General features: G+C 61.8%; 354 protein-coding genes and 5 tRNA genes. 176 read left to right on the top strand and 183 right to left on the bottom strand.

What is annotated here, in order from left to right; genetic code table 11:
- Positions 1–308 precede the first annotated feature (308 nt).
- From MB02_RS09885 to MB02_RS09810, 16 genes are all read right to left on the bottom strand, one after another.
- Positions 309–647, bottom strand: a complete 339-nt coding sequence (locus MB02_RS09885; protein WP_067536308.1) for a P-II family nitrogen regulator — start codon at positions 645–647, stop codon at positions 309–311.
- Between the two features lie 189 nt (positions 648–836).
- Complete coding sequence (locus MB02_RS09880) at positions 837–2210, bottom strand: ammonium transporter (protein ID WP_067536304.1); 1374 nt, start codon at positions 2208–2210, stop codon at positions 837–839.
- A gap of 29 nt (positions 2211–2239) precedes the next feature.
- Positions 2240–2578, bottom strand: coding sequence for a P-II family nitrogen regulator (locus MB02_RS09875; protein WP_067536301.1), 339 nt, complete (start codon positions 2576–2578; stop codon positions 2240–2242).
- A 205-nt stretch (positions 2579–2783) separates the two neighbouring features.
- Positions 2784–3476, bottom strand: a complete 693-nt coding sequence (locus MB02_RS09870; RefSeq protein WP_067536467.1) for an endonuclease/exonuclease/phosphatase family protein — start codon at positions 3474–3476, stop codon at positions 2784–2786.
- A 32-nt stretch (positions 3477–3508) separates the two neighbouring features.
- Entirely contained in the window at positions 3509–5029 is a 1521-nt protein-coding gene (locus MB02_RS09865) for a peptide chain release factor 3 (RefSeq protein WP_067536298.1), read from the bottom strand.
- Between the two features lie 14 nt (positions 5030–5043).
- Positions 5044–7437 carry a phenylalanine--tRNA ligase subunit beta gene (gene pheT, locus MB02_RS09860; RefSeq protein ID WP_067536295.1) on the bottom strand — a complete coding sequence of 798 codons (2394 nt, stop codon included), beginning with the start codon at positions 7435–7437 and terminating at the stop codon, positions 5044–5046.
- Positions 7434–8531, bottom strand: coding sequence for a phenylalanine--tRNA ligase subunit alpha (gene pheS / locus MB02_RS09855; RefSeq protein ID WP_156495475.1), 1098 nt, complete (start codon positions 8529–8531; stop codon positions 7434–7436). Before pheS ends, pheT begins: the two co-directional genes overlap by 4 nt.
- Before the next feature lie 108 nt (positions 8532–8639).
- The gene (locus MB02_RS09850; RefSeq protein WP_067536465.1) at positions 8640–9515 is read right to left on the bottom strand and encodes a helix-turn-helix domain-containing protein; all 876 of its coding nucleotides are present in this window, start codon (positions 9513–9515) and stop codon (positions 8640–8642) included.
- Between the two features lie 159 nt (positions 9516–9674).
- Positions 9675–10034 (bottom strand): 50S ribosomal protein L20, encoded by a 360-nt coding sequence (gene rplT, locus MB02_RS09845; protein ID WP_067536289.1) that lies wholly within the window; start codon positions 10032–10034, stop codon positions 9675–9677.
- 17 nt (positions 10035–10051) lie between these two features.
- On the bottom strand, positions 10052–10255 hold the full coding sequence (rpmI, locus tag MB02_RS09840; RefSeq protein ID WP_067536462.1) for a 50S ribosomal protein L35: 204 nt from the start codon (positions 10253–10255) through the stop codon (positions 10052–10054).
- Positions 10256–10380: 125 nt separating this feature from the next.
- Positions 10381–10794 carry a gamma-glutamylcyclotransferase family protein gene (locus MB02_RS09835; RefSeq protein WP_170304686.1) on the bottom strand — a complete coding sequence of 138 codons (414 nt, stop codon included), beginning with the start codon at positions 10792–10794 and terminating at the stop codon, positions 10381–10383.
- Positions 10795–10805: 11 nt separating this feature from the next.
- Positions 10806–11588: a histidinol-phosphatase gene (gene hisN / locus MB02_RS09830; protein WP_067536283.1), complete on the bottom strand. Its 783-nt coding sequence runs from the start codon at positions 11586–11588 to the stop codon at positions 10806–10808.
- A 13-nt stretch (positions 11589–11601) separates the two neighbouring features.
- Positions 11602–12537, bottom strand: coding sequence for a ribose-phosphate pyrophosphokinase (locus MB02_RS09825; protein ID WP_067536280.1), 936 nt, complete (start codon positions 12535–12537; stop codon positions 11602–11604).
- 133 nt (positions 12538–12670) lie between these two features.
- A complete protein-coding gene (glpX, locus tag MB02_RS09820; RefSeq protein WP_067536277.1) occupies positions 12671–13657 on the bottom strand; it encodes a class II fructose-bisphosphatase in 987 nt (328 codons plus the stop codon).
- A 106-nt stretch (positions 13658–13763) separates the two neighbouring features.
- Positions 13764–15074, bottom strand: a complete 1311-nt coding sequence (locus MB02_RS09815) for a homoserine dehydrogenase (protein ID WP_067536274.1) — start codon at positions 15072–15074, stop codon at positions 13764–13766.
- A 137-nt stretch (positions 15075–15211) separates the two neighbouring features.
- Positions 15212–16066 (bottom strand): hypothetical protein, encoded by an 855-nt coding sequence (locus tag MB02_RS09810; protein ID WP_235829474.1) that lies wholly within the window; start codon positions 16064–16066, stop codon positions 15212–15214.
- A gap of 341 nt (positions 16067–16407) precedes the next feature.
- Here MB02_RS09810 and MB02_RS09805 point away from each other — a divergent pair, with 341 nt between their 5' ends.
- From MB02_RS09805 to MB02_RS09790, 4 genes are all read left to right on the top strand, one after another.
- Positions 16408–17043, top strand: a complete 636-nt coding sequence (locus MB02_RS09805) for an energy transducer TonB (protein ID WP_067536268.1) — start codon at positions 16408–16410, stop codon at positions 17041–17043.
- A gap of 99 nt (positions 17044–17142) precedes the next feature.
- Entirely contained in the window at positions 17143–17916 is a 774-nt protein-coding gene (locus MB02_RS09800; protein ID WP_067536265.1) for a MotA/TolQ/ExbB proton channel family protein, read from the top strand.
- 96 nt (positions 17917–18012) lie between these two features.
- Positions 18013–18546, top strand: coding sequence for an ExbD/TolR family protein (locus MB02_RS09795; RefSeq protein ID WP_170304685.1), 534 nt, complete (start codon positions 18013–18015; stop codon positions 18544–18546).
- Positions 18547–18581: 35 nt separating this feature from the next.
- Entirely contained in the window at positions 18582–19025 is a 444-nt protein-coding gene (locus MB02_RS09790) for an ExbD/TolR family protein (protein WP_067536261.1), read from the top strand.
- A 100-nt stretch (positions 19026–19125) separates the two neighbouring features.
- On the opposite strand, the gene MB02_RS09785 is transcribed toward MB02_RS09790, so the two are convergent.
- Both MB02_RS09785 and MB02_RS09780 read right to left on the bottom strand, forming a co-directional pair.
- Positions 19126–21600 (bottom strand): ligase-associated DNA damage response DEXH box helicase, encoded by a 2475-nt coding sequence (locus MB02_RS09785; protein ID WP_067536258.1) that lies wholly within the window; start codon positions 21598–21600, stop codon positions 19126–19128.
- A 227-nt stretch (positions 21601–21827) separates the two neighbouring features.
- Positions 21828–22595: a DUF2059 domain-containing protein gene (locus MB02_RS09780; RefSeq protein ID WP_067536255.1), complete on the bottom strand. Its 768-nt coding sequence runs from the start codon at positions 22593–22595 to the stop codon at positions 21828–21830.
- A gap of 141 nt (positions 22596–22736) precedes the next feature.
- Between MB02_RS09780 and MB02_RS09775 the strand changes: the two genes are divergently transcribed.
- Positions 22737–24017, top strand: coding sequence for an MgtC/SapB family protein (locus MB02_RS09775; RefSeq protein ID WP_067536252.1), 1281 nt, complete (start codon positions 22737–22739; stop codon positions 24015–24017).
- Between the two features lie 13 nt (positions 24018–24030).
- On the opposite strand, the gene MB02_RS09770 is transcribed toward MB02_RS09775, so the two are convergent.
- The 5 genes from MB02_RS09770 to MB02_RS09750 all read right to left on the bottom strand — a co-directional run bounded on the left by MB02_RS09770 (position 24031) and on the right by MB02_RS09750 (position 27917).
- Positions 24031–24645, bottom strand: coding sequence for a DUF1989 domain-containing protein (locus MB02_RS09770; RefSeq protein WP_067536249.1), 615 nt, complete (start codon positions 24643–24645; stop codon positions 24031–24033).
- On the bottom strand, positions 24642–25319 hold the full coding sequence (gntA, locus tag MB02_RS09765) for a guanitoxin biosynthesis heme-dependent pre-guanitoxin N-hydroxylase GntA (protein WP_067536244.1): 678 nt from the start codon (positions 25317–25319) through the stop codon (positions 24642–24644). The genes MB02_RS09770 and gntA overlap by 4 nt, the downstream gene beginning before the upstream one ends.
- 72 nt (positions 25320–25391) lie before the next feature.
- On the bottom strand, positions 25392–26795 hold the full coding sequence (gene pgmG, locus MB02_RS09760) for a phosphoglucomutase/phosphomannomutase PgmG (protein ID WP_067536239.1): 1404 nt from the start codon (positions 26793–26795) through the stop codon (positions 25392–25394).
- Between the two features lie 8 nt (positions 26796–26803).
- Positions 26804–27091: a DnaJ domain-containing protein gene (locus MB02_RS09755; RefSeq protein ID WP_067536236.1), complete on the bottom strand. Its 288-nt coding sequence runs from the start codon at positions 27089–27091 to the stop codon at positions 26804–26806.
- Between the two features lie 7 nt (positions 27092–27098).
- Entirely contained in the window at positions 27099–27917 is an 819-nt protein-coding gene (locus MB02_RS09750) for a division plane positioning ATPase MipZ (RefSeq protein ID WP_067536233.1), read from the bottom strand.
- An 89-nt stretch (positions 27918–28006) separates the two neighbouring features.
- Here MB02_RS09750 and panC point away from each other — a divergent pair, with 89 nt between their 5' ends.
- Both panC and MB02_RS09740 read left to right on the top strand, forming a co-directional pair.
- A complete protein-coding gene (panC, locus tag MB02_RS09745; RefSeq protein WP_067536230.1) occupies positions 28007–28858 on the top strand; it encodes a pantoate--beta-alanine ligase in 852 nt (283 codons plus the stop codon).
- 112 nt (positions 28859–28970) lie between these two features.
- Positions 28971–29735, top strand: coding sequence for a CsgG/HfaB family protein (locus tag MB02_RS09740; protein WP_067536225.1), 765 nt, complete (start codon positions 28971–28973; stop codon positions 29733–29735).
- 702 nt (positions 29736–30437) lie between these two features.
- Here MB02_RS09740 and MB02_RS09725 read toward each other — a convergent pair.
- The 10 genes from MB02_RS09725 to pepN all read right to left on the bottom strand — a co-directional run bounded on the left by MB02_RS09725 (position 30438) and on the right by pepN (position 40739).
- Positions 30438–30845 carry an ASCH domain-containing protein gene (locus tag MB02_RS09725; RefSeq protein WP_067536216.1) on the bottom strand — a complete coding sequence of 136 codons (408 nt, stop codon included), beginning with the start codon at positions 30843–30845 and terminating at the stop codon, positions 30438–30440.
- A gap of 179 nt (positions 30846–31024) precedes the next feature.
- Positions 31025–31098 (bottom strand) — tRNA-Gly (locus MB02_RS09720).
- A gap of 39 nt (positions 31099–31137) precedes the next feature.
- Positions 31138–31782 (bottom strand): OmpA family protein, encoded by a 645-nt coding sequence (locus MB02_RS09715; protein WP_067536212.1) that lies wholly within the window; start codon positions 31780–31782, stop codon positions 31138–31140.
- A complete protein-coding gene (locus MB02_RS09710; protein WP_067536207.1) occupies positions 31779–33608 on the bottom strand; it encodes a cation:proton antiporter in 1830 nt (609 codons plus the stop codon). The genes MB02_RS09715 and MB02_RS09710 overlap by 4 nt, the downstream gene beginning before the upstream one ends.
- 92 nt (positions 33609–33700) lie before the next feature.
- Entirely contained in the window at positions 33701–34237 is a 537-nt protein-coding gene (locus tag MB02_RS09705) for an adenine phosphoribosyltransferase (RefSeq protein WP_067536204.1), read from the bottom strand.
- A 124-nt stretch (positions 34238–34361) separates the two neighbouring features.
- Positions 34362–35207, bottom strand: coding sequence for a cytochrome c1 (locus tag MB02_RS09700; protein WP_067536200.1), 846 nt, complete (start codon positions 35205–35207; stop codon positions 34362–34364).
- A gap of 29 nt (positions 35208–35236) precedes the next feature.
- Positions 35237–36517, bottom strand: coding sequence for a cytochrome b (locus MB02_RS09695; RefSeq protein ID WP_067536196.1), 1281 nt, complete (start codon positions 36515–36517; stop codon positions 35237–35239).
- A 17-nt stretch (positions 36518–36534) separates the two neighbouring features.
- Positions 36535–37113, bottom strand: coding sequence for a ubiquinol-cytochrome c reductase iron-sulfur subunit (gene petA, locus MB02_RS09690; RefSeq protein WP_235829473.1), 579 nt, complete (start codon positions 37111–37113; stop codon positions 36535–36537).
- Between the two features lie 208 nt (positions 37114–37321).
- Positions 37322–38080, bottom strand: coding sequence for a peptidoglycan editing factor PgeF (pgeF, locus tag MB02_RS09685; protein WP_067536193.1), 759 nt, complete (start codon positions 38078–38080; stop codon positions 37322–37324).
- Positions 38073–40739, bottom strand: coding sequence for an aminopeptidase N (gene pepN, locus MB02_RS09680; protein ID WP_067536189.1), 2667 nt, complete (start codon positions 40737–40739; stop codon positions 38073–38075). Before pepN ends, pgeF begins: the two co-directional genes overlap by 8 nt.
- Before the next feature lie 54 nt (positions 40740–40793).
- Here pepN and MB02_RS09675 point away from each other — a divergent pair, with 54 nt between their 5' ends.
- On the top strand, positions 40794–41594 hold the full coding sequence (locus MB02_RS09675) for a Rossmann-fold NAD(P)-binding domain-containing protein (RefSeq protein WP_067536186.1): 801 nt from the start codon (positions 40794–40796) through the stop codon (positions 41592–41594).
- Positions 41591–41890, top strand: a complete 300-nt coding sequence (locus tag MB02_RS09670; protein WP_067536183.1) for a GNAT family N-acetyltransferase — start codon at positions 41591–41593, stop codon at positions 41888–41890. Before MB02_RS09675 ends, MB02_RS09670 begins: the two co-directional genes overlap by 4 nt.
- A 76-nt stretch (positions 41891–41966) precedes the next feature.
- On the opposite strand, the gene MB02_RS09665 is transcribed toward MB02_RS09670, so the two are convergent.
- A tRNA-Thr gene (locus MB02_RS09665) sits at positions 41967–42041 on the bottom strand.
- A 135-nt stretch (positions 42042–42176) separates the two neighbouring features.
- On the opposite strand from MB02_RS09665, the gene MB02_RS17805 reads away from it, so the two are divergent.
- From MB02_RS17805 to MB02_RS09625, 9 genes are read left to right on the top strand one after another with little or no spacing between them, the layout of a single operon-like run.
- Positions 42177–42332 carry a hypothetical protein gene (locus MB02_RS17805; RefSeq protein ID WP_170304684.1) on the top strand — a complete coding sequence of 52 codons (156 nt, stop codon included), beginning with the start codon at positions 42177–42179 and terminating at the stop codon, positions 42330–42332.
- A gap of 47 nt (positions 42333–42379) precedes the next feature.
- Positions 42380–43066 (top strand): 2,3-diphosphoglycerate-dependent phosphoglycerate mutase, encoded by a 687-nt coding sequence (gene gpmA, locus MB02_RS09660; RefSeq protein ID WP_067536180.1) that lies wholly within the window; start codon positions 42380–42382, stop codon positions 43064–43066.
- Positions 43067–43070: 4 nt separating this feature from the next.
- Positions 43071–43559 carry a 5-(carboxyamino)imidazole ribonucleotide mutase gene (purE, locus tag MB02_RS09655; protein ID WP_067536175.1) on the top strand — a complete coding sequence of 163 codons (489 nt, stop codon included), beginning with the start codon at positions 43071–43073 and terminating at the stop codon, positions 43557–43559.
- 10 nt (positions 43560–43569) lie between these two features.
- Positions 43570–44628 (top strand): 5-(carboxyamino)imidazole ribonucleotide synthase, encoded by a 1059-nt coding sequence (locus tag MB02_RS09650; RefSeq protein WP_067536171.1) that lies wholly within the window; start codon positions 43570–43572, stop codon positions 44626–44628.
- A gap of 9 nt (positions 44629–44637) precedes the next feature.
- Entirely contained in the window at positions 44638–45123 is a 486-nt protein-coding gene (locus MB02_RS09645; protein WP_067536167.1) for a dihydrofolate reductase, read from the top strand.
- A complete protein-coding gene (locus tag MB02_RS09640; RefSeq protein ID WP_067536163.1) occupies positions 45120–46070 on the top strand; it encodes a bifunctional riboflavin kinase/FAD synthetase in 951 nt (316 codons plus the stop codon). Before MB02_RS09645 ends, MB02_RS09640 begins: the two co-directional genes overlap by 4 nt.
- Positions 46071–46080: 10 nt before the next feature.
- A complete protein-coding gene (gene ileS / locus MB02_RS09635) occupies positions 46081–48978 on the top strand; it encodes an isoleucine--tRNA ligase (protein ID WP_067536161.1) in 2898 nt (965 codons plus the stop codon).
- Complete coding sequence (lspA, locus tag MB02_RS09630) at positions 48975–49508, top strand: signal peptidase II (RefSeq protein WP_067536158.1); 534 nt, start codon at positions 48975–48977, stop codon at positions 49506–49508. The genes ileS and lspA overlap by 4 nt, the downstream gene beginning before the upstream one ends.
- 4 nt (positions 49509–49512) lie before the next feature.
- Entirely contained in the window at positions 49513–49923 is a 411-nt protein-coding gene (locus MB02_RS09625) for a DUF3035 domain-containing protein (RefSeq protein WP_067536155.1), read from the top strand.
- A gap of 82 nt (positions 49924–50005) precedes the next feature.
- Here the strand turns inward: MB02_RS09625 and MB02_RS09620 are convergent, their stop codons facing one another.
- Positions 50006–51328 (bottom strand): hemolysin family protein, encoded by a 1323-nt coding sequence (locus MB02_RS09620; protein WP_067536152.1) that lies wholly within the window; start codon positions 51326–51328, stop codon positions 50006–50008.
- 191 nt (positions 51329–51519) lie between these two features.
- On the opposite strand from MB02_RS09620, the gene MB02_RS09615 reads away from it, so the two are divergent.
- Positions 51520–52212 carry an OmpA family protein gene (locus MB02_RS09615; RefSeq protein WP_067536148.1) on the top strand — a complete coding sequence of 231 codons (693 nt, stop codon included), beginning with the start codon at positions 51520–51522 and terminating at the stop codon, positions 52210–52212.
- Between the two features lie 70 nt (positions 52213–52282).
- On the opposite strand, the gene MB02_RS09610 is transcribed toward MB02_RS09615, so the two are convergent.
- A complete protein-coding gene (locus tag MB02_RS09610; protein ID WP_067536454.1) occupies positions 52283–53071 on the bottom strand; it encodes a 3'(2'),5'-bisphosphate nucleotidase CysQ in 789 nt (262 codons plus the stop codon).
- Between the two features lie 118 nt (positions 53072–53189).
- Between MB02_RS09610 and sucC the strand changes: the two genes are divergently transcribed.
- The 3 genes from sucC to MB02_RS09595 all read left to right on the top strand — a co-directional run bounded on the left by sucC (position 53190) and on the right by MB02_RS09595 (position 56328).
- Positions 53190–54389: an ADP-forming succinate--CoA ligase subunit beta gene (gene sucC, locus MB02_RS09605; protein ID WP_067536144.1), complete on the top strand. Its 1200-nt coding sequence runs from the start codon at positions 53190–53192 to the stop codon at positions 54387–54389.
- A 226-nt stretch (positions 54390–54615) separates the two neighbouring features.
- Entirely contained in the window at positions 54616–55362 is a 747-nt protein-coding gene (locus MB02_RS09600) for an electron transfer flavoprotein subunit beta/FixA family protein (RefSeq protein ID WP_067536141.1), read from the top strand.
- 36 nt (positions 55363–55398) lie between these two features.
- A complete protein-coding gene (locus tag MB02_RS09595) occupies positions 55399–56328 on the top strand; it encodes an electron transfer flavoprotein subunit alpha/FixB family protein (protein WP_067536137.1) in 930 nt (309 codons plus the stop codon).
- An 87-nt stretch (positions 56329–56415) separates the two neighbouring features.
- On the opposite strand, the gene MB02_RS09590 is transcribed toward MB02_RS09595, so the two are convergent.
- The 6 genes from MB02_RS09590 to MB02_RS09565 form a co-directional block, all read right to left on the bottom strand.
- Positions 56416–57621 carry a DUF445 domain-containing protein gene (locus MB02_RS09590; RefSeq protein WP_067536451.1) on the bottom strand — a complete coding sequence of 402 codons (1206 nt, stop codon included), beginning with the start codon at positions 57619–57621 and terminating at the stop codon, positions 56416–56418.
- Between the two features lie 53 nt (positions 57622–57674).
- Entirely contained in the window at positions 57675–60842 is a 3168-nt protein-coding gene (locus MB02_RS09585; protein ID WP_067536134.1) for an efflux RND transporter permease subunit, read from the bottom strand.
- A gap of 12 nt (positions 60843–60854) precedes the next feature.
- Positions 60855–62051 (bottom strand): efflux RND transporter periplasmic adaptor subunit, encoded by a 1197-nt coding sequence (locus tag MB02_RS09580; protein ID WP_067536130.1) that lies wholly within the window; start codon positions 62049–62051, stop codon positions 60855–60857.
- A gap of 138 nt (positions 62052–62189) precedes the next feature.
- Positions 62190–62456, bottom strand: a complete 267-nt coding sequence (locus MB02_RS09575; protein WP_067536126.1) for a GlsB/YeaQ/YmgE family stress response membrane protein — start codon at positions 62454–62456, stop codon at positions 62190–62192.
- 212 nt (positions 62457–62668) lie between these two features.
- A complete protein-coding gene (gene sciP, locus MB02_RS09570; RefSeq protein ID WP_067536123.1) occupies positions 62669–62968 on the bottom strand; it encodes a CtrA inhibitor SciP in 300 nt (99 codons plus the stop codon).
- Entirely contained in the window at positions 62965–63240 is a 276-nt protein-coding gene (locus MB02_RS09565; protein WP_206598585.1) for a hypothetical protein, read from the bottom strand. The genes sciP and MB02_RS09565 overlap by 4 nt, the downstream gene beginning before the upstream one ends.
- Before the next feature lie 174 nt (positions 63241–63414).
- Here MB02_RS09565 and mnmA point away from each other — a divergent pair, with 174 nt between their 5' ends.
- The gene (gene mnmA, locus MB02_RS09560; RefSeq protein WP_067536117.1) at positions 63415–64578 is read left to right on the top strand and encodes a tRNA 2-thiouridine(34) synthase MnmA; all 1164 of its coding nucleotides are present in this window, start codon (positions 63415–63417) and stop codon (positions 64576–64578) included.
- A 19-nt stretch (positions 64579–64597) separates the two neighbouring features.
- Here the strand turns inward: mnmA and MB02_RS09555 are convergent, their stop codons facing one another.
- Positions 64598–64885 (bottom strand): hypothetical protein, encoded by a 288-nt coding sequence (locus tag MB02_RS09555; protein WP_328585419.1) that lies wholly within the window; start codon positions 64883–64885, stop codon positions 64598–64600.
- A 139-nt stretch (positions 64886–65024) separates the two neighbouring features.
- Here MB02_RS09555 and MB02_RS09550 point away from each other — a divergent pair, with 139 nt between their 5' ends.
- Positions 65025–66152, top strand: a complete 1128-nt coding sequence (locus MB02_RS09550) for a serine hydrolase domain-containing protein (RefSeq protein WP_067536116.1) — start codon at positions 65025–65027, stop codon at positions 66150–66152.
- Positions 66153–66155: 3 nt separating this feature from the next.
- On the opposite strand, the gene MB02_RS09545 is transcribed toward MB02_RS09550, so the two are convergent.
- A complete protein-coding gene (locus tag MB02_RS09545) occupies positions 66156–67079 on the bottom strand; it encodes a cation diffusion facilitator family transporter (RefSeq protein WP_067536112.1) in 924 nt (307 codons plus the stop codon).
- Between the two features lie 34 nt (positions 67080–67113).
- The gene (gene pdxH, locus MB02_RS09540) at positions 67114–67716 is read right to left on the bottom strand and encodes a pyridoxamine 5'-phosphate oxidase (RefSeq protein ID WP_067536109.1); all 603 of its coding nucleotides are present in this window, start codon (positions 67714–67716) and stop codon (positions 67114–67116) included.
- 203 nt (positions 67717–67919) lie between these two features.
- On the opposite strand from pdxH, the gene MB02_RS09535 reads away from it, so the two are divergent.
- From MB02_RS09535 to MB02_RS09520, 4 genes are all read left to right on the top strand, one after another.
- Positions 67920–68846: a DnaJ C-terminal domain-containing protein gene (locus MB02_RS09535; RefSeq protein ID WP_067536105.1), complete on the top strand. Its 927-nt coding sequence runs from the start codon at positions 67920–67922 to the stop codon at positions 68844–68846.
- Positions 68846–69850 carry a YihY/virulence factor BrkB family protein gene (locus MB02_RS09530; RefSeq protein WP_082826085.1) on the top strand — a complete coding sequence of 335 codons (1005 nt, stop codon included), beginning with the start codon at positions 68846–68848 and terminating at the stop codon, positions 69848–69850. Before MB02_RS09535 ends, MB02_RS09530 begins: the two co-directional genes overlap by 1 nt.
- The gene (gene fabI / locus MB02_RS09525; RefSeq protein ID WP_067536099.1) at positions 69847–70650 is read left to right on the top strand and encodes an enoyl-ACP reductase FabI; all 804 of its coding nucleotides are present in this window, start codon (positions 69847–69849) and stop codon (positions 70648–70650) included. Before MB02_RS09530 ends, fabI begins: the two co-directional genes overlap by 4 nt.
- Before the next feature lie 86 nt (positions 70651–70736).
- Entirely contained in the window at positions 70737–71138 is a 402-nt protein-coding gene (locus tag MB02_RS09520) for a GFA family protein (protein ID WP_067536094.1), read from the top strand.
- Between the two features lie 21 nt (positions 71139–71159).
- Here the strand turns inward: MB02_RS09520 and wecC are convergent, their stop codons facing one another.
- From wecC to MB02_RS09465, 11 genes are all read right to left on the bottom strand, one after another.
- Entirely contained in the window at positions 71160–72464 is a 1305-nt protein-coding gene (gene wecC, locus MB02_RS09515; RefSeq protein ID WP_067536444.1) for a UDP-N-acetyl-D-mannosamine dehydrogenase, read from the bottom strand.
- 72 nt (positions 72465–72536) lie between these two features.
- On the bottom strand, positions 72537–73655 hold the full coding sequence (gene wecB / locus MB02_RS09510) for a non-hydrolyzing UDP-N-acetylglucosamine 2-epimerase (protein ID WP_067536090.1): 1119 nt from the start codon (positions 73653–73655) through the stop codon (positions 72537–72539).
- 64 nt (positions 73656–73719) lie between these two features.
- On the bottom strand, positions 73720–74295 hold the full coding sequence (locus tag MB02_RS09505; protein WP_067536441.1) for a hypothetical protein: 576 nt from the start codon (positions 74293–74295) through the stop codon (positions 73720–73722).
- A 132-nt stretch (positions 74296–74427) separates the two neighbouring features.
- Positions 74428–74961, bottom strand: coding sequence for a demethoxyubiquinone hydroxylase family protein (locus MB02_RS09500; RefSeq protein WP_067536087.1), 534 nt, complete (start codon positions 74959–74961; stop codon positions 74428–74430).
- Positions 74958–75464 (bottom strand): disulfide bond formation protein B, encoded by a 507-nt coding sequence (locus MB02_RS09495; protein WP_067536085.1) that lies wholly within the window; start codon positions 75462–75464, stop codon positions 74958–74960. The genes MB02_RS09500 and MB02_RS09495 overlap by 4 nt, the downstream gene beginning before the upstream one ends.
- A 3-nt stretch (positions 75465–75467) precedes the next feature.
- Positions 75468–76811 carry a S41 family peptidase gene (locus MB02_RS09490; RefSeq protein ID WP_067536082.1) on the bottom strand — a complete coding sequence of 448 codons (1344 nt, stop codon included), beginning with the start codon at positions 76809–76811 and terminating at the stop codon, positions 75468–75470.
- Between the two features lie 62 nt (positions 76812–76873).
- Positions 76874–78091 carry a murein hydrolase activator EnvC family protein gene (locus MB02_RS09485; protein ID WP_067536079.1) on the bottom strand — a complete coding sequence of 406 codons (1218 nt, stop codon included), beginning with the start codon at positions 78089–78091 and terminating at the stop codon, positions 76874–76876.
- 20 nt (positions 78092–78111) lie between these two features.
- Positions 78112–78531, bottom strand: coding sequence for a 23S rRNA (pseudouridine(1915)-N(3))-methyltransferase RlmH (locus tag MB02_RS09480; protein ID WP_067536073.1), 420 nt, complete (start codon positions 78529–78531; stop codon positions 78112–78114).
- 142 nt (positions 78532–78673) lie between these two features.
- The gene (rsfS, locus tag MB02_RS09475) at positions 78674–79096 is read right to left on the bottom strand and encodes a ribosome silencing factor (RefSeq protein WP_067536068.1); all 423 of its coding nucleotides are present in this window, start codon (positions 79094–79096) and stop codon (positions 78674–78676) included.
- Positions 79097–79153: 57 nt separating this feature from the next.
- A complete protein-coding gene (locus tag MB02_RS09470; protein WP_067536065.1) occupies positions 79154–79831 on the bottom strand; it encodes a nicotinate-nucleotide adenylyltransferase in 678 nt (225 codons plus the stop codon).
- A gap of 7 nt (positions 79832–79838) precedes the next feature.
- The gene (locus tag MB02_RS09465; RefSeq protein ID WP_067536060.1) at positions 79839–81149 is read right to left on the bottom strand and encodes a glutamate-5-semialdehyde dehydrogenase; all 1311 of its coding nucleotides are present in this window, start codon (positions 81147–81149) and stop codon (positions 79839–79841) included.
- A gap of 295 nt (positions 81150–81444) precedes the next feature.
- Between MB02_RS09465 and MB02_RS09460 the strand changes: the two genes are divergently transcribed.
- Both MB02_RS09460 and MB02_RS09455 read left to right on the top strand, forming a co-directional pair.
- Positions 81445–82521: a M23 family metallopeptidase gene (locus tag MB02_RS09460; protein ID WP_082826098.1), complete on the top strand. Its 1077-nt coding sequence runs from the start codon at positions 81445–81447 to the stop codon at positions 82519–82521.
- Positions 82522–82525: 4 nt separating this feature from the next.
- Positions 82526–82930, top strand: coding sequence for a bactofilin family protein (locus tag MB02_RS09455; protein ID WP_067536059.1), 405 nt, complete (start codon positions 82526–82528; stop codon positions 82928–82930).
- A 54-nt stretch (positions 82931–82984) separates the two neighbouring features.
- On the opposite strand, the gene MB02_RS09450 is transcribed toward MB02_RS09455, so the two are convergent.
- The 5 genes from MB02_RS09450 to MB02_RS09430 all read right to left on the bottom strand — a co-directional run bounded on the left by MB02_RS09450 (position 82985) and on the right by MB02_RS09430 (position 88715).
- Positions 82985–84667: an AMP-binding protein gene (locus MB02_RS09450; protein ID WP_067536434.1), complete on the bottom strand. Its 1683-nt coding sequence runs from the start codon at positions 84665–84667 to the stop codon at positions 82985–82987.
- 99 nt (positions 84668–84766) lie between these two features.
- Entirely contained in the window at positions 84767–85477 is a 711-nt protein-coding gene (locus MB02_RS09445) for a DUF1013 domain-containing protein (RefSeq protein ID WP_067536057.1), read from the bottom strand.
- Positions 85478–85645: 168 nt separating this feature from the next.
- Positions 85646–86680 (bottom strand): glycosyltransferase family 4 protein, encoded by a 1035-nt coding sequence (locus MB02_RS09440; protein ID WP_067536431.1) that lies wholly within the window; start codon positions 86678–86680, stop codon positions 85646–85648.
- Between the two features lie 5 nt (positions 86681–86685).
- Positions 86686–87603: a UDP-2,3-diacylglucosamine diphosphatase gene (locus tag MB02_RS09435; protein WP_082826083.1), complete on the bottom strand. Its 918-nt coding sequence runs from the start codon at positions 87601–87603 to the stop codon at positions 86686–86688.
- A gap of 131 nt (positions 87604–87734) precedes the next feature.
- Positions 87735–88715: an NAD(P)H-quinone oxidoreductase gene (locus tag MB02_RS09430; RefSeq protein WP_067536055.1), complete on the bottom strand. Its 981-nt coding sequence runs from the start codon at positions 88713–88715 to the stop codon at positions 87735–87737.
- A 136-nt stretch (positions 88716–88851) separates the two neighbouring features.
- Between MB02_RS09430 and MB02_RS09425 the strand changes: the two genes are divergently transcribed.
- The 3 genes from MB02_RS09425 (at position 88852) to MB02_RS09415 (ending at position 92223) form a co-directional block, all read left to right on the top strand.
- Positions 88852–89058, top strand: a complete 207-nt coding sequence (locus MB02_RS09425; protein WP_067536054.1) for a DUF1192 family protein — start codon at positions 88852–88854, stop codon at positions 89056–89058.
- Between the two features lie 143 nt (positions 89059–89201).
- Positions 89202–91586, top strand: a complete 2385-nt coding sequence (clpA, locus tag MB02_RS09420; RefSeq protein ID WP_067536052.1) for an ATP-dependent Clp protease ATP-binding subunit ClpA — start codon at positions 89202–89204, stop codon at positions 91584–91586.
- Between the two features lie 241 nt (positions 91587–91827).
- Positions 91828–92223: a group II truncated hemoglobin gene (locus MB02_RS09415; RefSeq protein ID WP_067536050.1), complete on the top strand. Its 396-nt coding sequence runs from the start codon at positions 91828–91830 to the stop codon at positions 92221–92223.
- Positions 92224–92288: 65 nt separating this feature from the next.
- On the opposite strand, the gene MB02_RS09410 is transcribed toward MB02_RS09415, so the two are convergent.
- From MB02_RS09410 to MB02_RS09395, 4 genes are read right to left on the bottom strand one after another with little or no spacing between them, the layout of a single operon-like run.
- Positions 92289–92567, bottom strand: a complete 279-nt coding sequence (locus tag MB02_RS09410) for a DUF167 domain-containing protein (protein ID WP_067536047.1) — start codon at positions 92565–92567, stop codon at positions 92289–92291.
- Positions 92548–93135 (bottom strand): gamma carbonic anhydrase family protein, encoded by a 588-nt coding sequence (locus MB02_RS09405; RefSeq protein ID WP_067536046.1) that lies wholly within the window; start codon positions 93133–93135, stop codon positions 92548–92550. Before MB02_RS09405 ends, MB02_RS09410 begins: the two co-directional genes overlap by 20 nt.
- Before the next feature lies 1 nt (position 93136).
- Positions 93137–94132: a porphobilinogen synthase gene (gene hemB / locus MB02_RS09400; RefSeq protein ID WP_067536045.1), complete on the bottom strand. Its 996-nt coding sequence runs from the start codon at positions 94130–94132 to the stop codon at positions 93137–93139.
- Positions 94133–94188: 56 nt separating this feature from the next.
- Positions 94189–95811, bottom strand: a complete 1623-nt coding sequence (locus MB02_RS09395; protein WP_235829470.1) for a M23 family metallopeptidase — start codon at positions 95809–95811, stop codon at positions 94189–94191.
- A gap of 218 nt (positions 95812–96029) precedes the next feature.
- Here MB02_RS09395 and MB02_RS09390 point away from each other — a divergent pair, with 218 nt between their 5' ends.
- From MB02_RS09390 to MB02_RS09375, 4 genes are all read left to right on the top strand, one after another.
- Entirely contained in the window at positions 96030–98537 is a 2508-nt protein-coding gene (locus tag MB02_RS09390) for a helicase-related protein (protein WP_067536040.1), read from the top strand.
- Positions 98538–98549: 12 nt separating this feature from the next.
- The gene (locus tag MB02_RS09385; RefSeq protein WP_067536038.1) at positions 98550–98861 is read left to right on the top strand and encodes an RNA-binding S4 domain-containing protein; all 312 of its coding nucleotides are present in this window, start codon (positions 98550–98552) and stop codon (positions 98859–98861) included.
- Positions 98858–99196, top strand: a complete 339-nt coding sequence (gene fdxA, locus MB02_RS09380) for a ferredoxin FdxA (protein ID WP_067536034.1) — start codon at positions 98858–98860, stop codon at positions 99194–99196. The genes MB02_RS09385 and fdxA overlap by 4 nt, the downstream gene beginning before the upstream one ends.
- Positions 99197–99480: 284 nt before the next feature.
- Positions 99481–100014: a CarD family transcriptional regulator gene (locus MB02_RS09375; protein WP_067536424.1), complete on the top strand. Its 534-nt coding sequence runs from the start codon at positions 99481–99483 to the stop codon at positions 100012–100014.
- Between the two features lie 114 nt (positions 100015–100128).
- Here MB02_RS09375 and MB02_RS09370 read toward each other — a convergent pair whose 3' ends face one another.
- A complete protein-coding gene (locus tag MB02_RS09370; protein ID WP_067536028.1) occupies positions 100129–101073 on the bottom strand; it encodes an L-threonylcarbamoyladenylate synthase in 945 nt (314 codons plus the stop codon).
- 145 nt (positions 101074–101218) lie between these two features.
- Between MB02_RS09370 and MB02_RS09365 the strand changes: the two genes are divergently transcribed.
- On the top strand, positions 101219–102043 hold the full coding sequence (locus tag MB02_RS09365) for a DUF815 domain-containing protein (protein ID WP_067536027.1): 825 nt from the start codon (positions 101219–101221) through the stop codon (positions 102041–102043).
- Between the two features lie 35 nt (positions 102044–102078).
- On the opposite strand, the gene MB02_RS09360 is transcribed toward MB02_RS09365, so the two are convergent.
- The gene (locus MB02_RS09360) at positions 102079–103530 is read right to left on the bottom strand and encodes a PQQ-dependent sugar dehydrogenase (protein WP_067536025.1); all 1452 of its coding nucleotides are present in this window, start codon (positions 103528–103530) and stop codon (positions 102079–102081) included.
- A gap of 203 nt (positions 103531–103733) precedes the next feature.
- Between MB02_RS09360 and MB02_RS09355 the strand changes: the two genes are divergently transcribed.
- Complete coding sequence (locus MB02_RS09355) at positions 103734–104546, top strand: glycine zipper 2TM domain-containing protein (protein WP_067536024.1); 813 nt, start codon at positions 103734–103736, stop codon at positions 104544–104546.
- A 105-nt stretch (positions 104547–104651) separates the two neighbouring features.
- Here the strand turns inward: MB02_RS09355 and MB02_RS09350 are convergent, their stop codons facing one another.
- From MB02_RS09350 to MB02_RS09325, 6 genes are all read right to left on the bottom strand, one after another.
- Positions 104652–105632 carry a ParB/RepB/Spo0J family partition protein gene (locus tag MB02_RS09350; RefSeq protein ID WP_067536022.1) on the bottom strand — a complete coding sequence of 327 codons (981 nt, stop codon included), beginning with the start codon at positions 105630–105632 and terminating at the stop codon, positions 104652–104654.
- Positions 105629–106405: a ParA family protein gene (locus MB02_RS09345; protein ID WP_067536020.1), complete on the bottom strand. Its 777-nt coding sequence runs from the start codon at positions 106403–106405 to the stop codon at positions 105629–105631. The genes MB02_RS09350 and MB02_RS09345 overlap by 4 nt, the downstream gene beginning before the upstream one ends.
- Positions 106402–107052, bottom strand: a complete 651-nt coding sequence (rsmG, locus tag MB02_RS09340) for a 16S rRNA (guanine(527)-N(7))-methyltransferase RsmG (protein ID WP_067536017.1) — start codon at positions 107050–107052, stop codon at positions 106402–106404. Before rsmG ends, MB02_RS09345 begins: the two co-directional genes overlap by 4 nt.
- The gene (gene mnmG, locus MB02_RS09335; RefSeq protein WP_067536015.1) at positions 107049–108911 is read right to left on the bottom strand and encodes a tRNA uridine-5-carboxymethylaminomethyl(34) synthesis enzyme MnmG; all 1863 of its coding nucleotides are present in this window, start codon (positions 108909–108911) and stop codon (positions 107049–107051) included. The genes rsmG and mnmG overlap by 4 nt, the downstream gene beginning before the upstream one ends.
- 109 nt (positions 108912–109020) lie before the next feature.
- Complete coding sequence (gene mnmE, locus MB02_RS09330; protein ID WP_067536010.1) at positions 109021–110298, bottom strand: tRNA uridine-5-carboxymethylaminomethyl(34) synthesis GTPase MnmE; 1278 nt, start codon at positions 110296–110298, stop codon at positions 109021–109023.
- Positions 110299–110343: 45 nt separating this feature from the next.
- Positions 110344–110598, bottom strand: a complete 255-nt coding sequence (locus MB02_RS09325; RefSeq protein ID WP_067536000.1) for a DUF6489 family protein — start codon at positions 110596–110598, stop codon at positions 110344–110346.
- A 103-nt stretch (positions 110599–110701) separates the two neighbouring features.
- On the opposite strand from MB02_RS09325, the gene MB02_RS09320 reads away from it, so the two are divergent.
- Both MB02_RS09320 and MB02_RS09315 read left to right on the top strand, forming a co-directional pair.
- Complete coding sequence (locus tag MB02_RS09320; RefSeq protein ID WP_067535998.1) at positions 110702–111412, top strand: dienelactone hydrolase family protein; 711 nt, start codon at positions 110702–110704, stop codon at positions 111410–111412.
- An 11-nt stretch (positions 111413–111423) separates the two neighbouring features.
- Entirely contained in the window at positions 111424–113013 is a 1590-nt protein-coding gene (locus MB02_RS09315; RefSeq protein ID WP_067535995.1) for an FMN-binding glutamate synthase family protein, read from the top strand.
- Between the two features lie 49 nt (positions 113014–113062).
- On the opposite strand, the gene rho is transcribed toward MB02_RS09315, so the two are convergent.
- From rho to hemE, 3 genes are all read right to left on the bottom strand, one after another.
- On the bottom strand, positions 113063–114328 hold the full coding sequence (rho, locus tag MB02_RS09310; RefSeq protein ID WP_067535993.1) for a transcription termination factor Rho: 1266 nt from the start codon (positions 114326–114328) through the stop codon (positions 113063–113065).
- Between the two features lie 204 nt (positions 114329–114532).
- A complete protein-coding gene (locus tag MB02_RS09305) occupies positions 114533–114958 on the bottom strand; it encodes a CopD family protein (protein WP_407919335.1) in 426 nt (141 codons plus the stop codon).
- Positions 114959–115007: 49 nt separating this feature from the next.
- Positions 115008–116033, bottom strand: a complete 1026-nt coding sequence (gene hemE / locus MB02_RS09300) for a uroporphyrinogen decarboxylase (protein ID WP_067535984.1) — start codon at positions 116031–116033, stop codon at positions 115008–115010.
- A 314-nt stretch (positions 116034–116347) separates the two neighbouring features.
- Between hemE and MB02_RS09295 the strand changes: the two genes are divergently transcribed.
- The 10 genes from MB02_RS09295 (at position 116348) to MB02_RS09250 (ending at position 122823) form a co-directional block, all read left to right on the top strand.
- A complete protein-coding gene (locus MB02_RS09295) occupies positions 116348–117193 on the top strand; it encodes a pyruvate, water dikinase regulatory protein (protein ID WP_067535981.1) in 846 nt (281 codons plus the stop codon).
- Positions 117190–117774 carry a Maf family protein gene (locus MB02_RS09290; RefSeq protein ID WP_067535979.1) on the top strand — a complete coding sequence of 195 codons (585 nt, stop codon included), beginning with the start codon at positions 117190–117192 and terminating at the stop codon, positions 117772–117774. Before MB02_RS09295 ends, MB02_RS09290 begins: the two co-directional genes overlap by 4 nt.
- The gene (gene aroE / locus MB02_RS09285) at positions 117771–118625 is read left to right on the top strand and encodes a shikimate dehydrogenase (RefSeq protein WP_067535975.1); all 855 of its coding nucleotides are present in this window, start codon (positions 117771–117773) and stop codon (positions 118623–118625) included. The genes MB02_RS09290 and aroE overlap by 4 nt, the downstream gene beginning before the upstream one ends.
- Positions 118622–119221 (top strand): dephospho-CoA kinase, encoded by a 600-nt coding sequence (gene coaE / locus MB02_RS09280; RefSeq protein ID WP_067535973.1) that lies wholly within the window; start codon positions 118622–118624, stop codon positions 119219–119221. Before aroE ends, coaE begins: the two co-directional genes overlap by 4 nt.
- A 39-nt stretch (positions 119222–119260) precedes the next feature.
- The gene (dnaQ, locus tag MB02_RS09275; protein WP_067535971.1) at positions 119261–119947 is read left to right on the top strand and encodes a DNA polymerase III subunit epsilon; all 687 of its coding nucleotides are present in this window, start codon (positions 119261–119263) and stop codon (positions 119945–119947) included.
- A gap of 39 nt (positions 119948–119986) precedes the next feature.
- Entirely contained in the window at positions 119987–120553 is a 567-nt protein-coding gene (gene hpf, locus MB02_RS09270; RefSeq protein ID WP_067535969.1) for a ribosome hibernation-promoting factor, HPF/YfiA family, read from the top strand.
- Positions 120554–120683: 130 nt separating this feature from the next.
- Positions 120684–121145 carry a PTS sugar transporter subunit IIA gene (locus MB02_RS09265; RefSeq protein ID WP_067536421.1) on the top strand — a complete coding sequence of 154 codons (462 nt, stop codon included), beginning with the start codon at positions 120684–120686 and terminating at the stop codon, positions 121143–121145.
- A complete protein-coding gene (locus MB02_RS09260) occupies positions 121135–121596 on the top strand; it encodes a PaaI family thioesterase (RefSeq protein ID WP_067535966.1) in 462 nt (153 codons plus the stop codon). Before MB02_RS09265 ends, MB02_RS09260 begins: the two co-directional genes overlap by 11 nt.
- Before the next feature lie 9 nt (positions 121597–121605).
- Positions 121606–121947: a DUF1491 family protein gene (locus MB02_RS09255; protein ID WP_067535963.1), complete on the top strand. Its 342-nt coding sequence runs from the start codon at positions 121606–121608 to the stop codon at positions 121945–121947.
- Positions 121948–122139: 192 nt separating this feature from the next.
- A complete protein-coding gene (locus MB02_RS09250; protein ID WP_067535961.1) occupies positions 122140–122823 on the top strand; it encodes a cell wall hydrolase in 684 nt (227 codons plus the stop codon).
- 106 nt (positions 122824–122929) lie between these two features.
- Here the strand turns inward: MB02_RS09250 and xth are convergent, their stop codons facing one another.
- The 3 genes from xth to MB02_RS09235 are packed head-to-tail and all read right to left on the bottom strand — an operon-like array spanning position 122930 to position 124557.
- Complete coding sequence (gene xth / locus MB02_RS09245) at positions 122930–123703, bottom strand: exodeoxyribonuclease III (RefSeq protein WP_082826082.1); 774 nt, start codon at positions 123701–123703, stop codon at positions 122930–122932.
- A gap of 8 nt (positions 123704–123711) precedes the next feature.
- Positions 123712–124074 carry an iron-sulfur cluster insertion protein ErpA gene (gene erpA / locus MB02_RS09240; RefSeq protein ID WP_235829469.1) on the bottom strand — a complete coding sequence of 121 codons (363 nt, stop codon included), beginning with the start codon at positions 124072–124074 and terminating at the stop codon, positions 123712–123714.
- A 54-nt stretch (positions 124075–124128) separates the two neighbouring features.
- A complete protein-coding gene (locus tag MB02_RS09235) occupies positions 124129–124557 on the bottom strand; it encodes a CBS domain-containing protein (protein ID WP_067535944.1) in 429 nt (142 codons plus the stop codon).
- A 126-nt stretch (positions 124558–124683) separates the two neighbouring features.
- On the opposite strand from MB02_RS09235, the gene MB02_RS09230 reads away from it, so the two are divergent.
- Entirely contained in the window at positions 124684–124992 is a 309-nt protein-coding gene (locus MB02_RS09230; RefSeq protein ID WP_067535941.1) for a hypothetical protein, read from the top strand.
- Here MB02_RS09230 and MB02_RS17975 read toward each other — a convergent pair.
- From MB02_RS17975 to MB02_RS09215, 4 genes are read right to left on the bottom strand one after another with little or no spacing between them, the layout of a single operon-like run.
- A complete protein-coding gene (locus MB02_RS17975; protein WP_082826081.1) occupies positions 124989–125369 on the bottom strand; it encodes a (2Fe-2S) ferredoxin domain-containing protein in 381 nt (126 codons plus the stop codon). The two genes, MB02_RS09230 and MB02_RS17975, sit on opposite strands and share 4 nt — an antisense overlap.
- Before the next feature lie 50 nt (positions 125370–125419).
- Positions 125420–125887, bottom strand: a complete 468-nt coding sequence (locus MB02_RS09225) for a DUF2497 domain-containing protein (RefSeq protein WP_067535938.1) — start codon at positions 125885–125887, stop codon at positions 125420–125422.
- A gap of 17 nt (positions 125888–125904) precedes the next feature.
- Positions 125905–127356, bottom strand: coding sequence for a TolC family outer membrane protein (locus tag MB02_RS09220; RefSeq protein WP_067535935.1), 1452 nt, complete (start codon positions 127354–127356; stop codon positions 125905–125907).
- Between the two features lie 2 nt (positions 127357–127358).
- Positions 127359–127964 (bottom strand): protein-L-isoaspartate O-methyltransferase family protein, encoded by a 606-nt coding sequence (locus MB02_RS09215; RefSeq protein WP_067535932.1) that lies wholly within the window; start codon positions 127962–127964, stop codon positions 127359–127361.
- Positions 127965–128140: 176 nt separating this feature from the next.
- On the opposite strand from MB02_RS09215, the gene MB02_RS09210 reads away from it, so the two are divergent.
- From MB02_RS09210 to MB02_RS09190, 5 genes are all read left to right on the top strand, one after another.
- The gene (locus MB02_RS09210) at positions 128141–129667 is read left to right on the top strand and encodes a fumarate hydratase (RefSeq protein WP_067535930.1); all 1527 of its coding nucleotides are present in this window, start codon (positions 128141–128143) and stop codon (positions 129665–129667) included.
- Positions 129668–129730: 63 nt separating this feature from the next.
- Positions 129731–129997 (top strand): hypothetical protein, encoded by a 267-nt coding sequence (locus MB02_RS09205; RefSeq protein WP_067535928.1) that lies wholly within the window; start codon positions 129731–129733, stop codon positions 129995–129997.
- 86 nt (positions 129998–130083) lie between these two features.
- Positions 130084–130908 carry an acylglycerol kinase family protein gene (locus tag MB02_RS09200; protein ID WP_235829478.1) on the top strand — a complete coding sequence of 275 codons (825 nt, stop codon included), beginning with the start codon at positions 130084–130086 and terminating at the stop codon, positions 130906–130908.
- Positions 130901–131650 carry a metallophosphoesterase family protein gene (locus tag MB02_RS09195; protein WP_067535920.1) on the top strand — a complete coding sequence of 250 codons (750 nt, stop codon included), beginning with the start codon at positions 130901–130903 and terminating at the stop codon, positions 131648–131650. The genes MB02_RS09200 and MB02_RS09195 overlap by 8 nt, the downstream gene beginning before the upstream one ends.
- 93 nt (positions 131651–131743) lie before the next feature.
- A complete protein-coding gene (locus MB02_RS09190) occupies positions 131744–131938 on the top strand; it encodes a CTP synthetase (protein ID WP_067536417.1) in 195 nt (64 codons plus the stop codon).
- A 73-nt stretch (positions 131939–132011) separates the two neighbouring features.
- Here the strand turns inward: MB02_RS09190 and rpsI are convergent, their stop codons facing one another.
- The 4 genes from rpsI to MB02_RS09170 all read right to left on the bottom strand — a co-directional run bounded on the left by rpsI (position 132012) and on the right by MB02_RS09170 (position 134557).
- A complete protein-coding gene (rpsI, locus tag MB02_RS09185) occupies positions 132012–132554 on the bottom strand; it encodes a 30S ribosomal protein S9 (RefSeq protein ID WP_082826080.1) in 543 nt (180 codons plus the stop codon).
- On the bottom strand, positions 132554–133033 hold the full coding sequence (gene rplM, locus MB02_RS09180) for a 50S ribosomal protein L13 (protein ID WP_067535917.1): 480 nt from the start codon (positions 133031–133033) through the stop codon (positions 132554–132556). The genes rpsI and rplM overlap by 1 nt, the downstream gene beginning before the upstream one ends.
- A gap of 163 nt (positions 133034–133196) precedes the next feature.
- Complete coding sequence (cutA, locus tag MB02_RS09175) at positions 133197–133532, bottom strand: divalent-cation tolerance protein CutA (protein WP_067535915.1); 336 nt, start codon at positions 133530–133532, stop codon at positions 133197–133199.
- The gene (locus MB02_RS09170; protein ID WP_067536410.1) at positions 133529–134557 is read right to left on the bottom strand and encodes a COX15/CtaA family protein; all 1029 of its coding nucleotides are present in this window, start codon (positions 134555–134557) and stop codon (positions 133529–133531) included. The genes cutA and MB02_RS09170 overlap by 4 nt, the downstream gene beginning before the upstream one ends.
- Before the next feature lie 133 nt (positions 134558–134690).
- Here MB02_RS09170 and MB02_RS09165 point away from each other — a divergent pair, with 133 nt between their 5' ends.
- From MB02_RS09165 to MB02_RS09155, 3 genes are all read left to right on the top strand, one after another.
- Positions 134691–135062, top strand: a complete 372-nt coding sequence (locus tag MB02_RS09165) for a MerC domain-containing protein (RefSeq protein WP_067535908.1) — start codon at positions 134691–134693, stop codon at positions 135060–135062.
- A 16-nt stretch (positions 135063–135078) separates the two neighbouring features.
- Positions 135079–136059 (top strand): sulfur carrier protein ThiS, encoded by a 981-nt coding sequence (thiS, locus tag MB02_RS09160; protein WP_067535905.1) that lies wholly within the window; start codon positions 135079–135081, stop codon positions 136057–136059.
- Between the two features lie 135 nt (positions 136060–136194).
- Positions 136195–136725, top strand: a complete 531-nt coding sequence (locus tag MB02_RS09155; RefSeq protein WP_067535903.1) for a hypothetical protein — start codon at positions 136195–136197, stop codon at positions 136723–136725.
- Positions 136726–136754: 29 nt separating this feature from the next.
- Here MB02_RS09155 and MB02_RS09150 read toward each other — a convergent pair whose 3' ends face one another.
- From MB02_RS09150 to MB02_RS09140, 3 genes are all read right to left on the bottom strand, one after another.
- On the bottom strand, positions 136755–138542 hold the full coding sequence (locus MB02_RS09150; protein ID WP_067535900.1) for an AMP-dependent synthetase/ligase: 1788 nt from the start codon (positions 138540–138542) through the stop codon (positions 136755–136757).
- A 94-nt stretch (positions 138543–138636) separates the two neighbouring features.
- Positions 138637–140361: a gamma-glutamyltransferase gene (gene ggt, locus MB02_RS09145; protein ID WP_067535892.1), complete on the bottom strand. Its 1725-nt coding sequence runs from the start codon at positions 140359–140361 to the stop codon at positions 138637–138639.
- Between the two features lie 2 nt (positions 140362–140363).
- On the bottom strand, positions 140364–141410 hold the full coding sequence (locus MB02_RS09140; protein ID WP_067535890.1) for a quinone-dependent dihydroorotate dehydrogenase: 1047 nt from the start codon (positions 141408–141410) through the stop codon (positions 140364–140366).
- A 349-nt stretch (positions 141411–141759) separates the two neighbouring features.
- Here MB02_RS09140 and MB02_RS09135 point away from each other — a divergent pair, with 349 nt between their 5' ends.
- The 8 genes from MB02_RS09135 to MB02_RS09100 all read left to right on the top strand — a co-directional run bounded on the left by MB02_RS09135 (position 141760) and on the right by MB02_RS09100 (position 147832).
- Positions 141760–142176 (top strand): SUF system Fe-S cluster assembly regulator, encoded by a 417-nt coding sequence (locus tag MB02_RS09135; RefSeq protein WP_067535887.1) that lies wholly within the window; start codon positions 141760–141762, stop codon positions 142174–142176.
- A complete protein-coding gene (gene sufB, locus MB02_RS09130; protein ID WP_067535883.1) occupies positions 142173–143648 on the top strand; it encodes a Fe-S cluster assembly protein SufB in 1476 nt (491 codons plus the stop codon). The genes MB02_RS09135 and sufB overlap by 4 nt, the downstream gene beginning before the upstream one ends.
- On the top strand, positions 143645–144208 hold the full coding sequence (locus MB02_RS09125; RefSeq protein ID WP_067535882.1) for an endonuclease domain-containing protein: 564 nt from the start codon (positions 143645–143647) through the stop codon (positions 144206–144208). Before sufB ends, MB02_RS09125 begins: the two co-directional genes overlap by 4 nt.
- A gap of 70 nt (positions 144209–144278) precedes the next feature.
- Positions 144279–145022 (top strand): Fe-S cluster assembly ATPase SufC, encoded by a 744-nt coding sequence (gene sufC / locus MB02_RS09120; protein ID WP_067536407.1) that lies wholly within the window; start codon positions 144279–144281, stop codon positions 145020–145022.
- Positions 145019–145786 (top strand): SufD family Fe-S cluster assembly protein, encoded by a 768-nt coding sequence (locus MB02_RS09115; RefSeq protein WP_067535879.1) that lies wholly within the window; start codon positions 145019–145021, stop codon positions 145784–145786. The genes sufC and MB02_RS09115 overlap by 4 nt, the downstream gene beginning before the upstream one ends.
- Positions 145783–146997 carry an aminotransferase class V-fold PLP-dependent enzyme gene (locus MB02_RS09110; RefSeq protein WP_067535877.1) on the top strand — a complete coding sequence of 405 codons (1215 nt, stop codon included), beginning with the start codon at positions 145783–145785 and terminating at the stop codon, positions 146995–146997. Before MB02_RS09115 ends, MB02_RS09110 begins: the two co-directional genes overlap by 4 nt.
- The gene (locus MB02_RS09105; protein ID WP_067535872.1) at positions 146994–147476 is read left to right on the top strand and encodes an SUF system Fe-S cluster assembly protein; all 483 of its coding nucleotides are present in this window, start codon (positions 146994–146996) and stop codon (positions 147474–147476) included. Before MB02_RS09110 ends, MB02_RS09105 begins: the two co-directional genes overlap by 4 nt.
- The gene (locus MB02_RS09100) at positions 147473–147832 is read left to right on the top strand and encodes a HesB/IscA family protein (protein ID WP_067535868.1); all 360 of its coding nucleotides are present in this window, start codon (positions 147473–147475) and stop codon (positions 147830–147832) included. Before MB02_RS09105 ends, MB02_RS09100 begins: the two co-directional genes overlap by 4 nt.
- A 37-nt stretch (positions 147833–147869) precedes the next feature.
- Here the strand turns inward: MB02_RS09100 and MB02_RS09095 are convergent, their stop codons facing one another.
- Positions 147870–148283, bottom strand: coding sequence for a hypothetical protein (locus MB02_RS09095; protein WP_067535865.1), 414 nt, complete (start codon positions 148281–148283; stop codon positions 147870–147872).
- A 149-nt stretch (positions 148284–148432) separates the two neighbouring features.
- Here MB02_RS09095 and MB02_RS09090 point away from each other — a divergent pair, with 149 nt between their 5' ends.
- The 4 genes from MB02_RS09090 to MB02_RS09075 all read left to right on the top strand — a co-directional run bounded on the left by MB02_RS09090 (position 148433) and on the right by MB02_RS09075 (position 151851).
- Positions 148433–149428: an adenosine kinase gene (locus MB02_RS09090; protein WP_067535860.1), complete on the top strand. Its 996-nt coding sequence runs from the start codon at positions 148433–148435 to the stop codon at positions 149426–149428.
- A gap of 152 nt (positions 149429–149580) precedes the next feature.
- Positions 149581–150591 (top strand): LLM class flavin-dependent oxidoreductase, encoded by a 1011-nt coding sequence (locus MB02_RS09085; protein ID WP_067535857.1) that lies wholly within the window; start codon positions 149581–149583, stop codon positions 150589–150591.
- A gap of 124 nt (positions 150592–150715) precedes the next feature.
- Positions 150716–151354, top strand: a complete 639-nt coding sequence (locus MB02_RS09080; RefSeq protein WP_067535856.1) for a cytochrome b/b6 domain-containing protein — start codon at positions 150716–150718, stop codon at positions 151352–151354.
- Positions 151351–151851 (top strand): helix-turn-helix transcriptional regulator, encoded by a 501-nt coding sequence (locus tag MB02_RS09075; protein ID WP_067535855.1) that lies wholly within the window; start codon positions 151351–151353, stop codon positions 151849–151851. Before MB02_RS09080 ends, MB02_RS09075 begins: the two co-directional genes overlap by 4 nt.
- Positions 151852–151860: 9 nt before the next feature.
- Here MB02_RS09075 and purD read toward each other — a convergent pair whose 3' ends face one another.
- The gene (purD, locus tag MB02_RS09070) at positions 151861–153159 is read right to left on the bottom strand and encodes a phosphoribosylamine--glycine ligase (RefSeq protein ID WP_067535854.1); all 1299 of its coding nucleotides are present in this window, start codon (positions 153157–153159) and stop codon (positions 151861–151863) included.
- Here purD and xseA point away from each other — a divergent pair.
- From xseA to MB02_RS09050, 4 genes are read left to right on the top strand one after another with little or no spacing between them, the layout of a single operon-like run.
- Positions 153158–154639 carry an exodeoxyribonuclease VII large subunit gene (xseA, locus tag MB02_RS09065; RefSeq protein ID WP_082826094.1) on the top strand — a complete coding sequence of 494 codons (1482 nt, stop codon included), beginning with the start codon at positions 153158–153160 and terminating at the stop codon, positions 154637–154639. The genes purD and xseA overlap by 2 nt on opposite strands.
- A gap of 26 nt (positions 154640–154665) precedes the next feature.
- The gene (locus tag MB02_RS09060) at positions 154666–154869 is read left to right on the top strand and encodes a DUF2093 domain-containing protein (protein WP_067535850.1); all 204 of its coding nucleotides are present in this window, start codon (positions 154666–154668) and stop codon (positions 154867–154869) included.
- The gene (locus tag MB02_RS09055; protein WP_235829468.1) at positions 154866–155795 is read left to right on the top strand and encodes a M23 family metallopeptidase; all 930 of its coding nucleotides are present in this window, start codon (positions 154866–154868) and stop codon (positions 155793–155795) included. The genes MB02_RS09060 and MB02_RS09055 overlap by 4 nt, the downstream gene beginning before the upstream one ends.
- A gap of 49 nt (positions 155796–155844) precedes the next feature.
- Positions 155845–156813 (top strand): esterase-like activity of phytase family protein, encoded by a 969-nt coding sequence (locus tag MB02_RS09050; protein WP_067535847.1) that lies wholly within the window; start codon positions 155845–155847, stop codon positions 156811–156813.
- A 79-nt stretch (positions 156814–156892) separates the two neighbouring features.
- Here the strand turns inward: MB02_RS09050 and rpmB are convergent, their stop codons facing one another.
- The gene (gene rpmB / locus MB02_RS09045; protein WP_067535845.1) at positions 156893–157180 is read right to left on the bottom strand and encodes a 50S ribosomal protein L28; all 288 of its coding nucleotides are present in this window, start codon (positions 157178–157180) and stop codon (positions 156893–156895) included.
- Positions 157181–157307: 127 nt separating this feature from the next.
- Here rpmB and MB02_RS09040 point away from each other — a divergent pair, with 127 nt between their 5' ends.
- Positions 157308–157763 carry a nucleoside deaminase gene (locus MB02_RS09040; RefSeq protein ID WP_067535843.1) on the top strand — a complete coding sequence of 152 codons (456 nt, stop codon included), beginning with the start codon at positions 157308–157310 and terminating at the stop codon, positions 157761–157763.
- Positions 157764–157786: 23 nt separating this feature from the next.
- Here the strand turns inward: MB02_RS09040 and MB02_RS09035 are convergent, their stop codons facing one another.
- From MB02_RS09035 to MB02_RS08990, 10 genes are all read right to left on the bottom strand, one after another.
- On the bottom strand, positions 157787–158512 hold the full coding sequence (locus tag MB02_RS09035; RefSeq protein ID WP_328585418.1) for a ribonuclease T2 family protein: 726 nt from the start codon (positions 158510–158512) through the stop codon (positions 157787–157789).
- Positions 158509–159372: a carboxylating nicotinate-nucleotide diphosphorylase gene (nadC, locus tag MB02_RS09030; protein WP_067535838.1), complete on the bottom strand. Its 864-nt coding sequence runs from the start codon at positions 159370–159372 to the stop codon at positions 158509–158511. The genes MB02_RS09035 and nadC overlap by 4 nt, the downstream gene beginning before the upstream one ends.
- Positions 159373–159479: 107 nt before the next feature.
- Positions 159480–160274: a LytR/AlgR family response regulator transcription factor gene (locus tag MB02_RS09025; protein WP_067535835.1), complete on the bottom strand. Its 795-nt coding sequence runs from the start codon at positions 160272–160274 to the stop codon at positions 159480–159482.
- Positions 160271–161470 (bottom strand): sensor histidine kinase, encoded by a 1200-nt coding sequence (locus MB02_RS09020; RefSeq protein ID WP_067535832.1) that lies wholly within the window; start codon positions 161468–161470, stop codon positions 160271–160273. The genes MB02_RS09025 and MB02_RS09020 overlap by 4 nt, the downstream gene beginning before the upstream one ends.
- A gap of 71 nt (positions 161471–161541) precedes the next feature.
- Entirely contained in the window at positions 161542–162528 is a 987-nt protein-coding gene (locus tag MB02_RS09015; RefSeq protein ID WP_067535830.1) for a M48 family metalloprotease, read from the bottom strand.
- Positions 162529–162534: 6 nt separating this feature from the next.
- Complete coding sequence (locus MB02_RS09010; protein ID WP_156495468.1) at positions 162535–163272, bottom strand: DsbA family protein; 738 nt, start codon at positions 163270–163272, stop codon at positions 162535–162537.
- On the bottom strand, positions 163265–164650 hold the full coding sequence (locus tag MB02_RS09005) for a M48 family metalloprotease (RefSeq protein WP_082826079.1): 1386 nt from the start codon (positions 164648–164650) through the stop codon (positions 163265–163267). Before MB02_RS09005 ends, MB02_RS09010 begins: the two co-directional genes overlap by 8 nt.
- 102 nt (positions 164651–164752) lie before the next feature.
- Positions 164753–166480, bottom strand: coding sequence for a PAS domain-containing protein (locus tag MB02_RS17890; protein ID WP_067535826.1), 1728 nt, complete (start codon positions 166478–166480; stop codon positions 164753–164755).
- A gap of 101 nt (positions 166481–166581) precedes the next feature.
- Positions 166582–167085, bottom strand: a complete 504-nt coding sequence (locus tag MB02_RS08995; protein ID WP_067535825.1) for an MmcB family DNA repair protein — start codon at positions 167083–167085, stop codon at positions 166582–166584.
- A gap of 87 nt (positions 167086–167172) precedes the next feature.
- Positions 167173–167505 carry a hypothetical protein gene (locus MB02_RS08990; protein ID WP_067536397.1) on the bottom strand — a complete coding sequence of 111 codons (333 nt, stop codon included), beginning with the start codon at positions 167503–167505 and terminating at the stop codon, positions 167173–167175.
- 216 nt (positions 167506–167721) lie between these two features.
- On the opposite strand from MB02_RS08990, the gene MB02_RS08985 reads away from it, so the two are divergent.
- Positions 167722–167798 (top strand) — tRNA-Arg (locus MB02_RS08985).
- A gap of 469 nt (positions 167799–168267) precedes the next feature.
- Here the strand turns inward: MB02_RS08985 and MB02_RS08980 are convergent.
- Together MB02_RS08980 and MB02_RS08975 are read right to left on the bottom strand one after the other, a co-directional pair.
- Entirely contained in the window at positions 168268–169374 is a 1107-nt protein-coding gene (locus MB02_RS08980; protein ID WP_067535822.1) for a DUF1214 domain-containing protein, read from the bottom strand.
- Between the two features lie 23 nt (positions 169375–169397).
- On the bottom strand, positions 169398–170177 hold the full coding sequence (locus MB02_RS08975; RefSeq protein ID WP_067535819.1) for an SDR family oxidoreductase: 780 nt from the start codon (positions 170175–170177) through the stop codon (positions 169398–169400).
- Between the two features lie 447 nt (positions 170178–170624).
- On the opposite strand from MB02_RS08975, the gene MB02_RS08970 reads away from it, so the two are divergent.
- On the top strand, positions 170625–171428 hold the full coding sequence (locus MB02_RS08970) for an SDR family NAD(P)-dependent oxidoreductase (RefSeq protein WP_067535817.1): 804 nt from the start codon (positions 170625–170627) through the stop codon (positions 171426–171428).
- A 14-nt stretch (positions 171429–171442) separates the two neighbouring features.
- On the opposite strand, the gene MB02_RS08965 is transcribed toward MB02_RS08970, so the two are convergent.
- Both MB02_RS08965 and MB02_RS08960 read right to left on the bottom strand, forming a co-directional pair.
- On the bottom strand, positions 171443–171910 hold the full coding sequence (locus tag MB02_RS08965; protein ID WP_067535814.1) for an Lrp/AsnC family transcriptional regulator: 468 nt from the start codon (positions 171908–171910) through the stop codon (positions 171443–171445).
- Positions 171907–172380: an Lrp/AsnC family transcriptional regulator gene (locus MB02_RS08960; protein WP_067535811.1), complete on the bottom strand. Its 474-nt coding sequence runs from the start codon at positions 172378–172380 to the stop codon at positions 171907–171909. Before MB02_RS08960 ends, MB02_RS08965 begins: the two co-directional genes overlap by 4 nt.
- A gap of 163 nt (positions 172381–172543) precedes the next feature.
- On the opposite strand from MB02_RS08960, the gene MB02_RS08955 reads away from it, so the two are divergent.
- The 3 genes from MB02_RS08955 to MB02_RS08945 all read left to right on the top strand — a co-directional run bounded on the left by MB02_RS08955 (position 172544) and on the right by MB02_RS08945 (position 177009).
- Positions 172544–173335: an SDR family NAD(P)-dependent oxidoreductase gene (locus tag MB02_RS08955; protein WP_067535809.1), complete on the top strand. Its 792-nt coding sequence runs from the start codon at positions 172544–172546 to the stop codon at positions 173333–173335.
- 180 nt (positions 173336–173515) lie between these two features.
- On the top strand, positions 173516–175972 hold the full coding sequence (locus MB02_RS08950) for a TonB-dependent receptor (RefSeq protein WP_067535806.1): 2457 nt from the start codon (positions 173516–173518) through the stop codon (positions 175970–175972).
- A 182-nt stretch (positions 175973–176154) separates the two neighbouring features.
- Positions 176155–177009 (top strand): hypothetical protein, encoded by an 855-nt coding sequence (locus MB02_RS08945; RefSeq protein WP_067535804.1) that lies wholly within the window; start codon positions 176155–176157, stop codon positions 177007–177009.
- Positions 177010–177036: 27 nt separating this feature from the next.
- On the opposite strand, the gene MB02_RS08940 is transcribed toward MB02_RS08945, so the two are convergent.
- From MB02_RS08940 to cysD, 5 genes are all read right to left on the bottom strand, one after another.
- Positions 177037–178392: an alkaline phosphatase PhoX gene (locus MB02_RS08940; protein ID WP_235829467.1), complete on the bottom strand. Its 1356-nt coding sequence runs from the start codon at positions 178390–178392 to the stop codon at positions 177037–177039.
- Positions 178393–178485: 93 nt separating this feature from the next.
- On the bottom strand, positions 178486–179682 hold the full coding sequence (gene bktB, locus MB02_RS08935) for a beta-ketothiolase BktB (RefSeq protein WP_067535801.1): 1197 nt from the start codon (positions 179680–179682) through the stop codon (positions 178486–178488).
- Positions 179683–179799: 117 nt separating this feature from the next.
- Positions 179800–180561 carry a 3'(2'),5'-bisphosphate nucleotidase CysQ gene (locus tag MB02_RS08930; RefSeq protein ID WP_067535798.1) on the bottom strand — a complete coding sequence of 254 codons (762 nt, stop codon included), beginning with the start codon at positions 180559–180561 and terminating at the stop codon, positions 179800–179802.
- Positions 180558–182474, bottom strand: a complete 1917-nt coding sequence (cysN, locus tag MB02_RS08925) for a sulfate adenylyltransferase subunit CysN (RefSeq protein ID WP_067535796.1) — start codon at positions 182472–182474, stop codon at positions 180558–180560. The genes MB02_RS08930 and cysN overlap by 4 nt, the downstream gene beginning before the upstream one ends.
- Positions 182474–183373 carry a sulfate adenylyltransferase subunit CysD gene (gene cysD, locus MB02_RS08920; RefSeq protein WP_067536391.1) on the bottom strand — a complete coding sequence of 300 codons (900 nt, stop codon included), beginning with the start codon at positions 183371–183373 and terminating at the stop codon, positions 182474–182476. The genes cysN and cysD overlap by 1 nt, the downstream gene beginning before the upstream one ends.
- Before the next feature lie 124 nt (positions 183374–183497).
- Here cysD and MB02_RS08915 point away from each other — a divergent pair, with 124 nt between their 5' ends.
- Entirely contained in the window at positions 183498–184604 is a 1107-nt protein-coding gene (locus MB02_RS08915; RefSeq protein WP_067535793.1) for a helix-turn-helix transcriptional regulator, read from the top strand.
- Positions 184605–184692: 88 nt separating this feature from the next.
- A complete protein-coding gene (gene gloB / locus MB02_RS08910; RefSeq protein WP_067535790.1) occupies positions 184693–185439 on the top strand; it encodes a hydroxyacylglutathione hydrolase in 747 nt (248 codons plus the stop codon).
- Between the two features lie 29 nt (positions 185440–185468).
- Here gloB and MB02_RS08905 read toward each other — a convergent pair whose 3' ends face one another.
- Positions 185469–186773 (bottom strand): lipopolysaccharide biosynthesis protein, encoded by a 1305-nt coding sequence (locus MB02_RS08905; protein ID WP_156495467.1) that lies wholly within the window; start codon positions 186771–186773, stop codon positions 185469–185471.
- 127 nt (positions 186774–186900) lie between these two features.
- On the opposite strand from MB02_RS08905, the gene MB02_RS08900 reads away from it, so the two are divergent.
- Entirely contained in the window at positions 186901–187635 is a 735-nt protein-coding gene (locus tag MB02_RS08900) for a phosphocholine cytidylyltransferase family protein (RefSeq protein WP_067535784.1), read from the top strand.
- Here the strand turns inward: MB02_RS08900 and MB02_RS08895 are convergent.
- The 4 genes from MB02_RS08895 to asnB are packed head-to-tail and all read right to left on the bottom strand — an operon-like array spanning position 187632 to position 192720.
- Entirely contained in the window at positions 187632–188060 is a 429-nt protein-coding gene (locus MB02_RS08895; RefSeq protein WP_067535781.1) for an HIT family protein, read from the bottom strand. The two genes, MB02_RS08900 and MB02_RS08895, sit on opposite strands and share 4 nt — an antisense overlap.
- On the bottom strand, positions 188057–189124 hold the full coding sequence (locus MB02_RS08890) for a CDP-alcohol phosphatidyltransferase family protein (protein WP_067535778.1): 1068 nt from the start codon (positions 189122–189124) through the stop codon (positions 188057–188059). Before MB02_RS08890 ends, MB02_RS08895 begins: the two co-directional genes overlap by 4 nt.
- A 48-nt stretch (positions 189125–189172) precedes the next feature.
- Entirely contained in the window at positions 189173–190780 is a 1608-nt protein-coding gene (locus MB02_RS08885; RefSeq protein WP_067535776.1) for an FAD-dependent oxidoreductase, read from the bottom strand.
- 23 nt (positions 190781–190803) lie between these two features.
- A complete protein-coding gene (gene asnB / locus MB02_RS08880) occupies positions 190804–192720 on the bottom strand; it encodes an asparagine synthase (glutamine-hydrolyzing) (RefSeq protein ID WP_067536387.1) in 1917 nt (638 codons plus the stop codon).
- A 187-nt stretch (positions 192721–192907) separates the two neighbouring features.
- Between asnB and MB02_RS08875 the strand changes: the two genes are divergently transcribed.
- From MB02_RS08875 to MB02_RS08865, 3 genes are read left to right on the top strand one after another with little or no spacing between them, the layout of a single operon-like run.
- Positions 192908–193957, top strand: a complete 1050-nt coding sequence (locus MB02_RS08875; protein WP_067535773.1) for a diacylglycerol/lipid kinase family protein — start codon at positions 192908–192910, stop codon at positions 193955–193957.
- Between the two features lie 44 nt (positions 193958–194001).
- Positions 194002–194850, top strand: a complete 849-nt coding sequence (locus MB02_RS08870) for a hypothetical protein (protein WP_156495472.1) — start codon at positions 194002–194004, stop codon at positions 194848–194850.
- Positions 194847–195614 (top strand): nucleotidyltransferase family protein, encoded by a 768-nt coding sequence (locus tag MB02_RS08865; RefSeq protein WP_328585417.1) that lies wholly within the window; start codon positions 194847–194849, stop codon positions 195612–195614. The genes MB02_RS08870 and MB02_RS08865 overlap by 4 nt, the downstream gene beginning before the upstream one ends.
- Before the next feature lie 8 nt (positions 195615–195622).
- On the opposite strand, the gene MB02_RS08860 is transcribed toward MB02_RS08865, so the two are convergent.
- Positions 195623–196114, bottom strand: a complete 492-nt coding sequence (locus MB02_RS08860) for a DUF2141 domain-containing protein (RefSeq protein WP_067535764.1) — start codon at positions 196112–196114, stop codon at positions 195623–195625.
- 204 nt (positions 196115–196318) lie between these two features.
- Between MB02_RS08860 and rpe the strand changes: the two genes are divergently transcribed.
- From rpe to dxs, 6 genes are all read left to right on the top strand, one after another.
- Positions 196319–196987, top strand: a complete 669-nt coding sequence (rpe, locus tag MB02_RS08855; protein ID WP_067535762.1) for a ribulose-phosphate 3-epimerase — start codon at positions 196319–196321, stop codon at positions 196985–196987.
- An 80-nt stretch (positions 196988–197067) separates the two neighbouring features.
- On the top strand, positions 197068–198879 hold the full coding sequence (locus tag MB02_RS08850) for a heparinase II/III family protein (RefSeq protein ID WP_082826092.1): 1812 nt from the start codon (positions 197068–197070) through the stop codon (positions 198877–198879).
- 4 nt (positions 198880–198883) lie between these two features.
- The gene (gene purH, locus MB02_RS08845; protein ID WP_067535755.1) at positions 198884–200473 is read left to right on the top strand and encodes a bifunctional phosphoribosylaminoimidazolecarboxamide formyltransferase/IMP cyclohydrolase; all 1590 of its coding nucleotides are present in this window, start codon (positions 198884–198886) and stop codon (positions 200471–200473) included.
- Positions 200474–200707: 234 nt separating this feature from the next.
- Positions 200708–201382, top strand: a complete 675-nt coding sequence (gene msrA / locus MB02_RS08840; protein WP_067535753.1) for a peptide-methionine (S)-S-oxide reductase MsrA — start codon at positions 200708–200710, stop codon at positions 201380–201382.
- Positions 201383–201417: 35 nt separating this feature from the next.
- The gene (locus MB02_RS08835; RefSeq protein ID WP_067535750.1) at positions 201418–201879 is read left to right on the top strand and encodes a Fur family transcriptional regulator; all 462 of its coding nucleotides are present in this window, start codon (positions 201418–201420) and stop codon (positions 201877–201879) included.
- Between the two features lie 42 nt (positions 201880–201921).
- Positions 201922–203844: a 1-deoxy-D-xylulose-5-phosphate synthase gene (gene dxs, locus MB02_RS08830; RefSeq protein WP_067535742.1), complete on the top strand. Its 1923-nt coding sequence runs from the start codon at positions 201922–201924 to the stop codon at positions 203842–203844.
- A gap of 33 nt (positions 203845–203877) precedes the next feature.
- Here the strand turns inward: dxs and MB02_RS08825 are convergent, their stop codons facing one another.
- Together MB02_RS08825 and MB02_RS08820 are read right to left on the bottom strand one after the other, a co-directional pair.
- Positions 203878–204561, bottom strand: coding sequence for an NnrU family protein (locus MB02_RS08825; protein ID WP_067535739.1), 684 nt, complete (start codon positions 204559–204561; stop codon positions 203878–203880).
- Between the two features lie 43 nt (positions 204562–204604).
- A complete protein-coding gene (locus tag MB02_RS08820; RefSeq protein ID WP_082826091.1) occupies positions 204605–206179 on the bottom strand; it encodes a peptide MFS transporter in 1575 nt (524 codons plus the stop codon).
- 263 nt (positions 206180–206442) lie between these two features.
- Here MB02_RS08820 and MB02_RS08815 point away from each other — a divergent pair, with 263 nt between their 5' ends.
- The 7 genes from MB02_RS08815 to MB02_RS08785 all read left to right on the top strand — a co-directional run bounded on the left by MB02_RS08815 (position 206443) and on the right by MB02_RS08785 (position 213296).
- The gene (locus MB02_RS08815; RefSeq protein WP_067535737.1) at positions 206443–206724 is read left to right on the top strand and encodes an integration host factor subunit beta; all 282 of its coding nucleotides are present in this window, start codon (positions 206443–206445) and stop codon (positions 206722–206724) included.
- A 203-nt stretch (positions 206725–206927) separates the two neighbouring features.
- A tRNA-Leu gene (locus MB02_RS08810) sits at positions 206928–207012 on the top strand.
- Positions 207013–207170: 158 nt separating this feature from the next.
- Positions 207171–208568 (top strand): FAD-binding oxidoreductase, encoded by a 1398-nt coding sequence (locus tag MB02_RS08805; protein ID WP_067535734.1) that lies wholly within the window; start codon positions 207171–207173, stop codon positions 208566–208568.
- Positions 208569–208736: 168 nt separating this feature from the next.
- Positions 208737–209405: a PilZ domain-containing protein gene (locus MB02_RS08800; RefSeq protein WP_156495466.1), complete on the top strand. Its 669-nt coding sequence runs from the start codon at positions 208737–208739 to the stop codon at positions 209403–209405.
- A 98-nt stretch (positions 209406–209503) separates the two neighbouring features.
- Positions 209504–211090, top strand: coding sequence for an NAD(P)/FAD-dependent oxidoreductase (locus tag MB02_RS08795; RefSeq protein WP_067535728.1), 1587 nt, complete (start codon positions 209504–209506; stop codon positions 211088–211090).
- Positions 211091–211105: 15 nt separating this feature from the next.
- Positions 211106–211519: a GtrA family protein gene (locus MB02_RS08790; protein WP_067535725.1), complete on the top strand. Its 414-nt coding sequence runs from the start codon at positions 211106–211108 to the stop codon at positions 211517–211519.
- The gene (locus MB02_RS08785) at positions 211506–213296 is read left to right on the top strand and encodes a hypothetical protein (RefSeq protein ID WP_156495465.1); all 1791 of its coding nucleotides are present in this window, start codon (positions 211506–211508) and stop codon (positions 213294–213296) included. Before MB02_RS08790 ends, MB02_RS08785 begins: the two co-directional genes overlap by 14 nt.
- Before the next feature lie 10 nt (positions 213297–213306).
- Here the strand turns inward: MB02_RS08785 and msrB are convergent, their stop codons facing one another.
- Genes msrB through MB02_RS08770 form a run of 3 tightly spaced genes read right to left on the bottom strand, consistent with a single transcriptional unit; the run spans position 213307 to position 216090 of the window.
- Positions 213307–213816 (bottom strand): peptide-methionine (R)-S-oxide reductase MsrB, encoded by a 510-nt coding sequence (msrB, locus tag MB02_RS08780; protein WP_067535719.1) that lies wholly within the window; start codon positions 213814–213816, stop codon positions 213307–213309.
- Positions 213817–213844: 28 nt separating this feature from the next.
- Positions 213845–215095, bottom strand: coding sequence for an ABC transporter permease (locus tag MB02_RS08775; RefSeq protein ID WP_067535716.1), 1251 nt, complete (start codon positions 215093–215095; stop codon positions 213845–213847).
- Positions 215092–216090 (bottom strand): ABC transporter ATP-binding protein, encoded by a 999-nt coding sequence (locus MB02_RS08770; protein ID WP_067535713.1) that lies wholly within the window; start codon positions 216088–216090, stop codon positions 215092–215094. Before MB02_RS08770 ends, MB02_RS08775 begins: the two co-directional genes overlap by 4 nt.
- Positions 216091–216134: 44 nt before the next feature.
- Here MB02_RS08770 and queG point away from each other — a divergent pair, with 44 nt between their 5' ends.
- Positions 216135–217211 (top strand): tRNA epoxyqueuosine(34) reductase QueG, encoded by a 1077-nt coding sequence (gene queG, locus MB02_RS08765; RefSeq protein ID WP_067535710.1) that lies wholly within the window; start codon positions 216135–216137, stop codon positions 217209–217211.
- On the opposite strand, the gene MB02_RS08760 is transcribed toward queG, so the two are convergent.
- From MB02_RS08760 to MB02_RS08745, 4 genes are all read right to left on the bottom strand, one after another.
- Complete coding sequence (locus MB02_RS08760; RefSeq protein WP_067535707.1) at positions 217194–218420, bottom strand: NAD(P)/FAD-dependent oxidoreductase; 1227 nt, start codon at positions 218418–218420, stop codon at positions 217194–217196. The genes queG and MB02_RS08760 overlap by 18 nt on opposite strands.
- Before the next feature lie 68 nt (positions 218421–218488).
- On the bottom strand, positions 218489–219478 hold the full coding sequence (locus MB02_RS08755) for an LLM class flavin-dependent oxidoreductase (protein WP_067535705.1): 990 nt from the start codon (positions 219476–219478) through the stop codon (positions 218489–218491).
- On the bottom strand, positions 219475–220254 hold the full coding sequence (locus MB02_RS08750; RefSeq protein ID WP_067535702.1) for a tetratricopeptide repeat protein: 780 nt from the start codon (positions 220252–220254) through the stop codon (positions 219475–219477). The genes MB02_RS08755 and MB02_RS08750 overlap by 4 nt, the downstream gene beginning before the upstream one ends.
- Positions 220251–221012, bottom strand: coding sequence for an alpha/beta hydrolase (locus MB02_RS08745; RefSeq protein WP_067535699.1), 762 nt, complete (start codon positions 221010–221012; stop codon positions 220251–220253). The genes MB02_RS08750 and MB02_RS08745 overlap by 4 nt, the downstream gene beginning before the upstream one ends.
- A gap of 303 nt (positions 221013–221315) precedes the next feature.
- Here MB02_RS08745 and thrS point away from each other — a divergent pair, with 303 nt between their 5' ends.
- Positions 221316–223313: a threonine--tRNA ligase gene (gene thrS, locus MB02_RS08735; protein WP_067535693.1), complete on the top strand. Its 1998-nt coding sequence runs from the start codon at positions 221316–221318 to the stop codon at positions 223311–223313.
- Entirely contained in the window at positions 223310–223747 is a 438-nt protein-coding gene (locus MB02_RS08730) for an acetyltransferase (protein ID WP_067535691.1), read from the top strand. Before thrS ends, MB02_RS08730 begins: the two co-directional genes overlap by 4 nt.
- A 177-nt stretch (positions 223748–223924) precedes the next feature.
- On the opposite strand, the gene MB02_RS08725 is transcribed toward MB02_RS08730, so the two are convergent.
- Positions 223925–224926, bottom strand: a complete 1002-nt coding sequence (locus tag MB02_RS08725) for an agmatine deiminase family protein (RefSeq protein WP_235829466.1) — start codon at positions 224924–224926, stop codon at positions 223925–223927.
- Positions 224927–224941: 15 nt separating this feature from the next.
- Positions 224942–226633 carry a M28 family metallopeptidase gene (locus MB02_RS08720; protein ID WP_067535685.1) on the bottom strand — a complete coding sequence of 564 codons (1692 nt, stop codon included), beginning with the start codon at positions 226631–226633 and terminating at the stop codon, positions 224942–224944.
- A 137-nt stretch (positions 226634–226770) separates the two neighbouring features.
- Between MB02_RS08720 and MB02_RS08715 the strand changes: the two genes are divergently transcribed.
- The 4 genes from MB02_RS08715 to MB02_RS08700 all read left to right on the top strand — a co-directional run bounded on the left by MB02_RS08715 (position 226771) and on the right by MB02_RS08700 (position 231576).
- A complete protein-coding gene (locus MB02_RS08715; protein WP_067535681.1) occupies positions 226771–229482 on the top strand; it encodes a bifunctional [glutamine synthetase] adenylyltransferase/[glutamine synthetase]-adenylyl-L-tyrosine phosphorylase in 2712 nt (903 codons plus the stop codon).
- Positions 229475–229948 (top strand): peroxiredoxin, encoded by a 474-nt coding sequence (locus MB02_RS08710; RefSeq protein WP_067535678.1) that lies wholly within the window; start codon positions 229475–229477, stop codon positions 229946–229948. The genes MB02_RS08715 and MB02_RS08710 overlap by 8 nt, the downstream gene beginning before the upstream one ends.
- Before the next feature lie 27 nt (positions 229949–229975).
- Positions 229976–230770, top strand: a complete 795-nt coding sequence (locus tag MB02_RS08705) for a ferritin-like domain-containing protein (RefSeq protein ID WP_067535675.1) — start codon at positions 229976–229978, stop codon at positions 230768–230770.
- Positions 230771–230916: 146 nt separating this feature from the next.
- Positions 230917–231576 (top strand): M23 family metallopeptidase, encoded by a 660-nt coding sequence (locus MB02_RS08700; RefSeq protein WP_067535672.1) that lies wholly within the window; start codon positions 230917–230919, stop codon positions 231574–231576.
- Between the two features lie 132 nt (positions 231577–231708).
- Here MB02_RS08700 and galU read toward each other — a convergent pair whose 3' ends face one another.
- Positions 231709–232584 (bottom strand): UTP--glucose-1-phosphate uridylyltransferase GalU, encoded by an 876-nt coding sequence (gene galU / locus MB02_RS08695; RefSeq protein ID WP_067535669.1) that lies wholly within the window; start codon positions 232582–232584, stop codon positions 231709–231711.
- 83 nt (positions 232585–232667) lie between these two features.
- On the opposite strand from galU, the gene murA reads away from it, so the two are divergent.
- Together murA and MB02_RS08685 are read left to right on the top strand one after the other, a co-directional pair.
- Positions 232668–233951: a UDP-N-acetylglucosamine 1-carboxyvinyltransferase gene (gene murA, locus MB02_RS08690; RefSeq protein WP_067535666.1), complete on the top strand. Its 1284-nt coding sequence runs from the start codon at positions 232668–232670 to the stop codon at positions 233949–233951.
- A 117-nt stretch (positions 233952–234068) separates the two neighbouring features.
- Positions 234069–234314, top strand: coding sequence for a hypothetical protein (locus MB02_RS08685; RefSeq protein WP_067535663.1), 246 nt, complete (start codon positions 234069–234071; stop codon positions 234312–234314).
- A 6-nt stretch (positions 234315–234320) separates the two neighbouring features.
- On the opposite strand, the gene MB02_RS08680 is transcribed toward MB02_RS08685, so the two are convergent.
- From MB02_RS08680 to MB02_RS08670, 3 genes are all read right to left on the bottom strand, one after another.
- Positions 234321–234551, bottom strand: coding sequence for a ribbon-helix-helix domain-containing protein (locus MB02_RS08680; RefSeq protein WP_067536381.1), 231 nt, complete (start codon positions 234549–234551; stop codon positions 234321–234323).
- Between the two features lie 80 nt (positions 234552–234631).
- Positions 234632–235354: an acetoacetyl-CoA reductase gene (gene phbB / locus MB02_RS08675; protein WP_067536378.1), complete on the bottom strand. Its 723-nt coding sequence runs from the start codon at positions 235352–235354 to the stop codon at positions 234632–234634.
- Positions 235355–235462: 108 nt separating this feature from the next.
- Positions 235463–236227 (bottom strand): hypothetical protein, encoded by a 765-nt coding sequence (locus MB02_RS08670; RefSeq protein ID WP_067535660.1) that lies wholly within the window; start codon positions 236225–236227, stop codon positions 235463–235465.
- A gap of 431 nt (positions 236228–236658) precedes the next feature.
- Here MB02_RS08670 and MB02_RS08665 point away from each other — a divergent pair, with 431 nt between their 5' ends.
- Genes MB02_RS08665 through holA form a run of 4 tightly spaced genes read left to right on the top strand, consistent with a single transcriptional unit; the run spans position 236659 to position 241183 of the window.
- Positions 236659–237072, top strand: coding sequence for a DUF3576 domain-containing protein (locus tag MB02_RS08665; RefSeq protein ID WP_156495471.1), 414 nt, complete (start codon positions 236659–236661; stop codon positions 237070–237072).
- Positions 237073–237095: 23 nt separating this feature from the next.
- On the top strand, positions 237096–239627 hold the full coding sequence (gene leuS, locus MB02_RS08660; RefSeq protein WP_067535657.1) for a leucine--tRNA ligase: 2532 nt from the start codon (positions 237096–237098) through the stop codon (positions 239625–239627).
- A complete protein-coding gene (gene lptE, locus MB02_RS08655; RefSeq protein WP_067535654.1) occupies positions 239624–240136 on the top strand; it encodes an LPS assembly lipoprotein LptE in 513 nt (170 codons plus the stop codon). The genes leuS and lptE overlap by 4 nt, the downstream gene beginning before the upstream one ends.
- Positions 240137–240139: 3 nt before the next feature.
- A complete protein-coding gene (holA, locus tag MB02_RS08650) occupies positions 240140–241183 on the top strand; it encodes a DNA polymerase III subunit delta (protein ID WP_067535651.1) in 1044 nt (347 codons plus the stop codon).
- Here the strand turns inward: holA and MB02_RS08645 are convergent.
- The 5 genes from MB02_RS08645 to MB02_RS08625 all read right to left on the bottom strand — a co-directional run bounded on the left by MB02_RS08645 (position 241180) and on the right by MB02_RS08625 (position 244190).
- The gene (locus MB02_RS08645) at positions 241180–241803 is read right to left on the bottom strand and encodes a hypothetical protein (protein ID WP_067535648.1); all 624 of its coding nucleotides are present in this window, start codon (positions 241801–241803) and stop codon (positions 241180–241182) included. The genes holA and MB02_RS08645 overlap by 4 nt on opposite strands.
- A complete protein-coding gene (locus tag MB02_RS08640) occupies positions 241800–242243 on the bottom strand; it encodes a hypothetical protein (RefSeq protein ID WP_067535645.1) in 444 nt (147 codons plus the stop codon). Before MB02_RS08640 ends, MB02_RS08645 begins: the two co-directional genes overlap by 4 nt.
- Before the next feature lie 136 nt (positions 242244–242379).
- Positions 242380–242907 (bottom strand): LptA/OstA family protein, encoded by a 528-nt coding sequence (locus tag MB02_RS08635; RefSeq protein WP_067535642.1) that lies wholly within the window; start codon positions 242905–242907, stop codon positions 242380–242382.
- The gene (gene lptC, locus MB02_RS08630) at positions 242904–243551 is read right to left on the bottom strand and encodes an LPS export ABC transporter periplasmic protein LptC (RefSeq protein ID WP_067535639.1); all 648 of its coding nucleotides are present in this window, start codon (positions 243549–243551) and stop codon (positions 242904–242906) included. Before lptC ends, MB02_RS08635 begins: the two co-directional genes overlap by 4 nt.
- A gap of 21 nt (positions 243552–243572) precedes the next feature.
- Positions 243573–244190 carry a ribonuclease D gene (locus MB02_RS08625; protein WP_067535635.1) on the bottom strand — a complete coding sequence of 206 codons (618 nt, stop codon included), beginning with the start codon at positions 244188–244190 and terminating at the stop codon, positions 243573–243575.
- Positions 244191–244386: 196 nt separating this feature from the next.
- On the opposite strand from MB02_RS08625, the gene MB02_RS08620 reads away from it, so the two are divergent.
- Together MB02_RS08620 and rnk are read left to right on the top strand one after the other, a co-directional pair.
- Entirely contained in the window at positions 244387–245070 is a 684-nt protein-coding gene (locus MB02_RS08620; protein WP_170304681.1) for a uracil-DNA glycosylase, read from the top strand.
- A gap of 260 nt (positions 245071–245330) precedes the next feature.
- Entirely contained in the window at positions 245331–245756 is a 426-nt protein-coding gene (rnk, locus tag MB02_RS08615; protein WP_067535632.1) for a nucleoside diphosphate kinase regulator, read from the top strand.
- Positions 245757–245834: 78 nt separating this feature from the next.
- Here rnk and MB02_RS08610 read toward each other — a convergent pair whose 3' ends face one another.
- From MB02_RS08610 to MB02_RS08595, 4 genes are all read right to left on the bottom strand, one after another.
- Positions 245835–247268: a glutamate synthase subunit beta gene (locus MB02_RS08610; protein ID WP_067535630.1), complete on the bottom strand. Its 1434-nt coding sequence runs from the start codon at positions 247266–247268 to the stop codon at positions 245835–245837.
- Between the two features lie 16 nt (positions 247269–247284).
- Entirely contained in the window at positions 247285–251925 is a 4641-nt protein-coding gene (gltB, locus tag MB02_RS08605) for a glutamate synthase large subunit (RefSeq protein ID WP_067535627.1), read from the bottom strand.
- 218 nt (positions 251926–252143) lie between these two features.
- Positions 252144–253325: a hypothetical protein gene (locus MB02_RS08600; protein WP_067535624.1), complete on the bottom strand. Its 1182-nt coding sequence runs from the start codon at positions 253323–253325 to the stop codon at positions 252144–252146.
- Between the two features lie 57 nt (positions 253326–253382).
- Positions 253383–254612, bottom strand: coding sequence for a TIGR04063 family PEP-CTERM/XrtA system glycosyltransferase (locus tag MB02_RS08595; RefSeq protein WP_067535621.1), 1230 nt, complete (start codon positions 254610–254612; stop codon positions 253383–253385).
- Positions 254613–254701: 89 nt separating this feature from the next.
- On the opposite strand from MB02_RS08595, the gene MB02_RS17800 reads away from it, so the two are divergent.
- Both MB02_RS17800 and MB02_RS08590 read left to right on the top strand, forming a co-directional pair.
- Positions 254702–254860 carry a hypothetical protein gene (locus MB02_RS17800; protein WP_170304680.1) on the top strand — a complete coding sequence of 53 codons (159 nt, stop codon included), beginning with the start codon at positions 254702–254704 and terminating at the stop codon, positions 254858–254860.
- Positions 254853–256232, top strand: a complete 1380-nt coding sequence (locus MB02_RS08590) for a DUF5935 domain-containing protein (protein WP_067535618.1) — start codon at positions 254853–254855, stop codon at positions 256230–256232. The genes MB02_RS17800 and MB02_RS08590 overlap by 8 nt, the downstream gene beginning before the upstream one ends.
- 22 nt (positions 256233–256254) lie before the next feature.
- Here the strand turns inward: MB02_RS08590 and MB02_RS08585 are convergent, their stop codons facing one another.
- Positions 256255–257499 (bottom strand): polyhydroxyalkanoate depolymerase, encoded by a 1245-nt coding sequence (locus tag MB02_RS08585; protein WP_067535615.1) that lies wholly within the window; start codon positions 257497–257499, stop codon positions 256255–256257.
- A 187-nt stretch (positions 257500–257686) separates the two neighbouring features.
- On the opposite strand from MB02_RS08585, the gene MB02_RS08580 reads away from it, so the two are divergent.
- The 4 genes from MB02_RS08580 (at position 257687) to MB02_RS08565 (ending at position 263011) form a co-directional block, all read left to right on the top strand.
- Positions 257687–259552 (top strand): ABC transporter transmembrane domain-containing protein, encoded by a 1866-nt coding sequence (locus MB02_RS08580; protein ID WP_082826076.1) that lies wholly within the window; start codon positions 257687–257689, stop codon positions 259550–259552.
- A 63-nt stretch (positions 259553–259615) separates the two neighbouring features.
- Positions 259616–261766, top strand: coding sequence for a M13 family metallopeptidase (locus tag MB02_RS08575; RefSeq protein ID WP_067535613.1), 2151 nt, complete (start codon positions 259616–259618; stop codon positions 261764–261766).
- Between the two features lie 64 nt (positions 261767–261830).
- Entirely contained in the window at positions 261831–262640 is an 810-nt protein-coding gene (locus MB02_RS08570; RefSeq protein ID WP_067535610.1) for an undecaprenyl-diphosphate phosphatase, read from the top strand.
- Positions 262641–262741: 101 nt separating this feature from the next.
- Positions 262742–263011 carry a GlsB/YeaQ/YmgE family stress response membrane protein gene (locus tag MB02_RS08565; RefSeq protein ID WP_067536366.1) on the top strand — a complete coding sequence of 90 codons (270 nt, stop codon included), beginning with the start codon at positions 262742–262744 and terminating at the stop codon, positions 263009–263011.
- A 40-nt stretch (positions 263012–263051) separates the two neighbouring features.
- Here the strand turns inward: MB02_RS08565 and MB02_RS08560 are convergent, their stop codons facing one another.
- Both MB02_RS08560 and MB02_RS08555 read right to left on the bottom strand, forming a co-directional pair.
- Positions 263052–263264, bottom strand: coding sequence for a hypothetical protein (locus tag MB02_RS08560; protein ID WP_067536364.1), 213 nt, complete (start codon positions 263262–263264; stop codon positions 263052–263054).
- Between the two features lie 118 nt (positions 263265–263382).
- Positions 263383–263691, bottom strand: coding sequence for a hypothetical protein (locus MB02_RS08555; protein WP_067535608.1), 309 nt, complete (start codon positions 263689–263691; stop codon positions 263383–263385).
- A gap of 161 nt (positions 263692–263852) precedes the next feature.
- Between MB02_RS08555 and MB02_RS08550 the strand changes: the two genes are divergently transcribed.
- The 4 genes from MB02_RS08550 to metH are packed head-to-tail and all read left to right on the top strand — an operon-like array spanning position 263853 to position 269490.
- On the top strand, positions 263853–264872 hold the full coding sequence (locus MB02_RS08550) for an ArsR/SmtB family transcription factor (protein ID WP_067535605.1): 1020 nt from the start codon (positions 263853–263855) through the stop codon (positions 264870–264872).
- 30 nt (positions 264873–264902) lie between these two features.
- Positions 264903–265835: a methylenetetrahydrofolate reductase [NAD(P)H] gene (metF, locus tag MB02_RS08545; protein ID WP_067535602.1), complete on the top strand. Its 933-nt coding sequence runs from the start codon at positions 264903–264905 to the stop codon at positions 265833–265835.
- Complete coding sequence (locus MB02_RS08540; protein WP_067536361.1) at positions 265835–266884, top strand: homocysteine S-methyltransferase family protein; 1050 nt, start codon at positions 265835–265837, stop codon at positions 266882–266884. The genes metF and MB02_RS08540 overlap by 1 nt, the downstream gene beginning before the upstream one ends.
- Positions 266885–266889: 5 nt before the next feature.
- On the top strand, positions 266890–269490 hold the full coding sequence (gene metH, locus MB02_RS08535) for a methionine synthase (protein ID WP_067535600.1): 2601 nt from the start codon (positions 266890–266892) through the stop codon (positions 269488–269490).
- Positions 269491–269502: 12 nt separating this feature from the next.
- Here the strand turns inward: metH and MB02_RS17685 are convergent, their stop codons facing one another.
- Positions 269503–269673 carry a hypothetical protein gene (locus MB02_RS17685; RefSeq protein ID WP_156495463.1) on the bottom strand — a complete coding sequence of 57 codons (171 nt, stop codon included), beginning with the start codon at positions 269671–269673 and terminating at the stop codon, positions 269503–269505.
- Between the two features lie 161 nt (positions 269674–269834).
- On the opposite strand from MB02_RS17685, the gene MB02_RS08530 reads away from it, so the two are divergent.
- Positions 269835–270818, top strand: coding sequence for a right-handed parallel beta-helix repeat-containing protein (locus tag MB02_RS08530; protein ID WP_067535597.1), 984 nt, complete (start codon positions 269835–269837; stop codon positions 270816–270818).
- Between the two features lie 3 nt (positions 270819–270821).
- Here the strand turns inward: MB02_RS08530 and MB02_RS08525 are convergent, their stop codons facing one another.
- The 9 genes from MB02_RS08525 to pabB all read right to left on the bottom strand — a co-directional run bounded on the left by MB02_RS08525 (position 270822) and on the right by pabB (position 278565).
- The gene (locus tag MB02_RS08525) at positions 270822–271325 is read right to left on the bottom strand and encodes a GNAT family N-acetyltransferase (protein WP_067535595.1); all 504 of its coding nucleotides are present in this window, start codon (positions 271323–271325) and stop codon (positions 270822–270824) included.
- Positions 271322–272428, bottom strand: coding sequence for a GTP cyclohydrolase II (gene ribA, locus MB02_RS08520; protein ID WP_067536358.1), 1107 nt, complete (start codon positions 272426–272428; stop codon positions 271322–271324). Before ribA ends, MB02_RS08525 begins: the two co-directional genes overlap by 4 nt.
- Positions 272377–273168 (bottom strand): exodeoxyribonuclease III, encoded by a 792-nt coding sequence (locus tag MB02_RS08515; RefSeq protein WP_067536355.1) that lies wholly within the window; start codon positions 273166–273168, stop codon positions 272377–272379. The genes ribA and MB02_RS08515 overlap by 52 nt, the downstream gene beginning before the upstream one ends.
- A 298-nt stretch (positions 273169–273466) precedes the next feature.
- A complete protein-coding gene (locus MB02_RS08510) occupies positions 273467–274120 on the bottom strand; it encodes a LolA family protein (protein WP_067536351.1) in 654 nt (217 codons plus the stop codon).
- Positions 274121–274185: 65 nt separating this feature from the next.
- Positions 274186–274353 (bottom strand): 50S ribosomal protein L33, encoded by a 168-nt coding sequence (gene rpmG / locus MB02_RS08505; protein ID WP_067535592.1) that lies wholly within the window; start codon positions 274351–274353, stop codon positions 274186–274188.
- A 123-nt stretch (positions 274354–274476) separates the two neighbouring features.
- Positions 274477–274887, bottom strand: coding sequence for an alternative ribosome rescue aminoacyl-tRNA hydrolase ArfB (gene arfB / locus MB02_RS08500; RefSeq protein ID WP_067535589.1), 411 nt, complete (start codon positions 274885–274887; stop codon positions 274477–274479).
- Positions 274884–275561, bottom strand: a complete 678-nt coding sequence (locus tag MB02_RS08495) for an RluA family pseudouridine synthase (protein ID WP_067535587.1) — start codon at positions 275559–275561, stop codon at positions 274884–274886. The genes arfB and MB02_RS08495 overlap by 4 nt, the downstream gene beginning before the upstream one ends.
- Positions 275558–276733 (bottom strand): pyridoxal phosphate-dependent aminotransferase, encoded by a 1176-nt coding sequence (locus MB02_RS08490; protein WP_067535584.1) that lies wholly within the window; start codon positions 276731–276733, stop codon positions 275558–275560. The genes MB02_RS08495 and MB02_RS08490 overlap by 4 nt, the downstream gene beginning before the upstream one ends.
- Entirely contained in the window at positions 276730–278565 is a 1836-nt protein-coding gene (pabB, locus tag MB02_RS08485; protein WP_067535581.1) for an aminodeoxychorismate synthase component I, read from the bottom strand. Before pabB ends, MB02_RS08490 begins: the two co-directional genes overlap by 4 nt.
- A gap of 145 nt (positions 278566–278710) precedes the next feature.
- Between pabB and MB02_RS08480 the strand changes: the two genes are divergently transcribed.
- Positions 278711–280309 (top strand): helicase HerA-like domain-containing protein, encoded by a 1599-nt coding sequence (locus MB02_RS08480; RefSeq protein WP_067535578.1) that lies wholly within the window; start codon positions 278711–278713, stop codon positions 280307–280309.
- A 4-nt stretch (positions 280310–280313) separates the two neighbouring features.
- Here the strand turns inward: MB02_RS08480 and MB02_RS08475 are convergent, their stop codons facing one another.
- The 4 genes from MB02_RS08475 to MB02_RS08460 all read right to left on the bottom strand — a co-directional run bounded on the left by MB02_RS08475 (position 280314) and on the right by MB02_RS08460 (position 285087).
- Positions 280314–281693, bottom strand: a complete 1380-nt coding sequence (locus MB02_RS08475) for a sensor histidine kinase (protein ID WP_067535575.1) — start codon at positions 281691–281693, stop codon at positions 280314–280316.
- A 3-nt stretch (positions 281694–281696) separates the two neighbouring features.
- Complete coding sequence (locus MB02_RS08470; RefSeq protein ID WP_067535572.1) at positions 281697–282461, bottom strand: response regulator; 765 nt, start codon at positions 282459–282461, stop codon at positions 281697–281699.
- Positions 282462–282464: 3 nt separating this feature from the next.
- The gene (locus MB02_RS08465) at positions 282465–283055 is read right to left on the bottom strand and encodes an EF-hand domain-containing protein (protein ID WP_067535569.1); all 591 of its coding nucleotides are present in this window, start codon (positions 283053–283055) and stop codon (positions 282465–282467) included.
- A 211-nt stretch (positions 283056–283266) separates the two neighbouring features.
- The gene (locus MB02_RS08460; RefSeq protein WP_156495462.1) at positions 283267–285087 is read right to left on the bottom strand and encodes an aminopeptidase P family protein; all 1821 of its coding nucleotides are present in this window, start codon (positions 285085–285087) and stop codon (positions 283267–283269) included.
- Positions 285088–285242: 155 nt separating this feature from the next.
- On the opposite strand from MB02_RS08460, the gene MB02_RS08455 reads away from it, so the two are divergent.
- A complete protein-coding gene (locus MB02_RS08455; protein ID WP_067536345.1) occupies positions 285243–287315 on the top strand; it encodes a S9 family peptidase in 2073 nt (690 codons plus the stop codon).
- A 2-nt stretch (positions 287316–287317) separates the two neighbouring features.
- Positions 287318–287737, top strand: a complete 420-nt coding sequence (locus MB02_RS08450) for an acyl-CoA thioesterase (protein ID WP_067535566.1) — start codon at positions 287318–287320, stop codon at positions 287735–287737.
- A 9-nt stretch (positions 287738–287746) separates the two neighbouring features.
- On the opposite strand, the gene MB02_RS08445 is transcribed toward MB02_RS08450, so the two are convergent.
- The 4 genes from MB02_RS08445 to MB02_RS08430 all read right to left on the bottom strand — a co-directional run bounded on the left by MB02_RS08445 (position 287747) and on the right by MB02_RS08430 (position 293725).
- On the bottom strand, positions 287747–289477 hold the full coding sequence (locus MB02_RS08445; RefSeq protein WP_067535563.1) for a sensor domain-containing diguanylate cyclase: 1731 nt from the start codon (positions 289475–289477) through the stop codon (positions 287747–287749).
- Between the two features lie 75 nt (positions 289478–289552).
- Positions 289553–290680, bottom strand: coding sequence for an alanine dehydrogenase (ald, locus tag MB02_RS08440; RefSeq protein ID WP_067535560.1), 1128 nt, complete (start codon positions 290678–290680; stop codon positions 289553–289555).
- Positions 290681–290745: 65 nt separating this feature from the next.
- On the bottom strand, positions 290746–293088 hold the full coding sequence (locus MB02_RS08435) for an FtsK/SpoIIIE family DNA translocase (RefSeq protein ID WP_067535557.1): 2343 nt from the start codon (positions 293086–293088) through the stop codon (positions 290746–290748).
- Positions 293089–293191: 103 nt separating this feature from the next.
- The gene (locus MB02_RS08430) at positions 293192–293725 is read right to left on the bottom strand and encodes a thiamine phosphate synthase (RefSeq protein WP_067535554.1); all 534 of its coding nucleotides are present in this window, start codon (positions 293723–293725) and stop codon (positions 293192–293194) included.
- A 22-nt stretch (positions 293726–293747) separates the two neighbouring features.
- On the opposite strand from MB02_RS08430, the gene MB02_RS08425 reads away from it, so the two are divergent.
- A complete protein-coding gene (locus MB02_RS08425) occupies positions 293748–294413 on the top strand; it encodes a YggS family pyridoxal phosphate-dependent enzyme (protein ID WP_067535551.1) in 666 nt (221 codons plus the stop codon).
- Positions 294414–294515: 102 nt separating this feature from the next.
- Here MB02_RS08425 and MB02_RS08420 read toward each other — a convergent pair whose 3' ends face one another.
- From MB02_RS08420 to MB02_RS08405, 4 genes are all read right to left on the bottom strand, one after another.
- Positions 294516–297020 (bottom strand): TonB-dependent receptor, encoded by a 2505-nt coding sequence (locus MB02_RS08420; RefSeq protein WP_067535548.1) that lies wholly within the window; start codon positions 297018–297020, stop codon positions 294516–294518.
- Between the two features lie 428 nt (positions 297021–297448).
- On the bottom strand, positions 297449–298321 hold the full coding sequence (locus MB02_RS08415) for a hypothetical protein (protein WP_156495461.1): 873 nt from the start codon (positions 298319–298321) through the stop codon (positions 297449–297451).
- Positions 298322–298370: 49 nt separating this feature from the next.
- Positions 298371–299099 (bottom strand): hypothetical protein, encoded by a 729-nt coding sequence (locus MB02_RS08410; protein ID WP_067535542.1) that lies wholly within the window; start codon positions 299097–299099, stop codon positions 298371–298373.
- 291 nt (positions 299100–299390) lie between these two features.
- Complete coding sequence (locus MB02_RS08405; protein WP_067535539.1) at positions 299391–302171, bottom strand: [protein-PII] uridylyltransferase; 2781 nt, start codon at positions 302169–302171, stop codon at positions 299391–299393.
- 188 nt (positions 302172–302359) lie between these two features.
- Between MB02_RS08405 and lgt the strand changes: the two genes are divergently transcribed.
- Both lgt and MB02_RS08395 read left to right on the top strand, forming a co-directional pair.
- Positions 302360–303205, top strand: a complete 846-nt coding sequence (lgt, locus tag MB02_RS08400) for a prolipoprotein diacylglyceryl transferase (RefSeq protein ID WP_067535536.1) — start codon at positions 302360–302362, stop codon at positions 303203–303205.
- Positions 303202–304263 carry a class I SAM-dependent methyltransferase gene (locus MB02_RS08395; RefSeq protein ID WP_067535533.1) on the top strand — a complete coding sequence of 354 codons (1062 nt, stop codon included), beginning with the start codon at positions 303202–303204 and terminating at the stop codon, positions 304261–304263. Before lgt ends, MB02_RS08395 begins: the two co-directional genes overlap by 4 nt.
- 48 nt (positions 304264–304311) lie before the next feature.
- On the opposite strand, the gene gyrB is transcribed toward MB02_RS08395, so the two are convergent.
- Positions 304312–306828 carry a DNA topoisomerase (ATP-hydrolyzing) subunit B gene (gene gyrB / locus MB02_RS08390; RefSeq protein WP_067536342.1) on the bottom strand — a complete coding sequence of 839 codons (2517 nt, stop codon included), beginning with the start codon at positions 306826–306828 and terminating at the stop codon, positions 304312–304314.
- A 38-nt stretch (positions 306829–306866) separates the two neighbouring features.
- Here gyrB and MB02_RS17680 point away from each other — a divergent pair, with 38 nt between their 5' ends.
- Together MB02_RS17680 and ppk2 are read left to right on the top strand one after the other, a co-directional pair.
- Positions 306867–307442, top strand: a complete 576-nt coding sequence (locus MB02_RS17680; protein ID WP_170304678.1) for a hypothetical protein — start codon at positions 306867–306869, stop codon at positions 307440–307442.
- Positions 307439–308224: a polyphosphate kinase 2 gene (gene ppk2, locus MB02_RS08385; protein WP_067536338.1), complete on the top strand. Its 786-nt coding sequence runs from the start codon at positions 307439–307441 to the stop codon at positions 308222–308224. Before MB02_RS17680 ends, ppk2 begins: the two co-directional genes overlap by 4 nt.
- A 36-nt stretch (positions 308225–308260) precedes the next feature.
- Here ppk2 and MB02_RS17795 read toward each other — a convergent pair whose 3' ends face one another.
- Positions 308261–308416 (bottom strand): hypothetical protein, encoded by a 156-nt coding sequence (locus MB02_RS17795; RefSeq protein ID WP_170304677.1) that lies wholly within the window; start codon positions 308414–308416, stop codon positions 308261–308263.
- 195 nt (positions 308417–308611) lie between these two features.
- Here MB02_RS17795 and MB02_RS08380 point away from each other — a divergent pair, with 195 nt between their 5' ends.
- Together MB02_RS08380 and MB02_RS08375 are read left to right on the top strand one after the other, a co-directional pair.
- Positions 308612–309043, top strand: a complete 432-nt coding sequence (locus tag MB02_RS08380) for a DUF4870 family protein (protein ID WP_328585416.1) — start codon at positions 308612–308614, stop codon at positions 309041–309043.
- Positions 309044–309191: 148 nt separating this feature from the next.
- Positions 309192–309401, top strand: a complete 210-nt coding sequence (locus MB02_RS08375) for a hypothetical protein (RefSeq protein ID WP_067535530.1) — start codon at positions 309192–309194, stop codon at positions 309399–309401.
- Positions 309402–309742: 341 nt separating this feature from the next.
- Here the strand turns inward: MB02_RS08375 and MB02_RS08370 are convergent, their stop codons facing one another.
- Together MB02_RS08370 and MB02_RS08365 are read right to left on the bottom strand one after the other, a co-directional pair.
- The gene (locus tag MB02_RS08370) at positions 309743–309943 is read right to left on the bottom strand and encodes a hypothetical protein (RefSeq protein WP_067535528.1); all 201 of its coding nucleotides are present in this window, start codon (positions 309941–309943) and stop codon (positions 309743–309745) included.
- Between the two features lie 85 nt (positions 309944–310028).
- Positions 310029–310331, bottom strand: coding sequence for a DUF1294 domain-containing protein (locus MB02_RS08365; RefSeq protein ID WP_067535525.1), 303 nt, complete (start codon positions 310329–310331; stop codon positions 310029–310031).
- 109 nt (positions 310332–310440) lie between these two features.
- On the opposite strand from MB02_RS08365, the gene MB02_RS08360 reads away from it, so the two are divergent.
- Positions 310441–311046: a hypothetical protein gene (locus tag MB02_RS08360; RefSeq protein WP_067535522.1), complete on the top strand. Its 606-nt coding sequence runs from the start codon at positions 310441–310443 to the stop codon at positions 311044–311046.
- A gap of 164 nt (positions 311047–311210) precedes the next feature.
- Entirely contained in the window at positions 311211–311342 is a 132-nt protein-coding gene (locus MB02_RS08355) for a ribosomal protein L7/L12 (RefSeq protein WP_206598584.1), read from the top strand.
- A gap of 75 nt (positions 311343–311417) precedes the next feature.
- Here MB02_RS08355 and MB02_RS08350 read toward each other — a convergent pair whose 3' ends face one another.
- Entirely contained in the window at positions 311418–312485 is a 1068-nt protein-coding gene (locus MB02_RS08350; protein WP_067535515.1) for a ribonucleotide-diphosphate reductase subunit beta, read from the bottom strand.
- 182 nt (positions 312486–312667) lie between these two features.
- A complete protein-coding gene (locus tag MB02_RS08345) occupies positions 312668–313054 on the bottom strand; it encodes a PepSY domain-containing protein (RefSeq protein ID WP_067535512.1) in 387 nt (128 codons plus the stop codon).
- 218 nt (positions 313055–313272) lie between these two features.
- Between MB02_RS08345 and MB02_RS08340 the strand changes: the two genes are divergently transcribed.
- Positions 313273–313482, top strand: a complete 210-nt coding sequence (locus MB02_RS08340; protein ID WP_067535509.1) for a DUF2171 domain-containing protein — start codon at positions 313273–313275, stop codon at positions 313480–313482.
- A 101-nt stretch (positions 313483–313583) separates the two neighbouring features.
- On the opposite strand, the gene MB02_RS08335 is transcribed toward MB02_RS08340, so the two are convergent.
- From MB02_RS08335 to MB02_RS08325, 3 genes are read right to left on the bottom strand one after another with little or no spacing between them, the layout of a single operon-like run.
- A complete protein-coding gene (locus tag MB02_RS08335) occupies positions 313584–314537 on the bottom strand; it encodes an alpha/beta hydrolase (RefSeq protein ID WP_067535507.1) in 954 nt (317 codons plus the stop codon).
- A 49-nt stretch (positions 314538–314586) separates the two neighbouring features.
- Positions 314587–315033, bottom strand: a complete 447-nt coding sequence (locus MB02_RS08330; protein ID WP_067535504.1) for a cupin domain-containing protein — start codon at positions 315031–315033, stop codon at positions 314587–314589.
- Between the two features lie 50 nt (positions 315034–315083).
- A complete protein-coding gene (locus MB02_RS08325) occupies positions 315084–317141 on the bottom strand; it encodes a ribonucleoside-diphosphate reductase subunit alpha (RefSeq protein WP_067536332.1) in 2058 nt (685 codons plus the stop codon).
- 469 nt (positions 317142–317610) lie between these two features.
- Between MB02_RS08325 and MB02_RS08320 the strand changes: the two genes are divergently transcribed.
- Positions 317611–317856, top strand: coding sequence for a GlsB/YeaQ/YmgE family stress response membrane protein (locus MB02_RS08320; RefSeq protein ID WP_067536329.1), 246 nt, complete (start codon positions 317611–317613; stop codon positions 317854–317856).
- A gap of 83 nt (positions 317857–317939) precedes the next feature.
- Here the strand turns inward: MB02_RS08320 and nadB are convergent, their stop codons facing one another.
- The gene (nadB, locus tag MB02_RS08315) at positions 317940–319514 is read right to left on the bottom strand and encodes an L-aspartate oxidase (RefSeq protein WP_235829465.1); all 1575 of its coding nucleotides are present in this window, start codon (positions 319512–319514) and stop codon (positions 317940–317942) included.
- A gap of 89 nt (positions 319515–319603) precedes the next feature.
- The gene (locus MB02_RS08310) at positions 319604–320560 is read right to left on the bottom strand and encodes an ABC transporter ATP-binding protein (RefSeq protein WP_067535498.1); all 957 of its coding nucleotides are present in this window, start codon (positions 320558–320560) and stop codon (positions 319604–319606) included.
- Positions 320561–320692: 132 nt separating this feature from the next.
- Between MB02_RS08310 and MB02_RS08305 the strand changes: the two genes are divergently transcribed.
- The 4 genes from MB02_RS08305 (at position 320693) to MB02_RS08290 (ending at position 323530) form a co-directional block, all read left to right on the top strand.
- On the top strand, positions 320693–320959 hold the full coding sequence (locus tag MB02_RS08305; RefSeq protein ID WP_067535495.1) for a zinc-finger domain-containing protein: 267 nt from the start codon (positions 320693–320695) through the stop codon (positions 320957–320959).
- An 80-nt stretch (positions 320960–321039) separates the two neighbouring features.
- Positions 321040–322464 (top strand): metalloprotease TldD, encoded by a 1425-nt coding sequence (gene tldD / locus MB02_RS08300; RefSeq protein ID WP_067535491.1) that lies wholly within the window; start codon positions 321040–321042, stop codon positions 322462–322464.
- Between the two features lie 82 nt (positions 322465–322546).
- Positions 322547–322966, top strand: a complete 420-nt coding sequence (locus MB02_RS08295; RefSeq protein ID WP_067535488.1) for a hypothetical protein — start codon at positions 322547–322549, stop codon at positions 322964–322966.
- Positions 322967–322975: 9 nt separating this feature from the next.
- A complete protein-coding gene (locus MB02_RS08290) occupies positions 322976–323530 on the top strand; it encodes a DUF924 family protein (RefSeq protein WP_067535485.1) in 555 nt (184 codons plus the stop codon).
- 47 nt (positions 323531–323577) lie between these two features.
- Here the strand turns inward: MB02_RS08290 and MB02_RS08285 are convergent, their stop codons facing one another.
- Complete coding sequence (locus MB02_RS08285) at positions 323578–324285, bottom strand: endonuclease III domain-containing protein (protein WP_067535482.1); 708 nt, start codon at positions 324283–324285, stop codon at positions 323578–323580.
- Positions 324286–324297: 12 nt separating this feature from the next.
- Positions 324298–325860: a glutamine-hydrolyzing GMP synthase gene (gene guaA / locus MB02_RS08280; protein ID WP_067535480.1), complete on the bottom strand. Its 1563-nt coding sequence runs from the start codon at positions 325858–325860 to the stop codon at positions 324298–324300.
- An 87-nt stretch (positions 325861–325947) separates the two neighbouring features.
- On the opposite strand from guaA, the gene MB02_RS08275 reads away from it, so the two are divergent.
- The 6 genes from MB02_RS08275 (at position 325948) to MB02_RS08250 (ending at position 330124) form a co-directional block, all read left to right on the top strand.
- Complete coding sequence (locus MB02_RS08275; RefSeq protein ID WP_067535477.1) at positions 325948–326637, top strand: queuosine precursor transporter; 690 nt, start codon at positions 325948–325950, stop codon at positions 326635–326637.
- On the top strand, positions 326634–327548 hold the full coding sequence (gene argB / locus MB02_RS08270; RefSeq protein WP_067535474.1) for an acetylglutamate kinase: 915 nt from the start codon (positions 326634–326636) through the stop codon (positions 327546–327548). Before MB02_RS08275 ends, argB begins: the two co-directional genes overlap by 4 nt.
- Positions 327549–327585: 37 nt before the next feature.
- Positions 327586–328116, top strand: a complete 531-nt coding sequence (locus tag MB02_RS08265; protein ID WP_067535471.1) for a hypothetical protein — start codon at positions 327586–327588, stop codon at positions 328114–328116.
- 136 nt (positions 328117–328252) lie between these two features.
- The gene (locus tag MB02_RS08260) at positions 328253–328543 is read left to right on the top strand and encodes a YggT family protein (RefSeq protein ID WP_067535468.1); all 291 of its coding nucleotides are present in this window, start codon (positions 328253–328255) and stop codon (positions 328541–328543) included.
- A complete protein-coding gene (gene folD / locus MB02_RS08255) occupies positions 328540–329436 on the top strand; it encodes a bifunctional methylenetetrahydrofolate dehydrogenase/methenyltetrahydrofolate cyclohydrolase FolD (protein ID WP_067535465.1) in 897 nt (298 codons plus the stop codon). The genes MB02_RS08260 and folD overlap by 4 nt, the downstream gene beginning before the upstream one ends.
- Positions 329437–329500: 64 nt before the next feature.
- On the top strand, positions 329501–330124 hold the full coding sequence (locus MB02_RS08250; RefSeq protein ID WP_067535462.1) for a MarC family protein: 624 nt from the start codon (positions 329501–329503) through the stop codon (positions 330122–330124).
- 20 nt (positions 330125–330144) lie between these two features.
- Here the strand turns inward: MB02_RS08250 and MB02_RS08245 are convergent, their stop codons facing one another.
- Entirely contained in the window at positions 330145–330759 is a 615-nt protein-coding gene (locus MB02_RS08245; protein WP_067536326.1) for an LON peptidase substrate-binding domain-containing protein, read from the bottom strand.
- A 4-nt stretch (positions 330760–330763) separates the two neighbouring features.
- A complete protein-coding gene (locus MB02_RS08240) occupies positions 330764–331669 on the bottom strand; it encodes a tetratricopeptide repeat protein (RefSeq protein WP_067536323.1) in 906 nt (301 codons plus the stop codon).
- Between the two features lie 172 nt (positions 331670–331841).
- On the opposite strand from MB02_RS08240, the gene MB02_RS08235 reads away from it, so the two are divergent.
- The 3 genes from MB02_RS08235 to MB02_RS08225 all read left to right on the top strand — a co-directional run bounded on the left by MB02_RS08235 (position 331842) and on the right by MB02_RS08225 (position 334481).
- Positions 331842–331916: transfer RNA gene (locus MB02_RS08235), tRNA-Gly, on the top strand.
- Positions 331917–331939: 23 nt separating this feature from the next.
- Positions 331940–332131 (top strand): hypothetical protein, encoded by a 192-nt coding sequence (locus tag MB02_RS08230; RefSeq protein ID WP_067535459.1) that lies wholly within the window; start codon positions 331940–331942, stop codon positions 332129–332131.
- Between the two features lie 340 nt (positions 332132–332471).
- Positions 332472–334481: a ParB/RepB/Spo0J family partition protein gene (locus tag MB02_RS08225; protein ID WP_067535456.1), complete on the top strand. Its 2010-nt coding sequence runs from the start codon at positions 332472–332474 to the stop codon at positions 334479–334481.
- A 153-nt stretch (positions 334482–334634) separates the two neighbouring features.
- On the opposite strand, the gene MB02_RS08220 is transcribed toward MB02_RS08225, so the two are convergent.
- On the bottom strand, positions 334635–334970 hold the full coding sequence (locus MB02_RS08220) for a hypothetical protein (protein ID WP_067535453.1): 336 nt from the start codon (positions 334968–334970) through the stop codon (positions 334635–334637).
- 367 nt (positions 334971–335337) lie between these two features.
- Here MB02_RS08220 and MB02_RS08210 point away from each other — a divergent pair, with 367 nt between their 5' ends.
- The 22 genes from MB02_RS08210 to trbL form a co-directional block, all read left to right on the top strand.
- A complete protein-coding gene (locus MB02_RS08210) occupies positions 335338–335637 on the top strand; it encodes a DUF736 domain-containing protein (protein ID WP_067535447.1) in 300 nt (99 codons plus the stop codon).
- A gap of 298 nt (positions 335638–335935) precedes the next feature.
- The gene (locus MB02_RS08205) at positions 335936–336781 is read left to right on the top strand and encodes a DUF932 domain-containing protein (RefSeq protein WP_067536321.1); all 846 of its coding nucleotides are present in this window, start codon (positions 335936–335938) and stop codon (positions 336779–336781) included.
- Between the two features lie 207 nt (positions 336782–336988).
- Positions 336989–337240, top strand: a complete 252-nt coding sequence (locus MB02_RS08200) for a helix-turn-helix domain-containing protein (protein WP_067535444.1) — start codon at positions 336989–336991, stop codon at positions 337238–337240.
- A gap of 136 nt (positions 337241–337376) precedes the next feature.
- A complete protein-coding gene (locus MB02_RS08195; protein ID WP_067535441.1) occupies positions 337377–337640 on the top strand; it encodes a DUF2285 domain-containing protein in 264 nt (87 codons plus the stop codon).
- A gap of 161 nt (positions 337641–337801) precedes the next feature.
- On the top strand, positions 337802–338581 hold the full coding sequence (locus MB02_RS08190) for a DUF2285 domain-containing protein (protein WP_067535438.1): 780 nt from the start codon (positions 337802–337804) through the stop codon (positions 338579–338581).
- 121 nt (positions 338582–338702) lie between these two features.
- On the top strand, positions 338703–338969 hold the full coding sequence (locus tag MB02_RS08185; RefSeq protein ID WP_067535435.1) for a helix-turn-helix transcriptional regulator: 267 nt from the start codon (positions 338703–338705) through the stop codon (positions 338967–338969).
- A 5-nt stretch (positions 338970–338974) separates the two neighbouring features.
- On the top strand, positions 338975–339853 hold the full coding sequence (locus tag MB02_RS08180) for a replication initiator protein A (RefSeq protein ID WP_067535432.1): 879 nt from the start codon (positions 338975–338977) through the stop codon (positions 339851–339853).
- 230 nt (positions 339854–340083) lie between these two features.
- Positions 340084–340590 carry a DUF2840 domain-containing protein gene (locus MB02_RS08175; protein WP_067535429.1) on the top strand — a complete coding sequence of 169 codons (507 nt, stop codon included), beginning with the start codon at positions 340084–340086 and terminating at the stop codon, positions 340588–340590.
- Positions 340587–341201 (top strand): S26 family signal peptidase, encoded by a 615-nt coding sequence (locus MB02_RS08170; RefSeq protein ID WP_067535426.1) that lies wholly within the window; start codon positions 340587–340589, stop codon positions 341199–341201. The genes MB02_RS08175 and MB02_RS08170 overlap by 4 nt, the downstream gene beginning before the upstream one ends.
- A 22-nt stretch (positions 341202–341223) precedes the next feature.
- On the top strand, positions 341224–341979 hold the full coding sequence (locus MB02_RS08165) for a lytic transglycosylase domain-containing protein (RefSeq protein ID WP_067535423.1): 756 nt from the start codon (positions 341224–341226) through the stop codon (positions 341977–341979).
- Between the two features lie 259 nt (positions 341980–342238).
- The gene (locus MB02_RS08160; RefSeq protein WP_067535420.1) at positions 342239–343969 is read left to right on the top strand and encodes a relaxase/mobilization nuclease domain-containing protein; all 1731 of its coding nucleotides are present in this window, start codon (positions 342239–342241) and stop codon (positions 343967–343969) included.
- Between the two features lie 234 nt (positions 343970–344203).
- On the top strand, positions 344204–346234 hold the full coding sequence (locus MB02_RS08155) for a conjugal transfer protein TraG (protein WP_067536318.1): 2031 nt from the start codon (positions 344204–344206) through the stop codon (positions 346232–346234).
- Positions 346231–346650, top strand: a complete 420-nt coding sequence (locus tag MB02_RS08150; protein WP_067535416.1) for a CopG family ribbon-helix-helix protein — start codon at positions 346231–346233, stop codon at positions 346648–346650. The genes MB02_RS08155 and MB02_RS08150 overlap by 4 nt, the downstream gene beginning before the upstream one ends.
- A gap of 71 nt (positions 346651–346721) precedes the next feature.
- Entirely contained in the window at positions 346722–346961 is a 240-nt protein-coding gene (locus MB02_RS08145) for a ribbon-helix-helix domain-containing protein (protein ID WP_067536315.1), read from the top strand.
- A 3-nt stretch (positions 346962–346964) separates the two neighbouring features.
- Positions 346965–347396, top strand: coding sequence for a putative toxin-antitoxin system toxin component, PIN family (locus tag MB02_RS08140; RefSeq protein WP_067535413.1), 432 nt, complete (start codon positions 346965–346967; stop codon positions 347394–347396).
- A gap of 185 nt (positions 347397–347581) precedes the next feature.
- Positions 347582–348568, top strand: coding sequence for a P-type conjugative transfer ATPase TrbB (trbB, locus tag MB02_RS08135; protein WP_067535409.1), 987 nt, complete (start codon positions 347582–347584; stop codon positions 348566–348568).
- Positions 348565–348900 carry a TrbC/VirB2 family protein gene (locus tag MB02_RS08130; RefSeq protein WP_067535405.1) on the top strand — a complete coding sequence of 112 codons (336 nt, stop codon included), beginning with the start codon at positions 348565–348567 and terminating at the stop codon, positions 348898–348900. The genes trbB and MB02_RS08130 overlap by 4 nt, the downstream gene beginning before the upstream one ends.
- Positions 348897–349178, top strand: a complete 282-nt coding sequence (locus MB02_RS08125; RefSeq protein ID WP_067535402.1) for a VirB3 family type IV secretion system protein — start codon at positions 348897–348899, stop codon at positions 349176–349178. Before MB02_RS08130 ends, MB02_RS08125 begins: the two co-directional genes overlap by 4 nt.
- Complete coding sequence (gene trbE, locus MB02_RS08120; RefSeq protein ID WP_067536312.1) at positions 349175–351628, top strand: conjugal transfer protein TrbE; 2454 nt, start codon at positions 349175–349177, stop codon at positions 351626–351628. Before MB02_RS08125 ends, trbE begins: the two co-directional genes overlap by 4 nt.
- On the top strand, positions 351625–352341 hold the full coding sequence (gene trbJ, locus MB02_RS08115) for a P-type conjugative transfer protein TrbJ (protein WP_067535399.1): 717 nt from the start codon (positions 351625–351627) through the stop codon (positions 352339–352341). Before trbE ends, trbJ begins: the two co-directional genes overlap by 4 nt.
- Positions 352342–352350: 9 nt before the next feature.
- Positions 352351–352671 carry a putative entry exclusion protein TrbK-alt gene (gene trbK-alt / locus MB02_RS08110; RefSeq protein ID WP_067535396.1) on the top strand — a complete coding sequence of 107 codons (321 nt, stop codon included), beginning with the start codon at positions 352351–352353 and terminating at the stop codon, positions 352669–352671.
- On the top strand, positions 352668–353531 hold an 864-nt coding region (gene trbL, locus MB02_RS08105; protein ID WP_067535392.1), incomplete at its 3' end, for a P-type conjugative transfer protein TrbL. The genes trbK-alt and trbL, both read left to right, overlap by 4 nt.

Here is a 353531-nt window from a genome sequence, read left to right as displayed (position 1 = left end):
GTGTTGCGATTCATCAGAATAGCTCCCTCATCTTCAAAACCCCCAAACGAAGGGCAAGGCAAAAAGATCCCGCCCAACCGAAGGCGGCATAAAACTCTCGCGACCCGCCTTTTTCAGGCGTGTTTTGCGCGCTCTGCGCACTGTTTGCCATTGAGCCATATCCCCTGAAGCCCGCAATGTCCATTTGCATTCGGCGGTTTTGGACGTGAATTTTTTCACTGCGGCAATCTCGAAGAGCAATCGCGCCGGCATGTCTTTCGTCGGTCAGCGCCGATCTGCGACAGCCTAATGCGTCGTGCTCGAAGCGGTCAGAGCGCCATGTCGCCTACTTCACCTGTACGGATCCGGGTTGCCCCACCCAGATCGAGTACGAAAATCTTACCGTCCCCGATGCTGTTGGTGTTAGCGGCCTGCTGTATGACTTCGACCACCTGGGGCGCGATCTCGTCTGCAACGGCGATTTCGATCCGAACCTTGGGCAACATGTTGGTTGAATATTCCGCGCCGCGGTAAATTTCCGTCTGCCCCTTCTGTCGGCCGAACCCCTTGGCTTCGGATACGGTCATTCCGGCAATCCCGATCGCCCCGAGAGCTTCGCGCACCTCGTCGAGCATGAACGGCTTGATGATGGCGATGATGAATTTCATGCGTCTCCCTCCCTTGCTGCCCTCGGCATGCCTGCCCCTCGGTCCGCTGGCAAGCCCGCCGCATTGGCAGAACACGAAAAAAGGGCCGGAGCGGCTGGCTCCGGCCCATTAAGGTTACGTTCGCAGGAGGAACGCTTGGAGGCGGGATCGGGGAGGAGAGGAGGAGACCCGATCCCGCCAAGCTTGTGATCAGTTGTAGGCGCGTTCCCCATGTTCGCCGATGTCGAGACCTTCGACTTCGACTTCGGAAGAGACACGCAGCCCGGTGAGAACCTTGGCAATCGTGATCGCGATAGCCGTGCCGACACCGGCCCAGACAATCGAGACGAGAACGGCCTTGATCTGGATCCAGACCTGGGCGCCGATCATGAAATCGTCACCGCCAGGGCCGCCGAGAGCAGGCGAGCAGACAATGCCCGTGCCGATCGCGCCGACCATGCCGCCGATGCCGTGGATGCCGAAAGCGTCCAGCGAGTCATCGTAACCGAGGGCAGGCTTGAGCTTGGCAACTGCGAAGTAGCAGATCAGCGAAGCGACTGCGCCCAGAACCAGTGCACCGAGCGGGCCGGAGTTGCCGGCAGCCGGAGTGACCGCGACCAGACCCGCGATGATGCCCGAGCAGAAGCCCAGAGCCGAAGCCTTGTGGCCAGCGAGACGCTCGACGAGCATCCAGGCGAGACCAGCGGACGCGGTGGCAACGAAGGTGTTGATCATGGCCAGGCCGGCAACGCCGTCGGCTTCGAGTTCCGAACCGGCATTGAAGCCGAACCAACCCACCCACAGGAGCCCGGTGCCGACCATGGTCAGCGTCATCGAGTGCGGAGGCATCGGTTCGCTCGGGTAACCCTTGCGCTTGCCGAGGATCAGGGCCGCGACGAGAGCCGAGACACCAGCGTTGATGTGAACCACGGTGCCGCCAGCAAAGTCCAGAGCTCCCCATTCGAAGATCAGGCCACCACCGGCCCAGACCATGTGAGCGATCGGGAAATAGACGATTGTCAGCCAGATGGCGGTGAACACCATTACGGCCGAGAACTTCATCCGCTCAACCGTCGCGCCAAGCACAAGGGCCGCAGTGATCGCAGCGAAGGTCATCTGGAAACAGATGAACACATATTCGCTGATCACTTCGTCGGAGAAGGTAGCCGCGGTACTGTCAGGCGTTGTCGCCGACAGGAACAGGTTGCCCCAGCTGAAGAAGGCATTGCCTTCCGGGCCGAAAGCCGTGGAATAGCCCCACAGAACCCAGATCACCATGGCCAGTGCAGCGGCACCGCCGATCTGGGTCATGGTCGACAGCATATTCTTGGAACGGGTCAGGCCGCCGTAGAACAGGGCTAGGCCCGGCAGGATCATCAGCAGGACGAGAACGGTAGCCGTCATCATCCAGGCATTGTTGCCCGGATTGGGAACAGCGGCGGCGGCTTCGGCAACCGGAGCGGAAGTGACGGCTTCGGTAACCGTTTCGGAAACGGCGTCAGCCGCCTCTTGCGCCCAGGCTGCGGTGGCGGCGAACATCGACACGCCAAGCGCGCCAACGCCGCAGAGATATTTGCGGATCATAATATTACCCCTCACGGAATGGACGCCGCTCAAAGCGCCGTGTCACCGGTTTCACCGGTACGAATGCGAGTGACGGAAGACAGGTCGAGCACGAAAATCTTGCCGTCGCCGATCGAATCCGTGCTGGCAGCCTGCTGGATCGTTTCCACGACCTGCGGGGCGAGCGCATCGGATGCGGCGATTTCAACCTTCACCTTGGGCAGCATATTCGTCGAATATTCCGCGCCGCGGTAAATCTCGGTCTGTCCTTTCTGGCGTCCGAAGCCCTTGACTTCGGAGACGGTCATGCCCGCAACGCCAATGGCGCCGAGGGCTTCGCGCACCTCGTCGAGCTTGAACGGTTTGATAATGGCGATGATGAACTTCATCGTTGACCCCTGCTAACTTGCCGGACAAGCACCGGCCGTAAATGTGTAAAGCAAGGGGCGTGCCAAATGAGAGATTCGGCGAGATTTACGCCTCGTTAACTATTCGATGCACGCAGGGAGAGATGGGGCCAGCCTGATTCATAAGCAGTTGCCTATTTTTTAGGCAGATATGGGCCCGATTCCTGATCAGGCGGGAAATCGGCTCTCAAAGGGCCAGTCGCGCCCACACCGGCAAGTGATCCGATCCCCGAGCCGACAACGCGCTGTGATGGACGCCATGCCCCTCGCACCGCCAGTCCGCCGAGGCCACTATCCGGTCAAGCTGAGCGACCGGCTGGCGGGTCGGGAAGCTACGTCCCGGAGCCAGGACCTGCCAGCCATGGCCGAATTCACGCAAGCACCCGCCTCGCACCGACCATTCGTTGAGATCGCCCATCAGCACGGCCGGGCTGTCGCCGTCGCATTCTTCCAGGTGTTTAAGCACCGACTGGACTTGATGGCGGCGGCGCAGACCCGAAAGATCGAGATGCATTCCCACTACCCGCAAGCGTTCGCCGTCTAACGAAAGATCCACGCGCACGGCGCCGCGCGGTTCGAGCATGGGCAAGACCAGCGGCTCCGCCCCGAGGATTTCGATCCCCTTGCGAACGAGCAGGGCATTTCCATGCCAGCCGATACTCAAGGGCCGCAAAGCAACGGGCGCGACCTGCCAATGCCATTCTTCCAGCAGTTGCCGCGGCAGAGTGGAAGGACGCTGTCCAAAACGCCGGTCGACCTCTTGCAAGGCCACTACATCGGCGTCCAGTTCATGGAGGATGGCAAGGATACGTTCGGGATCGCGCCGCCCATCGAGTCCGACGGACTTGTGAATGTTATAGCTGGCGAATGTCAGTTCCACGCGTGGGAAGGTATGGTCACCTTCGCCCGGCTTCAACGCTCCTTCGTCGCATTGAATGCGATTTCGGGGTTCTTTTCCTGCTGATAGCCGACATCCCAGGCCGATTTGGCAAGAAAAACCGGGTCTCCGTCCCGGTCCTTGGCCAGGTTTGCCCGATTGAAACGCTCAAAGTCATCGAGCGCCCTGTCATCACCCTTGAGCCAGCGTGCCGTGTCGAACGGGGCCGCTTCCAGCATGGCCTCGACCTTGTACTCCGCCTCCAGCCGCGAAACGAGCACATCGAGCTGAAGCTGGCCGACCACACCGACAATCCACTGCCCGCCGATCTCGGGATAAAAGACCTGAATGACGCCCTCTTCCGAAAGATCGTCCAGCGCCTTGCGCAACTGTTTGGTCTTTGTCGGGTCCTTGAGCGCCACGCGCCGCAGGATTTCCGGAGCGAAATTGGGCAGTCCCGTAAATCGCACCTGATTCTTTTCGCTCAGCGTATCGCCGACACGCAAGGTCCCATGGTTGGGAATGCCGATAATATCGCCCGCCTCGGCCGTATCGGCAATCTCGCGATCCTGCGCAAAGAACATGATCGGGGAATGAATGGCCAGCGGCTTGCCATGCCCTGACGGCGTCAGCTTCATGCCGCGTTTGAACGTGCCCGACACCATCCGCATGAACGCGATCCGGTCGCGATGCTGCGGGTCCATGTTCGCCTGCACTTTGAAAATGAAACCCGTCACTTCGTTGCGGTCAGGCGTAATCTCGCCCTCGTCGCTCGGCTGCGGACGTGGCGGTGGAGCGAAACGGGCAATCGCGTCGATCAATTCCGTGACACCGAAATTCTTCAGCGCGGAACCGAAGAATACCGGCGTGAGGTCTCCATGGCGGTAAGCCTCAAGGTCAAATTCCGGATAGCCGGCCTGCGCCAGTTCCGCCTCTTCCGCCATCTCTGGCGGCAGTTCGACGGTTTCGCGCTTGCCGAGAAATTCCTTGCTGTCACCTTCCGGGCGGCTCACTTCGCCACTCGCGAAATCCAGAATGCCCTGAAATGTGCCCCCCATGCCGACAGGCCAGCTTTGCGGCGAAACGTCGAGAGCGAGCGCATCGGCCACTTCATCCAGCGTTTCAAACGGACTGCGGCCTTCGCGGTCGACCTTGTTCACGAACGTGATGATCGGCACCGAACGCAAGCGGCAGACTTCGAAGAGCTTGCGGGTCTGCGGTTCGATCCCCTTGGCGGCATCGATCACCATGACCGCGGAATCCACCGCCGTCAGCGTGCGATACGTGTCTTCCGAAAAATCCTCGTGCCCCGGCGTGTCGAGCAGGTTGAAAGTGATCCCGTTCTTTTCGAACGTCATGACCGAACTGGTCACCGAAATACCACGCTGTTGCTCGATTTTCATCCAGTCGGAACGCGCCCGCCGCGCCTGCCCCCTGGCCTTCACTTCCCCGGCAAGGTGAATCGCCCCACCCTGCAGCAGGAGCTTTTCGGTCAACGTGGTCTTACCCGCGTCGGGGTGCGAGATGATTGCGAAAGTGCGCCGGTTGGAAGTCATGATGTTACCTGGAATCAGCCGCGCAGCTCTGCGCCCTGCTTGGCGGCGGCAGCCACCACCTTGCCGGTGATCGCCTTGATCTCCTCGTCCGTGTAGCTCTTCTCACCCGGTTGCAGTGTAATTTCGATCGCCAGCGATTTCTTGCCTTCCGGGACACCCTGGCCCCGGAAATCGTCGAACACTCTCGCATCGACAATGTTCGCCTTGTCCGCGCTCCGCACCGCACGCAGCACGTCTGCAGCAGGCTTGTCCGTATCGACCAGGAAGGCGAAATCGCGATTGACCGACTGCAATGCCTGCGGCGCATAGACAGTACGCGCAAATGATCCACCGCCCTTTCTGGATGGGATCGCGTCGAGATAGATCTCGACGGCCACCACCGGCCCTTCGATATCGAAAGCCGCCAGAGTCGCAGGATGCAATGCGCCAAAGCGAGCGAGAATGTTCTTCGGCCCCAGCCGCAGAGTGGCGGACTGCCCCGGATGAAACTGATCGCCTGCCTCACCCATGACCATGAGGTTGCCGACGGGTGCGCCCGCCGCGAGGAGCAAGGCCTCCGCCTCCGCCTTGGCATCGTAAGCGTCAAAGGCCGTGGCCTTGCCAGTGGCCCAGCCCCGTGCCGTTTTTTCACCTGCAAGCAATACGCCGAGCGTTGGCCGCTCGTCGCTCATTCCGTTGGCTCCGCGCAGGTAGCGCCGCCCGACTTCGAAGAGCCGAACCGAAGACGCCCCACGATCCGCATTGCGCTTCGCTGCGGCCAGCAACCCAGGCAATAACGAAGGACGCATGGCCTTCATGTCTTCGCTGATCGGATTTTCCAACGTCCAGAGGACTGTATTGCCGTCCGCAAAATGCTGTGCCTGCGCTTCTGGCAGGAATGACCAGGTCACGGCTTCGTTCAGACCGCGCGCAGCAGCGGCGCGACGCACCCGGCGTTCGACCACCTGTTCCGGCGTTGCCGTCGGACGAGCCACGCCATCCATGCGAGGCAGCGCCACGCTGGCGATATTGTCGAGACCATGGATACGCACGACTTCTTCCACGATATCGGGTGCACCATCGATATCGGGACGCCAGGTCGGGACGGAAACCTGCCAGTCGGCAGAGGTTTCGAATCCGAGTGCGGCAAGGATGCGTTTCTGCTCATCTGCAGGGATCGCAACCCCGCCCAGACTTTCCGCCAGGGCAGGATCATAGCCAACGGTCTTCTTCGCGACCGGGGGTTCGCCCGCCCGCACAGCTTCAGACGCATCCCCACCACAGATTTCGAGAACCAGCTGCGTCAGGACATCCAGCCCGCCTTCCATGAAAGCCGGGTCGACCCCACGTTCGAACCGGCCGCGTGCGTCCGTCGCAAGCCCCAGCTTCCGCCCGGTGGCACCAATCCGCTCCGGATCGAAGTAGGCGATTTCCAGCAGGACGTCGGTGGTCGTTTCGGAACAGCCCGAGCCTTCGCCGCCCATAATCCCGCCGAGGCCAAGCGCATGGGCTTCGTCGGCGATCACCGTCATCGTCGGATCCAGCCGGTAGGTCTTTTCATTCAATGCGAGCAATTCCTCGCCGTCTGCCGCCCGGCGTGCAATTACCGCACCGGTGAGCTTGGCAAGGTCATAAGCATGGGCCGGGCGTCCGAATGCCAGCATCACATAATTGGTGATGTCGACCAGCGCCGAAATCGGCCTCTGCCCCGCGGCACGCAGCGTATCCTGCATCCAGTCCGGCGATGCGCCATTGGTTACACCACGCACGACGCGACCGAAAAACGCCGGGCAACCTTCCGGATCATCCGTGCGGATTTCAACCGGGCAGGGGAAACTGCCTGTCACCGCTTCGATCCCCAACGGCTTGAGCGTACCGAGACCGGCAGCGGCAAGATCGCGAGCGATACCGTAAACGCCCATACAATCCGGACGATTGGGGGTGATCGCCACATCGAAGACAGGCGACGCGCCCTGATATCGGGCGAAAGGCGTGCCCACCGGAGCATCCGCAGGCAATTCGATGATCCCGTCGTGATCGTCGCCCAGCTCAAGCTCGCGCGTCGAACACATCATACCGTTGGATTCGACGCCGCGAATGGCAGATTTGCGTAGCTGCATCCCGTTCGCCGGCACAATCGCGCCTGCCGTGCCAAGCACGCCGACCAGCCCTGCCCGCGCATTGGGTGCGCCGCAAACGACCTGCAACGGCTCCCCCTCGCCGGTATCGACGCTCAGGACCTGCAATTTGTCCGCATCGGGATGCGGGGCGGCGGTCAGCACCTTTGCCACGCGGAAACCGGCCAGCCGTTCCGCCGGATCTTCAATGCCCTCCACCTCGATACCGATGGCGTTGAGCTTGGCCGAAATCGTCGCCGCGTCCGCTTCGGTATCGAGATACTGCTTCAGCCAGGTGAGGGAGAACTTCATGCGCGTGCTCCTACGCCGGCGGAAAGCGTCGGCTGGTCGAACGCCGAGAATCCATAGTGTTTGAGCCAGCGTACATCGCCGTCGAAGAACGCGCGCAAATCATCCATTCCGTATTTCAACATTGCCAGACGGTCGACACCGACACCGAAAGCGAAACCCTGGCATTCGTCGGGATCGAGACCTGACATTTCGATCACCCGGCGATTCACCATCCCGCTACCGAGCAGTTCCATCCAGCCATGGCCCGGTTCGTCGCCGCTGCCACCCAGGACGCGGCGCCCCTTGCCGTCCGGCCCGTCTTCGATTGCGAAACCGACATCGACTTCCACGGACGGTTCGGTGAAGGGGAAATAGCTCGGGCGCAGACGCAGGACGATGTCCTCACGTTCGAAAAACGCCTTGAGGAACGTTTCGAGTGTCCATTTGAGATGGCCCAGATGGATGCCCTTGTCGATTACCAGCCCTTCGACCTGATGAAACATCGGCGTGTGGGTCGCGTCCGAATCGGAGCGGTAAACGCGACCAGGCGCAATAATGCGGATAGGCGCACCTTGCGCCTTCATGCTCCGCACCTGCACAGGCGAGGTATGCGTGCGCAGGACCATTCGCCCGCTCTCCGGTGCTTCATCGGGCAGATAGAACGTATCGTGCATAGCGCGGGCAGGATGGCTTTCCGGCATATTGAGCGCGGTGAAGTTGTGCCAATCGTCCTCGATTTCCGGCCCGGTAGCGACGGCGAACCCCATATCGGCGAAGATTTCCGCCAGTTCGTCCATCACCTGTGAAACCGGATGAACCGAACCTTGCGGCGTTTCCGGCGCAGGCAAGGTGAGATCGAGCGTTTCCGACGCCAGTTGCGCTTCCAGCGCCGCTGCATCCAGCGCGGCCTTGCGCTCTGCCAGCGCATTCTGCACGCTTTCGCGCAGGGCATGAATCTTCGGACCTTCGGCCTGCCGCTTTTCCGGCGTCATCTTGCCGAGCGTCTTGAGCAAAGCGGAAACGCTGCCCTGCTTGCCGAGGAATTCGACCCGCAGGCTTTCCAGCGCAGCCGCGTCCCCGGCCGCGGCGATGCGCTCCAGCGCCTCGCTGCCCATCGTCTCGATTGTCACCCTCATACTCCTCGGCGGATTGACTAAAGAATTGCGGGCGGTCCCTAGGGCCTGCGAGCCGAATCCGCAACGGGCGCTTCGCGAGTGGCCAGGCTATCTTTCAGGCTTGTCCAGCGTCTGTGCCGGCGAACCCCATATCCGCGCCCGTTCCTGCATGAAGGCATTGAGAATGGGGTGTTCAAGCGCGGCATATTCCCGCGGGCTCATGGTCATGAATGCACGGAAATCGCGCACGAAATGAGCCTGATCGTGATAATGGGGATCGATGGCCTCCGACCAGTTCCGGTCCTTGGCCAGCATGAACGCGGTCAGGCTGCGCATGAATCGCTGGCGGCGGAGCAGGCGCTTGGGCGAAAAGCCGAACGCCCGGTGGCACAGCCGCTCCAGCGTACGCTGGCTCAATCCCGCCCGTCTGGCCAGTTCCGACACACTATCAACAGCAGGATCAACCAGGGCGGCATGAACGCCCATAATCCTGTCGTGATCGGGGTGGGGCCGATTCAGTTCCAGAAAGTAGTCGATGATCCGGCGATATTCCCGCTCATCATCCGGCTCCCCATCGAACAGGTTCGCGGAAAGCTCTTCAAAATGAGCGTAGGCCGGATGGTCATCGCCATCGACCAGCGCATTGGCCAGTTCCGCCGCCGGAGTGAGCATGAACTTGGCCCAGCCGAGCGGGAACAGCCCGACACCCCACATGCGGGTCGTGCCGAGATAGAATTCGGTCGGCAACGAACTTGGGCCCGTGGCTGTAAAACGTGCCCGCGATACGCGTGAACCGCCAACAACCTGCGCATCAGGCGCGTCACCCCAGAAAAAGCGGATATTGCCCCATTCTGGCTGGAGGTAGTCCCTCACCCGTTGGCCAGGTGGCATGGTGAAAGTCGCGCGATAGAATGTCGAAAAGCAGCCTTCCAACTCCGACGGAGGTGGAAAGAAGCGGACATCGATGTCGCATCTTATGGTCATACAGAAACCTATGCCCCCAGAGGAAGGTTCTGTATTTGCGACCCCTTCCCGCTTCATCTCCGATAGCGTGAGATTGCGGGATGTAAAAGGGGCGTGCGCAGCCATCCTGCACACGCCCCTGAATATATTGCCGTTTCGCGAAAAGCGAAGGCGGTAACGTCAGGCCGGAAGAGCCTGCTTCGCCTGAGCGATGATCGCCGCGAAAGCAGTGCCTTCGTTCATGGCGAGATCAGCCATCACCTTGCGGTCCAGTTCGATCCCGGCAAGCTTGGCGCCATGGATGAACTGCGAATAGGTCAGGCCTTCGGCCCGGACGGCCGCATTGATCCGCTGAATCCACAGGGCCCGGAAATTCCGCTTCTTAACCTTGCGGTCGCGATAGGCGTATTGGCCGGCCTTTTCGACCGCCTGACGGGCAATACGGATCGTGTTCTTGCGACGGCCGCGATAGCCCTTCGCCTGATCCAGAAGCCGCTTATGTTTGGCGCGTGTGGTCACGCCGCGTTTGATACGGGGCATTGGCTAGTACTCCTGTCTCAGTTGAGCCCGTAGGGCGCCCACTTTTTGATCGTCTTCGCATCGGCGTCAGAGATCACGTCGGTCCCGCGGTTCTGGCGGATATACTTGCCGTTATGGCTGATGAGGCGGTGGCGCTTGCCAGCCACACCGTGCTTTACCTTGCCGGTTGCGGTGAGCTTGAAGCGCTTCTTCACACCGCTCTTGGTCTTGAGCTTGGGCATTTTCATCTCCTTGGTCAGGGACACGTTCGACCAGCCCTGGCAGCCCTATCAGCCAGGCCGGCCCGCGAATTACGTGTCAATGAAGGGCGCGCCTTTAGGGTGGGACCGGACAAAAGGCAAGCGATTCACCGCTGCAAGGGTCGTCTTCCCGTTTCGGCAAGGAAGCGCGCGAAGTCTCCGTGCGGCACAGGTATCAGCCCGGCACCGCGCCGACGCGTATATATATAAGCCTCTGCCCGTACGATTTTACCGTCGGATGTCATCGCACGCACGGGGCAGCGACGATATTCCGCACCTTCGTAGGCATCCATACGGGCCAGCCAGCGCCGGTCCTCGGGTCCGAATACAAGCCTGCCTTTCACCTGCCGCGCGGCACCATGTACAAGCACCGGATAGGAACCATTCGGATCGTCGATTGCAAAAAGCGCGGCCCGTACGCTGGCCGGAACGCCCGGACCGAGTGCCGCCACCAGTCGCGCAGCCTCTCCTGTCGCCAGATCCTGCTGAAGAGTCCCGTAGAAGAAAAACGGCCTGTTCACCGCCCCGGCTTTCAATGGCGGCAGGACAGCGCCTCGACCACATCGTCGAGACGAGCCGGATCGCCCAGCGCCAACACATGGCCGTCGGAAGCCGCATGAAGCGGGTCTCCACCCCAGTCGCACATTACGCCACCCGCGCCTTCGACCACCGGAACCAATGCGGCAAAATCGTGAAGCTTGAGCCCGGCTTCGCAGACTACGTCGATCTGTCCGGTAGCGAGCATTGCATAGTTGTAGCAATCGCCGCCCATGACCATCCGGCGATGGTCGGTCTTGGCCGCAAGCGCCATGAAATGTTCGCCGTCATGATTATCGAAGTAGTGCGGGCCGGTGGTGGCGAGTGTCGCAGCAGACAGCTCCTTGCACGCCCGCGCCTGTACTTGCTCGCCGTTGAGCGTGGTGGGCCGCCCCATGACGCCCAGCCAGCGTTCATCGGTGATTGCCTGGTCGATCACCCCCAGTACCGGGAAGCCATCGACCATCAACGCGATCAACGTGCCGAAAATCGGCCGACCGGCAAGAAACGCCGCCGTTCCATCGATCGGATCGAGAACCCATTGGCGCCCGGACGTACCTTCGCTGGTGCCGTACTCTTCGCCGGCAACCCCGTCGTTGGGGAATTCCGCCTCAAGGAGCCGGCGCATTGCCTGTTCCGCCTCGCGATCAGCCTGGGTTACCGGCGTGGCATCGCCTTTGCGTTCGGTAACGACTTGCGAACGGTAATGCGGTCGGATCGCTGCCCGCGCGGCATCCGCCATACGCAGGGCCAGAGCGATCTCAGCGTCGAGTTTCACGCTTGGCCGCCGCTCAATCGAACAGGCTGGAAACGGAACTTTCGTCGGCAATCCGACGCACTGCCTCGCCAATCAGGGTCGCTATGGAAAGGATGCGGATGCGATCCGATTCCTTGGCTGCATCAGTCGCGAGAATCGTATCGCTGATGACCAGTTCCTTGAGCGCGGAATTGTTGACCTTCTGCACCGCCGCACCGGACAGCACACCATGGGTGATATAGGCGACCACGCTCTTGGCACCGTTGTCCAGCAGCGCCTGCGCCGCGTTGCACAACGTGCCGCCCGAATCGACGATATCGTCGATCAGAATGCAGTGGCGGCCCTGCACATCGCCGATGATGTTCATCACTTCCGATTCGCCGGGGCGATCGCGCCGCTTGTCGACGATGGCCAGCGGGGCATTATCCAGCCGCTTGGCCAGCGCACGAGCACGCACGACGCCGCCGACGTCGGGAGAAACGACCATCAGTTCCTGGTCGCCGTACCGGGCCTGAATGTCGGCTGCCATGGCTGGCGCGGCATAAAGATTATCCGTCGGGATGTCGAAAAAGCCTTGGATCTGGCCTGCGTGAAGATCCACCGAAAGGACGCGATCCGCACCGGCTTCCGTAATCAGATTCGCAACCAGCTTGGCCGAAATCGGAGTGCGCGGCCCTGGCTTGCGATCCTGCCGGGCATATCCGAAATAAGGCACCACGGCCGTGATCCGCTTCGCCGAGGCGCGCTTCAGCGCATCGATACAGATCAACAATTCCATGAGATTGTCGTTTGCCGGATAGCTTGTCGATTGAACGACAAAGACATCCTCACCACGAACATTCTCATGAATTTCAACGAAGATTTCGTCATCCGCGAAACGCCGAACCGCAGCATCGGTCAGCGGAAGTTCCAGATAACCGGCAATCGCACGGGCGAGCGGCAGATTCGAATTGCCGGCCATGATTTTCATCGCGGGGTACCTTCCTTGGAAAACTGGCGTGAGTCGATGCGCCCGCCTCTAGCCGAGCATCCGACGATTGCAACCGCCCGGGGCGAGAGGCCGGGCATTTGTCGGCGGTATTCCACGCCGGGCCGTTCGGCCATCAGCTCGAATGATGTTCCCCGCGGACCCAGCGTACGGTGCCCGAACTGGCACGCATCACGACACTTTCCGTCGTCATGCGGCCGCCCTTGAGCCGCTTCACGCCCTTGAGCAACGAACCATCCGTCACCCCGGTGGCGGCGAAGATGCAATCGCCCTTGGCGAGGTCATCCAGCTTGTAGATGCGGCCGAGATCCTCGATACCCCATTTGCGCGCACGCGCTTTCTCGCTCTCGTTGCGGAACACGAGCCGGCCATTGAACTGGCCGCCCACGCACCGCAAAGCCGCAGCGGCCAGCACGCCTTCCGGTGCTCCGCCCTGCCCCATATAGAGGTCGATCGTGGTCTCGGGATCGGTCACTGCGATCACGCCGGCAACATCGCCGTCGGGAATAAGCTGAATACCGCAGCCCAGTTCCCGCAACTCTGCGATCAGATCCGCATGACGCGGACGATCGAGGACGCAAACGATGATTTCGTTGGGCTCCACGCCCTTTGCTGCGGCGACTGCCTTGACGTTTTCCGTAGGAGTCTTGGCCAGATCGATGATGTCTTCGGGATAGCCTGGCCCAACGGCCAGCTTGTCCATGTAGACATCGGGCGCATTGAGCAGGCAGCCTTCCTCGGCTGCGGCCAGTACCGCCAGCGCATTGGGGCCTGCCTTGGCCGTGATGGTGGTACCTTCGAGCGGATCCAGCGCGATGTCGATCTTCGGCCCCTTGCCCGGCGCGCCGCCGACCTTTTCCCCGATGAAGAGCATCGGCGCCTCATCGCGCTCACCCTCGCCGATCACGACTGTGCCGTCCATGTAGAGTTCATCGAACGCCTTGCGCATCGCCTCCACAGCAGCGGCATCGGCTGCCTTTTCATCGCCACGACCGATCAGTTTTGATGCCGAAATCGCGGCGGCTTCGGTCACGCGGACCATTTCGAGAACCAGCACACGGTCGAGAACACTGCTGGCGGGGGTGGCGGTCTTGTCGGACATTAGTATCCCATCCTGGATGACATCTTGCGCGAAGGCCTTAGGCGCTGGCCCCGCGCGGGGCAATATTTGCGGCAATCGCTGCAATCGTAATGCGAATGTACTGCAATCAGGTTGCGAGGAGCTGCATTACCAGAGGGGGCGCGGTCAGGCTCGGCGATCCTTCGAGCAAGTGCAGGGCCCGGGTAACGCAACTTTCAGGCCCCTCGTGAGTGACGAGAGCAACCAGCACTTCGCCGCCTTCCTCAGGCCTCCCCTTTTGCAGCAGGCTTTCGATGGATACGCCCGCATCGCGCATCGCAGCAGTGATTTCAGCCAGTACACCTGGCCGGTCGTTCACTGCGAAGCGGATATAGCGGCGCCCCACGCGGTGCCCGGACTGTGCAGGCTCCAGCTTGTCCAGATCGGCCACCGGGACAGAGAATGGCGCGCCAATCTCGCCGCGGGCAATATCGATCAGGTCGGCGACCACGGCGCTGGCGGTCGGCCCATCACCGGCTCCTGCCCCCTGGAACAGCAAGCGGCCCGAGAAATTGCCTTCGGTCACGACGGCATTCGTCGGCCCGTCAACGTGAGCGAGCGGGTGACCGTAAGGCACCAGATAGGGCTGCACACGTTGGAACAGGGCCGGCCGTCCCCCGTCCCCGGCTTCGGTTTCAGCCATGCCGATCAGGCGAATGACATAACCGAGCGCCTCCGCCTGGGCGATGTCCGCCGCCCGCAAGGTGGCAATGCCGGTCGTATCGACATTGGCGAAATCGAGTTCGGCACCGAAAGCGATCGCCGCCAGGATGGAAAGCTTGTGTGCAGCATCGATGCCTTCGATATCGAAAGTCGGATCAGCTTCCGCGTAACCGAGCCGCTGGGCATCTTCGAGCACATCCCCGAAGTCCCGCCCGGTCTCTTCCATTGTCGAGAGGATATAATTGCAGGTGCCGTTCAGAATCCCATAGATCCGCTCGATCACATTGGCGGCCGCCCCTTCGCGCAGCCCCTTGATCACCGGGATACCGCCTGCCACGGCGGCTTCGAACTTCAACGCGACACCGGACGTCTCGGCATCCCGGGCAAGGGCAAGCCCGTGATGCGCGATCATCGCCTTGTTCGCCGTCACCAGTGCCTTGCCTTCGCGAATCGCATTGCGAGCGAGAGTCAGAGCCGGCCCGTCCGATCCGCCGACCAGTTCCACCACGACATCGATATCCTCGCGCGCGGCCATCACGGTCATGTCGTCTTCCCACGCAAACGGGGAAAGATCGACGCCACGATCCTTGGTGCGATCACGCGCGCTCACGGCGACGACGACAATGTCGCGCCCCGCCCGGTTCGCAATCAATTCCCGATTCGCATCCAGCAGGCGAATCACGCCGGCGCCAACGGTGCCGAGCCCGGCCAGGGCGATTCGCAACGGTTCGGCCATTCATGCCCCCTTAGTGCAGTTGTCATACCCGCAGCCGCGCTGCCAGCAGGCATCGCGGTACGAAAGCACAGCGCCCTAGGGTAAGCGGACGATAAACGCCAGAGGCCGCGAAGGCAGCCGCCAACCGTGCGTTCCGATCAATTGCGGTTACGCGGACATGCCCCGAGTTCCTGCCGGACCAGAGCATAGTCCCGAACGGCACGAACCCGATCCCCCGCATCGCTGGCCAGATTCGCGCCTGGCGGGAGGCTTTGGGGCAAGCTGCACGCCAGCCGATACCATGGGAGAGTTTCCGGCGTGGGCGGCCGACCGGCCTGATCGACCAGTTCAGACCACGAAACGCTCCAGACCGGAGCCATGTTCGGCCGCCGGACTACGGACACCAGCACCGGGCCATCTTCGCTATCGAGGAACAACTGCGTTTCGGATTCTCCGGCGAGATTGCCGTCGACCGACAGGATGTCCCGAACACCGGAAATACGCGGCGGCGCGCCTGGCGAGCCCAATTCGATCAACAGCGGAGTCAACCGCGCGACCGTTTGTGGGTCGTCCCTTACCTGGGCATCGGGAGCTACCAGTTGCAGTTCGTCCGGGCGCCCCGGAACGGAACGGGCAAAGACAATAACGGATTCGCCGCGCAACTTCGGCACCTTGCGGTCCACCCCGACAGGCAGATCGACGAGATAATGTACGGCTTTGGCTGCAGGTGCGGTTCCCGCGAGCGCTTCAAGCGGCTTGGCCGTGACATAGAGGCGCACATGCCCGGGGGCGAGGCCCGGCGCGCGCTCAGGCTCGACCACCGCCTGCCGGCTGACCTTCACTCTCAACACGAGTTGCGCCGGATCGGCCAGGTCAGCCAGATCGGCATATGTCAACGAAACCGATGGCTCGGCCGCGAGAGCGGCATGCCCGATGGGGGCTCCGGCTGCGAAAAGAGCCAATCCGGCGCAGAGCGCCCTGACTTTTCGGCTGCGAAATGTGGGCATAGGCATTTTCGGACTTGCTCCCCCGCAGTTATCTTTGCACGCTGGATTCTTCGACCGTACCTCTGTCATTGGAATTAATTGATGCCAAGCGCTTGAATCGTTGATTAACCGATAAAGCGTTTGCGCAGGCGTTACTTCGCAGTTAAAGAGCCCGGAAAAAGCGGGGTAGAAAGCAAACTTTCACTCCGAAAATCGCCTTGAGGGAAAATTTGATCGAGGCAACGGGAGGCCATCCGGCCGAACTGGCAGGGTAGAAATTGGATAGTTACGCCAGACGGTGAGGCCGACCCCGTCGCTGGCGTGGCCCGGGATCGTCCCGGGGGAGCTGAATGGAGTGATGCGACTGAATGGCTTACGCTGACCAATCGACGAGCAGTAATCGCGTTATTGCGCTGATTGTCGTTGCCCTACTCCACGTCCTTCTTGGTTATGGCCTCGTAACGGGGCTTGCCTTCGAGGCAGTCAAGAAGGTCGCGCAACGCGTGACGACAATCGATATCGAGGACGAACCCGAACCCGAACCCGAGCTGCCGCCACCGCCGCCGCCGAAAGACGCGCCGCCGCCGCCGCCTGTTGTGGCGCCGCCGCCGCCTATCAATATCGCGCCGGCACCGCCTGTCATCCAGACGGCACCTGTTCTTCCGCCAAAGCCGACGGCTCCGCCGCCGCCGCCGCCGCCGAAGTTTACGCCCAAGGCACCTCAGCCGCGGAACAATCCGGGTAGCTGGGCTACGCCTGATGACTACCCCACCCGGGCCATGCGTGACGAACGTGCAGGTGTTGCCCGTTTCAGTGTCACGGTGGGCACTGACGGCAAGGTGGAAAGCTGTCAGATCACCGGATCGAGCGGCCATGCCGATCTCGACGAGGCGACCTGCAAGCTCGTGACCCGCCGTGCACGGTTCAAGCCGGCGACTGACGGTGACGGGAACCCCACAGTGGGATCCTACAGCAACGCTGTACGCTGGCAGATTCCGAAATAACGCGATTTGTGGCTCCTGCCGGAGCGTCCGGCAGGAGCGTTTGAGCCAACCCGATTTTCGTATCTTCTTGATTCGTATCTTCTTGAGAGGACAACCCGCATGCTTATCGAAATTCTCGCTGCCGCCGCGGAAGCGGCTCCGCAGAACAAGTTCGGCTTCAAGGAAGCCCTGGAACAGGGCGGCGTCGTCGCATACGCGACCGTCATCATCCTCGGCATCATGTCGTTCGGTTCGTTTTACATCCTGTTCACCAAGTTCTTTGAACAGGCGAAAATCCTGAAGCAGGGCCGTGAAGTCCGCGCCGGCTTCTGGCGTGCGCCGAGCCTCAAGGAAGGTGCTGCCAAGCTGCAGAAGAACTCGGCCTATCGCCAGATCGTCGATGACGCGCTGGCCGCTGAAGAACAGCACACGAAGATGACCGACAGCCTCGAAGCCCATGACTGGATGCACGGTTCGCTGGCGCGTTCGGAATCCGCCATCAACGCCAAGCTGGCTGGTGGCCTTCCGTTCCTCGCCACCGTTGGCGCTACCGCACCGTTCATCGGTCTGTTCGGTACCGTTGTCGGTATCTATCGCGCGCTGATCAACATCGGTCTCGCCGGTTCGGCCTCGATCGACAAGGTCGCCGGCCCGGTTGGTGAAGCTCTCATCATGACCGCTCTGGGTCTTCTCGTGGCTGTTCCGGCCGTGCTCGCCTACAACTGGCTGCAGAGCCGCAACAAGCGCATCGCTGGCGAAATCGAAGGTTTCGCTACCTCCGTGCTCGCCAACCTGTCGTCGAACGGTGTGGTGAAGCCTCAGTACGTGTCGGCGGCACCCGCCGCGAAACCGGCAGCTGCTGCCAAGCCGGCTGCTGCCGCGCCGAAGGCCTGAGGCCCAAGGTCAGTTTACGCATCGGACCGGGGAGAGACCGGCATGCAGGCTCTCTCCCCCCCGAACGACACGAAGTTTTAGGATAGGATTACGACCATGGCCATTTCGATGGGCAGCGGCGGCGAAGATGCCCCGATGTCGGACATCAATACCACGCCACTCGTGGACGTGATGCTGGTGCTCCTGATCATCTTCCTCATCGCGGTCCCGGTGGCGATCCAGACCATCGAGAAACTGCACATCCCGATCCTCGTCTCCGCTGAATCGCAGGACAAGGTCGAAAACCTCCTTCTTACGGTTTCGACCACTGATACGCAGGGACGCAGCGCGGGTGATCCGGGATACGAAGGTGCTTCGCGCAACGGGCAGTGCCGCGTCTATTTCAACAACATCACGCCGGTCAGTTCCGAGGAACTCTACGACCAGGCCTTCAAGCGTCTCGATGCGATCGTGCAGCGTGAAGGTGGGATTGACGCCATCATGGCCAATCCCGAAACCATCCCGCAGGTCCACATTCGCGGCGACGTGAATGCGCCGTGGCGCTGCATTGCCGGTGCGATCTACAACGTGCAGGCAGCGGGCTATCCCACTGTCGGCTTCATCTCGAACCCGGTCGACCCGAACGGTTGACGGCCGCGTCGCGAGAGTTTCAGGAGTAATTCCCCATGGCAATGTCAGGCGGTAACGACAATGGCGAGCCGATGATGGAGATGAACACGACGCCGTTGATCGACGTCATGCTCGTGCTCCTCATCATGTTCATCATCACCATCCCGGTCGCGACCCACGCAGTGAACATCGATCTGCCTTCGCCGCAGCCGACCCCACCGGACGTCACAGTCGAGCCGATCAAGAACAAGGTCACGCTGACGGTGGACAACAAGGTTCTGTGGAACGGTGACGTGATCACCAACGGTCAGCTGGTTACGCTGCTCAAGGAAAGCCTCAGCTATGAGGTGGAACCCGAATTGCAGTTCGAACCGGAACCGAACGCCAGCTATGATCTTTCGGCTCGCGTGCTGAATATCATCAAAGGCTCGGGCGTCACCAAGTTCGGCTTTGTCGGCAACGAACGGTACGCCACTTTCGCCAAGCAGCCCGGAGCCTGATCCGGCAGGATCGACTTCCGGCACCGGCCAGGCTGGTAAACCAGATTGAAGAGGGGCGAAGCGATTCGCCCCTCTTTTTTCGTCTTCGACAGGCGAGGTTTCAGCCTCCCCCATCTTCATTGTCGGCTTCCGGTTCTTCGCCCCGCTCCAGCCGCATTGCCGTGGCAGCGAGGGATTCCGCTTCAAGCAGCAAGTCCTCGTCGACCGAACCTTGCGGGACCGACTCTCGTCCGATCATCACCATGACCGGCACTGCCAACGGGCTCACCCGATCAAGTTGGATATGGACGAGTTGCCCCGCCGCTCGTTCCAGAACATCAGCCAGACGTCCAACATCGGTCATGCGCGCCCGCGCATCCGCCCAGGCCGCCTCGATCAGGACATGACCGGGTTCGTGCTTGCGCAATACGTCGTAGATCAGGTCGGTCGAAAAAGTGACCTGCCGCCCGCTCTTTCGTTTGCCTGGATGTTGCCGCTCAACCAGCCCGCCAATCACTGCGACTTCCCGAAAGGCGCGCCGCAGGAGGTAGGAATCCTGTACCCATTCGACAAATTCATGAGTCAGGATATCGGGCGATAGCAGCGCCGCGGGATCGGCTACCGGCCGCAGCCCCCAGACCGCCAAAGCATAGTCGTTGGCAACGAAGCCGCCCGGTGACAAACCCCGATCTTCCATACGCCGGGTAATGAGCATGCCCAGAGACTGATTCGCGTTCCAGCCCTCGAACGTATAATAGACCGTGTAATGCTTGCGCTGATGCGGGAAGCTTTCGACCAGCAAAGTCCCCGGACCGGGCATCTTGCTGCGCCAGTCCTGCATCTCCAGCCATTCCCGCACATCATCGGGAAAGCGCGCCCAGCCGGCCCGGTCGACCAGCAACCCCCTGACCCGCTCGGCCAGATGCGTGGTCAATGGCAGGCGTTGGCCACCGTAAGAAGGAATCATGGCCGAACGCCGGGCCGCACGAACGACGACCTCCATATCCCTTAGCTGTTCGACCTCCAGGCTCATTCCGGCGAAGAAGAAAGTGTCACCGGGCGACAACCCTGCAGCGAAGCGTTCTTCGACTTTGCCCAGGGCCCGGCCATTGCGGAAGCGCACTTGCAACATTTCCGAATCGACAATGATTCCCGCGTTCATCCGGTGCCGCGCGGCATGATCCGGATGTGTCAGCCGCCATGTTCCCTGCCTGTCACGCACGATCCGCTTGAAGCGGTCATACGATTCGAGCGCGTAGCCGCCCGTGGCAACGAAGTGGAGTACCCGGCGCCAGACCGCCTCATCGACCCAGCGATAGGCCCAGGCCGATCGTATTTCCGTCAGGAGCGCAATCTCGTCGAACGGGCCAGCACATGCGCAGGCCATGACATGCTGGGCCAGCACGTCCAGCCCGCCGGCACGGAATGCCTCGCCATCCCGCTGCCCCTCTTCCACCGCCTCCTTGGCTGCCAGTGCCTCCAGGAATTCAAAACGATTTCCGGGCACGAGAATGGCGCGGCTCGGCTTGTCCAGCCGGTGGTTTGAACGTCCGATCCTCTGCAGCAGGCGCGACGAACCCTTCGGCGCCCCCATCTGCACCACGCAATCGACGTCGCCCCAATCGACCCCGAGATCGAGGCTGGCCGTGCAGACCAGTGCCCGCAATTCCCCGCGCGCCATCGCCCCTTCGACCTTGCGCCTCGCCTCCACCGCCAGAGAACCGTGATGGATACCGATTGGCAGGTTATCGTCATTCACATCCCACAGGAGCTGAAAGATATATTCCGCGAGAAAGCGCGTATTGGTAAAGACCAGCGTCGTGCGGTTGCGCCGGATTTCCTCGATCAGTTGTGGGATCGCCCAACGCCCGGCATGGCCGCCCCAGGGAACACTTTCGCCTTGCGGCAAGAGAATTTCGAGCGACGGCTCCGCGCCCTTTTCCCCTTCGATCAGCGAAACGGATGCGGCATCGCCCCCCGGCGCCAGCCAGTTTCGAAAGCCCCCCGGATCGGCGAGCGTTGCGGACAGCGCCACTCTTTGCATCGCAGGCGCGAAAGTTTGCAGGCGCGCCAGACACAGCGCCAGCAGATCACCCCTTTTTCCGGTCGCGAAAGCATGCACCTCATCCACTACGACCCGCCGGAGAGTGGAAAACAGCGCCGCGCTTTCAGGATAGCTCAACAGCAGCGACAGGCTTTCCGGCGTAGTCAGCAACACATGGGGCGGGCGGCTGCGCTGGCGCTTCTTGCGCTCTGCCGGGGTATCTCCGCTTCTGGTTTCAATCCGCAGCGGAAGCCCCATCTCGTCCACCGGCGTCAGCAGATTACGCTGCACATCATGAGCCAGCGCCTTCAGCGGCGACACATACAGGGTGTGCAGTCCGTCCGGCGGTGAAGCCCCACCGAGCTGTGACGGGCAGAAATCGGCCAGCGTGGGCAGGAACCCGGCGAGCGTCTTGCCCGCACCGGTGTCCGCAACGAGCAAAGCGTGACGGCCTTCCTCGGCGGCGGCATACATCGCCAACTGATGGCTCCGCACCCGCCAGCTACGCCCTGCGAACCAGCTCGAAATCTCAGGAGGCAGGTTATCCCTCAAGCCCCGGCAATCCCATTACGGAAGTAAAAGTGACACAAGTGACACTGTTCTGGATGCCAAATCCCACCACACCCGCACGCAGGATAGAATGCCCGCCATGCTATCGCAATCAGGGGGATTCGGCTTGCCTGCATGAGAACGAATGGAGCACAAAACCGTGCCGTAGGGAAGCGTCGCCTATGCCGTTGCACGGAGCGGCGGCGGCCGTCACGCCAGACCTAGCGCAATCAGTCCCCTTGCGCTTCGCAATCCTGCGGCGGCATGGCCGGCAGACCAAGCAAGGCCGCAAGCTGCACTCTTTCGTTCTCACCGAGATCGCATGACGAACGCGGCGCGGGCAGCTTCGCAGTCGCATCCATCACCGCCGCCTGAATACCGGGCATTTCTTCCATCAACACCGGCATCAGCTTCTGCATCGATTCCGTCACCTGCGGATCGAGGAAAATCATCATCGATTGTTCCGCATAGAGGGCACCCGTCGGTGTCGCGAAGAAGTCGTTCAGTTCCGCAAGCTGCCGTTCGCTAAACCGGCTGGCATAGGCACGAGCGAGCCCGGCCCGCATGTCCGGTTCAAGCCGGCCCATAACCCCGCCCATTTTATCCATCATGACGCGCATGGTCACTTCCACCCGTTCACGATAGGCCGGATCGTAGATCTCCATGACCTGGGCCAGCGTCGCTTCACCCAGCTTCGCCACCTCTTCCTCCGGCATGCCGGCCATCAGCGCGATCTGCTGGACCGGCATCGTGCCCAGCGAATCCACCATCGGCCCGGTAATCGCATCCATCGATTTCTGCATGATCCGGGCATAAGTGCCTGCAGGAAAAATGCTGTCCACCGTCACCTGCGCGGCGGCCAGCCGCTCCGGATCCACGGCAGCGGTTTCCTGCACCGGAGCCACCATGGCAGGTTCATCCGGGCCGGAATCGCTTGCCGCTGCCGCCAGCGGCACGAAAGCAAGCGCCGGAATCGCCAGAACCGAAAAGCCACGCATAAGACAGTCCCTCATTCGATGATCGGGATTCTTTGGCGGACCGGCCGCATCCATTCAAGGCCATAGCCGATGCAATCCGTACTTGCCCAAGGCAGCATGGTAGAGGCAGGGAGCGGGATATCTTCCGACGGCAGGAGCGTCATGTTCGGCAATCTCAATCTCGACCATGTCGTAGGGGTCGCACTGGGCCTTGCGCTTGGTCTCCTGGTCGGAGTGCAGCGCGGCTGGACCCTGCGCGAAAGACCGGAAGGCACACGCTTCGCCGGCATTCGCACTTTCGCCCTGATGGGGCTGGCGGGCGGCATCGCCGGAGTCCTCTATGTCCATGCGCAAGGCCCGGCGACCGTCCTGCTGGCGGCGGCGGCCCTGCTGGTGCTGATCGGCTATGCGAGAGCCAGCCACACCGGGCGCGACCATGTCAGCGGTACGGGCACCATGGTTGGCCTGCTAACCCTCGCCTGCGGTTTCCTGACCGGCACAGGTGAATGGCTGCTGGGCACGATCATCGCGGTCATCATGGTCCTGCTGCTGTCCATGCGCACGCAATTGCATGGGTGGGTCAGCCGGCTGAGCGAACAGGAAGTTCTGTCAATCGCGCGGTTCGCGCTGATTGCGATGGTAATCCTGCCGCTGCTGCCGGATAAGGGTTATGGCCCCTATCATGCCTGGAACCCGCGTCAGTTGTGGACCGTGGTCGTGATGGTTTCGGGCTTTTCGTTCGTCGGCTACTTCGCGACCAAATATCTCGGGGCGACGCGGGGCGTGCTGGCCACTGCCGCAGCGGGCTCCATGGTTTCGTCCACCGCCGTGACAGCCGGGCTTGCCACCCGGATGCGCGATGGATCGGGCGCGCCCATGCTGCTCGCTTCCGCCATCTGCACAGCGTCCTTCTTCATGTTCCTGCGCGTCGTCCTGCTGGTGGGCCTGCTGGCCAATTTCGCACTCGCGCCCTTTGCGCTGATTGTCGCACCAGCAGCCGTTGTCAGTCTTCTGCTCGCCCTGTGGTTCCTCCAGCGGGCAGGTTGGGGCCGCCAGCAGGGGCCTGCCGAAGTGACTGTAAAAAATCCCTTCGATCTTGCACCGGCCCTGCTGCTGACCGGGATGGTCATGGCCCTGACAGTCGCGGCCCACTGGGTTCTGGCCCACTATGGCGATCGCGGGCTGGCAGCCGTTCTGGCGATTTCCGGCACTGTCGATGTCGATTCCGCCATCATCACCATGGGTAATCTGCCGGACGCGACGTTGACTGCGCGCACTGCCGCGCTGGTGCTGGCCGTACCGGTCACGCTCAACACCCTGTTCAAGGGTGCGGTGGCGGTGGGCCTTGCCGGCTGGCGGCTGGGCAAGCTGGGCGCCCTGCCTCTGATCGCTGTCGCCGCCACAGTGGTGGCCACCTGCCTCCTGCTGGGCTGGCGTTTCTGATCCGCCAGCGCGATCAGGCGAGCGAAGGCACCTCTCGCTGTCCCCGATCGACGGTGTAATGGATCGGCTTGAACGTGCCGCCGCAGGAATCGTATGCCGAACAGGCCGTCAGCCCGATGACGAGATCCATTTGCGCCCGCAGGCGAATAAAATCGCCCGGTCTGGTCTGGGGCGGCAAGACGCGAAGCTTCCCGCTTTGCCTATCGACCGGGACATTCATGAACAGGTTGAAAGCGACCGGGATACGGTCTGGATCGATACCGAATGGCGCAAGCGCTTCGGCCAGATTGCCAAAACATCCGCGGTGAACCGGTTTGTCAGGATAGAAATGACGAAAGGTGTCTTCGCTGCACGGCGTCAGGAGGAAATCGTGCTGCCCCGCCGTATCCTCCTCGATCTCCAGCATCGGGTTTGAACGATTGGACCATATGCGGTTCCCCGCTGTCAGCGCGACGGTTTCCTCATAATCGAATGTCCGGCCGTTGGAGAGTACCTCGCGCGGATCGAACGCATTGAAGGCCAGACAATCGCTCACCTGGCCACCCTGCGGATCAATGACCGTCAGGACTTCGCCGGTACGCAAGGTAAAGGCAGTTCCGCTGCGTGGCGGGATTTCGACTGGCCTCATGCTCGCGAATCATGAAAGGGGCAGCGCCATTGGGCATCGACCTTTCGTCCACTGTACTGCCGCGCTTCGCTGGCTTCGCCATGGCGCGCCAGCATCGGATTCACATCCCCGGCCAGTGCCCGGTCGCGTTCGAGTATCCGTTCCCGCATCCGTTCGTAGCGACCTTCCTCTCTCAATCGTTCGAACTGGTCATGCAGGTTGAATACCAGCGTCGGACGGGGGAACCGCCGTGCGGGGCGGGAGGCCATGGGATGCAGGCCGACCACGAAGAACGCCTCGCCACCAAAGCTCAGGCTGAAGTGGGGATCGGCGGGATCGGCACTCACACGCTCGTCATAAGGCTGGCCCAGCCAGGAATCCTTATCCGCAAAGGACTGGATACGGTCCCACATATGGCGTTCAAACGCACGCTCGGACAAATTGTCGGGCCCTTCGAACACCACGGCGAGACTGCGCAGACCTTCAGGGTCCTGTCGATAAGCTCCAGCCCATTCCAATAGCGCCCGATGGATTCGAACATCGTCCCAGCCACTGGCAAGGTTATGGCAAACGAGAATTTCCAGCCTTCCGCTGCCCAAAGCCGACTTTGCGCCTACGCAGGGAAAATCGGCCGCGTTGATCGCCGCCTTGAGTTCCGTTTCCGCCTTTTTCGTCGTCTCGCGGTCGAGAAGCATCCATCAGGCCCCTGTATTCGTTCCTCGAATACTACGCCTGTGTGCAGCCGATGTTCCTCGCACCGGGTCGCGTCAATGGCCCGCGTCCGGTCCCCGTTCCAGCCCCGACACCGCCAGTTGCCGGTCGATCTCCGCCAGCAGCCGGTCCAGCCCGGCGGCACTGTCGCTTTCCGCGCGGGCCACAAGAACGTCCTGCGTATTGGAAGCCCGCAGCAGCCACCAGCCGTCATTCGTGGTCACACGCACACCGTCTGTCGCGTCGATTTCGGCAGAGCTCCCGGCAAGCCGGGCCTTCACTTCGTCGATCACCGCGAACTTGCGCGTTTCGTCCACCTGAAACCGCAATTCCGGCGTGTTGACCATCGCCGGCATCGCCCCGCGCAGTTCGGTCACCGACCGGCCCAGCCGAACCGCAGCCGCAATCAGCCGCACCCCGGCATAGAGCGCATCGTCGTATCCGTAATAGCCATGCTTGAAGAACACATGGCCGCTCATTTCGCCAGCAAGGGGGGCCCCGGTTTCCTGCATCTTCGACTTGATGAGGCTATGGCCCGTCTTCCACATCAGCGGGGTGCCACCATGCGCGGCCACATGATCGAACAATGCCCTGCTCGCCTTCACATCGGCAATAATGGTCGAACCGGGAACCATGGCCAGCAGATCCTCGGCATAGATCATCAGCAACTGATCCCCCCAGATCACCCGCCCCTGGCCATCAATCGCTCCGATCCGGTCTCCGTCCCCGTCGAAAGCGATCCCGAAATCCAGGCCTTTGTCAGCGACCAGGCGTCTCAGATCCTCAAGATTGTGTTCGACGGTCGGATCGGGATGATGATGGGGAAAGGTTCCGTCCACTTCCGTGAACAGCAGGTGATGTTCCCCCGGCAGGCGCGCTGCGAGCTGCTCCAGCGCAGGCCCCGCCGCACCGTTGCCCGCATCCCATCCGATCCGCAGCGCCGCAAGAGGCCCCTCCGGAATGCCATCCAAACCATGCAGCAGGCGTTCGATATAGGCGTCCATTACCGGGCGCGTTTCCACCGCACCGGTCCCGTCTAGCCAATCCCCCGCTTCCGCGATCCGGCCGAGTTCGACGATATCGGGGCCAAAAAATGGCCGCCCCTGGAACACCATCTTGAACCCGTTGTAATTGGCCGGATTATGGCTGCCGGTGATCTGGATGCCGCCGTCGACATCTTCGGCCGACGCTTCGGCGTAATAGAGCATCGGCGTAGGGCCCAGACCGACCCGGACAACATCGCACCCGCTGGCGGTCAACCCTTCGACCAGCGCATGTTCCAGCATGGGCGAGCTTACCCGCCCGTCATAACCGACCGCGACCTTGCGCCCGCCAGCCTGCCTCAGCAGTGTTGCAAAACCACGCCCGATGGCCCGTGCATCGTCGGGGCCCAATGTCTCGCCAATAATGCCGCGAATGTCGTATTCGCGCAGGACCGTGGGGTGGAGGCAGTGCTTCATGGCCACACCTACCGGGGCGGAAGAAGCTGTGCCAGCAACAGGTCGCGGGCAGCGTTGGCTTCATGCACCTGGTCGTTCGTCCCCCCCTTGTCCGGGTGAACACGGGCGATCAGACGGCGGTGGGCGTCGATGATTTCGGAATGAGTCGCGGCCTTGCCGACACCGAGCAAGGCCCGGGCCCGGCGTTCCTCCGCCCCCAGACCGGTGCCGATACCGACCATTTGCCATGGCCAACGCCCCAGCAGCAATCTGGAGGCAAGGCTCACGACGAGCAGGATCGTCAGGAGCTTCACCATCGCCGGTTCAATCGGCCACGCCGGCTGGGACTGGCTGCCGACCAGCCGGCATCGGCAGGTTCAGAGCCGCCACGAGCCCACGCAGTTCCTGCCGCGCGACGAGGTGGCTGGTGCCCAGTTCCCCCAGATGCCCCTTGTCCAGCAAGGTCAGGCCCGAGGGAAACAGTTCACGATAGATCACGCGTTCCGACAATCCGTGCGATACACGGAAGCCAACCCGTTTGGACAGCTCGCTCAAAGCCTGTTCGATACGGGCCATGTTGCGCGCTTCGACGTGGCCGGTGCGGTTGCGCACCACGACCCAGTCCATTTCGCGCCGCTGTTCGCGAATCGTCGCCATCGCGCGCTTCTTGCGCGTTTCCCAGATCAATTCGGCATAGAAGCTCAACCGCTTCACCTTGAAGGTTTCCGCATCCACCTGCCCGATCAGGTCGAAATCGACGAAACTGTCGTTCATCGGGGTTACCAGAGTGTCCGCCGTCGTCGCCACATGGCGCGCGAGCGGATCGTCACGGCCCGGCGTATCGAACACGAGGAAATCGAAACCTTCGGAAAGCTCTGCAGCCATGGCATCGAGCTCGTCCGTGCTTTCCCCGGTGAACACGCCAAACCGCGCGCCCGGCAATTCGATTTCGCGGCGCTGTTCCGTATCCGTCCGGTTTTCGAGATAGCGGTAAAGAGTGCGCTGGCGCGGATCGAGATCGATCGCGGCGACTTTCGCACCTTGATAGGCAAGCGCAATCGCCACGTGCACCGCCGTGGTCGATTTACCCGTTCCGCCCTTTTCGTTGGCGAAGACGATACGATGGGGAGCATTGGAACTCACAGCGGCAGCTTTCCCGTTGGCATTGCGAATGACAAGGCGTCACGGCAAGGTGACATTCATATCAACGCCCATATCGGAGCCCCGCCCCCATGCAAACCGTGAACACTGTCGAAACACTGCGCGAAGCTGTGGAGAGTTTGCGCCGGACAGGCAAGATCGCCTTCGTTCCGACCATGGGCGCCCTGCATGAAGGGCACCTGACACTGGTGCGCGAGGCGCAGAAACGCGCCGATCACGTAGTCGTTTCGATCTTCGTAAACCCCACCCAGTTTGGCCCTAACGAGGATCTGGACGCTTATCCCCGGCGGATGGAGGAAGATTCCCGCCTACTCGATGCCGAAGGCACCGCCTTGCTCTGGGCCCCCGATGCGGCCGAAATGTATCCTCAGGGCTTTGCCACCAATATTTCCGTCAGCGGCGTCAGCGAGCATTTTTGCGGCGGCGCGCGACCGGGCCATTTCGACGGCGTTGCGACAGTGGTTTGCAAACTGTTCAACCAGGTGCGCCCGGACATGGCCCTGTTCGGGGAAAAGGACTGGCAGCAGCTGGCCGTGATTCGCCGCATGGCGCGCGATCTCGACCTGTCCCGGCCCCATGTCGACGCCATTATCGGCGTTCCGACTGTGAGGGAGGCGGATGGCCTCGCAATGTCGAGCCGCAACCAATACCTTTCGAGCGAGGACCGGCAGGCCGCGGCGACGCTGCCCCGCGCCATGCGCACCGCCGTTGCGGAAATCCTTGCCGGCCAGCCTGCGGAGAAGGCGCTGGTCACGCTGGAAACTGCTCTGCTCGCCGCCGGTTTTTCCTCGATCGACTATGCCTCGCTGGCCGACGCGCAGACGCTCGAAGTGATCGACCGGCCCGGAAGCGAGCCAGCCCGCCTGCTGGTTGCTGCACGAATCGGATCGACCAGGCTTATCGACAACGTGGCCGTGGCCTGATTCGCTTGCGACGGCCGCCCCCCGCCGATAAGGTCCCGCCGGGGTCCATTGGTCCCGGCGGCAGCGGAAGGAAAATCCGCGCACCGGATTTGTTGAAACAGGGAGTTTACCCATGAAGAAACTGATCGGCGGCGCTTTGGCCCTGGCCCTTACGGCCACGGCGATGCCGGCCATGGCGAAGGATGAATCCTCCGCCCGCAAGAAGCAATCCCAGGGCACGGCTGAAATTCCGCGCTGCTACCGCAATCTCGGTACTGTCGCGATCGTCGAGCCCGACAATCAATGGTGGCGCGAACTGAGCCTCGGCAGCCCGGAAGCGATCATCAAGATTTTCGTTCAGCGTTCCGGCTGCTTCACGCTCGTCAACCGTGGCCGGGCTATGAACAACCGGGCGATGGAACGCGCATTGGCCGACCAGGGCGAACTGCAAAGCGGCTCCAACCTCGGCAAGGGCCAGGTCAAGGCGGCTGACTACCTGTTGCAGCCCGATATCGTCTCCACCAACAGCAATTCCGGCGGCGGCGGCTTCGGCGGCATTCTCGGCAATTTTATCGGTGGCCCGATCGGCGCCATCGCGGGCGGGATCAACATCAAGAAGGGTGAAGCCAACACCACCCTTTCGCTGGTCAACACCCGCACCACTGTCGAGGAAGCGCTGACCGAAGGCTATGCGCGCAAGTCCGACCTCAGCTGGGGCGGCGGCGGCGGCGGCCTGTTCGGCGGCGGCGTCTTCGCCGGTGCAGCCGGCGGCGGCTATCAGGATACCAAGATCGGCCAGATCATCGTGCTGTCCTATCTCGATGCCTACACGCAACTGGTCGGCCAGCTGGGCGGCCTGCCCGACGATGCCGCAGCGGCGGCGCCAGAGGCAAAGTAAACGCACAAACCGGATTACCGGATGAAATGACAGGGCGGGGCTGACGCAGCCTCGCCCTGTTTCATATCCGCATGCCGAGCAGGCAAGTGATGCCATTATTGCGCGGGCTGGGTTTCCGGCATCTGGTCATTCCCCGCCGCAACAGGCGCTGCCGCTGGAGTCTGCACTGTCACTGGCACATCGATAACCTGTGATGTCATGGAAACCGGCAGGAATGAGGTACGAAGCGGACATTCGCTTGTGGCTTGAAATCGCAAATGCCATATTGCTTCCATGGTTTGGGACCTTGGCAAGGCCATGCGAAAAAAGGAGGAATTCGAGTCGGCTCGACTCATGGATTTCGAGTTTCACTTGCGGGCCCGCGCGACCAGACTTCTCGCTCATACTTACAAACTCGACGAGAATGCTGTCGTTCGCGAAACTGCCGTGATGACAGAAGATGGCATCCTTGAATTGGTCGCCGCAAACAAGGGCAGAAGCCGAGAGGAAGTTGCGACCGAATATGCTCGTTGCCTTTCGGAGGCTCGCAAGCAGCTTGTCTTGGAACGGGGAGATCCAACTCCTTATCGGCTTGGATAGCTGCCGGCTTCCGGATCGTTAGAAGCCTGTCTCCATTTGGCCAACGAGACGCAAATCCTACCTGTGCGGATTCAGGGTGGCTGATTTGTCGTGGTAAGCGGGCAGTCTGCTTTCGCAGCCAATTCAAGTTGATGCGGACGTTTCAAGTATCTGCACTAACTCGAAGTGTTCGCACCATAACAGCATGTCAGGAGCAAACCCACCATTCCTGCTGAAATAGCTGCGATGTGTTTCGCGCCAAGAAGAAAGACTGAGATCCCCTTCACCCTCCGCCACAGCAAAGGTTTCATCGACGCTATCAAAGCGCTGTTGGAATAAATTGACAGTCTCCAACACGGCACGGGGACGCCCCTCGCCATCCTCAACAACCCAGCGTCCGCCAACAATTGCGCCATTGTCGCCCTCTGTCGCGCTCCAACAGGTAGCTCGCTTTTGGCCCGCGAGTATCAAGTCGAGCAATTCATCAGCCATCTCAGGACTGTCGCCGAAGGGAAATCGAGGAAGATACCGCCAGTCGACATCCTTGGTCATGTTCCGAAGACCTCCTATGCCGGTCGCATCAACGTGTCCGGTTTTGTTGCGGGTGACGGTAGCCAAGCCCCTCGCAAGACATCGTCTGACGACCGCAGACAGCGAATGTCAGCGCCCTTCAAAGACGTCTTGTTCCTGCGACTGGTAAAGATGCAGGCGAATGGCGACGACTTGGAAATTGGAGCGGGTAGCGGGAATCGAACCCGCATAACCAGCTTGGAAGGCTGGGGCTTTACCACTAAGCTATACCCGCTCAGGCTGGTGCCCGAATGGCACTGCTAGGGTATCTGCGTCAACTGGCATCTTTATCGTCAGCGACCGTTTCTCCATTTTTGACGGGACCGGCCGGATGGTCTGCGGGCTCAAGCGTGATTTCCACCCGGCGATTGCGGGCGCGCCCCGCTTGGTCCGGAGTGCCATCCCGCTTCGCGTTGGGCGCAATCGGGCGCTGTTCGCCCATCGCGATAATCGTCAGGCGATCCTCGGCGACGCCATGATCGACGAGATAGGCCTCAACCACCTCGGCCCGGTGGCGTGATGCGCGAAGATTTGCGCGGTCATCCCCGGTGGAGTCCGTGTGACCCCGCAAGACAATCGGCCAGCCGCGCATGAATTGTTCGCTTTCCATCAGGCGGTCGATCTGTTCACGTCCGGCAGCGTCCAGTTCCGCACCGCCATCCGCAAAGCCGATGATGACGGACAATGGCTGCAACGCTTCATCTACCGCCGCGGGAGCTTCGATATCGGATCGTATGATGGAATCCGCAGGCATTTTGTCCACGGGCGGCGGCGAGCCTGGCTGATCTTCCGTGGCGGTATCGTCCGGCTGAGGGGTTTGGGGGCCGTTGTCGCACCCCGACAAGGTGGCGCCGGCCAGACATACGGCGAAGGCCGTGGCGATATACTTCATGGCATTGCTCTTTCTGGACTGCATCATGCGGGCCGCGCCCTTGCCGCGGCCTTTTCGGTGCGCTTCTCCTCTCCTGCGGGTGGAGCGTAGGAAATCACTATGTCGCCGGCTTGCGGCTCCGGCTTCGACGCATGGGTGAAGAACTGCATGTGCCCCGTGGGCCGCAAGATCATCAACAGGGCACCTTCCTCTGGAAGAGTCTGTCGTGCGTCTTCGAAATCGAACTTATCGGACAATTTGGTCTTGCGAAACCGCCAGCCCTGTTGCTGGCGCGTATAGAGATCCACCACGCCCAGCCCATCGGTAAACAGCGAGCGGCCGCGCAACGTCTCGGGGAGAGCCCGCCGGTCATTCCCATGCGCTTCACCGATCTGATACACCGAATCCGTACCGATACCCGGCGCGAATTCGCTGCAAACCAAAGTATTGTAGGCCTCGTTCCCGGTCGCTGCCACGAGCTTCTGAAACGGGGCGAGATCCAGATTATGTTCCGTGGCTTCGTTCAATATCTCGCCATGGTAGGTGGGCAGCCCCTTACGACGTGCGAGAGCTAGGTTTTGCCAGTTGGAGTCGGTGATCATCACCGGCACATCGAGATCATGCAGTTGTTCGGCCAGTGCTACTGTCCAGGGATTGCCACCGACGATCAGAAGGCCGGGCCGCGTCTCCCCTTTTACGCCGAGCAGGCGGGCGACCGGATCGACCGTGAAACCATGCGCCACAATGGTCGCAGCGACGACCGCGAAGCTCAGGCCGATCAGGATCGAGCCATCGCCATAGCCCAGTTCCGACAAGCGCAACGCAAACAGGCCGGAGATCGCGACCAGTACGATACCGCGCGGGGCAATCCACGCCAGAAGCAGGCGCTCGTTCCAGGGAACCTTGCTGAAGGACAGGCTCAGCAGGACGGTGGCCGGCCGCACGAGGAACAACAGCGCGAGCACGAACAGGCCAAAGCGCCATTCGAACTGGCGCAGGCTGGCAACGTCAAGCGATGCGGACAGCAGGATAAATATCCCTGACACCAGGAGTACGGCAACATTCTGCTTGAAGGGGTGAATGCTCCGCAGGCTGGCGACTTCCATGTTGGCGAGGGCAATGCCCATCACAGTCACCGCGACCAGGCCCGCTTCGTGTTCTATCCGGTTGCAGAACACGAATGTCGCAATCACTGTCACAAGCAGCACAGGCACCTTGAGGTATTCCGGCACCAGCCCGCGCGGGAAACTCCAGGCAATGGCCTTGGCCACGCCGTAGCCGATCGCCCCTGCCAATCCGGCGGCGATCAGCATCGGCGGCACGACTTCGAACACGGTGGCGCCATCGGCAGACAGACGGAAGTATTCATAAGCGATCACGGCGCAAAGTGCGCCCACGGGATCGTTGACGATCGCTTCCCATTTCAGAATCGCAGCCGGCCGTTGCTGGACGCTGGACTGGCGTAGCAGGGGCAATACGACTGTCGGGCCTGTCACCACCAGAATCCCTGCAAACAGGATTGCCACTGGCCAGACGAGGCCCGCCACGTAGTAACAGGCGAGGGCGCCGAACAACCACCCGAGCGGCACTCCGAAAATGACCATGCGCCACACACCGTCGCCAGCCTTACGCAATTCACGAAAGTCCAGTGAGAGTCCGCCTTCAAACAGGATCAGGGCAACGCCGATCGAGATCATCGGTTCGAGCAGTTCGCCAAAGACGCCGATCGGGTCTATCAAATGGAAAACCGGACCGGCGAGAAAGCCTGCGGCAAGCATAAGGGCAATGGCTGGCCAGCCAGTTCGCCAGGCGACCCATTGCGCGCCGATCCCCAAAATCCCGACCAGCGCAATGACTAATGCTTGTTCTTCCATCTCCGTCCCTTAGCGGAGATTACGCACAAATTCTCGTCTCGTAAAATTTCACGCCCCGAAACGGGACCTTAGCCCGGGATCAACGGGTGACGTCAGTCACCTTCGAACTGGACAAGGGTGTCGACCGCAATGCTTTCGGCCCCTAGCTTGGCCGCACCACCCAGATCGGGCAGATCGATAACGAACAACGCGTAATCGACGCGTGCCCCGGCCTGACGCAACAAACGGGCGGCAGCCAGGGCTGTCCCTCCAGTCGCCAGAAGATCGTCCAGCAGAAGGATATTAGCCCCTGGCTGGACCAGCGAAGGGTCGATCTCGAGCCTGTCGGTGCCATATTCCAGAGCATAATCTATGCCGATGGTCGGCACCGGCAATTTACCGCGTTTGCGGACAGGCAGGAAACCGACGCCGAGACGGGCGGCCACTGCCGCGCCAAAGATAAATCCGCGCGCTTCCATTCCAGCGATTGCATCGACATTCACCTCGCGTGCGCGAAGTGCGAGCATTTCTATGGCGGAATGCAGCCCCTCTGCGTGCGCGATCAAAGAGGTGATGTCGCGGAACTGGATTCCCGGACGCGGGAAGTCCGGCACGGTGCGGATCAGTGCTTTGAGTTCGTCCGGAGTCATTGGCTGTGTGACATCCCTCTCGGTTGACTGCGAACCGGCTCATCATCCGCCCCGCCGCCAAAAGAAAACGCCCCCGCATCGCTATCGATACGGGGGCGCGCAATTTTCGCGGAGAAGGACAAGATCAGCCCTTCTTGCCTTTCTTGTCTGCCCAGACCTGCTGCTTGGCGAGATAGGCGAGAACCGTAGCGAAGAGCAGGAAGCCAAGAACCGGCCAGCCCGTCTGCCGACGCTTTTCAAGCTTCGGCTCTGCCGTCCAGAGGAGGAACGCGGACACGTCCTGCGCCATCTGGTCGACCGTCGCCTTGGTGCCGTCCCCATAAGAGACCTGATCGGTCGTAGTCAGCGGCGGAGCCATCGCCAGGTTGAGATTGGCGAAATAGGGATTGTAGTGGAGCCCTGTCGGCGTCTTTGCCTCGGGGAATTCCTTCAGCAGTTCCGCAGGCTGATCCTGGAAGCCAGTCAGCAGCGAATAGATGTAGGCGGGGCCGTTGTGCCGTGCCTTGGCCATCAGCGAAAGGTCAGGCGGCACCGCATTGTTGTTCGCGGCACGAGCGGCGATGTCGTTCGGATACGGCTTCGGGAAATAATCCGTCGGCGTGCCCGGACGCAGCGTTTCTTCGCCCGTATTGGGGTCCACACCCGGAACCTGGAAACCGGCCGCAATCGCCTTGACCTCAGGCTCGCTGTATCCAAGCGCAGCGAGATCGCGGAACGCAACGTGGTTCAGCGAGTGGCAGGCGGAGCAGACTTCCTTGTAAACCTGGAAACCGCGCTGCAGCTGCTGCTTGTCGAACGTGCCGAAGGGGCCGTCGCTCGACAGATGGAGCTCCTTGGGGTGGCGGTGGAACTCGTGCTCGGCTGTGGCGGCCGGAGGCTCGGCGATGTAATTCGCCGCGCCGGTGACGAAGGCCCACAGGACAGCGACCGTGAAGAACAGGCCGACGAGGATACCGATAAGGCGGGTCATATCAGATACTTTCTCTCAGGTCCGTTCGTTCAGCTAGCCGGCTTCAGCGCGGCCTTGTCGTCCGAGCCAAGGACGGCCTCGGTAATCGAATAGGGCAGCGGTTCCGGCTTTTCGATCGAAGAAACGATCGGGAGGATCACCAGGAAGTGCAGGAAGTAGTACGCCGTGGCGATCTGGCTGATCATCACGTAGGGCTCCGCAGCAGGGGCACCACCGCAATAGCCGAGCACCAGAACGTCCAGCATCAGCACATAGAAGAACTTGCGGAACAGCGGGCGGAAATGACCTGAACGTACCGGCGAATTATCCAGCCAGGGCAGGAAGAACCAGACCAGGATGGCGCTGAACATGGCGAGGACGCCCATCAGCTTTGCCGGGAAGAACAGGAAGTCCGCAGTGAAGGCACGCAGGATCGCGTAGAACGGCCAGAAGTACCATTCGGGCACGATGTGTGCCGGCGTGCTCATCGGGTTCGCCGGAATGTAGTTGTCCGGGTGGCCCAGCGCGTTCGGCAGGAAAAACAGCATCGCGCAGTAAAGGATGAGGAAAACGCCCAGCCCGAAACCGTCCTTCGCCGTATAGTACGGGTGGAACGGAACGGTATCGCTCTCGGTCTTCACTTCGACGCCGGTCGGGTTCGACGAGCCGGGGATATGCAGCGCCCAGATGTGCAGGATCACCACGGCGGCAATCACGAAGGGCAACAGGAAGTGCAGTGAGAAGAAGCGGTTCAGCGAGGCATTGTCCGGTGCATAGCCGCCCAGCAGCCAGATCTGCAGCGGTTCGCCGATCACGGGAATCGCGCCGAACAGGCCAGTGATAACCTTGGCACCCCAGAAGCTCATCTGGCCCCAGGGAAGCACGTAGCCCATGAACGCAGTCGCCATCATCAGCAGGAAGATCACGACACCGAGGAGCCAGATCATCTCGCGCGGAGCCTTGTAGGATCCGAAGAAGAAGCCGCGGAAGATGTGGAGATAGACGACCACGAAGAACGCACTGGCGCCATTGGCGTGCGCATAGCGCAGCATCCAGCCCCAGTTGACGTCACGCATGATGTGTTCGGTCGAATCGAAAGCGACCAGCGCATTCGGCGCGTAATGCATCGCCAGAATCACACCGGTGACGATCTGCAACACGAGGCAGAAGCCCGCGAGAACACCGAAGTTCCAGAAATAGTTGAGGTTACGCGGGACCGGATAACCGGCACCAACCGCGTTGTAGACGAAGCGCGGAAGCGGCAGCTTCTCGTCCACCCATTTCATGACCGGGTGAGACGGCGTGTATTCGTTTGCCCAGGGAAAGCTCATGTTCGTCCTCTTTCGCCTCAGCCGATCTTCACGACAGTGTCGGAGGTGAATTCATAAGGCGGCACTTCGAGATTCTTCGGTGCCGGACCTTTGCGGATACGGGCCGCGGTATCGTAAGACGAACCGTGGCAGGGGCAGAAATAACCGCCGAACTCGCCGCGGTTTTCGCCTTCGCCGGCACCCAGCGGCACACAGCCGAGGTGGGTGCAGACGCCCATGGTGATGAGCCAGTTTTCGTGGCCTTCCTTGGTCCGTTCGGCCAAGGTCTGCGGGTCGCGCAGTTCGGACAACGGCACGGCATCGGCTTCCGCGATTTCCTTCGTCGTCAGGTTACGGACGAATACCGGTTGCTTGCGGAACACGGCCTTGATCGCCTGACCGGGCTGAATCGCGCTGATATCGAGTTCAGTCGAACTTTCGGCCAGAACGTCCGCCGAAGGCGCCATCTGGCTGATCAACGGAACCAGAGTGGCGATCCCGCCTACCCCAGCCGCAGCGACTGCCGCGATATTGATGAAATCACGCCGGCGGACGCCGTCATCGCCAGCCTCGGCGGCAACGGTTTGCATATCCGCGGTGCCAGTATTTTCTGCCATCAGCCCTGCCTTGCCAATCGGACACACCGGCACGAGGCGCGATGCATCCCTCTAAAATTCCTGCCGGTTGCGCGTCGAGGGGCCCCCTTGCCGCGCAGTGGGCGCACACTCTACCAGTCTGCTACCCATGCCGGTTTGGGCGGGCTGATAGACGCGAAGGGGCCACTTGCCAACAGGCATTTTCCGCTTCCTGCCTGCCAATTCAGCCTTAAAGCGCAATTAGCGAGAACTGGCGACCGTAATTCGCCTCGTTGCGGTGGGTTGCGCGACGATAGGAAAAGAAGCGAGCATTGTCGCCATATGTATCGAGACCCAGGCTTTCGGCAGCGCCGACACCTGCCAGTTGCAGCTGCCGTGCGACATAAGCCTCCAGGTCGAACTGGTAATGCCCCGCCCGGCCCTTCGCAAAAAAGCGAGCGGCCCCTTCCCCGGCAAACCGCGCCCGGAAATCGTCACCCACTTCGTAGCTGGCCTGGGCGATGCACGGGCCGATCGCCGCTGCGATCGCTTCCCGCCGCGCACCCAGCCGCTCCATCGCCGACACGGTTGATTCGATCACTCCGCCATGCGCCCCCTTCCATCCGGCATGCGCCGCACCAACCACGCCAGCCTGCCGGTCGGCCAGCAGTACCGGCGCACAATCTGCCGTCACCACACCCAAGAGCAGGCCCGGGCGATCGGTTACTAGCGCGTCCGCGTGCGGTCGTTCACTCTCCGCCCACGGCTCCGCAACCGTCACGCAATCGGCCGAATGGACCTGATAAAGGGTGACCAGCCGGGCGCCCGGCTGCACTGCCGAACATGCGCGACGGCGGTTTTCAGTCACTGCCTCATCATCGTCATCCGCACCGCGCCCGACATTGAGGCCGCCGACGATACCGGTGGAAACACCACCGCGCCGCCCAAGGAAACCATGTGCCACGCCGTCAAGCGCCTGCGCACGGATGACTTCGACCGGTTCAACCAAGGCTACGACCGACCTGCTCCGCCGTGTCGCGCGAAAGATTCGGCGCGGCGGCGATCCGTTCCAGCTCTGCCCGCATCAGCGCAGAGCGCGCCGGCTCGATCCGGCGCCAGCGACCCAACGGCGGAACGAAGCGCGCCGCAGTCTGCGCATTGATGGGATCGAGCGCGAGAATCAGGTCTGCGATCATCCGGTATCCCTCACCACTGGCTGCATGGAATGCCTGCGGATTGGCAGCGAACGCCATATAGAGCGAGCGCACCCGGTTGGGATTGGCCAACGTGAAGTCAGAGTGCCCGGCCAGTTCCCGCACATGGTCAAGCGCCTGCGGATGCAGCGATCCGGCCTGAAGCGAGAACCACTTGTCCGTGACCAGTGCATTGCCTTCATACCGGGCTTTGAAGTCGGCCAGCAATTCTGCTCGGGCAGGCGTTTCCAGCCCGGCCAGCACCATCAACGCCCCCTGCCGGTCCGTCATGTTGTCCGCCGCGCGATACTGTTCAGCCGCCAGTCGGGCGGCCACTTCGGGTACGCCTGCCGCCAGCAGGACCAGCGCCTGCGTCTTGAGCTTGCGCGCACCGCGCGCCGCGGCATCCAGGCCATAGGGTACTGCGGAGGCCCGTTCGTGCAGCGCCACCAGCCGTTGTTCCAGCCGGGCACCTAGCCAGCCTTTCAACCCTTCGCGTGCGGCATGAATTGCGCCGGGATCCGCCACCAGCAATTGTTCGGCCAGATAAGTCTCGCCGGGCAGCATCATGAGTTCGCCACGCATCAGATCATCGAGCGCCGAGTCCGCGAGAATGGCCTCAAGCGCCGTGCCGATCGCTTCCCGCCCTGCCCCGCTGCCCGTCGCCCCGGCCTCTCCACCCGCTGCGGTGAGATATTGCACGGTCAGGCTCTGCATCGCCTCATAACGGGCGAAGGGGTCATCGTCATGCGCGGCCAGGAAGACCAGTTCATCCTCTGCAACCTGCCGTTCGATCGCCACAGGCGCGGAAAAGCCGCGATTGAGCGAAAGCACTGGCGGCGTCGCAAATCCCCCGAACCGGAAACTGTCGCTCGCCTTGTCGAGTACGATCAGCTGTTCGCCGCGATGCCCGCCGCTTTCCCGATCGAACAAAGCGAGGCGCAGGGGGATCGGCATTGGCTGCTTTTCGGGCTGGCCGGGCGTGGCCGGCACTGTCTGCTTCAGATGCAGCACCGCTTCATTGCCTGCATGTTTCAGCCGCGCCTCGACACGGGGCGTGCCCGCCTGACTGTACCACAGGCGGAAGCGCGAAAGATCCAGCCCGGCGCCATCCTCCATCGCCTTGACGAAATCCTCGCAGGTCGCCGCTTCACCATCATGCCGATCGAAATAGAGATCGGTCCCCTTACGGAACGCCTCCGGCCCGGCCATGGTCCGCATCATGCGGATCACTTCGGCGCCCTTGTTATAGACGGTCGAAGTGTAGAAGTTGGATATCTCGCGATAGGAATCCGGCCTGATCGGATGGGCCAGCGGCCCTGAATCTTCCGGAAACTGGGCGGAACGCAGAATGCGCACATCCTCGATCCGCTTGACGCTTTCCGACCCCATATCCTGGCTGAAAAGCTGATCGCGCAGAACCGTAAGGCCCTCTTTCAACGAAAGCTGAAACCAGTCGCGGCACGTGACGCGATTGCCCGACCAGTTGTGGAAATACTCATGCGCGATGACACCTTCGACCGCGTCGTAATCGCCATCGGTTGCCGTTTCGGGATCGGCGAGGACATAGCGCGTGTTGAACACGTTCAGCCCCTTGTTCTCCATCGCTCCCATGTTGAAATCGCTGACCGCGACGATGTTGAACAGGTCGAGGTCATATTCGCGGCCAAACACCTCCTCGTCCCACTTCATGCTTTTCTTCAAAGAGCGCATTGCATGGCCGGTCCGGTCCAGATCCCCGCCGCCGCCTTTCGGGGCGCGGACCCAGATGGCGAGCTGGACTTCCCGCCCGCTCATGGTGGTGAATGTGTCGCGATCGGCGGCAAGATCGCCCGCCACCAGCGCAAAGAGATAGGACGGCTTCGGCCACGGATCGTGCCATTCGGCCCAATGCGTGCCATCGGCATTGTCACCCGAATCGGTGCAGTTGCCATTCGAAAGAAGAACAGGGAAACGCGCTTTGTCGCCTGTCATCCGCACGCTGTAAGTGCTCAGGACATCGGGCCGGTCGGGGAAGAAGGCGATCCGCCGGAAACCCTCTGCCTCGCATTGCGTGCAGAGCATTCCATTCGATGCGTACAGCCCCATCAACTGGCTGTTCGCTGCCGGGTTGATCTGCGTTTCGACGACGATTTCATGTGCTTCACCCGGCAGGGTTATCAGCAGATCCGGCCCGTCCATCTGCCAATCGTTCGTGGCGTTGCCATCGACCGTGACCGCAAGAGCGGCAATCCCGTCACCATTGAGGCGAATCGCCTTGTCCCCGCCACCCTCGGGATTTCGCTGGACAGTGAGCCGGGTGACAACGCGCGTGGCATCAAGATCAAGCGCGAAATCCAGTGCCACCTGAGGCACCAGCCATTCGGGCGGGTGATAATCCTCGCGGCGAATTTCCTGCGGATGCTGTGGCATGGGCGCGGCATCCGCAATCTGGGTGTCATCGGCTGTCACGGTCGGGTCGCGGGCAATATCCATAAGCCATAGCACTTAGGTCCTTTCGTCCGCCCGTCCAGTGGTTACAAAGCCGGTATGGCGCATTTCTTCGTTTTCGGCCTCGGCTACACCGCCCGGCGCATCGCCCATCGCCTGTCCTCGGCAGGATGGACCATCGAGTCCACCGGCAGCGACGGATCAATGAGATTTGACGACGAACCCTCGGTGCGTGCCGCGCTGGCCAACGCCAGCCACGTCCTCTCTTCCGTTCCACCGGATAGGGACGGCGATGACCCGGTGCTCGCGCGATACCATAATGCATTGACCGGCAAGTGGCTCGGTTACCTCTCCTCGACCGGCGTCTATGGCGACACCGGAGGCGCTTGGGCCGACGAAAGCGCACCGATCGGCACAGGACGCCGCATTGCACGGGCGGAAGCCGATTCGGCATGGCTCGGACGCGGTGCCAGAGTATTCCGCCTGCCCGGCATTTACGGCCCCGGTCGCAGTGCCCTCGACCGGGTGCGGGCAGGCACGGCGCATCGGATCGCCTTGCCCGGGCAGGTATTCAGCCGCGTTCATGTGCACGACATCGCCAGCGGCGTCACCGCCGCGCTCGATGCACCGGGCGGGGCCTACAACCTCGCCGACGACCTGCCATGCAGCCAGAACGCAGTCATCGAGGAAGCCGCCCGCCTGCTCTGCCTGGCACCGCCGCCCCTGCAAACGGTTGAGGAAGCCGGCCTGTCCCCGGCGGCGCGCGCTTTCTATGCGGAGAATCGGCGTGTAGCGAATGGCAAGGCGAAGCGCGTGCTTGGCTGGCGGCCCCGGCACCCTACATATCGCGAAGGGCTGCGGGCCATTCTCGCAGCGGAAACGGACCCGGCAGGACAATGAGCGAAGCAGTCGAAATCACGCATAGCGAACACGAAAATGGCGGCGAATACCGCGCGACAGTATCCGATAGCGAACACTTCGGACGGATGACATGGGTCAAGGCCGGGCAGGATGTGCGGCTGGTGGACCACACGATCGTTCCCCCGGCGATCGGCGGACGGGGAATCGCCGCCCGACTGGTCGACGCAATCGTGGCCGATGCGCGTGAACAGGGATTCCGGATCATCCCTCAATGCAGTTATGTCGCTGCGCAGTTCCGCCGCCACCCGGAATGGGCCGACCTGCTCGCCAACTGATGATTCGGGGCGGTTGGCATCGAGTGCGGGAGGCGGACAGGCAGATCTTCATGACCTGCCGGCGATCGCCGGGGAATGGTGCTGCTGGGGAGGATTGAACTCCCGACCTCACCCTTACCAAGGGTGCGCTCTACCACTGAGCTACAGCAGCATTCCAACCGGTGCGTGGCGGCATGTCGAAGCCGCATCGCAAGAGGCGCGCGCTATTGCCGCGAGGCGCGCTCTTGTCAAGCAGTGGCGCACAGAACTCTTGTCAAAGCGCCTGCCGCGCGGCAGGCATGGGGCCGTGAACGACAAATCGACCGCCCCTTCACGCGAAGAGCGTCTCGCCGCCAAGCTGCGCGAAAACCTCCGCCGCCGCAAGGCACAGGCGCGCGCCATAGGCAGCGAGGCCGACAAGCCCGGTACGCATGCCCTTTCCAAAGAGCCGGGGAAAAGCTAGGGGGTCGCGCTTCTGCAGACAGTCCCCCAAGTAGGAGCATTCTTCCCGTGCCCAGCCTGATCCTCGTCCGCCACGGCCAGAGCCAGTGGAACCTGGAAAATCGTTTCACCGGCTGGTGGGATGTCGACCTGACGGAAAAAGGCGAAGCAGAAGCCCGCGCCGCCGGTGAATTGCTGGGTCAGAAGGGCCTGCTGCCGACCGTGGCGTTCACATCGTTCCAGACCCGGGCGATCCGGACGCTTCACATTGCCTTGCGCGCCTGCTGCCGCCTGTGGATTCCCGAATCCAAGGACTGGCGCCTGAATGAACGTCACTATGGCGGACTGACCGGGCTCAACAAGGCTGAAACCGCAGAGAAGCATGGGGCCGAACAGGTCAAGATCTGGCGCCGCAGCTTCGACACGCCGCCGCCGCCGCTTGGCGCTGACAGCGAATTCGCTCTGGCCGGCGATCCTCGCTATGCCGGTATCGACGTACCGGTGGCGGAAAGCCTCAAGGATACCATCGCGCGCGTCCTGCCCTATTACGAGAGCGACATTCTGCCGACACTCAAGGCCGGAGAAACCGTCATTGTATCGGCCCATGGCAATTCGCTGCGAGCGCTGGTCAAGCACCTGTCGGGCATTTCGGACGAAGACATTCTCAGCCTCGAAATCCCCACCGGCCAGCCGATCGTCTATGATTTCGATAGCAACATGCAGCCGGGAGATCGGCGTTACCTGAAGGATCTCTGAGCCGATGGCTGAAATCCCCGTAGCAATCATAATGGGCAGCCAGTCGGACTGGCCGACCATGCGCCATGCCGCCCAGGTACTCGATGCACTGGGCGTGGCGCACGATGCACGCATCGTTTCGGCGCATCGCACACCCGACCGGATGTACACATTCGCCAAGGGCGCGGCCGACGAAGGCTTCAAGGTCATCATTGCCGGGGCGGGCGGTGCGGCGCATTTGCCTGGCATGGTCGCATCCATGACGCACCTGCCGGTGCTGGGGGTTCCGGTCCAGTCCAAGGCCCTGTCCGGCCTCGACAGCCTGCTGTCCATCGTCCAGATGCCCGCCGGCGTTCCGACCGGCACTCTGGCCATCGGCGATGCCGGTGCGACCAATGCCGGCATCTTCGCCGCTTCCATTCTGGCGACGAACGATCCCGACCTTGCCGAACGGCTCAAGGCCTGGCGCGCTGTGCGCAGCGCCGCCGTGGCCGAAAAGCCGGCCGACGTCTGAGCCGCGGCGGATGATTGAACCGGGCGCCACGATCGGCATTCTGGGCGGGGGCCAGCTTGGCCGCATGCTCTCCATGGCAGCGGCACAGCTTGGCTACCGCTGTCATATCTATGCGCCCGAACGAGACAGCATCGCCGCCGAAGTGAGTGCCGCATTCACATGCGCCGACTGGACCGATACCGACGCGCTGGCCCGTTTCGCGCAAGACTGCGACGTGATTACTCTGGAGTTCGAGAATATCCCGGTTGCGCCGCTGCGCGCCATTCCCGAATCCATGCTTGCCCCCAATCTGCTCGCTCTGGAAGTTGCGCAGGACAGATTGAAGGAAAAGCGCTTTGTCGAAGATCTCGGCGGGCGCCCCGCTCCTTTCGCGGCCGTCGATTCGCGTGAAGATCTCGAACAGGCGCTGGAACGGATCGGCACCCCGGGCATCGTCAAGACCACGCGGGACGGGTACGACGGCAAAGGCCAGTGGCGAATTTCAAGCGTGCATGAGGCGCAAGGCGTGCCGCTGGCCGGGCAACAGCTCGTCTATGAAGGCTTCGTCCAGTTCGACGCCGAATTCTCCGTCATTCTCGCGCGAGGGCAGGATGGTGAGATCCGCTTCTGGGACAGCGCGGAAAACGTCCATGAAGACGGCATCCTTGCCCGGTCCACCGTTCCAGCTTGCCCGCTGGTGCTGGACCAGCTCGAAACGGCGCGAATGATCGCAACCGATGTATCCGACGCCTTGGGCTATGTCGGCGTGCTCACACTGGAATTCTTCGCCACGGCCGACGGACCGGTTTTCAACGAAATGGCGCCCCGGGTCCACAATTCCGGCCACTGGTCTATCGAAGGCGCGCTCACCAGCCAGTTCGAAAATCACATCAGGGCGATCTGCGGGTTGCCGTTGGGAGACACGGCACTGACAGCGCCGCGCGTGGAAATGCGCAATCTGATCGGGAAAGAAGCTCTTAAAGGGCCTGCAATCCTGGCAGACCCCGCCAACCATCTGCACCTCTATGGCAAGGCCGAAGCGCGCAAGGGCCGCAAGATGGGCCATGTTACGCGTCTGGTGCGGGATTAGAGACCGCAGATGGAACAGGAGGTAGTCCTGATCTGCGCACGCGCCGCCAACGGAACGATCGGGCGGGACAATGCCCTGCCCTGGCATATTCCCGCCGATCTCAAGCGATTCAAGCGGATGACCATGGGCAAGCCGATGATCATGGGTCGCAAGACATTCGAAAGTTTCGGCAAGCCGCTGCCCGGCCGGCGGCATATCGTGCTCACCCGCGATGCGACATGGCGCGCGGAAGGGGCTGAGGCCGTCCAGACGGTGGATCAGGCACTGGAAACCGCAGGGGCGGGCGAAATCCCGGTCATCGGTGGAGCGCAGGTCTACGAGCTGTTCCTGCCACGGGCCCAGCGGATCGAATTGACCGAAGTCCACGGCAACTACGATGGCGACACGCTGATGCCTCCGCTGGGTGGCGAATGGCACGAAACCGCGCGAGAAGATCATCCCGCCGAACAGGAGAGCCCGGCCTTTTCATTCGTCACGCTGGAGCGTGCCGCATGAGCCAGCCCATTGCCCGCCTCCACTCTCGTTCGCCGGTTCCCGAGCATTTGCGCGGCGGCATTCTGGCCCTGGGCAACTTCGACGGCTTTCACCGGGGGCATCAAACCGTCGTCGGTGAAGCGATTCGCATGGCACGCGCAGAAGGCCGCCCGGCGATTGTCGCCACGTTCGATCCCCACCCGGTCCGCTATTTCAATCCGCAGACTGAGCCGTTTCGCCTCACCACGCTCGACCAGCGGCAGGAACTTTTCGCCGCTGCCGGAGCGGACGCGATGCTGGTCATCCAGTTCGACGCGGATGTCGCCGGCATGTCAGCGCAAGCATGGGTGGAAGATGGCCTGCACGATCACCTGGGCATCGCTGGCGTTGTAACGGGCGAAGATTTCACGTTCGGCAAGGGCCGGGGCGGGAATCCTGCCGTGCTGCGTGAACTGGGCGCCCCACTGGGAATTACCGCATCCACGGTCGGCCCGGTCCATGATGGCGATGGTGTCGTTTCTTCCAGCCGCATTCGCGAAGCGCTCAAGGCCGGTGATCCGGAAAGCGCCACCCGGTTGATGACCCGCCCTTTCGCTATTCGCGGCATTGTCCAGCATGGTGACAAGGTTGGGCGCACGATTGGCTTTCCCACTGCCAACATTCCGCTCGATTGCTGCCTGCGTCCGCGATTCGGCGTTTACGCGGTGATGGGGCGCGTTATCGGAGACGACATGGTGCTGCATGGTGCGGCGAACGTCGGCATCCGCCCGCAGTTCGATCCGCCCAAGGAATTGCTGGAACCCTATTTCTTCGACTTTTCCGGCGACCTCTATGGCAAGGAAATCGAGGTCGCCTTCCACCATTTCCTCCGGCCTGAAGCGAAGTTCGCAACGCTCGACGACCTGGTGGCGCAGATGCACAAGGATTGCGACACGGCGCGGAAGCTCCTAAGCGCCCACGCTCAATGAGGCTTGGGTTATGAGCGAACAGCGCGACTACAAAGACACCGTCTTCCTTCCGAAGACCGATTTCCCCATGAAAGCAGGGCTTCCGCAAAAGGAGCCGGGCATTCTGGCGCGTTGGGAGGAGGCCGACCTCTATGCCCGCATTCGCGAGGCGCGAAAGGGTCGCGAACAGTTCATCCTCCACGATGGCCCGCCATACGCCAACGGCGATATGCATATCGGCCATGCGCTGAACCACATTCTCAAGGATATGGTTTGCCGCACCCAGACTCTGCTGGGCAAGGATGCTCCCTACGTTCCCGGCTGGGACTGTCACGGCCTGCCGATCGAGTGGAAGGTCGAGGAACAGTACCGCAAGAAGAAGAAGAACAAGGACGAGGTTCCCGCCAAGGAATTCCGCGCCGAATGCCGCGCCTATGCCCAGCACTGGGTCGATACGCAGCGCGAACAGCTCAAACGGCTCGGTGTCTGCGGCAATTGGGACAAGCCCTACCTCACCATGGATTTCGAGGCAGAGGCGACAATCGTGGCCGAACTGCTGAAGTTCGCGGAAAGCGGCCAACTCTATCGCGGCGCCAAGCCGGTGATGTGGAGCCCGGTTGAAAAGACCGCACTGGCCGAGGCCGAAGTCGAATACGAGGATATCGTTTCGACCCAGATCGATGTGGCGTTCGAAATCACGGATTCGCCGATCGAGAGCCTCATCGGTGCTTATGCGGTGATCTGGACGACGACGCCCTGGACGATCCCGGTCAATCAGGCCCTCGCCTATGGGCCGGACGTGAAATATCATCACTATCGCGCGCATGACGGGCGACGTTTCCTGATCGCTGTCGACCTGCTCGAAGCTTTTTTCGCGCGCACGGGCCTGGGGCCGGTAGCGGAAGATCCCGAAGGCGACATCACGCTGAGCGAGTATTCTCTCGGCACTTATCATGGCGAAGAACTGGCCGGGACGGTTGCCCGCCACCCGATGCACGCATTGGGCGGCTTCTTTGCCGATCCGCGCCCATTCCTGCCCGGCGATTTCGTCACTACCGACAGCGGCACGGGCCTTGTCCACATGGCGCCCGACCATGGCGAGGACGATTTCGATTTGTGCAAGGCACACGGAATCGGGCCCAAGTTCGTGGTGGAGGCCGATGGCCGCTATCGCGAGGATTGGCTGTGGCTGCCGCGCACCGACGAACGCAGCATGTCGGTGATCCATCCCAAGTTCAACGCACCCGAAGGCCCGGTTTGTCAGGACCTGCACGAAACGGGCGCGCTGTTGGCCGCCAGCGCCGACTACAAGCATTCCTACCCCCATTCGTGGCGCTCCAAGGCCAAGGTCATCTTCCGCTGCACGCCGCAATGGTTCGTGCCGATGGACAAGGTGATTGACCGCGATACGCCTCGCTGCGCCGCAGAAGCGGAAATCCGTGCCGCGCAGGGGGACGGGGAAACCTTGCGCCAGACGGCAATGCGCGCCCTGTCGGCCACGCGCTTCGTTCCGGAAAAGGGACGCAATCGCATCGGTTCGATGGTGGAAGGGCGCCCCGACTGGGTCCTCTCGCGCCAACGCGCCTGGGGCGTGCCGATCACGCTGTTCGTCGACCGCAAGACCGGCGAATACCTCTGCGATCCCGAAGTGAATACCCGCATCGTTACGGCCATTCATCATGGCGGGGTCGATGCCTGGGACGAGGAAAACGCCCAGGCTTTGCTGGGCAATGCCTACGACGCCGAAGATTACGAGCGGGTCACCGACATTCTCGACGTATGGTTCGATTCCGGTTCCACCCATGCCTTCGTGCTGGAAAGTGGCCGCTGGCCCGAACTCACGCGCCCGGCAGACTATGCTGGCCCGCCGGCCGACCTCTACCTCGAAGGTAGCGACCAGCATCGTGGCTGGTTCCAGTCCAGCCTGCTGGAAAGCTGCGGCACCCGCGGTCGCGCGCCATACAAGGCGGTTCTGACGCACGGCTTTACGATGGACTCCAAGGGCATGAAGATGTCCAAGAGCCTCGGCAATACGGTCAGCCCGCTGGACGTGATGCGCGATTACGGTGCGGACATCATCCGCCTTTGGGCACTGTCCGTCGACTATACGGAAGATCACCGGATCGGGCCGGAAATCCTGAAAGGCGTGGCGGACCAGTACCGCAAGCTGCGGAACACCTTCCGTTACATGCTCGGCGCGCTGAGTGATTTCAACGATGCGGAACGCCTGCCGGTAACTGAAATGCCCGAGCTGGAACGCTACATGTTGGTCCTGGTCGGCCAGCTGGATGCGACCTTGCGCCAGGCGGTCGATGCCTTCGATTTCAATGCCTACGTCCGCGCCCTGTCCGACTTCTGCAACGAAGATCTTTCGGCATTCTACTTCGATATCCGCAAGGACTGTCTCTATTGCGATGCCCCGCACGACCCGCGGCGGCGCAGCTATCGCGCGGTGCTGGACACTTTGTTCCACGCTCTCGTCCGCTATGCCGCGCCGGTGGTGGTCTATACGGCCGAGGAAGTCTGGAGCACCCGCTACCCCGCCGGCGACAGCGTGCACCTGCTGGAATGGCCGGACCTGCCGTCCGCCGAAGCCGACATGGACAAGTGGACACAGCTGCGCTCCCTGCGCGAAAAGGTGAACGAGGCGATCGAACCGTTGCGTCGGGAAAAGACCGTCCGCTCCGGGCTGGAGGCACAGGTCACCGTCCCCGCTGCAGCCGTTCCTGCCGGAACCGCCAATGCCGCACTGACCGAGCTGTTCATCACTTCGACAGTCACATGCAGCGATGAAGGCGAGATGCGCGTCGAACCCACCACTCATCACAAATGCGGCCGTTGCTGGCGCCATTTGCCCGATGTGAAGGAAGATGGAACGCTCTGCGGCCGTTGCGAGGACGCACTCGCCACCGTGGAAGACGCCGGATGAGCTGGCTGACGCCCAATCGGCGGATCGGCTTGTTGCTGGCCGGGGCCATTTTCGCGTTGGACCAGTTCGTGAAATGGCTGATGCTTGGCCCGCTTGCCTTGCGTGATCGCGAAGTGATCGAGTTATTGCCCTTCTTCGATTTGCGCTGGACGCAGAATTTCGGTGTTTCCCTGGGCATGTTCACGGCCAATTCGGTGGAAACCCGCTGGATACTGGTCGGGGTGACGGCCCTTATCGCGCTTGCGGTATTCATCTGGATGATGCGTGAAAAGGCAATGTGGGACATCGCAGCCCTTTCCCTCGTCCTTGGTGGAGCGCTGGGAAATATCCGGGATCGTTATACGTACGGCTACGTCATCGACTACGCTGATTTTCACATCGGGACGTTCCGTCCATTCCTGATTTTCAACGTTGCCGACGCCGCGATTACGATCGGCGTGGTAATTATCCTTGCCCGATCCTTCTTCCTGCGCGAAAAGCCCAGCAATACCGAAACTGACGAGACGGGCAGCAGCCCCGCGGAGACCTGAAATCATGCCCAAGATCCACGCCTATCTTCTTCTGGCCGCCGGTTCGGTGGCGCTTTCGGCATGCGGCGGCGGCGGCATCTTCAATCGTGAACGGCCGGATGAGATGGCCGTTCAGCGCCAGGCCCCGCTGGTTGTTCCGCCTGATTTCGAAATGGCCCCGCCGCAGCCAGGCGCACCGCGTCCGATCGAAGGCAGCGCCAGCCAGAAAGCACTCGAAGCCTTGTTCGGCGGCCCAGCCCCGCGCAGCGATCTGGAAACCAGCGCCCTGGACAAGGCCGGCACAGCCGCTCCCGGCATTCGCTCGACCGTAGGCGACGCCAACACGAATTCCGTGGCGAAGGGCGCGGTTACCCGTGACCTTCTCGCCGCACCGCAGAGCGATGGGCAGGTCGCCCGTGCCGTCATTCCCGGCTGATTCGGACATATTCGATGGATAGAACAAGGCCCGCCGTATGGCGGGCCTTTTTTATGCGCCACACCAAGCTTCCGCGTGGAACCTAGTCTTCGCTCTCTGCCTCTTCCGGCACTTCCAGACGTTGCACCAGCAACTTGTCGATTCGCCGGCCGTCCATGTCGATCACTTCGAAACGCCAGCCACCTTCGTCGAACGCCTCCCCTTCGTGTGGAAGCTTCTTGAGCACTGACAGGACAAAACCTGCCGCCGTCGCATACTCGCGATCCTCCGACAGCGTCAGACCGAGCCTTTCGCTCATTTCATCGGCCAGCATCGCCCCTGAAATCAGCAGCGATCCATCTGCCCGTTCCACCACCATGGGTTCGTCACCTTCGTCCTGGTGACCGGCAAACTGGCCGACGATCGCCGTCAGCAAATCGGTTGGCGTCACGATCCCTTCGAGATGGCCATATTCGTCATGGACCATTGCCATTGCCACATCGGCCTGCTGGAGAATGCGCAAGGCATCCATCGCGTCGATCCGATCAGGAACGATGGCCGGTTCGCGCAGCAGCTCCGACAGTTCCGGCGGGCTCCCCTCGATCAGCCCGGCCAGCACTTCGCGAACCTTAACCACGCCAACGATCCGATCGGTCGATCCTTCCGCCACGGGCAGGACGGAATGAGGCGACTGCGCAATACGCCGCAGCACTTCCTGCGCATCGGCACTCTGCTCGATCCAGTCGATTTCCGTACGCGGGGTCATCAATTCCCGTACCGGGCGATCGACCAGCTTCATCACGCCGGACAGGACAGCCCGTTCGCCTTCCTCGATCACGCCGCTATGCGTCGCTTCGGCAAAGATCATCTGCAGCTCTTCCGCCGTCAACTGACCCTGGCCTTTGGGTGGCGTGCCGAACAATCGCATCAGCATTGCCGACGACCGGTCTAGGGCCCAAACGAATGGTGCCGCCACTCGCGCCAGAATGGCCATGGGCCGGGCCATGATCAGCGCAACCGGCACTGCCGCGCGCAACGCCAGTTGCTTCGGCACCAGTTCCCCGATCACGAGGCTGAAGTAGGTCGTCAGCACGATTACCAGTGCGAAACCGCTATCGTCCGCAAAATCGGCAGGCACGCCCAGTCCGGCCAGGCGTTCCCCCACGGGTCCGCCCAGGCTCGCGCCTGAATAGGCACCCGCAATGATCCCGACCAGCGTGATCCCGATCTGCACGGTGGAGAGGAATTTGCCGGGATCGGCCGCCAGCGCCAGCGCAGTGCGGGCCGCGGCGCTGCCACGCTCGGCCGCAACGCGCAACTGCGCGGTCCGGGCGGATACAATCGCCAGTTCGGACATGGAGAACAGGCCGTTGAGCAAAATCAACGCCGCGATGACGACTACGTCAGACCAAGGAAAAGGTGCCACGATGAAAGACCCGCTAGCAGAAAGGTGCGCCGACGCGAAGAGTTTTGGGTAGTCCCGCCGGGAACGCTTGCACCACATCAGCGTTGGTGGGGCGAGCGGTCAATCTTCCATTCACCTGAAGCGGAAGAAACAACCGCAGCAGGGGCCGCAGGGGCGGTTCCCGATGTCGGATTTGAGAGGATGGTGCCCGCATGCAAAGATCACGCTTGTTCGTTTCGAGCCTTGCCGCCCTGTCACTCGTCACCGTGACGGCTTGCGTCACCGATCCCAATACCGGTGAACAGAAAGTGTCACGAACCGCCATTGGCGGTGCTGGCGGTGCAGCGCTTGGTTATCTGCTCGGCGGAATCATTGGCGGCAAAACCGCCCGGATCGTGGGTGCCGGCATCGGCGGCGTCGCCGGCGGCGTGGTCGGCTACAAGATGGACCAGCAGATCAAGGAACTGAAAGAACAGACTGCCGGTTCCGGGATTGACGTTACCGAAGTCGACGATGGTAGCGCGATTCTGGTCAATTTGCCCGATGGCGTGACGTTCGCGGTGGACAGCACCACGATCAGCCCCGGCTTCCAGAGCACGCTGAATCAGATTTCGGAAAATCTCAAAACATATCCCGACAGCCTGATCGACGTTTACGGACATACCGATTCCACCGGCTCCGACACTTACAATCAGGACTTGTCGGAACGGCGCGCCCGGTCGGTGGCCGATTACCTCTCCATGCGCGGGGTTTCATCGTCACGCATCCGTTCGCAGGGTTTCGGTGAACGCTATCCGGTCGCCAGTAACGACACGGCGGAAGGCCGCGCTCGCAATCGCCGTGTGGAAATCAAGATCACGCCGATCTCCAAGGAAGAAGTCGACGCCGCACGACGCGGTTACTGACATCTTCGTACCCGGCCCCGCGAGGGGCGGAAGGGGCTGGCCGCGAGGCTGGCCCCTTTTTCGTGGGCAATTATTTGCCCGGCTGCGCCAGCTCTGCGGCTCTTGCAGCCAACCGATCGACTGCCTCCGCATGAATCGCGGGCGCGCTGACCAGCAGACCGAAAGCCCGCGGATCGGCCTTGTTGAAGGCCAGCGTATTGCCGAACGCATCGCTGACCACCGCACCTGCTTCGCGCGCAATCAGGCTGGCTGCGGCGATATCCCATTCGTAGCCCCAGCGTAGTGTCGCCACGAGATCGGCCTCATCCGCACCGACCATGGCCACGCGCAGGGCGATGGAATTCGGCTTTTCCACCATTTGCAGGTCACCGTCTTCGCGCGGAAGCGAATCCGCCGGCACGCGGGAGCCGGGAAACACCGTGCGCTGGCTCGCCATGATCGGCATTCCGTTGCGCCAGGCGCCCTGTCCGGCGATTGCGCGCCATTCCTGATGCCGGGCCGGGGCGTTGAGCAGGCCGACCAACGGTCGCCCCGCACTGACGAGAGCCACCGAAATCGCCCAGCCAGTCCGCCCACGCAGATAATCGCGCGTACCGTCGATCGGATCGACCAGCCAGCACAGCCCTCGGCCAAGCCGCTCGGGATGATCGACGGTTTCCTCGGAAAGCCACCCGGCAGCGGGAAGCAAGGCGCCCAGTTCCTTTTTCAGGAAACTGTCGACCGCCAGATCGGCGGCGCAAACGGGGTTGTTGGGGCTCTTCTCCCACCGTTCGACCTCGTGCCCGCCCCCCGGCCAGCTGGCGAGCGCAATCGCTCCTGCTTGGCGGACAATTTCATCAAGGCGGTCATGATCAATCATCTTCTGGCGTACAATTTGCTGCTTTGCGCTGCGCCGCAGCACTTTTCAAGCGCCCCGCGATGTGCAAAGGCGCGCGGCAAACACTTCGACAACCCGAATCCAGCGGAAAGCAATCGACATGAACCTTCACGAATACCAGGCCAAGGAACTACTCGCGAAATATGGCATCGGCATTCCTGCCGGCCATGCCGCCCTCAGCGTCGAGGAAGCGATCGAAGGCGCCAAGAAGCTGCCTGGGCCGCTCTATGTCGTGAAGGCCCAGATTCATGCCGGCGGCCGCGGCAAAGGCAAGTTCAAGGAACTCGGCCCTGACGGCAAGGGCGGCGTCCGCCTTTCGAAGAGCATCGACGAAGTCGAAACCAACGCCAAGGAAATGCTCGGCAACACGCTGGTGACCGTGCAGACCGGCGAAGCGGGCAAGCAGGTCAACCGCCTTTACGTGACCGACGGCGTCGACATCGCGGAAGAATACTATCTCTCGCTGCTCGTGGACCGCGCATCGGGCCGCGTCGCCATGATCGTCTCCACCGAAGGCGGCATGGACATCGAGGAAGTCGCCCATTCGACTCCGGAAAAGATCACCACGATCACCATCGACCCCGCCCAGGGCTTCATGCCGCACCATGGCCGTGCCGTGGCGTTCGCGCTGAAACTGGAAGGCGATCTGAACAAGCAGGCGGCCAAGCTGGCCAAGCAGCTTTATACCGCCTTCATGGATCTCGATTGCGAGATGCTTGAAATCAACCCGCTGGTCGAAACCAAGGACGGTCAGCTGCTCGTGCTCGACACCAAGATGAGCGTCGACGGCAACGCCCTCTATCGTCACGCCGATGTCGAAGCGATGCGTGACGAAACCGAAGAAGATCCGATGGAAGTGGAAGCGAGCAAGTACGATCTCGCTTACATCAAGCTCGACGGCAACATCGGCTGCATGGTGAACGGCGCGGGCCTGGCCATGGCGACGATGGACATCATCAAGTTGAACGGGGCATTCCCGGCCAACTTCCTGGACGTCGGTGGCGGCGCCAACAAGGAAAAGGTTACCGCGGCTTTCAAGATCATCCTGTCGGATCCGGCCGTGGAAGGCATCCTGGTCAACATCTTCGGCGGCATCATGAAGTGCGACGTCATTGCGGACGGCATCGTTGCCGCAGCAAAGGATGTGAACCTCTCGGTCCCGCTGGTTGTGCGCCTCGAAGGTACCAACGTCGAAAAGGGCAAGGAAATCCTGGAAAATTCAGGCTTGCCGATCGTTTCCGCCAACGATCTGGGCGACGCCGCGCAGAAGATCGTTGCCGAAGTCAAAAAGGTCGCCTGAGCGCGGCCTCCCCTTTCTCAAGGGGTCCCAGACGGGAAATCGAACCTTCCCCCTCTCGCATCACAGCCGGCAACGGCGCAAATGTGAACGCGATGCGAGGGGCCCGGGGGCTTGACCACGCGCCTCCATGGCCGCAAGTGGCTGCCACAAGGTTCGTTCACATGACCGGCCCGGCACAATCGCAAACGACGATGCCAGCCAGCCGACCCAAGAAGGATAAGAGCCAATGAAGATCCTCGTGCCCGTAAAGCGGGTAATTGACTACAACGTGAAGCCGCGCGTGAAAGCGGACGGCACGGGTGTCGACCTCGCCAACGTCAAGATGAGCATGAATCCCTTCGACGAAATCGCTGTCGAAGAAGCCATCCGGCTGAAGGAAAAAGGCGTTGCGACGGAAATCGTCGCCGTTTCCGTCGGCCCCGCCAAGGCTCAGGAAACGCTCCGCACGGCGCTGGCCATGGGCGCCGACCGCGCCATTCTCGTCCAGACCGATGACGAAGTGGAACCGCTGGCCGTTGCCAAGATCCTCAAAGCCATCGCTGACGAGGAAACCCCCGGCCTCGTGATTCTCGGCAAGCAGGCCATCGACGACGATTCCAACCAGACCGGCCAGATGCTGGCCGCACTGACCGGCCGCCCCCAGGGAACCTTCGCCAGCGAAGTAACCGTGGATGGCGATTCGGTGACTGTGAAGCGCGAAGTCGACGGCGGTCTCGAAACGGTGAAACTGACGATGCCTGCCATTGTCACCACTGACTTGCGTCTCAACGAACCGCGCTATGCCTCGCTGCCGAACATCATGAAGGCGAAGTCCAAGCCGCTGGCGAACAAAACCCCCGCCGACTATGGCGTCGACATTGCACCGCGTCTCAAGACCCTCAAGGTCAGCGAACCGCCAGTGCGCCAGGCCGGTGTGAAAGTGCCGGACGTCGATACACTGGTCGCCAAGATCAAGGAGCTGGGGATCGCCTGATCCCCGCCTGATGCAACGGAATTCAAGGAACGCCTCATGAAGACGCTCGTATGGGTCGAACACGACAACGCCTCGGTCAAGGATGCGACTCTCGCCGCAGTGACCGCCGCTTCGCAGCTTGGCGAAGTTCACCTCCTCGTCGCCGGTGAAGGCTGCGCCGCAGTTGCCGACGAAGCCGCCAAGATTGCCGGTGTCGGCAAAGTGCACCTGGCGGACGATGCCGCCTATGGTCATGGCCTCGCCGAAAACGTCGCTCCGCTGATTGCGGACCTGATGGGCAGCCACGACGCCTTTGTCGCGCCGGCCACCACCACCGGCAAGAATGTCGCACCTCGCGTCGCGGCTCTGCTCGACGTGATGCAGATATCGGACATTCTCTCGGTCGAAGGTGACAAGACTTTCACCCGCCCGATTTACGCCGGTAACGCCATCGCAACGGTCGAATCGTCCGATGCGAAGCTGGTCATCACCGTGCGCGGTACGGCATTTGCCAAGGCCGAAGCCACTGGCGGGTCCGCCACTGTCGAAGCAGTGTCCGGCCCCGGCGATGCCGGTATTTCGAGCTATGTCGGCTCCGAAATCGCAAAGTCGGAACGCCCCGAACTGACCAGCGCCAAAATCATCGTGTCCGGTGGCCGCGCGCTGAAAGACAGCGAAACCTTCCAACAGTACATCTTCCCGTTGGCCGACAAGCTCGGCGCGGCCGTTGGCGCTTCGCGTGCTGCGGTCGACGCTGGATATGTGCCTAACGACTATCAGGTTGGGCAGACCGGCAAGATCGTCGCCCCGGAAGTGTACATCGCAATCGGTATTTCCGGTGCGATTCAGCATCTGGCCGGCATGAAGGACTCCAAGACGATCATCGCGATCAACAAGGACGAAGATGCACCGATCTTTCAGGTCGCCGACCTTGGGCTGGTTGCGGACCTGTTCAATGCTGTGCCGGAACTGACCGAAAAGGTCTGATAACACCGGATCCCGGCGAATTATCGAGCGCCCCCGGTCCCAAGCGGTCCGGGGGCGTTTCCGTATCCCGGGCAGAATATCTTCGGGTTAGAGAATGCCGTCGATGAAATGCAGGCCCAGCCCGACCATTCCGCCGACCATGGTCCCGTTGATACGGATAAACTGCAAATCGCGACCGACAGCCATTTCGATCCGCCCTGTGACTGTCCGGGCATCCCAACGACGCACCGTTTCCGACACGAGTTGCACGATTTGCCCGCCATAGCGGGATGCAACGCCGACCAGCGTCCGACGCGCAAACCGATTGATCAGGAGTTGCAACCGCTGATCGCGTTCGAGCGCCCCGCCCAATTCAGCGAGCATCGCCCCAAACTGCCCGGACAACGCCTGTTCGGGATCGTCCACAGCCCTCAGCAGAGCAGCGCGCGACCGTTCCCACAGTCCATCGAGCCAATATCCCACCGCAGGGTCGGCAAGCAGTTCCAGCTTCATGGCCTCGACCTTGGCCCGCAGTGCCAGATCGTGTTGCAATCCGTGGGCAAGATCCTGCAACCCTTCTTCCACGCGATGTCGCAGGGGATGATCCGGCTGGACAGCGCATTCGGCCAGCAATTTGTACATCCCGTCCAGCACCGCGTTGGCGATTCTCGCATCAAGGCCTGTGAGCTGGAACAGGCGATTGGCGCGCTGGGCGATGATGGATCGCACCAGTTCCTCGTTCTCTTCCAGCGTCCGCCCGATCCAGCGTATCGCGCTATCCATCACAGGCAGGTGCCGTCTGTCGGCAATGGCCGCACCGATCATCTGCCCCACCAGAGGCGCGACCTCGATCTTGTGCAGCTGGGCCCGCAGACCTTCCTTCACCATCCCGCCCAGGCAGTTCTGGTCCAGCGAGCGCAGAATATCGGCCATCAACCCGGTCGCGCCGTCCCGCAACCGCCGCTCGCCGGTGCGGTTTTCCGCCAGGAACCGGCCTGCGGTCGCCGCAAGATTCATGCCCCGCAAGCGCCGCGCCACGACTTGCGGTGTCAGGAAATTCTCGCGCAGGAACACTGCCATCGTGTCCGCGATGCGATCCTTGTTTTCTGGGATGATCGCCGTGTGGGGAATCGGCAGCCCCAGAGGGCGGCGAAACAGCGCCGTCACTGCGAACCAGTCAGCAAAACCGCCCACCATGGCAGCTTCGCTGAAAGCCAGCAGATAGCCCCACGCCGGATGGAGACCGGCATTGTGTCGTGCCAGCAGGAACAATGCCGCCATTAGCAAGAGCAGCCCGGTAGCGGTCAGGCGCATCCGGCGGAGGCGCTGCTCTCCGCCACGCATGGTCGGGAAAGAGCCGGTCTCGCTCACTCGGCGGGGGCCGTCCTGCTGCCCCCCCTCTCATCGCCTGGACGATAGGTCAGGAAGCGATCCCGCAGCCATGGCCCCAGACGCTTCTCAAAGCTGTCGGCAAGGCTGAAACCGGCCGGGACGATTACCAGCGTCAGTACGGTCGAAAGCAGCAGCCCGCCGATCACCGTCGTCCCCATCGGCGCACGCATGGAACCATCGCCGGAAAGCGAGACCGCAGTCGGAACCATGCCCGCCGTCATGGCCACCGTGGTCATCACGATGGGCTGTGCACGCTTGTGCCCGGCATCGATGATCGCTTCCAGCTTGGGTACACCGCGTTCCATTTCCTCGATCGCGAAATCGATCAATAGAATGGAGTTTTTGGCCACGATACCGAGTAGCATCAATATCCCGATGTAAACCGACATCGACAGCGGCTGCCCGATCAACACCACGGCAATGAGCCCGCCCAGCGGAGCCAGTAACAGGGAGGTCATGTTCACCAGCGGGGACACGATACGCTTGTAGAGCAGGACAAGCACCCCGAAGACCAGCAGGATGCCGCTGACCACCGCCGTGCTGAAGTTGACGATCAGTTCCTGTTCCATCTTCGCTTCGCCCACAGCCTCAGTGCTGATGCCGTTGGGCAGGTCGCGCATGATGGGGAGCTTCTTGATCTTCTCGTCGACCGGTCCCTTGACCGCGCCCGGGGCGAGATCGGCGCCAATGAACACCCGCCGCGCCTGGTTATACCGCTGAATCTGAGTGGGCCCTGCGCCAAAGCGGATCGTCGCCAGCCGTTTGAGCGGCACCGATGCGCCGCTCACAGTCGGCACCGGCAGGTTTTCAATTGTCGAGAGATCCCGCCGCGATGACTTCGGCAGAATCACCCTGATCGGCACCTGACGGTCCGCGAGCGAAAACTTGGCCGTGTCCCTGTCGATTTCGCCCAGAGTTGCAATGCGCACTGCCTCGCTCAGTGCCCCTGTCGTCACGCCAAGCTGCGCCGCCAGATCGAAATGCGGCTCGATAATCAATTCGGGGCGTTGCAGATCGGCCGCGATGCGCGGCGCGACCGCGTCGGGGATGGAACGTATCTGTTCGACCAGGGTCTGTGCCGTACGGTGCAGCAATTCAGGGTCAGACCCGGTCAGCATGACCGTGATATCGCGGCCCGATCCCGCACCTTGCGATTGTGTTGCGAAGCTCACCCGGGCATCGGGAATTTCCTGCAACTGGGGGGCGAGACGGCGTTCGAATTCGATGCTGGTGGTTTCGCGGTCCTTGTTCAACGAAACGTAGATATCGGCATTGCCTTCGTTGATCACGCTGACGGCCAGCTTCACTTCCGGCTGCTGATTCAGTTTGGCAACGACTTCATCGGTGACCGCTTCGGTCTGTTCAAGAGTGGTGCCCGGCACCATCTCGATCTTGACCTGGCTCGAATCGTTGTTGGCATTTGCCATGAACTGCGCAGGCAATACGCTGAGCAGCAACAGGGTGCAGGCCAAGGCGCCCAGCCCTACTCCCAGCATCCAGATCCGGTGATCGCGCAGATAGGCCGCCACACGCACGCGCCAGTGATGGGAATGCCCCGTGCGTTCGCGATAGGCATCGGCGGCGGACCGGTCGAGGGACCAGCGCAAGACGCGCATGTAGATATCCATCAACTTGCCTTCGCCATGGCTGCCCGCGCCCTTGGCTTCTAGGAAGTACGCCGCGATCATCGGCGTAATCATGCGCGCGACAGCAAGGCTCATCAGCACTGCCGCAACGACAGACAGACCGAAATTCTTGAAGAACTGTCCCGATACGCCGGGCATCAGGCCAACCGGCAGGAATACCGACACAATGGAAAATGTCGTCGCGACGACAGCAAGGCCGATTTCGTCTGCGGCGTCGATCGCTGCCTGATAGGCTGTCTTGCCCATGCGCATGTGGCGCACGATGTTTTCGATCTCCACGATCGCATCATCGACCAGCACCCCCGCGACGAGACTGAGCGCGAGCAGGGAGAAGGTGTTCAACGTGAACCCCAAAAGGTCCATGAACCAGAAAGTCGGGATGGCCGACAATGGGATCGCGACTGCGGCAATGATCGTCGCGCGCCAGTCACGCAGGAAGAAGAAGACCACGATCACGGCGAGAATCGCCCCTTCCACCATGGCCTCGATCGAGCTCAGATATTGCCCTTTCGTATAATCGACCGTGGTGAAAAGCGGGGTAACCCGCACCCCGGGATTTTCTTCCTGTATCTTGGCCAGTTCCTCCAAAGTGCCGTCATAGACGGTGACGTCGGAGGCCCCCCGCGCACGCTGGATACCGAACGTGACGACCTGCCGCCCGTTGAGCTTGGCGATCGAAATTTGCTCGGAATAGCCGTCATAGACTTTGGCGACATCGCCCAGCTTGATGACCCGGCCATTGCCCAGGCTGATACGGGTCTGGGACAGGGCCAGCGCATCCGCGGCATTGCCGAGTACCCGGACCGATTGGCGTGCACCGGCAATCTCTGTCTGCCCACCCGAGGCATCGACATTGACCTGACGCAGCGCGGCATTGATCTGGCCCGCGGTCACGCCCAGCGACTGCATGCGGTCCGGATCCATTACGACACGGATTTCCCGGTCCACACCGCCACCGCGGAATACTTGCGCCATCCCCTCGACAGACAGCAGCCGCCGCGAAATCGTATCGTCGACGAACCAGCTCAGCTGCTCCATCGTCATATCATCGGCGCTGACGGCAAAATATCCGATCGGGCCGCCACCCGCCGAATCGATCTTGGCCACGCGCGGTTCGAGAATGCCGTCTGGCAGATCGCCGCGAATCTGATCGACGGCATTCTTGACTTCGCTCACCGCAACATTGGCATCGGTCCCGATGGCGAAAAAAATGATCGTCGTGGAATTGCCTTCGCTCGCCGTCGATTCGATCCAGTCGACACCGCTGATCGAGCGTACCGAGGATTCAACCTTTTCAGTGATCTGGGTAACGATTTCGGATGGTGCGGCGCCAGGCTGCGTAACCGTGACAGTGACCGCCGGGAAATCGATATCCGGCATGTCGTTCACGTCCATGCGCATGAACGACACCAGACCGGCGAGCAGCAAGCCTACGAACAGCAGACACGGAACGATCGGGTTCCGGATCGACCAGGCGGACATATTGCGCAGACCCATCTGCCCGCCCGCCTATTCAGCCGCCGGTTTGACGAGTTTGGGCTTGATCTTTTCGCCAGCCGAAAGGAAGGCCCCTGCCCGGTAAACGACCCTCTCCTTGCCATTCAGACCATCGGTGATGACAATGCCCTGCTCGGTCACGAGCCCGGTCTTTACCGCACGGCGCGCGACCTTGTTGTCCTTGCCGACCACGAACACGAAACTGCCCTGTTCGTCATTTTGAATCGCGGATTCAGGCAGCAGCGGCGCGACGACGGTCCCGCCCTGTATGGTTGCCGATGCGAAACCGCCCGGGCGCAGTTCGGGTGCATAGGACAGGGCGATACGCGCCGTGCCTTGCCGGGTCTGATCGTCGATCACGGGAGAAACCTGCCATATCTGGCCAGTGAAGCTCTTGTCGGAGCCAACCGGTATTACTTGCGCGGTTTGCCCCACGCGGATCCGGGCAAGATCCTCCTCACTAAGGCGGGCAAGCAGTTCCATCTCACCTGCTTTTGCGACGCTGAACAGCACTGTCGGCCCGCCGCTGACCACTTGGCCCGGCTCGACATTGCGGGTCAGCAAGAGGCCGGCTTCGGGTGTCAGGATGTCCAGCCGCGCGGCCCGGGCCCTCAGTTCCCCGAGCTGGGCACGTGCGACACCGACGCGGGCAACCGCCGCATCGCGTGTAGCGGTCAGCCGATCGACATCGGCCTTGGAAATGAATCCGCGATCAACCAGCTTCAGGGCGCGATCCAGATTGGACTGGGCAAGATCAGCATCCGCCTTGGCCGCGGCCACTTGCGCGGCCGCGCTGGCAATCTGCTGACTCTGTACCGAGCGATCGATCACAGCCAGAACCTGACCGCGACGGACCCACTGGCCCGGTTCCACCGGCACCGAGACGACCCGGCCACCGTCTCCCACGACCCCGACCGGCATTTCACGCCGCGCCGCAAGAGAGCCGGTTGCATTGATCTGCCCGGTAACGCTTGTCATGCCAGGAGCGAGCACGGAAACTACCGGCAGGCTGGATCCGTCTTCCTCGCTCAGTCCGCTATCGCGGCCGCTGTGTATCAGGAACGCGACGACAAGCAGGACAACGCCTGCAAAAATGGCAAGGAAGATCAGCTTGCGGCGCGGTACGCCATCATCGGTCGCTGTGACCGCGTCTTCTTCCGGCGCCCGAGCGTCTTCCGCTTCCGCCTCAAGGGGAGTTTCGTAATTCATCGCCCCTGCCGTAAACTAAGGCTGCCAATAGGCGGGCCCGCAACGTGCGGGCCCGAGCTTCATATTTGGCCGCCATAGCCCCCGTACAGGGCACTGGCAATCCAGTGCGGTCAGCGCAGTGCGCTGACCTGCAGTCCATTAACGGATTCGTCCTCGCTGAATCAGGTTAACAATGGCCAGCAACACGACGGCGCCAATCACGGCGATAACCAGCCCGGTCAGGGAAAACCGCTGCACGGTACCCTGGATTCCCAATAGCGGACCCGCGATCGCATTACCCACCACCGAACCGACGCAGCCGACGATAATGTTCCACAATACGCCCATCGACGCATCCCGGTTCATGACCATGCTTGCCAGCCAACCAGCGACACCGCCGACGATCAACGCAATAATCCAACCCATCTGCCGTCCTCCTGTCTATTTTAACATAGTCCCGCCAGAACCGGCTTTTCGGCACGTGACGTAACTTCGCTCGACCGTTCGATTCGGCGCCTGTAATCCGGCAACCGACATTCACAGTACATCAGGTAAACGCAGATCTTTCGATTTTGCTCCAGCCAAAGAAAAAAGGGCCGGTTTCCCGGCCCTTTCCCGCTGTATTCGATTTGGCAAAATCAGTATTTCAACTGACGCTCATACAAATCGCGGTAATGCTGAATGCGCGTTACGCGCAGACCCTGCATACCCGAACGATCGACCGCACGTTGCCAGGAAGCGAATTCCTCCAGCGTAAGGTCGTACCGTTCCAATACTTCGTCGATGGTCAGCAGGCCGCCGTTTACGGCAGCGACAACTTCCGCCTTGCGGCGAACGACCCAGCGTCGTGTGTTGGCCGGAGGCAGGCTGTCAAGCGTCAGAGGCTCTCCGAGAGGGCCGATAACCTGCGCCGGTCGGATTTTTTGGTTTTCGATCATATTGTTCCTCGATCGCCGATCCCAGCGTTAATCCCGTCACCACCGTCGTTAGCCGCGCGAGCTTTACGATCACCTAAACCGTCAGGGTTAACGATCTGCTTGCCCTGCCCTAGGTGATGTAAGTGATGTGCCGCGCTCCGATCGAAACTGCCCCGCCCAGCCTCTCGCGAAGCAGCAATGGCATGGCGCAAATCGCAGGCGGCGGAAAAGCGCGCGATCAATTCCGGCCAGCCGACCGGGCGCAATCCTTCCATGGCCGAGCCCTCGGTCACAGGACTTCCCGGCGGCATGGAGACAACGCCCCGCCCCGTAATGCTGATATTCTCGAACATGAGAGGCGTTGTAACCCTGCTTTCGTCAAAATAGGGTAAAGGCGCCCTTTACTTAGGACTAGCGTTGGCAAAGCAACTTTGCCGCAAGGCCCGGGCACGTGTATGGGGCGTTCCATGAGTTCGCCTGTAGACCTTGCTCTGGATTTCGACCCGGCCCCCCTCTTCGATCTGCCGCGCGCGGCGCAGGCGTGTCGGATCGTGGTCGCCATGTCCGGCGGCGTTGACAGTTCAGTCGTGGCGGCACTGGCCTCCGCCACCGGTGCGGAAGTCATCGGCATCACGTTGCAGCTTTATGATTATGGCGCGGCTACCGGACGCAAGGGCGCATGCTGCGCCGGAGACGATATCCGCGACGCGCGGGCCGTTGCCGATCGGCTGGGGATCGCCCACTATGTGTTCGACCATGAGTCTTCGTTTCGCGAAGAAGTGGTCGAACGTTTTGCCGACGATTACCTGGCTGGTCGCACTCCAATTCCCTGCATCCGCTGCAACATGGGGCCAAAGTTTACCGATCTGCTGGCAATGGCCCGGGATCTGGGTGCGGATTGCCTAGCCACGGGTCATTACGTCCGGCGGGTTTCCGGTCCCGGCGGCGCCGAACTGCACCGCGCGTGCGATCCCGCCCGCGATCAAAGCTATTTTCTATATGCGACGACCGAACCTCAGCTCGATTTCCTGCGCTTTCCGCTGGGTGGCATGCCCAAGGAGCAAGTGAGGCGGATTGCCGAAAGCGCCGGCCTGCGCGTCGCGGCCAAGCCAGACAGCCAGGACATCTGCTTCGTGCCGGACGGCGACTATGCCAAGGTCGTCAAATCCGTGCGTCCTTCAGGTGGCCGGGCCGGGGCGATCGTCCATGCGGAATCGGGCGAGGTTCTGGGGCAGCATGCCGGGGTCATTCATTATACGGTCGGCCAGCGACGGGGGCTGGAAATCGGCGGCCAGCCGGAACCTCTCTACGTCGTCGCACTCGATGCCGACAAGGCAGAGGTCCGCGTGGGTCCGAAGCGGATGCTGGCCGTCGGCAAGGCCCAGGTTATCGAAACCAACCGCATCGGCCCACTCCCGGCACCGGAGACCGGCCAATCCCTGACCGCAAAAGTGCGGTCGCTGGCAAAACCGGTCCCGGTCACTCTGGAAGGTTCCCTCGGTGACGGGGAAGCGGTAACGCTTCGCTTTGCCAATCCCGAATATGGGGTCGCCCCAGGGCAGGCTGCCGTGATTTATGCCGGGGATCGCGTAGTTGGCGGGGGCTGGATCGACAGCACGGAAAGCGCCTGAACAACGGAGCCCCGGACAATCAGTCGTCCCATTTGTCCAGAACGCACCCCCAGCCGCGACGGTATTGCGCTGTTGCAGTCGCCAGCAAGGGCACCCGGGCGGTAACGCTTTTTGCCTCGTCATCTTCGCTCAGGATGACCATTCCCATCCCATCTTCCATATCGCGCTTGCAGCTCTTCAGATCGCGGCCATCGACAAAACGGCAGGAACAGCCAATCCGCGCACCATACGCGGCTCCGGCCTGCGAGTAGCCAAACAGCGGCTCCCGGTAGGCATAGGTCAGGACCCCGCCCAGTACCGCGAGCACGAGCAGAATCCTCGGCCACCGGCGGCTTCGGCCACCTGGCGATCGACGCGATGGGCGCTTTGCGGAGGAGGCCGTTTTCCTTGCTGGGGTTTTCTTTGCGGTTGCCATCATTCCCTGCTTGGGCGAGTGAAGCCCGGCCATGCCGCGCCGTCTCTCCCTTATCGCCTCCCTCGCCTTGCTGCCAGCCCTGGCCGCATGTGGCGGAACAGCGCCGGAAGCAATCGAACCACCACTTGGCAAAGAGGCGCTGGCTGCGGTCACGGACACTCCCGGGGCACCGCGAGAACAGCTCGCGCGAGCCGTCGACTCTGTATTCACGGAGGAGGGCCTGGGTGAAACGCGCGCGGTCATCGTCATGCACGCCGGCAAAATCGCGGCCGAGCGCTATAGCGAAGGCTTCGGGCCAGACACCCGGTTTCTGGGCTGGTCGATGGCCAAGTCCGTAACTGCGGTCGCAATCGGCATACTGGTGGCCGAAGGCAAACTGCGGCTCGATGAATCCCCGCCCATTACCCACTGGCAAAGACCGGGGGACCCGCGGGGGGAAATCACTTTGCGGCAATTGCTCCAGATGCGGTCCGGCCTGCGTCATACCGAAACATCGGACCCGCCCTACAAGGCAGACACCGTGCGGCTTCTGTTCCTGGACGGGCGCGACGACATGGCGCGGGAAGCTGAAGCCCAGCCGCTGGAGGCCGAACCTGGCCAGCAATTCGAATATTCGACCGCCAACAGTCTGATCCTGGCGGATATCATGGCCAGAGTCCTGTCGCCGAGCAGAAACCCTGCGGCTCGGCAGGCAGCGGTCGATCATTTCCTGCAAGACAGGCTGTTCGGTCCGCTTGCCCTGGATTCCATGACGGCGGAATACGACGCCGCCGGCACCATGATCGGCGGAGCGATGATTCACGCGACAGCGCGCGACTGGGCTCGCTTCGGCGAGTTCCTGCGCCACGGCGGTTCGGTGAAGGGCGCACAAATCGTTCCGCGCGGGTGGATCGCCTTCATGCGCCGCCCCTCGCCACGCGCATCCGATTATGGCGCCGGCCTGTGGCTCAACCGCGCGTCGGGAAGCGAACGGCGCGTGCTGTTCCCCGATCAGGGGCCCTCCAGTCTGTTCGGCATGGCAGGGCATTTCGGGCAATATGTGCTGGTTTCCCCCAGCCAGAAGCTGACAATCGTACGGCTGGGGAGAACCGGAGAGGAGGAACGGCCTGCGCTGGTCGCCGCGCTCGCCCGGATTGCCGCGCTCTATCCAGAGAGCTGACCGTCAGACCTTCTTGCCTGCACGCGGCAGGACATTCGGTGCAGCCAGCCCCTTGTCGACATGCCCGACAGGATCGGGATGAATCAGAATCTCGACATCGGGAAACTGGGCAGTCAGCTTTGCCTCGATCTCGTCCATGACCTTGTGGGCCTGCTTGACGGTGAGATTCCCGTCCACCCACATGTGGAACTGGGCGAAATCCCGATTTCCTGCAGTCCGCGTCCGCAGATCATGCACGCCGCGCAGTTCCGGCGGACGGGGAATGGCATCCAGAAAACGCTGCTTCTTTTCGTCGGGCCATTCCTTGTCCATCAACTGATCCATGGCCTGCTGCGACGCTTTCCACGCACCCCAGGCAAGCCACATCGCAATCGCCAGACCGAAGACCGGGTCCGCGCCAGCGACACCGGCGTACTGATCCAGCACCAGAGCGCCGATGACGGCAAGGTTCAGCATCAGGTCCGACTGGTAATGAACATGGTCCGTCGCAATCGCGAGACTGCCGGTCTTGCGCAGAACATGGCGTTGCCATGCCAGCAGAACGAGAGTCGCGGCCATGGCGATGATCGAGACCCCGATCCCTTCCTGCGCCGCCTCCGTCCGCGCCCCGGCGAGAAACTGCTCGATCGCGTGAAATGCCAGCGACAGGGCGGAGAAGGAAATCAGCACGACCTGAAACATGGCCGCCAGCGCCTCCGCCTTGCCATGGCCGAAGCGGTGCTGCCGATCGACCGGCTGGGCAGCGATCCATACGCCGGCCAGTGTCGCCACGCTGGCGATCAGATCCAGCACCGTATCGGCCAGACTGCCGAGCATGGCGGTCGAGCCGGTCGACCATGCCGCCCATGCCTTCAGCCCGACCAGCAACGACGCCACAGTGATGCTGGCCAAGGCCGCACTGCGATTGAGATGAGCGTTTTTCGTCATGGAGCGGCCCGGGCTTGTTCAGGAATCGACGTGTTCAGGGATACAGCAAGCTGCTGGTCCAGCCATCGCCCTGACGGACAAACTGCCGCCGTTCATGGAGCCGATGGGGGCGGTCTTGCCAGAATTCGATGCGCCCCGGCGTCAGGCGAAACCCTTTCCAGTGTGGCGGGCGCATGACATCCTTCCCTTCGAACCGCTCCCGCACTTCGTCGTATCGGGCGAGGAAGGTCGCACGTGAATCGAGTGGGGCCGATTGATCCGACGCCACGGCCCCGATCTGCGAATCGCGATGGCGGCTGGCGAAATAGGCATCGACTTCCGCCTGGGAGACTTCGGCAAGCGGCCCTTCGATCCGGATCTGCCGACGCAGCGATTTCCAATGGAACAGCAGCGCCGCCTGCGGATTGGCCAACAGTTCCCGCCCCTTGCGGCTGTGCGTATTGGTGTAGAACACGAACCCGTCAGGACCATAACCCTTCAACAGCACCATCCGTACCGACGGCGCCCCATCCGGGCTTGCCGTAGCCAACGCCATGGCGTTCGAATCGTTCGGTTCCGTCTGGCGGGCTTCGTCGTACCAATCGGCAAAGATCGCGAAGGGATCACCGTGGGGAATTGCGTCTTGTTCAGCTTTCACGGAAATTTCCTGACAAAAGTGACACGAGTGACACTGTCCTGAGAGCAGGAAAATGCCACCCTGGCATCCCTTGCCTACAAGCAGGGTCCGGGGCCGCGAAAGACCTGTCGCGCAGTGTGTCCATAGGTTCACCCCTACTGCCCTGTTTCACGGTAGGAAAGCCTGTGCTTGCACGCAGGCACGGGCACACCTAGCTAAGGCGCATGGCTGATCCTTATTCCATCCTCGGCGTTTCGCGCGGCGCAAGCGAAAAGGACATCAAGTCCGCCTATCGCAAACTCGCGAAGGAACTGCATCCAGACCGCAACAAGGACAATCCGCAGGCGGCGGCGCGTTTCTCCGAAGTTACCAACGCTTATGATCTGCTGTCGGACAAGGACAAGCGCGCGCAATTCGACCGCGGTGAAATCGACGCCGACGGCAACCCCACAATGCCGTTCGGCAACGGCGGCTTCGGCGGCAACCCCGGCGGTGGCGGATTCGCCAGAGGCGGGGGCGGTTTTCAGGGTTTCGGCGGTGGAGACGGAATCGACCTCGACGATATTCTGGGCGGCATGTTCGGCGGCCGCTCTGCCGGTGGCGGCTTCGGCTCGCGTCACCGCCCTCCGCCGCGCGGCGCCAATGTCCAGTATCGGCTCAAAGTGCCGTTCGCCGATGCAGCCGCGCGCAAGGACCAGCGAATCACGCTGGGCGACGGAAAGACCATCGACCTCAAACTGCCCGCCGGTGTCGAAGACGGCACGCAGATGCGCCTCAAGGGCAAGGGTGAGCCAGGTCCGGGCGGCGCTGGCGATGCGCTGGTCATCATTGAAATCGTGCCTCACCCCTTCTTCAAGCGAGAGGGTGACGATGTCCGGCTGGATCTTCCCGTCACGCTCGACGAGGCGGTCAACGGTGCGAAAGTGAAAGTACCGACCGTCGACGGCCCAGTCATGCTGACCGTTTCTCCCGCCAGCGGTTCGGGCAAGGTCCTGCGCCTGAAAGGCAAGGGTTTCAGCCGCGCCAACGGCACGAGGGGCGATCAGTTGGTGACGCTGGAGATCGACCTTCCCCCCGGCGACGAGGATCTTGCCAAGCGCCTGGAAGGCTGGCGCGACACCCGCAACCTCAGGGCCCGGCTCGGCGTCTGATGACGCCGGGCACCCCGTCTTCCGATTCGGGCTCTTCCGCCCGCCAGCTCAGCAGGGCTCAAGCCGGCCCGCCACGGCCGGACTATTCGCCCGAGGCCCGGCGCAAGGCCGCGCTTGCCTCGCCGGAAACCTTCTCGGCCCGGTTCCACCACTATGTCGGGCCCGGATCGCGCGCTTATGAAGTGATCCACCGGGCAGTCGTCGGCACATGGAACGACGGCTTCATTCATGCCGGTAATCTCGCCTACATGGCGATGTTCGCGATCTTCCCGTTTTTCATACTCGGTGCCGCAGCGCTGTCCCTGCTCGGGGATGCCGGGGATCAGGCTGCATCGTTGACTTCCGTACTTGACGGCCTGCCACCCAGAGTAAGCGGCGCGCTCATCCCGGTTGCGGAAAGTGTTATTGCCGCCCGCAGCGGATGGTTGCTCTGGGCTGGCGGACTGGCGGGCCTGTGGACCACGACAAGCCTGATCGAGACGATCCGCGACGTGCTGCGGCGCGCCTACGGCACGCCGCCGACGCTCAGCTTCTGGCGTTATCGCCTGATATCGACGGGCGTAACGCTTGGCGCGGTGATGTTGCTGATGATTTCGCTGCTGGCGCATGTCCTGATCGGCGCATTGCGCGAAGCGGTTTCGGCGTGGCTGCCGCAATTCGATGCATTGCTGTCCGGTCTGTCGTTATCGCGAATCGTGCCCATCCTCGGCCTGTTCGGTTCGATGTTTCTGATCTTCCTGATGCTGACCCCTGCTGCATACCGCAGCAACCGTTACCCGAAATGGCCCGGCGCGCTGGCGGTCACGGCCTGGACCGCGGGCGTCACGGTCGTCCTGCCGCCGCTGATGCGCACTGTTTTCGCATACGATCTGACCTACGGCAGCCTCGCCGGTGCGATGATCGCGCTTTTCTTTTTCTGGCTAGTAGGGTTAGGGATAGTGGCTGGCGCGGAACTCAACGCAGCGCTGGCGCGCACGCCCGAGGAGGAGGAAGCAGAGGCATGACCGGTTTGATGGCAGGAAAGCGCGGCCTGATCATGGGCTTGGCGAACGATAAGTCGCTGGCTTGGGGAATCGCGCAAAAACTGGCGGAACAAGGCGCGGAAATGGCCTTTTCCTACCAGGGAGAAGCCCTGCTCAAGCGGGTCAAGCCTCTGGCTGAAAGCCTAGGCAGCGATTTCCTGATCGATTGCGATGTCTCCAGCATGGAAGCGCTGGATGCGACTTTTGCCCGGATCAGGGAACGTTGGGATACACTGGATTTCGTGGTCCACGCCATCGGCTTTTCGGACAAGAACGAACTGCGCGGCAAATATGTCGATACCAGTCTCGAAAATTTTCTGATGACGATGAACATCTCTGCCTACTCGCTCGTCGCCGTGACGAAGCGTGCGGTGGAAATGATGCCAAACGGCGGATCGGTGCTGACCCTGACATATTACGGGGCGGAAAAGGTCGTGCCACATTACAACGTGATGGGGGTGGCCAAGGCCGCGCTGGAAACCAGCGTCAAATACCTCGCCAACGACCTTGGGCCGGCGAATGTGCGCGTAAACGCGATTTCCGCAGGACCTATCAAGACACTCGCCGCCAGCGGGATCGGCGATTTCCGGTACATCCTCAAATGGAACGAGCTTAACTCTCCGTTGCGCCGCAATGTGACAATCGAGGATGTTGGCGGCGCGGGCCTCTATATGCTGTCGGATCTCAGCTCCGGGGTGACCGGCGAAGTGCATCACGTCGATGCAGGCTACAATCTCGTCGGCATGAAACAGGAAGACGCACCGGATATCGCGCTCGTCTGATTTTATCGGGCATAGCGATCCCAGCCCTTACCGACCCTCAGTGTTCATGATACGTTCCGGCCATTCGATTCGGAATGGAGAGTGTCATGTCACAAGAAGGGGGCTGCCAATGTGGCGCCGTGCGGTACCAGATCACGGGCGAGGCGGAACATAGCGCCGTCTGCCATTGTGCGGATTGTCAGGCGTCATCCGGCGCGCCAATAGTTGCATGGCTGGCGGTGAAAGAAGATCGTCTCACCTTGAAACAAGGCGCCCCGGCGACCTATCACGGCAAGAACGGGGCGGAACGGCAATTCTGCCCGAACTGCGGAACCGGCCTGTTCTATCGCAACGCGAACATACTGCCGGGGATCGTGGACATCCAGTCCGCCACGCTGGACGATGCGGCAGCGGCGGCGCCCAGCATACAGATCCAATGTGCCGAGCGGTTGCCGTGGGTGACCGGCCTGAACAACCTGCCGGAATTCGAACGCTATCCGGGGCCCTGAACGGCCCCGGCGCACCTGCGTTCAGCCCGCCTTGCGCAGGGCCGGTTCGGTTTCCGTCGCAGCGGGCTGATCCGGCCAGATGCCGCGCGTATCGTACACGGTCTTGTCCGCACGCTCCGCCAAGGGGACCGACCGAAACACGTCGTGGTCGACCAGCACGATCAGCACTTCGCACGTTTCCAGCGCGGTATCGATATCGATCAGACTGGCCCCGGTATCCGTGAATTCGATCGGCAGTTCCGCCGCATAGGGTTCGACCACATGAATGCGATCGCCAAAGCGGCGGGCCAGTGTGGCCGCAACCAGCCTTGCCGGGCTTTCGCGAAAATCGTCGATGTTCGCCTTGAACGCCAGCCCCAGGCAGGCGACCTTCGCCTTGGGGTCGCTTTCGACCAGTGCCGCCGCACGCGCGATCACATGGTGGATCTTGCCATCGTTGACACCACGGGCGGTGCGGATCAGCGGCGTTTCTTCCGGCGCGCCATGGACGATGAACCACGGGTCCACCGCGATGCAATGGCCGCCCACACCGGGGCCCGGCTGCAGGATATTCACGCGAGGATGGCGGTTGGCCAGCCGGATCACTTCCCAAACGTCCAGCCCCATCGCATCGGACACGATGGACAGTTCGTTGGCGAAAGCGATGTTGACGTCACGATAGGCATTTTCGACCAGCTTGGTCATTTCCGCACTGCGGGCATCGGTCGTGACGCAGGTTCCCCGCACGAACCGTTTGTAGAACGCCAGCGCCTTGCGCGCGCAACGCGGCGTGATCCCGCCGATCGAGCGGTCGTTATTGGTCAGTTCTTCCAGGATGCGGCCCGGCAGAACCCGTTCGGGGCAATAGGCGATCGCAACGTCGGGCGTCCCTTCGCACAAACCGGGCAGTTTCAGGTCGGGGCGCTTCGCCGCAATCAGATCGCGCATCTGTTCCGTCGTGCCTACCGGCGATGTCGATTCAAGAATGATCGCATCCCCCGCTTTCAGCACAGCCGCGACGCTTTCCGCCGCTGACAGGACATAGGAAATGTCCGGCGTATGACGGCCATCCTTGGCGAACGGTGTCGGCACTGCAATCACGAAGACATCGGCAGGCGCGATAGTCGTCGAAGCGCGGAGCAGACCCCGCTGAACCACGCCATGCACCAGACCGTCGAGATCGACTTCCTCGATATGAATCTCGCCCCGGTTGATCGTTTCGACAACTCTTTCGGAAACGTCGAGGCCGAGGACTTTCATCCCCGCCCGGGCGATGACGGCGGCAGTGGGCAGCCCGATATAGCCCAGGCCGACAACACAAACTTCTGGCAATTCGCTTCCGCGCATGAAGGGTTCCTGCTCAACTTCAATGCAAACCATGCCGGAAAGGGGTAAATTTAGCGGTAACGACGCCGCATTTCACTCCGTTGCCAGCAGTTCGGCAATGCGCCCCGCGCTCCTGCCGTCGCCGAACGGATTGTGCGCCCGCGCCATTTCGGCATAGGCACCCGCATCATCCAGCAGGCGATTGGTTTCAGTCACGATCCGCGCGCAATCGGTTCCAACCAGCCGGGCCGTGCCCGCAACGATCCCCTCGGGCCGTTCGGTGGTTTCCCGCATCACCAGAACCGGTTTGCCCAGCGCCGGCGCCTCTTCCTGCACACCGCCGCTATCGGTCAGCATCAACGTGGAAATATCCAGCAGCCGGGCGAAGTGCAGATAATCAAGCGGCTCGATCAATGCGACATTGGACAACCCGGCGAGTGCGGCCTGCATGACCGAACGGACATTGGGATTGAGGTGAACCGGAAAAATCAACGCCACATCATCGCGCGCTGCGATCTGCCGGATCGCTTCGGCAATCGCCTGCATCCCGTCTCCGAAGTTCTCGCGCCGGTGGCTGGTGACGCCGACAATGCGTTTGCCGGCAAAACGAGTTTCGATTTCCGCCAGACCACTGGCCAGTCCCGGCTCGTGCCGAATGCGTTCCGTCACCCATTGCAGCGCGTCGATCACCGTATTGCCGGTGACATGAATCGCCGCCGGATCGATATTCTCCCGCCGGAGAGCGTCAGCCGCAGTCTGCGTCGGCGCGCAATGCAACCGCGCCATCGTGCCGATCACCCGGCGATTCACTTCTTCAGGCCAGGGGTGATAGATATTGCCCGAACGTAAGCCCGCCTCGACATGGGCAATCGGAATCTTGCGATAATAAGCTGCCAGGGCCCCGCACATCGCGGTGGCCGTGTCACCCTGCACCACGACCCAGTCAGGCCGCTCCGCATCCAGCACCTGCCCGATTCCGGTCAGCAATCGCGCGGTCAGCGCATCCAGGCTCTGATCCGGTTGCATGACGTCGAGATCGTGATCCGGCACGATCCCGGCGATCTCCAGCACCTGATCCAGCATCCCGCGATGCTGCCCGGTTACGCAGACGCGGCTGTCGAACCGCGCATCGCCGCGCAGCGCATGAACCAGAGGGAACAACTTGATCGCTTCGGGCCTGGTGCCGAAGACCGTGAGAATGCGTCTGGCCATGCGCCGCCCCTACAATCAATTGGTTAAAGGCGCATTGGCGATGAACAGCGTAAGGAAACCGGCGTTATTGTGCCGGTTCCGCGGTTTCTTCACCAGAGGCCGCATCGCTGGTGGCAGCTTCTTCCGCTGCCTTGCGATCGGCATATTCCTGCTCAACCTGTTCGACCCGCCCCTGTTCGGCGGCGGCATCTTCGTCAATGGTGGACAGCCGCTGTTCCCGTTCCTTGGCGATCAGTTCGCTGAAGCGATCGGAACCGCTTTCCTTTTTCTCGCCGTAAGCCGCATCGATCAGCTTCTGGGTACAGCCCAGTTCACCACCGGCCCCCGCTGGCGAACAGGAATTGATCCCGGTGCTGCCAACCGTTTCGTAGGACAGAACCCGCTCGGTCCAAGCCTTGTTGGACGGATCCCCGCTCACCCGCAGATCTTCCGGAATGCGATACCGTTCGCTTTCCGCCTTGCGCGCGCAGACGGTGATCTCGTCACCAGTCGATGGCGGGCATTCGTCGTCGCCATAGATGATCAACTGGTTGACGCGGTAATCGTTATCCTGGTCCTGTTCCTGCGCCATGGCAGGTGCGGCCCCGGCAAACAGAGACGCGGCGGCGAAAGCGGCGGCGGCAATCAGGCGTTTCATCATCTTCACTCCATGGCGGACAGCTTCCGCCCTTCTATCGCAATACAGGCAGCATGCCCGCTGAACCGGATATGACGCAAGCGCGTTCGCTTCGTTCGGTCCCAAATAAAATGCTCGAAATCAAATGCGCCGAATTCAGATCCTCTCGGACAGGCGAATCGCGATTCGGCAACCCAACCGGATCGCGCCTGACAGCAACGGATAGGCCGGAGCCCGCTCCGCCCCTGCCGCCAGTGCCGCATCGCGGTGTTCCCGTTCGTCCGCGCGAAATTCATCCACCATTGCGCCCAGTTCCGGATCCCGGCCATCTTCCAGCTCGTCCAACTGCTGCGTGTAGTGGCGGTCGATTTCTTCCTCCACCGCCGCAGTGCATGCCATGGCCGCTTCCGGCCCGATCAGCGCGGTTGCCGCTCCCAGGGCATAGCCGGCGACATTCCAGAATGGCTGCAGCAAGGTCGGACGCACCCCGCGTTGCGCCATCAGGGCATCGAAGCGGGCAAGATGGTCATCTTCCTGCCGAGCCATGCCCGCAATTTCGCCAGCATGAGGCCCATTGCTGCCCAGCACGGCCAATTGCCCGGCGTAAATTCGCGTCGCACCATATTCACCGGCCTGGTCGACCCGAATCATCCGCGCGCTGTCAGGCCGTTTCACCTTGCCTGCGTTCATGAGAGAGTCCTTTGCCGTGCGCCGCTCCTCCCGGCGGCGCCACGAAAGAGCAGACCGATAATGGTCACTGCCGCCGCGGTCGAAATGAGGAAATTCCACCCCGCAAGCGAAATGCCGAACAAGCTCCACTGCACGTCATCGCACCGTACGAGCGGGGCGTTGAGCACCGCCTCCAGGGGATCGCCGCTCCCCATCGCGACCGGGCTGCTGCAAGCAGTCAATCCTTCCCACCAGCCATATTCGACCCCCGCATGAAATGCCCCGATAAGCCCGGATGAGAGGATCGACAAAGCGGCGAGGCCGAACCAGAAACGCTTGGGCCTGGCGATAACCCCCATCAACGCGAGACCGATCGCAGCGAAATGGGGATAGCGCTGCCACCAGCACATTTCGCATGGATAAAGATCAAACAGGTATTGCCCGATATAGGCCCCTGCCAGCAGCGCCGCCGGCACGCCCAGCGCAAGGGCGCGAACCAGCGAGAGGGGTGCGCGATCTCCCACGGCTTAGTCTTGCTTGGCGCCGGTCGCCAGCGTGCCGCCAGCACGGCGCAAGGTTTCCAGCGCGTAATAGAGCTGAAAATCCTCTACGCCCTTTTCCTTCAGTTCCTCAGGCGTTGCGGCAAACCGTGGGTCGGTCTGCTTGTCGATTTCCAGTTCCTTGTCATCGAGATCGACCTCGTTGACGAGGTGCCCGCGCAAGTCGGATTCGCGATAGCGCAGCTTGGCCCGCTTCGCCCGATCAGGATCGGAAAGCTGCGGCACCGTGATATCGGGTTCGATCCCGCCTTCCTGAACGGAACGGCCCGACGGCGTGAAGTAACGCGCAGTCGTGAGCTTGAGCGCGCTGTCGCGTGTCAGCGGCAGCAAGGTCTGGACGCTGCCCTTGCCGAAGCTGCGTTCGCCCATGACCAGTGCGCGGTGATGATCCTGCAACGCGCCGGCGACGATTTCCGAGGCCGAAGCCGAACCCGCGTCGATCAGCACGATCAGCGGCGTTCCCTTGGCGGCATCGCCCGGATAAACCTTCTCCGCGTCGTAATAGATGTTCTCGCTCTTGTTCCGGCCGCGCTGCGACACGATCTGGCCACTGTCGAGGAACAGGTCCGACAGGGCCACCGCCTCGTCCAGCGAACCGCCGGGGTTGGAGCGCAAGTCCAGCAACAGGCCTTTCAACGTCCCGCCTGCCTCGCGCCGCATTTTCTGCACCGCGCTTTTCACGTCGGCCCCGACATCGCGGGAAAATTCATTGACGGTGATAACGCCGATCCTGCCCGGCTTGAGCTCGGAAATGACCGGTTCCAGTTCGATCACGCCCCGCGTGACTGTCACATCGAAAGGCTCATCACGACCGGGGCGGAAAATCGTCAGGCGAATCTGCGTACCTGCCGGGCCGCGCATCTTGGCAACCGCTTCGTCCAGTTCCAGTCCGTAGATCAGCTTGCCATCAAGGTGCGTGATGAAATCGCCCGCTTTGACCCCTGCCTTTTCGGCCGGGCTGCCACGGAACGGCGAAATCACCTTTACCGCTTCGTCTTCCATCGTAACCGACAGGCCGAGTCCCTGATAATTGCCGTCAATCATCGTCTCCAGACGTTGAAGGTCGGAACCGTCGAGATAGGAGGAATGGGGATCGAGCGCGGCCAGCATCCCGTCGATCGCGCCGCGCACCAGCTTTTCATCGTCAACCTGATCGACGTAGTTCGCCTTGATCCGCTGATAAACGGCGTAAAGCTTGCCGAATTGCGGCGCGGCACGGCCGTCGACCGCAGCCAGCCCCGCAGTCGTTACAGGCAGGAGCGCAACGGCAGTGACCAGCGCAGCGGAACGCATGAGATAAGCGAGTTTCATGGGCATCTCTCTATCGCGCCGCCGAGCTTAACGCCAGATGAGGATTTCGCCCGTCACAATGTTCAACCCAGGTATTCGAGTGGATTGACCGGCTCCCCTTCACGCCTGAGTTCCAGCGTAATGGTGGGGCGGGCAGGCGCGGCAATACCCAGCGGCGATCCGGCAACCAGTTTGTCGCCCACTGCGACGTCCACCCGCACGAGCCCGGTAACCAGACTGGTCCACCCACCCGGATGTTCGACAATCACAATGCGCCCATAGCCGCGATAGGCACCCGCGAAAGCCACTCGCCCGGCGGCGGGCGATACCACCTGAGCTGCAGGCCGCGGCACCAGCGTGACCCCTTCGCTGGGCATGCCGCCCGGCGATATGGCCCCGAAGCCGGTTGCGATCCTGCCCGCTACGGGCAGCTGATATCCGGCGGGCGCGGCAGCAATTGTCCGCGTCGCTGCAGGGGCCGGAGCCGCAACCTGCGAATCCGCAGGCCGCGCCGGGCGCATGATCGGACCGGGCAACTCGGCAAGCTGCTGGCGCAGGCTGCCGGCTTCATCCAACCGGGCCAGCAGCGTATCGAGATCGCGAGCCTGTTCGGCCAGTGCGAGCGCCCGTTCCGCTTCGCGCGCGGCAACCCCGCTTGCCTGACGCGATGCCAGACGCTGGCGGGTTTCCAGCGCCGCCAACGCCTTGCGCCGTTTTTCCAGTTCCGCCTCGCTTGCCCTGAATGACGCCAGGGCCTGTTGCGCTTCGCGTTCCAGAGCCCTGCCACGGGCAATTTCCTGTCGCAATGCGGCGGTCCTCTGCTCCACCTGCGGGAGGGCGCTGGCAAGCATCGCGCGCAGATAGACGACTTCGCGCACCGAACCCGGCCGCAGGATCGACAGCACTAGTGGGCGGCGAGAGAATTTTTGCAGGGCCGCAGTGAGTTTAACCAACGGTTTCTGCTTGCGCGCGAGACGGGCCCGCAAGGCATCTTTCTGCCGTTCGATCAATGCCAGTCGCGCCTCCGCCGCTGCGATACCAGCTTCCGATTGCTGGATGCGCGCGGCGAGTGCCGCTGCCTCGCGCGCGGTTTTTTCCGCCGCTTCGCCCACTCTGGCGGCATCGGCCTCCAGCTTTTCCGCACGTTCCCGCGCCGCCTTGCCATCGGCTTGCGCCTTGTGCAGCGCCGTGCGCGTTTCATCCGGATCGTCATAAATCGCCGTGCGCTGGGCCGATGCGCCAGCTGCCGCCAGCAGCAGGGCGATGGCAGCAAGGGAGCGGAAACGGAGAGCGGCTGACATGACCCGAGCCTGCCCGATTTTCAGGCCCGATGATAGGGATGGCCGGCAAGGATCGCCGTTGCGCGAAAGAGTTGCTCCATCAACATCGCGCGCGCCAGCAAGTGCGGCCAGGTCGCCTTCCCGAAAGCAAACAAGAGGTCGGCTTCCGCCCGGTCCGCTTCGCCATGCCCATCATGTGCGCCGATCAGAAACCGCGTTTCGCGGATGCCATCGTCACGCCAGCGGCCAAGCAGGTGCGCGAAATCTTCCGAGGAAAGCTGCTTGCCCCGCTCGTCCAGCAGGACAGTGCGGCAAGGTGTCGCTGGCGCGGGAATATTGCCACCGGTTTCCGGCAGTTCGGTCAGCTTCAGCGGCCAGGGAATACGTTTTTCATAACGTGCGACCAGTTCCGCTTCGGGCGAACGGCCGATCTTTCCCCGGGCGATAACATGCAGTTTCATGGGCCTCTTTCCGCCAGACTGGTTACTCTGCCGCGGCGCGAATAACCCGGCCTGCCCGGACAATACCAGACCCCACGCCCTCGCGGGCGCAATCCTGTATCAACGGGGCCATTCGGATGGAATGGCCAGCGAGGAAACCGGCCTAGGCCTGACCCAGGGCCGCGCCTTCGCCAAAGCCCCACATCCTCTCCAGATTATAGAAGGTGCGGACTTCCGGACGGAACAAGTGCACTACCACATCCCCGGCATCGATGAGCACCCAGTCTGCGGCAGGCAGGCCTTCTACCCGAGGGCTGCCGAAGCCGGCCCGTTTCAGCCGCTCCGCCAATTTCTGGGCCATGGCGGCAACCTGCCTGGTCGATCGGCCAGACGCGATCACCATGTGATCGGCCATGCTGGATTTTCCCTGAAGCGGAATGGAAACGACCTCCTGCGCCTGGTCTTCGTCAAGCGAGGACAGCACGAGGTCGTGCATCGATCCCGGTTCCGGGTCAGCGCCGGCAAACGCTGCTGCGTCTCCGGCTGTGGTACCGGCCGTGGCCGGTGTTGTCTGCGCATGGTTCATCGCAGTTTTTTACGCTCCTTGCGGCGGGGATGGCATACGCGGAAGAGGCAACGCGCCTCATGCGCGGTCTGCCTTTCCGTTATCGGTGAGGATGAGATCATGCGTCAACTGATCCCTGGGCGGCGCCCCCGCGTGGCGGGAGGCCCAATCAGGATCGGCGCGGCGAAACTGTGTCGCCGAGCGTGGATCTAGATCAAAACGCAATTCTATCAGCGCCGGTGCGCTCCATTTACCCCGGTTACGAAAACTGGATGCATCGACACGGTATCGCCGCAGCCAGGCCATTGCGGGGCTCGCAATCGCACCTGCATCATAGCCCGGACGCGCAATTACCGCAATCGGCATGATTTTCGCGATCTTGCGCCAGTCTTTCCAGCGATGGAACTGCGCGAGATTGTCCGCCCCCATCAGCCAGATGAAACGTCGTCCGGGCCACCGCCGGACCAGCGCCTGCAGTGTGTCGACCGTGTAACTTGAGCGGAAATGCCGCTCGATCGCGCTCACCCTGATCGGCGCCCGCCGCGCCATCGCACGTGCCGAATGAACGCGGGCAGGCAAGGGCGCCATGCCCACCCGTGGCTTCAACGGATTGGCCGGGGAAACCAGCCACCACACTTCATCCAGGCCAAGCGCGGCCATGGCAAACAATGTGATCCGCCGATGACCGCCGTGGGCAGGATTGAAGCTGCCGCCGAGAATGCCCGTGCGAAGCCCATTCTTGGATGACCGTGTCACACCCCGCTCAGGGTCGCGTCTGCCCGTGACCGCGCACTTGCCACTTGTAGGTTGTCAGACCTTCCAGTGCGACCGGGCCGCGAGCATGGATGCGGCCTGTGGCAATCCCGATTTCCGCGCCGAGCCCGAATTCGCCCCCGTCAGCGAACTGGGTCGAGGCGTTGACCATGACAATCGCCGAATCGACTTCTGCCAGAAACCGTTCCGCCACATCGGCATCGCTCGTCACGATCGCATCGGTGTGCCCCGAGCTGTGGCGCGCGATATGATCAAGCGCAGCGTCGAGCCCGTCGACTACCGCCACTGACAGAACGGCATCCAGATATTCCGTATCCCAATCCTGATCGGTAGCCGGCAGCACTCTCGGATCGAGCGCCTGAGCGCGGGCATCACCGCGCAGTTCACACCCTTCGGCGACAAGGTCGCTGACGATATCCTGCGCGGCGGGAAATGCCGTGTCGATCAACAGGGTCTCCATCGCACCGCAAATGCCGGTGCGGCGCATCTTGGCATTCAGCACCACCGCGCGCGCCATGTCGGGATCGGCCGCGGAATGGATATAGGTATGGCAAATGCCGTCGAGGTGGGCGAGCACAGGCACACGCGCATCGGTTTGCACCCGCTCGACCAGGCTCTTCCCGCCGCGAGGTACGATCATATCGATCAGGCCGGTCGCTTTCAGCATCGCCCCTACAGCCGCGCGATCCTGCGTCGGCATGAGCTGCACCGCATCGGCAGGCACGCCTGCCTCGGCCAGGCCTTTTGCCAGAGCGGCATGAATCGCCCGATTGGACCAGATCGCCTCGCTCCCGCCGCGCAGCAGCACCGCATTGCCCGCGCGGACGCACAGGGCAGCGGCATCGGCCGTCACGTTGGGGCGGCTCTCGTAGATAATGCCGATCAGGCCGATGGGGACACGCACCCGCGACAATTCGAGCCCATTGGGCCGTTGTTTGCGATCAATGACTTCTCCGACCGGATCAGGCAGGCCAGCCACGGCATAGACGGCGTCGGCAATGCCGGAAAGACGCCCATGGTCCAGCCGCAGCCGGTCCAGCATGGCATCGCCCAGCCCCCGCGCGGCGCCTGCTTCCATATCCCGCGCGTTCGCCGCGAGGATGTCCGCTTCCGCATCACGCAGGGCCTGTGCGGCATGGCGCAATGCCTTCGCCTTGTCCGCATCGCTCATTCGCGCCAGCACGCGCTGGGCCTGCCGCCCGGCGCGGGCCAGCCTTCCCACCAATGCTGCCGGCGTTTCGGAAGCCAGTTCGGCAGAGGCGGGTCCGGCGTCGGCTATCAGGGTTTTCTCAGTCGTCATGGCTCGCGCGCTTAGCACCGGAAGGGTCGATTGTCAGGCCGAATCGGTCGATTCCCGCGCGCCTTCAGGCTGCTGAAATGAATGGGTTCCCGGATTCATCGCCAAGGTGAAACGACTCATCGCGTGACTCGCTCCATTCACCCCCTTTTGCGATACCGTGCTTTTAACCATTCGGAATCACATGCTAGCCACCCCGCCAGTCGGAAATACACGGCGAGGGGTCGTCTTGCATATTCAGTCATCCAGCGGCCTTGGCGCCCGCCTGGCCGCCTGGTTCCCTGATCGCGAATTCTTCATGCGATCACAGGGTCAGGTTCGCTTTATCAAAATTTCATCCCGGGTGCAGATGGTTGCCGCCGGTGTCGCCGCTGCCGCACTGCTTGTCTGGGTCTGTTCACTGGCAGCCATGGCGATTGCCCAGTACATGTCCCGTGCGGACCGACTGGAACTGCTTGAGCGCGAAGCGAAAGTGACGTCTGCGGAAAGCCGCGTCGCGGCATACCGGGGGGATCTCGACGCGGTGGCGGACGATCTCAAACGGCGGCAGAATTTCATCGAGGAAATGGTCGACAGCCTGCCTGCCGATGCCAAGGCAGATGAAACCGTCTCGAATAGCAGCGATGAAGCGGCCAAGACCATTTCGAAGGTCAGCGCAGCAATTCCCGAAGCGGGTGCACTGGCCCGGATCGAAGCACGCCAGCTCGCCTTTGTCGAAAATCTTACCCGTTACGCGGACCGGCGTGCCAGCCGTGCCGCCGATGCAATCCGCAAGCTCGGCCTCGATCCGCGCAAGATGATTGCCGCGACCAGGGACGCACAGGGTGGTCCGCTGGAACTGGCGGCGACGGAAAGCGACGGTTCGCTCGACCCCCGCTTCGAACGGCTGGGCCTCAGCCTCGCCCGGATGGAAGCGCTTGAACGCGGTCTGGAAGGCATCCCCCAGGTTCTGCCCGCCAGCCTGAACATGATTTCTTCCGGCTTCGGTTATCGGCGCGACCCCTTTACCGGCCACGGCGCCATGCATGCCGGGCTCGATTTCCGGGGCCCTGTCGGATCTCCCATCCACGCCGCAGCCAAAGGCAAGATCACTTTTGCCGGTCGCAAATCCGGCTATGGCAACTGCATTGAAATCAGCCATGGTAATGGCCTCGTAACCCGTTATGCGCATATGTCCGCTTTCCGCGCCAAACTGGGGCAGAAGGTTGCAGCCGGCGACGTGATCGGCGCCATCGGCAGCACCGGTCGTTCGACCGGACCGCATCTGCATTTCGAGGTGCGTATCAATGGCCGCGCGGTCAATCCGCGCCCCTTTCTGGAGGCAGCACCCCATGTTCTCGAAGAAGCCCGCGCCGGAAGCGCGGAACACGGCTAAGCCCATGGCAACTGGCAACGGCACCTTTTCCGTCATCGGCAGTGACGTCACCATCAAGGGCGATATCGTCGCCTCCGCCGACCTGCATGTCGATGGCCGGATCGAAGGCGATATCGCCTGCGCCAGCCTGGTTCAGGGGGAAAGCAGCGTGATCGTGGGCACGATCACCACGGAAACCGCCCGCCTTTCCGGTACGATCAACGGCTCCATCAGCGCACGCGATCTGACGGTGCTGCGCACTGCCAGGATAGAAGGTGACGTCCAGTACGATGCATTGACCATCGAGCAGGGCGCCGAAGTCGAAGGACGTTTTTCCCACCGCGTAAGCAGCAAGGCCGCGGACACTGCCGCTGGCAACACCCCGAAGCCGACAGGGGACGACGAACCCCGCCTTACTCTGGCCAGTTAAGCTTCACGCTTCGGGCTGCCGCTTCCGCCCTTCATTTGAGGAGCGGAAGCAATTTCATTCCGCGAGCACTTCGGCCCGCAAGGCCTTGCGGTCGAGTTTTCCGATCTGCGTCTTGGGCAGTGCCTCGCGGATCACCACCGTGTCCACCCGTTCATGCTTGCCGATGTGAGGTTCGAGCCATTGCGCCAGTTCGTCTCCTGACACGGGTGCAGCGCCTTCTTCCAATGTGACGTAGGCGCGCGGGCTTTCACCGCGATAGGCATCGGGTACGCCAATCACCAATGCCTCTTTCACGGCCGGATGTTCCACCAGCAATTTCTCAAGCGTGCTTGGGAATACCTTGAAACCGCCGACATTGATCATGTCCTTGACCCGGTCCACGATGCGGATGAACCCATCCGTATCGAACTGCGCCACATCGCCCGTGCGCAACCACTGGCGTCCGCCTCGGTCGGCAAAAGCGGCTGCTGCCGCGTCCGGCCGGTTCCAGTATCCTCGCATGACCTGCGGCCCCGAAATGACCAGTTCACCGGGCTGCCCCGGCTCCGGATCGCGATCGGGATCTTCCTTGTCCAAAAGGCGAACCATGGTGCATGGCAGGGCCTGACCGATCGTCCCGGCCCGGTTCTCCCCATGCAGGGGGTTGGTCGTTACCACGCCGCTGGCTTCCGTCAGCCCGTATCCTTCCACCACCTTTACGCCCGCCTCTTGCTCAAAGCGGCGCTTGAGCGGCAGAGGCAGCGGTGCACCGCCGGAAATCGTTTCGCGCATCGAGGAAAAGTCGGTCCGCTTGAGCTTGGGATGATCGAGCAGGGCCTGATACATGGTAGGCACCGCGAACAGCGATGTCGGGCGTGTCCGCTCAATCGTCGCGAGGACCTGTCCCGCTTCGAAGCGCGGCAACATCGCAATGCAGCCGCCGTTCGCAATCGTGCGGTTGAGTACGCAGGTGTTGGCGAAAACATGAAACAACGGCAGCACGCCCAACACCACGTCACGCCGCCCCTGATCGGGATCTATCGCCCGGACCTGACGGGCATTTGCAGTCAGATTCTGGTGTGTCAGCATCGCTCCTTTCGGCGTACCGGTCGTCCCGCCGGTATATTGCAGCAGGGCAAGATCCTGTTCGGGATCGATGGCCACCGGATCAGGCGCATTGTGGGACAGCATGCCATCCCACTCCAATACGTCCGGTCGTTTCGGAACCGGAGTCACCTGCTTGCGTCCGAAGATGCGCAAAGCCCAGTTCTTGGGGAACGGCAACATCGCGGCAAGTTGCCCGACCACCAGTTTTTCCAGCGGAGAATTATCAAGCACTTCCAATGCGGTCGGCAACAACGATGCGGAATCGACAGTCACCAGCAGGCGGGTCCCTGAATCGGCGACCTGCGCTTCCAGTTCTTCCGGCGAATAGAGCGGCGAGAAATTGACCAGCGTCGCCCCGGCGATCGACGCCCCGAAATAGGCCGACACGTAAAGCGGCACATTGGGCAGGAACAAGCCGATCCTGTCCCCCTTGCCGAAACCGAGGGCCTGCAAGCCCGCCGCGAATGCCTGAGCTTCTTCCCATATCGCGCGATATGAGAAGCTGCGGCCAAGAAAGTCGATTAACGGGGCGCCGGGAAAATGTTCGACGGATTGTCGCAACAAATCCGGCAGGCTCAATGGCGGCAGAGCAATATCCCACGCACCGAAATGCGCATAATGCTCTCCGGCCCACAGGGGCCGAACGCCTATATCCTCTCCATTGTTCACATTGCCAGATTGGGGTGTCGCGCGCCGCACGGCAAGCCCCAATCGGCATTGTTGCGCATCCTCACGGGATGCGCAGACGGCTCACTGACCCTCTTCAGCCTCTTGGGCACGCCGCGCTTCGAGCCATGCCTGGGCTTCCGCTTCCTGCGCCGCTTCAACCGCAGCCTTGGCCGCAGCTTCGCGTTCTGCCTGCAATTCCTCGATCAGGGCCTGCTTGTCACCGCCAAACGCGGTGTCGGGTGTGCTGCCACCAACGGCTTCGGTAATTCCGGCCTTCTTCGCAGCCTTGGCAACCACGGCATCCAGTTCACGCTGCGAACACAGCCCCAGAGTCACCGGGTCCTTCGCCTGAATGTTCTGGATGTTCCAGTGCGAACGTTCGCGCACCGCCGCAATCGTGTTGCGCGTGGTGCCGATCAGCTTGCCGATCTGTGCATCGGAAATTTCCGGATGGTTGCGGATCAGCCAGGCGATACCGTCGGGCTTGTCCTGACGTTTGGACACCGGCGTATAACGCGGGCCTTTCGTACGGCTGACAGAGACCGGGGCGCGATGCATTTTCAGCCGGTATTCCGGATCGGTCTGGCCCTTCTCGATTTCCTCGTGTGTCAGTTCACCCGAGTGAATCGGATCGCGGCCAGTGTACTTGCTACTTGCCAGATCGTCGGCCATCGCCTGCACTTCAAGAATATGCAGACCGCAGAATTCAGCGATCTGTTCGAAAGTCAGCGCGGTATTGTCGACCAGCCACGAAGCGGTGGCATGCGGCATGAGCGGTGTGGGTTGGGACATGGTTTCTCTCCACCCCTGGCGGGGCCCGAATGCGCCATCGGCAGACAGCCGAACTAGCGCTACAATACACTAGAAATACAAGGGCCGCCCCTTTCGGAGCGGCCGTTCGCCCCGTTATCTAGGCGATTGCCTGCTTTTGAGCAAGGACATTGCGTTGCGGCCAGCCCATCAGGCAGCCAGCGGCCGCTCTTCGATGGCAGGCGGATCGCAAGCCAGCGCGTCGACAAACTGCCGGGCACTTGCCTCCCAGGTGAACGACGAGCCATGCGCCGCGCACGCATCGCGGTCGCAGCTCAGGGCCAATGCGATCGCCCGGTCGAGTTGTTCGTCCATTGCCCCCGCACCGGGAATCAGAATATCGCGCGGTCCCTGCACCGGATAGGCCGCCACTGGCGTACCACAGGCGAGCGCTTCGATCATGACGAGCCCGAAGGTGTCCGTGCGGCTCGGGAAAACGAAGACATCCGCACCTGCATAGCAAGCGGCAAGGTCGACCCCTGTCTGCGTGCCCAGAAACACGGCGTCGGGAAATTTCGCTTCCAGCCGCGCTCGCGCCGGACCGTCGCCAACGACCACTTTGGAGCCCGGATGCGGATTGGAGAGGAATGCCTCGATATTCTTTTCCACCGCGACCCGGCCAACATAGAGCTGAATCGGCCGTTCGAGCTTCCAGAAGAGGTCAGGCGGAGTGATCGCAGGCGTGAAATTGACCAGATCCACCCCCCTGCTCCATGGCTGGAGCCGGGTGAGCCCCTGTTCCCGCAATTGCGCGCGCACAGTTTCCGTTGCCACCATGATTCCCGCCGACGGACGATGGAACCAGCGGATATACGGCCAGAAGACGGAGGCTGGCAGGTGCGTACGCCGGGCCAGATATTCCGGGAAATGGGTGTGATATGCAGTCGTGAACGGAATGCCCCGCCGCAGGCAATGGCGCCGGGCGGCCAGCCCCAGAGGCCCTTCGGTTGCAATATGGATTGCATCGGGCGCGAGACGATCGAGCCATGCTCCGACAGCCCCGCGCGGAGTAATCGCCAGCCGGATTTCCGGATAGCTTGGGCACGGCAGGGAACGGAAGCTATCCGGCGAAATGACCGTCACCCGATGGCCCCATTGCCGCAGGATGTCCGTCAGTGTGGTGAGCGTGCGGACAACGCCATTGACTTGCGGCGTCCAGGCATCGGTAACGACCGCAATGTGCAACGCGGTCACGCGGCGCGAACCATTTGGCGGCTGGCCGCTTCAGCTTCGGACCGTTCACGCGCCGCTTCGCGTTTCGCCATCTCTTCGGGCCAGTGGAGTACTTCCATCCGCCCGTCGAAATGTTCGACCAGGGCAGTGCAGCCTTCCACCCAGTCCCCATCGTTATAATATTCCACGCCATCGAATTCGCGGATTTCGGCAGTGTGGATGTGGCCGCAGACCACACCATCAACTCCACGCTCGCCAGCGGCGCGGGTTACCACTTCCTCGTATCGGGAAATGAATTCCACGGCATTCTTGACTTTGTGTTTGGCCATCCTGGAAAGCGACCAATAGGGCAGGCCCAGCCGCTGGCGAACCGCGTTGACCCAGCGGTTCAGCCCCATCAGACCAGTGTAGGCGGCATCCCCCACGAACGCGAGCCAGCGATGCGCCAGCATCACTGCGTCGAATTCGTCGCCATGCAGAACCATCAGCCGCCGGCCATCGGCAGTCGTATGGAAGGCTGCCCGGCGAATTTCCACCCCACCGAAATGCAGGCCAGTGAACTGACGGAACATTTCGTCGTGATTGCCGGGAATGTAAACGATCCGCGTACCGCGCTTGGCCCGCTTCAATATGCGCCAGACGATATCGTTGTGGCTATCCGGCCAATAGAACTTCTTCTTCAGCCGCCAGCCATCAATGATATCGCCAACAAGGTACATCGTCTCGCTGTCGACGGAATCGAGGAAGTCGATCAGCATCTGGGCATTGCAGCCCCGTGTTCCCAGATGGACGTCCGAAATCCAGACCGTGCGATACTTGCGGCGGCCTTCAGGTCCCGGCTCGGGCTGACTCGGTTCGCGCGACAGCAATGGCAGGGCGACCGGCAGATCGCCGCCCAGATCCCGCGTCCGATCGATGAATGGTTCGATCCCCATGCCGCACCCAATGGCGCAAGATTGTTACGCCATCGTCACAGTTTCGTGACGGTTCGGTGAAACCGGCAGATAGTCGTGCAGGACCCGAAAGCCCTGTACGGCGCGGGCAGGAAACCACGCCTGGATCGCGATTACACGACCTCCAGCACAATCTTTCCGATGTGATCGCCCGCCTCCATCCGGGCGTGTGCCGCCTTTGCCTCGCTCAACGGAAAACGCCGGTCCATGATCGGACGCAAATCCCCGTCTGCCACCAGATCCCACACATTGCGCTGGATTTCGTCCGCCAGCAGTGTCTTGAACGCATCGGAGCGAGGTCGCAGAGTCGATCCGGTCAGCGTATGGCGGCGGGTCATTACCTGCGCCATGTTTATCTGCGCCTTCACCCCGCCCTGAACCGCAATGGTTACATGCCGCCCGTCTTCGGCCAGGCACTTGAGATTGCGCGTAACGTAATCACCGGCAACCATATCCAGTACGAGTTCGACCCCAGCCCCGTCGGTCAGCGCCAGAACCTCTTCCACAAAGTCATGCGTGCGATAGTTGATCGCATGGGCTGCCCCGATGCGCAGGGCTGCGGCGCATTTTTCGTCGCTGCCGCAGGTCACGATCACTTTGATGCCGAACAATGCCCCCAGCATCGCCGCCATGGTTCCGATCCCGCTGGTTCCCCCATGCACCAGCATGGTTTCGCCTTCAGACGCATATCCTCGCTCGAACACGTTGTGCCATACAGTGAACAATGTTTCCGGGAGCGCAGCCGCCTGGTCCAGCGGCAGCCCCTCCGGCACCGGCAGACAATGGCCAGCCTTGGCAAGGCAATATTCGGCATAGCCGCCACCCGATACCAGCGCGCATATTTCCTGCCCGAGCATTTCCCGCGGAACGCCTTTGCCCACATCCGCGACCGTGCCGGAAACCTCCAGACCCGGAATCGGCGATGCACCGGGAGGTGGCGGATATTTGCCTTCGCGCTGCACGACATCGGGGCGATTGACCCCGGCAAACGCGACCTTGATAAGAATTTCATCAGGGCCCGGCACCGGAACGGGGATATTTTCCGGCCTCAACACCTCCGGCCCACCGGGTTCGCTGAAGCCTACTGCGATCATGGTTTGCGGTATTGATCCGGTCACAACGTCTCCATGAGAGAATATCGGGGCACCTGTGGCAACACCGCCACGTTTGCGGCTGCGTAAACACCATGCCCATTGACAGCAAGCGCCGGAGAGGAAATGCTGCGATGCAATGGACGAGGACGATCTCCCCAGACGGCGCGGAGATGCCGCCACCCAGCTCTCGCTGGAGAGCCTGGACAGCTATTCACACGATGAGCTGAACGAACGTGTTCATCTTCTCGAAGCGGAGATAGCGCGCGTGATCGCCCATCGTGACCGGGCGGCGGCCCACAGAGTGGCTGCCGACGCGTTATTCAAGCCAAGAGCCGACACATGACATTCGCCGCCCCCTCCTTTTTCGGCGGCGGCTCCCCATATTGGTTCTTGCCTGATCGATATTGCCCATATCGGCCATGTCTGTTCGCACGTCCGGGGATATTCCCATCGCCGGATTTCTCCACCTCCAAGGGAACCTGATCTATGCCCAGTTTCGCCGCAAACCTAGAAAAGACGCTCCACAACGCGCTTGCCAATGCCGCGGACCGGAGCCACGAATACGCGACGCTGGAGCATCTCTTGCTCGCCTTGATCGACGATCCGGACGCAGCGGAAGTGATGACCGCCTGCGGGGTGGATCTTGGCGATCTCGGCGATGTGGTGAAGCAGTATCTCGATCAGGAGTACCAGTCGCTCAAGACAACTGACGGTGCTGATCCTCAACCAACCGCCGGTTTCCAGAGAGTTATCCAGCGGGCCATCCTGCACGTCCAGTCCTCCGGCAAGGACACGGTGACAGGCGCCAATGTGCTGGTCGCACTGTTTTCGGAGCGAGACAGCTATGCCGTCTATTTCCTGCAACAGCAGGATATGAGCCGGCTCGACGCAGTGAGCTACATCAGTCACGGTATTGGCAAGGGCGGACGCCAGATCGAAAACCGGACGCCCAACGGTGCGGACGAGCCGCCCCAGGCGGAAGAGAAGCCCGAAACGAAATCGACCGGCAAGGATTCCGCGCTCGATCAGTTCTGCGTCAATCTGAACGAAAAGGCGCTCAACGGCAAAGTCGATCCACTGATCGGACGCGGCCCGGAAGTGGACCGAACGATCCAGATCCTCTGCCGCCGGTCGAAGAACAACCCGCTCTATGTCGGTGATCCCGGCGTGGGCAAGACCGCCATCGCCGAAGGGCTCGCCCGCAAGATCGTCGAAGGTGAAGTTCCGGACGTCCTCAAGGATGCGGTGATCTATTCGCTCGACATGGGCAGCCTGCTGGCGGGCACCCGCTATCGCGGCGATTTCGAGGAACGATTGAAGCAGGTCGTGGCCGAGCTGGAAAAGATGCCGGAAGCCGTCCTGTTTATCGACGAGATTCACACGGTAATCGGCGCCGGCGCGACCAGTGGTGGTGCGATGGACGCTTCCAACCTCCTCAAGCCCGCGTTGTCCAGCGGGGCGATCCGTTGCATCGGATCGACCACTTACAAGGAGTTCCGCAATCACTTCGAGAAGGACCGGGCCCTGCTGCGCCGGTTCCAGAAAATCGACGTGAATGAACCGACCATCGAGGATACGATCAAGATCCTCAAAGGCCTGCGTAGTGCGTTCGAGGAACATCACAAGGTCCGCTACACGCCGGACGCGATCAAGACGGCGGTCGAATTGTCCGCCCGATACATCAATGATCGCAAGCTGCCGGACAAGGCCATCGACGTGATCGACGAAGTCGGCGCGATGCAGATGCTCGTTCCGCCCAGCCGGCGGAAGAAGACCATCACCGCGCGCGAGATCGAGGCGGTGATCGCTACCATGGCGCGCATCCCGCCCAAGAGCGTTTCCACAGACGACAAAAAGGCGCTGGAACATCTCGATCGCGATCTGAAGCGCGTCGTTTACGGCCAGGATACAGCCATTGAGGTTCTGGCAAGTGCGATGAAGCTGAGCCGCGCCGGGCTGCGCGATCCCGACAAGCCGATCGGCAGTTTCCTGTTTTCAGGCCCGACCGGCGTGGGCAAGACCGAAGTCGCCCGCCAGCTCGCCTCGATCATGGGGATCGAGCTCAAGCGCTTCGACATGTCGGAATATATGGAACGCCACAGCGTTTCCCGCCTGATTGGCGCACCTCCGGGTTACGTGGGCTACGATCAGGGCGGTCTGCTGACCGACGCCATCGATCAGCATCCGCATTGCGTACTGCTGCTCGATGAAATCGAAAAGGCGCATCCTGATCTGTTCAACATCCTGCTGCAGGTGATGGATAACGGGCGTCTGACCGATCACCACGGAAAGACAGTCGATTTCCGCAATGTCGTGCTCATCATGACTACCAATGCCGGCGCATCGGACATGGCCCGGCAAGGAATCGGCTTCGGCGACGTATCCAAGGAAGATGCCGGCGACGAAGCGGTGAAGCGGATGTTCACGCCTGAATTCCGCAATCGCCTGGATGCGATCGTGCCCTTTACTTACCTCGGCACGGCGACTGTCAGCCGCGTGGTGGACAAGTTCATCCTTCAACTCGAGCTGCAGCTGGCCGAACAGAACGTCCACATCCAGTTCGATTCCGATGCTCGCGAATGGTTGTCCAAGCGTGGCTACGACAAGCTCTACGGCGCTCGCCCGATGGGCCGCCTCATTCAGGACAAGGTCAAACAGCCGCTGGCGGAAGAGTTACTGTTCGGCAAACTTTCCCATGGCGGTGAAGTCCATGTAAGCATCAAGGACGACAAGCTCTCGTTCGAACTCACCCCCGCCCCGCCAAAGGTGAGCAAGCCCAAGAAGCGGAAAGCTCCGGCGAAGAAGAAGCCGGTGACCGAAGCCGGGGAAGGCGCGGAAGGCACCGGCCAGCCCGAGGGCAGTGACGATTGACGAAATGTTGAACGGATTCAGCCGGGCATCCATCAGTGGATCGCCCGGCCGATGCCTTGACGTCACTTTACCATAACATGTTGATAAAATTTTATATTTTCGCCATTCGCGCGGTATAGACAATTATCTTCTGTACCCTGCAAATGCCCCCCTCTTACCGGCAATTGCGCCAGATCAAGGACTGGCCCTGCCCTGCACCTCTAGGCAAGAATCGCACTGATTTGAGCCAGAGAGGACAACCATGGCAAGCCAGGCCCAATCCCAGGCCACGCCTTTCGAATTGCTGGGCGGACATCCGACGATCGAACGGATTGTCGAACGATTTTATGACCTGATGGAAGAAGATCCGGCCTACGCCGAGTTGCGCGCATTGCACGCGCCTGATCTTACCCCCATGCGGCGTTCTCTTGCCCTGTTTCTGGCTGCCTGGTGCGGTGGCCCCCGGGACTGGTTCGATGAAAATCCAGGCAAATGCATGATGAGCGCGCACAAAGGTATCGCCATCAATCGCCAGGTCGCAGAACAGTGGGCCGACGCAATGGGCCGGGCAATTGCCGACTGCGGGCCGGATGATCAAAAGCTGGGCGCGGAGATGGCTGAAATGCTGAGCCGGATGGCGCGCAGCATGGGTCGCTGACAAAATCCACATTGCTGCCGCTAGTGCGAGCAACGAAAGTTGTCCCGCGCGACTGAGGCACTCAATCAGATTAGCTGGACCATTTTTTCCCTGCCAGTTGCGCCGCGCAACATCTTCAGCCGGGACGTACCGATACCCAACGCCGCAGCGAGCATTTTGAGCACCGCGCCATTTGCCTCGCCATCCTTGGGTTTGGCGCGAACCTTTACCAGCAGACAGCCGTCCGCGATCTCGATGCCTTCGACCCGGGCACCAGGAGTGACGCGCAAGGCCAGCCGCCCTTCGCTGTCAGCGATTGCGCGAATTGCGTCTGCCGGGGGATATTCAACCTTGGCCCGTGCCATCGCCTTCCAAAGCGGCCAGTGCCGCAAAGTGGGCCCGGCCGTTCTCCACGTAACGAGCAACACCGCCCTGAATTTCAGCCACTGCGGCATCGTTCAGATCACGAGCGTATTTCGCCGGACTGCCGATCCACAATTGGCGCGAGCCGACAGTCTTGCCGGGCGACAGCATCGCGTTTGCCGCCAGCATTCCATCGCTTTCAACCGTGCAGCCATTCATTACGGTGGCGCTGAGGCCGACAAATGCACGATCAGCCAGAGTACAGCCGTGGATCATCGCGAGATGGCCAATGAGAACGTCGTCTCCGATCAGCGTGGGATAACCACCGGGGTGCCTGCCATCAGGACCGTCGCAATGGACAACGGTCCCGTCCTGAATGTTGGTTCGCGCACCGATGACAATGCGATTCACGTCCCCCCGCAGCACGCAATTATACCAGATGGAGCTATCCGGACCGATCTCGACATCCCCGATGATCCGAACGCCGGGGGCTATGAAGGCGCTGTCGTCAATCCTGGGTGTCTTGCCGGCAAACGGCAGAATTGTCGTTCCAGGTCGTGCTATCGCCATCTCAGCCTCTCAGAATTTGCGCGGCAAGCGGCGCATGATAAGTCAACACACCGGAACAACCGGCTCGCTTGAACGCCATCAGCGTTTCCATAACCAGTCCCGCGCGATCCCCGGCACCGGCAGCGGCGGCAGCTTCGATCATCGCGTATTCGCCGCTCACCTGATATGCGAAAACCGGCACTTCAAAGCGTTCCTTCACCCGCCGGACAATATCGAGATAGGGCAGCCCCGGTTTCACCATCACGCTGTCGGCACCCTCGGCAATGTCCAGTGCGACTTCGCGCAATGCTTCTTCCGCATTGGCCGGATCCATCTGATAGGTTTTCTTGTCTCCTTTCAGCAATCCGCGCGATCCCACCGCATCACGGAACGGGCCGTAGAATGCCGAAGCATATTTGGCCGCATAGGCCATGATCTGGATGTTGGCGTGCCCTTCCTCCTCCAGCGCTTCGCGAATCGCACCGACCCGGCCATCCATCATGTCCGACGGGGCGATGATGTCCGCACCGGCCGCAGCCTGATTCAGACTTTGCCCGACCAGCGTATCGATGGTGGCGTCGTTGAGAACGTAGCCGGCTTCATCCAGCAATCCATCCTGTCCATGCGCGGTGTACGGATCGAGCGCGACATCCGTGAGCACACCGATGTCCGTCCCGCAAGCATCGCGGATCGCGCGGATTGCCCGGCACATGAGGTTATCCGGATTGAGCGCTTCCGCCCCATCATCGCTGCGCTTTTCCGCCGGGGTGTTCGGAAACAGGGCGAGGCAGGGAATACCCAGTGCCACTGCCTCTCTCGCCCGTGCGGCAATGCCATCCACCGACCAGCGGGACACGCCCGGCAGAGAAGCGACCGGCTCCTCTACATTCTGTCCCTCGGTCACAAACAGCGGCCAGATCAGATCGGCCGGAGTCAGCACATTTTCGCGATGGAGCGCACGGCTCCAGTTGGTCGCCCGCGTCCGGCGCAGGCGAATGGCGGGATAGGATGCACTCATGGGGTTATTCCCTGCCGCAAAAGCGGCACCGGTTCAATCGCCTCGACCAGGTGAGGTCAACCGATCTCCCGCGGATGATCGACGCGATCGATTTCGCGCACCGGTTGGGCCACGTCCGCTTCCCGAGGCTTCAGGCTCTCAAGCGCGGCACCCGGTTCGACTTTCCGCAGTTCCTCAAGGCGCGCCTTGAACGCAGCCAGTTCACGTCCTGTCAGCTGCGACCGTGTCACGAATTTCACACTTGCCGGGTTTACGGTCTGACCATTGCGATACATTTCGTAGTGCAGGTGCGGGCCGGTCGAGAGACCGGTCGACCCGACGTAGCCGATGACCTGGCCGCGTCTGACATGCGCGCCATTCGATACCGCAATACGGCTCATATGCGCATAGCCCGTCGCCAAGCCGCCGCCATGGTTGAGCTTCACGAAATTGCCATGCCCGCCATGCCTTCCCGCATAGACCACCGTTCCATCCGTCACGGCATGGATCGGGGTCCCGTAGCTCGCCCTGAAATCCATTCCCTTGTGCATGCGCTTGTAGCCGAGGATCGGATGGCGGCGCATGCCATAGCCTGAGCTGACACGCCCACTGACCGGCGCCATTAGCCCGCTACGCGATTCGCCGACACCCGATGCTTCGTAGAACTGACCGTCCCTCCCCCAACGCAGGAGTTGCGCCTTCGGCTTTCCTCCGCGTTCGAGGCCGGCAAATAGCAATTGCCCCGGTTCGCTCTCCCCGGTTTCGGCACGTTTGTATGCAACGATGATATCGAACGTGTCGCCGGAGCCAATGCCGCTGTCCAGATCGACATATGACGACAATGTGCGCAGATATTGCTGTACCGCAGTGGCCGGAACGCCAGCATTGCGGGCCGAACGATAAAGGCTGGATCCAACCGTGCCGCGAATCCGCAGCGGGGTATCGTCCACCCTTATCCGATGCGGGGCCAGAGTGAGGCGGCCATCTTTGCGGTCAACCGCCAGTTCAAGGTCGAAGCGGGCGCGGAACGACAGGGAATCGAGCGGACGCATCTCACCTGGCGCAGGCCGGCGGCCAAGCACGATGTCCACCTTGGTCCCCGACCGGATATCGGCCAGCGGCAAAGCACTGGCGACCATTTCGCTCACTCTCGCCGCTTCGCCCGAACCGACGCCCGCACGTTGCAACATACGCCCGAAACTATCGCCCGGAGAAAGCGTCGCTACCAGCTCTACGCGGGGCCGTTCGGGTGCGGACTTGAGCGGAATGACTGCCTGGGTCGCTCCCATGCGACGGCCGCTGTCACCCCCCAATGCTAGCGGCATGATCATCTGGCTGCGGAATTCATCGCGCGTTTCATCATCGATGCGCATGGCCGGTGCCGCTTCAAGCGGTGCGAAATCCGGCCAGAAGGCCAGTGCCAGCGCAGTCAGGCCAATAAACGTGCCAAGGCCGCGGAACCACCGGGCGCTACCGATATCTTCCGCAAGATCCGGCGCCAGGTCCATTGCCTCGACCCGCGCGAACGCCAGCTCTTTCCATTCAGCCACACGATCCGAGAAAGGGCGGGTTCGGTTATGGACGATCACATGGGCGTCAGGGATGACCTGAGCGTTCGTGAGGGCAGCCACCCCCCCGTGGGGGCCACCCCGATCGCCGGCATCGTCGCCGGCAGGAAAATGTTCGCGCGATTTGAACAAGCGCGCCCTCCATTTGCGCCCCTCCGACATGGTTGGCGGGCGCCATTCGATCCCGTTCGCTATCTGGCCGAAATCCTTGCCAGTCTAAAGTTAATTGTCGCCTAACAGCGGCCAGCCGAGTCTCATGTGCGATCAGATGTTGCGGCAATGGGCGACAAAAGGGGGATAGCAGCTTGCAGCCGCGCCATGGGAACGCCACAATCACTTTCGTGAATGGTATGACTGCCCCAGGTTCGGGCGACTCCCGCGTGAAGGCCGTGCTCGGGCCAACCAATACGGGTAAGACGCATCTCGCGATTGAGCGGCTGTGCGCCCATTCGAGTGGCGTTATCGGCTTTCCCCTGCGCCTTCTTGCGCGCGAGGTTTATGACCGGGTCTGCGCAATCAAGGGGCCGAGGGAAGTCGCCCTGATCACGGGAGAAGAAAAGATCGAGCCTCCCGGCGCACGCTGGTTGCTATGCACGGCGGAAGCCATGCCCCGCAGCACAGGTGAACGGGCCTTCGTGGCATTGGATGAAGCGCAACTCTCCGCCGACCGGGAACGGGGGCATATCTTCACCGACAGACTGCTGAATACGCGTGGGCGTGAAGAAACCATGCTGCTCGGCTCCTCCTCTTTGGAGCCGATGGTCAAAAGCCTGGTGCCGGAGGCCGAAATCGTTGGCCGCCCGCGCTTTTCAGTCCTGCGTCATGGGGGATCGTGCAAACTTTCACGCCTCCCTCCGCGTAGCGCCATAGTCGCCTTCTCCGCGGAACAGGTCTATGCAGTCGCCGAAATGCTGCGGCGTTTCCGTGGCGGCGCAGCCGTCGTCATGGGGGCGCTGAGCCCACAGACCCGCAATGCCCAGGTCGAGCTATTCCAGTCCGGCGAAGTCGATTACATCGTAGCGACCGATGCGATTGGAATGGGGCTCAACCTTGACGTCACCCATGTCGCCTTTGCCGGACTTTCGAAATTCGACGGTGTGCGGCAAAGGCGGCTGACACCTGCCGAAATGGCGCAGATTGCCGGACGTGCGGGCCGCCACCAGACAGACGGAACCTTCGGGACACTGTCCGGCATGGGCCGCGATGTCGCCTTTACCGACGAAGAAATCTACGCGATCGAAGAACACCGCTTCGCACCGCTCGCCAACCTGTTCTGGCGCGACGGCAATCCGCGATGCGAAAATCTCGACATGCTTATCGGCGATCTGGAAGCCAAGCCGGATGAACCCGGCCTGGTACCTGCACCCGAAGCGATCGACCTGGCAGTCCTGAAACGCCTAGCCGAAGAGCCCGAAGTGGCCGCCAGCGTAACGACACCGGCGTTGGTTGCACGCTTCTGGGATGCCTGCTCGTTACCGGATTTCAGGCAGCAGGGGGCGGAAACCCACTCCCGGTTCGTAGCGCGCCTGTGGCAAGACCTCCGGAATGGCGCATTGGGTAGCGACTATATCGCCGCGCGCATTGCCGATCTGGATCGTCCCGATGGAGATATCGACACACTTCAAGGGCGGATCGCAGCGATTCGCAGCTGGGCTTATATCTGCCAGCGCCCCGACTGGGTGCTGGCAAAGGAAGAAATGGCGGCCCGGGCACGCGCGGCGGAGGCCCGCCTGTCCGATGCCCTGCACGGGAGACTAACAGACCGTTTCGTCAATCGACGGACTGCGGTACTGATGAAAACCATGGGTAAGGATGTAAATTTATTGCGAGTGGAACTCGCGGAGAATGGGGCTGTGTCAGTCGAAGGGCACGCGATCGGCCATCTGGATGGCTTTCGTTTCGTGGTCGATCCGGCGACGAACCATGATGACCGTAAGCTGTTGTTGGCGGCAGCCGAACGTCACATGCCCCAATTGCTCGCCCAAAGGGCCTCGCAATTGATTGCCAGCGAGTTCGGGGAATTGACGATCGCCCGTGGCGAAATCCGCCGCGGGGAACAGCCGGTGGCGAATCTGTACGAGGGCAAGTCCATTACTGCCCCTCGCATCGAACTCGCGCGGGAGCTCGGCGCTCTCGCTCCGGCACAACGCACACAGTTGGCCGAAACGCTGGAGGTATGGCTGGCCGGTGAACTCGCACCACTCGCCCCTCTGGCAAAACTGGAAGAAGCTGCTCGCGATCCGCAGGCCGGGACGGAACTGCGGGCGCTGTTGCTGGCTGTCATTGCGGGGCACGGGATCGTTCCCAGGGAAAGAGCCGGCCTTGCGCATGTGCCGCAGGACCGGCGGCGCGAAATGCGCAAGCTGGGAGTCATGATCGGCGCACTGGATGTGTTCGTACCCGCACTGCTCAAGCCGGGGCCTCGTAAACTCCTGAACGCCATCGGGGTGGACAGGCGCCCGGTCCGCGAAGACATGGCAAGCGTCATTCCGGGCGCGAAGCGGCTTCCGGCAGGCTACCGCCACGCGGGCACACAGGCGATTCGCGTCGATATGGCCGAAAAGCTGTTCCGCGCCGCTCACGAATGCCGGGCCGGAGCAGCGGGCAGGAAACCGTTTCCGTTTGATTCCGCGCTGGCCACATCAATGGGGCTGCTACCCGACAGTTTCGTGCGATTGATGCGCGAAGCGGGATTTCGCAAGCAGCCTGTGCCAGCCCTTGCCGAGGGCGCGTTCGGCCCACCTGCGCCGGAAAAGTGGGATTGGAGACCCCCGCGCAAGGACCGGCAACCGCCCCGCAACGAACCGAAGCCCCGCGAAGGCAACGCCTTTGCCGCGCTTGCGGATCTCGTCCGGTAATCACCCCGGTCCATGCGAATCGACAGGCTCTTGTGGTTCCTCCGTTTCGCGAAGAGCCGCAGCCTGGCCCAGAAATGGGTGGAAGAGGGGCATATCCGCCGAAACGGCAAACGAGTCGAACGATCCGGGCTACCGATCATGATCGGCGACATACTGACTCTGCCCCTGCGCAGCCGGGTGCTTGTAATCGAACTCACATGCCTTCCAGGGCGGCGCGGGCCGCCCGCAGAAGCACGCGAATGCTATCGGGTGCTTGACGGCGGCGCGGACTTCGCCATAGCAGGACGAAGAAACGAACCGCCTGAAGAGGATTACCGACCATGACTTATGTCGTCACCGACGCCTGCATCAAGTGCAAGTACATGGATTGCGTCGAAGTCTGCCCGGTCGATTGTTTCTACGAGGGCGAGAACATGCTGGTCATCAACCCCAGCGAATGCATCGATTGCGGTGTGTGCGAACCGGAATGCCCCGCAGAAGCGATCTTGCCCGACACTGAGAACGGCCTTGAACAATGGCTGGAACTCAATGCCAAGTATTCTGCCGATTGGCCGAACCTGACCAGCAAGAAAGACAGCCCCGCCGACGCTGACGAACACAAGGGTGAAGAAGGAAAATTCGAGAAGTATTTCTCCCCTGAACCCGGCGAAGGCGACTGATCGGCGAATTTACACTTTGACAGGGGCCGTCCTCGCGGCCCCCTTTCATACCATGGAATCCCAGTTCGGGGCGCTTCGCCAGTGAATCGCTCAGGGGGTGGTATTTTCCGCCAAAATCCGCTATATAGGGCTTGACTGCCGCGGATTTCCCGTGGGGCAGCATGATTAAGGCAGGCAAGGACCCCCAGAGAGACGTGAGGAAACATTACGGCCGTGTTTACTGACACGGTCGCCTGTGCCCTTCACTGTCTCGCACCGGTCCTGCCGGTATGAAAGGACGTTACATGGCAGGCAAGGCTCCCGCCTTCGATGTTGGTGACTATGTCGTTTACCCGAAGCACGGCGTCGGTCGTGTAATCGAACTGCAAAGCCAGGAAATCGCCGGCATGCAGCTCGAACTGTATGTGCTCCGTTTCGAGAAGGAACGGATGACCTTGCGTGTCCCCGTGAACAAAGTCGAATCGATCGGAATGCGCAAGCTATCCAGCGATAAGACGCTCAAGGAGGCGATGGAAACGCTCAAGGGCAAGCCCAAGGTGAAGCGCACCATGTGGTCGCGTCGCGCGCAGGAATATGAAGCGAAGATCAATTCAGGCGATCTGGTGTCGATCGCTGAAGTGACGCGCGACCTGTTCCGCCCCGACGATCAGCCTGAACAGAGCTATTCCGAGCGTCAGATTTTCGAAGCGGCCTCCAGCCGCCTCGCGCGTGAGCTTGCAGCGATGGAAAAGACCGACGAGCCGGCTGCACTGCAGCAGATTCTCGCGGTCCTGAACGAGCACGCGCCGAAGTATTACGAAAATCCCGAAACCGCCTGATAAAGAGCGATTTTACGGATTCCAGAGAGGGCTGCCCCAATCGGGCGGCCCTTTTTTGTGATTTGTACATGGACCGCTGTTGCCGCGCAGCATTCAGATAGCCCCGGCACACGATCAGGCAGCTGCTCGGCGCAACCTGTCATTGATCGCCGCTCCAATCCCTTGATCGGGAATCCCAGCGACCGCGATCCGCGACTGCGAAGCCGTAGCCGCTTCATGCAAACAGGCATAGAGCCGGGCTGCAGCTTCCGCGAGATCGGCACTTTCCGACAAGTTGCAGTCTCCTGCCAAAGCGCCGAAGCCAATCATGAATTCGTCGGCCTCAGCCCGATCGGCATATAACCGGACGGGCTTGCCCGGCGCATAGTGGCTCGCCAGTTGCCCCGGCGCCTCCAGCTTTGACGTCACAATCGGGCTGACGTCGCCAAGAATCGCGGAAATCTGCGTTTCGTCTATCGGGCCTGGGCGAAGGAGTTGCCATGTACCGTCAGAACGCAGGGCAACGATTGTCGATTCCAGGCCACGCTCGCACGCGCCCCCATCGAGCACAAACTCGGCTGCTTCTCCCAATGAGTTCGCCACATGTATAGCCTCGGTGGGGCTGACCCCGCCGCTACGATTCGCAGATGGAGCGGCAAGCGGGAGGCCCGTTTCCGCAAGCAAGGCCCGCATTACAGGATGGGCAGGCATTCGGATGGCAATCGTTGGCAATCCGGCTGTAACTGCGGGTGCCACATCGGCTGTCTCGCGCAACGGCAGGACCATTGTAAGCGGCCCTGGCCAGAAATGATCGGCAAGCAAGTGTGCCCGCTCATCGAACAGGGAGAGCGTCCGGGCTTGTGCAACACTGCCAACGTGTACAATCAATGGATTGAAGTCTGGCCGGCCCTTGGCCCTGTAGATTGCAGCCACTGCCGCGGTGCTATCGGCCCGCGCGGCAAGACCATAAACAGTCTCTGTCGGGGCGGCGACCAAGCCGCCGGCCCGAAGGCGACGAGCCGCTTCAGCAATCGATGCCGCATCGGACGGGTGAATTAAAGGCGGGACTATCTCACTCACCTCCGTTCGCTAGATCGACCGCGGCGGTTAGCCAAGGAAAAGTGATGTCTTTTATCCGGTGGAACCGGCTTGGCACCGTCCAGAGCTTGACAGGCAGTCGTGAGACGGACCACGCGTGCCCCACTATATCGTTGAGAGGGATACGATGACCGATCAAGGCGATCCGCTGGCTCGCATTGCAGACGCACTGGAAAGGCTTTCGCCACCGCCCACCATAACCGATTGGATGGGCTTTCCAGCTTATGTATGGGACGGACGACGCGCACGCGCAGTGCCAGTACTCGATGCACCTGCCCTGTCTCTGCTGCGCGGGGTCGATCGCCAGAAATCGCTGGTGGTTGACAACGTGGCGCGACTGGCCGCCGGTCATGCCGCGCACGACATGCTCTTGTGGGGCTCTCGCGGCATGGGCAAATCGGCGCTCATCCGGGCCAGTATTCTTAACGCTCAACAAAGCAGGCCGGGAAGCCTCGCTCTCGTGCAGGTCGCGACTGATGCTTTGGAGGGACTTTCCGGTCTATTCGCTGAGCTCGGTCGGCAAGAGCGCAATTTTCTAACATATATCGACGATCTGGGCTTTGCCGATGGCGACTCCATCGGGCCCCGTCATTTGCGAAGCTGGCTGGAAGGCGGGGTAGAAGCCCGGCCTGCGAATGTGCGGCTTGCCGTTACTTCCAACCGGCGTGCGATTGTGGCTCGTCATTCGAACGAGCAGGACGATCCCTTGAATCCGCGTGACGTTGTGGACGACAAGCTGGCATTGGCAGACCGCTTCGGCCTCTCCATTGGTTTTCATGCCTGCAATCAGGATGATTATCTGGCCATTATTTCCGGCTATGCCGAGGAAATGGGTTTATCATGGGATGAGAGTGAGGCGCTGGAATGGGCACGCAGGCGCGGGGCACGATCCGGCCGAACTGCCTGGCAATTCATCACCGAGGTGGCGGGACGCGCAGGCCTGAGAATATAGGGTCGCTGCGCATCCAGCGAGCAGACGGATGAACGCTAATCGACCTGAATATAATCCTGCTCGAACGCTTCGGCGGGATTGCCATGCAATTCGCGCTGTGGCGGCAACGGCTCTGATTTCAGACGTTCCGTTTTCGGCGCCGGTTTGGCTCCAGGATCCAACACGCGCCAGATTATGCCGGCGGTATCGTCACTGACAAGCAGGGCACCCGTCTTGTCCCAGGCAAGCCAGGTTGGGCGCCCATGGGTGTCACCGTCGCTTGTCAGGAAGCCGGTCAACAGCGGTTTGGGCTTGCCTTGTGGGTTGCCTCGCGCGTCGAATTGGACAAACACTACGTCATATCCAGCGGGGGGATTGCGGTTCCACGAGCCGTGACGGGCAATGAACGCGCCGTTGGCAAAGCTGTTCCCCATACGGTTACCCTCGGCCGAAAATACCAATCCGAGTGCGGCAACGTGTGGACCCAATGCATATTCAGGCTTCCGCGCATATTCGGTGAGAAATTCGGGCGCGGGATCAGTGACTCGCGAATCAAACTTGTTTCGCCAATAGACCCAGGGCCAACCATATTGGGCGCCAATCGGAACATTGGTCAGATAGTCAGGAACGAGATCCGATCCGAGCATGTCGCGTTCGTTGACAGTGGTCCAGAGTTCGCCTGTCCAGGGGCTCCACGCAAGACCATTGGGGTTGCGCAATCCGTTTGCGTAAGCGCGGGGATAATTGGTGGCAAGGTCATATTCCCAGATCAGCGCCCTGCCCTTTTCGGCCTCCATCCCATTTTCGCCCACGTTGGACGATGACCCGACCGCAACGTAGAGCTTTTTGCCATCCTGGCTCAGCAGGACGTTGCGCATCCAGTGATTCCCCCCCGATGCGAGATCCATCAGCTTTTCAGGGCTCCCTTTCAGCTCTGTATCTCCCGGTTGGTAATCAAAGGCGAGCAACGCGTCGTGATCGGCCACGAACAAGCGTCCATCTCCCCAGGCCATCCCCGACGGAGATGATAGACCGATACGCAAATCGAACCGTTTTTCGGCAACACCGTCGCCATCCGCATCGCGCAGCAGCACGATTTTATCTGGTGATTGCACTTCTGCACCGGCCCGGCGCATCAGGATGCCAGCAACCCAACCGACAAAACCTTTTGATTGGGCACTTTGCGGAGCAGCTGCTTCGGCAACCAGGATATCGCCATTCGGCAAAGTCAGCATCGTGCGCGGGTGGTCGAGGCCTTCTGCAAAGCGCGTGACCTTAAGGCCAGCGGCTGCATTGGGCGCTGCATCAGCTGCCCAACCGATTGGCTTCGCAATCGCGATGGTTGGAATCGTTTCTGTGTCTGGATCTTCCTTCAGCACAGGATCCGTACCGCTCACTTCATCGACAGTGAGCGTGGCAACGTCGCCCCGCCACAACCACGCAGCAATTGCCAGCAATGCTGCGAAAATGACGACGAGGGCGATCAGAATCTTGCGCTTGGTACTCATGATTAGGAGATAGGACCCTCGGAGGAATTGAGCAATCTCGGGTTACGATGTCCGATTGCATTGTATCCCGCGCCAGCCGCCCCGAAATGGCACATGCGGAGAATGATTGTGGATTGATTGGTGGTTTTGCAGCGCTCGCGATGTTAAATTTTTAGTTAACTTCATTAGCCGGGCGTCTGACGCCATCTGCAAGGGATATCCATATGACTGCCCGCTTCACATTGATTTGTGCCGTTGGCGCACTTGCGGTGTCCTCTGCCTTGTCAAATCCAGCTTCGGCGCAGAACGGCCCACCTGCACTGCCCTACATGCCGCTTTCTCCAGGCGTTTATGAAGGTGCGTGGGACGGGGCATGGGTCGCGCCTGATCATTATGAAGGGACTTGGAACGGAACTTACCATGCGCCACTTCCTGCCGCAGGAGATGAACCAGAGACTGATGCGCGAGAATCCAGCTCTGGTGAGCAACGGGAGCTCTGGCTAGCCGAGTGCCGCCGACGCCATGCGGACAATGGTCTGGGCGGCGCACTAATCGGCGGTGTAGTAGGTGGTCTGGCCGGTAATCGTATCGCGGGAAGGGGCAATCGCACAGCAGGGACACTTGTCGGCGCAGCTGTCGGGGCTGTTGCCGGCACAGCGATTGACAAGGCAGAAGATGGCGAACGCGTACGCGATGAGTGTGAAGCTTATCTCGACAGCTACGCGTCAGGCCAGCCGGGCGGCTACCCCTATTACCGTCCAGGACCTGGCGGGCAAGCTAGCTTCGCATATCCGAGCTACGGCTACCCCGGCTATGGACCGACGAGCTATCCCGCCGCAGGATGTGCATGCACCAGCTACCCCTCTGCGTATGGCCCCTTCGTACTCGTCCCCACTTGGGTTCCCGTTCCCCCGCGGCACGGCAAACGCGTGCGCGAAGAGGTTTCTTACGAAACAGTCTATGAAAAGCGGGTCGCACCAGACAAGCGAACGAAAGTCGCGCCATTGGCGGACAAGCGCAGCAAATATGTCAAGTAACCGGATTACCTGCACACTTTCGATTAATTACGAAGTCGTTGCTGCGCGACTCCATCTATCGGTTGCTCACGCCAAGTTCGTTCGTCCGATAACAAAAGGGAAAGCTCAGATCCCCCCGCCAGTTAAGCGCTGGCATACGAGATCGAGTTGATCCAACGAGCGGTAACGGATTGTTACTGCGCCCGATCGAGGGTCCGTATCAGAATTGATCCGTACTGGCAGACCCAGAAATTCCTCAAGGTGATTTTGTACCGCCATGATATCGGCATCGCCAGTCGCATCACGTGGCTCCCGCGCGTGCCTTCGGCCTTCGCCACCAATCTTGGCGGCAGCTTTCCGGGTCCGCTTTTCCATTTCGCGAACGGACAGATTTTTGGCAATTGCTTCTTCAGCTAAGCTTTCCGCATCGTCACGACCGACCAGCGCCCGAGCATGTCCCATCGACAACTGCCCCATTTCCACATGGGCTATCACCGAATCTGGAAGCGAGAGAAGGCGTTGAAGATTGGATACATGGCTGCGAGACTTGTCGACCAGCTCAGCAATCTCAGCCTGCGATAGGCCCTCATGCTCACCAAGACGTTGGTACGCACGGGCCTCTTCGATGGGATTCAGATCTTCGCGCTGAATATTTTCTATCAGCGCCAGTGCCAGGACATCACGCTCTTCAAGATCCCTTAAAAGGGCAGGGATTTCATGGAGTTGAGCCCGCTGCGCGGCTCGCCAACGCCGTTCACCCGCAACCAGCTGATATCGCCCTCCCCCCATGGGCCGAACGATGACGGGCTGAATCACTCCGCGAGCCGCGATTGACGCAGCCAATTCCACCAGAGCATCCTCATCGAAATGACGACGCGGCTGCTCCGGATGAGGCTCAATTGCCGCCACGGGCAGCATTGCCAAACCTCGATCGGGTGTTGCCGAAACAGGTGCGGATTGGCTTTCCCCAGCTGCGCTATTGTCCCCCGCAACCAACGGCTCTTCACGCTGCATTTCACCAAGCAAGGCACCTAGTCCCCGTCCGAGTCTCTTTGCCGCCGGCTTTGGGGCGTTTGACATTCGGGTAGGTGCGCTCTTTTCGCTCATGCGGCTTTCCTCTTTTCAGGCAGACGGCCAATCAATTCCCGCGCCAGCGACATATAGGCACGGCTGCCCGCACAGGCATGGTCATAGACAAGCGCGGGCAACCCGTGGCTTGGCGCCTCGGACAGACGGACATTGCGGGGAATTACCGATTCAAACACCAGGCCACCGAGGCAATCTCGCACATCATCGGCAACCTGATCGGTCAGTCGGTTTCGACGATCGAACATTGTCAGCACCACACCGATAATACCCAGGTCAGGATTAAAGCGTTGCTGCACCCGTTCGACAGTTTGCAACAGCTGGCTCAACCCCTCCAGTGCGAAAAATTCGCATTGTAGGGGTACCAGCAAAGTATCTGCAGTAGTCAGAGCATTCAGTGTGAGCAGGCCGAGCGATGGTGGGCAGTCAATAAAGCAGATCTCATGCGCGGTGTGATCGGCAAGCGCTGCTCGTAATCTCGCCGTACGCTGTTCCACCGAAACCAATTCCACCTCAGCGCCACTGAGATCGACGGTAGCAGGCACAATGTCGAGGCCCGGGATTGAAGTTGGTTGGATACATTCAACCAAAGGAGCCTGATCAACCAGGAGATCGTAACTCGAACGAATGCGGTCCGCAGCATAAATCCCAAACCCGGTCGAGGCGTTGCCTTGCGGATCCAGATCGATCAGCAAGGTCTTCCAGCCTGTCGCGGCCATGGCCGTGGCAATATTGATAGCAGTGGTGGTCTTTCCGACTCCACCTTTCTGGTTGGCAATCGCAATTCGTATCATGATGCCTGCCTCGCTTCCGGCCGGATACCCGCAACTGGGCCACCGCCAATGATGATGCCCGCCTCCGGATCGGTCAACGATTGTTCCACGTGAAACGCGTTCCGGCGACTCTTGGGTAAGGCATTCAAATCTTGCTCGGCTGACCGTCCCTTCGGCAACAGCCAAAGTGTTTGCGCTGTGGAAAAGCGAGAAGACAACTCCATCAAGCGCGGCATAGGTGCAAAGGCCCGAGCGGAAATTACACCAGCTGCAAAACTATCGATATTTTCGAGCCGTTGTCCCAATACCTCGCAGTGACGAAGATTCAGTTCGTCGCATGCGAACTCAAGCCACTCAGCGCGTCGCTTCCTGGATTCTACCAACTTTACCGGCCAACTCGGTCGCATTGCCGCGATCACCAAACCGGGAAAGCCGGCGCCTGTTCCCAGGTCGAGCCACACCCCTGTTTCACGTGAAACGTAGCGCAGCAATTGCGCACTGTCTGCAATGTGGCGTTGCCACAAATGCGGCACCGTTTGTCGCGCGATCAGGTTTTGCCGCTCATTTTCCTCAGATAGCAAAGCCACCAACCTATCGAGCCGCTGCATAGCCGAGAAGTCGCAATGCGTTGCCGTATATGAACGCGCCTCTTCTTCATTACGAATCATGCGGCAACCGCATCCGCTCTTCGGCGGGCATGGACCAACAGGGCAGCTAGAGCAGCCGGGGTGATACCCGGCACACGACCCGCCGCTGCCAAAGTTGCCGGCTGAGCGCTTTCCAGCCTTTCGACCATTTCACGTGAAAGACCCGGTACCGAGCAAAAGGGAAAGTTCTGCCCCAATCCCACACTTTCGCTCGCGCGAAGATCGCGAAGCTCGGCATCTTGCCGGGCCAAGTATGGGGCATAGGCTGCATCTTCAGCCATCTCGAGTGCAAGCTCTCCTTGCACATCCAGTTGATCGGGCAACCATCGACAGAGATCGGACAACTCGACGCCACCAAAGCGCAACCACTCATGGAGCGCGCGCTTTCCGCTATCATTGCGAACCGGCAAACCGGCGCCGGCCATTTCTGTAGCACCGACTTCACGTGAAAGAGCATTGCTCCAAAGTGAGCGTTCCGTCTCTCGGCGAGCGAACCACTGCTTCCGTTCGTGCCCTACGCACCCTGCGTCTAACGCAAGTGGAGTAAGGCGAGTAGTCGCGTTATTCGCGCGTAACCGCAAACGGTATTCGGCCCTGGCCGTCAGCATCCGGTAGGGCTCGCTAATGCCGTGCAAGGTGAGATCATCAATCATGACGGCCATGTAGGAATTGGCCCGATCGAGAGAAGCGGGCTCTCGTCCGAGCACATGTGCAGCGGCGTGCATTCCCGCAACCAGACCTTGTGCGGCGGCCTCCTCATAGCCCGTCGTGCCGTTAATCTGACCAGCGCAGTATAACCCGGGGATAGCTTTTAGCTCCAGAGACGCACGCAGGGCGCGAGGGTCGATATGATCATATTCGACGGCATAACCGGGAACTATCATTTCCACGTGTTGCAACCCGTCCATGGTCCGAAGCATCTGGAGCTGAACATCTGCGGGCAGCGACGTGCTAATCCCGTTGGGATAGACGAGGTGAGTTCCGAGCCCTTCCGGCTCAAGAAATACCTGATGACCATCCCTGTCCGCGAAACGATGGATCTTGTCTTCAATAGAAGGACAATACCGAGGGCCCCGAGCATCAATTGCACCAGTGAACAACGGAGAACGATGCAGGTTGGAGCGAATGACCTCGTGGCTTTGAGGGTTGGTGCGGGTGATCGCACAAAACACTTGGGGATTGGCTCGGGCCTCACCACCCATCGCCGACATCATCCAAAAGTCACTATCCGAAGGCTGCTCGTCAAGCTGCGCCCAATTTATCGTCCGCCCATCCAGTCGTGGAGGAGTTCCGGTTTTCAAGCGTGCCATAGGCAATGCGGCATCCCGCATCTGCTGAGCCAACCGTTGCGCTGACGCTTCCCCAATGCGTCCACCGATTAATCGCTCCTCCCCACGGAACAAAGTTCCGCCAAGAAAAGTGCCCGTGCAGAGGACCACGGCCGACGCTGCCAGTTTCGTGCCGTCGCTCAATCGCAACCCCGTCGCACGACCTCCATCCAGAACGAGTTCGGCTGCCTCTCCCGCGATACAAGTCAAATCCCCCTGGCGCGTCAGGAGATCCTGGATAGCAGCCTTGAACAAAGTGCGATCCGCCTGAACCCTCGGCCCCCAGACCGCGCTGCCCTTCGAGCGATTCAACATGCGATAATGAATCGCCGCCGCATCAGCCGCGCACCCAATCAAACCGTCGAAAGCATCTACTTCGCGAACGAGATGGCCCTTACCCAAGCCCCCGATCGCAGGATTGCAGCTCATTGCGCCAATCGTCGAAAGATCAAAACTGACCAGTCCGACCCGTGCGCCCATGCGCGCAGCAACCGCTGCTGCCTCACAGCCGGCATGGCCGCCACCCACAACCAAGATATCGAAGCCTCGCATACCATTCCGATAAACGACGCCGCAATTTCGGTCAAAGAAACATCGTCGAACCGATTAACAACGAAGAAGCGATAAGTGATGTTTCACGTGAAACACGACCAAGACCTCGCTATTTCCCGATACAAAAGCTTCCAAACAAGGCATCCAACATGTCTTCTGTCGTAGCGCGCCCCACCAACCGATCTAGGGCTACGCGGGCCAAGCGTAACTGCTCCGCCAGAAGCAAGGGGTCGTCTTCGCGCAGGGCGCTTTCAATTCCTTGATGCATCTGCGCAACCAACTCACGCTGGCGAGCGTTGAGTGCGGCCTCCCCAGGCTTTGGCATTTTCCGGCGAGCGTTCTCAATCAGAGCGAGCTTCAGGGTAGCCAATCCCTCACCAGTAACAGCCGAAACGCTGTACCTTGGTGTCCGCTTGACCACGCAATCATTGCGGTCAGTCTGGGCCTGAATTTCCCAGGTTTCACCACTCGGCCCTTCCCCTTCGGGACCCAACCATAAAACCAGATCGGCTCGATCCATTTCTGCATGCGCACGATCAATGCCAATCATTTCGATTGCATCATCGCTCGCATGCCTTACGCCCGCAGTATCGACAAATGTGAAAGGTACACCGCCCATTGCAACGGAACGCGTGATCACGTCTCGAGTAGTACCCGCCGTCGGCGCGGTAATCGCCGCGTTGCTCTCCACCAACGCATTGAACAGCGTACTCTTGCCCGCATTCGGTGGTCCGGCAAGAACCACTCGATAGCCCTCCTTCAACACTTCCGCATGAGGTCTTGAAAGCCACGCAGCCACTTCACGTTCTAGAACCGACAGTTCCCTCCCGAAGTCCTCAGGCAACGCTGAAACATCATCCTGGTCTGCGAAATCCAGCACGGCTTCTACGCGAGCGGCAAGCGTCAGCAGATGACTACGCCATTCCTCCGCCTGACGGGAAAAAGTGCCTCCAGCCATGGCCAGTGCGGAACGTCTTTGCAGTTCCGTCTCCGCCGACAGCAGATCAGCGAGGCCCTCTGCCTCCGCAAGGTCGATCCGCCCATTAGCAAATGCCCGCCTCGTAAACTCACCTGCCTCCGCCCGCCGAAGGCCGAAAGTTCGAAGTGCGGATTCAACGGCCTCGACAACCGCCCTACCGCCATGAAGATGGAATTCAGCCAAATCCTCTCCGGTCGCACTCCCGGGGCCTGGCAACCAAAGAATAAGCCCGGCATCAAGTTCCGCACCGGCATCATCACGCAACCGGACGAAAGTCGCCCGCCGGGGTTGCGGCAAACGGCCAGCCAATGCCGATAAGGCGGCGCCTGCTTGAGACCCGCTCACACGGATAACAGCAATCCCTGCTGGGGGCTGCCCGCTCGACAACGCAAAAATAGTATCGTTCATGACTTCAATCTAGCACCGGACACCGGGCCTTGAATCATGGACAGCTTAGCCGCCCTTCTTCGTTGCGCCCTGCGCAAAAGCAGCTCCGCCCTCCAGGATATTCTGGAACAGCTTGAGCCCGAACTGACCCATCGGCGCCCACTGCTGCGACAGTTCCTGAAGCTGTTCGAGACTGGTAACCCCTTGCAGAGCTTTCGTAAGGTGGTCGACATAGACAGCATTAACCTGGCTGACGTCTGGCAGACCGAGGAATGCTCTTGCCTCCTCCGGCGTGCAATCTATCTCGATATTCACTTTCATCCGAACACCCTTTCTGGCGCGAAGTGCAAGGAACCTGTCACACGGCCTTGGCAAAGTCCATCATCGGTGCCTAATCTCCCCGAAATTGCAAGGAGATCCCAACATGTCCCAGAAGATCACAATTCCACAACTCGCTGCCGACCAAGGGACTGCAGATGGGATTCCAGTCTACATCGCCCGCCCGCAAGGTGAACCTCATGCTGCGATCATCGTGGTTCCCGAAATCTTCGGAATCAATCCCGGCATCAGAAAGAAGTGTGATGACTGGGCTGCAAAAGGATATCTTGCGGCTGCCCCCGAAATTTTCTGGCGCTTCGCCCCAGGAATTGAATTGGATGCCGATGTCGAAAAGGAAATGAACGAAGCTCTGGCTCTCATCGCAAAATTCGACGCCGATCTTTGCGTGAAAGATATCGAAGCACTCATCAAATATTTAAGAGCAGAGGAACAGGTCGGGAAGGTCGGTCTGGTCGGATTTTGCCTTGGCGGGCGCATGGCCTACCTCGCCGCAGCACGCACGGATATCGACGCCAGTGTGGGCTATTATGGCGTGATGATCGACCAGATGCTCAATGAATCGCATGCAATTGCTAACCCGCTCATGCTTCACATCGCAGGTAACGATGGCTTTGTCCCAGCCGAGGCGCAACAGGCCATGCATGAAGGTCTCGACGATAATCAGCATGTCACGCTTCACGACTATCCTGGACTGGATCACGGCTTCGCGGCTGAAATGGGTCAGCGCCGGAACGAAGAGGGAGCGAATCTGGCCGATGGTCGGACAGACGCATTTTTCGAGGAGCATCTCGGCTAGAGTCAGTCCTCATGCTTCCCCTGCCATCCCGATATGCCGTCCCCCTTGCACTGGCCGCGGCCACGATCGCCTGTGCTGTATTTCCGGTCCTTCACTGGGGCTTGTGGATTACCCTCCCGCTGCTGCTGATTGCGTTGTGGGACGTCGTGCAACACCGCCACACATTGAGGCGCAACTATCCACTTATCGCCAGGGCCCGTTGGCTATCGGAAGATCTGCGTCCTTTTGTGCGCAGCTACTTCGTTGAGTCCGATCTCGAAGGCAGACCATACAACCACGACGAACGCGCCCTGATCTACGCCCGCGCAAAGAACCAGCTCGACGCTCATCCCATGGGCACAGAGCTGGACGTCTATTCCGATGAATATCGCTGGCTAGGTCATTCCATCGTGCCGAATGCCGACGTCCCCGAGCATTGGCGCCTCACGATTGGCGGTCCTGATTGCAACAAGCCCTATTCCTCGGCTCTGCTCAACATTTCGGCCATGAGCTTTGGCTCCCTTTCGGCCCGCGCAATTGCCGCGCTGAATAAAGGCGCCAAACTCGGGGACTTTGCCCACGACACTGGTGAGGGCTCAATCAGCAGGTATCACCGCATTCATGGCGGCGACCTGATCTGGGAGCTGGGTAGCGGCTATTTCGGATGCCGCGATGCCAATGGCCGGTTCGATCCCGGTCGCTTTGCGGAACAGGCACAAAGCGATCAGGTGAAGATGGTCGAAATCAAGCTGAGTCAGGGTGCCAAGCCCGGCCACGGCGGAATGCTGCCGGGCGCAAAGGTCACTCCTGAAATCGCCGAGGCCCGGGGCGTGCCGATCGGCAGGGATGTTATCTCTCCCGCAGCGCATCCCGAATTTTCTACACCAATACAACTCCTTGAATTCATTTCTAAATTACGGGATCTTTCGGGAGGAAAGCCTGTCGGGGTAAAGCTCTGCGTAGGGCAGCCCCATGAAGTCCTTGCTTTTACAAAGGCCATTCTTGCCACTGGCATTGCTCCGGATTTCATCGTCGTTGATGGTGCTGAGGGCGGCACCGGGGCGGCACCTCTCGAATTGACCAACAGTGTCGGCATGCCCCTGCGCGAAGGACTGATCTGGGTCCGTAATGCCCTGGTTGGCACGGGCCTGAAAGACCGCATCAAAATCGGCGCGTCAGGCAAAGTTCATTCCGGTGCCGGGATGGCCGAAATGTTCGGTCTCGGCGCCGATTGGTGCAACGCTGCCCGGGCATTCATGTTTGCTCTTGGCTGTGTGCAGTCCATGCAATGCCATACGGACAGATGTCCCACCGGTGTCGCGACACAAGTACCATGGCGCCAGCAGGGCCTGGTCGTGGAAGACAAGGCGCAACGTGTGGCCAGCTTCCAAAATCACACCATTCACGCCCTACGCGAAATCGTCATTGCCATGGGCCTCGAAAATCCCTGGCAAATCACACCAATGGACATGCGCGAGCGGTTGAATTCCGCCAGGGCAGATCCTGTCGACAGGATCTATCCATTCATTGCCAATCGTGCGCTTCTGGAAGGTCCGGAAGGCACCCCCCTCGCCCGCCAATGGGCAGCAGCCAGCGCAAATACGTTCCGCAGAGTCGGTTGAGCGGGATTGCCTCTTTTACGCACCGGGCTTCGACCCGGTGCGTCCATCCCTACTGATTCATCGTGGCGAAGAAATCCTCGTTCGTCTTGGAATCCTTCATCTTGTCGAGCAGGAATTCCATTGAATCGATCGTGCCCATCTGCATCAGAATACGGCGCAGTACCCACATCTTGGAGAGTTGTTCCTTCGGAACCAGAAGCTCTTCCTTGCGGGTGCCGGACTTGCCCACATCGAGTGCCGGGAAAATGCGCTTGTCTGCCACCTTGCGGTCGAGCACGATTTCCGAGTTACCGGTCCCCTTGAACTCTTCGAAGATGACTTCGTCCATGCGGCTGCCAGTATCGATCAGCGCCGTCGCAATGATCGAAAGCGAGCCGCCTTCCTCGATATTCCGGGCTGCGCCGAAGAAGCGTTTTGGCCGTTGCAAGGCATTGGCATCCACACCGCCTGTCAGAACCTTGCCCGAGCTCGGTACGACAGTGTTGTAGGCTCGCCCAAGACGCGTAATCGAGTCGAGAAGGATCACGACGTCCTTCTTGTGTTCAACCAGACGTTTTGCCTTTTCTATAACCATTTCAGCAACTTGTACGTGCCGAGAGGCCGGCTCGTCGAACGTGGAGGAAATCACCTCCCCCTTCACGCTACGTTGCATGTCCGTGACTTCTTCCGGGCGTTCATCCACCAGCAGGACCAGCAGGAAAACTTCCGGATGGTTATCCGTGATGGCCTTGGCGATGTTCTGCAGAAGTACAGTCTTACCCGTACGCGGCGGCGCAACGATCAACGCGCGTTGCCCCTTGCCCTGCGGAGCGATGATATCGATCACGCGGGCCGATTTGTCCTTCACGGTCGGATCCACCGTATCCAGAACCAGCTTCTCGTCCGGATAGAGGGGCGTCAGGTTATCAAAATTGGTCCGGTGGCGGACCATGTCCGGATCGTCGTAATTGACGCTGGTGAGCTTCGTGAGGGCAAAATAGCGCTCCCCATCCTTGGGGGCACGAATTTCCCCTTCGACCGTATCACCGGTACGCAGGCCCCATTTGCGAACCTGGTTCGGAGAGACGTAGATATCGTCCGGCCCGGCAAGGTAGTTTGCTTCGGGGCTGCGAAGAAAGCCGAAACCATCGGAAAGCACTTCGATCGTGCCCACGCCCATGATTTCCTGCTCGTATTCCTCATCCTCCGCAAGTTCGCGAAGAATACAGAACATCAAATCCTGCCGGCGCATGGTCGACGCGCCTTCGACACCGAGTTCCTCGGCCATTCCGACGAGTTCAGCCGGAGTTTTCTTCTTAAGTTCTTTCAAATGCATGGTTCGGGATTCCGAATGGTATGAAATGGCCGGCCGGTCTGTCGGGCTTGGGGAAAGCGGACCGTGTTGCGCATTATGCCGCAACCACGCCGGTTGGTGGCGTTGAAATAAGCCTCCACCACACGCCCGTCAATCGCCAAATAAAGCCGGCCGAAATGAATCCCTGCAAACCGCTTGCGAAGGAAGTGACCATACCCCGACCGGTCAGAAAGGCCGAACCACCACCAGAACGACCACCAACGCGGCAACGATTCCCGGAATTTCATTCAGCATCCGCAACTGGCGCCCGGTCAGTTTGCGTTCCCCCTTTGCCAGTGCCGAACCGTAGCCAGCGAGCCAGACATGATAGGCTGAAAGGGCCAGCACCAGCGCAAGTTTGGCATGAAACCATCCCTGGCTGAATGCCCCGGTGTGGATGGCCAGTGCCAGCCCGAGAATCCAGACCACTGCCAGCGAAGGCCAGAGAATGATCTTGAGCAGCTTGCGCTCACGCTCGATCCAGATGCCATTCTCCGGCGATTCCGGATCACATTCCTGATGATAAACGTAATACCGCGGAAGCATGAACAAGCCCGCCATCCAGAAAATCACAAAAATGATATGTCCGGCCTTGAGCCAAGCGTAGGTCATGAAAAGCACGTCCTGCATATGAACAATTTAGGTCAGCACAAGCCGATCGTCATCCCCTCCACTCACGAACAGTAGCAAGCAGACGTTCGACATGTTCGATCGGCGTATGCTGGCCGATTCCGTGGCCGAGGTTGAAGATATGAGGCCGGTCGGAAAATGCCTCCAACAAGGCGACGGCCCGGGATTCCAGCATGGAGCTCCCGGCCTCCAGTAACAGCGGGTCGAAATTTCCCTGCACCGGCAAACCTTTCGGAAGGGCACCGCCAGCCCATTTCGGGTCTATCGTTTCATCGATTCCCACCGCATCGACCTCGGTCTCCCTGGCATAGCCTGGCAGCTTTTCGCCTGCTCCCTTGGGAAAGCCGATTACCGGAACGCCAGGGTGCCGTGCGTGCAACCGGGAAACGATGGCTGCATTCGGAGCAATCACCCATCGTTCGAACTCTGCCGGAGCGAGACTGCCAGCCCAGCTGTCGAACAGCTGCACCGCTTCCGCACCGGCCTCGATCTGACCAAAGAGATATTCCACTGTCACATCCACAATGGCGTCAATGATCGATTGGAAGACCTTCGGATCGCGATAGGCAAGCGCCCGCGTAGCATGCTGATCGCGGCTGCCTTCTCCTGCGACCATGTATGTTGCCACAGTCCAGGGGCTGCCCGCAAACCCCAGCAAAGTCGTATCGGGGCCCAGCTGCGCCTTAACCAGCGCAACGGTATCGTAGATGGGATTCAGGCGTTCAGGGACCTTTGTCAGGCTTTCCAGCCCATGGTCGACGAGCGTGGGAGAGAGTTTCGGCCCCTCCCCCGCCAGGAAACGCAAGTCCTGCCCCATTGCATAGGGTACGATAAGGATGTCGGAAAACAGGATCGCGCCGTCAAATCCGAAACGCCGGATCGGCTGCATGGTGATTTCCGCCGCTGCCTCGCAATCATACACCAGCTCAAGAAAACCGCCCTTTTCGGCACGCAGGGCGCGATATTCCGGCAAATATCGGCCTGCTTGGCGCATGAGCCATACTGGCCGGGGAAAAACGGTTTTTCCCCGCAGGGTGTCGAGCAAGGGGCCGGGCATCGCGAAAATCCAATCAACAATAAGTATATTTATAAAAGGATGTTGGAAGCTGTTGTGCTGTGGATAGCGGGGACACCGGCGCCTTGCCCGATTTCTCCCACGCTGAACAGAGGGTGCGTCACCGCGACTCTTGCTCGTCTCCGGTCAATGAAAAGCTATCCACACTGTCCCCAGCCTGTCGATAACCTGATCCCCATGTCCACAAGTGTCAGATCGAAACATTGGAATCGGGCATGGAATCGCTTCCCGAACTTGTCCACCATCCTATCCCGTGATTTATGCAGGAGATTGTCCACAGGCCACGGGAGCTATCCATGAAACGGCTGCACCTTCACCTCCTGTCGGACTCAACCGGCGAAACTCTCGAAATGATGGCCAAGGCTGCCCTGGCCCAATTCGATGATGCGGATATCGTGCGGCATTTCTGGCCGATGGTGCGTTCTCAGCAACATCTGGAACGGATCATGGGTGAAATTGCCGCTCATCCCGGGCTGGTGATCTTTACTCTCGTCAATCCCGAGATTCGTCATCTTCTGGTCGAACGGTGCAGCGTGCTTGGGTTGCCTGCGGTATCCGCGCTGGATGCCGTTATCGTTGCGTTGCAGGACCAGCTTGGCCAGGAAGCGAAAGGCAGGCCCGGCCGCCAGCATCTGATGGACGATGCCTATTTCGAGCGTGTGGGGGCCATCCATTACACCATCGCGCATGATGACGGTATCGGCTGGGAAGACTGGGAAGATGCCGATATCGTTCTGGCGGGTGTGTCCCGCACGTCCAAGACTCCGACTTCGATCTATCTTGCCAATCGCGGTTACAAGGTTGCCAACATTCCGCTTGTGCTCGAAAGCCCCCCACCTCCGGCGTTGTTCAGTCTTCGCCGGCCACTGATCGTAGGTCTGGTCACCGCACCCGAACGACTTGTCCAGATTCGGCGGAATCGTTTGCTCACACTAAATGAAGCGACCGAGACGGATTATGTCGACCGGGAAGCTGTCCAAAGAGAATTGAAATTCGCGCGCCGCATGTTTGCCGACAATGGCTGGCCGGTGATTGACGTATCGCGTCGTTCCATCGAGGAGACCGCAGCGGCAATCCTGCGGCTATATAATGAACGTGATGCGGATCCCGCTGCTCGGGAACCAGGGCCCAAACCAATATGATCGTACTCGCTTCGAAAAGTCTTTCCCGCCGCGCGATGTTGGATGCCGCGCGAATACCATATACCTCCGTCCCTGCCGATTTGGATGAGCGTGCATTGGAAACGGAATTGGCCGGGCACTCGCCATCCGATATCGCCCTTGCCCTCGCCAGGGCGAAGGCAGTCGCCGTTTCCCGGAACATGCCCGGCGATCTGGTTCTCGGGAGTGATTCTCTCGTGGTGGTGGACGGTCAGCGGTTCGATAAACCAGCCGGGCGAGAGGATGCGGCCCGGCACTTGCGATCCTTTTCGGGCCGGACCATGCATTTGCACAGTGCCGCAGCGCTTGCCCGGGATGGGCGCATCGTGTGGTCGCACTCCGACCTGTCTGCGTTGAAAGTCCGCGAACTGTCGGATGATTTCATTGCATGGTATCTGGAGCAGGAGTGGCCGGAAGTCGCAGGGTGTGTCGGTGTGTTCCGGATTGAGGCTCTGGGCCCTCACTTGTTCGAAACGATCACGGGCGATCAGTTCACCGTGCTCGGGATGCCGCTTCTTGCCGTACTTGGAGCACTCCGTGAACAGGGAGTATTACCGGCATGAGCATATATGCGGAAGTGATTGGTGATCCCATTGCTCAGTCGAAGTCCCCGGCCATTCACGGTTACTGGATTGGCGAGCTGGGACTGGATGCGGAGTATCGCGCCACGCTTGTCTCCGGAGATGATCTGGCAACTTATATCGCGAGCCGCAGAGCCGATACCGCATGGCGCGGGTGTAATGTCACCATGCCGCACAAGCAGGCGGTAATTCCCCTACTCGATGCGCTCGATCCGCTGGCCGCGCGGATCGGTGCGGTCAACACGATCGTGCCGGAACAGGGCCGACTGATTGGCTATAATACGGATGCAGGCGGATTTCTTGAACCTCTGAGGCCGATGTTGGCGCATGATCACCTGTTTCGAATGGCGCGGGTACTGGGAACCGGAGGCGCAGCGCGGGCAATCATTGCCGCATTGGCTGCCGAACATGTCATGATCGTGCTCGCGGGCCGCAATCCGAACAAGGCCAAGGCTTTGCTCGACGAGCTTGACCCGGGGGGAGAACATCATGTCGCCCCGCTCGATCATTTTGCGGAGCCGACCGATTTTGCTTTTGATGATCGCGTGGGATGCTTCGATCTGGTGGTCAATGCCAGCCCGCTCGGGATGGCAGGACAACCGCCGTTGGTTTTTGATCTCAGTCACGTGCCACCGGGCAGCGTGATCTACGATATTGTTACTCATCCGCTCGATACGCCGCTGCTGCAGGCCGCGCGAAAGGCGGGTTTCCAGACGATCGATGGACTCGCAATGCTGATTGGCCAGGCGGCGGAAGCGTTTGCTAAGTTCTTCGGCGCGGCCCCGCCGCGTGGCGATGGCGATGCAGAGTTGCGCAGGCGGCTGACAGCATGAGCAAACCTTTTATTCTGGGCCTCACCGGCTCGATCGGCATGGGAAAGTCGACAGTCGCCGAAATGTTTCGCGAAGCAGGCGTTCCGGTCTTCGATGCCGATGCGGAAGTCCACAAGTTGCAGGGGCCGTCCGGTGCGCTACTGCCCCAGATTGAAGCGGCCTTTCCCGGGACGACCGGGCCCGACGGCGTCGACCGGCAAGCTCTTGGGGCCTTGGTTTTCGGCGATGCCGCCGCGCTTGCCCGGCTTGAGGCAATCGTTCATCCGGCAGTGGGCAAGATTCGTGATCTCTTCCTGCTGGAACACGCAGGCATGCCATTGGTCGTATTCGATGTCCCGCTGTTGTTCGAAAAGGGTGGATGGGATCGGGTCGACGCAATCGCGGTCGTGTCCGCTCCTGCGGAGAAGCAGCGGGAACGCGTGCTCGCTCGGCCGGGAATGACCGCCGAAAAGTTCGCCCATGTGCTGGAATTGCAAGTACCCGATGCGGAGAAGCGCGAGCGGGCGGATTACGTCATCGATACCGGGGCATCGTTGGCAGCGACACGCGCGGAAGTGAACGCGGTTATCGAAAGCTTGCGCCTGCGCGCTATTTGACTTGCCACTGGCCCTCGGCAGGTGGATAGTGAGGCAACGATGCGAGAGATCATCTTTGATACTGAAACCACCGGCTTCGATCCGAAGAAGGGGGACCGCATGGTGGAAATCGGCTGTATCGAAATGGTCAACCGGGTGCTTACCGGTCGTACTTTTCACGCCTACTTCAATCCCGACCGCTCGATGCCGGCAGAAGCCGAAGCAGTACACGGCCTGTCCGATACTTTCCTGTCAGACAAACCGCGGTTTCACGAACGTGCGGAGGAATTGCTGGAATTTCTCGCGGATTCGCCGCTTGTCGCGCACAATGCGGGCTTTGACTTCGGCTTCTTGAATGCCGAACTCGACATCTGTGGGCTGGAAGCGGTGTCCACCACTCGCATGATCGACACGATTGCCATTGCCAAGGTTCGCCATCCCGGAGCGAAGCTTTCGCTGGATGCATTGTGTACGCGTTACGGCGTCGATCGCAGTCACCGGACCAAGCACGGCGCGCTGCTGGACGCCGAGCTGCTCGCCCAGGTCTATGTCGAATTGACCGGTGGACGGCAAATCGGCCTTGAGCTGGCCGGTGCGGATGAAAGCGCGATTGCCGATGCTGCGGCAACTGTCGTTGTGCGCGAACGTGTCTTTCGCCCGGCTCGGCCCCATATGGCCAGTGCCGAGGAACTTGAGCGGCATGTCCGCTTTTTGGAATCGATCAAATCCCCGCTCTGGTCCTCCTGATATGCAGGATCAGGCGATTTAGAAGGAGAAGGCTGTCTTATGGATATTCGCGTGTCAGGCCACCAGATGGATACCGGTGCGGCTCTGCAGGAACATGTTTCCGACCGCTTGAACGGCATTATCGAGAAATATTTCGGTCGCGCGCTTTCCTCCAACGTCACGTTCGGCAAAGCGCCGGCGGGTGCATTCAGTTGCGATATCGTGACTCATGTCATGCAGGGCCTGATCCTCAAGGGCCATGCCGAAGCGCACGATGCCCATCACGCTCTCGATCAGGCGGCGGAGAAGATCGACAAGCAGTTGCGGCGATACAAGCGCAGGCTGAAGGATCGACATGAGCAGGCAACATATGCCGCCAGGGAAGAAGATGCTGCATATACGATCTTCGCCACCGTCGCGGAGGAAGATGAGGAGATCACTTCGGATGCCCCCCCGGTGATTGCGGAAACGCGAGTCGATGTTCCTGAAACGACTGTCTCGGACGCCGTGATGTTGCTCGATCTGCGCAACACCAATGCACTTTTCTTCAAAAATGCTGGCACCGGGCGGCATAATATGGTCTATCGCCGGGGTGATGGGTCGATCGGCTGGGTCGAACCGTCCTGATCCGGGTCTAGCGCAAGTCTGCACCGCCCGGCTTTCCAGTGCCTGAAGAGTGAGAGGCCGGGCGGAATTTTCCGCACTACTTGCAGCTTACCCGCGTTCACGCGGGCCGTTTCACAAAGCCGATGCAATGATGAACACGCTTTATTCACTCCATCCCGATGCTGTCGCGACGATTGATGCGGGCAGCAAACAAGCAATCCTTGAGGCTCTGGCTGAACGATTTGCGCAAGTTTACGATCTCGATGGCGTCGAAATCCTCGAACGGATCGAAGAGCGGGAGAAACTTGGCAGCACAGGCTTCGGTCGTGGTGTCGCCATCCCCCATGCGCGTATCCCGGGGTTGAGGCGCCCGGTCACGGCATTCCTGCGGCTTGAACATTCCGTGGATTTTGCCGCAGCGGACGGAATGCCTGTCGATCTTGTCTTTGGCCTGCTTTCTCCTGAAAACGCAGGGGCCAGTCATCTTCAGGCCCTGGCCGCGATTTCGCGCATGGTGCGTGAAGAAGCGATTCATGCCGCGCTCGCGGAAGCGACCGATGCCGAAGCCCTCTATGCCCTGCTGACCAATGTTACAGACCGGGATGCCGCCTGAGGAGGGGCCAGGGGGGGCCGCGCTGCACTGGCGGGCGCTGGAAGCGCTGTACGCCTCAGCGCCGGTCAATCGCTTGTTCAATTCCCACCTGACGATTATCGGCGAGGGAAGATCCCGCATCGACTTTATCGTTGAGGAGCGACATCACCATGCGGCAGGTGCAGCCCATGGCACGATCTATTTCAAGATGCTGGATGATGCGGCCTTCTACGCTGCGAATACCTTGATCAGCGATCGCTTCCTTTTGACGACATCCTTTAACCTCCATTTCACGCGTCCGGTGAAATCGGGCAAGATTACCGCCGAGGGTCGCTGGGTCAGCGGCCGCCGGCGAGTGCTGGTGGCCGAAGCCAACCTGATCGATGAAGAGGGAGAGGAGATCGGGCGCGGTACCGGTACCTTCATGCGCTCCCATATCCCGCTGTCCAGTCTTCCCGGTTATCGACCCTAGGCAATGTCGATGGATGCCCGGCTGCCTGCTCACCTTGAAGTAAGTGGTCTATTGCGCACTGTTGAAGCCGCAGGCGGCTTTGCGACCGTTCTCGCAAAAGGTGAACGTGATGCTGGGACAATTCTTGTCGTTTGTTGCGAAAATGGTCGTGATTCGCGTCTTTTTGAACGTATGCCCCATCCGGACGGAGATCGTCGATGGATGTTAGTGAAAGAAGAACTTGCTGAAAATAAGTTGGAATTTTCCGAATACCTTGAACGACGGCGTCGTCAGGATCCAGATACGTGGATTATCGAACTAGATATCGCGAATGGTGAACAATTTATCGGGTTTGACATAAAAAAGGATTGACTTCGCTGCACCGCAAAATAGATGGCCGCACGAATTCGTGTGCGTAGGCGGTCAATCGGGCAATCCGGTCCTTTGACTAGCACGCAGACGGGGAACGGCCGGCAGGTCTTATCCCGGACTTGATAAACGCGCTATTGCGCCAGAGTCCGCAGCCTGCGTCGGAGCGCGTTCACCGCCCATAGTGTTACATTGATGAGTCGTCAGACCCGGGTGGCCGGCAGCGTTGCCGTGGCTGCCATGCTGGCAACAGCTCTTTTCGGCGCCGAAACGTCAGGCGCCTTTGCCCAGGACCGCAGTCCGGGCCTGTTCGAAGAAATTCTGGCCGATGGACCGCTTGAGGTCGAAGGCGATGATACAGGCTCTCCACCCACAGTCTTCACTGAAGATGAAGTGGTTCAACCGGTTCCAGGCCTGATCGAAGAAACGCAGGTGGCCGAAAACGGTTCCGCTGAAGACGAGACATTCGCTTCGCTGGCGGACCTTGTCGCTGCGACCAGCGATGGGAAAGCACTGTCCAAGGACATGAATTGCCTGGCGGGTGCGATCTATTTTGAATCCAAGGGAGAGCCTTTGGAGGGCCAGCTTGCGGTTGGTCGTGTCATCGTCAATCGCGCCGCTTCTCCGCGTTTCCCGTCCAGCTATTGCGGTGTCGTGTACCAGCGCTCCCAATTTTCATTCGTGCGCGGCGGTCGTATGCCCGCAATCAACAAGGCCTCCCGGGCATGGCATCGAGCCAAGGCAATCGCACGGATCGCAGCCGAGGGTGCCTGGGATAGTCCGGCGAAGGGCGCGCTGTTTTTTCATGCGCGCTACGTGTCCCCCGGCTGGCGGCTCCAGCGGATTGCACAAGTCAACAATCACATTTTCTATCGCTGATTACAGCGCTGCACCGGTCTTGCCGCCGGTTGCCTGAAAGCCCCTCCCAACCCCCTGGGAGGGGCTTTCTTCATACGATGTGATAGGGTTCTGGCGCGATGCCTTGTCAGGCCTGCAACTCGACCCAGATCGGCGCGTGGTCGCTGGCCTTTTCGCGTCCACGATAGGTGCGATCGACACCTACTGCGAGGAGCCGGTCTGCACATTCCGGTGACAACAAAGCGTGATCGATGCGAAAACCATGGTCGCGCTGCCAGGCGCCGGCCTGATAGTCCCAGTAAGTCCACACGCCGCCCCGAGGGTTGAGCCGGTCGATCGCATCGGTCCAGCCATCGTGCAGCAATCGGGCATAGGCATCGCGTGACTCGGGCTGCATCAATGCATCATCGGCCATTGCCTTGGGCAACCAGACGTCCTTGTCTTCCGGAATGACATTGAAATCGCCCAGGACGATGGCTGGGATTTCTTCCGCCCAGATGGACGCCATGCGAGAACGTAACCGCTGCATCCAAGACAATTTGTATTCGAATTTCGGCCCGGGCTGAGGGTTCCCGTTCGGCAAATAGATGCATACGATCCTGATGCCGCCAACTTCGGCTTCCAGGTAGCGGGCTTGCTCATCCTCATCGTCACCGGGGAGACCGCGTTGAATTTCAACCGGCTCAGTCTCACGCGCGAGGATCGCAACTCCATTGAAGCTCTTCTGCCCGTGCCAGATGGACTTGTAGCCGATTGCTCCAAAGGCATCCGCCGGGAAGTTAGGATCCTGGCACTTGATTTCCTGGAAGCAGGCAACGTCGGGCCGGGTTTCCTCCAGCCATTCCGTCACGCGCGGCAGACGTGCCTTGATGCCATTGATGTTGAACGAAGCGATGCGCACGTGTGCGCTCAAATGCCGAAACTGGAACCGCAACCGCAACCTGCGGTGGCATTCGGATTCTCAACTCTGAAAGCCGCTCCACCAAGTGATTCGACGAAATCGACAGTACAGCCCGCCAGAAGATCGAAGCTGACCGGATCGACCAGAAGCTTCACACCATCGGTTTCGGCAATCGCATCCCCCTCTTCCGCCGTTTCGGCGAGATCGAACTTGTACTGAAAGCCTGAACACCCTCCGCCCTCGACTGACAGCCTGAGCAGCGCCGGTTTTGCCTGCTTCTGCGCAATAGCAGCGATCCGTGCGGCAGCGGCCGGAGTGAGAGTGAGATCGGAGAGGGACTGCGTTTCCATAGTCAGCGATGTAGGATGCATGTGCCCCTGCGGCAAGGCGCATCCATCTTTCTGTGGGCTGGAGCCTGCGAGCGCCTAGGCTGTCTGGATATATTCGCGCATCGCGTCAGCTTCAGCTTCGGCGAGTTCGACCCGGACTTTCACCAGATCGCCAATCGAGATCAAGCCGATCATCCGATCCCTTTCAACCACTGGCAAATGGCGAATGCGCCGTCTGGTCATCAGGCCCAGTGCTTCCATCACGTCCGTATCACGCTCGACTGTGATCGGTGGAGAGGTCATCACGTCGCCCACCGTCCGTTCGAGCGCGGATGCGCCTTCTCTGGCAATCGAGTAAAGGAGGTCACGTTCGGAAAAGATGCCGATCACTGCATTGCCATCCATTACCGGGAGGGCACCGATGCGATGAGTGGCCAGGAGGCGGGCGGCTTCGGCTACGCCGGTCGCGATACCGCAACTGTAGACAGCGCCGTCGCGTTGTTCGAGAATTTGGGCGATAATCACCTGTGTTCTCCCATTATTGCTGTTGTAGGCCGATCATGCCACGACCCGTGGCAATTTGCCAGCAAGCTGCTGCGAAAGCGCCACAGGACATTTGCGTTGATGGGCCCGGGGGTGCACATGGGCTCCATGATTCCCCGCTCTCCCCTCGACGATCCGGAACGTGCTGCCCACGCGTGGGCGCGTTACCGCCGGCTCATGCGCTTCATGATGGGTGTCACGGTGGGCGTGATCCTGATCGCCCTTGCCCTGCTCTACAAGGCGAACGGCTTCGTCTCGGTCCACTTCTTTATCGCGACGGCGCTGGGCATCGGATTCACAATGCTGCTTATGTCCGCGCTGATGGGGCTGGTATTTCTTTCGAGTGGCACCGGTCATGACGAAGCCATCTATGATCCGCTGGACGATGAACGCGGAGATGGGGAGGATCGGAGCTAGCTTTTCGGTTCTGCCGGATAAAGCCGAAATTCCTCTACGGGCTTATTGCCAATCAGGTGCTCCTGAATCACCCGCTCGAGGACCTCTGGCGTGCAACTGTGGTACCAAACACCATCGGGCCAAACGACGGCTATAGGGCCGGCGGCGCAGATCCTGAGACAATCCGCCTTGGTTCGGGCCACCCCGCCCTCTCGGTCGAGCTTTAACTCTTTCAGCCGCTTCTTGAGGTATTTCCATGCTGGTGCGCCAACTGAATGGGCACAGCAATCACCCTTATGCGCTTCGGCACAGAGGAAGATGTGGCGCTGTATCTGATGGCTGCCGGTTGTGGCAAATGCCTTCCGGGCTTTTTCGATTTCACGTGAAACAGAAGTCATACAGTCGACGCAGCTGATCGGCACTCACGGGAAATGCTTTTGGGCTCCATTTAGCCCTTCTTGCCAGCGATCCGCGCAATTTCCGCGGCAACCAGCTTTTCGACCATGGGCGGCAAATTCTTGTCCAGCCATTGTGCCAGCATTGGGCGCAACATTTCACGCACCAATCCTTCCAGTGACGTTTCACCGGAACGAACGATTTGTGGGGGGGCACCCGGTTCTGCCAACATGGCTAGCGCCGCCAGCGACTCGCGCATGGAGGAGCGAGCGTCCTCGGTCACGAGAGGTGATTCGCTGTCGGCCGTCTCTTCCTCTTCGTCAAGGAGGAGCTCAGCTTCGTCAGCCAGCTCAAGAATCTCTGAATCCTTGTCCGTGCGGCGCTGGTCAGAATCCCGCGCTAAACCTTCGGTTTCGCGCTTGCGCCGCAGCTGTGCGGCATCGTCGCGGTTATCCCGGGCGATCACTTTCTTGATCGATTCAAGAATCTCCTCGACCGAAGGTTCGCTTTCGTAACGCATGGAATCCCAATCTGCCCCTATTCAGAAGCGGGAATGTCGCCGTCTTGCGCAGGTGTGTCAACGGTTCGCGTGGATTGAGGGACAGGATCGGGATCGAAACTCCAGTCGAAAATCTTGCCCCGGACCCGCCGATAATTGTCCTGCGGATCATAAAGCGGACCGCCCGTATCAAGATCGAGGTCGCGTGCTTCGGCCCGGCCCATTGCAGCCAGGAGGCTGAAACCGGCGACATAGGCGTTACGCTGCGCGGTAACGAGTTGAACCCGTGCCTGCTGCAATTCCTGCTCGGCATTCAGAATGTCCAGGATGGTGCGGTTTCCGACCGTATTTTCGGCCTGCACGCCTTCCAGACTCAATTCGGCCGCGCTTACGGCGCTTCTGGTCGATTCGATGATCGCATTGGCAGCGCGCCAGCTCGAAAAAGCAGCCCGAACCTGGGCGATCACATCGCGTTCCACGGCGATCTGCTGTTCCATTGCAGCAGACGCTCCTGCCTGGGCCTGCCGCTCCAGAGCTGCGGGCCTACCCCCCTGGAAAATGGGAATCGTCGCTCGCACCCCGGCGGTGGCGGCTGTGGTCCGGTCCTGGCCGGAGGTCGTGTCGAGTATGCCGGTGCCAAGCGAGTCGGAGGCAGTGCCGGTGGTGAAAAGCTCGATCGTCGGCAAGCGGGTCGATCCGGCCACTTCGATGTCATAGCCGGCCGCCCTTGCGCGTTCCTGAGCTGCGATCAGGTCAGGATTGCTTTCCAGCGCAGCGGCAACCGCGTCTTCCGCGGTTGCGGGCAGGCCGGGGAGCGGCGGCGGCGGTGTGAGCTTGCCCGGCGCATGACCGACCAGCTGGATATAGCGTTCGCGTGCTGTGACAAGGCTGGCCTGGGCCGACCGCAGATCGCCCTGGGCCAACGCCAGCCGCGAACTGGATTGGGCGACATCAGTGCGGGTGAGGCTACCGATTTCGAACCTGTCGCTGGTCGCTTGCAGGTTGACTTCCAGCGAGTTGACCAGGTGCGTGTTGAGCCCGACCACGGCTTCGCTGAGGACTACGTCCATGTAGGCTGCCGTCACCTGACTGAAGATGGCGGATTCCGTAGCACGGAGGTCAGCCTGCCCGGCCTTGACGCGGACTTTCGCTGCTCGCACGGAATTACGCACTGCTCCGCCGGAATAGACCGGGACGGAAAGGGAGATCGAACCGCTCGCCTGACGGTCGGGATAGAGATTGCCGGGATTGCTATAGGTGTCGTCCAGCACTTCGGAATATGTAGCCTCTCCATAAACTGAAGGGAGCCCGCTGGACCGTTCGATCACGACATTTTCGTCGGTGGCGCGCTGCGCTGCGCGGGCGCCCTGAAGGGTCGGATTGGTATTGTAGGCGCTGACAAGGGCTTCCCGCAAAGTGTCGGCCTGGGCCGGACTGGCGGCGAGCACCAACAGCGCGGCCATGGCGATTCGCGAAGCTGCCGGAGTCATGTTTAGAAGCTCCAGCCCTTGGGCTTGTCGAATTCATGCAGGACGGGAATACCCATTTCCGCCAATGGCAGCAGGGCCAGTTCGCCACCCGCCTTGCGCCCGGTGGCAAGGCGGGTCACGCCGCGATTGACGAGACCGGTGACGATTCGGCCATTATCGGCGAGTCGCCTAGCAAGCCCTGCCGGCAATTCCTCAATCGCACCATCGATCAGCAGCAGTGTGAAATCGCCACGCTTGCGTGTATTCCCTACAGCATCTGTGGGATCGATCACTTCGATGGAAGTGGCGAGTGTCTTGATCAGAGCGAGAAGATATCCGCTGCCGCCATCGACAATCAGTATCTTGTCGTCCGCCCGGGGTGCGGCTTCGGCCAGCAAGCGACCGTAAAACAACGGAGCGGCGATATAGCGTCCCTCACCCAAGGATACGGCCCTGTCGATATAAGCGTGCGCTTTCGCACCTGGGGGAACGAATTCCTCACGAGCGACAGCGTTCATGGCGGAAAGCGCGAAATCCTCGTTCACGCCGCTTACCCTGAGCTGGCTGTCGATCATCGCGCGTCGCGCAGCGGCGAAGCCGTCGGCCGGGCGATCTTTCACCATCGTCATTTATCGAACCTTTTTCCGCAGCTTGCCCGATTAAAGGCAAACCGTGCTTCTTTCCACCCGCTTTAGGGGACAGGTCCTCACTCGCCAAGGGCTTTGACGGCAGGGCATGGCCGGGCCTATGGGACACACCGATTCCGCAGAAGACGGATACCGACCCAGCAAGGAGCCCGCCACCCATGGCCGATATGGTGACCATCCGCGAAGACGACCTGATCGAAAGTGTCGCCGATGCGCTGCAATATATCTCCTACTTCCACCCGATGGACTACATCCGCGCATTGGGCGAAGCCTACAAGGCGGAGCAGGGACCGGCAGCGAAAGATGCCATTGCCCAGATTCTGACCAACAGCCGTATGTGTGCCGAAGGGCATCGGCCGATCTGTCAGGATACGGGTATCGTCAATGTCTTCATCAAATGGGGACAGGAATGCCGGCTCGATTCGAAGCTCAGCCTGCAGGACGTGGTGGATGAAGGGGTGCGCCGCGCTTACACGCATCCGGAAAACAAGCTGCGCGCGTCCGTGCTGGCAGATCCGGCATTCACCCGTCGCAACACGCGGGACAACACCCCTTGTGTTCTGTCTGTCGAGATGGTGCCTGGGCGGAAGATTTCCATCGACGTTGCGGCCAAAGGCGGCGGGAGCGAGAACAAGTCCAAGTTCAAGATGATGAATCCCTCCGACAATATCGTCGACTGGGTGCTTGAAATGTTGCCGCAGATGGGTGCCGGCTGGTGTCCGCCCGGCATGCTGGGCATCGGCATTGGCGGAACCGCCGAACATTGCGTGAAGCTCGCCAAGGAAAGCTTGATGGAGCCGATCGACATGGCTCAGTTGAAAGAGCGCGGCCCCCAGAACGATATCGAAGCGCTGCGGATAGAGATCTTCGACAAAGTGAATGCGTTGGGCATCGGGGCGCAGGGCCTTGGCGGCCTGTCGACTATTCTCGACGTCAAGATCAGGGATTGGCCCTGTCATGCGGCGGGCAAGCCGGTTGCGATGATCCCGAACTGTGCGGCGACGCGCCATGCGCATTTCACGCTCGACGGTTCCGGCCCGAGTTTCCTCGAACGGCCCAAGCTCGACGAATGGCCGGAAGTGCATTGGGCCCCGGATTCAAGCGCGAAACGCGTCAATCTCGACACGTTGACAGCAGAGGAAGTTCAGAGCTGGAAAGCGGGCGACCGGCTGTTGCTCAACGGTGCTATGCTGACGGGGCGCGATGCGGCGCACAAACGCATTCAGGACATGCTGGCGAAGGGCGAGGAACTGCCCGTAAGCTTCAAGGGGCGTGCGATTTACTATGTCGGCCCGGTTGACCCGGTGATGGGTGAAGTGGTTGGCCCGGCCGGCCCGACAACCGCGACCCGAATGGACAAGTTCACCGACATGATGCTGGAACTCGGCTTGCTGGCAATGATCGGCAAGGCGGAACGCGGTCAGGGTGCAGTGCAGGAAATCGCCAAGCACAAGGTGGCCTATCTGATGGCCGTGGGCGGCGCGGCCTATCTGGTCGCCCGCGCGATTCGCGAGGCTAAAGTGGTCGGATTCGAAGATCTCGGCATGGAAGCGATCTACGAATTCACGGTTGAGGACATGCCGGTTACGGTCGCGGTGGATAGCGAAGGGACCAATGTCCACACGCTTGCCCCGCAGATCTGGAAGAAGAAGATCTCCGAGGAGCACTTGTTACCGGCGAGTTGATCGTAACTTTCCGCCCGCAAAGACCATTGGCAGGCGGGCGGAAAAGGCGCAGGATCGTCAGCGATGGCGATCCTGTTCATTTTCCTGCTCGGTATCGGCAATTTCGCCATGCACAAGGCCGTGCTCGAAAGTGGGCACCCACTGCTGGGACAGATGCCCTGGTTCGTGCACATGCTGGGCGGGCGGGTCAGCATGGCCACCGAATTTCTCATCCTGCTGGCCGCATTGCTGCTTGTGGCCAATGGTCACCCCGGCTGGGGTATCGCCTATTTCCTTTATAGCGGGATCAATGGGATTGCTGCCTGGCTCATCATTACCCGGCGGGTCTGAATGCGGGAGCTACTGCACTTTACCGGGAACCAGCCTCCGTTTCCCGCGCTTTTCCAACGATGAAGAACAAAGGCAAAACCTGGTTGGTGCTGAACCGCGCGAGTGGCAGCCATGATGACGAACGTGCGGAAAAGTTGGTTCATTGGCTGGAGCGTGCAGGGCACGAGCCGGCACGCATTGTCGATTGTTCTGAACAGGGCCTTCCGGACCGTGCGACACTGGAAGCGGCAGGAGTCGGGCTGCTTGCGGTGCATGGCGGTGACGGCACGCTCAATGCAGCCATAACCGGCGTCGAAGGCTGGGACGGGGATGTGTTGGCATTACCCGGTGGCACCGCGAACCTGTTGTGTCGTTCTCTGTACGGCGATGCGGAGATCGACGACGTGTTGGAGCAATTCGCTGGAGGAGCGTTGAGGCTGTGCCGGCGACAGGTCGTCAGGGGCAGAGACTGGATCGCTCTGGCGGAAGTTCTTGCCGGGCCGGGGGCTGCATGGGCAGATGTGCGTGAAGACCTGCGTGATGGCGATTTGGCGGAGCTTCTGTCAGGTGCGATAGACGCTGCCAGTCTCAGCACCGCAGGGCCCATGGTCGCCATTCATGATCCTTCCCTCGGTCGCGAAGAGGGTTATGCCGGTGTCAGGCTGGTTCCCGGCGGGGAGGGGATGGCAGTCGAGGGGTATGGTGCGGCGGAATTCGGAGACTACCTGAAACAGGCCCTCGCCATTCTCGGACGCGACTTCCGGTCAGGGCCGCACGACGAATTGGGCACCCATCGCAGGGTCGTTTGCCGTATGGCCGACAATGTGTCGATTCCGCTGATGGTGGATGGCGAACGTCGCGACGGAGCCATGGAAGAGCGATTTGACCTTGCCGAATTTGCCGCAAACCTGTTTTGCAGGGCTGATGGCTGAAACGGTTACCTTGTTCCATGTCAGTGACGTCCATTTCGGCGTCGAAGACCATCAGGCGCATCACTGGTTTGCGGACGCCGTTGCCCAGGAACGGCCGAATGCGGTCGTCTGCACAGGTGACGTCACGCAACGGGCAACCAAGCGCCAGTTTGCCGCTGCGGCCAAGTGGTTTGGCGGGTTGAATGTTCCGTTGACGATCGAACCGGGCAATCACGACATGCCTTATTATAATCTGTTCGAACGTTTTCGGACCCCGTTCAGGCGTTTCGAGCGGCTTCGGGACGCAGTCGATGCCGAACTGGAATTCGCCGATCTCGCAGTGGTGCCCTTGCGGACCACAGTGCGTGCCCAACGGCGCTTCCCATGGTCGGATGGGGTCGTGAAGAAGAAAGCTCTCGCGGCTACTGTGGCCGAGTTGGAGCGGATGGCCGACGATGGACGATACAAGATCGTGGCCTGCCACCATCCTCTGATGGCAGGCCCTCCAGGCTCACCCAATCCGACGATTGGTGGAGATCAGGCTTTCGCCGCCCTGGCGCGAGCCGGAGCGGACGTGGTCCTGTCAGGTCATGTGCATGACGCGTTCGATCTTACTTTCGATGTGGAAGGGCGAGCCTTGCGGATGATCGGGGCGGGTACTTTGTCGACGCGGTTACGCTCCAGCAGGCCATCGTACAATGTTCTGCGTTATCATCCGCAGAAGGGGCTGACGGTTGAACATCGCACGCTTGCGGGGGCCTGAACTGCCGAGTTTCATTTGACCGGAATCAAGGATTTGCTGCGCTTGGCGAGTATGCTGAACAATGAAGGGGTGGACTAGCGAAAGGGGATGACCATGCTTCGCCTGATGTCGGTGCTGTTCTCGATTGTCGGCACCACTCTGATGGGGATCGGAATCGTGGCCGTGCTGGTCATGGGGCTGGACACCTGGAAACCGATCATTCTCGCGGCCATAGCGGGCTTCGTCATCGCGGTTCCCGTCAGCTGGTTTGTCAGCCGTGCGATACTGAAAGGGCAGGACGCACCCTGACTGCAAATAATATCCAGACGAAAAAAGGCGGCTCCATGGGGAGCCGCCTTCTTGTTCGGTGGTTCGCGAAAACTTAGCGCTTCGAGAACTGGAAGCTGCGGCGAGCCTTGGCCCGGCCGTACTTCTTACGTTCGACCACGCGGCTGTCGCGGGTAAGGAAACCAGCAGCCTTGACCATGGAGCGCAGAGCAGGCTCGTACTTGGTCAGCGCCTGGCTGATACCGTGCTTGACCGCACCGGCCTGACCCGAAAGGCCGCCGCCCTTGACGGTTGCGACAACGTCATACTGACCCGAACGGTCAGTGATGTCGAACGGCTGGTTGATAATCAGGCGCAGCGTCGGACGTGCGAAATAGACTTCCTGATCACGGCCATTGACAGTGATCTTGCCGGTGCCGGGCTTCACCCATACGCGGGCAACAGCGTCCTTGCGGCGGCCAGTGGCATAAGCACGGCCCTGGGCGTCGATTTCCTGTTCACGCAACGGGGTGGAAGAAACGACCGGTGCCGCCGGGGCTTCCGCGGCGGCTTCAGCAGCAGGTGCGTTGCCGGTGATGTCCTTCAGGTCGGCGAGGTCGGAGACCGTGTTCGCTCCGTTATTCGATTCAGGGGCCATTATGCAGGAGCCTTGTTCTTGCGGTTCATCGAAGCGACGTCGAGCGTCTCGGGCTGGGTGCCGCCATGCGGATGCTCGGTGCCGGCATAGAGATGCAGCGCCTTCATCTGCGCACGGCCAAGCGGGCCGCGGGGAACCATCCGTTCAACTGCCTTTTCCAGCACGCGTTCGGGGAAGCGGCCTTCCAGGACCTTCGCAGCGGTGACCGCCTTGATGCCGCCGGCATAGCCGGTGTGCTTGTAGTAGGTCTTGTCCTTGAGCTTGTTGCCGGTCAGCCGGACCTTGTCCGCGTTGATGACGACGACATGGTCGCCGCAATCGACGTGCGGGGTGAAGCTGGGCTTGTGCTTGCCGCGCAGGAGGTTGGCGATAATCACCGCAAGGCGGCCGACTACCAGACCATCGGCATCAATCAGATGCCATTTCTTTTCCACCTCGGCCGGCTTGATCGACCGCGTGGTCTTGCTGAGCGCCTTCATGGGCTGTCAAATCCTCATATCTGAAAAATCTGCCGGTACGCGCGAACCATGATGCCGCATGCACCTGCGAAGGCGCGCCAATGTTCCCGAATCGCTCCAAAGTCAAGCGATTCCGGGCCCTGCCGAAGAGGTATAATAATACCGTAGCTCGTGACGCGGGAGATCAGGGGCGATCAGGTGGCGCCAATGCGCCGATCCAATTCACTGTCTCCACTGCTGCGGCATCGCACCGCCAGCCAGTAATGGCAGGTACTTCGTACGGGTGAATTTCGGCAAGCCGGGCGACTGCGGCATCGAGCAGGGCCGCGTCAGTTTTGAACAGGGCGCCGCATTCCGTCCCGCTGCTGCGTTCCCCGTTCCAGATATAGAGAGAACGTATGGCAGGCAAAATATTGACGCATGCCACCAGCTGCTCGTCCAGCAATTGTGCTGCGGCGGCTTCCGCAGAGGCGTCGTCGGCGAAGGGCGACCAGATCAGGGCCAGCCCACTTTCACTCACCGGGTGCGCCCTGCTGCATGTGCGCCCCAGGCTGTGGCGGCGACCAGCAGGGCCCCGACAAGCTGGTGCAACACGGCGAGCCACAGGGCGATGCCCGTCATCACCGTTGCAATCCCCAGCAGCACTTGTGTCCCGAACGTGGCATGCACTGCGATCGAAGCCGGACGACTACCTGCCCGACGGGCCCTGCGCGCCAATACGACCAGCAAGGCGACAACGACCCAGGCCCACCAGCGGTGAATGAAATGGATAAGGAAAGGGTCATAGAGGAACGCGTGTAGCGGACCTTGTGACCAATCGACGCCTTCGGGAAAGAAATGGCCCTGCATCAATGGCCAGTCACTGGCCACATAACCGGCCCTTTCCCCGGCAACAAACGCCCCGAACAGCAATTGCAGCGCCAGTGCAGCGAGGGCGAGTGCGCCGAAAGAAGTCAGCCGGGGCCGAGGTACGCCCCGCGCAACCGCTCTGAAGTCGAGCGCGGTCCAGACCAGAGCGCCCAGTGTCAACAGGGCGACCAGAAGATGCGTGGCGAGACGGAAATGGCTTACGCGATCGCCGGAATCGGTATGCAGGCCTGATGTCACCATCCACCAGCCGACCGCGCCCTGAAATGCGCCCAAGGCCAGCAGGCCGAGCAAACGAGCCTTGTAACCCTGGGGTATCAGCCCCTTGGCCCAGAACCAGATGAGAGGGAGCGCATAAGCCAGCCCGATCACGCGGCCGAGCAGCCGGTGGACCCATTCCCAGAAGTAGATGAACTTGTAATCCGCCAGAGTCATGCCCGCCGGGCCATTGACGTCCAGATACTGCGGAATCTGCTTGTATGCCTCGAATTCGGCTTGCCATTGGGCATCCGTCAGCGGTGGGATCGCACCCGTTACCGGCTTCCACTCCGTAATCGAAAGACCGGATTCGGTCAGGCGGGTGATACCGCCCACTGCAACCATCGCAACCACGAGGGCGGCGACAACGAAAAGCCAGCGGGCAAGTAGCAGCGCCGTCTCGTTTCGCGTTTGCCGCATTGCAATTCCTTCTTCTGCCGGAGCGACCATGGCGGGGCTTTTGGGCAAGCGATTGATAAAGTGCAAGCGAAGGATTCCCGTATTGCGACGGTTGCCCGTTGAAAGATGTTACAATGTATCATAGATAGTCGCCATGCGTGCTGCCCTGCTTTCGATTCGTCACCGACTGGACCGTGTCGGAATTGCCTTGTCCGGCCTCTGTCTCGTCCATTGTCTCGCTGGTCTGATGCTGGTGGCGGTGCTCGGGATCGGTGGTGGCTGGCTGCTCGCGCCCGAGATTCATCGCATCGGGCTGGCATTGGCTGTCGGGGTCGGGATCGTAACGATCGGCTTGGGAGTGCTGCGGCACGGACGGCTGGCGCCGCTCGTTCTCGGGGCAATCGGCCTTTCCCTGATGGCGTCGGCGCTGGCCGTCGGTCATGGGGTGGAAGAGGCGGTATTGACGATCTGCGGTGTCGTTCTTCTGGCCGCGGGACACATCCTCAACTTGCGTCATACGCATTGAGCGCTATCTGGCGGGCATGACGTCCGTTCTCTCCCTTGTAGTCAATGGTGAAACCCGCCGGGCGGCGCCCGGCTCGATCGCCGACCTTGTCCGCCAGCTCGATCTCCTGCCTGAAAAGGTCGCGGTTGAACGCAATGGCGAAATCGTGCCGCGTTCTACCCTGGCAAACGTGATGCTGGCCGACGGTGATGTGCTGGAAATCGTCCATTTCGTCGGCGGCGGTGCCGATGACGACAGCTGGGAGGTCGCGGGCCGGCGATTCACCTCCCGCCTGATTGTCGGTACCGGCAAATACAAGGATTTCGCGGAAAATGCGGCTGCGGTGGAAGCGAGCGGCGCTGAAATCGTCACAGTCGCCGTACGCCGGGTCAACCTGTCCGATCCCAAGGCCCCGATGTTGACGGACTTCATCGATCCGAAAAAGACCACTTACCTGCCGAACACGGCCGGATGCTTTACCGCGGAGGATGCGATCCGCACTTTGCGCCTGGCGCGTGAAGCGGGCGGATGGGATCTGGTGAAGCTGGAAGTGCTGGGGGAAGCGCGCACTCTCTATCCCGACATGCGCGAAACCCTGCGGGCGACTGAAATCCTGGCGAACGAAGGCTTTCTGCCGATGGTCTATTGCGCGGATGATCCCATTGCGGCCAAGCAGCTCGAAGAAGCAGGCGCGGTCGCCATCATGCCACTTGGCGCACCGATCGGATCGGGTCTTGGCATTCAGAACAAGGTGACGATCCGTCTGATCGTCGAAGGAACCAATCTGCCGGTGCTGGTCGATGCGGGCGTCGGAACGGCAAGCGACGCAGCGATTGCAATGGAATTGGGCTGCACAGGTGTGCTGATGAATACTGCCATTGCCGAAGCGAAGAACCCGTTGCGCATGGCGCGGGCGATGAAGCTGGCGGTAGAGGCGGGCCGCGAATCCTATCGTGCGGGACGCATGGCGACGCGGAAATATGCTGACCCGAGCAGTCCCCTCGCTGGTTTGATCTGATCCGCCCTCTTTGCGGATCAAAGCAGATCTAAGGGTTTCCCTGCCGATAAATTGGCATCGTTTACTGGTTGCTAACCATGTGTGGCCGATGATCGGTCCCGACGCGCCGCAAGGTGTGGCGCAAGGGGCAAGACGATGAACGATACCGGGACTGCCACTCTGACCATTGCCGAACTGCGCGAATTCGCCGGTTTCGATCCGGCTGAGCAGCGTTACATCAAACGCAGCCTGGATGTGGGGCTGGGTCGCCAGGACGCCTTCAAATTGTGGGCGCGGGATTCGGCGGAACTCGCTTCCATCCGCAGCCAATATGTCGCCTATCAGGATCTCAAGGCCTTGCGGGCGGAACAGCCGGATGAATTCACGTTCGACGGAATGATCGGCCCTTTCATGGGACAGCTGCTGCGCGTGACCGCATTCGATCTTGCGCAGGAACGGCTGTCTTGCTTCTCGGCCTATCGCTTTCTTTATGAACGTCTGCTGGGCCCGCATGCGAGACCGTGGTTGCCGGCAGCATTCTGTGGCGCGGCGGCCTTGCCGCAGATTCGCCCCGATCGACGCAAAATGCTGCTCCAGTCGTTAAGCGAATCCGCAGCGACGGCGCCGGGCTGGTCCGATCGCGAACCCAGCTTCTATCCCGAGTATGTCGAGGAGGAAGCGGCCTGACCGGAATGGCCTTGGGCCGCTATGACGTTTCAATTTCTGTAGAGCGCGTCCAGCCGATCGCCATAATGCTCGCGAATCTTGTGGCGGCGGATCTTCATGCTAGGTGTCAGTTGTTCGTTTGCGACTGAGAACGCCTCGTCCGCAAAGACGAACTGGCGTACCTTCTCGATTACCGAAAGATCCTGATTCACCCTGTCGACAGCGGTACGGATGACGGCTCTGAATGCCGGCAGGTTCTGCAGTTCCGCAAGGTCGAACCGCTCGTCATTGGCTTGTGCCCACTCCAGCGCCCATTCGGCATCCGGAACGAGCAGGCCGACAATGTAGGGCCGCCGATCGCCAGCCACCATCGCCTGCGCGATCTCCGGTTGCAGTGTCAGCATGCCTTCGATCTTCTGCGGGGCGATGTTATCGCCCTTGTCGTTGACGATCATGTCCTTCTTGCGGTCGGTAATGACTATCCGGCCTGCTTCATCGATATGTCCGATGTCGCCGGTATGTAGCCAGCCGTCGATCAGTGCGGCTTCGGTCTGGGGTCTGTTGTGCCAGTACCCATGCATGACGAGTTCGCCGCGGCACAGGATTTCACCGTCCTCGGCAATTTTCACTTCCACCCCCGGGAGCGGAGGCCCCACCGTATCCATTTTCAGGCCAGCTGAGGGTCTGTTGCAGCTGATAACCGGGCCGGCTTCGGTCTGGCCATATCCCTGCAACAGGGTCATGCCCATGGCAGTGAAGAAATTCCCGACATCGGGATTGAGCGGAGCCCCTCCGGAAACCAGGGCCTTGATCCGCCCCCCGAACCGTTGCCGGATCCGTGGCCGCAAGGTCCGGTCGAGGATGAAATCCATCGGCAGATCGCGCAATCGGCGCTTCCCCTTGATGGTGAGCGCGCGATCCATCAGGAAACTGGCAATCCGCCCTTCCTTCTCGATCTGTTTCATGATCCGGCTGCGCAACACTTCGAACAGGCGGGGAACCACGATCATGATTGTCGGGCGAACTTCGGCGATATTGCTGGCCAGCTTTTCCAGCCCTTCCGAATAATAGATCTGCGCGCCCAGCCCGATTGGCAGGAATTGTCCGCCAGTATGTTCGTAGGCATGGGAAAGCGGCAGGAAGGAGAGGAACACTTCGTCGCCTGGCCCGAAATCCTCATGCAAAACGGCAGTGGCGCCACCGACATTGCTCAGGATAGCGCCGTGATGCTGGGGCACCCCTCGTGGGGCACCGCCCGTGCCGCTGGTATAAATGATACAGGCCATGTCGCCACGGCCGACTTCGGACATGCGGCTTTCGACCGCGGCGCGGGCCGCTGCATGATCGCCAGCCGCCATTTTATTCCAATCGTGCCAGGTGAAGCTGCATTCCTGGCTATGCCTGAGCGGCTCCATGGCGATGAGATGTTCGGCAATACCGGACCGCATCATGGCCGGAAGCAGTGGCTCTGCAAGTTTGCCCGAAGATACGATTACCGCCCGCGCACCCGAATTGTCGAGAATGTGGAGATGGTCACGTTCCGTATTCGTGATGTAAGTGGGAACGGTGACGCAGCCGGCCGCCATGATCGCCAGATCGGCAACGCACCACTCCGGCCGGTTTTCGGACACCAGCACCACCCGGTCGCCGCGATTGAGGCCCAGTTCTCTCAGGCTTTCGGCCATGGTGCAGACTTGCCGCGCAGCCTCCGCCCAACTGAGAGATTTCCAGGTGCCGTCACCCTTGGTCCAGAGGAAGGGGCGATTGCCCAGGACATCAGCACGGGCAAGGAACAGGCTGACGAGATTGTTTGCCGCGTCGATATCCGAAAGCTGCACGCCCTACCCCCGTATCCCGGCCCCCGTCATAGGGGGCTAATACGAGGTTTATGACGCGTTAGTCTTTGCGGCAAGCCTCCGCAGGCCACCCATCCTATGGAATGATCGCTTCGCCCTCGCTGCGGGGGTCGGCTGCGCCGGTCCAGCCGTTCGGGCTACGAACGGCGGCATTGGTTTTCAGCGGCAGCTTACGCGCCGCGACCTTGTGCCCCAGTTCTTCAAGGCTTGGAATCATCGCTTCCAGAGTACTGCCCTGTTCGACATAAACTGTGTCTCCGGGCGCGAACAGCACAGGCAGGGACAGGGCCTGAGATGCGGTCAGTTTCCAGTCGATCACGCCGATGATGGCGCGGACGACCTGCGCTGGAATGGTGGCCCCCCCCGCCGCGCCGACCGCCATGAACAGCCTGCCGTCGGGCGCGTAGATGACAGTAGGCGACATGGAACTGCGGGGCCGCTTGCCGCCATCGACCCGGTTGGCGACGGGTTTGCTGTCCCTGGCTGGTACGAAACTGAAGTCGGTCAGCTCATTGTTGAGAAAATATCCTCCTACCATCATGCCCGAACCGAACGGGCCTTCGATAGTCGATGTATAGCTGACTGCGTTGCCGTCCTTGTCGATTGCGACGAAATGCGATGTCCCGGATTCAGGCGGCTCGACACCGTCCGATAATGGCGACCCGGCACCGGGCGGCGTGCCGGGGTTGACCTGTGCCATTGTGTCGACAGGGGAGATCAGCTTGCCCCGTGCGGCGAGATAATCCGGATCGGCAAGGCCGGCTACGGGCACCGCTACGAAATCGCTGTCCGCGAGATAGAGTTCACGATCAGCATAGGCGAGGCGCATGGATTCTGCGATCAGGTGCCAGGCCACCGGTGAAGTGGAGCCCAGCGCGGCGAGGTCGAAACCTTCCAGCTGCTTCAGAGTCGCAAAGACAGTCGTGGCGCCCGATGAAGGCGGGCCCATGCCGCAGATGCGATAACCGCGATAGGTACCACAGACCGCTGGACGCTCATGCGCGGAATAGGCTGCAAGATCGCTTTCCCTCATGCCGTCCGGGTGCGGCGTCTCAGCGGCGACGCGTGCCGCGACAGCCTTTGCATTCGCACCGAGATAAAATGCGTCGACCCCTTGTTGGGCGATGTCTTGCAGAGTTTGCGCCAGAGCCGGATTCCTGACCAGCGCACCTGCCGCCAGCGGCTCGCCCGCCTGATCGAAATAGAGCGCTTGCACTTCCGGATCGGCACGGGCGTGATCGTGGGCCGTTTCAAGGACATTGTGCAATCGAGGGCTGATGCGGAAACCGTCCCGTGCAAGGGCGATGGCCGGTTCGAACAGTTTGGCCCAGGCAAGCTTGCCATGGCGACGATGGGCTTCCTCAGCCAGCCGCAGGTTGCCGGGTACGCCTACGCTGAGACCGGACATGACAGCGTCCATGAACGGGAGAGGCTGGCCCTTGGTATCGAGGAACCAGCCGGGGAAGGCTGCCTTGGGCGCGGTTTCGCGCCCGTCGATGGTTTCAACCGCACCATCGGCTGCGCCGCGAACATAGAAGCCGCCCCCGCCGATTCCCGAACTTTGCGGCTCCACGACGTTGAGCGCCAGCATTGTCGCGATCGCGGCATCCGTTGCGCTGCCGCCTGCGCGCAGCATTTCAGCCCCTGCCTCCGCCGCGCGCGGGTCCGCCGCGCTGATGAGCCCGGTTTGTCTCTGTTCCCGGGTGACTGCTTCGTGTGGGGTGCCTGACACCGTAGTGCAGGCGCCGAGCAGCAAGGGGAGGGTGATGGCGCTGGCAAGGCGGCGAAAGAAGGTCGTCATGGCTATTCGCTCCCCACGGCTTCGGAAATGGAGGTGAACCCGTCCCGCCGCATGAGTAATTCGAGACCGCTGGTGATTTGCCCGGCAATTCCGGGCCCTGCATACACCATGGCGGAATACAGTTGCACCAGGCTGGCACCCGCCCGGATACGTGCCCACGCGTCTTCGGCCGTGGCGATGCCGCCAACCCCGACAAGGGGCATGGCACCGCCCGTCGCCTTGCGGAAATCGCGCAGTCGTTGTTGTGCGAGATCGCGCAAGGGGGCGCCCGACAGGCCTCCTGTCTCGTCCCGATGGGTCGACCGCAGGGGCGGGCGAGTGATGGTGGTATTGGATACGATCAGTGCCCCCAGCCCCTTATCCAGCGCAATTCGCGCGATGGCGTCAATATCCGCCGGTTCGAGATCGGGCGCGACTTTCAGGAAAACGGGCGGCCCATCTGTGCCCGTTGCTTCTGCTCGTGCTTCGAGGACGGCATCGAGCAGGCCGGTCAGCGCGCCTTCATCCTGCAGCGCGCGCAATCCGGGTGTATTGGGGCTGGAAATGTTCACTGCCAGATAACTGGCCAATGGTGCCATGGTGCGGGCCATTTGTGCGTAATCGGCGATGCGGTCCGGTGAATCCTTGTTGGCCCCGATGTTGATGCCGACAATCCCGCCGCGGCCCAGCCGTGCAGCCAACCGCGTCGCCGCTGCACCTGCCCCGCCATTATTGAAGCCCATGCGGTTGATCACTCCCCGGTCCTCGGTCAGGCGGAACAGGCGGGGCTTGGGGTTTCCGGCTTGCGGCAGCGGGGTAATCGAACCCACTTCGGCAAAGCCGAAACCAAGGCGGAGCAGCGCATCCGGAATTTCGCCGTCCTTGTCGAAACCGGCAGCCATGCCCAAGGGGTTTGGAAAATGGAGGCCGGCCACTTCGGTCGCCAATGCCGCCCTATGGGAAGTGCGTGGCGATCTGGCAGGCATGAATTTCAATGCCCGGATGGCAAGGCCATGCGCCCGTTCGGGGTCGAGCCTGTAGATGAGCGGGCGGACAAGGCGAAACAGCATGGATTGCCTATGGCAAAAGGGGCTGGCCCTGTCGATGGGCGGACCGGGAGCGCATCGGACCTCTCAATCGTCCGAAATGGCGGTAATTATTACGTATTCATAACAAAAAAGAGCATGTCTTGTCGCTTTCTTACAAGCAGATCGTCGCGAAAAGGAATAGTGGGACCATGCGACCCGAAGGGCTCGGTGCCTTTGCTGCAACGAGTTCCTCAACTTCATGGCGGCTCCTCTTCCTTGGGGAGCCGCCTTTTTTGCGCGGCGCACAGCCAATTCCCCCATTGAAAAGCCAATTCGCGGCCACTAGGTGAAACCGGAACGAATCAGTCTTATTTGACCGGAGCCGGAAATCATGCGCCTTTCGAGCATGGCCGATTATGCTGTTGTAACAATGAGCGCGGCCGCGCGTCATTGTGGCAGCGGGCGCGTATCTGCCGCTCAACTGGCGGACGAAACCGGTCTGCCCGCTCCAACGGTTCAAAAGCTGGTCAGCCGGCTGACCTCTGCCGGCCTGTTGCGTTCCATCCGCGGCGCGGGTGGGGGACTGCAGCTTGCCCGGCCGGCTGCGGCGATCAGCCTGGCCGATATTGTCGAAGCTGTTGAAGGCCCTGTTGCGCTTACTGCCTGTGTCGAGCAGGGGCGCCACGATTGCGCCTTGGAACAATGCTGCACCGTCCGGCCGCACTGGCCGGCGGTGAACGAGGCGGTGCGCGGGGCATTGGCACAGGTGCCATTGACCAGGCTCGCCCAGATGGAAGTTGTCGTATGACGGAAGAAATCAAGGACCTGCAAGCGCGTGAGGCTGCGGCGCGCGCCGCTGACTACGAGCATGGCTGGTCGGCCGATATCGAGCAGGAATTCGCGCCCAAGGGGCTGACGGAGGATACCGTCCGCTTCATCTCGGCCAAGAAAGGCGAGCCTGAATGGATGCTGGAATGGCGGCTGAAGGCCTTCCGCATGTGGCTGGATATGAAGGAGCCCGACTGGGCAAAGCTCGATATCCCGCCGATCGATTACCAGAATGCCTATTATTATGCCGCTCCCAAGAAGAAGGAGACGCTCAAGAGTCTGGACGAAGTCGATCCGGAACTGCTCAGGGTCTATGAAAAGCTGGGCATCCCGCTGGAGGAGCAGAAAGTGCTCGCCGGGGTCGAGGGTGCGCGCAAGGTTGCGGTCGATGCGGTGTTCGACAGCGTTTCGGTTGCCACCACTTTCCGTGAGGAACTGCAGAAGGCGGGAGTCATCTTCCTGTCGATCAGCGAGGCGATCCGTGAATATCCCGAGCTGGTGAAAAAGTGGCTTGGTCGGGTCGTGCCGCAGCATGACAACTATTTTGCCACGCTTAATTGCGCAGTCTTTTCCGACGGTACCTTCGTTTATATTCCGGAAGGCGTGCGTTGCCCGATGGAGCTGAGCACATACTTCCGCATCAATGCGGAAAATACCGGCCAGTTCGAACGCACTCTGATCGTCGCGGACAAGGGTTCGTACGTGTCCTATCTGGAAGGGTGCACGGCACCGCAGCGGGACGAGAACCAACTGCACGCAGCCGTAGTCGAACTGGTTGCGCTCGAAGATGCGGAAATCAAGTATTCGACAGTGCAGAACTGGTATCCCGGCGATGCCCAGGGCAAGGGCGGGATCTACAATTTCGTCACCAAGCGCGGGCTGTGCCAGGGCGCACGCTCCAAGATCAGCTGGACCCAGGTCGAAACGGGCAGTGCGGTCACGTGGAAATATCCATCCTGTGTCCTGAACGGGGAAGACAGCGTGGGCGAATTCTACTCCGTTGCCGTCACCAACAATTACCAGCAGGCCGATACCGGAACGAAGATGATCCATAACGGCGCGCGCAGCCGCTCCACCATCATTTCGAAGGGGATCAGCGCAGGCCGGAGCAACAACACCTATCGCGGACTGGTCCGCGTGGGGGCGAATGCGGAGGAAGTCCGCAACTTCACCCAGTGTGATTCCCTGTTGCTGGGCGACCGCTGCGGTGCCCACACCGTGCCTTATATCGAGGTCAAAAATCCGTCCGCCCAGATCGAACACGAGGCGACTACCAGCAAGATCAGCGACGATCAGTTGTTCTACGCCATGCAGCGCGGATTGGGTCAGGAAGAGGCAGTGGCGTTGATCGTCAATGGTTTCGCGAAGGAGGTCTTGCAGCAGTTGCCGATGGAATTTGCGGTCGAAGCTCAGAAGCTGCTCGGTATCAGCCTCGAAGGGAGCGTGGGATGAGCGTGCGCCCAAAATTGACCGTTGCGGCCGAAGCGCCTGCCGGGGAAGCCGGTGCTTCAACCGCAGACAAGACGCGCGGCTGGAACATCTCTCCTGCCCGCGCCGAAAAACTCAAGGAACGGGCGCGGGACATGCGCCGCAATCCGACCGAGGCCGAAGTTGTCCTGTGGGATCGGCTGAAGGACAAGGGTGTGGGCGGATTTTCCTTCGCCCGCCAGGTGGTGATGGGATCGGCCATCGTCGATTTTGCCTGCCGTTCCCGCTGGCTGGTGGTCGAGACCGGCGGCGAGAGCGAGGCCGAGGCAACGCGCAATGCGCTGAGCGACCGCAAGCTGACAGAAGTCGGGGTGCGGGTGCTGCGCTTCTCGGATGCGCAGATTATCGGCGATATTGAGGCGGTTGTGGCTGCGATCCTCGAAGAACTGAGCAAGCCTTTCGAAAGGCCCGGTTCCGCGGGACCGCGGCGTGACGATGCCCGGCCCCACAGGGAGCGGTCAGGCAGGGGCCGACCGGGAGGAGGGCGTCCGCAGCGGCCCTATGATGCGGGGAAACGCCAGTGAATGCGGCAGGTTGGATTGCCTTTGCAGTTGCCGCAGAGACCGGCACATCCAGATGGAATCGGAAAAATTGATGCTTCGAATTGACAATCTTCAGGCCGAGGTGGCCGGCAAACCGATCCTCAAAGGGCTTTCGCTCGATGTCAAACCAGGCGAAATCCATGCGATCATGGGCCCGAATGGCGCTGGCAAGTCGACGCTCGGCTATACGCTCGGCGGTCGGCCCGGGTATGAGGTGACGGGCGGCACAGTGGCTTTTGACGGGCAGGACCTGCTCGCACTGGAACCGCATGAGCGGGCATCGGCAGGACTGTTTCTCGGTTTCCAGTACCCGGTCGAGATTCCCGGTGTCTCCTTCGTCCAGTTCCTGCGCGAAGCGCTCAACGCGCAACGCAAACAACGTGGGCAGGACCCGCTTTCGGGAGGAGAATTCCTCAAGCTTGCGCGGGAAAAGGCTGCGCTGCTCAAACTCGACATGGATATGCTGAAGCGCCCGGTGAATGTCGGCTTCTCCGGCGGGGAGAAGAAGCGCGCCGAAATGGTCCAGATGGGGATTCTCGATCCCAAACTCGCTGTGCTGGACGAAACGGACAGTGGGCTCGATATCGATGCGCTGCGCGTGGTGGGCGAAGGAATCAATGCGATCATGCGGCGCCCGGACAAGGCCGTGCTGCTTATAACCCATTACCAACGTCTGCTCGACTATGTGAAACCGGATTTCGTCCACGTACTGGCAGCGGGCCGGATCGTGAAATCGGGCGGTCCCGAACTCGCGCTCGAACTCGAACGCGTAGGGTACGAGACGGTGGCGGCGTGACGGAAGCTCTCGCGATCCCGACGACCCGCGATGAGGATTGGCGTTACGCAGATGCCGATTCCCTCGCCAGCGCCGATCCGGCTGCTTTGAGCAACTGGACGGAATGGCAGGTCGCGCCCGGAGAGATCCGGCGGGAATACCGCGTGTTTGCGTCGAGTGACGATACAGCCGGACTGGTCGAGCGATTGCGCGTCCGCGTCGGCAAGGGTGGGCGTTTCGAACTCGCCATCGTCAATGCCGCCGGGCACTATGCACGCGTCGAAGTGGAAGTAACGCTGGAGCAGGGGGCCCATTTCGAATTCGGCGGGGTCACGATCGGTGGCGGCGAGAAGGTGCAGGAATTCGTCACTCGCGTGATTCATGCCGAGCCGGAAGCGACGTCGCAACAGGTCGTGCGCGCGGTTCAGTGGGGCCGGTCGACCGGTAATTTCCTTGGCCGTATCGAGGTTGTGCGCGATGCGCAGAAAACCGATGCGGGCCAGAACTTCAAAGCGATTCTGCTGGAAAAAGGCGCCAGCGCCAACACCAAGCCGGAACTGGAAATTTTCGCCGACGACGTCAAATGCGCCCATGGCGCTGCGATCGGCGCGCTCGACCGGCAGGCTGGATTTTACATGGCATCGCGCGGGATCCCGCCGGAATTGGCGCGGAAGCTGTTAGTGCGAGCGTTCATAGCCGATGCTTTCGAAGGGGTGTCGGACGAAACCGAGCAGACACGGCTACTCGATGCCGCGCTGGATGCCCTGAATGAGGCCGCGCTGTGATTGAAGCAACCTCATCAACGCGCAAGGCGGATTTTCCCGGCCTGCTCACGGCTGAGGGGAAGACGTGGCATTATCTCGACAGCGGTGCCACCGCGCAGAAGCCACAGGCCGTGATCGACGCGACTGTTGCCGCGATGGGCCGCGATTACGCCACTGTGCACCGGGGCGTATATGCCCGTTCCGCCGATATGACGCTGGCTTTCGAGGCCGCCCGGCGCACTGTCGCCGCGTTCGTCGGTGGCAGCGAGGATGAGCTGGTCTTTACGCGCGGAGCGACGGAAGCGATCAATCTGGTCGCCGCGACCTGGGGCGCGAAGAACCTCAAGGCCGGTGATCGCGTGCTGTTGTCGGTGCTGGAACACCATTCCAACATCGTTCCGTGGCAATTGCTGCGGGATCGGACGGGGGTTGCGATCGACGTATGCCCGCTGACCGCCGACGGCCGGATCGATCTGGACGCGGCGGAACGGATGCTGACACCCGCACACAAGCTGGCCGCATTCGCGCATGTCTCCAATGTTCTCGGTTCGGTACTCGACGCGCGGCGCGCGGCGGATATGGCGCATGCGGTGGGGGCAAAATTCCTGCTCGACGGATGTCAGGCGGTGCCACGCATGAAAGTGGACGTCGCGGCGCTCGATTGCGATTTCTACGTGTTCTCCGCACACAAGCTCTATGGTCCGACAGGGATCGGTGCCTTGTGGGCGCGGGCGGAAATCCTTGCGGATATGCCACCTTATCAAGGTGGCGGTTCGATGATCGACCGCGTCACTTTCGAGCGTACGACCTATGCGCCCCCGCCCCAGCGGTTTGAGGCCGGCACCCCGGCAATTGTCGAGGCGATCGGGTTCGCAGCGGCTACCGACTATGTGTCCGCCATCGGGGTGGAAACGATCGAGCGACATGAAAATGCGCTGGTTTCCCGCTTGCGCGATGCCTTGCGCGGAATGAACGACGTAACCCTGTTCGGGCCGGAGCAATCCGCCGGGATCGTCAGTTTCGCGCTTGATGGCGTGCATCCACACGACCTCGGCACGATAATGGACGAAGAGAATGTCGCAATCCGCGCCGGGCACCATTGCGCCCAGCCCTTGATGGACCATCTCGGCGTTCCGGCGACGGCCAGAGCCAGTTTCGGCCTTTACAGCGATGACAGCGATATCGATGCCCTGCTGCGCGGCATCGACCGCACCAGGAGAATCTTTGGATGACCGACGAGCCCGAGAAATTCAGCGTCGAGGAAGTGGAAAGCGTGGAGCAGCCGCGCCGCGCCCGTGTGGACGATGCCGCCGGGGCATCTGCCGGCCCGGATTCGAAGCACAAGCCGGATTATCTCGAAGGCTTCCTCAAGGAAAAACCGCAGGGCGTGGCCCCCGGCGAGCCGGGCGGTGCGTTGTACGATGGCGTGATCGCTGCCCTGCGCGAGATCTACGATCCCGAGATACCGGTTAACATCTACGATCTCGGTCTTATCTATGGTGTGGATGTGTCGAACGACGGGGATGCCCGGGTGACGATGACATTGACCACGCCGCATTGTCCCGTTGCCGAATCGATGCCGGGTGAAGTGGAATTGCGCATCGGATCGGTCCCTGGCGTACGCGATGCGGAGGTTGCCATCGTATGGGATCCGCCGTGGGACCCATCGAAAATGAGCGACGATGCGAAGCTCGAACTGGGAATGTTATGATGACCGAGACGAAAACCCGTATCCGTCCTGCTGCCGTCATCCTGACGCCATCGGCGGAACAGCGCATTGCCTACCTGATGGGGCAGGCACCGGATGATGCCATCGGCGTCAAGCTGTCCACTCCGCGCAGGGGTTGTTCGGGCCTTGCCTATTCCGTGGATTACGTGACCGAGGCAGATCCGATGGACGAACGGATTGAAACGCCGGGCGGCACTTTCTTCATCGACGGGGCCAGCGTCCTCTATCTGATCGGCAGCACGATGGACTGGAAGGAAGACGATTTCACCGCAGGTTTCACATTTGAAAACCCCAATGCCAAAGGCACTTGCGGCTGCGGTGAAAGCTTCATGGTCTGAACGGCTTCAGTCGGGTGACGCTCCGGCAATCGCCTGATTATCTGCGCAGGGCCGCGACGCAAGCCGCCCGATCAACATCCTGCCCGTCACTGGCGCGTCGAGCATCGACATAAGTTGCGCGCGGGCTGGCCCCCTGCGAAGGCGGGTAGAGATAGACATCCAGCACGCAGGGCGTACCGCTGAATTGCAATTTGTGGGCATCACCTTCCGTCACATTCAGGCGCGGCTGCCCGAATTGCCGGATCAAGGTGTTGGCGTCGGCCCCGATTACTCCCTCAAGACCTGGCAAGTTCATCGGGCGAGCGGGCCGCCACCGCGTAACCGGCCGTTGCGGCGCTGTAGGAGGCACCCGGACCGAGCCGGGGGACTTTGGCCCGCCTGGCTGGCTGGGGCTCACACAGGCAGCGACCAGCGGCAAGAGTGCAAGGGGCAGGATCAGTTTGGGCGACATGAAAGCTCTTTCAGCATACGGGGTCGGTGTGATGCGGGCTTTGGCCCAAGTCAACGTGTCCCGGTGGTGAACGGGCTATTGTCGTTCTTGGCCTCTGATGCTTGAGCAGCTAAGCGCCGATCATATTACGGTTTCAGACAGGAATTTCTATGTCCGCTCCCCGATACGATGTTCTGGCTATCGGCAATGCCATTGTCGATGTGATGTCCCCCTGTGAAGACGAATTGATCGAGGAACTGGGCCTGTCACGCGGTGGCATGATGCTGGTGGACATGGAGCGGGCGCACGAGCTTTACGATGCGATGGGGCCCGCGCGGGAAATTTCAGGCGGGTCGGCGGCCAATACTCTGGCGGGACTTTCCGCGTTGGGCCTGCAATGCGCATTCATCGGCCAGGTTGCCGACGACCAGCTTGGCGAAGTGTTCGCGCACGATATTCACGCGGTCGGCATCGACTTCGACACTCTGCCCCGCACAGGTGCGCCTTCGACAGCCCGCTGCCTGATCTTCGTCACGCCCGATGGGCAGCGGACGATGAACACCTTCCTCGGCGCGTCGCAATTCCTGCCAGCCGATGCGCTGGACGAAGAACTGATTGCCAGCGCGTCGGTGCTGTTCCTCGAAGGTTATTTGTGGGACCCGGAAGAGCCGCGTGCAGCCATGAAGAAGGCGATTGCGGCAGCCAAGGCCGCTGGTCGCAAGGTGGCTTTTACATTGTCGGATGCTTTTGTGATCGAGCGGCATGGCGACGATTTCCGGGCATTGATCGCGGCGGGGGACATCGACATCCTGTTTGCCAACAAGATGGAACTGGCGGCCCTGACCGGGGAAGAGGATTTCGACACCGGACTGGCCCAGCTCGCACCCAAGGTGCCGGTGCTGGTCGTCACGCGCAGCGAACACGGCGCTGTTGCAGTCAGCGGCGGAGAGCGGGTGGATGTCGCAGCAGAACCGGTCGGGGAAGTCGTCGATACGACGGGGGCAGGCGACCTCTTCGCGGCTGGATTTCTGGCCGGGCATGTGCGCGGGGCAAACCTCAAGGACTGTCTCGCCATGGGGGCGGTCGCTGCGGCGGAAATCATTTCGCACTACGGCGCGCGGCCGGAAGAAGACCTGAAGGCGTTGGTGCAAAAACGATTCGATTAGAATCGTTTACCGCACTTTCGAGGTGCAGCATTTGCCGGTTCTCACCCATCCTGCCGCAAACAGCGGCGAGCGGGGCAAACATGTTCGCTTGCCATAGGCGGGCAGTGTAGCCTTGCCGTTGGAAATCGAAAATCAAGGGTGAGGAAAGCGACATGGAGGTGGTGCTGGTTTACGACATGCGCGCGCCGGATTTCGGCACGCCACGGTCGCAGCTCTTTTCAACCGCACTGGATATGGCGGGCTGGGCGGACGATCTGGGGATCGACGTAATCGGGTTTGGTGAACACCACCAATCCGATGACGGATACAACCCCTCTCCGCTTGTCATGGCCGCGGCAGTCGCAGGGCGCACGAAACGCATCACTCTGCGTTCGGCAGTGCTGCTGGCGTCTTGTTACGATCCTGTCCGCCTGGCGGAAGATGTCGCAGTGCTGCAAATCGTCAGTGGGGGGCGTTTCGAGCTGGGGCTGGGTTTCGGATATCGTCCGAAGGAATTTGCGATGTATGGCCGCCGGGCGGAAGACCGGTTTGATCACACCTGCGAAGTAGCAAAGGTGCTCCGGCGCGCATGGAGCGGGGAGCCGTTCGAATATGAAGGCCGTCCAGCCCTGATCTCACCGCTTCCGGAAAAGCGGGTGCCTGTCATGTTGGGGGGTATCGCACCCAAGGTTGCCCGCGCCGCAGCCCACGTGGCGGACGGTTTGCTGGTGCCGTTGTTCGGCCCCGATCCGTGGGAAACCTATCGCGAGGAATGCCGCAAGGCAGGGAACCCTGATCCTGGCAATTATCCCGAGCAGGGGCCCGGCTTCCTCTGGATATCGGAAGACCCGGACCGCGATTGGGAATGGCTGCTGCCTCATATCAAGCATGTCATGCATTCCTACGCGCAGTTCACTGCCGAGGCGGAGCAGGCGACGGTCAGTCCTTACAGCACGAACATCTCCGACGAGACGATCCGTGAAAGCGGGGAATATCAGGTGCTGACACCGGATGAGGCAGTGGAACTGGTGAAAGGGCTGGGCGACAACAGCTCACTCTACCTTTCCCCCTTCTTCGCGGGAATTGCGCCGGAAGAAGGCTGGAAAATGCTGCGTCTCTACGAACAGTATGTTCATCCGCACGTGCCGCAGGGCATCAAACCCAACTGGCGGCACACCGAATGAGAGTATGCGGGCAGGTCATGGCATAAGCAGCCGCTTATTCCTGCGGCGATAAGCGCAGGTGCAATCGCCAGGCCGGGTGCGGATTACCAATGTCCTCGCATGTTTCCATGCCGAGGATTGCCCGATGACCGCTGAACTATCCGCACCACGCCGCTGGGACCCGATCGTAAAATTGACCCACTGGGGCATCGTTGTCGCCATAATTCTCAATGCCATTGTCACCGAGGAAGGAAGCGGCTGGCACGTCCGGGTCGGCTATGGCCTTGCCGCCCTGCTCGGCTTGCGACTGTTGTGGGGCATTGTCGGCCCGCACGAAGCGCGCTTCACCGCCTTCCCGCCCAGTCCTTTCCGTGCAATCGGCCACATTCGGGAAATCGGCCAGGGCCAAGTGACGCACCATCGGTCGCACAATCCGCTGGGTGCGCTGATGGTCTACGCGATCTGGGCGTGCCTTGCCGCGATCATTGCGAGCGGCATCGCGATGGCGGGTGCGCCGCCGTCCGATCCCTTCGCAGCCAGTCATGAGGAGGCCGAAGAACATGCTGTTGCCAGTCCTGCGACCAGCGATGACGAAGATGAGGATGAACGCGAGGAAGAGGGTGGTGCCGGCGAAGAGATGATGGAGGAAATCCATGAGATCGGCGTGAATCTGCTTTACGTTCTGATCGCGTTGCACCTGATGGGTGTGGTCTTCGAGACGCGCCGCAGCGGCAGGCAGATCGTGACTGCCATGCTGCCTTGGGGTAACCGCCGGAGTCGATGAACGGGAACGTCACCTCCAATCGGATGAAAGGCCGTGACCGGCAAGTGACGCTGGTCGCGGCCATCGCCGTGGTGCAGGCCATTGCCGCGACCTTTTTCGTTGCCGATGCAATCGGCGATGTCGCGGCCGACGGGCTGTCCACGCATATCGTGATCGAAGGGCTGATCGCCTTTGCGCTTTTCGCCGGGGTGGCACTAGGCGTCTGGCAGGTGCGGATCATGCTTCGGCTGGCACAGCGCCGTGATGAAGCTCTCGCAATCGCTTCGGGCGCGCTGGCGGAACACATCGGGCATCGTTTTTCGGAATGGGGTCTGACCGATGCGGAATCGGATGTGGCCTTGTTCGCGCTGAAAGGATGTGACGTGGCCGAAATCGCGCGGCTGAGAGGGGCTGCTGCCGGAACTGTGCGGGCACAGCTCAGCCGGATTTACGCGAAGGCCGGCGTCACCGGGCAGGCGGGCCTGGTCAGCCTGTTCTTCGAAGACCTGCTCGGCTGAGCGGAACCGCTAACCTGCGTCCTGTTCGCGCGCCACTTCGCGCCAGCCGATGTCACGCCGACAGAAGCCGTCCGGGAAATCGAGAGCATCGACGGCCTTATAAGCTGCGGCTTGCGCTTCGGTGACGTCGGCCCCGCGTGCCGTCACGTTCAACACGCGTCCGCCGCTTGATTGCAGAACGCCATCCGGGCTGAGAGCTGTCCCGGCGTGAAAGACTTTGGCTCCGGTCGCCTCGGCCTTGCCGATCCCAGCGATGGTGCCGCCCTTTTTGGGGGTGCCGGGATAGCCCGCTGCGGCCACCACCACTGTCAGCGCCGTGTCGGCGGAAAAGCGAGGGGCGGAACAGGCGGCAAGGCGATTTTCCGCGCAAGCGAGCAACAATTCGCCCAGATCGTCTTCGAGCCGCATCATAAGGACCTGACATTCGGGATCCCCGAACCGGCAGTTGTATTCGATCAGCTTCGGTCCCTGCGCGGTCAGCATCAGTCCGGCATAAAGAACGCCCGAATACGGTGTGCCTTCATTGGCCATCGCTCGCACAGTGGGGGCGATGATCCGTTCGATCACTTCGCCTTCGAGTAAGGGCGTCAGAACGGGAGCGGGGCTGTATGCGCCCATGCCGCCGGTGTTGGGCCCGGTATCGCCTTCCCCGACCCGCTTGTGATCCTGGGCACTGCCGAACGGAACGATCGTTGCCCCGTCGGTCAAGGCGAAGAAGCTGGCCTCTTCGCCGGTCATGAATTCCTCGATCACCACTTCGGCACCGGCTTCGCCGAAGGCACCGCCGAACATATCGGTCAGAGCGGTTTCCGCTTCCGTCCGATCTTCCGCGATGACCACGCCCTTGCCTGCCGCGAGACCGTCCGCCTTGAGCACATAGGGGGCGGTGAAACCGTCCAGTGCGGCCCTGGCCTGATCCAGCGATGTGGTGCGGACATAACCTGCGGTCGGGATGCCGGTGCGTTCGCACAAGTCCTTGGTGAAACCCTTGCTGCCTTCCAGTTGCGCTGCGGCCTTTGACGGTCCGAACACCGGAACGCCGCCAGCGCGCAGTGAATCGGCCAGCCCATCGACCAGCGGAGCTTCCGGCCCGATAACGACCAGGCCAATGCGTTTATCTTCGCAAAATGCAGCAACTGCTGCGTGGTCAGTCAAGTCCAGCGAAACCAGTTCGGCATGTTGCGCAATCCCCGGATTTCCCGGAGTGGCGTAGAGCGTTTCGCCTGCCTGTGTCACAAGGCGGGATTGCGCCAGCTTCCAAGCCAGCGCATGTTCGCGTCCGCCCGACCCTGCCAAGAGGATGTTCATGCCCGATCCCTTCGATGAAAATGCCGTATCTGCCGGGCTGGTAGCGAACGGGAGCGTTGGGGACAACGCCCGGCTTGGCCATAACGAACCGCTTTCGATCAGCGAGATCTCCTCCATGCTCAAACGCACGGTGGAGGAACGCTTCGGATTCGTGCGCCTGCGCGGGGAATTGTCTGGTGTGAAGCGTGCGGCTTCAGGTCACCTCTATTGCAGTCTCAAGGATGAAAAAGCCCGGCTCGACGGGGTGATGTGGCGTGGCAGCGCTCAACGCCTGCCGTTCATGCCGGAAGACGGGCTGGAAGTGATCGCCACGGGCAAGCTGACGACCTATCCCGGTCGTTCCACCTATCAGATCGTGATCGAGCGAATGGAGATCGCGGGCGAAGGGGCGCTGCTGGCGCTGTTGGAAAAGACCAAGGCCCGGCTTGAGGCGGAAGGACTGTTTGCCCCGCAACGCAAGCGGCCCCTGCCGTATCTCCCGCGTACGATCGGGGTTGTCACTTCGCCAACCGGCGCCGTGATTCGGGACATCCTCCATCGCCTCGCGGACCGATTCCCCAGCCATGTCATAGTCTGGCCGGTTCTGGTGCAGGGGCAGGGATCTGCGGAACAGGTGGCTGCGGCGATACGGGGCTTTTCCGATCTCGACGGGAATGGCTCCGTTGCACGCCCCGATCTGGTGATTGTCGCGCGCGGCGGCGGTTCGATTGAGGACTTGTGGAGCTTCAACGAAGAAGTTGTTGTCCGCGCCATTGCCGATTGCACCATCCCGGTGATCTCTGCGGTCGGGCACGAGACGGACACCACGCTGGCGGACTACGCGGCGGATCGGCGTGCACCCACACCGACTGCCGCAGCGGAGATGGCGGTACCGGTGCGGGCAGAACTTGCTGCGTTTCTCGATGAACTGGCATTGCGGAAGAAGCGCGCCATTCTGCGCCCTGTCGGGCTGGGCCGCGAACGGTTGGATGCGCGTGCACAACGGTTGCCCAAGCCAGAGGCCTTGCTCGCCCCGCAGGCGCAGAAGCTCGACGATCTGTCCGACCGTCTGCGTCGGGGGCTGGCTGATCGCGCGACCGGTGAACGGGAGCGATTGCAGGCCCATGCCGCACGTCTTTCCGCACCGCTCCTGCTGGCGCGTGTCGACCGGGCGCGTGATCGGCTGTCGGCGGCACGGCTGGTGCCTGCGCTGTTGACGCAGCGTGTTGCGACGCAAAGCGACCGTTTGGCGAGTCTGGAGCGGTTGCGGCTGCAACTCGATCCCAGGGCGCCCTTGCGGCGGGGTTACGTGCTGGTCACCGATCCTCAGGGCGCGGTGGTCAAGGACCGGGAAACAGCGACAGGGAAGCCTTCCCTGGTGCTGGAGTTCGAGGATGGCCGGCTTGATGTCATTCCTGCGAGCGGGGCTGCGTCTCGCCCGTCGCCCGCCCGCTCCAAGGCTCGGCCTGCCGAATCCGGTGAACAGCCCAAATTGCTTTGATGGGTGGGCTTTGGTAGGGCAGGAGAATGCTGATGTCCTCCAACGATGCCGTGGCCAAACTGCTTTACGGCCCCAATGAATTTCGGGTTTTGAAAGCCGGCAATCACGTCCTCTGCGCGGTCACGGGAGAGCCGATTCCGCTGGATGAACTGCGGTATTGGAGTGCGCAGCGACAAGAAGCTTATGCTTCGCCGGAAGCAGCGACGAAGCGTCTGCTGGGTCAGGCGTGATCCGCCGTTCGTTACCGGTCGTTGCGGCAGGTGGTGTGATTGCCTTGCTCGCTTTGGCGAGCTGCGGTGCATCTCTGGCCGATGAAAGAAATACAGCGGTGCTCGATCCAGCTCCTGCTCCCACAGTCAACACCCCGGCGCCTGTTCCCAAGGCGCCTGTCGGTCCGGCCGATTTCGTCTTTTCCGGCGAATTGACTCAAGGCGGCTGGATTCGCGGGACGGTTCCTGCCGGCACAGTGGAAGCCACGCTCGACGGTGCTGACTTGCCGGTTGCGGCGGACGGCACGTTTTTCGCCGCTTTCGATCGTGATGCCGGGACGAGCGCGAAGCTGGTGGCGGTGCTGGGCAATGGCCGGCGGATCGAACACTCGCTGGCGATTTCACCGCGCGCGTGGAAGATCGAGCATATCAATGCGGCTCGCCGTCCAGGCGGTCCGACCGAAGCGTTCATGAAGATTCGTCGGCCTGAGCTGGCGCGTATCGTTGCGGCGCGGGCTGTGAATGCGGACAGCGATGGCTGGCGACAGGCGTTCATCTGGCCGGTTACCGGGCGGATTTCCGGCCGGTTCGGTTCGCAGCGTATCTATCGTGGAGAGCCGGGCAGCTATCACGGCGGCATCGACATCACTACCGGCACCAGCGGGACCCCGTTCGTTGCGCCCGCCGACGGCGTCGTGGTGCTGGCGGCCGATGCCCCGTTTACGCTCGAAGGCAACTTGTTGATGATTGACCATGGGGATGGCCTGAACAGTGCTTTCCTCCATTGTTCGGCGATCCTGGTGAAAGAGGGGGATCGCGTGAAGCAGGGGCAGGTAATCGGCAAGATTGGCGCGTCCGGCCGCGCCACGGGCCCGCATCTGCACTGGAGCCTGAAATGGCGCGATGCGCGGCTGGATCCCTTGCTGTTCACTGGCCCGATGAAGTGACAGCAATCGGATACTTGGCCGCCTGACTGCCTTCGCCTAGAGCGCGCTCATGCGCCGTATCGCGATTGTCCTGTTTTGCAGTGTGTTGCTGGCGCTGAGTTGGTGGCGCAGCCCCTTGCCGTCCGCCGACAGCGATCCGCGTGTGACCTTCGCCGCGTTACCCCTCCCCGACCGCCCTGCGTTCGGCCCGGGCCTGTCGCTGGAGGGTGTGTGGGTGTTGCGTGGGGAAGGGGACGATTTCGGGGGCTATTCCGCGCTCGTCTCGCTTGGAAATGGCAATCTCCTCTCGGCGAGCGACAGGGGCCGCTACCTGCGCTTTGCCGATCCGTCACGCGGAGAGCCGCAGCCCCGGATGGGCTGGTTCCTGATGAAACCGAACGAGGACAAGCGGGAGGCCGATTGCGAATCCCTGACACGGGACCCGGCAACGGGTACTCTCTGGGCGAGCTATGAGCACAGCAACGCGATTGTCCGTGCCGATACCAGGGGCAGGCGTCAGCGCACGGTACGTCCTGCCGCCATGCGGGACTGGCCGTCCAATGGCGGGCCGGAAGCCATGCTGCGCCTGGCCGACGGGCGCTTTCTCGTCCTGTCCGAATCCCGCGAAGGCTGGTTCGCCCGGATCGGGCCAGCTCTGCTGTTCCCGTCGGACCCGGCGGAAGGCGCAAAACCGGTTACGTTCCATTTTCAGCCGCCGTCCGGCTATCGCCCCACCGATCTCGGTCAATTGCCCGATGGGCGCATTCTGGTGCTGGTAAGGGCAATGCAATTCGTTCCGCCTGGATTTTCGGCAAAGATCCTGATCGCCGATCCTGCGGACATTCGCGAAGGCGAAACGTGGGAGGGCAAGATCATCGCCGATCTCGCTGCGCCTTTACCGGAAGACAATTATGAAGGGCTGGCGGTGGAACCGGCAGACGATGGTTCCGCGACCGTATGGGTCATTTCCGATGACAATCGCACCAGTTTCCAGCGAACGATACTGCTTAAGCTGCATTGGCAGCCACAGGTGCGTTGATGGCGCGTAAAAAGGGCGCGCGGCCAACCGCACGCCCTTTTTAAAGCTTTGCTGGACGGGGCCCTGTGGGCCCGGCCGTTTAGGCCGCGGCCTGTGCCTTCGCCAGTTCGCGCTTCACCTTGCGAGCGCGCGGGGAAAGCTTGGCATCGGCCGTCTTGAGCAGCCAGTTGTCGAGGCCGCCGTTATGTTCGACCGAACGCAGACCATGCGTGCTGACGCGGAACTTGAAGCTCCGGTCCAGCTTTTCAGACAGCAGCGTAACGTTCTGCAGGTTGGGCAGGAACACGCGCTTCGTCTTGTTGTTGGCGTGGCTCACGTTGTGGCCGACTTGACGGCCTTTGCCGGTCAGTTCGCAAATCCGCGACATGGGTAATCTCTCATTCGAAAAGCTGGGGGAAGATCCCGGAAAGCGGCGCGCATAGCGGGGGCATGGCGAATCGTCAAGCAAATCGGCGGCATTGCGGGTTCGTCCATGCGGGTTTAGCGCTTCACTCATGACTCGCTGGCCCCTTCCCGCACCGATGACCGACGCTCTGGCGGAAGCGCGGACTGCCGCGGACATGGGTGAAGTGCCGGTGGGGGCTGTGGTGGTCAAGGACGGGAAAGTAATCGCCCGCGCTCACAATGCGCCCCGCACATTGCACGATCCCACGGCCCATGCCGAAATGCTGGCGATTCGCCGTGCGGCCGAGCTTCTGGGAAATGACCGGCTTGACGGTTGTGAGCTCTGGGTCACGCTGGAACCGTGCGCGATGTGTGCCGGGGCGATCGCCCATGCCCGGATCGCGCGTCTCTATTACGGGGCGTCGGATGCAAAAGGCGGCGCTGTGGAACATGGGGCCCGGGTATTCGAACAGAAACAGTGCCTGCACCGGCCGGAAGTCTATTCAGGCATGGGTGAGGCCGAGGCTGCGGAATTGCTGCGGGATTTCTTTCACGCGCGGCGTTGAAGGGCAGGCGTGGTCGGCAGCGCTTACAGCCCTCGCCAGATTTTGGCTTTCGCGGCATTGCGTGCGCCGAACTGGCCGGGTGTACAGCGCGCGGGCATGAAGTCCTTGCCATAGCACAGCCGCACTTCCTTCAGCCATCCGCGCGCGTTCAGCCTTACGCCGATCTGTTCGGGCTTCCACGCAGGATTACCATCGACAAAGGCCTGGCGGATGGCACCGGCATTGAGCCCGTCTTGCCGCGAAAGCCGGTCAAGATCGGGTAGCCTTAGCGAATCCCACAGGATCCGGCCGATCCTGAAATACGTTTCGGGATGGCGGACCATGCAGGCACCATGCTTGGCCCATTCGTGGGCCATCAGCCGTGTTGATGGCGTCAGGCAAAGGTGCTGGCGCAACAAGGCCGGAGAAGGGGTGCGCGGGGTAGGGCACCATTGCGGCCAGCGGCCGCTTGAGCCTTCCGGCCACAGTCCATGCACGACAAGACCGAACCGGCCATTGCGCCCGGAGCACTGGATGGCATCGGCGGCGCGACTTTCGCGCCCGCGGCAATATTCCGGCGACCAGCTGAGGGAGAGCGAATATCCCTCGACCGGGATGCGTCGGACCGGTCCGTCCGGCGCGATTTTCGGCACGGCAGGCAGCGTGGACGGCACGCGGCATTGATAGGCCTGGGCCAGCGCCGGTGTGGCGGCCGCCAGTACCGGCAGGGCGAGGATTGTCGTGGCCAGCCTCATTGCGAACCGTTTCACAAGGGCGTGAAGTCCAGCCCGATATCCGCGGCAGGCGCGCTTTGGGTCAATCGCCCGACGGAAACGTATGTGACGCCAGTCGCAGCCTTGGGACCGATAGTGTCGAGATCGATTCCGCCGGACGCTTCTGTGGGAACGCGGCCGGCAACCAGCGCCACCGCTTCGCGCAGGGTCGGCACGTCCATATTATCGAGCAACAGGTGGCTTGCGCCTGCCGCCAGCGCGGGCTCGATCTGGTCGATCCGGTCGACTTCGCAGATGACTTCGGCAACGCCAGCGGCACGGGCGCGCCGCACCGCTTCACCGACATCGCCTGCGACCAGGACATGGTTGTCCTTGATCATTGCCGCATCCCACAGACCCATACGGTGATTTTTGGCACCGCCCGTGCGTGTGGCATATTTTTCGAGGTGGCGCAGGCCGGGAATGGTCTTGCGCGTGTCGAGTAACACACAGCCCGAATTGCCCATGGCATCGACGTAGTGGCGGGTCATGGTGGCAATGCCCGACAAGTGTTGAACGGTATTGAGAGCACTGCGTTCGGCCGTCAACATGGCCCGGGCGTTGCCGGACAGGCGCATCAGTCTGGTCCCGGCGGATACCTGCGCGCCTTCTTCCACGAGCATCTCGATATCCATTTCCGGATCGAGCGCGCGAAAAAAGGCCGCCGCAATCGGCAGGCCCGCCGCCACGATCGCATCGCGGCTGTCCATGGTTCCGGAAAAGCGAGCCGTTGCCGGAATGACGCTTTCCGCCGTCACGTCCTTTCCGCCGCCGGGCAAACCGAGGCCGAGATCTTCATCCAGCGTGGCACGGACAAATGCGGAAAGGTCGAAACCGGGAAGGGAAAAGTCGATCATGATTTCGACCTATCCCGAAGCGGGCCGGCTTGTCGAGTAAGGCCGCCGCACTTCCCGCCCCAACCCTGAATTTGTCTGGGGAAGTCGGGACTGCGGCGGCTGAAAGATCAATGCACGAAGCGCGCCACCACGTCACGGTAACTGCGGCTGACCTTCACTTGCGCCCCGCTTTCCAGAACGAGGAAGCACTCCCCGTTCGTATGGGGCTTCACCTGGCGGACCTGATCGAGATTGACGATTGTGGAACGGTGCACGCGCTGGAACATGCGCGGGTCCAGCCTGCGTTCGAGATCCTTCATCGTTTCCCGCAGGATCAGCGAATTGTCGCCGGTATAGATGCACATGTAATCGCCCGCCGCTTCGATATGCTCGATCGAATCGACATCGACACGGAAGATCTGGCCCCGGTCCTTCACGTTGATCAGCTTTTCATAACGGTTCGCGCCATCTTCCTGCTCAGGCATGTTTTCGACCGCGTCCGGCGCGACTTCGGACAGCACGTTCTTGAGCTTTTCGGCCTCTTCGGCGGAACGTTTTTCAGCGATGCGCTGGCGCACTCGTTCAATCGTGTCGGCCAGCTTGTCTTCATCGACCGGCTTCATGAGGTAATTGACGGCGTTGGCTTCGAAGGCGCGGATTGCATGTTCTTCATAGGCGGTGACGAACACGAACAGCGGAGGTTCGATTTCCATCACGCCCTTGACGACGGAAAAGCCGTCAAAGCCGGGCATTTGAATGTCGAGGAATACGAGATCGGGTTTCTCGGTCTTGATCTTGCGGATGGCCTCTCGTCCGTTTGAACAGGTGTCGATCACTTCGACATCGGGGAAGGCTTGCAGGCGCAGTTGCAGGCCCTGAATTGCTAACTTTTCGTCATCGACGAGAATGGTGCGGATGGTCATGCATTGGTTCCGAGCGGGCGTTTTTCAGGAAGGGCGGTTGCCGCAGGCAAGCTTGCCGGCAGGCGCGCCTCTTCTGCATGCGGGGCCTTGGCAGGTTCATAAGGAATTTCGATAACGACGGTGAAACCTCCTTCAGAAGGTGTGCGGATCTCGAAACGATGATCGTCGCCGTAGGCCTGGGCCAGTCGGTCACGAATATTGGCTAAACCCACACCAGTGGAAACAGGTTCCCCGGCACCGGTAACGACGCCCGGATAGGTTGGCCTAACATCGCGGTTTTGCAATCCCGGCCCCGTGTCGGAGACGGTAATGCGAAGCCTTTGACCGATGAGCTGCGCGGTAATCGTTATTCGGGCTCCTTCCTCCTGAGGGGAAACGGCATATTTGATGGCGTTTTCGACCAGCGGCTGCAGCAGCAGCGACGGCAGCTGGGCATCGCCCGCTTCCGGAGCAATGCGGAATTCGGCGCGTAGCCGGTCTTCGAACCGCATGTGTTCGATGCCGAGATAGAGTTTGAGAGTTTCCACTTCCTGCGCGACCGTTACCTTGCTGCCCGCTTCGTTGACCAGCGTGTGACGCAGGAATGAGGATAATCGCATTAACATGGCATTGGCCGGCTCGGTCTGTTTCAACAGCACCAGGGTCGAAATCGAATTCAGCGTGTTGAACAGAAAGTGGGGATTGAGCTGGTAGCGGAGCATGGCCAGCTGGGCGCTGGTCGCCTGCGCTTCCAGGCTCAGCAGACGGTCGGCCTGCTCTTCGATCTGCAGATAGAAGTTGATCGCATAATAAAGCGCGGACCAGGCGCCGAGCAGTGTCAGGTCGATATAGAATACGCCTAGGAAGAGCTGGGCAAAACTGGCCTCCGTATTGACCTGATAGAGGCTGATGACCCACCCGTTGATGAAAGCGGAGACACTGACCGCCCCGGCCAGAGCAATTCCGGTCAGGCCCCAGGTCACCAGCGGGCGCCGGTTTATCAGCTGATGATAGATCACTGACAGTACGAGGCTGATTGAAAACCCGGTGATCGATGCGATCAGCACGAGCAGCAGGAATGACAAAGGTTTCTCGTTCGCCACGCTGGTCATCGCGCGCAGCACCATGGCCCCGCCCCACCCCGCGATCTGCAATTGCCAGAAGGCGCGGTTCTTGTTGGCGAAGAACGGTGTCGGACGAAGAGGCAGCACGGCCATGGGCGATCCCTTTAACTCATTTCGCGCCATGCGTCAGGTGTTTTGCATGTCCGGTTCAGTGCCTTTGTGCGCTATTCCCTTGCAAAATCGTTTCGCCAGTCGGCTTTTCCCGTTCCGCGCAGGGTGGCCCGCAACCGCGTGATTTCCGCTTCCATCAGGCGTGCACGCTCTTCCCAGCTATCGTGTGTCGGGAGCCTGGCAAGACCGGGGTCGCGGCGCCGGGCCCAGCCTCTCATCAACCGGGGGGCGGTTTCCGGGTCATACCCGGCGTTGGCCAATAGCCAGACCGACAAGCGATCTGCTTCCTGTTCGGTCTGCCGGACATTGGCGAGGCTATGCCCCACGCGGTCGAGCCAGCTCTGATGCTGGAGCAGGTTGTGCGCCATTTCATGCGCGAGGACCGCTGCGAATTCGTTTTCGTCAATCTGTTCAGCAGGGCTGCCTGTCGCACCGAATGCCTGGCCGACAACGACGCGTGTGCCATCTGCCTGCGCGTGCTGGCCGGTGGTGTCGAGTGTGAAGGAGACCGGGCATGCGGGTTTCCCGGAGAGCGAGACCTCCCTGAGCTCGCCGTTCCTTTCCCTGACGGTCAATGTCACTCCGCCGGTCCGGGTCAAGGCGTCGTCAATCCTCTCCTGCAGGGTGGCCTGCCGGGAAAAGGGGGCATCGCCGCGTATGACCGGCAAGGTCGTGCTTCGCCCCGCAATTGCCAGAATCTCCTGATTGGGAAGCAGTTCGGTTGCTGCAGACGGCGATCCGGTCGCCACGGCTTCAACTGCTATGTCGTTGCCAAGGCCCGCTGCGGCCCGCACGGCGCCCGGCTGATTGAACTGGTGTGTGTCCATCAACAGCAGGCCGATTGCAGGCCGTGCGTTGGCGCAATAAGGGGCATTGGCAGTCGTCAGGCGCCAGCCGATAGTCTGCAGCCGCGCGTCATCATGCTGTAACTGGGCCAGCGCCCGTTCGATCGACCCCGAGGCTGTGGCTTGAGCAAGAGCAGGCGGGGAGAGCAGGCTCATTGCCCCGATCAACAGCAGCGATAGGGCCCTGCCCGCCATAGCGGCCTATTCTTGGGCCTTGGCGCCTTGCGCCAATGCGTCGGCGAGGACATTGCGGGGAACCGCCCCGGAGAAGGCTTGCTCGCCGGCGACCCAGCTCGGCGTGCCGTTGAAGCCCAGGCGATCGGCAATCGCCAGATTGCGGGCGATCTCCGTCTTGACGGCTTGGGAGTCCGCAACCTTGCGGGCGCGTTCCATATCGAGCCCGGCTTTCTTGGCCGCAGCTTCTATGCTCGCCGGCGACGGCGGGCCAAGTTCGTACATCGCCTTGTGAAATGCCGCATATTGGCCCTGCTCTGCCGCTGCGAGGCCCATTTGCGCGGCAGCAGCGCTTTGTTCGGACAGGATCGGCAGTTCCCGGATAACGACTTTCAGCTGAGGATCGGAGGCAATCAGCGCATCCACTTCCTCCACGCTCTGGCGGCAATATGTGCAGGCGAAATCGCTGAATTCGACAAGCACTTTCGATCCATTGGGATTGCCCAGTACGGCACCGGGAAAGGGTGTCATGACCTGGGCGCGGATCGGTTTGAGCCGATTGGCCGCATCGCGAGCCTGGAGCCGGTCCATGGCTTCGGGAATCACCTCGGGGTGGTTCAGCAGGTAATCGTGCACAACCGCTTCCGTTACCGGCTTGGTCAGTCCGGTCCACGAGGCAGCGAAGCCCCCGCCGAAGCCCAGCAAGACAGCGCAGAGTGCGAAGAGGACGATCCGGGAAAAGCCCATGGGTGGTTTGTCAGCCATCGCGCTTGGACTTACCCTTCTTTTTCTTGTCTTCAAGGGCCGCGCGCGCCTGCATGGTGATATCCTGGGCGCGAAGCCAGTCTGATGAACCTTCGGGCAACCCGATGGCGGCCGCTTCCGCGTTGTGCAACGCTTCGGCGTATTGCCCTTCCATCACCTGCTGCTCCGCGCTGGCCAGCCGTGCCCGGGGCATGTCGCCCTGCGCGGCATAGACCACTCCCAACTGATACCAGGCGAAGGGACTTTCCCGTTCGCGCGTGACGGCGGCCTTGAGCACACGCTCCGCTTCCGGATAGTTGGCGGCATCTTCGGTTGCGATCAGTGCGTGACCGAAGATCGTTGCGATCAGCGGGTTGTTGCCCGTCAACTGTGTTGCCCGGCGCAATGCGGGAAGAGCTTCGTCCGGGCGGCCGGATTCGAGCAGGATCTGGCCCTTGAGCTCCAGAAAATAAGGATTGTCCGGTTCGGTCGTGATCAGCGCGGCTGTTTCCGCCAGGGCTTTCCCGACGAAGGCTTCCTTGTGATAGGCGTAAGCCCGGGCATAGTGGGCAGGAATGCTGTTGTCGGTCAGAGGATAGGAAATCAGCGTCTGCTCCGGCTCCGCGAGGTAGCCATACAGCTTTGCCCGAACTCTCAGGAACCGTTCCTGCAATTTCGGATCGTCGGGTTTGTTCCAGGCGGCATCCTTCTGGTAGGTTTCGCGCAAATTGGCGATCCGGTCTCCGGTCAGCGGGTGTGTGCGCCCGAAAGTGGCCTCGTCACTCTGGCTATAGCCATGACGGAATTCGAGATTCTGCAACTTCTTGAAAAACTCGATCGAGCCGCGCCCCGAAATGCCGGCTTTCGAAAGATATTCGGCGCCAGCTGCGTCAGCGGACGATTCCTGTACCCGGGTAAAGGCAAGGAACTTGCCCATGGCTGCTTGCTGACCGGCTGCCAGGACGCCCATCGCCGCGTCCGGGCTCCCGGCCGCGGCAGCCGCGACGCCAAGCAGGAGAGAGAGGATGGTGACGTTGGTGGCTGCCTTGGCCCCTTCATCGAAGCGGATGATATGACCGCCAGTGATGTGGCCCAGTTCGTGGGCGATCACGCCCTGCACTTCATTGACGTCAGTCGCGGCGTTTATCAGGCCGCTGTGAATGTAGATCGCCTGGCCGCCGGCGACGAACGCATTGATCGATGGATCGTTCAGCAGCACGAAGTCCACATTGCCGGGTTGGAGCCCGGCCGCTTTGACAAGCGGTGCGCCGATATCCTTGAACAGGGCTTCGGTTTCGGCGTCGCGCAAGATGGCCTGCGCCGCAGCCTGCTGCACCGACAGGGCCAGCACGGCGAAAATCGCGAAACAACGAGCGAGCAGGCGAACAGGCAAACGCATTGCCCACACTGCTAGCGCCTTTCGGGCTGAACTGGAAATGAAGATGCGCCTGCCGGACACGGGATATGGAATAGGTCTAGCCCTCCCGGACGGGCTCGGAAGTCAATCGACCAGCTTGCGCGCGGCGCGTTCGAGCAGGGATCCGTCTTCCGGCACTTCGCCGACGACGGCCACTTCACCCGTGTCCAGGCGGCGGATCATGACCAGAGCGAACTCGTTGCCGCTGGCATCGATCGCATCGAACGTCTGCGGCTCGATCGCCCGCAGTTTTCTGGCCAGCTTTTCGTGCGCGGCATTCTTCGGGTCTGTATGTTTGCCGCTTTCTTCGCGGCGCAGGCGCCTCTCGGCAGCCACGACCCCTTTGAGCCCGCCTTTTGCGGAAATGATAAACTCACCCAGTTTGCCGCGTTCCACGCCCAGACGGTGCCCGTGGCTGAGGGCTGCCGCATACTCGGTGAGCCGTGTCTTGTCATAGTCTGCGCCGAAGACCAGCTTGACCACCGGGGTCATAGGCGCGCGGTCCTGCATGGTCAGGCCGGATTCGGCGACCAGTTCGGCAAACTCGTCTGGCGCTTCGCTTGCCGCCAGCGAGAAATCGTAGGCACGGCCTATGGCCGCGTAGAGTGCCTGGCGTGTGCGGTCCTCATTGCTGCGGGCGGATTCGGCCAATGCGCGGGCGGAGGCGAGCCAATCCCCCAGACCCATGTCATCTTCGTCGGGTTCCGCCAATTCGATGGCGGCGTAGTGGTCCTCGGGGCCGTCCGCGAAAGTATCCTCTTCTGAAAGTATGGGGAGAGGCGCGGCTGGCATCCGGTGCAGTGAGGCAAAAGCATCAGTTTCGTTGCCTTCACCAGGGAGGATGGCGTTTTGATCGGGATGATAGGCGCTACCGAAATAGCCATCCTCATCCTCCTCCGCAGCATCGTCTTCGGGCACGGCCTGATCGGCAAAAGCGGCAAACCGCTCGCCACCCGTCTCCTCATTCCTCAGCCCTTTGGGGGCGAGCATATCGGTAAGGGAGGCAAATCCGTCATCGGCATCCACGGTATCGGCCGCACCGAAAGCGGGCTCGGGCAATGCCGTCCCCTCCTGTTCCGCCTCGTCGATGGGATTGGCGAGGTCGAGAATGCCATTCGCTTCTGTTTCGCTGTCGATCGCTTCGGCGGCGGGGCCATCTGCCCAGTCGGTCAGCGGGGCTTTCGCAACCTGAGGCAGGATCTCTTCCGGTTCGTCGTCAAGCGCCTGATCGATTTCCAGCAGCAACTCGTCCGTTGTGAACGAATCGGCCAATTCCTTCCAGTTGATGACGCCAAGAATGAAATCGATCGTATCGTTGTCGGTTGAAAAGGGCAGCAGGATGCCGCGGTAGAGAATCGTCACGCCACGTTGGTTGACGAATTCGGCTTCGAACCCAATGGGGGCCTGATTGGCCAGAATCTGCATGTAATGATCGGTTATGCGGGACAACAACGACCGCGCCGGAACATCGGAGAGCTGCGTAATCTCGCCCTCGGCACCACATTCCCGGGCCAGCTGTTCGCCAAGGAAGGGGATGCCAGGGTTTTCCATACCGGACGTGAAGTCCAGCAATACGCTGTAGGGACCGAAATCGCCGAGCGTTTCAGGGTCGAGATCCTCGATGCCCGGAAAATTGCGGTCGTCGAGCAATCCGGCCCAATGGTTGTAGGCCCGCACCTGCATCCGGCGCTCGTCTTGCCCGATCGAGGCGGGTGGCGCTTCGTGGCCGGCGTCGTCTTCTGCCGATTCGTACTCCTGCGCTTCGGTATCGAAGTCGATGCCTTCGGCGAAGTTTCCTCTCAAACTATCCATCGCGGTAAAGCCCCCGTGAGCGACATTGGAGGCCACTTTGGCGCGACATGGTAAATTAATCGTGAAGTTGCGCCAAAACGTTCAGCCGGTAGCTGACGAACCTAATCCCCGCCGGAAGGCAGCATAAAACCCGGATCGGCGGCCATCATCGTGCGGCGCAAAGCTGCGCGGGCCAGGCGTTCGACTTCCACCTTCCGCCGTGCGGCAGCAAGGCCGAGCGAGGGCGCCGGACGCAGTATTTCGGCGTCATAGCCATCGGCGACTATCACGCCGCAATTTTCCGGGCGAAATTCCGGCTGGTCCAGGCAGGCGCGATCCAGATGAGGCGGCAAACCCCAGTAGAAACGATCACAATATTCGAGATAATCGGGCCACTTGGCGTCACCCAGCAAATCGGCCCGGGTGACCTTGATTTCGACGATAACCACTCTGCCCTTTTCATCGATTCCCATCAGGTCCGCCCGTCTGCCGTTGCGCAGGGGCATTTCCGGCAGGCACCAGATATTGTTTCGGGCGAAGAGGCGGCAGATTCCCCGGGCGACCGACAGGGCTTCACGCTCCTCCTCCGGCGGCACTGTCGGGGGCTTTATGGATGATTCGGACATTGTTCCGATAAGAGAACATATCAGGAACTTGGTCAAGCACCCTTCGGCCGATGCTGCTCGTGCCGGGTAACCGGACAATGAATGAGTTCAGGCGCTTTGACGCTTGCCTGCAACGTCGTTGTTGGGAATCAGGGCCAGAAGTGCCGCGCGAGCTTCCTGAAATTCCTGCCACAGCGACTGCGCCGCCGGCCCTGTTTTAGCGCCGCGAGCCTTGGCGGTGAGCAAGGCGGCAAGGCCGGGCTCCATAATCGCGGCGAGATCGGCGATGTTGCTTTCCGCCATCTCGGCCCGCCACCCGCCAATCGCCCGGATCATGGCCGGAAAATAACGCTCTTCGGGCTGCACCGGTTCGGGTTCGATGCCAGCCAGAGCCGCAAGGGCGATAGATGCGTCCAGCAGCGCAGCCCATGTGGCATCCATGGCCGGGACCGCCGCGTTTTTCAACTCGTCGAAAGACAGAGATGGAAGCGGGGCCCGCCCTCGGATGGCAGGATCGGGAGGGAAGCCTGGCACAATCGCATTCATGTAATCAGGTTAGCGAGTCGTCGTTGCCAATTCGCTAAAATCACCCCGATAGCGCTACGGGTGTAAAAGCACTGGCAAGGTCGCGCACACGCTGCTAACTGCCCGGACCACGCACCCGTAGCTCAGCTGGATAGAGCGCTGCCCTCCGAAGGCAGAGGTCACAGGTTCGAATCCTGTCGGGTGCGCCATTTCCCGTGAAATTTCAGGAATTCGCGCCATTGCCGGGTGGGTATCGCATGAGTGCGTGCTGCGGGACTATTGTTGAAGCCGGTGCCTCCCTTCCACCCGAGTACGTCAAAGGGCGTTTCAAGAAGGGAAAGCTTCGACTGCTCGACCAATTGCAGTTCTTCTGAACCCAGTGTCTGATGCGGATCCGACCAGCGGCGCTCTGGCTAGGCGCTTTGTCGGCTTAGGTGCTCGTTCTCACCTCCGCCCAAGACGGGCGAGATCCATCGGTGGAGATCGGAGCGGAGGCATAGCCCTCACGCGGGCATGAAGTACTTCTGGCGATCTGCCTTAGCCCATCCGGCCTATCGCGCCAGTACCTTGGCCCGGGAGACACTGATGCCCCCCGGATCAAAGCCTGAATTGGCGTGCGACACTTTCTTGCGGGTAGAAACCGCAGGTTCGGTTTCCGCAGAGTGTGTCGAATCTCCTTTAAATTCCCTGTTCGTCGAGCTTTACGACTCTGGCTTTCGGTACCGGGTGATCCTTGGCGCCTGTCCAGCGCAGCAGCATCGTGCCCTGGGTATGGCCGAGAGTGTTGAGCCAGTTGGCGTGGCCCGGGTCGCGATCGGAAACCACCAGCGTCAGTGTGCCATCCGGGTTCAGCTTCCCCGTATGAGCGTTCACGTGAATTTTGGCATGGCGGTAATCGAGCGATTCGAACCAGACGTTGTCCACCTGGAAATTCCAGAATGTACACTCGGGGACAGGGGTTTCGATAACCAGTGCCTCGCCCGGCTCCAGCTTCCAGTAACCGTGAAGATAGAAGATCGTCGGATCGCCGCCTGCGCGGAAGAACATGGACTGATCGACCGTTTCCAGTTTGTTGTACTGTTCACGCACCAGCATGTCAGTCCAGTTGAGGAAGGTCTTGGCCGTCCCATCGACGAATGCGATGGCCCGACTGAAGCCTTCCTCCAGCTTTTCGGCATTGAGCGGTTCGGGAGTCTCCCGCGGAGGGTCGATTGCCTCGATCGTAACTTCAGCGGGCACTTCGTTGGCTCGGTCGAGGAAAGTCTGCCGCACCAGCATCATCGAGGAATCTTCCGCGATCGGAAGCCAGTTGCCCGGCGCCTTTTCCTTGCTGACGATGATTTCGAAGCTGCCGTCGGGACCGAACTCCATATCGGCTGAATCGAGTTCGCCGGTGGATGCCATCGACCCGTCAATGGCGTAGCGGTTGGCCTTGGTGCCAAAGCTGAGGATCGGCACGGAGCCCCGCTTCCCCTTGAGGCGGTAGCTGCGCTCGCCACTGATCGACGCGTTCATGTAGATATTATCGGGATTGTCCGCGCCGATCTTCGCTGTCGGGTGGGATGCGGCGTAGAAGCTCGGAAAGTCGGTGTCACCGCATTCCACGAACATGTCGAGCGCAATGCGTGTCAGACGGCTGAGATACCGGTACCCCTCGACCTGGTCGAGGGGGGTATTCGCAACGTCTGCTTCGAGAACTGTCTTGCCGGCTGCTTCAAGCTGACGGCAGAATTCGCTCCAGCTTTCGCCTTTGGCGATGCGTTCTTCGGCTGCTGTCTTGGTCATTGGTATATCTCCTGAAGGCTGCCTTACGGCGCCATGTACTGGCCGCCGTTGACGTCCAGCGAGCCGCCGGTCACGACTTTGGAATAGTCGGAAACGAAGAACAGGACGGCGCGTGCGCAATCTTCTTCCGGCGGGATGATGCCCAGCGGAATGCGCTGCGTGATTTCGCCCACGACTTCGTCGCGATCACGGCCGGCGGCGACTTCACGGTCGACATGTCCCCAGACCGGTGCGCCACCGATCCAGCCCATGCGGGTCGTGTTGACGCGGATATTGAAGCGGCCGAAGTCCTTGGCCATGTGACGGGTCAGCGCATTCATGCCGCCCTTGCCGGCCGAATAGGCGCCTTCGCCGGGGAAGGGATTGACGGTCGACATGGTCGAAACATTGATGATCGCGCCTTCGCCGTTGCTCTTCATGGAAGGCAGGCAGGCCTGCGCCATGCGCAACGCGCCGGCGCAGTTCACGTCGAACACCGCAGCGAATTCGTCCGGATTGGCTTCGTCCGTGGGCTTCCATTCGCCATGCATGTAGGCGCTGTTGACCAGCCCGGTAATCTTGCCGAACGCCTTTTCAGTGGCCTCTGCCAATGCGCGGCACTGATCGACGCTGGTAACGTCGGTGGGAACCGCCACTGCTTCCCCGCCATTGGCGACGATATCCGCCGCGACCGAATCAATAAATTCCTTGTTGCGGGCGCCTAGGCCTACCTTGGCGCCTTCCTGCGCGGCGAGCCGGGCAAGAGACTGACCCATCCCGGGGCCGACTCCGCTGATGACGATGACTTTGTCTTTAAGCAGCATGGTGGATTCCTCTCAATCTCAGTTTCTCGTGTAAATCGGTTGTCCGGCGGCAAACGGTCGAGGATCGGGCCTATCGACCGCGTGCTGCGTCATGATGTCGGGGGTGGAATATCTTGCAGCTCCTGCTTCCGGGATGGCGGCGCATGGAAAAATCGCCTGCGCCGTCACTGAAAGCTGCCATGATTACGCCTCTCCCATTTCGTCGCGCTCCTGCGATCTTCCCGTATCCTTGAAGGCCAGCGCGTCTCTGTCAAGAAAATGCGTGTTGATATCGGAGTTTTGATCTGCAACTCTTCGGCCAACTGAAAAATGATGCGTATTTGCGTAAGTTAGACCGCAATCGTCCATCGCATAGTGCCATCAGGGAGAGAGCATGATCGAGACAGGCTTGGTGCAGGCTGTAGACGCCGCAATCGACGATACGGTCCTTGCCGGAGGATCAGCGGCGTGAGCGGGGTCCTGACCGGGAAGACCGCGCTGGTTACGGGTTCGAGCGCGGGACTGGGTGAGGGGATTGCCCTGCGTCTGGCGGAAGACGGGGCGCAAGTGTGCCTGCACGGGCGAAATATGGAGCGGCTTGCCGCAGCGCGCGACCGGGTGGCTGCTGCGACGGGTGGCACGGTGCATGCCGTTGCAGGCGATCTCTCGACGAACGAGGGTGCGCAGGCTGTTGGGAAGGATGTGCTCGCCGCAATGGGCGGCATAGATATCCTGGTGAACAATGCAGGCGGTGAATCGGCCGGCAATGGAACATCGGAGTGGCTGGATGTCTCGCCGGAAGAATGGGTGGCGACCTACAATTCCAATGTGGCTTCGATGGTCCGGATGATACGCTTGGCCGTTCCGGGCATGCGCGAGCGCGGTTGGGGGCGACTGATTCAGTTGTCCAGCCAGTCCGTCGATACGCCAATGCCCACGATCCCCGATTATCAGTCGGCCAAGGCGGCGATTCGGGCGCTTACGCGGAGCCTGGCCAAGGCGCTGGCCGGTACCGGCATCACTGCTAACAGTGTCAGCCCGGGCCTGACGCATTCGACCAACACCGACGAATGGATTCGCTGGATGCTTTCGCAGCAAGGTTGGGACGGGAATGCCGCCGAATTCGATGCGAAGTCAGACGAACTCATGGGCCATAATTTTGTGGGCCGTGTGGGCCAACCGGCGGATATTGCGCACGCGGTTGCGTTCCTGGCGGACCCGCGGGCGGGCATGGTCAACGCGATCGATATTCTCGTCGACGGGGGACACTAGCGGATCGGTGGACGCTAGCGCACACTCAGTTTGGCCATGCGTTCGTTGTACTTGATCGATTTGATCACAACCGAAGTTTCGACTTTCAGCACCCCTTCGAGCGAGGTGATCTGCTGATCGATCACCTGCATCATCGCATCGAGGTCGGTGAACAGACCGATTGCGAGAAGATTGAAGCGGCCGAGAGTGACGATCACGCTGCGCATTTCAGGAATGGCGGCAAGTGCACGCGCGATCGTGCGGACAGTGGAAGTCGTGGTGTGGATGCCGATGAAGCACATGCGCGGGCGGCCATGCTGACGGTTGTCAGTGATGGCTGTGAAGCGCAGTACGTCCCGCTGCTGCATCCGGCGGATACGTGCGCGAATGGTGCCTTCGACAAGGCCTAGTCGCTGGGCGATCGAGCGGTTGCTGAGTCGGGCGTCCTGGCCCAGTTCATCCAGAATCCGGCGATCCAGTTCGTCGAGCTCGAAATCGGTCACCGGGATATGCCGACATCGAACTGGTATTTCGTGATGTCGGTCACCACGCCTACATCGATGTCGCGGATGCCATCGATGTTCGATATGCCTTCGATCACGCCGCCGGACAATTCGTGCACGTCGTGTGCGGCCAGCAGTATTTCCAGCGGGCGAGGACCCGTGACGAGATGGACGGCGAATACTTCGGGCAAACGGGCCAGATCTTCCGCCACATCCTCGGGCTCCCGCCCTTCCACAGAGACGGCAATCGCCAGCAGGACATCGTAGCCGTAGGAGGCGAAATCGGCAGCGGCGACAATCCGCAGGCCGCCGCTTTCCGTCATCCGTGCAATGCGGGTGGCGACTGTGGTGCGCGTCACGTTCAATGCCTTGGCAATGTCCCGGTTGGTGGCCCGGCCATTCTCCTTGAGCATGTCGACAATCCGCATGTCGAGGTCGTCGAAACTGTAATCTGTCGCGTCGGCTGCCATGCGGCCCCTCCTTTTGGCCGTCGGTGGATACGCCTGCCTTTACCTGCCATGCAAGCGATGATCCGGTGGTAAGACGTCTTCTCCAAATTCGTATTGAAATAATATACGAAATACGCATATGTGTTAAAAAAATTGATCTGGTGATACATTACGGGAGAGTTTGATGGCTGATATTGCTGGCCGTGTCGCGCTTGTAACTGGCGGTGGCGAAGGCATCGGGCGCGGCGCTGCGCGGCTCTTTGCTGCGGAAGGCGCGCGTGTTGTGATCGCGGAATTCAACCCTGAAACGGGTGCCGCGGCGGCCGAGGCAATCCGTTCCGAAGGCGGGTCCGCGATGTTCGTGAAGACCGATGTCAATAACCGTGAAGAATTGCTGGCGGCGATCGCGGCGGCGCAGACAGAGTTCGGTGGCGTCGATATTCTGGTCAACAATGCCTATGGCGGTGGCCATCTCAGGCGGCTTGAATCGAAACGGGAAGAGGAATTCGATCATTCACTGACTATGTCAGTGAAGGCTGGGTTCTGGGCGATGCAGGCTTGCTTTCCCCATATGAAAGAGCAGGGCTGGGGACGCATTATCAGCGTGTGTTCTCTCAATGGCGTGAATGCGCACATGTTCTCGGCTGATTTCAACGCGGGCAAAGAAGGTCTGCGGGCGTTGACGCGGACTGCGGCGCGCGAATGGGCCCGTTATGGGATTACGGCGAATATCGTGTGTCCCGGTGCGGCGAGCGCGGCCTACCTCCGCTTCAAGGAGGCGCATCCGGAAATGGCCGCAGGCATGGACGCAATGAATCCGATGGGCCGGACTGGTGATGTCGATGAGGATATTGCACCGGTTCTGCTTTTCCTCGCGGGCGAAGGCAGCCGGTACATGACGGGCAACACGCTCTACGTGGATGGCGGTGGACACATAAACGGGGTGGCCTGGGCACCAGAGCCGGAAGAAGACTGATATAAAGAGCAGTCACGCGGGAAGTATTATTAGTTACCAATCATATAATTAAAAATAAATGATCCTTCAAACTCATAATAAACTTTCCATAATTAATTTATTATAATAACAATATAAACTCCTTGGATTCTTATTGGTGAATTCTGGGGCAATAACTTGATGGGAAATTGAGAGGGTTTCATGAATTCGGTTCGACTTATATTGTCCACCGCCAGTTTTCTGGCGCTATGCGCTGCTTCGGCGCCTGCACTCGCCCAAGAGACTGATGCTCCCCCCGCAGCAGATGGGGCGGATTCAGATACGTCCGGTCTGGGTGATATCGTCGTTACGGCCCGTCGACGGAGCGAAGGCCTCCAGGACGTGCCGGTCGCGATTACGGCCTTGTCCGGGGAAGATCTCGAAACGAAGAACGTCGTTTCGGTGGAGCAATTGCGCAATTTCGCGCCAGGTCTGAACGTGTCGCAAGTCAATCGCAGCGATGCGAACTTCTATATTCGCGGACAGGGCCCGGGTATCGTCGGGGGCGGTCAGCGAAACTTCACCAGTGTGGCGACCTACTTTGCGGAAGTGCCGACACCGGTCGCAGGTGCAGGCGCGCTTTATGACCTGGCCAGTGTGCAGGTCCTGAAGGGGCCGCAAGGCACTCTGTTCGGCCGGAATACGACCGGCGGGGCCGTGCTGTTCGAACCGCAGAAGCCGAAGTTCGAACTTGGCGGGTATTTCAAGGTTTCGGCCGGCAATTATCACTATCGGGAAGCCGAGGGCGTCATCAATCTTCCGGTTGTCGAAGATGTCCTCGCAGTACGTGTCGCAGGCAATCTTGGCCGCCGCCACGGTTATACCCGTTCGGTAATCACCGATCAGAAGCTCGATAGCCGGAACAATGATTCCTACCGGGTGTCGGTGCTGTTCAAGCCGACCCCTGACATTGAGAACCTGACCATTGTCGACAGCAATTACCGGGACAACACCGGCAATGGCGCGGTCATGCGGCAGGTCTATCCGCAGGCGCTGGTCGGGTCTCTGCCGAACCCGCTTTCGCCCGAACTTTCCGAGACGCTCGGTCTGCCGGGTAGCTTCCCGCTCATGGTGGCCAGCCCGTCATCCAGCTTCATCGGTTGCCTTTCATATGAATTGCCCGGCTGCGCGACGGGGCCATACGGTTCGGCGGTCGCCGTGTTCCAGGCGGCAGCGGCTAATGGGGGCTTCGGTCTGACAGGGATCACGCCTGATCAATTCTATGCCGCGCTTGCCCAGCAACAGGCGCTTGGAGTGCGCAAGGTGCTGGAGCCCAATCTGCTCTATCTGCGTTCGCGGAGCTTCGGAGTCACCAACAAGACGTCGTTCCAGGTAAGCGACAACATCCTGCTGAAGAACATCTTCTCCTTCAGGAAACAGCGGATCGCCGAAAGCAACAACCTGTCGGGCGTGTTCAGCTATCTGCGGAGCGATTACGAAACCAAGGAGCCGCCGTATATTCGCGGTTTCGAACAATATACCGAAGAATTCCAGATTCAGGGCTCCGTGCCCAATGCCGGGCTGGAATACATTCTCGGGTTCTATCACGAAGAAGCGCGGCCGGGCTTCAAGCAGTCCTATCGTTCCTACGGTTTCGGTGAAATCAGCAACACCAAGCAGGACTATACCGACAAGAGCGATGCGATCTTCGCCCACGCCGAGCTGGACGTGACGGATGCCTTGCAGATTTCGGGCGGGCTGCGTCACACGTGGGACAAGCGTAAGGCGAGTTCCAGTGTGGTGACCGACGACGGAACCTGCGCCCAGACCGACCCAATATCCGGGGACCTGCTGTGCCCCGCGACCGGCAGCGCGAAATTCAAGGCGCTGACGGGCGATGTCACCTTGCAGTACAAGTTCAACAACTCGGTGCTGGTCTATGCATCCTATCGCCGCGGCTACAAGAGCGGCGGTTTCAATCTCCCTGCTGCGACGGCAGATACCTTGCGTTTCAAACCGGAAACTGTCGATGACATCGAGGTTGGGCTGAAGGCCGATTGGGATATCGGCTTCCCGATCCGTACCAACCTTTCGCTGTTCCGCGACAAGTATTCCGGCATTCAGGTCGCACTGCCTGTCTTCGTCAACAACGCGACTTACAGCCTGGTGCAGAACGCCGCGAGCGCGGTTAACAAGGGCTTCGAATTCGAAACCACCATGGCGCCGGCCGAAGGTCTGCATCTGGGTGCGTTCGTGTCGTTCCTCGACGCCAAGTGCAAGGTGAACGCCGGTACGGCGTGCCGTATCGGACGCCAGATCGCTTATCAGCCACGCTGGAAGTGGAGCGTCAATGCGAGCTATGCCTTGCCGCTCGACAGTGCCGATGTCCTGGTCACGGCCGATTATTCCTGGACGGGCAAGGTGAACACGCCCGATCCGGATGCGGTACTCTATGGCCTGTCGGACTCGCTGCCTTCCTATGGCGTGGCGAACGCACGGCTTGAATGGCGCGACGCCTTGATCGAAGGGCTGGATCTGGCCGTCTTTGCCAACAATGTCTTCAACAAGACTTATGCTGTTGGCGGGTATTCGATCGCTTCGTTCCTGGGTGTCGAACCGGTGCTCTATGGCGAGCCGCGCATGTATGGCGCATCGTTGAAGTTCCGCTTCGGTTCCTGAGGCAGCGCATTCCCCTGGCCGGGACGCGATATTCACGCGTCTCGGCCACCCCACCGGAAACCGTCCATTGCCTGGCAAAGGACGGTTTCTGCATATCCGGCATAGACATGTGTCGGTGGACTCTTCGCAGGGTTACCGGCCTATACCCCCAGCCATGACTCCATCCGGTGAGGCGAGAGGCAATGGCTAACGAATCCCAAGGCGATATTCGCAAGATGTCCCCCCAAGAACACTGGGCGCATTTCGAAAAATCATGGAAGGCGCTCAAGACCTATACCTATCTCGGCAAGGGATCCCCCGGCATGGATCGTGGCGTCGATGAAGAGGCTATGCCGTTGCGCCATGACATGCGCAATGCGACCGGTGGAATTATGGCGGCGCCATTGTGCATTCTCGCTCCGGAGCCCTATTGGCTGGATGACGAATGCGTTCCTGCGCCTGTGTCGATGAGTTACGCTATCCTCGATCCTGCCCATGATGTGAAACGACTGCTCGTCCAGCGAGAGGTGATCCATGTCGGCAGACAGATGGGTTTCAGTCGGTCCCGAATTGTCGACTATCACGATCACGCTCGGGTAATCGCTACAGCTATTGGCAATGGTGTCAGCCTGAGCGATGTTCCTCCGGGTTTCGAGCCGGTCGACAATCCAGTGGAAGAGATCGTCGATTCTCCGGCCATGCCGTCGCTGCGTAAGGTATTCGGCATTCAGCGCATTGGGAACGATGCGCTGGCCATAGAGAAAGTGACGCCTGAACTCGCCTCGCCTCATTCAGCCTTGCATCTGGGGCCGATCAACATCGCGCTGGAAGCAGCGGCGATGGACGAGTTGGAGCGAATGACTCAGTCCCAGGCTTACCAGATCGAAAGTTACACCGTGCTGATGGTGAAGCCGGGTTATGCTGGCCCGTTTGCCGCAACCGCGACCGTATCCAGCACCGATGGAGACCGCGTTGCAGTGGAGGCGACGCTGGTGGATCGCGGCGCTGGCGACCGCATGATCGCGACTGCCAATGCGATGTTCCATCGCGTAACGTAACCGCCTTCATGCCTGCGGGTATCGGCCTCAGGTTTGCCAGGGGCCGGTAATCGCAAGAGTCATTGCCGGGCTGTAGGCGTTGACGAACAGCGTTTGCCCGTCTGGCGAGAAACACGCGCCCGCCAGTTCCGTCTGCCGCCGCAAGCGCGCCAGTGGATAGGCCACGCCCTGCGGAGTTATCCCGCGCAGATAATTATCGACGACCTCGGTGTACTGATCCTCGCAAACGATCAGGTGACCATTGGGGGCGACAGTCAGATTATCGCCGAAATTGTATTCTTCCGGCCCGCGCGATTCGAAGAAGAGTTGCAGCCTATCCCCGCCGTCGGTCAACGAAAGGCGGAAGACCTGTCCATATTGCCGGGCCCCGCCCGATGTGCAGCAGAAGAAAAGCTCCCCCTCGCCCATATGGATGCCTTCGCCACGGGCGAACAGCAATGCGCCCGCGGCCGCACCGCGATGGCGCAGGTCGTCTGCCGGACTTTCCACATCGTCGAGATCAATCCAGCGTACGGCGTGCCAGCTGCCCGGTACCATGTCTGGCCCCGACCAGTTGCGGCTGTCGGCCATGGTACCATGCGGCAGAGCGAGAGCCTGAAGCTTGCCGCCGTCCGCCAGCTTTCCCGGAGTATCGGGCAGGAAGCGGTACAACAGGCCGTCGTCGCGATCCTCTGTCATATACACAAAGCGGGTCTCCGGATCGACTGCCGCTGCCTCGTGATAAAAGCGCCCCATGGCCTTGAGCGGTACGGCTTCGACCTGCGTCGTGGCAGTGGCAGGTACTTCGAAAACCCACCCATGATCCTGACCGACCTTGCCGCCGGCACGCGTCACATCTTCTTCGCAGGTAAGCCAGCTTCCCCATGGGGTGGTGCCGCCCGCGCAGTTGCGAATGGTCCCGGCCAGCGACCGGAATTGCCGTTCCACCGACAGTGTCGCGGCGTTGAGCACCAGCGTGGTGGTTCCGCCGGGCAGGACATGACCCGCCCGGTCCCGGTCATAGCCCGTCAGCAGCGTACCACCGGCGTCATGCATGATCTTGAGTTCGTGATTGCGGACAAGCGCGAGCTTACCCCCGGGCAGGGCGAAACAACCCATCCCGTCCGCGCGATCGGGAACCGTCCCGCCATCGTCCATGGCATCGCCCATGCGCGAGATGATCCGGTAGGAAAATCCCTCCGGCAGGTCGAGCAACGCGGCTGGATCTTGCCGTAACGGTCCGTAGAAGGGCGCCGTTTGCGCCAGCGCGCGACCGCCCTTGCCCGAGACCAGCAACGCGGCAAAGGCCGTAGCAGCAGCCCCTCGCAGGATTCCGCGACGATTGGCCCTCAACGGAGAAGGTCGTTCCAGCATGCCCATTTGTGCGTTATCCTGCTGCATCATGATTGCAACCGGCCTTGCCGCGCAAGGGTTACGTTCGTGTGACGGCCCCGGCCCCCCTACATGATGGGGCCGGATCCCTTCACATGCCGGAAATCAAGCCTGTTCGCAGCGCTCGATCACCATCGCGACACCTTGCCCGCCGCCGATGCACATCGTGATCAGCCCATAGCGGCCACCGATGCGTTCAAGTTCGTACATCGCCTTGACGGTGATGACCGCACCGGTCGCGCCAACCGCATGACCCAGCGAAATGCCGCTGCCGTTGGGATTGACCTTGTCGGCAGGGAAATCGAGTTCCTTCGCCACCGCACATGCCTGAACGGCGAAAGCTTCGTTGGATTCGATGACGTCGATATCGTCGACAGTCAGGCCCGCACGTTCCAGCGCAATCGGCACGGCGTGGATCGGGCCAAGGCCCATGACTTCCGGTGCGACGCCTGCATGGCCCCAGGAGACGATCCGCGCCATCGGCTTCAGGCCCTTGGCTTTCACGGCTGCTTCCGATGCCACCATAACGGCGGCGGCGGCGTCGTTCACGCCGGAGGCATTGCCCGGCGTCACTGTGCCGTCCCGCTTGAAGGCGGCCTTCAGCTTGCCCATCTGCTCCAGCGAAGCGTCCGCGCGGACGTGTTCGTCCGTATCGACAATGGTCGTGCCCTTGCGGCTTTGTACTTCGATCGGCAGGATCTGGCTCTTGAACCGTCCTTCCTCGATGGCGCGGGCGGCACGCTTGTGGCTTTCCACTGCCAGTTCGTCCTGCGTTTCGCGAGTGATCTGATAGCGTTCCGCGACATTTTCGGCTGTAACGCCCATGTGACCATGGCCAAACGGGTCCTGCAGGACTTCCAGCATGGCATCGAGCATGACCATGTTGCCCATTTTGTTGCCCCACCGGGCGCTCTTGAGCACGTGAGGGGCGTTGCTCATGCTTTCCGCCCCGCCGGCTGCGGCGATGTCGGCTTCCCCGTCAGCCACCACGCGTGCGGCAAGGATGATCGCTTCCAGGCCGGAGCCGCACAGGCGATTGATCGTCAGCGCGGGAGTCGCGACAGGAATACCCGCGTTCACGGCAGAAACGCGCGCAAGATAGGCATCGCGCGGTTCGCTCTGGATCACCTGGCCGATGACGACATGCCCGACATCATCAGGTTCGACGCCGGCGCGTGCAATCGCTTCGCCGATTACCTTGGTGGCAAGTTCGTCGGGCTTGAAGCTTTTGAGGCCGCCGCCGAAATCGCCGATCGGCGTGCGAACGCCGGAAACCAGATAGATAGGGGTGCTGAGAGACACTGGTGTAACCTCCGTTAGAGGGCAAGATTGCCGCCAATTGCGCGGCCCTGACCGGCACATGGCTTGGCCGGTCTCCTAGGGGCGCGCGGCGGCAATTTCCAGCCTTTAACGGTTCGGTTACGCCGCAGCGGCGCTGCGTACCTTCTCCAGAACCATGTCAGCGTGGTCTTTGCGGCAAATCAGCAGGTCCGGCATATAGGTGTCGGCCTGGTTGTAAACCAGTGGCGAACCGTCAATGCGTGAACAGTGCAACCCATGGGCCAGGGCCACGGCGACCGGCGCGCAGCTGTCCCATTCGTACTGTCCACCGGAATGCAGATAGATGTCCGCTTCGCCCCGGATCACGGCCATGGCCTTGGCCCCGGCGGAGCCCATGGGGACGAGTTCGGCCCCGATCGCTTCGGCCACAGCCACGGCTTCGGCGGCCGGACGCGTACGGCTGACGACCATCCGCAGGGGGTGGCCTTCCGGCGGCAATGCGGTGGGGCGGTCGGAGCGCAGCACTAGGTTGAGGCCGGGCAAAGCCACTGCTCCGATGGTGGGCACGCCATCGACGGCCAGAGCGATATGGACTGCCCAGTCGGTGCGTTCCTCACCATATTCGCGCGTACCGTCGACTGGGTCGATGATCCACACACGCGATTTGGAGAGGCGCTCATCGGTATCCTTGCTCTCTTCCGACAGCAGCCCGTCTTCGGGCCGTTGCTGGCGCAGAGCGTTGATAAGGAACTGGTTGGCGGTCACGTCGCCCGCCTTGCCCAGTGCCTTTCCGCCGATCAGCCCGCTTTCGCGAACCTCGATCAGGATCCGTCCGGCCGCGTGCGCGAGGCGCGCGGCCAGTTCGGCATCGCCGTCCACGATTGTGCCGGTACCGCTCATGACAGCACCCGATCGACGATGAGTTCGGCTGCTTCCTCAGCGCTCATCGCGGTCGTGTCGATCACGATTTCCGGATTTTCCGGCGGCTCGTAAGGGCTGTCGATCCCGGTGAAGTTCTTCAGATCACCGGCCCGCGCCTTCTTGTAGAGGCCCTTTACGTCACGGCTTTCCGCCACGTCGAGCGGGGTGTTGATGTAGATCTCCACGAATTCGCCCGCTTCCATCATGCTGCGCGCCAACTGGCGCTCCGCCCGGAAGGGCGAGATGAAGGAAGTCAGTACGATCAGACCCGCATCGGTCATCAGCCGGGCGACTTCGCCGATCCGGCGAATGTTCTCGATCCGGTCGGCATCGGTGAAGCCGAGATCCTTGTTGAGGCCATGGCGGACGTTGTCGCCATCCAGAATGAACGTATGCTTGCCCAGGGCATGCAGCTTCTGCTCGACGAGGTTGGCGATGGTCGACTTGCCCGAACCCGAAAGCCCGGTGAACCACAGCACCCGTGGGCGCTGGTTCTTGATTGTCGCATGTGCCTCGCGGCTGACGTCGATCGACTGCCAGTGCACGTTCTGCGCACGACGCAGCGAGAAGTGGATCGTGCCCGCCGCAACGGTCGCGTTGGTCATCCGGTCAATCAGGATGAACCCGCCCAGATCCTTGTTCTCGGTATAGGGGGCAAACACCACGCGCTTGTCGGTGGACAATTCGCACACGCCGATGTCGTTGAGCCCGAGGGTCTTTGCCGCCAGGTGTTCCATCGAATTCACATCGATACGGAACTTCGGCTGCTGGACAGCCGCGGAAACCGTCTGGGTGCCAATCTTGAGGATGTAGTTGCGGCCGGGAAGCATTTCCTCGTCCGCCATCCACACGATGGTCGTTTCGAACTGGTCGGCGGCTTCCGCAGGATCGTCTGCGGCGCAGATGACGTCACCACGCGAGCAGTCGATCTCGTCAGCGAAAGTCAACGTGATGGATTGACCGGTGGATGCCTCGTCAAGGTCGCCGTCAAACGTCACGATGCGCGAAACGGTACTGGTCTTGCCCGAAGGAATGACCCGGATCGCGTCGCCAGGCTTCACTGTGCCTGCCGCGATCTGGCCCGCGAAACCGCGGAAATCCAGATTCGGACGATTGACCCACTGGACCGGCAGGCGGAACGGTTGGCCGGCACCTTCGTCAAGGCCGAGATCGACCGTTTCGAGATGCTCGATCAGCACCGGGCCCTTGTACCAGGGAGTGTTTTCGCTGCGGGTGGTGATGTTGTCACCGGCCAGACCCGAAATCGGAATGGCAGTGAATTCCTCGATACCGATCTGCTTCGCGAACGCGCGATAATCGGCGACGATATGTTCGAAAGTCGACTGATCGTAATCGACCAGGTCCATCTTGTTCACTGCCAGCACGATGTGCCGGATACCGATCAGATGCGCGAGGAACGAATGGCGGCGGGTCTGGGTCAACACGCCCTTGCGCGCGTCGATCAGGATCACGGCCATGTCGGCGGTCGATGCACCCGTCACCATGTTGCGCGTGTACTGTTCGTGGCCCGGGCAGTCGGCAACAATGAACTTGCGCTTTTCGGTCGCGAAGAAGCGATAGGCAACGTCGATCGTGATGCCCTGTTCGCGTTCGGCGGCGAGGCCGTCGACCAGCAGTGCGAAATCGATCTGCTGCCCTTGGGTGCCGACCTTCTTGCTGTCGTTTTCCAGTGCGGCCAACTGATCTTCGAAGATCATCTTCGAATCATAGAGCAACCGCCCGATCAGGGTGGACTTGCCGTCGTCGACGCTGCCGCAGGTGATGAAGCGGAGCATGGTCTTGTGCTGGTGGACTTCGAGGTACTTGTCGATATCCTCGGCGATCAGCGCGTCGGTCTTGTAAACCGGCTCTTCGGTGGTCGTCCCGGTCATCAGAAATACCCCTCCTGCTTCTTTTTCTCCATGCCAGCGCCGCCTTCGTCCTTGTCAATGGCGCGGCCCTGCCGTTCCGACGTGGTCGTCAGCAGCATTTCCTGGATAATTTCAGGCAGCGTGGCTGCCTCGCTCTCTACCGCGCCGGTCAGCGGGTAGCAGCCCAGCGTACGGAAACGGATAGAACGTTCGACCGGCGTTTCGCCTTCTGCGAGCGGGAAACGGTCGTCATCGACCATCAGTAGCAGTCCGTCGCGTTCCACCGTCGGGCGCTTGGCCGAGAAATAGAGCGGAACGATCTCGATCCCTTCGAGATGGATGTACTGCCAGATGTCCAGCTCGGTCCAGTTGGACAGCGGGAATACGCGAATGCTCTCACCCTTGGATTTGCGGGCGTTATAGAGCTTCCACAATTCCGGACGCTGATTCTTCGGGTCCCAGCCATGGTTGGCGTTGCGGAAGGAAAAGATCCGTTCCTTCGCACGGCTCTTTTCCTCGTCGCGGCGGGCACCGCCGAAAGCCGCGTCAAAGCCATATTTGTCGAGCGCCTGCTTCAGACCTTCGGTCTTCCACATGTCCGTGTGCAGGGGGCCGTGATCGAAGGGATTGATGCCCTTTTCGCGTGCTTCGGGGTTCTGATAGACAATCAGTTCCATCCCCGCGTCTTTCGCCGCCTTGTCGCGCAGCTTGTACATGTCCTGGAATTTCCAGGTCGTATCCACATGCATCAGCGGGAACGGCGGCGGAGCCGGATAGAAGGCCTTTTTCGCAAGGTGCAGCATCACTGCCGAATCCTTGCCGACCGAATAGAGCATCACCGGGCGTTCAGCCTCGGCGACCACTTCACGCATGATATGTATGCTTTCGGCCTCAAGCCGTTGCAGATGGGTCATCGTCATCGTCTTGATGGTCCCTTCGTTCCTGTCCCAAACAAATGGCGCCGCCTGTGCACTGCGCCTCATGATGGCCGTTTCATAGAAAGTGATTCTCGACATGTAGCCTCCCATATGGGAGGATGCGAAAATGTTGACCGCGCGTGACGAAGACGATCTGCTGATGGCGCTCTACCAGGGCTCGTTCGAGCAGCCTTTGTGGAGCAGCTTTCTGGAGCATCTGCGGGCCCGGATAGGCGCGCGCTATGCGGGGATCATTTTTCGCCCGCCCGATCGCCCGGCCAACAGCCCGGTCGAACTCTTTTCGGGAGAGCGTGCCCCGGCCCATCTCAATCGGCTCTATCAGGAAGAATTGTACAAGACCGACCCCTTCCTGGGTTTCGACTTGCGAGAGGGGCGCGTCTATTCCCTGTCGGAACTGCTGCTGGACAGCAATCCGGAGCATGTGGCGTTTCGCCGCGAGGTGCTCGACCCGAGCGGCATCCACTTCATGCGCATCGTGCGGATATCGGAGCCTTCCGGCGTCAGCACGTGGCTGAGCGTTTCGCGCGACAAGCCTGATTTCACGGCTGCGGATACCGCTCTGCTGAGCAGGCTGGCGCGCCACTTCCGCAATTGTCTGCGCAGCCATATTGCGCTGGAACGGGAAAAGTCGCGGGCCAGCATCGCCGATGAGGTGATGCAGAGGCTTTCGTTCGGGTGGATCAGTCTCGATAGCAATGGCTGTGTCGTCGAAACCACGCCGCAGGCGAAGCGGATGCTGCAGTATGGGCAAGGCCTGCGGATCGCCCGGAATGGTCGGTTGGTGGCGACCGATCCGCAAACCGAACGGAAGCTTTCGGCGGCAATCAAGGCCATCGCTTCGTCTCCGGGTGAACGACCGCGGGCTTTCCGCGTCAGTACCGACCCTTGGGTGGAGATGCTGATCGCGCCGATGACGCAGCGAAACGACGGGACGGGCAGAACGCCGATCATGATCGCGTATCTGCAGGGCGATACCCAGTCGGAATCCGATCGCTATGAACAGATCGCGGAGTTGTTCGGTCTGTTGCCCAGCGAAGCACGGCTGGCGCTGGCGCTCAGCCGTGGCATGTCGATTGCCGAAGCGGCGGACAGCCTTGGCATAACAGTGGAGACCGCGCGCAATTATTCGAAGAAAATCTATGCCAAGATGGGCGCGCGGGGCCAGAATGATCTGATCCGTTATATTCTGACCAGCGTGCTGGCGCTGGCATAAGCTGTTGCGGAGTCGCTGGATGTGGCCTTTTCATCCCGCCGCTTTGCGCGGATAATGAAGCGGACCATTACCGCGAAGAGAGATTGCGATGCCGTTGACCGTTCACCAGTTCCCTTGCCTCAGCGACAATTACGGCTTCCTCGTGCGTGACGAAGCATCGGGCAAGGTTGCCTGCATCGATACACCCGATGCCGATGCGATCATTGCCGCGGCCACTTCCAGAGGCTGGGGAATAGATCTGGTACTCAACACGCATTGGCATCCCGATCATGCCGGGGGAAATGCCACGGTGAAAGCCCGCTTCGGCTCGACTCTGATCGGTCCGGAGGAAGTGCTTGGGCATTTTCCGCTCGATCGCGTGGTGAGCGACGGCGATATCGTCGACCTCGGGGAAACCCGCTTCGCGGTCATGGATACCGGTGGTCATACCATGGGCCACATCTGCTATTATGATGCGGCCGACGGGATTGTGTTTGTCGGCGATACACTGTTTCCGCTGGGCTGTGGCCGACTGTTCGAAGGGACGCCGCAGCAAATGTGGGCCAGCCTTTCCCGGCTGGCCGGGCTGCCCGGCGACACCGTGGCCTATAGCGCGCACGAATATACGCTGGCCAACGGCCGGTTTGCGGAGACGGTGGATTCTTCTCCCGAACTGGCAGCTCGCATGGCCTCAGTGCGGGCCGCGCGCGAACGGGGGGAGCCGACCGTTCCGACGACTATCGCGGCAGAGCGCGAAACCAATCCGTTTTTGCGAGCCCCCTTGCTCAGCGACAAGCCGGAACCGGCTGCTGCCTTTGCCGAAATTCGTTCGCTCAAGGACAATTTCAAAGGCTGACCCATGCCGGAACAGCGCGGTGCCTTGCCTCAGATATGGCCTTTGGCAAGCAGGCGGAGAGCGCGGTGCGCCATGCCACCCATGGACAGGTAGAAGACCGCCCCGCCGATTGCGACGGCCCATGCGATACCGACCGCTTCGAACGGATGGACCAGCGCCAGCAAGGCAATCACCAGTGCCGTTAAGGCTGCGGCCTGTGCCAGCAAGGCGTGGCGCGCCCTTCCGGTCGAATGTAGCACCGGCTCGAACGCGACGCTGGCCAGTTCGAAGGAAGCGGCAATGGTGAGCGGGACCATGACGGCATAACCTGCCCGGAAAGCATCCCCGCCGATCAGGCCCATCAGCTGCTTGCCGACGATCAGCGCTATCGCAACGACCAGTGCACCGGCCAGTCCGGCGATCAGGCTGGTCTGCATGGCGAGCTTGCGGAATTCGTCCGCCTGGGCAGCCACTCTGGCCCGTGCGATTTCCGCATAGACGGACCGGGTCAGCAGAGTGGAAAGCTTGCTCAGGCCCTGGCTCAATTGCTGGGCCAGTCGGTAAAGGCCAGCGGCTTTCGTGCCGGCGAAGAAACCGACCGCGAGCAGAGGGCCATTGCGTTTTGCAGCTTCCAATGTGGCGTTGGCGTAGGTGATCCCGAAGAAACGGATAATCCCCTCGTTCTCGCTCAAGGCCAGGCGCCAGTGCCGCAAATGCCGGAAACCGACCGATTGCGGGGCGAGATAGCGGGCCATGATCCAGTAGGCCGCCGCTTCAAGCAGGTCGATCACTGCCCATGCGATCAGGAACTTCATCAAAGTGGGATCGGTAAGCCAGATAGCCGTGGCGGCGGCCAGGCGCCCGATAGGCACCACCGCTTCAACGTAAACGGCGACGTCAAACCGGTCGAGCGCGCGGACGATACCCGTCGGGGCGGATACCAGTGCCCAGATGGCGGCGACGTTGAACCAGAAAGCCGTATCGACGAGACTCTTGTTGAGATCGAGTGCATCGCTGAATTGATAGAAAACCACCCAGGCGATGCCGCAGCCCATGACGGCGCCGATCGCGTCGAGCACGCCGCACAGCATGCCGAGCCGCCCGAATGCGTCCCAGTTCTTCGCATGGACATGTTCCGCGCCATAACGGACCACCACCCGCCAGGTCTGGAAACCGGCGATTGCGATCAATGCCTGGGCGGTGCCGAAAATCAGCGAAAAGTGCCCGAAGCCCTTGAGACCCAGCGAGCGAGTGAGAATCGCGAGGTAAAGCAGGCTGCAGATCGCGCCGAAACCCTTGCCCCCCAACAGCCAAACGGTGTTGGCGAACATGCGGCCCAGCAAGCTGTCGGGCATGGGTCGCGTTCTTGTCCGGCGAGACATCGCAACGCCTTTGGACGAGGGGCCGGATTTGCGCAAGCGCCATACGTGTTTACATACCTCCGGCATTGCGGCTGGGGCTTCCACCTCCTAAGGGCGAACGATGATCGAACACGCCATCCTCCTCAGCGCGGGCCAGGGTTCGCGCTTGCTTCCCCTCACGGCTGAACGGCCCAAATGCCTGATCGATTTTTCGGGCCGCACCCTGATCGAATGGCAGGTGGAGATGCTGGCGCGTGGCGGTGTCAGACGGATCGATGTGGTCACCGGGTTCATGACCGACATGGTGGAGGAGCTGCTGGCGCGCCACAGCGACCCCCGGGTCGAGGTGCATTGCCACTTCAACCCGTTCTACAAGGTCGCGGACAATCTCGGTTCATGCTGGATCGTGCGGGACCGGATGCATGAGGATTTTCTGATACTCAACGGCGACACGCTCGTTTCCGAAGATATCGTGCACAAGGTCCAGCAGGGGAGCGACTGGCCGATTGCCGTCACTGTGGACATCAAGGATCATTATGACAGCGACGACATGAAAGTGGCGCGCGACGGGGATCGGCTGATGCGGATCGGCAAGACGCTTACGGCTGAGGAAACCAATGCGGAATCGATCGGCTTTCTGGCCTTTCGCGGCCAAGGTCCGGATCTCTTCCGCGAAGCGGTACGAGAGGCCATGCGGACCCGTGAAGGGGTGGAACACTGGTATCTGAAGGTGATCGACAAGATTGCCGATAGCGGAAAAGTCGGCACAGTATCCATCGAAGGGATGGATTGGGCGGAAGTCGATTTTCTCAACGACATCGAAATCGCGACCAGGCTGACCGATAGCTGGGTCTAGGCGAAAAAGCCCTTGAGCCAGGCGGTCAACCGATCCAGTTCCTCGCCCTCCAGCGCGACCGCATGGCCGAGGTCGGGGACTTTCGGCCAGCCCACATCGACGAACTCCCGCCCGTTCCATTCGCGCGCGCCCTCGTAACGGGGGATGACGTGGAAATGCACATTGGGATCGACCATCATCAGCATCAGGTAATTGAGCCGGGCATAGCCCACCGCCTTGCCTAACGCCGCTTCAATCGCCGATGTCGCGATTTTAAGTTCCGCATGGGCTTCGCCCGGCAGGTCCCCAAACGCGGTCGCGTCCGACTTGGCGGCCAGCACCAGGCTGCCCAGCGTCGGCTGCGCGGCGCGCGCCAGCACGACCCAGTGGTCGAATTCATGAACCAGAGCTGCCGGCCAGCCGAACTTTTCGATGGTTTCATTCATTGCGGAGCCTCCATGAGCCAGGATGTCACCGGGTGCCCGGACCTGGCCTGGGCCATGGCCTGAACCAACCGGACAGCATGCACCGCGCAAGATAGGACAGTCCACCACGCAACGGCAACCAGCCCGATGTCAGGCCGCGCAAACAACAGCGATACGAACAGGATCACCATGTTGGGATTGCGGCGGGCGGTGATCAGCCTGAACCGGCTGTCGAACTTCTGCCACACATGGATATGAATTCCGCCATACATGCGCATGAAGGCGCCTTCGATCACCCGTTGAACGACATAGCCGATGACGATGGTGCCGATCACCCAGGCGAACGTTTCCGTCGAATAGGCCAGACCCCACGATCCCAGCCCGACGGCCCACGCCCCCCACCAGAACGGGGGATGGACGAGGTCGATGCCGTGGTCGAAGATGTTGCCCCACCAGCTTGACGTGACAGTGCAGCGGGCCAGTTTGCCGTCCACTGTATCCAGCACCATGAAAACGAAGCCGGCGGCCATGCCCTCCCAATACATGCCCTCCCAGAACAGCACTGTGGCCCATACGCACAGGGCAGCCCCGATCGCGGTGATCCTGTTAGGTGACATTCCGAGCGCCGCCGCGATCCGGGTCATGTGAAAGGCGAGGCCCGGCCACAGGTATTTGGTGAGCAGATCTGTCACCCCCTTGTACGAGGCATCGTAGCAGGCCCGCTCCGCCTGCGCCCTGGTTGCCGCCGTCAGGGGGAGTGCAAACGGGCGTTCCAGCTTGCGCAGTTGCGGATTGTAGAATTCCGGCCCGGTGGCGAGATCGACAATACGGGCATCGGGATTATCCACCCCGATAACGAAGCGTTCGCCATGGGTGAAATTGATATCCGGATTCTGCAGCGCCAGCCGCATCAGCAGGGGATCGAACACGAAGCCGAGATCGACTTTCAGCTTCCGCCCGTCAGGCGGCGTCAACTTGGCCGCACAGGCCAGCCGCCGCACACGTTCCCGGTTGTCCATGCCCCAGATGGGAACTTCGGCCGACCCGGATAGCGCCAGCCATTCCGGCATCATGTCGTTGTTCATTGGAAATCCTTTTCGGCGGCGGTCAGTCCCGCTCCCTCTCGTGGCCTGCTAACGGTTGCGAAGGACCGTGTCGAGGCGGTCCCCCAGCCGCAAGGCAAGGGCGACGAGAGTGAAGGTCGGATTGGCCCAGCCGGCAGTGCTGAAGACTGAACTGCCGGCGATGTGGAGGTTGCCATAGCCATGGACCCGGCAATCGGCATCGACCACGCCATGCGCCGGATCGGCGCTCATGCGGGTGCCCCCGATATGGTGGTAACCGGCGATGGGATGGTTGCCGACCGTGGGATCGACGGGCCACTGGGCACCGGGCTCGGAGAGCCACTCGCTCGGAACGCTATGGCCTTTGCCAAGACGCTGCAATTCGGCGCCGAAAGTTTCGGCCATGACCCGTGCGCTGTGCTTGTCCAATTCGCTGAGCTGCCAGTCGAGATCGGCCCGGCGGTTGCCCAGGGCGTCCCGTTCTGTCGACAGCACGATCCGGCTGTCGGGATTGGGAGCCTGTTCGCCGCGGACGATCATGTAAAGCCCGGTCATGCCCGTGCTGGCCATGAAATGTTCCAGCGATCCGCGCAGCTTGCGGTGGAACCAGGCTCGCACGCCGCGATACGCATGATCGAGGATGCGGCCTTTCCGGTCAGGCGAAATCGAATGCTTGAGATTGTGGTAGAGCTTGTTGCCCAGCGGTACGCCGCGTTCAGGCGCGCGCTGCAGCTTGAACGTGGCAATATCGTTGAGAGTTTGCTTCTCGCGCTGCACCGCATCGCCCAGCCGGATCGCCGGGGCCAGCGGCACGTCGGAGCGGACGAACCGCTTCTGGTAGGCATCCCAGATTTCGTAAGGGTGAGAGGTCTCGATTTTCGCGATGCGGCCGGTGGGATGCTCCATGAAAAAGCGTCCGACCTGATCGTGGCCATTGCCGATCCCGGCAGTTTCGACATCGTCGGAGGCCAGCAGCAGGCGCGCGTTTTCTACCGCGCCGCAGGCCAGGACGTAATGGCTGGCCTTTACCTTGAAAACCGGCCCGTCGAGCGCCCGGACGTCGATGTGCTCTATCGCGCGAGCGTCAGGCCCGGCCTGCAATTTCACGGCGTTGGCATGCAATACGACGCGGACATTGGGGGCATCGAACAGGTCGCGGGTACGCGCGGCGGCGAACCGCTCCGCCGCTTCATCGAACCGCCAGAGAGCAGTGGCGATCCGGTCTTCGTCAAAAGCATAGGGTTTCACCCCCAGCCTTTGCCATGTCTCGGCTTCGTCGAAGGCTTCGCCCAGTTCGAAGATCGCATCGGCTTCACGGTAATAGGGATCCACGTCGGCCAGGCCGATTGGCCAGCCACTGTGGGGTACCCAGTCACGCCTTTCGAAATCGATCGGATCCATGCGTGCGGCCCGTCCGCCCCAGATGGATACTGTCCCGCCAAAGAAACGCAGGCGGGCTTCTTCCAGATCGTAGTAGGGCATGCCGACGTTGGCACCCTTGTAGAGATCCTGCGTGGCCTGTTCGAAATCGAGCCCGCCGCTCTCCAGCAAGATAACCTCGTGCCCCTTGGCCGCGAGCCGTCGCGCCAGGGTGACTCCTGCGGCCCCGCCGCCGACGATGCAGACATCGCCAAGTGTCGCGAGCGCTTCGGCGTCGCTGCGCAGGTCGACCAGCATTTCCTAGACCTCCGTGATTGGCGTCATGCCGGGCTCTCGCCATTGGCCGCCGCCTGCTGCCACCAGCAGCTGAACATGGCGATCGCATAGAGAATCCGGCCATGATTGGCGAGCCCCGCGCGATGTTCCGCAAACAACTGGTCGACTGCGGCGGTTTGTAGCAGGCCGCAGTCCATCGCCCCGCTTTCGTGCCACGCCTCCTGTGCGAACTGGCTGAAGTCGCCGCGGAACCATTCTCCGAACGGCAACTGGAATCCGATCTTGCGCTTGTCGAAGGAACCGGGCGGGAACCACGGCTCCACTGCCTTGCGCAGGGCATATTTGCCTGTCTTGCCTTGCAACTTCATCGCGCTGGGCATGGTCAGGGTCCAGTCAACGAAGTCATGCGACAGGAAGGGGACGCGGATTTCAAGGGAATGCGCCATGCTGCCCCGATCCGATCGCAGCAGCAGCGACCTCGGCATGTGGACGGCGATGTCGGCCAGCATGAACTGTTCGAGCGGGTTCAGCGTCTTGATGTCGATATCGCCGAAATATTCCTCGGCCAGCCGCTTGAAGCGGCCCGGACCGTCCTGCCGGGCGAGGAAGCCCGGTTCGTAGAGCCGGGCGCGCACGTCGGGCGTGGAAATTTGCGTCGCCTGGAAGAACCGCTGAAACCCGTTTTCGAGACCGGCGGCCGTCCGAAAGCGGCGGGCGTTCTGCTTCAGGTAATTGAACCGGGTGGATGCATCCAGCGGCAGGGCGTCGATCAGGTCGGCCAGCGGGCTGAGCGCTTTGAGCAGGGGCTTGTAACGCGCCGCCAGCAGCGCCGTGCGTTGACGTTTGTAACCCGCAAAAATCTCGTCAGAACCTTCCCCGGCCAGCACGACTTTGACGTGTTCGGCGGCCAGTTTCGACAAATGCCAGATGGGCACTGCGGCCGTCGCTGCGCATGGTTCGTCGAAAGCGGCCTGTACCGAGGGCAGGAGATCACCCGCCGCCACCGGTTCAAGGGGCAGGACGATATGTTCGCAACCCAGATGGCCGGCGATCCGTCCGGCAGCCTCGGCCTCGTCGATCGAGGTTCCGGGGAAGCTGACAGTGAAGGCCTTGATTGGGCGGTCGGTAAACCGGGTCATCGCGGCGACGATGGCGCTGGAATCGACGCCGCCGGAAAGAAACGCGCCCACCGGCACGTCAGACAGCATGTGTTTGCGCACGGTGCCTTCCAGCCGCGAGCGGGTTTCCTCTATCCATTCGTCCTGCGACAGGTCGTGACGGACATTGAAGCGGGGCGCCCAGAACTCCCGGATAGAGGGTTCGCCCTCCGGCCCGATCCGCAACACGTGGCCCGGCTCCAGACTGCGCACTTGCCGGTAGATTGAGCGGGGCCGTTGCACGTGGCCGAACATGAAGAAATCGTGCGCGGCCCGTTCATCAAGGTCGAAGCTGTGGCGGGGCAGTACGCGCAGCGAACGGATTTCGGAGGCGAACGCCAGTCCCCCGTTCTGTTCCGTAATATAGAGCGGTTTGATGCCCAATGGGTCGCGGGCCAGTGTCAACGTGCGTTCCGCCCGGTCCCAGATCGCGGCGGCATACATTCCCTGAAGGCGCGGCCATGCGTCGTCCCCCCAGCACACGAAACTGGCCAGCAGCGTTTCCGTGTCGCTGTGAGTGTGGAATGCGTAACCCAGCGTTTCCAGTTCCCGCCTCAGTTCCGGGTGGTTGTAGATTTCGCCATTGAAGACAATGGCATAACGCCCATCGGGGGAGTCAATCGGCTGATGGCCGCCTGCGATGTCGATAATGCTCAGCCGGCGCATGCCGAAGCCGAAATCGCCGTCTGCAAGATAGCCGCAGTCATCAGGGCCGCGATGAATAATCCGGTCGCACTGATGGACCAGAACGTCATGGGGGACTTCGCGTCCTGCCCGCCGATACCATCCCGCTATCCCGCACATGAACATGCCTTTATTCGGAGCGGGGCAATTCGGCTAGTGCCTTGCGCAAGGGTGGGATAGGATGGAGTCTCCGCCTGATACGGGCACATCTGTGCATGGTGGAGAGGTCCCGAATGCGGCGAACCGGGAGCCTTGAGGTCAAAAAAGTGTAGCAATTCGCGGCTGCAACATTGATATAGCCACCCCGATGGAAGGTTCGATCTACCAGTTTGAAGGCTTGCCGCGTGCAGTGGACGCGAATGTGGGCATGCGCGATACCGACGCGCGTGCCCGCCGGATGCGTCCGGGGCTGCGCGAAACGCCGCTGGTAGGGGTCATTCGCAATCCGCGCAGCCACCGCAATCGCGGCCATATGCCCGAACTGGAAGGGCGGCAGAACATCCTCACCGCCAGCCCGCCGACTCGTAGTGAACTGGTGCGGGTGCTGACAGGCTTTGCCGATCGCGGGATCGATTTGCTGGCCGTGGACGGGGGCGACGGGACAGTGCGCGATGTGCTGACATGCGGGGCGCCGATTTTCGGGGACCGCTGGCCGCGTCTGATCGTGTTGCCCAAGGGCAAGACGAATGCACTGGCGGTCGATCTCGGCTTGCCGAAGGACTGGACTTTGCCCGATGCGCTTGCCGCCGCGCGCGACGGGCATATCGTTCATCGCCGCCCGGTGATGGTCGGGCAGGCGGATGGGCAGGGCGCCCAAGTGCTCGGGTTCGTATTCGGCGCGGGTATTTTCACCATTGCGACCCAGGCGGGGCAGACCGCCCACCGGTTTGGCGCATTCAACAGCCTGGCTGTGGGTGTGACGGCAGTGGCCAGCGTGTTGCAGGCTCTGTTCGGGATTGGGGCGAGCCCTTGGCGCACGACCACGGGAATGCGGATATTCACTGGTGCGGATGACCAGGAAGTGACGCATTCCGGCCATGGTGCGCCGGATCGCCGCTATGCAATGGCCTTTTCCACGCTGGAACGGTTTCCGGCCGGTCTGAATCCTTTCGGTCATATCCGTTCGGGTCTGCGCTACGTCGTTCTTGATGCCCCGCTGCGGCGCGTAGTTGCGCTGGTGCCCGGTCTGCTGACCGGCTGGGACCGTCCTGCCTTCGCCCGTCTTGGCGTACATCGCGATGCCGTGAGCGAAGCTCTCGTCGAGCTCGATGACAGTTTCATCCTCGATGGGGAGGCTTTCCCCGCAGGGCGCTATCGCATCGGCATGGGCCCCAAGATCCAGTTTATCGCACCGTGAACGCAACGCTGGAGGCGCGCGTCTCCGCTGGGCTTGACGCGGCCATGGCCGCCCCGGTGCGCGTCTTTGCCGAACGGTTGGCGCAGGAAAGCGGGGCATTGGCGGTGCTGTTCTACGGCTCCAACCTGCGCACTGGCGAACTGGAAGGCGTGCTTGACTTCTACGTCCTGTTGCCGGGGCCGCGTGAAAGCGGAATCTGGCCTCGTGTCAGCTATCGCGAGTGGGAGCATGAAGGACGGACGCTCCGGGCCAAGATCGCGACCATGACCATGGCGACCTTTCACGCTGCGGCATCAGGCAGTTTGCTCGATACGACGATATGGGCCCGCTTTGTCCAGCCCAGTGCGTTGGCCTGGGTCCGGGATGATGCGGCGCGTGCGCAAGTGCTGAATGCGGTTTGCGCCGCCATTGTCACTGCTGCGCGGCTGGCCGTGGCGCTCGGCCCGGAAAGCGGTCTGCCGCAGGACTTCTGGCGGGCGCTGTTCCGCGCGACTTACCGCGCCGAATTCCGGGTGGAAAAGCCGGGGCGCGAAGACACGATTCTGGCCGCCAATCCCACGCATTTCGACGGATTGCTTTCCCTGGCGCTTGATGCAGCGCCTGTCGCATACGGTCAGGATGGAGGCCGGCTGGTCCCTCGGATGGCGCAGCCGGAGCGTCGCCGCATTCGTCGCTGGTGGCGCCGTCGCCAGCGTATGGGGAAGCCCTATAACCTGATGCGGCTGGCGCGCGCGACGGCCACGTTCGATGGTGCGGCACGGTACGCCGCGTGGAAGGTCGAACGGCACACCGGGGTCAAGGTGGCTGTGACGCCTTGGCGGGAAAAGCATCCGATCCTTGCCGCGCCCGGTGTGCTGTGGCGGGTCTGGCGTGAACGGGACAGGAGAGCGTGACCTATCCCGAAACAATGCCTGCCGCCCTGATCCTTGCCGGTTCGCGCGAGGGTGCGCCGGACCCCGTGGCCGTGTCCGAAGGGGTCGCGCACAAGGCTCTGGTCGAAGTCGAAGGAGTGCCGCTGCTCGCTCGCGTCCATGCCGCTCTTTCCGCTGCCGGTGTGCAACGGATTGCGGTGGTTGCCGATGCACCGGCGGTGGTTGCGCTGGCGCAGATTATCGGTGCGGAAATAATCGAACCTGGCCGCGGCCCAAGCGCCAGCGTCGCACGGGGGTTCGCCCGCCTGAGCGCGCCGATGCTGGTGACGACTGCCGATCATGCGCTGCTGCAACCGGACTGGGTACGGCAATTCGTCGGAGACAGCCCGCCCGATGCCGATGTTGCCGTGTTGCTGGCCCGGCGTGACGCTGTGGAACAAGCCGTGCCGGACACGCACCGCACCTGGCTCCGGTTTGCGGACGGGCAATGGTCGGGATGCAATCTGTTCCTGCTGGCAACGCCCCGCGCTGAAGCGGCGATTGCGACGTGGCGGGAAGTTGAGGCAAACCGCAAGCGGCCATGGCGCATTGCCGCCCGGCTCGGCCCGCGTGTCCTGTGGGACTATCTGCGCGGCAGGCTTACTCTCTCCGAAGCGGTGGCCGGCCTGGGAGAGAGGATCGGTGTCCGGGCAGCCGTGGTCGCGGCAGCGGATGGGCTGGCGGCAGTCGATGTCGACAAGGTCGCCGACCTCGAACTGGTCCGCGAGGTTGCCGCCGGGCGCTAGGGCCCTGGCTACATGTACTTCATGTCGATAGTGATCGGGGTCACGCCCTGGGTTACGGTCACGCCGACTTTCTTGTAGCTCGGCTTGCCGAGATTGAAGATGTTGATGCTGGGGTTGTTCGACATCCCGCCGCCATCGCGGGTAATGTCGGTCTTGCCATTGTCGTTTATATCATGACGCACCGCTATGCCGTAGCTTCCGCTTGCCGGAAGAGGCATGCAGAAAGTCATTGTGCCGGCGCGGGCGGGCACTTCGATTCGGTGGATCCAGCGGCCTTTTTCCAGCCACTCGGCATTGGTCGCGCGGTAGCTCTGCACACGAACGGTGCCGCTGGACGAGCGGATGCCGTTGACCGTTACCTTGATTGCGGGCCCTGCGCCGGGGGCGCATTCCTGCGGGTTATTGGCGATCTTTTGGCGATATTGTGCGGCCAGTGGCATAGCACTGGCCATGCTGCCGATCGTGAGGGCCATCGCGGAGGCCGTTACCAGTCTGCGCATGATCGATTGTCTCTCCATAGTCGGGGCTGTCTAAAGCAAGGGCGCTGAATAGCGACTGAATTGGGGCGGGGCGTGCGGTTAAGGATCGACGCGGACAGGGCAGGCGTGTTTCCGAAGCGGTTGCCGCGCGCGAGATCTTGTGTGGAAAACGCTTCTCACCATGCTTGTAGGCACAAGGGCTGGTGGCTAGGGCAAAAAGTCAAGATGTCCACAGTTCCCCTTATCTCTCCGTCGATCCTCTCCGCCGATTTCGCACGGCTGGGTGAAGAGGTGCGCGCAATCGATGAAGCCGGTGCCGACTGGATTCATGTCGATGTGATGGACGGGCATTTCGTGCCCAACATCACGATCGGCCCATCGGTGGTCAAGGCGATCCGCAAGTGGTCGGACAAGCCGTTCGACGTTCACCTGATGATTTCGCCGGTCGATTCCTATCTGGAGGAATTCGCGGCGGCGGGGGCCGATATCATCACAGTCCATCCCGAAGCGGGGCCGCACGTTCACCGCACGGTGCAGGCGATCAAGGGCCTGGGCAAGAAGGCGGGCATCTCGCTCAACCCGGCCACTCCGGCAAAGATGCTCGATTATCTGATCGACGAGATCGACCTTGTCCTGGTGATGAGCGTCAATCCCGGCTTTGGCGGACAAAGCTTCATTTCCAGCCAGCTCCGCAAGATCGAGGCGGTCCGCAAGATGATCGACAAGTCCGGCCGTGCAATCCATCTGGAGGTTGATGGTGGGGTCAATCCGGAGATCGCGCGGCAATGCGTGGACGCGGGCGCCGACGTGCTGGTTGCCGGATCGGCAGCTTTCAAGGGCGGTCCGGATCGATATGCCCCTAACATCGTTGCGCTGAAGGGCGGACGCGAATGAGCGAAGCCGCGACGCAGGGGCAATTGGCGCTGCGTCGCGGTGAACCGGACGCGAGCCTTGCACACGGCGCGGAGGACAAGATGGCCATACCGCTGGCTCCATCGGAGGAGCCGTTGGCGCGGACAGATCAGGCTGAAGAAGATGCATCACCGGGGGCGGTCATCGAACCGGGACGTGCGCTGGCCTTGGCGGAATTCGCGCCGGTTTCCCTGGGTGCGGGGGAACGGCTGGTACGGCTTGCCTATCGCATGGGTGTGCCCGGCTCTGCCTTGACTTCGCCGTTTCGCAAGCAGGCCAAACCGCGCCTCATGGCCACTGTGGAAAGCCCGCTGGTGGGGGACCGTGCCACGGGAGTGGCGTTGCGGGCCGGCCATTTCCTCGTTCATGGGGTAAAGGCCCCGATCGGGCAGATGGACTTCACCCCCAGTGCCAAGCTCACGCCGCCGTTCGAGCGGACGGTGCATGGCTTTTCCTGGCTGTGCGACCTGGCCGCTTCGGCCCCGCGCGAACAATGCACGGCCACGGCAGAGCGCCTGCTTGTCGCATGGCTCGAAGCCAACCCGAAGCCGGGCAAGGGTCCTGCCTGGAAACAGGGCAATGCGGGCCATCGCCTGCTGAACTGGTTCGTATACGCCCCCTTGCTCCTGTCCGGGCCGGACAAGGTACTGCGGGGCAAAGTGCTGGGTGCGATGGCGCATACCGCGCGCTGGCTCGATCGCAACGTGGGCAAGGCCGAAGACAGGCTGGCCGAGGTGGCGGGCTGGGCTGCCATTACCGCTGCCGGGCTGTTGCTGCCCGATGGCGGGCCGCGACGCCTCTATGGCGAAGGGGGCCTGATCCGCGCCCTGGGCGACATGGTCGGAGACGATGGCGGGATATTGTCACGCAGCCCGCTCGATCAGATGGAGGCGATTGCCCTGCTGGTCGAATTGAGCGCGTGTTATCGTGCGACGCGCCGCGATCCGCCACAGGCGGTTGAGGCCATGCTGGCCATGCTGGTGCCTCCGTTGCTGGCCTTGCTGCACGGTGATGGCGGGCTCGGCAACTGGCAGGGTTCGGGCGCGGTAAAGGCGGACAGGATTACCGCCCTGATCGAGGCCAGCGGCGTCCGGAGCCGCCCGCTGCGCGAAGTGCGGCAATGGGGCTATCAACGTGTCGCAGCCGGCAAGAGCCTGTTGCAATTCGACACCGCCCCCCCGCCGCTGGCGCGGCACGCACGCGCGGGTTGCGCATCGACTCTCGCGTTTGAACTATCGCATGGCGCGCAGCGGCTCATTGTCAATTGCGGGGGGGCGGCCTTTGCCGGTGGGCAAATCCCGGTGCGGATCGAACAGGGCTTGCGGGCGACCGCCGCCCATTCGACGCTGGTGCTGGATGATGTCAATTCCACTGCCGTCCTCATCAATGGCAAGCTTGGCGGCGGTGTCGGCGAAGTCGAGGTCGACCGCCGTACTCTGGAGCTCGACGGCGCAGGGGCAACCCGCATCGAAGCCAGCCACGATGGCTATGCAGGCCGCTATGGCCTCGTCCATCGGCGGATTCTCATCATGCGCGACGACGGCAGCGAATTGCGTGGAGAGGACGTGCTGGTTCCGGTGGGGCGGCGGGGGAAGCGGGGCAAGGTCGGCTTTGCCATCCGTTTCCACGTCGGGCCGGGAATTGAGCTGGGCCTTTCGGATAATCGCAAGGGGGCGGGCCTGGCCTTGCCTGACGGCAGCTACTGGCAGTTTGTCAGTGGTGCTAGCGGCGTTGACGGGGGCGAACTTTCGATAGAAGAGAGCCTCTGGTCGGACGGCAACGGTAGGCCGCAACCGATCCAGCAACTGGTCATCTCAGGGATGGTTTCACGCGGCGGCGGGAATTTCTCGTGGTTGCTCAAGAAAATGGGGTAAGATCGTGAGTGAAGTAGCGATCCGCCGGGCACTGCTTTCGGTGTCCGATAAAGGCGGCTTGGTCGAATTGGGACAGGGCCTGGCCCGTCTCGGTGTTGAACTGGTGTCCACCGGCGGGACGGCCAAGGCGCTGCGTGACGCCGGGCTGGACGTGAAAGATGTGTCGGACCTGACCGGCTTTCCCGAAATGATGGATGGCCGCGTGAAGACGCTGCACCCGATGGTGCATGGCGGGCTGCTTGCGGTGCGTGACAATCCCGAACATGCCAGGGCGATGGAAGACCATGCGATTGGCGCGATCGATCTCGTCGTGGTCAATCTCTATCCGTTCCAGCAGACGGTTGCCAAGGGTGCCGAACGCGACGAGGTGATCGAGAATATCGACATTGGCGGCCCGTCCATGGTGCGTTCCGCAGCGAAGAACCACGCATTCGTCACTATCGTTACCGATCCGGCGGACTATCCCACATTGTTGGCCCAGCTGGATGAAAAGGGCGGTGTGACTACGCTCGATTTCCGCAAGAAGATGGCCGCCAAGGCTTTTGCGGCGACGGCAGCTTACGATGCGGCCATCAGCCAGTGGTTCGCCAGCGTGGATCAGGGTGAGAAATTCCCGGCCCGTCAGACCGTGGCAAGTCGCCTGGTATCGACGCTGCGCTATGGCGAAAACCCGCATCAGGAAGCGGCGCTCTATATCCCGGAAACGCTTTCGGGCACCGGCATTGCGCAGGCGGAGCAGGTTCAGGGCAAGGAACTGTCCTACAACAACTACAACGACGCTGCGGCCGCTCTGGAACTGGTGGCGGAATTTGCCGGGGGCGACCCGGCAGTGGTGATCGTCAAGCATGCCAATCCTTGCGGCGTGGCCCAGCGCGGGACTTTGCTGGATGCATGGAACGATGCGTTGGCCTGTGATTCGGTGTCTGCTTTCGGCGGGATCGTGGCAACCAATGTCCCGCTTGACGGCCCGACTGCCGAAGCGATTTGCGAGATATTCACTGAAGTGGTCGTGGCGCCGGGCGCAGACGATGCGGCGCGCGCGGCCTTTGCCCGCAAGAAGAACCTGCGGCTGATGATTACCGATGGCCTGCCCGATCCCTCGCGACCGGGTATGACGCAAGTCGTGATTGCCGGTGGGTTGCTGGTGCAGGACCGTGACAGCGGGCATATCACGCCGGACATGCTCAAGGCGGTGACCAAGCGTGAACCGACTGAGCAGGAACTCAAGGATTGCCTGTTTGCGTGGACGGTCGCCAAGCATGTGAAGTCCAACGCCATCGTCTATGCCAAGGATGGCGCGACGGCGGGAATTGGCGCAGGCCAGATGAATCGACGCGACAGTGCCCGAATTGCCGCGATCAAGGCTCGCGAGGCGGCCGAAAAGTATGATTGGGCACAGCCCCGCACCGTGGGCAGTGCGGTGGCTTCCGATGCGTTCTTCCCGTTTGCCGACGGGCTTTTGGCCGCAGTGGAGGCTGGCGCGACCGCAGTGATTCAGCCGGGCGGCTCCATTCGCGATGAAGAAGTGATCAAGGCCGCCGATGACGCTGGCCTTGCCATGGTCTTTACCGGGATGCGGCATTTCCGCCACTGATGGAGATGAAACGACAGGCGGGTGCATGAACGCCTGCCTGCCGCATCATTCAGCATAGGGTCAGCCGCGCCGGTGCATCCGGTGCGGCACGCTATGACGAAAAACGTTTCACGGATTGGATGCGATGGTCCGGCTACAAGATGATCTCTACCGCAATTTCGCCATCGGCTTCGGCCTTGGCGCCGTGATCGTGCTGGTCGATCTGCTCGGCAGGGTCGGCGGGATCATTGCCTGATGCGGCGGGCGGCGGCTCTTGGTGCGCTTGCCCTTTTCCTCTCGGCTTGCCAGCAGCCTGTTCAGGCCTCCGAAAAACCGGTTGAGGCGCCTGCGCCCAAACGTGTCGCGGATGAAGGCAAGGGATTGCAAACGGCGATTTTCGCCGGGGGCTGTTTCTGGGGCGTCGAAGGCGTCTTCAGCCATGTGAAAGGTGTGACCAGCGCCATCTCCGGTTATCACGGCGGCAACGGTAAGAATGCCGATTACGCCGCTGTTAGCGGAGGCAGGACGGGCCACGCGGAAGCCGTCAAGGTTACCTACAATCCTGAAATCGTCCGCTACGACCAGCTTTTGCGGATATTCTTTTCGGTCATCGCGGACCCCACGACACTCAATTATCAGGGCCCGGATCACGGCACGCAATATCGCTCCGCGCTTGTCCCGCTGGATGCCGAACAGCGCAAGGTTGCGGCTGCCTATCTGGCGCAGATCAAGGCATCGGGTGTGTGGCACAAACCGATTGTGACCAGGATCGAGGCCTATCGGGCATTTTATCCGGCGGAGGCCCATCACCAGGATTTCATGGCGGCCCATCCGCGCCATCCCTACATCGTGCAATGGGATGCACCCAAAGTTAAGGCGCTCAAGCGGATTTTCCCCGGCATGTACCGGGCCGGTTTCGTGACCGGCTGATTGCCCCCGGCGCAGGGGATGCTTATGTTGCGCTGATGGGTGTGCATCATCATCGTGAAATTTCGGGCGAAGGTCTGGTTTCTGCGGCCAGTTCGGTTCTGACCGGCGCGGGCGAGCAATGGACCGCGATGCGCGCCGATGTGTTCAAGGCGCTGGCCGACGCCAATCGCCCGGTTTCAGCCTACGACATCGCCGAAGAACTGTCCGCCGCCCGGGGTAAGCGCGTGGCGGCAAACAGCGTCTATCGTATTCTCGACCTGTTTGTGCGCACGAACCTCGCCAACCGGATTGAAAGCGCCAATGCCTATCTCGCCAATGTTCATCCTGGTTGCCGCCACGATTGCATCTTCCTGATTTGCGACGAGTGCGGCCATGTTACCCATCTCGACGACGATCGGCTGACCGGTGCCTTGCGCGATGCGGGAAAGCAGGCCGGATTTGCCGATGTGCGGCCAGTGGTGGAATTGCGGGGCCTGTGCGATGCCTGTGCGGGTTAGTGTTCATCGACAGCAATGCCATTGCAGTGTAAGCGCCGCGCGATGACCGACAATCCGGCCACTCCCCTGCTCGACCAGGTCGATGTTCCTGCCGATCTGCGTATGCTCGAACCGTCGCAATTGCGGCAGCTCGCCGACGAATTGCGTGCTGAAATGATTGCTGCAGTCGGTCAGACCGGTGGCCACCTGGGATCCGGCCTCGGCGTGGTCGAACTGACCGTGGCCATCCACTATGTGTTCAATACCCCGGATGACCGGCTTGTCTGGGATGTCGGCCATCAGGCCTATCCGCACAAGATCATCACTGGCCGCCGCGACAGGATTCGCACGATTCGGCAAGCTGGCGGTTTGTCCGGCTTTACCAAGCGGAGCGAGAGCGAATACGACCCGTTCGGGACCGCGCACTCTTCCACTTCGATCTCGGCTGCATTGGGCTTTGCCATTGCCAACAAACTTTCGGGCAAGCAGGGCAAGGGCATCGCCGTGATCGGGGATGGCGCGATGAGCGCGGGCATGGCCTACGAGGCGATGAACAACGCGCAGGCCGCAGGCAACCGGCTGGTCGTGATCCTCAACGACAACGACATGTCGATTGCCCCGCCAGTGGGCGGCCTTTCGGCCTATCTCGCGCGGCTGGTGTCCAGCGGACGTTTCCTGGGACTGCGTGAACTCGCGAAGAAGTTTGCCCGAAAACTGCCGCGCCCGTTGCACAATGCTGCGCGAAAGACTGATGAATTTGCGCGCGGAATGGCCATGGGCGGCACTCTGTTCGAGGAACTCGGCTTCTATTATGTCGGCCCGGTCGATGGGCACGACCTCGATGCGCTGATCCCGGTTTTGCAGAACGTGCGCGATGCGGCCGAAGGGCCGATCCTGGTTCACGTCGTCACGCAAAAGGGTAAAGGCTACGCTCCTGCCGAGGCGGCCGAGGACAAGTACCATGGGGTCCAGAAGTTCGACGTCATCACCGGGGAACAGAAAAAGAGCGCCGGTGGACCGCCCAGCTATACCAGCGTCTTCGCGAGCTCGTTGATCGCGGAAGCGCGGCGGGACGAAACGATCTGCGCCATTACCGCGGCCATGCCATCGGGCACCGGGCTGGACAAATTCGAGGCCGCTTTCCCCGATCGCAGCTTCGACGTCGGCATTGCCGAACAGCATGCGGTGACATTCGCAGCCGGATTGGCTGCGCAGGGCATGCGGCCGTTCTGCGCGATCTATTCCACCTTCCTGCAACGGGCGTTCGATCAGGTCGTGCATGATGTGGCGATCCAGAATCTGCCGGTGCGGTTCGCGATCGACCGTGCGGGGCTGGTCGGCGCGGACGGGGCCACGCACGCAGGCAGTTTCGACATTACCTATCTGGCGACCTTGCCCAACTTCGTGGTCATGGCGGCCGCGGACGAGGCGGAACTCGTCCACATGACTCACACCGCCGCCTTGCATGACAGCGGCCCGATTGCCTTCCGCTATCCGCGCGGGGCAGGAACGGGCGTGGCCTTGCCCGAAATCCCGCAGAGGCTGGAAATCGGCAAGGGCAGGATCGTCAGGCAAGGCAGCAAGATCGCCCTCTTGTCCCTTGGCACACGGCTGGGGGAAAGCCTCAAGGCGGCCGAACAGCTTGAGGCAAAGGGACTGTCCACGACAGTGGCAGACTTGCGCTTTGCCAAACCGCTCGATTCCGATCTCATCCGGCAATTGATGGCTACTCACGAAGTCGTCGTTACGATCGAGGAAGGCAGCATCGGCGGATTGGGCGCGCATGTGTTGACGCTGGCGAGCGATCAGGGGCTGCTGGATGCGGGCCTCAAGATCCGCACCATGCGTCTGCCCGACGTTTTTCAGGACCAGGATGCGCCTGACAAGCAATACGATGCCGCCGGGCTGAATGCCCCGCAGATCGTCGATGTCGCGCTGAAGGCGCTACGTCACAACAGCGCCGGGGTCGAAGAAGCGCGCGCCTGAGAATGCCTTCGCGTCAGGTGTCAGGCACCTGTCTCAATACCAGCGCCAAACGCCTGCGTTGATACCAGCGCCGAGAAAGTGCAGCCAGGTGATGGCCAGCCACAGGATGACCGTGAGCGCCCACAGGCCCCAACCCGCGCTCACGAGCTTGCCCCACTGCGGCCAGTAGCTGGTCTGCGCTTCCCAGCCCTTCCAGGCGGCACCCAGCAGCATCTCTTTCTTGCGGTCCTGCAAATGTGCGCCGAGCAGGGCGAGAATCAGAATGGCCCCGCACAGGATCACGGAGCGGGGCGTCGGCATGATCAGGATATGGGCGACAGCCCACAGTGCGAAGCCCCACATCATCGGATGGCGTGTGACGGCGTAGGCCCCGCGCGGCTGCGCGGCCGCAATCTTTGCGGGCGGTGTTTCCGGTGCCGCCGGATTGCCCCTGAGCGAGCCAAGAAACAGCAAAAGGGCAAAGAGAGTCAGCAGGCTCGCCAGCCCCCAGGCCAGATTGGTCTGCCCGTTCCATGCCGGAGCGCCAATTCCATAGGCCGCGCGAAAAGCGATCACCACCCAGGCGAATGTGACCAGACTGACGAGCGAATAGAGCGCGAGAAAAAGCCTGTCGCCCAACCCGTCGGCAAGCGGTGAACGCAGGGGATGCGACATGACGAAATGGCTGCCGACAAAGGCGATGCAGGCCGCCAGCAATGAAATCAGCGGGGCTTCCATGGGGTCTCCCTCCTATCTGGCCGGATCCGTATTTCTCTCATGATCACGGATGAGGCCCTGTCTCGGGCTTCATTCCGGCTGCCTGTGGTTCGCCCACTGTTTCCTGGCCGAGCAGATCGTCACCCACATTATCGTCGCCCAGCGTGTCGAGATGCATAAGTCGCCGGATCCATGGCGATATTACCAGCACTCCGATACCGACCGCGACCGCGATCCAGCCAATCTGGCTATAGACTTCGAGCACCACATGCTGACCGGCCCCCTCGCCGCTGGCCCGTTCTGACCCCGTCGCTGCCGCGATCAGCCCTGCAACGAAATTGCCTGTTGCCGACGCGAAGAACCATGTGCCCATGATGAGCGAAGCCATATGCGCGGGTGCGAGCCGGTTCATTGCGGACAGGCCGACCGGCGAAAGGCACAATTCCCCGCTGGTGTGTAGAAAATAAATCAGGAAAATGAAAATGACTGCCGTCTGTGCGCCGTCTCCGCCCAGTGCGGCGCCCCACACCAGCGCCAGAAAGCCCGCGCCCAACAGGATCATCGCAACGCCGAACTTCGCGGGTGTGGAAGGTTCCTTCCCATGACGGGCAAGCCAGGTCCACAGCCCGGCGAAGACCGGGGCGAGCAGGACGATGTAGATCGCATTGATCGACTGGAACATGCTGGCCGGCACGCCCGCCCGGTCGACGAAGCGGTCGGTATAGAGGTTGAGCGAGCTGCCCGCCTGTTCGAACAGGGCCCAGAACAGGATCGATCCGAAGATCAGGAACATTGCCGCGAATATCCGGTCGCGCGCATCGCGCTCAAGGCGGATGATGGCGGTGTAGAACACATACGTGACGAGCACCGCCCCGGCGGCGAGCAGCAGCCAGCCGATCGCTTCCTGATACTGAATCAACAGCCAGATCACGGCAACCGCGGCTACGCCCAGCGCGTAGAAGAGAAATTCACGGGTGCGGCTGAGCGCGCGGGGCGGTTCCCCCCGTCCGAGCAGCAACGGTTTGAAGACCGCGAACACTATGAGGCCTGCCAGCATGCCGAAACCTGCCGCGCCGAAGCCATAGCTCCAGCCATAGGTCTGGCCGAGATAACCGCAGAGCAGCGAACCGGCCGCCGCGCCCAGATTGATACCCATATAGAAAATCGTATACGCGCCGTCCCGCCGGATATCCGTGAGGCCGTAGAGCTGGCCGACGATCACCGAGATATTGGCCTTGAGAAATCCCGAGCCGACAATGATGAACGACAGGGCCAGCCAGAACAGGCTGAGCGCGGCACTCCCCTGCCCGCCATCCCCTTCGAAGCCCATTAGGAAATGGCCGCAGGTCAGCAGGACCGCGCCGAACAGCACGGCCTTGCGCTGTCCCAGATAGCGGTCGGCCAGATAGCCTCCCAAAACCGGAGTGATGTAAACCAGCGACGTGTATGCGCCGTAGATGAAGCCGCTTTCGGCGTCGGAAAAAAGCCAGTGCTGGGTCAGGTAGAAGATCAGCAGGGCCCGCATCCCGTAGTAGGAAAAGCGTTCCCACATTTCGGCGAAGAACAGGACGAACAGGCCCTTGGGGTGGCCCAGGAATGTCCCGGCTGCATCTCCATCCTGCGCATAATGGCTGACCATCCGCCCGTTCACCTCGTCCGCCTGTTTGTCCTTGATCGGCAGACTAGACGAAACCGCCGCTCTGTGAAGCGCCGATACGTTGCGTTTCGGGACAATCGGGAGCTGATGAAAATATTTGCAGCGATGCAATTGCGCCTGGGCCGTTCGTCTGGCAGTCTGCCAGGATAGCCGCAGGGTCGCGGTTTGCCCATAGGGGGTGTACGGAGGCGTTCGGCAGCACGGGCTGATAACGGTTCCGGTTTACGCAGTCGTGGAGGATTGCGATGATCAGGTCTGAATTGGTTGAAGCTCTTGCTCGGGACAATCCGGAATTGCGAGCGGATGAAGTAGAGCAGGTCGTTCAAATCTTCTTTGATGAGATCGCGCAGCGGCTCGCCGAAGGCGGCCGAGTGGAATTGCGGGGCTTCGGGGCATTCTCGACGCGGGAACGCGAAGCGCGCAAGGGCCGCAATCCGCGAACTGGCACTGCAGTGGATGTGCCTGCCAAGCGGGTGCCCTATTTCAAGGCCGGCAAGGAAATCCGGGAACGTCTGAACACTGATTGAGCGTTATGCTGGCGCGGCCCGGACGCTTGCAGGCTTGCTTGTCCGCAATTGGCCGCATTTTTCCGAATCTGAAGGGTGATCGCCTATGCCCTGCAACGGGACCGGGCGTCAGAACCTACGTGTCCGGTTTGAAGCTTTCGGTTCAAACCGGATTGCGGAGTGTCGCGTCACCGGCTAGCCCGCCTCCCGCAAGGCAGATATTCGCGGGCGTGGCGGAATGGTAGACGCCGGGGACTTAAAATCCCCTGAGCTTTGCTCGTGCGGGTTCGAGTCCCGCCGCCCGCACCAGCCGGCCCGCCGCCTGCACAGGACTCCGGGCCGAAGGAAATCGTTCTCAAGTTGGCCATGTTCGTCGATTTGCGCCGACTGACAGCAATGGCTTTCGCGTGCCTTTGCGCTCGTTGTGGCTGTATGACCCGGATTGCCAACGAATGGATGGAGTTCGAATGACGGATATGGGCACGGTCACGGCGAAAGCCGATGCTTCAGCGTACGGAGAATTGCAGGCTCTGTTTGGCGACCGTTTCAGCGACAAGCGGGCCATTCGCGAACATCATGGCAGGGCTGAGACATTCTATCCCGCAATGTTGCCCGATGCGGTGGTGTTCCCTCATTCGACGGAAGAGGTGGCTGCAGCGGTCCGGATATGCGCGGCAAATGCCATTCCGGTCGTGCCCTATGGCGTAGGGACATCTCTGGAAGGCAATTTCCTCGCCATGCGGGGTGGGCTGTGCATCGATCTATCCCGGATGGATCGGCTTGTCCGGGTGGGGCAGGAAGATCTCGATTGTACCGTGCAGGCCGGGATCACCCGCAAGCAGCTGAACGAGGAACTGCGCCATACCGGGCTGTTCTTTCCGATTGATCCCGGTGCCGATGCGACGATCGGGGGGATGTCCGCCACGCGGGCCTCCGGCACGAATGCGGTGCGTTACGGGACGATGCGGCAGAACGTATTGGGTCTGACGGTCGTCTTGCCTGACGGGCGTGTGATTCACACGGGCGGCCGGGCGCGCAAGTCGGCGGCGGGCTATGACCTGACTGGGCTGTTCGTCGGTTCGGAAGGGACGCTCGGCATCATCACCGAAGTGACCTTGCGGCTTTACGGCCAGCCGGAAGCGATTTCCTCGGGCGTGTGTGAATTCGAATCCCTGCGCGGCGCTGTCGATACAGTGATCCAGACCATCCAGTTCGGCATTCCGGTCGCGCGGATCGAATTGCTCGACGAATTGCAGATCCGTGCGGTCAATGCCTATTCGAAGACGGATCTTGCCGAGAAACCGACTCTGTTCGTCGAATTCCACGGAACGGATGCAGGCGTTGCAGAACAATCGACCCTGTTCGGAGAAATCGCGGCTGTCCATGGCGGCGGCGATTTCAAATGGACGACCCGGACGGAGGAACGCACCGCCCTGTGGGAGGCGCGGCATCAGGCCTATTATGCAAACCTCGCGATGCGCCCGGGCTGCACTGCGATCTCGACCGATGTCTGCGTGCCAATCTCTGCCTTGTGCGATTGCATTACCGATACGCGTGCGGCCATAGAGGAAAGCGGTATTTTCGGCCCTATCGTCGGCCATGTCGGTGACGGGAATTTCCATGTCGTAATGGTGTTTGATCCCCATTCACCGGACGAAGTGGCCCGGGCCAAGGCCTTGTCCGAACGCATTGTCGAGCTGGCTTTGGGCTATGGCGGCACTTGCACCGGGGAGCATGGCATAGGGATCGGCAAGAAGCATTATCTGGTCGAAGAACATGGCGATGCGGTGGATGTCATGCGGGCGGTAAAGCGGGCGATAGACCCGGCAGGGATCATGAATCCGGGCAAGGTCTTCGACATGTAGCCCATCCCACACCCATGCAGACGAGGTGAAGATTCCCCGCCCGATGCCTGTGCGCCATCCCTGATATCCGCGTTAGTGCGTCCTTAACGGACAGGCGTGCATAACGGAAAGTGGGTGAACGGGATTCCAGGGCTGGGAATCCCTCTCCGGCTATCGGAGTGTCTTGATGTGAGTGGGACAGCACTACCAACAGGGGGGTCAGGCGGGACGGACGATATCCCGACCATGGATCATCGCCGCGACCCGCGTTTTACACTGCTTATCAGGACGGCCAAACTGGTCGCACCCACCGGCGAATTCATGTGCATATTGCGCGATGCATCGGCGAGCGGGATCAGGGTCCAGATATTCCACCCCCTGCCCGAAGGCCGAAATTTCATCCTCGAATTGCCCAATGGCGATCGCCACCGGATCGAAACCGTATGGGAAGAACAGGGCCACGCCGGATTCCGGTTCATGGACCGGGTCGATCTGGCCCGGCTGATCGGGGACCCCGGACCTTTCCCCAAGCGTCCCGTCAGGCTGGCGGTGCAGTTGCCGGCACTGATCTCGAGCCAGGGCATCACGACAGGCATCGTCATTCGCAATCTTTCGCAAACCGGGGCACGGATCGAATGCCAATCGCATCTCGCGATCGGTCAGAAACTGCGGCTGGAAGCCGATCCCCTGCCCGTGTTGGAGGCCCGCGTGCGTTGGCGGAGGGGCACCGACTATGGCGTGGCGCTGGATCAGACTTTCCGGTTCGAGGAACTGGCCAAGCTGGTTGCGGTGCTGCAGCAGTCCAGCGAAGATGGCAGCAAGGGTTTGCACCGTTTCGAGGGCGTGCGATTCGCGTGATCGCCCTGTCCAATGGGGCGGGGCTCCGTTTGCCCGGTTAACTTCTCCATAACCATTCTTCTTTACCTCCGATTGTGGACACCGAGCGGGGGTAACGGATGAGCACTATCAGCGGGGCATCGGCGGCGCGCGAACTTCAGGTCGATGTGGCGATCATCGGCGCGGGCCCGGCCGGCCTGACTGCCGGTTACCTGCTTGCCAAGCAGGGAAAATCGGTCGCAATCATCGAGAAGGATGCGACCTATGTCGGCGGGATCAGCCGTACGGTGGAACATGAAGGCTATCGCTTCGACATTGGCGGCCACCGGTTCTTTTCCAAGAGCCAGCAGGTCGTCGACCTGTGGAACGAGATTCTGCCTGACGATTTCATCCAGCGCCCGCGGATGAGCCGGATTTACTACGAAGGCAAATTCTACTCTTACCCGCTGCGGGCATTCGAGGCGCTGGGTAATCTCGGCATTTTGCGTTCGACGGCCTGCATGGCGAGTTACGTCTGGCGCAAGCTGTTCCCGATCAAGGATGTCCGGAGCTTCGAAGACTGGACGACCAACCAGTTCGGGCACAAGCTCTACTCGATCTTCTTCAAGACCTATACCGAGAAGGTATGGGGGATGCCGTGTGACGAAATGAGCGCGGACTGGGCGGCCCAGCGGATCAAGGGCCTGTCGCTCTGGGGAGCGGTCATCGACGGGGTCAAGCGGTCCCTGGGCCTCAACAAGCGACCCAATGACGGGCAGGCAGTGAAAACCTTGCTGGAAACGTTCCGCTACCCGCGGCTTGGGCCCGGCATGATGTGGGATGCCGCGCGCGACAAGATCGAAGCGTGGGGCGGTCACGTGATCATGGGCCATTCGCTGAAACAACTGGCCAGCGACGGCAACGGCGGGTGGCGGATGACGGCATGCGGAACCGGCGGCGACCTGGTGATCCGGGCTGCGCATGCGATCAGTTCCGCGCCGATGCGTGAACTGGCCGCGCGGCTTCACCCGTTGCCTGCGACGACACTCAATGCATCGCAGCTCAAGTATCGCGACTTCCTGACCGTTGCATTGATGATCCGCTCCGACGATCTGTTCCCCGATAACTGGATCTATATTCACGACAGCAAGGTGCAGGTCGGCCGGGTCCAGAATTTCCGCAGTTGGTCGCCGGAAATGGTGCCGGATGAAAACGTCGCCTGCATCGGCCTCGAATATTTCTGCTTCGAAGGCGATGGCCTGTGGACCTCGTCCGACGAGGATCTGGTCGAACTGGCCAAGAAGGAAATGGCCATCCTCGGCCTGCTCGATCCCGGCGACGTGATCGGCGGCACAGTGGTGCGGCAGGAAAAAGCCTATCCGGTCTATGACGAAACCTATGCCGCCAATGTTGCGGCGATGCGGACCGAACTGGAAGAGAAATTCCCGACGCTCCACCTTGTCGGGCGAAACGGCATGCACCGCTACAACAATCAGGATCATGCGATGATGACCGCGATGCTGACGGTGGAGAATATCCTTGCCGGTGAGCGAATCTATGACACCTGGTGCGTCAACGAGGATGCGGAATATCACGAAGCGGGCAATGAAGGCGCCGAAAAGGCACTGCCTGCCCGGGAAAAGGTGACTGAAGATCAGGCCGCTGCGCTTTCGTCGGTACGCGAAGTGCCTGAACGGATTGTGCCGAACGGCCGGAAGGCCGCCTGACGAACGGAGGCGGCCGTGATTGCAACTCTCAACCGTGTGCGTCAGATCCGGCTGGCCCGGTATATCGCCGCCAGTGCGATTGCCCTGGGGGCCGACGTTGGCAGTTTTCTTGCCATGCTCTCGTTCGGCGTGATGCCCACGGCTGCTTCCGCGGCAAGCTACAGCCTGGGTATTCTGGTCCACTGGCTGATTTCAAGCCGGAAGGTGTTTGCCGACTCCGTGGCGGAGCGGGGCATGGAACGGACCAAGCAGAAGGCGTTGTTCGTGATTTCCGCTCTGGCCGGTCTGGCGTTGACGACAGCCATTGTCGGTGTCGGCGGACTGATGGGGATCGACCCGCGTATTGCCAAGCTGTTTGCGATCGGCGCCAGTTTCACTCTGACCTGGATGTTGCGCAGCAAGGTGATCTTCCGTCATGCCCATAGCTGACGCGCCGCAAGGCGCGCCCATGCCCTTGCGCGATGTCGCATGGCGCGCGGCTTGGGTTTGGCTGCCGGTATCGCTCTTCTTCCTGGCGTTTTCCTGGCAGGGCCTGACGGCCGCACCGATGTGGATGAGCGATGCCGACGATGCTCTTCGGCTGGTGCAGGTGCGCGACCTGCTGGCCGGGCAGGGGTGGTTCGATCTCCATCAGTATCGCAGCAATGCCCCTGACGGCGGAGTGCTGATGCACTGGTCACGGCTGGTGGATATTCCGCTCGCCGCCGTGATTCTCCTGTTGAAACCCCTTTTGGGTCAGGCCGGGGCGGAAATGGTGGCGGTCGCCACGGTTCCGCTGGGCACCTTCTATCTCGCGCTGCTTTTGACAGGACGTCTGGCAGGCAGGCTTGCCGGACGCGATGCTGTGCTTGGCGCTTGTCTCGTCGCGGGTCTCTCGCTGGTGGTCGTGGCCCAGATGCGTCCTTTGCGGATCGATCACCATGGCTGGCAAGTCGTGTGTGCGCTTGCCGCGCTCAACGCCCTGTTTGCGCGCAGGCCCCGTCCAGCGGGCTGGCTGGCCGGCCTCGCACTGGCGGCAGAGCTGGCAATCTCGATGGAAGGACTCCCGCTTGCTGTCGCGGTTGCCGCAGTGGCAGCCTGGCGTTGGCTGCGCGACCCGGCAGAGCGGGCCTGGGCCGTCACTATGATGCAGGGCCTTGCTGGTGGGTCGGTCCTGCTGTTCCTTGCCACGCGAGGCTTCGCCGATCTTGCCACGCATTGCGATGCGATCGCCCCGGTCCATTTGGCCATTTTCGTATGGGGCGCTTTCGCGCTGACCGTTCTGGCCGCCCTCCCGCGCCAGTCGATGCCGGTCGTATTGGGCGGATTTGCGGTCACTGGAGGTATCGCGTTGGCGATCCTGGCATGGGCCGCGCCGATCTGCCTTGGCGGCGGGTTCGCGGAATTGCCGCCATCGCTGCACGAGAACTGGCTGGTGACCGTTCCGGAAGGCAGACCCGTGTGGGAGAAGCGCTGGCCGCTGGCATTACAAATTGCACTGCCCCTTGCGCTCGCACTGGTCGTGTCCTTGCGCCGCATGATGGCAATGAATGTGGCTGAGCGGAGCCGTTGGGGAGAATTCACAGCGCTGCTCGCAGTAGCGGTTGCCTTGGCCCTGATTGTCTCACGTGCCAGTGCCACGGCTCAGGTCCTGTCGGCCATTCCCCTGGGCTGGTTGGTGGGCAGATGGCTTGCCACGCTGCGGGCCGGTGCGCCGCTGCGTCAGGGACTCGCCATTCTCGCAGGCTTGCTGGTTGTACTGTTTCCGATGCTTCCCGCCACGCTCGCGGCCAGCGTGCTGCCTGCGTCCGGCGATGCGGAGAGCCGGATGCAGGCAAGCCTGCAGGCGTGTGGAATGGAAGAGGGGCTTCAGGCCCTGTCACGCCTGCCTAGAGGCGAGATCCTGTCGCTGATCGACATGGGATCGCATCTTCTGATGGGGACACCGCATGGCGTGGTTGCCACCGGCCACCATCGGGCGGTGGCGGGGATGCTGTTTGAACAGGCCGCGTTCAAGGCTACGCCGGATCAGGCCCAGGCAATGCTGGCGGCACGCGGCACATCCTATGTCGCATTGTGCGTGAATATGGATGAAACCCGCCGTCTGTCGGAAGAAGCGCCCGGTGGGCTGGCCGCAGGGCTGGTGCGGGGGGAAGCGCCGTCATGGTTGACACCTGTGCCGGTAAACGGCGCGGGAGCCGGCTTTCGGCTGTGGCGGGTGCGTTAGCAGTGCCGCGTCAGGCCGGACGGAAAGTCATTGCCAACCCATTCATGCAATAGCGTTTCCCGGTCGGCTTCGGTCCGTCGTTGAACACGTGCCCAAGATGCCCGCCGCAATCGGCGCAATGCACTTCGGTGCGTGGATAGCCCAGCTTGAAGTCGGTTGAGGTGCCGACTGCGCCGGACAGGGGCTTCCAGAAACTTGGCCAGCCGGTGCCGCTGTCATACTTGGTGGAAGAGGCGAACAATTCGTTGTCGCATCCCGCGCACAGGAACGTGCCCTTGCGTTTTTCCTTGTTGAGCGGAGAGGTATAAGGCCGTTCGGTCCCGGCCTCACGCAGGATATGAAACTGCCCTTTGGTCAGCCGCTTGCGCCATTGCGCGTCGCTCAGCGTGACGGGAAAGTCTTTTGCCTCAGCCGTCTTGCCGCCGCAGGCAGCGGCGAGAGGCAGGCTTGCCCCCACGGCAAGCCACCCGAGCAGGCGACGACGCGGCAGCAAGGCGGTTTTGTTGCAAGATCCAGCCATTCCCGCACCATATCATGGAAAAGCTGGTTCAGCGATGAACGGCTGCTGTTTCGCCTGCGGTACGGCCGAACAATCTGCGCCACCGTGCGCGCAGCCCTTTCCCTGTTCCCCGGGCGCCTGCCGATTTCATCACCCGCTGACGGAACATGGCCGCGCCGGTTTTGACGAACAGGCCGACGGCCAGGGCCTGCCAGGCGAGCGCGGCGACGTGCGGCCATAGCGCCGGTTCCCGGGCTGCGCGTGCCAGCATCGCGAATGGAGAACTGAGGGGAAAGGCGATCGCCGCCATTTCGACGGCGCTGCCCGGTTGGGAGAGGGCATAGCCAGCGAAGAAGAACACGACGAGTTGCATCATGGTGACCGGCATGGACAGCGTCTGCACGTCCCGCACGGTCGCCGCCATTGCCCCGATGGCAAGGAAGATCGAGCCGAGCAGCAGGTAGGCCATGGCGAAATAGGCGGTGCCCAGAACGAAGAACAGTGGCCAGCCGACTGCCGGGGCCGGCAGCGAAGGCAGGCTTTGCCCGGCAAGAGCGAAGATCGCCCCGCCCACCGCGCTCCACACGGCAATCCCGACAAGCGAGACGCCCAGCATGGCGAAGAGCTTGCCCAGGAACACGGCATCCATCGGGATCGCGGCAGCAAGGATTTCAATCACCTTGTTACCCTTTTCCTCCACGAGATTGGACAAGACCATACCCGCGAGCAGCATGGTCAGCAGAAACAGCAATGTCTGCCCTGCCTGGGCGGTGCGGATACGCGCGCCATTCTCCTTGGCCCCGCTGGTGGCCGTGGCGGAAAGCGCGATCGCGGGGAATGCCGGGCTTTCCTCTCCCGCTGCTTCCGCAGCGATCAGGGAGATGGGGCCCTGCCATCGTTCGATCGTATCTTTCGGACCTGTCAGGAGGGGGGCCGCCACTGTTCCTCCGACGACGGCGATCAGGTGATTGCCGGGGCGTTCCAGTTCGGCTGTGGGGTCTGTCGCCCCATTCCCCATTCTTTCCATGCGCGGCAGCATGTTGCCCAGCCTGGGCGCAAGCATGTCATAGGATGCCAGCATCGCCTGCCGGTCGGGCTCGGCCATGGCGACGCCGATGACCGGCCGATCCGCCTCTTGCGCGACGCGTACGCCGATGGAGCCGGCCATGGCGCCGACAATGACCGGGAACAGCGGACCGAGCAGAAAGAAGAAGAATGCCCGGCTGAACAGCACGGCGACGAAATCCCGCCGGGCAATCACGAATGCGGCCTGCAGCAGGGAGAGGCGGCCCGGGTTCATGGCTGTTCCCCTTCCGCTTCGTCCGATTCGAGGGCACGGGCCGCGGCTTCGCCCGCAATCGCTACGAAAGCATCGTGCAGCCCCGCCCGTTCGATGGACAGGGAAAGAATACCCGCATCGCTCTCGATCAAGGCTCTCAACAAAGGTTCGACGCCACTGTCCGGCAAGGAGAAGCTCCAGAACGTGCCCCCGCCCGGCTTGCTTTCGCATAGCGCATTGGCTGGCAGGACTTGCCGCCATGGGCCATCGTGGGCGCGGGTTTCCAGGCGGACCTGCGGTGGAATGCGGTCCCGCGCGACATCGACGTCACCCGCGAACGGGACTTTGCCTCCGGCAATGATGGCGATTCCTTCGCACAGACGTTCGGCATGCGCGATGACATGGGTGGAAAAGATCACTGTGGTGCCATCGTCGGCAAGGCCGCGGATCATTCGTTCGAGCTTGCCTTGATTGAGCGCGTCGAGACCGGAAAAGGGTTCGTCAAACACCACCAGACGCGGCCGATGGACCAGAGAGCCGAGCAATTGTACCGTCTGGGCCATGCCCTTGGACAGGTGGCGGATCTGTTTGTCGGCCGCATGGCCGAGGCCATGGCGCTCCAGCAGCTCGCGTCCGCGGATACGGCCTTCTTTCAATGGCAATCCGCGCAGCGCCCCCATGAAGGCAATGGCCTCGCACGCCTTCATTGCGGGATAGAGGCCGCGTTCTTCGGGCAGGTAGCCGATCTGCCGCGCAATCTCGTGAGGTTGATCGTGGCCCAGAACGCGCCGCGTGCCTTCATCGGGATCGATGATGCCCAACAACATGCGCAGGGTGGTGGTCTTGCCCGCGCCGTTCGGCCCGAGAATTCCATAAATCGCCCCTTCGGGCACGAAAATGTCCACGCCGTCCACCGCCAGAGTCGCGCCGAAGCGCTTCACAAGTCCGCGTGCCTCGATGGCAAGTGGACGCTGCGTGTTGCCGGGGGCAAAGTGTTCGCCTAGCTCGACCTTCATGGCTTCCCATTATCAGCGGGAAGTGAAAGGGAGCCACAGGAAGTTTGGTTAATGACGCGATTACCGATGACCTGAAACGGCGCTTTCTGGAAGAAGCGCAAAAACAGGGTTTCGTCGCGGTCGGCTTCGCTCCGGCCGTGGACGATCCCTTGCGCACGCGCAGGCTCACGGAATGGCTCGATGCCGGGTTCCATGGCGACATGGCATGGATGGAAGATCGCGTGGACGTTCGCCGTGGGCCCGCTTCGATGTGGCCGGAGGCGAACAGCGTGATCGCGCTGGCGATGAGCTATGCCCCGGCGTCCGATCCGCTGGCGCTGGAGAGTGTCGGAGATCGCGCGCGCATTTCGACATATGCGCAGGGCGCCGATTATCACGATGTTATGAAGAAGGCGCTGAAGCGGCTGGCACGCTGGCTGGTGGCCGAAACGGAGAAGGCGGGCCTTGGCGACAAACGGTTGAAGCTGTTCGTCGATACGGCCCCGGTCATGGAAAAGCCGCTGGCCCAGTTGGCCGGCCTTGGGTGGCAGGGCAAGCACACGAATCTCGTCAGCAGGGACCACGGAAGCTGGCTGTTTCTAGGGGCGATCTATAGCGAAGTGGCGTTTGCGCCCGACGAACCGCACGATGACCGCTGCGGGTCCTGCACTGCCTGTCAGCGGGCCTGCCCGACTGCGGCATTCCCGGAACCCTATCGCCTCGATGCCAGGCGCTGCATCAGTTACCTCACGATCGAGCTGAAAGGGCCGATCCCGCATGAATTCCGCAAGGCAATGGGCAATCGCATCTATGGGTGCGACGATTGCCTGGCAGTTTGCCCATGGAACAAGTTCGCGCAAAATGCGGCCCGCAATCGGGCCTTCCTGCCACGGGCGGAATTGACCGCACCCCGCCTGGCCGAATTGCTGGCGCTTGACGACGCGGGGTTTCGCCAGCTCTTTTCCGGTTCCCCGATCAAGCGGATCGGGCGTGACCGGTTCGTCCGCAATTGCCTGATCGCGGCGGGCAACAGTGGCGACACCGGCTTACTGAAGCCGGTGCGCGCGTTGCTGACTGATGCCGATCCGGTCGTGGCGGAAGCGGCCCGATGGGCTTCGGCGGAGTTAGAGCATTTCCTTTAGCGGGGTATCCGCATCGGCAAGCAGGTCCGGTGCGATTGCGGCCCCGCTTTCGACCAGTTTGCGGCCCTGGACATAGTCCTTCATCGCATTGACGCAGTCGAGCGCGATGACTTTGCCATCCTTGAGATACACGACCGAAAAACTGCGGGTCGCCGGATCGCCGCGCAGCACGGTCTGGTCGTGCCCGATGGAAAGGCCGGCCGTCTGCAGCTTGAGGTCGAACTGGTTCGACCAGAACCATGGCAAGGCATGGTAGGGCTGCGGGTTGCCGGTGATGTCTTTCGCTGCCGTGTTGGCCATGTCGTTCGCATTCTGAACCGATTCGAGGCGGATCACCGCACCGTCGGCGAAATCGTTGGCATGGGCCGCGCAGTCCCCGATGGCGTAGATGTCAGGCAGCGAGGTTCGACAATATTCATCGACGTCGACACCGTTGGCCCCTGCCGCGCCTGCGGTAATCAGCGGTCCGACTGCCGGAATGATGCCGATCCCGACCACGACCATGTCGGCCGGGATCACTTCACCGCCGGCCAGCTTGACCCCGGTAACCTTGCCGTCCGCCCCTTCGAGGCTGTCGACCATCACTTCCAGACGGACATTGACGCCTTTGGAGGCGTGCTCGGCCTGGTAGAATTCGGAAAGCCGTTCCCCTGCCACGCGCGCCAGCACGCGGGGCAATGCCTCCAGCAGAGTGACGTTGCAGCCGAGCTTGGTCAGCACAGCGGCTGCTTCCAGCCCGATATAGCCGCCGCCGATGACGACGACCTGCTTCGCCCCGGCGTCGAGTTCGGCCATCATCCGGTCGACATCCGCCCGGTCGCGTACGCTGTGGACACCGGCCAGATCCGCACCGATGCAGGAAAGACGGCGGGGATCGCCGCCGGTGGCCCAGATCAGCTTGCCGTATTCGACAGTGGCGCCATCCGCCAGCGTGACCGTATGTGCGGCGGGATCGACTGCCGTCACCGTCGCACCGAGGCGCAGGTCCACGCCCTTGTCCCCCCAGAACTGGGGCGGGCGGATATAGATCCGTTCGAATTCCTTGTCGCGTGCGAGGTATTCCTTCGACAGCGGTGGCCGCTCATAAGGCGGTTCGCTGTCGCGGCCGATCATCAGGATCGAGCCCTCGAACTTGTTCTGCCTCAGCGCGATGGCGGCCTGTGCGCCGCCATGTCCCGCTCCCACGATAACGATATCTGCCTTGTCCATGGGGGTGTGACTTGGCGGAAATCGGCGCGTCGTCAAGTCCCCAACCCGACAAAATGGGACAAGTCAGCTTATGCCTCGGCGGAAAGCGCTTCCATGGTCAGTTGAAGTGAGTGTCTGCGGGCCGCAGGGTCGAAAGTCGCACCCGAAACGATCAGTTCGTCCGCTTGGGTACGTTCGATAAAGCGGCCGATCGCTTCCCGCACGGTCGCAGGGCTGCCGACGGCACTGGCCTGGCCGACGTGGGCCAGCATGGCCTGCGCCTGCATCGGCAGGCTTTCCCGATAATCGGGTATCGGTGGGCGTATCTTGCCCGGCAGGTTGGTTCGCAGCGCGACATACATCTGCTCCTGCGAGCTGGCGAGTGTCTGGGCATCGCGATCGGTTTCCGCAGCGAACACGGTCATCCCGACCATGACGTGAGGGGCGGCCAGGTGTTCCGAAGGATGGAACCGCTCGCGATACAGGCTGAGCGCGGCATCGAGATGATCGGGGGAGAAATGGCTGGCAAAAGCATAGGGCATACCGAGCTGGGCAGCGAGCTGGGCTCCGAACAGACTCGACCCCAGCATCCACATTTCGACATTGGCGCCCCAACCGGGATTGGGCCGCAGCGGCACATCGGCCTGCCCGTCGAAATAGGTCCGCAGGTCCATGACATCCTGCGGGAAATATTCCGCGGCCTGGGCGATGTTCTTGCGCATGGCGTGGGCAATCCGGCTGTCAGCCCCCGGCGCGCGCCCGAGGCCCAGGTCCACCCGGCCCGGAAACAGTGCATCCAGCGTGCCGAACTGTTCTGCAATTACGAAAGGATTGTGATTGGGCAGCATGACCCCGCCCGCACCGATACGGATGGTGGAAGTGGCATGGCCGATATGGGCAAGCACGACCGATGTCGCCGCGCCGCCGATGCCGTCCATAGAGTGGTGTTCGGCGACCCACAGGCGCGCATAACCCAGATCTTCTGCCAGCTTGGCCAGAGTCGCGCTGGCCTGCAACGCCTCGTGCGGGCCGCTGCCTTCGCTGACGGGTACGGTATCGAGAACGGAAAGCGGGATCATGGTTTGTCCAGTTGGGCGAGATAGGAACGGGCGGTTTGCCCTTCTTCGCTGGCGGGGTCGGCATCGGCAACCGATTGCCAGCTCTTGCGGGCCGCATCCTCATGGCCGGAAAGCATGGCGATTACACCGGCTTCCAGGCCGATCTCCAGATTGACGGGACTTAGCTCCGCAGCTTTTTCGATATAGGTCTGGGCATCGGCAAGCTGATTTTCGCGCCGAGCCAATGTGGCGGACAGCAACCATGCCTCCGCGTTATCCGGATTTTCCCTGCGGGCAGCAGCGAGGGCGCGCCCGGCATCCTCGATGCGGCCGAGATGGACGAGTGCGCGGGAGCGATCGACTTCGATGCCGCCCGACAGCGCCGGATCGCCGCTGTTCACCGTGCCGGTTTCCGCAAGGTCGAGGTCGGTGAGCGCGGTTTCATAGCGTCCATCCGCCAATGCGGCATTGCCGGCCATCGCAGCCAGCCGTGCGCGCCGAATGGTTTCCGATTCGGGCAGGACATTGCGTGCCTGGAGGAAGGCGGCCTCCGCATCGGCCCAGTTGGCCTGCCGAGCGAGCGCGGCACCGAGGCATTGGTAAGGGAATGTCTTGGCGTCACCCCTGCTTTCGGACAGCCAGTCGCCAGCGGTCTTGATCGCCATTTCGGGCTCGTTCTGAGCCTGATGCAGGCAGGTCTGGAGGCGAGAGGGGCCTTGCGGCAGCAATGCGGCCATGTCGGCATCGGCCGGGACGGACGTCTGGGCGAGAAGGGGAAGCAGCAGGGCGGCAATCATGGAGTCTGGGTTCCGGGCAGGGCCGCGACAGTGCGCAGGATGAGATTGATGTCGCTGTCGCGGGAAAAACGGTGTTCCCCATCCTTGACGAAAATGATCTGCACATCGCGTGAACGCAGCCTCTCCGCCGTTCGCAGGGCGATTTCCCACGGAACGTCCGCGTCGCATTGGCCGTGAATGAGCCGAACGGGGCAGTCGAGCGGGATTTCCCTTTCAAGCTGGAGCCGGGCCTGTCCGTCCTGCCAGAAACCGGGATGGGTTGGCGTCGGTTCGGGGCCATAGGGATTGTCTTCATATATGATTTCGCCAGCCGCCAGGCGCGTCTGCTCATCCTGCGACTTTCCCCAGGTGGTGAAATCGGGTGCGGCGGCGATACCCACCAGTGCGGCCAGCCTGTCGCCAAGTGACCTGCCCACCAGCAGCATCAGCCAGCCGCCCATCGACGAACCGATCAGTGCGATCTTTTTTTCCGGAAGTGTCGCCGCGATCAGGTCGAGCACTTCTTCGCGCCAGCGGGAAAGCGTGCCGTCCGCAAAATCCCCGTCGCTTTCGCCGCATCCCGAATAATCGAGCAACAGGCAGGCACGGCCCTGCGCCTTTGCCCAGTCGAACAGGGCGGTCGCCTTTCCGCCTGCCATGTCGGACATGTAACCGGGCAGGAAAACCAGCGCGGGGGCATCTCCGCCTGCGGAATCTGGAGTGGAACGATAGGCGATGCGCCGCCCGTCGGCCATTATATGAAAGAGAGTATCGGTCATCGCCTGCCATGATGGGGGCAGGTGAGCCGTCACACAAGCACCGGGTCACAGCGAGTTCGTGACTTCGCACCCTAGAGACCCTATATCACCCCCATGGCGCCGATGTCGATCACGACTACAACCACCACCACTACCACCCGGTTTGCCCGGGGGCGGTTGGTCGCGGCCTGAACGCAACCGCCGCCGCCCGGGTTCCGGGCGGTTGGCGTTGCCTCCCGGAACCGATGCTTTCCCAACGCCGCCCCTTCCGGTGCGCGCAGGCTTGTGCCATGGCGCGCCACGACCTGAATTGAGACGAGTGCGATGAGCGAAGTTCTGAAAATCAGCCTGCCCGACGGTTCCGTGCGTGAAATGCCCGCCGGTTCGACTCCTGCCGACGTGGCCGCCGCAATCGGGCCGGGTCTTGCCAAGGCCGCGCTGGCGGCGCGGATCGATGGTGAGCTGGTCGATCTGAGCCGGCCATTCACCGGTGATGCGAACCTTGCGCTTGTCACCAGCCGTGACGAGGCGGATGCGCTTGAACTGGCCCGGCACGATTACGCGCACGTCCTGGCCGAGGCGGTGCAGGCCCTGTTCCCCGGTACGCAGATCACGTTCGGCCCGGCGACCGATGACGGGTTCTACTACGACTTCGCACCCGATCCCGCCCGCGGACCTTTCACGGACGAAGACCTTCCCGCGATCGAAGAAAAGATGCGGGAAATCATCGCGGCGGACAAACCGCTCCGGCGCGAAGTGTGGAGCCGCGAAGACCTGATTGCGCGGTGGAAGGCGGAAGGCGAGACGTTCAAGGCGGAATGGGCAGCCGAACTTCCCGGCAACGAGGACTTGACGGTATATTGGTCGGGCGCGGACTGGCTCGACATGTGCCGCGGGCCGCATCTTCCCTCTACCGGCAAGCTTGATCCCAAGGCTTTCAAGTTGACGCGGGTGTCAGGCGCCTATTGGCGCGGCGATCAGAAGAACGCGATGCTCAGCCGCATCTACGGGACGGGCTGGCTGAACAAGAAGCAGCTTGCGGAACATCTCACCCGGCTGGAGGAAGCGGCCAAGCGCGACCACCGCAAGCTGGGTGCGGAAATGGACCTGTTCCACCTCCAGCAGGAGGCGCACGGGTCGGTATTCTGGCATCCCAAGGGCTATATCGTGTGGCGCGAGCTGGAAGCTTACATGCGCCGGGCCATCGACGGGGCGGGCTACAAGGAGGTGAAGACTCCGCAGGTGATGGACAGCCGCCAGTGGGAGCAGTCCGGCCACTGGGGCAAATATCGCGAGAATATGTTCGTCATCCCCGACGAGGTTCCGAACACGGAAGACGAAGGGCCGATCATCTCCGGTGAGGCGGAGTGGATGGCGCTCAAGCCGATGAACTGCCCGGCCCACGTCCTGATCTTCCGTCAGGGGATCAAGTCGTATCGTGACCTGCCGTTGCGCATCTACGAAAACGGTTGTTGCCATCGCAACGAGCCGCATGGGGCGTTGCATGGCCTGATGCGCGTCCGCCAGTTTACGCAGGACGATGCGCATATCTTCTGCCGGGAAGATCAGATCGTCGCCGAAGTGCAGGCTTTCTGCGAACTGGCGGACCGTATCTACAAGCATTTCGGCTTCACGTATTCGATCAAGCTTGCCCTGCGTCCGGAAAAGCGGTTCGGTTCCGACGAGATGTGGGACCAGGCGGAAACCGAACTGCGCGATGCCGTGGTTCGTGCCGGTCTGGCGACGGAAGAATATGGCTGGGAGGAGCTGCCCGGCGAAGGCGCATTCTATGCGCCCAAGCTGGAATGGCACCTCACCGACGCGATCGGGCGCACCTGGCAGGTCGGTACGATCCAGTCGGATCGCGTGCTGCCGGAACGGCTGGACGCGTCCTACATTGCCGAGGATGGCGAACGGCATCGCCCGGTCATGTTGCATCGTGCGATCTTTGGCTCCTACGAGCGGTTCATCGGTATTCTGATCGAGCATTTCGCGGGCAGGCTGCCGGTGTGGCTCGCGCCCGTGCAGGCGGTGGTCGCGACTATCGTGTCCGATGCGGACGGCTATGCAAAGGACGCTGTCGCCAGGCTGAAGGCGGCGGGTATTCGCGTCGAATCCGATCTCCGCAATGAAAAGATCAACTACAAGGTCCGCGAACATTCGGTAGCGAAAGTTCCGCATCTTCTGGTGGTCGGCAAGCGGGAGGCGGAGGAAGGCACCGTTGCCGTTCGCACGCTGGGCGAACAGCACCAGAAGGTCATAAGCCTCGACGAAGCTATTGCCATGCTGAAGGCCGAAGCGATGGCGCCCGATCTGCGGTGAAGGTCCGGTTCGGCACGACTGCCGATATACCGCGCGCGCTGGCAATATGGCGCGATGCAGTCGATGCCACGCACGGCTTCCTGACACCGGAGGATCGGGCGGTGATCGATGTGATGGTGCAGGAATTCCTGGCTGGGGCAGACTTGTGGCTGGTCGATGATGAGGATGGCTGCGCGGCAGGTTTCCTTGTCATGGACGATCAGTTGATCGATGCCTTGTTCGTGGATCCGGCCCTGCATGGGCGCGGTTACGGCACCGCGCTGCTGAATCATGCGCTGACCATGGCGCCGAATGCGTTGGTTGACGCCAGCGAGCAGGCAACCAACGCGTTACCGTTTTACGAGGCGCGAGGGTTCGTGCGCATCGGACGTTCTGAAACCGATCCGCAAGGGCGGCCTTACCCGTTGATTCACTTGCGCTATGCGGGTGGGTAACGGTTAGAAAGGCAGCGCGTTTCCGGCGCAGATCAGTGCCAGCGCGCAAGCGCAGACGATCGCTCCCCGCACCAGCTCCAACGGAGCAGGGACGGTATGCAATGCGCGGGTGGCCAAGTTTTCCATGCTGGCATTGTCGCGTGGCAAGGTTGCCGAAAGGTTAAATTCGGTGTCGGGTCAGGCGGCGTGAGGCGCCGACGGCATCTGCTGGCTGGAACAGTGGAAACCCCCGCCCCCCGCCAGCACCGCATCGCCCGGCAGACCCACGGTGTCCCGGTCAGGGAACAGGGCGGCGATGGCTGCAACCCCGTCCTCATCATGAGGGGAACCGAACGTGGGGACCACGACAAGGCGGCTGGTCACTGTGAAGTTCATGTAGCTGGCGGGTTCGACGTGCCCGTTCGTTTCGATCCGACCGGGCGAAGGTACATCGCGTACTGTTACTCCGAACGCTTGTGCCCGCGCCCGTGCATCGGCGTAAATTGCCGCGTTGGGATCGTTTGCGCCGGTCGCCACAGGCAGGGCGAGCGTGTTGCGGGCGACGAAGCGGGCAAGGTTGTCGACGTGGCCATCGGTGTGGTCGTTCACAAGCCCGTCCCCCAGCCAGAGCACACGGTCGTAGCCGAGATCGCGTTGCAGGCGGGTTTCAAGATCGGTGCGCGACAGCGTGGGATTGCGGTTGGGATTGAGCAGGCACTGCTCGGTCGTGGCGACCAGCCCGGTTCCATCGCCGTCCAGGGCGCCGCCTTCGAGTATCCAGTCGGCGTGCGTCACATCCATCCCGGCATCGCGAGCCAGTTCCGCACCGATGGCCTGATCGCCCTCCATCAGGTATTTGCCGCCCCATCCATTGAAGCCGAACCGCCGGGCGATTCGTGTGCCGGTGCCATCCGTAACCACCAGCGGGCCGGTATCGCGCAACCATATGTCGCCATAGACACGGCGTTCGAGCGTTACCTGCCCGCTGACCAGTTCACGCGCCCGCGCTTCGTTGGTATCGTCCCGCACCAGCAGGCGGACTTCCTGCCCGCTTTCCGCGACGGCATTGGCAAAGGCCGCAATCTGTTCCTGTGCGCGGGGCAGCACGTCAGGCCATTCCACCGGATCATGGGGAAATCCGATCCACAGCCAGTCTTGCGGCGCCCATTCGGGGGGCATGAGAAATGTCGGGTTGCTCATAACAGTGTGTCGCTCTCAACAACCGTCCAGTGTGGCACAGCTCTTGTCCCGAATCCGGCGAAATTCATCGCCCTTGTTCCAGTTGGGCCATTCGCGCGTTTCGGCCAGCATCCGCCCGATCAGGTAATCGAGCTGGAGATCCTGCGCCACGCCGTTCCAGTTCCAGTCCGGATCGTATTCGTCGCCCGGCGCATGATAGCGATGTTCGGTATAGTCCTCGGCATAGGCTGCGCCCGCTGCGCGGCCGCCATGGATCAGATCTTCCCCGCCGTCGAGGTAGAGCATCGGCACTCCCCGCTTGGCAAAGCTGAAATGGTCGGAGCGGTAGTAATAACCCTTTTCCGGGTTTTGGTCGGGCGTTGCATGGCGGCCTTCCCGGCCCAATGCGGCGGACAGGTAGGCGTCGAGCCGGGACTTGCCCATGCCCACCACTGTCACGTCTCGGGCTTCTCCGGCCATCGACAGGGCATCCATGTTGATCCCGGCCACTGTCCGGTCGAGGGGGAATACCGGGTGAGAGGCATAGTAGTCGGAGCCGAGCAGGCCCTGCTCTTCCGCCGTCAGGGCGATGAACAGCAGGCTGCGTGCCGGAGGTCCCGCTTTCATATGCGCTTCGGCCAGTGCGACCAGTGCCGCCGTGCCGGTGGCGTTGTCGATCGCACCGTTGCAGATATCGTCGCCGGTATCGTCTGCGGGGCAATGGCCCAGATGATCCCAATGGGCGGTATAGAGTACATATTCGGCTGGCCGCTGCGCGCCGGGCAGCAGGCCGATCACGTTTTTCGAGGCGTACCGGCGGATCGTATTGTCGAATCCGGTGGTTGCCCTGATATTCAGGGGAACGGCACGAAAGCCCGGCTTGGCGGCTGCCTGGGTCAGAGCGGCAAGATCCTTCCCGGCGGCAGCCAGAATCGCCCCGGCGACATCCTTCTGTATCCACCCGTTGACCAGCGTCTGATCCTTTCCGCCATCATCGCGCGCGGCATACGATTGCGGGCCTGACCAGCCGGATTGCACTACGTTCCAGCCATAGGCGGCAGGGACGGTGTCATGGATGATAAGCGCTGCTGCCGCGCCCTGCCGGGCCGCTTCCTCGAACTTGTAGGTCCAGCGGCCGTAATAGGTCATCGCCCGGCCATTGAAGGGGCCTTCCACTCCGGGTTCGGCGTGGTCCGGATCGTTGACGAGAATCACGGCGGTTTTGCCGCGCATGTCGATCCCGGCATAATCGTTCCAGCCCTTTTCAGGGGCGTTGACGCCATAGCCGACGAAGACGAGTTCGCTACCGGTCAGGTCGATCCTTTGTTGCGTGCGGTATGTCACACCGACCCAGTCCGTTCCGAAATCGTATCGCAGCGGTTCGGTGCCGCCTTCGATCACCAGCGGATCGTAATTGCTGGCGGTGATTTCCGTCAGCGGCACATCCTGGAACCAGCTGCCGCTGTTGCCCGGTTGCAGACCGGCGGCTGTGAACCGTTCGACGAGGTAGGCCAGAGTCTTGTCCTCGCCCGCAGTGCCGGGCGCGCGGCCTTCGAAAGCGTCGGACGACAGCGTTCTCGTCACTTCCTGCATCGTGCCGATCGAAATATCGCCGGGAGATACCGCAGGCAGGGCGGGGCCGGTGGCGGATGACGGAGCAGGCAGAGGATCGTTCGCGCAGGCGGCCAAGGCCAGCGCAGAGGCCAGAATGAACAGGCGGCGGATCATCGGGCGGTCCCCTCGGGCGGCGAATCGCACCCCTGTGGCAGAGACACGGCGCGCGGACAAGCACGTGGCGAAGAGCCTCTGCTGCCAATGCGCGACGCGGGCTTGCCCTTCGGCGCAGCGTCGGGCAGGCGTGTGGCATGAGCGCGGATTGGGACAATGCAATCGCACGGGCCAGGGCGCATTCGCCCTTCCTGACACTGGGCCTCGACCGGCAGCCGGAGCTGGAGGCAATACTCTCTCAGGGCCGGGGGGAAGAGGCGCTCGCCTTTGCGCGCGAAGCGGGCAATGGAGCCGACGGACCGGCCATCGCCTTGCGCCGTGAACGCTGGGCGCTCGCGACTGCGCTGGCGATAGGGGATCTTGTCGGGGCATTTCCGCTGACGCGAGTGATGGAAACGCTTTCGGCCTTCGCGGATCGCGCGCTGGACGTGGCCATCGCAGCCGCCATTCGCGAGCGTGCGCCCGATTGCGAACCGGCTGGTTTTAGCGCGCTTGCGCTGGGCAAGCATGGCGCCTGCGAATTGAACTACAGCTCCGACATCGACCCGATCCTGCTTTACGATCCCGCGGCATTGCCCCGGCGGGAGCGGGACGAACCGGGCGAGGCGGCGCAGCGGGTGGCCCGTCGGCTGGTGGAAATGCTCTCTCATTCCACTGCGGAGGGGTATGTCTTCCGTGTGGATTTGCGCTTGCGCCCGGCTTCCGAAGTTGCGCCGCTGGCGATTTCGTTCGACGCGGCCTTGAGCCATTATGAATCGTCGGCACTGGCCTGGGAACGCGCCGCCTTCATCCGTGCACGTGCATCGGCAGGCGACATTCCTCGGGGCGAGGATTTCCTCCAGTCGATCCGTCCGTTCGTCTGGCGCAAGAGCCTTGATTTCGGAGCGATCGCGGAAATCGGGCGGCTGATTTCGCGCATTCGTTCGCATTACGGCGGGCCGACGGTGCCGGGGCCGGGATTCGATCTCAAGCGTGGACGCGGCGGGATACGCGAGGTTGAATTTTTCGCCCAGACGCATCAGCTGATCCACGGAGGGCGCAGGCCTTCCCTGCGCTTGCGCGGCACGCGGGCGGCGTTGGATGCGCTGGCTGCGGAAGGGATTATCGCGGCAGAAGACGCCCGGCTTCTGGGCGAAAGCTATGATCGGCTACGCGTCGTCGAACACCGCTTGCAGATGGTGTCAGACCATCAGGTGCATAATCTGCCCAAAGATCCGACGGCGATTGACAGTGTGGCGCGACTCGATGGTTTGCCGGACGGGGCCGCGCTGCTTGCGGAACTGGCCGATATTACCGAGACTGTCGGCAGCCGGTTCGACGCCTTGCTGGAGCAGACGACGCAGGCAGCCGATGGCGGGTCCCCGGTTCTGCAAGGCAAGGCGCTGGTCACGCAGCTCGACGAACTCGGGTTTGCCCGTCCGGCTGAACTGGCCGAGCGGGTTTCGGGGTGGACCGACGGGCGCATTCGCGCATTACGCAGCGATGCGGCCCGCGCGGCGTTTGATGCCATTTCGCCGGCTCTGTTGGAAACACTGGCCGGAGCGGGCGACCCGGATGCGGCCGTGCTGCGTTGGGAAACCTTTCTGGTTAAATTACCGACAGGAGTTAACCTTTTTCGCCTGCTGGAGGCGCGGCCGGGGCTGTTCGATCAGCTTGTCAGCGTGCTGACGCTGGCCCCACCTCTGGCCGAGGAACTGGTCCGGCGGCCCGATCTGCTCGATGCCCTGATCGACACGACGGCGCTCGACTTGCCTGGCCCGGTGGAAGAACTGGCGGCGCGCATGGCCCGGCGTGAGGCGGGTGACGATTATCAGGCGGTACTCGACCGGGTGCGCAGGGTTGTGGGCGAGGTGCGGTTCGCTCTGGGTGTCCAACTGATCGAGGCCGCGCACGATCCGCTCGATATCGCGGCGGCCCTGTCCCGCACGGCGGAGGCGGCGTTGCAGGTTTGTGCCGATGCCGCGTGTGAGGAATTCGCCGCAACCCATGGGCACGTGCCGGGCTCAAGTCTTCTGGTGATGGGGCTGGGGCGGTTCGGCGGCGGAGTGCTCACCCACGCATCGGATCTCGATATCGTGTACCTCTTTACCGATGGCACGGGGGGGGATTCAGATGGAGGCCGACCGCTGGGAGCAACGCTTTATTTCAATCGGCTTGCCCAGCGTGTCAGTGCGGCGCTCAGCGTACCGACCGCGGAAGGCGCGCTTTACGAAGTCGATACCCGGTTGCGGCCCCAGGGTGCCCAGGGGCCTTTGGCGGTCAGCCTGGACAGCTTTGCCCGATATCAGCGGGAAAATGCCTGGACATGGGAGCACATGGCCCTCACCCGGGCGCGCCCGCTCTATGGCACGGCGCAAGGCAAGGCTGCGCTGGACGACATTGTGAAAGGTGTATTGTCCACGCGGCGTGATCCGGCGACGTTGAAGCAGGACGTGTTGAAAATGCGGGCGGAGATGGCAGCGCACAAGGCGCCCAAGGGACCACTAGATGCCAAGCTTGCCCGCGGCGGGCTCGTCGATGTGGAATTCCTGATTCATTATCTGCAATTGCGGGAACGCACGGGGTTCGCGCCCGCACTTGGCGAGGCTCTGGATGCCTTGATTGCAGAGGGCTTACTTCCGGCCAGCCTGCGCGATGCCCACGACCTGCTGACTCGCCTGCTGGTCGCGTCGCGTCTGTTGGCGCCCGATGCGGCCATCCCTGCCCCTGCAGCCAGAGCCGTCTTGGCAAGAAGTTGCGGGTGTGACAGCGAAGAGGCTCTCTTGCACAAGTTCGCGGAAGCGCGACATTGCGTCGCCGCTGCGTGGAATAGCGTTTTTGAAGAGACATTGGAGATTGCAGATGACTGATCGCCCCGACACCGGAGACCTCGTGCCGGACGTTACATTGGAAACGCCCGATGGCGGGACTGTGAAGCCTTCCGATTTTCGCGGCAAACCCCTGGTGCTGTTCTTCTACCCGAAAGACGACACGCCCGGCTGCACGACGGAAAACAAGGACTTCACGGAAGCCGCTGCCGATTTCGAGCAGGCCGGCGTGGCATTACTGGGTGTCAGCAAGGACCCGCCTGCCAAGCATCAGAAGTTCATTGCAAAGCATTCTCTCGCTGCCCCGCTTGCTTCCGATCCGGTTGAGAATGGCCTGGCCGATGCGCTTGGCATCTGGGTGGAAAAGAACATGTACGGCCGGACCTATATGGGGATGGAACGCACGACCTATCTTGTCGATGCAGAGGGCAAAATTGCCCGTGTCTGGCGCAAGGTGAAGGTCAAGGGGCATGTCGCCGCCGTGCTCGAAGCGGCCCAGGCGCTTTAGCAGGCCATAGAGCGGATCTGCCCATCCATGAGTCGTTCCGTCGCCTTCGCCATTCGCGGAGCCCTGCTGACTGCTGATCCGCTGCGCAAAGCCATGGCTGCGCGGGCAGTGGCGCGCGAATGGCGGCAGGGCCGGCTCGATTTCCAGTTCGATGTGGCAATGCCCGATGTGCCGGCCCGGCCGGACAAGCCCGAGTGGATGGCGCCCAACCGCATGCCGAAACGGGGACGGGGCGGTTCCGAGCGGGCCAGAATCGCTTTCTGGCATGCCCTCGCCCACATCGAATTCGTCGCCATCGACCTCGCGCTCGACATGGCGGGACGTTTCGGACGGGAGAGGGGGCGTGATTTCGTCACCGATTTCCTGTCCGTCGCAGCCGACGAAGCGATGCATTTCGCATTGCTGTCACGCAAACTGGGGGCGCTCGGCAGTTTCTATGGCGCGCTCCCCGTACATGGCGGTTTGTGGGAGGCTGCGGAGAAAACCGCCCATGACGTCAGCGCCCGGCTGGCGATCGTGCCCATGGTGCTCGAAGCGCGCGGGCTCGATGTAACACCGCCAATGCTGGAACGCGTTCGCAGTCAGGGCGATGAGCATGGCGCCCGGATCCTTGAGCGAATCCTTGACGATGAAATTCGGCATGTCCGGATTGGCACAAGGCATTTTGTCGCTGTTTGCGCTGAATCAAGGAAAAGCCCGGAATTCCATTGGAAAGAACTCGTGAAATGCCACTTTCGTAACGGCCTGAAACCACCGTTCAACGACTCGGCGCGTCTTGCAGCCGGTTTATCGCGCGAATTCTACGCGGGCATTGCCACTTAGGAATCGTTCCCCCTACAACGAACTCACGAGACGGCGGGGGGGTTCCGAACGTTCTCGAAAATGTCACACCGGGTCACATCCGTGGGCCGGAAACGGGTTAGCGCGGCACTGAAAAGTGCCGATAAAAGAGGACGTTGCGTCCAGACATGGTCTTCCCGATCGCAAAGAAGTTCACTGCCGCAGTTCTTGCTGCTTGCGGCGCGTTCATGACTATGGCGGCGTCTCCCGCCCTTGCCCAGGATGGGGTTACGCAATCCTCCATGGGGGATGGCGATGCCAACTTCCGCGAACTCTTTGCCGATTGGCAGCACCTCGATCAGCCCGCAGGTATGACTGCCGCGGCTGTGAAGGTTGCCATACCGTCACGCATGCCGGTGGAAGGCGTAACGCTGACCAGTGATTTCGGCATGCGCACGCATCCCGTGCTCGGCGGTCGCCGCGCACACAAGGGTGTTGATCTGGCAGGCGCGACGGGAACGCCCGTCTATGCGACGGCCGATGGCACGGTCGACATGGCGCAGTGGTTCAGCAGCTATGGCAACTATGTACAGATCGAGCATGGTGCTGGGCTTGAAACCCGTTACGGGCACCTTTCCGGCTATACTGTCAAAGCTGGCCAGAAGGTGAAGAAGGGCGATCTGATCGGCTACATCGGTTCGACCGGCCGTTCGACCGGTCCGCACCTGCATTATGAAGTGCGCGTCGATGGCGTCGCGGTCAATCCGATCCCTTACATGCTCGAAACAACTACCCAGCAGGCTTTTGCCCTTGCACGTAGCGAAGGTGGCCAGGGCGGTCCTGAATAAGCGGGCAATCTTCCCAACGAAATCTGTGACGAAAAACGGCCCGGGCAAGTCCCGGGTCTTTTCGTTTGGCTAACCCCCTTCGCCTTGAGGGCGGACGGCGTCCCATGGTGCGCACGGGTGCCGCAGCAGAGCTTAATTTGCCAGCAGACGTTCGGCGATGGCGCGAATTTCCGCGCCCATGTCCTCTCGCTCAAGCGCAAGCGCGATTGTGGCTTCGACAAAACCGGTCTTGCTGCCGCAATCGAAGCGGCGTCCTGCGAAGGTCACGGCGTGGAAAGGTTGCGTGCCGATCATGCGCGCCATGGCATCGGTCAGCTGAATTTCCCCACCCGCACCCTTTTCCTGATTCTCCAGTGTCCGCATGACTTCCGGTTGCAGAATATAGCGGCCTGAAATGATCTTGTTCGAGGGAGCCTGATCGACCGGTGGCTTCTCGACGAGGCCGAGAACTTCCGTAAGGGCGCCATTCTCCTGCCCGGGAGCGATCACGCCGTAAGAGGATACATCTTCGCGAGGGACTTCAAGCACGCTGATGAGGTTGCCGCCCACTTCGTTGTAGGCTTCGACCATCTGTTTCATGCAGCCGGGCGATCCGATCATCAGTTCGTCGGGCAGAAAAATTGCGAAGGGATCGTCGCCAACGATTGCCCGTGCGCACCAGATCGCGTGGCCCAGACCCATCGGAACTTGCTGGCGAACCGTAATGATGTCGCCGGGGATGGCGCGTGTGGGCTCCAGCGCGTTCAGATCCTTGCCGCGCTCGTGCATTGTGGTTTCGAGTTCGAAAGCGATGTCGAAATGTTCGACGATCGCGCTTTTTCCCCGCCCGGTGACGAAGATCATCTGCTCGATGCCTGCCTCGCGCGCTTCGTCCACCGCATACTGGATCAGCGGGCGGTCGATGATCGGCAGCATCTCCTTGGGGATGGCCTTGGTTGCGGGAAGGAAGCGGGTGCCAAGGCCGGCGACCGGAAAGACGGCTTTTTTGATTGGCTTGCGTTTCGTCATGCAACGATGGGTACGGAGTGACAGGGTGCGACGTCAACCGCGCTCTGCCTTGCTCCGGCCTGAAATCCCGCTAAACGCCATGCATGGACAAGATCATTATCGAAGGGGGCAAGCGGCTATCCGGCACGATCCCCGTTTCCGGTGCGAAGAATGCCGCGCTGACCCTGCTTCCATGTGCATTGTTGACGGACGAGCCGCTGACATTGCGCAATCTGCCGCGTCTGGCGGATATCGACGGGTTCCAGCACCTGATGACGCAATTCGGGGTATCGACGGCCATTGCAGGGGCCCGGCCCGAAGATTTCGGGCGCGTGATGACCCTTCAGGCGACCCGCGTGACCTCCACTACCGCGCCTTACGACCTCGTGCGGAAAATGAGAGCTTCGATCCTTGTCCTCGGCCCGATGCTGGCTCGGGCTGGTGAGGCGACCGTTTCCCTGCCGGGCGGGTGCGCGATCGGCAATCGCCCCATCGATCTGCACCTGAAGGCACTGGAAGCCATGGGCGCCCAGATAGAACTCGCGTCGGGTTATGTTCGGGCGATTGCCCCTGATGGCGGGTTGCCGGGGGGGCGGTACAGCTTTCCGGTCGTTTCGGTCGGGGCAACGGAAAATGCGTTGATGGCCGCTGTGTTGGCGCGGGGGAAGACCACGCTGCACAACGCCGCGCGGGAACCTGAGATTGTCGACTTGTGCAGGCTTCTGGTGGCAATGGGGGCGGAGATCGAAGGGATCGGCACGTCGGAACTGACCATTCATGGTGTCGAGCGGCTGCACGGTGCGACTTACCGGGTGATGTCCGATCGGATCGAAGCGGGCAGCTATGCCTGCGCGGCGGCGATAACGGGCGGTGAAGTGACTCTGAAAGGGGCGAACTTCGAGGAAATGGAAGCCACCGTACAGGCTCTGGGCGAGGCCGGAGTCTCGGTCGAGCCGGTGGCTGGTGGACTGCATGTGGCGGCGGATGGGCCGATTCGGCCTGTAACATTGTCGACAGCGCCCTATCCCGGCTTTGCGACCGACATGCAGGCCCAGTTGATGGCGCTGCTCTGCCGGGCGGAAGGGACCAGTGTCCTGACGGAAACGATTTTCGAAAATCGTTACATGCATGTTCCGGAACTGAACCGGATGGGCGCGCATATCGAGACTTCGGGCCGTACCGCTATTGTGCATGGTGTTGCGAAGCTCACCGGGGCGGAAGTCATGGCTACGGATCTGCGGGCGTCGATGAGCCTCGTCATTGCCGGGCTGGCCGCCGAAGGAGAGACTCAGGTCCATCGCCTGTATCACCTCGATCGCGGGTATGAGCGGCTTGAGGAAAAGCTCTCGCTGCTCGGTGCCTGTGTTGAACGGGTGGGTGACGGCTGACCGTAGGAACGCGCGTTTTTGCGACGGGTATGACTGCCTGGTCGCACGCAAATGCGGCCTTTTTCGGACCTTTATTGCTGCAGGCACGTTGATGCATTGCAAACGATAAGGAGCCAAATGATGCGCATATTGAAAATGGCGGTCATGGGAGTTGCCGGGGCGCTTGCCTTCGGCGCATGGCGCAAGGCCAAGCCGGGATCGCCGGCTGCCTTTGCGAAAGACCAGGGCGCGCCAGGCAATTCGACTCAGGTCAGGGATGCAGGGCCGAGCGCCATGCGCGATCCAAATGACGAGCCGTGGACGAAAGTCGAGGAAACCGGCGATGAAAGCTTTCCGGCCAGCGATCCGCCGGGAAATTACTGAGTTCGCTTACCGCGTGTTCGCGACGAGCCACAATCTGATGGCTCCCGCCAGCCCAGGCGGCGTTGCCGACTGAATACGCTCGGCATCGATTCGCGCTATCAGGGCATTCAGAGGCATATCTTCTCTGAGCGCCGCGCTTTTCAACATGTCCCAGAACAAGGGCTCAAGACTTATGGAAGTCTTGTGGCCAGCGATTTCGACAGAGCGTTTAACAGGCGGATGGTAAGGCGTTGTCACGCGAATTCCGATAATGGCGGCGGCAATGACGCCGCCGCCCAAGGGTGAAGCGGTGGGCGGAACTGAACCGCCCATCGCCATTAATACATGTGTTGCCCGCCGTTGATGGACATCGTTGAACCGGTCACGAAAGTGGCGTCATCAGCAGTGAAGAAAGCGACACCGCGTGCGATTTCATCTGCGTGGCCCAAGCGACCAACGGGAATCTTGGCAATGATCTTTTCCAGCACGGGTTGCGGCACTGCGGCCACCATGTCCGTGTCGATGTAGCCGGGCGCGATCGCATTCACGGTCACGCCGAATTTCGCACCCTCCTGCGCCAGAGCTTTGGTAAACCCGTGGATGCCGGACTTGGCTGCGGCGTAGTTCACTTGCCCGTATTGCCCGGCCTGTCCGTTGACCGAGCCGATATTGACGACCCGGCCCCAACCACGTTCGCGCATGCCGGGGAAAGTGGCCTTTGCCATGTTGAAGCAGCCACCAAGGTTGATTCGGATAACTTCGTCCCAGTCTTCCCAGCTCATCTTGTGGAGGACCCCGTCACGCGTGATGCCGGCATTATTCACCACGATATCGATCTGGCCGATTTCCTCTTCCACCTTCTTGCATCCCGCAATCGTCGCCTTGTGGTCGCCTACGTCCCACTTATAGGCGGGAATGCCGGTTCGTTCGGTGAAAGCGCGCGCCTTTTCTTCGTTGCCGCCATAGTTTGCGACGACTGTTCGCCCCTGTTCCTGAAGCGCGAGGCAAATACCCTCGCCAATGCCGCGCGTGCCGCCCGTAACGATAGCTACCCGTGTCATAAAGGCTCCCTTCTGTTGGACCCGAGGGGAGCTTATGCAATGCGCCATTGCCGGGCAAGCGCGCAGAAGCGCGTCCAGCGACGAATTTCTTGCTGCCTGAGAAAGGCGTTAGAAGCGGAACTGGGTTCCGACGTAAACGGCTTGGCTGTCCTGCGTGCCGTCAGTCAATGGGGCCAGCCGATCACGTTCCTGCGAGTAACGTACGCCAGCAGTCACATCGAAGTTACGAGCGACGCGATAGCTGCCGCCGAGATCGAAATGCTGGGCATTCACGGCTTCGAATGTACGCGGTGCGCGACCGGTGTTGCCATTTTCCTCAAGCGCGACGCGGGCGCTGAACCGGCTCGGCTTGGCCTGGGAATCCGAAGTGCCGGGCTTGAAGGTCGAAAGATCGGGCATGTCGATCTTGCGCAGTTCGGTCGGCTGTTGGGTCAGTGGCTGGGCGAAGCTGCGATAGCCACGGGCCATTCCAAGATTGTACCGGGTCGGGGCGATTCTCACGATACCCTGACCGGGCTCGCCCTGTACGGCGGCGATCGCCTGACGCACGGAAATGGCGCGGGCGGTTTCATCATCGACCCGGACCGCAACGGTTACCGAGCGATCAGGACGGTTCGCTGCACCTGCCGGGGTGAAACGCATCAGCCGACCGGCCGAACTGCCATGGTCCGAAACGAGCTTGGCCAGACGCGGATCAACCGATGCGGGGGTGAAGGACGCGAAACTGCCGCGTGCCGCAAGGCTGACAGTGCTCTGGTCCATGCCGCTCAGCGCCAGGCCGGCGGTCGGCAGGGCGAGTGCAAGAGACACGCAACCGAGCAGCATTGCGGCGGAACTTCCGCTGCGTAGCCATGCCTTGCGATTCTTGCCCATAACTAAACCTTGCCTCAATCCGACTACCCTGTTGGAATAGCCGCTCCCCGAACAACTCTGTGTGCGTCATCCCCGGAAAGCCATAGCCGAATCGGCAGGATTCCTGCGCACAATTATTACTTCAAAATCCATGATAGGGATTCTCTTACACATTTCCACTTTTTAAGGCCGAATGACGCCGCTTTTTTGCAAGTGTTGCGCCCAGCCCACAAAAACGCGCGGACAAAGTGGCCGTAGGGACTGCCCTCTGCGCTGAATTTGGGCGCTTCCTTCTTTGTGCACCCTTGCCGCGGCCCGCTCGTGGGGTATAGAGGCGAACCGATGACCGGCGGTGCCCTTATGGCTTCCGCTCCATAAGATACGGGAATACGGCCTTGACCATTGCCAGCAGCAAACCTCGTACTCATTTCGCCCGCCGTGCGGGCCAGGCCGTGCTTGTCGCTGCCGCGCTCGCCAGTCTGGGCGCCTGCGGCAAGAAGGAACGGCCCAAGGCGGATATCGCCGCCGCCCGGGTCACCACGATTGGCGTCAATGCCTATCTCTGGAAGGCCAGCCTGGAAACACTGTCCTTCATGCCGTTGCTGCAGACTGACAGCAATGGCGGGGTGATCGTGACGGATTGGTACGCCAACCCCCGCAACCCGGCTGAACGGATGAAGGTTTCGGTGACCATCCTCGACCAGGACTTGCGCGCCGATGCGCTGCGCGTCGCGGCGAGCCGCCAGGTCGCTGTCGGCGGCGGCACATGGGTGGAAGCTCCGGTCGAAGCGGCGACGGTGCAGAAGCTGGAAGACATCATTCTTACCAAGGCGCGTGAACTGCGGCGTTCGGCCATCGCCGGCTGATGCCGCGCGGACGACTAGGACTCATGAGCGAAAACCGTTTTGACCCGTCGCAGGCCGACGGGCGTTGGCAGCATGCCTGGGCCGAAGCCCAATGCTTCGAGGCAGACAGCAACAGCCCCAAGCCCAAAAGCTACGTGCTGGAGATGTTCCCGTATCCGTCGGGGCGCATCCACATCGGCCACGTCCGCAATTACACGATGGGTGACGTGCTTGCCCGTTACAAGCGGATGCAGGGCTTCGAAGTGCTTCACCCTATGGGGTGGGACGCCTTCGGTATGCCGGCGGAAAATGCGGCGATGGAAAAGGGCGTTCATCCCGGCGGCTGGACGCGGGAAAACATCGCCAACATGAAGGCGCAGCTCAAGCGTCTCGGCTTCGCGCTCGACTGGAGCCGGGAAATCGCCACCTGCGAGCCGGATTATTATGGCCAGGAGCAGGCGCTGTTCCTCGACCTGTATGAATCAGGCCTGGTCTATCGCAAGGAAAGCGCGGTCAACTGGGACCCGGTCGACCAGACCGTGCTGGCCAATGAACAGGTGATCGACGGACGCGGATGGCGTTCGGGCGCGCTGGTGGAGAAGCGCAAGCTCAGCCAATGGTTCCTCAAGATCACGGATTTCGCGCAGGATCTGCTCGACGGGCTGGACGGCCTCGAAAACTGGCCGGACAAGGTCCGGCTGATGCAGGAAAACTGGATCGGGAAAAGCACCGGGCTACAGTTCCATTTCCGGGGCAGCAATTTCGACGAGGAAATCGAGGTCTATACGACCCGGCCCGATACGATTTTCGGGGCAAGCTTCGTCGCGGTGGCGGCGGAACATCCGATTGCGCATGCCCTGGCCGATACCGACCATATGGCTGCGGCCTTCATTGAACAGTGCCGCGCGGGCGGGACCACGGCTGCGGAACTGGAAACCGCGGAAAAGCTTGGTTACGATACGGGCCTGAAAGTCACCCATCCGTTTACCGGGCACGAACTGCCGGTGTGGATCGCGAACTTCGTGCTGATGGAATACGGCACGGGTGCGATTATGGCCGTGCCTGGCCACGATCAGCGGGACTTCGACTTCGCCACCAAATACGATCTGCCGATCCCGCGCGTTATCGCGCCGAGCGAGGCCGATGCGGCCAAACCGTTCGCCAATGGCGAGGCTGAGCCGGGTGACGGGGTGCTGGTCAATTCCGATTTCCTCAACGGCCTTTCGATTGAAGACGCGCAAGTCGCGGTCGTGAACCGCGCGGATCACGAAGGCTGGGGCCACGGCAAGACGGTGTGGCGTTTGCGTGACTGGGGCGTTTCGCGCCAGCGATACTGGGGCACGCCGATTCCGTTCATCCATTGCGGAACCTGCGGTGTCGTGCCGGTGCCGAAGGATCAGTTGCCGGTCGTCCTGCCCGAGGATGTCGATTTCGCAACGCCGGGCAATCCGCTGGTGCGGCATCCGACCTGGAAGCATGTCGACTGCCCGAAATGCGGCGCGAAGGCGGAACGGGAAACCGACACGCTCGATACGTTTGTCGACAGTTCGTGGTATTTCCTGCGGTTCGCCAGCCAGCCGGCCGACAAGCCGTTCGACCGGGACGAACTGGCCAAGTGGCTTCCGGTCGAACAGTACATCGGCGGGATCGAACATGCGATCCTGCACTTGCTCTATGCGCGTTTCTGGACGCGGGCCTTGCAGCATATCGGCCTGATCGATTTTGCCGAACCGTTCGCCAGCCTGTTCACGCAAGGCATGGTGACGCACGAGACTTATTCCCGCGTCGATCCTGCGAATGGCCAGCCGATCTATTTCAGCCCCGGAGAAGTCGATCGCAGCGGTGAAGGCGCCGTGTTGCAGGCCGATGGATCTCCGGTCGATATCGGTCGGGTCATCAAGATGTCCAAGTCGAAAAAGAACGTCGTCGATCCCGATGACATCATCGACCAGTACGGGGCCGACGCAGTGCGCTGGTTCATGCTGTCGGACAGCCCGCCGGAACGCGATCTGCCGTGGTCGGTATCGGGGATCGAGGGATGCGGCAAATATGTTCAGCGTCTGTGGCGCCTGTTCGGCCAATACGATGCCGGGGCCGAAGGCGAGGACAAGGCGCTTGATCGCAAGACCCATCAGACGATTGCAGCCATTGCCGACGATATCGAAGGGCTTGGTTTCAACAAGGCGGTGGCCCGGCTTTACGAGCTGACATCAGCCATTGAAAAGGCCAAGCCTTCCGCAAGCCGCAGTACCGCGATCAGGACATTGGTGCAGCTCGTCTCGCCGATGATGCCCCACCTGGCGGAAGAGGGCTGGGTCGCGATTGCCGGTGAAGGACTGGTGGCCGAAGCCGCCTGGCCCGAAGTCGATCCTGCACTGCTGGTTGAGGATGAAGTGACGGTCGCGGTGCAGGTGAAAGGCAAGCTGCGCGATACGCTGACCGTTGCGAAGGGCCTGCCGAATGCGGAGCTGGAGGCGCTTGCGCTGGCGTCGGAGAAAGTGCAGCGTATCCTTGATGGTGCAGAAGTGCGCAAGGTGATCGTCGTGCCCGACCGGTTGGTCAATATCGTCGCATGAGGCGTCTTTCGCCCTTGCTGCTGGTTGCATGTGCAACCCTGAGCATGGCGGTTTCGGGCTGTGGTCTGCAGCCGATGTATGCAGGCGGCAGCAAGGGGGCGATTGCCCGCGGGCTGGCCGGGGTGGAAGTTGCGCCAATCGAAGGGCGCGCGGGCTGGCTGGTCCGCAATGCCTTGCGCGATCGGCTTGCACCCGGCGGCACGGGCGATGCGGCAGGACAATATATTCTGCATGTGAAGCTGGACGAAGACCTGACTGGCCTGGGCCTTCTGGGCGACGATACCATCGGGCGGGAACGTTTTGCCCTGCAGGCACGCTATCAACTGGTCGACGCGGCCAGCGGTGAAGTCCTGCTGGATGCGACTTCGGGTTCGGATGCGGGCGTCGATGTCGTCAGTTCCGAATATGCGACAATCGCTGCGGAACAGACCGCGCGTGAAAACCTGGCTCGCGATATCGCTGACCGTATCGTAACCCGCCTTGCCTTGCGTCTGAACGCCGGGAAGTAGGCCGTGAAGGCGACCCAGCGCGATTTCGCCGCAACCGCACCCAAGGCGGTTCGGCAATGCACGGTTTTCTTTTTCTGCGGACAGGATGAAGCAGGCGCATCCGCCGCTGCCGCCAAAGTCGTGACCATGCTGGACGATCCGGGGGAACGGGTGGAGATGGGGGGGGCCGATCTCCGGCGCGATCCTGTCCGGCTGGGCGATGAAGCGCGATCGAATTCCCTGTTTGGGGACAGTCGCCATATCTTCATCAGGGCCGCCGGGGATGAAGCGCACGATGCGCTCAAGATCCTGCTGGAAACCAAGGATTCTGGCGATGGGGCTGCCTGCCCGGTTCTGGTGGTCGCCACGTCCGCCACGGACAAGTCACGTACGGCAAAACTGCTGGCGAATCGGGACGATTGCCTGGTGGCGATGTTCTATCCGCCCGACCTGGGATCGGTGACGGCATCGGTCCGCCAGATGGCTGACGCAGCCGGGGTGCGGCTGGGCGGCGATCTGGCCGAACGGATTGCGCGTGCCTCCGGGCTGGATGTGCGGCTGGCACAGTCGGAAGTGACGAAGCTGGCCACATATCTCGATGCCAGTCCGCAGGCCCCGCGCACGGCGGATGCCGAAGCGCTGGACGCGATCGGGGCGAAGACGGAAGAAGATGGGTTCATGCCACTCGTCAATGCCGTGTTGTCGGGTGAAACCGGGCGTCTTTCGGGTGAATTGAAACGCATGCGTGACATGTCGCTCAACCCGGTCGGGTTGCTGCTCGCTTTCGAACGGCGGGTGGCGCAATTGGCCCAACTCGCCGCCAAGATCGGCCCCCAATCCGATATTGCCGAACTGCTGGAACAGGAGACACGCGCGCGGCGGGTATTCTTCCGGGACAAGCGCGACCTTGCCACGCAATTGCGCCGTTGGCGGGGCAAGCGGCTGGAACGCCTGGTGCAGCGGCTGGTCGCGCTACACCGCACGCTGTTGTCCAATAATCAGGCGTCTGAAGTCCTGCTGGCGCAGGAACTTGCCGAAATCGCCAGGGCCGCATCGCCGAAGCGTTAACGCGCATGGAGCGCAATGCTGCCGGCGTCGAAACTGGCGCCCTCTGCCCATTGGAAACGCAGGCCCCGGATACCGCCGGTGCAGGCGATAATGCGAAAATATCCGTTGCCATTGCCGTTCAGGGACGGACTGGGGGACAGGCTGTCCAGCCGGACAGTCAGGCTGGTAACGTCTCTGGTGTATCCGGGGATTGCGAAGCCCGCACCGACATGGGCCCCAGTGCCCAGCGCACCGCTGATCGGGACGCCGGCTGAAAAGGTCGCGCCGTCGCTGACCGCAATGTCGAGAGTCTGGCTTGGCCCATCATGGCTGATGCCATTCAGCTCAATGAACAGATCGCTATGGCCCTGTGGAATGTCGGTGAATTCGACAAACGGCGCGCCGTTGGGCGCAGCCGCCCCGATTGGCGTCCAGCCAGGCCCGGTCGTGGACAGGACATTGTCCTCAAGGGAAAGCCCATTGCCCGCCTCCAGCCAGGAAACGGCCCCGGCATCGTTGTTCCAGAACGGAATGCGGTCGGCACCGGGGGCAGGATGGCTCTGCCGTGTGAAGATATTCCGGCGAAGCTGGGCGAGCGCTCGTGCGGCGAGGCCGCGAGCGGCGAAATCAATGGCGGTCATTGCGCGATCCTGTAGCTGAGCGTTCCGGAAGTGACAGTGATGGCGAGATGGAGCCGCGCCCCGGTTTCGCTTTCAATCCAGACGGGTTCGCAGGCGTTGCCGGTGAAATGGGCCCATGGCTCCCCCGCCAGTGTCGTCGGCTGTGGCGGGGCATGATCGAGTACCGACCGCAGCAGCTGGACCGAGCCTTCCCAATCCCCAGACAAGGTCAACATGACTGGAGCGCCCGGTCGGGGGTTGAACGGGCCGACCGTCTCCGGGCCGTTTGCATCCCCTGCCACAGGCTCGGATGCAGGTGCATTTCCACTATCGTTCATGATTTGTACCGGGAGTGGCGCGCTCTGCGCGACCAGCGACAGCTCGCCGGTGTTGTCGGCGAAACCGAGAGCGAAGGCCGGAGCGTAGCCTGCGGGAGTAGCGATCGGATAGGAAAGAGACATGGCCGGGTCCTTTGAGCAACAAGCGAAGACCCGAATCCAGCTACACATCGCTAGGCGTGTAGGAAAATGGTTTCTGTCCGTGCCGCTTGCGCGCCGGGAGAAACGCCGGCGCACAGCCGTTTCCGGCGGTTGCTCTCTAGCTGGGGACGGAGAAGCTTCCGCTCACTCGCCCGCCGCTTGCGCCGCCGGCCTTGCCGTCGATGCTCGAAACCCCGGTGTCGAGGTCGATCACCAGCCGCTGGCCGTTCAGCGTATCGCTGCCGCGTCTGAGAGCGACATTGCCGACCAGCGTGATGACGCGGCTGTTGAAGTCATAGACCCCGACATTGCCTTTGGCCGTTTCGGTGCCGCGCGTCACGTTGACGCCGCCTGTGGCGGTAATCCGCTGGATCTTGAGCGATCCCGCATTGGTATATTCGACAGTGGTCCGGGCCGCCTGCATGCGCAGGTTGCCCTGTGTGATGTCGACATTGCCGGACAAAACGACGCGATCCTGCCGGTCCTGCAACTCGATACGGTCCGCCGCATAGTTGACCGGCGCCTTGGAATCATGGCCTTTGAGAACCTGGGCGGAAAGCTGGATGCCCCCCATGGCAACCAGCGTCAGCACGAAACCGGTGACGGCATAGCGGAGCGAGGTACAGGCGTGGCGCGTCAGCTTCATTGCGGCATCCTCAACTGGCCGGGTGTCATGTGCAGGCGGGCATTGCCGTAGAGTGCGACAATACGTTCGCCAAGATCGGCGGAAATGTGATCGGCACTGAATGTACCGGCGGGAATCGCCCCTTCGACTTTGCCTTCGCCGGTCAGCTTCTGTGCTTCGAGATCCACCGTAACATCGCGCGCTGTCATGCGATAGCCATCGGCGGCAGTGAACTGAACCGGCCCGTCGATTGCGACGGTTTCCTTGTCAATGTCGTAGCGGCCATTCGCGGCCGCCAGCATCGCGGGTCCATCCGACAGCAGGATGTTGGCCTTGAGATCGTCCATGCGGACGATTGCCTCGCGTGAGCTGCGTTGCACCGCACGCCCCGCCATCAGGGAAAAGGGCCTGCCCTTGTTGTCCACCCCGCGATACATCGCATTGTCGACCCGCAGGCGATCCTTCACGATCGCGACATCGTTGCGGTCCAGCAGGAAACTGATGTCGCCGCGCGGTGCGAGCGGGAAAAGCAGCATGAGAGCGGCCAATACGCCGATGGCTGCGGGCAAGACCTTGGTCAGCCATCCGACAAGCCGGTCATGCGCCCCATTGGGGGCGGCAAATACCCGCCTGTGGTCGCGAATGATGTCGGCTTGCTTGCTCATGCGCCGGCCGCGCCGCGCTCCTTACTCGTGACTGAAAATATCGTGCTCTGGCCAACCGGCAAGGTCCAGCATGGCCCGTGCCGGAAGAAAGTCGAAACAGGCCTGGGCAATTTCGGTCCGCCCTTCGCGTTCCAGACGCTCCACGAAGATCGCTTGCAACCGGTGCAGAAAGCGGACGTCGGATGCCGCATATTCGCGTTGGGCATCGGTCAGTTCCGGTGCGCCCCAGTCGCTCGATTGCTGCTGCTTGGAAATTTCCTTGCCCAGCAATTCGTTGACGAGGTTCTTCAGGCCATGCCGGTCGGTATAGGTCCGGGTGAGCTTGCTGGCGATCTTGGTGCAGAACACCGGGGCAGCCATCACGCCCAGGTAATGCTGGATTGCCGCAAGATCGAACCGGGCGAAGTGATACAGCTTCAGCCGCGCCGGGTCGGCCAGTACAGCCTTGAGATTGGGCGCATCGTAACTGCTGCCTGGTGCGAAGCGGACGAGGTGTTCGTCCCCCTGCCCGTCGCTGATCTGGACGACGCATAGCCGGTCGCGATGGGTAATGAGGCCCATGGTCTCGGTATCGATAGCGACCGGGCCGGGCGCAAGCACGCCTTCGGGCAGGTCTTCTTCATGAAAATGGACAGCCATGACTGCTCCCTAGAGCATGATGCGAAAGAGTGGGAACCGGTTTTTGCCCTTTGCCCCGCTTTGCGGGCTGAAAATCGCCCGATCGGCGGGTTTCGAGGATAACATGGGCCGGCATGGCGGCCTTTTCACCCAACCTGTGGACGAAACCGTCCCCTGCCGCTGGCATGGGCGCCAGGTTGCGGTTAGGCAAGCAGTGATGAGCGACGCCATTCCTCCAAGCTGGCAACCTGCCATGGCTCCCGCATTGAGCACGCCGGAGGCGAGACGGCTCGGCGGTTGGCTGCGTGCCGAAGAAGCGGCCGGCAAGCAGATTTTCCCGCCGCGCGGCACCCGATTGCGGGCACTGGAATTGACCCCGATCGACAAGGTCAAGGTCGTCATTCTCGGGCAGGACCCCTACCATGGACCGGGACAGGCCCATGGACTGAGCTTCTCCGTGCCGGAGGGTGTTCGTCCACCGCCGTCGCTGGTGAACATTTTCAAGGAACTGCGTGCCGATCTGGGAATCGATCCGCCCGCGAACGGGAATCTCGAAGGCTGGGCACGGCAAGGCGTGCTGCTGCTCAACAATTCGCTGACGGTGGAATCCGGACAGGCCGGATCGCATGCAGGAAAAGGCTGGGATGCGATAACCGATGCTGCCGTGGCTGCCGTTGCGGCACGGGAGGAGCCGTGCGTGTTCATCCTCTGGGGCAGTCACGCGCAGGCAAAGGCGGCACGGATTCCCTGCTTGCAGAACGGTAGCAGGCACCTGATCCTGCGTTCCCCGCACCCCAGCCCGCTTTCCGCACATCGCGGTTTTTTCGGCTCGAAGCCGTTCAGCAAGGCAAATGCCTTTCTGGAGGAACATGGCCGAGAGCCAATCGACTGGCGGGTCTGAGACCCGGCCGGTGCAGCTTGTGGATGACTTGCTTTGACAAGCGCTCACTTCGCAGTCATCCTGCCTTGGTGAAACAGACCGCTGCATCCTTGCGATTTCGCTGTCACGCGAGTCAGCTTCCCGTGGGCCTATAGCCCCGGGTAGCCTTGTTTCTGTCCTGCGCAGCCCGGGGCGAAGTTCAAACTCTCCATATTCATCGCACTAGGCCCGAGCCGACGCCACTGCGTCGGCAGCCTTCCTCGTGCAAGGAAAGGACCTCCATGGAAAATGCATCAACTGCTCCTGCCCGCAAGCCGAGCAGCCGTCCGCCGATCAAGTTGTGCGAAAGCGATGCCGATACGCTGTCGGAACTCGCGATGCGCATGGAAAGCCGTCAGCCGCAACTGGCTGCCATGCTGATGGCAGAAATCGACCGGGCCAAGATTGTACCCGACGCCCGTTTGCCGAAAGATGTCGTGGCCATGGGGGCGACGGTACGCTTTTCTGACGAAACCGCCGGGACAGAGCGTGTTGCGCAACTGGTTTATCCCCATCAGGCGGACCTGGAAGCAGGACGGATATCTGTCCTCACGCCCGTGGGTGCGGGGCTCATCGGGTTGCGAGAGGGTCAGTCAATTCGCTGGAAGGATCGCGACAGCCATGAACGCATCTTTCGCATCATCGAAGTGGTCCCGGCCGCCAGGTGAGAGGGCCGCGCTCTCACCAGACATGAAAAAGGGCGCCCCGGCCAGGGCGCCCTTTTCTTATCGGTTGGAACCGTATGGTTAGCGGGGCAGTTCGCTGACGCCCATCAGAGCTTCGTCCACTGCGCGGGCGCACTGGCGCCCTTCGCGAATGGCCCAGACGACCAGACTTTGCCCCCGGCGCATGTCGCCGCAGGAAAAGACCATGTCTTCGCTCGTTTTGTAGTCGACGACATTGGCATCGACATTGCCGCGATCGGTCAGCGCAACGCCGGACTGGTCGATCATGCCTTGCTTGCGCGGCCCGAGGAAGCCCATCGCCAACAGGATGAGATCGGCCTTCAGCGTAAATTCGCTGCCCGGCACTTCCACCATCTTGCCCTCTTTCCACTCGACGTGGACGCATTCGAGCCCGGTGACCTTGTTTTCGCCGAGAACGCGCTTCGTCAAGACGGCCCAATCGCGTTCGCAGCCTTCGTCGTGGCTGGTCGAGGTGCGCAGTTTGAGCGGCCAATCGGGCCAGGTCAGTGCCTTGTTTTCCTTCTCAGGCGGCTTGGGCATGATTTCCAGCTGAGTGACGCTGGCGGCGCCCTGGCGGTTGGACGTGCCGACGCAGTCGGAGCCGGTGTCGCCGCCGCCGATCACCACGATATGCTTGCCAGTCGCCAGCAGCGAGCCGTTGGGCGCTGCCGTCTTTTCATCATCGCCCGCATTGCGCTTGTTCTGCTGGGCCAGGAACGTCATCGCGAAATGCACGCCCGGCAGTTCCGCACCGGGGATCTGCAGCGGGCGGGGATCTTCCGCGCCGCCGGAAAGGACGACCGCGTCGAAATTTTCCTTGAGCGACTTGAAGGAGACATCGACGCCGACTTCGGTTGACGCGCGGACAGTCACGCCTTCCGCTTCCATCTGCTTCTTGCGCCGGTCGAGGAGGTGCTTTTCCATCTTGAAGTCAGGAATGCCGTAACGCAGCAGGCCGCCGATACGGTCATTCTTCTCGAACAGGGTGACCGAATGGCCGGCACGGGCCAGCTGTTGCGCACAGGCCATGCCCGCCGGGCCGGACCCGATCACGGCCACCGACTTGCCGGTGCGCTTGGACGGCACCTGCGGTTCGATCCAGCCTTCCTTCCATCCGCGATCGACGATCGCGCATTCGATCGACTTGATCGTAACCGGCGTGTCCATGATGTTCAGCGTGCAGCTTGCCTCGCACGGGGCGGGGCAGATGCGGCCGGTGAATTCCGGAAAATTGTTGGTCGAATGGAGCACTTCCAGCGCATCGCGCCAGTCGTCTTCATAGACGAGGTGGTTCCAGTCGGGGATGATATTGTTCACCGGACAGCCGTTATGGCAGTACGGAATGCCGCAATTCATGCAGCGTGCGGCCTGCGTGCGCAGCTCGCCCTCCGCCAGAGGGATGACGAACTCCTTGTAGTTCTTCACCCGCTCCTTCGGATCGAGATAGCCGCGGTCGTGGCGCTCGTATTCGAGAAATCCGGTTTCCTTGCCCATATTCTGAACCTGATCCTTATTCCGCGGCCACGCTGGCGGCTTCGTTGCGCTCTGCTTCGAGCTGCTTGAGTGCTTTGCGGTAATCGCGCGGCATCACTTTCACGAACTTGCTGAGCGCATTGTCCCAATCGTCGAGCAATGCGGCGGCACGTGTCGAGCCGGTGTGCAGCTTGTGCCGTTCCACCAGAATCTTCAGCCGTTCCGCATCGTGATAGAGCGGGTCGCCCATGCCGTAATCCTCGACGCTCGACGGGCGCTGTTGCGGCCGGCCGATGCCTTCCTCCTCGCTTGGCTTCGGAGCAATCTTCTCGAGATCGACCTGGGCATGGTTGCACAGTTTTTCGAACAGGCCATCCTCGTCATAGACATAGGCGATGCCGCCCGACATGCCTGCCGCAAAGTTACGGCCTGTCTTGCCCAGGACGCAGACCACGCCGCCGGTCATGTATTCACAGCCGTGGTCGCCAGTGCCTTCGACGACCGCCACGGCGCCCGAATTGCGCACGGCGAACCGTTCACCCGCGACACCGTTGAAGAACGCTTCGCCAGCGATCGCGCCATAGAGCACGGTATTGCCGACAATGATGTTCTCGGTCGGATCGCGATCCACGGTTTCCGGCTGGCGAACGATCACGCGGCCACCCGACAGGCCCTTGCCGACATAATCGTTGGCATCGCCGACGAGATCCAGTGTGACGCCGTGAGCCAGCCATGCGCCGAAGCTCTGCCCGGCGACGCCGGTCAGGTTGACCCGCAATTGTTCAGGCTTGAGGCCGGCATGGCCATGCAGTTCGGCGATCCGGCCTGACAGCATCGCCCCGACCGTGCGGTTGACGTTGCGGATCGGGCGATCGAGCACCAACGTCTGGCCCTGTTCGATGGCCGGCTTGGCCGCTTCGATCAGTTCGACGTCGAGAGCCTTGTCCAGCCCGTGATCCTGCCCTTCGGTATGATGGAGCGATTTGCCTTCATCCAGCGGCACCTGGAAGAGCAGGCGGCTGAGATCGACGCCTTGTGCCTTCCAGTGGGAAATCGCCTTCTTCATGTCGAGCCGGTCGACCCGGCCGACCATTTCCTCCAGAGTGCGGAAGCCCATGTCGGCCATGATCTGCCGCAGTTCTTCGGCCACGAAGAAGAAATAGTTGATGACATGTTCCGGCATCCCGGTGAAGCGCTTGCGCAGTTCCGGGTTCTGCGTCGCCACGCCGACGGGGCAGGTGTTCAGGTGGCACTTGCGCATCATGATGCAGCCCGCGGCAATCAGCGGGGCCGTGGCGAAACCGAACTCGTCGGCCCCCAACAGTGCGCCGATGGCAACGTCGCGACCCGTGCGCAGACCGCCGTCGACCTGCACCGCAATGCGGCTGCGCAAGTCATTGAGCAGCAATGTCTGCTGTGTTTCAGCCAGACCGATTTCCCACGGAGAACCGGCATGGGTCAGGCTGGTCAGCGGCGATGCGCCGGTGCCGCCTTCGTAGCCGGAAATCGTGACATGGTCCGCGCGGGCCTTGGAAACGCCTGCTGCGACCGTGCCGACGCCGACTTCGGAAACCAGCTTGACCGAGACTCGCGAGTCCGGATTGACGTTCTTCAGATCGTGGATCAGCTGAGCGAGATCCTCGATCGAATAGATGTCATGGTGCGGCGGCGGGCTGATCAGGCCGACGCCGGGCGTCGAGTGACGGGTCTTGCCGATGACCTTGTCGACCTTGTGGCCGGGCAACTGCCCGCCTTCGCCCGGCTTGGCGCCCTGGGCCATCTTGATCTGGATGTCGTCGGCATTGACGAGGTATTCGGTGGTCACGCCGAAGCGGCCCGAAGCAACCTGCTTGATCGCGGAACGCATTGTGTCGCCGTTTTCCAGCGGCTTGAAGCGCCTGGGATCTTCGCCGCCTTCGCCGGTATTCGACTTGCCGCCGATCCGGTTCATGGCGAGCGCCAGCGTGGTATGCGCTTCCCAGCTGATCGAGCCGTAGCTCATCGCGCCGGTTGCGAACCGCTTGACGATTTCGCTCGCAGGCTCGACTTCATCAAGCGGAACCGGCTTGTCGGCCTTCTTGAGTTCCATCAGGCCGCGGATCGTCAGCAACCGTTCCGACTGCTCGTTGATCGACTTCGCGAAATCCTCGTAATTCTTGTGGCTGTTGCCGCGCACGGCATGCTGGAGATTGGCGATATTCGCCGCCGTCCACGCATGTTCCTCACCACGAATGCGGAGCTGGTACATGCCGCCAACGTCGAGCATTTTGCGATAGATCGGGTTGTCGCCATAGGCCGCCATGTGGCGGCGAACGGTTTCCTCGGCCACTTCGGTCAGGCCGATGCCCTCGATAGTGGTCGCGGTGCCGGTGAAATACTGATCGACGAAGCTGCTGTTGAGGCCGACCGCGTCGAAAATCTGGGCGCCGCAATAGGATTGGTAGGTCGAAATGCCCATCTTGGACATGACCTTCAGGATCCCCTTGCCGATCGCCTTGATGTAGTTCTGCTGCACCTGCTCGGTGGTCAGGGGCAGTTCCTTCTCGACCCGGATCTGTTCCAGCGCTTCGAAGGCGACATAGGGGTTGATCGCTTCGGCGCCATATCCTGCCAGCGCGCAGAAATGCTGGACTTCACGGGCTTCGCCCGTTTCGACCACCAGGCCGGTCTGCATCCGCAGACCCTGCCGCACGAGGTGGTGGTGCACGGCTGCCGTCGCCAGCAGAGCGGGCATCGGAATCCGGTCAGGGCCTTGCGCCCGGTCTGACAGGATCAGGATGTTCTTGTCTGCCAGAACCGCCTCGGTCGCGGCAGTGCACAAGTCCTTGAGCGCCCCGGCAAGCCCGGCCGCACCCGTCTTGGCATCCCATGTCATGTCCAGCGTCCCGGTACGGAACGCCTTGTCGAGCGCTTCTTCCGCAGAACGGATCTTGGCGACGTTTTCGTCGGTCAGGATCGGCTGCATCACTTCGAGGCGCTTGTGCGTGCCGGCGTCACGGCCAAGCAGGTTCGGGCGTGGGCCGATCATCGACAGCAGGCTCATCACCAGCTCCTCGCGGATCGGATCGATCGGCGGATTGGTGACCTGCGCGAAGTTCTGCTTGAAGTAATCGTACAGCAGGCGGGGTCGGGCCGACAGCACGGCAATCGGCGTATCCGTGCCCATCGAACCGATCGGGTCGTCGCCATTGCGGGCCATGGGTTCAAGGAACTTGGTGATGTCTTCCTGAGTGTAGCCGAAGGCCTGCTGGCGATCGAGCAGGCTGGTGGTTTCGACGGGCAGGTGCGCCGCGTCGGTTTCAGCCATGTCGAGATCTTCGAGCTGGTACTGGGTCTGCGCCAGCCACTTGGCATAGGGCTGTGCATTGGCCAGTTCGGCCTTGACCTCTTCATCCTCGATGATGCGGCCCTGCTCCAGGTCGATCAACAGCATGCGGCCCGGCTGCAGGCGCCACTTGCGCGTGATTTCCTCTTCCTTGAAGGGAAGCACGCCGCTTTCCGACGCCATGCAGACGACATCGCCCGTGGTCACGCAGAAACGCGCCGGACGCAGGCCGTTGCGGTCGAGAGTCGCGGCGATCTGGCGGCCGTCGGTGAAGGCAACGGCGGCGGGGCCGTCCCACGGTTCCATCAGGGCGGCATGATATTCGTAGAAGGCGCGGCGGGCCGGATCCATCAGCGGGTTCTTCGCCCACGCTTCGGGGATCAGCATCATCATGGCGTGGGCAAGGCTGTAACCACCGGCCAGCAGCAGTTCGAGCGCATTATCCAGGCACGCGGTGTCCGACTGGCCATGCGGGATGATCGGCCACATCTTGTCGAGATCGGGGCCGAGCAGTTCGCTTTCCATCGTGCGGCGGCGGGCATTCATCCAGTTGACGTTGCCGCGCACCGTATTGATTTCGCCGTTGTGGGCGATCAGGCGGAACGGCTGGGCCAGCTTCCAGCTCGGGAAAGTGTTGGTTGAAAACCGCTGGTGGACAAGCCCGATGGCGGTGACGCAGTCGGGATCGCGCAGATCGTCGTAAAAGCTGCCGACCTGATTGGCGAGCAGGAGCCCCTTGTAAACGACCGTACGGCTGGAAAAGCTCGGCATATAGAGCTTGGCGATTTCCGGCATGTCGTGCTTTTCGGCCAATTCGGCCAGCGGGTTCTGCAACTGCTTGCGGATCGTGATCAGCTTGCGTTCGAATGCATCCTGATCGGCGCAATTCGCCCCGCGCGCGATAAACGCCTGGCGGATCACCGGCATGGATTCAAGAACGGCCTTGCCCAATCCGTCGAGCGTGGTCGGCACATCGCGCCAGCCGACCAGCGACTGGCCTTCCTTCGCGATATACTTTTCGAACTGTTCGACCACGAACTGACGGGCCTGTTCCCCTTGCGGGAGGAAGCAGGTGGCTACCGCATATTCGCCCAGAGGCGGCAGAGCCAGACCTTCGCCTTGTGCCCACTTGCGATAAAGTGGATCCGGAATCTGCATCAGAATGCCTGCACCGTCACCCAGCAGCGGGTCGGCGCCGACAGCGCCGCGGTGATCGATATTGGCAAGAATTTCCAGCGCCTGGTTTACGATCGCGTGTGATTTTTCGCCCTTGATATGGGCGACAAAGCCCACACCGCAGTTATCATGCTCATTGCGCGGATCATAAAGCCCTTGGGGCGTCGGATAACCCATCAAATTCTCGTCCTGTCAAAAGCCGGGATACTGCATCCCCTGCAGCACCCCTCGGCAAGGAAACGCACGAATCACCTCGCCGCAAATTGCAGCGAGGGAGCGCGAATTTCCCCCATGGCGGCAGGAACGAGTTTTTGCAACCGCGAAGGCGAATGAAACCCCTCTTGACAAGGGTTTCAGGCCGTTTCGCCGGCAATCCCGGCGAGGTTTCCTGCCGGTCAGGCCGCGCCGCTGATTTTCTGCAATTTGGCCAGGGCATCCCGCAAGGCGTCTTCTGCGCCTTCCGGATCGATTGCCGGATCGATTGTTCGTGACTGTCTTGGAATGTCTTGTTCGGGCGTCCGGAGCGCATCCCGCGCCGCAAGAGGGCTCTGGGGGCTGTCCGCTTGAAAATGGCCGGGTTTCGGCGCGAGAGATTTCTGCAGGCTGAGCAGGGAGCTGTAACCCGTCTCCTCCCGGTCTTCTTCCCGATCGAGATCAGCCTCCTCGTCGTTCCAGCGGTGGATGGGGGAGGAGGTCGCTTCGCGGAACGCAAACGGCCGCCTGGCGCTTCCCATTCCGGATTCGCCCCCGGTTTCATCCAGAGTGGCGGACGCGGTGGCCGGGTTGCTTCCTGTCTGCCGTTCCTGAATGGCATGGGCCAGCCGCTCGACCAGTTCAACCATGCCGAGCCGGTTCAACGGACGTTCGGTCACGGGGCTGCCGGTAAAGGAAGCAACACTACTGCGGCGGGATACCCGAGGCGCATCGGCATGCATCTCACCCGGTGCCGCTTCTGCAGTGAAGTGATCCGGTTCCGGAGATGGCGGCGCTATCGGAGAAGCATCGTCCGGCATTGCACTGGCCAGTTCCTGTACTGCCCCGTCCACCGGGACGGGGAGGGTCGGGCAGTCGGCGTCGGTTGTATCGGCAGTTTCGACCGGCGTTGCCTGTTCGTCGGAGAGGGTTTCTATCGTGTCTTCGGCGGGGCGCTGGTGGCGTTCGTCTTCGGCATAGCTGTCGAACGATTCGCTGCCGAGTTCTTCACGTGCATAGAGCGGTTGGCGGGTGGTCGCTGCCATGCTGTCGGACGCATGCGAAGCGGGCGTGTACCCTGCGTCTTCGGCCTGGGAAGACGCGATCCTGCGTGCGATCAGAAGGCCGATCAGCGCACCGGCCAAAGTCGCGGCCAATGTGATCGCGATTCTCGCGGTTGTACCCAGCGGCGGCGCAGCCGCATGGACGATGGATGCAATTCCTGTCGCTCCGACAAGACTTTCCAGCGCTCTTGCGGGCAGAACCAATGTGCCTAGGCCAAGCAGGGCGGCAAACCATGTCGCGACGAGTACTGCGAAAAGCGGATGAGCGCTGATCGGAGCCTTGGCCCTTTTCCCGGCTGTCTTCTGCGTTTTCTGCACCACTTTGGCTGGAACCCCCAACTTGCTTGCAATGGTGGCGCGACTCGCGCTGCAACCGCATCAGGCGGCAACCGGCAGGCCTACCATGGTTCCTTCGCCTAACAAGGCTTGGTAAACATCCTGATAACGACCGATGTTGCGGGCCCAGTCATGGTTCTGGCGAACATGGGCTGACGCTCTTGCGCGCATGGCGTCCCAATCCTCCCGATGGGCAAGCAAATCGCACAGGGCGGCGGCGCAGGCCAAGGGATCGTCAGGGGCGAACAGGGTGCCGGTTACGCCGTGTTCCATCAATTCACGGTGGCCGCCGACATCGGATGCGGCGACGAGCTTGCCCTGAGCCATGGCTTCCAGTGGCTTCAGGGGCGTTACCAGTTCGGTCAATCGACTGGCCTTGCGGGGATAGGCCATGATGTCGGCCAATGCGTAATACCGCTCCACCTCGTCATGCGGCACGCGTCCGACGAAGCGAATGGCGAGCCGGGCGGGCGATGCCTCAGCCTGCTTGCGCAAGGCATCCGCCATGGGGCCGCCGCCGACAAGCAGGAGGCGGGCATCGGGATGTTCGGCCAGAATGGCGGGCATGGCCGTGATGAGATCGTCGATCCCTTCATAGTCGTAGAAGCTGCCGATGAAGCCGATCACCGGGCCTGTTCCCAGCCGCAACTCATCCGCCAATGCGGCGTCGCGTGGCACGGGCGTTCCGAACAGGGCCAGATCGACTCCATTGGGCATGATTCCGATCCGACCGGCTCCGTGGCCACGTGAAATGAGATCGTCGCGCAACCCGTGACAGATCGTCATCACGCAATCGGCCGCAGCGACCACTCTGTTTTCGAGAGCGCGGGTCATGCGGTATTTTACCGAACCTTCGCGCCCGGTTCCGTTGCCCACGGCGGCGTCTTCCCAGAAGGCGCGAATTTCGTAAACCAGCGGAATTTGCCGCTTGCGAGCCACGCGCATCGCCGCCAATCCGTCCAAGGCCGGGGAATGGGCGTGGAGTATGTCCGGCCGCCATGTTTCGCACAGGGCATCGATGGCCTGTGCGAGCAGGCCGATCTCACGCCACTCCCTCAATCCCACTGGTCCGCTCGCCGCCCCCGGCGTGCGATGAAAGATCAGCCCGTCCACTTCCTCTGTCGCAGGACCTTCCGCATGATGGCGCACGCCGGTTATGCCACGAACTTCCAGTCCGGAGGCCTGTTGGGCTTTCATGATCGCGCGCGTTCGGAAGGTGTAGCCACTATGCAGCGGCAACGAGTGGTCGAGGATATGGAGAATTCGAGCCATGGCGCGGCCTTTCCTGCCACAACAAACTTAACGCGGCGTCAACCGGATGCTGATAGGGGATTTTCAGCACGATACCGGGACGACCCCTTTTGATCGACTATTTCGCAATAGGCCTGACACACGCTTTGCTGGCGCTTGCCGCCTGGCGGCTGGCCATGCGTGCCGATCTCGACAACCAGCCTGCGCGCCGCACACGGCCCGGGCAAATGCGGCACGGGGCCGACACGGGGCCACGCGACGATGCTTGAACTGGCATTGCTGGCCTTTTGGGGAGGCTTCCTCCTGCTCGGCCTCAAGCGTCCCTTCCTGTGGGTGCTGGCGTATATCTATGTCGATCTGTTTGCGCCGCAGCGGATCGGCTGGGCGATACTGCCATCCATTCCCCTGTCGCTGATAACATTCGTGGCCGTATTCGGCGGCTGGCTCGTGCTCGACAACAAGGTGGGCAGCAGGTTCACTTTCCGCCAGGGCCTGATGCTTGCCCTGCTCATACTGTGCGCCCTGTCTCTGACCTGGGCCGACTTCCCGACCGAAGCGGCCGATAAGTGGTCATGGGTATGGAAGGCGCTGGTATTCGCGATTTTCCTGCCGCTTACCCTCACCAACCGGCTGCGGCTCGAAGCAGTTGCGTTGACCATGGTGCTGGCAGTGGGTGTTATCGCGATTGATGGTGGCATCAAGACTGTAGCCGGTGGCGGCGGATATGGAACGCTGTCGTTTTTCGGCGTAAGTGACAATAGCGGGATATATGAAGGGTCGATCATTTCCTGCGCGGCGATCTGTCTGATTCCGCTGATCCTGTGGCTTGCCAGACATGGCACGATCTTTCCTCCCGACTGGCGGGTTCGCCTGTTCGCCGCGGCCTTGATATTTGCCTGCCTGCTGATTCCGGTTGGGACCCAGGCGCGAACCGGCCTGGTATGCATTGCCGTGCTGGGCACGCTGCTGCTGCGCAGCGTGCGGCATCGCTTTCTGTATATGGCATTTGCCGGTGTCGCCCTGATGGTCGCGATACCATTCCTGCCGCAAAGCTATACCGAGCGTATGGCGACGATCACCGACCACCAGGGGGACCAATCCGCCTCCACCCGCCTCGCGGTGTGGAAATGGACTCTTGGCTATGTCGCGGAACACCCGTTTGGCGGGGGCTTCAACGCCTATCTTGGCAATCGTCTCGATTTCGAAACCAAGGAGACGCAGTCGGACGGCAGCTCGACTGTGGTGGAAACGCAGGAAATCACCGATCAGGGCCGGGCCTATCATTCCAGCTATTTTGAAATGCTGGGTGAGGAAGGCTGGCTGGGCCTTGTCCTGTGGTTATGGCTGCATGCGCTCGGATTGTGGCACATGGAGCGTATCCGCCGTTCCTGGAAAAACCATGAGGATCCGGGAATGCGCTGGCGGGCCACATTGGCGACCACGCTTCAGCAAAGTCAGATCGTTTACCTTGTCGGGGCCTTGTTCGTTGGCATCGCCTACCAGCCCTTCATGTATGTGATCATCGGCATGCAGTGCGGATTGTGGAGCATGTGCCGCGCGGACTTGCGCTTAGCCCAGTCAAGCCACCTGTCCAGGCGGGGCTCCATCTCGCCGGAAATCCACCCATCTGCCGTGCGCTGACCAAGCGGCGTCCAACAGATTGTCAGGCAACGGCCTTCAGCGCTTCCTGGCCGTGCGTCTTTATCCAGTCTTCGACGATAGGGGCGATTTCGTTGCGCCAGCGTCTGCCGTTGAAGATGCCGTAATGCCCCACCTTCATGGCGAGGTGATACTTCTTCTTCGCGTCCGGCAGGCTGTCGGCCAGATCGATGGCGGCCTTGGTCTGGCCGATGCCTGAGATGTCGTCCCGCTCACCCTCAATGGCCAAGATCGCAGTGTCGGTGATCTTGCCGATATCGACTTTCCGACCGCGATGAACCAGCTTGCCTTTGGGCAGAGAGTGTTCCTGGAACACATGTTCGACCGTCTGGAGGTAGAATTCGGCGGTCATGTCGCAGACCGAGCGGTATTCCTCATAGAAGGTCTTGGTCGCGTCGGCGCTTTCCCCGTCCCCGACGACGAGATGTTTGAACATCTCGTAATGGCTCATCAGGTGGTTGCCGAGATTCATCGACATGAAGCCTGCCAGTTGCAGAAAGCCGGGATAGACCTTGCGACCGGCACCCGGATAATGGAGTGGCACGGTGGCGACCACATTGTTGCGGAACCAGCTTATCGGCCGTTCCTTGGCCAGGGTGTTGACCGTTGTGGGGGAAGCCCGGGTGTCGATAGGGCCACCCATCATGGTCAGGCTCGCCGGACGGCAGGGGTGGCCATCCTCGTTCATCACCGCGGTTGCGGCGAGTGCGGGGACGGATGGCTGGCACACCGCCATGGCATGAGCGCCCGGCCCGATGAATTCGAGGAACTCGACCACGTAGTCGATATAGTCGTCGAGATCGAAGCGGCCTGCGGACAGAGGGACGCTCTTCGCGTCGGCCCAGTCCGTGATGTAGATTTCCGCACGTTCCAGCAGGCGCTCCAGTGTACCGCGCAACAAGGTTGCGTAGTGCCCGCTCATGGGGGCGACCATCAGCAATTTCGGGGCATTGGCATCGAGCCCGGGGTGATTGAAGCGCAGCAGCGATCCGAATGGCTTGGTGCAAACGACGGTTTCGGAGACAGGGTACTCCTTGTCGTCCACTGTGACGGATTCGATGCCGAAAGCAGGTTTGCCGCGGGGGGCAGTGGCATGGGCAAACACGTCGAGTGCGGATGCCGCAACCGGGCCGAGGCCAAGATAACCGAAAGGATTCCGGGGATTGGACAACATTTCCGCACCGACGGAAGCCATCGCGCTGGCGCCATTCAGAATGGCGCGCTGGAACTCGTATGCGTTATAGAGCAATTGCGTGCTTCCCCTGCAAAATGACAATTATTGATCTGATTGAGGGCATCCTGCCCTGAAATGAGACTTGTTGCAATGCAGCATGGCATTGTTTGTCGGAGGCTGTCCCGATTTTCGGCATTTCTTCTGTTGCCAAGTCCGCCTTGGGCGTTGCGTATCGTGTGCAGGAAGCCTAGTGGCGCGAGCGATGGTTTCTGAGCAAACCCCGTCAAAATCCCGCCGCAGTGGGCTTTTCGCCCGCAACGGCCGCAATTCCCCTCCCGCAGATACGGACGAAGACGGCAGACAGGGCCGTGAGCCCGCGCGCAATCTCGGCCCGTTGCGGATGGTGTGGCAGGCGGCCCTTGCCTACCCGGGCAAGCTTGCTCTTGCCGCCGTGGCCCTGTGCATCACGGCAGCAGCGACTCTGGCGATTCCTTCCGGGTTTCGCCTTATCATCGACCGCGGTTTCGGCAGTGGCGGCGATACGCAGGATATCGGGCGCTGGTTCCAGTATCTGCTGATGATCGTGGCGGTGCTCGCTGTGGGCACGGCGATGCGATTCTACTTCGTATCCTGGCTGGGCGAGAGAGTCGTGGCGGACATCCGCCTCAAGGTCCAGGCCAACCTGTTGCGTCTTGCGCCCGGCTTCTTCGAGGAAAACAGCCCGAGCGAAATCGCATCGCGCATGACGGCAGACACCACGCTGATCGAACAGGTGGTAGGGACGACCGTGTCGGTGGCGTTGCGTAACTGCATCATCGCGATCGGCGGAACGGCTTATCTTTTCGTCCTGCTGCCGAGGCTGGCAGGCGGCTTGCTGATTCTGATTCCCCTGGTTGTCGTGCCGCTCCGGCTGTTCGGCCGCCGTCTGCGTTCGGTCGCCCGGACCAGCCAGGATCGGGTTGCCGATGTCGGGGCCATGGTTTCCGAAGTCCTCGGGGCGATGAAGATCGTTCAGGCCTTCAATCAGGAAGCGCGTGAGCGTGGGCGCTTCGCTGGTGCGGTCGAACGGACTTTCGCAACGGCGCGGCGGCGTATCCTGATTCGCGCGATCATGACGGCGATCATCATCCTGATGGTGTTCGGCGCCATCACCCTGCTGATGTGGCGCGGTGCCGTTGGTGTCGCGGAAGGCACGATTACCGGTGGGACGATCGCCGCATTTGTCATAACCGGGGGCCTTGTCGCCGGCTCGTTCGGCGCGTTGACCGAGGTATATGGCGATCTGCTGCGCGGTGCGGGCGCGGCCAGCCGGTTGAGCGAACTGTTGCATGTCGAACCGGACGTCGCTCCGCCTGCGCGGCCACAGGATTTGCCAGTGCCGCCGCGGGGCAGCCTCGCTTTCCAGAATGTGACCTTCCGTTATCCGACCCGGCTGGAAACTGCGGCGTTGAAGGATTTCACGCTGGTGGTCGAACCGGGCGAGACGGTCGCTATTGTCGGTCCTTCCGGTGCGGGCAAGTCGACTATCTTCCAGCTTGCGGAGCGTTTCTACGATCCGCAGGCCGGGACAGTCCGGCTCGACGGGGTGCCGCTGACCAGTGCTGACCCGGCCGCCATCCGCCAGCGGATTGCCTATGTGCCGCAGGAGGGTGTGCTGTTTGCCGCCAGTGCGCGGGACAACCTGCGGTATGGCAACTGGGATGCCCCCGACGACGCGATATGGGAAGCGGCGCGAGCGGCCAATGCCGAACAGTTCCTGAAGGTTCTGCCGCAGGGGCTGGACACTTTCCTCGGCGAAGGCGGTGCTCGCCTGTCGGGCGGTCAACGGCAGCGTATCGCCATTGCCCGTGCCGTGCTGCGCGATGCGCCGATCCTGCTCCTCGACGAGGCGACGAGCGCGCTCGATGCAGAAAGCGAGCGCCTGGTCCAGCAGGCTCTCGACCGGCTGATGCGGGATCGTACCACGCTGGTCATTGCCCATCGGCTGGCCACGGTCCGTGCAGCCGACCGGATCGTGGTGATGCAGGATGGACAGATCGTGGAACAGGGACGCCATGCCGAACTCGCGGCAGCCGGTGGCCTCTACGCCCGCCTCGCCAAGTTGCAGTTTCAAGATACGGCAGCGTAACCCGGCACAGGGTATTGTGCTTCATTGACCGTTCAGAGTCATCCTTCAAGGAAGGTAGCCACCATGACCCAGAAATCGCTGTTCAGGGCCTGTTGCGCCGCCCTCGCCCTTGTTTGTGTTCCGCTTGCTCCCGCCATGGCGCAGGAAGAGGCTCCGGCGACAGCCCCGGCCCCGGCGAATGACGCAGCGCCGGAAATGACTTTCGGAAGCTGGGGCATCGACCTGACCCAGCTCGACCCGGCAATTCGGCCAGGCGATGATTTCTTCGCCTATGTGAATGCGAAGTGGATCGCGGCCAATCCCATTCCGGCAGAGTTCAGTCGCTACGGCGCCTTTACCATGCTGGGCGAAAAGTCCCGCCGAGACGTGCGTACGCTGGTGGATGAACTGGTGGCGCAAAAGCACGTCGCCGGTTCGCTCGATCAGCGGATCGTCGATGCCTATAATTCGTATCTCGATCAGGATGCGATCGATGCGGCGGGGCTGGCTCCGGCCTGGCCGTATCTGACGCAGATCTACGAAGCGAACAGCCTCGCCGGACTTGCGGAGTTGTTCGGCAAGCCGGGCTACCCTTCCCCCGTCGGGGTCTGGGTGATGGTGGATGAAAAGAATCCTGACAGTTATGTCGTGGGTGTCGGCGCGGGCGGGCTCGGGCTGCCCGATCGCGACTATTATCTCAACACCGACCTGAAATCGCGCGAGATTCAGGAAAAATACCGTGCCTATCTGGCGCTGTTGCTGGGCAAGGCGGGGTATCAGAATCCCGCGGCCGTGGCCCAGGCTGTCTACGATCTCGAATACAAGTTTGCCGAGCTGGATTGGGATCGGGCCGTTTCCCGCAACAGGGATCTGACATATCATAAACTGACCCGGGCCGAGCTTGGCGCTCTGGCCGGTGATTTCCCGCTTGCGACGATGCTGGATGTCGCCGGGGTGGGCAACGTGCAGGACTTCGTGGTTCCGCAGCTGCCGCCCAGTCCGGAAGAACAGGAAAAGCTGGGGCTGGATGCGGAAACCATGGCCAAGATTGGCGGTGGTCTTCCGGCGATGCTGAAGCTGTTGCCGGAAACCCCTCTGGCGACATTGAAGGCGTGGATGGCGGTGCATTTCCTGTCGGGGAATGCAGATGTCCTGCCGCATGAGATCGATCAGGCCTCGTTCGATTTCTATGGCAAGACCCTGCGCGGGCAGGAGGAACAGCGCCCGCGCTGGAAACGCGCCATTGGCACGGTTGAAGGCGAACTGGGTGAAGCCCTGGGCAAGGAATACGTCGCGCGCTATTTCCCGCCAGCCAACAAGGCAGCGATGGATGCGCTGGTCGGTAATCTCAAGAAGGCGTTGGCGCAGAGCATTGCCGACAACACCTGGATGGGCCCGGAAACCAAGCAGGAGGCAGAGACCAAGCTCGATCAGTTCACGACCAAGATCGGTTATCCGGACAAGTTCAAGACGTATGACGGGCTGGTGATCCGGCCCGACAATCCCCTGGAAAACGGGATTGCGGCATCGGCCTGGAGCTGGCGTGACGATCTTTCCAAGCTTGGCGGACCGGTCGATCGCAGTGAGTGGTTCATGCTGCCGCAGACGGTCAACGCCTATTACAACAGCACGACGAACGAGATCGTGTTCCCCGCCGCAATACTGCAACCGCCGTTTTTCAACGCGTCAGCCGACCCTGCCGTCAATTACGGAGCGATCGGCGCGGTGATCGGACACGAAATCAGCCACGGCTTCGACGATCAGGGTTCCAAGTCCGACGGAACGGGACTGCTGCGCAACTGGTGGACGGACCAGGACCTTGCCGCATTCAAGGCCCTGGGCGCGAAACTGGCGAAACAGTACGCATCCTATTGCCCGCTCGATGACGGCAAGACCTGCGTCAATGGTGAGCTGACCCTGGGTGAGAATATCGGTGATCTCGGCGGCCTGAGCCTGGCCTATCGCGCCTACCGCATGTCGCTGGACGGCCAGGAGGCGCCGGTGATCGACGGCCTGACCGGGGATCAGCGGTTTTTCCTCGCCTGGGCGCAGGTCTGGCGGTCGTCCAATCGCGACGATGCATTGCGTCAGCGGCTGGTGACCGATCCTCATTCGCCCGAGCAATACCGGGTCAACGGGATCGTTCGGAACATGGATGCCTGGTACAAGGCATTCAATGTGACGCCGGACGATGCGCTTTACCTTCCGCCCGAACAACGCGTCCACATCTGGTGAAAAGCGGCTGAAACGCTGTTGCGCCGCTTGACTTGATCCCCTCACTCCTCATCACCGGATACCTATGGACCTGACGCTTACCGCCATCCTGCTCGGCATTGTCGAAGGGCTGACCGAATTCGTTCCGGTGTCTTCCACCGGCCACCTGATTCTGGCGACGGAACTGTTCGGCTATAACGCCCACCAGTGGGCGCTGTTCAATGTTGTAATCCAGCTGGGCGCGATCCTGGCCGTCGTCGTACAGTACTGGGGGACGTTCTGGCGCGCAGGTATCGGTGTGCTCAAGCTTGAGGCAAGAGGGCTGGCGTTCTTGCGCAACCTGCTGGTTGCCTTTCTTCCGTCTGCCGTGCTCGGCCTTGCATTGAAGGACTATATCGACATTCTTCTCGGCAGCCCGTCCGTGGTTGCCTGGGCGCTGATCCTTGGCGGGATCGCCATTCTCGGCATCGAGAAAGTTGCCAAGACAGGCGAATATGTCGAAGTGGCCGATCTGCCGGTGCGGCAGGCTTTCGGCGTTGGCCTGGCCCAATGCTGCGCGATGGTTCCCGGTGTCAGCCGTTCCGGCGCGACGATCATGGGCGCACTGGCCATGGGGATCGAGCGTCGGACCGCTGCGGAATTTTCCTTCTTCCTTGCAGTGCCCACCATGATCGGCGCCTCCACTCTGGAACTGGCCGACAAGGGTGGCGAACTCGCGAGTGGCGGTGGGGTTGGCTGGGGCGAAATCGGGATCGGGTTTATCGTATCCTTCTTCGTGGCTCTCGCTGTGATCCGGGCGTTCGTCGCCTATGTCAGCCGCTCCGGTTTCGCGCCGTTTGCATGGTACAGAATCGTTCTCGGTACGGCCGCAGTGGTCTGGCTCACCTGGCGTTGACGGCTTGGCAGACGATGCGCGTGGACTAACGCTTCATCGCAAAACAGGAACTTTTGCCTCTCATGCGCTTTCCATTTTTGGAAGGAGTGAGGAGCATGGCCATGGCAGTAATTCTGCTGATCGTTACCGGCGGCGCGTTGGGCTGGCTTGCCTCGATCCTGTTTCGTGTGGATGACACCCACGGCATCACGGCGAATATCATAGTTGGCGTTACCGGTGCGGTCGTTTCCGGGCTCGTTATCTGCCCGATGATTGGCGGCAGCAATGTATTGGCCGGCCAATATGGCCCGTTCGCTCTTGTGGTGTCCGTGCTGGGCTCCGCCGGGCTGCTGGCGTTATTTCAAGTGGCCCGCAACACGGCGATACGCTGACGCGGATCGCGCCGGATTCTCACCGAAGCGGTAAATCATTTCACTTCTCGGTAGTGTCGGGCGGTGCGCTTTCTCGCGACTTTTGTTCGATGGGCCGCTGGCTTTCAATCATTTCCGCAGCTTCATCGAGCGCGCGGGCTTCGCCGACTGTGACACCGCCTGGGCCGGGCTCGTTGTCTGCCTTCTGACAACTGGCCAGAAGACTGGTGGCGACCAACAGGACGAGCGGGGCAAGACGGGACAGAGACTGCATGGGGCGGATCATAGCGCTGACCTGAAAAAGGAAAAGGCGGGTTGCCCATAAGGGGCTGCCCGCCTTTTCCAAAAAAGACCCGTTCCCGGAGGAATGGGCATGCGATTGGCTGCCAGCCTTATTCCGTCTTGGCGTCTGCGGCAGCAGCCGCGTCTGCGGCGGCGGCAGCCGCGGCTGAACCAGCGGCATCGGCGGCAGCGTCTGCGGCATCGCCTGCTGCGTCCGTCGCGTCTTCGCTGGCTTTCGCGGCATCGCTTGTCGCATCGGCGTCGGCAACCGGTTCATCAACTGCACCAGTCATCGCCTCATCGGCAGGCATTTCGACCGTATCGGCCTGTGCATCCTCAGACGCGTTATCCGAACTGCCGCAAGCAGAAAGGGCGAGCGCGCCGGCGGAGGCGAGAACGGCATAAGCGATTTTCTTCATATCTATCCCTCTTCAACAGCGGTTTTGGCCGCAACGCATGCGGTCAAGCGCGCGGATTCTAGGGCAGCACCAGGTGGTGCGCAATTCCAATCATCTCCGATGAAAGGCGAGCCGTCTTATTTGCTTGTACATATAAAGACATCTTTATATAGGAAAGTAAGATGCAGATCGAACCTCTCCTTCGCGCACTTGCAGATCCCAGCCGCCTGCGGATCATGCGTTTGCTCGCCAGCATGGAACTGGCGGTGGGGGAAATCGTGCAGATTCTCGCGCAAAGTCAGCCGCGCGTATCGCGCCATGTAAAGATTCTGTGCGATGCGGGCCTTGCCGAACGCCATCGCGAAGGCAGCTGGGTTTTCGTTCGCAGTCGCCTGCCCGCAGGCAGCGGGCGGACACAGGATAATCTGCTCGCCACGGCGACGGAGCGGTTGCTCGCGGCGGCAGAGCGGGACGATCCGACCTTTGCCGCCCAATGTGCAACCGACCGCGCTCGCCTTGCAACGATCCGCGATGCGCGGGCGGCCCGCGCTGCGGACTATTTCGCGGCCCATGCCGCGCAATGGGATCAGCTGCGGGAACTGTTGTGCGATCCTGCCCAGGTGGAAGAGGCGCTGCTTGACGCATTGGGGGGCGATCTTGGTTCGCTGCTTGATGTCGGCACCGGTACGGGGAGAATTGCCGAACTGCTGTCTGGCCGGGCGGACCATGTGACGGCGTTGGACAAGAGCCACGACATGCTGGCGCTGGCCCGCGCGCGCCTGCAGGATTTGCCGCCTGAATCCGTGGAGTTGGTGCAGGGAGATTTCACCGCCCTGCCGTTTGCCGACGGGGCATTCGATACCATCACCTTGCATCAGGTGCTGCATTACGCACAGGCGCCGGAGCGCGTGCTGGCTGAGGCGGCGCGTGTCGCCCGGCCGGGCGGGCGGATCGCCATTGCCGATCTCGCCCCCCACGGGAAAGAAGAATTGCGCACGGTCCATGCTCATGCCCGGCTTGGCTTCGGGGATGACACGATGTGCCAGATGCTGCTCGACGCCGGGTTTGAGCCTGCGGTGACCCGAACGCTGGATGGCGGGGATTTGACGATCAAGGTCTGGACTGGAATGCGCAGCCCGTTATCGGCGTCTGCAGGCCCCGCGACCCCGCCACCTGTGGCGATCCCCTCGTTGTCCCTCTAACAATCCGAATTTGTGAAAGACGTCAGTTCCATGCCCCAAACCAACTCGCCACGCAAAGACGGCCCGCAGGCCGACACGCCGCTGTTTGCCGGCCTGCCGGGCGATATCGCCGTTTCCTTCGAATTCTTCCCGCCCAAGACGGAGAAGATGGAAGCGCAATTGTGGGACGCGATCACGCAGCTCGCCCCGCTCGGGCCCAATTTCGTGTCGGTGACGTATGGGGCAGGCGGTTCGACCCGCGAACGGACGCACGGCACGGTCGCGCGGATCGTCACGGAGACCGATCTCGTCCCCGCGGCACACCTGACCTGCGTCGCAGCGAGCAAGGCGGAAATCGCCGAAATCGCGGACCAGTACTGGCAGGCAGGGGTGCGTCATATCGTGGCGTTGCGAGGAGATCCGTCGCCAGCGGACAACGGCATTTTCGTGCCCCACCCGCAAGGCTATGCCAATGCGGCGGAACTGGTGGCTGGCCTGAAGGCGCAACACGATTTCGATATTTCGGTCGCTGCCTATCCCGAAGTCCATCCCGAAGCGGCGAGCGCGGAAGCCGATCTGGATAATCTGAAGCGGAAGCTCGACGCCGGTGCGACCCGGGCGATAACGCAGGTCTTCTTTTCCAACGATGCCTATTTCCGCTTTCTCGATCGGGCGCTGGCGGCGGGCATCGCGGCGCCAATCCTTCCCGGTATCATGCCGGTGACCAACTTTGCCGCCATTCGCAGAATGTCCGCCAATACGGAGATTCCCGGCTGGATGGAATCAATGTTCGAGGATCTCGACGAGCGCCCCGGCCCGCGCGCGCTGGTCGCGGCGGTGGCTGCGGCGGACCAGTGCCGCAGGCTCTATGACGGGGGGGTGCGCGATTTCCATTTCTACACACTCAACCGGGCCGAACAGGCCTATGCCATTTGCCAGTTGCTGGGTCTGAGAGCAGGCCGGAACGATAAGGGGAGCGCATGATGAACAGCGCCGAAGCAGACTTTCGCGCCGCCGCCGCGGATCGCATTCTCGTATTCGATGGCGGTTACGGCACGTCCATCCAGAAATACGGCCTGACCGAAGAGGATTACCGCGGCGATCTGCAACTGGCGAAGGACCAGAAGGGCAACAACGATCTGCTCTGCCTGACCCGGCCGGACGTGATCGGGGCGATCCACACCGCCTATCTCGACGCGGGTGCGGATATGATCGAAACCAACACGTTCAGTTCCACCCGCATCGCCATGGCCGACTATGGCTGCGAACATCTGGTGCACGAGATCAACATCGCTGCCGCCAGACTGGCGCGGGAAGCGTGCGATGCCGCTACTGCAGGGGATGGGCGGAGGCGGTATGTTACCGGCTCGATCGGGCCGACCAACAAGACCCTGTCGCTCTCTCCCGATGTTAACGACCCAGGCTTTCGCGAAGTCACGTTCGACGAAATGAAGGCGACCTATCGCGAACAATGCGACGCGCTGATCGAAGGCGGGGTTGATTTCCTGCTGGTGGAAACCTGTTTCGATACGCTCAACGCCAAGGCGGCGGGGCTCGCAGCCCGCGAAGCGGCTGCCGCATCCGGGCGTGATGTGCCGTTGATGATGAGCTTCACCATTACCGACATGAGCGGGCGGAACCTTTCCGGACATACTGTCACGGCCTTCTGGTATGCCCTGCGGCACCTGAAACCGCTGACCATCGGGATCAACTGCGCCTTCGGGGCTGACAAGATGCGACCCTATCTTTCGGAACTGGCGAAGGATTGCGATGCCTTGATCCTGGCCTATCCGAATGCAGGTCTGCCCAACGAACTCGGCCAGTATGACGAATTGCCGGAACGCACGGCGGACCTGATCCGGGAATGGGTCGGGGAAGGGCTGGTCAACATGGTCGGCGGGTGTTGCGGGACAACCCCTGCCCACATCGCCGCCATTGCGAAAATGGTCGCAGGGATGCCGCCGCGCAATGTCCCGCCCATATCCGTCCGCACCCGCCTCGCGGGCCTCGAACCCTTTACGATGGCAGCCTGATTACAATGAATGCTCTGAGTTCTTCCCGCTTCGTCAATGTCGGCGAACGCACCAATGTAACCGGATCGGCCAGGTTCAAGAAGCTGATCATGGCGGGCGACTATCCGGCCGCGGTCGAAGTCGCGCGCCAGCAGGTCGAAAACGGTGCCCAGATCATCGACGTCAACATGGACGAAGGCCTGCTCGATTCCGAGCAGGCGATGACTACGTTTCTCAAGCTGATCGCTGCCGAACCCGACATTGCCCGTGTGCCGGTAATGGTCGACAGCTCCAGATGGGACGTGATCGAAGCCGGTCTGAAATGCGTGTCCGGCAAGCCGATCGTCAATTCGATCAGCATGAAGGAAGGCGAGGCGCAATTCCTCGACCAGGCGCGCAAGTGCATGGCCTATGGCGCGGCGGTGGTCGTCATGGCGTTCGATGAAACGGGTCAGGCCGACACGAAAGAACGCAAGGTCGAAATCTGCAAGCGCGCTTATGACCTGCTGATGGGAATTGGTTTCCCGCCGGAAGACATCATTTTCGACCCCAATGTCTTTGCCGTTGCCACCGGGATTGAAGAGCATGACCGTTATGCGCTCGACTTCATCGAAGCGGTAAAGGAAATCCGCGAAGCATGTCCGCACGTTCATTTCTCGGGCGGCCTGTCGAACCTGTCGTTCAGTTTCCGGGGTAACGAACCCGTTCGCCGGGCGATGCACTCTGTCTTTCTCTACTACGCGATCCCTGCGGGGCTCGACATGGCGATCGTCAATGCAGGGCAGCTTGACGTCTATGATACGATCGACCCCGTTCTGCGCGACGCGTGCGAGGACGTGATCCTCATGCGCCGGCCGGATGCGACCGAGCGGCTGATCGACCTGGCGGAAAGCTTCAAGGGCCAGGACAAGGCGGCGGAGAAGGCGGCTGAGGAATGGCGCGGCTGGGATGTGAGCCGACGGCTCGAACATGCGTTGGTCAAAGGCATAGACCTGCATGTGGTGGATGACACGGAAGAGGCGCGTCTGGCCGTGGCGGAACGCGGCGGCCGCCCGATCGAAGTGATCGAAGGGCCGTTGATGGATGGCATGAACACCGTCGGCGACCTGTTCGGTTCCGGCAAGATGTTCCTGCCCCAGGTGGTGAAAAGCGCCCGCGTGATGAAAAAGGCCGTGGCCCACCTGATCCCCTATATCGAGGCGGAAAAGGAAGAAGGCGCCAAGGCCAAGGGCAAGATCGTGATGGCCACCGTGAAAGGCGACGTTCACGACATTGGCAAGAACATCGTCGGCGTGGTCCTGCAATGCAATGGATACGAGGTGATCGACCTGGGGGTGATGGTGCCCTGGTCAGCCATTCTCGATACGGCACGGGAGCAGGGGGCCGATATCATCGGGCTGTCCGGGCTGATTACGCCGTCGCTGGATGAAATGGTGACAGTGGCCGAGGAAATGAAGCGGGCGGGAATGGACATTCCCCTGCTGATCGGTGGAGCCACGACCAGCAAGGTCCATACCGCGTTGCGCATTGATCCAGCTTATGACGGACCGGTGATTCACGTGCTGGATGCATCGCGTGCGGTCGGGGTTGCCAGCCAGTTGTTGTCGGACACGCAGCGTGATCGCTTCGTTGAAAATACTGCCGACGATTATCAGAAGGTTCGGGAAGCGCGTGAAGGCAAGGGGCAGAGCGCCCTGCTCCCGCTGGAGGAAGCTCGCGAAAACGGTTTTGCTGCCGACATGGCGGAAAAGGCGCCTTCGCCCGCGCAGCCGGGCGTTCACGTGTTCGACGATTGGGACCTTACCGACTTGCGGCAGCATTTCGACTGGACCCCGTTCTTTAGGGCATGGGAACTGGCGGGCACCTATCCGGCTATTCTCGAGGATGCCGTTGTCGGGGAAAGCGCGCGCAGCCTCTATGCCGATGCGCAGGCCATGCTCGACCGGATCGTGGAAGAGAAATGGCTGACGGCGCGTGGTGTCGCTGCCTTCTGGCCCTGCCGCCGGGAAGGTGACGATGTTCTGCTCGACAATGGCACTCGTTTGCCATTCCTGCGGCAGCAAGTGAAGAAAAGCCGGGATCGCGCAAACTTCTGTCTTGCCGATTTCATCGATCCTGCGGGAGACTGGATCGGCGGTTTCGCGGTCGGTATCCATGGAAGCGAACCGCATCTGGAACGGTTCAAGGCCGCGCATGACGACTATTCGGATATTTTGCTCAAGGCTCTGGCAGACCGCTTTGCGGAAGCCTTTGCCGAACGGCTGCACCAGCATGTGCGGACGCAGCTATGGGGCTATGCTCCGGGAGAGCAATTGACGAATGAGGCCCTGATTCGTGAGCAATATCGCGGTATTCGCCCTGCTCCGGGCTATCCGGCCTGCCCCGACCACAGTCTTAAGCCGATCCTGTTCGACTTGCTCGATGCTGGGACGAACGCCGGCATTACTCTTACCGAAAGCCAGGCAATGTTGCCGACTGCGGCCGTGTCGGGATTCTATTTCGCCCATCCCGACAGCCAGTATTTCGGAGTGGCGCGTATCGGGCGCGACCAGCTTGAGGATTATGCCGCACGGCGCGGCATGGATGTCACAGTGGCGGAGCGGTGGCTCCGGCCCAATCTGGATTGATGCAAGCCAGCTTCAGGTGCGCAGGCTGACCGTCTGCCGCAGAGCATATTTGCGCGCGAGTTCGGTGTAGGCACCGACCAGGCGGTCATGCATCGAACGCTGGTCAGCGTCCGTGGCGCGGGCCGCAAGGGTCCTGTGTTCGCGTGCTCGCGCACGGTAGTAATCGTATCGCGTGGGTATCATGGGCCCCTCTCCTCCGATTCTGCCTAGGTATGGCGTGGCGAGGGGTGAAAAATTGACGCAGATCAAAATTCCTCACGCAAACTGCTGGGGTATGGGCGTGGGCGGTGCTCTTTCCTGCATGTTTAGCGGCCCGTTAACCGAGATCGGATAGGCTTGCCGACATGAAAAACCATGTCCTCAGCCCACTATCGCGTCCTTCGCGCCCACTCGTCGCCTTGCTCGCAATCGCGGCTGGCCTCGCCATTCCGGCAGGTGCCCTGCTCGCTCAGGCGCAGGACGGGCCCTACACGGTGGTCGAAACCGGGAAGACTTACGTGCGCTTGCAGGATGCCGTTTCAGCGATCGGCAGCGGCAAGGGCACGATTGCCATTGCGCCGGGACGTTATAAGGACTGTGCTGTCCAGAGCGGGGGCGATGTGTCCTATCTTGCGACCAAGCCGGGCACGGCGATCCTTGAAGGCATGGCCTGTGAAGACAAGGCGGCGCTGGTCCTGCGCGGCTATAATGCTTCGGTGTCGGGTCTGGTGTTCCAGAACCTGACATCATCGGATGGCAATGGTGCCGGAATCCGCCTCGAAAAAGGCAATCTGACTGTCGCGCAGAGCTGGTTCAGGGATAGTCAGGAAGGAATTCTGACTGCGTCGGATCCCTCCGGTCGGATCGTGATCGACAAATCGACATTCACGAACCTGGGGACCTGCTACTATTCCGCAGGGTGCGCCCATTCCCTCTATATCGGTGATTACGGGTTCCTGCGCGTTACCCGCAGCCGTTTCGAACGCGGAGCGGGCGGACATTATCTCAAAAGCAGATCGGCGCAGGTGCAGATCGCCTCGAACAGTTTTGATGATTCGAAGGGGCGGTGGAGCAATTACATGATCGACCTGCCGAACGGTTCGACGGGCCAGATCACCAACAACTGGTTTGTTCAGGGGCCGGACCATGAAAACCATTCGGCCCTGATCGCGATTGCGGCCGAAAAGCATCAGCATAGCGCCGATGGACTGGTGATTGCAGGCAACAATGCGCGGCTGGCGCCGTCGGTCAAATGGACGACGACTTTCGTCGCGGACTGGTCGGGTGACAAATTGCAGATTGGCCAGAATACCCTTGGACCGGGGATCAAGCCGTTCGAGCGCCGCTGACAATCAGTCGAAAGCCTTGGCGTAACGCACGATGCCGTGCGGTGCCGGGTCCTTGAAGACGATCCTTTGAAAAAATTTCGCAGGCGGGCCCGGGTAGTTCAACCCCGGATCATGGGTGAAGCCAAAGCGGCCATAGTAATCGGGATCGCCCAGAACAACGCACCCCCCGGCGCCTATGCGTTTCAGGTGGGCGAGCCCTTTCTCGATCAGGGTGGAACCGATCCCCGCCCGCTGCCGCAGCGGGATGACGGAAACCGGGGCCAGCCCGAACCAGCCGCGAGTGCCGTCACTGATCGTCACGGGTGAGAAGGCGATGTGGCCGACAATCGCCTGATCCATGTTTTCGGCAACGAAAGACAGCACAAGGTCGCCGTCCTGGCGCAAGCGGTGAATGATTTCCGCTTCGGAACCGTCACTTTGCGGGCTGCTGTGGAAGGCCGCGTGAGTCAGTGCCTCGATCGCTGCTTCGTCACCGGGAGCTTCCAGACGTGTGGCAATTGCGGTCATTCCAGAATGTGTCCGGCGCGATCGCGCTTTGTGGCGAGATAGCGTTCGTTGTGGGGGTTGGCAGGCAACTGGTGGGGCACCCGCTCGACGATTTCGACCCCTTCGGCGGCCAATGCCTCGACCTTGGCCGGGTTGTTGGTCATCAACCGGACAGCCCGGACGCCAAGCAGGTCGAGCATCCGCGCCGCCACCGGAAAATCGCGGGCCTCGTCAGGCAGGCCGAGCCGTTGATTGGCATCGACCGTATCGTAGCCCTGGTCCTGCAAGCGATAGGCACGCAGCTTGTTGATCAGGCCGATGCCCCGGCCTTCCTGCCTGAGATACAGCAAGACGCCCCAACCGCCGGTTTGCGTTTCCGCTGCCATGGCGCGCAGTGCCGCATTCAGCTGCGGTCCGCAATCGCATTTCAGGCTGCCGAGGATGTCGCCGGTCAGGCATTCCGAATGGAGCCGGACCAGAGGCGCGCGGTCGGCCGATTGGTTCCCGATTACGAGAGCGACATGTTCCCGCAAGTCGTCCGCACTGCGGAATGCGACGATTTCCGTGTCTTCGCAGGCCGTGACCGGCAGGCGGGCTCTGGTGGCAATGATCAGCCGCGCCGTGTCCTTCCACTCCGCAATGTCGGCAGGGTCGAGTTCATGTGCTTCGCCGGCCTGGGTCGGATCGACCAGGAAAGCGGGCAGCAGGCCAGCCAGCCGGGCCAGTTCCATCGCCGCCTCCGCTGTGGTGCGCCACGCGAATTGTTCGGCCAGGAACGGTCCCTTGAACGGTGCCGTCAGATCGAGTGCGGGATCCGCGATAGGCCGGGCGGTACTGAGATCGAAAGGCTCCGCCCCGCGGATCAGGACAGGTGCATGCGGTGCCGCCGCTTCACGCTGGTTGGCAAGCTTGAGCGTGGCCGCACGCGCGGCCGAAATGAGCATCGTGGCCGACTGTGCTTCAGTGGCGATTGCGGTTTCCACGGGCAGCAGGACCGGGCCGCCTGCCATTTCCAGCGGCCAGCCATGGCGCAAGGCATCGATTGCCTGCGCGACACGGCGCGCGCCGCTGCTCACAGGTCGAATTCCGTAATCAGCGGTATGTGATCGCTTGGCTTTTCCCAGCGGCGGGTTTCTTCGACAAAGCGATGAGTGGTGGATTGTGCGGCCAGCTCCGGCGAAGCCCACATATGGTCCAGCCGGCGGCCCTGATCCTTCTGCCGCCAGTACGAGCGATAGCTCCACCAGCTATAGTTGCGTTCCGGCGCCGGAATATGTTTGCGCCCCAGATCGACCCAGCCATGAGCATCGGCCAGACGGCCCAGCGCTTCGACCTCGATCGGTGTGTGGCTGACGACTTTCAGCAGGGCCTTGTGATCGTAAACGTCGCATTCCAGCGGGGCGATGTTGAAATCGCCGACCAGCAGGGTCGGGCGATCAATCGCGTCGGACCAGCGCGCCATCCGTTCGAGAAAATCGAGCTTCTGGCCGAATTTCGGATTCACTTCGCGGTCGGGAATGTCGCCGCCGGCCGGGATATAGACGTTTTCGAGCACCATGCCCTGACCGGGGCCGAGCAGTTCGACACCGACATGGCGCGCTTCGCCATTGTCCTGCCAATCGTGCCGGGAAAATTCGCGCAACGGAATGCGGCTGACAGTGGCGACGCCGTGGTAGCCTTTCTGGCCATGCACGGCGCGGTGGACATAGCCCAGTTTCTCGAAGGCATCGTGCGGGAAGAGGGGTTCCGCAACCTTGATTTCCTGCAGGCAAAGCACGTCGGGCGAATGTTCGGCAAGGAAGCGTTCGACCTGATCGATCCTGAGTCGGACCGAGTTGATGTTCCAGGTGGCAATAGTGACCATGCCGATGGCTTTAGGGTGAGATTCCGGTGGCGTCCATCCGGAGAACCGACTTGCCGTCCACCCATGCGATCAACTGTCGGGAAACGAAAAACCCTCGCCCCGGGGGCAATGGGGGCGAGGGTCCGTTCGAGCGTTCGTCACGCTGTCCAAGGCGGCCTTGGGGAAGAGGCTGGGGCAACAGGGGGGAAACCCGCCTCGATCCGCCTTGCAGAACCATTGATAGGCGCTTGCTGATTGCTGCTCAATGAACGGAATGCAGCGGCTGGTCGTTATGCTGCAACATCCCGCGCCAATCCGTTTACCTTGAGCGACGACCCGTTCTGCGGGGATCGCGGAATGTGAACGTGCTGTTGTCGATGGCCATGCCGTAACGCTGATTCGACAGGCGGATAGTGGTCCGCTTGTTTTGGGAATCGAGCGCAACCCAGCTCACGAGTTCCATGCCGCCGGGCGCAGCGGAATCCTGAATGAAGACCAGCGTTATGATTCCGTATTCGGGATGCTTGGAATCGCGAACTTCGATGCTGATGACATTGGGGTTCCCGGTGGGAATCAACTTGCCATATCGGCTGACGTCACGGGCCGGATCGAGCAGCGCACCCAGTGGGCTGTTCTTGATCGGCCAGCGCTGGACCTGATTAACCTCGTAATCGATCAGCGTCAGGGCATGCCCGTCGCCGACAATCAGCATCGGCACGCTTTTTTCGTATTCGAAGCGAATCTTGCCTGGCCGTTTCAGCGTCAGCACGCCGGAAATGCTCTGGCCGCTGCGGTCGGTCTGGACGAAATTGGCGCGCATCGTCGAAATGGCGCGCAAGGCGGTTACGGCGCGCTCAAGATCGGGGCTTTGCGCGGCCTGTGCCGGAATCGCGGGTGCGATGAATGCAACAGCGGTCGCCACGGCAACAGCCGCGGCAAGACCCCAGCGAATCAGTTTCTTCGAAGACGTCATCAAGTGGTTCATGCCCTTTTCGTTATCGTAGAGGGCTTGAACTCTTAGTGAACCCGTCGGGTTCCTTACTTGATCTTCGCTTCCTTGAATTCGACGTGCTTGCGCACAACCGGATCGTACTTACGAAAGCTGAGCTTTTCCGTGATGTTGCGCGGATTTTTCTTGGTTACGTAAAAGAAGCCGGTGTCGGCAGTGGAGACCAGCTTGATCTTGACGGTTGCGGGCTTCGCCATGGCGTGTTCCTAAATATCCTTAAGGCCGGTCTAGGGCCGAAATAACAGGGGCGGCGCGCAAGGCACCGCCCGTCAAGGCGCGGCCATTGCGCCAGCAAGGGACAAAAGTCAAGCGAGAGGGGGCTACCAGTCGACCTTGCCGCGATTGGCCTTGACCGTTCCGCGTGCCTTCTTCCCTTGCAGCCGTTTCTGTTTGCCCACGCGGTTGAGTTGCGACTTCTTTCGCCGGGCCGGCTCGATTTCTGCCTTGGCGATCAAGCTGGCCAGACGTTCGCGTGCTTCCGCCCGATTCGCTTCCTGCGTGCGGTGGGATCGCGCGGTCAGCACGATTTCGCCTCTCGCAGTCATCTTGCTGCCGGCGAGGGCCTTCAGCCGATGGTACACCGGCGGGGGCAGGCGCAGGGCGAACACGTCGAGGCGCAATTGCACGGCCGTCGCCACTTTATTGACATTCTGCCCACCCGGACCGGAAGAGGCGATGAAGCTTTCTTCCGCCAGGGAAAGGGCGCGTTGGACGATTGCGCTATCGCTCATTCGTTCCAGTCGAGCCCGAGGGCCCGCATGTCGGCTGGCAAGGGGGCCGTTGCCATCACCGGCGGCTTGTTCTCACGCGGAATGGCAAGGGCGCTGGCATGGAGCATGGTGCGTCTGGCGCGTGGATCGGGCGTGCCGTACACCGGGTCGCCCAACAGTGCGAAGCCCAGCCCCGCCGCCGCGTGAATGCGGATCTGGTGCGTGCGCCCGGTCAGCGGGCGAAACTCCACCACGCTGAGCCCGTCCTGCACGCTCAACCGCCGCCAGTGGGTTATCGCTGGCTTGCCTTTCTTCGCCGCAATCATTTTCCACCCGGCGTCGGCTGAACTGATCTTGGCCAGCGCCAGTTCCACCGTTCCACTTTCTTCCGCCAGTTCGCCGGCGACAACGCCGATGTAGGTTTTCTCCACCTGGCGGGCTTCGAACGCAGCGGAAAACCGTTTCAGTGCCTTCGGGTTGCGTGCCAGCAGCAGGCAGCCCGATGTGTCGGTGTCGATCCGGTGAACCGGCATCGGCGCGCGCTGGAACCCGAGCTTGAGTGCGTCGAAATGATCTTCCAGGCATCGCCCGCCCGCGCGGGGCCGCTCGATCGGCAATCCCCCCGGTTTGTCGATCACCAGAGCTTCGCCGTCCTCAAACAGGATCGGGATGCCGGATACGCTGTTCGTTGTCACGAGAGCGCCCCTGCGATTCGCTTCATCGCTTCTGCCAGAACGGCGTCGTCGGCCGCGAAACTGATGCGGAATCCATCGCGGCCGCCAAACGCGGAGGCGGCTACCACCGCCACGCCATGATCAAGCAAGTGCATGGCCAGCTTTTCGTCGTTGCCGAAGCGGTTCATCAACGGGGCCGCATCGACAAAGCAATAGAAGGCGCCGTCCGGCAGCGGGGTCGAAAGGCCGGGGATGGCGTTGATCGCTGCGACGACCATGTCACGCCGCTCGCGGAACCGTTCGCGCCAGCCGACAAGAAAATCCTGCGGCCCTTCGAAAGCCGCCGCCGCGGCAGCCTGACTGATTGAGCAAGGATTGCCGGTGGAATTCGATTGCAGCCGTGTCATCGCTTCGATCAGCCATTGGGGGCCGGTGGCGACGCCGATGCGAAACCCGGTCATCGCGTGGCTCTTCGATACGCCGGACACGGTGCAGATGCGGTCGGCCAGTTCCGGGCAGACCGCTGCCAGAGTGGCGTGCGGTTTGCCCGTGTAGTTGAGGGGGGCGTAGATATCGTCGGACAAAACCATCACGCGCGGATGCCGTTGCAGCACTTCGGCGATCGCGTGCAGCATTTCCGCCGGATAGACCGCGCCGCTCGGGTTGCCGGGGCTGTTCAGCAGCAGCCATTGGGTCGATGGCGTGATCAGCGCGTCGAGCGCGGCGGCATGGAAACGGAAATTGTCCCGCGCATGCGTGACCAGAGGCACGGCCTTGCCCCCTGCGAAACGCACGATCTGCGGATAGCTGACCCACCAGGGCGTCGGTACGATCACTTCCTCGCCGTTGCTGACCGTGGCGAGCAATGCGTTGAAGATCGCCTGCTTGCCTCCATTGGAAACAATGATCCGGCTGGGTTCGGTTTCAATGCCGAGATCGCGCTGGAAATGAAGCGCTGCTGCGGCTTTCAGCCGTGCTGTGCCGCTGACCGGCGTATAACGGGTCTGCCCCGCGTCGAGTGCGGCCTTGGCAGCTTCCACCACATGCGGCGGAGTCGGGAAATCCGGTTCGCCAACCGACAGCGAGATGATGTCGCGGCCCTGTTCGCGCAGTTCCGTTGCGCGGTCGGTCATCGCATTGGTGCGCGAAACCTCAATTCGCTGAAGCGCCTGTGAAAATCGCGGCTGGGTCATGTGATCAATTCTGCCTTCATCAGCCCACGCAGGGCATTGCCGAGGAAAAAGCCGTCCGAAAGGTCGTCGAGCGAGAGCGAGGCCTCCTTCGCGCGGCCTTGTTCGATCAGCGACCGGCGCAGCACGCCGGGCAGCAGGCCCAGCGCCATTGGAGGGGTCAGGAGCACGCCGTCGTCGCCCGGAACGAAGATGTTGGTGAAACTGCCTTCGGTCACCAGACCGTCATCGCGCAGCAGCAAGGCCTCGTCCGCTCCGGCAGCGCGTGCGGTGGCCAAGGCGAGGTCATAGAATGCGCGGTCGCTCGTCTTGTGGCGCAGGCGCAGGTCGCCGGTATCGACGGGTAGCGGCAGAACGGCACAGCGCATCGGTGCGGAAAACGGTGTGGGCAATGGCGCCGCTTCCAGCGCGGTCGCCCCGCTGCGCGCCAGCAAGAGGCGTATCCTGGCCGGGCTTTCCAGCTCGAAACAGAGTGCCTGGATCTGGTTGCGGGTGGCGTGACGATCAAAGGCGAAGCCAAGTTCGGCAGCGCTGGCCTTCATCCGTTCCAGATGCGGTTCCAGCAGTTCTATGCCCTTTTCCGGGTCGAAGCGCATGGTTTCGATCAGGTCACAGGCAGCGGCAGCAGACTGGCGCACGAAATCCCCTTTCACCAGGCACTCTCGCCATTCCGCTGCGCTTTGCGAATCCGCCACGACCGCAGAGCCTACGCCGAGTACCGCGCGACCGCTCCCGTTCTCGCCGGGGGTGAGCCGCAAGGTGCGAATTGCCACATTGAAGGCGGCCCGGCTAGATCCCCCGGACGCGTCGCCCGGTTCGTCCGGGCCGATCCACCCGATCGCGCCGCAATAAGGCCCCCGGGGCTGGGCTTCTACCCTGTCGATCAGTTCCATTGCCCGAATCTTGGGCGTGCCGGTGATCGATCCGCAGGGAAAGATGGCGCGCAGCAGATCCATGGCGCCCTTGCCCGGCAGCAACGTGGCGCGGATAGTCGACACCATCTGATGGACAGTGGGGTAACTCTCGACCGCGAACGGGGCGTCGACCCGCACGCTGCCGGCTTCGCACACACGTGACAGGTCGTTACGCATGAGGTCGACGATCATGAGGTTTTCGGCACGGTCCTTCTCCGAGCCGGACAATTCCGCAGACAACGCGCAGTCTTCCGCGGCATCGCGGGCGCGCGGGCGAGTGCCCTTCATCGGTTTGGCCTTGGCGGAGCCACCCTTCAGAGAAACGAACAGTTCCGGCGAAAAGCTCAGCAGCCAGTGGGACCCGTCGAAGATCACCCCGCCATACCCGGCGGCGGCCTTTGGGCGGATCGCGGCATAAAGGGCGAGCGGATCGCCGCGATAGCTGCCCGCCAGAGGGAACGTCAGGTTGGCCTGATAAATGTCGCCCGCGCCGATGGCTTCGCGCAGGGTATCGAAAGTGTGGGCGTACCCGCCGGGCGACAATTGCTGTTCGAGCGGACCGATCGCTGGTGCGGGATCGGCCGATGCCCGTTCCGCCAGCCATTGCGGAATCGCGGCGGCGGGAATCGTTTCATGGGTTTCAAACAGTCCGAGCCAGACCAGCGGCCCATCCGCGCCGGTGCGCGGGGCGCATAGCGAGGCGAGTCTGGGTTCCAGCGCAAGCCCGGCTTCGTAGGCGAGATAACCCGCAAGCGTGCCGCCCGTTTCCCGCCGCGCGGCGTCGGCCGCTGCCAGCGTATCGGCCACTTCTTCCGCCCGCCGGGCAATGAACAGTGCACTGGGCCGTTCGAACAGGTGCGCATCGCTTGCGCCTTGCGCTCGGGCATCGTCGAGCAGGACAAATATATTTCGCGCGGCCATCGCCCCGCCTTACCTTCGTGCGAACGAAAAGGAACCCGTTCGATTACCGTGCGATGCAGGTTCAACGCGATCAGGCCAGTGCTTGACGCAATTTTGCGGGCGCTCCACACACGGAACGGGGCCGTAACGGCAAGGATCATAATGAATGGGTGACATATTCCTCGGGCTGGGCGCGAATGGCGAACGGCAGGTGCTCAATCTGGGCCGGGCCAATCGCCACGGGCTGATCGCCGGAGCCACCGGCACAGGCAAGACCGTGACTCTGCAAGGGTTGGCGGAAAGCTTTTCCGCCGATGGCGTGCCGGTATTCGTCGCTGACGTCAAAGGAGACCTGTCAGGCATTTCCATGCCCGGTTCGCCGACGTTCAAGCATGCCGCCTCGCTGGAATCGCGGGCAAAGGAACTGGGCATGGACGACTATGCCTATTCCGATAACCCCACGGTGTTCTGGGACCTTTACGGGGAACAGGGGCATCCGATCCGTACGACGGTTTCGGAAATGGGGCCGCTGTTGCTGTCGCGTCTGCTCGATCTCAACGACACCCAGGAAGGTGTGCTCAACATTGCCTTCCGGTTCGCGGACGAGGAAGGGCTGCTGCTGCTCGACATGGGAGATCTCCAGTCGATGCTGGCCTACACGGCTGAGCATGCGGCGGAATTGACGTCCAGATTCGGCAATGTCAGCAAGCAGAGCGTCGGGGCGATCCAGCGCCAGTTGCTGTCCTTCGAAAGCCAGGGTGCGGACAAGTTCTTCGGTGAACCCGCACTGGAGATCGAGGATTTCCTCCAAGTGGATGAACAAGGGCGCGGCTATATCAACGTGCTCGCTGCCGACCGGCTCATGCGCAGCCCGAAGCTGTACGCCACGTTTCTCCTTTGGCTGCTGGCCGAACTGTTCGAAGTCCTGCCCGAAGTGGGCGATCCCGAAAAACCGAAGCTCGTGTTCTTCTTCGACGAGGCGCACCTGCTGTTCGACGATGCGCCCAAGGCATTGCAGGACAAGATCGAACAGGTCGTCCGCCTGATCCGTTCCAAGGGTGTGGGCGTCTATTTCGTGACGCAAAACCCGATCGACGTGCCGGAAGATGTCGCGGGCCAGCTCGGCAACCGGGTGCAGCATGCCCTGCGCGCTTTCACGCCGCGCGACAAGAAAGCGATCAAGGCTGCTGCCGACACTTTCCGGATTAATCCCGATCTCGATGTCGAAACGGCAATCACGGAACTGAAAGTGGGTGAGGCGCTGGTTTCGACCCTGATGGAGGACGGGGCCCCTTCTGTTGTCCAACGGACGCTGATCAAACCACCACGGTCGCGGCTGGGCCCGGTTACGGCAAAGGAACGGGCGATTATCCGGTCGGTCAGCCCGGTTGATGGGAAATATGACACGCTGGTCGACCGCGACAGCGCGGAAGAGGTTCTCGCCCGCAAAATTGCCGATGCCGCAGCTACGGCAGAAGAAGTCGCGGAAAAGGGCGAAGCCGAAGTGCGCAAGCGTGAACGCAAGTCCCCCAGCCTGTGGGATGGGATTGGCGGCAAGGTGGTCAAGGCTGCGACGGGAGCGGCAGCCGCCAGCGCGGGCTCGATCCTTGCAAGCAAGCTGGCGGGCAAGAAAAGCCGCGCCAATCCTCAGGCCAGCGCGGCCAGTGCGGCGGCCGGAACGGTCGCGACCGAGATCGGCAAGGCGATCGGCATTCCCGGCCTCGGGCGGTTCGCACGCAATCTCATCGGCGGGCTGATGCGCTGATCGCCTAGCCTAGCGGCAACCTTAGCTCCGCCTGCAACCCGCCTTCCGGCCGGTTGGCCAGCAGGAGCCGCCCGCCGTGCTGTTCGGCAATCGCGCGGGCGAGAGTGAGGCCCAGCCCGGCTCCGCCTGTTGCGCGGTTGCGGGACGGTTCACCGCGTGCGAACGGTTCGAACAGACCAGCGATTTCCCCATCCGGAATGCCTGGCCCATCATCGACGATGCGGATCACTGCCTCGTTGCCTTCCTTGCTCAGCGTGACCAGGGCATTGCCGCCGTACCGCAGAGCGTTGGAAATGAGATTGCGCATGGCCCGGCGCAGCCATGTTTCGCGGATCGACAGGACGATGCGGGTGGTGTCGCCCAGTTCGGCGTTCTCGCCCATGTCCTCGAAATCTTCGACCACGGATGCGACAAGCGCCGACAGTTCGGTCTTTTGCAGCGGGTCGCTGGGCCGTCCGACACGGGCGAGCGAGAGAATGTCGTCCAGTGTACGGGTGATATCCTCCACCGTGGCGGCCATTTTCCGCCGTTCCGTTTCGTCAGTGACACTTTCGATTCGGATGCGCAGGCCGGCAAGCGGGGTCTTGAGGTCGTGCCCGATCGCGCCGAGCATGACGTCCTTTTCACCCAGCAGGGCAGTGATCCGGTCTTCCATCGCGTTGTGGGCGGCGATCAGGCGGCTGATGTCCTCCGGACCATGTGGCTCCAGCTGGCCATCCGCTTCGCGGGTGCGCGCGAAATGGTCCACTTGAGTGGTCAGAGCTGCCAGCGGACGGGTTATGCGTCGCAGCAACAGGGCCAGCAGCCCCACCAGAATGATATAGAGCAACAAGGTCTGGGCCAGCAGGCTGCCGGTTGCTCTCGGCGGTTTGTCCGGCAGGGCCACACGCGCCACGATCCAGTCCGCACCGGGCTGTTCCTGCAAGGCTGCGATCAGGAGCGTACGCCGCCAGTTATCCGGTGAAGCGCCGAATTTCCGCCAGTGTTCGATGCGTCGGGCGAGGAAAGGGTCCTTGTCCAGCGGGCGTTCCACAACCACCAGATCGGCAGGATTGACCCCTTGTTCGGCCAGAATGGCGGCCAGCGCCGCCTCCCGTTTCGGCTGTCGTACTTCGTCGGGGCCGATGGGCAGGGTGCCGCTGCGCTCCAGCCGCAAGCGGCGCAGGCCGGGCGGCTGGTGTTCGACGAAGCGGCCCCTGTCGCGATCTCCGTCCGCTTCGGTTCCGCCGATCACGCGGAAGGCAATGGCGTTGAGGACGGCGGTTTCACGCCTCTGTTGCTCCGCCCGCCACAGCAATACGCCCGAGAGGCCCTGCGCTACGAGCAGCGCAAGGGCCACCGACAGGAGCATTTGCCCCAACAGGCTTCTGGGCCAGAGGCGCATGCGTCAGGTCTCCGCCCTGGAGCTGCCGGGAAGGAACCGTCGCACATCGGCGGCAAAGCGGTATCCGCCGCCCCACACGGTCTGGATCAAACGGGGATCGCCCCGGTCGCTTTCAATCTTGCGGCGCAGGCGGCTGACCTGGTTGTCCACCGCCCGGTCGAACAGGTGGGCTTCGCGGCCCTGCACCATGTCCAGCAGGCGATCACGGTCAAGCACCTGACGGGGATGGTCGAGAAAGGCCTTGAGCAAACGAAATTCCGCCGACGATACGGCCACCGCCGCCCCTTCCGGGTCGGTCAACTGGCGTTTGAGCGGATCGAGTTTCCATCCTTCGAACTCGTACCAGGCATCTTCTTCCGCAGCCGGGGCCGGGCGACTGGCCCGGCGCAGGACGCTGCGAATGCGGGCAACCAGTTCGCGCGGTTCGAAGGGTTTGGTGACATAGTCGTCTGCCCCGATTTCCAGCCCGATAATGCGGTCGGTGGCTTCCCCGCGTGCGGTCAACAGGATGACCGGCAGGCTTTTGGTCTCGATCAGGTGGCGGCACAGCGACAGGCCATCCTCACCGGGCATCATGATGTCCAGCAGGACGATGTCGGGCTTCTCCTGCAACAGCAGGCTGCGGGCGTCGGCCGCGCTTTCGGCTTGCAGCACGGTAAACCCCTGCCCGGAAAGATATCCGGCCAGGGGTTCGCGCAAGTCCTGTTCATCATCGACGATCAGGACGCGGGCACCGGTCGTCCCATTGGCGGCAGCGGCACCCGTCATCGGTTAGTCAACCGCCTTGTCGGCACGCTTGGCGCGCCATTCGTCGCGCATCTTCTGATGCATGTCCTTGCGTTCCTTGGCAGTGACAGTGCCGTTGTTGTCGGCGTCGGCCTTGTCGAACATCGCGAGATGACCGGCAACGAATTCAGCCTGCGAAATCGCTCCGTCGCCATTGGTGTCCATGCCTTGCATCATCGGACCATGACCCATCTTGCCCTTATGGCCCATGCGGTGACGCTTGCCATCGGGATTGTCGCCCTGGCCCTTGCCGGGACCGCGCATGTCACCAGGTCCACGATCGCCGGGGCCACGCATCTTGCCGCGATTGGCAGCGAATTCCTCGGGGCTCAGGGCGCCGTTCTTGTCCGTGTCGAGCCGTTCGAACCGCTGCTGTTGCCGCGCTTCGCGATCGGCCTTGTCGAGCTTGCCGTCCTTGTTGGCGTCCATCCGCTCGAACATTCGGGATGCCTGTTCCTGGGCTTCGGCCCGGGTGACGTCGCCACGCCCCATACCGGGGGCGGCATAAGCGAGGCCGGCGCCGGCCATGGTCGCGGCACCGGCGGCACCCAGGAGGATCTTGGTAATAGTCCGCATTGTTCTGCTCCTTCGCAAATTCGGGGGAGTTGCGACATGTGCGATCATCGGGGAGGGGGATGAAATGAGACCGCACCGCCGCAACTCTTGAAGGACCTTCTAGGGTCCTTGTGTCGCGCAAGTTTGTCGCATTCCGGCGAAATTGTCGCAAATTGTCGCACGACGCGGACCGTGTTCATCAAAGCGCAAGATGCGGCACCGTTCCATGCGGTCAAAGCGGCGCACAGGCGCGTTCGAGCCACGCGCGGGCCGCCCCTTCCATTTGCGGGCCGATCCGCTCCAGCACGCCGGCATGATAAGTGTCGAGCCATGCACGTTCCTCTGCATCGAGCAGCGAAAGATCGATCAGGGCGCGGTCGATCGGCACGTGAGTCAGCGTTTCGAAGCCGAGCCATTCGCCTTCGCTGCCGTCGATCTCGCGCCGTTCGACCAGCACGAGATTTTCTATCCGGATGCCGTATGCGTCGGTTCTGTAATAGCCGGGCTCGTTGGACAGGATCATGCCGGGCAGCAGTTCCTGATTGCCGCCGGTCTTGCTGATCCGTTGGGGCCCTTCGTGGACGGACAGGAAACTGCCCACTCCGTGCCCGGTGCCGTGGGCGTAATCGATCCCGGCTTGCCACAGGAACTGCCGGGCCAGCGTGTCGAGCTGTGACCCGACCGTTCCCTTGGGGAAGGTCACGCGGGCCAGCGCGATGTGGCCTTTGAGGACGCGGGTGAAACGGTCCTTTACTTCGGCATCGGGCGTGCCCGGCCCGATCCAGACGGTGCGGGTGATGTCGGTCGTACCGTCCGGATACTGACCGCCTGAATCGACCAGATAGACGCTGCCGGGCTGGAGCGTGCGATTGGTTTCCTCGCTCACCCGGTAATGGACGATGGCGCCATTCGGGCCGCTGCCGGAAATCGTATCGAACGACAGGTCGCGCAACGCGCCCGTCTCTTCGCGAAATGCCTGCAGCCGCGCTGCCGCGCCCAGTTCGTCGACCTCGCCGCCCGGCGTTTCGGTTGCCAGCCAATGGAGGAAGCGCGACACGGCCGCCCCGTCCCGCCTTTGCGCAGCACGATGACCTTCCTGTTCGGCCTCGTTCTTGATGGCCTTGGGCAGGGTGCAGGGATCGGGAGCGGCCACCACTTCCGCCCCTGCCTCGTTCAGGGCGGTAAAGATCGCTGCGACCGCGTGGGCCGGATCGACGGCAACCCGTTTTCCTGCAAGCGCCTTCAGCGCGGGCACGAAATCTTCGCGAGGCATCACGCGCACGGCATTGCCCAAATGGGCGGTCAGTTCAGGCGTGACTTTCTCCGGAGCAATGAACAGATCCGCGGTTCCGTCCGCACGGGCAATCGCGAAGCTGAGCGTCACAGGGGTCCGGTCCACGTCGGAGCCGCGAATATTGAACAGCCATGCAATCGAATCGAGTGCGGGAACGACGACTGCGTCGAGTTCCTCCTGCACCAGCCAACGGGCGATTTCGGCGCGTTTGTCTAGGCTGGAGCGGCCGGCCAGCGTGTCATCCTGGACAAACGCGGGCGCAGGCGAAGGGGCTGGTCGATCCGACCATACGACATCGACGGGATTGTCTTCCACCGCCACCAGCGTTGCACCGCGCCTGGCCAGTTCCGCGGCGACCGTATCCGCCCATCCCTTTGAATGGAGCCAGGGATCATAGCCGATCCGCGCGCCTTCGGGCGCGTGTTCTCCCAGCCATTTCGCGGGGCTGGTTTCCGGTACGGAGGCATAGTCCCACAGGGTGGAATCGACCTGATCGCGTACTTGGAGAGTATAGCGCCCGTCGACGAAGATCACCGCGCCCTTCGCCTCGTCGGGAATCGCAAACACGATGGCGGTTCCGGCGGAACCATTGAACCCGGTGAGCCATTGCAGCCGCTGGGCATAGGCACCGACATACTCGCTCATATGTTCATCGGAGATCGGTATGACGAAGCCATCCAGCTCACGCCGGGACAGTTCCTTCCTCAAGGCGGTGAGCCGTTCCGAGCCATTTGCCTCTCTTGTGGTCGACATCAGCATTGCGGCAGGCTCCTCCGGGTAATAGTGCCATATCCAACATAGGGCCGCGTGCGCGTTTCGCCAGCCACCTGCAAGGAATGAGGATGAGAAAACCTGTCGCCCTTGTGATGCTGGCGCTCCTTTTCCTGGCGCGTCCCGCTTTTGCCAAGGATACCATGACCGACACCCCTGTTGCCCCGCCTGTCGCAGAAAAGCGCCCGCACACGATCGAATATCACGGCATCCGCGTGGATGATCCTTATGCCTGGTTGCGCGATCCCGGCTATCCCGAAGTGACTGACAAGGACGTGCTGGCCCATCTCGAAGCGGAGAATGCCTGGTTCGAGGCACGGATGGCACCGCACAAGGACAAGGTGGAATCGCTGTTCCGGGAAATGCGGGCGCGCATCAAGGAAGCGGACAAGTCCGTGCCGCAGAAGGATGGCCAGTATCTTTACTGGATCGAGTACGAGGAAGGCGCGGAATACAAGAAATGGTGGCGCCGCCCGGTCGGTGCGGTGGATGACGGCAGCGCGGACGAACTGATCCTCGATGAAGTCGCACTGGCCGAAGGGAAGGAATATTTCCGCCTCGGGGCCTTGTCGGTCAGCCAGGATGGCAAGCTGCTGGCCTATGCCGTCGATGACAACGGGTCCGAACGCTTCACTGCCCGGATCAAGAATCTCGTCACTGGCGAGATCTTGCCGGACGAGATCCCGGGGACTCTGTCCAGTCTCGTCTGGGTGGCGGGCGATACGGGGCTGATTTATTCGTTGGCGAACGAGAACTGGCGGACGGACAATGCGCGACTGCATTGGCTGGGCAAGCCCACGGCGGACGATATCGAACTCTATCACGAGGATGATGAGGGGTTCCGCGTCGGCAGTTCGCTGTCCGCTAACGAGAAATGGATCATCATTTCCGCAGGCGACCACGAGACGAGCGAGGTTCGCCTGCTTCCCGCCGCCGATCCGCTGGCCGAGCCCCTGCTGGTGCGGCCGCGTGAGAAAGGCGTCGAATACGATGTCGATGAACGTGACGGTACGCTGTACATCCATGCCAACGACACGCATGAAAATTTCCGTCTGGCGACTGCGCCGCTCGACCAGCCGGGCGAGTGGACGACTCTGATCGAAGGGTCGGACGATTTTTATCTGACGGGATTCGACCTGTTCAAGGACTTCTACGTGGTGGAAGGGCGGCTGCGCGGTCTCGATCACCTCGAAGTGCGATCATATGACGATCCGGCCCGGATAGAGCCGATCGTGTTTCCCGAAGCGAGCTACAGCGCCGGGCTGGACGACAATCCGGAATGGGACGTGGATGTGCTGCGTCTGTCCTATGCCAGCATGGTCAGGCCCAACACCGTTTATGACTATCACCTGGCGGACAAGCGGTTCGAAACACTGAAAGTGCAGGAAATCCCCTCGGGCTATGACGCTGCGCTCTATGCGACGGAGCGGCTGGAAATTCCCGCGCGTGACGGCACCGTGATCCCGGTCAGCGTGATGTATCGCAAGGATCGCGCGCCGGGTGGCCCGTTGCATCTCTATGGCTATGGCGCATACGGCATTTCCATCGATCCGGGGTTCTCGACCACGCGGCTGTCGCTGGTGGATCGTGGGTTTGCGTACGCGATTGCCCATATCCGTGGCGGGGACGATCTTGGCCGCGCCTGGTACAAGGCGGGCAAGCTCGACAAGCGGACCAACACATTCAACGATTTCGTGGACGTGGCCAAGGGGCTGATCGATCGCGGCTATACCAGGGCCGGGGAAATCAGCATTTCTGGCGGATCGGCGGGCGGCGAGCTGATGGGGGCGGTGATCAATTCGGATCCCGGCCTGTGGGGTGCGGTGGCTGCCCATGTGCCGTTCGTCGATGTGCTGAACACCATGCTCGATGCCTCGTTACCACTGACGCCGGGCGAATGGCCGGAATGGGGCAACCCGATCGAAGACAAGGCGGCCTTCGAACTGATCCGGTCATACAGCCCCTATGACAATGTCCGGGCGCAGGCTTATCCGCCGATGCTGGTGACCGCGGGCCTCAACGATCCCCGGGTGACCTATTGGGAACCCGCCAAGTGGGTGGCGAAGCTGCGCGAGATGAAGACGGATTCCAACGAATTGCTGCTCAAGACGAATATGGGCGCTGGTCATGGCGGCAAATCGGGGCGGTTTGAAAGCCTGCGCGAAACGGCAGAGGAATTCGCCTTTATCCTTTGGCAGATCGGTGCCGACGAGTGACCATGAACCGCGACCCGGTGGCGGAAGGCAACAGCTTTACGCTCTCCTTCACCGCCGGGCCGGAACATATCGACATGAACGGCCATGTGAACAACACGGTCTGGCTGCAATGGGTGCAGGACATCGGAACGGCCCATTGGGAAGCTGTGGCGAGGCCGGAAGATCAGGCGGCCTACCTCTGGTTCGTCACCCGGCACGAGATCGATTACCGCGGTAATATCCGTGAAGGCGAGACGGTTACAGCGCGAACGTGGATTCCGGGGCCGCCACAGGGGGCGCGGTTCGTCCGCTGCGTCGATTTCATCGATAACCGGGGCAAGACCATTGTCAGCGCCCGCTCGGTCTGGGCGATGCTCGACAAGGCCAGCGGGCGTCCCTTGCGCATTCCACCTGAAGTGGCCGCGCCTTTCGTGGCAGGGTGATTCTACCCGTCAAGCTGCGCGGCGGCGGTCACTTTCACGGCGGCGCTCCGTTCGGCGTGGCGAAAACAGAGTGAGTTTCTCGCCGATCGTCCGGTTGCGACCGCCCAGCTTGGCTTCGTAGAGCAGCTTGTCCGCGCGTGCGTAGAGATCATTGAAAGTCTTGGCCTCCATGGTTTCGATTGCCCCTTCGATCAGGCCCATGGAAGCAGTTACAGGGCCGGCCAGACCAGGCACTCTCGTGGCGATATGGTGGGGCAGGGCCTGCCTGCGCTGTTCTGCGCGCTGTCGCGCCTTGCGCCCGCGCAGCAGCAGAAGGAATTCCTCGCCGCCCAATCGCATTGCCAGAGTGTTGTCGTCCGGGGCCAGAGCTTCGGCCACGGCGCGCAGAACCGCATCGCCGGTGGCATGGCCGTATTTGTCGTTGACCCCCTTGAAATGATCGAGATCGATCAGGGCGAATGTCGTGAAGCCTTCCTCGCACAGGGCGGTGAAACGCGGCTCGATGGCCCGCCGGTTGTAAAGCCCGGTCAGGTGATCGTGCTCTGCCAGATTGGTCAGCATGCGGATTTCGGTGCGGGCCCGGTCGCGCTGTTGCTTGAATGACATCATTCGGTCGGCCACGCCCAGCACCGAAATAACAACTTCGGCAACCAGCGTGAAATAGAGCAGGGAATCGACGAATTCGGGCACTCCGTAGAGGCCCAGCCCGCGGGGAATCCGTTCGAGCCCGCACAGGATGATTGGCGTCCACGCCACGATCTGGAATTTCGCCGCACGGCTTCCCCGGCGCAGGGCCTGGGCCATGGCAGCGAACAGAACCGCGAACGGGGGCAGGAAACCGAGGAAAAAATAGGTCTGTGCCGTATAATTGAGAAACGGAGGAAAGAAAGAAACCGTGCCCGATACAGTCAGCACGATGGCGCCGGCGAGACGCAGGGTCCAGCGCATGCGATGGCTCAACATCTGCGGCTCAAGATAATCGGCGGTAAAGAACGCCGCCGCTGCCACGGCCACCGCTATAGTGATGCCATTGAGTATGGCATGTGTCATGACGGACATGTCGAAGAACAGCGACGACAGGCCGGTCATACTGGCGACATAAGCCGCCATCGATAGCGTCAGAACGGCATGCCAGAGCACGAATCGCTGGGCGATGACCATATAGACCGCCAGATCGTAGATCATCGGTGCCAGTAGCAGGCCGATCAGAATGGCGACGAGCGCCAGTTTCCCGGCATGCCAGCCTTCGCCCCCGGCCACAGTCGAAAGCCTTCCTTCGGCCAGCAGAGCGGCATTCCAGGGACGCACGATGCGAATGACGATTGCCTGTGTGTCGTCCGTAATCCCCGGCAGCGGAGTGGAGAAGATCGATCCCCCTGCCAGTGGCTTCACATCGTCCTGCTTGAGGGCAAGGACGTCTATCGTGCCGTCGCTGTTGACGGCGAAAACGTCCAATTGTTCGAATTTGGAAATGCGAGTGATGAAGCTCTTGGGAGAGTCGATGCTTTGCCAGCTCGAAGCGTCGAAGCGCAGCCATCCGACCGGGCGCTCGTCCGTCCAGTGAATGGAATGGCAGATCCAGCGCTCGGGTTGCCTGGCCAACTCAGAGTAGGTCGTGGTTTCAAGGCTGAACGCGTGGCAGGATGGCGGCAGTGTGGTCGCCGAAGCCGGGGCCGCGAAAAAGAGCGCAAGGAGCATGGCAATCCATGCCCAGGCTAATCTGGCCGGTCCCAAACCCATCCTCACTGCTGTTAGGTCGGATATGGTTGCGGACAGGTTAAGTTTGCGCTGTTGGCCTTGCGTGCCGGAAGCTCTTCAGGCGAGGATTTCCGCCAATGGCAACAGGTCGTAACCCAGTTCGTCTGCAACGGCCGGGTAAGTGACATGGCCAGCATGAATATTGAGCCCGGCTGCCAGATGCGGGTCATTGCGCAGAGCATCCTTCCATCCCCCCGGCTGGTCGAACGCGTCTGCGATGCGCAAGGCATGGGGCAAGGTGACGTTGTTGAGCGCATATGTGCTGGTGCGGGCAACCGCGCCGGGCATGTTGGCGACGCAATAATGGACGATCCCGTTGACAACGAATGTCGGGTCCTGATGGGTTGTCGGATGGCTGGTTTCGAAACAACCGCCCTGGTCGATGGCTACGTCGACCAGCACCGCGCCAGGCTTCATGCAGCCGAGCATTTCGCGTGTCACCAGTTTGGGGGCTGCGGCACCGGGGACCAGCACCGCGCCGATCACGAGGTCCGCCTCGCACACGCTGTCGGCCAGATTGGCGGTATTGGAAAAGCGGGTCCTGGCGCGGCTTTCGAAATGGATGCCCAGCCGTTCGAGGACGTCCGGATCGCGATCGAGAATGGTCGTGTCGGCCCCCAGGCCAACCGCCATTTGCGCGGCATTGAACCCCACTGTGCCGCCGCCGATCACGGCGACCTTGCCGGGCATGACGCCCGGTACCCCGCCCAGCAGCACACCGCGCCCGCCATGTTCCTTTTCCAGAGCCGTGGCTCCTGCCTGGATCGCCATACGTCCGGCCACCTGGCTCATCGGTCTGAGCAGTGGCAGCGACCCGCCCGGACCGGTCACTGTTTCATAGGCAAATGCGGTCACTCCCGATGCGATCAGCTCGGCTGTCTGCTGCGGGTCGGGCGCAAGGTGGAGATAAGTATAGAGCAATTGCCCATCGCGCAGCATGGCGCGTTCATGCGGTTGCGGTTCCTTGACTTTCACCACCATATCGCATTGCGCGAATATCGTGGCCGCGTCGGCTATGTGTCCGCCCGCCGCCTCGTAGTCGGCATCGCCTGCTCCGATGCCTTTCCCCGCTTCGCTTTCAATCCACACTTCGTGGCCGTGGGAGACAAGCTCTCGGACGCTTTCCGGCGTCAGGCCGACGCGATATTCGTGAACTTTTACCTCTTTCGGGCAACCGATGCGCATAGGCTCGCTCCTTCAGTCAGGAGGTAAGTGCTGCACACCGATAGCGCAACGCGGGGACAGTGAGGTTACAACGGGTTTCCGTCGCGGTCGCGGTAGATGTCGCGGCGGCCGACATGGTTGGCGGGCCCGACCAGACCATCGGCCTCCATCCGTTCCACCCACTTGGCGGCGGTGTTGTAGCCGACCCCCATCTGCCGCTGGAGCCAGCTTGCCGAGGCTTTCTGGCTCTCGAATACGATCTGGCAGGCCTGACGATACTTGCGCTCGGCTGGGTCGTCGCTCGCCGTGAGTTCGTCGTCGAAGCCGAAGCCGCCGTCTTCCGGTTCCTCCGTGACGGAATCGATATATTCAGGGCTGCCCTGCGCGCGCCAGTGATCGGCCACACGCTCCACTTCCTCGTCGGCAACGAACGGCCCGTGGACGCGGACCAGTGCGCCTGTATTGGGTTTGTAGAGCATGTCGCCCTTGCCCAGAAGCTGCTCGGCACCCTGCTCGCCCAGAATGGTCCGGCTGTCGATCCGGCTGGTGACCTTGAAGCTGATGCGGGTTGGCAGGTTGGCCTTGATGACGCCGGTGATGACATCGACCGACGGACGCTGCGTCGCCATGATCAGGTGAATGCCTGCGGCCCGGCTTTTCTGGGACAGGCGCTGGATCAGCACTTCGATTTCCTTGCCGACCGTCACCATCAGGTCGGCCAGTTCGTCGACGATCAGGACGATCTGGGGCAGGACCTCGTAATCGAGCTGTTCTTCCTCGAACAGTTCCTCCCCGGTTTCAGGGTCGAAGCCGATCTGCACCCGGCGGCCCAGCGGCTTGCCCTTGGCGGCGGCGGCCCGCACCCGGTCGTTGAAACCGGACAGATTGCGTGCACCCACGCTGGACATCATGCGATAGCGCCGCTCCATTTCCTCGACCGCCCATTTGAGCGCCCGGATCGCCTTGGCCGGTTCCGTGACCACAGGCGAAAGCAGGTGCGGAATATCGTCATAGCTCTTCAGCTCCAGCACCTTGGGATCGATCAGGATCAGGCGGCACTCGGCCGGAGTCAGGCGATAGAGCAGCGAGAGCAGGATGCAGTTGAGGCCGACCGACTTACCCGAACCGGTGGTGCCCGCCACCAGCAGGTGAGGCATGGCGGCAAGGTCGGCGACGATCGGTTCGCCCGCAATGTCCTTGCCCAGAATGATCGGCAACATGCCCTTGTGGTGGGCGAACGCCTCGCAGGCGACGAGTTCCTTCAGCGACACCATCTGGCGATCGGCATTGGGCAATTCGATGCCCATCACGGTCTTGCCGGGGATCGAGGAAACACGCGCGGAAATCGCACTCATGTTGCGGGCGATATCCTCGGCCAGCCCGATTACGCGGCTGGCCTTGATGCCGGGTGCCGGTTCCAGCTCGTACATGGTGACGACGGGGCCGGTGCGAACGGCCATGATCTCGCCCTTGACGTTGAAATCGTCGAGCACGTTTTCGAGCAGCCGGGCGTTGCGTTCCAGCGCCAGCTTGTCGAGCTTGGGCGCGGTGGTGACCGGGGCATCGTCCAGCAGTTCGAGCCGGGGCAGTTCGTGCTTGTCGAACAGGTCCTTCTGCTGCTTGTTCCCGCCCGGCTTTGCGGGCTTCGGCGGGGTGGACGGGTCGGTAATCTCGGGCGCGGCGCGGGGCGGGGCTTCGGGCGGAGGGGGGCGCCGTTCTGCGCGTGGCTTGTCTTCGCGACGAGGCGTGAAAGGCGCTTCGTCCTCACTGATGGTGGTGGTGCGGGGGCGTCGCGTGCGGCGCAGCATCGCTGGTACTGTCAGCAATTGGGCCCAGTCTATCGCGAATACGCGGCCAGCCAGGATCACCCCGGTGATGAGGAACACCAGGGCGATGCCCAGAGTCGTCCAGCCCTGGGCGGATTCGGGCAGAGGCGCGGTGGCCGCTTCGATCCCGGCAGCGCCCAGCAATCCGGTAATGCCCCCGGTCGATGCAGGTAAGGATCCACCCGGGCCGTCGAATGTCAGCGCCATGACAGTGGACAGCAGCGCCATGGCGAAAACCAGTATTCCGACCGCCCTCCACCAGCGTGCGCCGTGGGGTGTTTCCTCGTCATCCGCATCGCGCCACAACTTGCGGGCAAATGCATAGAGGAGCGGCAGCAGCAGGACTGAAACCAGCCCGAAGAGGAACAGCACCCGCTCTGCCGCCCAGGCACCGGGCCGGCCCATCCAGTTGGCCACGGCGTCACCGGCCGCAGTCGAAGCGGAAGGATCAGTCTGGTGATAGCTCAAGAGAGCGAGGGCGAGGAACAGCATCGCCGCGATCAGCAGTATGGCACCAGCCATCTGAAAGGCACGGCGCAGCGAACGGCGGAAGGCCGCGCGCCAATCGACTGCGGGCGCCTTGCTCATTGCGCGTGTTGCCATGATCGTCCCCTAATTCCGTCGCCGTGCATAATGCGCCCTTGGGTGACTCCGCGTCAAGAATCCTTAGGAAATTCAGCGAGTCGCGATGATTTTGGCAGTGATTTCAGGCCAGTCCGTCGATTGCCGCCCAGGCGGGCCATGCAAGACGGCGCGCTCTGTCCGCGGTCATACCGCCCAGCGCAATCACCGGTATGCGTGAGCGGGCGGCCAGCAAGCGAAACCTTGCTGGGCCAAGCGGCCGTGCGCCAGGATGCGATCGGGTTGGAAAGACCGGAGAAAGCAGAACGGCATTTGCCATGGAACGATTGGCTTGGCCTATTTCGGTGAGATCGTGGGCAGTCGCAAGGTGCAGCATGCGCGATGCGTTTTGCAATGCTTTCGGTGGGCCGTAGGCTCCGTCCGCTCGCCATGCCCTCGCCAATCGAGTCTCGCCGGCCAGAACGACTGTATGCCCGTATCGGCGGGCAATGCGCGATAACGTGCGGAAACGGCGGCGGCGTTCCGGCCGAGACAGGTGATAGTGGCGGAAAATGAAGCCTGACCCGCGCGGCAAATGTTTGAGGCTCCGCACCAGAAAGGCTTCGTTGCGGGCATCGCTGAGCAACCACAGATGCGGGAGGGTCTGGCGCGATTTCATGCAGGCGCTATAGCCGCGCACAATGGAAAGTGCAGCCACTCCGCTCGAAGACGTCCGCGCCCGTATCGCTCAGGCGGCGCATATTGCCGACCGCGAGCCGGATGAAATTACGCTGGTCGCGATCAGCAAGACTCATCCGGCAACTGCGATCCAGCCTCTGATCGATCAGGGGCAACGGGTGTTCGGTGAGAACCGCGTGCAGGAAGCGCAGGCGAAGTGGCCTGCCCTGCGCGAGGCGTATCCCGATATCGAATTGCACCTCGTCGGGCAGCTTCAGTCGAACAAGGCCGACGATGCTGTGGCGCTGTTCGATTGCATTCATTCGCTGGACCGGCCTTCGCTCGTTTCCGCTCTGGCCAAGGCGATGGACAAGGCTGGGCGGCAGGTGCCGTGTTTCGTTCAGGTGAATATCGGTGCCGAACAACAGAAGGGCGGCTGCGCGATTGCCGATCTTCCTGCCTTGCTGGATCGCGCCCGTGAGGCAGGATTGCCTGTGATTGGCCTGATGTGCGTGCCGCCGCTGGAGATCGAGCCGGCTCCGTTTTTTGCCCTGCTCGACAAGCTGGCGGGCGACCATGGCTTACCGGGGCGCAGCATGGGGATGAGCGGTGATTACGAAACCGCGATCATGCTGGGTGCCACGCATGTCCGGGTCGGCAGCGCATTGTTCGGTTCGCGCCCGGCCTGAGTAAAAGGAAAACTGAGCAAAAAGGAAAAAGGGCACCCGGATCCAGGTGCCCTCCCCCCATGCCGTCCGATCCGATCTGGCGGATGCGGCCGGTTATTGCATTCAGAAGCTGTAGCGGACTTTCACGCCATACATGCGCGGGGCGCCATATATGGTCGAGTTGACCAGCAGATTGTCATATGTGTTGGCATTGCTGGTGCGATACAGCTTGTTGGCGAGATTGTTGCCGAAGACAGTGATGTCGATCGGCGTGCCGCCGACACCCTTCCATGCGATGGAACCGTTGAGCAGCCCATATGCGTCGAGGACCGATCCGGGCTGGGTGATGTTGTCACCCATCGGCGCGGTGCCTTGCTTGGCGACATGCGAGTAGTTGGCGTAAAATGCCAGCGTGCCCATGTTCTCGCCAAGCGGCACGTCCAGCGAAGCATAGATATTGTAGATGTAAGGGGTCGAAAACTGGAACGGGCGGCATGAGAAGTCCGCTATATCGCCCGGATTGGCCAGCCCGTCGCAGGCCTGTGTCGGGGCGAATACCACCTGCTGGAACTTCTTGTAGTCGGCGTCGGTGTGGGAAAAATTGCCCCCGATTTCCAGCCCCTGCACGGGGCGCATCGACGCTTCGATCTCAATGCCCTGAATCGTGGCCGTGGCGTCGAGAGTGCGGGCGCCGCTGGCTCCGGTATCCGGGTTGTAATCGCCGGTCGGGCGCTGGATGTTCTTGTAATCCGAATAGTAATAGGTGGCGTTGAACTTCAACGGTACGTCACCGATGTGCCAGTCGGACTTGAAGCCGACTTCGTATGTGGTCAGTTCTTCCGGGCTGAAAGTCCGTGTTTCGGGCCGCACGGCGAAGGTATTGAACCCGCCGGATTTGTAGCCTTTGCTGATCTTGCCATAAAGCAGCAGATTGCTCATCGGCTTGTAATCCAGACCAACCGTCCAGGTTGCGGCCTTGCTTTTCAATGTGGCGCTGAAACCGCAACGATCCAGAACCTCGCCCAGCGGCACTGCCGGATTCGGGGTCAGCCCATTTTCAAGGCAGTTGGCAGTTCCCGAGGGCGTGTCGGGGAACCATGTGATCGCGAAGCCTTCCACGGTATCCCAGGTGTAGCGATAGCCGCCGGTCAGGCGCAGACTGTCGAGCGCGGGCGCAAATGTTCCGAAATCAAGCGTGGCCTGAGCATAGACCGCGTCGGATTTGTTCGAAACGCCAGTGATCGACTGGGCGAATTCACAGAGCCCGGTGTAGAGTGCAGGGCAGTAATTGACGGAGGACGAAAGCCAGTCGCTGCCCGGTTTGGCGTTATAATGGAAGAAGCCGACCGTGTAGTTCAGCTTGTTTGCCAATGCCTGGCCCTGAAGCTGAAGTTCCTCTGTGAACTGCTTGATATCGTCGCGTTGGGAATCGCGATCGGTTTCCGCATTGAGATAGCCGTAAAGTGGCAGGCCAAATTCGGACAGCCCTGGAATCGTCGTGGCGGTTGGTGTGCCGGCGCTCTGATTCAGTTCGTATTGCTGCAAAGGGGTCGCGTCCTGATCGCCCGCATAATTGTCCTTCAGGCGCTGGTAGCTGACGATATTGCGCAGTGTCAGATTATCGGTGATGTCGAACGTGGTGGTATTGATGATCCCCCACAGCTTGATCGTGCTGAAGAGATCCGCGCTGAGACGCGTCTTGCGCGGTCCGATTTCGTGCGCGATTTCGGTCTGGCGGCGATAGACGTTGCAGTTGACCGCCAGGGCTCCGAATGTTTCGCCGGTGTCGGCGCAGAATCCGACGCCTTTCAACCCGTCGATATTGAACCGGTCATGGATAAAGCCGGTGCCGTTGTTCGAGGATTTGGACCCATAGAAGACCGTCAGGTTCTCAAGCCGCTCCACCGGTTTCATCAGGACGCTGACCCGGCCTGAGTACCAGTGCAGATCGTCGCGACGCTTGTCGAAGATGAGGTCCTTGGTGAAGCCGTCGCGATCTTGGTAGGCACCCGCGGCCCGGATCATCAGCTTGTCTTCGATCAAGGGCAGATTGATTGCCCCTTCGATCCCCTTGAAGTCGTAGTTGCCGTAACTGCCTTCGATATACCCTTCAAGCTCGTTGGATGGCTTGCGCGGGACGAACAGAACGGCGCCCCCCGTCGTGTTGCGACCAAACAGTGTCCCCTGCGGCCCCGACAGGACCTGAACGTTTTCCAGATCAATGAACAGGCCGGGCGCGCCCTGAAGGTTGAGTGTGACCGACGCGGGCAGCGGCACTTCCGCGAAGTATTGCGCCACGGCGGGGGAAGAGAGGAAGCCGGTCGACTGACCACGGATTGAGAACGATTGTACGTCGCGGCTCGCCTGGCCCTGATTGCCGACCACCAGGGACGGGGCCGCACCATAAAGATCCTGCGGCTGGTTGACGTTCATCTGTTTCAGCCGCTCGTCAGAGAAGGCGGAGATTACGATCGGCACATCCTGTGCACGTTCTTCACGGCGTTGTGCCGTCACGATGATTTCGCTGTTGCTGATGCCCCGGTCGTTCGATTGCGCCATGGCTGGTGAAGTGACGGCGACAGCGGCGGCACCGCACAGATAGGCCGCCATTCTCCTCGAAATACGCATACCCTCTCCTCCAATTAATTAATTATAATAATTATTCAATGGTGTGAGGTATATGTGAGGTGCATGGTTTTGTTATTGCACCTTGAAACGGATTAATTCGCCTTCACAATGCTCCCACCATTGTGAAATGAGGATGATGACGGATTATATGATAGTCAATTTTAATTATTACTTGTAATTATCATCCATCGTGCGTGAAGTTTTCATGCAACACACGCAGGCCGGGGGGCTTTTACTGCGGATGCGAACGATGATTCTCGCAGGTGCAGCAGAAATGGCGTCGTAGGGCATTTACGCATGAATTGCGGGGAATAGCCGGTTATGCCGGACGCGCGCACCATCTGGGCAAAGCGTAAAAGCGAATTGTTGCACGTGCCAGTTTTATCGGTGATTGCCGTTGCTCCACTCCAGCTTGCCAAGGCTTTGGATCAATCTGGCGTGGGGAGAATAGCGATAAAGCCTTTGTCCTTGGACCAAATTACAGGACCAAGCGCATCGCGCATGAGCACGGGGCCCTGAAAGCCCGCGGCAAAGGCAACTTCGTTCTTTTTCTTGTCGGTGGCCGTTGTGTATTGCGCGGGAGTGAGCGCCAGCACTGCGGGCATGACAGTCTGTATGCGGGCGAAAGCTGCGATCAGCGCAGACTTGGCGTTTTGTCCATCGTTCATTGCCCAGCGGGCCACGTTCTCACCAGCTTCGTATGAGCACTTTTTGAGACGGACGACACTCATGACTCGTTGTGAAAATAAGGATTTGAGCCCTTCCGTCTCTGCCAAAGTAATGTCGGCGATGACCTGGATTTGCGTAAAATCCTGAGACATTTGATAGCGATAGGTGATCAGGCCAATCTGATCGGATGAATGCGCTTCGGCAAGCTCGCCAACGGTAGCAAAAACGCCACCTGGCACACGCTCGATTGCGGAGGGATTGAACCAATCGGTTGCGCTGATTGCGCTTCGAGTAGTTTCAAGCGCCAGGCTAGGGACATCAAACCCTTCCAACACATGAGTCAATGGTGCGATGGCAGCCTCAGCACGTTCGCTTGCGTTAGCCGTCATGATCCTGCGTCTATCGCGATCTATGCTTGCAATGAAGGGCTCGCCGAATAACCCACCGCTCCAGGAGCCAGGTAGAATGGCGCCGATGTCGACAGAAATTCCGAGCTTTTCCTGTGGCACCATGACAGCGACCGGCCGCGAAGTTGAAAGGCGCCGCTCTTCTTCAGGAAACCCCCGGCTCAGGCCCGCATGAAGGGGCTGGATCGGTGCAAGCGCCAGAAGCAAGACCAGTAGCTTCCTCAAGCATTCCTCCATCGAGCTGTGGCTGTGATTATTCGCGCAGAAAGGCTAGCTAAAGGCGGCTCGAATATTCCAGAAAGTTCCTGGTGAATGCCTGGCGAAGGTCTTCGTCTGCTTCCTCTATTTCATCTGCAGTCTTGGGAGGGAAATGTGAAAGGCCATTGCCTCCACGACCCTTGATCATTTTTGTTATGCTCTTCCCCTCACGGAAATCTTTGTAAATGAAACGGTTATTTAGTGATCGTCCGTAAATTACCTTCTTCAGATACAAATTTTGGGTGACGAGCAATTCGGCGTAACAGGATGCCGTTGAGTCAGTGAGGCGCGTCTTGGACTTGGTGGTAATGTCGCGGTCTGCAATCGGCATCTCATATAAAATCGTCGTATCGGCTGGCAGTTTCAATTCTTTAGCCAGATCGATAGATTCCAAGGCCTGGACCTGGAACTTTGGCCCGAGTGCGTCCTTCAGATATTCCGCTTCGGTAATGTTGCGATTTTTGTTGGCGGCGGCATCTGCAACTGCCCAAACTCCACCCAATCCGGTTAATAATGATGTGGTCTGCGCCTGACCCTCGACCGTTGGAAAGACATGGAGTTCGCAAACTGGTGTGGGTTCTACTGCTTCGGTGAGAGCTGGTACATCTGGCACGCCGATCTCTGCGGGAGTTTCCTGCGCAGCCTCCACACTTCCGCCCTGTGCCGAGACTTCCTCCTGTGCCGTTGCCGCCGAACCGGCAAGGAGTGCTGCCGCTAGACTGGCAGCAAGTGATATTCCACGCATCGCGCACCCTTCATTTGATCTTGCGATAGCGGATCGCGCAAGATGATGTACTTGGAACCAAAGTGTTCTCGACCGAATTTCATTAATAAAATTCAGTTGGGCAATTCTTGAATTTGTATGTTGGCTCGTAAATCGCAATGAGGACTATCGCCAGAGCTTTTCTATCCAAACTGGTTCAAAGTGTACCTTTGGAGACGATGGCAGCTATCACCTCCGATGGTGGCCACAGCCGTCCCTTCTTGCGCGCTCTCAAACTCGCAAGTCTCTCACCGCTGAATTGAACCACGCGGCCTAGATCGAGTATTCGGCAATCTTGCCGGTCTTGCCGTCGTCTGCCTGCTCGACCGCATTGGCGGCGGCAAGCAAGGTTTCCTCGATGGATTTCAGACGATCCGGGCGATCGAGCTTGTGGCCGAACAGGTCGGTAACATAGAACGTATCGGCTGCGCGCTCGCCATAAGTGGCAATATGCGCCGAATGGACGACAAGCTGCGATTCAAACAATGCCCGGGCCAAACGGTTGAGCAAGGCGGGACGGTCGCGGGCGTTCACTTCCACCACTGTGAAGCGGTTGGAGGCCTTGTTGTCGAACAAGACGCGCGGGCGGACGCTGAAGGCTTCGGAACGAATGCGTGCGGAAGGCCGCTTGGCCAGTTGGGGCACCAGTTCCACGCGATTTGCCAGAGCATCGGCAATGGATTTCTTGAGCCGGTTCAATTGGTCGCCCTCCATGAATGGGCGGCCCAGTGGATCCTGCACGAGGAAATTGTCGACTGCCTTGCCGTTACGGGCGGTGTGGATATGCGCATCGATGATGTTGCCGCCGGCCAGATGGATGCCGCCGGCGATGCGGTAAAACAGTCCGGGGTGGTCGTTGGAAATGACCGTGACCAGCGTGGCCCCGCGAGCCGGGTAGTATTCGCAATGGATCGATAGCGCGTCTTCCAGTTCGCGCGCGGCGCGGAACTGGACAAGATTGAGGGCAATGATGTCTTCCGGTTCGGCGATCCAGTATGCGTCGCCCAACAGCTTGCCGACACCATCGATCAGATCTGTCTTGTCACTCAGCAATTTGCTGACGGCGTCTTTCTTTGCGTCGACCCGTTCCTTGCGGCCGAACTGCTTGTGCCCGAGCCGCAGCTGCTCCTCTGCCAGATGATACAGGTCGCCGATCAGCTGGCGTTTCCAGCTGTTCCATGTTCCAGGGCCAACCGCCCTGATGTCGACGATGGTGAGCAGGGTCAGCTGGCGCAGACGGTCCAGCCCTTGAATCAACCCGACGAAGTCCGCGATCGTCTTCGGGTCGGCGAGGTCGCGCTTGAACGACGTCGCGCTCATCACGAGGTGATAACGCACGAGCCAGCTCACCAGCTCCGTCTCCCCCTCGTCCAGACCGAAACGGGGGCAGAGCTTCAGCGCCACTTCGGCGCCGAGCACGGAATGGTCGCCGCCGCGACCTTTCGCGATATCGTGCAGGAGCACGGCGACGTAGCTCACCCGCCGCGAGGCGACCTTGTGAATCAGCCCGCAGGCCAGCGGATGATCTTCCTTCAGTTCGCCCCGCTCGATTCTGGCGAGCAGGCCAATGGCCCGAATGGTGTGTTCGTCCACTGTATAGTGATGATACATGTCGAACTGCATCTGTGCATTGACGCGGCCGAAATCGGGAACGAACCGCCCGAATACTTCAGCCTCGTTCATCCAGCGCAGAACTGTTTCCGGATCGTTGTGGCCGGTCAGAACGTCCAGAAACAGCGCATTGGCACGCGGGTCACGCCGCACTTTTGCGTCGATCAGTTTCACGTCGCGTGTGGCCATGCGCATGGTTTCGGCGTGGATCTCCAGACCTTCCGCCTCTGCAATGGCGAAGATCTCGATCAGCCGCACCGGATCTTTCTGAAACCAGTCGTCCGATGGCGCGCGCAATTTGCCGCCGAATACAGTGTAGCCCTTGAGCTTGCGCGGCCGGGCGCGAAAGCCGGCGAGAATGCCGCGCGGTGTCTTCGCCGTGAACTGTTCATCCAACTGGGCAAGGAACATGGCGGTCAGGTTGCCGACCCGCTTTGCCTGCAGGAAGAAGAATTGCATGAAGCGTTCGACCGCGCTCTTGCCGGGGCGGTCGGCAAAATTCATTCGTCGGGCAACTTCGCGCTGAAGATCGAAAGTCAGCCGGTCCTCTTCCCGGCCCGTGATCGTGTGCAAGTGACACCGCACCGCCCAGAAGAAGTTTTCGGCCCGGCGGAACGCGCGATATTCCTGCCGGGTCAGCAAACCGACATCGACCAACTCGGCCGGGGTGCGGACCTTGTAGATATATTTGCCGATCCAGTAGAGCGTGTGGAGATCGCGCAGGCCGCCCTTGCCTTCCTTCACGTTGGGTTCGACCACGTAGCGGCTATCGCCCAGGCGCTTGTGCCGCGCGTCGCGCTCCTCAAGCTTTTCGGAAACGTACTGACGCTCGGTTCCGGCGACGACTTCCGCGAAGAAGCGTTTGTTCGCTTCTTCATACAGCGGCTGGTCGCCCCAGACGTAGCGGCCCTCCAGCATGGCGGTCCGGATCGTCAGGTCGCCCTTGGCCATGCGGACCATCTCGTCTAGCGAGCGGCTGGAATGGCCGACTGTCAGCCCCAGGTCCCACAGGAAATAGAGCATTGCCTCGATCACCTGCTCGCACCAGGCGGTTTGCTTGCCGGGAGTGAGAAATGCGATGTCGACGTCTGAATGGGGCGCCATTTCGCCGCGCCCGTATCCGCCGACGGCCATGATCGACAGGCGTTCGCCGGTGGAGCGGTTCGCATTGGGATAAACGTCGGTCACGACATGGTCGTGGATAATGCGCACCAGCTGATCGATCAGGAAAGCTTGTGCTTCTGCGCAATCGTGGCCTGCAGAAGGCTTTTCCGCCAGACGGCGGGCGATTTCGCCGCGCCCCTTGTCCAGCGCTTCCCGCAGCAAGGTGAGAACCTGAGGGCGCGCACGCTGGCCTTCATCGCCGACCGCGTCCGCGATCGCCGTGCTCAGCCCACGCCGGTCGACGACCGCGCGCTGGTTGGGAATTCGCAGAACGCTCATGCCCGTTCCTCGCGATCTGGCGCGCGCGTTGCGTCGCACGCCGGGTCATATCCTTCGGTCTTCACTGTCAACGCATAGGGAATAGGCTTTCTCCCGTTGCCAGCCTATGCCACATAGCCGGCACTTACAGATCAATGCTCTAAGGGGTTCGCCGCTTGCTGTCACTATTGGCCGAAGCCACGCAACATATGCCGCTGATGTGGGAAGACCTCGGGCTGCGGCCCGGCATCGATCTGGGCTTCTTCACGCTGCGCTTCTATTCCCTCGCTTATCTTGCAGGAATCCTGCTGGGTTACTGGCACTTGAGCAAGATGGTGAAGGCCCCTGGCGCGCCGATGGCGCAGCGGCATGTCGATGACCTGTTTTTCTATTGCACGCTGGGAATCATTATTGGCGGCCGTTTGGGATACGCCACGTTCTACCAGCCGTCCCTGTGGGCCAATCCGGCGGATCTGCTCAAGCTGTGGCAAGGCGGAATGAGCTTCCATGGCGGATTGACCGGTGTGTTGCTGGCAATCGCATGGGTCAGCTGGCGCGGTGGTCTCTCTTTCCTGCGGGTCGCCGACTACATTGCCGTCAACGTGCCGTTCGGCATGATGTTCGGGCGGATCGCCAACTTCATCAATGGCGAACTCTGGGGACGGCCAAGCGATGTTCCCTGGGCAATGGTCTTTCCCGGCGCGGGGCCGCTGCCCCGCCACCCCAGCCAATTGTATGAGGCTGCATTGGAAGGGGCCCTGCTGATGGTCGTTCTGCTGCTCCTGTTCTGGAAGACGCGCGCGCGCTGGCGTCCGGGCTTGCTGGTGGGCACTTTTACCGCGGGAATCGGAATCGCACGGTTTTCCGTCGAATTCTTCCGCGAACCGGACGCGCAGCTTGCTGAATTCGCGCTGCGTACGGGGCTGTCGATGGGGCAATGGCTGACATTGCCGTTGATCGCCCTTGGTCTGGCGGTTGTCGTGCGCTCCCTGATCAAGCCTGCGATGGGGGCCGCCGGGAGCGGTGCGGGCAAAGGCGTGTCCGAGCCCGCATGAGCGGTGACGCGGAGGAAGCTGGGCTGGCCGCTACGTTCCGCCGGCTGATCGTCAATACCGGCCCGATCAGCATGTTGCAGTACATGGGCGAGGCGAATGCCCGCTACTATGCCTCGCGCGATCCGTTCGGATCGGCGGGCGATTTCATCACCGCGCCTGAAATCAGCCAGATGTTCGGGGAACTGATCGGACTGTGGCTGGCCGATATGTGGATTCGCGGCGGTCGTGCGGAGCCTGTCCATTACGTCGAGCTTGGACCGGGGCGGGGGACACTGGCGCGAGATGCCTTGCGGGCGGCGCAACGGTTCGGCCTGCGGCCACGTATCCATTTTATCGAAAGCTCGACCGCCCTGCGTGCACTGCAACTGGCATCGGTGCCCGATGCCTTGTGGCATCACGATCTGTCGTCCGTACCCATGGAAGGGCCGATCCTGCTGGTTGCCAATGAATTCCTCGATGCCTTGCCTGTCCGCCAGATGGTCAGGGTGGCCGGAGGCTGGCGTGAACGGATGGTCGGGCTGGAAGGGGATCGTTTCGTCCCTGTGGCGGGAGATCGCCCGATGGATGCCGCGATACCCGACGATCGGAGGAATGCACACGAAGGCACGATTGTCGAAACCTGCCCCGGCGCGGCCGCAACAGTGTTCGAAGTGGCGGGGCGGCTCGCCCGCCAGGGTGGGGCGGCCCTGTTCATCGATTACGGTTACGATCAGGTCCGTTATGGCTCGACATTGCAGGCGGTCAGGGCCCATCGCAAGGTCGACCCCTTCGAGACGCCGGGAGAAGCGGACCTGACCGCGCTGGTCGATTTCGCGACCATGGCCCAGATCGCCCAATCGCGCGGTGCCCGCTGTCTGGGAACCGTTGGGCAGGGGTACTGGCTCAAGGCCTTGGGGATCGAAGCGCGGGCGGACGCCCTTGCCAAATCCAGCCCGGAACAGGATGCAGCCATTCGTGCGGCACTGGACAGACTGACCGGGGACGATCAGATGGGCAGCCTGTTTAAGGTCATGGGGCTGGCAGGCCCGGGCTGGCCGGAAGGAGCCGGCTTCGCCTAGCAAACTCTATGCCGCTGGCCCCGGGAGAGCCGAGCCGCAGACGTGCGATCACACGTCCAGATTGGCGACGTTGAGCGCGTTTTCCTGAATGAAGTCGCGGCGGGGTTCCACCACGTCGCCCATCAGCCGGGTGAAGATCTCGTCCGTCACGTCCGCGTCTTCGACTTTCACTTGCAGAAGTACGCGATTGTCGGGATCGAGCGTGGTTTCCCAAAGCTGCTCGGCGTTCATTTCGCCCAAGCCCTTGTAACGGGAAATCGACAGCCCCTTGCGGCCATTGGCCAGTACGGCTTCGAGCAAGGCGATCGGACGAGTGATGGCGCCGTTTGTCGACACAGGGCGCGCGACGGGGGTGTCGCCATCCTCGTTGTCGTCATCCGCCACGGGTTCGGGCTCCGGCGCTTCTTCCGCGTTGCCTTTCACGAGGTAGGCGGGGGCGTTGTAAACGTCGACATTCTCGCTGGCGAGACGGGCGAGTTTGCGGGCTTCGGCACTGGTGACAAAGCTGGCTTCGATCAGGTGATGATCGGTGACGCCGCGCCAGAGTCGCTCCACGCGAATTGCGCCATCTTCGCCCAGCGATGCGCTCCACCTGGCTTCGGTGTCGTTCATCTGCAGCCGCTCCGCCCCCCGGACCAGCGCGGCCTCGCGCGCTTGGTCCGACGCTTCGGGATCGAATGCACCGGCCAGGGCAAGCGTTTCCACGATCATCGGATCGTAGCGCCGGGGCACGAAGCCCATCAGGCTGCGCAGTCGCATGGCATGTTCGACGAGCGCTTCCAGTTCGGCGCCGCCGCGGGCCCCGCCGGTCGTTTCCAGCACACGGCCTTGCAGGCCGGCATCGACCAGATAGCGGTCAAGCGCGGCGTTATCCTTGAGATAAACTTCGCTGCGGCCCTTCGCCACTTTGTAAAGCGGAGGCTGGGCAATGAAGAGATGCCCGGCCTTGATGATGTCGGGCATCTGGCGATGGAAGAATGTCAGCAGCAGCGTGCGGATATGCGCGCCGTCCACGTCGGCGTCGGTCATGATGACGATCTTGTGGTAGCGCAGCTTTTCGAGATTGAACTCGTCACGGATACCAGTGCCCATGGCCTGGATCAGGGTGCCGACTTCCTTCGATCCGATGATCCGGTCGAAACGTGCCCGCTCGACATTCAGGATCTTGCCCTTGAGCGGCAGGATCGCCTGGAAGTGCCGATCGCGGCCCTGTTTGGCCGAACCGCCAGCGGAGTCGCCCTCGACCAGGAACAGTTCGGATTTGGCGGGATCGCGTTCCTGGCAATCGGCCAGCTTGCCCGGCAGGCTGGCGATGTCCATCGCCCCTTTGCGCCGGGTCAGTTCGCGGGCCCTGCGCGCCGCTTCGCGGGCGGCAGCGGCGTCGATGATCTTCTGGACGATAGACTTTGCATCAGCGGGGTTTTCTTCCAGCCATTCGCTCATCTTGTCGCTCATCAGGCTCTCGAGCGGCTGACGCACTTCGGACGAAACCAGCTTGTCCTTCGTCTGGCTGCCGAACTTGGGATCGGGCAACTTGACCGAAACGATTGCGGTCAAGCCTTCGCGCATGTCTTCCCCGGCAAGAGAGACCTTTTCCTTCTTCAGCATGCCCGAACGGTCGGCATAGTTGTTAAGCGTGCGAGTCAATGCCGCGCGAAAAGCAGCGAGATGCGTGCCGCCGTCCCGTTGCGGGATGTTGTTGGTGAAGCACAGCACGTTTTCGTAGTAGGAATCGTTCCATTCCAGCGCGACGTCGATACCGATCCCGTCCTTTTCGGCAGAGATGGCGATTGGCTCCGGAATCAGGGCCTGCTTGTTGCGGTCGAGCCATTTGACGAAAGCGGCGATTCCGCCCTCGTAATACAGGTCGTGCTCCTTGGTTTCCTCATGCCGCTTGTCGCGCAACAGGATGTGCACGCCGGAATTGAGAAAGGCGAGCTCGCGGTATCGATGTTCGAGCTTTTCGAAATCGTATTCGGTGACGTTCTTGAACGTGTCCGTGCTGGCCAGGAAGGTTACGCGTGTCCCCTTCTTGCCGGCCGGGGCATCCCCCACGGTTTTCAACGGCGCTTCGGCATCGCCATGGCGGAAGCGGATCTGGTGCTCCTTGCCGTCACGCCATACGGTCAGTTCCAGCCATTCGGACAGGGCGTTGACGACCGAAACGCCGACGCCGTGAAGCCCGCCGGACACCTTGTAGGCATTGTCGTCCGACGTGTTCTCGAACTTCCCGCCCGCGTGGAGTTGGGTCATGATCACTTCGGCCGCGGACACGCCTTCTTCCTGGTGAATGTCGACCGGAATCCCGCGCCCGTTATCCTCGACCGAGACGGACCCGTCGGGATTGAGTTCGATGAGCACCAGATCGCAATGACCGGCCAATGCCTCGTCAATCGCGTTATCGGATACTTCGAATACCATGTGGTGCAGACCGGACCCGTCGTCCGTGTCGCCGATGTACATCCCCGGCCGTTTGCGGACCGCATCCAGCCCTTTGAGAACCTTGATGCTTTCCGCGCCGTAGGTGTTGGTATTCATGCCGCTGTTTTCGGGTGTCTCTGCCATGCGGCCGGTATAGGCATTCCGGCGCATATTAGAAAGCTTTGTCACCTGCCATCCACAGCGAAATGCCGGATCGGGTGGGCGGGTGCTGGCGGCGGCAGGACCGATTTTCCGCCAGAGTACAAAACGGCCGTTCCCCTCAGCAGGAGAACGGCCGTCTGCCGTTAGGGTTTGACATAGTTCCTGCTCAGATCAGTGTAGCGGTGAACAACATTCCACTGGTCGATGCCGCCACGAGGATCGGCAGGACACGCAAAGTGAAAGTGCGCATAAAGTCCTCCTTGTTTTCAATGGGATCCTTCGCTGCGTTCGTGCTACCGAAGGCCCGCACCGCAAATGTGCCTCGGCCCCCTATTTCGCAATCGCAAAAAAGTCGCGATATGTTGCGTATTTTGCAACATATTCCCAAATTTCTTGGATTCATGCGAAAAACTGCCGGTTTTTGTATGAATGCCGGAGCCTCAAGCCCAGTCGTTCCACCCCCTCCTGTTGCATTGCAGCATCACATTTCATGCTGCGATGCAGCAAAACATTCCGAGGCGGTATGTGCGATGCGCTTGAAAGGTGCGGAAATTCTGTGGCACCAACGCGAAACCATGCTGCCACAGGGGCAATGACCATGAAACGCAAGCTGTACGAAGAGCTTCTCGAACCGCTCGAACTCGAGCTGGTCGCCATGGCCCGCTGGGCAAGAGCGAAGGGTGAGCGTATTTGCGTGCTGTTCGAAGGGCGCGACACGGCGGGGAAGGGCGGCGCGATCAAGGCCGTGTCAGAGCGAATCAATCCGCGGCAATGCCGTGTGGTGGCCCTGGCAAAGCCGAATGAAGAAGAGAGCGGGCAATGGTACTTCCAGCGCTATGTGCGCCACCTGCCATCCGCAGGGCAGCTCGTCCTGTTCGACCGTAGCTGGTATAACCGGGCAGGCGTCGAACATGTGATGGGGTTTGCCGACGAAGATCAGGTCGAGGCATTCCTCAAGGCCGCGCCGGTCTTCGAAAAGATGCTGGTGGATGACGGGATCCGCCTGTTCAAATACTGGCTCAGCTGCGATCAGGAAAAGCAGGAAGAACGCTTCACGGAAAGGCTGGACGATCCGCTCAAGCGCTGGAAGCTCTCACCGATCGATGTGGCGGCGCGAACCCGTTACGCGGACTATACGGCGGCCCGTGAACGAATGTTTGCCGCAACCAACACTGAATGGGCACCCTGGACGGTCGTCGATTTCAATGACCAGCGGCATGGGCGGCTCACGCTGATCCGCGATTTGCTGGATCGGTTGCCGGAAACGAAAGTCCCGCCTGACGCGATAGACTGGCCGGAACTCGACCATGAACCGCTGACAGAGGATTTCTGCCTGCTCAAGCCGATCAAGCCGTTCCCGCTTCACAAGAAGGGATAGGCCAGAAGGCTGCGGGCAGGGGCGTGCCGCAAACGATCAGCTATTCGATGCCGGCTCGCCCCCTTCGAGCACTTGCCGGAGTACGGCAACGCGTTTGCGCGCCTCGGTCCAGTCCCGTTCGGGATGCTGTTTCATGTTCTCCAGCAAAGAGTGGAGTTCGTTCCTGCGGTCTTGTTCGGTGACCTGTTCCATTGTGCTTCCTCCGTTCTGGCCTTCTACAAGGCCAACGTGGCATGCCGCGCATTGTTCCGCATAGTCTGAGTGTGGGGCCTGAGTTGCGGGCCCTGAGTTGCAGACATGCCGCGTCGGACAGACGGAACGGGGCTATCGTCGCGACTGGGGTTGGGTTAGGCTCCCTTCCCGCAACAGTACATGGAGGCAGGCAAGGTGGCCGAGTTCGACGATCAGGGGCGCCCCAAGGGGCCGGACGGCCCGTCCGCCAGAACGGTGAAGCCGCCTCGGGTGGCGAGTGGGCAGACCACAGCGTCCACATTCGCGTTCAACCGGCCGACTATCATCAGCCTGCTTTATCTGGGATCGTGCCTTCTGTTCGTCACGGGCATCATCGGTCTGGTGCTGGCCTATGTCTGGCGCGGGGAACCGCACGAAGACTGGGAAAGCTCGCACTACACGTATCTCATCCGCACCTTCTGGCTCGGTCTGCTCGGTACGGTGGTCAGCACGTTGCTGATGATCGTCCTGATCGGTTTCATCCTTCTGGCGGGCGTGGCCATTCTCGTGATCGTGCGTTGCGTGTTGAGCCTGGTGGCGGCGCAGAAGCAGCAGCCGATGCCCAATCCGGAAACCTGGTTCGCCTGATCGGCGACACCGCCATGCGCATTTTCGCGCTGTTTCGGCATTCTTTCTCGCCTTGCCGCGTACGCGGTGCGCCCGGTCGCAGGGTGGGGAGCGGGTCCGGACTTGCCACGTTTAGCCGGCACCCAACTGACAGAAAAAGGATGTCACAATGCGTAAATTCGCCATTCCCGCTTTCGCTGCCGCAGCTCTGACCGCTTTGGCCGCGGGTTCGGTCTCCGCCCAGGAAGCCAGCGCCCCGCCCGCCGATCCTGCCCCTGAAGCTGCGCCAGCGGAAACGGGTGATGCCACCGCTGCCCCTGCGGATGAACCGGCTGCTCCCGCCGGCGACGAACAGGCTGCGCCCGAAAGCGCGGAATAATCTGCCGCTACGGGGGGCTGGGCGGTTTGTGGCCTGCCCCCACCCGGCCCCGATCGGGTCGGCACAGCTAAAACGGAAGAGCCGGGCTTGTCCCGGCTTTTTCTTTGCCTGCACTGCTCTGAACGTGTGAGCGGCGACGGCTGCGGTTGACGGAAATGGCCGTCAATGTGTCCGGGGATATCCATTACCGTCAGATACTTGCCAGCCATTGTGTGTGACCTTCCGGAAATGCGCGAAATCGCTGGGCTTCGGAAGCGGGGTATCAGTGCGATGGGCATGGCCTGACCATGGCAGGCGTGTGCGCTGTAGGAAAACGATAGCGGTTGAGAGCGAGTGGTCCGTCAGGAGGTTCCCGGTGCGGAACCGTGTGCCGGCTTGGCCGCCCATGGATTGACATGTTCCTGATGGGGTGCCGGCTTGTCCGCCTTGGACGTATCGTCCGGTTTGGGCACGGAGCAATAGGCCGTCAGCAGGACCCCTGCCGCCCACCACAGAGCCTTCCAGCGGCTGGCGAATACGGATGTGAGGCGGGGGCCGAACATGGCCGCAATATCGCATGCGGCGGTTAACGGAGAGTGGAGACACGGGCATAGATGCTCTCTCGCTCCCGGTCGGTGGAGATCCGGTCTAGCGGCCTATCATCCAGGCCGTCAGCGCAGCCAGTGCGACGGCCTGAAGCGCGGCGATCATGTGCAGATTGGAGCAGAACGGTTGCTTGCGGGTCTTGTGTCGGAACAGGTGCCGCGCAGCATAGGCTCCCGGCGAGCCGCCTGCAAAAGCCCACAAGAGCAGCGTCTGCTCCGAAATCCGCCGCCTGCCCGCTTCGGCCAGCATCTTGTCGATCCCGAAAGCGGCGAAGGCGATGAAATTAATCGCGATAAGGTAAGTGGCAATGTTGGCCGGAGTCAGGAGAGGCAGCAAGGTTCGCATGGCAACCGGCCCCTAATGCGGCGATCCCTTATGAAAGATGAAAGCACGCGTGCCGCCCGCGTCGGCTCCATTACATTTCTGGTAACGGAATGGGCGATAAGCAAAAGCAATGGGCAAGGTGACACGCTTCGATCCGCACCACCGCCGGGGGCGCAGGCAAGGCAGGCGGGTGGCAGGCTATCGCAAGCAAGCGCCACGCAGCTCGCGCAATCGGCGGCGGACCTGGGGGCGAGCTCTTTCCGGCGCGCGCCCGTTCCTGTTGCTCGTCGGGTTGATTGCGGTGGCAGTCGTTCTGCGCGATGGCGCCGCCTTCGAGCCGCCTGCCTATCTCCAGACGGAACCGGAATGGGTCGATGGGCAGTTCACCCGCTGCGGGCCGGGGCGAGGACATTATTGCGTGTTTGATGGCGATACGTTCAAGCTGGGCGATCGCAAGATACGGGTCGTCGGGATCGACACGGCGGAAGTTCGCGCGCGTTGCCCGGCAGAGGCCGCGCAGGCAGAGGCATCCACAGCCGCCCTGCAACACTGGCTCAATCGCGGTCCTTTCGCGATGACTGCCCGGATTGACGATCCGACGGATCGCTACGGACGGAATCTCAGGATCATGAAGCGGAAGGCCCCGGACGGGACCGAAGATCGCCTGGCCGATTTCATGCGTAACGAAGGTGGCGCGCGTCGTTACCTTGGCGGCTATCGTGGGGGTTGGTGCTGAGGCACATGGTAAGGAGAGGGCGATGGCGACGCTGAGCTGGGAATGGTGGCTGGGGCTGGCGGCGTGGACGCTGGTGGTATTCCGCATTGGTATTGGCGTGGGGGCGTTTGGCGCGCGCGCGGGATCGGATTCAGCCTATTGATCCGGCGCGCATTCCCGCAGACGTGCAGGCGCGTATCCGCGACCTCTTGCGGGATCACCGCAAGATCGAGGCAATCAAGCTTCTGCGCGAAGAAACGGGCTGCGGCCTTGCCGAAGCGAAAAAGACCATCGACGCGATTCCGCAATCAATCTGACTTGAGGAGCGGCCCTATCGGGAGGCCGGAGTGGGGTATGGTGCAGCGAAGCGCCTTCTCCTCCGGCCCGGCCCATTACTCCGCCGCCTGCGTCGCTCCATTCCCGCGATCGCTGAACATGTCCGGCTCGCCATCGTCGCCTGCATCCTGCTCGTTGGCGGCCTTGGCCTTGCGGCGCTGGTCGAAGCTGGCCCAGACGTCCTGCCAGTTACCCTTGGTCGCACCCTTTGAATATTCGGTCGCGCGGGTTTCGAAGAAATTGGCGTGCTCCACCCCGTTCAGCAGCGGGGCGAGCCAGGGCAGCGGATGGTCGTCGACCATGTAGATCGGGTCGAAGCCGAGCTGATCCAGCCGCCAGTCCGCGATGTAGCGGATGTATTTCTTGATTTCCTTGGCCGTCATGCCAGGCACCGGGCCGTCTTCGAACGCGAGATCGATGAATGCATCTTCCAGCCGGACCGTCTTCTGGCAGCAGTCGATGATGTCTTCCTTCACCGCTTTGGTCAGGCAACCGCGTTCCTTGGTGAAGGCATGGAACAGCCGGGTGATCCCTTCGCAGTGCAGGGATTCGTCGCGTACGGACCAGGTCACGATCTGGCCCATACCCTTCATCTTGTTGAAGCGGGGGAAGTTCATCAGCATGGCGAAGCTGGCGAACAGTTGCAGCCCTTCGGTAAAGCCGCCGAACATTGCCAGCGTACGGGCAATATCCTCGTCACTGTCGACACCGAACAATTGCAGGTAGTCGTGCTTGTCGCGCATTTCCTGGTATTCCAGGAACATGCCATATTCGCTTTCCGGCATGCCGATGGTGTCGAGCAGGTGAGAATAGGCGGCGATGTGAATCGTTTCCATGTTGGAGAACGCGGCCAGCATCATTTTCACTTCGGTCGGCTTGAACACGCGGCCGTACTTGTCGTGATAGCAATCCTGCACTTCGACATCGGCCTGCGTGAAGAAACGGAAGATCTGCGTCAGCAGGTTCCGTTCGTGGTCGGACAGTTTCTGTGCCCAGTCCCGACAATCTTCGCCCAGCGGCACTTCTTCCGGCATCCAGTGAACCTGCTGCTGCCGCTTCCAGAATTCGTAGGCCCACGGATATTCGAAGGGCTTGTAGGTCTTGCGGGCTTCGAGCAACGACATGTTGTGTCTCCGTGGGGGTGGCCGAACCCTCAATATAGGCACAACTGCCCGAATCTGTGAATCCGGAAACGCCCTTCGTCGGGGAAAAATCACGAAGATTTCATGTCGCGGCGATATCTGCGCGAAAAGGGGCGGGAAAGCGTGGGCCTACCCGCCCGCTCCATCGGCCCATGGCCGCGAAATCATTTCCAGAACAATCGCCCGTTCAGTCCGCGCCGGGTGCGGTTGCGCCACATCTGCACGTACATCCACAGGCCGGACACGCTGAAAAAGATCAGTGTGAGCCCGGAGAGGATGGAAATGATCGTACCGACCGGGCCGAAGCTTTCGCCGGAATGAAGGTGATGGAACAGCCCGACCAGCGATCCGAAGCCGCCCCGTTCGCCGCGCGGCGGCATGCAACGCCAGCCTTCCGGGCAGGTGAAGCCTTCGGGTGGGGCCGCAGCCACCGCCGGGCCGGGGGCGAATGAAGGCCAGAGTGTCGCAGCCTGGCTAAGTACGCCGGTGATTGCGATCCACAGCATGAAAATCCCGAAAAACACTGACAGCCAACGATGCCACTTGCGCATGGGAAATCCTTTCGAAGGAAGAGGACTTGCCTATGCGCCGTGGCCTGCCGGGCGGGCAAGTTGCGAAATGTCGAAAAGTGTATCGCGCCTGCACTGCACGGCTCGACCAGAGTTCCGGCAAGGGCCGAACGGACCGTGCCAGAGCCGCGATGAATCGAGGAACGCACCCCCCAACCCAACCGTTTATAGAACATAAGCAATTGGAAAGAGAGGAAAATATGTTTGAGAAACTACGGATCAAGGAACATATGGAAGTGGCCGATGCCAATGGCCAGCATGTCGGAACAGTCGATGAAGTCGAGAACGAGCAGATCAAGCTGACCCGCTCCGACAGCGGCGATCACATGCACCATTTCGTCGCGCTGGATGCCGTCGACAAGATCGACGACAACCGGGTCTATCTGAAGCAGGGTACGCTTGTTTCCTAGGCGGCCCCTCGTGGATAGCCCTGATATGCAAAGGCCCCGGTACTCCTGAGAGTGCCGGGGCCTTGCGTTATACGCAGAGGTGTTGCGGGTGAATGCAGCGCCTATTCCGGAAGGCCGAGCCCGCGCTTGAGTGCGGAAAGGCGCGCAGCCGCGAATTTCTGGCTGACGCCGGCTGTCGGCACGAAGCCGTCAAAGCCGTGGTAAGCACCGGGGATGACTGTGACTTCCGCCGGAACTCCGGCAGCAATCAGCCGCTTCGCATAATCGAGATCTTCTTCGATGAAGAGATCCAGTGCGCCGCATCCGATCCAGGCGGGGGGCAGGTTGGACAGGTCATCCACCCGGCTCGGGACGATGCTGCCTTCGGGCAACGTATCGGCGCCTGCCGGCTGGCCGAGCAGCGATTCCCACCCGAAGCGATTGCTGGATGCGGTCCAGACGAATTCGCCGAGGTGATCGGCGACCGCGCGGCTCGATCCGCTACGGTCGTCCAGCATGGGGTAAGTAAGCAACTGGAATGCGATGCGCGGGCCGCCCTGGTCGCGCGCGGCAATCGCCAGCATCGCGCTGTGCCCGCCGCCCGCACTTTCGCCGCCCACGGCAATGCGCGCCGGATCCACGCCCAGTTCCTTGCCGCCTTCACCGGCCAGCCAGACGAGCGCGGCATAATTGTCGGCCAGGCTGCCGTCGAACCGGGTTTCGGGGGCGAGACGGTATTCGACCGAGACGACCGGTATGCCGGTGGCCATCGCGGTTGCCTGTACACCGGCCGACATCTGGTCGACCGAGCCCATGACATAGCCGCCGCCATGAATGTGGAGATATGCGGGCCGATCCGTTGCACCCGGGTTGGGATCGACGACGATCACCTTGACGTCGGGCTGCCCGTCCAGGCCGGGGATCATGCGTTCCACCGGCTGCGGCGCGGGCGGTTCGAGCGGCACGAACAGCGACGGTTGGGACCGCATCGCGTCGAGCGGAATTGTCTGGAAATCGATATCGGGGAACTGGGCGAGCGGTTCGCGCAGTTCGGGGTCGACCATGTCGAGTGCCATCTGGTGCTATCCTCTTCGGGTTATCGTATTCTCAGGTGCGGCCTGGGGGTCAGACCGTGGCGCCTTTCCCGACCGGGTGGGCGGGCAAGGTCACGATCGCGGCCCGTGCAGGCTTGTCGGTATCGTTGCGCCAGCTATGCAATACGCCCCGATCCACCGCAAGGTCTCCCGCCTTGAGCAGCACCTCGCCGGTTTCGAGTTCCAGCACGATCTCGCCTTCGATCATGGCGATGTAATCAATCGTGTTCGTGGCATGCCAGAACTGATCCTGGCCGGGCGGGAATTCCATCATCATGAACAGGCTGCTGGCATTGTGCATCAGCTCGAAATCGAACGGCACATGCTTGCAATCGGCCTGCGCGGCATTGCTGGCAGGAACCGCATCGGTATGCCAGATGATCCCGCCCCACGCGCCGTCGAATGGTATCGGCGGGCCATCGAGCAGCACCGTAGAGCGGCCCTGCTCGTCGAGCCCGGTTACAACACGTCGGGTCATGGGAAACGACTCTCCCTCGTTCCTGCCGGATAGCGCCTGTCAGCGGGCCCTTACTGGCAGCTGAGGCATTCCTCGTAGTCGGTCTGAGCGCCCGCGGCGAGTTCGAACTTCGCGGCTTCGGCGGTATTGTCCGCTTCCACGCCACCGGCGAACCCGGCCCGCTGCACCGACTTCGACCGCAGGTAATAGAGCGACTTGATGCCCTTCTCCCACGCCTGGAAGTGCAGCATCATCAGATCCCACTTGTCGACATCGGCAGGGATGAACAGGTTGAGGCTCTGCGCCTGGTCGATGAAGGGCGCGCGATCGGCCGCGAATTCAAGCAGCCACCGCTGGTCGATCTCGAAGCTGGTCTTGTAGACGGCCTTTTCTTCCGGCGTGAGGAAATCGAGATGCTGGACCGAACCGCCGCGTTCGAGGATCGAGTTCCACACATTGGTGGAATCCTTCGATTTTTCCTGCAGCAGCTTTTCCAGATAGGGGTTTTTCACCACGAAGCTGCCCGACAGCGTCTTGTGCGTGTAGATATTGGCCGGGATCGGTTCGATACAGGCGCTGGTACCGCCGCAGATGATGCTGATCGACGCGGTCGGCGCGATCGCCATCTTGCAGCTGAACCGCTCCATCACGCCCATTTCCTCGGCATCGGGGCAGGGGCCGCGCTCGTTGGCGAGCATCATCGACGCTTCGTTCACCTTGGCGTTGATGTGCTTGAACATCTTGAGGTTCCACGCCTTGGCCATCGCGCTTTCGATGCCGATGCCCTTCGACTGGAGGAAGGAGTGGAAACCCATCACGCCGAGCCCGACGGAACGTTCGCGGCTGGCGGAATACTTGGCGCGGGCCATCTCGTCCGGGGCGCGGTCGATATAGTCCTGCAGCACATTGTCGAGGAAACGCATGACATCTTCGACGAACTGCTTGTCGTCGCGCCATTCGTCCCAGTTTTCGAGATTGAGCGAAGACAGGCAGCATACCGCCGTGCGATCGTTGCCGAGATGGTCGCGGCCTGTCGGCAAAGTGATTTCCGAACACAGGTTGGAAGTGGAAACCTTCAGCCCCAGTTCGCGGTGATGCCGCGGCATCGTCCGGTTCACGGTGTCGGAAAAGACGATGTAGGGTTCGCCCGTGGCAAGCCGGGTTTCGACCAGCTTCTGGAACAGCGAGCGGGCATCGACCGAGCCGCGCACCGATCCGTCCTTGGGGCTGCGCAGGTTGAATTCGGCCCCGTCGCGGACAGCTTCCATGAATTCGTCAGTCAGCAGCACGCCGTGATGCAGGTTGAGCGCCTTGCGGTTGAAATCGCCCGACGGCTTGCGGATTTCGAGGAATTCCTCGATCTCAGGGTGCGAAACGTCGAGATAGCAGGCCGCCGAACCGCGCCGCAGCGATCCTTGTGAAATTGCCAGTGTCAGGCTGTCCATCACCCGCACGAACGGAATGATGCCGCTGGTCTTGCCATTGAGGCCGACCGGTTCGCCAATGCCGCGGACCTGCCCCCAATAGGTGCCGATGCCGCCGCCGCGGGATGCCAGCCAGACATTTTCGTTCCAGGTGCCGACAATCCCTTCGAGGCTGTCGTCCACTGAATTGAGGTAACACGAAATCGGCAGGCCCCGCCCGGTGCCGCCGTTGGACAGGACAGGGGTGGCAGGCATGAACCACAGGTTCGAAATATAGTCGTAGAGCCGCTGGGCATGATCCTGATCGTCGGCGTAGGCATCGGCCACGCGGGCGAAAAGATCCTGAAATCCTTCACCGGGCAGGAGATAGCGGTCGATCAGCGTTTCCTTGCCGAACTCGGTCAGCCTGTCGTCGCGCGATGAATCGGTTTCGATCTTGAAACGGCGCGGACGCACACCCTTGCCGTTATCTTTCGTTTCGGCAGCGGCCTTGGCCACTTCGGCCATGACGCCTGCCATTGCCGCGCCAGCCTGTTCGGCCACCAACGCTTCGCTACCCTGATCCTTGTCGGTCATCGCAACAGCCGGGCCGCCGGTGGCAGCGCCGCTCCCTTTGCCGGTGGGGTTGGCCTCGCTTTCGAGGATCTGGTTATCAACATCCGTATCGAGGCCCATCGCCGCACCATCCCCAGTCCTGAAATCCATCATGTCCCCCGTCCGGATCCCGCATCGCGAACAACAGCTCTGGCAAGCCAGTGTTCCACTTTCGTTCGAATCAGCGGGCAAGTGCCCAGCCTATCAATTTCCAAGGCATGGGAGAGAAAAACTTATCCCCCGATTGTCCCTGGAGTCCTCTTGCCGGTGGATGCCGTGACACCCGAATCCCAGCCCATCCGCGGCTTTTGCGCGCCTCCGGCTGAATCTAGGTCTTGTAGGTCCCCCCAGCAATCGGACCACTAGCTATAGTGCCTCAAAGGGAATCCCGCGCAAGGGGATAAATGGGAATGAAACCATCGCAGGCAAGGAGCCGGGCGGGGCGGGAGTCCGCGACGCGTGGTCAAAGCTCCACTCGCGCGCCGCGCAAGAGTCTAAAAATATTTTTTTGTCCACTGCCCGCGACGACCTCGACTTTGGCCCTTATGAGGGGGCCGGCGAAGAAGAGAAAGGATCGGTGATGATCAATATCCTGGGTGCGATCATGTCGGGGCTGATCGTCGGTGCCCTGGCCCGCTGGCTCTATCCCGGTGTGGTGGCGATGGACTGGATACAGACCATCCTGCTGGGTATCGGCGGCTCGCTGTTCGCCGGATTGATTACGACGCGCGGCGCGGCCGGTTTCAATCGGGCGGGCTGCCTTGCCTCGATCCTGGGCGCGATGGCGCTGATCTTTCTCGGGCGCTGGCTGCTCGCTGCGGGCTGATCTTTGGCGACTGCCTTTATCCGGGGGGCGTGCTTAATCTCCTGCCAGGGCATTCGTCGCGCTGCTCGCCGACAATGCCGCGTTCAAGGGACCAGCACGGTATCGCGAACGAGATTGCCTGTATTGGGATAATCGAGTGTGTAGTGCAGGCCCCGGCTTTCATGCCGCTTGAGCGCGGAACGAACGATCAGTTCCGCGCATTCGAGCAGGTTGCGCAGCTCGATCAGGTCCGTGCTGACGCGGAAGTGGCCATAATAATCGCCCACTTCCTCTTGCAGCAGCTTGATCCGGTGCGCCGCGCGTTCCAGCCGCTTGGTCGTGCGCACGATCCCGACATAGTTCCACATGAACCGGCGAATTTCCGTCCAGTTCTGCTTGATGACCACTTCCTCGTCGGAATCGGTGACGCGGCTTTCATCCCATGGGCGAACCGGGGGCGGGGCATCGAAAGTGTCCCACCGGGCAATGATGTCGCGCGCGGCGGCCTCACCGAATACGAAACATTCGAGCAGGCTGTTGGATGCCAGGCGGTTGGCGCCATGCAACCCGCTTTCCGTGCATTCGCCCGCAGCATAGAGGCCGGGCAGGTCCGTCCGCCCGGCAAGGTCGATCAGGATCCCGCCGCATGTGTAATGCTGTGCGGGGACGACGGGGATCGGCCCTGTCGTCATGTCGATGCCGAGCCCGATCAGCTTTTCGTAAATGGTCGGGAAATGGCCCTTCACGAAGTCGACGGGCATGTGGCTGATGTCGAGGTGGACGTAATCGAGCCCGAAACGCTTGATTTCGGCATCGATCGCGCGGGCCACCACATCACGTGGGGCCAGTTCCAGCCGCTCGTCATAGAATTCCATGAATCGCTTGCCGCTGCGCGGATTGATCAGCCGGCCGCCTTCGCCACGCACCGCTTCGGTAATCAGGAAGTTCTTGACCTCCAGATTATAGAGGCAGGTCGGGTGGAACTGCATCATTTCCATGTTTGAAACGCGTGCGCCCGCGCGCCATGCCATCGCGATCCCGTCGCCCGTTGCCCCGCGTGGAGCAGTAGAGAAGAGGTAGCAGCGCCCGGCACCGCCGCTTGCCAACACTGTGGCGCGGGCCGTGTGGGCTTCCACCCGGCCGGTTTCGGTGTTGAGGGCATAAGCGCCCCAGACCCTGCCGGAACCGGAATAGCGCAATTCGTGCTTGCCGTTGATCAGGTCGATGCAGGTCCGGTTGGGCAACAAGGTGATATTGGGGTTTTCTTCCGCCGCCTTGAGCAGTGCGGCTTCCACCGCCCATCCGGTCGCGTCGTCGACATGGACGATCCGGCGGTGCGAATGCCCGCCTTCGCGGGTCAGGTGAAGATTCGGGCCTTCGGTATTGAATGGCACGCCCAGTTCCACCAGCCGGGCAATGGCATGAGGCGCGCGTTCGATCACGAATTCCACCGTCTCGCGCCGGTTGAGGCCGGCACCGGCGACCATCGTGTCACGCATGTGGTTTTCGAAGGTATCCCCGGTGTCCAGCACGGCGGCGATCCCGCCCTGCGCCCAGGCTGTGGAGCCGGAATTGAGCGCGCCCTTGGCCAGAACCAGCACTCTGGCGTGTTCCGCCAGCGCCAGCGCGGCAGTCAGCCCGGCCGCGCCGGAACCGATCACCAGCACGTCATGTGTCATACTATCGTCTTGCTGGCCCATTATGTCCGCTGCCCTCTCGTCGCGCTGCTATGCCGGGACGCGTCCGACCTCGCAAGCGGCGAGACGCATCAGGCGGGGCTTGCTTTTGCCGCCTGCTTGCTGGTGAGCTGGACGAAGACGTCTTCCAGATCCGCCTCGCGGGTGGTGACATCCTCTATCAGGAAGCCCTGATCCTGGACCAGAGCGAGTACCTGGCCCGCATTCACCTTGTCCTTGTCGTAGGTGATTTCCAGCGTGCGTTCGTCGCGCTTGGCCGATTTTACGAAGGCGGGGTGGTACGGCAACTGGTCGATTGCCCGGTCGAGCGTGAGGACGACGATCTTCTCGCGCGTCATTTCGACCAGTTCGCGGGTCGGCTTGTTGGTAATCAGCTGGCCATGATTGATGATCGCGATGCGGTCGCACAATTCTTCCGCCTCTTCGAGGTAATGGGTCGTCAGGACGACCGTCACCCCTTCGCGATTGAGTTCGCCGACCAGTTCCCACAGCTGGCGCCGCAGTTCCACGTCGACCCCGGCGGTCGGTTCGTCCAGCACCAGAATCGGCGGGGAATGCACCATGGCCTTGGCGATCAGCAGGCGGCGCTTCATCCCGCCCGACAGGCTGCGGGCATAGGCGTCGCGCTTGTCGTCCAGATGGACCGCGCGCAGCAATTCGTCCGAGCGGCGCAGGGCTTTGGGGATGCCGTAAAGCCCGCTCTGGATGTCCAGCACCTCGAACGGGGTGAAGAACGGGTCGAATACGATTTCCTGCGGGACGATTCCGATGCTGGCCTTGGCGTTGCGCCGGTCGCGATCGATGTCGTGGCCCCAGATGTCGACTTTGCCGGAAGTCTTGGTGACCAGCCCGGCGAGGATGTTGATCAGAGTGGATTTTCCGGCCCCGTTGGGTCCGAGCAGGCCGAACACCTCGCCTTGCGGAACGTCGAACGTGACGCCTTTCAGCGCGTGCTTCGGCGGGGCATTGCCGCTCCCGGCATAAGTCTTGGCAAGGTCGCGGATCGAAATGGCGGCTGGTGTGCTCATACTTGAGTCTCCCATGGGCCAGTCGTGGCGCAAGGTAAAGGGGGCAGGGCGCATGGCAATGCCCGGTGGGCACTGCCCGCGCCCCTGCTGAAACCGTTGCGAATCCCCGTCTGACGCGATAGGGCAACGAACATGAGCAAACCGTCCTATACGACGCCCGAAACGGTGCTGACCGACAAGACCCGCGTGAGCTGCGACGGCGCGTCCGCCATCCGTGGCGGCGAAGGGTACCGGCCTTCCGCGCTGGGGCATCCGCGTGTGTGGCTCGAGATTGACGAGCACGGCTATGTCGATTGCGGGTATTGCGACCGGCGCTTCGTGCTCAGGGGCGGCCCGGCGGACGGTGCCGATCAATCCACCTTGCCGGACATCGCATCGGGCGCATCGCCCCAGGTCTGATCGCTTCTGGCGCGGATCTCTGACGCATGTCGCGCGGAGTGTGACTTCCGCCCGGCGGACAATGCCCCTATATCGGGGCCATGAACCAGAACGATCCGCGCAGTTTCCTCTATGGCGAGGGCAAGCTCACTCCTGAAGAAGCCCAGGCGGTTGCCGCCAAAACGCTGTCACGGTGCGATGATGGGGAACTGTTTCTCCAGTTCATCGCCAGCGAAAGCTTCACGTTCGACGATGGGCGGCTGAAAGCGGCGGACTATTCCCGCGATTCCGGTTTTGGCCTGCGCGGGGTTTCCGGCGAAATGACCGGGTTCGCTCACGCCAACGAGATCAGTGGCGCTGCCATTCGCCGCGCGGGTGAAACGCTGCAATTGCTCGATCCGGCGAAAGGCCAGCCAGCCCCCCCGCCGCGCAAGAACAACCGCCACCTCTATACTGACGACAGCCCGCTGGATGCGATTGCGTTCGCGGAAAAAGTCAGGTTGCTGGAAACGATCGATGCCGCGGCCCGTGCGCGCGATCCGCGCGTGGCGCAAGTCACCGCGTCGCTGTCCGGCAGCTGGAGCGTGGTCGAGATCGTCCGGGCCGACGGGTTCGTGGCGCATGATATCCGCCCGCTGGTACGGCTCAATGTCGGGATCGTGGCTGAAAGCAACGGGCGGCGTGAAACGGGCAGCTTCGGCATGGGCGGTCGCTGGCTTTATGACGATCTGTTCAAGCCCGAAAACTGGAACCGGGCCATCGATGTGGCGCTCGGCCAGGCTTTGACCAATCTCGACAGCGTGCCCGCGCCTGCCGGGGAAATGACGGTCCTGCTTGGGCCCGGCTGGCCCGGCGTGCTGTTGCACGAAGCGGTCGGCCATGGGCTGGAAGGGGATTTCAATCGCAAGGGGACCAGCGCCTTTTCCGGGCGGATCGGCGAACGCGTTGGTGCACCCGGCGTGACCGTGGTCGACGACGGTTCGATCGCCGGGCGGCGCGGATCGCTCTCCATCGACGATGAAGGCACTCCGACCGGAGAAACCGTGCTGATCGAGGATGGCATTCTCAAAGGCTACATGCAGGATCGCCTCAATGCCCGGTTGATGGGTGTGGAGCCAACCGGCAACGGCCGGCGCGAGGATTACGCCCACGCCCCGATGCCACGTATGACCAATACCTTCATGCGCGCGGGCAACGATGATCCTGCTGAGCTTCTGGGCCGTGTGAAGAACGGCATTTATGCCAAGAGCTTCGGCGGCGGGCAGGTCGATATCGTGTCGGGCAAGTTCGTGTTTTCCTGTACCGAGGCCTACAAGGTGGAGAATGGCAAGCTCGGCGCGCCGATCAAGGGAGCGACTTTGATCGGAGACGGGCCGAGCGTGCTGACCCGCGTTACGGGCATCGGCAACGACATGGCTCTGGACGAAGGTGTCGGGGTATGCGGCAAGGGCGGGCAGAGCGTTCCCGCCGGCGTGGGCCAGCCAACCCTGCTGATCGAGGGTCTGACAGTCGGCGGCACCGGGTAAGCCCGCGCCGTTACCATCCTGCCGGAGTCAGGCGCGGTTCATGTCGCCGGGCGCAGGTTCCCGGCTTTCATGGGAGAATACGATGCGTAAGACATTGACTGCCATCGCCGCCCTCGGCGCGGCCACCGGTCTGCTGGTGAGCGGCACTGTGGCCAACGCGGGAACGCGTGCGGAGAAAGGCGAAGCCCGCCTCCAGAAAATGCTGGAGGGCCGCGTTGCCGGTGAGCCGCAAAGCTGCATCACCACGCTGGGGTCCGACCGGTTGCAGGTGATCGACGGCACGGCCATCGTTTACGATGGCGGCAAGACGATCTACGTCGCGCGGCCGACGTCGCCGGGGCAGCTCAGCAGCAGCGACGTTCTCGTGATCGAACGGCACAATGGCATGCAGTTGTGCACTACGGACATCATCAAGACGATGGATCGTTCGGCCGGTTTCATGACCGGGGTGGTCTTCCTCGACAAATTCGTACCCTATACCAAGAGCGATATGGACAAGTAGGAAACGGGCATGGCCGCCGCCCCACGTCGCTGGGCGGCGGAACTGCTGCATTTCTGGTTTCATAAACTCACGCCGCAGGATTGGTTCGGTGGTTCCGAGCGGGTCGACGCGCAATTGCGGGCCCGTTTCGGGCCCGACCTTGCCGCACTGTCGGCGATGCGGGCGGATTCGTTCCTTACGGACCCGTTGACGGCCCGTGCGGCCATTCTGCTGTTCGATCAGGTGCCGCGCAATATCCATCGCGGGACGGCCCATACCTTTGCCTTTGATCCACTGGCCCGCGCCATTTGTCGCAGTGCACTGCTGCGTGGCTGGGACAAGGGGCTAAGCCGCCAGGAACGCCAGTTTCTGGGTATGCCGCTGATGCACAGCGAACATATCACCGACCAGCAATGGTCGATGGACTATTATACGCGGCTGGGCAGTTCCTTCATCCGCACCTTTGCCAAGGGCCATTATGACATGGTCGCCCGCTTTGGCCGCTTCCCCCACCGCAACGATGTGCTCGGGCGGGAAAGCACCCCTGCCGAACTGGCGGCGGTTGCGGCGGGCCACGCCTGGTAGCGCGCCTGCCCGCACCGCCATGGCTTTTGTTTCGTATATGAAAGGGATTAGGGGGAAAGGCCCCGCCCCGTCTGGCATATGCCCCGCGCCAGACATGCCGTGCAGTCCGGCCGGGACGGGCGGCAGTATGTCTGCCCCAGTTTCTTTACCAGCAAATGATGCTCATCCATATCCTGCGCCGACCATTCGGGCGGCAGGACTGGCATCAACTCGTCATAGGCGCGCGTGGTATCCGCGCGGGCGGGCACCAATCCCATGCGCTGCATGACGCGGCGGTGATGGCCGTCAATCACCAGAGCAGAGCGGTCGAACGTGCTGGTATTCATCACGCCAGCGCTGTTCTTGCGCGCCACTCCGGGCAGCGTTTCCAGCCATTCCATCGCCGCTGCGGTGGGCATATCCCCTAGCAGGGAAAGATCCAGCTTCCCGCGTTTTTCCGCGATGGCCAGCAGGCAGTCCTTCAATCTCCGCGCGGACTGTTCCGGAAAGGTTTGGCGAGCAAGGTGCGCAGTCAGTTCTTCCAGCGGAGCCTTTGCCACCGCATCCCATGACCCGTAATGTTCCAGCAGGAAATCGGTGGAAGCATTTGATACCGCCGTCTTGCTGCGCGCGCCGATCACCCCCTGGACCAGCACCCACACCGGCTCACGCCGCTTTTCCGGCGGACGAACGATCCGCCCGAACCTGGCAATCAGCGAGGCATGAAGCGCGCGAAGCGTCTCCGTGCGTGGATCATCGCCAAGAGGAAGCTGCATGGCGCGCGGGCGTTACTCCCACTCGATCGTGCCGGGCGGTTTCGAGGTGTAGTCATAGACCACGCGGTTGATGCCTTTGACCTCGTTGATGATCCGGGTGGCGACGCGGCTGAGGAAGCTGGCGTCGAACGGATAGATGTCCGCCGTCATCCCGTCAGTGCTGGTTACCGCGCGCAAGGCGCAGACGCAGTCGTAGGTCCGTCCATCGCCCATCACGCCCACAGTGCGCACCGGCAGCAGCACGGCAAATGCCTGCCAGATCGCGTCATAAAGACCGGCGTTGCGGATTTCCTCGAGATAGATCGCATCTGCCTTGCGCAGGATGTCGCAACGTTCCTTGGTCACTTCGCCGGGAATACGAATGGCGAGACCGGGGCCGGGGAACGGGTGACGGCCAACGAAAATATCGGGCAGACCCAGTTCGCGGCCCAGTTCGCGGACTTCGTCCTTGAACAGTTCGCGCAGCGGCTCCACCAGCTTCATGTTCATCCGTTCGGGCAGGCCACCGACATTGTGGTGGCTCTTGATCGTCACGGAAGGTCCGCCGGTGAACGAAACGCTCTCGATCACGTCGGGGTATAGCGTTCCCTGTGCCAGGAAATCGGCGCCGCCAATTTTCTTGGCCTCTTCCTCGAACACTTCGATGAAGGTCTTGCCGATGAACTTGCGCTTCTTCTCCGGATCGGTGACCCCTGCGAGCCCGTGCATGAACAGCGTTTCAGCATCCACGTGGACCAACGGTATATTATAGTGCCCCTTGAACAGGGACACGACCTGTTCGGCCTCGCCCATGCGCATAAGGCCATGATCGACGAAAACACAGGTCAGCTGATCGCCGATCGCTTCATGAATCAGCACTGCGGCCACTGCCGAATCGACTCCGCCCGACAGGCCGCAGATCACTTTCCCGTCACCCACCTGGGCGCGGATTTCCTCGATCTTGGTCTTGCGGAATTCGGCCATCGTCCAGTCGCCGGACAGGCCGCAGACATGACGCACGAAATTCGCCAGCAGCTTTGCGCCATCGGGCGTGTGGACCACTTCGGGGTGGAACTGCATCGCATAGATGCGCCGGTCGTCATCGGCGATCACGGCAAAGGGCGCGCCGGGGCTGGAAGCGACCGGGCGGAAGCCGGGAGCCAGCCGGGTAACCTTGTCCCCGTGGCTCATCCACACCTGGTGGCTTTCTTCCTTGTGCCACAACCCGTCGAACAGCACGCAGCCATCTTCGATGGCGATAAAGGCACGGCCGAATTCCCCGGCATCGCCTGCCAGCACTTCTCCGCCCAGTTGCTGCATCAGCGCCTGCTGCCCGTAACAGATCCCGAGCATCGGCAGCCCGCTGTCGAGAATGGCCTCCGGAATGCGAGGGCCGTCATCGTCGGTTACGGATGCCGGGCCGCCCGACAGGATGATGCCCTTGGGCTTCATCCGTTTGAAGGCTTCCTCGGCGCTGCCGAACGGGGCGATTTCTGAATAAACGCCTGCTTCGCGTACGCGACGGGCGATGAGCTGCGTCACCTGGCTGCCGAAATCGACGATCAGGATGGAATCGGGGATGTGGGATGCGTCCATGCCGATTCCGTTAGGTTGGCCCCGCGCGCAAGTCCAGCGGTGCGTGTGCCACTTTTCCGGTGCGTACCTTGCGGCTAGGGGACGGGAATGGATCGTCACCCTCTTGCAGATCGGCCTTCGGATACTCCGCCGCCCATCGCCATGTCGCTGCTCGCGCTCGTGCCGCTCTATGGCGGGTTGGCGGTCTTGTCGGGTTTTCTCGGCAACAAGCAGATCGCGCTTGGCCCACTGGCCATGGAATCCGGGCTGCTCGGCTATATCGGCGTGGTGGTGCTTTCATCGACTGTTGCGGAATTGCATGGGCGCAAACTGGCGGATCGGCTGGTGCTGTACGGCTTTCTGCCCGTGCTCGTTTCGATGGCCCTGATTACGCTGGTTCTGGTCCTGCCCGCCAGCCCGCGCATGCCGGAATCCCGGCTGGAGGCATTCGAGACCATCCTGGGGCAAAGCCCGCGGATCATGCTGGCTGGAATAGTCGCCTATTTCGTTTCCGTGTTTCTCAACGTCCGGGTTTTCTCATGGCTGCGCGGCCGGGACGGCGGCATGGGAGGAAGTGGCGTGGCCCTGATGGTGCGCGGGGGCATCGCTTCTGCCATTGCGCAGGTAGTCGATGGATTGATTTTTATCTCGGTCGCCTTCTACGGCGTATTTCCGATTCTCCCACTCCTTGCGGGACAGATCATGGCGAAGGTCGTACTGAGCCTCACGGCGGTGCCCGTGCTGATCCGTTTGGGAGTCGCCTGGGGTCGCAAGCTCGATGGAAGGACAGCGGTATGAGTGCTGGAGAAAACGCTGAAGTGAGTAACCGGGCGATGCTCGCCAAGGCGGAAGTGCTGATCGAAGCGCTGCCCTATATGCGGCGCTATGCCGGGCGCACTTTCGTCGTGAAGTATGGCGGACACGCCATGGGCGATCCGGAGGCTGCGCGCGATTTTGCCCACGACATCGTTTTGCTGAAGGCCGTCGGCATCAACCCCGTGGTCGTCCACGGCGGCGGGCCGCAGATCGGCGCCATGCTGAAAAAGCTGGGCGTGGAATCCACTTTCATCGACGGGCTGCGGGTCACTGACAAGGCGACCGCGGAAGTGGCGGAGATGGTTCTGTCCGGCGCGATCAACAAGGAACTGGTCGGCTGGATCGCCAGCGCGGGGGGCAAGGCGCTGGGTATTTCCGGCAAGGACGGCGGCCTCGTGACCGCGACCAAGGTCAGCCGGACGACCAAGGACCCCGACAGCAATATCGAACAGGCGATCGATCTCGGGTTCGTCGGGGAGCCGAGCCATGTCGATACGACGATTCTGGAAACCGCGGTCAAGGCCGGGATGATTCCCGTGGTCGCTCCGATCGGCGCGGGCGAGGATGGGCACACTTATAATATCAATGCCGACACCATGGCAGGCGCGATTGCGGCCGCACTGGGCGCCGCACGCCTGTTTCTGCTGACGGACGTGCCGGGCGTGCTCGACAAGGACAAGGCGCTGCTGACGGATCTGCGCCCATCCGATGTTGAGAACCTGAAGGCTGACGGCACGATTCACGGGGGCATGATTCCCAAGCTCGAAACATGCGTTCATGCCGTGGAGGCCGGCTGCGAGGCAGCGGTCGTGCTCGATGGGCGAGTGCCGCATGCAATGCTGTTGGAAATTTTCACTTCCAAGGGCGCGGGCACGTTGATTCGGGCCGGTTGAACCGGAACCGCCGGGCGCATCCGCGCGTTGACGGGGCATGATTTCACGTAGCCTTGTCCTTGGTGCCGGTCCGGTGTTGCTGTTGTCGCTTGCCGCGTGCGGCAAACAACAAGAACATGCATTCGATGCCACAGCGGCGGATGCATCGCCGGTCAGCGTTTCGGCCTCGGGCGGCATGGTCTCCCCGGTCGCTCCGGCCGGCATGTCCGACGCACCCGATTATGCCGCACTGGAACAGGTGGACGATCCGGCCCGCGTTGTCCGTTTCCTTTCTTCGGCGTTGTATGACGGACGGTGGGACGATGCGGCTCGTGCGTGGGGCGAAGGGGAGGATGCGCAGACGCTGCGCGCCCGTTTCGACGGGGAAGACCCGGTCATGCTGATCGTTGGCGAGGGGACGAGTGAGGGCGCTGCTGGCTCGATCTATTACTCCGCGCCTTACGTTATCAACCGGGCGGGCCATCCCGAGGAAAAGGGCACGATCGTGCTGCGCCGGGTGAACGATGTGCCGGGCGCCTCGCAGGCTTCGTTGCACTGGCATGTGTCGAGCATGGATGCCGAAACCTGAATGGACAATGCCTGACCAGGCGTCGGGCTCCATCCGGTTGGCGCTAATTCCAAAGCAATCCTTGCCCCTTGCGGTACCCCTCGGCTAACAGGCCCGCACGGGCGGACGACGCTCGCCGTTATGGAGAGACTTGCGCGTGATTCTCATCACCATTGCCCAGATTCTCGACCTGCTGATCTCAGTCGTCGTCACGTTGGTCATCGTTCAGTTCGTTCTCGGCCTGCTGATCGCTTTCAACGTGGTGAACATGGGCAACCAGTTCGTCTCCGCGATTTGGACTGCGCTCAATGCGCTGTTGCAACCTTTGCTGGCACCGATCCGGCGGATCATGCCCAATACCGGGGCAATCGATTTCTCGCCATTGGTGCTGATCATCGGGTTGCAGATATTGCAGATCGTTGTCTGGAATCTTGCGAGGGCGATGTGAGCGCACAATTGATCGACGGAAAGGCTTTCGCCGAAGGGCTGCGCCAGAAGGTGGGCGTGCTCGCCGCTGAATTCGAAAAGCAGGCCGCGCGCAAGGCCGGTCTTGCCGTCGTGCTGGTGGGGGAAGACCCGGCCAGTCAGGTCTATGTCCGCTCGAAAGGCAAACAGACCGTTGCCTGCGGCATGGCGAGCTTCGAGTATAAATTGCCCGCCACCGCCAGCGAAGAGGAGCTCCTCAAGCTGGTAGAGAAACTCAACGGAGACCGTTTCATCGACGGGATACTCGTGCAATTGCCGCTGCCCGGCCACATGGACGAACAGAAGGTGATTGCCACGATCAATCCCGACAAGGATGTCGACGGGTTCCACATCATCAATGCCGGGCGGCTGGCCGTGGGGCAGGAAGGGTTCGTGCCCTGCACTCCGCTGGGTTGCCTGATGCTGTTGAAGGACCGGCTGGGCGATCTTTCCGGACTGGAAGCGGTCGTGATCGGCCGCTCCAATATCGTCGGCAAGCCGATGGCCCAGTTGCTGATACAGGAAAGCTGCACTGTCACGGTGGCGCACAGCAGGACGACGGATCTGCCCGGTGTGGTGCGCCGTGCGGATATCGTGGTTGCTGCGGTCGGCCGTCCCGAGATGGTGAAGGTGGACTGGATCAAACCCGGTGCGACAGTGATCGACGTCGGGATCAATCGTCTGCCGCCTGAACCGGGACAGGAAAAAGGCCGCCTCGTCGGCGATGTCGATTTCGCGAGCGTAAGAGAGGTCGCAGGGGCGATCACACCTGTACCGGGTGGCGTTGGCCCGATGACGATTGCCGTATTGCTCAGGAACGCGTTGGTCGCGGCCTATCGTAACGAAGGGCTGACACTGGCGTCGGACGCCTTGTGACTGTGACCCGCCTTGTCGCAATGCTGTTTGCATTGCCGATCGGGGCGGAGGTTACGATCTGACAATGTACGAACTGTTCGCCTCGGCGTTCGTCACGCTTTTCGTCGTGATCGATCCGCCGGGGTGCGCCCCTATTTTCGCGGGATTGGTGGCAGATGCGGAACCTGCCCGCCAGCGGGCGCTGGCAATTCGCGCCAGTATTGCGGCCTTCCTGATCCTGCTGCTGTTCGCATTGTTTGGTGAACGATTGCTCGCCGCACTGCACATTGAACTCTACGCCTTCCGGATTGCCGGTGGGATCATGCTGTTTGTCATCGCGCTCGAAATGGTGTTCGAACGGCGTACGCAGCGGCGCGAACAACGGGCCGAGAAGGTAAGGGCAACGCCGGATATCGACGATGTGGCGATTTTCCCCGTCGCCATGCCGATGCTTGCCGGTCCCGGCGCGATCGCGTCGATCATGCTGCTGATGGCCCGGGCCGATGGCATGGCGGCGTCGCTGGCGGTTCTTGGCGCACTTGCGGCCGTGATGGCGGTCACTCTGGCAACGTTGATGGCGGCCGCGCCACTAATGCGGGTGTTCGGCAGTCAGGTGGAATCGGTTGCTACCCGTCTGCTCGGGGTGCTTCTGGCCGCTCTCGCCGCACAATTCGTGATCGACGGATTGAAAGGCGCCTTCGGAATCTAGAGCGACCAATATGCTGGGTGTTATTGCAAGGTGGCCCGGTCGTTACCGCCGCCATCATGACGGCCGAAGAACTGCATCAACTGGACCAGCAATTCGCAACGGCTCATGATGTCGGGCGATTCCAGCAATGCCTGCTTGGCGGCGGCATCGAACGGCGCGATTTGCGACACCCCGTTGATAAGCGAAACATCGTCCAGCCGCGACACCGAATCCCAGTCCACGCTATAGCCCTGTCTGTCGGCGAAATCGCGTGCGGCCTGTTCGAACCCGGCCCGTTCGACAGAACTCAACATCTCGTCCTCGGGCTCTTCGATCAGTTCGCCTTCGACCTGGCGGAAGGGCGTGGCCACATCCAGTTCGCGAATCACGCGAAACCGGTGCTCGCCATCCAGCACGATGTTGAAGCGCCCATCCTCCAGTGCCTCGACATCTTCGATCCGGCCGACACAGCCGATCGAGAAGAGCGGTGCCCCTTCGGCTGCTGTTTGCGGCTGGATCATCGCGATGCGGCGGTCACGCGCCAATGCGTCGCTCACCATCGCGCGGTAGCGTGGCTCGAAGATATGCAGGGGCAGGCGCAATCCGGGGTAGAGGATGACGCCTGACAGGGGAAAGATCGAAAGCCGCTTTGCCACGATTTCAGCCAAACAGGATGAGAGAGAGTTTGCGGCGAGTGGCTGCGGTCCACTGGTCTTCCAGGCCAACCGCTTCGAAGATCTGCAGCAGCTTCGCCTTGGCGGCGCCCTCGTTCCATTCCGGCTCGGCGCGAATCATCGACAGCAGCGTGTCTGCCGCCTCGTCTCGCTGGCCTGCTGCGAAAGCGGCGTTGGCGAAGGCGAATTGGGCTTCCATGTCCGCCGGACTGGCCTTGGCCGCATCTCTCAGGCCGGCAAGCTCCGAATCGTCCGGTGCATCCTCGGCCAGCGCAAGGGCCGACTTCGCCTGCGCCAGAGCCGGATCGTCGGCAATCTCCGCAGGCAGCGCAGCCAGAGCCGCCTGAGCCTGTTCGATATGGCCGGCGGCTGTCAGTGCGCGAATGAGGCCAGCATGGGCGGCCACATTGTCCGGCGCCATGTCCAGCACCTGTGAGAAGACGCCTGCCGCACGTTCACCATCACCCTCGCCGAGGACCTGTTCCGCCATGGCAATGAATTGCGATACGTCGGGGGCCTGCGCCGCATCATCGCCTGCCGTGACAGGCAGTTTTTCAAGCAACTGGTCGAGAACCTGCCGCAACTGCGATTCGCTGCGCGCATTGGTCAGGTCGGCGACCGGCTGGCCCTGGAACAGGGCATAGACGGTCGGGATCGAGCGGACCTGGAACTGTGCGGCAATGAACTGGTCTTCGTCCACGTTGAGCTTGGCCAGCACCACACCCTTGTCGGCATATTCGGCGGCGACCTTTTCGAGCACGGGAGCCAGCGCCTTGCACGGTCCGCACCATTCGGCCCAGAAGTCGAGTATGACGAGCTTCGTCATGGAGGGATCGACGACTTCCTTGCGAAAACGATCGACCGCTTTTTGCTCTTCCAGATTAAGACCCATGCTGGCCAAGGCGCTTGCTCCCATGTGTGTTGCGAAGGTGTCGCCTAATGTGGGCCTTTCACAGGAATTGTGAAGGGCGGATATTCAAGGCGATTTTCTCCTTGCCCAATACAAAACCCGATGCTAACCGCGCGCCTCCTCACCGGGACATTCTCTTCCCGGTAACGCCAGAGCGGGCGTAGCTCAGGGGTAGAGCACAACCTTGCCAAGGTTGGGGTCGAGGGTTCGAATCCCTTCGCCCGCTCCAGTTTTCATAAGAAAATCAGCATATTGCTTGAGGGCGCGAAAGCGCTCGGCTGGCATTTTTCGGTCGGGCTACAACCGGGCTACAACGCTTTTTCTGCTTCTCAAATGCGCTCCATGAACGCGCAGGTTGCTAAGGCCCGCTTTTTTTCAAACGCCTTCACGGTGGCTCGCCTTGTCGAAGTCGCCGATTCTGTCCTGGTCATGAGCGGGAAGTGAAGTGATTGGCGCTTCCCTACGGGACCGGCGCTCTATCTCCGCTCCGCTCCGACCGAACCCCTGGCGGGTTTCGGCGCATCCGCGTCACGAACGCCTAGCGGACGGCGTGAACACGCCGAACAATAGCCGGTGCGTTCCCGGTGGCGCCGCAGGCGGCGCGGTGCTTGGGGCGCTGCCCCTGGCGCCCTCCGGATCGGCTTCCGCCCAGCTTCCTTCGCCTTCGGCTCCGTGCAGCCGGTTCCCCGCGAAGCCGCCCCTCCGGTTGCACCCCCGGTCTCGCCGACGGGCAGGGTTTCAGCGCGGCGCTTCCCGCTGCGCGGAAACCCAAGGAGTAGGGACAATGACCGATACCATCGAAACCGGGACGACCGAGCAGGCCGATAAGGACAGCCGCATCATCCATGTGCCGCTGAACAAGCTCAAGAAGTCGCCCAACAATGCCCGCAAGGTGCCGCATAGCGAGGCCACCATCGAGGCGCTGGCCGCATCCATCGCGCACAAGGGGCTGATCCAAAACCTTGTCGTGGAACCCGAGATGAAGGGCGACAAGCCCACCGGCGCCTATCTCGTCACCGCTGGCGAGGGCCGCAGGCTGGCCTATCTGCTGCGCGCAAAGCGCAAGGAGGTCAGGAAGAGCCATCTTGTCCGCTGCTGGCTCGACACGGAGAACGACCCGTCCGAAGTTTCGCTGGACGAGAACGTCACCCGCGAGAACATGCACCCCGCCGACCAGTTCGAGCGGTTCCATGAACTGTCCCGCGACAAGGGATGGGGCGCGGAGGAAATCGGTGCGCGGTTCGGCGTCTCCCCCGAAATCGTCAAGCGTCGGCTGCGGCTCGGCGCGGTCAGCCCGAAGCTGATGGACATCTACCGGCAGGACGGGATTACGCTCGACCAGTTGGCGGCCTTCGCCATCACCGACGATCATGCCCGGCAGGAGCAGGTGTTCGACAATCTGTCGTGGAACAAGGAACCGTGGATCATCCGGCGTGACCTCACCGCCAGCAATGTTCCGGCCGACGACCGGCGGGCGGTGTTCATCGGCGCCGACGCCTATGTCGAGGCGGGCGGCACGATCATCCGCGACCTGTTCACCGAGGATGACGGCGGTTTCTTCGAGGATGCGGGCTTGCTCGACATGCTCGTCACGGAGAAGTTGCGCGAGATCGCCAGCACGGTTCTGGCCGAGGGCTGGAAATGGGCCGAAGCGTGCATCGACTTTCCGCATGGCCACGGGATGCGGCGTCATTATCCGCAGCCTGTCGCCTTGTCGGATGAGGACGAAGCGCGGTTTTCCGAAGCGGCGGAAGCGCATGACGCCCTGATCGAGGGCTATGACTCCTACGACGACATGCCCGACGAGGTGGCCGCAAAGGCGCAGGCGTTGAGCGACGAAATCGACGCGATCAGCGCCAAGCGTTCGGCCTACGACCCTGCGATGATCGCGCGTGGCGGCGTGTTCGTCTCGCTCGGTTCCGATGGCGAGGCGAAGATCGAGCGCGGCTATGTGCGGGCCGAGGATGAGCCGCAGCCGGAAACGGAGGACGAGAGCGACGGTATCGAGCCCGAAGACGGCGAAGCCGTTGAGAACGAGGATGCGGACGAGGAAGACGTGGAGGACGCCGATGCGGCCAAGCCCATTTCCGATACGCTCATTCGCGACCTTACGGCGCATCGGACAATGGCCCTGCGTCTGGCCCTTGGCAAACGGCCCGAAATGGCGATGATCGCGCTGACCCATGCGCTGGTGCTGGACCTGTTCTATCATGGGTTCGGCACGTCCTGCCTCGAAATCACCGCCAAGAGCGAAGAACTTGGCGGACATGCCGAGGGCATCGCGGACAGCAAGGCGGGCGAGGCGCTGGCGGCACGGCACGACCAATGGGGCGCGCAGCTTCCAAGCGAGGCGGCGGACCTGTGGCCTTTCCTCGCCGGACTGGACAATGACAGCCGCACCGAGCTTCTGGCGCATTGCGTGTCGCTCACCGTCAACGCGGTGAAGGTGCCGTGGGAGCGTTCCACTGGACGCATCGAGGCGGCGGAGCGGCTGGCGCAGGCCGTGAGCCTCGACATGACCGCAACTTGGGAGCCGACCGCCCGCAGCTATTTCGGGCGCGTCACCAAGGCGTATATTGCGCAGGCCGTGAGCGAGGCGGTGTCTCCGGAAGCCGCCGAGCGCATCGCGCCGATGAAGAAGGCGGACATGGCCGACGCGGCGGAGCAGCTTGTCGCCGGAACCGGATGGTTGCCTGCCGTGCTGCGGACGATCGAGCGAGGGCCGGAAGGCGATGGGGTGGAGCAGCCCGAAGTCGTGGAAGTGGAGGACGCCTATTCGATTGCAGCCGAATAGGTGAAGGGCCGGGGCTGCATCTGCGGCCCCGGCTTTCCATTCAGACTGAGCCGGATAATTCGCGGCCGCACCCTCACGGGCGCGGCCGCTCTTGCGACATACGAAAAAGAGCGCGGCTCGCCGGGCTAATGCCCGGCTCGCGCAAAGAGGATTCTAGCCAAAGAGACCAGGAAGTAGCGGCATGACCTCGCCATGTGTCGCCGCGCGGGCGGCGTTAAAGGCCGGGGCCACCGTCACCCATTCCACTCGCCAATCGAGGCGCAGCACATCACCGTCGCCGTCGCGCTGGATGCGCGTTATGCCCGCACCCTCCTTGCTGACCACAAACCGGCACGCCTCATCGTCGCCATAGGCGGCTTCGATCAATGTGCCATCCGAGAAGCTGATCCAGCAGTGCCCGGCGGCGCCACGCGGCACGGCCAAGTCCGCGTCTATGTCGCCCATCACTTTCAGCCTCGTGCGGTCCTCGCCGCAGATCATCACGCTCATACGCCATCCCTCGATTCGGAAAGCAGCAGAATGGAACATAATAGGAACAAAGTTCAAGAGGCATCATCCGCGATACTGTCGCTGGGATGATCGGAAGGCGCCGATCACACGAGTTCAGGGGGCTTTCGATCGTCGCCTCACGCCCGCTTTGATGGCTGCTCTGGCAGAATCCGTCCGCCCTCCGCAAAGGCTGCGAACAGCTTTTTTCCGCCGCGCGTGAACGGGCTTTGCAGCGCGAAGCAAAAAAGCCGTTCGCCGCCAAACCTCCACTGCGTTCCGGCCGCAAGCGGTGCGGGTGCGTCTCGGTCCCCGCCTTCGAGACGCCATCGCGGTCGCATGGGGCGACACGATACGAAAGGACTGAACAATGGCGATCATCGGAACCTTCACCGCCCAGGACAACCGCTTCGTGGGCAAGCTCGAAACCCTGACCCTCTCGCAGCCGATCCAGATCCGGCCCGTCGAGAAGGATAGCGACAAAACGCCAGATTACCGCGTCTATGCCGGCGAGACCGAGTTCGAAATCGGCGCCGCCTGGAAGAAAACCAGCCGCGACGGCCGCGACTATCTCTCGGCCAAGATCGACGATCCCAGCTTCCCGGCTCCGATCTACGCCTCTCTCACCGAGAGCGACGATGGCAAGCACCAACTCATTTGGTCGCGCTGACCGGCGCACCCGCACGGCGCCCCGCCCATTGGCGGGGCGCCTTCTTGCTGTTCCTGTGGGTGACAATGGCAAGATGGACGGGCCATTTGGCCCGGCGCCGATCATCGGGTTGCTTGGGGCGCTGCCCCCAGCGCCCTTCGGAGCGGCTTCCGCCCAGCTTCCTCCGCGCTTCGCGCTCCGTGCAGCCGGTTCCCCGCGAAGCCGCCCACTCCGGTTGCACCCCCGGTCTCGCCGACGGGCAGGGTTTCAGCGCGGCAGTACCGCTCGCGCGGAAACCCAAGCCAAGGAAGGAAAAGCCATGAGCATCCACCATCTCGCCACCCGGTTCGGTCGCAACGCCCATCAGATCAGCGGACGCGAGCCGCTCGACAACGAGGCGCTCTATCGCCACGTCCCGTCCATCTTCGCCAACGAGGCGCACGACAGCCGTTCGCAGCGCTATGTTTATGTCCCAACCATCGACATTGTGGAGGGGCTGCGGCGGGAAGGATGGTTTCCGTTCTTTGCCGTCCAGTCGGTCCCGCGCGACTGCAGCCGCCACGGCCACGCCAAGCACATGCTGCGCCTGCGCCGGGATGACGGCATCAGCAAGCCGGAGGCCGCCGAGGTCATTATCGTGAACAGCCATGATGGGACCAGTGCCTATCAGATGTTCGCGGGGATGCTCCGCTTCGTCTGCACCAACAGCATGATCGCGGGCGAGCGGTTCGAGGAAGTCCGCGTGCCGCACAAGGGCAATATCCAGCGCGACATTATCGAGGGTGTTTATACGGTCGCGGAGGACTTCCCGCGTCTGATCGACGCCAGCGAAGGCATGAAGGCAACCCGGCTTTCCGAAGATGAGCGGCGGTTGCTCGGCGAGGTGAGCTTGGTCGCCCGCTACGGCGAAGACGAAAGCCCGCTGACGCCCGAGCAGATCACGGAGCCGCGCCGCCGCGAGGACATGGGCAACAGCCTGTGGACCACGTTCAACGTCGTTCAGGAGAATGTCATTCGGGGCGGTTTGCAGGGCCGCAAGCGCAACGCAGAGGGCCGTATCCGCCGCAGACAGTCCCGCCCGATCAACGGCATCGACCAGAATGTGACGCTCAACCGCGCGCTCTGGACATTGGCGGAAGGGATGCAGCGCCTGAAGGCCGGATGATTGCCATTGCCGCAGGGCCGGAGGTTCCGGCCCTGCGGCTACCATTTCCACCATCGCGCGCCTCTTCCGGCTTGCGCGCCGGTCCGGCTGCCGGCGGGCTCGCCGGGCATTCGCCCGGCTCGCCATCATTACAGTATTGATCTCCCAAGGCGACTATAATAGTCGTTTTAATAGCGTATAGCGCGCGGCTTGTGGACGTGTTCGCGCATGACCACTTCCCGCCAGGTGCGGGCCGCTCGCGCGCTTCTCGGTTGGACCCAGGAGATGCTTGCCGACAAGGCCCTTGTTGCTTTGACCGCGCTCAAGCGACTTGAATCGGAGAATGAATTGCCCGTGCGTGAGGATACCCGTCATCAAGTGACCAAGGCCCTGGAAGCGGCGGGCATCGTCTTTCTCGATTCGGATCGCGGCCATGGCGTGCTGCTCGTGAGCAATTCCGGGGGCGAGCCACAGAAATAGTCGGTCATTCCATACGCCCGGTTATGCGCTTGGCGTCCGATCACCATAGCAAAAATGGGGCGATTACTCCGCTCCATTATGGTGTATGTTCCGTTAACCAATTGGCGGGGGCAATGACCGAAAACGGAGCGACGCGATGGCAGTAGCCGCGTTCGAGGATCGCGCGCCCGACGCGGTCCACGTCACTTCCTACGACGAGCGCCATCACCGGACCTATTGGCGCTTGCTCGACGCGGCTGAGGAAAATGCCGACTGGTGCGAGGTCGTGCGGATCATATTCGGGATCGACCCAGACGCCGAACCCGAGCGCGCGCGTCTCGTCTATGATTCCCATCTCGCGCGTGCGCGCTGGATGACCGAGACCGGATACCGCCACTATCTACGCCCGCCCGATTCATAGCGACCAGCGCTGACCGTGGCGCGACGGCTCGGAAAATCGAACCAGGACACTGACTTAGTTTCGCTATGCGACCCGGCCTTCGGCGGGGCTTCTCCGCAGATGGCGACCCCGGAAACATCTCCCATCGCGCTCCGCAGAGGGCCATGCTTGGGAGGGTTTCGATGCCGCCTGAGAAGGACTGGCGCGTGGCCCCGGATGACGCTGGGGACGACGCGCTGCAATATTTGGACATCGCCATCGGCTATGTCAGCCGCAATGCCCGTTATCGTGCCGATTATCTCTGTGCCCTCGATCGCGTAAAGCACGGAACCGTCGCCGCCGATGATGCGACGGCCAAATTGGTGCGGCGCTGGGGGATCAGCTTCCACACCACGCCATCGGCCGCCTTCGATCCGAAGCTGGCCGTGGCACGGCTCGACCTTTCGCCGTCCGGTATCGTGCTGGCGCCCCCGCCGGAGGGCGTCGACGCGGCCCAGCGCCTCGACCTCAAGACGCTCGGGACCGTTCGCGCGCGCATGAAAATCGGCGATTTCCTCCATGTCATTCTTGCCGACAAGGATGGCGACGAGCGCCTCTGGGTATCGGGCGCGCTCGACCGGCCCCTAGCGATGATGCTGCCGATCGACCCTGACCCTTTCACGCGCCTCGCTGCGGCGGAACGGTTCTGCCGCCGCCTGCTCGGCATGGCGGCCGGCCCGCCAACCTTCCGTCCTCCGCCTTTCCGGCGCCGGCATCTTCTCATGCTTCTGCGCCTGCTGGACGGGCACCATGCGGGCGCCAGCCGGCGCGAACTCGCCGCCGCGCTGATCGACGACGCGGTTCGCGACTACAACGCGGCCGAGTGGGTCGAAAGCCGCGAGCGCAAGCGCATCGGCCGCTGGCTGAAGGAAGCCGTCGAACTGCGCGACGGCGGTTATATCCGCCTGCTGCGCGGTCGCTGAAGGGGGGACATTTCTCGCCCCCTCAACGCTGTCCCTTCTTTGCGCCGGGGTCTTTCCGCCACCTTCGCCTCCTGTTCGCCGTACCCGCATTTCGGGTCCGGCCATCATCAGGAGGATCATCATGGCCGAACCCGTTGCTGGCACAACGCCACGCTATCTCAAGACGCCCGACGCGGCGATCCATCTCGGCCTTTCGGCCCGGACGCTGGAGAAACACCGCTGCTATGGCACCGGGCCGGTCTTTCGCAAGCTCGGCGGACGCATCGTTTATGCGATCGACGACCTTGATGCCTGGGCGGCGCTCGGCATACGCCGTTCCACCTCCGATCCGGGCAACGGCACCGTCCATCCCGCCAAGCGCCTGCCGACCGACTGCGTGCGCCGCTGACAGCCATGTACCGGGAACACCCTCCTTCGGCCGAGCGAACGCAGCTTGAGCTGTTTCGATCGGTGCCCGGCGATCTCGCGCCGCGCGATGCACAGGACTTGATGACCTGGCCGTTCTTCAGTCTCGCCAAGTCAAAGCGCATCACACCGATCGACTTCCGGATGGGCCAGACATGGATCTCGGTCGAGGCGGTTCCCGAGCATGGCATGGCGACCATTTGGGATGCCGACGTGCTGATCTGGGCCGCAAGCCAGATCGTCGAGGCGCGCGATGCGGGCCGGCCGACATCGCGGCTGATGGCGACCACGCCGCATGAGATTCTGACCTTCGTCGGCCGTGGCACTTCGGTGCGCGATTATGACCGGCTGAAAGCCGCGCTCGACCGGCTCCAGTCCACGACCGTGGCCACGTCGATCCGCCAGCCGCACCAGCGGCGGCGGCATCGCTTCTCCTGGATCAACGAATGGAAGGAGCGGCTCGACGGCGCCGGCCGACCGCGTGGGCTGGAGCTGATCGTGCCCGACTGGTTCTATGCGGGTGTGCTGGACCGGGCGCTCGTGCTGACGATCGACCCGGCCTATTTCGGGCTTACCGGCGGCCTTGAACGCTGGCTTTACCGCATCGTGCGCAAGCATGGCGGACATCAAAGCGGCGGGTGGAGCTTCGACCTTCCGCATCTCCATCGCAAGTCGGGGGCGCTCTCGCCGTTCAAGCGGTTTGCCTTCGAGTTGCGCGCCATCGTGCGGCGCCAGCCACTGCCCGGCTATGTTCTGACGCTCGAACATGCGCTGGGCCGCGAGCGTCTCAGCTTCGCGCCGATCCCGGTCGATCCGTTCGATGCCGCCATGCGTCGCGTCGGTATCCGCCTTGTGGACAAGTCATGAAGGCGCTCGTGCTATCAGGAACCGGCGCACTCGTGCCATCGGGAACCGCAGAGTCGTGCCATCAGGAACCGGATTGCTCCGCAAACCCGCGGAAATCCTCGCCGAATCCGCCCTCTTCTAACAATGCTAATAGAATCGAATCCTTCGGATTCTTGCTAACGCCCGCGCGGCTGTGGACCGGCGGCGCGGCGCCCTTCCGTCTCGATCAGCATCCCCGGAGACCCATCATTATGCCATACGACCGCCGCAACGGCGCGCCGAACGTGCTTGCCCGCGACAGCCTCACCCATGTCGAACTGACATGGATCGAGAAGAAGCTGGAGCACTGGATACGCTTCGGCCGCATTGCCCAGGACCGGATCGTCACGCGCAGAACCCGCGTCGTCGGCTTCCGTCCGGGCGCTGTCTTCGCCTTCGTCCGCTGGGCTTCCAACGATTTCGGAACGATCGTCTCGCGTATCGACGTGGTGCAGGTGATCGCGCCGGGCGAGCCCTATGCGACGCTGCCTTTTGTGCGGCCGGGCGGCGACATCCTGTTGCACGTCGAAGGCTGGCCGAAGGCTCAGCAGGTTCTTGCCGTGATCGACGCGGTGGAAGCGGCGGGTGTCGATCCCTGCGACGCCGCGCCCGATCATTGGCGCCATGTCCACAATCGCATTGCCGCCGGCCAGCAGCCGCGACCCTACACGCTGGAACGCCATCACGCCTGGCTCAAGCGGCGGGAGATCGAGGGATGACCCGCCTTGGCTATGTTCTTGTCACGACGCTTGCCGCCGAATTGTTCGCCGGCCTGTTCATCGCCGTCGCCGTGCTGGCGCCGACGCCGCGTTTCCTCTGGAACGCCAGCGCCAGCGCACCGATCGGACTCTACCGGATCGCATCCGACAGCGCTCCGCCGGTCGGCACGTTGGTCGCCATAATGCCGCCGGCGAAGACCGCCCGCTGGCTTTCGGCGCGCGGCTATCTGCCTGAAGGGCTTCCGCTCCTGAAGCATGTCGCGGCGAAGACCGGCCAGCGCGTCTGCCGGATCGGTGCCATTGTGAGCGTCGACAGACATCCCGTCGCCATTGCCCTTGGGCGCGACAGCAGGGGCCGCCCGCTTCCAGTCTGGCGAGGTTGCCGCATCCTCAAGCCGGGCGAATTGTTGCTGCTCAATCCCGCCGTGCCTGACAGCATGGACAGCCGCTATCTCGGCCCGCTGCCTGTGTCCGGGCTGCTCGGCCGGGCGATCCCGCTGCTCACGCGCGAAGCACCGGACGCGCCACTGCATTGGCGCAGCCTCGGTTCTGTCACCGCGTCCCCACCTGTCGATACCAAGGAGACCGGCAATGCATCCCATGACCTTTGAACCCGAAGATCGGTCCTGATCCATGCACACAGATTGTCGATCCGCGCGTTACCGGACGGTTGCCCTCGCGCTTCTCGCCGTGATGCCGGGCGCGTCATTGCCGGCCCTGCCCGCGCCTGCCCACGCTCAGTCGGCGTCGCCGTCCAACAGCACAGAAATCGCCCGGCATGTTGCGGCGGCCGCGCAGCGCTATGACATACCCGACGCTTGGATATGGGCCGTTATGGGCATCGAAAGCGGCGGCGATCCCGCCGCGATCTCCCCCAAGGGTGCGATGGGCCTGATGCAGATCATGCCCACCACCTGGACCGCGTTGCGCTCCCGGCATGGGCTTGGCGGCGACCCCTATGACGTGCGCGACAACATCATGGCGGGCGCGGCTTACCTGCGCGCCATGCTCGATCGTTATGGCGACCCTACTGCCATGCTGGCTGCCTATCATGCCGGGCCGGGCCGCTACGACGAATATCTTCGTCGCGGTCGGCCGCTGCCCGCCGTGACACGCGCCTATGTCGCCCGGTTGGCGCCCCGGATCGGTATTGCGCCAACGCCGCACATGGCGCCACCAGCAATCCCCGACCCGCTTGCCTGGACCCGCTCGGCGCTGTTCGCCGCGCGCGCGACGATGGCATCGGATCGCGGTGCCGACGACGTAACTGCCGCGCCGGACACGCAGCACGAGCGCGTGCCGGATGCCCCACAGATGGCCGCCATGGCCGCACCAACACCGCCATCGCGGAGCCTGTTCGTCCCGCTTTCCGGTCGGCCGTCGCAATGAATGGCGCTAGCGTGCTCTGGCGCAGTCCTTTCCAAGCCCTCGCAGGGTTGGAAGGGAGGAAGGCGGTATTTTTGCAGGGGAAGGATCGAGGGCAAGATAAAGGGCGGCAATGTGCGGAGCCCTTGCGCCTCGGTTGTGGCCTTGATTCTCAAGGCTTTCGGGCATTGCTGCGCAATGTGTGCGGAAATCCCGCACTTTGCGGCGCAGGGCGAACGCCCGCCGCCATCAGGGTTTGCCGCACATTGCGGCCTGTCGCCCCATGAGCGGCGACGACGATTTCCGCATCCGGCCTGGTCGCATCCGCTCGCGGGGAAACCAGCGGGCGCTGCCGATCATCGTCCAGGCGCTCGCCGCCGCGCAGAGGGCTGGCGGGCATGTCTCGCGCCGTGGCCGCATCGTTGCGCCGGGCCGCTCGACCTTCGGCCGGGGCCGGGTGGCGAGCGTGCGCGCGACCCACCGGCTCGGCCACCGATCGCGCCAGGTCATCGTCAAGGCGCGCGTCGTCCGGCATGGCGGCCGCGCCTCGCTGGCCGCCCATCTCAATTACCTGCAACGCGATGGCGTCACGCGCGACGGCGAAAAGGGCGTGCTGTTCGGCGCGGAGGCGGACGGCCTCGACCGCAACGAGTTCGCGGCGCGCTGCGAGGACGACCGCCACCATTTCCGGTTCATCGTCTCGCCCGAGGACGCCGAGCAAATGCGCGACCTCAAGGGCTTCACCCGCGAGCTGATGATGCGGATGGAAAAGGATCTCGGCACCCGCCTGGACTGGCGGGCGGTCGAGCACTGGAACACCGACAACCCGCACGTCCACATCATCGTGCGCGGCGTCGCCGAGGACGGGCAAAACCTCGTCATCTCGCGCGACTATATCCGCGAGGGGATGCGGGCGCAGGCGCGCGAGATCGTGACCCAGGAACTCGGCCCGCGCACCGACCTCGAAATCCGGCAATCGCTGGAGCGGCAGGTCGAAGCCGAACGCTGGACCGAGATCGACCGCGACCTGTCGCGGACCATGCAGCGCGACGGCGTGATCGACATGGCGCCCGAACCCGGCGTCCGGCCGGATGGCGACCATGTGCTGAGGATGGGCCGACTGCGCAAGCTGGAGAGGCTCGGCCTCGCCAACGAGATCGCGCCCGGCCAGTGGACGCTGGCGGACAACGCCCAGGCTGCGCTGCGCGAGCTGGGCGAGCGCGACGACCTCATCAAGCGGATGCACAAGGCGATGAGCGAGCGCGGCATCGACCGGGGCGCCGGCAGCTACGTCCTCGACGCCGATCCGGCCCAGCCCGTTGTCGGCAGGCTGGTCGATCGCGGCCTGCATGACGAACTGACCGGCAAAGCCTATGCGATCGTGGACGGGATCGACGGCCGCACCCACCATATCCAGCTTCCCGACATCGAGGCGACCGGCGATTGCCGACCCGGCGCGATCGTCGAGCTGCGCCGCTTCGAGGACCGCAAAGGCCGGCAGCGGGTGGCGCTCGCCGTGCGCTCCGACGTGGACCTTGCGGCACAGGTCCGCGCGCCGGGGGCGACCTGGCTTGACCGGCGCAATCTGTCGAGCGACGGCCATGATCTCGGCGGCGGCTTCGGGACCGAGGTGCGTGCCGCGATGGAAGCCCGCGCCGAGCATCTCGCCGACGAGGGGCTCGCGCGTCGGCAGGGCCAGCGTATCATCTTCGCGCGCAATCTGCTCGACACGCTGCGGCGGCGCGAGCTGGCCGCGGCGGCCGATAAGCTGTCGGCCGAGATTGGCTTGCCGCACGCGCCCTCCAAGGCGGGCGAATATGTCGCGGGCACGGTTCGCCAGCGCCTGACGCTCGCCTCGGGCCGCTTCGCCATGATCGACAACGGATTGAGCTTCCAACTCGTGCCCTGGTCGCCGTCGCTCGACCGCCAGATCGGCAAGCACATCTCCGGCGTCATGCGAACCAATGGCGGCGTCGATTGGTCGTTCGGGCGCGGCCGGGGGTTGGGCCTCTAGGCAGATCGCCACACGCAATATCAATCCCGATGGCGCGGCGCATCGCCATTGACCCCGAGCGCGCAGAGAGTCGGGCCGTGGTCCGGCTATCGCGTGAATATTCGTCCAATAACGCCGATCATGCTCGGAAATAGAATAGGCCAAACTACGCTACTCCCTGTCTTTCTACGCTAGACTTTCCTAAACAATAACAGCGACTTGATTTGGCGTCCGGCAGGTATCGACTTCGGCGCCATGTCGGCAACCAAAATCCTTTGGGGTCAGGTCTTCACGGTCTTCCTGATCGTGCTCGCAGCCATTTGGGCCGCGACGCAATGGACGGCCGCGGCGCTCGCCTACCAGCCCGAGCTTGGGGCGCCGTGGTTCACGCTCGGCGACTGGCCGATCTATCCGCCGCCGGCCTTCTTCTGGTGGTGGTTCTCCTTCAACGCCTATGCGCCGGAGATATTTCAGGCCGGCGCGTTCATCGCCGTGTCGGGCGGCTTCGCCGCGATCATCGTCGCCATCGGCATGTCGGTCTGGCGCGCGCGCGAGCTGAAGAACGCCGAGACCTATGGCTCGGCGCGCTGGGCGACGCGCGGAGAGATCGCTGCCGCCGGGCTGCTGGGCGACAGCGGCGTCATGCTCGGGCGGCTCGGGCGCGACTATTTACGGCATGACGGTCCCGAGCATGTGTTGTGCTTCGCGCCGACACGGAGCGGCAAGGGTGTCGGCCTCGTGGTGCCGACGCTGCTCACCTGGCCGGGCTCGGCGATCGTGCACGACATCAAGGGTGAGAACTGGCAGCTCACCGCCGGCTTCCGCGCCTGCCACGCGCGGGTGCTGCTGTTCGATCCGACCAATGCTGCATCGGCCGCCTACAATCCGCTGCTCGAAATCCGCAAGGGCGCCTGGGAAGTGCGCGACGTGCAGAACGTCGCCGACGTGCTGGTGGACCCGGAGGGTTCGCTGGAGAAGCGCAACCACTGGGAAAAAACCTCCCATGCCCTGCTGGTCGGCACGATCCTCCATGTCCTCTACGCCGAGGCCGACAAGACGCTGGCCGGCGTCGCCGCCTTCCTGTCCGATCCCCGCCGTCCGATCGAGAGCACGCTATGGGCGATGATGACGACGCCGCACCTGGGCGAGGCGGGCGTCCATCCCGTCGTCGCCTCGGCCGCGCGCGAGCTGCTCAACAAATCGGCCAACGAGCGATCGGGCGTGCTCAGCACGGCCATGTCGTTCCTCGGGCTCTATCGCGATCCGGTCGTCGCGCAGGTCACACGCACTTGCGAGTGGCGCATCAAGGATCTGGTCGAGGGCGAGCTGCCGGTGACGCTCTACCTCGTCGTGCCGCCCAGCGACATCTCGCGCACCAAGCCGCTCATTCGCCTCATCCTCAACCAGATCGGGCGCCGGCTGACCGAGGACCTGAAAGCGCGGCAGTCGCGCCACCGGCTGCTGCTCATGCTCGATGAGTTTCCGGCACTCGGTCGTCTCGACTTCTTCGAGAGCGCGCTGGCGTTCATGGCCGGCTACGGCATCCAGAGTTTTCTGATCGCCCAGAGCCTCAATCAGATCGAGAAGGCTTACGGGCCGAATAACGCGATCCTCGACAATTGCCATGTGCGTGTGTCGTTCGCCACCAACGACGAGCGCACCGCCAAGCGCATATCGGACGCGCTCGGCACTGCGACCGAGATGCGGGCGATGAAGAATTACGCGGGTCACAGACTCTCGCCGTGGCTCGGGCATTTGATGGTGTCGCGCTCCGAAACCGCCCGCCAGCTCCTCACGCCCGGCGAGATCATGCAGCTCCCGCCCGACGACGAGATCGTCATGGTCGCGGGCATCCCGCCGATCCGGGCGAAGAAGGTCCGCTACTTCAAGGATCGGCGGTTCACGCAGCGGGTGATGTCCCCGCCCGACAGCAATGTCGGCGGTGGTGCGCCGCGGCCCGATGACTGGAGCGGCCGGCCGCCGATCGAGGCGCCGCCGATGCCCGAGCCGATCGAGCACGACGCGCCGAAGAAGCCGAAGAAGAAAAAGGCCGGCAAGAAGGCCAATGTAGAGGACGATGCCGCCAATGCGGACTTGCGCCGCGATCCAGCGCTGGAGCGCCATATCGATATTGCGCCCGCGCCCAGGCCCGCACCTGCCAATGAGTTCGAGCTGGACGAGCCCGATCCCGATAGCGACGCGGCGCGGCAGGCGACGGTCCGGCACCAGATGCAGCGAGTGGCCCGGCAGGCGTCGCTCGATCCCGACGACGGTATCGAGCTATGACGACCAAATCTCCCTTGTCGGTCTATCTCGAACCGGAACTCAAGGATGCGCTTGAAGCCTATGCCGATCGGCGCGGACAGTCGCGTTCGCTGATCGCCGAGGCGGCCATCGCGTCCTTCCTGTCTCCCGATGCCGATGAGCAGCGCGAGGCGGCCATCGCGAAGCGGCTCGATAAGCTGGATCGACGCACCACTCGGCTGGAGCGCGACGTGGGGATCGGCGTCGAGATGATCGCACTGTTCGTGCGCTTCTGGCTGTCGAACACCCCGCCGCCGCCTGAAGCGGAACGGTCCGCTATGCGTCGCCTGGGGAATGATCGCTACGACGCCTTCATGGAGGCGCTGGGCCGCCGACTCGCGAAGGGGCCGAAGGTCCGGCAGGAAATCAGCGAGGATGTTCCGGCGGCGAAGGAATAGCCACTAATTGCCGATCAGCGTAAAACATGATAAGCGTTTAAGTGTAAAACAGCTTATCGGAGTGAATGGTCATGGGCGATGCAACGCGCTGGACGGTGAATGTAGCGCCGGAAACGGATATCGAAGTTCGGACCTATCTCGCGCAGCGCGGGATGAAAAAGGGCGACCTTTCAAAATTCATCGAAGAATCGGTCAAATGGCGTCTGCTGGACCTGACCCTCACGGAAGTCAGGGCCGGTTTCGACGATCTCTCCGTCGATGAACTCGACAACCTGATCGAGGAAGCGGTCGCCGACGCGCGCAAGCAGTAAACCATGCGTGTTGTTATCGACACCAATGTCTTCGTTAGCGCCCTGCTGTCGAGCCGATCGCTGCCAGCGCAGTTGGTCAGGCTATGGCGGCAGGGGCATTTCAGCCTGCTGACATCCGTCGAGCAGATCGAGGAATTGCGCCGCGTAACGCGCTATCCGAAGATACGCGCCCGTCTGTCGCCCACGCTGGCCGGCCGGCTGGTCAACGAGCTGCGGGCGGTGGCGACCGTTCTCGACGATTTGCCCGTTGTCACCGCGTGCCGCGATCCGTGGGACAATTATCTGCTTGCCACTATTGAGGCGGGCGATGCCAATATACTCATCACTGGCGACAAGGCGGACCTTCTGAGCCTTGAGCGGCATGCGGGCGGGCGCATCGTCACGGTGCGCCAGTTTTTCGAACTGACAGGCAAGGTGCCACAAGCCAATAACTGATTCGCAGCAAGAAGCGTCCTGCAATCTGTAACCTCGTAAAGCGCGCGACCTACGCCAATCCCTGTCTTTCTTCGCCAGCCTGCGACGCCCGCATTTCCTTGTTGAATCCTCTCCTTTTCAGTCTCTCTTGATGAACCCCTGACGCCGGGCGGCGGTTCGCCCGACACGATTGCAGGGGCTTCGTCTTGACCGTCCACCCGATCCGTTCCGAGGCGAAGACACGCGGAGCGCGGATGTTGCGCACGGCGCTCGGGCCGTCGATCGCGGCCTGGCTGGATGATCCCGTTGTCATTGAGGTCATGCTGAACCCGGATGGTCGACTCTGGATCGACCGGCTCGGCGAAGGCATCAGCGATACCGGCATGACTCTGGCCGCCGTGGACGGCGAACGCATCGTCCGCCTGGTCGCGCATCATGTCGGCGTCGAGGTTCATGCCCGGTCCCCGCGCGTCTCGGCCGAGCTGCCCGAAGGCGGCGAACGCTTCGAGGGATTGCTGCCGCCCGTCGTCGCGGCCCCCGCCTTCGCCATACGCAAGCCCGCCGTCGCCGTGTTCACGCTTGACGACTATACAGCGGCCGGGATCATGTCGGGGGCTGAGGCCGAGGCGCTGCGCCAAGGCGTCGCTAACCGCGCCAACATCCTCGTCGCGGGTGGCACCGGCGCCGGCAAGACCACGCTGGTCAACGCAATCCTGGCCGAAGTCGCCAAGACCACCGACCGCATCGTGCTCATCGAAGACACGCGCGAGTTGCAATGCGCCGCGCCCAACCTAGTCGCCATGCGGACCAAGGATGGCGTCGTCTCGCTGTCCGATCTGGTGCGCTCCTCGCTGCGCCTGCGGCCTGACCGCATCCCCATCGGCGAAGTCAGGGGAAGCGAGGCGCTCGATCTCATCAAGGCGTGGGGAACGGGGCACCCCGGCGGCGTCGGCACCATCCACGCCGGGACCGCGCTCGGCGCGCTGCGCCGGATGGAGCAACTTATCCAGGAGGCCGTCGTCACGGTCCCGCGCCTGGCTGTAGCCGAGACCATCGATCTGATCGCCGTGCTGGTCCGCGACGGACACGGCCGCCGCCTCGCCGAGCTGGCCCGTGTCGAAGGGCTCGACCCCGCCACCGGCGATTATCGCCTCGCGCCCCTTTCAACCATCCAACCCGGAGACCTCAAATGATCCATGCCCTTGCGTCTGGCGCGCGGCGCGCCACGCTTGCCGTCACCGCCAGCTTAATCGCGCTGTCCTTGTCGTCGCCTGCTTACGCGGGCGGATCGTCGATGCCGTGGGAAGCCCCGCTGCAAAGCATCCTCGAATCCATCGAGGGGCCGGTCGCCAAGATCATCGCGGTGATAATCATCATCATCACCGGCCTCACACTGGCGTTCGGCGACACGTCGGGCGGGGCACGGCGCATGATCCAGATCGTGTTTGGTCTGAGCATCGCGTTCGCGGCAAGCTCCTTCTTCCTCACTTTCTTCTCGTTCGGCGGCGGGGCGCTGATCGCATGACCGGCGCGGCGGATCATGGCAAACCGATCGCGGGCTTCTATGCTCCGGTTCACCGGGCGCTGATTGAGCCGATATTGCTCGGCGGTGCCCCGCGCTCGCTCGCGATTCTCAACGGCACGCTGGCCGGCGCGATCGGGCTGGGCCTGCGCCTCTGGCTCGCGGGCCTCGTGATCCTGGCTATCGGTCATGCGCTCTCCGTATGGGCCGCGCGGCGCGATCCGCAATTCGTGGACGTGGCCCGGCGGCATCTACGCTACCCGGCGTGGATGCGGCCATGATGTCCTTGCACGAATATCGCAGCAAAGCCGCGCATCTGGCCGACTTCCTGCCCTGGGCCGCGCTGGTCGGTGAAGGCGTCGTGCTTAACAAGGACGGCTCGTTCCAGCGCACCGCACGCTTTCGGGGACCGGACCTTGATTCCGCGACGCCCGCCGAACTGGTCGCCACCACGGCGCGTGTGAACAACGCGCTGCGCCGGCTCGGATCGGGCTGGGCGATCTTCGTCGAGGCGCAGCGCAGACCCGCGCTCGACTACCCGCAATCCGAGTTTCCCGATCCCGTTTCGGCGCTGGTCGATATGGAGCGGCGCGAGCAGTTCCAGGAAGAGGGATCGCATTTCGAGAGCCGCTATTATCTGACTCTCTTGTGGATGCCGCCTGCCGAGGAAGCCGCCCGCGCCGAAGGCTGGCTTTACGAGGGCCGCTCGACCACCGGCGTCGATCCGTGGGAACTGCTGGGCAGCTTCACCGATCGCAGCGATCGCGTGCTGGGTCTGGTCGAGGGCTTCGTGCCCGAGGTTCGCTGGCTCGATGATAGTGAGACGCTGACCTACCTGCACAGCACCATCTCGACCCGGCACCAGCGCGTGCGCGTGCCGGAAACGCCGATGCACCTCGATGCGCTGCTCGCTGACGAGCCGCTCACCGGCGGGCTCGAACCGCGCCTGGGCGACTATCATCTACGGACGCTGACGATCACGGGATTCCCGAGCGTCACATTCCCTGGTCTGCTCGACGAGCTGAACCGGCTCGCCTTCGAGTATCGCTGGTCCACTCGCGCGATCATGCTCGACAAGACCGACGCGACCAAGCTGCTCACCCGCATCCGCCGCCAGTGGTTCGCCAAGCGCAAGTCGGTCGCGGCGATCCTCAAGGAAGTCATGACCAACGAGGCATCCACGCTGCTCGACAGCGACGCCTCGAACAAGGCCGCCGACGCCGACACCGCCTTGCAGGAGCTGGGCGCCGACTATGTCGGCATGGCCTATGTCACCGCGACGGTGACGGTATGGGACCGCGATCCCGCCATCGCGGCCGAGAAGCTGCGGCTGGTCGAGAAGGTCATCCAGGGCCGCGACTTCACCGTCATCCCCGAAGGGATGAACGCCGTGGAAGCGTGGCTCGGCTCGCTCCCCGGCCACACCTACGCCAACGTCCGGCAACCGCCGATCTCCACCATCAATCTCGCCCACCTGATCCCCCTGTCAGCAGTATGGGCGGGGCCGGAACGGGACGAGCATTTCGGTGAACCCCCCTTGCTCTACGGCAGGACCGAAGGCTCGACCCCGTTCCGGTTTTCCCTTCACCCGGATGGCAGCGACGTCGGGCACACGCTGATCGTCGGCCCGACCGGCGCGGGCAAGTCCGTCCTGCTCGCGCTGATGGCGATGCAGTTCCGCCGCTATGAGAGCGCCCAGGTCTTCGCCTTCGACTTTGGCGGCTCGATCCGAGCGGCCACCATCGCCTGTGGCGGAGACTGGCAGGATCTCGGCGGAAGCCTCTCCGACGAGGAAGCCGGCGTCCAGTTGCAGCCGCTGAGCGCTATCGACGATCCGGCCGAGCGCGCCTGGGCGGCCGAGTGGCTGGCGGCGATCCTCGCGTCGGAAGGCGTCGCGGTCGATCCCCAGGCCAAGGAACATATCTGGTCGGCGCTCGCCTCGCTGGCGTCCGCGCCGATGCCGGAACGGACACTGACAGGGCTCGCGGTCCTGTTGCAGAGCCAGCAGCTCAAACAGGCGCTCGCGCCCTATTGCATCGGCGGGCCGTGGGGCCGGCTGCTCGACGCCGAGGCCGAGCGGCTGGGCGAAGCCGACATGCAAGCATTCGAGACTGAGGGGCTGGTAGGCGCCGGCTCGGCCGCCGCGGTGCTCTCTTATCTGTTCCATCGCATCGAGGGCCGGCTGGACGGCTCGCCGGCGCTCATCATCATCGACGAGGGCTGGCTGGTCCTCGACAGCCCGGACTTCGCCGCGCAACTCCGCGAGTGGCTGAAAACCCTGCGCAAGCGCAACGCCAGCGTCGTCTTCGCGACGCAGAGCCTCGCGGACATCGAGACGTCGAGCATCGCGCCGGCCATCATCGAGTCCTGCCCGACGCGCATCTTCCTGCCGAACGAGCGCGCCGCCGAGCCGCAGATCGCGGCCATCTACGAACGGTTCGGCTTGAACGCCCGGCAGATCGAAATTCTCAGCCGGGCGACGCCCAAGCGGGACTATTACTGTCAAAGCAGGCGCGGCAATCGCCTGTTCGAGCTGGGGCTGGGCGAGGTCGCGCTGACCTTCGCCGCCGCGTCGTCGAAGACCGACCAACTCGCCATCGCCGACATCATCGAAACCCACGGGGCGCCCGCGTTCGCGGCCGAATGGCTGCGCCATCGCGGCTGCGCCTGGGCCGTCGAGCTTCTTCCCCCCGATCCCCCACGCCAACCCCAGCAGGAGTTACCTCTATGACCGGATTCCCCCTGCGCCGCGCCATCCTGGCCGGCGTTCTCGCCAGCGCGGCCGTCGTGCCGATGATCGCGCCCACGCCGGCCTACGCGCAGTTCGGCGGCATCGTCTACGACCCGACCAACTACGCGCAGAACGTGCTGACGGCCGCGCGGTCGCTCCAGCAGATCAACAATCAGATCCAGCAAATCCAGAACCAGGCGACGAGCCTCATCAACGAGGCCCGCAACCTCACGTCGCTGCCGTTCTCCTCGCTCCAGCAGCTCCAGCAACAGGTGCAGCGCACCCAGCAGCTTCTCTCCGAAGCGCAGCGCATCGCCTACGACGTGCAGGACATCCAGCAGGCGTTTGACGTCCGCTACAAGGGCGCGGCGCTGACCGGCGATCACGCGCAGATGGTCGCCAATGCGAACGCCCGCTGGGAGGATAGCGTCGGCGCCTTTCAGGATGCCTTGCAGGTGCAGGCCGGCGTCGTCGGCAACATCGAAGGCACGCGCACGACGATGGACAGCCTGGTCTCGGCCAGCCAGTCCGCGACAGGCGCGCTCCAGGCGGCGCAGGCGGGCAACCAGCTTCTCGCGTTGCAATCGCAGCAGCTCGCAGACCTCACCGCCGCCGTCGCGGCGCAGGGCCGGGCGCAGGCGCTGCAATCCGCCCGCCAAGCGGCTGAGGAGGCCGAAGGGCGCGAGCGGTTCCGCCGCTTCATGGGCAACTGAGGCGCCCCCATGCTGCATGGAACCTCGCGCACGGCGAAGATCGCAGGGGTGGCGGCGCTGGCCGGGCTGATGATGACGGTGGCAATCGTCGCCGCCGTCCAGCCCGACGAGCCCGCGCCCGCGCCCGCGCCGCCGCTCGTACTGCCGGCGGACGAAGGCGAGGCCAGGCTCGCCCGCGAGCTGAACCGCTGCGCCTCGCTGACCATGCCGGACTCGGGCTGCGAGGCGGCCTGGGCCACCAACCGGCGCCGCTTCTTCCGCCAGGACGAGCCCGCGCCCGCGACCGAGCGCGGCGGCGACATGGCCCCGGATGAAGGCGTCCGGCCATGAACGACACCGGCGTTATCGACAATTTCCTCAACGTCTTCACCGGCTACATCGACAGCGGATTCGGGCTGCTCGGTGGCGAGGTCGCGTTCCTCTCGACCACGCTGATCGCCATCGACGTGACGCTGGCCGGCCTGTTCTGGGCCTGGGGCGCAGACGAGGACGTGCTTCAGCGTCTCGTCAAGAAGACGCTCTACATCGGCACCTTCGCTTTCATCATTGGCAATTTCGCGCTGCTCGCGGCCATCGTGTTTGAGAGCTTCGCCGGGCTCGGCCTCCAGGCCAGCGGCGGCGCCATGACGATCGACGAATTCATGAAGCCCGGCACGATCGCGGCCAAGGGGCTCGAAGCGGCCAAGCCGCTACTCGATGCGGCGGGGCAGTTCTCCAGCCTTTGGGCCGTGTTCTCGAACCTCGCGCTGATCCTCGTGCTTCTGCTCGCCTGGGTGATCGTGGTGCTCGCCTTCTTCATCATTGCCGTGCAGGTCTTCATCACGCTGATCGAGTTCAAGCTGGTGACGCTGGCCGGCTTCGTCCTGCTGCCGTTCGCCTTCTTCAACAGGACCGCCTTCATGGCTGAGCGCGTGCTGGGACATGTCGTCTCGACCGGCATCAAGGTGCTGGTGCTCGCGGTCATCACCGGCATCGGCACCACACTGTTCAGCCGGTTCACCGGCGCGGCCCTCGGACCTGCGCCCGACATCAATCAGGTCATGGCCATCGCGCTCGCCGCGCTGTCGCTGCTCGGCCTGTCGATCTTCGGTCCCGGCATCGCCAACGGGATCGTCTCGGGCGGCCCGCAGCTCGGCGCGGGCGCGGCGGCGGGGACCGCGCTGGCCGCAGGCGGCGCGCTGGTCGGCGGC

The sequence above is a fragment of the Croceicoccus estronivorus genome (assembly GCF_001625325.1).
Taxonomy (GTDB): domain Bacteria; phylum Pseudomonadota; class Alphaproteobacteria; order Sphingomonadales; family Sphingomonadaceae; genus Caenibius; species Caenibius estronivorus.
This window is presented reverse-complemented; position numbering and strand designations above follow the sequence as displayed.

Bases quoted from the DNA above. Each gene is read 5' to 3' on its own strand.
- MB02_RS09885 (WP_067536308.1), bottom strand. From the start codon at position 647: ATGAAATTCATCATCGCCATCATCAAGCCGTTCATGCTCGACGAGGTG.
- MB02_RS09880 (WP_067536304.1), bottom strand. From the start codon at position 2,210: ATGATCCGCAAATATCTCTGCGGCGTTGGCGCGCTTGGCGTGTCGATG.
- MB02_RS09875 (WP_067536301.1), bottom strand. From the start codon at position 2,578: ATGAAGTTCATCATCGCCATTATCAAACCGTTCAAGCTCGACGAGGTG.
- MB02_RS09865 (WP_067536298.1), bottom strand. From the start codon at position 5,029: ATGACTTCCAACCGGCGCACTTTCGCAATCATCTCGCACCCCGACGCG.
- pheT (WP_067536295.1), bottom strand. From the start codon at position 7,437: ATGAAGTTCTCCCTCACCTGGCTGAAGCAGTATCTCGATACCGAAGCG.
- pheS (WP_156495475.1), bottom strand. From the start codon at position 8,531: ATGGGCAGCGAGGCGCTGGAGCGCATCGCCGCGGCCGGGGACGCGGCT.
- MB02_RS09850 (WP_067536465.1), bottom strand. From the start codon at position 9,515: ATGACCATAAGATGCGACATCGATGTCCGCTTCTTTCCACCTCCGTCG.
- rplT (WP_067536289.1), bottom strand. From the start codon at position 10,034: ATGCCCCGTATCAAACGCGGCGTGACCACACGCGCCAAACATAAGCGG.
- rpmI (WP_067536462.1), bottom strand. From the start codon at position 10,255: ATGCCCAAGCTCAAGACCAAGAGCGGTGTGAAGAAGCGCTTCAAGCTC.
- MB02_RS09825 (WP_067536280.1), bottom strand. From the start codon at position 12,537: ATGAAAATCATGGCCGGCAATTCGAATCTGCCGCTCGCCCGTGCGATT.
- glpX (WP_067536277.1), bottom strand. From the start codon at position 13,657: ATGTCCGACAAGACCGCCACCCCCGCCAGCAGTGTTCTCGACCGTGTG.
- MB02_RS09815 (WP_067536274.1), bottom strand. From the start codon at position 15,074: ATGGCCGAACCGTTGCGAATCGCCCTGGCCGGGCTCGGCACCGTTGGC.
- MB02_RS09810 (WP_235829474.1), bottom strand. From the start codon at position 16,066: ATGCCTATGCCCACATTTCGCAGCCGAAAAGTCAGGGCGCTCTGCGCC.
- MB02_RS09805 (WP_067536268.1), top strand. From the start codon at position 16,408: ATGGCTTACGCTGACCAATCGACGAGCAGTAATCGCGTTATTGCGCTG.
- MB02_RS09800 (WP_067536265.1), top strand. From the start codon at position 17,143: ATGCTTATCGAAATTCTCGCTGCCGCCGCGGAAGCGGCTCCGCAGAAC.
- MB02_RS09795 (WP_170304685.1), top strand. From the start codon at position 18,013: ATGGCCATTTCGATGGGCAGCGGCGGCGAAGATGCCCCGATGTCGGAC.
- MB02_RS09790 (WP_067536261.1), top strand. From the start codon at position 18,582: ATGGCAATGTCAGGCGGTAACGACAATGGCGAGCCGATGATGGAGATG.
- MB02_RS09780 (WP_067536255.1), bottom strand. From the start codon at position 22,595: ATGCGTGGCTTTTCGGTTCTGGCGATTCCGGCGCTTGCTTTCGTGCCG.
- MB02_RS09775 (WP_067536252.1), top strand. From the start codon at position 22,737: ATGTTCGGCAATCTCAATCTCGACCATGTCGTAGGGGTCGCACTGGGC.
- MB02_RS09770 (WP_067536249.1), bottom strand. From the start codon at position 24,645: ATGAGGCCAGTCGAAATCCCGCCACGCAGCGGAACTGCCTTTACCTTG.
- gntA (WP_067536244.1), bottom strand. From the start codon at position 25,319: ATGCTTCTCGACCGCGAGACGACGAAAAAGGCGGAAACGGAACTCAAG.
- pgmG (WP_067536239.1), bottom strand. From the start codon at position 26,795: ATGAAGCACTGCCTCCACCCCACGGTCCTGCGCGAATACGACATTCGC.
- MB02_RS09755 (WP_067536236.1), bottom strand. From the start codon at position 27,091: ATGGTGAAGCTCCTGACGATCCTGCTCGTCGTGAGCCTTGCCTCCAGA.
- panC (WP_067536230.1), top strand. From the start codon at position 28,007: ATGCAAACCGTGAACACTGTCGAAACACTGCGCGAAGCTGTGGAGAGT.
- MB02_RS09740 (WP_067536225.1), top strand. From the start codon at position 28,971: ATGAAGAAACTGATCGGCGGCGCTTTGGCCCTGGCCCTTACGGCCACG.
- MB02_RS09725 (WP_067536216.1), bottom strand. From the start codon at position 30,845: ATGACCAAGGATGTCGACTGGCGGTATCTTCCTCGATTTCCCTTCGGC.
- MB02_RS09715 (WP_067536212.1), bottom strand. From the start codon at position 31,782: ATGATGCAGTCCAGAAAGAGCAATGCCATGAAGTATATCGCCACGGCC.
- MB02_RS09710 (WP_067536207.1), bottom strand. From the start codon at position 33,608: ATGGAAGAACAAGCATTAGTCATTGCGCTGGTCGGGATTTTGGGGATC.
- MB02_RS09705 (WP_067536204.1), bottom strand. From the start codon at position 34,237: ATGACTCCGGACGAACTCAAAGCACTGATCCGCACCGTGCCGGACTTC.
- MB02_RS09700 (WP_067536200.1), bottom strand. From the start codon at position 35,207: ATGACCCGCCTTATCGGTATCCTCGTCGGCCTGTTCTTCACGGTCGCT.
- MB02_RS09695 (WP_067536196.1), bottom strand. From the start codon at position 36,517: ATGAGCTTTCCCTGGGCAAACGAATACACGCCGTCTCACCCGGTCATG.
- petA (WP_235829473.1), bottom strand. From the start codon at position 37,113: ATGGCAGAAAATACTGGCACCGCGGATATGCAAACCGTTGCCGCCGAG.
- pepN (WP_067536189.1), bottom strand. From the start codon at position 40,739: ATGGATATTGCCCGCGACCCGACCGTGACAGCCGATGACACCCAGATT.
- MB02_RS09675 (WP_067536186.1), top strand. From the start codon at position 40,794: ATGGCGCATTTCTTCGTTTTCGGCCTCGGCTACACCGCCCGGCGCATC.
- MB02_RS09670 (WP_067536183.1), top strand. From the start codon at position 41,591: ATGAGCGAAGCAGTCGAAATCACGCATAGCGAACACGAAAATGGCGGC.
- purE (WP_067536175.1), top strand. From the start codon at position 43,071: ATGGCTGAAATCCCCGTAGCAATCATAATGGGCAGCCAGTCGGACTGG.
- MB02_RS09650 (WP_067536171.1), top strand. From the start codon at position 43,570: ATGATTGAACCGGGCGCCACGATCGGCATTCTGGGCGGGGGCCAGCTT.
- MB02_RS09645 (WP_067536167.1), top strand. From the start codon at position 44,638: ATGGAACAGGAGGTAGTCCTGATCTGCGCACGCGCCGCCAACGGAACG.
- MB02_RS09640 (WP_067536163.1), top strand. From the start codon at position 45,120: ATGAGCCAGCCCATTGCCCGCCTCCACTCTCGTTCGCCGGTTCCCGAG.
- ileS (WP_067536161.1), top strand. From the start codon at position 46,081: ATGAGCGAACAGCGCGACTACAAAGACACCGTCTTCCTTCCGAAGACC.
- lspA (WP_067536158.1), top strand. From the start codon at position 48,975: ATGAGCTGGCTGACGCCCAATCGGCGGATCGGCTTGTTGCTGGCCGGG.
- MB02_RS09625 (WP_067536155.1), top strand. From the start codon at position 49,513: ATGCCCAAGATCCACGCCTATCTTCTTCTGGCCGCCGGTTCGGTGGCG.
- MB02_RS09615 (WP_067536148.1), top strand. From the start codon at position 51,520: ATGCAAAGATCACGCTTGTTCGTTTCGAGCCTTGCCGCCCTGTCACTC.
- MB02_RS09610 (WP_067536454.1), bottom strand. From the start codon at position 53,071: ATGATTGATCATGACCGCCTTGATGAAATTGTCCGCCAAGCAGGAGCG.
- sucC (WP_067536144.1), top strand. From the start codon at position 53,190: ATGAACCTTCACGAATACCAGGCCAAGGAACTACTCGCGAAATATGGC.
- MB02_RS09600 (WP_067536141.1), top strand. From the start codon at position 54,616: ATGAAGATCCTCGTGCCCGTAAAGCGGGTAATTGACTACAACGTGAAG.
- MB02_RS09595 (WP_067536137.1), top strand. From the start codon at position 55,399: ATGAAGACGCTCGTATGGGTCGAACACGACAACGCCTCGGTCAAGGAT.
- MB02_RS09590 (WP_067536451.1), bottom strand. From the start codon at position 57,621: ATGCGCCTGACCGCTACCGGGCTGCTCTTGCTAATGGCGGCATTGTTC.
- MB02_RS09585 (WP_067536134.1), bottom strand. From the start codon at position 60,842: ATGGGTCTGCGCAATATGTCCGCCTGGTCGATCCGGAACCCGATCGTT.
- MB02_RS09580 (WP_067536130.1), bottom strand. From the start codon at position 62,051: ATGAATTACGAAACTCCCCTTGAGGCGGAAGCGGAAGACGCTCGGGCG.
- MB02_RS09575 (WP_067536126.1), bottom strand. From the start codon at position 62,456: ATGGGTTGGATTATTGCGTTGATCGTCGGCGGTGTCGCTGGTTGGCTG.
- sciP (WP_067536123.1), bottom strand. From the start codon at position 62,968: ATGATCGAAAACCAAAAAATCCGACCGGCGCAGGTTATCGGCCCTCTC.
- mnmA (WP_067536117.1), top strand. From the start codon at position 63,415: ATGAGTTCGCCTGTAGACCTTGCTCTGGATTTCGACCCGGCCCCCCTC.
- MB02_RS09550 (WP_067536116.1), top strand. From the start codon at position 65,025: ATGCCGCGCCGTCTCTCCCTTATCGCCTCCCTCGCCTTGCTGCCAGCC.
- MB02_RS09545 (WP_067536112.1), bottom strand. From the start codon at position 67,079: ATGACGAAAAACGCTCATCTCAATCGCAGTGCGGCCTTGGCCAGCATC.
- MB02_RS09535 (WP_067536105.1), top strand. From the start codon at position 67,920: ATGGCTGATCCTTATTCCATCCTCGGCGTTTCGCGCGGCGCAAGCGAA.
- MB02_RS09530 (WP_082826085.1), top strand. From the start codon at position 68,846: ATGACGCCGGGCACCCCGTCTTCCGATTCGGGCTCTTCCGCCCGCCAG.
- fabI (WP_067536099.1), top strand. From the start codon at position 69,847: ATGACCGGTTTGATGGCAGGAAAGCGCGGCCTGATCATGGGCTTGGCG.
- MB02_RS09520 (WP_067536094.1), top strand. From the start codon at position 70,737: ATGTCACAAGAAGGGGGCTGCCAATGTGGCGCCGTGCGGTACCAGATC.
- wecC (WP_067536444.1), bottom strand. From the start codon at position 72,464: ATGCGCGGAAGCGAATTGCCAGAAGTTTGTGTTGTCGGCCTGGGCTAT.
- wecB (WP_067536090.1), bottom strand. From the start codon at position 73,655: ATGGCCAGACGCATTCTCACGGTCTTCGGCACCAGGCCCGAAGCGATC.
- MB02_RS09505 (WP_067536441.1), bottom strand. From the start codon at position 74,295: ATGATGAAACGCCTGATTGCCGCCGCCGCTTTCGCCGCCGCGTCTCTG.
- MB02_RS09500 (WP_067536087.1), bottom strand. From the start codon at position 74,961: ATGAACGCAGGCAAGGTGAAACGGCCTGACAGCGCGCGGATGATTCGG.
- MB02_RS09490 (WP_067536082.1), bottom strand. From the start codon at position 76,811: ATGAAACTCGCTTATCTCATGCGTTCCGCTGCGCTGGTCACTGCCGTT.
- MB02_RS09485 (WP_067536079.1), bottom strand. From the start codon at position 78,091: ATGTCAGCCGCTCTCCGTTTCCGCTCCCTTGCTGCCATCGCCCTGCTG.
- MB02_RS09480 (WP_067536073.1), bottom strand. From the start codon at position 78,531: ATGAAACTGCATGTTATCGCCCGGGGAAAGATCGGCCGTTCGCCCGAA.
- rsfS (WP_067536068.1), bottom strand. From the start codon at position 79,096: ATGAACCATGCGCAGACAACACCGGCCACGGCCGGTACCACAGCCGGA.
- MB02_RS09465 (WP_067536060.1), bottom strand. From the start codon at position 81,149: ATGACGACTGAGAAAACCCTGATAGCCGACGCCGGACCCGCCTCTGCC.
- MB02_RS09460 (WP_082826098.1), top strand. From the start codon at position 81,445: ATGCGATCACAGGGTCAGGTTCGCTTTATCAAAATTTCATCCCGGGTG.
- MB02_RS09455 (WP_067536059.1), top strand. From the start codon at position 82,526: ATGGCAACTGGCAACGGCACCTTTTCCGTCATCGGCAGTGACGTCACC.
- MB02_RS09445 (WP_067536057.1), bottom strand. From the start codon at position 85,477: ATGTCCCAACCCACACCGCTCATGCCGCATGCCACCGCTTCGTGGCTG.
- MB02_RS09435 (WP_082826083.1), bottom strand. From the start codon at position 87,603: ATGGGGATCGAACCATTCATCGATCGGACGCGGGATCTGGGCGGCGAT.
- MB02_RS09430 (WP_067536055.1), bottom strand. From the start codon at position 88,715: ATGATCGCAGTAGGCTTCAGCGAACCCGGTGGGCCGGAGGTGTTGAGG.
- MB02_RS09425 (WP_067536054.1), top strand. From the start codon at position 88,852: ATGGACGAGGACGATCTCCCCAGACGGCGCGGAGATGCCGCCACCCAG.
- clpA (WP_067536052.1), top strand. From the start codon at position 89,202: ATGCCCAGTTTCGCCGCAAACCTAGAAAAGACGCTCCACAACGCGCTT.
- MB02_RS09415 (WP_067536050.1), top strand. From the start codon at position 91,828: ATGGCAAGCCAGGCCCAATCCCAGGCCACGCCTTTCGAATTGCTGGGC.
- MB02_RS09410 (WP_067536047.1), bottom strand. From the start codon at position 92,567: ATGGCACGGGCCAAGGTTGAATATCCCCCGGCAGACGCAATTCGCGCA.
- MB02_RS09405 (WP_067536046.1), bottom strand. From the start codon at position 93,135: ATGGCGATAGCACGACCTGGAACGACAATTCTGCCGTTTGCCGGCAAG.
- hemB (WP_067536045.1), bottom strand. From the start codon at position 94,132: ATGAGTGCATCCTATCCCGCCATTCGCCTGCGCCGGACGCGGGCGACC.
- MB02_RS09390 (WP_067536040.1), top strand. From the start codon at position 96,030: ATGACTGCCCCAGGTTCGGGCGACTCCCGCGTGAAGGCCGTGCTCGGG.
- MB02_RS09385 (WP_067536038.1), top strand. From the start codon at position 98,550: ATGCGAATCGACAGGCTCTTGTGGTTCCTCCGTTTCGCGAAGAGCCGC.
- fdxA (WP_067536034.1), top strand. From the start codon at position 98,858: ATGACTTATGTCGTCACCGACGCCTGCATCAAGTGCAAGTACATGGAT.
- MB02_RS09375 (WP_067536424.1), top strand. From the start codon at position 99,481: ATGGCAGGCAAGGCTCCCGCCTTCGATGTTGGTGACTATGTCGTTTAC.
- MB02_RS09365 (WP_067536027.1), top strand. From the start codon at position 101,219: ATGACCGATCAAGGCGATCCGCTGGCTCGCATTGCAGACGCACTGGAA.
- MB02_RS09360 (WP_067536025.1), bottom strand. From the start codon at position 103,530: ATGAGTACCAAGCGCAAGATTCTGATCGCCCTCGTCGTCATTTTCGCA.
- MB02_RS09355 (WP_067536024.1), top strand. From the start codon at position 103,734: ATGACTGCCCGCTTCACATTGATTTGTGCCGTTGGCGCACTTGCGGTG.
- MB02_RS09350 (WP_067536022.1), bottom strand. From the start codon at position 105,632: ATGAGCGAAAAGAGCGCACCTACCCGAATGTCAAACGCCCCAAAGCCG.
- MB02_RS09345 (WP_067536020.1), bottom strand. From the start codon at position 106,405: ATGATACGAATTGCGATTGCCAACCAGAAAGGTGGAGTCGGAAAGACC.
- rsmG (WP_067536017.1), bottom strand. From the start codon at position 107,052: ATGATTCGTAATGAAGAAGAGGCGCGTTCATATACGGCAACGCATTGC.
- mnmG (WP_067536015.1), bottom strand. From the start codon at position 108,911: ATGCGAGGCTTCGATATCTTGGTTGTGGGTGGCGGCCATGCCGGCTGT.
- mnmE (WP_067536010.1), bottom strand. From the start codon at position 110,298: ATGAACGATACTATTTTTGCGTTGTCGAGCGGGCAGCCCCCAGCAGGG.
- MB02_RS09325 (WP_067536000.1), bottom strand. From the start codon at position 110,598: ATGAAAGTGAATATCGAGATAGATTGCACGCCGGAGGAGGCAAGAGCA.
- MB02_RS09320 (WP_067535998.1), top strand. From the start codon at position 110,702: ATGTCCCAGAAGATCACAATTCCACAACTCGCTGCCGACCAAGGGACT.
- MB02_RS09315 (WP_067535995.1), top strand. From the start codon at position 111,424: ATGCTTCCCCTGCCATCCCGATATGCCGTCCCCCTTGCACTGGCCGCG.
- rho (WP_067535993.1), bottom strand. From the start codon at position 114,328: ATGCATTTGAAAGAACTTAAGAAGAAAACTCCGGCTGAACTCGTCGGA.
- MB02_RS09305 (WP_407919335.1), bottom strand. From the start codon at position 114,958: ATGACCTACGCTTGGCTCAAGGCCGGACATATCATTTTTGTGATTTTC.
- hemE (WP_067535984.1), bottom strand. From the start codon at position 116,033: ATGCCCGGCCCCTTGCTCGACACCCTGCGGGGAAAAACCGTTTTTCCC.
- MB02_RS09295 (WP_067535981.1), top strand. From the start codon at position 116,348: ATGAAACGGCTGCACCTTCACCTCCTGTCGGACTCAACCGGCGAAACT.
- MB02_RS09290 (WP_067535979.1), top strand. From the start codon at position 117,190: ATGATCGTACTCGCTTCGAAAAGTCTTTCCCGCCGCGCGATGTTGGAT.
- aroE (WP_067535975.1), top strand. From the start codon at position 117,771: ATGAGCATATATGCGGAAGTGATTGGTGATCCCATTGCTCAGTCGAAG.
- coaE (WP_067535973.1), top strand. From the start codon at position 118,622: ATGAGCAAACCTTTTATTCTGGGCCTCACCGGCTCGATCGGCATGGGA.
- dnaQ (WP_067535971.1), top strand. From the start codon at position 119,261: ATGCGAGAGATCATCTTTGATACTGAAACCACCGGCTTCGATCCGAAG.
- hpf (WP_067535969.1), top strand. From the start codon at position 119,987: ATGGATATTCGCGTGTCAGGCCACCAGATGGATACCGGTGCGGCTCTG.
- MB02_RS09265 (WP_067536421.1), top strand. From the start codon at position 120,684: ATGAACACGCTTTATTCACTCCATCCCGATGCTGTCGCGACGATTGAT.
- MB02_RS09260 (WP_067535966.1), top strand. From the start codon at position 121,135: ATGCCGCCTGAGGAGGGGCCAGGGGGGGCCGCGCTGCACTGGCGGGCG.
- MB02_RS09255 (WP_067535963.1), top strand. From the start codon at position 121,606: ATGGATGCCCGGCTGCCTGCTCACCTTGAAGTAAGTGGTCTATTGCGC.
- MB02_RS09250 (WP_067535961.1), top strand. From the start codon at position 122,140: ATGAGTCGTCAGACCCGGGTGGCCGGCAGCGTTGCCGTGGCTGCCATG.
- erpA (WP_235829469.1), bottom strand. From the start codon at position 124,074: ATGCATCCTACATCGCTGACTATGGAAACGCAGTCCCTCTCCGATCTC.
- MB02_RS09230 (WP_067535941.1), top strand. From the start codon at position 124,684: ATGATTCCCCGCTCTCCCCTCGACGATCCGGAACGTGCTGCCCACGCG.
- MB02_RS17975 (WP_082826081.1), bottom strand. From the start codon at position 125,369: ATGACTTCTGTTTCACGTGAAATCGAAAAAGCCCGGAAGGCATTTGCC.
- MB02_RS09225 (WP_067535938.1), bottom strand. From the start codon at position 125,887: ATGCGTTACGAAAGCGAACCTTCGGTCGAGGAGATTCTTGAATCGATC.
- MB02_RS09220 (WP_067535935.1), bottom strand. From the start codon at position 127,356: ATGACTCCGGCAGCTTCGCGAATCGCCATGGCCGCGCTGTTGGTGCTC.
- MB02_RS09215 (WP_067535932.1), bottom strand. From the start codon at position 127,964: ATGACGATGGTGAAAGATCGCCCGGCCGACGGCTTCGCCGCTGCGCGA.
- MB02_RS09210 (WP_067535930.1), top strand. From the start codon at position 128,141: ATGGCCGATATGGTGACCATCCGCGAAGACGACCTGATCGAAAGTGTC.
- MB02_RS09205 (WP_067535928.1), top strand. From the start codon at position 129,731: ATGGCGATCCTGTTCATTTTCCTGCTCGGTATCGGCAATTTCGCCATG.
- MB02_RS09195 (WP_067535920.1), top strand. From the start codon at position 130,901: ATGGCTGAAACGGTTACCTTGTTCCATGTCAGTGACGTCCATTTCGGC.
- MB02_RS09190 (WP_067536417.1), top strand. From the start codon at position 131,744: ATGCTTCGCCTGATGTCGGTGCTGTTCTCGATTGTCGGCACCACTCTG.
- rpsI (WP_082826080.1), bottom strand. From the start codon at position 132,554: ATGGCCCCTGAATCGAATAACGGAGCGAACACGGTCTCCGACCTCGCC.
- rplM (WP_067535917.1), bottom strand. From the start codon at position 133,033: ATGAAGGCGCTCAGCAAGACCACGCGGTCGATCAAGCCGGCCGAGGTG.
- MB02_RS09170 (WP_067536410.1), bottom strand. From the start codon at position 134,557: ATGCGGCAAACGCGAAACGAGACGGCGCTGCTACTTGCCCGCTGGCTT.
- MB02_RS09165 (WP_067535908.1), top strand. From the start codon at position 134,691: ATGCGTGCTGCCCTGCTTTCGATTCGTCACCGACTGGACCGTGTCGGA.
- thiS (WP_067535905.1), top strand. From the start codon at position 135,079: ATGACGTCCGTTCTCTCCCTTGTAGTCAATGGTGAAACCCGCCGGGCG.
- MB02_RS09155 (WP_067535903.1), top strand. From the start codon at position 136,195: ATGAACGATACCGGGACTGCCACTCTGACCATTGCCGAACTGCGCGAA.
- ggt (WP_067535892.1), bottom strand. From the start codon at position 140,361: ATGACGACCTTCTTTCGCCGCCTTGCCAGCGCCATCACCCTCCCCTTG.
- MB02_RS09140 (WP_067535890.1), bottom strand. From the start codon at position 141,410: ATGCTGTTTCGCCTTGTCCGCCCGCTCATCTACAGGCTCGACCCCGAA.
- MB02_RS09135 (WP_067535887.1), top strand. From the start codon at position 141,760: ATGCGCCTTTCGAGCATGGCCGATTATGCTGTTGTAACAATGAGCGCG.
- sufB (WP_067535883.1), top strand. From the start codon at position 142,173: ATGACGGAAGAAATCAAGGACCTGCAAGCGCGTGAGGCTGCGGCGCGC.
- MB02_RS09125 (WP_067535882.1), top strand. From the start codon at position 143,645: ATGAGCGTGCGCCCAAAATTGACCGTTGCGGCCGAAGCGCCTGCCGGG.
- sufC (WP_067536407.1), top strand. From the start codon at position 144,279: ATGCTTCGAATTGACAATCTTCAGGCCGAGGTGGCCGGCAAACCGATC.
- MB02_RS09105 (WP_067535872.1), top strand. From the start codon at position 146,994: ATGACCGACGAGCCCGAGAAATTCAGCGTCGAGGAAGTGGAAAGCGTG.
- MB02_RS09100 (WP_067535868.1), top strand. From the start codon at position 147,473: ATGATGACCGAGACGAAAACCCGTATCCGTCCTGCTGCCGTCATCCTG.
- MB02_RS09095 (WP_067535865.1), bottom strand. From the start codon at position 148,283: ATGTCGCCCAAACTGATCCTGCCCCTTGCACTCTTGCCGCTGGTCGCT.
- MB02_RS09090 (WP_067535860.1), top strand. From the start codon at position 148,433: ATGTCCGCTCCCCGATACGATGTTCTGGCTATCGGCAATGCCATTGTC.
- MB02_RS09085 (WP_067535857.1), top strand. From the start codon at position 149,581: ATGGAGGTGGTGCTGGTTTACGACATGCGCGCGCCGGATTTCGGCACG.
- MB02_RS09080 (WP_067535856.1), top strand. From the start codon at position 150,716: ATGACCGCTGAACTATCCGCACCACGCCGCTGGGACCCGATCGTAAAA.
- MB02_RS09075 (WP_067535855.1), top strand. From the start codon at position 151,351: ATGAACGGGAACGTCACCTCCAATCGGATGAAAGGCCGTGACCGGCAA.
- xseA (WP_082826094.1), top strand. From the start codon at position 153,158: ATGCCCGATCCCTTCGATGAAAATGCCGTATCTGCCGGGCTGGTAGCG.
- purD (WP_067535854.1), bottom strand. From the start codon at position 153,159: ATGAACATCCTCTTGGCAGGGTCGGGCGGACGCGAACATGCGCTGGCT.
- MB02_RS09060 (WP_067535850.1), top strand. From the start codon at position 154,666: ATGCTGATGTCCTCCAACGATGCCGTGGCCAAACTGCTTTACGGCCCC.
- MB02_RS09050 (WP_067535847.1), top strand. From the start codon at position 155,845: ATGCGCCGTATCGCGATTGTCCTGTTTTGCAGTGTGTTGCTGGCGCTG.
- rpmB (WP_067535845.1), bottom strand. From the start codon at position 157,180: ATGTCGCGGATTTGCGAACTGACCGGCAAAGGCCGTCAAGTCGGCCAC.
- MB02_RS09040 (WP_067535843.1), top strand. From the start codon at position 157,308: ATGACTCGCTGGCCCCTTCCCGCACCGATGACCGACGCTCTGGCGGAA.
- nadC (WP_067535838.1), bottom strand. From the start codon at position 159,372: ATGATCGACTTTTCCCTTCCCGGTTTCGACCTTTCCGCATTTGTCCGT.
- MB02_RS09025 (WP_067535835.1), bottom strand. From the start codon at position 160,274: ATGACCATCCGCACCATTCTCGTCGATGACGAAAAGTTAGCAATTCAG.
- MB02_RS09020 (WP_067535832.1), bottom strand. From the start codon at position 161,470: ATGGCCGTGCTGCCTCTTCGTCCGACACCGTTCTTCGCCAACAAGAAC.
- MB02_RS09015 (WP_067535830.1), bottom strand. From the start codon at position 162,528: ATGGCGGGCAGGGCCCTATCGCTGCTGTTGATCGGGGCAATGAGCCTG.
- MB02_RS09010 (WP_156495468.1), bottom strand. From the start codon at position 163,272: ATGGCTGACAAACCACCCATGGGCTTTTCCCGGATCGTCCTCTTCGCA.
- MB02_RS09005 (WP_082826079.1), bottom strand. From the start codon at position 164,650: ATGCGTTTGCCTGTTCGCCTGCTCGCTCGTTGTTTCGCGATTTTCGCC.
- MB02_RS17890 (WP_067535826.1), bottom strand. From the start codon at position 166,480: ATGGATAGTTTGAGAGGAAACTTCGCCGAAGGCATCGACTTCGATACC.
- MB02_RS08995 (WP_067535825.1), bottom strand. From the start codon at position 167,085: ATGTCCGAATCATCCATAAAGCCCCCGACAGTGCCGCCGGAGGAGGAG.
- MB02_RS08990 (WP_067536397.1), bottom strand. From the start codon at position 167,505: ATGGATGCCACATGGGCTGCGCTGCTGGACGCATCTATCGCCCTTGCG.
- MB02_RS08980 (WP_067535822.1), bottom strand. From the start codon at position 169,374: ATGACCAAGACAGCAGCCGAAGAACGCATCGCCAAAGGCGAAAGCTGG.
- MB02_RS08975 (WP_067535819.1), bottom strand. From the start codon at position 170,177: ATGCTGCTTAAAGACAAAGTCATCGTCATCAGCGGAGTCGGCCCCGGG.
- MB02_RS08960 (WP_067535811.1), bottom strand. From the start codon at position 172,380: ATGGCAGCCGACGCGACAGATTACAGTTTCGACGACCTCGACATGCGG.
- MB02_RS08955 (WP_067535809.1), top strand. From the start codon at position 172,544: ATGGCTGATATTGCTGGCCGTGTCGCGCTTGTAACTGGCGGTGGCGAA.
- MB02_RS08950 (WP_067535806.1), top strand. From the start codon at position 173,516: ATGAATTCGGTTCGACTTATATTGTCCACCGCCAGTTTTCTGGCGCTA.
- MB02_RS08945 (WP_067535804.1), top strand. From the start codon at position 176,155: ATGGCTAACGAATCCCAAGGCGATATTCGCAAGATGTCCCCCCAAGAA.
- MB02_RS08940 (WP_235829467.1), bottom strand. From the start codon at position 178,392: ATGATGCAGCAGGATAACGCACAAATGGGCATGCTGGAACGACCTTCT.
- MB02_RS08930 (WP_067535798.1), bottom strand. From the start codon at position 180,561: ATGAGCGGTACCGGCACAATCGTGGACGGCGATGCCGAACTGGCCGCG.
- cysN (WP_067535796.1), bottom strand. From the start codon at position 182,474: ATGACCGGGACGACCACCGAAGAGCCGGTTTACAAGACCGACGCGCTG.
- cysD (WP_067536391.1), bottom strand. From the start codon at position 183,373: ATGACGATGACCCATCTGCAACGGCTTGAGGCCGAAAGCATACATATC.
- MB02_RS08915 (WP_067535793.1), top strand. From the start codon at position 183,498: ATGTTGACCGCGCGTGACGAAGACGATCTGCTGATGGCGCTCTACCAG.
- gloB (WP_067535790.1), top strand. From the start codon at position 184,693: ATGCCGTTGACCGTTCACCAGTTCCCTTGCCTCAGCGACAATTACGGC.
- MB02_RS08905 (WP_156495467.1), bottom strand. From the start codon at position 186,773: ATGCCCGACAGCTTGCTGGGCCGCATGTTCGCCAACACCGTTTGGCTG.
- MB02_RS08900 (WP_067535784.1), top strand. From the start codon at position 186,901: ATGATCGAACACGCCATCCTCCTCAGCGCGGGCCAGGGTTCGCGCTTG.
- MB02_RS08895 (WP_067535781.1), bottom strand. From the start codon at position 188,060: ATGAATGAAACCATCGAAAAGTTCGGCTGGCCGGCAGCTCTGGTTCAT.
- MB02_RS08890 (WP_067535778.1), bottom strand. From the start codon at position 189,124: ATGAACAACGACATGATGCCGGAATGGCTGGCGCTATCCGGGTCGGCC.
- MB02_RS08885 (WP_067535776.1), bottom strand. From the start codon at position 190,780: ATGCTGGTCGACCTGCGCAGCGACGCCGAAGCGCTCGCGACACTTGGC.
- asnB (WP_067536387.1), bottom strand. From the start codon at position 192,720: ATGTGCGGGATAGCGGGATGGTATCGGCGGGCAGGACGCGAAGTCCCC.
- MB02_RS08875 (WP_067535773.1), top strand. From the start codon at position 192,908: ATGGAAGGTTCGATCTACCAGTTTGAAGGCTTGCCGCGTGCAGTGGAC.
- MB02_RS08870 (WP_156495472.1), top strand. From the start codon at position 194,002: ATGGCCGCCCCGGTGCGCGTCTTTGCCGAACGGTTGGCGCAGGAAAGC.
- MB02_RS08860 (WP_067535764.1), bottom strand. From the start codon at position 196,114: ATGCGCAGACTGGTAACGGCCTCCGCGATGGCCCTCACGATCGGCAGC.
- rpe (WP_067535762.1), top strand. From the start codon at position 196,319: ATGTCCACAGTTCCCCTTATCTCTCCGTCGATCCTCTCCGCCGATTTC.
- MB02_RS08850 (WP_082826092.1), top strand. From the start codon at position 197,068: ATGGCCATACCGCTGGCTCCATCGGAGGAGCCGTTGGCGCGGACAGAT.
- msrA (WP_067535753.1), top strand. From the start codon at position 200,708: ATGCGGCGGGCGGCGGCTCTTGGTGCGCTTGCCCTTTTCCTCTCGGCT.
- MB02_RS08835 (WP_067535750.1), top strand. From the start codon at position 201,418: ATGGGTGTGCATCATCATCGTGAAATTTCGGGCGAAGGTCTGGTTTCT.
- dxs (WP_067535742.1), top strand. From the start codon at position 201,922: ATGACCGACAATCCGGCCACTCCCCTGCTCGACCAGGTCGATGTTCCT.
- MB02_RS08825 (WP_067535739.1), bottom strand. From the start codon at position 204,561: ATGGAAGCCCCGCTGATTTCATTGCTGGCGGCCTGCATCGCCTTTGTC.
- MB02_RS08820 (WP_082826091.1), bottom strand. From the start codon at position 206,179: ATGGTCAGCCATTATGCGCAGGATGGAGATGCAGCCGGGACATTCCTG.
- MB02_RS08815 (WP_067535737.1), top strand. From the start codon at position 206,443: ATGATCAGGTCTGAATTGGTTGAAGCTCTTGCTCGGGACAATCCGGAA.
- MB02_RS08805 (WP_067535734.1), top strand. From the start codon at position 207,171: ATGACGGATATGGGCACGGTCACGGCGAAAGCCGATGCTTCAGCGTAC.
- MB02_RS08795 (WP_067535728.1), top strand. From the start codon at position 209,504: ATGAGCACTATCAGCGGGGCATCGGCGGCGCGCGAACTTCAGGTCGAT.
- MB02_RS08785 (WP_156495465.1), top strand. From the start codon at position 211,506: ATGCCCATAGCTGACGCGCCGCAAGGCGCGCCCATGCCCTTGCGCGAT.
- msrB (WP_067535719.1), bottom strand. From the start codon at position 213,816: ATGGCTGGATCTTGCAACAAAACCGCCTTGCTGCCGCGTCGTCGCCTG.
- MB02_RS08775 (WP_067535716.1), bottom strand. From the start codon at position 215,095: ATGAACCCGGGCCGCCTCTCCCTGCTGCAGGCCGCATTCGTGATTGCC.
- MB02_RS08770 (WP_067535713.1), bottom strand. From the start codon at position 216,090: ATGAAGGTCGAGCTAGGCGAACACTTTGCCCCCGGCAACACGCAGCGT.
- MB02_RS08760 (WP_067535707.1), bottom strand. From the start codon at position 218,420: ATGGACAAGGCAGATATCGTTATCGTGGGAGCGGGACATGGCGGCGCA.
- MB02_RS08755 (WP_067535705.1), bottom strand. From the start codon at position 219,478: ATGATCCCGCTTTCCGTTCTCGATACCGTACCCGTCAGCGAAGGCAGC.
- MB02_RS08750 (WP_067535702.1), bottom strand. From the start codon at position 220,254: ATGATTGCCGCCCTGCTGCTTCCCCTTCTCGCCCAGACGTCCGTCCCG.
- MB02_RS08745 (WP_067535699.1), bottom strand. From the start codon at position 221,012: ATGACCGATACTCTCTTTCATATAATGGCCGACGGGCGGCGCATCGCC.
- thrS (WP_067535693.1), top strand. From the start codon at position 221,316: ATGAGCGAAGTTCTGAAAATCAGCCTGCCCGACGGTTCCGTGCGTGAA.
- MB02_RS08725 (WP_235829466.1), bottom strand. From the start codon at position 224,926: ATGAGCAACCCGACATTTCTCATGCCCCCCGAATGGGCGCCGCAAGAC.
- MB02_RS08720 (WP_067535685.1), bottom strand. From the start codon at position 226,633: ATGATCCGCCGCCTGTTCATTCTGGCCTCTGCGCTGGCCTTGGCCGCC.
- MB02_RS08715 (WP_067535681.1), top strand. From the start codon at position 226,771: ATGAGCGCGGATTGGGACAATGCAATCGCACGGGCCAGGGCGCATTCG.
- MB02_RS08710 (WP_067535678.1), top strand. From the start codon at position 229,475: ATGACTGATCGCCCCGACACCGGAGACCTCGTGCCGGACGTTACATTG.
- MB02_RS08705 (WP_067535675.1), top strand. From the start codon at position 229,976: ATGAGTCGTTCCGTCGCCTTCGCCATTCGCGGAGCCCTGCTGACTGCT.
- MB02_RS08700 (WP_067535672.1), top strand. From the start codon at position 230,917: ATGGTCTTCCCGATCGCAAAGAAGTTCACTGCCGCAGTTCTTGCTGCT.
- galU (WP_067535669.1), bottom strand. From the start codon at position 232,584: ATGACGAAACGCAAGCCAATCAAAAAAGCCGTCTTTCCGGTCGCCGGC.
- murA (WP_067535666.1), top strand. From the start codon at position 232,668: ATGGACAAGATCATTATCGAAGGGGGCAAGCGGCTATCCGGCACGATC.
- MB02_RS08685 (WP_067535663.1), top strand. From the start codon at position 234,069: ATGATGCGCATATTGAAAATGGCGGTCATGGGAGTTGCCGGGGCGCTT.
- phbB (WP_067536378.1), bottom strand. From the start codon at position 235,354: ATGACACGGGTAGCTATCGTTACGGGCGGCACGCGCGGCATTGGCGAG.
- MB02_RS08670 (WP_067535660.1), bottom strand. From the start codon at position 236,227: ATGGGCAAGAATCGCAAGGCATGGCTACGCAGCGGAAGTTCCGCCGCA.
- leuS (WP_067535657.1), top strand. From the start codon at position 237,096: ATGAGCGAAAACCGTTTTGACCCGTCGCAGGCCGACGGGCGTTGGCAG.
- lptE (WP_067535654.1), top strand. From the start codon at position 239,624: ATGAGGCGTCTTTCGCCCTTGCTGCTGGTTGCATGTGCAACCCTGAGC.
- MB02_RS08645 (WP_067535648.1), bottom strand. From the start codon at position 241,803: ATGACCGCCATTGATTTCGCCGCTCGCGGCCTCGCCGCACGAGCGCTC.
- MB02_RS08640 (WP_067535645.1), bottom strand. From the start codon at position 242,243: ATGTCTCTTTCCTATCCGATCGCTACTCCCGCAGGCTACGCTCCGGCC.
- MB02_RS08635 (WP_067535642.1), bottom strand. From the start codon at position 242,907: ATGAAGCTGACGCGCCACGCCTGTACCTCGCTCCGCTATGCCGTCACC.
- lptC (WP_067535639.1), bottom strand. From the start codon at position 243,551: ATGAGCAAGCAAGCCGACATCATTCGCGACCACAGGCGGGTATTTGCC.
- MB02_RS08625 (WP_067535635.1), bottom strand. From the start codon at position 244,190: ATGGCTGTCCATTTTCATGAAGAAGACCTGCCCGAAGGCGTGCTTGCG.
- MB02_RS08620 (WP_170304681.1), top strand. From the start codon at position 244,387: ATGAGCGACGCCATTCCTCCAAGCTGGCAACCTGCCATGGCTCCCGCA.
- rnk (WP_067535632.1), top strand. From the start codon at position 245,331: ATGGAAAATGCATCAACTGCTCCTGCCCGCAAGCCGAGCAGCCGTCCG.
- MB02_RS08610 (WP_067535630.1), bottom strand. From the start codon at position 247,268: ATGGGCAAGGAAACCGGATTTCTCGAATACGAGCGCCACGACCGCGGC.
- gltB (WP_067535627.1), bottom strand. From the start codon at position 251,925: ATGGGTTATCCGACGCCCCAAGGGCTTTATGATCCGCGCAATGAGCAT.
- MB02_RS08595 (WP_067535621.1), bottom strand. From the start codon at position 254,612: ATGGCTCGAATTCTCCATATCCTCGACCACTCGTTGCCGCTGCATAGT.
- MB02_RS08590 (WP_067535618.1), top strand. From the start codon at position 254,853: ATGCTTGAACTGGCATTGCTGGCCTTTTGGGGAGGCTTCCTCCTGCTC.
- MB02_RS08580 (WP_082826076.1), top strand. From the start codon at position 257,687: ATGGTTTCTGAGCAAACCCCGTCAAAATCCCGCCGCAGTGGGCTTTTC.
- MB02_RS08575 (WP_067535613.1), top strand. From the start codon at position 259,616: ATGACCCAGAAATCGCTGTTCAGGGCCTGTTGCGCCGCCCTCGCCCTT.
- MB02_RS08570 (WP_067535610.1), top strand. From the start codon at position 261,831: ATGGACCTGACGCTTACCGCCATCCTGCTCGGCATTGTCGAAGGGCTG.
- MB02_RS08565 (WP_067536366.1), top strand. From the start codon at position 262,742: ATGGCAGTAATTCTGCTGATCGTTACCGGCGGCGCGTTGGGCTGGCTT.
- MB02_RS08560 (WP_067536364.1), bottom strand. From the start codon at position 263,264: ATGCAGTCTCTGTCCCGTCTTGCCCCGCTCGTCCTGTTGGTCGCCACC.
- MB02_RS08555 (WP_067535608.1), bottom strand. From the start codon at position 263,691: ATGAAGAAAATCGCTTATGCCGTTCTCGCCTCCGCCGGCGCGCTCGCC.
- MB02_RS08550 (WP_067535605.1), top strand. From the start codon at position 263,853: ATGCAGATCGAACCTCTCCTTCGCGCACTTGCAGATCCCAGCCGCCTG.
- metF (WP_067535602.1), top strand. From the start codon at position 264,903: ATGCCCCAAACCAACTCGCCACGCAAAGACGGCCCGCAGGCCGACACG.
- MB02_RS08540 (WP_067536361.1), top strand. From the start codon at position 265,835: ATGAACAGCGCCGAAGCAGACTTTCGCGCCGCCGCCGCGGATCGCATT.
- metH (WP_067535600.1), top strand. From the start codon at position 266,890: ATGAATGCTCTGAGTTCTTCCCGCTTCGTCAATGTCGGCGAACGCACC.
- MB02_RS17685 (WP_156495463.1), bottom strand. From the start codon at position 269,673: ATGATACCCACGCGATACGATTACTACCGTGCGCGAGCACGCGAACAC.
- MB02_RS08530 (WP_067535597.1), top strand. From the start codon at position 269,835: ATGAAAAACCATGTCCTCAGCCCACTATCGCGTCCTTCGCGCCCACTC.
- MB02_RS08525 (WP_067535595.1), bottom strand. From the start codon at position 271,325: ATGACCGCAATTGCCACACGTCTGGAAGCTCCCGGTGACGAAGCAGCG.
- MB02_RS08515 (WP_067536355.1), bottom strand. From the start codon at position 273,168: ATGGTCACTATTGCCACCTGGAACATCAACTCGGTCCGACTCAGGATC.
- MB02_RS08510 (WP_067536351.1), bottom strand. From the start codon at position 274,120: ATGACGTCTTCGAAGAAACTGATTCGCTGGGGTCTTGCCGCGGCTGTT.
- rpmG (WP_067535592.1), bottom strand. From the start codon at position 274,353: ATGGCGAAGCCCGCAACCGTCAAGATCAAGCTGGTCTCCACTGCCGAC.
- arfB (WP_067535589.1), bottom strand. From the start codon at position 274,887: ATGAGCGATAGCGCAATCGTCCAACGCGCCCTTTCCCTGGCGGAAGAA.
- MB02_RS08490 (WP_067535584.1), bottom strand. From the start codon at position 276,733: ATGACCCAGCCGCGATTTTCACAGGCGCTTCAGCGAATTGAGGTTTCG.
- pabB (WP_067535581.1), bottom strand. From the start codon at position 278,565: ATGGCCGCGCGAAATATATTTGTCCTGCTCGACGATGCCCGAGCGCAA.
- MB02_RS08480 (WP_067535578.1), top strand. From the start codon at position 278,711: ATGGGTGACATATTCCTCGGGCTGGGCGCGAATGGCGAACGGCAGGTG.
- MB02_RS08475 (WP_067535575.1), bottom strand. From the start codon at position 281,693: ATGCGCCTCTGGCCCAGAAGCCTGTTGGGGCAAATGCTCCTGTCGGTG.
- MB02_RS08470 (WP_067535572.1), bottom strand. From the start codon at position 282,461: ATGACGGGTGCCGCTGCCGCCAATGGGACGACCGGTGCCCGCGTCCTG.
- MB02_RS08465 (WP_067535569.1), bottom strand. From the start codon at position 283,055: ATGCGGACTATTACCAAGATCCTCCTGGGTGCCGCCGGTGCCGCGACC.
- MB02_RS08460 (WP_156495462.1), bottom strand. From the start codon at position 285,087: ATGCTGATGTCGACCACAAGAGAGGCAAATGGCTCGGAACGGCTCACC.
- MB02_RS08455 (WP_067536345.1), top strand. From the start codon at position 285,243: ATGACCGACACCCCTGTTGCCCCGCCTGTCGCAGAAAAGCGCCCGCAC.
- MB02_RS08450 (WP_067535566.1), top strand. From the start codon at position 287,318: ATGAACCGCGACCCGGTGGCGGAAGGCAACAGCTTTACGCTCTCCTTC.
- MB02_RS08445 (WP_067535563.1), bottom strand. From the start codon at position 289,477: ATGGGTTTGGGACCGGCCAGATTAGCCTGGGCATGGATTGCCATGCTC.
- ald (WP_067535560.1), bottom strand. From the start codon at position 290,680: ATGCGCATCGGTTGCCCGAAAGAGGTAAAAGTTCACGAATATCGCGTC.
- MB02_RS08435 (WP_067535557.1), bottom strand. From the start codon at position 293,088: ATGGCAACACGCGCAATGAGCAAGGCGCCCGCAGTCGATTGGCGCGCG.
- MB02_RS08430 (WP_067535554.1), bottom strand. From the start codon at position 293,725: ATGAAATCGCGCCAGACCCTCCCGCATCTGTGGTTGCTCAGCGATGCC.
- MB02_RS08425 (WP_067535551.1), top strand. From the start codon at position 293,748: ATGGAAAGTGCAGCCACTCCGCTCGAAGACGTCCGCGCCCGTATCGCT.
- MB02_RS08420 (WP_067535548.1), bottom strand. From the start codon at position 297,020: ATGCGTATTTCGAGGAGAATGGCGGCCTATCTGTGCGGTGCCGCCGCT.
- MB02_RS08410 (WP_067535542.1), bottom strand. From the start codon at position 299,099: ATGCGTGGAATATCACTTGCTGCCAGTCTAGCGGCAGCACTCCTTGCC.
- MB02_RS08405 (WP_067535539.1), bottom strand. From the start codon at position 302,171: ATGAGCGTTCTGCGAATTCCCAACCAGCGCGCGGTCGTCGACCGGCGT.
- lgt (WP_067535536.1), top strand. From the start codon at position 302,360: ATGCCGCTGATGTGGGAAGACCTCGGGCTGCGGCCCGGCATCGATCTG.
- MB02_RS08395 (WP_067535533.1), top strand. From the start codon at position 303,202: ATGAGCGGTGACGCGGAGGAAGCTGGGCTGGCCGCTACGTTCCGCCGG.
- gyrB (WP_067536342.1), bottom strand. From the start codon at position 306,828: ATGGCAGAGACACCCGAAAACAGCGGCATGAATACCAACACCTACGGC.
- ppk2 (WP_067536338.1), top strand. From the start codon at position 307,439: ATGACCATGAAACGCAAGCTGTACGAAGAGCTTCTCGAACCGCTCGAA.
- MB02_RS17795 (WP_170304677.1), bottom strand. From the start codon at position 308,416: ATGGAACAGGTCACCGAACAAGACCGCAGGAACGAACTCCACTCTTTG.
- MB02_RS08375 (WP_067535530.1), top strand. From the start codon at position 309,192: ATGCGTAAATTCGCCATTCCCGCTTTCGCTGCCGCAGCTCTGACCGCT.
- MB02_RS08370 (WP_067535528.1), bottom strand. From the start codon at position 309,943: ATGTTCGGCCCCCGCCTCACATCCGTATTCGCCAGCCGCTGGAAGGCT.
- MB02_RS08365 (WP_067535525.1), bottom strand. From the start codon at position 310,331: ATGCGAACCTTGCTGCCTCTCCTGACTCCGGCCAACATTGCCACTTAC.
- MB02_RS08360 (WP_067535522.1), top strand. From the start codon at position 310,441: ATGGGCAAGGTGACACGCTTCGATCCGCACCACCGCCGGGGGCGCAGG.
- MB02_RS08350 (WP_067535515.1), bottom strand. From the start codon at position 312,485: ATGTCGTTGCTCGAAGCCCGCAAGACCTACAAGCCCTTCGAATATCCG.
- MB02_RS08345 (WP_067535512.1), bottom strand. From the start codon at position 313,054: ATGCGCAAGTGGCATCGTTGGCTGTCAGTGTTTTTCGGGATTTTCATG.
- MB02_RS08340 (WP_067535509.1), top strand. From the start codon at position 313,273: ATGTTTGAGAAACTACGGATCAAGGAACATATGGAAGTGGCCGATGCC.
- MB02_RS08335 (WP_067535507.1), bottom strand. From the start codon at position 314,537: ATGGCACTCGACATGGTCGACCCCGAACTGCGCGAACCGCTCGCCCAG.
- MB02_RS08330 (WP_067535504.1), bottom strand. From the start codon at position 315,033: ATGACCCGACGTGTTGTAACCGGGCTCGACGAGCAGGGCCGCTCTACG.
- MB02_RS08325 (WP_067536332.1), bottom strand. From the start codon at position 317,141: ATGGATTTCAGGACTGGGGATGGTGCGGCGATGGGCCTCGATACGGAT.
- MB02_RS08320 (WP_067536329.1), top strand. From the start codon at position 317,611: ATGATCAATATCCTGGGTGCGATCATGTCGGGGCTGATCGTCGGTGCC.
- nadB (WP_235829465.1), bottom strand. From the start codon at position 319,514: ATGACACATGACGTGCTGGTGATCGGTTCCGGCGCGGCCGGGCTGACT.
- MB02_RS08310 (WP_067535498.1), bottom strand. From the start codon at position 320,560: ATGAGCACACCAGCCGCCATTTCGATCCGCGACCTTGCCAAGACTTAT.
- MB02_RS08305 (WP_067535495.1), top strand. From the start codon at position 320,693: ATGAGCAAACCGTCCTATACGACGCCCGAAACGGTGCTGACCGACAAG.
- tldD (WP_067535491.1), top strand. From the start codon at position 321,040: ATGAACCAGAACGATCCGCGCAGTTTCCTCTATGGCGAGGGCAAGCTC.
- MB02_RS08295 (WP_067535488.1), top strand. From the start codon at position 322,547: ATGCGTAAGACATTGACTGCCATCGCCGCCCTCGGCGCGGCCACCGGT.
- MB02_RS08290 (WP_067535485.1), top strand. From the start codon at position 322,976: ATGGCCGCCGCCCCACGTCGCTGGGCGGCGGAACTGCTGCATTTCTGG.
- MB02_RS08285 (WP_067535482.1), bottom strand. From the start codon at position 324,285: ATGCAGCTTCCTCTTGGCGATGATCCACGCACGGAGACGCTTCGCGCG.
- guaA (WP_067535480.1), bottom strand. From the start codon at position 325,860: ATGGACGCATCCCACATCCCCGATTCCATCCTGATCGTCGATTTCGGC.
- MB02_RS08275 (WP_067535477.1), top strand. From the start codon at position 325,948: ATGGATCGTCACCCTCTTGCAGATCGGCCTTCGGATACTCCGCCGCCC.
- argB (WP_067535474.1), top strand. From the start codon at position 326,634: ATGAGTGCTGGAGAAAACGCTGAAGTGAGTAACCGGGCGATGCTCGCC.
- MB02_RS08265 (WP_067535471.1), top strand. From the start codon at position 327,586: ATGATTTCACGTAGCCTTGTCCTTGGTGCCGGTCCGGTGTTGCTGTTG.
- MB02_RS08250 (WP_067535462.1), top strand. From the start codon at position 329,501: ATGTACGAACTGTTCGCCTCGGCGTTCGTCACGCTTTTCGTCGTGATC.
- MB02_RS08240 (WP_067536323.1), bottom strand. From the start codon at position 331,669: ATGGGTCTTAATCTGGAAGAGCAAAAAGCGGTCGATCGTTTTCGCAAG.
- MB02_RS08225 (WP_067535456.1), top strand. From the start codon at position 332,472: ATGACCGATACCATCGAAACCGGGACGACCGAGCAGGCCGATAAGGAC.
- MB02_RS08220 (WP_067535453.1), bottom strand. From the start codon at position 334,970: ATGAGCGTGATGATCTGCGGCGAGGACCGCACGAGGCTGAAAGTGATG.
- MB02_RS08210 (WP_067535447.1), top strand. From the start codon at position 335,338: ATGGCGATCATCGGAACCTTCACCGCCCAGGACAACCGCTTCGTGGGC.
- MB02_RS08205 (WP_067536321.1), top strand. From the start codon at position 335,936: ATGAGCATCCACCATCTCGCCACCCGGTTCGGTCGCAACGCCCATCAG.
- MB02_RS08200 (WP_067535444.1), top strand. From the start codon at position 336,989: ATGACCACTTCCCGCCAGGTGCGGGCCGCTCGCGCGCTTCTCGGTTGG.
- MB02_RS08195 (WP_067535441.1), top strand. From the start codon at position 337,377: ATGGCAGTAGCCGCGTTCGAGGATCGCGCGCCCGACGCGGTCCACGTC.
- MB02_RS08190 (WP_067535438.1), top strand. From the start codon at position 337,802: ATGCCGCCTGAGAAGGACTGGCGCGTGGCCCCGGATGACGCTGGGGAC.
- MB02_RS08185 (WP_067535435.1), top strand. From the start codon at position 338,703: ATGGCCGAACCCGTTGCTGGCACAACGCCACGCTATCTCAAGACGCCC.
- MB02_RS08180 (WP_067535432.1), top strand. From the start codon at position 338,975: ATGTACCGGGAACACCCTCCTTCGGCCGAGCGAACGCAGCTTGAGCTG.
- MB02_RS08175 (WP_067535429.1), top strand. From the start codon at position 340,084: ATGCCATACGACCGCCGCAACGGCGCGCCGAACGTGCTTGCCCGCGAC.
- MB02_RS08170 (WP_067535426.1), top strand. From the start codon at position 340,587: ATGACCCGCCTTGGCTATGTTCTTGTCACGACGCTTGCCGCCGAATTG.
- MB02_RS08165 (WP_067535423.1), top strand. From the start codon at position 341,224: ATGCACACAGATTGTCGATCCGCGCGTTACCGGACGGTTGCCCTCGCG.
- MB02_RS08160 (WP_067535420.1), top strand. From the start codon at position 342,239: ATGAGCGGCGACGACGATTTCCGCATCCGGCCTGGTCGCATCCGCTCG.
- MB02_RS08155 (WP_067536318.1), top strand. From the start codon at position 344,204: ATGTCGGCAACCAAAATCCTTTGGGGTCAGGTCTTCACGGTCTTCCTG.
- MB02_RS08150 (WP_067535416.1), top strand. From the start codon at position 346,231: ATGACGACCAAATCTCCCTTGTCGGTCTATCTCGAACCGGAACTCAAG.
- MB02_RS08145 (WP_067536315.1), top strand. From the start codon at position 346,722: ATGGGCGATGCAACGCGCTGGACGGTGAATGTAGCGCCGGAAACGGAT.
- MB02_RS08140 (WP_067535413.1), top strand. From the start codon at position 346,965: ATGCGTGTTGTTATCGACACCAATGTCTTCGTTAGCGCCCTGCTGTCG.
- MB02_RS08130 (WP_067535405.1), top strand. From the start codon at position 348,565: ATGATCCATGCCCTTGCGTCTGGCGCGCGGCGCGCCACGCTTGCCGTC.
- MB02_RS08125 (WP_067535402.1), top strand. From the start codon at position 348,897: ATGACCGGCGCGGCGGATCATGGCAAACCGATCGCGGGCTTCTATGCT.
- trbE (WP_067536312.1), top strand. From the start codon at position 349,175: ATGATGTCCTTGCACGAATATCGCAGCAAAGCCGCGCATCTGGCCGAC.
- trbJ (WP_067535399.1), top strand. From the start codon at position 351,625: ATGACCGGATTCCCCCTGCGCCGCGCCATCCTGGCCGGCGTTCTCGCC.
- trbK-alt (WP_067535396.1), top strand. From the start codon at position 352,351: ATGCTGCATGGAACCTCGCGCACGGCGAAGATCGCAGGGGTGGCGGCG.